This is a genomic window from Vulcaniibacterium tengchongense, from assembly GCF_003814555.1.
Taxonomy (GTDB): domain Bacteria; phylum Pseudomonadota; class Gammaproteobacteria; order Xanthomonadales; family Xanthomonadaceae; genus Vulcaniibacterium; species Vulcaniibacterium tengchongense.
This window is the reverse complement of the sequence record NZ_RKQN01000001.1, coordinates 220,681-678,105: the sequence shown is the minus strand read 5'-3', so window position 1 is coordinate 678,105 and position 457,425 is coordinate 220,681. Positions and strand designations below refer to the sequence as shown.

Genomic DNA, 457,425 nt, shown 5'->3' with positions numbered 1-457,425 from the left:
CCCGAACCAGACGAATGCGCCCAGCGCCAGCATCGCCGCCAGCTTGAACAGCGACTCGAACGCCATCGCCAGCACCAGGCCGCGGTTGTGCTCGGCGGCGCTGGCGCGGCGGGTGCCGAACAGGATCGTGAACGTGGCCATCGCCAATGCGACGTACAGCGCGCTGTCGCGCCAGGCCGGCGAGGACGCCGCCTCGGCCGAGCGCGCGGTCAGCATCGCGAAGCTCATCGCCACCGCCTTGAGCTGCAGGGCGATGTACGGGATCAGGCCGAGCGCCACCACCAGCGTCACCGTGGCCGCCAGCCATGCGTCCTTGCCCAGGCGCGTGGCGATGAGGTCGGCCAGCGAGGTCGCGTTGGTCTCGCGCGACAGCCGCACCAGCCGGGTCATGAAGCCGACCGCCAGCGCGTACAGCAGGATCGCGCCGAGGAAGGTGGGCGGCAGCGGCCAGCCGTAGCGCGCGGCCTGGGTGACGGTGCCGTAGAAGGTCCAGGAAGTGCAGTGCACCGCCAGCGACAGCGCGTAGATGTGCCGCCAGTGCCGCGACAGCACGCCCGGGCGGCGTTCGGCGTAGAGCGCGGTGGCGAACATCAGCGCGAGCCAGGCCAGGCTCGCCAGCGCGACCGCGGTCAGGCTAAGCATGGTGGGCGCCGGGGTGCATCGGCGCGAGCATAGCGCGTCTCGCCCGCACCCCAACCCCTCTCCCGCAAGCGGGAGAGGGGCGATTCCCGCCTCCCCCTTCTACGCAAGTGAGGCGGGGAGTACCTCCCTCTCCGGCGTGCGCAGAAGGGGGGGATTGCGCCCTCTCCCGCGCGTGGGAGAGGGTCGGGTGAGGGCCGGAAGCGACCCCGCCGCACTCAGAAGTCGTAGCGCACCGACAGCGTGTACTGCCGCGGCGGGCCATAGAAGCCGGTCAGCACGCCGAGCGAGGAGACCAGGTTGTAACCGGTGGTCCGGTACTCCTCGTCGGCCAGGTTGGTGCCCTGCAACGAGACCGACCACGGCCCGCCGCTGCGCCAGGTGACGCCGGCGTTGACCAGGCCGTAGCCGTCCTGGGTGATCGGCTGCGCGCCGCTGCGCACGATCTCGGTGGTTGCCACCACCTCGCTCTGGTAGCTGTAGCCGACCCGCGCCGAGAGGTCGCCGCCGCCGGCCAGGTCCATGCGGTACTCGACGTTGAGCGCGCCGGAGAAGTCGGGCGCGTTGGTGAATTCCTGCTCGTCGGCGATGTTGACGCCCGCGTACATGAACTCGTCGTACTTGGCGTCGAGCCAGGCCAGGTTGCCGGAAATGAGCCAGCGCCGGCTCGGCATCCACTGGTACTCGACCTCGACGCCGTCCACCGTGCCCTCGCCGGCGTTGGTGAAGTCGCCGAAGAACGCGTCGTCGGCGCCGTCGCCGTTGCTGTCGTAGGCGGTGAACACCGACAGCTGGATGTCCTTGTACTTGTTGTGGAACGCGGCCAGGTTGAGGAACAGCGTCTGGTCCAGGAAGGCCATCTTGCCGCCGATCTCGTAGCTGTCCACGACCTCGTCGTCGAACGGCTCGGCCGAGCGCGGCACCGCGGTGGCCTGGGCGCGGATGTTGTAGCCGCCGGACTTGAAGCCGCGCGAGGCCAGGCCGTAGACCATGATGTCCGGGGTGATCTGGTAGTCCAGCGAGACCTTGGGTGAGGTGTTCTCGAAGCCGATGCGCTTGTCGAACCGGGCGGCGATCGGGGTTGGGTTGTTGGCGGCGCAGGCCCGCGCGAGGGTGGCGAAGGTCGCGTCGGTGTAGCAGCGGTTGAGCACCACCGCGCGCTTCTTCTCGTCGGTGTAGCGCGCGCCGAGGTCGAGCTTGAGGCGGCCGGTCAGGTCGAAGGTCCAGTCGCCGTACAGCGCGACGCTGTCGGTGTAGACCGTGCCCTGGGTATCGCCGAAGGACAGATCGAAGAAGTTGTTCAGCACCTGGCCGCCGGCCTCGCCGTCGAAGGCGTACACGCCGATCACGCCGCGCGCGCGGCCGCCGCCGTCGTAGTTGGCCTGCAGCTCGTGGCTGACCTGCTCGTCGCGGTAGAACGCCTTCACGTCGGCGATCTTGTTCGGCAGCGTGTCGAAGTCGATGTTGGTCTCGGTGTCGGATTCGCGCTTGGCAACGACGTACTTGAACGCCCAGTCCTCGCTGGCAACCCAGTTGACCGTGGCCGAGGCGCCCTTCATCTCGGTGTCGTTGACGTTGGGCATGCCGCTGCGGATGTCGTAGCGCGAATCCAGCGGCGCGAAGCCGGGCGCGAAACGGTTCGGCGCCAGCATCCGGGCGCCGCGCACCCCGGACTGGTCGTCCATCCAGTCGTAGGCGAACTGGATGTCGAGGTCGTCGCTGACGTAGGCGCCGAGCTGGCCGCGCACGGCCAGGATCTCCTTGTCGCTGACGTCCTGGCCGGAATACAGGTTGTCGCCGAAGCCGTCGCGATTGAGGCTGGCCACGGACAGGCGCCCGCGCAGCGCATCGCTGCCGCCGAGCGGCCCGCCGACGGCGGCCTTCACGTCGAGCTGGTCGTAGTTGCCCACCGTGACCGAAGCGAAGCCGTCGAAGCTGTTCGGCAGCCCGCGCGAGATGTACTTGATCGCGCCGCCGATGGTGTTCTTGCCGTACAGCGTGCCCTGCGGGCCACGCAGCACCTCCACGCGCTCGACGTCGAACACGTCCAGCAGCGCGCCCTGCGGCCTCGCGATGTAGACGTCGTCGAGGTAGATGCCCACGCCCGGGTCCACGCCCCACAGCGGGTCCGACTGGCCGATGCCGCGGATGTACGCGGTGATGGTGCTGCTGGAGCCGCGCGCGGCGTAGATCGTCAGGTTCGGCACCTGTGCGTCGAGGTCGCTCAGGTCCTCGACGTTGAGCCGGTCCAGCGCTTCCGGGGTGAACGCGGTCACCGCCACCGGCACTTCCTGCAGCGTCTCCTCGCGCTTGCGGGCGGTGACGGTGACGCCGCCGAGCGTGGTCGCCTCGCGGTGCGCGGGCGCTTCCTGCGCCGAGGGCGCGTCCTGCGCCCAGGCCGCCGGCGCGACCAGCGCGCAGGCGATGGCGATGCTCAGAGTCTTGCGGATCATGGACGGCGCTCCTCCCCAATCGAATCGCGTGGTGCCCGCGGCCGGGCCGCGGGCGTTGCCGGTCGACGGGCCCCTCCCCGCCATGCCGCAAGACTAGGCGCCGGCTCGCCGCGGCCGCTGCTGTACCTTCGGACAATGCACGCGGCGGCGGCGCGGCGCGGAGACTTCCGGAAAGCCGCGGCGGCTCGGCCGAACACGGGCGCCGACGCGACCGCAATGCGTCAGGCCCGCGAAGGCGGGAATCCCGTGGCGTCGCGACCGGCGGCCTGGCCGCCAAGTCGCCGGGGTCCCGCCTCCGCGGGGTCGACGGCTCTCGCTTTTCTCAACCGGGGACGGGCAATGGCGTTTCTGATCGTGCTGGCCGCGCTGTGCTTTCTGATGTTCGTGGCCTACCGCGGCTACAGCGTGATCCTGTTCGCGCCGGTCGCGGCGCTGGGCGCGGTGCTGCTGACCGACCCGTCGCTGGTGGCGCCCATGTTCACCGGGCTGTTCATGGACAGGATGGTCGGCTTCCTCAAGCTGTACTTCCCCGTGTTCCTGCTCGGGGCGGTGTTCGGCAAGCTGATCGAGCTGTCCGGCTTTTCCAAGTCGATAGTGAAAGCGACGATCCGCCTGTTCGGCGCCGGCCGGGCGATGCTGTCGATCGTGGTCGTCTGCGCGTTGCTGACCTACGGCGGCGTGTCGCTGTTCGTGGTGGTGTTCGCGGTCTATCCGTTCGCGGCCGAGCTGTTCCGGCAGAGCGGCATCCCCAAGCGGCTGATCCCGGGCACGATCGCGCTGGGCGCCTTCACCTTCACCATGGACGCGCTGCCCGGCACGCCGCAGATCCAGAACATCATCCCGGCTTCGTTCTTCGGCACCGACGCCTGGGCGGCGCCGTGGCTGGGCACGCTCGGCGGCGTGTTCATCCTGATCCTCGGCCTGCTTTACCTCGACTGGCGCCGCCGCGCCGCCGCGCGCGCCGGCGAGGGCTACGGCACCGCGCTGGTCAACGAGCCGGCGCCGTTCGCCGACGACCGGTTGCCGCACCCGGCGATCGCGCTCCTGCCGCTGCTGCTGGTGGGCGTGGCGAACAAGCTGCTCACGCTTTGGATCCCGCGCTACTACGGCGAAAGCCACGCCTTCGACCCGGCGGTGATCGGCGGCGCCGCGCCGGTGGTGCAGGAGGTGGCGAAGGTCGCGGCGATCTGGGCGGTGCTCGGCGCGCTGCTGGTCGGCATCGCCGCGGTGCTCGCCTTCGCCTGGAGGCCGGTGCTGGCACGCTTCGCCGAGGGCAGCAGGAACGCGATCGGCGGCGCCCTGCTGGCGGCGATGAACACCGCCTCCGAGTACGGTTTCGGTGCGGTGATCGCCGCCCTGCCCGGCTTCCTCGTCGTCGCCGACGCGCTGGGCGCGATCCCCGATCCGCTGGTCAACGAAGCGGTGACGGTGACCGCGCTGGCCGGCATCACCGGATCGGCCAGCGGCGGCATGAGCATCGCCCTGGCGGCGATGGCCGAGACCTTCATCGCCAACGCCCAGGCCGCCGGCATCCCGATGGAGGTGCTGCATCGCGTCGCGGCGATGGCCTCGGGCGGCATGGACACCCTGCCGCACAACGGCGCGGTGATCACCCTGCTCGCGGTCACCGGCCTGACCCATCGCCAGGCCTACAAGGACATCTTCGCGATCACCCTGATCAAGACGTTGGCGGTGTTCTTCGTGATCGGCCTGTTCTACGCCACCGGACTGGCCTGAGCGCAGCGGGCCGCGTCGCCGGAGCCTGCGCACGAGCGGCCGCCGACGCGCCTCGGGCGCTTGTCCGCCCTCCGGCGCGCGGGCCCCGCCCGTTGACCAGAAGGCACGCTCCGGAAGGCGCGTTCGGCTACGGCCGGTCCTCTTCCTCCAGCACGCGCTTCTGCATCGCGTCGAGGTAGCGGTCCGCTTCCTCGACCGAGGTGAAGATGGAGTTCAGCGGCACCGCCTTGACGATGTCGAACACCTTCTTGATCTGCGGCTGCAGGTTGGTCACCAGCACCCTGCCGCCGCGGCCCTCGATCGCCTTGCGCGCCTTGAACACCGAGCGGATGCCGGCGGAGCTGATGTACTCCAGGTCGGCCAGGTCCAGCACCAGCGCGCGCAGGTCGGACGCCAGGACCGGTTCCAGGCGGCGGTCGAGTTCGCCGTAGGTATGCGTGTCGAGGCGGCCGGACAAGGCCACGCGGCGACTGTCGCCCTTCGGCTCGTCGATATGGATGTGCAGGCCCATGGGGTCTCCTTCAGGCGGTCGGTCGGGCGCTGCCGCGCACAGTCACGCGCAGCACGTTGTAGGGGTCTTCGCGGCGGTAGCTGAGGCTTTCGGCCAGTTCCCGCACCAGGTGCAGGCCGAGGCCGCCGACGCCGCGCTCCTCGATGTCGGCGTCGAGCCTCGGCGCCTCGACCGCGGTGGGGTCGAACGGCCGGCCGGAGTCGCGGAACTCGATCACGAGGCGGTCCGCCCGCGCGGTGATCTCGACGATGATCTCGGTCTGCGCGCCGCAGCCGCCGTGCTCGATCGCGTTGGCGACGATCTCCTCGGCGATCAGCCGCACGTCCTCGCGCACCTCGCGGGCCACGGCATTGGTTTCCAACACCGCGTCGATCGCGGCGGTGAGGTCGCGCAGGCGCGCGAGCTCGTTCGGCACGGTGATTCGGATCTGCATGGTCTCCTCAGGCGGGTTGCGGCACCGGCAGGCGGTCCATGCTGATCGCCAGCACCGTGATGTCGTCCGATTGCGGCGCCTGCCGCGCGAACGCGGCCACGGCCGCGAGCACGCGTCGGCACAGCGCGGCGGCGTCGCCCTCGCCTGCCGCGGCCTCGCACAGGCGGTCCTCGCCGAAGGCCTCGTCCCCGGCGTCGAAGGCCTCGGTGATGCCGTCGGTGTAAGCCAGCAACGCCTCGCCGGGTTCCAGGCGGCCCTGCCACTGCGGGTAGGCCGCCGCCACCTCGAAGCCGAGCGGCGGTCCGGATTCCAGCGGCAGCGGCCGCACGCGCGCGTCGGCGCCGCGCAGCAGCGGCGCGTCGTGGCCGGCGCTGGCGACGGTCATCGCGCCGCTGGCCACGTCGATCGTGCCGCACAGCACGGTGGCGAACATGCAGGCCTCGTTGTTCCGCGCCAGCCGCTCGGCCGCTTCCCGCAGCGCATCCGCCGGGGTGACGCCGCCGCGGTGGATCGCGGTCTCGAGGATGCTGAGGCTGCGCGCCATGAACAGCGCCGCCGGGATGCCCTTGTCGGAGACGTCGCCGATCGCGAACCACAGGGTCTGGTCGCGTTGGAAGAAGTTGAAGAAGTCGCCGCCCACCGCCTTCGCCGGCTCCAACGCGGCGAACGCCTTCAGGTTGCGCGAGCCGTGCTGCAGCGACGAAGGCGCCACCGGCAGCATCGCGCGCTGGATCTCGCGGGCGATCGACAGTTCGCTGTCCAGCTTCTGCCGCGCCGCCGCCATGGTCTCGATCTCGGCCATCTGCGCCTTGATCGACGCGCCGGCGCGGTCGAGCGCGTGCGCCAGCACGTCGACCTCGTCGCCGCGGGCGGATTCGGGCAGCGGCGAATCGAACTCGCCGGCGGCGAAACGCTGCGCGACACCGGTCAGCGTCCGCAGCGGGTCGGTGATCCGCCGGCTCAGGCGGATCACCACGAGCGCCAGCACCAGCATCGCCAGCAGCCCGCCGCCGAGCAGCATGCGGAAATGCCGGCCGAGCGCCTCCAGCACCACCGCGTCCGACACCCGCAACTGGATGCTCCAGCCGCCCTCGGCCGGCACCAGCACCAGGTGCCCGCCGTCGCCGGCGTCGCCGCGGTATTCGCGCCGCGCGCGATGGGCCTGCGCCACCTCGCGCAATTCGCGCCGGCCGAACGCGGCGGCGTAGCCGGCGATGTCGTAGCGCAGCGCCACGCCGGGCTGCGGATGCACCGCGATCATGCCGCCCGGTGCGTACAGCGCGGCTTCCACGCCTGCGGGCTCGTTCGTCGGCGCGAGCAGGCCCGCCAGGTACTCCATCGGCACGTCCAGGCTGACCATGCCGATGTTCCTGCCGCGGTAGGGATCGTGCAGCGGGAGGTTCAGCGTGGTCATCCAGCGCCCGCCGGCGGTCTCGTTGAAGTACGGCTCGGACCACCAGGGCGTGCGGCCGGCGACGGTGCGCCGGTACCAGGGCTTGTCGAACACGTCGTAGCCGGTGGCCACGAGGTCCACGTCCTGCACGCCGGCCGAAGGCACGCCGGCGTGGTAGGCCAACGGCGCGCCGTCCGGCAGCACGCCGGGCTCGAGCACCAGCAACCCGCCGATCACCGCGGCGTCGTTGTCGACCATCGTCTGCAGCATGCGCACCGCGGCCGCGCGGTCGATCGAAGGCTCCAGCGCCAGCCCGGCGATGCCCTGGCCGGTGACGCGCAGCGCGCGCGCCGCCGCATTGAACCGGTCCGCGCTGCGGATCGCGTCGAAGCGCATGCGCTCCACGGCATCGCCGATCAGCTGCTGGCGGCCGGACAGGTACGCCGCGATCAGCACCAGCGCCAACAGGCTCGCCGCCAGCGCGCCGAACCAGAGCGCGATCCGCGTGCGCAGGCTGCGGTGCCACGGTACGGCGGCCTGCGCATGGTCGTGCGCGCCTGCGTCCACATCCGCCCCCGCCTGCCCCCACTGCATCGCGCGCTTCCGTCACGGCATCGCCCGCAGCATCGAATTCGCGCCGGGGCGTGTCAAGGAAACGTGCGCCGCTTTTCCGGCCGCAGGCTCCGTTCGTCGCGAAGCGGCGGGACGGATCGACGATCCGTGATGCGCTTCACCCCGGGCCACGAATACGACGAACGCCCGCTTCCCCGCGGCGCGCCCCGACACCCATTGCCGTCCAAATTCGCCGGAACTGTCCGTCGCGCGCGGATGGGTCCGCATCGAAACGCTATGTCTTGCCGGGCTCAGCCATCGCATGGCGGCCCCGCGCATGGGCGCCGGTCCCGCCGCGGCGTCGCGACGGGGCTCAGCCGTGCCCGCCCTCGCCGGCGACGATGGCGTGCACCTTCGCCGCCAGCTCGGCGTAGGTGAAGGGCTTGCCGATCATCTCGATGCCGGCGATCAGGCGGCCGTCGCGGACGATCGCGTCGCCGCCGTAGCCGGTGGTGAAAAGCACCTTCAGCCCCGGCAGCCGCCTGCGCGCCTCCTCCGCCAGCTCGACGCCGTTCATGCCTGGCAGGCCGACGTCGGTGAACAGCAGGTCGATGCTGCCGCCGTACAGCTCCAGCTGGCGCATCGCCATCGGGCCGTCGCGGGCTTCGATCACGCGGTAGCCGAGCTCGCGCAGGGTTTCGGCGCTGAAATCGCGCACGCCGTCGTTGTCCTCGACCACCAGTACCGTCGCCTTGCGCGGCTCGGGGGCGGCCGCCGGCGAGGGTTCCTGCTCGGCGTCGCCGCAGAAGCACGGCAGGTAGATCTCGATCGTCGTGCCGGCGCCGGGCTCGCTGCACAGGCTGACGTGCCCCCCGGACTGCTTGACGAAGCCGTAGACCTGCGACAGGCCGAGCCCGGTGCCGTGGCCGGTGGGCTTGGTGGTGAAGAACGGCTCGAACGCGCGTTCGGACACGTGCTTCGGCATGCCGACGCCGGTGTCGCTCACCGCCACCACGACGTAGCGGCCGGGCCGCGCGTCGGCCTCGCCGGCGCCGGGCGCGTCGAGCACCGCGTTGGCGGTGGCGATGGTCAGGCGGCCGCCGTCCGGCATGGCGTCGCGCGCGTTGATGGCGAGATTGAGCAGCGCGCTTTCGAGCTGGTTCGGATCGATCTCGACCGGCCACAGGCCGTCTCCGAGCAACGTCCGCACCTGGATGCCCTCGCCGAGGGTGCGGCGCAGCAGTTCGGACATGCCGGAGACGAGCCGGTTCAGGTCGGTCGGCCTCGGTTCGAGGGGCTGGCGGCGCGAGAACGCGAGCAGGCGTTGGGTCAGGGTCGCCGCGCGCAACGCGCCCTGCATCGCATTCTCGGCCGAGCGCCGCAGGCGCTCCGGCGCGCCCGCGCCCAGGTGTCGCTGGATCGACTCGATGTTGCCGATCACCACGGTGAGCAGGTTGTTGAAGTCGTGGGCGATGCCGCCGGTCAGGTGACCGATCGCCTCCATCTTCTGCGCATGGCGCAGCTGCTCCTCGGCGCTGGCGCGCTCGGCCACGGCCTGGCGCACGCGCGCCTCGAGCGTCTCGTTCAGTTCGCGCAGCGCGGCGTCCGCCTGCGCCTGCTCGATCGCGTTGGAGGCGAAACGGGCCAACTGCACGAGGATGGCCCGGTCCTCGGCGTCGAACGCGCCGCCGCCGGTCTTCTCCGCGAGGCGGACGAAGCCGAGGGTGCGGCCGTCGGACGCCAGCAGCGGGGCGGCGAGCCAGTCGCTCTCGGCGATGGCACCGAGGCCCGGCGCCTCGTCCGCGCCCGGCATGCCGCTGGCGCCCGCCGGCATCGCCGCCGCGCCGGCCAGCGCATCGGATGCGCCGGTCCCTCCCGATGCGGCGTCCCGGGGCGGATGCGCCGGCCCGTCCACCGCGCCGGCGAGGGCGTACGCACCGGCATCGGCGCGCACCGCATCGTGTTCGCCGCGCGCATCCGGTGCGAAGCCTTCGGCCTGCAGGAGCGGATCGGACGGCGCCAGGCTGACCGCGCTGCGCCGCGCGCCGACGATGGTGCGCGCCGCCTGCGCCACCGCGTCGAGCTTCGCCTGCAGCGTGGGCGCGGCGGCGATCGTGAGCGAGGCCGAAGCCAGCGCCTGCAGCTGTTCGGCGCGGCGCCTCACCGCGGCCTCGCGTTCGCGCCGGGTCCGCGCCAGGGCGAGATGGCCATCGATGCGCGCGCTCAGCTCGCGCGCCGAGAACGGCTTGGTCAGGTAGTCGTCGGCGCCTTCCTCCATGCCTTCGACCCGCGCCTCCTCCCCGGCACGCGCGGACAGCACCACCACGGGCACGTCCTTCAGCGCGGGGTCGCCGCGCAGCGCGCGCAGCAGGCCGAAGCCGTCCAGTCCCGGCATCATCGCGTCGGTCAGCACCAGGTCGGGGCGGCGCCGCCGTGCCGCCGCCAGCGCCGCCTCGCCGTCGGCCACCGCCTCGACCTCGTAGCGCGCGCCGAGCAGGCGGCGGACGTAGTCGCGCATGTCGGCGTTGTCGTCGGCCAGCAGCACCCGGGCGCGCTCCGCGCCCGCATGCGCGAGGATGTCGGCCAGCGAATCGGCGACGCTCTGCGCGGCCGCGCTGCCGGCCGCGTCGGGCAGCCAGCGCCGGGCTTCCTCGACGTAGGCGTGGGCGCGGATCGCAGTGGGCGCGAGCGCGCGCGCCGGTCGCAGGCGCTCGCGCGGCAGGTGCGCCGTGCCGAACGGAATCGACACCGCGAACGCGCTGCCCTGCCCTTCCTGGCTCGTCGCGTCGATCTCGCCGCCGTGCAGCCGCACCAGCTCCTGCACCAGCGCCAGGCCGATCCCGCTGCCCTCGAAGCTGCGGCCCCGCGCCCCCTCGATGCGATGGAAGCGCTCGAACAGCCGCGGCAACTCGTGCGCGGGGATGCCGGTGCCGGTGTCGCGCACCGTCAGCACGGCGGCGTCGGCGCGCGTTTCCAGCCCGATGGCGATCTCGCCCTCGAACGTGAACTTGAACGCGTTGGAGACGAGGTTGAGGACGATCTTCTCCCACATCTCGCGGTCGACGTGCACCGGCGCCGGCAACGGTGGGCAATCGACCACGAGGCGCAGCCCGGCGCGCTCGCACAGCGAGCGGAAGTTGCTGGCCAGGTCGGCGGTGAAGGCGGCCAGGTCGGTGGGCTCGTAGCTGGCCTGCGCGCGGCCCGCCTCGATCCGCGAGAAGTCGAGCAGCGAGTTGACCAGCTTGAGCAGGCGCAGGCCGTTGCGGTGCGCGGCCTCGAGCAGCGCGCGGTCGCCCGGGTCGCACGAAGCCTGCGGCCTGCCCAGCATCTCCTCCAGCGGCCCCAGCATCAGCGTGAGCGGGGTGCGGAACTCGTGGCTGACGTTGGCGAAGAAGCCGGTCTTGGCGCGATCGAGCTCGGCCAGCGCCTCGGCACGGCGGCGCTCCTCCTCCAGCGCGAGCGCGCTCGTCGCCGCCCGCGCGATCTGCGCCGCGACCAGGTCGAGGAAGTCGCGATAGCCGGGCCGCGAAGCGAGGAACGGATCGGCGCCGACGACGAGCAGCGCGGCGACGTCGTCGCCGGAGACGATCGGCAACGCGACGAGGCGGTCCGGCGCCGGCGCAGCGCCCAGCCACGGTGCGGTGCGGCCTTCCGCCGGCGCGCGGCGCGCGCAGGCGGCGACCAGCGGGGCCAGCGCCTCGTCGCCGCTGCCCAGGTCGACTTCGGCGCGACCCGTCGCGGGTTCGACGCCATGGCCGGCGACCAGGCGCGCGCGCCGCTCCCCGTCGATGCGATACATCAGTGCGAACGGCAGGTCGGCGCGGTTTGCCGCCGCCAGCGCATCGACCGCGGCGCGGCACACCGCCTCCACCGAATCCGCTCCGGCGGTACGCAGGCCGAGCTCGCGCAGGGTGCGCAGGCGGCGCTCGCCGATCACCCGCTCGGTGGTTTCGGACACGATCGCCAGCACCCCGGCCGGCCGGCCGCTCTCGTCCGGTACCGGGCTGTAGTCGAGATTCATCCAGACGTCCTCGGCGACGCCGTGGCGATACAGCACCAGGTGCTGGTCGCGATAGGCGAGCCGCTTCCCCGCCAGGCCCGCCTTCATCACGTGGTCGTTGAAGTCGGCGATTTCCGCCCAGCCCTCGCGTACCTTGGAGCCGAGCAGCTGCGGATGGCGCGCGCCGGCGAAGACCGAGTAGGCGTCGTTGTAGATCATCACGCCGTCCTCGCCCCACAGCAGCACGATCGGCACCGGCGAGCGCAGGAGGATGGCGACGGCGGTGCGCAGACTCTGCGGCCAGCCCGCCATCGGCCCCAGCGGCGTCTTCGACCAGTCCATGGCGCGCATCAGCGATGCGACCTCGCCGCCACCCGACAGGAACGCGAGCGCGTCGCTTTCGCCGTGCGATGCCAGAGGCGGGGTGACGTCGTTCAAGGCGGGCTCCGGAGCGGGCGGGCAAGCGGCGCATCTTATCCAGCCGTCCGCAAGGCTTTGTCTAAACGCCCCACGTCCGCCGGCGGCGCCGTGGAGCGCGTCCGCGCTGGCGCCGGCCGGGCGGCTGAATTAGCATTTTGACTAACGCCCGGCTGCGCTCCTCCGTTGCCAGACACGCTTCGCAAGATCATCCACGTCGACATGGACGCGTTCTACGCGTCGGTGGAGCAGCGCGACGATCCGTCGCTGCGCGGGCGGCCGGTCGTGGTCGCCTGGCGCGGCGCGCGCTCGGTGGTGTGCGCGGCCAGCTACGAGGCGCGCAGGTTCGGGGTGCGCTCGGCGATGCCGGCGGTGCGCGCGGAGCGGCTGTGCCCGCAGGCGGTATTCGTGCCGCCGGATTTCGTCCGCTACAAGGCGGTGTCGCGGCAGGTGCGCGAGATCTTCGCCCGCCATACCGACCTGATCGAACCGCTGTCGCTGGACGAGGCCTACCTCGACGTCACCGCGCCCAAGTCCGACCTGCCGACCGCGACCGCGGTGGCGGAGGCGATCCGCGCCGCGATCCGCGGGGAACTGCGGCTCACCGCCTCGGCCGGCGTGGCGCCGAACAAGTTCCTGGCGAAGATCGCCTCGGACTGGCGCAAGCCGGACGGACTGTTCGTGATCCGCCCGCACCGGGTGCAGGAATTCCTCGCGCCGTTGCCGGTGGGGCGCCTGCCCGGCGTGGGCAAGGTGATGGAAGCCAGGCTGGCCGAACTGGGCGTGAGCACGGTGGCCGATCTGCGCTCGCTCGGCGAAGAGGAACTGGAGCTGCGCTTCGGCCGCTGGGGCCGGCGCCTGCACGAGCTGTCGCTGGGCATCGACGACCACCCGGTGGTGAGCGAACGGCCGACGCTGCAGATCTCCAGCGAGGACACGTTCGAGACCGATCTGCCGCTGGGCGAGCTGGAGCCGCACATCCGCCGGCTCGGCGAGAAGACCTGGAACGGCTACCTGCGCGAACGCGAACGCAGCCGGCGCGTGGCGCGCACCGTGGTGCTCAAGCTCAAGACCGCGGACTTCCGCATCCTGACCCGCAGCCTGACGCCGGCCGAGCCGCCGGATTCGCTGGAACGGCTGGCGCGCATCGCCTGCGACCTGCGCGAGCGCGTGCCGCTCGATGCGCACACGCGCTATCGCCTGGTCGGCGTCGGCCTGTCGGGTTTCGTCGGCGAGGACGAGTTGCCGCCGCAGAGCGACCTGTTCGGTTGAGCCCGCGGCCGGGAAGCGGTCGGATGCTTGTTCGCCCGGAGCCGGCCCGGGCAGCCGAGGGATCGGCCGAGGCGCTCACATGGACAAACCGCGGCTTTGGAGGCGCAAGCCGGCATGCCGAAATCGCCGGGCCTGCTCTTCGATCCACCTGTCCGGCGGAAGCAACGAAACGAAAAAAGCGGGCCGAAGCCCGCTTTTTTTCGTGCGCACAGAACGCGGCGGCTCAGTCGGCCGTGACGCCCTCGCCTTCCTCGACCGCCTTCATCGACAGGCGGATGCGGCCCTGCTTGTCGACTTCCAGCACCTTGACCTTGACGGTGTCGCCTTCCTTGAGCTTGTCGGAGACCTTCTCCACCCGCTCGCTGGAGATCTGCGAGACGTGCACCAGGCCGTCCTTGCCCGGCAGGATGGTCACGAACGCGCCGAAGTCCATGATCTTGACCACCTTGCCCTCGTAGATCCGGCCCGGCTCGACGTCCGAGGTGATCTGCTCGATGCGGCTCTTGGCGGCCTGCGCGGCGGCGGCGTTGACCGAGGCGATGACGATGGTGCCGTCGTCCTGGATGTCGATCTGCGTGCCGGTCTCCTTGGTGATCGCCTGGATGGTCGAACCGCCCTTGCCGATCACTTCGCGGATCTTGTCCGGATGGATCTTCATGGTCAGCAGGCGCGGCGCCCACTCGGACAGCTCGCCGCGCGGCGCGGTGATCGCCTTGGCCATCTCGCCGAGGATGTGCAGGCGACCGGCCTTGGCCTGGGCCAGCGCGGTCTTCATGATTTCCTCGGTGATGCCCTGGATCTTGATGTCCATCTGCAGCGCGGTCACGCCTTCGGCGGTGCCGGCGACCTTGAAGTCCATGTCGCCCAGGTGATCCTCGTCGCCGAGGATGTCGCTGAGCACGACGAAGCGGTCGTCTTCCTTCACCAGGCCCATCGCGATGCCCGCGACCGGCGCCTTGATCGGCACGCCCGCGTCCATCAGCGCCAGCGAGGAACCGCACACCGAGGCCATCGACGAGGAGCCGTTCGACTCGGTGATTTCCGAGACCACGCGGATGGTGTACGGGAACTCCTCCAGGCTCGGCATCACCGCGAGCACGCCGCGCTTGGCCAGGCGGCCATGGCCGATCTCGCGCCGCTTCGGCCCCATCATGCGGCCGGCCTCGCCCACCGAGTACGGCGGGAAGTTGTAGTGGAACAGGAAGTTCTCTTTGTACTCGCCGGAAATCGCGTCGATGATCTGGCCGTCGCGCGCGGTGCCGAGCGTGGCCACCACCAGCGCCTGGGTCTCGCCGCGGGTGAACAGCGCCGAGCCGTGGGTGCGCGGCAGCACCGACACCTTCGCCGCGATCGGACGCACGGTGTCGAGCGCGCGGCCGTCGATGCGGACCTTGGTGTCGAGCACGGCGTCGCGCAGGGTGCGGTATTCGAGCTCGCCGAACTCCTTGGTGAGGTCGGCCAGGTTCCAGCCCTCGGCCTCGGCGCGCGGGGTCAGCGCCTCCACCGCCTCCTTGCGGATCGCGGCGATCGCCTCGCGGCGCTGCTGCTTGTCGCGGATCTGGTAGGCCTGGGCCAGGCGGCCGCCGACGAACTCCTTCAACGCGGCGATCAGGGCCTCGTTCTTGGCCGGCGGGGTCCAATCCCAGGGCTGGGCGCCGGCCTCGGCGACCAGTTCGTTGATCGCGTCGATGACCTTCTGCAGTTCGCGATGGCCGAACATCACCGCGCCGAGCATCACCTCTTCCGACAGCACCTTGGCCTCGGACTCGACCATCAGCACCGCGTTGCGGGTGCCGGCGACGACCAGCTCGAGGTCCGACTCCAGCAGCTGGCTGGTGGTCGGGTTGAGGATGTACTGGCCGTTCTTGTAGCCGACCTTGGCGGCGCCGATCGGGCCCTGGAACGGGCAGCCGGTCAGGGCCAGCGCGGCGGACGCGCCGATCATCGCCGGGATGTCGCCGTCGATTTCCGGGTTCAGCGACAGCACCGTGGCGATGATCTGGACCTCGTTCTTGAAGTCCTCGGGGAACAGCGGGCGGATCGGGCGGTCGATCAGGCGCGCGGTCAGCGTCTCCTTCTCGGTCGCGCGGCCTTCGCGCTTGAAGAAGCCGCCGGGGATGCGGCCGCCGGCGTAGAACTTCTCCTGGTAGTCGACGGTCAGCGGGAAGAAGTCCTGGCCTTCGCGGGCGGTCTTGGCGGCCACGGCGGTGACCAGCAGTACGGTGTCGTCCATATTGACGATGACCGCGCCGCCGGCCTGGCGGGCGATCTCGCCGGTCTCCAGCGTCACCTTATGGCTGCCGTACTGGAAGGTCTTGGTGATTTTTGCCACGTTCGTTCTATTCCTGTCGTTTCGATTCGTTCCGGCCGCGGCCCCTGCCGCCGCCGGTGCGGCCGCTCGCGCGGCCTTGTTCGGGTGGAGCGCAAAAACGAACCGCGGCGCATCGCTGCGCCGCGGCGGTCGTCGGGCTTATCGACGCAGGCCCAGTTTTTCGATCAGGGCCTTGTAGCGTTCGTTGTCCTTGCGCTTGAGGTAGTCGAGCAGGCTGCGACGGCGGTTGACCATCTGCAGCAGGCCGCGCCGGCTGTGGTGGTCCTGCTTGTGGACCTTGAAGTGGCCGGTCAGCTGCTCGATGCGCGCGGTCAGCAGGGCGACCTGGACCTCCGGCGAGCCGGTGTCGTTGGCGCCGCGCTTGTGTTCTTCGATGATCTTCTGGGTGTCGATGGACATGGATGCCTCGTAGATGCGTGGCCCGCAGGAACGTCCGGCTGCGGCCTCTGCCGCCGCGACGCACCGCCTGGCTCGCCGTTTGCTTGAAGGGAAGTACCTCTCCGAAGACGGAGAGCGCCGGAATTGTACCAGCCGGGGCCGGCGATTGCGACCGGCGCGCGCCTCGGCGCGGCCGGGCCGGTCACGGAACGGGCGCTCGGCCGCCTCATCCGCGGCGCGTCCCCCCGTCCTCATCCCGCGTTCACCGCCCAGCGGAACAGCCGCTGCGGCGCGAGGCGATCGCCCTGGCGCTGCGCGATGCCGAGGCAGCGGCCGGTCGCGCCGAACACCGCGACCGGCCCGTCCGCGCCCGCTACGCACGCCACGCTCTGGCCGAAACCGAGCCGGCGCTCGCCCTCCGCATCCAGATCGACGCGCGGGAAGGCCTCCAGCCCGGCCTCGACCGGCAGCAGGCACGCGTCCAGGGCGTCCTCGCCGCGCTCGGCCAGCCCGCGCAGCGCATCCAGCGTGTACATGCGCGGCCGGAGGAACGGCTCGACCCAGAGCCGGCGCAGCGCGGCGACGTGGGCGCCGCAGCCCAGCGCCTCGCCGAGGTCGCGCACCAGGCTGCGCACGTAGGTACCGGAACCGCATTCCACGTGCAGGCGCAGGCGCGGGCCGTCGCGCCCGAGCAGCTCGAACCGGTGGACCTCGACCTCGCGCTCCGGCGCCTCGATCGGCTCGCCGCGGCGGGCCTTGGCATAGAGCGGCTCGCCGCCCTGCTTGAGCGCGGAATAGATCGGCGCGCGCTGGCGGATCGGGCCGCGCAGCGGCGCCAGCGCGGCCTCGATCGCGGCTTCGTCGAGCGCCGGCAGCGGCCGCTCGCGCAGCACCGCGCCGTCGGCGTCGTCGCTGTCGGTGACCACCCCGAGCACGGCCTCGGCCTCGTAGGCCTTGCGCGCGCCCAGCAGCAACCCCGCGATCTTGGTCGCCTCGCCGAAGCACAGCGGCAGCAGCCCGGTCGCGAGCGGATCCAGGCTGCCGGTGTGCCCGCCCTTCTCGGCGCGGAACAGGTGCCGGACCTGCTGCAGCGCCTGGTTGGAGCTCAGGCCCGGCGGCTTGTCCAGCAACAGGATGCCGTCGAGCGCGCGGAAGCGGGCTTTGGGCTTGTTCATGCGCGGACGGGACCCGCGTGCGGAAACGCCGGACGCGCCCGGTCCCGGCTGCGGCAACGTTGTGGGCGTGCGGCCATTCCCCTCTCCTTGTCGATCCCCCTGAATGCGGGCGCCACCCTGCCCGCTTGCGCGCGGACGGCCCCGGGCCGCGAGCGCCGTCCGAACTTGCGCCTCCGGCGGCCGCTGCGCAAGCCCGCGCCCGCCGCGCATGCGGCGGCGCGTAGCGGCCCGCACGGGCTCAGTCGATGTCGCGCAGCAGCCGGTCGATGCGCTCGCCGCGGTCGACCGAGTCGTCGTAGTGGAAATGCAGCTCGGGCACGTGGCGCATCCGGATCGCGCGGCCGAGCTGGAAACGCAGGTCGCGCGAGAGTTCGCGCAGCGCCTTGATCGCCTCCTCGGCGCGTTCCGGCTGCAGCGCGGTCACGAACACCTTGGCGTGGGCGAGGTCGCGGGTGACCTCGACGTCCGAGACGCTGACCGACGGCAGGCCGTGCTCGCGCACCGCCTCGTGCACCAGCGCGCCCAGTTCGCGGCGGAGCTGGGCGGATACGCGGTCGGTGCGGTGGAACGTCTTGGGCATGGAGCGAGCGACTCGTTGGGAAAACGACAAACCGATGGAAACCGAGGGCCGGAGAGGAACGGACGCGGGGCGCCACGGCCGTGCCCCGCTCCCCTCCGCTGGCGCCTCGCCCTTACAGCGTCCGCTGGACCTCGACGCGCTCGAAGCACTCGATCTGGTCGCCCGGCTTGACGTCGTTGTAGGCCTTCACGCCGATGCCGCACTCGGTGCCGTTGCGCACCTCGTCGACGTTCTCCTTGAAGCGGCGCAGCGATTCCAGCTCGCCCTCGAAGATCACCGCGTTGTCGCGCAGCACGCGGATCGGCTTGTGGCGCTTGACCACGCCCTCGACCACCATGCAGCCGGCGACCGCGCCGAACTTCGAGCTGCGGAACACCTCTCGGACCTCGGCGATGCCGATGATCTCCTCGCGGATCTCCACGCCGAGGATGCCCGAGGCCACCTGCTTCACCTGGTCGATCACGTCGTAGATGATCGAGAAATAGCGCAGGTCCACGCCGTTGGTCTCGATGATCCGGCGCGCGGCGGCGTCGGCGCGGACGTTGAAGCCGATGATCGTGGCCTTGGCGGTGACCGCGGCGTTGGCGTCCGATTCGGTGATGCCGCCCACGCCGGAGTGGATCACGTTGATGCGGATCTGGTCGTTGGACAGCGCGGTCAGCGCCTGGCGCAGCGCCTCCACCGAGCCCTGCACGTCGGCCTTGATCACCAGGTTCAGCGTGGCCTGGCCTTCGCCCTTGCCCATCTGCGCCATGATGTCTTCCATGCGGTTGCCCGCCTGGGCGACCAGGCGCGACTCGCGGCGCTTGGCGTCGCGCTGCTGGGCGACGTCCTTGGCCAGGCGCTCGTCCTCGACCACGACGAAGTCGTCGCCGGCGTCGGGCACGCCCGACAGGCCGAGCACCTGCACCGGGATCGACGGGCCGGCCTTGTCGACCTGCTTGCCGTTCTCGTCGAACAGCGCGCGCACGCGGCCGTACTGCACGCCGCACACCAGGTAGTCGCCCTTCTTCAGTTCGCCCTGCTGGACCAGCACGGTCGCGACCGGGCCGCGGCCCTTGTCCAGGGCCGACTCGATGACCGTGCCGGTGGCGCGGCCGGTCGGCACGGCCCGGAGCTCGAGCACCTCGGCCTGCAGCAGGATCGCGTCGAGCAGGTCGTCGACGCCCTGGCCGGTCTTGGCCGACAGCTCCACCATCTGGGTCTCGCCGCCGAACTCCTCGGCCACGACCTGCTCGCCGAGCAGCTCGTTCTTGACCCGCAGCGGGTCGGCGTCGGACTTGTCGATCTTGTTGATCGCCACGATCAACGGCACGCCCGCGGCGCGCGCGTGCGAGATCGCCTCCTTGGTCTGCGGCATCACGCCGTCGTCGGCGGCGACCACCAGCACGACGATGTCGGTGAGCTTGGCGCCGCGCGCGCGCATCGACGTGAACGCGGCGTGGCCCGGGGTGTCGAGGAAGCTGATCACGCCCTTGGCCGTTTCCACGTGGTAGGCGCCGATGTGCTGGGTGATGCCGCCGGCCTCGCCGGTGGCGACCTTGGTGCGGCGGATGTAGTCCAGCAGCGAGGTCTTGCCGTGGTCGACGTGGCCCATGATGGTGACCACCGGCGGCCGAGGCGCCTTCTCGCCCTGCACTTCCTCGATGTGGGCGAGCAGCGCGTCCTCGGCGGTCGCCTCTTCGGCGCGCACCGCCTTGTGGCCGAGCTCCTCGGTCACCAGCACCGCGGTGTCGTGGTCGATGGTCTGGTTGATGGTCGCCATCACGCCCATCTTGAACAGCGCCTTGACCACGTCGCCGCCCTTGAGCGCGAGCTTCTGCGCCAGGTCGGCGACGGTGATGCTGTCGCCGATCGCGACCTCGCGCACGATCGGCGCGGTCGGGCGGGAGAAGCCGTGCTGGCCGCCGCCGGAGCGCACCGGCTCGGCCTGGCGGCGCGGCTTGGCCTTGCCGCGCGCGCTGCTGGAGCGGCGCGCGCGATCGCTGGCGCTCAGGTGCAACTGGCCGGCGAAGCGGTTGGCCGCGTCGTCGTCCTCGACCTCGGCGACCATCGCGTGCGAGCCGCGCGGCTTGTTGTGCCGCCCGGCGCGGTCGTCGGCGCGCGCCGGCTCGCGCGCGGCCGGCTTGGCGTGGGCGGCCTTGCGCGGCGCGGCGGCTTCGTCTTCGCCGCCGCCGGCGGTGGTCGCGACGGCCGCCTGCGCCGCCTCTTCCTCGGCCTTGCGGCGCGCGGCCTCCTCGGCCTCGCGGCGGGCGCGTTCGGCCTCCTCGGCGCGGCGACGGTCCTCCTCGGCCAGGCGGCGCTGCTCCTCGAGGTTGCGCTGCTTGGATTCCTCCAGCTTGCGCAGGATCTCGGCGCGTTCGTCGTCGAGGCCGGCCGGCGGCGCGGACTCGGTCGGCTTGACCAGGGTCACCTTCTTGCGCACCACCACGTCGACGGTGGTCTTGTTCTTGCCGCCGCCGACGGTGATTTCCTGCTTGCGGCTGCGGTTCAGCGTGATCTTCTTCGGCGCGGCGACGGCTTCGCCGGCGTCGGACTTGCCGTGGGCGCGCTTGAGGAAGCCGAGCAGCTTGACTTTCTCGATACTGGTCACGACCTGGTCGGGGCCGCTGAAGTTCATGCCGGCTTCGGCCAGCTGCTCCAGCAACTTCTCGACCGGCGTGTTCACCAGTTCGGCCAGCTTGCGGATGGTGGTTTGCTGCGACATTCGGTTTCCGGTTTCCGTTTTTTCCGCCGCGGGAAATCCCGAAGCGGTGATTGTAGGGCGGGTCTCGACCCGCCGCACTTCGCGCGCGGCGGGGCGCATCGACCCGCCGCGTTCCAGACCGGGCGGATCGGATCCGCCCTACGCGCGCCTGGTCACTCGAACCAGTGCTTGCGCGCCTCCATGATCAGCGCCGCGGCGCGCGCCTCGTCGATGCCTTCGATCTCGGCCAGCTCGTCGGTCGCCATGTCGGCCAGGTCGTCGCGGGTGACGATGCCGCGCGCGGCGAGCGCGTAGGCGGTGGCCTCGTCCATGCCGTCCAGCTCGAGCAGGTCGGCCGCGGGCTGGTGCTCCTCGAGCTGCTCCTCGGCGGCCAGCGCCTCGTTCAGCAGCGCGTCGCGGGCGCGCGAGCGCAGCTCCTCGACGATGTCCTCGTCGAAGCCCTCCACCGCGAGCAGCTCGCCCACCGGCACGTAGGCGATTTCCTCGACCGTGCTGAAGCCCTCCGAGACCAGGATGCCGGCGATCTCCTCGTCGACCTCCAGCTTGTCCATGAACAGCTGGCGCGCGGCGGCCTGCTCGGCCTCGCTCTTGGCCTGCACCTGGTCGGCGGTCATCACGTTGAGCTGCCAGCCGGTCAGGCGGCTGGCCAGGCGCACGTTTTGGCCGCCCTTGCCGATCGCCTGGGCGAGGCGGTCCTCGGCCACGGCCAGGTCCATCGAATGCTTCTCTTCGTCGACGATGATCGACTGCACCTCGGCCGGCGCCATCGCGTTGATCACGAGCTGGGCCGGGTTGTCCGACCACAGCACGATGTCGACGCGCTCGCCGTTCAGCTCGTTGGACACCGCCTGCACGCGCGAGCCGCGCATGCCGATGCAGGCGCCGATCGGGTCGGTGCGGTTGTCGTGCGCGACCACGGCGATCTTGGCGCGGTCGCCCGGGTCGCGCGCGCAGGCCTTGATCGACACCAGGCCCTGGCCGACTTCCGGCACTTCGAGCTTGAACAGCTCCATCATGAACTCGGGCGCGGCGCGGCTGATGAACAGCTGCGGGCCGCGCGGCTCGCTGCGCACGTCGTACAGGTAGCCGCGCACGCGGTCGCCGGTGCGCAGCACGTCGCGCGGGATGCCCTTGTCCTTCGGGATGATCGCCTCGGCGTTGCCGCCAAGGTCGACGTAGACGTTGCCGCGCTCCACGCGCTTGACCACGCCGGTGACGAGCTCGCCGACGCGGTCCTTCCACGCGTCCACCACCTGCTGGCGCTCGGCCTCGCGCACGCGCTGCACGATCACCTGCTTGGCGGCCTGCGCGGCGATGCGGCCGAACTCGGGGTTCTCGATCTGCTCCTCGATGTAATCGCCGACTTCGACGCCCTCGACCTCGTCGACCGCGTCCATCAGCCGGATCTGCCGGTCCGGCGACTCCATCACCGCGTCGTCGGGGATCACCTCCATGCGCCGGAAGGTCTCGTAGCTGCCGTCCTTGCGGTCGATCGCGACGCGCACCAGCACGTCCTGATCGTGGTAGCGCTTCTTGGCGGCGGACGCCAGCGCGGCCTCGATGGCCTCGAAGATGACTTCGCGCGGCACGCCCTTCTCGTTGGCGACCGCATCGACGACCAGCAACAGTTCCTTGCTCATTCGGTTAGACCCTGGAAACTTGGAGATATTCGGCTTCGGCTGCGGGAGCTCGCCCTCCCGCCTCCCCTTGCCGGCCCCTCCGGGCCGGCCGCTCCTCTCGGCTCGACTCAAGAGGGGCTGCGGAAACGACTTCGGCTCCCGCCGCGAACGCCGCGGGCGCCCCGGACGGCATCATGCGCCATCGCCGGCCTCCCGCTTGGACTTGCGGCCGCCGCCCGGCTTCTTCGCCGCGCGGCCGGGCGCCAGGCCCAGCGCGGCCCAGTCGGGGACCAGGCGCGCCTTGTCGATGTTGTCGAACGGCACGGCCAGCTCCGCGCCGCCCTCGGGCGCGAGCACCACCTCGTCGCCCGCCACGCGCACGATCCGCGCCTGGAAGCGGCGGCGGCCGTCCTGCGGCAGCTTCAGCGCGATCTTGGCGCTCTCGCCCTCGAAGCGGGCGAACTGCGCCGGCGTGAACAGGGGCCGGTCCAACCCGGGCGAGGACACTTCCAGGGTGTATTGGCCGCTGATCGGATCCTCGACGTCGAGCTGCGCCGACACCTCGCGGCTGACCGCCTCGCAGTCCTCGACGGTGACCGCGCGCGGCGCCTCGCCGTCCTGCGCCGGCACGTCGATGTACAGGCGCAGCAGCGCGCTGCCGGAGCCCGGCAGGTACTCCGCACCCAGCAGCTCCAGGCCCATCGCGGCCACGGTCGGGGCGAGCAGGTTGGCGATTTCGACCGCTTTGTCCGTCACGCGCATCTCCCACGGTGCGCCGCATACCCGAATCCGTGCGAAGGCTTCGTCGAACGCGGACGCGAAAAACGACAAGGGGCCCGGCGGGCCCCTTGTCCATACAGCTGGATGTCGGCGCAACCGCGCGAGCAGAGCGCGGTTGCCAGCCCAAGCCTTTGGCTTTTCCGGGGCCCTTTCGGGCTTCCGGGCGGACGAGACTTCGTCCGTGCCGAAGCTGGTAGCGGGGGTAGGATTTGAACCTACGACCTTCGGGTTATGAGCCCGACGAGCTGCCAGACTGCTCCACCCCGCATCAGGCCGACCATGATAACGGCCGACGAAAATCTGCGCAAGCCCGGTTCAGGAAATTTTTCCTGCGCCGGGCCGGCGACGCCGGACGGTTCAGCCGGCGAACGCGCGCTGGCACCACGCCATCAGCGGGTTCCAGGCCAGGCCCAGCGCCAGCAGCGCCAGCGCGTTGACGCCGAACACGATGCGCAGCGGGCGGTCGTCGCCGGACGCCGCGGGCAGTTCGCCTTCGGGCTCGTCGAAGTACATCGCCTTGATCACGCGCAGGTAGTAGAACGCGCCGATCACCGCGAACACCACGCCCACCAGGGTCAGCCACAGCAGGTCGCCCTGCAACGCGGCGCGCAGCACCACCAGCTTGGCCCAGAAGCCCAGGAACGGCGGCACGCCGGCGAGCGAGGCCATCACGCACAGGATCAGGCCGGCCATCCACGGGTTGCGCGCGTTCAGGCCCTTGTAGTCGTCGATCCGGTCGGCCTCGAAGCCGCGGCGCGACAGCACCACGATCGCGCCGAACGCCGCGGCGGACATCAGCGCGTAGCTGATCGCGTAGAACAGCGCCGCGGCGAAGCCCTCGCGCCCGCCCCCGGCCAGGCCGATGAACAGGAAGCCGACGTGCGAGATGGTCGAGTACGCGAGCAGGCGCTTGAGGTTGGTCTGCACCATCGCGCCGAGGTTGCCGAACGCCAGCGACAGCACCGCGAGGCCGGCCAGCAGCAGGCGCCAGTGGTCCTCGAACGGGCCGGCGCCGACCTCGAGCAGGCGATAGGCCATGCCGAACGTCGCCAGCTTCGGCGCCGAGCCGATGAACAGCGTGATCGGGGTCGGCGCGCCGTGGTAGACGTCCGGCAGCCACATGTGGAACGGCGCGGCGCCGAACTTGAACGCGATGCCGGCGACCGCGAACACCACGCCGGTGATCAGCATCAGCGACGAGGAACTGGCTTCCGCGGCGGCGGCGATCTCGCCCAGCTGCAGCGTGCCGGTGGCGCCGTAGATCAGCGACATGCCGTACAGCAGCAGGCCCGACGCCAGCGCGCCGAGGACGAAGTACTTGATCGCCGCTTCCGAACCGACCGGGCTGTCGCGGTCGGTGGCGACCAGCGCGTACGAGCACAGCGCCAGCATCTCCAGGCCGAGGTAGACCATCACCAGGCTGCCGGCCGACACCAGCAGCATCATGCCGGCGGTGGCGAACAGCATCAGCACCGTGACCTCGCCCTTGTACAGCCCGCGCGCGCGCAGGAACGGCCAGGCGTAGATCATCGACAGGATGCCGACCACGCCGATCGCCGCCTTGGTCACGTCGGCGGCGACGTCGCGCACGAACATGTCGCCGAGCACGCTGCCGTGGCCGCCCACGCCGGCGACGATCATCAGGGTGGCCGCCGCCAGCACGGCGATGCCGAACAGGTTGCTGATCGCGCGGCGGCGCTCGTCGAGGAACAGGTCGAGCATCAGCAGCGCGAACGCGCCGAGGATCACCGTCAGCTCGGGCAGCAACGGCATCAGGTCGGCGGCGGTGCGAACGGGCATGATCATGCGCTACAACCTCAAAGCTTCGACGAGGCGATCTGCGTCGCCAGGTGGGCGATCGACGGTTCCATCAGGTCGGTCAGCGGCTTGGGCCAGACGCCCAGCAGCAGCACGCCGGCGGCGAACACGCCCAGCACGAAGGCCTCGCGCGGGTTGATGTCCTCCAGCTCGGCGACGTGGGCGTTGCCGACCTCGCCCCAGATCGTGCGCTTGACCAGCCACAGCGTGTAGGCCGCGCCGATGATCAGCGTGGTGGCCGCGGCGAAGGCGATCAGCGGGTGCTTCTGGAAGCTGGCGAGGATCACCATGAACTCGCCGACGAAACCGGAGGTGCCCGGCAAGCCCGAGTTGGCCATCGCGAACAGCACCACGAAGGCGGCGAACCACGGCATCACGTTGGCGACGCCGCCGTAGTCCTTGATCATGCGGGTGTGCATGCGGTCGTAGAGCACGCCGACGCAGGAGAACATCGCGCCCGACACGAAGCCGTGGCTGATCATCTGCACCATCGCGCCCTGCAGGCCCAGGCGCGCGGCGTCGGTGTTGCCGTAGTCGCGCACCAGGCCGAAGGCGATGAAGGTGCCCAGGGTGACGAAGCCCATGTGCGACACGGACGAGTACGCGATCAGCTTCTTCATGTCGTCCTGGGCCAGCGCGACCAGGCCGACGTAGATCACCGCGATCAGGCTCAGCGCGATCACCAGCCAGGCCCATTCGGCGCCGGCGTCCGGCACGATCGGCAGGACGAAGCGCAGGAAGCCGTAGCCGCCGATCTTCAGCATGATCGCCGCCAGGATCACCGAGCCGGCGGTCGGCGCCTCCACGTGCGCGTCCGGCAGCCAGGTGTGCACCGGGAACATCGGCACCTTGACCGCGAACGCCACCAGGAAGCCGAAGAACAGCCACATCTGCTCGGTCGCCGTCAGCGGCAGCGCGTACATGTCCGCGAGCTGCCAGCTGCCGCCCTTCAGGTACAGGTAGATCAGCCCGATCAGCATGAACAGCGAGCCGAGGAAGGTGTACAGGAAGAACTTGATCGACGCGTACACCCGGCGCGGGCCGCCCCAGACGCCGATGATGATGAACATCGGGATCAGCATGCCCTCGAAGAACACGTAGAACAGCACCGCGTCGAGCGCCGCGAACACGCCGACCATCAGGCCCTCGAGGATCAGGAACGCCGCGTAGTACTGGCTGACGCGTTTGTCGATCGAGGTCCAGGCGCCGATCATCGCCAGCACCGTGGTCAGCGTGGTCAGCACGATCAGCGCCACCGAGATGCCGTCCGCGCCGAGGTGGTAGCGGATGTCGTACGCCGGGATCCAGGCCTTGTCTTCGACGAACTGCATCGCCGCGGTGGCGTAGTCGAAGCCGGTCAGCAACGGGACGCTGACGGCGAGGGTCAGGATCGCCACCGCGGTGGCGAACCAGCGCGCCGCGCCGGCGCGCTGGTTGCCGAACGCCAGGGTAACCAGGCCGCCGACGATCGGCAGCCAGATCAGGACGCTCAGCAGCGGGAAGGTGCTCTGCATGTTCTGCAAGGGCTCGGGGCTCACGTCGCGGGTCCTTGTCGTATTAGCGCCAGTAGCGGATCAGCACGGCCAGCAGGGCGATCAGGCCGAGGATCATCGCGAAGGCATAGTGATAGAGGTAGCCGGACTGGACCCGGCGGCTGAGGCGGGCGACGAAATCGACCACGCGCGCGCTGCCGTTGACGGCGACGCCATCGATGACGTGGCTGTCGACCGCGCGCGACGCCTTGCCCAGCAGCAGGCCGCCGCCGGCGAAGCCGTCGATCCAGAGGTTGTCGAAGCCGTACTTGTTCTCCAGCACGCGCACCGGCCACGCGAACGCACGGCGGGCCTTGGCCGGCAGCTCCGGCTTCCACGAGTACATCACCGTGGCCAGGGCGAAGCCGGCGAAGGCGAGCCAGAACGTCGGCGCCTGGAACCCGTGCAGCGCGAACTGGACCGGGCCGTGCCAGACCTCGGCGCCGAGGTTGGCGACGGTGTCGCGCGCCGCGGCGAGGTCGATCGCGCCGAGGAAGAACGGCAGCTGCTTGTGATGGCCCATCGCGTCGGTGCCGAACAGCATCGGCCCGGCGGTGAAGAAGCCGACCAGGATCGACGGGATCGCCAGCAGGATCAGCGGCACGGTCACCACCCACGGCGACTCGTGCGGCTCGACCGGGCCATGATGATGGTCGTCGTGGCTGCCGTGCGCGGCGTGGCCGCGCTCGTCGGCCTCGTGCTGGGCGTGGGCGTGCGATTCGTGCGCCTGCGCGTGGCCTTCGTGGGCGTGCGCGTCGCGGAAGCGCTCCTTGCCGTGGAAGGTCAGGTACAGCAGGCGGAAGCTGTAGAACGCGGTCACGAAGGCGCCCAGCAGCACCGCCCAGTAGGCGTACTGGCCGATCCAGCCGGCGCGCTCGGCGGCGTGGTGGGCGGCTTCGATGATCGTGTCCTTGGAATAGAAGCCGCTGAAGAACGGCGTGCCGACCAGGGCCAGGGTGCCGATCAGGCTGGTCCAGTAGGTGACGGGCATGTACTTGCGCAGGCCGCCCATCTTGCGCATGTCCTGCTCGTGGTGCATGCCGATGATCACGCTGCCCGCGGCCAGGAACAGCAGCGCCTTGAAGAAGGCGTGGGTCATCAGGTGGTAGACCGCGGCCGAGTACGCCGACACGCCCAGCGCCACGGTCATGTAGCCCAGCTGCGACAGGGTCGAATAGGCGACCACGCGCTTGATGTCGTTCTGGACGACGCCGATCAGGCCGGTGAAGAAGGCCGTGGTCGCGCCGACGAACAGGACGAAGTTCAGCGCGGTCTGGCTGAGCTCGAACAGCGGCGACATGCGCGCGACCATGAAGATGCCGGCGGTCACCATCGTCGCCGCGTGGATCAGCGCCGAGATCGGGGTCGGGCCTTCCATCGAGTCGGGCAGCCAGACGTGCAACGGCACCTGCGCGGACTTGCCCATCGCGCCGATGAACAGGCAGATGCAGATGACGGTCGCGACCTGCCACTCGTAGCCGTCGATGATCGACACCCCGACGCCGGCGATGGTCGGCGCGTTGGCGAACACGGTGGCGTAGTCGAGCGAGTCGAACATCAGCAGGATGCCGGCGATGCCGAGCAGGAAGCCGAAGTCGCCGACGCGGTTGACCAGGAACGCCTTGAGGTTCGCGAACACCGCGGTGGGCCGCTTGAACCAGAAGCCGATCAGCAGGTACGACACCAGGCCCACCGCCTCCCAGCCGAAGAACAGCTGCAGGAAGTTGTTGCTCATGACCAGCATGAGCATCGAGAAGGTGAACAGCGAGATGTAGCTGAAGAAGCGCTGGTAGCCCGGGTCGTCGGCCATGTAGCCGATGGTGTAGACGTGCACCAGCAGCGAGACGAAAGTGACCACCACCATCATCATCGCGGTCAGCTTGTCGACCATGAAGCCGACGTGGGCCTCGATCCCGCCGACCTGGAACCAGGTGTAGACGTTCTCGTTGAACGGCGCCGCGCCCTGCCCGACCAGCTGCCACAGCACGTGGCACGACAGCGCGCAGCTGACGGCGACGCCGAGGATGGTGACCCAGTGCGCGCCGGCGCGGCCGACCTGGCGGCGCAGCAGGCCGGCGACGATCGCGCCCGCCAGGGGCGCGAGGACGATCAGCAGTAGAACGTTCTTGGAGATCACGGCTTGGTTTCCATTGCTTCCGTCGTGCGGCGCTTGCTTCCGGGTCTTGCGGGGTTGCGGCTGCCTTCCTGGCGGCTTGTTGCGGTCGGTTCCTGTGCGTCGCGGCGGCCATTCCTGGCTGCCTGGCGGGCTTCGGATCGCCCGGCCCGGGCCTCCTGCCCGGGCGTTCGGCCGGCCGCGCGGCGGTGCCGCGCGAGCAGGCCGGCCTCAGCCCTTCATCGTGTCGATCTCGGCGACGTTGATCGTGCGCCGGTTGCGGAACAGCGTCACCAGGATGGCCAGGCCGATCGCCGCCTCGGCCGCGGCCACGGTCAGGATGAAGAACACGAACACCTGGCCGGCCGGATCGGCCAGCTGGCGCGAGAACGCGACGAAGTTGATGTTCACCGCCAGCAGCATCAGCTCCAGCGACATCAGCAGCACGATCACGTTCTTCCGGTTGAGGAAGATGCCGGCGATGCTGATGCAGAACAGCACCGCGCCCAGCGCCAGGTAGTGGCCGAGCGCCAGGCCCGATCCGAAGAATTCGCTCACGGCTTGCCCTCCTCCGTCGGAGCGTCGGCCGGCGCCGGCACGACCGGCTTGACCGCCTCCATCTTGACCATGCGCAGGCGGTCCTGCGGGCGCACGCGCGCCTGCTCGCCCGGGTTCTGGTGCTTGGCGCCCGGGCGGCGGCGCAGGGTCAGCATCACCGCCGCGATCACCGCCACGGTCAGGATCACCGCGGCGACCTCGAACGGCAGCAGGAAGCGGGTGAACAGCGCGCGCGCCAGCCAGGCGGTGTTGCCGCCGGCGGCGATGTCGTCGATGAACGGCGTCGCCGCGGCGGCCTTGACCCCGATCAGGGTCAGGATCTCGGCCAGCATCGCCACCGCGACCAGCAGGCCGAGCGGCAGGTAGCGCACGTAGCCTTCGCGCAGCGGCGCCACGTCGATGTCGAGCATCATCACCACGAACAGCAGCAGCACCATCACCGCGCCGACGTAGACCAGGACCAGGGCCACGCCGAGGAACTCGGCGCCGGCGATGATCCAGGTGCAGGCCACCGAGAAGAAGGTCAGCACCAGCAGCAGCACGGCGTGGACCGGATTGCGCACGCTGATCACGCCCACGGCGGAGGCCGCGGCGACGACAGCGAACAGGAGGAAGGCAACCAAGGCGAGATCCATGTCGTCGTTCTCAGCGGTAGAGCGCGTCGGCGGCGCGGCGCTCGGCGATCTCGGCCTCGAGACGGTCGCCGATCGCCAGCAGCTGCGGCTTGGTGACGATGTTCTGACCGCGCTTGTCGAAGTGGTACTCGTGGAAATGGGTCTCCACGATCGAGTCCACCGGGCACGACTCCTCGCAGAAGCCGCAGAAGATGCACTTGAACAGGTCGATGTCGTAGCGCGTGGTGCGGCGGGTGCCGTCCTCGCGCTTGTCCGAGTCGATGGTGATCGCCAGCGCCGGGCACACCGCCTCGCACAGCTTGCAGGCGATGCAGCGCTCCTCGCCGTTCGGATAGCGGCGCAGCGCGTGCAGGCCGCGGAAGCGCGGCGACTGCGGCGTCTTCTCCATCGGGTACATCAGCGTGTACTTCGGCCGGAACAGGTACTTCAGGGTCAGCCCCAGTCCCTGCAGCAGCTCGATCAGGAGCAGGCTCTTGAAGTAGGAAACGATGCGATTCATGCCTTTACCTGCCTCACTTGCCCGGCTCGAAGACGCCGAAGTACGCCATCAGCGCGACCACGCAGATCCAGGCGATGGTGAGCGGAATGAACACCTTCCAGCCCAGCCGCATGATCTGGTCGTAGCGGTAGCGCGGGAACGAGGCGCGGAACCAGATGAAGCAGCTGGCGAAGAAGATCACCTTGGCGAACAGCCACCACCAGCCGTCGACCGACAGCAGCGGGATGCCGAGGCCATGGAACGGGCTCAGCCAGCCGCCGAGGAAGAAGATCGAGGTCAGGAAGCTGATCAGGATCATGTTCGCGTATTCGGCGAGGAAGAACAGCGCGAACGCCGAACCCGAATACTCGACCATGTGGCCGGCCACGATCTCCGACTCGCCCTCGACCACGTCGAACGGCGCGCGGTTGGTCTCGGCGACGCCGGAGATGAAGTAGACGACGAACAGCGGCAGCATCGGCAGCCAGAACCACTCCAGCGCGCCGGCATTGCCGGCCTGCGCCATCACGATCTGGCTGAGGTTGAGGCTGCCGGCGCCGACCATGACGCCGACCATCGCGAAGCCCATCGCGATCTCGTACGAGACCACCTGCGCGGCCGCGCGCATCGCGCCGAGGAAGGCGTACTTCGAGTTCGAGGCCCAGCCGGCCAGGACGATGCCGTACACGCCCATCGAGGTCATCGCCAGCAGGTACAGCAGGCCGGCATTGGCGTTGGACAGCACCACCTGGGCGTCGAACGGCACCACCGCCCAGGCGGCGAACGCCGGCGCCAGCGCGATCAGCGGCGCCAGCTTGTACAGGAACGGCTGCGCGCGCGAAGGCTGGATGACCTCCTTGAACAGCAGCTTGAACACGTCGGCGAAGGCCTGCAGCACGCCGCGGCCGACGTACATGGGCCCGTGGCGCACGTGCATCCAGCCGATCAGCTTGCGCTCCCACACCACGTAGAACGCCACGGCGACGATCACCGGCACGGCGATGGCGAGGATCTTGAGCACGATCCAGGCCACCGCGCCGGCGTTGCCGAAGGACAGCATCCAGTCGCGGAACGGATCGATCACGGTCGTCGTCAACATCTGGCTCAGGCCCTCCCCGCCTGCACGCGGCCGGCCGCGGCGAGCGGCGCCGTCGCGCCGTGGCCGGTCTCGATCCACACCGTGCCCGGCGCGACCTTGTCGCTGAGCGCGACCGGCAGGGTCGCGGTGCCGGCACCGGCGGCGAACTTGCCGGTGGCGCCCTCGCCCAGGCCGAGCGCGGCGGCGTCGTCCGGATGCAGCACCGCCTGCGGCGCGCGGTTGAGCGGATGCGCCTGCAGCGCGGCGGCGCGGCGCACCACCGCGTCGCTGCGATAGATCGCCTGGCTGGCCGCCACTTCCAGGCCCTCGCCCGGCAGCGCCGGCGCGGTCCCCGGACGCGCCGCGACCTCGCGCATGCGCATGCCCGCGCGCAGGCCTTCCAGATCGACGAACTCGAAGCCCGGCAGGCCGAGTTCGCCGGCGAGCGCGCGCAGCACGCGCCAGCCCGGCCGCGCCTGGCCCGGCAGCTTGCCGCCGGCGACCGCGCCCTGCTGGCGGCCGTCGAGATTGGTCAGGGTGGCGTCGACCTCCGGCAGCAGGCCGATCGGCAGGATCACGTCGGCGACGGCGCGGGTCGAGCGGCAGGCGAAGTGGCTGAACGCCACCACCTGCGCCGCGCCCAGCGCCTTCAGCGCGGCCGCTGTGTCGGCGAAGTCCAGGCCCGGCTCGATGCCGTAGATCACATAGGCCGGGCGCGGTTCGGCGAGCATGGCCCGGGCGTCGCGGCCGGACGGCAGCACGCCGTAATCGCCCAGGCCGAGCGCGTTGGCGCCCTGCGGGATGCGGTTCAACGCCGCGCCGGTGGCGGCGGCGAGGTCCGCGGCGGCCCGGCGGATCGCCGCGGCGTGCGGCCCGTTCTCGGCCACCGCGCCGACGATCACGACGGCGCGGTTCGCGCCCTTGACCGCCTCGGCCAGCGCCGCGTCGCCCAGCGCGGCCGCGAGTTGCGACGGCGCAACGATGTGCTTGCCGGCCAGGGCGAAGGTGAAGTCGAAGTCGACCGGGTTGACCGCGTAGATCCGCGCGCCGCGCTTGCTCGCCTTGTGCACGCGCTGGTGCAGCAGCGGCACTTCGTGGCGCAGGTTGGAACCGACGATGACGATCGCGTCGCAGTGCTCGATCTCGGCGACCGGCAGCGCGAACGGCGCGGCCGCGGCGCCGTCGCTCAGGTCGAGCTGGCCGATGCGGTGGTCGAGGTTGCCGGTGCCCAGCGCCTCGGCCAGGCGGGCCAGCAGCGCGCCCTCCTCGTTCGAGGTCGCCGGATGGGCGAGGATGCCGAGCTTGTCGGCGCCGTTGTCGCGCAGGATCTGCGCCGCGCGCGCCAGCGCCTCGCCCCAAGTGACTTCCCGCCACTGGCCGCCGTCCTTGACCATCGGCACGGTCGCGCGGTCCTCGGCGTACAGGCCCTGGTGCGAATAGCGGTCGCGGTCCGACAGCCAGCATTCGTTGACCGCTTCGTTGTCGCGCGGCACGGTGCGCAGCACGTCGCCGCGGCGCACGTGCAGGAACAGGTTGCTGCCCAGCGCGTCGTGGTAGCCGAGCGACTCGCGCGCGATCAGCTCCCAGGCGCGGGCCTTGAACTGGAACACCTTGTTGGTCAGCGCGCCGACCGGGCAGACGTCGATCACGTTGCCGGACAGCTCGGTGGTCAGCGGCTTGCCGTCGTAGGTGCCGATCTGCAGGTTCTCGCCGCGGTACATGCCGCCCAGCTCGTAGGTGCCGGCGATCTCCGCGGTGAAGCGCACGCAGCGCGTGCACTGGATGCAGCGGGTCATCTCGGTGGCGACCAGCGGGCCGATGTCCTCGTCCGGCACCACGCGCTTGCGCTCGGAGAAGCGGCTGACGGAGCGGCCATAGCCGAGCGACAGGTCCTGCAGCTCGCACTCGCCGCCCTGGTCGCAGATCGGGCAGTCGAGCGGATGGTTGATCAGCAGGAACTCCATCACGTTGCGCTGCGCCTTCAGCGCCTTATCGCTGCGCGTGCGCACGCGCATGCCGTCCATCACCGGGGTGGCGCAGGCCGGCGACGGCTTCGGCATCTTCTCCACCTCGACCAGGCACATGCGGCAGTTGGCCGCGATCGGCAGCTTGTCGTGGTAGCAGAAGCGCGGGATCGGGATGCCGGCCCGGTCGGCGGCCTGGATGATCATCGAGCCCTTGGGCGCGGCCAGCTCGACGTCGTCGATGAAGACGGTGACGTGATCCGGCGGCAGGTTCGGATTGACGGGCTGTGCGCTCATGCCGCCTCCCGCACGGTGCCGGCGCGCTGGTCGTCGACCAGGAAACGCTTGTTCACGATCGCGTACTCGAACTCGTTCCAGAAGTGGCGCAGGAAGCCCTGCACCGGCCAGGCCGCGGCCTCGCCGAAGGCGCAGATGGTGTGGCCTTCGATCTGGCCGGCGGCGGCGCGGAGCATGTGCAGGTCGTCGAGCGTGGCCTGCTTCTCGACGATGCGGGTGATCATGCGGTACATCCAGCCGGTGCCCTCGCGGCACGGCGTGCACTGGCCGCAGCTTTCCTTGAAGTAGAAGCGGGCGATGCGCTGGCAGGCGCGGACCATGCAGGTGGTGTCGTCCATGACGATGACCGCGCCCGAGCCGAGGCCGGAACCGGCCTTCTGGATCGAGTCGTAGTCCATCGTCAGGCCCATCATCGTCTCGCCCGGCAGCACCGGCATCGACGAGCCGCCCGGGATCACCGCCTTGATCTTGCGGCCGTCGCGCATGCCGCCGGCCATCTCCAGCAGGTCCTTGAACGGCGTGCCCAGGCGGATCTCGTAGTTGCCGGGGCGGCGCACGTGGCCGGACACCGAGAAGATCTTCGGCCCGCCGTTGTTCGGCTTGCCGAGGTTGAGGAACCACTCCGGCCCGTTGCGCACGATCGCCGGAACCGAAGCGTAGGTCTCGGTGTTGTTGATCGTGGTCGGCTTGCCGAACAGGCCGAAGTTGGCCGGGAACGGCGGCTTGAAGCGCGGCTGGCCCTTCTTGCCTTCCAGCGATTCCATCAGCGCGGTCTCTTCGCCGCAGATGTAGGCGCCGGCGCCGAGGGCGGCGTGGATGTCCACGTCCACGCCGCTGCCGAGGATGTTCTTGCCCAGCCAGCCGTGCTCATAGGCTTCCTTCAGCGCGTGCTCGAAATGCTCGAACGGCTCGTGGTGGAACTCGCCGCGCAGGTAGTTGTAGGCGACGGTCGAGCCGGTCGCGTAGCAGGCGATCGCCATGCCCTCGATCACCGCGTGCGGGTTGAAGCGCAGGATGTCGCGGTCCTTGGCGGTGCCCGGCTCGGACTCGTCCGAGTTGCACAGGATGTACTTCTGCGTGCCCGAGCCCTTGGGCATGAAGCTCCACTTCAGGCCGGTCGGGAAGCCCGCGCCGCCGCGGCCGCGCAGGCCCGACTGCTTGACCATCTCGATGACCTGCTCGGGCGGGATCCTCTCGGTCAGGATCTTGCGCCAGGCGCTGTAGCCGCCGGTCTTGAGGTAGTTCTCGTAGGCCCAGGGGGTCTCGAAGTGCAGCGTCGTGTAGACGACGTTGTGCTCCTGCGGGACCGGACCGACCGGACCGTAGCCCTTGGAGTAATCGTGGTGCAGATGCGCCATGCCCGCTGCCTCACTCCAGCCCGTCGAGCAGCTCGTCGACCTTGGCCGTGTCGAGCTTCTCGTAGTAATGCCCGTTGATCACCACCACCGGCGCGCCGCAGCACGCGGCCAGGCACTCTTCCTCGCGCTTGAGGTAGACGCGGCCGTCGGCGGTGGACTCGCCGAGCCTGCAGCCCAGCTTCTTCTCGGCATGCGCGACCAGCTCCTCGGCGCCGTTGAGCCAGCAGCTGATGTTGGTGCAGAAGGCGACGTTGTTGCGGCCGACCTTCTCGGTCTCGAACATCGAATAGAAGCTGGCGACCTCGTACGCCCACACCGGCGGGATGCCGAGGTACTTGGCCACCGCGGCGATCAGCTCGTCGCTGAGCCAGCCGCCGTTCTGCTCCTGCGCCGCGTGCAGGCCCTGCAGCACCGCCGAGCGCTTGCGGTCCGGCGGGAACTTGGCGACCCAGTGGTCGATGTGCGCGCGCGTCGCGTCGGACAGCGCGACCATCGGGTCGACGTTCTGGCAGGCTTCGAAGTTACCGGTCGCCTTCATTCGATCAAATCCTCAAACGGCCGCCCGGATCAGCGGTCGATCTCGCCGAACACGATGTCGTAGGTGCCGATCATCGCCACCACGTCGGCGAGCATGTGGCCCTTGACGATCTCGTCCATCGACGAAAGATGGGCGAAGCCCGGCGCGCGCAGCTTCACGCGGAACGGCTTGTTGGCGCCGTCGGACACCAGGTAGCAGCCGAACTCGCCCTTCGGCGCCTCGACCGCGGCGTAGGTCTCGCCCGCGGGCACGCAGTAGCCCTCGGTGAACAGCTTGAAGTGGTGGATCAGGGCTTCCATGTCGTCCTTCATTTCCTCGCGCTTGGGCGGCGCGACCTTGAAGTTGTCGACCATGACCGGGCCCGGATTGGCCTTCAGCCACTTCACGCACTGCTTGATGATGCGGTTGGACTGGCGCATCTCGGCCATGCGGACCAGATAGCGGTCGTAGCAGTCGCCGTTGACGCCGACCGGGATGTCGAAGTCGACCGCGTCGTACTTGGCGTACGGCTGCTTCTTGCGCAGGTCCCAGGCGATGCCGGAACCGCGGATCATCGGCCCGCTCATGCCCCAGGCCAGCGCCTGCTCCGGCGTCACCACGCCGATGCCGACGGTGCGCTGCTTCCAGATGCGGTTCTCGGTCAGCAGCGTCTCGTATTCGTCGACGCGCTTGGGGAAATCGTCGGTGAACGCGTCCAGGTAGTCGAGCAGCGAGCCCTCGCGCCATTCGTTGAAGCGCTTGAGCTTGGCGCCCTTGCGCCACGGCGATTCCTTGTACTTGGGCATGCGGTCCGGCAGGTCGCGGTACACGCCGCCGGGGCGGTAGTAGGCCGCGTGCATGCGCGCGCCCGAGACCGCCTCGTAGCAGTCCATCAGCTCCTCGCGCTCGCGGAACGCGTACAGGAACACCGCCATCGCGCCCAGGTCGAGCGCGTTCGAGCCGACCCACATCAGGTGGTTCAGGATGCGGGTGATCTCGTCGAACATCGTCCGGATCCACTGCGCGCGCTCCGGCGCCTGGATCCCCAGCAGGGTCTCGATCGCGCGCACGTAGGCGTGCTCGTTGCACATCATCGAGACGTAGTCGAGCCGGTCCATGTAGCCGATCGACTGGTTGAACGGCTTGGACTCGGCCAGCTTCTCGGTGCCGCGGTGCAGCAGGCCGACGTGCGGGTCGGCGCGCTGCACGACCTCGCCGTCCATCTCCAGGATCAGGCGCAGCACGCCGTGCGCGGCGGGGTGCTGCGGACCGAAGTTCAGGGTGTAGTTGCGGATCTCGGCGCCGCTGCCGAGACCGGACGTGCTCTGGAATGGCGTGGACACGGCGCTCACTTCTTCACCTCGGCGGACTCGCCCTGCGCGGTCGCGTAGCGGGCGTCGTCGCGGATCACGCGCGGCACCAGCACGCGCGGCTCGATCGTCACCGGCTCGTACACCACCCGCTTCTTGTCCGGGTCGTAGCGCACCTCGACGTTGCCGATCAGCGGGAAGTCCTTGCGGAACGGATGGCCGACGAAGCCGTAGTCGGTCAGGATGCGGCGCAGGTCCGGATGGCCCTCGAACACGATGCCGTACAGGTCGAACGCCTCGCGCTCGAACCAGTTCGCGCCCGGCCACACCGGCGTCAGCGAGTCCACCACCGGCAACTCGTCGTCCGGCGCGAAGGCGCGCAGGCGCAGGCGGCGGTTGTGCTGCACCGACAGCAGGTGCGCGACGGCGGCGAAACGGCGCTCGGGCGCCGCCGGCGCGCCGTTGGGGCGCTCGCCCCACTTGAAGCGGCCGGGGCCCTTGCCCTCGACGCCGCGCGAATAGCCTTCGGAGGACACGTCGGTGTCCCACTCGTCGCTGCCGTAGCCGAGATAGTCGACGCCGCTGAGATCCATCAGCTGGTCGAAGCCGAACTCGTCGCGCAGCGCCTGCGCGACCGCGCGCCACTGCGCCGGCGCGACCTCGATGGTGATCTCGCCGCGCGGCTCGACGACGTCGACCGCCGCCTCGGGGAAGCGCGCGCTCAGGCGCCCGGCGAAAGCCTGTGCAGTCTCCGCGGTCATGTCAGCGCACGCCCTGCTTGTGGTCGCCGAAGTTGGTGCCGCGGCGGATCTTCTTTTGCAGCTGCAGGATGCCGTAGACCAGCGCTTCGGCGGTCGGGGGGCAGCCCGGCACGTAGATGTCGACCGGCACGATGCGGTCGCAGCCGCGCACCACGGAATACGAGTAGTGGTAGTAGCCGCCGCCGTTGGCGCAGCTGCCCATCGAGATCACCCACTTCGGGTCGGGCATCTGGTCGTAGACCTTGCGCAGCGCCGGGGCCATCTTGTTGACCAGGGTGCCGGCGACGATCATCACGTCGGACTGACGCGGGCTGGGGCGGAACACCACGCCGTAGCGGTCCAGGTCCAGGCGCGCGGCGCCGGCGTGCATCATCTCGACCGCGCAGCAGGCCAGGCCGAAGGTCATCGGCCACATCGAGCCGGTGCGCGCCCAGTTCCACAGCGCGTCGAGGCTGGTGGTGACGTAGCCCTGCTGCAGCAGCGGGTTGTCGCCTTCGGGGCGCAGGATGTCGTCCAGCCGCCCTTCCGGCAGCGGGTTGTGCATCAGTCCGGAAACGCTCTGGATCACTCCCATTCGAGTGCTCCCTTCTTCCAAACGTAGACGAAGCCGAGCAGCAGCATGCCGGCGAAGATGCCCATCTCGATCAGGCCGATCGTGCCCAGTTCGCGGAACACGGTGGCCCAGGGCACGATGAAGATGATTTCCAGGTCGAAGATGATGAACTGGATGGCGATGAGGTAGTAGCGCACGTCGAACTGCATGCGCGCGTCGTCGAACGCCTCGAAGCCGCACTCGTACGGCGACAGCTTCTCGACGGTCGGGCGCTGGGGGCCGAGCACTTTGCCCACCACCAACAGGGCGACGCCGATGCCGCCGGCGACGATCAGGAACAGCAGGGTCGGCAGATATTCGGCCAGCACTCGGTTGTTCTCTCGGCTTGAGACCGGATGTCGAGCAAGGAGGAGTGGGAAAACGAGTTAAAGCGGGAAATCCCGGCCTTCGCTCAAGTTGTGCCGCACTGCTCCGGACTCGCTTCCGTTCTGTGGCTGCAAGCGGGCGGGAACGGGGAGAGCTGCCGCCCTCATCCACACCCTGCCCTCTCGTTCGCTTTAAGTGGTGCCCAAGGGGGGACTCGAACCCCCACGACTTGCGTCGCTACCACCTCAAGGTAGTGCGTCTACCAATTCCGCCACCTGGGCAATCAAACCGTCCTTCTGACGCGCCGGACCGTACAGCCGGCGGTCGCGGCCATCGCTGGCCGCACCCGGCGATCCGTGCCGGGCCGATGAAGCCAATGGTACCGCTTTCGGCTCAGTTACCCGAAGCCGGTTGCTGCGGCGCCGCCTGCTGCGGCTGCGCGGCCGGCGCCTGTTGCGGCGCGGCCGGCACCGTGGCGTTCGCCGCCGGCGCCTGCGCCGGCACCGGGGGCACCGCCGCGCCGCCGGCATTCCCAGCCGGCGCCGCCGGCACCTGCGACATCACGCCGCCCTGCGAGGCGTCGGCCGGGCCGCGCGCCTCGCGCGTGGCGTGCCAGGCCATGAACAGGCTGATCGCGAAGAACGCGATCGCCAGCCACTTGGTCGCCTTGGACAGGAAGTTGGCCGAACCGCGCGCGCCGAACACCGTCGCCGAGGCGCCGCCGCCGAAGCCAGAGCCGGCCTGCGCGCCCGCGCCGCGCTGCATCAGGATCAGCGCAACCATCGCGATCGCGATCAGCACATAGATGACGTTGAGGAACAACAGCATCGTCGGGTTCCGCCTGGAGCTCGTTGGGGCGACGTCGGCCGCGCGCGGCTTCGGTCAGGGCGCCGCCGCTTGCGCGATGGCGTGGAAGTCGGCCGCGACCAGCGAGGCGCCGCCGACCAGGCCGCCGTCGACGTCCGGCTGCGCGAACAGCGCGGCGGCGTTGTCGGCCTTGACGCTGCCGCCGTACAGGATCGGCAGCGAGTCAGCGATTCTAGCATTGCGCGCGGCGATTTCGCTACGGATGAACGCGTGCACCTGCTGCGCCTGCTCCGGCGTCGCGGTGCGGCCGGTGCCGATCGCCCACACCGGCTCGTAGGCGACCACCGCGCCCTCGAACGCGGCTTCGCCGCCGAGTTCGAACACCGGGGCCAGCTGCTCCTCGATGCGCCACTCGGTTTGCCCGTTCTCGCGCTCGTTCAGGCTTTCGCCGACGCACAGGATCGGCGTCAGGCCCGCCGCCTTGCAGGCGAGGAACTTGCGCGCGACCAGCTCGCTGCTCTCGCCGTGGTACTGGCGGCGCTCGGAATGGCCGACCAGGCCGTAGGCCGCGCCGACGTCGCGCAGCATCGACGCCGACACCTCGCCGGTGTAGGCGCCCTTCGCGTTCGCGCTGACGTCCTGGGCGCCGAAGCGCAGGCCGCGGCCGCCGAAGCGCTCGACCAGCTCGGCCAGGTACGGCAGCGGCGGCAGGATCAGCAGCTCGACCGCCTCCGGCGCCGGCTGCGCGAGCAGCGCCTCCAGCAGCTCGACGGCGAACTTGCGGTCGCCATGCAGCTTCCAGTTCCCGGCGGCGATCCTGCGGCGCATGGTCTCTCCAAGGTGCGAAACGCGGCGCAGTTTAACGCAGCGCGGTCAGAATACGGCCATGCCCGCGCCGCCTCCCGCATCGCTGCCGCTGCTGCAAGGCCTGCCGCCCGTCGCGGCAAAGCGGGCGCGGGTGCTGGTCCTGGGCAGCCTGCCGGGCGCGGCCTCGCTGCAGGCGGCGCAGTACTACGCGCACCCGCGCAACCTGTTCTGGCGGTTCATGGGCGAGCTGGTCGGCGCGGGGCCGGAGTGGCCCTATCCGGAGCGGCTGCGGCGGCTCGGCGCGGCCGGCATCGCGCTCTGGGACGTGTTCGCCTGCGCCCGGCGGGCGGGCAGCCTGGACGCGGCGATCCGCTCCGAAGACGCGCGCGGCAACGACCTGCGCGGTTTTCTCGCCGCCCACCCGGGCGTGGGCACGCTGCTGTTCAACGGCGCCAAGGCCGCGGACGCGTTCGCGCGCCTGCACGCACCGAGCCTGGCCGAGCGCCCGCTGCGCTGCCGGCGCCTGCCTTCGACCAGCCCGGCGAACGCCGCCATGCCGCCCGCGGCCAAGCTGGCGGCCTGGCGCCAGGCGCTGCAGGAGGCGGGAATCGATTGCTGAGGCGGCGGGCGGATCGGTGGCGCCGCGTATCGGACGACCGCGATCCGTGCAGGGCCGCGATGCCGGTTCGGCGCGACCGCCGTGCGCGCGCAACGGACATCGCCGTCCGGGCCTTGGCGTCGCGACGAACGGGAGCGCGCCTCGCCCCCGGCGCACCGGCAGGCACGGGATCGGGCCGGGCCGAACGGCCGGCACCGCGAGCCGCCCCTGCGGGCGGCAAGAGCGGGCCCGCCTACTTGAGCTTGATCTCGCGCAGCCGCTCTTCCAGGTAGCCCTGCGCGGTGATCGGCTCCGGATAGCGCTTCGGGTTGTCCGGGGTGACGCAGGAGGGCAGCACGTCGATCAGGAAATCCGGATTGGGATGCAGGAAGAACGGCACCGAGTAGCGCGGCTCGCGCGCCTTCGGCCCCTTCGGGTTGACCACGCGGTGGGTGGTCGAGGGGTACACGTGGTTGGTCAGGCGCTGCAGCATGTCGCCGATGTTGACCACGATGGTGTCGGCATCGGCGGTGAACGGGACCCACTCGCCCTTGCGCGACAGCACCTCCAGGCCCTCGGCGCTGGCGCCGACCAGCAGGGTGATCAGGTTGATGTCCTCGTGCGCGCCGGCGCGCACGTTGGGGATGTCGTCGGCGGTGATCGGCGGGTAGTGGATCGGGCGCAGGATCGAATTGCCGGAGTCGGTCTTGTCGGCGAACCAGTCCTCCGGCAGGCCGATGTGCAGCGCCAGCGCGGTGAGCACCCGCGAGCCGAGCTGATCCAGCGCCTGGTACAGCGCGTAGCCGGCCTCGCGGAAGCCGGGGACCTCCTCCGGCCACAGGTTCGGCGGCATCGCCTCGGCGTACCTGGAGTCGCGCGGGATCTCGCGGCCGACGTGCCAGAACTCCTTCAGGTCGTAGTGCTGCGCGCCCTTGGCGGTTTCGATGCCGAACGGCGTGTAGCCGCGCGCGCCGCCGCCGCCCGGCACGTGGTACTTGCGCTTGACCCCGTCCGGCAGGGCGAAGAAGCGCTGGAACGCGTCGTAGGCGTCGGCGACCAGCCGCTCCGGGATGCCGTGGCCGCGGATGCCGGCGAACCCCCATTCGCGGTAGGCCGCCCCCAGTTCGGCGACGAAGGCGCGGCGCTCTTCGTCCGGGCGGCTGCGGTCGAAGCGGCTGATGTCGAGGGTCGGGATCTGGCTCACGAATCGGTCCGGGCGGGTCGTCGGGCGAGCCGGACATGATACGCCGGCGCCGCGCCGCCGTGCCGTCGCGGGCTTTGTTGCGGGATAATGACGGCCGCAGCCCGGCCCCGGGCCCACGATACGAAGCACGCAGTCATGGATGCCGCCCTCCTCGGTCCGGGGCACCGGCGCCGGCCCCTGGCCTGGCTGACCGGCTTCACCCTGGCCAATGTCGTCCTCGCGATCCTGGTCGCCGCCCGCAACATCCCGTTCGCGGAGCTCGGCGCCCCCGCCCCGCTGCTGTTCCTGGGGCTGGCGATGAGCGGGCACTTCCTGTTCTTCGGCGGATTGCTCGGGCTGCCGGCCTGGATCGTCGGCCGCGTGCTGCGCAGCGCGCGCTGGCTGACCGTGGTCGCGGTGCTGCTGCAGACCCTGTGGCTGGCGCTGCTGCTGGCCGACAGCAAGGTCTTCGCGCTGTACCGCTTCCACCTCAACGGCATGGTCGCGAACATGCTGTTCGGCGGCGCGCTGCAGGAACAGGTCACCTTCTCGCCGCGGATGTGGGCGACGCTGGCCGCCGCGGGCGCGGCGCTGCTGGCGGTGCAGATCGCCCTGGCCTGGGGCTGCTGGCGGCTGCTGTGGCGCTGGCCGGGGCTGGTCGCGGTGCGGCGCGCCGGCTGGGTCGCGCTGGCGATCATGGTCGCCGGCCAGGCGATGGCCGCCTACTACGACGCCCGCGGCGAGCGCGCGATGCTGCGCCAGCTGGTCTACATCCCCTGGGCCAAGCCGATCACGCTCAAGCGCGCGCTGCACCGCTTCGGCGTGACCGGCGCGGGCGCCGCCGAACGCCCGCCGGAGGTCGGCGGCGGCGCGCTGCGCTACCCCCTGAGGCCGCTGCAGTGCGCCGCCCGTCCCCGGTACAACCTGCTGATCGTCGTCGTCGAATCGCTGCGCCACGACATGCTGGCGCCGCGGACGATGCCGCTGACCTGGGCCTATGCCCGGGACGCCTGGCGCTTCGACCGCCACTACAGCGCCGGCAACGCCACCCGCTTCGGCCTGTTCGGGCTGATGTACGGCCTGCCCGGCGGGTACTGGCACGCGATGCTGGCCGAACAACGCGGCCCGGTGCTGATCGACCGGCTGCGCCAGGCGGGCTACGACATGCGCCTCTACGGCAGCGCGCCGCTGTACAGCCCGGAGTTCGACCGCACCGTGTTCTCGGCGGTGCGCGACCGCATCGTCAACGCCCCCAAGGGCCCGAACGGCGCGCTGCGCGACCGCTACGTGATCGACCGCCTGCGCCAGGACCTGCATCGCCAGCCGCGCGAGCGCCGTTTCTTCGGCTTCGTGTTCCTGGATTCGCCGCATGCGCCCTACCACCTGCCGCCGGGCTACGCGGCGCCGTTCCAGCCGATGGCGCAAGAAGTGAACTTCCTCAGGCTCGGCCCGGAACACGACCCCACGCCCGAGTTCAACCGCTACCGCGCCGCGGTGCGCTACAGCGACGAGCTGATCGGCATGCTGCTGCGCACGCTGGAGGAGACGGCGCTGGCGGACGACACCATCGTCGCGATCACCGGCGACCACGGCGAGGAGTTCAACGACCTGGGCCTGAACTACTGGGGCCACAACGGCAATTTCTCCGACTGGCAGCTGCGCACCCCGCTGGTGCTGCGCTGGCCGGGCCGGCCGCCGCAGGCGGTGGCGCGGATCACCTCGCACGAGGACCTGGTGCCGACCCTGATGCGGCACGCCTTCGGCTGCACCAACGACAGCGGCGATTACAGCACCGGGCACGATCTGTTCGCCCCCGGGCCGCAAAGACGGCCGCTGCTGGTGGAGAGCTGGTCGCAGCGCGGCATCCGCGACGGCGGACGCACCTACCTGTTCGACAGCTTCGGCTCGGCCAGCGTGGTCGGCCCGGATTACCGGCCGATCGACGACGCCCGGCCGGATCCGGCGGTGATCGCCAGCGCGTGGGAAATGCTGACGCGCTACCAGGGCGGAGCGGCGGGCCGCGCCCAGGGAGGCTCCGAGGAGCAACGCGACCCTGCGAAAGCCGCGAGCCGGTGACTTCGTTGGAAACCTCAGGCGCTGTGGCGCCGAAGGCGCAAAGCCCCGCGTTCGCAGCCATGACGGCGGGGCCGGGTCGTCCGGAGCCGTCCCCGGCGCCGGGCGGGGCAAACGGGCGCTTGCGCCGCGTCGTCGCTCGTTAGCGGGCGGAAGGCGGCGCAGGGAGGGGTTTCGCCTGCGGCGCGCCCGCACCCAGCGGGGCGCGCGCGGGGTGGCCCGTCATGCCCCCGCCGCGGCGCGCACCGCATCGGCGAGCGCGTCGAGGGTGGACTGCATCAGCGCCGCATCGTCGGCCTCGACCGTGACCCGCACCACCGGCTCGGTGCCGGACGGGCGCAGGAAGGCGCGGCCGCGGCCGGCCACCGCCTGCTGCGCGCGCGCCAGCGCGGCCTGCACCGATTCGGCCTCGGTCGGCAACGCGGCGCCGGCCTGGTAGTGCACGTTGACGGTCTTCTGCGGCACCTTGCGGAAGCCATCGAGCGCCTGGCGCAGCGACCGCCCGCGCCGCTGCAGCACCTCCAGCACCTGCAGCGCGCTGACGATGCCGTCGCCGGTGCTGGTGCGGTCCAGGCACAGCAGGTGGCCGGAGGCCTCGCCGCCGAGCACGCCGCCGTGGGCGGTCAGCTGCTGGTGCACGTAGCGGTCGCCGACCTTGGCGCGGACGAATCCGACCCCGCGTTGCTGCAGCGCGCGCTCGAGCGCGTAGTTGGTCATCAGCGTGCCGACCACCGGGCCGCGCAGGCGGCCGCTTTCCTGCCAGTCGGTCGCGAGCACGTACAGCAGGTCGTCGCCGTCGCGCACCTCGCCCTCCGCGTCCACGAACAGCACGCGGTCGCCGTCGCCGTCGAAGGCGATGCCGAGGTCGGCCCCGGTGGCCCGGACCCGCTCGGCCAGCGCTTCGGGGTGGGTGGAGCCGACGCCGTCGTTGATGTTGACGCCGTTGGGCTCGATGCCGATCGCGTCGACGCGCGCGCCGAGCTCGCCCAGCACCAGCGGGCCGAGCTGGTAGGTGGCGCCGTTGGCGCAATCCATGACGATGCGCAGGCCGCCGAGGTCGAAGCCCTTCGGCACCGAGCTCTTGCAAGCCTCGATGTAGCGGCCGAGCGCGTCGCGGGTGCGCAACGCCTTGCCCAGGCGCTCGGACGGCACGGTGCGGAACGGCCGCTCCAGCGCCGCCTCGATCGCCAACTCGGTGGCGTCGTCGAGCTTCTCGCCGTCGGCGGAGAAGAACTTGATGCCGTTGTCGTGGTGCGGGTTGTGCGAGGCGGAGATCACGATGCCGCCGTCGGCGCGCAGCGACCGGGTCAGGTGCGCGACCGCGGGCGTCGGCATCGGCCCCATCAGCTGCACGTCCACGCCGGCGGCGACCAGGCCGGCCTCGAGCGCGGCCTCGAACATGTAGTTGGAGATGCGGGTGTCCTTGCCGATCACCACCACCGGGTTGCGCCAGCTCGGGCGCGGCAGCGCGTGGCCGTAGGCGTTGCCGAGGCGGAGGACGAAGTCGGCCGAGATCGCGCCCTCGCCGACGCGGCCGCGGATGCCGTCGGTGCCGAAGTATTTACGGGTCATCGAATGGAGTCGTGTCGTGGAAGTGGGGACGGGAAGGACCGGAACGCGGAGCGTGGGGAGCGTTCGCGATCGGCCGCAATCCCGCCTTGGCGCATTCCGCTGCGCCCCCCTGCCCGCGTCACGCCGCTTCGTCCTGCGGCGCCGGCTGGCGCATCAGCAAGGCCAGCAGCGTGGCCAGGCGGTCGCGCAGCTCGCGGCGGTCGCAGATCTGGTCGAGCGCGCCGTGCTCGAGCAGGAACTCCGAGCGCTGGAAGCCTTCCGGCAGCGTCTCGCGCACGGTCTGCTCGATCACGCGCGGGCCGGCGAAACCGATCAGGGCCTCGGGCTCGGCCAGGTTGAGATCGCCGAGCATCGCGAACGAGGCCGACACGCCGCCGGTGGTCGGATGGGTCATCACCGAGACGAAGGGCAGGCCCCTGGCGCGCATGCGCCCGAGCACCGCCGAGGTCTTGGCCATCTGCATCAGCGAGAACAGGCTCTCCTGCATGCGCGCGCCGCCGGTCGCGGAGAAGCACACGAACGGGCAGCCCAGTTCGATCGCGGTCTCGGCGGCGCGGGCGAAGCGCTCGCCGACCACCGAGCCCATCGAGCCGCCCATGAAGGCGAATTCGAACGCCGCGGCGACCAGCGGCCGGCCCTTGAGCGTGCCCTGCATCGCGATCAGCGCGTCGCGTTCGCCGGTGGCCTTCTGCGCCGCCTTGATCCGGTCGGCGTAGCGCTTCTGGTCCTTGAACTTGAGCACGTCGGTCGGGCCGAGTTCGGCGGCGATCTCGCGGCCGCTGCCGGGATCGAGCAGCGCGGCCAGGCGGGCGCGGGCGCGGATCGGCATGTGGAAGTCGCACTTCGGGCAGACCTCGAGGTTCTCCTCGAGCTCCTTGCGGTAGAGCACGGCGCCGCAGCGGTCGCACTTCTCCCACAGCCCTTCCGGCACGCTGCGGCGCTTGGCGGCGCCGGTCTCGGTGCGGATCCCGGAGGGCATCAGTTTCTTGAGCCAGGACATGCGTTGGGCGATCCCCGTTCAGGCTGGAAGGCGGCCGCGGAACCGGCCGAGCGGGCCAGTTTAGCGCAGGGGCGCGCGTGCGCCGGAGCGGCGGCGCCGCGAAGGGTGTGCCGGCGCGGCGCCCGCGATTCCCGCGGGGGGCGCCGTTTGCGATCCGCAGGGGCGAGCCGCACGCAGGGCTCGCGCGCGGCTGCGGCGCAGGGCGGCGGACCGCAGGGCGTCAGGAACGGGAGTCCAGCGCGGCGCGCAGCGGAGCGAGGAAGTCGCGCGCGCAGGCGACCGGGTCGGCGGCTCCGGCCAGCGCCGCCACCAGGGCGCTGCCGACCACCACGCCGTCGGCCTGGCGCGCCATCGCCGCCGCCGAGGCCGCGTCCTTGATGCCGAAGCCCGCCACCACCGGCGCGCGGCTGCGCGCGCGCAACGCCTGCAGGCGTTCGCCCGCGGCGCCGGCGTCGAGGCGGTCGGCGCCGGTCACGCCGGCGAAGCTGACGTAGTAGAGATAGCCCTGCGCCTGGTCGCACAGCGCCTGCAGGCGCGCCTCCGGCGTGGTCGGCGAGGCCAGCAGGATCAGCGCGAGATCCTGTGCGGCGAAGGCCTGGCGGAACTCGCCGCCCTCTTCGGGCGGCAGGTCCACCAGCAGCGCGCCGTCGACGCCGGCCGCGGCTGCGTCGGCGGCGAAACGCGCGGCGCCGCGGATCTCGACCGGGTTGAGATAGCCCATCAGCACCACCGGCGTGTCCGCGTCGCGCTCGCGGAAGCGGCGCACCGCGTCGAGCACGAAGCGCAGGCCCGCGCCGCGCGCCAGCGCGCGCTCGGAGCTGCGCTGGATGGTCGGCCCGTCGGCCATCGGGTCGGAAAACGGCACGCCCAGCTCGATCGCGTCGGCGCCGGCCTCCACCAGGGCGTGCATCACCGGCACCGTCGCCTCGAGCGCGGGGTCGCCGGCGGTGACGAAGGGGATCAGCGCCTTGCGGCCCTGCCGACGGAGCGCGGCGAAGCGGGTATCGATTCGGCTCATGGCACGAGAGGCACGAAATGGGGGAAGAGAAGCGGAGCGGCGGATCGGATGGATGCGGGAGTCCGGGAAAGGGGGGAGCCGCCTTCCTCCCGCTGCCCGCTTCCCTCCCTCGGCTCCCGCATCACAGCGACAGGCCTTCGCGCGCGGCCACCGTATGCACGTCCTTGTCGCCGCGGCCGGAGAGGTTGCACAGCACGATCGCGTCCTTCGGCAGCCCGCGCGCGAGCTCGATCGCCTGCGCCACCGCATGGCTGGACTCGAGCGCCGGCAGGATGCCTTCGGTGCGGGTCAGGCGGTGGAACGCCGCCAGCGCCTGCTCGTCGGTGACGCCGACGTATTCGGCGCGGCCGGCGTCCTTGAGGAAAGCGTGCTCGGGGCCGACGCCGGGATAGTCGAGGCCGGCCGAGACCGAATGCGTCTCCACGATCTGGCCGTCGTCGTCGCACAGCACGTAGGTGCGGTTGCCGTGCAGCACGCCGGGGCGGCCGGCCGCGAGCGACGCGGCGTGGCGGCCGCTGGCGACGCCCTCGCCCGCCGCCTCGGCGCCGACCAGGCGCACGCCGGGGTCGTTGAGGAAGGCATGGAAGATGCCGATCGCGTTGCTGCCGCCGCCGACGCAGGCGGTCACCGCGTCCGGCAGGCGGCCGTACTCGGCCAGCATCTGCGCGCGCGCCTCGCGCCCGACCACGGCGTTGAAGTCGCGCACCATGCGCGGGTACGGGTCGGGCCCGGCGACGGTGCCGATGATGTAGAAGGTGTCGGCGACGTGGGTCACCCAGTCGCGCATCGCCTCGTTGAGCGCGTCCTTCAGCGTGGCCGAGCCGCTGGTGACCGGCACCACGGTCGCGCCGAGCAGCTTCATCCGGTAGACGTTGATCTTCTGCCGCTCGATGTCGGTGGCGCCCATGTACACCACGCACTCGAGCCCGAGCCGCGCCGCCACCGTGGCGCTGGCCACGCCGTGCTGGCCGGCGCCGGTCTCGGCGATGATCCGCTTCTTGCCCATGCGGCTGGCCAGCAGCGCCTGGCCGATGGTGTTGTTGATCTTGTGCGCGCCGGTGTGGTTCAGGTCCTCGCGCTTGAGCAGGATGCGCGCGCCGCCGACCTCGCGGCTGAGGCGCGAGGCTTCGTAGATCGGGCTGGGGCGGCCGACGTAGTGGGCGAGGTCGCGCTCGAACGCGGCGACGAACGCGGGGTCGACCCGCGCCGCGTCGTAGGCCGCGGCCAGTTCCTGCAGCGGGCCGATCAGGGTCTCGGCGACGAAACGGCCGCCATAGCGGCCGAAATGGCCGGACGGGTCGGGATAGGCGTGGAAGTCTTCGATGCGGGCGTTCATCGCGGCGAACCGGGGCCGGCACACGCCGGCGATACCGTCAGGTTATCGCAGGCCAGCCCTCACAAAAACGCATAAAATCGTCCTGGTTCGTCAGGAAAACTCACATGAGCCGCGACCTGCCCCCGCTCAACGCCCTGCGCGCCTTCGAGGCGGTGGCGCGGCTGGACGGCGTGAGCCGCGCCGCGGCCGAGCTGCACGTCACCCACGGCGCAGTGAGCCGGCAGTTGCGGGCGCTGGAGGAGGCGCTGGGCACGGCGCTGTTCGTCCGCCAGGGCCGCGGCCTGGCGCTGACGCCGGCGGGGCGGCGCCTGCATGCGGCGGCCGAGACGGCGTTCGAGCCGCTGCGCGCGACCTGGGCCGAGCTGCGCCGGCGGCCGGCGCAGGCGCCGCTGGTGCTGGGCTGCCCGGGCAGCGTGCTGGCGCGATGGATGATCCCGCGGCTGGACCGGCTCGGCCGCGAACTGCCGGACCTGCGCCTGCACCTGGCCGCCAGCGAAACCGCGCCGGACCCGGCGCTGACCGGGCTCGACGCGGCCCTGCTGATCGCCGCCCCGCCCTGGCCGCGCGAGTGGCGGGTACACGAGCTGGCACCGGAGCGGATCGGCCCGGTGCTGGGCCCGCGCTTCCCGGCATTCGACCGCCTGCGCACCGCCGCGCCGCGGGCGCTGCTCGACTTCGAACTGCTGCACACCGCCTCGCGGCCGCAGGCCTGGCCCGACTGGGCGGCGGCCGTCGGCCTGCCCACGGGACGGCTGCGCCTGGGCACCGGCTTCGCCCATCTCTATTACCTGCTCGAAGCCGCCGTGGCGGGACTCGGCGTGGCGATCGCGCCGCAGCCGCTGGTGGCGCAGGACCTCGCCGCCGGGCGCCTGCACGCCCCTTGGGGCTTCGTGGAAACCGCCGGCCGCTGGATCCTGTGCGAGCCGCGGCGCCGCGGCGACCCGCGCGTGGCGCGGCTGGCCGCATGGCTGCGCGAGGCGCTGGCCGGGGACGCGCCGTGACGCCGTCGCCGTGACGCCACGATCCGCAGGGCCGCGACGGGCAAGGTCCCGTCGCGCTTGCGGCGCGGCTCAACCGATGTGGCAGTCGGCCCGGCGCACTTCCTCGACGAAGCGGCGCATCTTGTAGCCGTCCTTGATGCCGGGCGCGCTCTCGATGCCGCTGGACACGTCCACGCCCCAGGGCTGTACGGTGAGCACCGCGTCGAACACGTTGTCCGGGGTGATGCCGCCGGCGAGCACGAACGGCTTGTGCAGGCCGGACGGGATCTGCGCCCAGTCGAAGGTGCGCCCGCTGCCGCCGGAACCGCCGCGCACGTGGCTGTCGAACAGGAAGCCGGCCGCGCCCGGATAGCGCAGCTGCAGCGCGGTCGCGGTGTAGGCGCGCGGATCGTCGCCCATCGGCACCGCCTTCAGGTACGGCACGCCGAAGCCGCGGCAGAACGCGTCGTCCTCGCTGCCGTGGAACTGCAGCAGGCTGGGACGCACCCGCCGCACCACCTCGCGGACCTCCTCGGCCGGGTTGTCCATGAACAACGCCACCGCGTCGACCAGCGGCGCCAGCGCGTTGCGCATCGCCCGCGCTTCCTCCGGGTCGAGCCGGCGCGGGCTGCCGGGCGCGAACACGAACCCGATCGCGTCCGCGCCCAGCTCGCAGGCCAGCCGGATGTCGCCCGGGCGGGTCATGCCGCAGAACTTGATCCGGGTGCGGAACAGGAGTCGGCTCACAACGTGACCTCCGCGGGCAGGTGCCATTCGGCGGGATAGCGCGGCCCCAAAAACGTCAGGCCCGCGGCCGGCGCGGTCGGCCCGGCCACGGTGCGGTCGCGCCCGGCCAGCAGTTCGCCGATCCACGCCTCCGGCCGTTCGCCACGGCCGACCAGCAACAGACTACCGACGATGTTGCGCACCATGTGGTGAAGAAAGGCGTTGGCCTGGACCTCGATCTCGACGACCTCGCCGGCGCGCCGGACCGAAATCTCCTGCAGTTCGCGGCGCGCGTGCGGCGCCTGGCAGTGCACGGTGCGGAACGCGGAGAAGTCGTTCTCGCCCAGCAGCGCCTGCGCCGCGCGGTGCATCGCCCCGGCGTCCAGCGGCCGCCGTTCCCAGGCCAGGTACTGCCGGCCCAGCGCCGGCCGCACCGGCCGGTTGAGGATGCGATAGCGGTAGCGCCGGGCGCGGGCCGAGAAACGGGCGTGGAATCCGGGCGGCACCGGCCGGCACCAGCGCAGGCAGACCTGCGGCGGCAGCTGCGCGGTCGCGCCCAGCACCCAGCCGCGCGGGTCGCGCGCGACCGGGCTGTCGAAGTGGATCACCTGGCACTCGGCGTGCACGCCGGCGTCGGTGCGGCCGGCGCAGACGGTCTCGATCGGCGCGCCGGCCACGAACGACAGCGCCGCCTCGATCGCGCCCTGCAGCGTGGCTTCGCCCGGCGGGTCGGGCTCGCCGTGCTTGCTCAGGCGTTGCCAGCCGGAGAACGCGCCGCCGTCGTATTCGACGCCGGCGGCGTAGCGGTACGCGCGTGGCGCGTCGTCGACGGCCGTCGCAGGCACGCTCAGCCCAGGTCCTGCAGCATCCGCGCGGCCTGCTGGCGCGCGGCCTGGTCGCCTTCGGCGGCGACCTCGTGCAGCAGCTGGCGGGCGCTGTCGCGGTCGCCGAGGTCGAGATAGGCGCGGGCCAGCTCCAGGCGCTCCTGGCCGGGCACCGGCGCCAGCGACGGTTCGCTGCGGGCCGCCTCGCCCGCGGCGGCGAACAGCACCACCGGCTGCGCCGGCGCTTCCGCCGGCGGCGCGGCGTCGTGCCGGGCCGGTGCGCGCGGCGCAGGCTCCGGCGTCGCGGCGGGTTCGGCCGAGTCCGGCGCGAAGGCGTCCGCGAGCGAGGGCTCGGCGGCCGCGATCGGCGCGCGGAACACCGGGCGCGCCGGGCGCCGGCGCGACAGCCACCAGCCGCCGAGCAGCGCCAGCGCGAGGACGGCGCCGCCGCCCAGCCAGGGCAGCGGCGAGGCGCCGGCCTGCGCGTTCTCGCGCTGCGCCAGGCGCTGCTGCGCCGCGGCCAGCTCGCTGTCCTTCAGCGCGATCAGTTCCTGCTGCTTGCGCTGCAATTGCTCGAGCTCGCCGATGCGGCTCTTCAGTTCCTGGATCTCGGCGTCGCGCGCGGCCAGGGTTTCGCGGGTCTGTTGCAGTTCCTGTCGGAGCATGTCGCCCTCGCCGCCGGCCTGGATGCCGGACTGGGTGCCCGCCTTCGCCGCCTGCGCGGCGCCGGGCGGGACGATTTCCAAACGCGCGTCGGCGCTGCGCGACGCGGCGGCGACGTCGGCCACGCTCGGCCCGGGCGCGACCGCGTCGGTCGCCGGCTGCGGCACCGCGCGCCGCGCTTCGCGCCACTGCCGGATCTGGCTGCCGACCAGCTGCCGCGCCTGCTGCGCGTCGACCGAGGCCAGTTCGGCCTGCGCCGGCACGCGCAGCACCGCGCCGGCCTTGAGCCGGTTGATGTTGCCGCCGATGAAAGCGTCGGGGTTCGCGCGCAGCAACGCGATCATCGCCTGGTCGAGCGTGTGGCCGCCCTCGCCCGGCAGGCGCGCGGCGATCGTCGACAGCGTATCGCCGCGGCGCACGGTGTAGTCCTCGCCGGGACCGGAGGGTTCGGCGACGCGGCGCGGCGGCGGCGCCACCGCGGCCTGCGCGGGCGCGGCAGGACGCGCGGCGATGGCCTGCGCATCGGGCCTTTCCGCTCCGGCGCCCGGCGCCGGTTCGGGCGGCGGTGCGGCCTCCGGCGTCGCGAGCGGCGGGCGCTCGATCACGTTCGGGGCCGACGCCACAGCCTCGTCCACCGGCGGCTGCAGCGGCGCGGAGACGGTGCGCGGCGCATCCACCAGCGCCGAGTATTCGCGCACCAGGCGCCCCTGGCCCCAGTCCACCGAGACCAGGAAGGTCAGCAGCGGCTGGTCCACGGGCCGCTGGCTGCTGACGCGGATCACCGGCTTGCCGCTCGCGTCCAGCGCCGGCGCGAATTGCAGGTCGGCGACCACGCCGGCCGGCGGCTGCAGGCCGACGCGCGCGAACACCGCCGGCGAGGCCAGTTCGGCCTGCAGGTTCTCCAGTTCGCTCGGATCGTTGGACACGATCGGGATCTCGGCGAGGAACGGCTCGCCGAGCTTGGACTTGACCTCGATCTGGCCGAGGCCGAGCGCGGCCGCGGTGCCGCTGGCCAAGGCCAGCGCCAGCGTCAGTGCAGTGCGCGCGTAGTGCTTCACGACCGGTTCAATCCCTCCACTCCGGCGGCGACTCTAGCCGTCGCCGGGGCCGCGGCGCAATGCGCGGCCGTCGCGGAACCGCGTTTTTCCCCGGGGCCGGGCGCGGATCGGCGCGGGCAAGAGCGCGGCGGCCGCAAGCGCCGCCGCGCCCTCCGTCTTTGCGCGCAAGGGCGCGCGGCCGGCTCAGCCGGCCGTGCGCTCGGCCCAGACCAGCTCCGCCAGCTGCACCGCGTTGAGCGCCGCGCCCTTGCGGATGTTGTCGGAGACGATCCACAGATTGACCGCGCGCGGGTGCGAGTAGTCCTCGCGGATGCGGCCGACGTAGACCGGATCGTTGCCCGAGGCGTGGGTGACCGGCGTCGGATAACCGCCCGCCCTGGGCTCGTCGACGACCTCCACGCCCGGCGCGCTCGCCAGCAGCTCGCGCACCTGCGCGGCGGTGATCTTCTCCCGCGTCTCCACGTTCACCGCCTCGGAATGGCCGTAGAACACCGGCACCCGCACCGCGGTCGGGTTCACCTGGATCGAGTCGTCGCCGAGGATCTTGCGCGTCTCCCACACCAGCTTCATCTCTTCCTTGGTGTAGCCGTTGTCCTGGAACTCGTCGATGTGCGGGATCAGGTTGAACGCGATCTGCACCGGGAAGCGCTTCGGGTCCGGGTCCTGGAAGTTGAGGATGCCGGCGGTCTGCCGGCCCAGCTCCTCCAGCGCCGAACGGCCGGCGCCGGAGACGGACTGGTAGGTCGCGACGTTGATCCGCTCGATGCCGACCTTGCGGTGGATCGGCGCCAGCGCCACCAGCATCTGCATGGTCGAGCAGTTCGGGTTGGCGATGATCCCGCGCGGGCGGTTCCTCGCCTGCTCCGGATTGACCTCCGACACCACCAGCGGCACGTCGTCGTCGTAGCGGAACGCCGAGGAGTTGTCGATCACCACCGCGCCGGCGGCCGCGAACTTCGGCGCGTACTCCTTGGACACGCCGCCGCCGGCCGAGAACAGCGCGATGTCGACGCCGGCCGGGTCGAACGCGGCCAGGTCCTGCACCACCCGTTTTTTCGCGCCGAACTCGATCTTCCCGCCGGCCGAGCGCTCGCTGGCCAGCACGTGCAACGTGCCGATGGGGAATTTGCGCTCGGCGAGGATCTTCAGCATGGTCTCGCCGACCGCGCCGGTGGCACCGACGATGGCAACATTGCAGGAGCTCTTGGCGTTCATTGGTTCCTTCTGCTCTGGTGGGAGGAGCCGCCGGACCGATGTCCGGCGGGTGTTGCGATGAGGAGCTCAGCCGGCGGCCGCGCCGTTGCGCCGGCACAGGTCGTCCACCGCCTCGGGCGAGAGCCACAGCACGGTGTCCAGGTACTGCTCGATCAGCGCGACGATGGCCTCGCGCGGGCCGCGGCGCCAGGCGTCGGAGGCGTAGAACGCATCCTGGCGTCGCTGCAGCTCGTCGAGGTCGGCGTAGGCGCGGGCCAGGAAGTACGTGTCGGCCTGGTGCGGCGACGGCCCGAACGCGACCACCTCATGGCCCCATTGTCGCAGCAACGGCACCGCCCGTTCCACGAAAGCGCGGTGGAATGCGGCCGTCGCGCCGGGCTTGAGCTGGTAGGAACGGATCTGGACGAGGCGGACCATGGCGGTGGGGGCAAGGGGCGGCGCAGCGGCGCTCAGCCGACCGCCAGCGCCTCCGGGTTCAGCGGCGTCGGCGGCTTCCCGGCGTCCGGGCCGTAGCCGAGCGCCGCGAGCAGATTGTCCACCGCCAACGCCACCATCGCGCGCCGGGTGGCCCGGCTGGCGCTGGCGATGTGCGGGGTGAGCACCAGGTTCGGCAGCGCCAGCAGGCGCGGATTGACCGCCGGCTCGCCCTCGAACACGTCCAGCGCCGCCGCGGCCAGGCGCCCGGCCGCGAGCGCATCGGCCAGCGCGTCCTCGTCGACCAGCCCGCCGCGGGCGATGTTGGTCAGGGTCGCGCCCGGCTTCATCTTCGCCAGCGCCGCGGCGTCCACCAGGTGGCGCGCCTGCGGCGAGTACGGCAGCACCAGGATCAGGTGGTCGCTGCGCGCCAGCAGGTCGTCGAAGCCGACGTACTCGGCGCGGCAGTCGCGCTCCACCGCGTCGGCCAGGCGCCGGCGGTTGTGGTACAGCACGCGCATGCGGAAGCCCGCGGCCCGGCGCGCGACCGCCTGGCCGATCCGGCCCATGCCGAGGATGCCGAGCGTCGCGCCGTGCACGTCGCCGCCGAGCAGCGTGTCGAAGCTCCACTGCCGCCAGTGCCCGGCGCGCAGCCAGCGTTCGGCTTCGCCGATCCGGCGCGCCGCGGCCAGCATCAGCGCGAAGCCGAAGTCCGCGGTGGTCTCGGTGAGCACGTCCGGGGTGTTGCTGACCAGGATGCCGGCGCGCGTCATCGCCGCCAGGTCGATGTTGTCGTAGCCGACCCCGACGTTGGCGATCGCGCGCAGGCGCGGCGCGCCGGCCACTTCCGCCGCGCCGATCGCGTCGTTCAGCGTCACCAGCGCGCCGTCGGCGCGGGCCAGCGCCGCGGCGATGGCCTGCGGGCTGTGCCGGGTGACGGCCGCGGTGCGGATCACGTCGAAATGGGCGTCGAGCCGCGCGACGATGTCGTCGAACAGCGGCTGCGAGACCCAGACGCGCCGTCGCGCCTCAGCCATGGATCTGCCCCGGGATGCGCGGCGCCACCGTGCCGACGTCGCCGCACTGGGCGCGGTGGCGCAGGGCCTGGTCGATCAGCACCAGCGCGACCATCGCCTCGCAGATGGGCGTGGCGCGGATGCCCACGCAGGGGTCGTGGCGGCCGGTGGTGACCACGTCCACCACGTTGCCGTGCACGTCCAGCCCCTCGACCGGCAGGCGCAGGCTCGAGGTGGGCTTGAACGCCACCGAGCAGCGCAGCGGCTGCCCGGTGCTGATGCCGCCGAGCACGCCGCCGGCGTGGTTGCTGGCGAAGCCCTGCGGGGTCATGCGGTCGCGGTGCTCGCTGCCCTTCTGCGCGACGCTGGCGAAGCCGTCGCCGATCTCCACGCCCTTGACCGCGTTGATGCTCATCAGGGCGGCGGCGAGCTCGCCGTCGAGCTTGCCGTAGACCGGCTCGCCCCAGCCCGGCGGCACGCCGGTGGCGACCACGTCCACGCGCGCGCCGACCGAATCGCCGGACTTGCGCAGCGCGTCCATGTACCGCTCCAGCTCGGCCACCTGCTGCGCATCGGGCCAGAAGAACGGGTTGTCCTCCACCACCGACAGGTCGATGCCGCGCGGCACGATCCCGCCCAGCTGCGACAGGTAGCCTTGCACGCGCACGCCGAACTTCTCGGCCAGCCATTTCTTGGCGATCACCGCCGCGGCCACCCGCATCGTGGTCTCGCGCGCGGACGAGCGGCCGCCGCCGCGCGGGTCGCGGATGCCGTACTTCTGCCAGTAGGCGTAGTCGGCGTGGCCGGGGCGGAACTGCTCGGCGATCCTCGCGTAGTCCTTGCTGCGCGGGTCGGTGTTGCGGATCAGCAGCCCGATCGGCGTGCCGGTGGTGCGGCCTTCGTACACGCCGCTGAGGATCTCCACCTCGTCGGCCTCGCGGCGCTGCGAGGTGTGGCGGGTGCGGCCGGTGGCGCGGCGCTCCAGGTCGCGGCGGAAGTCCTCCGGCGCGATCCCGATGCCGGGCGGGCAGCCGTCGATCACGCAACCGATCGCCGGCCCGTGGCTCTCGCCGAAGGTGGTCACCGCAAACAGCTTGCCGAAGGTATTGCTGGACACGTTCGCGTCGCGCCTGGGGCGCGCACTCGTGGAAGGGAGCGGCAACTCTAGCAAGCCGGATCGGTTGCTGCTGGAACCGCTCGGCCCGCCGCCGAAGGCACCGTTGGCGCCCCGGCGTTGCCGGTGCCCGCCTTCCCCGGGCAGGGCAACGTCCGCGCCCGCCTTCGCGGGAACGACGCAGCGGGAGCCATGTGGAACGACGGGTTCCGCGCCGGGAACGAAGCGCAGGACCGCGACGGCCCGGCGCGGCGGGGCGGCGCGGCTTCAGCCCCGCGCGTCGGCCAGTTGCTTGATCCGTGCGTGATGCTCGACCAGGTCGGCGCGCTCGGCCACGAACACGCCCATCTGCCCCACCTTGAACTCGACCCAGGCCAGCGGCAGCTCCGGCAGCAGCGCGGTCAGCGCGCGCTCGGCCTCGCCGACCTCGCAGATCAGCAGGCCGTGCTCGCCCAGGTGCCCGGGCGCGTCGCGCAGGATCCTCAGCGCCAGGTCGAGGCCGTCCGCGCCGGCGCGCAGGCCGCGCTCGGGCTCGTGGGCGTATTCCCTCGGCAGCGCGTCGGTCTCGGCGTCGGTGACGTACGGCGGATTGGTCACGATCAGGTCGAACACCTCGCCGCGCAGGCCGGCGAACAGGTCCGACTTGCGCAGCTCGACGTTGTCCGCGTGCAGGCGCGCCTTGTTCTCCTCCGCCAGCGACAGCGCCGCCTCGTCGATGTCCGCGCCGACCACCTGCCAATGCGGATGGTAGTGGCCCATCGCGATGGCGATGCAGCCCGAGCCGGTGCACAGGTCGAGCGCGCGCTCGACCGCACGCCCGCCCAGCCAGGGCTCGAAGCCGGCGACGATCAGCTCGGCGATCGGCGAGCGCGGCACCAGCGCGCGGCGGTCGCTCTTGAAGCTGAGCCCGGCGAACCAGGCCTCGCCGGTCAGGTAGGCGGCGGGGACGCGCTCGCGGATGCGGCGCTCGAACAGGGCCAGCACCCGCGCCCGCTCCTCGGCGGTGACGCGCGCGTTGCCGTACACCGGGCTCAGGTCGTGCGGCAGGTGCAGCGCGTGCAGCACCAGCTGGGTCGCTTCGTCGAGCGCGTTGTCGTAGCTGTGGCCGAACGTCAGCCCGGCCTCGTTGAAGCGGCTGCCGCCGTAGCGGATCAGGTCGACGATCGAGACCTGCTCGAAGGAGACGGAGTCGGTCATGGCGGCGCGGGGCGGGAAGGGCCGGCGATTATAGCGGCCGCCCGTTATCATGGCCTCCGCGCCGCGCGGGCGCGTTCCGGGAAGCGCCATGTCCAACCGCACCGTCCTCACGCTGTTCGCCGTCGCCGTCGCCGCCGCCTTGGGGCTGTGGGCCGCGCAGCGCCATTTCGGCGCGCCGGCCGCCTCCTCGCTGCCGCAGACCCGCGCGGTGCGGCTGTTCCCGTCGCCGCGCGAACTGCCGCCGTTCTCGCTGCGCCAGTCCGACGGCACCGCGCTGGTGCCGGGCGAGCTGAAGGGCCACTGGACCGTGGTGTTCCTCGGCTTCACCCACTGCCCCGACGTCTGCCCGACCACGCTGGCCGAGCTGGCGCGGGCGCAGAAACAATGGGCCGCGCTCCCCGAAGCCAGCCGGCCGCGGGTGCTGTTCGTCTCCGTGGACCCCGAACGCGACACGCCCGACCGCATCGGCGAGTACGCGCACGCCTTCCACAAGGACACCCTGGCGGCGACCGCGGACATTCCGGCGCTGGAGAACTTCGCCAAGTCGCTGAGCCTGGTGTTCGCCAAGGTGCCGGCGCCGGAAGGCGCTCCCGCGGACCAGTACAGCGTCGACCACAGCGCGACCCTGGCCGTGCTCGACTCCGAGGGGCGCATGGCCGGCATCGTGCAGCCGCCGCTGGACCCGGAGGCGATCGGCGCCGACCTGGCGGCGCTGACCCGCGCCCGGCCTTGAGCCTCCCCGCATGCCGCGAGGCGTCCGCGCGTTCCGCATGGGCGGCGCCGCCCCTCGCCGCATCCGGGACGGCGCGCTGAACCTCGATCCGGCCGCCGGCGCCCCGAGCGGAATGCGCCCCCAACTCCCCACGACGACGACGCGATGAGCCCCACCACCCTGCTGACCCATGTCCTGCCGCACCGGCTGCTGTCCTCGGCGGCGCGTTCGCTCGCCTATTCGCGTTCTCCGCGGGTGAAGCAGTGGCTGATCGACGCGGTGGTGCGCCGCTTCGGCGTCGACCTGAGCGAGGCGGCCGAACCGGATCCGCGCGCCTACCCGACGTTCAACGCGTTCTTCACCCGCGCGCTCAGGCCGGGGGCGCGCACGCCCGACCCGGACCCGCGCGCGCTGCTGATGCCGGCCGACGGCCGCATCAGCCAATGCGGACCGATCGCGGACGGCCGCATCTTCCAGGCCAAGGGCCAGGGCTTCACCGCCGCCGAACTGCTCGCCGACGAGGCCGCGGCCGCGCCGTTCCGCGCCGGCTCGTTCGCCACCGTGTACCTGTCGCCGCGCGACTACCACCGCGTGCACATGCCCTGGACCGGAACGCTGCGCGAAACCGTGCACGTGCCCGGCCGGCTGTTCAGCGTCGGCCCCGACGCGGTGCGCAGCGTGCCGCGCCTGTTCGCGCGCAACGAACGCCTGGTCTGCCACTTCGATACCGACTTCGGCCCGATGGCGGTGGTGATGGTCGGCGCGCTGCTGGTCTCGGGCGTGGAGACGGTCTGGAGCGGCGTGGAGATCCCGCGCTACGCCGACGCGGTGGTGCGCAAGGACTATCGCGGCGCCGGCATCGTCCTGGCGCGCTTCGCCGAGATGGCGCGCTTCAATTACGGCTCGACGGTGATCGTGCTGCTGCCGCCGGGCGTGGTCGCCCTGGACCCGGCGCTCGCCGCCGAAAGCCCGGTGCGCCTGGGCGAACGGCTGGGGCTGCTCGCTTCGCCATAAGCGGGCCCCTCGAAGAGCGGGACGGAACGAGGCCGGGCGCGAACGGCCGCGGCGAAGCGCGATCGGCCTAGCCCTCGCAGCCTTCCAGCTTGAGCTTCTGCCCGGCCCTGATCGCGAAGCGCGGGGCCTTGAGGCCGTTGGCGCGGGCCAGGCCGCCGGTGTCGCACTGGAACTTCTGCGCGATCGCCGGCAGGGTCTCGCCGCGCTGCACGGTGTAGGACGCCGGGCGCGCCGGCCTGGGCACCGCCGCGGCGGCCGCCTCCCCCGCGGTGTCCGCGTCCGCCGGCGGCGCGGCGGCGATGCCCGCATCCGGGGCCACCGGCGTGACCGGGCCGGTGCGCACGATCGCCCGGGTCGGGTCGCTGGTCACCAGGGTGTGCGCCAGGTCGGCGCGCGGCCCCTTCTCGCACCAGCGCCCGTACAGGCCCACCATCTTGGCGGTGGCGTTGAGCACGGTGCCGGCCGGCAGCCAGGCGTCGGCCTGGTAGCGCGGGTTGAGGTTGCGCAGCGCGCGCATGTAGCCGTCGCGGGTGTCGCCGTTGCCCATGCAGATGGTCAGTTCGTAGATCGAGCTCGGCCGGCTCAGGCGCAGCGGCGCCGGGCGCGCGTCGACCTTGGGGAAGCGCAGGCCGTATTCCTTCGGGTGCAGGAACAGCCAGGCGGCGGCGATCACCATCGGCACGTAGTCGCGCGTCTCGGCCGGGAACTGCGTGTAGACGCTCTCGTCCCAGAAGTCGCGCCCGCCGCTGCCGTTGTACACCCGCAGCGCGCGCCCCTCGCCGCCGTTGTACGCGGCGAGCGACAGCTCGATGCTGCGGTTGAGCTGGCCGAGACGTTCGTTGAGGTACTCGGCGGCCGCCTCGGCGGCGCGCCGCGGGTCGTAACGGGTGTCGAAGCCGGTGCCGTCGTCGCCCAGGCCGAAGCGCTTGCCCGTGGCGTACATGAACTGCAGCGGCCCGGCCGCGCCGGCGCGCGAGGTCGAATGCACGCGGCCGTTGGATTCCTTGGCCAGGATGCCGAACAGCAGCGCCTCCGGCAGGCCCGCGCGCTGGAACTGCGGCCACATCAGCTGGCGCATGTACTGGTAGTTCTCGTACGAGTCCATCAGCGCCGGGCGCATGTCGGTGAGCCAGCGGCGGATGCCGGCCTGCACCGCCGGGTTGTACTTCACCATCTCCACGAAGCGGCGGCCGTCGGCGTCCAGCAGCGCCGCCGCGCGCGCCGCCTCCGGCACGTCGGCGGCCAGGGCGGCCGCGTCCGCGGCGGCCTCGTCCTCCGGCAGTTCCTCGCCGCTGGCGGCGTCGGCGTTCTGCTTGAGCAGGCGCTTGTACGCGGCCAGCAGCGTGGTCGGCGAACAGCCCTTCTGCTTGGCGCAGGCGGCCATCGTGTCTTCCATGTCCTGCAGCGCGGCGTCGACTTCGGCGCGGCCGGCCGGATCGGCGTTGCCGATCATCACCACGCCGCGGCGATAGCGGCTCTCCGCCGCCTGCATGCGCTGGTTCAGCGCCTCCACCGCGGCCTGGTCCTTCTTGGACAGCGCGTCGGCGTCGCGGGAAAAGACAACCAGGCCGAGCGCGAGCAGCGCGACGGGGACACGTGGGGAAGCGGGCATGGACGGCGGCGGGCGCGGCGGCGAACAGGAGCGGCAGAGTAGCCCCGCGCCGCGCGCCGCGGCAACTGCGATCGCGCCGGCCGCTGTTCACGATTCGGGCATAGAATCCCGTCCCTGGCCCCTCTTTCAAGGAAGCGCGCTCATGGACCCGATCCTCCTCGGCAAGGCCGTCACGTCCCCGACCGGCGGGGGCCCGGTGTTCCTGCAGCCGCGCTTCGGCAACCGCCACGGGCTGGTCGCCGGCGCCACCGGCACCGGCAAGACCGTGACCCTGATGACTCTGGCCGAAGGCTTCTCGCGCCTTGGCGTGCCGGTGTTCCTGGCCGACGTGAAGGGCGACGTCTCGGGGCTGGCGGTGGCCGGCGCGGGCAGCGACAAGCTGGCCGCGCGCGTCGCCGAGATCGGCATCCCCGACCACCGCTTCGAGCCCAACCCGGTGGTGTTCTGGGACCTGTTCGGCAAGCTCGGCCACCCGGTGCGCACCACCGTCAGCGAGATGGGCCCGACCCTGCTGGCGCGCATCCTCGAACTCAACGACACCCAGGGCGGCGTGCTCGACATCGTGTTCAAGCTGGCCGACGACCGTGGCCTGCTGCTGCTCGACCTGGAGGACCTGCGCGCCCTGCTCGGCCTGGTGGCCGAGGAGCGCAAGGACATCTCGACCCGCTACGGCCTGGTCAGCGCGCAGTCGATCGGCGCGATCCAGCGCGCGCTGCTGCGGCTGGAACAGGAAGGCGGCGAGATGTTCTTCGGCGAGCCGGCGCTGGAGCTGGCCGACCTGATGCGCACCGCGCCCGACGGCCGCGGCCTGATCAACGTGCTCGCCTCCGAACAGCTGGTGCTGAAGCCGCGGCTGTACAGCAGCTTCCTGCTCTGGCTGCTGTCGGAGCTGTTCGAGACCCTGCCGGAGGTGGGCGACCTGGACAAGCCCAAGCTGGTGTTCGTGTTCGACGAGGCGCACCTGCTGTTCGACGACGCGCCGCCGGCGCTGCAGCAGCGGGTCGAGCAGGTGGTCCGGCTGATCCGCTCCAAGGGCGTGGGCGTGTACTTCTGCTCGCAGTTCCCCGACGACGTGCCGGACGAGATCCTCGGCCAGCTCGGCAACCGCGTGCAGCACGCGCTGCGCGCCTTCACCCCGCGCGACCAGAAAGCGGTGAAGACCGCGGCGCAGACCTTCGTGCCGAACCCGGCGCTGGACGTGGCCGCGACGATCTCCCAGCTCGGCACCGGCGAGGCGCTGGTCTCGACCCTGCAGGACAAGGGCGTGCCGATGCCGGTGGAGAAGACGCTCATCGCGCCGCCGCGCTGCCGCATGGGCGCGATCACCGAGGCCGAGCGCGCCCAGGTCCGCGCCGGCAGCCCGGTCGGGCACAAGTACGACGAGCGCATCGATCGCGAATCCGCCACCGAGCTGCTCGCCAAGCGCGCCGAAACCGCCGCCGCGCAGGCCAAGGCGCCGCCCGCGCGCACCCGCGAGCAGGACGAGGCCGAGGACGGCGGCTTCGGCCAGGCGGTCAAGGACGCGGTGTTCGGCACCGGGCGCCGCCAGGGCATGGTCGAGGCCATGGCCAAGCAGACCGCGCGCACGGTCGGCAGCCGCATCGGCCAGCAGATCGTGCGCGGGCTGCTCGGCGGGCTGTTCGGCGGCCGCCGCTGAAAACCCCGGGGCGAGCGTCGGGGAACGAGCCCGTATCGTGCGGGCGAGTCCGGCGGCCGCCGCGGCGACAAGCTTCCCCATCTCGTTCCTCTTCGCTCGTTCCTCGCCCATGGGCCGCTGGCGTCCCCCTCCCGAGAAAAGCACCGCGCTGATCACCCGTGAAGGCCACGACCGGCTCAAGGCCGAGCTCGACGAACTGTGGCGGGTGAAGCGGCCGGAGGTGGTCAAGGCGCTGGCCGCGGCCGCGGCCGAGGGCGACCGCTCGGAGAACGCCGAGTACACCTACCGCAAGAAGCAGCTGGCCGAGATCGACCGCCGCGTGCGCTACCTGAGCAAGCGCCTGCCGGCGCTGCGCGTGGTCGAGGGCGCGCCGAGCGATCCGGAGGCGGTGTTCTTCGGCGCCACCGTCGAGGTCGAGAACCTGGCCAGCGGCGACTGCCAGCGCTACCGCATCGTCGGCCCGGACGAGACCGACGCCAGGGCCGGCTGGATCAGCATCGATTCGCCGCTGGCGCGGGCGATGCTGAAGAAGCGCCTGGACGAGGAGTTCGAGGTCGTACTGCCGGCGGGGCCGGCGCGGTTCGCGATCGTCGACATCCGTTACGGCCGCTAGGGCATGCCTCCCCCTCATCCCCGGCCCCTCTCCCGCTTGCGGGAGAAGGGTTCATGGGTGGCGGTGAGACGCATCGCGGCGACTCCATTCCCTCTCCCGCAAGCGGGAGAGGGCCGGGTGAGGGCAAGGAGAGCCGCGACGCTCAGTCGTCGAACGCGACCTCGCCGTACAGGTCGTGCTCGTCGCTGCCCATGATCTCGACGTCGACGAATTCGCCGGGCCTGAGGCCGGCCTCGAAGCCGTTCTGGATCTGCACCAGGCCGTCGATCTCCGGCGCGTCGAAGCGCGAGCGCGCGAGCGCCAGCTCGCCGTCGATCGCGTCCACCAGGCAGCGCTGCACCGTCCCGACCTTGGCCTCGAGCTTCGCGGCGGAGATCTCCGCCTGCCGCTCCATGAAGCGCGCCAAGCGTTCCTGCTTGACCGCCTCCGGCACCGGATCGGGCAGCGCGTTGGCGCTGGCGCCCTCCACCGGCGAGTAGGCGAACGCGCCGACGCGGTCCAGCTGCGCCTCGTCGAGGAAGTCCAGCAATTCCTCGAACTCGGCGTCGGTCTCGCCGGGGAAACCGACGATGAAGGTGGAGCGGATCGCGATCTCGGGGCAGATCTCGCGCCAGCGGCGGATGCGCTCGAGCACCTTGTCCACCGCGCCCGGCCGCTTCATCAGCCGCAGGATGCGCGGGCTGGCGTGCTGGAACGGAATGTCCAGGTACGGCAGCAGCCTGCCCTCGGCCATCAGCGGCACCACGTCGTCCACGTGCGGGTACGGATAGACGTAGTGCAGCCGCGTCCACACGCCCAGCTCGCCCAGCCCCTCGCACAGCGCCTTCATCCGCGTGGCGTAGGCGCGGCCGCGCCATTCGCGCTCGGCGTACTTCAGGTCGACGCCGTAGGCGGAGGTGTCCTGCGAGATCACCAGCAGTTCCTTGACCCCGCCCATGACCAGCTTTTCCGCCTCGCGCAGCACCTGGTCGACCGGCCGCGAGACCAGGTCGCCGCGCATCGACGGGATGATGCAGAAGCTGCAGCGATGGTTGCAGCCTTCGGAGATCTTCAGGTAGGCGTAGTGCTTGGGGGTCAGCTTGACCCCGACCGCGTCCGTGTCCGCCTCGTTGGACCGACGGGGCACCAGATCCAGGAACGGATCGTGCCGGGGCGGCAGCGCCGCGTGCACCGCCCGCATCACGCTGGCGTAGTCCTGCGGGCCGCTGATGGCCAGCACGCCCGGATGCGCCTCGCGGATCTGCTCCGGCCTCTTGCCGAGGCAGCCGGTGACGATGACCTTGCCGTTCTCGGCCATCGCCTCGCCGATCGCGTCCAGCGATTCGGCGACGGCCGAATCGATGAAGCCGCAGGTGTTGACCACCACCACGTCGGCCGCGTCGTAGCTGGGCACGATCTCGTAGCCCTCGACCTTGAGCTGGGTCAGGATGCGCTCGGAGTCGACCAGCGCCTTGGGGCAGCCGAGGCTGACGAAACCGACTTTGGGATGGGCTAGGGGCATGGCGAAGGCTGCGGTGCGTCCCGGCTGGGGACCTGTTGTCGTTCGCCGGGGAGCGGAAAGCTCGCTGCGACCGAACGGCGGAAAGCCGCGGATTATACGCCGGGGGCTAGAATCGACCTGGCCCGCTTCCCCCGAAACTGAACGCCGCCATGCCCCACTGGCTCGACCTCGATACCGCCCACGGCCCGGTCCGCGCCTGGCGCGCTGACCCGGCCGGCCCGTCGCGCGGCGCGGTGCTCGTGCTGCAGGAAATCTTCGGCCTGAACCCGCACATCCGCGCCGTCGCCGAGCGCTTCGCCGACGCCGGCTTCGTCGCCCTCGCCCCGGCGCTGTACGACCCGATCGCGCGCGGGGTCGAGTTGGGCTACGACGCGGCCGGCACCGAACGCGGCCGCGCCTTGCGCGAACAGCTCGGCTTCGACCGCGCGATCGACATCGTCAAGGCCGCCGCCGACCTGCTCCAGCACGGCGAAGGCCTGCGCGTCGGCGCGGTCGGGTTCTGCTGGGGCGGCAGTGTGGCCTTCCTCGCCAATACCCGCCTCGGCCTGCCGGCGGTGTCGTATTACGGCGCGCGCACGATGCCGTTCCTGGACGAACCGCTGCGCGCGCCGATGCTGTTCCACTTCGGCGCCGAGGACCCGAGCATCCCGCCGGAGGACATCGAGGCGCACCGGCGGCGCCAGCCGAACGCGCGCATCCACGTCTATCCCGGCGCCGGCCACGCGTTCAACCGCGACGTCGACAACCACGCCCATCACCCGGCCAGCGCCGGGCTGGCCTGGCGCCGCACCGTCGATTTCCTCGCCGAGAGCCTGCGATGAACCGGGACGCGCGCTGGCAGCTGCACCCGCAGCTGGCCGAGGACACCCATCCCGTCGCCCAGTTCGCGCTCAGCGAGTTGCGCCTGATGGACGACGCGCACCATCCGTGGCTGATCCTGGTGCCGCGGGTCGGGAACGCGGTCGAACTGATCGACCTGGACGAGGCGCAGCAGGCCGAACTGACCCGCGAGATCGCCCGCGCCTCGCGCGCGCTGCGCGCCGCGTTCCGGCCGGACAAGCTCAACGTCGCCGCGCTCGGCAACCTGGTGCCGCAGCTGCACGTGCACGTGATCGCCCGCTTCCGCGACGACATCGCCTGGCCCAAGCCGGTCTGGGGCATGGCCGCGGCGCAGCCGTACACGCCGGAGGCGCTGGTCGAGCGGATCGAACGCCTGCGCGCCGCATTGGCCTCGTGAGCGGCGCGCCCGGCGACTGCGGGATCGAAGCGCTGGCCGACGACGCTTGGCTGCTGCGCTTCGGCGCGCGCCTCGACCCGCACCTCAACGCCCGCGTGCACGCCGTCGCCGCGCGCCTGCGCCAGGCCGCGCCGGAATGGCTGCGCGACCTGGTGCCGGCGTTCGCCAGCCTCGGCGTGTTCTTCGACCCGGCGGCGGACCCGGCACGCGTACGCGCCGAATTGCTCGCCCTGGCGGATGCGCACGCCCCGGCGACGCGCGCGCCGGAGGCGGCGCGGATCGTCGAGATCCCGGTCGCGTACGGCGGCGACTGCGGGCCGGACCTCGAAGCCGCCGCCGCCGAGCTTGGCCTGGCGCCGGCGCAGCTGGCCGAGCGCCACGCCGCCGGCGACTACGTCGTCGCGATGATCGGCTTCGCGCCGGGCTTTCCCTACCTGCTCGGGCTCGACCCCGCGCTCGCGCTGCCGCGCTTGGCGACGCCGCGCACGCGCGTGGCCGCCGGCAGCGTGGCGATCGGCGGCGCCCAGAGCGGCATCTACCCGCGCGAGAGCCCGGGCGGCTGGCGCATCCTCGGCCGCACGCCGCTCGCGCTGTTCGATCCGGCGCGCGAGCCGCCGGCGCTGCTGCAACCCGGCGACCGGGTGCGGTTCGTCGCGGTCGGTGCGGCGGAAGCGGGCTTCGACGGAGCCGCGCGATGAGCCGCGCCCTGCAGGTGCTGGCGCCCGGTCTGCAAACCACCGTGCAGGACGGCGGGCGCACGGGCTGGCGGCATCTCGGCGTGGCGTGCGCCGGCGCGCTCGATCCGGATGCCGCGCGCCTGGCCAATCGCCTGGCCGGCAACGACGTCGATGCGGCGGTGCTGGAAATCGCGCTGCGCGGGCCGACGCTGCGCTTCGACGCGCCGGCGCGGATCGCGCTGGTCGGCGCACGGGTCGAGGCGCGCTTCGACGGTGTCGCGGTTCCCTGCGGCCGCCCGGTGGAACTGCCTGCCGGCACCCTGCACCTGGGCGCGGTGCGCGGCGGCGCGCGCGCCTGGCTGGCGGTGTCCGGCGGCATCGCGCTGCCGGCCGTGCTCGGCAGCCGCAGCACCGACCTGCGCGGCGGCTTCGGCGGCGCGCACGGGCGCGCGCTGCGCGCCGGCGACGTGCTGCCGCTGGGCGACGCCGATGCGTTCGATTGCGCGGCGCCGCGCGCGCCGGCGTGGTGGGTCGATCCGCGCCACGGCGACGATGCCGACGCGCCGATCCTGTACCGCCCCTCGCCGCATCCGTGCGCGCACGCGCTGGCGGCGCGCGCCTGGCGGGTCGATCCCGGCAGCAACCGCCAGGGCCTGCGCCTGCGCGGCGAGCCGTTGCGCGCGGACGCGGCGGACGGCGTGTCCGAACCGGTGGCGCCCGGCACCCTGCAGTTGCCGCCGGACGGCCAGCCGATCGTGCTGCTCGCCGATGCGCAGACCGTCGGCGGCTACCCGCGCCTGGGCCACGTGATCGCCGCGCATCTGCCGCGCCTGGCGCAAGTCCTGCCCGGCCGCACCTTGCGCTTCGCGCCCTGCGACGCGGCGACCGCACAGCGCCTGGCTTGCGCCGCGCGGGCACGGCTCGCCAGAATCGCGCTCATGCTCGACGCGCATCCGGCCGCGTCTCCTCTTTTCCGTTCTCTGGCGAGATCCCCATGAAATCCAACATCGTCGGCGCGCTGGTGCTGGTCGTCCTCGGCACGCTGTTCCTGCTCAACAACCTGGGCTTCACCGACATGAGCCTGGGCCGGCTGCTGATGACCTGGTGGCCGGCGCTGCTGATCGCGGTCGGCCTGGGCATGCTGTTCAAGCGGGGCTGAGGCCGCGGGCGGCCGCCGTGGACAAGCGCATCGACTTCAACTGCGATCTCGGCGAAGGCTGCGGCGACGATGCGGCGATCGTGCCGTCGATCAGCTCGGCGAGCATCGCCTGCGGCGGCCATGCCGGCGACGAGGCGACGATGCGCGCGACCCTGCGCCTGTGCCGCGCGCACGGCGTCGCCGCCGGCGCCCATCCCTCGTTCGAGGACCGCGCGCACTTCGGCCGCCGCGCGCTGGCGTTGCCGCCGGCGGAAATCGCCGCGGCGGTGCGGCGCCAGCTCGCCCGGCTCGCGGCCGTCGCGAACGAGGAAGGCGTGCGCCTGGCCCACGTCAAGCCGCACGGCGCGCTGTACAACCTGGCCGCCGACGACCGCGCCGTCGCCGACGCGATCGCCGCGGCGGTCGCCGGGTTCGACCCGGCGCTCGCGCTGTACGCGCTTTCCGGCTCGGCCCTGGCCGAGGCCGGCGAGGCGCGCGGGCTGCGCGTGGCGCACGAGGTGTTCGCCGAGCGCGGCTACGACCGGCGCGGCCGCCTGCTCCCGCGGGGCGCGCCGGGCGCGGTGCTGGAATCGCTGGACGCGGCGATCGCGCAGGCCCGGCGCCTGGCCGCGCGCGGCGAGGTCGTCGCCGGCGACGGCGGCCTGGTCGCGCTGCGGGCCGACACGTTGTGCCTGCACGGCGACCGCCCCGACGCCGCCGCGTTCGCCCGCGCCCTGCGCGCGGCGCTGGACGCCGAAGGCGTGGCGGTCAGGCCGTTCGGAGCGGCGCCATGAACTACTGGCCGTTGCTCGGGGTCGCTGCGGTCGTCGTCGGCTTCGTGCTGCGGCTCAATCCGGCGCTGGTGGTGGTGGTCGCCGGCTTCGTCACCGGGCTGGCGGCGCGGCTGTCGCCGCTCGAGGTGCTCGACATCCTCGGCCGCGCCTTCACCGAGAAGCGCTACCTGTTGCTGTTCCTGCTGACTTTGCCGGTGATCGGCCTGCTCGAACGCCACGGCCTGAAGGAACACGCGCAGCGCTGGGTCGCGCGGCTGCGCGGGGCGACCCTGGGCCGCCTGCTCGTCGCCTACCTGGCGATGCGCCAGCTGGCCGCGTCGCTCGGGCTGACCAGCCTCGGCGGGCACCCGCAGACCGTGCGCCCGCTGCTCGCGCCGATGGCCGAGGCCGCGGCCGAACTGCGCCACGGCGCGCTCGACGACGCCGCGCGCCAGCGCATCCGCGCGATGGCCGCCGGCACCGACAACGTCGGCCTGTTCTTCGGCGAGGACGTGTTCATCGCGTTCGGGGCGGTGCTGCTGATCCAGGGCTTCTTCGTCGAGCACGGCATTCGCCTGGAGCCGCTGCAGATCGCGCTGTGGGGCATCCCCACCGCGATCTGCGCGTTCCTGATCCACGCGGTCCGGGTATTCCGGTTCGAACGCCGGCTGGCGCGGGCGCGAGCCGCCGGGCGCGAAGGGTGAGCCGCGCGTGATCGGGCTGGCCTTCGTCTACTGGCTGCTCGGCGCCTACCTGGCGGCGCTGGCCTGGCGCGGCCTGCGCGACCGCGGCAACCCGCGGCGCCACACCACCGCGCTGTTTTGGGGACTGCTCGCGGCGCTGCTGTTCGCGGCCGAGCAGCTGCCGGCGCGCCTGGTCGGCGCGGCGGTGGTGCTGCTCGCGGCGCTGGCCGGTTTCGGCGGGCTGCGCATGGGCCGCTACGACGAAAGCGGCGCCGAGGAGAAGCGCAGCGAAGCGCGGCGCCTGGGCAACCGGCTGTTCCGGCCGGCCTTGCTGATCCCGGCGGTGACGCTGCTGGGGGCGCTCGGGCTCCAGCACCTGCGCATCGGCGGCACGCCGCTGCTGGATCCGGCCAACGTCACCCTGGTGTCGCTGGCGCTCGCCTGTCTGGTCGCGCTCGCCGCCGCGTGCCGGCTGACCCGGCAGACGCCGTGGAGCGCGGTCGAGCAGTCGCGGCGCCTGGTCGACGCGATCGGCTGGGCCGCGCTGCTGCCGCTGCTGCTGGCCACGCTCGGCAGCGTGTTCGAGGCGGGCGGCGTCGGCCAGGCGGTGGCCGGCGTGGTGCGGGCGCTGATCCCGGTCGAGAACCCGTTCGCGGTGGTGCTCGCCTACGCACTGGGCATGGCGCTGTTCACCGTCATCATGGGCAACGCCTTCGCCGCCTTCCCGGTGATGACCGCCGGCATCGCCCTGCCCCTGCTGGTGCGCCAGCACGGCGCCGAGCCGGCGGCGCTGGCGGCGATCGGCATGCTCTCGGGCTACTGCGGCACGCTGATGACGCCGATGGCGGCCAACTTCAACCTGGTGCCGGCGGCGCTGCTGGAGCTCGAGGACCCGTACGGGGTGATCCGCGCGCAATGGCTCACCGGCGCGCTCCTGCTGCTGTGCAACGTGCTGCTGATGTACTGGTTCGCGTTCCGATGAGCGCCTTCGCCGAACCCGTCGTGCTGCTGACCGGCTTCGCCCCGTTCGGCGGCGAAAGCGTGAACCCGAGCTGGGATGCGGTGCGCGCGCTCGACGGCGAGCGCATCGCCGGGCACCGGGCCGTGGCGCGCTGCCTGCCGGTGGAGTTCGGCGCTTCGTTGCGGGCGCTGTGGGCCGCGCTGGACGAACTGCGGCCGGCGCTGGTCCTGTGCGTGGGCCAGGCCGGCGGGCGCGCGCAGCTCTCGCTGGAGCGCGTCGCGATCAACGTGGACGACGCGCGCATCCCCGACAATGCCGGCGCGCAGCCGGTGGACACGCCGGTGATCGCGGGCGGCCCCACCGCCTATTTCACCGGCCTGCCGATCAAGGCGATGCTGGCGGGGCTGCGCGCGGCCGGCGTTCCCGCGGAGATCTCGCAGACCGCCGGCACCTACGTCTGCAACCACGTGTTCTACGGCCTGATGCACGCCCTGCGCGAGCGCCCCGGCGTGCGCGGCGGCTTCGTCCACATCCCCTACGCGCCGGCGCAGGCCGCGCGCCATCCGGGCGCGCCGAGCCTGCCGATCGAAACCGTCGTGCAGGGCCTGCGGCTGGCGCTGGACGTGGCCCTGACCACCGGCGCGGACCACCGGTTCGCCGCGGGCGCGGAGCACTGACTCGCCACCGGCTTGAACGAACGCGGGCCGGACCCCAAGGCCCGGCCCGCGTTCGCGCCTGCCGCGGGCCCCGCGTCAGTCCGCTTCGACGACCTGCGTATCCGCCACCACGTCGTGCAGGCAGCGGCGGTCGGAGCGGAAGATGAAGAGCACGTTGACCAGGCTGATCAGCCCGCCGACGAGCGGCACCAGGCCGATGCCGTTGGCGAACAGGTAACGGCGCCCGAGCAGCACGCCCAGGTCGGGCTGGCGGCCCTCCATGTCGACGATCCTGATGCCGACGATCTTCTTGCCCCAGGTCTGCCCGCTGTTCTTCAGCGGCACGTACTGGATGGCGAAGAACACCGCCAGGCCCACCACGCCCCAAAGCAACTGCACGCCGATCCCCGGCCCGCCGTCCGACATCGTCGCGAAGTAGCCGCCGGCGAACATGATCGGCAGCATGACGACGATGGCGATCACCGCATCCAGCAATGCGGCCCCGAGACGCTTGCCGCGCCCGGCGAGCCGCAGGTCGCCGCTGTAGTCCTGCACCTGCGTCTGCGGGCTCTGGTACGGGTTTTGCTGTTCCATTCGCTTCTCCCCAAGGTTGTGTGGCTCGGATTCGAGGGCCGTTGGCGAATTCCCCCTCGCCTTCCTTCCGCGCCGCCGGCCCCCGGCTGCGGCGCGCGAAGCTCAGGTGCGCGGCAGCGTCACCCCGGTCTGGCCCTGGTACTTGCCGCCGCGGTCCTTGTACGAGGTTTCGCACACCTCGTCCGACTGGAAGAACAGCATCTGCGCCACGCCCTCGCCGGCGTAGATCTTCGCCGGCAGCGGCGTGGTGTTGCTGAACTCCAGGGTCACGTGGCCTTCCCACTCCGGTTCCAGCGGCGTGACGTTGACGATGATGCCGCAACGCGCGTAGGTGCTCTTGCCCAGGCACACCACCAGCACGTCGCGCGGGATGCGGAAGTACTCGACCGTGCGCGCCAGCGCGAAACTGTTCGGCGGGATGATGCACACGTCCGACTCGATGTCGACGAAGCTGCCGCTGTCGAAGTTCTTCGGGTCGACGATGGTCGAGTTGATGTTGGTGAACACCTTGAACTCGCGCGAGCAGCGCACGTCGTAGCCGTAGCTCGAGGTGCCGTAGCTGACGATGCGGTGGCCGTCGGCGGCGGTCTTGACCTGGCCGGGCTCGAACGGCTCGATCATGCCGTGCCGTTCGGCCATGCGGCGGATCCATCGGTCGGACTTGATGCTCATGCGGCGGCGTCGGGGCAATGGGAAGCGGCGATTCTAAGCGGATTCGGCGCCGGACGGCCGGGCCGCCGTGTCCCACGTGGCAGGCGGACCGGCCAGCCCAGGCGCGGCCGGGCCGGCCCGCGTCGCTCCACGTCCGTCGCCTGCCTGCCTCCGCCATCGCGCCGTGGCCGCCGCGCCGGTCCCGCGGATCGCGCGTCCGGCGCGCGACCGCTTCGGCGGCGTCAGCGCAGCGTGACCGCCAGCGGCCTGGCCACCTGCGGCCGCCGCGCGAGCTCGACCGCCAGCCGCCGCGCCGTATTCCGGTAGGCGCGCGCCGCGGCGCTGTCCGGCGCGGCGGCGACCACCGGCACGCCGGCGTCGCCCTGCTCGCGGATCGCGATCTCCAGCGGCAGGCTGCCGAGCAACGGCACCCCGTACTGCGCGGCCATGCGCTGGCCGCCGCCTTCGCCGAACACGTGCTCGGCATGGCCGCAGTTGGAGCACACGTGCACCGCCATGTTCTCGACCAGGCCGAGCACCGGCACCTGCACCTTCTCGAACATCTTCAGCGCCTTGCGCGCGTCCAGCGTGGCCACGTCCTGCGGCGTGGTCACGATCACCGCGCCGGCGACAGGGATCTTCTGCGCCAGCGTCAGCTGGATGTCGCCGGTGCCGGGCGGCAGGTCGACGACCAGGTAGTCCAGATCTCCCCAGCGCGTCTCGTTCAGCAGTTGGGTGAGCGCCGAGGTCGCCATCGGCCCGCGCCAGATCATCGGCGTGTCCTGCTCGACCAGCAGGCCGATCGACATCGCCTCCACGCCGTGCGCGCGCATCGGCTCGATGGTCTTGCCGTCGGGGCTGTCCGGGCGCCCGCCCAGACCGAGCATGGTCGGCACGCTCGGCCCGTAGATGTCGGCGTCGAGCACGCCCACGCGCGCGCCGTCCGCCGCCAGCGCCAGGGCGAGGTTCACCGCGGTCGTCGACTTGCCCACGCCGCCCTTGCCCGAGCCGACCGCGATCAGATTGCGCGCCGCCGGCAGCGGCGTCAGGTTCGGCTGCACCGCATGCGCGGCGATACGCGAATGCAGCTCCAGCCGCGCCAGGGAGGCGCCCTCGGCCGCGGCGGCCCGCTCGGCTTGCGCCTGCAGCCAGGGCCGCAGCCAGTCGCCCGGGAAGCCCAGGACCACCTCGATCGCGGCGCGGCCGTCGCTGACGGCCGCCCTGATCCGGGCACCGGCTTCGGTCAGGGAAACGCCGAGCTCCGGAGCCTCGAGCGCCGCCACCCGTGCCTGCAATGCCTCACTCACGCGAGCCGCCTTTGCCAGATTTGGCGATTGTTGTCACGCCTTTTCACCTCTGTTAATTCCGTGTTACGTTCGGGCCGTCAAGGGGGATTGACACCAGACACATCATGGCCCAGGGACCGGGCCTCTTGCTTTTTCTTCTGTCCGCAACGAAGCCAACTTGGGGGATTCTAGATGGCAGCAACGCACATGCGCCGCCTGCGGCGCAATCGTTTGAGCGCAGCACTCCTCACCGCGTTTCTGATGCCGATCACGGCAGCCGCACAGGATTCGAGCAGCACGCAATCCGGACAAGCGGAACCGGCAGCAGAAACACAGCAGTCCCAGGCGAAAGATCTGGATACGGTCACCGTCACCGGCTCGCGCATCGGCAGGGACGTGTTCAATTCGGTTTCGCCCGTGCAAGTCATCACGCGCGAGGAAACGACCCTTGCCGGCTTCGATTCGACCACCGGCGTACTGCAAAGCACCAGCGTGACCGCCGGTTCCTCGCAGATCAACAATGCCTACGGCGGCTATGTCACCGATGGTGGACCCGGCGCCAACACCTTGTCGCTGCGCGGCCTGGGGGCAACTCGGACGCTCATTCTGCTCAACGGCCGCCGCGTATCTCCGGCGGGGTCGCGCGGATCGGTCGGTTCCGCCGACTTGAACGTGCTGCCCAACTCCATGATCGATCGCATCGAGGTCCTGAAGGACGGCGCATCGTCGATCTACGGATCGGACGCGGTCGCAGGCGTCGTGAACATCATCACCCGCAAGCGTGCCGACGGCGTCACCATGGAGGCGCAACACAACGCGACCGAGGGCGGTGGCGGCGACTCCAGCCGTTACTCGATCATGTTCGGTTCGACCGGGGACAACTCCCACATTTCCGGGTCGTACGAATACTACCGCCGCAACGAACTCACCATCGGCGATCGCGACTGGGCCGGAGGGTGCCCGACCACGATGTGGCGCGACATCGAGGCTGGTGACTATTGGGGCAGCGGCGACTACATCGATCCGATGACCGGCCGGCCGAAGTGCTGGCACCTCGACGCGGGCGGCGTCACGATCAACACGATCGGCACCAATACTCGCACCGGCGTCGCCGGTCCGGGCGCCACCGGCACGCGCTTCAACCGTTGGCGGCCCAATTCCGCGGTCACCACGGGCCTGGTCGGCTTCGAAGGTGTCAGCTACGACAGCCGCGACACGTTCGACCCCGACATGCTGAACGAATCGCTGATTTCGCCGGTGACTGTCCATACCGGCTATCTGCAGGGCGGATTCGACATCGGCGCCCTGGGCGATGCCGAGGTCTTCTACGAGGTGCTCGGCAACAAGCGCAAGTCGTCCCAGACCGGCTACCGTCAGCTGAGCCTCGACTACGCCGTGGGCAGCCCGCTGATTCCCGCCAACCTGTCCACCTCGGTATTCTCCCCCGCACCGAGCGAGCTGACCAACGGCCGGAACGTCGGTGTTCGCGCCTTCATCGGCTTCGGCAACGACCACAGCAAGCAGGACGTCGAATTCTGGCGCGCACTGGCAGGCATTCGCGGCAAGCTGGGCTCCTCCTGGAACTACGAGTTCGGCCTGATGAAGTCCCGCTCGGATGCGGACTACACCTTCGAATCGTTCCTGACGGATCGGCTCGCGCAAAGCCTGGACGTGGTGTCGGATGGCGCCGGCGGTTTCGTCTGCCGCAACGCCGCGAACGGCTGCGTCGCCGCTCCGGCGCTGACCACCGCCACCATCGCCGGCGATATGCCGTCCGCTTGGAAGGACTGGGTCTTCGTGCCGGTCACCGGCAATACGCTGTACGAGGAGACCACGGCCAACTTCAATGTGAACGGCCCGCTGTTCGACATGCCGATCGGCGGCACGGTCCAAGGTGCGTTCGGCGTGGAGTGGCGCGAGGCGAAGATCGACGACACGCCCAACATCCACTCGATCAACAGCAATCTCTACAACCTGACTTCGTCCACGCCCACCCGCGGCAAGGACTCGGTCATGGAAGTGTACGGGGAGGTCGAATTCCCGCTGCTGTCCGGAGTGCGGGGCGCGGAAGAGCTCACGTTCAACGTATCCGGGCGCTACACGGATTACGACTCCTATGGCAGCGACACCACATACAAGATCGGCGCCCTGTGGACGCCGGTGAGTTGGATGTCGTTGCGAGCGTCGTACGGCACCTCGTACCGCGCACCCGCGCTGTTCGAACAGTTCCTGGGCGCGACCACCGGCTTCCTCGCCAGTTCCAACGATCCATGCAACGAGTACGGGGAGCGCGAGCCGAACACGCCGACCTACGTCAACTGCGCCGCCGAGGGCCTGCCCCCGGACTTCTCGGCGACCACATCGGTTGAAGTCGTGACGCTGGGCGGCGCCGAAACCGGACTGTCGGCCGAGACCTCGAAGAACTTCACCGTCGGACTGGTGTTCCAACCGGAGTTCTCCAACAATTTCGGCGACCTGTCTTTTGCCGTCGACTACTACGACATCGAGGTCGAGAACGGAGTCGACCGCGCGGGTGCGGCGAACATCCTGTCGCTGTGCTATGGGGGGAATGACTTCGCTGAAGACGCCGGCTTCTGCCGACTCGTTTCGCGCGACCCCGGATCGAACCAGCTGACGGTGTTGAACGGCTACGTCAACATCTCGACCGACATCGTCCGCGGCCTGGATTTCACCACCCGCTACGTACGCGACATCGGACCGGGCGAATTCCGTGCCACATTGCTCCTGACCCGCTTCCTGGAGCAGTCCAGCAAGGTCTTCCAGGACGATCCGTTGATCGACTACAACGGCATGCTGCAGCGCCCGGAGTACACCGGCACCCTCGATCTGTCGTACACCGTCAAGAACTGGCGCCTGCGCTACGGCCTGGAGTGGATCGACGGGATGTCGAGCTACGACTACTACGCGCGTGAGAATCCCGGCCTGGACTTCAATCCGAGCACGTCGATGTACAAGATCTACACGCCGAACTATTTCCTCTCGAGCGTGTCGGCGCAGTACAACGGCGACAAGTGGTCGGTCACGGCCGGCGTCCGCAACATGTTCGACAAGGAGCCGCCGACGATCTCGCAAGGCATTTACAACACGGTCGGCAATGCCTTGTTGTACAGCGGCTACGACTACTTCGGCCGGACGTTCTTCGTCAACGTAACGAAGTCGTTCTGACGCCTTTCAGCAGGCCACCGCCTTCGGGCGGTGGCCTCTTTCTTGGCATACAGCGAAACCGCTGGCCAGACACGCGCATACGAAAAGACGGAACGGACGCATGAATCGCATCATCACGGCTTTGGTGCTCGCCGCAGCACCTATCCTGTCCTTTGCCGCCACCACACCAGCCCGCCCGACCATAGAACAGCTCGCCGCGTTTCCCGAGTACTCGAGTTTCACGCTCTCACCCGACGGCAAGCACGTCGCCGCATTGCTGGCTCGCGGCGAGGACCGTGTCATTGCGGTATGGCGATCCGATGCACTAGATCAAGCCCCGACCATCATCGGCACGCAAAAGATGAAGTTCTCCGCCGTCTCGTTCATCAAGAACGATCTCCTGGCGGTGAACCTGTGGCAACCCTATGACCTGCGACTGGATCGCGTCACCAAGACGTTCATCTCGAAACTGGTCATTACCGACTTGAAAGGCGAGAAGTGGAACGACCCGCTTCCCTTGCCTCGCGCCGCCAGTCGCGACGAACAGCTGGCGCAGGCAAGGACCAGTCCCACGGTGCTGGATTCTCTGCCCAACGATCCCGACCACATCCTGGTCGTGAACAACGTCGGCAGCGAATCAGGCGACGTTTACAAGGTCAACGTCCGCACCTTCAAGTCGGAGCGCATCCAGCGCTCCGAAGAGAACGTCTCCGGGTATGTGACCGATGCGGCGGGCAACCTTCGGGCCCGGCTCAAGCTCGACGTGGACGGCCAGGGCGCGTTCGTCGCCGCCGAGTTCCGCAATCCGGCCACGGGCAACTGGGAGGAGCACTTCCGGTCCCACGTCAAAAACCGCGATGTCACTTCCTTGATAGGCTTCGCGGAAGACCCCAATACGGCATTCATCCTGAGCAATGAGGGCCGCGACAAGGCCGTCATCCTCGAATACGACATTCCGAGCCGCACCCGGAAGGAAGTTCTGTTCGAGCATAAGTTCTTCGATGCTGCCGATGTCATCGTCAATCGTTTTCGGGACGCGCCGGACCGTGCTCTCGGAAAGCTCATCGGTGTCGTCTACCAAGGGCCTCGTGGAGACGATGTCCAATGGACGGACCCTGCAATGCGGGCGCTCGATGCTGGCCTCAGGCAAGCGTTGCGCATTCCCCAGCAAGATGTCGAACTCGTCGATCCTGCGACGGGACAACGCGTCGAAGTACGCTACCCCGCCGAAAGGGACTACACGATAATCGGTCGCACGCCGGACCTCTCCACCGTCCTGATCCGCGTCGACGGCCCGTCCACCCCTCCCGAGTACCATCTTTTCCATAACGGAAGCCTGAGCCTGCTGGCACGCGCTTATCCCAAGCTCGATGCACGCGCGCTCGGAACGACCGCGCTCGTGCACTACAAGGCCCGCGACGGACTCGACATTCCCGCCTTCCTGACACGCCCGAACCCGGAACTTTGCGGCCCGGGGCCGTGGCCGGCCGTCGTGCACCCGCACGGCGGGCCTTGGGCCCGCGACTCGATGTCCTTCGACGAATCGATGTGGACGCCCATGCTCGCCTCGCGTTGCATGGCGGTGCTGCGCCCGCAGTTCCGTGGATCGCAAGGCTGGGGCCGCAAGCTCTGGCTCGCCGGCGACCAGGAATGGGGGCAGAAGATGCAGGACGACAAGGATGACGGCGCCCGATGGTTGATCGATCAGGGCATCGCGCAGAGAGGGCGAATTGCCATGTTCGGCTTCTCGTATGGCGGCTATGCGGCGTTCGCCGCCTCCGTCCGGCCGCATGATCTCTACAAGTGTTCGATTGCAGGTGCTGGCGTCTCCGACATTGACCGGATCTGGGCAAGGTTCTACATGAATCCCTTCTTCCGGCAAGCGCAGGCCCATACTGTCAAGGGGCTAAGTCCACTCTCCCTTGCCGCGGAAACGAAGATTCCGTTGATGGTCTTCCACGGCGATCGGGATCAGACTGTGCCGCTGGAGCAGTCGGAGTGGTTCGTCGACAAGGCCAAGAGCGCCGGGCGCCCGGTGGAATTCCACGTGATCGCCGACTATGGCCACGGCCCTGCGTGGACGCGAGAGATATTCGCCACGCAGTTGCGGCTGATCGACGACTACCTGCGCGAAGGCTGCGGCGGCAAGGGCCTGTAATGCCTGACTGGTTCATGGGCAAGCACCGGGGATCTGCTGCGATGCGCCACGCGGCCCGTCTCGAATGCGGTATAACACGCAGGCCCCGCTGGCATTCATCCACCCGGGAGAGGAAACGCATGCGCACGAAACTACTCGCCCTGCTGTTGCTGGCCCTGCCGCTCGCCGCCTTCGCCCAGGGCGCCAGTCCGGTCGGCAGCTGGACCACGATCGACGACAAGACCCAGAAGCCGAAGTCCGTGGTCGAGATCTACCAGGCCAAGGACGGCACGCTGGCCGGGCGGGTCGCCGAGATCCTGCAGTCGGACCGCGGCCCGAACCCGGTCTGCGACAAGTGCACCGGCGAGCGCAAGGGCAAGCCGGTCAAGGGCATGGTGATCCTGTGGGGCGTCCGGCAGAAGGGCGACAGCTGGGAGGGCGGGCAGATCCTCGACCCGGCCAGCGGCAAGGTCTATTCGGTCAAGGTGCGGCCGATCGAGGACGGCAAGAAGCTCGAGGTGCGCGGCTTCCTCGGTTTCTCCCTGCTCGGCCGGACCCAGACCTGGGTCCGCCGCGACTGACGTCCGGCCGCAGGCCGCGCGGATACGACGCCCCGGTTCCGGGGCGTTCGTGTTTCTGGCCCGCCTCCGGGCGGAGCGCCTCGGCCGGCATGCGATAATTCCGATCCTTTTTCTCCCCTGCCGCCCATGTCCCGCGAGCTCGTCGTCACCTGCGCCCTGCCCTACGCCAACGGCCCCCTGCACCTCGGCCATCTGGTCGGCTACACCCAGGCCGACATCTGGTGCCGCGCGCAGCGCATGGCCGGGCACCGCACCTGGTACGTCTGCGCCGACGACACCCACGGCACGCCGATCATGCTCGCCGCGGAGAAGGCCGGCACCACGCCCGAGGCCTTCATCGCCGGCATCCAGGCCGGCCACGAGCGCGACTTCGCCGACTTCGGCATCGCCTTCGACCACTACGACTCGACCCACTCGGCGCGCAATCGCGCCCTGACCGAGGAGTTCTACCGTCGGCTGGAGCGCAACGGCCACATCGCCCGGCGTTCGGTCGCGCAGCTGTACGACCCGGTCAAGGGCATGTTCCTGCCCGACCGCTACGTCAAGGGCATCTGCCCCAACTGCGGCAGCGCCGACCAGTATGGCGACAACTGCGAGGTCTGCGGCGCCACCTACGCGCCGACCGAGTTGAAGGAGCCGCGCTCGGCGATCAGCGGCGCGCCGCCGGAACTGCGCGAGTCGGAGCACTTCTTCTTCGAGCTGGGCCGGTTCGAGGCCTTCCTGCGCGAGTGGCTGGCCGGCGACGTCGCCGTGCCGGGGGTCAAGGCCAAGCTGCAGGAATGGCTGGACGCGGAGGGCGGCCTGCGCGCCTGGGACATCTCGCGCGACGCGCCCTATTTCGGCTTCGAGATTCCCGGCCATCCGGGCAAGTACCTGTACGTCTGGCTGGACGCGCCGATCGGCTACCTGTCGAGCTTCCAGGCCCTGTGCGAGCGCGAGGGCCTGGATTTCGCCTCCTACCTGGAGCCCGACAGCCCGGCCGAGCTGCACCACTTCATCGGCAAGGACATCGTCAACTTCCACGGCCTGTTCTGGCCGGCGGTGCTGCACGGCGCCGGCTTCCGCGTGCCGACCCGGCTGCACGTCAACGGCTACCTGACCGTCGACGGCGCCAAGATGTCGAAGTCGCGCGGCACCTTCGTGATGGCGCGCACCTACCTGGACGCCGGCCTCGATCCGGAGGCGCTGCGCTACTACTTCGCGACCAAGACCGGCGGCGGCGTCGACGACCTCGACCTCAACCTGGCCGATTTCGTCGCCCGCGTGAATGCCGACATCGTCGGCAAGTTCGTCAACCTGGCCAGCCGCTGCGCCGGCTTCATCGACAAGCGCTTCGGCGGCGAACTAGCCGCGCAGCTGCCCGAGCCGGCGATGTACGCGCGCTTCGTCGAGCAACTGGCGCCGATCGCGCAGGCCTATGCGCGCAACGAAGCGGCGACTGCGGTGCGCCTGGCAATGACGCTGGCTGACGAGGCCAACAAGTACATCGACGAGCACAAGCCGTGGGTGCTGGCCAAACAGGACGGCGCGGACGCGCAACTGCAGGCGGTGTGTACGCAGGGGCTGAACCTGTTCCGCGTGCTCGCCGCCGCGCTCAAGCCGGTGCTGCCGCGCACCAGCGCTCAGGCGGAGGCGTTCCTGGCCGCGCCGGTGACGCGCTGGGATGACCTGGCGGCGCCGCTGCTCGGCCACCGCATCCAGCCCTACGCGCCCCTGTTCACCCGCATCGACCCCAAGCTGATCGAGAAGATGATCGACGCCTCCAAGGAATCGCTGAAGCCCACCGACGCCGCGCCCACCGCTTCCGCCCAGGCGGAAACCGCAAAGCCCTCGCAGCCCGCTGCCGAAGCCCCCGCCTACGTCGGCATCGACGATTTCGCCAAGCTCGACCTGCGCGTGGGCAAGGTGCTGGCCTGCGGGTTCGTCGAGGGTTCCGACAAGCTGCTGCGCTTCGAACTCGACGCCGGCGAGCTGGGCAAGCGGCAGATCTTCTCCGGCATCCGCGCGTCCTACGCCGAGCCGGAAAAGCTGGTCGGCCGCAACGTCGTGTTCATCGCCAACCTGGCGCCGCGCAAGATGCGCTTCGGCGTCAGCGAGGGCATGATCCTCTCGGCCGGCTTCGACGGCGGCAGCCTGTTCCTGCTCGACGCCGACGCCGGCGCGCAGCCGGGCATGCCGGTGCGCTGATGCTTTCTTCCCCCTTTGCAAAAGGGGACCGAGGGGATTTGCTCTCCGGCACGTTCACGCAAGTCCCCCGTCGTCCGGTGCGCGGACGCCTGCCCCCTTTTCCAAGGGGCGCAAGCGAAACCTTCATGCAGATCGCCTTCTTCGACTTCGACCACACCGTCACCACCTGCGACACCTACTCGCGCTTCCTGCGCCGGGTAGCGACGCCGGAGCAGTTGGCGGCGGCGAAGTGGAAGGTCGCCCCGTGGCTGTTGGGCTACCGGACCGGGGTCGTCTCCGCGCGCGACATCCGCGCGCGCGTCACCCGGCTGACCTTCGCCGGCCGCGACGTCGCCGAGATCGCCGCTCATGGCGAGCCCTATGCGCGCGACCTGCTGCCGGCGATGCTGCGCCCGGAAATGATGAAGCGGATCGAATGGCACCAGCCGCAGGGCCATGACGTCGCGCTGATTTCCGGCTCGCTGGACCTGTACCTGCGGCCCTGGTGCGAACGGCATGGCCTGTCGTTGATCTGCAACCGCCTCGAAAGCAGCGGCGACCGCCTGACCGGCCGCTATCTGGAACGCGACATCGGCCCGCACAAGGCGCAGGAAATCCGCGCGCGCTACGATCTGTCGCGCTACGAACGCATCCATGCCTACGGCGACAGCCGCGAGGACAAGCCGATGCTGGCGCGGGCGCACGAGCGCTGGTACGCCGGCAAGCGCATCCGATGAACGACCCCGCAGACCTCGTCGAACGCCTCGATCGCCTGCTGCCGCAGACCCAGTGCGGCCAGTGCGGCTTCGCCGGCTGCCGGCCGTACGCCGAGGCGATGGCGCGCGGCGAGGCCGACGTCGACCGCTGCCCGCCCGGCGGCGATGCCGGCGCGCGCGCGCTGGCCAAGGCGCTGGGCGTGGCGCCCCGCCCCTACGACCGCGGCCGCGGCGAGCACAAGCCGCCGCAGGTCGCGCTGATCGTCGAGGCCGACTGCATCGGCTGCACCAAGTGCATCCAGGCCTGCCCGGTGGACGCGATCGTCGGCGGCGCCAAGCACATGCACACGGTGATCGAGCCGTTGTGCACCGGCTGCGAGCTGTGCGTGCCGGCATGCCCGGTCGACTGCATCGTGCTGGTGGCGCCGTAGCGCTCCGGCGCCGTCGAACCGGGGGAACGGAACGCACGGCGGCGCCGCGTTCGCTCGTTTCGGCAGGGGCGAAGGCTTCCGCCGTTCACTTAGCGAGCGGAACCCCAAAAGCGCCCGTGGAGCGAAGGTGCGGCGCACCACCAAGCGCCGCTACGCACGGCACCGGGCGGTCAAAGGCAAGGCGAAAGCGCTAGCGCGCGAACTGCGCGTCGTTCGCCGCCGGCGCGCAGGCGGAACAAATCCGCTCGACGGCGTAGCCCTTGCCGCGCAGCTTCTCGACCAGGCCGTCCTCGCCGAGCAGGTGCAGCGCGCCCACCACCACCAGCGCCTGCTCGCCCGCGACCCCGTCGAGCATGCGCTGCAACTGCGGCAACCATGCGTCGTTGCGCTCGACGTTGACCAGGCGGTAGGTCTGCGGCGTCTTGCCGCGCATCTCCTCGCGGCTGAGCGCGTCGAGCCTGGCGACGTCCCCCTCGCGCCAGGCTCCGTGCAGCTCGGCCAGCTTGCCGGGCATTTCCAGCGGCTTGTCGAGGAACTCGCGCAGGCCGGCGATCTGCTCCTCCATCGGCGAGGCGTCGAGCACGCGCAACTGGTCGTCGATCGTCTCCAGGCCCGCGGTCGGCTTCTTCGCCGCCAGCGCCTGCTGCATCAGGAACTGGTCCAGTCCCTGCTCGGCGCGGAAGCCCATCTGCTGCGACACGCCGATCAGCAGCGAGAGGTTCACGAACCAGGGCTCGTAGCCGTCGAACTGCGCGAGGGTGGCGCCGCGCTGGGCCAGGATGCGGGCGAACTTCTCGCGCAGGTCCGCCGGCAGCACTTGGCTCAGGCTGCGGCCGTCGGCATAGCCGGCGGCGGCGAGGAATTTCTGTCCGGTCGCCGGGTCCAGCATCTGTTCCGGCGGCACCTCGAACACGACCTTGGACGCCTCGGTGAAGGCCGCATCGATGTCGGGCGAGAGCGGATAGTCCTCCGGCTTGAGCAGGTGGAACGAGCCGAGCAGGTAGATCGCGTTGTCGGCGTCGGACACCTTCCACAGCAGCGGCTTCGGCGGCGACGCCGCCGGCGCGCCCGGCGGCGCGGCCGCGCCCTGCTCCACCGCCAGCGCCACCGACCCCAGGCCGGCCAGGGCCAGCAGCAGCGCGCATAGCGTCTTCAATCGCAGCATCGGGTCGGGTCCTGGTTTCGGGTCGGAGCGGTCAAGGGGCGGAATGCGCGTAGGTCTTCTCGCCGGCGGCCACCGCCAGGTCGAGCCGGTTCTCCGGCGGCGGCAGCGGGCAGGTGGCGAACGGCGTGAACGCGCACGGCGGATTGTAGGCCTGGTTGAAGTCGAGCACGACGCGGCCGGTGGGGCCCGGCAGCGGCGCGTCGAGGAAGCGCCCCGCCGGGTAGCTGCCATGGCCGCTGGTGCGGTCGGCGAACACCAGGAACAGCCGGTCATCGCCTTCGTCCAGCGCTTCGAGCCGATAGGTCCTGCCGTCGCGCTGGAACTCGAGCGCGCCCGGGTTCGGCACCTCGTCGACGGTGCCGACGATGTTGGCGATCGGCAGGGTCTTGCCGGGCGGGTGCGGCACGAAACGCGCCTCGACGCGCCAGTCGCGCGAGGCCGGCCAGTATTCCAGGCCGCGGAAGCCGGTGCGGGTGGGCGCATCGGCATGCTTGACCCGCAGCGCGTAGCGGTCGCCGCGCTTGATCACCATCGCCTGGCCCTTGCCGTCGTCGAAGCCGAGCACGCTCGGCCCGGTCGGTGCGTCGTCGGCGCGCAGGATCGCCTCGCCGCGCAGCGGTTCGCCGTCGAGGGTGATCGCGACGCCGCGTTCGGGCACGAAGCGCAGGCGTCCGCTCTTCAGGTCGATCATGCCGAAATGCTCCGGCCCCGCCGCCAGGCGGATGCCGTTGCGGCGGCCGCTGCCGATGTAGTGCGCGCCGGGGTCGATCCAGTGCAGGCCGACCAGGCTGGTCCAGCCGTCGGCCCGGGTCAGGTCGGCCAGGCGCTGCTCGCGCCACAGGCGCAATTCGCGCTGGAACTCGGCGTCGGCCGGCGCCGCCGGCGCACCCGCGGCGCCGTTCGCCCCGCGCTCCCCGCCGCACGCGCCCAGAACCAGCGCCAAGGCCAACGCCAGCCACGCAGTCCTCATGGTCATCAACGCCCCCGCAGGAACCAGCGGTCGATCTCCGCCAGGCTGAATCGCGCCCAGGTCGGGCGCCCATGATTGCACTGCCCGGAACGTTCGGTCGCCTCCATCTCGCGCAGCAAGGCGTTCATCTCGGGCAAAGTGAGACGGCGGTTCGCACGCACCGCGCCGTGGCAGGCCATGGTCGCCAGCAGCTCGTCCCGGGCCGCGGCGACCCGGCGCGATTCGCCGTGCTCGCGCAGGTCGGCGAGCACGTCGCGCAGCAGCGCCTCGACGTCGCCATGGGCGAGCAACGCCGGCACGCTGCGCAGGGTCAGCGACTGCGGGCCGCTGCGGGTGACCTCGAAGCCGAGCGCGGCCAGCGTGTCCGCCTCGCGCTCGGCGGCCTCGGCCTCGCGCTCGGACACCGCCAATGTCGCCGGCACCAGCAGCGGCTGGCTGCGCAAACCCTCGCCGTCGTGCGCGGCCTTGAGCTTCTCGTACTGGATGCGCTCATGCGCGGCGTGCATGTCGACCACGATCAGGCCGTCGGCGCTCTCGGCCAGGATGTAGATGCCGTGCAGCTGGGCGATCGCGTAGCCCAGCGGCGGCAGGCTCGGGTCCTCGTTCGCCGGCAACGCCGGCGTGGGCTGCGGCGCGGCCGCGACCGCCGCCGGACCGTACAGCGCGGCATAGCCGGCGCGCGCCTCGGCGACCTGCAGCCCGAGCGGCGCCTGCGGCGCGCCCCAGCGGTACGCCGGCGCGGCTGCGGAGGCAGCGCCGGCGACGGCCTGCATCGGCGCCTGCGCCGGCGCGGCGACGCCGACCGCGGCGCCGGCGCGGGTCTCGGCCAGCGCCTGCTCCAGGGTTCGGTAGACGAAATCGTGGATCAGCCGCGCGTCGCGGAAGCGCACCTCGTGCTTGGCCGGGTGCACGTTGACGTCGACGCGGCGCGGGTCGAGCTCGAGGAACAGCACGTAGGCCGGTTGGCGGCCGTGGAACAGCACGTCGGCATAGGCCTGCTTGACCGCATGCGCGATGCTGCGGTCGCGCACCGCCCGGCCGTTGACGTACAGGTACTGCTGGTCGGCGCTGGCGCGGTTGTAGCTGGGTTGCGCGATCCAGCCGTGCAGGCGCAGCCCCTGCGCGGCACCGGCGGCGGGCGCCGGGCCGTGGTGGTCGACGCGCAGCGCGTTGCGCGCGAACTCCTCGCCCAGGGCCTCGTGCAGGCGCACTTCCGAGAGCAGATCGCCCTCGCCCTTCCAGCGCCGCGACGGCTTGCCGTTGTGCGACACGCGCAGCTCGACGTCGGGCCGGGCCAAGGCCAGCTGGCGCAGCCATTCCTCGATGTGGCCGAGCTCGGTGCGCTCGGCTTTCAGGAACTTGCGCCGCGCCGGCACGTTGAAGAACAGGTCGCGCACCTCGACCGTGGTGCCCGGCGGATGCGCCTTCGGCACCACCGTACCGACGCGGCCGCCGTCCACCTCGAGCATCGCCGCGTGCCCGCCGCCGGCGCGGCGCGAGATCAGCGCGAAGCGGCTGACCGAGGCGATCGACGGCAACGCCTCGCCGCGGAAACCGAGCGTGGCCACGCCTTCGAGGTCGTCGAGCGAGGCGATCTTGCTGGTCGCGTGGCGCGATACCGCCAGCGGCAGTTCGTCCGGCTCGATGCCGCCGCCGTCGTCGCGCACCCGGATCAGGCGCACGCCGCCCTCCTCCAGGTCGATGTCGATGCGCCGCGCGCCGGCGTCGAGCGCGTTCTCGACCAGTTCCTTCACCACCGACGCCGGGCGTTCGATGACTTCGCCGGCGGCGATCTGGTTGACGAGGGTGTCGGGAAGCTGGCGGATGGTCACGGCCTGGGCGGCGCGGAGTGCGGAGTCGGGGGATGCGGGGATGATAGCCGAGTCGCCGCGCCCCGACTCCCGGCTGCGGAGAAGGACGGCGGCAGCGATCGCCACGCCGCCATGGACGCGAGCCGGTGCGGCGGTGCTACGCACGCGCCGGAACGGCCGCGGGATGTTGCGCCGCTTCCAGCGGGAGAAGCCGTGCGACCTGCGGTGGGAGCCTGGATTCGATCGGCGGCCGCGCTCGATGCGCCCATCGCGAGCGCCGATGAACCGCCTTGCCGGCGGCATGCCCGTGTCCTGGCAGGGCTGGATCGTTCCGCTGCGCGGGACGGCCGGGCGCAAGTCGCGGCCGCCGCGAGCGAAGGGCCGAAGCGCCGCTCCGCTCGCGGGAGTCGCCAGGCGAGACGAGAGCTGCGGCGTCGGAGAGGGTTACGGGCTGCCGCCGCCCGCGCCGGCGGCGGCGGCGTACTGCGCTTCGGAGCGGGCCGCGTACAGCGTGCCGGGCGGCGGCTGCCGGGTGAAGTAGGTGTCGATGCCGTCCAGCACCGCCGCGGCCAGCGCGCGCTGGTGCGCCGGGTCGGTCAGGCGCTTCTCTTCGTCCGGATTGGAGATGAAGGCGGTCTCGACCAGCATCGCCGGCATGTCCGAGGTGCGCAGCACGGCGAAGTTGGCGCGCTCGATGTTCGGCTTGTGGTTGCGCCCGACGCGCTTGAGCCCGTCGAGCACGTGTTCGGCCGCGTCCTCGGAAGCCTTCATGTGCCCGCTCTGGGTCAGGTCGAGCAGCACCGAGGCCAGGGTGCTGTTGGTTTCCTGCAGGCGCACGCCGCCGATCAGGTCGGAGGCGTTCTCCTTGTCCGCCAGCCAGCGCGCGCGCTGCGACGAGGCCCCCTTCAGCGAGAGCACGTACACCGACGAGCCGCGCGCGTTGCGGTTCTCGGCCGCGTCGGCGTGGATCGAGATGAACATGTCGGCCTTGGCCTGGCGGGCCAGTTGCGCGCGCCGGTTCAACGGGATGAACACGTCGGTGTCGCGGGTCAGGTACGCCTTGAGGCCGGGCGTGGCGTTGACCTGGCGCGCCAGCTCGCGCGCGATCGCCAGGGTCACGTCCTTCTCGCGCTTGCCGGAAGGGCCGATCGCGCCCGGGTCCTGGCCGCCGTGGCCGGCGTCGATCGCGATGACCAGCGGCCGCATGCCGCGCCCGCGCATCACGTCCTTCAGCGTCTTGACCGGCGCGGCGGCGGTCGGCGGCGGCGTGTCGGCGGCCGCCGTGGCCGGCGCCGGCATGGGGCTGCCGGTCGCGACGCGGGTCGGCACGCCGGTGGCGATGCGGGTGGGAATGCCGGTCGCGACCGTGGTCGCCACCGGCGCCTGTGCGCTCGCCGCCGCGGCATTCGGGGCCGTCGAACTCGCCGCGGGCACGGCGGCGGACGGCGCTGCCGGGACCGCGGCGGCGTTTGCCGGTGGCGGCGCGGCCGCCGCCGCGGCCTGGGCCGCCTCGCGCTCGTTGCGGGCGACGATCTCGGAAATCAGCCGCGTGGTCGCGGCGGAAGCGGCGGCCGGGTCGACCGGCGGCGGCGCGGGGGCCGGCGCGGTGGCGACCGCCGGAGCGGGCGCTTCGATGGCGGGACTCTGCGCCGCCGGCACCGGCGGCTTCGCCGCGTTCGCGGCCGCGGCGGAGGCGCCCTCGCCGTCGCCCGGCCATTCCAGCACCAGCTTGGGCCCGTTCGCGCCGGGTTCGATGCGCGGTTTGAGCACGGCGACGGGCTGGGCCAGGTCGAACACGATGCGCGCGGTGCCCGGCTCGGGCTGGCCGGTACGCACCGACTTGACCACGCCGGCACCTGCCGGCGCGCGGAATCCCTTGGCGACCGTCGAGGCCGGCAGATCCACCACCAGCCTGTCCGGCCCTTTCAGGCTGAGCACCCGGTACTCCGCGTCGGCGCCCAGGAGCAGCTCGGCACGGGTGCCGGTGGCCCCGCTGCTCAGCTGCAAGTGCTTGATTTCAGCCGCATGCGCCAGGTTCCAAAGCAACGCCGCGAGCAGCGCGATGCCGAGCAGACATTTCTGAACGGTGGCGGCATTGACGCGCATGCGCGGTAGTCAAGCACCGCGCCAAGGAATTTGCAAGCGCTTTTTCCTTACGAATCCGAGGCCTGGAGCGACTTCCTGCGGATCGGTTCAGGAATCGGCCGCAACTTCCCGGGTCTCCCCCAGCCGCTCGAGCCAGGCCCGGCCCGTGGCCGTAGCCGGCTGCAGCACGGCGCTGCGACCGGCGCCGTCGATCGCCAACTCGATCCGCAGGTCCGGCGCGGGCAGCAGGCCGGCGCCGCGCTCGGGCCACTCGACCAGCCACAGCCGCGCTTCGTCGCCGTCCAGGCCGAGGAATTCCAGCTCGCCGGGATCGGCGATCCGGTACAGGTCCAGGTGCCAGGCCTCGCCGCCGTCGCCGAGCGGATAGCGCTCGACCAACGTGTAGGTCGGGCTGCGGATCGCGCCGCGCACGCCCAGCGCCCGCAGCAACGCGCGCGCCAGGGTCGACTTGCCTGCGCCGAGATCGCCGCGCAGGTGCACCACGGCGCGGGGCGGCCGGGTGCGTGCGAGCGCGGCGCCGAGCGCGTCGGTCGCGTCGGCATCGCGCAGATGCAAGGTGCGGGGGTTCATCGCGGCATCTCCGGATTGGCGAAACGGCGCAGCCACGGCATCAGGTCGCTCGGCAGCAGGCCACGCTCGCCGCCCGCGTGCGCGGCGCCGTCGCCGGCGACCGCGTGCAGCAGCGCCCCGCACGCGGCGGCATCGAACGCGGCCAGGCCCTGCGCGCGCAGCGCCGCGATCGCGCCGCTGAGCACGTCGCCCATGCCGCCGGTGGCCATGCCCGGGTTGCCCGCGGCGATCACCCGCGCCATTTCGTGCGGCGCCGCCACCACGGTGCCGGCGCCCTTCAGCACGACCACGCAGGCGTAGCGCTCGCACAGCGCGCGCGCGGCGCCGAAGCGATCGCGCTGCACCTGCGCCGTGTCGCTGCCGAGCAGGCGCGCGGCCTCGCCCGGGTGCGGGGTGAGCACCGTGTCGGCCGGCAGCGCCAGCGGCCGCGCGGCGAGCAGGTTCAACGCATCCGCGTCGAGCAGCAGCGGCCGGCCGCTGGCCAGGGCGCGCGCGAACAGCGCCTCGCCCCAGCGCGCGCGCCCCAGGCCGGGGCCCAGCGCGACCATGCCGGCGCGCGCGAGTCTGTCGGCCAGCGCGTCGGCGTCCTCGACGGCGTCGACCATCGCCTCGGGCAGGCGCGCCAGCAGCGCGGCGACGTGGCGCTCGCGCGTGGCGACCTCGACCAGGCCGGCGCCGCAGCGCAGCGCGGCCTCCGCGCACAGCGCGATCGCGCCGCCGCTGCCGTGGTCGCCGCCGATGCACAGCACGCGGCCGTGCGCGCCCTTGTGGCTGTCGCGCCGGCGCGGGCCCAGCCAACGCGGCAGGTCCAGCGCGCTCAGCCGCTCGGCGCAGGGCGCGACGCCGGCGAAGGCCTCGCCCGGCAGCGTCAGCGGCGCCAGCGCGCACACGCCGGCGTGGTCCAGCGCCGCGCCGGTGCGCAGGCCCGCCTTGGGCGCGATGAACTCGAGCGTGCGGGTGGCGGCCACCGCGCCCGGATAGGCACAGCCGCGCTGGGCGTCGACCCCGCTGGGCGCGTCCAGCGCCAGGACCGGCGCCCCTTGGGCATTGATCGCGGCGAGCAACGCCTGCGCCGCCGCATCCGGCGTCCGGTCCAGGCCGATGCCGAACACCGCATCGACGACGACGTCGGCCGCCTCCAGGGCGCCGGCGAACTCGCGGATGTCCCCGCCGGCGGCGACGAACTCGCGCGCGGCGCGCCGGGCCAGCTCGCCGCGCGGCGCGAGCCCCGGCGCGTGCACCACGGCCACCTGCCGGCCGGATTCCTGCGCATGCCGCGCCAGCACGCAGCCGTCGCCGCCGTTGTTGCCGGGCCCGCAGGCCACCACGATGCGCTGCGCCTGCGGCCAGTGCCGCAGCAGTTCCTGCCAGGCCGCCCGGCCGGCGCGGCGCATCAGTTCGAACGCGTCGCCGTAGGCGGCCTCCGCCCAGGCCTCGATCCGGCGCAGCGCGGCGGCATCGTAGAGCGCGGAAGCGAACGGCTCGGTCGGGGCGGACATGGGCGGATTCTATACTTGAGGCCTCGTGAACCCCGCCGCCGCTTCCGCCCCGACTCCCGACCACGCCGCCCTGGCGCGGCGCATCCGCGCGCTCGCCGCCGAGTTCGGCTTCCAGCGCTGCGGCATCGCCGGCGTCGAACTGGGCGAGGACGAGGCGCACCTGCGCGACTGGCTGGCGCAGGGGCTGTACGGCTCGATGGAATGGATGGCGCGCCACGGCGACCTGCGCGCGCGTCCGCAGGCGCTGCATCCGGGCACGATCCGGGTGATCTCGGTCGGCCTCGACTACGGCCGCGACGCCGACGAGGCCTGGGCCACGCTGGAAGACGGCGAGCGCGCCTACGTCGCCCGCTACGCGCTCGGCCGCGACTACCACAAGCTGATGCGCCAGCGCCTGCAGCGGCTGGCGGACCGCATCGCCGAGGAGGTCGGCCCGTTCGGCCACCGCGTGTTCGTCGATTCGGCGCCGGTGCTGGAGCGCGCGCTGGCGCGCAACGCCGGGCTGGGCTGGATCGGCAAGAACACCTGCCTGATCGACCGGGACGGCGGCTCGTTCTTCTTCCTCGGCGAGATCTACGTCGACCTGCCGCTGCCGGTGGACGCGCCGGCGACCGCGCACTGCGGCACCTGCCGCCGCTGCATCGATGTCTGCCCGACCCGGGCCATCGTCGCGCCGTACCGGCTCGACGCGCGCCGCTGCATCGCCTACCTCACCATCGAGCACGCAGGGCCGATCCCGGAAGAGCTGCGCGCGCCGATCGGCAACCGCATCTTCGGCTGCGACGATTGCCAGCTGGTCTGCCCCTGGAACAAATTCGCCCAACGCACCGACGAGCCGGATTTCCGCGCCCGCAACGACCTCGACAGGGCGTCGCTGGCGCAGCTGTTCGCCTGGAGCGAGGAGGAGTTCCTGCAGCGCACCGAGGGTTCGGCGATCCGCCGCAGCGGCTACGAGCGCTGGTTGCGCAACATCGCCGTCGCCCTGGGCAACGCGCCGAGCACGCCGGAGGTGGTCGCCGCGCTGCGTTCGCGCGCCGCACATCCTTCGCCGCTGGTACGCGAGCACGTCGAGTGGGCGCTGCGGCGGCACGGGGCCGGGTGATCTATCGCGGCTTTGCCTAGCTCGAGGCGCGTCCGCACCAGCTTACCGTTCGCCATTCCCGAACACTCGGACTGCCCGGCCGCGCCACCGCGGCCGGCTATCCGCGCCTTCGCCCCTGCAGGCAAACCGGCGGCTCGGCTCCGCCTCCACGCACGCTGTCCGGAATCCCGCTTCGCGCTTCTCCCGACCGGCGGCGCCCCATCCGAGCGGCCGGACGGGCGGCGGCATCGCGGCAAGCCGGCCACGGATGGCCGGCGCCCGAGTCGGGAGCAGGATGCCCGACCGAGGGAAGAGCGATGCCGCCGTCAGGCCGAGCGCGGGCCGAGAACGGGCCCCGCCGCTGCGCAGGCAGTGGCATGCCCCGGCAATCGCAGCCGCCGACGCGACAGGCGCTCACTCACCCCGGGGGCAGCACACCCGAACGGCGGCACGGCCGCTCGACCGCGTACCGCACCCGGCCGCTTTCCGCGCCGAACCTCGCAAGACCGTCGCGGCGGAACGGGACTACCCGCGCAAACGCAGCAGCAGCTCGCGCGTGACCGGATCGTCCGCCTCGGCCTGCCCCGCCAGCGCCGGCAGCAGGCGGTTGGCGACCTGCTTGCCGAGCTCGACCCCGAACTGGTCGAAGGCGTTGATGCCCCAGACCACCGACTGCAGGTAGACGCTGTGCTCGTACAGCGCCAGCAGCGCACCGAACGAGCGCGGGGTCAGGGCGTCGAGCAGGATCGTGGTGCTCGGGCGGTTGCCGGCGTAGGCGCGGTGCGGGTCGTCGCTGGCCTGGCCGTGGGCGAAGGCCTCGGTCTGCGCCAGCAGGTTGGCATGCAGCGCGCGGTGGTTGTCGACGTAGGGCGAATCGTTGCGAACCACGCCGATGAAGTCGGACGGCACGATCGAAGTGCCCTGGTGCAGCGCCTGGAAGAAGCTGTGCTGGGTATCGGTGCCGGCGCCGCCCCACCACACCGGCACGGTCTCGACGTCGACCGGCGTGCCGTCGGTGCGCACCGACTTGCCCAGGCTTTCCATCACCAGCTGCTGCAGGTAGTTCGACAGCAGCTTCAGGCGCTCGTCGTAGGCGTGCACGGCCTGGGTGGCGTAGCCGAGGCCGTTGCGGTTCCAGACCGCGGTCAACGCATGCCAGGCGGCGAGGTTCTGCGGCAGCGGCGTGCGCAGCACGTGCGCGTCCATCTCCGCCGCGCCGGCCAGCATCGCCTCGAACGCGTCCATGCCGAGCGCCAGCGCGACCGGGAAGCCGACCGCCGACCACAGCGAGTAGCGGCCGCCGACCCAGTCCCACATCGGCAGGATGCGCTCGGGCGGGATCGCGAAGCTCTCCGCCGCGCGCTGCACGTTGGCCGAAACCGCGTACAGGCGCTCGGTGCCGCCCAGCCAGTCGCGCAGGATCGCGCCGTTGAGCAGCGTCTCCTGGGTGCCGAAGGTCTTCGAGATCAGCACCGCGGCGGTGCGGCGCGGATCCAGCCCGGCGAGCACCCGCTGCGCGGCGTGGCCGTCGACGTTCGACAGGAAATGCACGCGCAGCCGGCCCGGCTGCGGCGCGCGCAGCGCGTCCACTGCCAGGCGCGGGCCGAGGTCGGAACCGCCGATGCCCACGCTCACGACGTCGGTGATGTCGCTCGCCGTCAGCGCGCCCGCCAGCGCGCGCATCCGCGTGCGCGCCTGCAGCGCCTGCGCGTGCGCTTCGCGCGCGACCGGCGCGGCCGACAGGTCGCTGCGCAGCGCGGTGTGCAGCACCGAGCGCCCCTCGGTCAGGTTGATCTTCTCGCCGTCGAACAGCGCGCGCAGGCGCTCGTGGGCGCCGGCCCGTTCGGCCAGCGCGAACAGCGCCGCCAGCGCCTCGCGGTCGTAGCGCTGGCGGGCGAAGTTGGCGTAGATCGGCCCGACCTGCAGGGCGAAATCCCGCGCCCGCGCCGGATCGGCGGCGAGCAGCGCCTGCAGGGAGGTGTCGGCGAGGCGCCCGGCCTGGGCGCGGATCGTGCTCAGACGGGCGTCGGGGCTCATCGGTCGGTTCAGGCGGCCTGGGCCGGCATCGAACGGTTGGTATGGGTCAGCGCGTTGTGGCGGTCCACGTAGACCAGGGTCGGCTTGTGCTTGGCCGCCTCGGCCTCGTCGCACACGCCGTAGGCGCAGATGATCACCAGGTCGCCCGGCTGCGCGCAGTGCGCGGCGGCGCCGTTGACCGAGATCACGCCGCTGCCTTCCTCGCCGCGGATCGCATAGGTGACGAAGCGGGCGCCGTTGTTGACGTTGTAGATGTGGATCTGCTCGTACTCGCGGATGCCGGAGATGTCGAGCAGGCGCCCGTCGATCGCGCACGAGCCCTCGTAGTGCAGCTCGGCATGGGTCACGGTGGCGCGATGGATCTTGGCCTTGAGGACGTTCAGTTGCATGGGGAGGCTCCGGCCGCGCGGCGGGCTGCGAGTCGTGCAAGTCTAGCAGCGCATGGCGCGGCGCAACATGGGCGGGTATGGCGTGGATTGGGGCGCCTGGCGCGGTATCAATGCCGTGGAACCGCTCCCATCGGCCGTCCTGCGGTGGCGGTGACGGCGGCCCCTGGCGTCGGTTCAGCCCACCGCGAACTCGAGGTTGTCGATCAGCCGGGTGCGGCCGAGCCGCGCGGCGACGAGCGCCACGCGCGCGCCCGGCTCGCCGTCGGCGGGCTCGGTGAGATCGTCGCGGCGCACCACCGCGTAGTCGGGCTCGAACCCCGCCGCGGCCAGGCGCCGCAGCGCCTCGTCCTCGACCTGCGCGCGCGGCGCGCCCGCCAGCACCGCCTCGCGCATCGCCTGCAGGCAGCGGTGGATCTCGGCCGCGCGCGGGCGCTCCTCGGCCGAGAGGTACTGGTTGCGCGAGCTCATCGCCAGGCCGTCGGCCTCGCGCACGATCTGCGCCCCGAGCAGCTCGACCGGGAACGCCAGGTCGCGCACCAGGTAGCGCACCACCGCCAGCTGCTGGTAGTCCTTGCGCCCGAACACCGCCACGTCCGGCCGCACCTGGTTGAGCAGGCGCGCGACCACGGTGGCGACGCCGTCGAAATGGCCGGGCCGGTGCGCGCCCTCGAGCACCTCGGTCACCCCCGGAACGCGCACGCGCACCGTGGACTCGACGCCGTACGGATACATCGTCTCCACCGACGGCAGCCACAGCAGGTCGCAGCCGGCCGCGTCCAGGCCGCGCGCGTCGGCCTCGGGCGTGCGCGGATACCGGGCGAAGTCCTCGTTCGGGCCGAACTGGGTCGGATTGACGAACACGCTGGCGACCACGCGATCGGCGCGCTCGCGCGCCAGCCGCACCAGCGAGTAGTGCCCGTCGTGCAGATTGCCCATGGTCGGCACGAAGCCGACGCGCAGGCCGGCGCGCCTCCAGCCGTCGATGCGCGCGCGCAGCGCGGAGAGGTCGGTGATCGTTTCGAGCATGGGATGGTGTGTGTTGGCGACTCGCTCACTCGTACGAGTGCGCGGCATCGGGGAAGCGCCCTTCGCGCACCGCCTCGGCGTAGGCGCGGGCGGCGCCGGCGACGGAGCCGCCCTCGGCGAGGAAATCCTTGACGAAGCGCGGCCGGCGGTGGCCGGTGTTCAGGCCGAGCATGTCGTGCAGCACCAGCACCTGGCCGTCGCAGTGCGGGCCGGCGCCGATGCCGATGGTGGGGATCGGCAGGTCGGCGGTGATCGCCGCGGCGAGCGCGCCCGGCACGCACTCCAGCACCAGCAGCGACGCCCCGGCCTCGGCGACCGCGCGCGCGTCCGCGCGCAGCTTGGCGGCGGCGGCCTCCTCGCGTCCCTGCACCTTGTAGCCGCCCAGCCGCAGCACCGACTGCGGGGTCAACCCCAGGTGCGCGCACACCGGGATCTCGCGTTCGGCGAGGAAGCGGATCGTCTCCAGCTTGGGCCCCGCGCCTTCCAGCTTGACCATCGCCGCGCCGGCCTGCAGCAGCGCGGTCGAGGCGTCGAGCGCGCGCTCCGGCGTGGCGTCGGCCTGGAACGGCAGGTCGGCCAGCAGCAGCGCGCGGCGCAGCCCGCGCGCGACGCAGGCGGTGTGGTAGGCCATGTCGGCGACGGTGACCGGCAGCGTGCTGTCGCGGCCCTGCACCACCATGCCGAGCGAGTCCCCGACCAGGATCAGGTCGATGCCGGCGGCGTCGAAGGCGCGGGCGAAGCCGGCGTCGTAGCAGGTCAGCATCGCCAGCTTGCGGCCGGCGCGCTTGGCCTCGAGCAGGGCCGGCACGGTCCAGGGCTTGTCGTCGGGAGTTCCGCTGTACATGGGACCTCGGATGCGCCTCGGACGCGGTACGGCGGCGTCAGGCGTCGGCGGGGGGAGCGGCATACGTTACCGCCTGCACGTCGGCGGTTTCCATCCTCGCCAGCGCGCCGCGGCCGGGGCCGACCCCGGGAATGACGACGTCGGGCGCGATCTCCAGCAACGGCACCAGCGCGAACGCGCGCTCGTGCAGATGCGGATGCGGCACGCGCAACCCGGGCTCGTCGATGCGTGCCTGGCCGTACAGCAGCAGGTCGAGGTCGAGCGTGCGCGGGCCCCAGCGGTCGCCCCCGTCGGCACGGCGCACGCGCCCGGCCCCGCGTTCGATCGCCAGCAACGCCTGCAGCAGCACCGGCGGCGCCAGTTCCGTTTCCAGCATCGCCGCGGCGTTGAGGAAGTCCGGCTGCGCGGTCAGGCCCCAGGCCGGCGTGCGGTACAGGCCGGAGGCGCGCACCAGGCGGGTGCGCTCGAGCGCGGCGAGCGCCGCGAACGCGCCGCGCAGGATCGTGGCGCTGTCGCCGAGGTTGCTGCCCAGGCCGACGTAGGCGATCGCGCTCATTCGCCCTGGGCGGCGGCCGGCTTGCGCCGGCGGCGCCGGCGCTTGCGCGGCGCCTCGCCCTCCTCGCCGCCGTCGTCGCTGCGCTGTTGTTGCGCGTCCAGCTGCGCCGCCAGCGTCTCGCCCGGCTTCTCCTGCGCCTCGCGCCAGAACGCCACGTCGGCGGCATGCTCCTCCGACGCGACCAGGCGCAGGGCGAGGAAGTCGAAGGCGGCGCGGAAGCGCGGATGCGCGAGCAGGCGGAACACGCGCTTGCGCTGGCGCTGGGCGAAGCGCGGCTGCAGCAGCCAGATTTCCTGCATCGGCAGCGAGAAGCGGCGCGGCAGGGCGATGGTCTCGAGCTGGTGCACGGTGACCCGGTCGGCGGCGCGGCGCTGCGCCTCGGCGGCGTGCACGCCCTGGTTCTGCAGCGCGATCAGGCTGCGGCAGTAGGCCGGCCACAGCAGCAGCGCGAACAGGAACGAGGGCGACACCGGCTCGTCCGCGGCCACGCGCGCGTCGGTGTTGCGCAGCCCCTGCAGCAGCATGCGCCGCAGCGCGCCGCTGCGGTTGGCGGCGAGCGCCGCGGCGGACTCCGGCAACAGCACCGGCAGCAGGCCATGCCGCTCGAGGCCGAGGAAGCTCTGCTCGGCATGGCCGGACAGGAACAGCTTCAGGCACTCCTCGAACAGCCGCGCCGGCGCCGCCTCGGCCAGCAGCTTGGCCAGGTGCGGGATCGGCGCCGCGGTCGAAGGCTCGATGGTGAAGCCGAGCTTCGCCGCCAGCCGTACCGCGCGCAGCATCCGCACCGGGTCTTCGCGGTAGCGCGTCTCCGGGTCGCCGATCAGGCGCAGCACCCGGTTCTGCACGTCCTCGAAGCCGCCGACGTAGTCGCGCACCGAGAAGTCCTCGATCGCGTAGTACAGCGCGTTGGCGGTGAAGTCGCGGCGCACCGCGTCCTCCTCGATCGTGCCGTAGACGTTGTCGCGCAGCAGCAGGCCGCCGTCGTGGATCTCGCGCTCGCCGCTGCCGTCGTCGCGGTTGGCGCGGAACGTGGCGACCTCGATGATCTCGCGGCCGTACACCACGTGGGCCAGGCGGAAGCGGCGGCCGATCAGGCGGCAGTTGCGGAACAGCGCCTTGACCTGCTCCGGCGTGGCGTCGGTGGCGACGTCGAAATCCTTCGGGTGGCCGCCGATCAGCAGGTCGCGCACCGCGCCGCCGACCAGATAGGCGCCGAAGCCGTTCTCGCGCAGGCGGTAGAGCACCCGCAGCGCATTGGGGCTGATGTCGCGGCGCGAGACGGTGTGCTGGTCGCGCGGGATGATCCGCAGCGAGGCGGACAGGGGGGAACTGGGGGTCTGGGCTTGCATCGAGCGGGCGTGGCCGCGTTCCTGAAGGGAAGGAGCCCATTGCCGAGGCCATGGGAGGCCACATATACTAGCAAGCCGCGTCGCGTTGAGAGCCGGCGCGGGGTTCAAACGCTTCACCGCTCCCTTCGTCTAGAGGCCTAGGACGTGGCCCTCTCAAGGCTAAAACACGGGTTCGAATCCCGTAGGGAGCGCCATACTCGCGAGTCGCTCGCACGGTCCGCACCGCGGCCCGACCCAACCGAAGGCCCGCGCAGCGATGCGCGGGCCTTCTGCATTGGCGGCCGCGCGCCGCATTGGGGCGCGCGGCCGCGAGTGGCTACACTTGCCGCGCGGCGCCGCCGCGTCTTCACCACGGATCATCGCCCATGCCCTTCGTCGTCACCGAGAACTGCATCAAGTGCAAGTACACCGACTGCGTCGAGGTGTGCCCGGTCGACTGTTTCCACGAAGGCCCGAACTTCCTGGTGATCGACCCGGACGAGTGCATCGACTGCACGCTGTGCGAGCCGGAGTGCCCGATCAACGCGATCTATCCCGAGGACGACGTGCCGGCCGGGCAGGAAGCGTTCGTCGCGCTCAATGCCGAGCTGGCGAAAGCATGGCCGGTGATCACCGCGCGCAAGGATCCCCTGCCCGACGCCAAGGAATGGGAAGGCAAGCCGGGCAAGCTCGACCTGCTCGAGCGCTGACGGCGCCTGCCGGCGGCTGGGGCGCCGGCGGTTCCGCTCGCGCCTGGGCATCCGCCCCGGCCGGGCATGACCGGACGCGGCGTTCTTCCCGTCCGAACGGCAAGGCCCGAACGGCCGCGCTTCGCGGGATGGCCCCGCTCGCGGCGTGCAGGATTGCATCACCGTCAGCGCCGCGGGCAGCCGGCCGCAGCGTGCGGGACATGCAGATGATCGGCCGGCGATCGGCCGACGTGGGCCGCGCACGAGCCCGCGATGCGCCACGTCCCGAAGCGAAGGCTGCGGCCGCCGCCGTCTACGCCCCGCCCCGAAACGGAAAACGGGCGCCGAAGCGCCCGTTCCGTCGCGTCCGGGCGCGGAATCCCCGCGCACGGGCCTCGTCTCAGCGTCCGCCCAGCGCGGTGCGCAACGCGTCGATCAGTTGCTTCGGCGCGTCGCCCGCGGCCGGCTGGCCGCGCGGATCCACCGCGGACACCTGCGCGCCGCCGTCGGTCGCGCTCACGCGCACCAGGAAGTTGCTGCCCCGGTAGTTGACGTCGTAGACGCCGAGCGCCTCGGCGCGGCTGGAGACGGTGGCGCCCTCCACGGCCGCCAGCGCTTCGCCGACCTTGGCGAACACCTCCTCGCGGCTGCCGGCGACGGCGAAACCGGCGGCGCCGGCAGCCGCGCCGCCTTGGGCGCCCGCACGCGGCGCCGGCACGTCGACCGCGCCGGAAGTCGTCGGCCGGTCGAGGTCCGGCGGCACTTCCAGCGGACGCATCTCCGGGCTTTCCGCGTAGAGCTTGTTGCCCTTGCGGAACCAGCTGCAACCGCTGCCGGCGACGACGCCGGCCAGCAGCAGAACGGTCACGGCGGCGCGGAACGGCGAAACGGAATGACGCATGGGGTTCTCCTGCGGGTCAGGCCGCGACCGCGTCGCGGCAGGCGTGTTCGAGCTCGCTCGCCAATGCGGCGATCGAGGCGGCGGTGTCGGCATGGGCCGCCGACAACGGCAGCAGCGGCAGGCGCAAGCCATGGCCGATCCCCTGGCGGGTCAGCAGCGCCTTCACCGGGATCGGGTTCGGCTCGATGCCGAGGAAATCGTAGGCCACGCGCATGCGCGCATCCCAGGCCTCGGCCTCCGCGCGCGCGCCGGCCCTCGCCAGGTCGGCGAGGCGGCGGAACGCGCGCGGCAGCACGTTCGAGGCCACCGAGATCACGCCGTCGGCGCCGGCCAGCATCGCCCGGCACGCGGTCGGGTCGTCGCCGCTGAGCACCGCGAAGTCGCCGTCGCGCAGCGCCACCAGGGCCGCGATCCGCTCCGGTTCGTTGCGCGCCTCCTTGATGCCGACGATGCGCGGGTGGCGGCACAGCTCGGCCACGGTGTCCGGCAGCAGGTCGCAGCCGGTGCGGCCCGGCACGTTGTAGAGCACGAGCGGCAGCGCGCCGTCGTCGGCGATGGCGCGATAGTGCGCGATCAGGCCGGCCTGGGTCGGGCGCACGTACGGCGGCGTCACCACCAGCGCGGCGTCGGCGCCGAGCGCGGCGGCGCGGCGGGTCAGCTCCACCGTCTTGGCGGTGTTCGACAGGCCGGTGCCGACCAGCACCGGCACGCGCCCGGCGACGTACTCCACCGCGCTGCGCAGCAGGGTGTCGAACTCGGGTTCGAGCAGGGCCGCGGCTTCGCCGGTGGAGCCGGCCACGACCAGGGCTTCGGTGCCGCCCTCGAGCTGCAGCGCCAGCAGGCGCCGCCAGGCGTCCAGATCGAGTTCGCCGGCCGCGTCGAACGGCGTCGCCAGCGCGGTGATGCTGCCAGTAAGTCGCAAGGTGGTAGCCAACGGGAAGGAGGTGGGTTGCGCCCACGCGGGGCGCACGGGATTCGCGGTGGGGACGACCGTACCCTTGCGCATAAGTTACTTGCGGGCGCAAACCGCGGGCAAGTATGCTGCCGATCGGTCGCGGCCCGTTCGCGGGCCGCCGTTCAGTAAATCCGAGCACGAGCTCCCGAGCAGGCGCCGCCTTGACTGATCCCGCTTCCCGGCCGTCGCCGAACGAAAACTACCTCCTGATCAACGCCTATACGACGCATCCGGAGTCGCCGCTGCTGGCGGTGACGCGGCGGATCGCCGATTCCGGCTGCAACCTGGTGGACGCGCGCCTGTCCACGGTGGGCCGCGACGTCTCGGTGACCGCGCTCGCGGTCGGCTCCTGGGACGCGGTGGCCAAGCTGGAGGCGATGCTGACCCGTCTCGAGCGCGAGGAGGGCCTGAAGCTGGTCTGGTACCGCACCGGGCCCAAGCCCCTGCAATCGAACCTGCTGCCGTACGTGGTCGAGGTGGTCGCCTCGGACAAGCCCGGCATCCTGTTCCAGCTCGCCGACTTCTTCGACCGCCAGGGCATCACCATCGAATCGCTGCACTGCTCGCGCTACCGCGCGATGCAGACCGGCGCGGACATGTTCTCGGCGCAGATCACCATCGGCGTGCCGGCGACGATGCACATCGCCGCGCTGCGCGACGATTTCCTCGAGTTCTGCGATCACCTCAACCTCGACGCGATCATGGACCCGATGAAGTTCTGAACGGCGGGACCGGAGACTCGGGATTCGTGGAAAACGGCGCGCGCCCCCTCGTGAGCCGGCACCCGGCGACGAATACCGAAGGGCACTCCTCTCCAACCCGGATCCCCGATCGCTAATCCCGAACATGCTCGACGTAGGCGACAAGATCCCCGACCTGCCCCTGGCCCTGTCCAGCGGCGCCACCGCCCGGTTGTCGGACTACCGCGGCCGATGGCTGGTGCTGTACTTCTATCCGAAGGACAACACGCCCGGGTGCACCACCGAAGGCCTGGACTTCAATGCGCTGCTGCCGAAGTTCAGGAAGCTCGGCGCGGCCGTGCTCGGCGTCTCGCGCGATTCGCTGAAGAGCCACCAGAACTTCTGCGCCAAGCAGGGCTTCGCGTTCGACCTGGTCAGCGACGGCGACGGCGCGGTGTGCGATGCCTTCGGCGTGATCAAGCCGAAGAAGCTCTACGGCCGCGAGTACGTCGGCATCGAGCGCAGCACCTTCCTGATCGATCCGAACGGTGTCGTTTTCCAGGCCTGGCGCCCGGTCAAGGTGCCGGGCCACGCCCAGGCCGTGCTCGACGCGCTCAAGGCCGCGCAGACGCAGTGACCCACCCCGCCCGCCCTCGCCGCCGCCGTCCCGCCCCGCGGGCCACGGCGGCGCTGCCGTGCCCGTTCCCCACCCCGCGCGCGGCTGCGCCGCACGCCTTTCCATCCCCGCATCGGAGCAGTCGATGACCAGAAGCAAGCGGATCTACGTGCTCGACACCAACGTCCTGATGCACGACCCGACCGCGCTGTTCAAGTTCGAGGAACACGACGTCTACCTGCCGATGCAGGTGATCGAGGAGCTCGACAATGCCAAGAAGGGCACCTCCGAGGCCAGCCGCAACGCGCGCCAGGTCAGCCGCTTCCTCAACGAGCTGATCGAGGCCGAGGGCAGCGACAAGATCCACTCCGGGATCGCCCTCAACCGCCCGCAGGGCCTGCAGCTGCGCGGCGCGCAGAGCATCGGCAAGCTGCGCTTCCAGACCCGCGACTTCGACTCCGGCAAGCGCTTCGGTGCGGTGATCCCCGACAACCAGATCCTCGGCGCGGTGCTGGCGCTGAAGGAAGCCGAGCCGGCCGTGCCGGTGGTGCTGGTGTCCAAGGACATCAACCTGCGGATCAAGGCCTCGATCGCCGGCATCGTGTCGGAGGACTACGAGAACGACCGCGCGCTGGACGACTTCAGCCTGCTCTACACCGGCGCCACCGCGCTGCCGGAGGACTTCTGGCAGCGCTACGGCAAGGACCTCAAGTCCTGGACCGAGAAGGGCCGCACCTATTACGAGATCGCCCGCCGCGAGGACGACGACTGGCACCCGAACCAGTTCCTGTACCTGCCGGGCGACGAGGAGTCCGAGCTCAAGGTGGCGCGCATCGGCGAAAGCAAGGTGACGCTGCAGATCGTCGACGACTACCGCCACCATCAGCACGCGGTCTGGGGCATCAGCGCGCGCAACCGCGAGCAGAACTTCGCGCTGAACGCGCTGATGGACCCGGAGATCGACTTCGTCACCCTGCTCGGCACCGCCGGCACCGGCAAGACCCTGCTCGCCCTGGCCGCCGGCCTGGCCCAGACCATGGACCAGCAGCGCTACCGCGAGATCATCATGACCCGCGCCACGGTCAGCGTCGGCGAGGACATCGGCTTCCTGCCCGGCACCGAAGAAGAAAAGATGACGCCGTGGATGGGCGCGCTCACCGACAACCTCGAGGTGCTCACGCACAACCAGGAAGGCGGCAGCTGGGGCCGCGCGGCGACCAACGACCTGCTCGCCAGCCGGATCAAGATCCGCTCGCTGAACTTCATGCGCGGGCGCACCTTCCTCAACCGCTGGCTGATCCTCGACGAGGCGCAGAACCTCACGCCCAAGCAGATGAAGACGCTGATCACCCGCGCCGGCCCCGGCACCAAGATCGTCTGCCTGGGCAACGTCGAGCAGATCGACACGCCGTACCTCACCGAGACGACCTCGGGCCTGACCTACGCGGTGGACCGCTTCAAGAGCTGGGAGCACAGCGCGCACGTCACCCTGCGCCGCGGCGAGCGCTCGCGCCTGGCCGACTTCGCGTCCGAGGTGCTGTAGGCGCCGCGCGATTCCGCGCCGCCCGGACGGCGCGGGCACTCGCCCCGCGTGCGACGCAGCGGGCCGCGCGTTGCGTGCGCGTGCGACGGGTTCGCGCCTGCCGGGCAAGCGCATAGGCCCGGCTCGCGCGCGCGGCCTCCCGCAGGCACACTGTGGCGATGACCGAACCCATCGCCGATCTTTGCGCCCTGACCATCGCCGGCTCCGACTCGGGCGGCGGCGCCGGCATCCAGGCCGACCTCAAGACCTTCGCCGCGCACCGCGTGCACGGCCTCTCCGCGATCGCGGCGTTGACCGCGCAGCACACCCGCGGCGTGAGCGCCGTGCACGTGCCGGACGTCGGCTTCCTGCGCGCGCAGATCGACGCCTGCTTCGAGGATTTCGCGATCGGCGCGGTCAAGCTGGGCATGCTCGCCGATGCGCGGGTGATCGCCGCCGTCGCCGAGGCGCTGGAACGTCATCGCCCGGCGCACGTCGTGCTCGACCCGGTGATGGTGGCGACGTCGGGCGCCCGCCTGCTCGCCGCGGACGCGCTCGACGCGCTGCGCGGGCGCCTGCTCCCGCTCGCCACGCTGATCACGCCCAACCTGCCGGAGGCGGCGCTGCTGCTCGGCGAGCCGATCGGGGACGCCGAAGCGATGCGCGCCGCGCTGGCCGGCCTGCATCGGCTCGGCGCGCGCGGCGTGCTGCTCAAGGGCGGCCACCTGCCCGGCGGCGGCGAGGTCACCGACCTGTTCTCCGCCGGCGGCGAGGTCCTGGCCTTCGCCCATCCGCGCCTGCACGTCGAAGGCCACGGCACCGGCTGCACCCTCGCCTCCGCCGTGGCCGCGAACCTGTGCCGCGGCCTGGGCCTGGCCGACAGTTGCCGCGCGGCGGCCGACTACGTGCATGCGGCCCTGCGCGGCGGCTACCGGCCGGGGCGCGGCGACGTCGCGGTGCTGGACCATTTCGGAGCGGCGCCGCATGGCTGAGATCGCCGCGCGCGAGCTCGAAGCGCAAGCCGCCGATGGCCATCGCTGGCGATTGCTCGCGCGGATTCCCCCCGGACCGCGCGCGAGCCTGCTGTGGCTGCCGGCGATGGGCGTGGCCGCGCGCCACTACCTGCCGTTCGCCGAGGCGCTGGCCGCGCGCGGCGTGGCCGTGTTCGTGCACGAATGGCGCGGCCACGGGTCCAGCGGGCTGCGCGCGGACCGGCGCCACGACTGGGGCTACCGCGAACTGCTCGAGCTCGATCTGCCGGCGAGCGAGGCGCTGGTCGCACGGGCGGTGCCGGGCGTGCCGCGCATCGCCGGCGGCCACAGCCTCGGCGGCCAGCTGGCCTGCTGCCGGCGGGCGCTGGCGCCGGATGCGGCGCAGGCGCTGTGGCTGGTCGGAAGCGGCGCGCCGTACTGGCGTGCGTTCCCGCCGCGCACGCGCTGGTGGCTGCCGCTGGCCTATCGCCTGCTGCGCTGGCTGGCCGAACGCAACGGCGCCCTGCCCGGGCGCCGCATCGGTTTCGGCGGGCGCGAAGCGCGCGGCTTGATCCGGGACTGGAGCCGCAGCGGGCTGACCGGCCGCTACGCCGCCGCCGGGCTGCGGCGCGACCTGGAAGCGGCGCTGGCCGAGGTGGCGACGCCGGTACACGCGGTCGTCCTCGCCCAGGATTGGCTGGCGCCGGAATCCTCGTTGCGTTTCCTGCTGGCCAAGTTGCCGCGCGCGCCGCAGCGCGTCGATGCGCTCGACGCCGCCGCACTCGGCGCGCACGCCGACCACTATGCATGGATGCGGCGGCCGCAGGCGGTGGCCGAGCGGCTGCTGCACCCGCTCGACTGAAATGCAAGCCCGCCGGCGCGGGCCGCATGGCTCCCGCCCGGCACCGGATCGGCCGGCTGCCACGGTGCCAAGCGCGAGCGCAGGCGGGGCGCCGCTTCGATGCGCGCACGACATGGCAATCCGGGCATGACGCCCCGGCGTTGGCTCCACATTGTTCGTCTCCGTCGCATGCGGGCACGACGCCCGGTTGCCGGAGAAGCGGCGGGCCTGGAGCGCAATGGAACCTCGTGCGGAGGCGCGGGCCCCTTCCCCGTCTCTGGACCTGCGCAACCGGAGCGACGGCTTCGAGCGACCGATGCACGCATGCGGCCGCACGTCCGGCGCGCCGGGCGAGCCCGCGTGCGAGATGGCGCGGCCGTGGACGGCCGCGTCGCGGATCGCGGTCCCGCGAAGCGCCTGCGTGAGGCCGCTTCGCTTGCGCCGCGCGACGTGCTTGCCGTCCGCGGCGGCCGATGCACGACGACGTCGCGATGCGGCGCGGGCGACGCGCCGATCCACCGGGGCACCGACACGCGGCGCCATGCGACGGCTCGCCGGCGTGCGAAGCGAGGTACGGGAAAAAACAAAAGGCCGGCGAATCTGCATTCGCCGGCCTTCTGCGGTGTAGTGGCGCGCCCGGAGAGATTCGAACTCCCGACCACCAAGTTCGTAGCCTGGTGCTCTATCCAGCTGAGCTACGGGCGCGTAGTTGGAAAATTATGACGAGTGCTTTCGGATTCGTCAAACATTTTCCGGGGTTTCCCGCCTGCCGCGACGCCTGCTTGCGCATGCGCCCGCCGGCCGCGGCCGCCCGGAGGCGATCCGCCCGCCCGCTCCGAAAGAGGACGACCTTTGCCTTCGGCTGCCGCGCCAAGGCGAGGTTCGCGAGGATCGGAATGGACGCGACACGGCGAAACTGGCGGAGACTGAGGGATTCGAACCCTCGATGGAGCTTTTGGCCCCATACTCCCTTAGCAGGGGAGCCCCTTCGGCCTCTCGGGCAAGTCTCCGCGGAACTGCTGGCGACGCGGGCGCACAGGATAATGGCTCGCGTCGCCGACGGCAAACGATTTCCTCTTCGTCAGCCGGCCGCGTTGTTCTTGTTGGAGCCTTCGCCGGGGCCTTCGCCGCGCTGGATGCGTTGATAGATCTCTTCGCGGTGCACAGCGACATCTTTCGGTGCGGTGATTCCGATACGCACCTGGTTGCCCTTGACGCCGAGCACGGTGACGGTCACCGAGTCGCCGATCATCAGGGTTTCACCGACGCGACGCGTCAGGATTAGCATCTAACATCTCCTATGGCCGGCCACGGAACCGGCATGGGGACGCTCCCGGGAGCGCCTGAGGTTTTCGAACACAAAAACGTGGGCCATCTTAGCGAGCGGCCAGCGCAGGCCGCAACCGCAAGCCGCCCGCCGTCTTCCCTTCAGATAAGCATCCGTTCAACCCAACCGGGGACCCCGGCCAGGGCCTGGCTCAGGGCCGGGCCGTCGTCGCCGCCGCCTTGTGCCATGTCGGCGCGACCGCCTCCCTTGCCATTGATCTGGCCGGCAACGTGGGCGAGAAGTTCCCCCGCCTTCACCTTGCCCGCTGCGCTTCCGTTCACGCCGGCCACCAGCGCCGCCTTGCCCTGTTGGGCGCCGGCCAGCACGATGACGGCATCGCCGAGTTGCTGCTTGAGACGGTCCACCGCCTCGCGCAACGCCTTGGCGTCGAACCCTTCCAGGCGGGTCGCCACCACCTTGACCGCGCCGACCCGCACCGCCGAGGCGGCGAGATCCGCGGTCGCGCCGGAGGCGGCCTTGGCCTTGAAGGCGTCCAGTTCGCGCTCGAGCCGCTTCTGCTTCTCGAGCAGCGCCCGGAGCTTGTCGGCCACGTCCGCGGCGTTACCGCCGAGCAGACGCGCCGCTTCGCCGAGGCGGCGTTCCTCCTCGGCGATATGGTCCAGCGCGGCTTGGCCGGTCAGCGCCTCGATCCGGCGCACGCCGGCCGAGACGCCGCCTTCGGACACGATCTTAAACAGGCCGATGTCACCGGTGCGCGAAACGTGGGTGCCGCCGCACAATTCGGTCGAGGCCGAGCCCATCCGCAGCACCCGCACCCGCTCGCCGTACTTCTCGCCGAACAGGGCCAGGGCGCCGAAGTCCAGCGCCTCCTGCATGCCCATGTGGTGGACTTCGGCCTCGTGGTTGGCGCGGATGTCCGCGTTCACGCGACGCTCGATCTCGGCCAGTTCCGGCGCCGACAGCGGCGCGAAATGGGCGAAGTCGAAGCGCAGCCGGTCCGGCGCCACCAGCGAGCCCTTCTGGGTCACGTGGTCGCCGAGCACCGCGCGCAGCGCCGCGTGCAGCAGGTGCGTGGCCGAGTGGTTGAGCACGGTGGCGGCGCGGCGGACCTGGTCGACCGTCGCGCGCACGCGATCGCCGCGCGCCAGCGTGCCGGCGGCGAGCGTGCCGACATGGCCATGGAACTGGCCGGCGAACTTCTGCGTATCGCGCACCGCGAAGCGCGCGGCGCCCGCCTCCAGATCGCCGGTGTCGCCGACCTGGCCGCCGCTTTCGGCGTAGAACGGCGTGGCGTCGAGGATCACCACCGCCTCCTCGCCGGCCCCGATGCGCTCGACGGGACGGCCGTCCTTCAGCAACGCCAGCACCTGCAGATCGTCGGCGGCGAGCCGCTCGTAGCCGAGGAAGCGCGTCGCCGGCAGTTGCGCGGCGAGCTCCGCCGGCATCGTCGCGGCATTGCCGAACTTGCCGGCGGCGCGCGCGGTCTCGCGCTGCTGCTCCATCGCCGCCTCGAAGCCGGCCATGTCCACCGTCAGGCCGCGTTCGCGGGCGATGTCGGCGGTCAGGTCGACCGGGAAGCCGTAGGTGTCGTACAGCCGGAACGCGTCGGCGCCGGGGATGACGCCGCCGCTTGAGCGCGCCGCGACCTCGTCGAAGATGCGCATGCCGGCGTCGAGTGTTTCGGCGAAGCGTTCCTCCTCGGCCAGCAGCGCGCGCTCCACGAACTCGCGCTTGGCCGGCAGCTCGGGATAGGCCTCGCCCATCGCCTCGATCAGCGGCGCGACCATGCGATGGAAGAACGGCCCCTTCTGCCCCAGCATCCAGCCGTGGCGCAGCGCGCGGCGGATGATCCGGCGCAGCACGTAGCCGCGGCCCTCGTTGCCCGGCAACACGCCGTCGACGACCAGGAACGCGCAGGCGCGGATGTGGTCGGCGATCACCCGCAGCGACTTGTTGCCCAGGTCGGCGGTGCCGGTGAATTCGGCTGCTTTGGCGATCAGGTGCCGGAACAGGTCGATCTCGTAGTTGCCGTGCACGCCCTGCAGCACCGCGGCCAGGCGCTCCAGGCCCATGCCGGTGTCGACGCACGGGGCCGGCAGCGGCACCAGGGTGCCGTCGGGCTGGCGGTCGAACTGCATGAACACCAGGTTCCAGATCTCGATGAAGCGGTCGCCGTCCTCGTCCGGCGAGCCGGGCGGGCCGCCCGGGATGTGCGCGCCGTGGTCGTAGAAGATCTCGGTGCAGGGCCCGCAGGGGCCGGTATCGGCCATCTGCCAGAAGTTGTCCGAGGCGTACGGCGCGCCCTTGTTGTCGCCGATGCGGATGATGCGCTCGGCGGGCACGCCGATCTTGTTCAGCCAGATGCCGTAGGCCTCGTCGTCCGTGTGGTAGACGGTGATGGTGAGGCGGTCCGGGTCGAGCTTCCAGACGCCAGTCAGCAACTCCCAGGCCCAGGCGATCGCGTCTTCCTTGAAGTAGTCGCCGAACGACCAGTTGCCGAGCATCTCGAAGAAGGTGTGGTGGCGCGCGGTGTAGCCGACCGAATCCAGGTCGTTGTGCTTGCCGCCGGCGCGCAGGCAGCGCTGCACGTCGGCCGCGCGCACGTAGCCCGGCTTCTCGCTGCCGAGAAACACGTTCTTGAACTGGACCATGCCCGAGTTGGTGAACAGCAACGTCGGGTCGTTGGCCGGCACCAGCGGCGCGGACGGCACGATGGTGTGGCCTTTGCCACGGAAGAATTCGAGGAAATCGCGACGGATTTCGGTGGTGGTCTTCATGCTCGGGCGCGGAATGAGGGCACCGGGGCCGGACTGATGCGGCCGGTCCCGCCCCGCATGCATGGGGGCTTCGACTGGAGCAGGCAACCCAGGACCCGAAAGCCGCCTAGCGTAGCAGGGACGCCACGGCTCGTGCAGACCGCCGGAGGACCTGCCGATCCGGCCGGCCGCACGAAGCCCGGGCGATCCCCTGGTTGGCTGCGGTGGCCCGGCTGTCGCGCCCGCGCCCTGGATGAACGGCTTCAGCCGAGCTCGTCGTCGAAGTCGCAGCGCGTCGCGGCGCGGACGCTGGCGGCATCGAAGCCGCGCCGCAGCAGGAAGTCGGCCGCTTTGCGCTGCAGCGCCGGATCGTCGGCCAGCGCCGGGCCGAAGCGGCGCCGGACCAGATCGCGGGCGTTCTCGCTCCAATCGCCCTCGAAGCTCGCCAGGGCCCGGCTCAGGGCCTCGCCGTCGATGCCGTGGGTGCGCAACTCGGCCCGGATCCGCACCGGGCCGTAGCCGGCCCCGGCGCGGCTGCGCACCAGGCTTTCGGCGAAGCGCGCGTCGTCCTGCCAGCCCTGCCCGGCCAAGGTCTCCACCGCGGCGGAGGCGGCGGCCGGGTCCAGGCCGCGCGCCTGCAATTTGCGGGTCAGCTCGCGCCGCGAGTGCTCGCGCCGGACCAGCAGCCCCAGCGCCCGCTGTACCGGGGTCTGCTCGCGCGGCTTGCGCCGGCGCGGCGGCTCGCCGGCGCCGGCGCCGGCTTCATGCGGCTCCTCCTCGCGCATCGCCCGTCAAGACGCCGTCAAGCGTCCACGTCCTCGATTTCGTCGACCTCGCGCGAGGCCTCGGCCGGGACGTACTTTTCGCGCAGCGCGGCCTCGAGCTTGGCCGCCAGCTGCGGGTTCTCCTTCAGGTACTGGCGGGCGTTCTCCTTGCCCTGGCCGATGCGCTCGCCGTCGTAGGCGTACCAGGCGCCGGACTTCTCGACCAGCTTGGCCTCCACGCCCATGTCGATCAATTCGCCCTCGCGCGAAATGCCCTCGCCGTAGAGGATCTCGGTGACGACCTGCTTGAACGGCGGCGCCAGCTTGTTCTTGACCACCTTGATCCGGGTCTGGTTGCCGATGATCTCGTCGCCCTTCTTGATCGAGCCGATGCGGCGGATGTCCAGGCGCACCGAGGCGTAGAACTTCAGCGCGTTGCCGCCGGTGGTGGTCTCCGGGCTCTGGCCCGGCATCATCACGCCGATCTTCATGCGCAGCTGGTTGATGAAGATCACCAGGCAGTTGGAACGCTTGATGTTGCCGGTCAGCTTGCGCAGCGCCTGGCTCATCAGGCGCGCCTGCAGGCCCGGCAGCTGGTCGCCCATCTCGCCTTCGATTTCCGCCTTGGGCGTCAGCGCGGCGACCGAGTCGACCACGACCAGGTCGATCGCGCCCGAGCGCACCAGCATGTCGGCGATCTCCAGCGCCTGCTCGCCGGTGTCCGGCTGGCTGAGCAACAGGTCGTCGACGTTGACGCCGAGCTTGGCGGCGTAGATCGGGTCGAGCGCATGCTCGGCGTCGATGAAGGCGCAGGTGCCGCCCTGCTTCTGGCACTGGGCGATGGCCTGCAGGGTCAGGGTGGTCTTGCCCGAGGACTCGGGGCCATAGATCTCGACCACGCGGCCCTTGGGCAGGCCGCCGATGCCGAGGGCGATGTCGAGCATCAGCGAGCCGGTCGGCACCGCCTCGGCGGCCTCGATCGTGCGATCGCCCATGCGCATCACCGAGCCTTTGCCGAACTGCTTCTCGATCTGGCCCAGGGCGGCCGAAAGGGCGCGCTTCTTGTTCTCGTCCATCGTTGGAATCCTCGGGGTCGTGTGCGGGTTGGAAGGCAATCTAGCGGGCATGGTTCGCACGGGTTGAGACGCCGGCGCGCCGCAGGCGGGACATTAATCCGATGCCGCCGGCGCTCGCCGCAGGCGACCCGCCGATGCGGGCGTCGGAAAACGCCGCGTCGCGGCGCCGGCGAACGCCGCGATGAGCAGCAGGGCTCACCGGTTCGGCCTCACCAGGCCACAGTACAGGCCTTCGATCGCGAAATCCTGACCGGGCTCGACCTCGATCGGCGCGTAGTCGGGATTGCGCGGCAACAGGCGGATCCGGTCCTTGCCGATCTTCAGCAGCTTGACGGTGATCTCGTCGTCGATGCGCGCGACCACGATCTGGCCCGAGCGCGCGTCGCGGGTGCGGTGCACGCCGATCAGGTCGCCGTCGAAGATGCCTTCGTCGCGCATCGAATCGCCCTTGACCTTGAGCAGGTAGTCGGGCGTCGGCGAGAACAGCACGCGGTCGAGCAGGACGTAGTCCTCGCTGCCGATGTCGGCGCCGATCGGCCGGCCGGCCGCGACCTGGCCCAGCACCGGCAGGCGCAGCCCGGCCTCGTCGGACGCAGGCGCCGGGGAGGCTCCGGCGCCATCGCCCGGCAACGCCCCAGGGGCCACGCACAGGCGGATGCCGCGGGCACGGCCCGGCATGCGCTGGATCGCCCCGGCCTGCTCCAGCGCCTCGAGGTGGTACTGGGCCGCGCGGACGCTGGAAAAGCCCATCGCCCGCGCGATCTCGGTCTGCGACGGCGGCACGCCCTCGGCCTCGATCCGCTCGGCGATCAGGGCGAGGATGGCGCGTTGGGTATCGGAGATGTCCATTAGTAGCAATGCTACTAACAAAGCGGCGGTTGTCAACCGCCGGCGAGAAAAAGGAAGAGGCACCCGGGACGAGGCGCCCAGGCTTTGCCGGAGCGACCCCGACGCCCGTTCCCGCCCCGTTCCTCAGGCCATGAGGTCCAACAGCCCGTGCAGGGCCGCGGCGACGGTCTGCCGCCGGACCTGCTCGCGGTCGCCGTCGAAGTGGAAGGTGACGGCGGTGGGATAGCCGCCGCGGCGCTTCCAGGCCAGCCAGACGGTGCCGACCGGTTTCTCCTCGGTGCCGCCGCCGGGGCCGGCGATGCCGGTCACGGCGACGGCGAGAGTCGCCCCGGAGTGGACCAGTGCGCCGGAGACCATCTCGATCACCGTCTCGCGGCTGACCGCGCCGTGCTGCTCCAGCGTCTGCGGGCGCACGGCCAGCAGCGCCTGCTTGGCCTCGTAGCCGTAGGCGACCATGCCGCACTCGAACCAGGCCGAGGAGCCGGGAATGTCGGTGATGGTCTTGGCGATCCAGCCGCCGGTGCAGCTCTCGGCGGTGACCAGGGTATGGCGGTGGGCGCGCGCGGCTTCGCCGACCTGTTCGGCCAGGCGGCGCAGCGCGGCATCGGAGACGTCGGTTCGCATCCGCGCACTATAGCGGGCCGGCCGGCGCGTGCCACGGTCGTCGGCCGCGGCGCGGCGGCGCGGCCAATGCGTCCGGCGCGGCCATGCGGCATCCGTCGCCGCATCCGTGCAACTCAGATCGACAGATCGCGGCAGTCGGCGCGGCGTTCGCCGCCCGCGAACGCCGCCGCGTGCAGGGTCCGGACCAGTTGCGCGGAGTGGAACGGCTTTTCCACCACCGGATAGCCGCGCAGGTCCTCGCGGATGCCGTGCTCGCCGTAGCCGGTGATGAACACCAGCGGCACGCCGCGCGCCTGCAGCGCGTCGGCCACGGGGAAGACCTCCCGCCCGGCGATGTTGACGTCGAGCAGCGCCAGGTCGAACCCGCCGCGCTCGATCGCCTGCAGCGCCTCGGGCACCGACGCCACGTTCGCGGCCACCTCCCAGCCGAGATCGCTCAGCATGTCCTCGAGCATCATCGCCAGCAGGCTCTCGTCTTCGACGATCAGCACGCGCGGGGAGCCGGACGGTTTCATGAAGGCCTCATGCGTAGGGTACGTCGATGAGGCAGTTCACTCCGCCGGCATCGAAAGCGAGATGGACGCGACCGCCCAGGTCGCGGACGATGCTGCGCTCGATGAAGCGCGTGCCGAAGCCGCGCTTCGCCGGCTCGGCGACGGGCGGGCCGCCGCTCTCGCGCCATTCGAGCCGAAGGCGGTGCCCGCCGCCCTCCCCTTCGAGCCGCCAGGTCAGCGCGACGCGCCCGCTCTCGCGCGAGAGGGCGCCGTACTTGGCCGCGTTGGTCGTCAGTTCGTGCAGGGCCATGACCAGGGTCAGCGCCAGCCGCGGCGACAGCGCGATGTCGTGGCCGTCGCGCAGCACGCGCGGCTCGCCGGCCTGCGCGTACGGCGCCAGTTCGGCGTCGAGCAGTTCGCTCAGGCCCAGGCGGGTCCAGCTGCGGCGGGTCAGCAGGTCGTGCGCGTGGCTCAACGCCAGCAGCCGCCCCTGGAACTTGTCGATGAAGTCCTGCGGATCGGGCGAGGCGCGGAAGGTCTGCAGCGCGATCGACTGCACCGCGGCCAGGGTGTTCTTGACCCGGTGGTTGAGCTCGTTGATCAGCGCCAGCTGCTGCTCCTCGGCCTGCTTGCGCTGGGTGATGTCGACCAGCATGTTGACCGCGCCGACCACCTGCCCGTTCTCGTCGCGCAGTGGCGTCGGGAACGGGATGAACGGCACGCGCGTGCCGTCCGGGCGCTCGGCGATCGCCTCGGCGCCGCGGATCTCGCGTTGCTCCCGCAGCGCCACCGCCATCGGGCAGCGGTCGTGCGGCAGCGGCGTGCCGTCGGTCTCGTACAGCTTCCACGACACGCACCACTCGTCGCTGCCCAGCTGCGGCCGGCGGCCGGAGAAGGCCACCGCCGCCTCGTTGTAGAAGGTGATCCGGCCCTCGGCGTCGGTCATGTACACGGCCGCGGGCATGGCGTTGAGGATATCGCGCAGCTGGCGCTCGCTCTCGCGCAAGGCCTCGTAGGCGGCGTGCTGCTCGGTGACGTCGATCGTGAAGCAGCGCGTATGGGCGAGCTCGCCTTCGCGGAAATGCGCGTTCGACGTGATCTGCACGTGCTTGATCGAGCCGTCCCTGGCGCGCAGGCGCGCGGTGCGCTTGTCGATCCTCTCGCCGGACCTGAGGCGGCGGAGGATGTCCTCGATCACCGGCCCGTCGACGTGGAAATCGGTGATCCGGCGGCCGATGTACTCCTCGGGAGCGTAGCCGAGCATGTCGAGCTCGGCCTGGTTCGCGCGCACGATGGTGCCGTCCGCGGCGACCACGTGCAGCCCCACCGCGCCGTTCTCGAAGAAGTCCTCGAGGTCGCGCCGGTGGCGCAGCACCTGCTCCTCGGCGCGCTTGCGCTCGGTGATGTCGCGGAAGCAGTTGATCGCGCCGGTGATCCGCCCCGCCTCGTCGCGGAGGGCTTCGATGTCGACCAGTACGATGCGGCGGCTCCCGTCGGGACGCTCGACCGCCACCTCCTGGCCGTAGGCCGGCTCGCCGGTGAGCAGCGCATGCGCCATCGGCGTGCGGTCGTGCGGCAGGTGGGTGCCGTCGGGCAGGTACAACCGCAACGCGCCGCAGAAGCGCTCGCAGCGGTCGCCGGTCTTCGGCGTGCGCCCCCACAGGCGCACGGCGTGGCGGTTGAACCGGAGGATCATGCCCTCGGCGTCGCAGACGTAGACCGCGGCCGGGATCGCATCGAGCACCGCCTGCTCGGCATGGGCGAGCGCCTCGAGCCCGTTCAAGGTTTCGATCGAGCCGCTGTCACGGTCTTCCGGGCTGACGATCGCGGACATAAGGCCTTGTGAATGGCAACGACGCCTCGACTATAAGGCAGGTGCCTGTACGGGCCTTCACGCAAGCGTGTAGGCCCGCAGCGAGCCGCACGCGGCGCGCCGCAGGCAGGCGGCGCCGAAGCTGTGCCACCCGAGCCTGCGCCGGTGCGCCGGCAGCGATGCGTCGACGGCGGTGAGCGGCCGCGCCGTGCCACGCGGTTCGCCGCGACCGCGTCCGCGACGTCCGCTTCCGCTCGCATGGCTGCGGCGTCGGGCCGGCGCCGAAGCGGCCGGGCATTCGGCGGGTCGGGCATGGTCGGCAGGAACGGCCATCCGAATCACAAACCGGGCGCCAGGGCAATGGCGCGCAACGCCGCCCGCGGCTGCTAGCCTTTGCACCTTCGCACGCCGGCCGCGCCGGCCCGCCCCTCTTCCATTCGCGATCCATGAGCCCAGCCGACCGGCCGCAAGAGCACACGCCGCTGATGAAGCAGTATTTCGCCGCCAAGGCGGAGCATCCGGACGTGCTGCTGTTCTTCCGCATGGGCGATTTCTACGAGCTGTTCTACGACGACGCGCGCAAGGCCGCGCGGCTGCTGGACATCACCCTGACCCAGCGCGGCCAGTCCGCCGGGCAGCCGATCCCGATGGCCGGCGTGCCGCACCATTCCGCCGAGAGCTACCTGGCGCGGCTGGTCGCGCTGGGCGAATCGGTGGCGATCTGCGAGCAGATCGGCGACCCGGCGCTGGCCAAGGGCATCGTCGAACGCAAGGTGGTGCGCATCGTCACCCCGGGCACGGTCACCGACGAGGCCCTGCTCAACGAACGCCGCGACACCCTGCTGCTGGCGATCGCGCGCGGCAGGTCGGGTTTCGGCCTGGCCTGGGCCGACCTCGCCGGCGGCCGCTTCCTGGTCAACGAGGTCGGCAACGAGGACGCGCTCGAGGCCGAGCTGGCGCGGCTGGAGCCGGCCGAGGTGCTGATCGCCGACGAGGACGGCTGGCCCGGCTGCGTGCTCGAACGCAGCGGCCTGCGCCGGCGCGCGCCGTGGCTGTTCGATCCCGACAGCGGGCGCCGCCAGCTGCTGCGCTTCTTCGCGCTGCACGACCTGTCCGGCTTCGGCCTGGAGGATCGGCCGCTGGCGGCGGCCGCGGCGGCCGCGCTGCTCGGCTACGTCGAGGAGACGCAGAAGCAGCGGCTGCCGCACCTGACCTCGATCGCGGTCGAATCCGGCGACGGCGCGATCGCGATGAACGCCGCCACGCGCCGCCATCTCGAGCTCGACACCCGCGTCGACGGCGACCACCGCCACACCCTGCTCGGGGTGCTCGACAGCACGGTGACGCCGATGGGCGGGCGCCTGCTGCGGCGCTGGCTGCACCGCCCGCTGCGCGACCGCGCGACCTTGCGCCTGCGCCACCAGGCGGTGGCGACGCTGATCGAATCGCGCGCGTTCGAGGCCTTGCGCGAGGGGTTCCGCGCGCTCGGCGACCTCGAACGCATCCTCGCCCGCGTCGCCCTGCGCAGCGCGCGCCCGCGCGACCTGTCCACGTTGCGCGACGGCCTCGGCCTGCTGCCGGACGTGCGCGCCGTGCTCGCTCCGCTGGACTCGCCGCGGCTGCGCGAGCTGGCCGCCGAGCTCGGCGAGCACGACGCGCACGCGCACCTGCTGAAGTCGGCGATCGTCGCCCAGCCGCCGGTGCTGGCGCGCGACGGCGGCGTGTTCGCGGAAGGCTACGACGCCGAACTCGACGAGCTGCGCCGGCTGTCCACGAACGCCGACCAGTTCCTGATCGACCTGGAGGCGCGCGAGAAGGCCGCCACCGGCATCCCGACCCTGAAGGTCGGCTACAACCGCGTGCACGGCTACTACATCGAGATCAGCAAGGCGCAGGCCGACAAGGCCCCGGCCCACTACACGCGCCGGCAGACCCTGACCGGCGCCGAGCGCTACATCACCGAGGAGCTCAAGCGGTTCGAGGACAAGGTGCTGTCGGCGCGCGAACGCGCGCTGGCGCGCGAACGGCTGCTGTACGAACAGCTGCTGGACGCGCTGAACGAGCGGCTGGAGCCGCTCAAGCGCTGCGCCGCGGCGCTGTCCGAGCTCGACGTGCTGGCCTGCTTCGCCGAGCGCGCGCAGACCCTGGACTGGACCGCGCCGGAACTGGCCGAAGCGCCGGGGCTGCGGATCGAGCGCGGCCGCCATCCGGTGGTCGAGGCGGTGCGCGAGGAGCCGTTCGAGCCGAACGACCTGGTCCTCGACGAGGACCGGCGCATGCTGGTGATCACCGGCCCGAACATGGGCGGCAAGAGCACCTTCATGCGCCAGAACGCGCTGATCGTGCTGCTCGCCCACATCGGCAGCTTCGTGCCGGCCGCGCGCGCGGCGATCGGTCCGATCGACCGCATCCTGACCCGCATCGGCGCCGGCGACGACCTCGCCCGCGGGCAGTCGACCTTCATGGTCGAGATGAGCGAGACCAGCTACATCCTGCACCACGCCACCGCGCAGTCGCTGGTGCTGATGGACGAGATCGGCCGCGGCACCTCGACCTACGACGGCTTGGCGCTGGCCGAGGCCTGCGCACGCCACCTGGCCCAGCACAACCGCGCCTTCACCCTGTTCGCCACGCATTATTTCGAACTGACCGCGTTGGCCGAGCCGGGCAGCGGCATCGCCAACGTGCACCTGGACGCGGTCGAGCACGGCGACCGGCTGGTGTTCATGCACGCGGTCAAGGACGGTCCGGCGGACCGCAGCTTCGGCCTGCAGGTGGCCGCGCTGGCGGGCCTGCCCAAGGCGGTGATCCAGACCGCGCGCAGCCGCCTGGCCGAACTGGAGCAGCAGGGCCGCGACGCGCCCAAGCCCTCGTTCGCGCAGCCGGCGCTGGACAGGCCGCAGCAATTCGGGCTGTTCGCGCCCTCCTCGGCCGCGCTGGACGCGCTGGCGGCGATCGACCCGGACGAACTGACCCCGAAGCAGGCGCTGGAAGCCCTGTATCGGCTCCGGGCGCTGCTTTGAGGCTTGTTCGGACCGGCGCTGGACCACGGCGCCGGTGGCGGGAAGACGGCGCGCCATCGGCAGCCTCAATCGCTGGACACAGATCCATTGGGTTCATATATAGATAAAAGCTATCGGAACCCTCGGAACAATCGATTTCATTTGGCTCGGCGGGGCCACTAAGGTGCGTGGACCCTTTGTGAAAGGACCTCGCCATGAGCCAGCCGAAGCCCCCCGCCCTTCTCACCACCAGCGCCGGCAATCCGATCGCCGACAACCAGAACTCGCTCAGCGCCGGCCCGCGCGGGCCGCTGCTGCTGCAGGATTACCAGTTGATCGAGAAGCTCGCCCACCAGAACCGCGAGCGCGTTCCCGAGCGCGTGGTCCACGCCAAGGGCTGGGGCGCCTACGGCAGCCTCACCGTCACCGGCGACATCTCCCGCTACACCAAGGCCAAGGCGCTGCAGCCGGGCGCCAAGACCGACCTGCTGCTGCGCTTTTCCACCGTCGCCGGCGAACTCGGCGCCGCCGACGCCGAGCGCGACGTGCGCGGCTTCGCGGTCAAGTTCTACACCCCGGAAGGCAACTGGGACCTGGTCGGCAACAACACGCCGGTGTTCTTCATCCGCGACCCGCTGAAATTCCCCGACTTCATCCACACCCAGAAGCGGCACCCGCGCAGCAACCTGCGCTCGCCGACCGCGATGTGGGACTTCTGGTCGCTGTCGCCGGAATCGCTTCACCAGGTGACGATCCTGTTCTCCGACCGCGGCCTGCCGACCGACGTGCGCCACATCAACGGCTACGGCTCGCACACCTACAGCCTGATCAACGACGCCGGCGAGCGGGTCTGGGTGAAGTTCCACTTCAAGACCCTGCAGGGCCACCGCCACTGGACCAACGACGAAGCGGCGCGGGTGATCGGCCGCAGTCGCGAGTCGACCCAGGAAGACCTGTACGCGGCGATCGAGAAGGGCGACTACCCGCGCTGGAAGATGCAGGTGCAGGTGATGACCGAAGCGCAGGCCGACGAATGGTCGGCGCGCACCGGCTGGAACCCGTTCGACCTGACCAAGGTCTGGCCGCACGCCGACTTCCCGCCGATCGACGTCGGCGTGCTCGAGTTGAACCGCAATCCGGACAACTACTTCGCCGAAATCGAGCAGGCGGCGTTCTCGCCGTCGAACATCGTCCCCGGCATCGGCTTCTCGCCGGACAAGATGCTGCAGGCGCGCGTTTTCAGCTACGCCGACGCGCACCGCTACCGCCTGGGCACCCACTACGAGGCGCTGCCGGTGAACGCGCCGCGTTGCCCGGTGCACCACTACCACAAGGACGGCGCGATGCGCTTCTTCCGCAACGACAGCGGCAACCCGGACGCGTACTACGAGCCCAACTCGTTCGGCGGGCCGCGCGAGGACAAGCGCTTCGCCGAACCGCCGCTGCCGCTGCACGGCGACGCCGACCGCTACAGCCATCGCGACGGCAATGACGACTTCACCCAGCCGGGCAACCTGTTCCGCCTGTTCGACGAGGCGCAGAAGCAGCGCCTGTTCGCCAACATCGCCGCCGCGATGCAGGGGGTGCCGGAGGCGATCCAGCGCCGCCAGATCGCGCTGTTCGCCAAGTGCGACCCGGCGTACGGCGCCGGCGTGGCGCGCGCGCTCGGGCTGGAACCGGCGGACGATCGCCTCAAGGGCAGCAGCGCGACCGACCGGCCCGTGGAGGTCGGCGCCTGACGGCGGCGTGGCCCGGCGCGCTCGCCGGGCCTTTTCTTCCGCGCAGGCACGGACACGCGCCTTGCGCGCCACGCCGTCCGCCCGCGCCGGCCTGCGGCGGCGAGCGCAACGTGGAGCGGGCCCGCGGCCGAACGGTCATGCCGCGGCGCCCGAACGGGGTTAGGATCGGGTTCCCCGACATGAATGGACCGCCATGAACGCCTCGCTGACCGAAGAGTTGTTCGCCCAGTTGCAAGGACAGCCGCTTGCCGAAATCGGCGGTCGCCTCGGCCTGCCGCCGGAGCAGGCCGCCGGCGCCGTCTCCGCCGCACTGCCGCTGCTGCTCGGCGCGCTGGGCCGCAATGCCGGCCAGCCGCAGGGTGCGGAGGCGCTGTTCGGGGCGCTGCAGCGCGACCATGCCGGCGCCGACCTGGGCTCGGTGCTCGGCACCGTGCTCGGCGGCGGCGGCCAGGGCGGCCAGATCCTCGGCCATATCTTCGGCGCGCGCGAGCAGACCGCCGCGCAGGGCCTGGGCGCGGCCACCGGCCTCGGCGGCGACCGGGCCGGCGACCTGATGAAGATGCTGGCGCCGATCGTGCTGGCCTTCCTCGCCAAGCGCATGTTCGGCGGCAACGGCGCGCCGGCGCAGGCCTCGCCCAACCTGCTCGGTCAGGTGCTGGGCCAGGAACGCAGCCGCATCGCCCAGCAGGGCGGCGTCGGCGGCGGCCTGCTCGGCGCGGTGCTCGACCGCGACGGCGACGGCGATACCGACGTGTCCGACCTGCTCGGCCTGGCCGGTTCGCTGCTCGGCGGACGGCGCTGACCGCACGAAGCCGCCGCGCTTTCCGGACCGGAACGCGGCGGCCGCCGGCACCTCGCGCGCGTTCCCGCAATGCGACGCGAGCGCGAAGGGCGCCTCGGCCGGCCCGCGGCTTTCGGCCGCTGGCGGGTCCGCGAGCGGTGCCGCTCGGCTCGCCCGTTGCGAACGCCGCCGCGCCCGGACGGTAGGACCCGCGAACGAAACGGGCGGCGCAGCGCGCATCCGCGGACGGGGCGTTCGCGGACAGGCGCTGGCGCGATGCGCCCGCGGCCGAGTGGGCGCGCAACCGCCGCACGCCGACCGCCGATCATGGGCGCACCGGAGCGCGCGCCTCAGAGCGCGTCGATGTCGCCCAGCGCGCGGATCAGCCGGCGCGCGCGCTTGTCCGGCTTGCTGGCGGGGGCCTGGTAGCCGTTGCGCTCGGCCGCGCGCAGGGCGCGGGCCTGCTCGCGCGCCTGGCGCGACGCCTCGCTTTCGGCGTACAACGTCTGCGCGACCTTGGCCGGCCCGCGTACGTCGTCGAGCCCGCGCACCTCGATCTCGAACACGTCCTCGCCGCGCACCACGCGCAAAGCGTCGCCCACGCGCACCGCGCGCGAGGGCTTGGCGCGCTGGCCGGCGACCTCGACCTTGCCGGTTTCGATCGCCTGCTTGGCCAGCGCCCGGGTCTTGAAGAAGCGCGCCGCCCACAGCCAGGCATCGAGGCGCACCGAATCGCGCGGGGAGGAATCGGGGAGGCTTGCGGACACGGTCATCGGCCGCCGGGCGGCGGTGCGGGTTCGGGACGTCGCTGAGGTTCGAGGCGGACGCGCAGTTCGTGCGCGCGGTCGGTGGCCTCCTGGCAGGCCTTGGACACGTAGGCGTCGCGCTGCAGCTGCCGCGCTGCCGCGCCTTCGGGCCGCGGCAGCGAAGCCGCCTCGCGCTCCTGCTCGGCGCACCACGGGTAAGGATAGGCCACGTGATCCGCATCGGCGACTGGCCACAGGCCGGCGCACGCCGCCAGCGCCAGGGGCAGCAGCATCGCGGCGGCTTTCGGTACGGGCTTCATCGGCGGCTCCGGGCTCCGGGACATCCGGCCATTCTGCCTCGCCTGCCGCGCGGCCGCAGAAGCGCGAACGGCCGCCGAGGCGGCCGTCCGCGCGGATCGCGCCGAAGCGCTCCGGCCTTACTCCGACTTGGAGTAGGCGGACAGGTCTTCCTTGATGCGCGCCTTCTTGCCTTCCAGGCCGCGCAGGTAGTACAGCTTGCCGGCGCGGACCTTGCCGCGGCGCTTCACTTCGACCGAGGCGATGGTCGCGCTGTGGGTCTGGAACACGCGCTCGACGCCGTAGCCGTGCGAGATCTTGCGCACGGTGAACGAGGAGTTCAGGCCGGCGTTCTTGATCGCGATGACCACGCCCTCGTACGCCTGCACGCGCTCGCGGTTACCTTCCTTGACCTTGACGTTGACGACGACGGTGTCGCCCTGGCTGAAGTCCGGCAGCTTGCGCTGGATCTGCTCGGCTTCGAAGTTCTGCACCAGCGTGTGGATGGAGGGCTTGTTCATGGTCTGGCCTGTTGGAGTCGTTGTAGCGCGAGTGCACGTGGACCCGCGTCGTGGCATGGGCGGAGCTGAATAAGTCGCGCATTATAGCGGGCTTTTCACGGCCATGGCTAGCCGCCCTGCGCTTCCGCGCACGGCCCCCGCCGTCGGAATCTCGCGGCCGGCCGAGACCGCGGGTCCTCGCCGGCTAGTCCTCGCCCGCCCGCGCCGCGCGGTATTCGTCGAGCAGGCGCCGATCGGCCTCCGACAGGGCGGCCTCGTCGAGCAGCTCCGGTCGCCGCTGCCAGGTCCGGCCCAGGGCCTGCATCCGCCGCCAGCGGGCGATGCGGGCGTGGTCGCCGGACAGCAGCACTTCCGGCACCCGGCCCAGCTCGTGCTCGACCGGGCGGGTGTAGTGCGGGCAGTCGAGCAGCCCGTCCTCGAAACTGTCCTGGGCCGCGGACTCGGCGTCGTTCAGCGCCCCCTCCTGCAACCGCGCGACCGCGTCGATCACCACCGCCGCGGCCAGTTCGCCGCCGGACAGCACGTAGTCGCCGATCGACAGCTCCTCGTCGACCTCGGCGCGCAGCAGGCGCTCGTCGACGCCTTCGTAGCGGCCGCAGAGCAGGATCAGCCGTTCGCGCCCGGCCAGTTCGCGCACCTTGGCCTGGGTCAGCGGCGCCCCCTGGGGGCTCAGGTAGATCGTGCGCGCCGGCGCCGGGTCGGCCGCACGCGCGGCGCGCAGCGCGCCGCGCAGCGGATCGATCAGCATCACCATGCCCGGCCCGCCGCCGAACGGGCGGTCGTCCACGCGGCGGTAGTTGCCCTCGGCATGGTCGCGCGGGTTCCAGCCGTGCAGCGCGAGCAGCCCGCGCTCGCGCGCCCGGCCGACCACGCCGAACGCGGCGCATTGGCCGACGAACTCGGGAAACAGGCTGATGACGTCGATGCGCATGGGGCAGGCTCGGGCGGCGGGTTCGGAGGGCAGCTTAAGGATGTCGTCGCGCCGCGCGAAAGCGATCGCCGCGCCGGACTTGCGCGCCGACGCGGCGCCCTCCTGGCGCGGGACGCAGGCGCGGCGGCGGCGCGATGCGGCCGCGGTACGCCGCGACGCGCGAAGGCGCGATTCTTGCGCCCGGCGCGGCGAAAACCGCGGGGCTCGTCAGAAGTCGGGGTCCCAGTCGACCGTGATCACGCCGGCGTCGAAGTCGACCGCGACGACGTATTGCGGCTGCACGAACGGGATCATCCGCTCGCGCTCGCCGTCGTGCGCGACCAGCACGTCGTTCGCGCCCGTGGCGAACAAGTGCGAAACCGTGCCCAGGTCGGCGCCCTCGCGGTTGCGCACGCGCAGCCCTTCCAGGTCGACCCAGTAGTACTCGCCCGGCTTCGGCGGCGGCAGCGCCGAGCGCGGCACGTGGATCTCGGTGCCGCGCAGCGCCTCGGCGGCGTCGCGGTCCGCCACCCCGGGGAAGTGCGCGACCAGGTGCTTGCCGCCGTCGCGGCCGCGCACTCCGCGCAGCTCGCGCTCGCCGCCGCGCGCGTCGCGCAGGCACCACGGCTGGTAGCGGAAGATCGCGGTGCGCGGCTCGGTCCAGGACTCGAGCTTGACCTCGCCGCGAACGCCGAAAGCGCCGGTCACCCTGCCCAACAGGATGCGGCGCTCGGATTCGGTCATGAGGCGAAACCGGCCGCGCGGAGCACGCGCGGCCTGGGGATCAGGCCGCGGCCGCGGCGGACCTGGCCGCTTCCTTGTACAGCGCGGCGACCTTGTCGGTCAGCTGCGCACCGTTGGCGATCCAATGCTGGACGCGCTCGACGTTCAGTTCCACACGCTTCTCGGCGCCCTGGGCGACCGGGTTGTAGTAGCCGACGCGCTCGATGTTGCGGCCGTCGCGTGCGCTGCGGCTGTCGGTGACGACGATGTGGTAGAACGGACGCTTCTTGGCGCCACCACGCGCCAGACGGATCTTGACCATTGCGGTTCCTGTGTTGCCCAGCGGTCGGAATGACCGGGTAAGCCGGTTATTGTAGGCCATTGATCGGGCGAAGGAAACCTGCACCGTCCGCGATGGGCGTCCTGGCCGCGCGCAGCCCGGGCTTCGTCATCCGGTCGCGCCTGCCTTCTCCACCCCAGCCCCGCCCGAGCGGGAACGGCGCCGGTGGCGGCGCCGCTGCCGTGTCGCCCCGCGTCCCGCCGGCCGGCGGGACGCGCCTTCGCAGTCAGGGGGTGACCGTCAACCGCACCGGCACGCCGAGCAGCGGCTGGTTCGGGTCGTTGCTGGCGAGGCAGACGCGGCCGCGATACCGGCCCGGCGCCAGGCCGGCGGCGCTGACCGCCACCGTCAACGTCTGCGCCGCGGCGCCCTGGGCGGTGCCGGACGCCGGGGTCACCGCGGTCAGCCAGGGCGCGCCGCAGGCCACCAAGCCGCTCACCTCGAACGCGAGGCCGGGGCTGCCGATCGGCGACCAGGCGGCGGAACTCGCCGGCAGCACCGCCAGCGGCGGCAGCCCCGCGGCCTGGTTCGACTGGTACCACGCCCAGCGGTTCGCGAACGTGGCGTCGATGTGCACCGTCATCCAGTACTTGCCCGGCTGCAAGCGCACCTGCTGCCCGGCGAGCACCGGATCGAACATCAGCCAGTTGTTCGGCGAGCCCATGCCCGGTCCGTTGGGCGCGCTGGTATAGCTCCACACCGCGCGCTCACGCGAGGTCTGCGGATTGCCGGCCGGCACGCCGCCGGCGTCGGGGAACACCGCCCAGGTCACGCTTTGCGCGATCGACGCCACCGGGTTCCCCGACGGGGTGAAGCCGTTCGCGGAAAGGAAGTTCAGCGTGACCGGTTCTTCGACGTCGAAGTCGTCGGCGGCGTAGCTGCCGGTGTTCTGGTCGGTGTAGAAGGTGGCGCGGGTGCCGACGGTGACGCCGTCGTTGGTCGAGGCGTGCAGCATGGCGCCGACCGGCCGGGAGTCGTCGCGGCGGAACTGCAGGACGCCACCGCCGCCGTTGCCGACGCTCAGCTGCGCCTGGCCGCTCTGGCCGGCGGCCAGGGTCAGCTCGATCCCGGCGTCCGGCGCGACCACGATCGCCGGCTCCGGCACCGCCACCGCGACCGGCAGGTGCAGTTCAGGCGAACGGAACCCGCCGAGCGGCTTCAGTTCCACCCGGCCGAAATGCCAGCGGCCGTCGGCGGGCAGCCGCCGGGTGTCGACCTCGATCTTCAGCTTCACGCGCTGCCCGGCGCCAACCGCGAACACCGCCGGCGACACCGTGCCGCGCACGCCCTCCAGCCGCGCGAGCCAGAACGCGACCGGCCGGCGGGTGCCGCGGAAGGTGCGCTCGAAACGGCAGCGCTCGATGCAGCGCGCATTGCCCAGGCTGGGCAGGTTGAGCGCATGCACCTGCCCGCCCGCGGCGGGATCGGCGGCCAGGAAGTTCTCGGTGGTCTCGTCCATCACCAGGCCGGCGCGCGCCGCCAGGTCGACGCGGATCCGGCCGGCGCCGCGCGCGAACGGGTCCGCCGGAGTGGCGCCGTCCTCCTTCAGCACGCGCTCCTTCGCGGTCATCATCAGCGCCGACTTGATCTCCGCGGCGCTCCAGGACGGATGCAGCTGGCGCAGCAATGCGGCGGCGCCGGCGACGTGCGGCGACGCCATCGAGGTGCCGTTCAGCAGCTCGACCAGGTCCTCGTGGCCGGCGATGGTGTCGCCCGCCGAGGCCGCCAGCACGGCGACGCCGGGCGCGGCCACGTCGGGCTTGACCAGGTCGTAGGCGGTCGGCCCGCGCGAGCTGAAGTCGCCCATCTGGTCGGGCGTGTTCGGCCGGACGGTGGCCGGGAACGGGATCGCCGCGGTCGCCTCGGCATGGGCCTGGGCGAAGTCGCGCAGCGCATCGCCGTCGCCCTGGGCGACCAGGAACACCGGCACGGTGGTGCCCGGGACCGAGGGCGTGGTCACGCCGGGCTGGTTGTTCGCGATGACCACCGCGATCGCGCCGGCCGCCGCCGCGTTGTTCGCCTTGACCGAGAAGTTGCAGGTGCCGCGGCGGACCAGCGCGATCGCGCCCTGGAACGCGCCGGGCGGGTACGCGGCGCAGCCGTCGCTGGCGGTGTCGATGCCGGCGCTGGCCCTGAGCGGCGTGGTCCCGGGAATGTCCGCGGCGTGCTCGATGCCGCCGCTGCCGGGCGCGAGGGCGATGTCCTGCAGGTTCGCCGGAGGCGTGCCCGGGCCGGTGACGGCGAGCAGGAAATCGAAGCCGCCGCGCCCGTGCTGCAGCGCGCCGGCGGTCGCGACCCACGGCTCGACGTGGCCGAGCGTGCCGGAGGCCGGGCCGGAATTGCCGGCCGAGGCGGCGACGAAAATGCCGGCGTCGGTCGCGGCCAGGAAGGCCTGCGACACCGCCTCGCTCCACGGGCTGGTGCCGCCGCCGATCGAGAAGTTGATCACGTCGACGCCGTCGGCCATCGCCTGGTTGACCGCCGCCACCGAGGACACGTTCGGGCACAGGCCGCGGTCGGTCGCGATCTCGGTGTAGCAGACGTCGTAGGCGATCAGGTTGGCGTGCGGGGCGACGCCGGAGATGCGCCGCTGCACGCCGCGCAGGGTCGCGGTGCGGACGTTGCCGGCGGCGGTGGAGGCGGTGTGGCTGCCGTGGCCGTTGCTGTCACCGAAGCCGGGCTCCTCGCGCAGGCCGGCCACGCCGCACAGGTTGGCCGGCGCGCCGCAGACGAAGTCGTAGCCGCCGATCAGCTTGTCGTTGCAGCGCCCCGCGTCGACGCCGCCGGGCGCGCAGGTGCCCAGATGGTTGCCGCTGCCGAGCGGATTCCGGTGCCGGTAGCCGTCGCCGCCGACCGCCGCGAAGGAGGGACTGCCGAAGTTGATGCCCGAATCGATGACGCCGACCACCACGCCCTCGCCGAGCGCGCCGCGCCGGTGCTGGCGGCGCCGGCCGTCGTCGATCAGGCCCGGCGGCAGGCCGGTTCCCTCCTCCCATACCTCGTCCGCGCCGATGAAACGCGGACCGACGTCGGTGTCGAGCTCGTACTCGCGGTAGCCCTCGATCAAGGCGACTTCGGGCAGCCGCGCCAGCTCCTCCGCCTCGATCGGGGTGAGGTCGGCGATCACGCCGTTGAACGCGTGCTGCATGCGCAGGCGCACGTTCAGCGGGCGCCCGATCGCGCTGCCGATGCGCGCCTCGTGGTCGCGCTGGCGCGCCGCCAGGTCGGCGACGTAGGCGCGCGCGGACGCGCTGGCCACGTCGACCCGCCCGCCTTCGCCGGCGCCGCCGGTGCGCGCGGGCGCGGCCAGGCCGGGGCGTTCGCCGCGGTAACGGGCCAGCGCCGGCTCGGCGAAGCCGATGATGTAGGGCCGGGCGGCGTTCGGGTCGCGGTCGGACGACGCCGCGGCCGCCGGCGGCGGGCCGTCATCGGCGGGCGAGGATTGCGCGGTGGCGCCGGAGAGCGCGATCAGCAGCGCCGCGGCGAGCGCGACGCCGGTCTTTCTGCCTGCGTACATCAGAATCCCTCCTGTTGCGCGAGCGAACGAGCGGTTCCGGCGGGAGCCGGACGGAAAAGCGGCTACCGCGCTCTCCCCCTGTTCGCCTGCGCCGGCGTTCCGCCGCCCCAGGCATCGCGCCGAGCGTGCGCGATGAACCGACGATAAAGAGCCCGCCAGGGCCCTGCAAGCGCGACGGCCGATGTTTCCGCCGAACGGTCGGCTGCCCCGCGGCCGCGCGGGCGGGCGCGCCGGGTGTCAGGAGGCGCGCCGGCCTTCCCCGGCCGGCCCGCGCTCCAGTTCGCGCGGCAGCGGCAGCAGGCGGCGATACCAGTCGTGCACCCGGCCATGGACCAGGGCGAAGTCGCGCACCGCCTGCGGGCGGCGCAGCAGCGCGCCCCAGACGCGCAGCTGCACGAAGTCGGCGGACGGCCGGCCGCGCCACGACGCCGGCCCGCTCAGGCTCAGATCGACCTGGTAGAAGCCGCTGTCGGGCACCGTCGCCAGGACCACGCGCCGGCACCCGGCTTCGCCGCCGTCCCAGCCGCTGTGCGCCTGCAGCACGGTCGGCCCGCGCACGAACTGGCTCAGCTCGAGTTGGCCGTCGCTGAGGCCGGTGCCGCCGGGAACCGCGAATTCCGCGCCGAAACGGGACGCCTGCCAGGCGTACTCCACCGCCACCACGTCGCCGCGGCTGAGCTGCAGGTAATGGCGGTACAGATGGCGCCGGTCGCGTTCCCAGTCGAGGTGCGGATCGGCGATCGACGTCTCGTCCCAGGCCTGCACCTGCGGATCGAACAGCACGACGGCGCCGGCCGGCACCGCGTGCACCTCGGCGACCGGCATCTTGGCCCGGTCCAGCGCATGGGCCTCGTGCTCGATCTCGACCCGCCATTCGCCGTCGACCCGCCGCCAGTTCGCCCGGCTCTCGCACTGCGGTTCGCAGCCGAGCGCAAGCCGGTCCGGGGAATCGGCCTCCAGCCAGATCGAGACCGTTCCCTGCGCGGAGCCGTCCGGCGCGCCCTGTGCGATGCCGATCTCGTAGAGCCCGTCCTCGGGAATGGCCAGGCGGTGCGGCCGCTCCGCTTCGACCCGGAACCGCTGCAGCGGCAGTTCGCCGCCACGCCAGCGGCCGTGGATGTCGCAATACCAGTCGCGGTCGGAGGTCCCGGCCGGAACGTACCGCAGCAGCAGGCGGTCGCCCTTGCGCAGGAAGAATTCGCGCGTGGAACAGATGTCGGCGCGCGGCCAGCGTTCGTTGAAGTGGATGCCGGTCTCGTCCAGCAGCCGGTACCAGGCGTGGCCGTCCGGTTCCGGGTGCGGCAACGGCGCCTGCGCCGGCGCGATCCCGGTGACCGGCGGCAGCAGCCTCGCTTGAGGCTCCGCGAGCGGCTCGGCGGCCCCGCCCCGGGCGGTCCAGGGCGGCGACGGCGCCGCTGCGGCGCGCACCGGCTTCCGTGTCGGGAGCAGCGCGCCCGCCAGCGCCATCAGCAGCACCAGGCCGATCCAGATCGCGAACGCGAGCGGCAGCACCCAGGCGCCGGAGGCCAGCCGGCTCGCGACCAGCACGGCGACGCCGCCGAGGATCCAGAACACGTCCGCGTGCGCCGGCGCGGCTCAGCGGAACGGCAGCGGCCCGCGGCCGCCCATCATTCCGCGCATGCCGCGCATCAGCCCCTTCATGCCGCCGGCGGACAGCTTGCTCATCATCTTTTCCATCTGCTGATACTGCTTCATCAGCTTGTTCACGTCCGCCGGGGTCAGGCCGGCGCCCTTGGCGATGCGGGCGCGGCGGCTGCCGTTGAGCAGCGCCGGGTTGCGCCGCTCCTTCCTGGTCATCGAGTTGATGATGGCGATCATCTGCGGCACTTCCTTGCCGGTGATCTGGTTCTTCAGGTGCTCGGGCACCTGGCCGATGCCGGGCAGCTTGTCCATCAGCCCGTGCAGGCCGCCCATGTTCTGCATCTGCTCGAGCTGGTCCTTCATGTCGTTGAGGTCGAACTTCTTGCCTTTGGCGACCTTCTCGGCCAGCTTCTGCGCCTTGTCCTTGTCGACCTGCTGCTCGACCTGCTCGACCAGCGACAGCACGTCGCCCATGTCGAGGATGCGGCTGGCGATGCGGTCCGGGTGGAACACGTCCAGGCCGTCGGGCTTCTCGCCGGTGCCGATGAACTTGATCGGCCGGCCGGTGATGTAGCGCACGGACAGCGCCGCGCCGCCGCGGGCGTCGCCGTCGGTCTTGGTCAGCACCACGCCGGTCAGCGGCAGCGCCTCGCTGAAGTGCTTGGCGGTGGTGGCCGCGTCCTGGCCGGTCATCGAGTCGACCACGAACAGCGTCTCGACCGGATCGACCGCGGCGTGCAGCGCCTTGATCTCGGCCATCATCGCCGCGTCGATCGAGGTGCGGCCGGCGGTGTCGACCAGCAGCACGTCGACGTAGGACCTGCGGGCGTCGTCGATCGCCGCCTTGACGATGGCTTCGGGCTTCTGCGAGGCGTCGGAGGGGAAGAACAGCACGTCGACCTGCTGCGCCAGGGTCTTCAGCTGTTCGATCGCGGCGGGGCGGTAGACGTCCGCCGACACCACCATCACCTTCTTCTTGCGCTTCTCCTTCAGGTGCTTGGCGAGCTTGCCGACGGTGGTGGTCTTGCCGGCGCCCTGCAGGCCGGCCATCAGGATCACCGCCGGCGCCGGCACGTTGAGGTTCAGGTCGGCCGCCTGCGCGCCCATCACCGCGGTCAGCTCGTCGCGCACGACCTTGATCAGCGCCTGGCCCGGGGTCAGCGACTTCAGCACTTCCTGGCCGACCGCGCGCACCTTGATCCGCTCGATCAGCGCCTGCACCACCGGCAGGGCGACGTCGGCCTCGAGCAGGGCGATGCGCACCTCGCGCAGCGACTCGCGGATGTTCTCCTCGGTCAGCCGGCCGCGGCCGCGCAGGCGCTCGATGGTGCCGGACAGGCGCTGGGTCAGGGATTCGAACATTGCGATCTGCGGCCGAAACGAAAAGAGGCGCGAATTATAGCGGCCCGGCCCCGGCGGCCGCCCGAACGGGCGCGCACCGGCGCTGGCCGCTTGCGGCCCCCGGGCACTCGCCCGCCGCCTCGCCAGCACCCGCGCAGCCGGGGACGGACGCCTTCGACGGCACGGAGGCGCGAAAGGTCCCGATTCACGCACTCGTGCCCCGGCGACGCGCCCACGCACGAAACCGGGGGGCGAGTCCACCTCCACGCGAGCGCAGTCCCCGCCACGACGATCCCGCGCCCATGCAGGCGACCGGGAAGCGCCACGCCCCCGGATCGATGCAGCGGCGCCCGCATCCGCGACCGGGTGGCTTATGCTTCGCCGATGACAATCGTTCTCATCTCGATCGTGGCCTATCTGCTGGCCGCCGGCCTGCTGGCCTCGGCGCTGGCGCGCGACGGCGAACGCGGCGCCTCGCGCGTCTGGACGCCGGCGGCGGTCGCGGCGGTGGCGCTGCACGCGCTCGCGCATCTGCTCGCCTGGCGCCAGGCCGGCGGCGCCGACCTGCACTTCTTCGCCGCGTTGTCGCTGGTGGGCCTGGGCATGGCCGTGCTGACCGCGCTGGTCGGCAGCATCGGGCGCATGGCCGCGCTCGGCGTGATCGTGTTTCCGCTCGCCGCGGCGACCCTGCTCGGCTACCAGCTCCAGGGCCACGTCGCCGCCGCCACGCTGGACTGGCGCCTGCAACTGCACGCCTGGCTCGCCCTGCTCGCCTACGCCACGCTCGCCGTCGCCGCGCTGCTCGCGGTGCTGCTGTGGCTGCAGGAGCGCGCCCTGCGCCGGCGCGAGTTCCACCGCTGGCTGCGCGCGCTGCCGCCGTTGATCGAGCTGGAGACCCTGCTGTTCCGCACCATCGCGGTCGGCTTCGCCCTGCTGACCGCGACCCTGCTGACCGGCGTGCTGTTCGTGGAGAACCTGCTGGCCCAGCACCTGGTGCACAAGACCGTGCTCAGCGTGCTGTCGTGGCTCGCGTTCGGCGCGCTGCTGCTGGGGCGCTGGCGTTACGGCTGGCGCGGCGCGGTGGCGGTGCGCTGGACCCTGGCGGCGATGGCGCTGCTGGTGCTGGCCTTCTTCGGCAGCAAGTTCGTGCTGGAGCTGGTGCTCGGCCGGGCGGGCTGACGGGGGCGAGCTCCTTTTGGGTTCCAAGGAATACCCTGTTCAGTTGCTAGAACAATATTTGCATTGACAAATATTGCGCCGGCTAGAAAATAGCCGGCCATGAACGCCTCGTCGCTCCCTTGCAGCGGTTCGACCCTGGGCCTGCTGTTCCGGCAGATCCGGGACGGCATGTGGACGCGGATGGAAGAGGAGCTCGCCGCCGCCGGGCACGACCTGACCATGAGCCAGTACGTCGTGCTCAAGGTGCTCGCCGGCGGCCAGGCCGGGGTGACCGACCTGGCCCGCCACGCCGAGCTCAATCCCGGCGCGATGACCCGGCTGCTCGACAAGCTCGAGGCCCGCGGCATCGTCGCCCGCTCCGCCGACCCCGCCGACCGCCGCGCGCTGCACATCCGCCTGACCGAAGCCGGCCGGAAGATGTGGCAGGACGTGAGCCAGTGCGGCCAGCGCGTGCGCGAACGCGCGCTCGCCGGCCTGAGCGACGCCGAACGCGAACACCTGCTGCGCCTGCTCGAGCAGGTGCGCGACAACCTCTCCCCGACCGGGTCCTGACTCATGCGCCCCATTCCGTCGCCACGCCCGCGCCGCGGGCCGATGCCGCTTTTGTCCGCTCTCGCCGCGGCCCTGCTGCTGGCCGGCTGCGCCAGCACCCACGGCCTGGCGCCGCAGGGCCGGCCGCTCGACCCCGACCGGCTCGCCAGCGAGCGCAGCGTCGGCGCGGCTGCCGCGTCCGACGCCGCCTTCCCGCGGCAGGACTGGTGGACCGCGCTCGGCGATCCGCAACTCGACGCGCTGATCCGCGAGGCCCTGGCCGGCACGCCGGGCCTGGACGCGGCCGACGCACGCCTGCGCCAGGCGGTCGCCCAGGCCGGCCTCGCCGACGCCGCGCGCAAGCCCAGCGTCACCGGCGGCGCGCAGTACTCCGGCTTGCGCCTGCCCGAAACCGTGGCTCCCGAACCGCTCGGCGGCCGCTACAGCGGCGTCGCCATGCTCAGCCTCAGCCTCAAGTACCACTTCGACCTGTGGGGCGGCGACCGCGCCCGCTGGCAGGCGGCGTTGGGCCAGGCCCGCGCCGCGGAGGTCGACGCCCAGGCCGCGCGCCTGACCCTGTCGGCCGGCGTCGCCCGCACCTACGTGGCCCTGGCCCAGGCCTACGAGGCCCGCGACGTGGCCACGGCCGAACGCGACCGCGCCGCGCGCCTGCTCGAGCTCGGCCGCCAGCGGGTGCGCGCCGGGCTCGACAACGAACTGCAGATCCGCCAGGCCGAAAGCGCGCTCGCCGGCGCGGAGCAGCAGGTGCAGGCCGCCGACCACGAGATCGAGGTCGCACGCACCGCGCTGGCCGCCCTGCTCGGCCGCGGCCCGGACCGCGGCCTCGACATCGCCCGCCCGGCCCTGCTGAAGGCGCCCACGCCGCAGGTGCCGGCGGTGCTGCCGAGCGAGCTGCTCGGCCATCGACCCGACGTGGTCGCCGCGCGCTGGCGCGTGCAGGCCGCGCAGCACGGCATCGCCGCGAGCAAGGCCGCGTTCTATCCGAGCGTCAACCTGAGCGCGATCGCCGGCCTGGTCGCCGGCGCCGGCAGCCTGGGCGACCTGTTCGGCCGCGACGCGGCGCTGCTGCAGGGCGGCCCCGCGCTGAGCCTGCCGATCTTCGACGGCGGCCGCCTGCGCAGCCAGCTGGCCGGCAGCGACGCCGACTACGACCTCGCCGTGGCCGCGTACAACCAGGCCCTGGTCGATGCGTTGCGCGAAGTCGTCGACGCGCTCGCCGCCGCGCGCTCGCTCGACGCCCAGATCGCCTCGGCGACGCAGGCGCGCGACGCCGCGCAGCGCGCCTGGGACATCGCCGCCACGCGCTACCGCGCCGGACTGGGCACCCAGCTCGACGTGCTCGCCGCGCAGCGTCCGCTGCTCGAGGCCGACCGCCAGCTGACCGCGCTGCGCGCGCAGCGCCTGGCCGCATCGATCGACCTGGACCGCGCGCTCGGCGGCGGCCTGGTCCTGTCCGCTCCCGATACCGACTCCGCATCCGATCTCGCCAAGGCCCCCACGCCATGACCACCGAACCCAATCCGAACGCAACCCGTGCCGCGCCGCAGGGCGGCGGCAAGCGCAAGCAGGCGCTGGCGATCCTCGCCGCCGCCATCGTCCTCGCCGGTCTCGGCTGGGGCGGCTGGTACCTGCTGGTCGGCCGCTGGCACGAGGACACCGACGACGCCTACGTGCAGGGCAACGTGGTCAGCATCGTGCCGCAGACCGTCGGCACCGTGGTCGGCATCGACGCCGACGACGGCATGAAGGTCGAGGCCGGCCAGGTGCTGGTGCGCCTGGATCCGAACGACGCCCAGGTCGCCTACGACCAGGCGGTGGCCAACCTGGCCAACACCGTGCGCCAGGTGCGCGGCCTGTTCAAGGCGGTCGACGCCGGCAACGCCGACCTCGCCGCGCAGCGCGTCGCGGTCGAACGCGCCCGCGCCGACCTCAAGCGCCGCGAAGGCCTGGTCGCCAGCGGCGCGGTCTCGGCCGAGGAACTGGCGCACGCGCGCAACGAACTGGCCGCGCTCGAGGCCGGGCTGCGCGCCGCGAACGACAACCTCGCGCGCAACCGCGCCCTGATCGACGCCACCACCGTCGCCGACCAGCCGCAGGTCGCCGCCGCCGCCGCGCAGCTGCGCCAGGCCTACCTGAACCTGCAGCGCACCGCGATCGTCGCGCCGGTGTCCGGCTACGTCGCCAAGCGCCAGGTGCAGCTCGGCCAGCGCGTGCAGCCGGGCGCCACGCTGATGACGATCGTGCCGCTGGAGCAGGTCTGGGTCGAGGCCAACTTCAAGGAGACGCAGCTGGCGAAGATGCGCATCGGCCAGCCGGTCGAGGTGCGCGCCGACCTGTACGGCGGCGCGGTCGAATACACCGGCAAGGTGGCCAGCCTGGGCATGGGCACCGGCAGCGCGTTCTCGCTGCTGCCGCCGCAGAACGCCAGCGGCAACTGGATCAAGATCGTGCAGCGCGTGCCGGTGCGGATCGAGCTCGATCCCAAGCAGCTGGCCGAGCATCCGCTGCGCCTGGGCCTGAGCATGCGCGTGGACGTCGACGTGCGCCAGGACGGCCCGGTGCTCGCCGCGCCGCGCAAGCAGGCCGAGCCGCTGTTCGCGACCTCCGCCTACGACAAGCAGCTGGCCGACGCCAATGCGCTGATCGACAAGGTGATCCGCGAGAACCTGCCGGGGGCGCGGCACGGCTGAGCCGGCCGGCCGCCGTCCGGCGCGCGGCGCCTGACGGCGGACGCTTCCCGCCTGCGATGCCCTTGCGCGCAGGCGGGTCCGGCGGCTTTCCGACGAACCCGACGCCGCCCGCCCCCGCCCCGGCGCGGCGGCGAACCCGATACCCCGGCGCGCAGCGACGCGCTCCGCTCCGCCCGCGAACCCGACAACGACCATGGCCTCGTCCCCCAACAGCCCCCCCGCAGCGCAGGCCGGCTTCCGCCCGCCCAACCTGGCCCTGACTACGGTCGGGCTGGCGCTGGCGTCGTTCATGCAGGTGCTCGACACCACGATCGCCAACGTCTCGCTGCCGACCATCTCCGGCAATCTCGGCGCCAGCGCCAACCAGGCGACCTGGGTGATCACCTCGTTCGCGGTGAGCAACGCGATCGCGCTGCCGTTGACCGGCTTCCTCACCCGCCGCTTCGGCGAGCTCAAGCTGTTCACCTGGGCGACGATGGCGTTCGTGATCGCCTCGCTGCTGTGCGGCCTGGCCAACAGCATGGGCCTGCTGGTCGCGGCGCGCGCGCTGCAGGGGTTCGTCGCCGGGCCGATGTACCCGGTCACCCAGGCGCTGCTGATCTCGATCTACCCGCCGCACAAGCGCGGGCAGGCGCTGGCGCTGCTGGCGATGGTGACGGTGGTGGCGCCGATCGCCGGGCCGATCCTCGGCGGCTGGATCACCGACAACTACAGCTGGGAGTGGATCTTCTTCATCAACGTGCCGATCGGCATCTTCGCCAGCCTGGTGGTGGGCCGGCAGCTGCGCGGGCGGCCGGAACGGCTGGAGCGGCCGAAGATGGACTACATCGGCCTGGCCACCCTGGTGCTCGGCGTCGGCGCGCTGCAGATCGTGCTCGACCTGGGCAACGACGAGGACTGGTTCAATTCGACCAAGATCGTCTGGCTGACCATCGTCGCGGCGATCGCGCTGGCGGTGTTCGTGATCTGGGAGCTGACCGAGAAGGACCCGATCGTCAACCTGCGGCTGTTCCGCCACCGCAACTTCACCAGCGGCACGCTGGCGATGGTGATGGCCTATTCGGCGTTCTTCAGCGTCGGCCTGCTGGTGCCGCTGTGGCTGCAGCGCAACCTCGGCTACACGCCGATCTGGGCCGGCTTCGCCAGCGCGCCGATCGGCATCCTGCCGGTGCTGCTGACGCCTCTGGTCGGCAAGTACGCCTCGCGCTTCGACCTGCGCGTGCTGGCCAGCTTCGCCTTCCTGGTGATGGCCGGCACCAGCTTCTACCGTTCCGGCTTCAACCTCGACGTGGACTTCGGCCGCGTCGCCGAGGTGCAACTGTGGCAGGGGCTGGGCGTGGCGCTGTTCTTCATGCCGGTGCTGACCATCCTGCTGTCGGACCTGGAGCCGCACGAGATCGCCGCCGGCTCCGGCCTGGCCACGTTCGTGCGCACGCTGGGCGGCAGCTTCGCCGCGTCGCTCACCACCTGGGCCTGGAACCAGCGCAGCACGGTCCACCACGCGCAGCTGATCGAGCACATCGGCGCCTACGACCCGGCGATGCAGCAGACCGTGGCGACGCTGGGCCAGGGCGATCCGCAGCGCGGGGCGATGGTGCTGGAGCGGATGATCTCGCAGCAGGCGGCGCAGATCGGCTTCAACGAGATCTTCCACCTGCTCGGCATCATCTTCCTGCTGGTGATCGCGTTCGTCTGGATCGCCAAGCCGCCGTTCGCGGCCAAGGCGGCGGGCGGAGCGGCGGCGGGCGGGCACTGAGAGCCGAGGGGCCGGCGTCGGCCGGTGCCCTCGCCGCCTGGCATTGCGCAGTGCCGCCCGGGCTGTGGCGCGGGCGCCGGGTGGCGAGCGGCGCCGCGTGCGGTGGCGAAGGGCGCGCGTCGGCCGCCCCGCGAAGTCGCTCCGCGTCGTTCGCTTGCGTCGCGGGCCGGCCGACGCGCGCCTGGACAGGTACTCGGCCGCGGCCCAGCGAAAGCGCAGCGCTTCGGGGCGCGGCCGTCGCCGTTCCGGCACGGCGGAAGCCGCCGTTCGCGAACGCGCCGCTCCACGTCCGGCATGCGCGCAGCGGGGCCGTCCCCAGGTCCGCCGGGGCGGTTACAGCAGGAGAGCAAGCCGGCCGACGCTGAAGGCCGGCGGCCGGCGGCCGGTCAGCCGGCGACGATGTTGACGATCTTGCCCGGCACCACGATCACCTTGCGCACGGTCAGGCCGGCCAGGAACTGGGCCACGTTCGGCTCGGCCATGGCCAGGCGCTCGGCGTCCTCCTTGGTGGCATCGACCGGCAGCTCGATGGTGCCGCGCAGCTTGCCGTTGACCTGCACCGCCACCGTGACCGAATCGCGCACCAGCGCGGCCGGGTCGGGCTGCGGGAACGGCACGTCCTCCAGCAGCGTCTCCGGATGGCCCAGCGCCTGCCACAAGGCGTGGCACACGTGCGGGGTCACCGGGTTGAGCATCAGCACCATCGCCGACAGCGCCTCGTGGCGCACCGCGCGGCCCTGCTCGCTGGCATCGTCGAACTTCGACACGTGGTTCAGCAGCTCCATCAGCGCGGCGATCGCGGTGTTGAAGCTGTGCCGGCGGCCGTAGTCGTCGCCGACCTTCTGGATGGTCTCGTGCAGCTGCCGGCGCAGGGTCTTCTGCGCCGCGTCCAGCGCCGCCGGCTCCAACGGCGCGGGCGCCGGCTGCGCCGCGTGCGAGGCGACCTCGCGCCAGAACCGGCGCAGGAACCGCGCCATGCCCTCGACGCCGGCCTCGTTCCACTCCAGCGACTGTTCCGGCGGCGCGGCGAACATCGAGAACAGGCGCACCGTGTCGGCGCCGTACTTGGCGACCATCGCCTGCGGGTCGACGCCGTTGTTCTTCGACTTCGACATCTTCTCGGTGCCGCCGATCACCACCGGCCGGCCGTCGGCCTTCAAGGTCGCGCCGACGATGCGGCCCTTGTCGTCGCGGACGACATCGACCTCGGCCGGGTTGATCCAGTCCTTCGAACCGTCCGGGTTTTCCCGGTAGAAGGTCTCGGCGATCACCATGCCCTGGGTCAGCAGGTTGCGCACCGGCTCGTCGCTGCCGACCAGGCCCTGGTCGCGCATCAGCTTGTGGTAGAAGCGGAAGTACAGCAGGTGCAGGATCGCGTGCTCGATGCCGCCGATGTACTGGTCGATCGGCATCCAGTAGTCGGCGCGCGCATCGACCATCGTCCCCGCACCGGGGCTGGTGTAGCGGTGCATGTACCAGCTCGACTCCATGAAGGTGTCGAAGGTGTCGGTCTCGCGCTCGGCCGCGCCGCCGCACTGCGGGCAGGTGGTCTTGCGCCATTCCGGGTTGCTCTTGATCGGCGAGGCCACGCCGCTGAACTCGACGTCCTCGGGCAGCAGCACCGGCAGCTGGTCCTCCGGCACCGGCACGTCGCCGCACTTCGGGCACAGGATCACCGGGATCGGGCAGCCCCAGTAGCGTTGCCGGCTCACGCCCCAGTCGCGCAGGCGGTAGTTGACCCGGCGCTGGCCGCGGCCCTCGGCCTCGAAGCGCGCGGCCAGCGCGTCGAACGCCTGCTGGAAGTCCAGGCCGTCGAACTCGCCGGAATTCACCAGCCAGCCGCGCTCGGTGTAGGCCCCGGCCTCCTCGATGCGCTGGCGGAACTCCTCGACCACCTGCACCGCGGCGGTGGTGTCGTAGACGTCGACGGCGCCGGCCTCGCCCAGCGCGCTGCGCATCGGGTCGTCGTGGCGGGCCAGGTGCTGGCCGATCTCGGCCAGCGCGTCGCGCACCGGCGCCGGCACAATCACCATCTTGACCGGCAGGTTGTACTTCTTCGCGAATTCCCAGTCGCGCTGGTCGTGGCCCGGCACCGCCATCACCGCGCCGGTGCCGTAGCCCATCAGCACGAAGTTGGCGACGTACACCGGCACCGGCTCGCCGGTGATCGGGTGGATCGCGCGCAGGCCGGTGTCGCGGCCGCGCTTCTCCTGGGTCTCCAGCTCGGCTTCCGACACCCCGCCCTTCTTCAGGTCGGCGATGAACGCGGCCAGTTCCTCGTCGCCGCGGGCCGCGTGCTGCGCCAGCGGATGCTCGGCGGCGATCGACACGAAGGTCACGCCCATCAGCGTGTCGGGGCGGGTGGTGAAGACGGTCAGCCCGCTGTTGCCGGGCAAGGCGACCGGGCGGCCGTCGCCGTCGACCACGTCGAAGCGGATCTCCAGGCCCTCGCTGCGGCCGATCCAGTTGCGCTGCATGGTCTTGACCGCCTCCGGCCAGCCCGGCAGCCGGTCCAGGCCGTCCAGCAGCTCCTGCGCGTAGGCGGTGATCTTCAGGAACCACTGCGGGATCTCGCGCTTCTCCACCAGCGCGCCGGTGCGCCAGCCGCGGCCGTCGATCACCTGCTCGTTGGCCAGCACGGTCTGGTCGACCGGGTCCCAGTTGACCACCGCGTTCTTGCGGTAGGCCAGACCCCGCTTCATCAGCCGCACGAACATGCGCTGCTCGTGCACGTAGTAGTCCGGGGTGCAGGTGGCGAACTCGCGCGACCAGTCGATCGCGTAGCCCAGCTGCTTCAGCTGCGCCTTCATGTGCGCGATGTTGGCGTAGGTCCACTTGGCCGGCGCGGTCCTGTTCTTGATCGCGGCGTTCTCGGCCGGCAGGCCGAACGCGTCCCAGCCCATCGGCTGCAGCACGTTGTGCCCGGTCATGCGCTTGTAGCGGCTGATCACGTCGCCGATGGTGTAGTTGCGCACGTGGCCCATGTGCAGCGCCCCCGACGGGTACGGCAGCATCGACAGGCAGTAGTACTTGGGCTTGGCCGAGTCCTCGCCGACCTCGTAGGCGCGGGTCGTCTCCCAGAAGCGCTGGGCGGCGGCTTCGACGGACTGCGGATCGTACGCCTGGGATTCGGCGGCGGCGGCGGCTTCGATGGACACGGACGATGGCGGAGCGTGCGGAAAAGGCCGACAAGCCTACCGCAGCGCAGCATCGGCCGCCATGCGCGCGGCCCCGGCGCAATGCCGCCCGGCGCGGGCACAATAGGGCACGTCCCCAGGCCCGGCCCGGCCCCATGCCCCACCTCGCCAACCTCAGCCGCTTCCGCCTGCCGGCGTTCGTGCTGGCGGTGGCGCTGTTGGGCGCGGTGGGCCTGGCGATGGTGCTGAGCATCCGCGAGTTCACCCGCAAGACCGATCGCGTCGAGCACAGCTACCAGGTGATGGCCGCGGCGGAGGCGGTGCGCTCGGCGGTGCGCTCGGTCGAGTCCGACGCGCGCGGCTTCCGCCTGAGCAACCGCAGCGCCGACGTGGCGCAGTTCATGGCCACCACGCCGCAGGTGCACGCGCATGCGGCGGAACTGGTCGCGCTGACCCGCGACAACCCGGCCCAGAACGAGCGTTCGCGCCGCCTGCAGGGCCTGGCGGCGCAACGCCTGCGCTCGCTGCAGCGGCTGGTCGAAGCGCCCGTGCAGGCCGACGCCAACGCGCGCCTGACCGTGTTCGGCGGCGGCTACGAGCTGATGCAGCGGATCAACGCGCTGACCGACGAGATCCTGATCGAGGAGCGCGAACTGCTGCGCCAGCGCAACGCCGCCGCCGCCGAGCAGGCCAACCTGCTGACCGCGATCGTGGTCGCCGGCATCGTCCTGCCGCTGGTGCTGCTCGGCGCGTTGATGTGGGGGCTGGCGCGCGAGAACCGCCGCAGCGCCGCGCTGGAGCGCGAGGCGCGCAAGACCCTGCGCGAGCTGGCCGAGTCGCTGGAGCAGCGCGGCCGCCTGTCCGAGCAGCGGCGCCTGCTCGGCGTCTACGCCGGCCTGCTGCAGAGCAGCCAGACCCTGGACGAGGCGATGGCGGTCACGGTGCGCACCCTGACCGAGCTGCTGCCCGGCGCCGGCGGCCGCTGCTACGTGCTGCGGGCCTCGCAGAACCAGGCCGAAACCGCGGCGCGGTTCGGCGCCGAGGTGGTGCCCAGCGACGACCCGTTGCACCCGGACAGCTGCTGGGCGCTGCGCCGTGGCCAGCCGCACCACAGCGGCCCCGGCGCCGGCCACGTCCGCTGCCGGCACCTGGCGCCGGCCGGCGAGGCGGACGACGCCTGGAGCCTGTGCGTGCCGCTGATGGCCCAGGGCACCTCGCTCGGCCTGCTCTATCTCAGCGGCCCGGCGCAGTGCGGGATCGAGGCGGCGGTGGCGGAATCGGTCGGCGAACAGCTCAGCCTGGCCATGCTCAACCTGCAGCTGCGCGAGACGCTGCGCGTGCAGTCGCTGCGCGACGCCCTCACCGGGCTGTTCAACCGCCGCTATCTCGAGGAGAACCTGCAGCGCGAACTGCTGCGGTGCGAGCGGCGCGGGCTGCCGCTGTCGGTGATCATGCTCGACGTCGACCACTTCAAGCGCTTCAACGACCAGCACGGCCACACCGCCGGCGACGCGCTGCTGGCGCGGATCGGCCAGACCCTGCAGGCGCTGGTCCGCGGCGAGGACATCGCCTGCCGCTACGGCGGCGAGGAGTTCGCGATCGTGTTGCCGGAAACCGGCCGCGCCGAGGCGCTGCAGCGCGCCGAGGAGATCCGCCGGGCGATCGCCGCGACCACCGTGCTGCACCTGCGCCGGACCCTCGGGCCGACCACCGCCTCGCTCGGCGTGGCCGTGTTCCCGGGCGATGGCGACGCCCCCGCGGCGCTGATCGAATGCGCCGACGCCGCACTGTACCGCGCCAAGGCGGCCGGCCGCGACCGGGTGGTCGAGGCGGCCGCGCTGCAACGCGAAGCGCAGGCGCCGCCCGCCGTCCGCACCTGAAGCGCCGGCGCCGCCGGTGCCGGGGGCCACGCATGGCACTGTTCGCGGCCGCGGGCACGCCTAGAATCGGCCGATCCTTCCGTACGGACCGCCCGCATGACCCGACTCGCCCTCGCCCTGGCCGCGGCCCTCGCCGCCTCGCCCGTGTTCGCCGCCGACGCACCGGTGGCCCTGCGTTGCGGCAAGCTGTTCGACGCCCGCAGCGGCAAGGTGCTCGGCCCGCACACCGTGCTGGTGCGCGACGGCAAGATCGAAGGCGTCGTCGCCGGCACCGCGGCCGAGGCGGCGGCCGGGCGGGAGACGGTCGACCTCGGCGGGCACACCTGCACGCCCGGCTGGACCGACCTGCACGTGCACCTGGGCAGCCAGTCCGGCCCGCAGAGCTATTCGGAAGGATTCCGCCTCGACGAGGTCGACTTCGCGTTCCGCTCCGTCGGCTACGCGAAGAAGACGCTGCTGGCCGGCTTCACCAGCGTGCGCGACCTCGGCGGCGAGATCGCCCCGCACCTGCGCGACGCGATCAACCAGGGCCTGGTCGACGGCCCGCGCATCTGGGCCGCGGGCAAGTCGATCGCCACCACCGGCGGCCATGCCGACCCGACCAACGGCTGGAACGACATGCTCTCGCACCTGATCGGCCCGCCCGGCCCGACCGAGGGCGTGATCAACTCGGTCGACGACGCCCGCCAGGCGGTGCGCCAGCGCTACAAGGACGGCAGCGACGTGATCAAGATCACCGCGACCGGCGGCGTGCTGTCGTACGCCAAGTCCGGCGATGCGCCGCAGTTCACCGTCGACGAGGTCAAGGCGGTGGTCGAGACCGCGAAGGACTACGGCTACAAGGTCGCGGCCCACGCCCACGGCGAGGAAGGCATGAGGCGCGCGGTGCTCGGCGGCGTGACCAGCATCGAACACGGCACCTACATGAGCGACGAGGTGATGCGGCTGATGAAGCAGCACGGCACCTGGTACGTGCCGACCATCTACGCCGGCCGCTTCGTCGCCGACAAGGCCAAGATCGACGGTTACTTCCCGGAAGTGGTGCGGCCCAAGGCGCAGCGCATCGGCGCGCTGATCCAGGACACCGCCGCACGCGCGTACCAGCACGGGGTGAAGATCGCCTTCGGCACCGACATGGGCGTGGGCCCGCACGGCGACAACGCGCGCGAGTTCGTCTACATGGTCGAGGCGGGCATCCCCGCGGCGGCGGCGCTGCAGGCGGCGACGATCCGCGCCGCCGAGGTGCTCGGCGTGGACGACCAGGGCGTGATCGAAGCCGGCAAGCGCGCCGACGTCGTCGCGGTGCCGGGCGACCCGGTGGCCGACATCGCCCGTGTGCTCGAGGTCGCATTCGTGATGAAGGACGGGCGGATCTACAAGCGGCCCTGAGGCGATCGCGCGGCGCGGCGCGGCATGCCCGCCCGCCCCGCCTTCCCCGCGGGAGCAAGGCGGGGCGTCAACGGCGCCGCGACACCGCGATCAGGCAGCCCCACCACAGCAGCGCCACCAGGCGCTGCGCCGCCGGCCCCGGCAGCCAGGCCGACGGCACCGCGTTGAGCGCCACCGCCGCCGCCCCCGCGGCCGACAGGCTGAGCGCGACGGCGCGCCATCCCGCGCAGCGGCGCAGGCCCCACGCCAGCAGCCACGCCGCCGGCACGAACGCCAGCCACCAGAGCATCCATGCCGCCGCGTGGCGTTGCCCCGCCGCGCCGTCGAGGTCGTACGGGTCCAGCGGCAGCAGCCCCTGCGCGGCCCAGGCCAGCGCCGAGATCGCCAGCAGCCAGGTACCGAGCCGGGCCGGATAGCCCGCGTCCCCCGGCAGCCGCTCGCGCAGGCGCAACGCCACGACCGCGGCGACCGCGCCCGGCAGCGCGAACGCCAGCAGGTCGAACGCCAGCGCGCGCGGAACCCCGCGCGCGCCGAGCAAGGCCAGCGGGTGCCGCAGGTGCGAGTATTCGGCGAAGGCGGCGCCGAACCCGAGCGCGGCGGCCAGGCACAGCGCCGCGGCGGCGGGTGCGGCGTAGCGGTCGAAGCGGTCCGGGTGGACGATCGGGCGTTGCATCGCGCCATGCTAGCGTGCGCGACGGCGGCGGCGCTTGCCCTCGCCTCCCCCGCCCCCATCTAGCCCGCATCCCCGCCGAAACGAGTCCGCCGATGACCGCCGCCAATCCCCACGTCTTCGATGCCACCGCCGACAACTTCGAGACCGAAGTGCTGCAGAAGTCGCTGCAGACCCCGGTGCTGATCGACTTCTGGGCGACCTGGTGCGGGCCGTGCAAGACCCTGGGGCCGATCCTCGAGAAGCTGGCGGCCGATTACAACGGCGCCTTCGTCCTGGCCAAGGTCGACGTGGACAAGGAACCGCAGCTGTCCGGCGCGTTCCAGATCCGGTCGGTGCCCACCGTGTTCCTGGTCAAGGGCGGGCAGATCGTCGACGGCTTCCCGGGCGCGCTGCCGGAGGGCCAGCTGCGCGAGTTCCTGCGCCACCACGGCATCGAGCCGGCCGAGGCCGAGGCGCCCGTCGAGGAGGTGGCCGCGCCGCCGGCCGATCCGCACGCCGAGGTGATGCGCCTGCGCCGCGCGGTGGAGACGGAGCCGGACAACGACGAGCTCAAGCTCGACCTCGCCGTGGCCCTGCTGCGCACCGGCGGCGCGCACGAGGCCGAGCAGATCCTCGACGCGTTGCCGGCCAATCTCGCCACCGACGATCGCGCCCTGCGCGCCCGCGCCCGCCTCGGCTTCGCGGCGCTGCTCAAGGACGCGCCGCCGGTGGAGGTGCTGGAGGCGGCGATCGCCCGCGACCCCGACGACCTGCGCGCGCGCCACCTGCTCGGCGCCCACCGCATCGTCGGCGGCCACTCCGAGGCCGGCCTGGAGCAGTTCCTCGAGATGCTGCGGCGCGACCGCAACTACGCCGAGGGCTTGCCGCGCAAGGCGCTGATCGACGCGTTCCGGGTGGTCGAGGACGAGGACCTGGTCGGGCGCTACCGGCGCAAGATGTCGTCGCTGCTGTTCTGACGGCGAGGTCCGGATCAAGGAGAAACGAGGAACAGCGGGGCCGCCGCGGCCGGCAGGGCCCCGGCCTCCCCGTCCTCCCCGGTTCGTCCCTGCGCCCGCCGCTTCAACGATACGCATGCGTATGGCAAGCTGAGCCCCTCCTCCCGCTCCCGCCCCCGCATGAAAGCCCGCGTCCTGCGCCATGGCCTGAACCTCTGGCCGCCGTTCCTGTGCAGCGGCATCCGCGTCGCCGCGCTCGCCGACGACTACCGCTACGCGCGCGTGGAGCTGCGGATGCGGCCGTGGAACCGCAATTACGTCGGCACCCACTTCGGCGGCAGCCTGTTCGCGATGACCGATCCGTTCTGGATGCTGCTGGTGATGCAGGCGCTCGGCCGCGAGTACTTCGTCTGGGACAAGGCCGGCGAGATCGAGTTCGTCAAGCCCGGCCGCGGCACCGTGCAGGCGGAGTTCGCGCTCGAGGAAGCCACCCTCGGCGAGCTGCGCGCCGCCGCGGCCGGCGGCGGCAAGGTGCTGCGGTGGTTCGACACCGCGGTCGTCGACCGCGCCGGCGACGTGGTCGCGCGCGTGCGCAAGCAGCTGTACGTGCGTCGCAAGCCGGCGTACCGCGGCGGCGCCGAGGCCGCGGCGCGCTGATTCCGGCGCGCTCCGCCACTATCTGCCGCTGCGCGTCACCCGCAGTCAGCGATGTCGCGCAGATGTGATGGCGGTGTAGTGAGCAAGCGTCCGCGGGAACGCTATGCTGCGCTCCGCAACAGGGGGACGCGATGCACGGGCCTGGCTCCAACGCCGACAACGCCGCACTGCCGGAGATCGCCGGATATCGCCTGCGCAAGGTGATCAACCACGGCGGCATGTCGACGGTGTACCTCGGCGAGCAGTTGGCGCTGTCGCGCGAGGTCGCGATCAAGGTGATGCTGCCGGTGGCGCTGGCGGACGAGGTCAGCCGGCGCCGGTTCGAGAACGAGGCGCGCACGATCGCGCGGCTGGAGCATCCGAACATCGTCGGCATCCACGAGGTCGGCCGCACCCGCGACGGCCTGCCCTACTACGCGATGCCGTACCTGCCGCGGGGCCACCTCGGCCAGCGCGACCTGAGCCGCGACGAGCCGCGCGCGATCGAGATCGCGCTGACCCTGCTGTCGGCGCTGGACTACGCCCACGCGCACGGCGTGGTGCACCGCGACGTCAAGGCCGAGAACGTCCTGTTCGACGACTCCGAGCGGCCGCTGCTGGCCGACTTCGGCATCGCCCTGCGCCGCGGCTTCGGCCCGCGCGTGACCGCCGCCGGCCTCGCGGTCGGCAGCACCGCCTACATGGCGCCGGAGCAGGCGCGCGGCGAGGACGTGGACGGCCGCGCCGACCTCTACAGCCTCGGCGTGCTGTTCTGGGAGATGCTCGCCGGCCAGCTGCCGTACCAGGCCGGCGACGCGCTGTCGATGGCGGTGATGCACGCGCAGGATCCGATCCCGCGGCTGCCGCCGCACCTGCGCCACTGGCAGCGCTTCATGCACCGCGCGCTGGCCAAGTCGCCGGAGCAGCGCTTCCAGAGCGCGAAGGAGATGGCCGCGGCGATCGAGCGCGTGCGCGACCGCCGCCCCTGGAGCGGCGCGCTCGAGGCGGCGCGGCGGTGGCTGCCGGACCGGCGCTGGGCCAAGCCGCTGTGGGCGGGCCTGGGCGCGGCGGCGATCGCGCTGGTCGCGGTGGCGTTCGGCGTCGGCCGCGACGCCGCCGGCGACGGCTTCTTCCGCGCCCCGCCCGCGCCGGCGAACACGGCCGCGCCCGCCGCCGGCGCCGGCGCCGACCCGACCGACGCGATGCTGCAGCCGCTGCCCGAGGCGCCGGTGCAGAACGCGCTGGTCGAGGCCAAGCGCCTGATCGCCGAAGGCCGCCTCACCGGCCCGGGCGGGGACAACGCCTACGACCGCGTCCTGCTGGCCTGGCACGACGACAGCGCCAATCCCGAGCTCGGCGCCGTGGTCGACGCCCTGACCGGCGCGCTCGCCGAACAGGTCGGCCGTCACCTGCGCGAAGGCCGCGACCAGCGCGCGCGCGAGCTGCTCGTGCACACGACCGCGCTCGGCCAGCAGACCGGCACCGCCGATTCGCCGGCGCAGCGGCGGCTGCGCGAGCTCGCCGCCGAGGCGCTGCAGCGGCGCGTCGACGCGGCGCGCGAGCGCCGCGACCCGGCGGAGGCGGAGAAGGCGGCCGCGCTGGCCCGGGAGTTCGGCCTGCCCCAGGCCACGGCGGCGCGCCTGGCTGCGCAGGCGCGGGCGATTCCCGCCGGCGCAAGCGCGCGCGCGCTCGGCGGCGCCGACCTCGCCGGCACGCACAGCAATGCGCGCGCCAGCGTCGCGCTCAGCGCGCGCCCGGTCAGCCGCCGCGAGTACGCCCGCTTCGCCGCGGCCCACGGCCGCAAGCCGGCGCTGTGCCGCGAACGGGCGTCGCTGCTGCGCGTGCTCGATCCGCGCGACTGGCAATCGCCGGGCTTCCCGCAGGGCGAGGACGAGCCGGTGGTGTGCGTGTCGGCGGAGGACGCGCAGGCCTACGCGCAGTGGTACAGCGCGCAGACCGGCCGCGACTACCGGCTGCCGAGCCTGGAGGAGGCGCGGCAGCTGCCGGCCGAGACCGGCGCGCGTGCATTGTCGATGTGGCTGCGCGACTGCGGCCGCGACTGCCGGCAGCGCCAGGTGGTCGGCGCTTCCTGGCGCAGCCGCCAGGCGGCCCGCGCGCTCGCCGCCGGCCGCGGCTACGACGACGTCGGCTTCCGGCTGATCCGCGAACGCTGAACCACCGGCGGGCGCCGCGCTTGGGAAGCGCCCGCTCGGCCGCTCGTTGCCTTCGCTCCGCGAGGCGAAGGCCGCGGCGGCCGATCGCCTACAATCGCCGGATGCCCGACGCCCCGCCCCCCGTCTCCGCCCGCCTGCAGCGGCTGTTCCTCACCGGCCTGCTGACCCTGTTGCCGATCTGGCTGACCTGGGTGGTGGTCAAGTTCGTGTTCGTGCTGCTGTCCGACATCGGCCAGCCGTTCGTCGCGCCGCTGCTGCAGAGCCTGGCGGCGGCCTCGCCGGAGTCGCTGTCCTGGCTGGCGCAGCCGTGGGTGCGCACGTTGCTCGCGCTGCTGGCGACCCTGGGAGTGATCCTGCTGTCCGGGGTGATGGCGCGGCGGGTGATCGGCCAGCGCATGCTGCGCTGGTTCGAGGCACTGGTGCAGCGCATCCCGCTGGCCAGCACCATCTACGGCAGCGCGCGGCAGCTGCTCGACATCCTGCAGACCAAGCCGGACGGCACCCAGCGGGTGGTGCTGATCGACTTCCCGCACACCGAGATGAAGTCGATCGGCTTCGTCACCCGGGTGATCCGCGAGCACGGCAGCGGCCGCGAGCTCGCCGCGGTGTACGTGCCGACGACGCCGAACCCGACCTCGGGCTATCTGGAGATCGTGCCGGTGGAAAAGATCACGCCGACCGACTGGACGGTGGACCAGGCGATGAGCTTCATCATCTCCGGCGGCGCGGTTTCGCCGGAGACGATTCCGTTCTCGCCGCCGGCGGAACGGTGAGGAGGCACGGAGGAGGAGCGACGAGGACCGAGTGCCGCCGCATCCGCCCACCGCCCGCGTCCCGTTTCTCGCTTTCCGTGCCTCCCGACTCGCGCCCCTCCACTCCCGCCCGCCCCGCCCCGTGAACGCATCCGTCCCGGCCCCCGCACCTTCGCCAACCGCCGTCCCGAGGGCCCCCGTCGCGCGTCCGCTCGACGACCGCGCGGTCCGGCTGTTCATCGTTCTCGGCGCGTTCTTCTGCGTCAACGCGGTGCTGGCCGAGTTCATCGGGGTCAAGATCTTCGCGCTCGAGGACACCCTCGGCATCGCCCCGCTGCAGTGGAACCTGTTCGGCCAGAGCGGCTCGCTCAGCTTCACCGCCGGCACCCTGCTGTGGCCGGTGGTGTTCCTGATGACCGACGTGATCAACGAGTTCTTCGGCCGCCGCGGGGTGCGCACGATCTCGTGGCTGGCCGCCGGGCTGATCGTGTACGGCTTCGCGTTCGCGTTCGCGGCGATCGCGCTGGCGCCGGCGGGCTGGTGGGTGGGGGCCGCGCGGCCGCAGGGCGTGGACGACTACCAGGCCGCCTTCGCCGCGGTGTTCGGCCAGGGCCTGTGGACCATCGCCGGCTCGCTGGTGGCGTTCGTGATCGGGCAGCTGATCGACGTGGCGGTGTTCCACCGCATCCGCAACGCCACCGGCGAGAAGTGGGTGTGGCTGCGCGCGACCGGCTCGACCGCGGTGTCGCAGCTGGTCGACAGCTTCGTGGTGCTGTACATCGCCTTCGTGCTCGGCCCGCAGAAGTGGCCGACCTCGCTGTTCCTGGCGGTGAGCACCGTCAACTACGCCTACAAGATGCTGGCGGCGATCGCGCTGATTCCGCTGATCTACCTGGTCCGCGCCGGGATCACCCGCTATCTCGGCGCCGAGCGCGCCCGCGCGCTGCGCGAGGCGGCGGCGAGCTGAGCGGATCGGCTCCGCGCGCCGACGGCGCCGCCGCGGGCCGCCGCGCTCATCCGCCGCCGCGCAGCCCCAACGCCGCCTGCAGCCGCGGCCGGTAGCCGGTGCTGCTGGCCACGCGCAGGCCGCCGGCCAGGCGCAGCAGGTAGCGGCCTTCCTCCAGCGTCTCGACGTCGCGCACCGCCTCGATGCGGACGATCCGCGAGCGGTGGATGCGCACGAAGCGCTGCGGATCCAGGCGCCGCTCCAGCGCGGCCATGGTCTCGCGCAGCAGGTGGCGGCGCTCGCCCACGCACAGCTCCACGTAGTTGGCGCGGGCCAGGATGCAGTCGATCGCGTCCACCTCCACCAACTGCAGCCGCGGCCCGACCGGGACCGCCAGCCGCTGCGCGTAGCCGTCGGCCGCCGCCTGCGCGCGCCCGGCCGCGCGCAGGCCGCGCACCCGCGCCAGCGCCGCCTGCAGGCGCTCGGCCGAATACGGCTTGAGCAGGTAGTCGACGGCGCCGACCTCGAACGCGCGCAGCGCGTGGTCGGCATAGGCGGTGACGAACACCACCTGCGGGCGCCGCTCCGGCAGCAGCGCGCCGAGCACCCCGAAGCCGCCCAGCGCCGGCATGCGTACGTCGAGGAACACCACGTCCGGTTGCAGGCGGCGGATCGCGGCGAGCGCCGCGTCGCCGTCGGCGCATTCCTCGAGCACTTCCACGCCGGGCTCGCGCCCGAGCAGCCGGCGCAGGCGCGCGCGCGACAACGCCTCGTCGTCGACCACCAGCGCGCGCAGCGCGCGGTTCACGCCGCGGCCCCGACCGTACGGCACGGCACGCTCAGCCACACCCGCGTGCCGCCGCCGCGGCGAGGCGCGATCACCAGCTGGTGATCGTCGCCGTACAGGCATTGCAGCCGCGCGCGCGTGTTGCTCAGGCCCACGCCCGTGCCCCGGGGCGCCGGCGCGTGGGCGCCGTCGTCGAGCACCTCCAATACCAGCCGGCCGCCTGCGCGCGCGGCGCGTACGCAGATCGCGCCGGCGTCGCCGCGGGCCGCGACCGCATGGCGGATCGCGTTCTCGACCAGCGGCTGCAGCAGCAGCGGCGGCACGCCGGCGTCGAGCAGGTCCGAGTCGATCGTCCACTGCACCTGCAGGCGCTCCCCCAGGCGCGCGCGCTCGATCCCGATGTAGTGGTCGAGCGCGGCCAGTTCCTCGCGCAGCGCGACGAGCTGGCGCCGCGAGGTATCCAGGCTGTGCCGCAGCATCGCGCCGAGGTCGACCAGCATCCGGTCGGCGGCCTCGGGGTCGCGGTGCACGGTCTCGGCGATCGAGTTGAGCGCGTTGAACAGGAAATGCGGGTTGAGCTGCGCCGAAAGCGCCTGCAGCCTGGCCTCGGTCAGGCGCGCGCCCAGTTCGATCGCCTCGCGCTCGCGCCGCCGCGCACGCCCGGCGTACACCCAGGCGTGGGCGACGCCGACGATCAGCCAGCCCATCAGCAGGTTGTTGAGCACGCTGGCGGCCAGGACGTCGGGGAACGGCGGCAGCGCCGGATACCAGCCCACGGCGTCGTTGAGCAGCCGTACCGCCAGCGCGCGCAGCACGATCACCGCGGCCACCGCGAGCCCGTGCGCCGCCAGCGCGCGCAGGACCCGCCCCGGCTCCACCGGCCAGCGCCGCACGCACCAGAACAGCGCCAGCGTCAGCGGCGCCCACAGCCAGGCGCTGGCGAGCTGCATGCGCAGCGCGCGTTCCAGCGCCACCGGCTGGCCGGTGGCCTCGCCCATGGTCACCACCTGGCCGGTCCAGACCAGACCGTTCAAGGTCCACCAGAGCAGCACCAGGACGCACAGCAGCAGCGGTCGCGCGGACATGCCGCGGACGCTAGTGCGGCGCGGGCGCGCTTGCAATCGCTTCTCCGGGATCCGTCCCGCAACCGCCGGCATTCGTCCCCGCGGGCCGCCATGGCCGGCACTCGGCGATGCAGAGTGCGGCCACCCACACGGAGACGCGCCATGCCGATCCTGCCCTCCCCCACGTCGCTGGTCCTCGCGCTGGCCGCCGCGGCGCTCGCCGGGCCGGCGTCCGCCGACGGGCAATGCCCGCCGGTGCACAAGTACGCCGAAGGCACCCTGTCCACCGAGCGTTGGGAATGGCGCCTCAGCTTCACGCCCAGCCGCCAGCGCGCGTACTGGTCGACCACCGCCGGCTGGTGGCCCGGCACCCGCGAGCGCGCCACCATCCTCACCTCGCGCCGCTCGCCCTGGGGCTGGGGCGAGCCGGAGGTCGCGCCGTTCTCCGGCCTCCACAGCGACATGGACCCGTACGTCTCCCCGGACGGCCGCGTCGTCGTGTTCTCCTCGGAGCGGCCGCGCCCCGACGGCAGCGCCGGCAAGATGGACCTGTGGCAGGTGCGGCGCACCGCGCGCGGCTGGAGCCAGCCGGCGTACCTGGGCGACGCGGTCAACAGCGCCGGCGACGAACTGTATGCGAGTACCGATCGCCACGGCACCCTGTATTTCGGCAGCGACCGCGAAGGCGAGTGGAACATCTACCGCAGCCGGCGCCTGCGCGACGGCCGCTACGGCCCGGCCGAGAAGCTCGGCCCCGGCGTCAACAGCGCGCAGCGCTGGGAGTTCAACCCGGAGATCTCGCCGGACGGTCGCACCCTGGTGTTCACCCGGCTGGATTTCCCCAACGACGCCCTGCCCGACCTGGGCCACGGCTGGGGCGACCTGTACGTCAGCCGGCTGCGCCGCGACGGGTTCGGCGCGGCGCGCAACCTCGGCCCGTGCGTCAACACGGCCTGGGACGAGTTCCACCCGACCGTGCTGTGGGAGCGCGACCTGCTGTTCTACGCCCGCGACGTCGGCCGCCCCAGCGACTTCTACGTGACCCGGCTGCCCCTGCCCGAAGCCGACGAATAGCGCACGCGGTGCATGACCTCCGGCCCATGCCGGGGCGACGGTGGCGGGCGAGCCTTGCGGACTCGACGCCACCGTCCCGGATGCCCATGCGCCAGCCCTTCCGCGTTTCCGCCCTCCGCCTCCCGCTCTGCGCCGCGCTCGCGCTCGCCGCGGCCGGCGCGGCCCTGCCCGGGCTCGCCGCCGACGCCCCGACGGCCGCCGCGGCGCAACCGGCCAAGGCCGCCCGCCTCAACGCGCTCTACGAGCAGTACTGGGAGGAACTGCTGGAGCTGAACCCGCTGCAGGCCACCTTCCAGGGCGACCCGCGCTACAACGACCGGCTGCCGAACACGCTCTCGGCCGAGCACCGCCGGCGCGTGCGCGAATTCGACCGGCGCTGGCTGGAGGCGGCCGAGGCGATCGGCGCCGACGGCCTGCAGGGCCAGGACCTGCTCAGCTACCAGATCTTCGTGCGCGAACTGCGCCAGGACCTGGAAGGCGAGCGTTTCCCCGGCTGGATGCAGCCGATCAACCAGTTCTACAACCTCGCCGCCTCGTTCGTGCAGCTGGGCTCCGGCACCGGCGCGCAGCCGTTCAAGACCGTGCGCGACTACGACGACTGGCTCGCGCGCGCCGCGCAGGTGCCGGTGCTGTTCGACCAGGCGATCGCCAACTCGCGCGAGGGCATAAAGGCCGGCGTGGTGCAGCCGCGCGCGCTGATGCTCAAGGTGATCCCGCAGCTCGACGCGGTCATCAAGGACAAGCCCGAGGACACGCTGTTCTGGGGGCCGGTCAAGAACTTCCCGAAGGACTTCACCGACGCCGACCGGCAGCGCCTGGCCGAGGCCTACCGCAAGCTGATCGCCGAACGGCTGATGCCGGCGTACCGCAAGCTGCGCGCCTTCGTCGCCGACGAATACCTGCCGCACGCGCGCGCCAGCTCCGGCCTGGACGCCCTGCCCGACGGCGCCGCCTGGTACGCCTACAACGTGCGCAGCCGCACCACCACCGACCTGAGCCCGGCGCAGATCCACGACGTCGGCCTGCGCGAGGTCGAGCGCATCCACGGCGAGATGCGCAAGGTCATGGAGCAGGTGGGCTTCCAGGGCTCGCTGCAGGAGTTCTTCAAGTTCATGCAGACCGACCCGCGCTTCAACTTCGAAAACGAGGAGGCGCTGCTGGCGCACTACCGCGGGCTGGAAGCCAAGATCAACCGGAAGATTCCCGAGCAGTTCTCGCTGGTGCCCAAGACCGCGTTCGAGATCCGCGCGGTGGAGCCGTTCCGCGCCCAGTCGGCGGCCGGCGGCTCGTACATGCGCCCGAGCGAGGACGGTTCGCGCCCGGGCATCTTCTACGTCAACACCTACGACCTGCCCAGCCGCAAGACCTGGGACGCCGAGGACCTGTACCTGCACGAGGCGATCCCCGGCCATCACTTCCAGCTGGCGCTGCAGATCGAGCTCAAGGACCTGCCGAAGTTCCGCCGCTTCGGCGGCGCCACCGCCTTCACCGAGGGCTGGGGCCTGTACGCCGAGTCGCTCGGCAAGGACCTGGGCGTGTACACCGATCCGTACAACTACTTCGGCTACCTGCAGAACGAGCTGTGGCGCGCGATCCGCCTGGTGGTGGACACCGGCCTGCACAGCAAGGGCTGGACCCGCGAGCAGGTCATCCGCTACATGCTCGACAACTCCGCCGAGAGCCAGACCCAGGCCACCGCCGAGGCCGAACGCTACATGGCCATCCCCGGGCAGGCGCTGGCGTACAAGATCGGCGAACTGAAGATCAAGGAACTGCGCGCGCGTGCCGAGAAGGCGCTCGGCCCGAAGTTCGACGTGCGCGCGTTCCACGCCGAGGTGCTGAAGGACGGCGCGGTGCCGCTGGACGTGCTGGAAGGCAAGATCGACCGTTGGATCGCCGCGCAGCAGGGCTGAGCCCTGCGCGCCGCGCTTTTGCGTATACGCTCACCGAACCCAGCGGCCGCCGCGGCGGCCCTCACCAGGAGGTTTTCCCGTGAAGCTTTGCACCACCCTGCGCCCCATCGTGCTCAGCCTCGCCGTCGCCGCCGCGGTCGCCGCGGTGTCCGGCTGCCAACGCGAAGCCGCGCCCGACAACGCCGCCAAGCCGGCCGCGGCCGCGCCGGCGCAGGACGCCGCCGCCAAGGCCGCCCAGTTGAACAAGATCTACGCCGACTACTGGGAGGCGTACCTGAAGCTCAACCCGGTGCTGGCCACGTTCACCGGCGACGCCCGCTACAACGCCGAGCTGCCCGACTTCGGCTCGCAGCAGTACCGCGACGAGCTGAGGAAGTTCCACCAGGACTGGCTGGCCAAGGTCGAAGCCGTCGGCGCCGACGGCCTCACCGGCCAGGACCTGCTGAACTACAACATCTTCACCAAGGACGCGCGCGACGCGATCGCCTCGTTCGAGTTCCCGGGCTGGATGCTGCCGGTCAACCAGATGGACAGCACCGCCAGCCTGGCCGTGCAGTTCGGCTCCGGCAACGGCGCGCAGCCGTTCAAGACCGTGCAGGACTACGACAACTGGCTCAAGCGCGCCGCCCGCATCCCGGTGCTGTTCGACACCGAGATCGGCAACATGAAGCAGGGCATCGCCGCCGGCGTGGTGCAGCCGCGCGTGCTGATGGAGAAGGTGGTGCCGCAACTGGACGCGCTGATCAAGGACAAGCCCGAGGACACGCTGTTCTGGGGGCCGGTCCAGAACTTCCCGAAGGACTTCTCCGACGCCGACAAGCAGCGCCTGGCCGAGGCCTACCGCAAGCTGATCGCCGAGCAGCTGATGCCGGCGTACCGCAAGCTGCGCGCCTTCATCGCCGACGAGTACCTGCCCAAGACCCGCGACACCGTCGGCCTCGACAAGCTGCCCAACGGCGCCGCGTGGTACGCGTTCAACGCCAAGCAGAGCACCACCACCGACCTGACCCCGGCGCAGATCCACGACATCGGCCTGCGCGAGGTCGAGCGCATCCACGGCGAGATGCGCAAGGTGATGGAACAGGTGGGCTTCAAGGGCACGCTGCAGGAGTTCTTCGACTACGTGCAGACCGACAGGAAGTTCGAGTTCAAGAGCGAAGACGAACTGCTGAAGTACTACCGCGCGCTGGAAGACAAGGTCAACCGCAAGATCCCCGAGCAGTTCTCGCTGGTCCCGAAGTCGCCGTTCGAGATCCGCCCGGTCGAGCCGTTCCGCGCCAAGTCCGCCGCCGGCGGCCAGTACTACCCGCCGAGCGAGGACGGCACCCGGCCGGGCATCTTCTACGTCAACACCTACGACCTGCCCAGCCGCAAGATCTGGGACGCCGAGGACCTGTACCTGCACGAGGCGATCCCCGGCCACCACTTCCAGATCGCGTTGCAGATCGAGCTGAAGGACATGCCGGCGTTCCGCCGCTGGAGCATCCAGAGCGCGTTCGCCGAAGGCTGGGGCCTGTACGCCGAGTCGCTGGGCAAGTCGCTGGGCGTGTACACCGACCCGTACAGCTACTTCGGCTACCTGCAGAACGAGCTGTGGCGCGCGATCCGCCTGGTCACCGACACCGGCCTGCACAGCAAGGGCTGGAGCCGCGAGCAGGTGATCGAGTACATGAAGCAGAACTCGGCGGTCAGCGACACCACCGCCGTGGCCGAGGCGGAACGCTACATCGCCTGGCCGGGCCAGGCGCTGGCGTACAAGATCGGCGAGCTGAAGATCAAGGAACTGCGCGCCCGGGCGGAGCAGGCGCTGGGGCCGAAGTTCGACGTGCGCGAGTTCCACGCCGAGGTGCTGAAGGACGGCGCGGTGCCGCTGGACGTGCTGGAGGGCAAGATCGACCGCTGGATCGCGGCCAAGCGGCCGGGCTGAGCCGGCCGCCCGCAAGGCGGGCCGGAGCCGCGCGCCGGCTTCGGCCCGCCGCCACTGCCGCCTCGCGCGGCCCGCCTTCGCCCCCGCCGCCGGCGGGGCCGGGCATCGGACAAAAACCGCACATCGGCGGCGACCCGGCGCAGCCGGCATAATAGAGTGACCGCCGTCGCACTCGGCGCCTCCCGCTGCCCGACACGGAAGACGAATGTCCAACGCCGCCGCGCTCCGGCCCCCCCGCGCTTCGCCACCGCTTCGCTTCCGCCGCCTCTCCCCGTTCCTGCCGTTCGCGCTGCTGGCCGCGCTGCTGCTCGCGCCCGCCGCCGCGGCGCAGGACTGGATGTACCGCGTGCGCCCGGGCGACAACCTGTGGGACCTCGGCCTGCGCCATCTCAAGCCGGGGATCGACTGGCGCCGGCTGCAGGCGCACAACGCCGTGCAGGACCCGTACCGGCTGCCGCCGGGCATGCTGCTGCGCTTCCCCGTCGCTTGGCTGCGCGTGGAACCGGTACGCGCGCGCGTGATCGCGTTGCGCGGCCAGGTCCGGGCCCAGGCCGCGGCCGGCGCACGGCCGGCGGACGCGGTCGAGGACCTGCGCCTGGGCGTGGGCGGCTGGCTCGAGACCGGGGCCGACGCCAGCGCCACCATCGAGTTCGCCGACGGCTCGCGCCTGACCGTGGACGGCGGCAGCCGGGTCGAATTCGACCGGCTCAGCGTCTACGCCGCCACCGGCATGGTCGACACGCGCATGCGCCTGCAGCGCGGGCGCGCGGCGAACAGGGTGACGCCGGCCCAGGGGCCGGCCTCGCGCTACATCATCGCCACCCCGTCGGCGACCACCAGCGTGCGCGGCACCCGCTTCCGCGTCGGCGCCGGCGCCGGCGACGCGCCCGACACCGCCGAGGTGCTGGAAGGCCAGGTGCAGGTGGCCGACGACCGCCGCGGCGTGCTGCTGCGGCCCGGCTTCGGCACCGTGGTCGGCCGGGATGGCGCGCCGGCGGCGCTGGCGCTGCTGCCGGCGCCGGCGCTCGATGAAGCCGGCTCGCGCCTGCAGACGCTGCCGCTGACGCTGCGCTGGGCGCCGCTCGACGGCGCCCGCGCGTACCGCGTCGAGGTGGTGCGCGCGGACGCGCCCGAGGTGCAGCTGTACTCGGCCGTGACCGAGGCCACCGAGCTGCGCATCGACGCCCTGCCCGGCGGCCGCCACCGCGTGCTGCTGCGCGGCATCGCCGGCAACGGCCTCGAGGGGCGCGACGCCGAGCGGACCATCGCGGTCAGCGACAAGCCGCTGCCGCCGCTGACCGTGCGTCCGCGCGCCGGCGAACGCGTGCACCAGCCGCGGCCGCGTTTCGAGTGGACCCGCAGCGAGGACGCCTCGGGCACCCTGATCCAGATCGCGCGCGATCCGGACTTCGACCAGCCGCTGCTGGAGAGCCAGGCGCGCCGCGAGCGCTTCCGGCCGGAGCAGGCGTTGGCGCCGGGCCGCTACTACTGGCGCCTGGCCTCGCGCGACGGCGAGGGCCGCACCGGCCCGTTCGGCGAGGCATTGGCGTTCGAGGTCAGCGACGCGCCGCCCGACCCGGGCCTGGAGAGCGAACAGGCGCGCGCCGGCCGCGTGGTCCTGCGCTGGCAGGCGGGCGAGCCCGGGCAGCGCCATCGCGTGCAGGTCGCCAGGCGCCCGGACTTCGCCGCGCCGCTGTTCGACCAGGTCGTCGACCGGCCGCAAGTGGAACTCGAGCGTCCGCTCGGCGGCCGCTGGTACATCCGGGTGCAGACCGTCGACGACGACGGCTACGCCGCGCCGTACGGCCCGGTGCAGGAGCTGCGCTTCCCCTGCCGGCTGTGTTACGGCGCCGGCGCGGCCGCGCTGCTGTTGCTGGCCTTGTGATCGACAGGGCCTCGCCCCGGCTGCGTCGCGCGCTCACCGCCGTCCTGATGGCCGGCCTGGCGGCGCTGTTCGGCCTCTACGGCGTCGGCGCCCGCCTCGACGACCGGCTCTACGACCTGCACCTGGCGACCTGGCCGCAACCGCCCGACGAGGACGTGGTGGTGGTCGCGATCGACGACCGCAGCCTGGCCGAACTGGGCCAATGGCCCTGGCCACGCGACCTGCACGCGCGCCTGCTCGACCGCCTGGGCGAGGCCGGGGTGCGCGGCGTCGCCCTCGACCTGATCCTGGCCGAGCCGGACCGCAACGGCCCCGAGCGCGACCTCGCCCTCGCCGCGGCCCTGCGCCGCGGCGGCCGCATCGCGCTGCCGGTGTTCCCGGCGCCGCTGCACCCGAACGGGCCGCCGGTCGAGGTGCTGCCGACGCCGACCCTCGCCGCCGCGGCGCCGGCGCTCGGCCACACCGATGTCGAGCTCGACGCCGAGGGCGCGGTGCGCGGCCTGTACCTGCACGCGGGCGTCGGCGACGCGCATTGGCCGGCGCTGGCGCTGGCGCTGCTGCGGCTCGATCCGGCGGCGCGGCCGCAGGAACTGCCCGGGCTGCGCCGGCCCGCGGAGCAGGCCGGCTCGCCCTACCAGTGGGTCCGCGACCGCTACGTGCGGATCCGCTACGCCGGCCCGCCGGGCAGCTTCCCGCAGGTGTCCGCCGCCGCGGTGCTCGCCGGCGAAGTGCCGGACCGGCTGCTGCGCGGGCGCTGGACCGTGGTCGGCGTCACCGCCACCGGGCTGGCGCCGACCTTCCTGACCCCGATGTCCGCCGAGCGCATGACCGGCGCCGAGTACCAGGCCAACGTCGTGGAGATGCTGCTGCACGGCCGCGCGATCGTGCCGCTGGCGCCGCTGTGGCAGGCGGCGCTGGGCGCCGCGATCGTGCTGGTCGCCACCTGGTACCTGCTGGCCCCCGGCCTCGCCCGGCCGCTGCTGGCCGGCGCGCTCGGCGCGCTGGTCGCGCTGGCCGGCAGCGCCCTGCTGTTGCGGCTGGCGTCGCTGTGGTTCGCGCCGGCGGCGACGGTCGTCGCGATCGGCCTGGTCGTGCTGGCGTGGACGGTGAGCCATCTGCGCCTGTGGCGGCGCCAGGCCCACCTGGACACGCTCACCCACCTGCCGAACCGGCGCCGGTTCGATCTCGCGCTGGAACGCGAGCTGGCCAGCGCGCGGCGCAACCGCACGCCGTTGTCGCTGCTGCTGATCGACGTCGACCACTTCAAGACCTACAACGACAGCCAGGGCCACCGCGCCGGCGACCGCCTGCTGGTCATGGTCGCGCGTTCGATCCGCGCCCACGCCCGGCGCCCGCGCGACCTGGCCGCGCGCTTCGGCGGCGACGAGTTCGCGCTGATCCTGCCCGACACGCCGTTGGCCGGGGCGCTGCGGGTGGCCGAAGCGGTCCTGGCCGAGGTGCGCGAACTCGACCTGCGCTACGGCCCGGGCGACGCGGTCCGCGCCAGCGTCAGCATCGGCCTGCAGTCCTGCGTTCCCGACGCGGCCACCCTGCCGCGCACGCTGTTCGACCGCGCCGACCAGGCGCTGTACCGGGCCAAGGAAGCCGGCCGCGACACCTACGCCGCTTACCCGGCGCTGTGAGCGGACGCCGCCGCCGAAGGACGGCGCGCGGCGCCGTCCCGGGACCGGAGGCGGCGCGCCTCAGCCGCGCGCGCCGCTGCGGGCGCCGCGCCCGTCGCGGGCGCCGCCGCGGTGCTGCTTGGGGCCGGCGTGCGCATGGCGCGCTTCCGGCTTGCCGTGCGGGCGCTGCGACGGCCGGCGCGGGCCGCGGTTGGCCTGGCGCGGGTTCGGCAGCGGCGCATTGAACTGGATCGGCCGCGACGGCGCGTAGCCCTCGACCTCGACCAGTTCCAGCTCGGCCTTCAGCAGCCGCTGGATCTGCCGCAGCAGCCCGCCCTCGTCCGGCGCGACCAGCGACAGCGCCTCGCCGCTGGCGCCGTTGCGGCCGGTGCGGCCGATGCGGTGCACGTAGTCCTCGGCCACCATCGGCAGGTCGTAGTTGATCACCAGCGGCAGGTTCGGGATGTCCAGCCCGCGCGCCGCGACGTCGGTGGCCACCAGCACGCGCGCCTGCCCGCCCTTGAACGCGTTGAGCGCCTTCTGCCGCTGCGCCTGGCTCTTGTTGCCGTGGATCGCGACCGCCCTCAGGCCGGCGTCCTCGAGCTGTTCGGCGAGCCGGTTGCAGCCGTGCTTGGTGCGGCCGAACACGATCGCCTGGTCGGTGTGGCGGCCGGCGAGGATCTCCACCAGCAGCTCGCGCTTGCGCGCCGAGTCCACCGGATGCACGCGGTGGGCGATGGTCCGCGCGATCGCGTTCTGCGCCGCCACCTGCACCTGCTTCGGCTCGCGCATGAACTCCAGCGCCAGTTGCTTGAGCTGCGCCTCGAACGTCGCCGAGAACAGCAGCGTCTGCCGCTCGCGCGGCAACCGGCCGAGGATGCGCTTGACCGCCGGCAGGAAGCCCATGTCGAGCATGCGGTCGGCCTCGTCGAGCACCAGCAGCGAGATCTCGTCGAGCTTGGCGCTGCCGCGCTCGAGATGGTCGATCAGGCGGCCCGGCGTGGCCACCAGCACGTCGACGCCGCGGCGGAACATCTCCACCTGCGGGCCCATGCCGGCGCCGCCGAAGATGGTGCCGACGGTGAGGCGCAGATGCTTGCCGTAGCCGCGCAGGCTGTCGGCGACCTGCACCGCCAGCTCGCGCGTGGGCACCAGCACCAGCGCGCGCGGCCGGCGGTAGCCCTTCGCCGCCGCCCCCTGGGCCAGGCGGTGCAGCAGCGGCAGGCCGAACGCGGCGGTCTTGCCGGTGCCGGTCTGCGCGCCGCCGAGCAGGTCGTGGCCCGCCAGCGCGAGCGGAATGGCTTCGGCCTGGATCGGCGTCGGCGCGGAATAGCCCTGTTCTTCCAGCGCGCGCAGCAGTGCGGACGCCAGACCCAGCGATTGGAACGTCATGTCGGAAACTCCGTGTCTCCGCGGCGACGGCGCCGTGGCGCCGCGCGACCGCGCGATGACTCCAGCGTTCCCTCAACCGCGCTGCGAGTGATCGAATGTGACGGCCGCGGACGCTCCGGGCCGTGTCTGCGCGACGAAAGACGTGCGGGATAAGGCCGTCTGCCCGCCGTTCGGCGGGGCCGCGGGGAGCGGCGGGACGGCGGGCAACCTTGGGAAAACGTCCCCCTTGCGGGGAGGCAGCCGTGCGCTGAACAGGCGGCACTGTACGCGAAAGCGCCGGCCGGGGCCAGCGCCGCGCGGCGGCGGCGTTCATCCTCGCGGCTCAGACCTCCAGCACCGTGCCCGGCCGCGCCAGGACGGCGCGCACGCCGAAGCGTTCGCCGATCTCGCCGGCCAGCGCCTCGCGCGCGCGGTCCTCGCCGTGCACCAGCGCCAGCGGCGGGTGGCCGGCGATCGCGCCGTACCAGTCGAGCAGCCCGCGCTGGTCGGTGTGCGCCGACAGCCCGCCGACGGTATGCCGCTGCGCGGCGGCGCGCACGTCGCGGCCGTGGATCCGCACCCAGCGCGCGCCGTCGACCAGGCGCCGCCCCAGCGTGCCTTCGGCCTGGTAGCCGACGAACACCACGTGGGTCTCGCGGCGTTCGAGGCGGTGGCGCAGGTGGTGCAGGATGCGGCCGGCATTGGCCATGCCGGAGCCGGCAATGACTATCGCTCCGCGCTCGATCCGGTTGATCGCCATCGAGTCCCCGCGCGACTCGGTGAAATGCAGGTTCGGCAGCCGGAACGGATGCGGCCGGTCGCGCCACACGCGCTGCGCGTCGGCGTCGAACAGGTCGGCGTGGCGGTCGTAAATCGCGGTCACCTGGGTCGCCATCGGGCTGTCGAGGAAGATCCGCCAGCGCGCCAGGCCCCACTCGTCCCAGTGGCGCGCGAACCAGTACAGCAGTTCCTGGCTGCGGCCGACCGCGAACGCCGGGATCAGCACCGTGCCGCCCTCCTCCCACGCCCGGGCGAGGATGCCGCCGAGCTCGCGGATGGTCTCGCCGCGGTCGCGGTGCAGGCGGTCGCCGTAGGTCGACTCCATCAGCACCAGGTCGGCGCGGTCGATCCGGGCCGGGTCGCGCAGGATCGGCGTGCCCGCGGGGCCGAGATCGCCGGAGAACGCCAGCTTGCGCCCCTCCGCCCACAGTTCCACGCTGGAGGAGCCGAGGATGTGCCCGGCATCGCGGAAGGCGATCTCCACGCCCGGCACGGCCTCGGTGCGCGCGTCGTACGGCAGCGGCCGCACCTGCGCCATCGCCGCGTGCACGTCCTCGGCGGTGTAGAGCGGCTGCGCCGGCGGTTCGCCGCCGCGGCGATGGCGGTTGGCGCGCTCGGCTTCGCCCTGCGCGATCGAGGCCGCGTCCAGCAGCATCACCGGCATCAGTTCGGCGGTGGCGCGCTGGGCGTAGATCGGGCCGCGGAAGCCGCGCCGCACCAGCAGCGGCACGCGGCCGACGTGGTCGATGTGCGCGTGGCTGATCACCAGCGCGTCGAGCCCACCCGGTTCGAACGGGAAGGGGTCGAGGTTGCGCCGCTCGGCCTCCGGGCTGCCCTGGATCATCCCGCAGTCCAGCAGCAGGCGCCGGCCCGCCGCCTCGACCTCGTGCAGCGAGCCGGTGACCTCGCCGGCCGCGCCGTGGAAACGCACGCGCATCCCGCCTCTCCGCTGTGGCGAGCGGCGAACGTAGCACGCGCCGTGCCGGCCCGCCCGCCGCGGCGGCGCCGACGTGACCTTCGACACCCGCCGGCCGGGCCGATCGGGTCTAATGTCGGCCGATGCCCCGCTTCCGGGGCGTTCGTCCATGACCTATGCCTTCCCGGCCGGAGTCCGCTGTGAGCCTGAAGAAACCCCAAGTCCTGCTGCTGTCCCTCGCCGTCGCCGCATCGCTGGCCGCGTGCAAGAAGCAAGAGCCTGCCCCCGCCGCCGACGCCGGCGCCGCGCCGCAGGCCAAGGCCGAAGTGCCGGCCTACCCGCTCGACGAAAGCAAGCTGCCGGGCGTGAACCGCTTCGACGTCGGCGACCTCGACACCCGCAAGGACCCGTGCACCGATTTCGGCGGCTTCGTCAACGGCAAGTGGCTGGCGGCGAACGAGATCCCGGGCGACCGCACCTCCTGGGGCGCGTTCGAGATGCTCGACGAGCGTTCCACCGCGGTCCAGCGCCAGCTCGCCGAGCAGGCCGCGGCCGACGCCGGCGCCAGCGGCGTGGCCAAGATCGTCGGCGACTTCTGGGCCACCGGCATGGACGCGGCCAAGATCAACCAGCAGGGCATAGCGCCGCTGCAGGGCCACCTCGACGCGATCGCCGCGCTCGACGCGCCGGAGAAGATCGCCGAGTACCTGCGCGCCAGCGCGGCCAAGGGCGAGAACTTCCTGTTCGGCTTCGGCGCCGAGGCCGACTTCAAGAACTCGTCGATGAACATCGCCTACGCCTCGCAGGGCGGCCTCGGCCTGCCGGACAAGGGCTACTACTTCGACGCCGACAAGAAGGACAAGCTCGCCGCCTACGAGCGGCACGTGGCCAAGGTGCTGGAGCTGTCCGGCGTGCCGGCCGCCGACGCGGCCAAGCAGGCCAAGGACGTGGTCGCGTTCGAGACCCGCCTGGCCAAGGTGTCCAAGTCGAGCGAGGAACTCTCGCGCGACGTCTCGCTGTACTACAACCCGGTCAGCCCGGCCGAAGCCGACAAGCTCACCCCGAACTTCCCCTGGACCAAGTTCTTCGAGTCCCAGGGCGTGGCCACGCCGCAGATGTTCTCGCTGGCGATCCCGGCCTTCCACCAGGAAGTCAGCAGGATGCTGGCCGAGGTGCCGGCCCCGACCTGGCAGGCCTACCTGCGCTTCCACACCGTCGACCAGGCCTCGCCGTACCTGGCCGACGCCTTCGTGCAGGAGCACTTCGACTTCTACAGCAAGACCCTGCGCGGGCAGAAGGAGCTGAAGGAGCGCGGCAAGCGCGTGCTCGACACGATCGAGAACGAGGCCGGCGAGGCGATGGGCCAGCTGTACGTCAAGGTCGCGTTCTCGCCCGAAGCGAAGGCGCGGATGCAGACCCTGGTCAAGAACCTGTCCGAGGCGCTGAAGACGCGCATCGAGAACCTGGCCTGGATGAGCGACGAGACCAAGAAGAAGGCCATGGAGAAGTGGGCCAGCTTCACCCCGAAGATCGGCTACCCGGACAAGTGGCGCGACTGGAGCGGCCTGCGGACCTCGCGCGACAGCTACATCGGCAACGTGCTCGCTGCCAACGAGTTCAACTACAAGTGGCAGCTGTCGAAGATCGGCAAGCCGGTGGACAAGACCGAGTGGGGCATGCCGCCGCAGATGGTCAACGCCTACTACAACCCGCTGCAGAACGAGATCGTGTTCCCGGCGGCGATCCTGCAGCCGCCGTTCTTCGATCCGAACGCCGACGATCCGCTGAACTACGGCGGCATCGGCGCGGTGATCGGCCACGAGATGACCCACGGCTACGACGACCAGGGCAGCCGCTTCGGCGCCACCGGCAACTTCGAGAACTGGTGGACCGCGGCCGACGCCAAGGGGTTCGCCGAGCGCACCGGCAAGCTGGTGGCGCAGTTCGACGGCTACGAGGCGATGCCGGGCAAGCGCGTCAACGGCAAGCTGACCCTGGGCGAGAACATCGCCGACCTGGGCGGCCTGGCCACCGCCTACGACGCGATGAAGAAGGCCACCGGGGGCCAGCCCGATCCGATGATCGACGGCCTGACCCGCGACCAGCGCTTCTTCATGAACTGGGCGACGGTGTGGCGCCGCAACTTCACCCCGCAGGAGCTCGCCGTGCGCCTCACCACCGACCCGCACGCGCCGGCCAACTTCCGCGCGATCGGCGCGCCCTCGAACCTGCCGGCGTTCGCCGCGGCGTTCTCGTGCAAGCCGGGCCAGCCGATGGTGCGCGAGGGCGACAAGCAGGTCGTGATCTGGTGACGCCGCCGCCTCTCCCGCACGCGGGGAGGCACGGCGGAGGAGGAGGGGCCGGCATCGGCCTGCCCGACCGACGAAGGCCCGGCGCACGCCGGGCCTTCGCTTTTGCGCGGCCGACGCCCTGAACGAAGCGGCCGCGCGCGCCGCGCCGCGCGCGCTCGCCGCGCGACCCCGCTGCTAAACTCGCGCCCTCGTGAACTCGCCTCGCCACGGAACTCCGCGATGACCCTACGCCCGCTCGCCTGCGCCCTCGCCTTCGGCCTGATCGCCGGCCTCGCCGCCATGCCGTCCGCCGACGCCGCCAAGAAGAAGCGCGCCGCGCCCAAGGCCGCGGCCGCGCCGAGCGCCTGCAGCGACTTCTACGCCAGCGCCAACGCCGCCTGGCTGAAGGCCAACCCGCTGCCGGCCGGCACCGCGTCGGTCTCGGCGCTGGAGCAGCTCGGCGCGCAGGTGCGACGGCAGCAGTTCGAACTGCTCGACACGGCGATGAACGCGCCGCAGAACAACGTGCAGAAGCTGCTCGGCGACTTCTGGGCCAGCGGCCTGGACGAAGCCGCGGTCGAGCGCGACGGCGCGCAGCCGATCGCGCCGCTGCTGGGCCGCATCGACGCGATCAGGAAGGCCAAGGACGTCCCGCCGGCGATCGCCGCGCTGCACCAGGTCGGCATCCCGGTCGCGTTCAACTTCAGCGCCGACATCGACCTGGACGACCTCGACCGCCACATCGGCTACTTCGCCCAGGGCGGCCTCGGCCTGCCGGACCCGGCCTACTACACCCGCGACGACGCCGACACCCGCGCGCTGATGGCGCGCTATACCGAATACGTGCAGAAGATCCTCGCCCTCACCGGCACGCCGCAGGCGCGGCTGGCGGACGACGCCAAGCGGGTGATCGACCTGGAGACGCGGATCGCGCGCGCCTCCAAGGGCCTGCTCGACCTGCGCGATCCGCGCGCCAACTACGCCCCGGTCGCGACCGCTTCGCTGGCCAAGCGCTACAAGCGCCTGCAGCTCGCCGAGTTCCTGAAGGCGCAGGGCGTCAGCGATGACACCGTGTCGATGGCCAACCCGCAGCTGTTCGCCACCCTCGACGGCCTGGTCGGCAGCCTCAAGCCGGCGCAGTGGCAGGCCTACCTGCGCTGGCGCGTCGGCGACGCGATGGCGCCGTACCTGGCCAAGCCGTTCCGCGACGCGCACTTCGACTTCCGCGGCCGCGTGCTGCAGGGCCTGGGCGCGCCGCCGGAGCGGCGCCAGGCGGTGCTCGACGCGATCACCCTCGCCGCCGGGCCGATGCTCGGCCGCGAGTACGCCGCGCGCTACCTGCCCGCGGCCACCGACCGGCGCGCCGAAGAAATCGCGGTGCAGGTGCGCGACGCGCTCGGCGCCGCGCTCGAGCGCGACGCGCGCCTGTCGCCCGCGGCCAAGGCCGAGGCCCAGGCCAAGCTCGCCAAGCTCGCGATCGAGGTCGGCACCCCGCGGCGCGACCTCGACTACAGCGTGCAGCCGATGGGCCGCGGCAGCTTCGGCAGCAACATGCTGATCGCCTCGACCTGGCGCCACCGCGAGGAGATGAAGCGGATCGGCCGCGGCAACGCCGACCGGCGCTGGGACGTGCTGCCGCAGGAGCCGGCGCTGGCCTACGACATCGCCCAGAACCGCCTGATCGTCACCGCGGCGATGCTGCAGCCGCCGGTGCTGGACACGGGCAAGAGCGCGGCCTGGCAGTACGGCACGTTCGGCGCCCTGGTCGGCCACGAACTCAGCCACGGCTTCGACAACCGCGGCCGCATGGTCGACGCCAAGCAGCAGCTGCGCGACTGGTGGACGCCGGCCGAGGTCGCGGCCTGGAACGGCGTCGCCGACCGCATCGCCGCCGCGTACGCGGGCTTCGACTACCCGGGGCTGAAGGGCGCCAAGGTCAACGGCCCGCAGGTGCGCGACGAGGCGGTGGCCGATCTCGCCGGCGTCGAACTGGCCTGGGCCGCCTACCGCAAGCTCCAGCCGGCCCCGGCGAGGAACGCCGACCAGGACTTCTACAAGGGCTGGGCCTCGCTGTGGCCGCAGCAGCTCAGCGAGGAGGCCGCCCGCCAGCGCGCCGCCACCAGCGTGCACGCACCGGGCCAGTGGCGCACCAACGGCCCGCTGCTCAACATGGCCGGCTTCGGCGAGGCCTTCGGCTGCAAGGCCGGCAACGCGATGCAGGCGAAGGAGCCGGTGGTGCTGTTCCCCTGAGCGGGGCGCCGCGGAAACGAGCGCGGCGCGGATACCCGCGCCGTGCCCGCCTGACTCAGCGCACCGCCCGCATCCGCGGCGGCCCGCGTCGGCCGAACGGCGGCTGCCCGCGCCAGTAGCGGATCAGCAGCCAGCCGAACAGCATGCCGCCCAGGTGCGCGAAGTGGGCCACGCCGGGCATCGTGTTGGTGATGCCCATCAGCAGCTCCAGCGCGCCGTACACCAGCACCAGCGTGCGCGCCTTCATCGGGATCGGCGGGATCAGCAGCATCACGCGCTGGTTCGGGAACAGCATGCCGTAGGCCAGCAACAGGCCGAAGATGCCGCCGGACGCGCCGACGGTCGGGTAGGCCTCGCCGCCCTGGGCCAGGGTCCACGCGCCGACCGCGATCTGGCACAGCCCGGCGCCGGCCACGCAGACCAGGTAGTAGGTCAGGTAGCGGCGCTGGCCCCACACGTGCTCCAGCGGCGCGCCGAACATCAGCAAGGCCAGCATGTTGAAGATCAGATGCGCGGCGCTGCCGTGCATGAAGCCGTAGCTGAGCAGCTGCCAGGGCATGAAGCCGAACCGGGCGTAGTCGTCGCCCGGCGGCCACAGCATGAACTGCGCCAGCGCGTAGTCGCCCAGGATCAGCTGCAGCGCGAACACCAGGCCGTTGGCGATCAGCAGGGCCTTGGTGACGGGGGGAAGGTTGGAGAACATCGCGGCTCCTCGTGCTGCGCACATGGTAGCCGCTCGCGGCCGCGGCCACTTCACTCCGCTTGCGCGATGGCGATCGGCCGTTGCGCCCGACGCGCCCGCCCCGGGGACGCGAACGGAACGTGCCGGCGGTCAGGAGCGCTTGTCGCGCGCGGCGCGCCGGCGCGCGGCTTCGGGCTTGGCGCTCGGCGCGCGCTCCGGCGCCGGCGCGCCCCAGATCTGTTCGTCCAGCGTCGCCGCCGGCCGCCGGCCGAGCACGCGCCCGTTCTCGACCCGCACGCCCTCCGCGCGCAGGCGCTGGCTCTGTTCGCGATAGCCGCGCGAACCCTCCGGGAACGCGATGCGCCCGTCCGAGCGCAGCACGCGATGCCAGGGCAGGCGCGGGTCGTCGTTGCCGCTGAGCAGGCGCGCGACCAGGCGCGCGCGGCCGGGCAGGCCGGCGCGGCGCGCGACTTCGCCGTAGCCGGCGACTTCGCCGCGCGGGATCGCGCGGATCGCGGCGAGGATGCGGCGGGTCACGTCGTCCTGAACCATGGCCGCGGTAGCATAGCGGCCGAGCCACTCGGAGTCCCGCCGTGCGCAACTTCGCCGCCATCCATCGCCACCTGAAGGCTTCCGGCTACCGCATGACCGAGCACGACGAGGACGTGGTCTGCATCGAGCTGTCGCTGGACAACGGCACCCGCCACCAGGCGATCTTCCTGTCCGAACTGGACGACGACGACGGCCGCCCGTACCTGCGCGTCAGCACCGCGATCGCGCCGATCACTGGCCTGGACGCGAAGCGCGCGCTGGCGTTCAACTGGCAGAGCCGCGTCGGCTACCTCGCCATCGGCGACCTCGACGGCGTGCCGCACCTGCAATTGTGCGAGAACCGCCCCTACGACGGCCTGGACGCGGCCGAAGTCGACCGCCTGGTGCTGGAGATCGGCGGCGTCGGCGATCGGATGGAACGGATGCTGTCCGCCGGCGGCGACCTGTTCTGAGCGACCCATCCAGAGGAACGGGGCACGGGAGACATCCCCGGCTCGCGCGTGGCGCGCTCCCGCGCCTCGCGGCCGCGCTCCGGCGGCGCCAGCCCTTCCCGGGAACGAGGGCTTTTCTCCCGTTCCCCGTGCTCTTCGCCCGTTCCCGATTCAGGCCCAGCCCAGCGCCGCCATCGCCCGGAAGCACAGATAGGCGATGCCGCCCGCGGCCGGGATGGTCAGGATCCAGGCCCAGATCATCCGCTCCACCACCGTCCACTTGATCGCGTTGAAGCGCTTGGCGGTGCCCACGCCCATGATCGCGGCCGAGATGTTGTGGGTGGTCGAGACCGGAATGCCGAGCGAGGACGCCAGCGTGATCACCGACGCGGCGCTGGTTTCGGCGGCGAAGCCGTGGATCGGGTGCAGCTTCACCAGCTTGTGGCCGAGCGTCTTGATGATGCGCCAGCCGCCGGCCGCCGTGCCTGCGGCCATCACCACCGCGCAGGTCAGCTTGATCCAGGTGTCGATGTCGTTGTTCTCCAGCGCGGCCTGCGACGGATGCAGGAACGCCAGCCACGGCGGCAGGTCGTCGAGCGTGCCCGCCGCCTGCGCGCTGACCAGGGTCAAGGCGATGATGCCCATGGTCTTCTGCGCGTCGTTGAGGCCGTGGGCGAAGCCCATGCCGGCGGCGCTGAGCAGCTGCGCCTTGCCGAACACGCCGTTGACCCAGCGCGGCCGCGCGATCCGCGCCAGCACGCCGCCGCTGCGCGCCATCAGCGAGATGACCCCGAACAGCACGCCCATCACCACGAAGCCGGCGGCGAAACCGAGCACGGGCGAGGACACCATCGGCACGATCACCTTCCACAGCACGCCCGCGCTCTTGTACCAGGGGTCGGCCGGCTGCGACCAGATCACCGCATCGAAGTCGTTCATCGCCTCGGCCAGCGCGGCGCCGCACAGGCCGCCGATCAGCGCGTGCGAGGACGAGGACGGCAGGCCCAGCCACCAGGTGATCAGGTTCCAGACGATGCCGCCCAGCAGCGCGCACAGGATCAGCTGCGAGGTGACCTCGACCACGCCGGTGTCGAGCAGGCCCGAAGCGATCGTCTTGGCCACCGCGGTGCCCCACAGCGCACCGACCAGGTTCATGATCGCCGCCAGCGCCACCGCCTGCATCGGCGACAGCACCTTGGTCGCGACCACGGTCGCGATCGAGTTGGCGGTGTCGTGGAAGCCGTTGATGTACTCGAAGACCAGCGCCGCGAGCACCACCACCAGGACGAGCGTCAGCATCGGCGCCCCCCTTCCCCCGCGCAGGCGCGCTCGCCGCGCGGCGGCGGACCGGGGGGCGCGGCGGGAACGCCCGTGGACGTCGGCGCGAGCGGCGCCCGCCGGGCCGGAGCGGATGCGTGCACGGTCATGCGGAGCGCGCCCATCAGGAGTTCTTCAGCACGATTTCGTAGGCGACCACGCCGGCCTCGCGGCAGCGGTCGATGGCCTTCTCGAGGATCTCGAAGAACTCCTTGAGCAGGAACATCTGCAGGTTGTCCAGGCGCCCGGAGTAGATGTCGCGGTACAACTCGAGCATCAGCCGGTCGGCCTCGTTCTCGATCGCCCGCAGCTGGTCGTTCAGCGCCTTCATCGGCTCCAGCTTGAGGTGGCGCAGCTGGCGCACCATCTGCACCACCACGCCGGCGGCCTGCTCGAGCATGGCCGCGCGCGGGGCGAAGTCGATGTGCTCCAGGTGGCGGGTCGCGAGCGAGTAGCGGTCGGCGAATTTCTCGACCTGCTTGGGGATCTTGTACAGGGCCGAGGCCAACGCCTCGATGTCCTCGCGCTCGATCGGGGTGATGAAGCTGTTGACCAGCTCGTGGCTGATCTTGTCCGAGGCCTCGCGCTCGCGCTGGCGGGCGAGCTTGAACGCGTCCAGCGCCGGCTGGCGGTCGGCGTCCTTGAGCATGGTGTGCAGGGCCTTGGTGCTGTCGTGGGCGGCCACGGCGGCCTCCTCCAGCAGCGTGTAGAACTGCTTGCCTTGGCCGAAGATCGTTTGCAGGGAGAACATGCGTGAGGGGCCTCGTGGGGCCGGGGAACCCGGCGCTTGGGTCTGCCGGGCGAATTATGACGGTTCGAGGACAATCGCGCGCGCCTTCACGGGGTTGAATTTCGTCCTCCTGCTACCATCCACTGCGGCTCCGCCCCCCATTCCTTCACCCATGGACGACGACCGACGACCCCTGCCCGCGACCGCGCCGCCCCGGCGGCGACCGCCCTATCCGGGCGGACGGAGGTAGGACCCATGCTCGAGCTCATCGTCGTCCTGGTGCTGATCGCCTTCAACGCCTTCTTCGCCCTGTCGGAGATGTCGGTGGTCACCGCCCGCCGGCAGCGCCTGAAGCAACTCGCCCCGACCAGCCGCGGCGCGCGCAAGGCGCTGGAGCTGGCCGAGCACCCGGAGAATTTCCTGTCCACGGTGCAGGTCGGCATCACCCTGATCGGCGTGCTCACCGGCGTGTTCGGCGGCGACGCCATCGGCGGTTCGCTCGGCCGCTGGCTGGCCGCGACCGTGCCGGCGCTGGCCGAGTACGCCGACACCATCGGCTTGATCCTGGCGGTCGGCCTGATCACCTACCTGAGCATCGTCTTCGGCGAGTTGCTGCCCAAGCGCCTGGCGCTGCTGGCGCCGGAGCGTCTGGCCGGCTTCGTCGCCCTGCCGATGCACGGGCTGTCGCGCGCGGCCAAGCCGGCGGTGCTGCTGCTCAGCGCCAGCATCCGCGGGCTGCTGCGGCTGCTGCGCGTGCACCAGCCGAGCGGCTCGGCGGTCACCGAAGAGGAGATCCGCCTGCTGGTCAGCGAAAGCCACGAGCAGGGCGTGATCGACGCCGACGAGCGCAAGATGATGCATCGCGTGCTCGGGCTCGGCGACCGCACCGCCGAAAGCCTGATGACGCCGCGCACCCGCATCGCCTGGCTCGACGCCGACGCCGACTTCGCCGAGAACCTGGCGACGATGCGGCAGACGCCGTTCTCGCGCTACCCGGTCTATCGCGGCAACGACGCCGAGGTGCTGGGCATCCTCGAGGTCAAGTCGCTGCTCGACCGCCTCGACGAGAGCGCGCCGGACCTGTTCAAGCAGTTGCGCGAGCCGCTGTTCGTGTCCGAATCCACCCATGCGATGAAGCTGCTGGAGATCTTCCGCGAGGAGCAGCAGTCGCTGGCGCTGGTGGTCGACGAGTACGGCGACATCGTCGGGCTGGTCACCGTGGCCGACCTGATGGACGCGGTGGTCGGGCGGATCCAGTCGGCCGAGGCCGACGCCGACCGCGCGCCGGTGGTCGAACGCGAGGACGGCTCGTTCCTGCTCGACGGCGCGCTGCCGGTCGAGGACCTGCGCGAGCTGACCGGCGGCGGCCGCCTGCCCGGCGAGGACGAGCACGATTTCCACACCGCCGCGGGCATGGTCATCGCCCGCTTCGGCCGCATCCCCTACGTCGGCGAGGCGTTCGAATGGGACGGTTGGCGGATCGAGGTGGTCGACCTGGACGGGCCGCGCATCGACAAGCTATTGCTGCAGCGGCGCGAGGAGCCGGACGAGGACGCCGACGGAACGGAGCGCGAATGACGCCAGGCGCCGCCCCCGACGCGCGCGACCGCGAGACCGGCACCCGCGCCCTGCTCGACGACATCGCCCGCGGCGATCCGGACGAGGCGCTGCGCCTGGGCGACCTGTTCCACGGCCTCGGCGAGCGCTCGTTCGGCATGCTGCTGTTCGTCTCGACGATTCCGGCGTTCATCCCGATTCCGGGCCTGGGCGGGGCGATCGGCGGGCCGCTGGCGATCCTGATCGGCGTGCAACTGCTGATCGGCCTGCAGCAGCCCTGGCTGCCGGGTTTCGTCGCCCGCCGCGGCCCGCACCGGCGCTCGATGGCGCGCTTCCGCGACCTGCTGGCGCCCTGGCTGGCGCGGCTGGAGAAAGTGGTGCGGCCGCGCGCGACGGCGCTGCTCGACAACCGGCTCGCCGATGCGTTCACCGGCGCGCTGCTGGTGCTGCTGGGCCTGCTGCTGTCGCTGCCGATCCCGCTGACCAACTATCTGTTCGGCGGCCTGCTGCTGCTGTTCGCGCTGGCCCTGCTGGAGCGCGACGGCTGGCTGCTGGGCGCCGCCTGGGTCGCCGGCACCGTCGCGGTCGCGGTGTTCGGCGTGCTGTCCGGCAACCTGGCGGCGATGGCGGCGCGGTGGATCGACCTGCTGTTCTGAGCCCGCGTCTTCTCGCGCCTTGAATCCGGCCGGCGGGCGGCGGAAGTCAGCCCAGCAAGCGCGCGAACTCCTGCGCCGGCAGCGGATGCCCGAGCCAGTAGCCCTGCGCCAGGTTGCAGCCGCGCTCGCGCAGCAGCGCGTACTGGCCTTCCTTCTCCACGCCCTCGGCGACCACGGTCATGCCCAGCGAATGCGCCATCGCGATGATCGCGGTGGTCAACGCCAGGTCGTCCGGGTCGCGCAGGATGTCGGCGACGAAGCTGCGGTCGATCTTGACCCCGTCCACCGGCACCCGCCGCAGATGGCTGAGCCCCGAGAAGCCGGTGCCGAAGTCGTCCAGCCACACCTTCACTCCCGACGCGCGCAGTTGCGACAGCAGGCGGCCGGCGCTGGCCTCGTCGCCCATGACCGCGGTCTCGGTGAGTTCCAGATGCAGCCGCTCGGGGCGCAGGCCGCTGCGCTGCAGGCAGTCCGCCACCACCGCCGGCAGGTCGCCGCTGCGCAGTTGCCGCGGCGAGAGGTTGACCGCGACGAACGGCGCCGGCGCGCCCGCGCGCGCCTGCCAGAGCGCCGCGTCGGCGCAGGCGGCGCCCAGCACCTGCGGCCCCAGGGTTTCGATCAGCCCGCTCTGCTCGGCGACGTCGATGAACACCGACGGCGCGATCGCGCCGCGCTGCGGATGCCGCCATCGCAACAGCGCCTCGGCGCCGACCAGCGCGCGGTCGGCGACGCGGAACACCGGCTGGTAGACCAGGCTCAGCTCGCCGCGCTCCCAGGCGCCGCGCAACTCGTGCTCCAGATGCACGCGCCGCTCCACGGCGCGGTCCATGGCCCGGCTGTAGAAGCGGAAGCAGTTCTTGCCGGCGACCTTGGCCTGGTACATCGCGATGTCGCCGTTCTTGATCAGGGCGGTGGCGTCGCCGGCATCGTCCGGGAACAGGGTGAGGCCGACCGAGGCGCTGAGGAACACCTCGCGCTCGCGCAGCAGGATCGGCCGCGCCACCGTCCCGACCAGCGCCTGCGCCAGCGAGCTGGCATGGGCGCGCATGTCCGCGCCGGCGCCGGCCGGGACCAGGATCACGAACTCGTCGCCGCCGAAGCGCGCCAGCAGCGCGCGCTCGCCGCAGCGCCGCTCGACTTCGGCGTGGATGCGCTGCGCGCACTCCAGCAGCGCCTCGTCGCCGGCGTCGTGGCCGTAGGTGTCGTTGATGCGCTTGAAATCGTCGATGTCCGCGAACAGCAGCGCCACCGGCCGGCCGGCATCCCGCGCCGTCGCCAGCTCGGCGTCGAGGCGTTCGCGGAACGCGAGCCGGTTGGCGAGGCCGGTGAGCGCGTCGGTATAGGCCATGCGGCGGATGTCGCGGTCGTGCCGGGCCAGGCTGCGGCTCATCCGGCCGAAGGCGCGCACCAGGTCGCCGAGCTCGTCGTTGCGCGCGCTGGCCGGCAGCGCGGGGAGCTCGAAACGGCCGCCCTCGATCGCGCGGGCCGACTCGGCCAGGCGCCGGATCGGCTGCACCACGAAGCGCTGCAACATCCACAGCATCGCCGCGCCCAGCGCCAGCAATGCGGCGCCGAGCAACGCCATGACCAGCAAGTGGCGGCGGGCGAGATCGTCCAGCCGCCGGTGCAGGCCGGCGAGGGCGTGGTCGCGCGCCGCGTGCATCGCGCCCAGGTCGTAGCCGACGCGCACGCTGCCGATGCGCTCGCGCCCGATCGCGACCGGCATCGCCACGTCCAGCAGCGATCCCTCCTGCTGCACCAGCAGCCCGCGCGCGGCCAGCGCGCGCGCCGCCAGCGAGCCCTGCCCGTCCCCGCCGCGGCCGGGATCCGGGCGCCCGTCGTGGATCAGGTTGCCGGCGGCATCGTAGACCAGCAGATGGCGCACCCCGGGCTCGTGCAGGGTCGCGCGGGCGATCGTGCCGATCGCGGCCAGGTCGACGTGGTACAGCGGCTCGGCCAGCGATTCGGCCAGCTGCCTCGCCTCGCCCTCGCCCTGGCGTCGCAGCGCCTGCGCCAGCGAAGCGTCGAGGGTGTCGCGGCCGATCCGCTCGACCTCGCGCTGCATCTGCGCCTGCCGGTGCAGCAGCACCGCGAACAGGGCGAGCATCGCCAGCGTCGCCGCCGCCATCATCGCCAGGAAACGGGCCTGCAACCCGAACCGCCACCTCATTCGGCCGCCCCCGCCCGCGCCCGGGCGGGATCGCCGGCGCGTCGCCGCGGCACGGTCCTGGCGGACGTCCCGGCCCTGCCGGCGGGGCGGCCCCGGCGCGGGCGGGCGGCCTGCCGCCGCGCGGCCGCGGGCCGGCGCGGCGAATGGAACCGGACGCAACCGGCCCCGATACCGCCGCGGCAACAGCCCGGCGTCGGCCCGGGGCCGGCGTGTGGGGACGGGAAGGGAACCATCGCCCGGGCCGCGAACGCGAGCCGCAACGGCAGGACGAAACGACGCAGGCGCTGGGTCAAGCAGCAGGTCCGTGGAAGGGCCTCGCGCAGCCTAATCGAAACCCGCGCGCGCCGGAATCGGCACGGATCGCCGGTGCGGCGCAATCCTGCGCCGAGGCGCCCTAGCCTTGCCCGGGCGCCGGTTTCGCCGAGGGGGCGGCCGGCGCCTGGCCCGCCAGCATCGCCATGCGCTGGGCGTCGGCGAGGATCCCGCGCAGGATCCGCACCTCGCGCGAGTCCAGCTGCGCGCGCAGGAACAGCCGGCGCAGCTTGCGCATCGCCGTCTCCGGCGTGCGGCCCTTGTGGAAATCGATCGCGTCCAGGGTGTCGGCGAGCTGGGCGAAGAAGCCTTCCAGTTCCGCGTGCGTCGCCGGCGGGTCCCCCCGCGCCTCCTCGTCCCCCGCGCGCGGCGCCTGCGCCAGCAGCGCCAGGCGCAGCTCGTAGCACACCACCTGCACCGCCGCGGCGAGGTTGAGCGAGCTGTACTCGGGATTGGCCGGAATGTGCACCGCCGCGTGGCACAGCTGCAGCTCGTCGTTGGTGAGGCCGGTGCGCTCCCGGCCGAACACCAGCGCGACCTCGGCACCCCCGCCGGCCGCGGCGACCGCGCGCGCCGCCGCCTCGCGCGGCATCAGCTCCTCCAGCGCCACCCGCCGGCTGCGCGCGGTGCAGCCCAGGACCAGGCGGCAATCGGCCACCGCCTCGGCCAGGCTGGCGCACCGCGTCGCCGCGGCGAGCACGTCGTCGGCGCCGGCGGCCAGGGCGTAGGCGTCGGCGTCCGGGGCCTTCTCCGGCGCGACGAGCACCAGCCGGGCCAGGCCCATGGTCTTCAGCGCCCGCGCCGCCGAGCCCATGTTGCCGGGGTGCTGGGTGCCGACCAGGACGATGCGCAGGCGCGCGGCGGAATTCGCGTGGAAAGACGGATCGGGCTCGGTGCTCATGGCGGGCAATGGTAAACTCCGCGGCCCGGCTTTCGCGCCGGCATCGCTCTTTCAGCCCGCCAGCCGTTCCCGACCTCGTCCGCAGGAGGCCTTCGCCATGCAGAAACCCGCCGTCAACCTCATGGTCAAGGCCGCCCGCGCCGCCGGCAACGTGCTGCTGCGGCACATGAACAAGCTCGACGCGCTCAACATCGTCGAGAAGGCGCGGATGGACTACGCCAGCGAGGTCGACGGCCTGGCCGAGGCGGAGATCGTCAAGGAGCTGCGCCGGGCCACGCCCGACTACGCCATTCTCGGCGAGGAAAGCGGCCTCAGCGGCAAGGGCCGCTTCACCTGGGTGATCGACCCGCTCGATGGCACCAGCAACTACCTGCACGGGATTCCGCACTTCTGCGTCTCGATCGCCCTGGTCGAGAACGGCGAGCCGCTGCACGGGGTGATCTTCGATCCGCTGCGCAACGACCTGTTCACCGCCAGCCGCGGCAGCGGCGCCACGCTCAACGAGCGCCGCATCCGCGTCGCCGAGCGCAAGGACCTGGACGGGGCGATGGTCTTCACCGGCTTCCCGCCGCGCGAGCGCGGCCGCATCGACGCGCACCTGAAATGCGTGCAATCGCTGCTGCACGAGGCCGAGGACATCCGCCGCACCGGCTCGGCCGCGCTCGACCTCGCCTACGTCGCCTGCGGCCGCGCCGACGCCTACTTCGAGGCCGGGGTGAAGGCCTGGGACATCGCCGCCGGCATGCTGCTGGTGCGCGAGGCCGGCGGCAAGGTGTGCGACTTCCGCAACCGCCCGGTCGGCCCGGTCGACGCGACCGGCGCCCAGACCCGCCAGGTCGTCGCCGGCAACATCAAGCTGTGCGACGTGCTGCAGCGCCGGATCGTCGATACCGGGTACGCCGCGGCGTTCGACTGAGAACGTCGTTCCCAAGCCGCGGATTCACCCGGCGAGGCGCGGTTGCAGCCTTCCTCGTGTCGGCCGGGTCGCGGCGCGCCCACGACCCGCGCCTGGTCGCCTCGCCTTTCCCGCTTGTCCGCGCAGATACGCGGCCGGAGGCGCCGCACGAAAAAGGCCGCGGATGCGGCCTTTTTCGCGGCTGCGCGGGCGGGCGCCTACGGCCGCCGCGCCAGCGCCGCCTCGTCGCGGGCCTTGGGCATCAGGTCCTGCTTGGTGACCTTGAGGAAGCCCAGGGTCAGCAGCGGGCAGGCGATGAAGATCGACGACAGGGTGCCGATGACGATGCCGATCATCTGCGACTCGGCCATGCCCTGCAGCGAACCGCCGCCGTACAGGTACAGCGCCAGCACGGTCAGGAAGGCCACCACCGAGGTGATCACCGTGCGCGACAGGGTCTGGTTGATCGACTTGTTCAGGACCTCCTCCGGGCTCGCGCGCATCGTGCGGAAGTTGTCGCGCACGCGGTCGAACACCACGATGGTGTCGTTGATCGAGTAGCCCATCACCGACAGCACGCCGGCCAGCACGGTCAGGTCGAACTCGTGCCCGCTCAGCGCGAACCAGCCGGCCACCACCACCACGTCGTGCAGGGTGGTCAGCACCGCGGCGATCGCGAACTTCTTCTCGAAGCGGAACGAGATGTAGATCAGGAAGCCGACGACCACGAAGATCAGCGCCCACAGGCCGTTCAGCGCCAGGTCCTTGCCGACCTGCGGGCCGACGTACTCGCTGCGCAGCACCCGGCCCGGGTTGCCTTCGAACGCCAGCGCGCGCTGCACCTCGGCGCCGGTGTCCGAGCCGGCGCCGGGCTTGGGCTGCAGGCGGATCAGCAGGTCGTTGCCGGAGCCGAACGTCTGCACCTGGGCGTTGTCGTAGCCGGCGGCGGCGAGGCGCTCGCGCACCTCGTCGACGTCGACCGGTCGCTCGAAGCGCAGCTCGGCCACGGTGCCGCCGGTGAAATCCAGGGCGAAGTTGAAGCCCTTGCCGACCATCGCGCCGACCGCGACCAGCAGCATCGCCACGGCGACCGCCAGCGACACCCAGCGCAGGCGCAGGAAATCGAAGTTGCTGTCGTACGGGAAGACGTTCAACGGTTTCATGGTGGGCCTCCCGTCAGATCCAGATCGACTTGAGCTTGCGCCGGCCGCCGTAGATCAGCGTGGCGATGGCGCGCGATACGCCGACTGCGGTGTACATCGAGGTCACGATGCCGACGATCAGCGACACCGCGAAGCCCTTGACCGGGCCGGTGCCGAACGCGAACAGGGCGATGCCGGCGAGGATCGCGGTCAGGTTGGCGTCGGCGATGGTGCCGGAGGCCTTGTCGTAGCCGGCGGCGATCGCCGCTTGCGGCGGTACCCCGGCGCGCAGTTCCTCGCGGATGCGTTCGTTGATCAGCACGTTGGCGTCCACCGACATGCCCACCGTCAGGGCGATGCCCGCCAGGCCCGGCAGGGTCAGGGTGGCGCCGAACAGCGACATCACCGCCACCAGCATCAGCAGGTTCAGCATCAGCGCCAGGCAGGTGATCACGCCGAACATGCGGTAGTAGATCAGGAAGAACAGCAGCGCGAACGCGAACGAGTACATCACCGCGGTCAGGCCGCGCTCGACGTTCTCGCGGCCCAGGCTCGGCCCGACGATCCGCTCCTCGATGAAGTCCATCGGCGCGGCGAGCGAGCCCGAGCGCAGCAGCAGCGCCAGGTCGGCGGCCTCCTTGGAGCTGTTCAGGCCGGTGGTCTGGAACTCCTTGCCGAACACGCCGTTGATCGTGGCGACCGAGATCACTTCCTCGCTGACCCGGGTGCTGCGGACCTCCTTGCCGTCCACCGTGCGCACTTCCGGGATGCGCTCGATGTACACCACCGCCATCGGCTTGCCGACGTTCTGGCTGGTGAAGTCGAACATGCGCTGGCCGCCGACGCCGTTCAGGCGCACGGACACCGAAGGCGTGCCGGTCTGCGGATCCTTGCCCGAGGTCGCGCCCACCAGCTGGTCGCCCGAGGCGATCACGCGCTTGCTGAGCAGGATCGGGATCGGCTTGCCGTCCGGCCCCAGCTCCTTGCGGTAGTACACCCGCGCTTCCGGCGGGACGTTGCCGGTGGCCACGGCGTCGTAGGCGTTGCCGTCGACCACGCCGCGGTACTCCAGCGTCGCGGTGGCGCCGAGGATGCGCTTGGCCTGGGCGGTGTCCTGCACGCCCGGCAGCTGCACCACCACGCGGTCGCTGCCCTGGCGCTGGATGATCGGCTCGGCCACGCCCAGCGCATTGATGCGGTTGCGCAGGGTGCCGACGTTCTGCTCGATCGCGTCGACCGCGACGCGCTGCAGCTCGGCCTCGGGGATGCGCAGGACGATGGTGGCGCCCTGCGCTTCCTGCTGCAGCGTCGGCTGGCCGGCGGCGATCAGCTGGCGCGCCTTGGCGGCGTCGCCCGCCGAAGCCAGGGCGACGACCACCGAGTCGTCGGCGCGGCGCTCGACCGATTCGTAGCGCACGCGGCCGTCGCGCAGCGCCACGCGCACGTCCTCGGCCATCGTGTCCAGGCGCTTGTCGAGCGCCGCCTTCTGGTCCACCTGCATCAGGAAATGCACGCCGCCCTGCAGGTCCAGGCCGAGCAGCATCGGCTTGGCGCCGATCTTCTCCAGCCAGTCCGGCACGGTCGAGGCGAGGTTCAGCGCCACCACGTAGTCGCTGCCGAGCGCGTCGCGCAGCGCGTCGGCGGCCCTGACCTGCTGGTCGGGGTCGCGCAGGCGCACCAGCAGGTTGCCGTCGTCGAACTCGACGGCCTTGGGCGCCACCTTGGCCTGGCCGAGCAGGTCGCCGACCCGCTTACGCAGCGCCTCGTCCACACCGGCACCGCGGTTGGCGGTGACCTGCACCGACGGGTCCTGCGGGAAGACGTTCGGCAGCGCGTACAGCGCGCTGAGCAGCAGGACGAGCAGGATGACGAAGTATTTCCAGCGCGCGTAAGTCAGCATCGAAGACCCCTGCGGCGGCATTCCTGCCGCCGTTTGCATCGTGTGGCGTGGCGGCCGCTCAGGCCGACTTCAAGGTGCCCTTGGGCAGCACGTTGGCGATCGCTCCCTTCTGCACGCGGATGCGCACGTTGTCGGCGATCTCCACGAGGATGAAGTTCTCGCCGATCTCGGCGACCACGCCGGCGATGCCGCCGTTGGTCAGCACCTCGTCGCCCTTGGACAGCTTCTCCAGCATCGCCCGGTGTTCCTTCTGCCGCTTCATCTGCGGGCGGATCATCAGGAAGTACATGACCGCGATCAGCAGGATCGGGAACAGCAGGGACATGCCGAAGCCGCCCGGCTGGGCCTGGCCGGCGGCCTGGGCGTAGGCCGGGGAAATCACGAGGTCGAGCAGATTCATGACGGATGTCCTGTCGAAAATAGCGGGGGATTATGCCACGGCCGGCCGCCGGCCCGCGGCGTCGACCACCGATCGCCGGGCCGCGCAGGCGAGCCCTGCCCGGGCGCGCCTTCCCCGCCTCCGCGCCGCGTGCGCGGGCGCCCCGCGGGTCGGCCGCGGCCGGGAAAGCCCCCTCGCGAAGGCCGGCGGAGCCCGGCAGCGCGAGCGGCGCGAGCCGGGGGTCAGCCCCGCCGCGCGGCGTGGAAGGACTCGCGGAAGGCGGCGAAAGTTCCCTGCGCGATCGCCTCGCGCATCTGCGCCATCAGCCGCTGGTAGTAGCGCAGGTTGTGCAGGGTGCCGAGCATCGGCGCCAGCATCTCGTTGCAGCGGTCCAGGTGGCGCAGGTAGGCGCGGCTGAAGCCGCCGGCGCAGGCGACGCAGTCGCAGCCCTCCTCGATCGGGCGCAGGTCGCGCTCGTACTTGGCGTTGCGCACCCGCACCGTGCCGGCGGCGGTGAAGTAGTGGCCGTTGCGCGCGTTGCGGGTCGGCATCACGCAATCGAACATGTCGATGCCGCGCGCCACGCCTTCCACCAGGTCCTCGGGCCGGCCGACGCCCATCAGGTAGCGCGGCCGGTCCTCCGGCAGTTGCGGGCAGGTGTGCTCGAGCATCGCGTTGCGCTCGGCCTCCGGCTCGCCGACCGCCAGCCCGCCGATCGCGTAGCCGTCGAAGCCGATCGCCTTCAGTCCCTGCGCCGAGCGCGTGCGCAGCTCGTGGTGGACGCCGCCCTGGACGATGCCGAACAGCGCCGCGTCGTTGCCCTCGTGCGCGCGCTTGCTGCGCTCGGCCCAGCGCAGGCTCAGTTCCATCGACTTGCGCGCGACCTCCTCGGAGGCGGGGTACGGCGTGCACTCGTCGAAGATCATCACCACGTCCGAGTCGAGCACCTTCTGGATGCGCATGCTCTCCTCCGGGCCGAGGAACACCTTGCTGCCGTCGGTCGGCGCGGCGAAGGTCACGCCCTGCTCGGTGATCTTGCGCCGGTGCGCCAGCGAGAACACCTGGAAGCCGCCGGAGTCGGTGAGGATCGGCCCGTCCCAGCGGGCGAAGCCGTGCAGGCCGCCGTGGTCGCCGATCACGTCCAGGCCCGGGCGCAGGAACAGGTGGAAGGTGTTGCCGAGGATCATCTGCGCGCCCAGCTCGCGGACCTGCGCGGGCAGCACGCCCTTGACCGAGCCGTACGTGCCGACCGGCATGAACGCCGGCGTCTCCACCGTGCCGCGCGGGAAGGTCAGGCGGCCGCGCCGCGCGGCGCCGTCGGTGCGCAGCAGCTCGAACGACATCCGGCTCATGCGCGCCCCTCCTCCCGCGGGAACAGCAGCATCGCGTCGCCGTAGGAGAAGAAGCGGTAGCGCTGCGCGATCGCGTGCGCGTAGGCCTCGAACACGCGCGGCTTGCCGGCGAAGGCGGAGACCAGCATCAGCAGCGTGCTTTCGGGCAGGTGGAAGTTGGTGATCAGCGCGTCGACCGAGCGGATCCGGTAGCCGGGCAGGATGAACAGCCGCGTCTCGCCGGCGTAGGGCCGCAGCGCGCCGTCCTTCGCCGCGCTTTCCAGCGCGCGCACCACCGTGGTGCCGACCGCGATCACCCGCCCGCCCGCCGCGCGGGTGCGGCGGATCTGCTCGACCAGGCCGGCGCCGACGTTGAGCCACTCGCTGTGCATCACGTGCTGCGACAGGTCGTCGGCCCGCACCGGCTGGAACGTGCCGGCGCCGACGTGCAGGGTGACGTGGCCGAACTGCACGCCGCGCGCGTTCAACGCCTGCAGCAGCGGCTCGTCGAAGTGCAGCCCCGCGGTCGGCGCGGCGACCGCGCCGGCCTCGCGCGCGAACACGGTCTGGTAGCGCTCGGCGTCGCCCGCGCCCGGCGTGCGCTGGATGTACGGCGGCAGCGGCAACTCGCCGGCGCGCTGCAGCCATTGCTCCAGCGGTTCGGCGACGTGGAAGCGCAACCGGTAGAACTCGCCGTCGCGGCCCAGCACCTCGGCCTCGCCGCCGGCGTCCAGCGCGACGCGCGCGCCGGGCCTGGGCGACTTGCTCACGCCCAGCTGGGCGCGCGCCTCGCCGTCGCCGAGCAGGCGCTCGATCAGGATCTCGACCCGGCCGCCGGTGCTCTTGTGCCCGTACAGCCGCGCCGGGATCACCCGGGTGTCGTTGAACACCAGCAGGTCGCCCGGCTGCAGCAGTTCGGGCAGTTCGCGGAACACCCGGTCCTGGAACGGCGCCGGCGCCGGCGGCACCACCAGCAGGCGGCTGGCCGAGCGTTCGGGCAACGGCTCCTGCGCGATCAGTTCCGGCGGCAGGTCGTAGTGGAAGTCGGATTTCTTCAAGGGGGAAACGGGGACGGGCGCAGGACCGGACATTGTAGAACGTTCGCCGCCCGCCCCCGCGGGCGCACGCCTAGCGCTCGAACTTGGCCGACAGGATGATCGCCGAGGTGGTGCGCTCGACGCCGTCGATCGCGCCGATGCGGTCGGTCAGCTCGTCCATCGCCTCCACCGAGGGCGTGACCCCGAGTGCGACCAGGTCGAAGGGGCCGCTGACCGAATGCAGCGCGCGCACCTCCGGCATCGCGTGCAGCGCGGCGACCACCGCGGGCATCTGCTTGGGCAGCACGGTCACCATGATGTGGGCGCGGATATGGCCGCGCTCGGCCTCGTCGTGCACGCGCACGGTGTAGCCGGCGATCACCCCTTCGCGCTCCAGCCGCTCGATCCGGCTGTGCACGGTGGTGCGCGACAGCCGCAAGCGCCGGGCGATCTCCGCGGTGGACGCGCGGGCGTTCTCGCGCAGCACCGAGAGCAGCTGCTGGTCGGCCTCCGTGATCTTCATCCTGCGCACCCGGTTCGTCGGAAAGACGAAATTATCCGGTATTTCGTACAAATCGCCACTGTCGATCGACGTTCCAATCCCGATAATAGGACGATCGCGTTTTCAATCCGGAGGACCCATGGCCGTCATCGACCGACTCGCCCCCCTGCGCGCCCATCGGGGCCGTCGCCGCACCCAGGGCCTGGACGACGCCACCATCGCCCGTTTCGCCGCCACCCACGCCGAACTGATCGAGGCGATCGAGGCCGCCGAACAGGAATACCGGCGGCTGAAGGACGACTTCGCCGACCTGCTCGACCTCGACGAGGACGCCCAGGTCCAGGCGGTGCAGGCCGGCTACGTCAACTTCTACCCGGACGACGCGGTCAACCCCTACGTCGCCCTGGCCGCGCGCGGCCCCTGGGTGGTGACGCTGAAAGGCGCGGTGGTGCACGACTCCGGCGGCTACGGCATGCTCGGCTTCGGCCACGCCCCCAAGCCGGTGCTGGCGGCGCTGGCCCGGCCGCAGGCGATGGCCAACATCATGACCCCGTCGCTGTCGCAGCTGCGCTTCGCGCGCGCGCTGCGCGCGGCGGTCGGCCTGTCCCGCGGCGGCTGCCCGTACGAGAAGTTCCTGTGCCTGAACTCGGGCTCGGAGGCGGTCTCGCTGGCCTCGCGCATCGTCGACGCCAACGCCAAGCTGATGACCGACCCGGGCGCCCGCCATGCCGGCCGCACGATCAAGCGCCTGGTGGTCAAGGGCAGCTTCCACGGCCGCACCGAGCGCCCGGCGCTGTACTCGGACTCCACCCGCAAGACCTACCTGCAGCACCTGGCCAGCTTCCGCGGCGAGGACAGCGTGCTGGCCGTGGCGCCGTACGACATCGACGCGCTGAAGCAGGCCTTCGCCGACGCCGACGCCCGCGGCTGGTTCATCGAGGCGATGTTCCTCGAGCCGGTGATGGGCGAAGGCGATCCGGGCCGCGGCGTGCCGGTCGAGTTCTACGCCGCCGCGCGCGAGCTGACCCGCGCCCATGGCGCGCTGCTGCTGGTCGATTCGATCCAGGCCGGCCTGCGCGCGCACGGCGTGCTGTCGATCGTCGACTACCCGGGCTTCGAGCGCGTCGACGCGCCCGACATGGAGACCTACTCGAAGGCGCTCAACGCCGGCCAGTACCCGCTGTCGGTGCTGGCGGTGAGCGCCGGCGCGGCCGCGCTGTACAAGAAGGGCCTGTACGGCAACACCATGACCAGCAACCCGCGCGCGCTCGACGTCGCCTGCGCGGTGCTGGAGATGGTCACGCCGGCGGTGCGCGAGAACATCCGCGCGCGCGGCCAGGAGGCGCTGGAGAAGCTGGAGCAGCTCAAGGCCGAGCTCGGCGGCGCGATCGTCAAGGTCCAGGGCACCGGCCTGCTGTTCTCCTGCGAACTGTCGCCGCAGTACAAGTGCTACGGCGCGGGTTCGACCGAGGAGTGGCTGCGCGAGCACGGCATCGGCGTGATCCACGGCGGCGCCAACTCGCTGCGCTTCACCCCGACCTTCGGCATCACCGGCGAGGAACTCGACCTGCTGGTGTCGATGGTCGGGCGCGCGCTGCGCGAAGGCCCGCGCGCGCAGCAGGCCGCGGCGGCCTGACCCCGGGCGGCGGCGGGCCTCCGCGAGCCCGCGCCGGTCCCCGCCGTCCGTCGTCGCGCTTGCCGGCCGCCTCGCGCGCGGCGAAGCGCGGCGTGGGGCGCGCGGATCGGCGCCCGCGCCGCGCGCCGCATCGCTCCAGCCGGCCAACCCGACCGGATCGCGTCCGCGCGGCAGGCCCTTGCGGACGCGGAAGAACGCCTCGGTGCGGTCGCGCGCAGCATCGCGCGCGCCTTCCCCGGGATGACCACGGCGCCTCGCACGCCGGCGGCGGCCACCCACGGCGGCCGCGACCGCGGGGCTCGGGGAAGCCTGGCGCGAGCCGGCTTTCTCGCCCCCGCTTCCACGGGCGGCCGGGTTTGCCCCAGACTTCGGCAGGTCGCACCGTGGAACCGCGCATGAAGATCGTCGAAGTCCGCCACCCGCTGGTCCAGCACAAGCTGGGCCTGATGCGCCGCGCCGACAACAGCACCAAGAGCTTCCGCGAGCTCGCCTCCGAGGTCGCCACCCTGCTCACTTACGAGGCCACCGCCGACCTGGAGACCGAGGAGGTCGTGGTCGAAGGCTGGGCCGGCCCGGTGGCCACGCGCCGGATCAAGGGCGCGAAGGTGACGCTGGTGCCGATCCTGCGCGCCGGCCTGGGCATGCTGCCGGGCGTGCTGGACCTGATCCCCGCGGCCAAGGTCGGCGTGGTCGGGCTGCAGCGCGACGAGAAGACCCTGCAGCCGGTGGGCTACTACGAGAAGCTGACCGGGCGCATGGACGAGCGCACCGCGATCGTGCTCGACCCGATGCTCGCCACCGGCGGCACCCTGGTCGCGACCGTGGACATGCTCAAGGCCGCCGGCTGCCGGCGCATCAAGGGCCTGTTCCTGGTCGCCGCGCCGGAGGGGCTGCGCGCGCTCGGGGCGCGGCATCCGGACGTCGAGGTCTACACCGCCGCGGTCGACGAACGGCTCAACGAGGTCGGCTACATCCTGCCCGGGCTGGGCGACGCCGGCGACAAGATCTTCGGCACCCGCCACGAGGCCTGACCCGAGGCGCTCGCTTCCGGCGAAAGCAGGCGCCCGTGCCCGTTTTCGTCCGGGGAAAGGCCCGGTGACTCCACTCCGCTCGCCATTCCCGCGCAAGCGGAAACGGGCGTCCCGGCTTGTGGGAAGGCACAGCATTCCGCTTTCACGGGGATGGCGGCGATCGTTCACCTTCCCCAGGCCGCGACACGCACCGCGAAGCGCTGGCGGGCAACGGCCGAGGGAGCGCGATGCTCTGCGCGCCCCGGCCGGCGGCGAAGGCTGTTGGATTCAGCGTCTGCGGCGCCGCCAGCGCCTGAGCAGCACCGCCAGCAGGGCCAGCATGGCCACGCCGCCGCCGAGCAGCCACGGCAGCAGCCGCGCCTCCTCGCGCACCGGCAGTTCGACGGCCTCGCCCGCGCGCGCCGCCTGCTGCGCCGCGCGCTCGGGCGGCACCGCCAGGCGCCAACGCCCCTCGCGCAGCTCCACCTTGCCGTCCAGCGCCGGCAGGCGCAGCTCGCGCCAGCGGATGCGCAGATCGCCGATGCGCGGCTCGAGCGGATTCTCGGCGCTGGTCAGCCCGTCGCCCTCGGGCTGGAACGATGCGGCGAGGTTCGCCGGCAGGCGCGAGAAGTTCGGCCGGAACGTACGCCACTGCCCCAGCACCTGCAGCACCTCGCGGTCGATCGGCCTGCCGTCGAGGGTCGCGTCCTCGGCCCACCAGCGGCGGTTCTCCAGCGGCAGCCGCGGCGGGTTCGCGTGGCCGGGCGCGAAGCCCGACGAATCGATCGGCGCGGCGTTCCAGACCCGCGCGTAGCCGCCGTCCGCCGCGCGCCATTGGAACATCTCGACCTGGCGCTCGAGGCCGAACTGGCGGCTGCGCACGCCGAAGTCCGGGTCGCGCGGCGCCGCGCCCGGCTGCGGCGGCGGCAACGGCGCCGCCGCGTCCGCCGCCTCCCGCGCCGCGGCGGCGGCGAGCGTCGGCAGCAACAAGAGGCCCGTCAGCCAGGCCGCGCGGCGGCTCATGCGGCCAGCGCCCTCGCGTGCAGCGCCGGCACTTCGTGCGCGGTGGCGTAGCGGCCCCTCTCGTCGCGCACCACCTGCGCCAGCGCGCAGTGCGGGTCGTGGGTGAAGAACAGATGCACGTTGCGTTCCAGCTTGTCGGCCAGGAACGCCTGCTTCTCGTCGATCAGCAGCTCGGCGTTGCGGTCGTAGCCCATGGTGATCGGCACGTGCACCCACGGCCGGCCGGGGACCAGGTCGGAGCAGAACACCACGCCGCCGTGCGCGCGGCCGTCCACGCTCTCGGGGCCGACGATCTCCGCCAGCATCAGCCCCGGCGTGTGGCCGTCGCTGTAGTGGAAACGCACGCTGCGGCCCAGCGCCTGCGAATGCTCGCCCTCGACCAGTTCGAGCCGGCCGCTGGCCTCGAGCAGGCCGGGCAGTTCGGGGATGAAGCTGGCGCGGTCGCGCGGGTGCGGCGCGCGGGCGCGCTCCCAGTGCCGCCGCCCGACCAGGTAGGTGGCGTTCGGGAACAGCAGCCGCGGCGGCTGCCCCTCCTGCCACGGCGCGAGCAGGCCGCCGGCGTGGTCGAAGTGCAGGTGCGAGAGCACCACCGCGTCGATGTCCTCCGGGGCGAAGCCGGCCGCGGCCAGCGAGTCGAGCAGGACGTGGCGGTCTTCGTTCACGCCGTAGCGCTCGCGCAGCTTGGGCTCGAAGAACGCGCCGATGCCGGTCTCGAACAGCACGGTCTTGCCCGCCAGCGGGGTGGCCAGCAGCGCGCGGCAGGCCAGGTCGATGCGGTTGCGCTCGTCCGGCGCCATCCACTTCGCCCACATCGCCCGCGGCGCGTTGCCGAACATGGCCCCGCCGTCGAGCTTCTGACTGTTGCCGAGCAGCGACCAGAGTTTCATGCCTGCTTACCGCGTGTCGTGATGATCCCGATTCTACTGCCGCGCGGGGCGGAAGCCGATGCCGGCGAGCCCGGAGCAGCGCGCCGTGCCCGGGGCTGCGCCGCGATCCGGCACCGCCGCAGGCGGCCCGAACGAGGCCGTGCCCGGGGCTCGCCGACTGCCTGGGCACGGCCGACGCGGACGCGTTACCGCGTTTCGCCCGCGTCGTCCGGCGCGGCCGCGTAACGCTTGAGCTCGCCGAGCATCTCCCACGACTTCAGCCCGCGCGGCCCCAGATGATGCGCCAGCACCACGCGCAGGCTGCGGCGCAGCCCGGGCAGGTCCTCGGCGGCGGGCGCGCGGTCCTCGGCCAGGGCGAGCAGCGCGCGGCCGGTCGCGGCGCCGCGGCGGTCGTCATGGCCGCGGTCGCTGAGCAGGCGGCGTGGGCCGTGCTCGGGATCGAGGCGATAGCGCGCCGCCGGGTCGATCGGCTCGCCGTCGCCGTCGTGGGCCCAGTCGAAGCCGACGCCGAGCGCGTCGAGCAGGTCGCGCTCGTAGCGGCGCAGGGTCCAGCCCAGCGGCTCGCCCGCCCCCAGGCGCGCGCGGGCCCGCGCGTAGGCGGCGTACAGCTCGGGCGAGGGGTCGTGGCGCGGCGCCAGGCGCAAGGTGAGCTCGTTGAGGTAGAAGCCGGCCAGCATCGCCTCGCCGGCCAGGCGTGGCGCGGCGTCGGTGGCCTCGGCCTGGATCAGGCGCGCCAGCTCGCCGGTCTGCACCGCATCGAAGCGGATCGCCTGCAGCGGCTGCAACGCGGCGCGCAGCGCGTGCCGCTTCGGCCCCTGCACGCCGCGCGCGACCAGCCCGAGCCGGCCGTGCTCCGCGGTCAGCACCTCGACCAGCAGGCTGGTCTCGCGCCAGGGCCGCGCGTGCAGGACGAAGGCGGGTTCGGCGCTGTAGCGCATGGGCCAGGCCTGGTCAGGAGGAACGAGTCAACAGGAGCGCGCGGAGGCGGCGGCACGGGCGGTTCCACTCGTTCCTCCCCGCTCGCACCCGCCTGCTCAATCGTGGTAGCCGAACGCGCGCAGCGCCGCCTCGTCGTCGCTCCAGCCTTCGCGCACGCGCACCCAGGTCTGCAGGAACACCTTGCTGCCGAACAGCTTCTCCATCTGCTGGCGGGCGCGGGCGCCGATCTCGCGCAGGCGCTCGCCGCCCTTGCCGATCACGATGGCCTTCTGGCCGTCGCGCTCGACCCAGATCACCGCGCCGATGCGCAGCAGCGCGCCGTCCGTCTCGAAGCGCTCGATCTCGACCGTGGTCGCGTACGGCAGTTCCTCGCCGAGCTGGCGCATCAGCTGTTCGCGCACCATCTCGCCGGCGAGGAAGCGCTGGCTCTTGTCGGTGATCTCGTCCTCGCCGTAGAGCGGCTGCTGCCCGGGCAGCAGCGCCAGCACATCCTTGACCAGCGCCTCCAGGCCCTTGCGCTTGAGCGCGGAGACCGGATGCACCGCGGCGAACTCGCGGCCTTCGCTGACCTGGGCCAGGTACGGCAGCAATGCCGCCTTGTCCTTGACCCGGTCGACCTGGTTGACCACCAGCACCACCGGCAGGCCGGCGCCGCGCAGCACGTCGTAGGCGAAGGCGTCGGCCTCGTCCCAGTGGCCGGCGCGCACCACCAGCATCGCCGCGTCCACGCCCTCCAGGGCGCCGCGCGCGGCGCGGTTCATCCAGCGGTGCATCGCGGTGGCGGTGGACTTGCCCTGGTCGCGGTGCAGGCCCGGCGTATCGACCAGCACCAGCTGCCCCTCCGGGAAGGTGGCGATGCCGAGCAGGCGATGGCGGGTGGTCTGCGGGCGCGCCGAGGTGATGCTGATCTTGGCGCCGACCAGGGCGTTGACCAGGGTCGACTTGCCGACGTTGGGTCGGCCGATCACGGCGACGTGGCCGGCGCGGTAGGCGGATGCGTTCATCGCGTGGATTGTAGTGCCGGGAGCGGAGGCGCGGGATCGCGGATCGCCGCCTTCGCTCTGCGGACCCGTCTTCGCGTCCCAATCTCGCTGGGAAGCAGCCGGAGGCATGGGCAGCCCGGAAACTCCACTGGCGGCCGCGCAGCGGAAGCGCTGCGACAGGAAGGCAGTCCGCAGAGGCGGCGAAATTCAGCGAGTCCGCCGCTCCGGTAGCGATACGAGGGCCGGCTCCGCTCGACCCGGGTCAGTCCCGCGCCTGCAGCCGCTCCAGCGCCGCCTCGGCGGCGATCTGCTCGGCGGCGCGACGCGAACCGGCGACGCCCTCGGTCGCCAGCGGCGGCTGGGACAGCGTGCAGCTGACGTGGAAACGCTTGGCGTGCTCCTCGCCGCTCTCGGCCAGCAGGGCGTAGGTCGGCAGCGGCTTCTGCCGCGCCTGCAGCCATTCCTGCAACCTCGTCTTGGCGTCCTTGCCGACCTTGTGCGGCGGCGGCAACGCGGCGATCGCCTCCTCGAACCAGGGCAGCACCACCGCCCGGCAGGTCTCGAAGCCGGCGTCGAGGTAGACCGCCGCGACCACCGCCTCCAGCGCGTCGGCCAGGATCGAATCGCGGCGATGCCCGCCGGACTTCATCTCGCCCGGCCCCAGGGTCAGGTGGTCGCCCAATTCCAGCCGGCGCGCGATCGGCGCCAGCGCCGACTCGCGCACCAGCTCGGCGCGGGCGCGGGTCAGCGCGCCCTCGTCGGCGCTGGGCCAGTGCCGGTACAGCGCCTCGGCGACGATCAGGTTGACCAGTGCGTCGCCGAGGAATTCCAGGCGCTCGTTGTGCGGCGCGCCGGCGCTGCGGTGGGTCAGCGCCCGCTGCAGCAGCTCGCGATCCGCGAAACGGTGGCCGATGCGCTCACTCAAAGCCGTCGCGGCGCAGGTCCTGCGTCGCCTGGAAATGGCCGACCACGTCGATGTTGGCGATCAGCGGCCGGCGCACTTCGTAGTCCACCGTCATCACGTAGCCGGCGTCCTTGCGCGCGATCTTCACGTTCTCGGACTTCACGTTCTCCGCGTAGCTGATGTACAGGCGGCGGAAGAATAGGTCCTTGATCTTGGCCGGATCCTGCTGGGTGATCCCGGCCTCCTTCGACAGCTCCTTCAGCGCCTGCTTGACCGCGAAGTACTCCGAATACATCGGGATCAGCTTCATCCCCATGTAGATGAACACGCCGACCACGGCCAGCACCAGGATGAACCCGATCAGGGTCATGCCGCTCTGCGTACGCTTCATGTCGCCAACTCCCCTTGGTGTGATCGCGCCCGCCGCTCCCCGCGACGGCCGCGCCGATTACGGAATCCGGTTGCCGATGCGCGAGAAGTCTACGTCCCCGCCGTCGAAGTTCATCCAGATCAGGAACGCCTTGCCGCGCAGGTTCTGTTCCGGCAGGAAGCCCCAGTATCGGCTGTCCTCGCTGTTGTCGCGGTTGTCGCCCATCACGAAATAATGCCCCGGCGGCACCACCCAGTCGCCCTCGCCCTGGTCCAGGAACGGCAGGTCGGTGCGCTCCAGGACGTCGTGCTCGCGGCCGAGCAGGTTTTCGCGCAGTTCCTCGGCGCCGGTCATCTCCGCGCCGTTGCCGCGCCCCTGGTACACCCCGATCGACCGGTAGGCCAGCGGGCGGCCGTTCACCGTCACCTGATTGTCGTGGTAGCCGATGCGGTCGCCGGGCAGGCCGATCACGCGCTTGATCCAGTCCTGGTCGGGGTGGTGCGGCGGCCGGAACACGACCACGTCGCCGCGCTGCGGCTCGCCGAGGGCGACGAACTTCTTGTTGGTGATCGGCAGGCGCAGGCCGTAGGCGAATTTGTTGACCAGGATGAAGTCGCCGGTCAACAGCGTCGGCATCATCGAATTGGACGGGATCCGGAACGGTTCGGCGACGAAGCTGCGCAGGATCAGCACCACCGCCAGCACCGGGAAGAACGCCTTGGAGTAGTCGACGACCACCGGCTCCCTGCCCTCTTCCAGCAGCCCCTGGCGGGCGGCGCGGCGCTTGGCGAGGACCAGCTTGTCGAGCAGCCAGACCAGGCCGGTGAACAGGGTCAGGACGACCAGGGCGATTTCAAACCAACGCATGCACGCTCCTTTGGAGCCGGGGTTCGGGATTCGGGAGGCGCGGTTCGCACGGACCGCGGGCCGGCGGGTCGCTCCCCGGCGAACCGGCCGGGCCGAGCATAGCCGGGGAACCGCCGCGCGTCATTGCGCGATCGGTCGGCCAGGCCGACCGGGAAGACGCGCGCGGAACCGGCCGCGGCCGCGCTCCGGCGCCCTGCCCGCCCCGGCGCCCGGCCTCACTTGTTGTCCACCTGCAGCACCGCGAGGAAGGCCTCCTGCGGGATCTCGACGCGGCCGACCTGCTTCATCCGCTTCTTGCCTTCCTTCTGCTTCTCCAGCAGCTTCTTCTTGCGGGTGACGTCGCCGCCGTAGCACTTGGCCAGCACGTTCTTGCGCAGCGCCTTGACCGTGGTGCGGGCGATGATCTGCGAGCCGATCGCGGCCTGGATCGCCACGTCGAACATCTGCCGCGGGATCAGGTCCTTCATCTTCTCGCACAGCTCGCGGCCGCGGCGGTCGGCGTGGCTGCGGTGGCAGATGATCGACAGCGCGTCGACCTTGTCGCCGTTGATCAGCGTATCCACGCGCACGAACGGGCCCGGCTCGAAGCGCAGGAAGTGGTAGTCCAGCGAGGCGTAGCCGCGGCTGACCGACTTGAGCTTGTCGAAGAAATCCAGCACCACCTCGGCCATCGGCAGCTCGTAGCTGATCTGCACCTGCCCGCCCATGTAGGTGATGCCGATCTGCACGCCGCGCTTCTCCTCGCACAGCGTGATCACGTTGCCGACGTAGTCGGGCGGGGTGAGGATGTTGGCGCGGATGATCGGTTCGCGGATCTCCTCGATCTGGTTCACCGGCGGCAGCTTGGCCGGGTTGTCCATCGGCACGAGGGTGCCGTCGGTCTTGAGCACCTCGTAGATGACCGTGGGCGCGGTGGTGATCAGGTTGAGGTCGTATTCGCGCTCCAGCCGTTCCTGCACGATCTCCATGTGCAGCATGCCGAGGAAGCCGCAGCGGAAGCCGAAGCCCATCGCCTCGGAGCTCTCCGGCTCGAAGCGCAGCGCGGCGTCGTTGAGGCGCAGCTTCTCCAGCGCCTCGCGCAGGTCCGGGTAGTCCTCCGCGTCGACCGGGAACAGGCCGGCGAACACGCGCGGCTGCATTTCCTGGAAGCCGGGCAGCGGCTTGGGCGCGGGATCGTTGGCCAGGGTCAGGGTGTCGCCGACCGGCGCGCCGTGCACGTCCTTGATCGACGCGGTGACCCAGCCGACCTCGCCCGCGCCGAGCCGGTCCAGGACCTTGCGCTTGGGCGTGAACACGCCGACCTGGTCGACCTGGTGGGTGCGGCCGGTCGACATCACCAGCAGCTTGTCGCCCGGCTTGATCTCGCCCTGCATCACCCGCACCAGCGAGACCACGCCCAGGTAGTTGTCGAACCAGGAGTCGATGATCAGCGCCTGCAGCTTGTCGGTGTCGCGCGGCTTGGGCGGTGGGATGCGGTGGACGATGGCCTCGAGCACCTCGACCACGTTGAGGCCGGTCTTGGCGCTGATCGCCACCGCGTCGGACGCGTCGATGCCGATCACCGCCTCGATCTCGCCCTTGGCGCGCTCGATGTCGGCCGTGGGCAGGTCGATCTTGTTGAGCACCGGCACGACTTCCAGGCCCTGCTCCACCGCGGTGTAGCAGTTGGCCACCGACTGCGCCTCCACGCCCTGGGCGGCGTCGACCACCAGCAGCGCGCCCTCGCAGGCGGCCAGCGAGCGGCTGACCTCGTAGCTGAAGTCGACGTGGCCGGGCGTGTCGATGAAGTTGAGGTGGTAGACCCGGCCGTCGCGCGCCTTGTACGGCAGCGAGACCGACTGCGCCTTGATGGTGATGCCGCGCTCGCGCTCGATCGGATTGGAGTCGAGCACCTGCGCCTCCATCTCGCGCGCCTCCAGGCCGCCGCAGATCTGGATGATGCGGTCGGCGAGCGTCGACTTGCCGTGGTCGACGTGGGCGATGATCGAGAAGTTGCGGATCTGCTGCATGGGAGCGGCGCGCGGCCTGCGGAAACCGGAGAGAACGTGGAATTATCGCACAGGCCTGCGCCGGGACCGTGGCCGCCGGCCCGGTGCCGGGCCGGCCGCGACGGCGGAGGCGCGAACGAAGGGGACGAGGCGCGCGTCCGCGTCCGGCGTTCCGCACGGCGACGCGAGCGGCGCGCGCCGCGGCCGGTGCCGCGGCGCGGGCGGCCGGCTCAGTCCCGCTCGGGAACGGTGACCGCCTTGTACTGGGTCAGGTTGCCGCGGCGGATCAGCAGCATCACCGTGTCGCCGGGCTTGGCCGCCGCCAGCTCGCGGCCGAGCGCGGCGGCGGACCCCACCGACTTGCGCCCGACCGACAGCACCACGTCGCCTGGCCGCAGGCCGGCCTCGGCCGCGGCGTCGCCGCGCACGCCGGCGACCAGCACGCCCTCGTCCCTGCGCAGGTTCAGGCGCTGGCGCTGCTCGGCGCTCAGGTCCTGCAGCGCCAGGCCGAACGGGTTGGCCGGCGCCGCGGCGCCGCCGCGCGCCGGCTGGTCCGCGCCGTCCGCAGCCGTGGCGACGGCCCCGCCTTCGAGCTCGTCCAACACCACCGGGACCTCGATCGTGCGGCCGTTGCGGAACACCGAGAGGCGCACCTGGGTGCCCGGCGCCTTGCCGCCGATCAGCGGCGGCAGGTCGGCGTTGGTGTCGACCGGGCGGCCGTCGACCGCGCGGATCACGTCGCCCGGCTCCAGCCCGGCCTTGTCCGCCGCGCTGCCCGGCGCGACCTGGTTGACCAGCGCGCCGCGGGTGTCGGGCAGGCCGAAGCCGCGCGCCTTCTGCCCGTCGATCTGCTCCACCGTCACGCCGAGCATGCCGCGGCTGACCCGGCCCTTGGCGCGCAGCTGCTCGGCCGCGTTCATCGCCACGTCGATCGGGATGGCGAAGCTCACGCCCATGTAGCCGCCGGAGTTGCTGAAGATCTGCGAGTTGATGCCGACCACCTCGCCGCCGGTGTTGAGCAGCGGGCCGCCGGAGTTGCCGCGGTTGATCGCCACGTCGGTCTGGATGAAGGGCACGTACTGCTGGTTCGCGTACGGATTGCTGCGCCCGACCGCGCTGACGATGCCGGCGGTGACCGAGTGGTCGAGGCCGAACGGCGAGCCGATCGCGATCACCCACTGGCCCGGCTTGGTCGAGTCCGCGCGCGCCGCGCGCAGGAACGGCAGGCCCTTGGCGTCGATCTTGAGCAGGGCGACGTCGGACTGCTCGTCGGTGCCGATCACCTTGGCCTCGAACTCGCGCCGGTCGGACAGCAGCACCTTGACCTTGTCCGCGCCTTCGACCACGTGGTGGTTGGTCAGCACGTAGCCGTCGTCGGAAATCAGGAAGCCGCTGCCGAGCGAGACGCCGCCGCCGCCCGGCCCCGGCGGCATCGGCCCCGGGAACGGCAGGTCGTCGCCGAAGAAGCGGCGGAAGATCTCGGGGATGTCCGCGTCCGGCATGCCGCCGCGGGCGCGGCGCGGCGCCACCTCGGCGCGGATGTTGACCACCGCCGGGCCGACCCGCTGCACCAGCGCGGTGAAGTCGGGCAAGCCGCTGACCAGCGGCGGCGCCGGGGTCGCGGCAGGCGGCGGCGCGATCGGCGTCGACGGCGGCTGCGCGGAGCACGCGGTCGGCAACAGCGCGACGATCGCGCCGGCCAGGGCTAGGGAACGAAACGGACGGTTCATCGGGGCGGCCTCGGGGACGATTGCCTCGGAAACGGGTTCAAGGGGGCCGTGCGGCCGGCGCGCCGGCCGCTGCGGATCCGGTGGGAGCGCGACCGCGGCGTCAGGGCCGCGGCGCCGTGGGCTCGGACGGGAGGCGTGCGCCGGGCGGCGGCGCCGGCACCGGCTCGAACGGATAGAACGAAGGCTGCGCGCCGTCGCCGTAGCGGGCGTTGAATTCGCCGCCCGAGGAGTACTGCGGCAGCACCGCGCGCGGCCACGGCCGCGGCGTCGCCTCGTGCGCGGGCGGCAGGAACGGATCGCCCGCCCGCGCGCCGGATGGCATGGGCTCCGCGCCCGCGACCAGCACCGGCGGCGCGGCGGCGCGTTCGGCCGCGCTCCGCCGCGCGGCGCGCGCACCGGCCTCGTCGCCGGCGCGCGCCTTGCCGTTGCGACGCTCCAGCGCGCGGCGCGGCGCTTCGGCCGCGGCGACCGCGCCCAACGCGAGCTCGGCCGCAGGTACCCGCGGGGCCGGGGCGGACGTGGCCGCCGGAGCCGGCGTAGGCTCCGCGGGCGCCGGCCTCGCGCTCGCCACCGGCGTCGACGCGGGCGCCGCCGGCCCGGCGTCCTGCGACAGCGGCCGGCTCACGAACAGCGCCGCGACGGCGACCGATGCGGCGAGCGCGCCGCCGATCCAGGCGCGTCGGCCGAGCGCGCCGCCGGTGCCGGTCGCGGCCCGCGCCTGCTCGGAGCGCCCGTCCTCGGCGATGGCGGCGGCGACGCGCTCGGCGAAGCCGCCCGGCGCGAGCGCGGCGGCCTGGCCGCGCAGCACGTCGCCGTACAGCTGCCAGCGGCCGCAGGCGCGGCGCCACTGCTCGTCGTGGCCCAGGCGCCTGAGCGCGAAGCGCGCGGCGTCGCCCTGCAGTTCGCCGTCGAACAACGCACTGAGGGTTTCGCGGTCGTCGTCGTGGGATCGGATGTCGGCGGTCATCGCTTGGCGGTGTCGTTCGGATCGTGGTCCAGCAGGGGGCGCAGCTCGGCGTCGATCGCTTCGCGCGCCCGGAAGATGCGCGAGCGGACGGTGCCGATCGGGCACCCCATCTTTTGCGCGATCTCCTCGTAGCTCAGGCCGTCCACCTCGCGCAGGGTGATCGCGGCCCGCAGTTCCTCCGGCAGCGATTCGACCACGCGCATCACGGTGAGTTCGATCTCCTGCCGCAGCAGTTCATGTTCCGGCGTGTCGGTGTCGCGCAGGCGCGCGCCGACGTCGAAGTGCTCGGCCTCGCCGGCGTCGATGTCGTCCGCCGGCGGGCGGCGGTTCTGCGCGACCAGATGGTTCTTGGCGGTGTTCACGGCGATCCGGTGCAACCACGTATAGAACTGGGCGTCGCCGCGGAAGTTCGGCAGCGCCCGGTAGGCGCGGATGAAGGTTTCCTGCGCGACGTCCTGGCATTCGCTCCAGTCCGGAATGTAGCGCCCGATCAGCCCGGCGATCCGATGCTGGTACTTGCGCACCAAGGCATCGAAGGCCGCGCTGTCGCCGCGCTGGACACGCCTGACCAGCTCCTGGTCCAACTCCACGTCTTTGGGCAATGTTTCGGCCATACAGGGCCGGGCTCCTGATCAGCTCGGCCGTGGCCGAACGCTGTGACCGCCCTGCCGGGCGAAAGTTCAATCACGATCATTAATGGGGTCGGACGCGACCGCCGCAAGCGCCGAAGTCCCGCCCGCCGCGAGCGCCGGAAATCAAGCGCGCATTTGACTGCGGCGAAACATCCTCGGGATGATAACGGCCTCCCATACCTGAACGGATGGTGCCGAATGATCGCTGGCCTCGACGGTCTCCGTTTCCAGCACTGGCAGACCGAACTGCGCGCCGACGGCGTCCTGGTGCTGTCGTTCGACCGCGCCGGCGCGCCGGTCAACACCTTCGCCCAGGACGTGCTGATCGAACTGGACGCCTTGCTCGAACGGCTGGCGCTGGATCCGCCCCGGGGCGTGGTGCTGCGCTCGGCCAAGCCGAACGGCTTCATCGCCGGCGCCGACATCAAGGAGTTCCAGAGCTTCGACGCCATGGGCACGGTCGGCGACGCGATCCGCCGCGGCCAGCAGACCTTCCAGCGCCTGGCGGAACTGCCCTGCCCGACCGTGGCCGCGATCCACGGCTTCTGCATGGGCGGCGGCACCGAGATCGCCCTGGCCTGCCGCCACCGCGTCGCCAGCAACGATCCTTCGACCCGGATCGGCCTGCCGGAAGTGAAGCTCGGCATCTATCCGGGCTGGGGCGGCAGCGTGCGCCTGCCGCGCCTGATCGGCGCCCCGGCCGCGTTCGACCTGATGCTCACCGGGCGCTCGCTGTCGGCGTCGGCCGCGCGCGCGGCCGGCCTGGTCGACAAGGTCACCGATGCCTCGACCCTGGTCGACGTCGCCGCCGCCTACGCCCTGCGCGGCGCGGCGCGGCCGTTCAAGCAGCGCTTCCTCGGCTGGGCCACCAACACCTGGCCGGCGCGCAAGCTGCTCGCGCCGATGCTGGCCAAGCAGGTCGCGCGCAAGGCGCGCAAGGAGCACTACCCGGCGCCGTACGCGCTGATCGACACCTGGGCCAACAGCGGCGGCGGCATCCAGGCGCTGCTCGCGGCCGAGCGCAAGTCGGTGGTCAGGCTGGCCTCCACCCCGACCGCGCGCAACCTGATCCGGGTGTTCTTCCTGCAGGAGCGGCTGAAGGGCCTGGGCGGCAAGGAGCACGGCGTGCGCCGCGTGCACGTGGTCGGCGCCGGCGTCATGGGCGGCGACATCGCGGCCTGGTCGGCGTACAAGGGCTTCGAGGTGACCCTGCAGGACCGCGAGCAACGCTTCATCGACGCCGCGCTGGAGCGCGCGAAGGCGCTGTTCGAGAAGAAGGTGAAGGATGAGGCCAGGCGCGCCGAGACGGCGGCGCGGCTGAAGGGCGACCTCGCCGGCGACGGCGTCGCCGAGGCCGACCTGGTGATCGAGGCGATCATCGAGAAAGCGGAGGCCAAGCGCGAGCTGTACGCGGCGGTCGAGCCGCGGATGAAGGCGGACGCGCTGCTGACCACCAACACCTCGTCGATCCCGCTGAGCGAGCTGCGCGAGCACATCGCCCGGCCGGACCGGTTCGCCGGCCTGCACTACTTCAATCCGGTCGCGCTGATGCCGCTGGTCGAGATCATCCGCCACGACCAGGTCGCGGCGCAGACCGAGCAGCGCCTGGCGGCGTTCTGCAAGGCCATCGACAAGCTGCCGGTGCCGGTCGCCGGCACCCCGGGCTTCCTGGTCAACCGGGTGCTGTTCCCCTACCTGCTGGAGGCGGCGACCGCGTTCGCCGAAGGCATCCCGGGGGCGGCGATCGACAAGGCGGCGCTGAAGTTCGGCATGCCGATGGGGCCGATCGAGCTGATCGACACGGTCGGCCTGGACGTGGCGGCGGGCGTCGGCGCGGAGCTGGCGCCCTTCCTCGGCCTGCCGATTCCCCAGTCGCTGTCCGCCCCGCCGGAGCCCGGCCAGCGCGGCAAGAAGGACGGCCAGGGCCTGTACAAATGGGAGAACGGCAAGCCGGTCAAGCCGCAGTTGCCCAAGGATTACCGGATGCCGTCGGACCTGGAAGATCGCCTGATCCTGCCGCTGCTCAACGAAGCGGTGGCGTGCCTGCACGACGGCGTGGTCGCCGACGCCGACCTGCTCGACGCCGGCGTGATCTTCGGCACCGGCTTCGCGCCGTTCCGCGGCGGCCCGATCCAGTACGTGCGCGAGACCGGCGCCGACGCGCTGCTGGCGCGCCTGCAACAGCTGCACGCCCGTTACGGCGACCGTTTCGCGCCGCGCCCCGGCTGGGACAACCCGGCGCTGCGCGGCTGATTCGCGTCCCGGCCTTTGCGGCCGCAGCCGGCTGCGCCGGGACACCGTCGCCGCGGCTGCGCTTGTGCGCGCAAATGCGGTCGCGCCGCATCGATGCGCCGGCGCCCCTCTCCGGAGGATGCGCGGCAGCGGCTTCGGCGCTCGAGCGAAGACGCCAGCGCCAAGCTTGCGGTGTTCCGAGGCGGATACGTGCCGCGCACAGGCGCCTCGATGCCCGCGCTCGACGCCGCGCATGGGCGCGCGCGGGTTCGATCGATCGCACGCGGTGACGAACCGCAGCGACGGGGGCCGCGGCGCTCCCGGGCGCCCAATCCGGCCCGCGGGGCTGCGTTCCCGCGCCGCGACACGCGCGAGCGTGGACGCGCGACGCGCCCGCGTCGGAAACCGCGGGATGGCTTCGCGGGCAAATGCGCGTTCGCCGTAACGATGCGAGCCATCCCGCGATCAGGTCGTCGGGCAAGGTCAGGAGCGCCGGCACGAACAGGGCGGACGCCTTCCGCATGCGCGGTTCGCGGCGGCTCCGCGAGGTGGAGTTCGAGGTCGCGCAGCCCGGATCGCAACGCCGACCGCCCCGCGCCGAGGCGGACGTTCCGACGAGCGGCCGCGAGCTGGCCGCGCCGCCCGGCCAGCTCGCGCCGGCGTACGTTCGCGCATCCGCTGCCGCAGCCGCACCTGTAGCGCGGCCTGGGGCGGCAGCTCGGCCACGGACCGGTCGGCGCCTGATGCGGCCAGTTCCATTGCCTTGGCGTCGCCCCTGGCCTGCCGTCCCGCCGCGTCCCTGCGCAGCCCGCCGCGATCTGCGGAACGGCGCCACCGCGCTACATCGTATGCGTTGACCGTTCCGCGGTGAGCGAGCCGGCCAGCAGGGCCTCGATCTTGCCCTTGATCGCCTCGCCCTCGGGCGTGTCGGCGAACTGCACGCCGATCCCGGCGGGGCGATTGCCCTGCGCACCGACCGGGGTCACCCAGACCACCTTGCCGGCGACCGGCAGGCGTTCCTGCGATTCGGGCAAGGTAAGCAGCACGAACACCTCGTCGCCGAGGAAATAGCGCTTGGGCGTCGGCACGAAGATGCCGCCCTGCTTCAGGAACGGCATGTAGGCGGCGTACAGCTGCGCCTTGTCCTTGATCGCCAGCGACAGGATGCCCTGCCGCGCGCCCCCCGCGCCGGTCGTGCCGCTCATCGTTTCCGCCCCTCGTCGCCCGCGCGCCCGTCCAGGGCGCGCCAAGCCAGCAACAGTTCGGCGACCGCCAGATCGGCGCGCACCGTGGTGCGCAGCAGATCGCGCGTGCGGTTCGCCCGTTCGAACCAGGCCGCCAGACTGCGCGTTCGCGCCGGGTCGGTCAAGCCGGCGGCTTGCTGCAGGGCGAGGTCGGCGGCGTGGCGCAGGCGCAGTTCGGCGCGGTCGTCGCCGGCCCAGCGCTGCGCGGCCTCGACCGGCGCCAGCTCGCCGCGGCCGAGCCGGGCGAGATCGCCCGCGACCTCGCGGCGCAGCGCCAGGCCGTCGCCCTGCAGCCATTCGTGGGCGAGGCCGGGATGGCCGCGCGCGGCGTCCAGCGCCTCGTTCGCGACGGACGGCGCATGGCCCTGCGCCTGCAGCCAGGCCAGCGCCTCGGCGCGCGGCGGCAGGCGCAGTTCGTAGCGCTGGCAGCGGCTGCGGATCGTCGCCGGCAACCGCGCCGGATGCGCGCTGACCAGCCACAGGTAGCGGCCCGGCACCGGCTCTTCGAGGGTCTTCAGCAACGCGTTGCAGGCGGCGTGGTTGATCGCGTCGGCCGGGTCGATGATCGCGACCTGCGCGCCGCCGTACTGCGGCGTCAGCGCGAGCTGTTCGGAAAGCTGGCGGATCTGCTCGATCACGATCTCGGTGCGCAGCCGCGTGCCTTCCTTGTTCGGCACGAACGAGACCGTGCGGAAGTCCGGATGGGTGCCGGCGGCGAACAGCTGGCAACTGCGGCAATGCCCGCACGGCTCGCCGTCGGCGCCGCGCTGCGGGCACAGCACGCGCCGTGCCAGGCGCTGGGCCAGCGCGCGCTTGCCCAGCTGCGCGGGGCCGCAGAACAGCAGGCCGTGGGCGAGCCGGCCGGCGTCGAGCGCGGCCGCGGCCTGCGCGTAGACGCGCTGCTGCCAGGGGGCGAAGGCGTGGTCGGCGGGGCTCATGCGCGCTCGATGCGGACGAAGGACGGAGCGGTGCGGGTGCCGCCCGCGAGGCACGGCGAAACCGAAACCGGCGGGCGGCGCAGGAAGGGCCGGAGCGCCGCCGTGTCCGCCCGCGCCCGCTGCCCGCGCGCCGGGACCCGCGCCACGGACACGGTCATGCGGCCGCCTCGATCTGCCGGCGCAGGTGCGCCAGCGCTTCGGCCGCGACGGCGTCCGCCGGCTGCGTCGCGTCGATGGTGCGGAAGCGCCGCGGCTCGCCGCGCGCGCGCTCGAGATAGCCGGCGCGCACGCGTTCGAAGAACTCCTCGCGCTCGGCCTCGATCCGGTCCGCCGCCGCGCCGCGGCCGCGCGCGCGCTGCAGCCCGAGCGCGACCGGCACGTCGAGCAGCAGGGTCAGGGCCGGCACGATCCCGACCGCGCGCCGCTCCAGCTCGGCGATGAACGCCGGGTCGCCGCCGCGCGCCGCGCCCTGGTAGGCGTAGCTGGCGTCGGTGAAGCGGTCGCTGATCACCCAGGCGCCGCGCCGCAACGCCGGCAGGATCGTCTCGCGCACGTGCTGGGCGCGGGCGGCGAACATCAGCAGCAGTTCGGCCTCCGCCGACGGCGGTTCGTGCCGCGGGTCCAGCAGGAGCTCGCGGATCCGTTCGGCCAGCGGCGTGCCGCCGGGCTCGCGCGTGCACACCGCCTCGAAGCCGCGCGCCGCCAGTTCCTCGCGCAGCGCGGCGAGCACGGTCGACTTGCCGGCGCCTTCGCCGCCCTCGAGGGTGACGAAGCGCGGCCACGCGCGCAGGCTCATCGCGCCTCCTGCGCCGCCGGCGCCGCGCCCTGCCCGGCACGGCCGAGCCGGTAGCGCTGCAGGTAGGCGCGCACGTTGGCCTGGTGTTCGGCCAAGGTCTCGGCGAACAGGTGCCGGCCGCTGCCGTCGCCGACCGCGACGAAGTACAGCTCCTCGCCCGGCGCCGGCCGCGCCGCCGCGCGCAGCGCGTCCGCGCCGGGCATCGCGATCGGCGTCGGCGGCAGGCCGGCGCGGACGTAGGTGTTGTACGGGGTATCCGCGAGCAGGTCGCGCTTGCGGATGTTGCCGTCGTAGGCGCTGCCGAGGCCGTAGATCACGGTCGGGTCGGTCTGCAGGCGCATGCCGAGCCTGAGCCGGCGCGCGAACACCCCGGCGATGCGCGGCCGCTCCTCGGCGATGCCGGTCTCCTTCTCGACGATCGAGGCCAGGATCAGCAGTTCCTCGGGCGATTTCAGCGGCGCGTCGGGCGCGCGCCCGCGCCAGGCGGCGTCGAGCGCCCGGTCCATCGCCGCCTGCGCGCGCCGCAGCAGGTCGAGGTCGCTGTCGCCGCGGGTGTAGAGATAGGTCTCGGGCAGGAAGCGCCCTTCCGGGTGCGTGCCGGGCCGGCCGAGCGCCTTCATCAGCGCGGCGTCGTCGAGGCCGGCGGTCTCCTGCCGCAGCGGCGTGGCGCGGGCCAGGGCCGCGCGCAGCTCGCGGATGTTCCAGCCCTCGACGATGGTGAAGCGGTGGCGGATCACCTTGCCGTCGCGCATGGCCAGCAGCAGTTCGCGCGGCGAGATGCCCGGCGCGAGCGCGTACTCGCCGACCTGCAGGCGCCCGTCCACCTTCAGTTGCCGCGCCAGCGCGCGCCATTCGAGCATCTCGCCGGTCTCGACGCCGGCCGCGCGCAGGCGGCGCACCACCGCCGGCAGGCTGTCGCCGCGCTCGACCGCCAGCGTCTGCCCGGCGCGCACGCCGTGCAGCGGGCCGTCCGCGAAACGGGCGTAGCGCTGCCACAGCCAGCCGCCGGCGAGCGCCGCCGCCAGCAGCACGAGCGCGAGAAAGCCGCCGAAACGGCGCAGGCGTTTGCGACTCACGAGACCTCCGTGGCGAATCCGGGATGCGCGGCGGCCAGGCGCCGCTGCAGCTCGGCCACCTGCGGGTGCGGCGACCAGGCGCGCGGCCCGAGCCGCGCGACGGGCAGGATACCGCGCACCGCATTGCACAGGAAAACCGCCTCGGCGGTCTCGACCTCGTCGGCGCCCAGGCGCGCCTCCCGCGCCTGCACGGCCTCGAGGACCCAGGCGCGGCAGACGCCGGCCACGCCGCAGCGGTCCAGCCGCGGCGTCCGCCAGGCGCCGTCGCGCAGCGCGAACAGGTTGGCCGCGGTCGCGCAGACCGCGTCGCCCTCGACGCTGCGCATCAGGCCTTCATGGATCCCCGGGTCGTCCCATTCGCCGCGCGCCAGCACCTGTTCGAGGCGGTTGCAGTGCTTCAGGCCGGCCAGCGCCGGCTGCGTCGCCAGGCGGGTCTCGCACCAGCGCAGCGCCAGGCCCTCGCGCGGCGGAGGCGGCGGCAGCGGATGCCGGGAGAGGATCCAGGTCGGCGTCGCCGGCGCCGGCGGCGCGTAGCCGCGGCCGCCGCCGCCGCGGGTGACGACCAGCTTGAGCACGCCGTCGCCGCCGGCGAGCAGGCGCGCCGCTTCCTCCCGCACCTGCGCCTGCGCCGGCAGCGGCAGGCGCAATGCGTCCGCGCCGCGCGCCAGCCGCGCCCAGTGCGCGGGCCACCACGGCAGCGCGCCGCGATGCGCGCGCATGGTCTCGAACAGGCCATCGCCGTAGGCCAGCCCGCGGTCGTCGGTGCCGGGGGCGTCGACGCGGCGGTCGCCGCGGAAGATCAGCGTGGTCGGGGACGGGGTCATGGGATTCCTTTTGCCACGAGTTGACGCGGATGTGCGCGGGCCGGAAGCGGCCCCGTGACCGCGGCGTCGGGCGGCATCCACTTCGACCGCCCGCCCCCGCCCGCGGGCGGCGCGACATCGCCTCGCGCGGGGTTCGGCGGCATGGACGCCGCCGAAGGGCCTGCATGGATGTACTTGCAGCGCGTCGCGCAACGCCCCGCCCCGCCGCGTCCGGGCGCCGCATGGCACGAAGCTCGTGCTCGCGCCGGAAGCGGAAATGCGCGCGCTCTCCGATCCGCGTATCCGCATCGATCCACGGCGGGAAGTCACTCCACCCCCAGCGCCCGCAACATCCCTCGCGCCTTGGCCCGGGTCTCCTCGAGCTCGCGCCGCGGATCGGAGTCGATCACGATGCCGGCGCCGGTGCGGAAGCGCAGCGCATCGCCTTCGAGCTCGGCGCTGCGGATCAGGATGTTGAGGTCGAGGTCGCCGTCGCGGCCCAGCCAGCCCATCGCCCCGGTGTAGGCGCCGCGGCCGACGCCCTCCAGCTCGGCGATGATCTGCATGCACCGCACCTTCGGGCAGCCGGTGATGGTGCCGCCGGGAAACACCGCGCGGATCACCTGCCCCGGCGTCGCGTCCGCGCGCAGGAGGCCGCGCACGTTGCTGACGATGTGGTGCACGTGCGCATAGCTCTCCACGGTCATCAGCTCGTCGACCTCGACGCTGCCCGGCGCGCAGACGCGGCCGAGGTCGTTGCGCTCCAGGTCGATCAGCATCACGTGCTCGGCGCGTTCCTTCGGATGGCCGACCAGCTCGCGGACGCGCGCCGCCTCGTCGTCGCCGGGCAGGCGCGCGCGGGTGCCGGCGATCGGCCGCGTCTCCACCCGTTCGCCGCGCACCGACACCAGCCGCTCCGGCGACGCACTGACCACCGCCCAGCCCTCGCCCGCGAACACGCCGGCGAACGGCGCCGGATTGTTCTCGCGCAGGCGCTGGAACAGCGCGGCCGGATCCGCGGGCGCCTCGAAGCGCGCGCGCCAGCCGCGCGAGAGATTGACCTGGAACACGTCGCCGGCGGCGAGATAGTCGAGCACCCGGGCCACGCCGTCGACGAAGCGCCGCGGCTCGTCCTCCTCGATCGCCTCCGGCGGCGTCCACGCCGGCAGCGGCGGCAGGCGCGCGGCCACCGACGCGTCGGCGAGCAGCCCCTCGAGCAGCGCCGCATGTTCCGGTTCGGCGATCGCCACGCAATCGCCGCGGGCGCGGTCGCGCAACAGCGCGGCCGGGCAGCGCAACGCGAGCGCCGCCGGCAAGGCGCCCGGCGCGCGCGGCAGGCGCAGCACCGGCTCGACCTGCGCCGCCGCCTCGTAGCCCAGCAGCAGCGCCCAGCCGCCGCGGAACGGCCAGCGCGGCTCGTCGCGCGCGATCCGCGCCGCTCGCCAGGCTTCGTCCAGCGCGGCGAAGAAATCGCCGCCGACGACGCGTCCGTCGCGGTCGCATACCGCGCCGTCCGCGCCGAGGCGCAGCGCTTCGCCCGATGCGGCGAGCAGCAGGTCCCAGCGGCCCTGGGCGGTGCCGTGCGCGCTGGACTCGAGCAGCAGCGGATAGCGCCGTGGCGCCAGCCGGTGCAGCGCGAGCGGATCGAGCGGAGCCGGCAGGGCGCGGGTCAGGAGCATGCGGCCGTGGTCCAGTCGTGGGAGTGGCGGCCGCGTCGCGCCGGCCGCGGCAAAGGGGGAGCCTCATGTCGACCGTGCCGCGGCGGCCTCGCGCCTGGCGAAAACGGCGATCCCCGCCGCGGCGGGGATCGCGGGTACCGCGGCAGCCGGCCTCAGATCCGCCTGAACACCAGCGTGCCGTTGGTGCCGCCGAAACCGAAGCCATTCGACACCGCCACGTCCACCTGCGCCTCGCGGGCGACGTTCGGCACGTAGTCGAGGTCGCAGCCCTCGCCCGGTTCGTCCAGGTTGATGGTCGGCGGGATGATGCCGTGGTGCAGCGTCAGCACCGAGAAGATCGCCTCGGCGCCGCCGGCCGCGCCGAGCAGGTGCCCGGTCATCGACTTGGTCGAGCTGACCATGGTCTTGTAGGCGTGGTCGCCGAGCGCGCGCTTGATCGCCAGCGTCTCGGCCACGTCGCCCAGCGGCGTGGAGGTGCCGTGCGCGTTGAGGTAGCCGACCTGGTCCGGGTTGATGCCGGCATCCTTGAACGCCGCGGCCATGCAGCGCGCCGGGCCCTCGCCGTTCTCGCTCGGCGCGGTCATGTGGAACGCGTCGGACGAGGCGCCGAAGCCGGCCAGCTCGCAGTAGATGCGCGCGCCGCGCGCCTTGGCGTGCTCGTACTCTTCCAGCACCAGGATGCCGGCGCCGTCGCCGAGGACGAAGCCGTCGCGGTCCTTGTCCCACGGGCGCGAGGCCTTGGCCGGCTCGTCGTTGCGCGTGGACATCGCCTTCATCGAGCAGAAGCCGCCGACCGAGGTCGGCGAGGAACCGCGCTCGGCGCCGCCTGCGATCATCACGTCGGCGTCGCCGTACTGGATCATGCGCATCGCCATGCCGATCGAGTGGTTCGACGTGGCGCAGGCGGACACCGCGGAGAAGTTGGGGCCCTTGATGCCGGTCAGCAGCGAGACCTGGCCGGGCAGCATGTTGATGATGGTGCTGGGCACGTAGAACGGCGAGATCTTGCGCGGGCCGCCCTCGTGGTACTTCACGGTCTGCTCCTCGATGCCGAGGATGCCGCCGATGCCCGAGCCGATTAGCGCGCCGATGCGCTCGGCGTTGGACTCCTCCACGGTCAGGCCGGCGTCCTCCATCGCCATCAGCGAAGCGGCGACGCCGTAGTGGATGAACGGATCCATCTTCTTCGCGTCCTTCGGGTTCACCCAGCGGGTGACGTCGAAGTCGCGCACCTCGCCGGCGATGCGGGTGGTGAAGCCGGAGGCGTCGAAAAGGGTGATCGGCCCGATGCCGGAGCGGCCGTTGACGATGCCGTCCCAGGTGCTGGCCAGATCGTTGCCGAGCGGCGAGACGATCCCGAGGCCGGTGACGACGACGCGACGTTTGGACATAAGGCACTCCCTCTGCGGACACAGCGCCGGCGCATCGGCCGGTCGATACGACGCGGGGCCGCAGAGCGGCCCCGGTCGGTTTTACCGGAGACCGGGGCCCGAGCGGGCGCCGGCCCCGTTCCGAAGGCGGCGGCCGCGGCGGCCGCGCCTTCGTTGCGGAGGACGGGAAGACCCGGCCGCGGGCGGCCGCGGTTCCGTCCAGGAACGAACTTACTGCTTGACGTTCGCTTTGACGTAGTCGATGGCCTGCTGCACGGTGGTGATCTTCTCGGCCTCTTCGTCCGGGATCTCGCACTCGAACTCTTCTTCGAGCGCCATCACCAGCTCGACGGTGTCGAGCGAGTCCGCGCCGAGGTCGTCGACGAACGAAGCGTTGTTGGTGACTTGTGCTGCGTCAACGCCAAGCTGTTCGATCACAATCTTCTTGACGCGATTTTCGATGTCGCTCATGGGGTTCTCACTCCTCCCGGGACGGGATGTTCGACGGAATAGTCTAATGGAATCGCGGGCGATCGCGAGCGTGCGCGAAAGCCCTTTTCGTTCAACCGCTTAGCGGCCGAATTTCGCCGGCGTCAGGGCATGTACATGCCGCCGTTGACGTGCAGGGTCTCGCCAGTGATGTAGGCGCCGCCCGGGCCGGCCAGGAACGCGACCGCACGGGCCACGTCGGCCGGCTCGCCGAAGCGGCCGAGCGCGATCTGGCCGAGCATCGCGTTCTTCGCGTCCTCGGGCAGCGAGCGGGTCATGTCGGTGTCGATGAAACCGGGCGCGACCACGTTGACGGTGACGCCGCGCGAACCGATTTCCTTCGCCAGCGACTTGCTGAAGGCGATGATGCCGGCCTTGGCCGCGGCATAGTTGGCCTGGCCGGCGTTGCCGGTCACGCCGATCACCGAGGCGATGTTGACGATGCGGCCCTTGCGCGCCTTCATCATCGGGCGCATCACCGCCTTGCTGGTGCGGTAGACGCTGGTCAGGTTGGTGTCGAGGATCGCCTGCCAGTCCTCGTCCTTCATCCGCATCAGCAGGTTGTCGCGGGTGATGCCGGCGTTGTTGACCAGGATCGAGATCGGGCCGATCTCCTTGCCGATCGAGTCGATCAGCGCCTCGACCGCGGCGCCGTCGGCGACGTCGAGCACGCGGCCGTGGCCGCCGTGCGCGCGCAGGCGCTCGCCGATGGCCTGGGCGCCGGACTCGGAAGTGGCGGTGCCGATCACGGTCGCGCCCTGCGCGGCCAGTTCGTCGGCGATCGCCGCGCCGATGCCGCGGCTGGCGCCGGTGACCAGCGCGATTTCGCCTTGCAATGTCGGGGTCATGTCTGTCTCCAGGGGGCGTTCGTGCGCCGCATGCGGTGCGGTCGGCGCGGATTATCGCGTGATCGCGCGCGTACGGCGCCCGCAGGTCCGCGTGGCCGCCGCGCCTCAGGCGGCAGGCGGGCTCACCGCCATTCGGCCAGCGCGGCGTCGAACTCGGCCGGCGTGCCCAGGGCGCGCGCGTCGAGGTTCTTGTCGATGCGCTTGACCAGACCGGCGAGCACCTTGCCGGGGCCGCATTCGGCCACCCGCTCGATTCCGCGCGCCGCCAGCGCGCGCACGCAGCCGGTCCACTGCACCGGCAGGTACAGCTGGCGCACCAGCGCGTCGCGGATCGCCTCGCCGGCATGCACGCCGGCGTCGACGTTCTGCACCACCGGGATCCCCGGCGCCTGCCATTGCGCGCCGGCCAAGGCCTCGGCCAGGCGCTCGGCCGCGTCGCGCATCAGCGGCGTGTGCGACGGCACGCTGACCGCAAGCTTCACCGCCTTGCGCACGCCGCGCTCGGCGAGCAGGGTCAGCGCCTTGTCGACCGCGGCGGCGTGGCCGCCGATCACGATCTGGCCCGGCGAATTGTAGTTGGCCGGCACCACCGCTTCGCCGCCGGACACCTCCCCGCACACCGATTCGACCAGCGCGTCCTCGGCGCCGAGCACCGCCGCCATCGCCCCGCTGCCGGCCGGCGCGGCCTGCTGCATCAGCTGCCCGCGCAGCCGCACCAGGCGCGCGCCCTCGCCCAGCGACAGGGCGCCGGATGCGACCAGCGCGGTGTACTCGCCGAGGCTGTGCCCGGCCAGCGCCGCCGGCACCGCGCCGCCGCGCTCGCGCCACAGCCGCCACACCGCGATCCCCGCGGCGAGCAGCGCCGGCTGGGTGAACTCGGTGCTGTTGAGCTTCTCTTCCGGGCCTTCCTGGCTCAGCGTCCACAGATCGACGCCGGCGCCCTCGCTGGCTTCGGCGAAGGTCTCGCGCACCGAGGGATGCGCCGCGGCCAGGTCGGCGAGCATGCCGAGCGACTGCGAGCCCTGGCCCGGGAAAACGAACGCCAGCCGCGCCTGGATGGAGGAAGGACCGGTCACGCGAGACCCTCTGCGAAAAGAGGTGCGCATGATACGGGCGTTTGCTGCGCCGCGTCTGTACCGCCACGTATGTGCCGCGTGAAGCGTGCGGCGTGCGGCGCGCCGGATCGAACGTCTTGCGACTTCAGCCGCACGGGCGAGCGCCGCGCTGCGAGGCGCCTGATCCGGGCGCGACGCAATCCTCCTCTCGCGAAACGGCGATCGCGGCGCCGGAGCAACGTGCGCGCCGACCGGATACGAAAACGCCCCCGCCGGCAAGGGCGGAGGCGTCGCGTCGAAATGCGGGCGGCGCTCAGTAGCGCAGCAGCGCCGATCCCCAGGTGAAGCCGCCGCCGAAGGCCTCCAGCAGCAGCAGCTGGCCGCGCTGGACCTTGCCCGAGCGCACCGCTTCGTCCAGCGCCAGCGGCACCGAGCCCGAGGAGGTGTTGCCGTGCTTGTCGACCGTGACGATCACCCGGTCCATCGGCATGTCCAGGCGCTTGGCCGTGGCCTCGATGATCCGCAGGTTGGCCTGGTGCGGGATCAGCCAGTCGATGTCGTGGCGATCGAGGCCGTTGGCTTCGAGGGTCTCCTCGACCACCGAGTCCAGCGCCTTGACCGCGTGCTTGAACACCTCGTTGCCGGTCATCAGCACGCGCACGCCGGCGTTCGGCTCGTCCGGCTTGAAGCCGGCGGACACGCCGACCGGGTTCCACAGCAGTTCCTTCTTGGCGCCGTCGGCGTGCAGATGGGTGCTGAGGATGCCGGTCTCGCGGTCGGCCTTGAGCACCACCGCGCCGGCGCCGTCGCCGAACAGCACGCAGGTGGAGCGGTCGCCCCAGTCAAGCATCTTGGTCAGCGTCTCCGAACCGACCACCAGCACGGTCTTGGCCGCGCCGGCGCGGATGAACTTGTCCGCGACGCTGAGCGCGTAGAGGAAGCCGGAGCAGGCCGCGTTGACGTCGAACGCGCCGCAGCCCTCGGCGCCGAGCCGCGCCTGCAGCAGGCAGGCGGTCGAGGGGAAGATCAGGTCGGGCGTGGTCGTGCCGACCACGATCAGGTCGAGCTCGCCGGCGGCGACGCCGGCGGCTTCGAGCGCGCGGGTGGCGGCATGGAACGCCAGGTCGCTGGTGGTCTCGTCCTCGACCACGTGGCGCTCGCGGATGCCGGTACGCGTGGCGATCCACTCGTCGCTGGTATCGACGAACTTGGCGAGGTCGTCGTTGGTCAGCACCTTGGGCGGCAGATAGCTGCCGGTGCCCGCGATGCGGGCGTAAATCGTCTCGGTCATCACCACTCCGCTGCGCAGCCGTAGCCGGGGCCCGCCAGCCGGGCTGGCGGAGGAATCCGCCGCGGCCTGCCAAGCGGACTCCGCGCGCCCGTGGGCCGCGGAGCGGATCGACGACGGCTTCGCGCGCGACGCCTGCGGCGGCCGCGCGGCGCGGCGGGGACGAAGATTACTCTTCGTCGACGATCTTGGACTTGGTGTCGATCACCTTCTTGCCGCGGTAGTAGCCGTCGGCGGTGACGTGATGGCGCAGGTGGGTCTCGCCCGTGGTCGGGTCGGTGGCCAGCTGCTTGGCGCTCAGCGCATCGTGCGAACGGCGCATGCCGCGCTTGGACGGGGTGACGCGGGACTTCTGGACAGCCATGGTCTTGCTCCAAGAAAACGATAAGAACCCAAACGCCGGGCGACCGCTGGATCAGTCGCCCGATTTTTTCTTCAACTGCGCCAGCGCCGCGAACGGATGGGCGCGCCCGGCTTCGGCCTGGTCGGCCTTCCATTCGCGCTCGACCGCCTGCGAGCCCGGCGCCACCGGCACCACCGGCACGGCGAGGATCAGCTCGTCCTCGACCAGGTCGGCGGCGCGCAGCTGGCCGTCCTCCGGCACCAGCAGCGGCTCGTAGCCCGGCGGCAGCGAGGCCTCTTCCGCCTCGTCGCGGATCAGGCCGAGCCGCTGCACGATCTTCACCGGCAGCAGGAAGCGCTCCAGGCTGCGCTGGCATTCCAGCGGCAGCTCGGTCTCGATGCGCAGCTCGACGTAAGGCACCTGCAACGCATCGCGGTCGAAATCGAGCGCGAAGCGCACCTCGCCTTCGGTATCGACCAGGCTCTCCCGCAGCCGGGTCAGCGCCGACAACGGCAAGCGGCCTTCCACGCCGCGCCGCGCCGCCACCATGCGCCAAGCATCCAGCAACTCGGGCAGGTTCGCCGACATAAGACACGAAATGGTAGGGCCGCCCCCCGGGCCTGTCAAACCCGGGCGGGCTAAGCCCACGGCGCGACGGGGAAATTTGCCGCGCGCACGGCGGCGGTTCAGACTGCGGCTCCTGCCCGTACGGACCGCCCCCGTGACCGCCGCCCTGCTCTCGCTGCCCGCCGTGCTTGCGCTCGCGGCCCTGGCCTACGCGATCCTGCGCCGGCCGGCCCGGCGCCAGCGCGCGCTGCGCGAGGTGCTCGACGCCGCCGACGCGCTCGAGGCACGCCTGCGCGCCGCCCGCGCCGAGATCGAGGCGGTGACCGGCCCCGGTGCCGGCGATCCGGTGGCCGAGGCGATGCGCGAGATGCTGCGCCAGCGCCTGTGGCTGCGCGACCACGGCGGCGAGGCCAGCCTGGCCCAGCTCGCGCGGGTGCGGCGCTCGATCGACCAGGCGCGCGGGCGGATCGAACAGCAGCTCGCGCGCGTCGCCGCGGCGCGCGCGTCGATGAGCGGCACCTGATCCGTCCCGGGGAGCCCGCATGAGCCCGCTGATCCTGGCCTCGACCTCGCCCTACCGCCGCGAACTGCTGGCCCGGCTGCGCCTGCCGTTCACCACCGTGCGCCCGGACGCGGACGAGACCCCGCGGCCGGGCGAGACGCCGCTCGAGCTGGCGCGGCGCCTGGCGCGGACCAAGGCCGCGGCGGTGGCGGCCGACTACCCGGAGGCGTGGGTGATCGGCTCCGACCAGGTCGCCGAGTTCGACGGCCGGCCGATCGGCAAGCCCGGCGACCGCGCGCGGGCGATCGCGCAGCTGCGCGCCATGGCCGGCCGCAGCGCGCGCTTCCACACCGGGCTGTGCCTGCTGCGCCACGACGGCCCGGCGCTGCAGGCGCTGGACACCACCGAGGTGCGCTTCCGCGCGCTGGGCGCGGAGGAGATCGAGCGCTACGTCGACGCCGAGCAGCCGTTCGACTGCGCCGGCGGCTTCAAGGCCGAAGGCCTGGGCATCGCCCTGTTCGAGGCCATCGAGAGCCGCGATCCGACCGCGCTGATCGGCCTGCCGCTGATCGCCACCGCCCGCTTGCTGCGCGAGGCGGGCTACACCCTGCCCTAGCCCGAAAGCCGCCGGCCGCGCCGCCGGGCATCGCGCTGCGACCACGCATCGCGCGTCCGCGCCGAACGTGGCGCGCCAAGCGCCGCGCCGGCGCGACCGAGGAGGAAATGCGCGGGGCCGCGCGCAAGGCGCGTGCGGACGAGTCCATCGCGCACCTGGCCGACGGCGCGGCGCGGGTCGCGGCTGTCGTAGCGATCCCCCGGGGCCTTGGCGCTCGGCAGTCCCCGGCGCGAGCGCGCTCATTCGCGTCCGAGCTCGAGCGGTTGCTCGCTCCAGGCCTCGACGCTGCCGTCGCGCCCGTGCAGGCGCAGGCCCAGCCAGTGCCGCCCCGGCGCCACGTCGGTGCGGCCGGCGAGGTCGACCTCGGCGTCGAAGCCGACCTTGGGATGCTGCGGATCGTTGGTTTCCGTCCAGACCCGCTGCAGGCCGGGGAAGTCGCGGCCGTAGCGCGCCGTGGCGACGACGTCGCCGTCGAGCGTGATCTCGACCGCGGCCAGGCCGGCGCCGTCCTTGAACGCCCAGCCGCGCACGGCGAAGCGGCGGCCGACGCGCGCAGCCGAAACCGGCTCGTCGATCCAGGCGATGGCCGGGGCCGCGCACGGCCCCTCGCGGCGCGGGCCTTCGAGCGCGAACAGCAGGAACCGCTGCCGGCCATGATCGACGTTGAGCACGCGCCGCGGCGGCGGCAGCGGGCCGACCATCGCGCACAGCGCGTGGTAGCGCCGCAGCAGGTGCTTGAACGGCACCTCGGTGGCGCTGACCACCAGCAGCACCGGCGCCTCGCCCCAGTCCGCGCGGCCGGCGCTGTGCAGGCCCCACAGGCGCAGCTGCGGCGCGCGGCCGTGCTTGTGGTTGAGCGGATGGTCGAGCACCGGGATGCGCGGGTCGCCGAGGGCGAAGCCGAGCTCGGCGCCGAGCTTGAAGTTGTCGGCGACGATGCGCGTGCCGGGCGGCATCGCCGCAAGCTCCGCGCGCACCGCTTCGGCCAGCCGGTCCCAGCCGGCGAAGTTCGCCGGGTACCACTTCTCGGTCGAGGCGCGCTCGCGCAGGTGCGGCGACGACACCGCGACGTAATAGCCCAGCGACGCCGCCAGGCCGGCGCCGGCCAGCCCCCAGGTCGCGCGCCGCCAGGCGCGCGGCCAGGCCGCCAACGCGTTGGGCAGCAGCGGCAGCAGCGCCAGGTAGCCTGGCAACGGCCAGTGGAAGCTGACCCGCTCGGTGTCGGCGAAGAACCCGAGCACGAAGAAGCCGAGCACGACCAGCGCGCCGAACAGGGCGAAGAAGCGCGACACCAGCAGCGGGCTGCGCAGGCCGCGCCAGGCGGCCCAGGCCAGCGCGGCGAACAGCAGCGGCGTGACCAGCGCGCCCTGGATCGCCAGGAACAGCGCGCCGTCGAAATGGAACGCCCACGGGTGCCGGTCGATCAGCTGGAAGCGCAGCCCGGCGTCGGCGTTGTCGAAGTTCCACGCCACCAGCGGCGCCCAGGCCGAGGCACCGATCGCGACCGCCACCAGCACGCGCACGTCGCGCAGCAGGCGCCGCCCTTCCGGCAGCAGCAGCAGGACGATGCCGCCGACGCCGATCACCGCGATGAAGCGGTAGTGGCACAGCGCGCCCAGCGCGAGGCCGAACGCCAGCTCCAGCGCCGCGGCGGCGTCGACGCCCCGCAGCAGGCGCGCGCCGGCATCCAGGCACAGCAGCGTGGCCAGCGCCATCGCCGCGTCCGGCAGCGCGAGCAGGCCGAGCGTGCCCGCCAGCGGCAGCAGCAGCGCCAAGCCGCCGGCCTGCCAGCCGGCGGTGGCGCCGTATTCGCGCGCGGCGATCGCCACCACCAGCCACGGCACCGCCGCGGCGATCAGCAGGAACGGCAGGCGCAGCGCCAGGGCGTGCTCGCCGCCGAGCGCGACGCCGAGCCGGGTCAGCCAGGCGGTCAGCCCCGGCAGGTCGGAATAGGCCGCGGCCAGGTGACGGCCTTCCTGCCAGTAGAACGCCTCGTCGACGAACAGCGGCAGGCGCGCGGCCACGGCCAGCTTGAGCAGCAGGATTGCGACCCACAGCACCCAATAGGCGCGGCGCGCGCGCGTTTCGTCCCTCATCGCCTCGTGTCCTCGCTAAACTCCGGGCCTCGCGCGCCCTTGCCTGCGCGAGGCGCGATTCGGCGCAAGGCGCGGATGCCGGGACGGGTCCGGACGGCACGGCCCCGACGCGCGGCGCGGGGCCCGATCAGGAGAACACGCACGATGGCGGCACCCCTTCCGATGGCCCCCATGCTAACCGATGCCCAGCGCCAGGCCCTCGAGCGCGCGCAACAGCAGGTCAACGGGTTGGTATTGGGCAAACCGCACGAGGTGCGGCTGGCGTTCGTCGCGCTGCTCGCCGGCGGCCACCTGCTGATCGAGGACCTGCCGGGGCTGGGCAAGACCACGCTCGCGCACGCGCTGGCGGCGACGCTCGGGCTGGAGTTCCAGCGCGTGCAGTTCACTTCCGACCTGCTGCCGGCGGACGTGGTCGGCGTGTCGGTGTTCGACCCGGCCACGCGCGAGTTCCGCTTCCACCCGGGCCCGGTGTTCGCCCAAGTGCTGCTGGCCGACGAGATCAACCGCGCGCCGCCGCGCACCCAGAGCGCGCTGCTGGAGGCGATGGCCGAGCACCAGGTCACCGTCGACGGCGCCAGCCACGCGTTGCCGGAACCGTTCTTCGTGATCGCCACGCAGAACCCGGTCGACCTGTCCGGCACCTATCCGCTGCCGGACTCGCAGTTGGACCGCTTCCTGCTCCGCCTCTCGCTGGGCTACCCGAGCGAGAGCGCCGAGCGCGACCTGCTCGCCGGCGCGGACCGCCGCGACCTGATCGCGCGCGCGCTGCCGCTGCTGGGCAGCGACGACGTGCTGGCGCTGCAACGCGCGGTGCGCGAGGTGCATGCCAGCGAGGCGCTGGTCGGCTACGTGCAGGCGCTGCTGGCGCGCAGCCGGCGCCACCCGGGCGTGCGCGTCGGCCTGTCGCCGCGCGCCGGCCTGGCCCTGCTGCGCGCGGCGCGCGCGTACGCGCTGCTGCTCGGGCGCCGGCACGTGCTGCCGGAGGACGTGCAGGCGCTGTTCCCGGCGGTGGCGGCGCACCGGCTGGTCGCCGAGGCCGACGCCGGCCAGGACGCGGCGCTGGCCAAGGCGATCCTGCACGCGGTGCCGGTCGACTGAAAGGGAGCCCGGTGCCGCAACGCCTGCGCGAATTCGCGTCGACCTGGGCCCGGCCCCGCGAGCCGGAGCCGCTGCCGGCCGCGTTCCACCGCCGCCGCATCTACGTGCTGCCGACCCGCTTCGGCCTGTTCTACGCCGCGCTGCTGCTGGCGATGCTCGGCGGCGCGCTCAACTACAACAACAACCCGGCGCTGCTGCTCGGCCTGCTGCTCGGCGGCGCCGGCCTGGCCAGCCTGGTCGCGGCGCAGTTGCAGTTGTCGGGGCTGGCGGTGAGCGCGATCGATGCGGAGCCGGTTGCCGCGGGGCGGCCGCTGCGGGTGCGCGTGCATGCGCAGGCCGCGCCGGGGCGCGCGCGCCGCGGCCTGCGCGTGGACGACGACGGCGCCCTCGGCTGCGACGGGGACGCCGCGGTCGCGCCGGCGGTGCTGAACCTGGAGCACGGCCGCGGCGACTGCGAGCTGGCGCTGCCGACGCAGCGACGCGGTTGGTACGACCTGCCGCGGTTGCGCGTGTCGACCACGCGGCCGCTCGGCCTGGCACGCGCCTGGGCGTACGTCTGGCCGCAGCAGCCGTTGCTGGTGTACCCGGCGCCGGAGGCGCACGGGCCGCCGCTGCCGGGCGGCCGCGGCGACCGCGTGCAGGCGCGCCTGCATCCCAGCGGCGACGACGTCCACCACCTGCGCAACTACCGCGCCGGCGACGCGCGACGCGCGATCGCCTGGAAGCCTTCGGCGCGCCGCGACCATCTGCTGGTGCGCGAATACGAACAGCCGCAGGGCGCCGAGGTCGTGCTCGACTGGCGCGAACTGCGCGGCCTCGACCACGAGGCGCGCATCGCCCGCCTGGCGCGCTGGGTCGACGAGGCCGAGCGCGACGGCCGCCGCTACCGCCTGCACCTGCCGAACCAGCCCGCGCTCGGCCCGGGCCAGGGCGCCCAGCACCGCCACGCCTGCCTGCGCGCGCTGGCGCTGATGCCGTATGCCTAGCGCGCGCCCGCTGCCGCTGGACCCGGCCGCAAGGCGGGCCACCCTGCTGACCGCGGCGGCCGCGCTGCTGCCGCTGCTGCTGCAGTTGCCCGGCGCGTTGCAGGGCGGCCTCGGCGCCACCGCCGTCGCCGTCGCGCTGCTGACCTGGCGGCGGCCGCTGCCCGGCGCGCTGCGCCTGCTGCTGGCGCTGGCGCTGGTCGGCCTGGTGCTCGCGTCCAGCCGCTTCTCGCTCGGCCGCGACACCGGCTGCGCGTTGCTGGCGGCGATGATCGCGCTCAAGCCGGCGGAAACCTTCACCCTGCGCGATGCGCGCAGCCTGGTCGGCTTCGCCCTGTTCGCGCCGTTCGCGACCTTCCTGCTCGACCAAGGGCCGCTGTCGCTGCTGCTCGGCCTGCTCGCGGCGCTGCTCGCGCTGGCGACGCTGCAGCGTCTGGCCGACCTGGAAGCGGGCGCCCCCGACCCCGCGCCGCCGCTGTGGCGGCGGCTGGCGGCGACCGGCCGCCTGCTGGCGGTCGGCCTGCCGCTGGCGCTGGCGACGTTCTGGCTGGTGCCGCGCCTGGGCGCGCCGCTGTGGGGCATCCCGGAGCGTGCGCTGGCGCGGCCCGGCCTCTCGGACCGGATGAGCCCCGGGCAATGGCTGGACCTGATCGGCGACGAGCGCCCGGCGCTGCGGGCCCGCTTCTTCGGCCCCGTCCCGGCGCGCCAGCAGCTGTACTGGCGCGGGCCGGTGCTGTGGGACTTCGACGGCCGCACCTGGTGGCAGCTGCGCTGGCCGCCGGGGATCGCGCCGGCGCCGTTCGATGCCGGGCCGCCGCACTGGGACTACGAGATCGAGCTGGAGCCGACCGACCGCCGCCAACTGGTCGCGCTCGACCTGCCCCTGGCCGCGCCGGACGGGGCCACGCTGGCGCCGGACCATGGCCTGCAGGCGCTGCGGCCGCAGACCTCGGTGAGCCGCTGGCGGCTGCGCTCGGCCGCGCCGCGGCACCACCAGCCGCACCTGCCGCGCGCGCTGCGCGCGCTCGCGCTGCGACTGCCCGAGGGCTACAACCCGCGTACCGTGGCGCTGGGCCGGCAATGGCGCGCCGAGGCCGGCGGCGACGACGCCGCGGTGGTGCGCCGTGCGCTCGCCTGGATCCGCCGCGACTTCGCCTACACCCTGGAGACGCCGCTGCCCGGCCGGCATGCGGTCGACGAGTTCCTGTTCGATACCCGGGCCGGCTTCTGCGAGCACTTCAGCTCGGCCTTCGCGGTGCTGATGCGGGCCGCCGGCGTGCCCGCGCGCGTGGTCACCGGCTATGCCGGGGGCTACCGCAATCCGATCGGCGACTACTGGCTGGTGCGCCGTTCCGACGCGCATGCCTGGACCGAAGTCTGGCTGCGCGGGCGCGGCTGGGTGCGGGTCGACCCGACCGCGGCGGTCGCCCCGGAACGCATCTACGACACCATCGGGGACCGCCTGCCCGGCGCCGACGGCCTGCTCGGGGGCCTCGGCGGCGGCGCGCGCTCGCTGGTCGACGTCGGCGACTGGCTGCGGCGCGGCTGGAACGACTTCGTCCTCGGCTTCGACGCGCGTCGCCAGGAACGCCTGCTCAGCGGGCTGGGCGTGCAGCGCCTGGACGGCGCGCACCTGGTGCTGCTGTTCGCGGCCTGCGCCGCGCTCGCCCTGGCGTGGATGCTATGGCTGAGCGCGCGCGGGGAGCGCGAACGCGACCCGGTGCTGCGCGCCTGGCATGCGCTCGGCCGCCGCTACCGGCGGCTCGGCCTGGAGCGCGAACCGCACGAGCCGGCGGGAGCCTGGGCCGCCCGGGTGGCCGCGGCGCGGCCCGACCTGGGCCCCGCCCTGCGCGAACTCAGCCACCGTTTCAGCGAATGGCGCTACGCTGTCGGCGAACCGGGGGGACGCACCGCCCGCGCGCTGGCCCAGGCCCTGCGCCGGCATCGCCCGACCCCCGCCCCGTCCGCGTCGCAGGGCCCCGGTCGTGCGACGCCTCCAGGAGAACGCAGATGAACGCCCGTCTCGCCGTACTCGCCGCCAGCGCGGTCCTGCTCGCCGCCTGCGCCACCCAGCCCAAGCCGCTGCAGGGCGAGTTCGCCTCGATCACCCCGCGCGACGCCGCCGCCAACGACAGCACCGGCGCCGCCGTGCGCTGGGGCGGCCGCATCGTCCAGGTCGAACCGCAGAGCAACCGCACCTGCTTCGAGATGATCTCGACCAACCTCGGCACGACCGGCCGCCCGTCCTGGGGCAGCGACGACACCGGCGGCCGCTTCCTCGCCTGCCGCACCGGCTTCTACGACCCGGCGGTGTTCGAGAAGAACCGCGAAGTCACCTTCGTCGGCCGCGTGTCCGGCTACGAGACCCGCAAGATCGGCGGCTACGACTACCGCTTCCCGGTGGTCGACGCCGACGTGGTCTACCTGTGGCCGCAGCGCGAGACCGTCGACGTGATCTACAACAACTACCCGCCGCATCCGTGGCCGTGGTGGGGCTGGGGCTGGTGGTGACCGGCCCGCGTTCCGCGCATGAAAAAGCCCGCCGCGCGGCGGGCTTTTTCGTGGGCGCGATCCGCCCTGCCGTCACGCCTCGCGGCCGGCGCCGAATCGTCCCAGCGGCGCGCCGGCGAGCAGGTGCAGGTGCAGCTGGTACACGGTCTGGCCGCCGTGGCCGTTGCAGTTGATCACCACGCGGTAGCCGTCCTCGGCGAAGCCTTCGCGCTTGGCGTACTCGGCCGCGGCGTGGGCCAGGCGGCCGACGATCTCGGCCTGGTCGGCGCGCAGGTCGTTGAGCGTGGCGATCGAGGTCTTCGGCACGAACAGCACGTGCACCGGCGCCTGCGGCGCGATGTCGCGGAACGCGATCAGGTGCTCGTCCTCGTAGACCACGTCGGCAGGGATCTCGCGGCGGATGATCTTGTGGAAGATGGTGTCGGTCATGGCCGGCTCGGGGTTCGGGTGCGGACTCGGATACTGCCGCCTTCGCGGGTTCGGCGGAAGCCCTGCGGCGAGCGCCCGGCGATGGCGCTGGCAACCAGGCCGTGCGCGGATCGCGCGTTTGCGGACCTCGGGTCGCCGGCCGCGGATCCCGGCCTCACTCCATCTCGCTGCGCGAGCCGAACGCGTGCGACAGGGTGCCGCGGTCGACGTATTCCAGCTCGCCGCCCAGCGGCACGCCGTGCGCGAGCCGGCTCGGCCGCACCTTGTGCTGGCGCGCCAGCTGCGCCAGGTAGTGCGCGGTGGCCTCGCCTTCGACGGTGGGGTTGGTGGCGACGATCAGCTCCTGCACCTCGCCCTCGGCCAGGCGCGCGGCCAGCGTGTCCAGGCCGAGCTCGCGCGGGCCGACGCCATCCAAGGGCGACAGCCGGCCCTGCAGCACGAAGTACAGGCCGCGGTAGCCGGTGGCCTGTTCGATCGCGAGGCGGTCGGCCGGCGACTCGACCACGCACAGCTGGTGCGCGTCGCGGCCGGCGCTGGCGCAGGTCGCGCAGACCTCGGTCTCGCTGAAGTCGCGGCAGCGCACGCAATGGCCCACGCGCTCCACCGCAGACGCCAGCGCCGCCGCCAGGCGCGCGCCGCCGGCGCGGTCGCGCTCGAGCACGTGGTAGGCCATGCGTTGCGCGGATTTCTGGCCGACGCCGGGCAGCACGCGCAACGCGTCGATCAATTGTTCGAGCAGGGACGACATCGGCATCGGGCGCCGCCGTCCCGCGCGGGCGGAAGCCCGGCGGCGCTGCGGCCGCGGGGTTCCCGCCGTCGCGGAGCGACGGGCGATCGGTTCAGAACGGCATCTTCATGCCCGGCGGCAGCGGCATGCCGGCGGTCGCGGCGGCCATCTTCGCCTGCGACTCGGCGTTGACCTTGTTGACGGCGTCGTTGAACGCGGCGGCGATCAGGTCCTCGGCCATCTCCGGGTCGCTCAGCACGCTCGGATCGACGCGCACCTTGCGGCACTCCATGCGCCCGGTCAGGGTCACGCTGACCATGCCGGCGCCGGCGCTGCCGGTCACCTCGAGCCTGGCGAGCTCCTCCTGCACGCGCTGCATGTTCTCCTGCATCCGCTGCGCCTGCTGCATCAGCTGGGCGATGTTTCCACGCATGTCGTTTCTCGCTTGGTAGGGAATCAGTCGTCGAACGGGCGGATCGAATCGGGGACGATCCGCGCCCCGTGCTGGGCGATCAGGCGCTGCACGTCCGGATCGCCCATGAACGCGGCCTCGGCCGCCGCCTGGCGCGCGTCGCGCGCGCGCGCGTTGCGTTCGCGCAGCGACTCGCCCGCAACCGCCGCCGGTCCGGCCGCGATCTCGAAGCGGATCTGCGGCGGCGCGCCGAGCGCCCGGCCGAGCGCCTCGCCGAGCAGCCTGGTCGACATCGGCGTGTTCAGCAGCTCGTCCGCGGGCGACAGCGCCAGGCGCAGCACGCCGGCCTCGTAGCCGACGAAGAGCGCGTGCTCCGCCAACTCGCGCGCCGGGCCCTTCAGGCCGCTGGCCAGGACCAACGCATGCCAGGCCTCGGCATCGGCGATGCCGGCGTCGGTCGCCGCCGGCGCCGCGGCGGCGCGGGAAGGCTCGGCCGCAAGCTCGATCGCCGGCGCGGATTCGCGCGCGCGCTCGGGCGCAGCCGGCGGTGGATCGTGGCGCGGCGCGGACGCAGGCGGCGCCGCGGACCTGGGCGGCGGCGCGGCCGCGTGCTCGCCCGGCGCCTCCTCGACGGACGGGCTTGGCGGCGCCGGGCGCTCGCGCGCCGGCGCCGCGGCGGCCGGTCGCGGGGACGGGGCGGCCGCCTCGCGCGATGCCGCGGAGCCGACGCGCGCGCCCTCGGCTTCGCCCGGCCGGAACGCGAGCATGCGCAGCAGGGTCATCTCGAAGCCGGCGCGCGGGCTCGGCGCCAGCGGCAGCTCGCGCCGGCCGGCCAGCGCCATCTGGTACCACAGCTGCACCACTTCGGGCCGCAACCGCGCCGCGAGCGCGTCCACGTCGACGCCGTCGCTCTCGATCTGCGCCTCGGGCACCAGTTGCCGCACCTGGATCCGGTGCAACGCCTCGCCGCAGGCCTCGAGCACGCTGTCCCAGTCCGGCGAGAACTCGGCCAGCGCCTCGATCTCGGCCAGCAGGCGCGCGCCCTCGCCCTGCGCCAATGCGTCCAGCAGCGCGCCGACGCGGGTGCGGTCCACCGTGCCGAGCATCGCCGCCACCGCCGCGTCCTCGAGCCGGCCGCCGGTGTAGGCGATCGCCTGGTCGAGCAGCGACAGGCCGTCGCGCAGGCTCCCGTCCGCGGCCTTGGCCAGCTGGCGGATCGCGCCGGGCTCGGCGGCGATGCCCTCGGCCTCGAGGATGCGCGTCATCTGCCCCTGGATCTGCTGCTCGTCCAGGCGCTTGAGGTTGAACTGCAGGCAGCGCGACAGCACCGTCACCGGCAGCTTCTGCGGGTCGGTGGTCGCGAGCAGGAACTTCACGTGCCCGGGCGGCTCCTCCAGCGTCTTCAGCAGCGCGTTGAAGGCCGACTTGGACAGCATGTGCACCTCGTCGATCAGGTACACCTTCACCCGGCCGCGGCTGGGCATGTACTGCGCGTTGTCGATCACCTCGCGCACGTCGTCGACGCCGGTGTTGCTGGCGGCGTCGATCTCGAGCAGGTCGATGAAGCGCCCCGCGTCGATGTCGCGGCAGGCGTTGCACTCGCCGCAGGGCTCGGCGGACGTGCCGCGCTCGCAGTTCAGCGACTTGGCGAAGATGCGCGCGATCGTGGTCTTGCCGACGCCGCGGGTGCCGGTGAACAGGAACGCATGGTGAACGCGCCCCGAATCGAGCGCATTGGTCAGCGCGCGCACCACGTGCTCCTGCCCGACCAGTTCGGCGAAGCGCTTGGGGCGCCATTTGCGGGCGAGGACGAGATAGGACATGCGGCCTTCGGGATGGCCGGGCGCGGGCGCCGGCACGTGCGAGGAGGAAGGCCATAGTGTGCCACGCCCGCCCGCGCCGGCCGCGCGCGCTTGTTCCGCTACCGCCGCGCAGTTAGAATCCAATGTCCCGAAACGGCCGGACGCCGCACTCGGGAGCGCGGTACCAGGTGCGGAGAGATGTCCGAGTGGTTGAAGGAGCACGCCTGGAAAGTGTGTAAGCGGCTAAACCCCGCTTCGCGGGTTCGAATCCCGCTCTCTCCGCCAGATTTCCGGAAAACCCGCATCGCCAGGTGCGGGTTTTCCTTCTCGATAGCACCCGTCTCTATGGTGGCCCCGTCGGCCCCTCGCGACGCTAGGTCGAAAACCCCGCCAGGGCCGGAAGGCAGCAACGGTATCGATCGATGCGGGCGCCGAGGCCAGCCGGCGGGGTCATCGCCCTTCCGGCCCGCGGAACGCCGCATCGGCGGGCGTCGGTTCTTCGTGCCCTTCCCGCCCCCGCCCCCGGCGCGGGCGCCCGCGGCGCGCTTCATGCCCCGCCCCTGTGAAGTCGGCAACCGCCTTCGTTCCCGCTGTCGGGAGGGCGATGCGCGGATCGGGCAGCGGCCGGGCCAGCGATCCGATCGCCGCCCATCGCGCGGCGGCGGGCTCCGTCCGGCTCAACGCGCCACGATGCCCAAGGCATCGGGCTCGCGCCCGCTCGCCCAGCGCTCGGCCACCGTCCAGCGCGTCGTGTCGATCACCGCGATCTCGTCGCCGCCGCTGATCGCGACGTACACCCGCGGCCTGGCCGGATCGGCGGTCACGCCGATCGGCAACGCGGCGCGGCCGAGCAGCGTCTCCCGGTACTCGACGCCCGGCTTCGCCAGCGCGATCGCGTGCAGCGAACGCCTGGCGGCGGCGTCGATCACGCCGAGGGTCGCCGCGCGCGCATTGGTGACCAGCGCGTGGCGGCCGTCGGGCGTGAACGTTACCCGGATCGGGAAGCCGGGGCTCGGGATCGTAGCGCGGATCTCCAGCGTGTCCGGGTCGTGCACGGTGACGGTGCCGGCCTCGCGATTGCTGACCCACACCTCGCCGCTGCGCGGGTGCACCGCCACGCCCTCGGCGCCGGCGCCGGCGGCGCGCTCGCCGCTCTTGCGCCGGGCCTCGAGATCGACCCGGCTCAGCGTGCCCGCATCGATCTTGGTGACGTAGGCGGTCCGGCCGTCGGCGGACAACGCGACCATGTGGCCGCGGCCCGGCCCCAGCGCGATCGCGTCCTCCACCTTGCCCGCGGCGATGTCCACCAGCACCAGGCGGCCCGAGGCCTCCGTGGTCGCCACCGCGCGGCGGTCGCCGGGGAGGAAGCGCAGCCCGTGCGGGCGGCCGTGCTCGCCCAGGTCGATGACGCGCAGGAGCTTGCCGGCGCGCAGGTCGAGCACGCTCAGCGTGCGGCCCGGCGTCGCGCCGCCGTAGTTGCTGACCAGCGCCAGGGCACCGTCGGACGAGACCGCGATCTCGTGCGGCGCCGGGCCCACCGCGAACTCGCCGCGCTTGCGCCCGTCCTCGGTCGACAGCCGCCACACGCTGTCGCCGGACTTGTTGCCCACCAGCAACTCGGCGGCGCCGGCCGCCGGCGCCAGCAGCGCCAGCGACAGCAGGCAGACGGATCTCAGGTTCATCGCGGCTCTCCTGCGTTCGTTTCGGGATGCAGCCAGCCGGCGTCGCCGTCGGCGTAGCGCTCGTGCTTCCAGATCGGTACGCGCGCCTTGATCTCGTCGATGACGTAGCGGCAAGCCGCGAATGCGGCGTCGCGGTGCGCGGCGGCGACGCCGACCCACACCGCGAGCTCGCCGATCGCCAGGTCGCCGACGCGATGCACGCAGCGCGCGTCGAGGACGTCGAACTTCTCCAGCGCCTCGGCCAGCACGCGCTCGCCCTCGGTCTCGGCCAGCGCGGCGTAGGCCTCGTAGCGCAGGGTGCGCACCGCGCGCCCTTGGTTGTGGTCGCGCACCCAGCCTTCGAAGCTGGCGTAACCGCCGACGCGGTCGTCGAGCAGCTGCGCGCGCAGCGCGGCGGTGTCGAACGGGGTCTCCGAGAGGGCGAAGCGCTTCATCCGGCGATTGTCGCACCGCGGCGGCGGCGCCGTGTACGCAGGCTGCGGCGACAGGGGAACGGGCGGCGCGCTCGCAGGCCGGGTGGACGGCGGTTCGCGGCAACCGCCGGCGCCGCGCCGTGCGGCCCAGGCGAAGGCCGCGTGCTTGCATGAGGCGGGCGGATCGAATGCGCGACCGATGCCGAAGGGCATGGCCTCGCATCCCGAAGGTCGCTGTCGCCCTCCCGGGCGCAGCCGGGCCGGCTCCGGACCGCCCGGCCCGGCCATCCGTGGCCGGGCGCTCGCCGCCGCGCGCGATGCCGATGGGGCATCGCCTCGCATCTCGAAGGTCGCTGCCGCCGTCCCGGGCGCCACCGCGCCGGCTCCGGAACGCCCGGCCCGGCCAGCCATGGCCGGGCGTTCGCATGCGCGACCGATGCCGATAGGGCATCGGCCGCGCACGCTCACCCCCCGCTCACCGGGGGGATGAAGGCGATTTCGGTGCCTTCCCGGACCGGGTCGTTCCAGCGGGCGAAGGCGCCGTCGACGGCCACGCGCAGGCGTTCCGGCGGCAGGGTGAAGCCGTGGCGCGCGCGCAGCGCTTCGTACAAGGCCCGCAGATCGCCAGCGGGTTCGACGGTTTCCTCGGCCATCCCGGCCGCGTCGCGCAGGCTGGCGAAGTACAGCACCTTGGCCCGGGCCGTCATCCGACCTCCCCGCCGACGTCGCGGCGGCCGCCGCGCTTGGCCAGCAGCTTCGCCGGGCCGAGCACGATGCGGTGCGACAAGGCCTTGCACATGTCGTACACGGTCAGGGCCGCGACGGTCGCGCCGGTCAGCGCCTCCATCTCCACGCCGGTGCGGTGCACGGTCTTCACCGTGCATTCGATCCGCAGCACGTTCTCGCCGGCCCACTCGACCGCGATCCGGCAGCCGTCGATCGGCAGCGGATGGCAGAACGGGATCAGCTCGTGGGTGCGCTTGACCGCCATCGTGCCGGCGACGATCGCGGTCTCGGCGATGCCGCCCTTGGCGCTTTTTAACCCGGAAGCGCGCAATTGCCGCGCGACCTCGGCGGGGAAGCGCACCCGGCATTCGGCCGACGCCGCGCGCGCGCTCGCCGGCTTGGCCGAGACGTCGACCATCGCCGGGCGGCCGTGCGGATCGAGATGGGTCAATGCGGGTGTGCGGCTGCGCTTCACGAAGGCCCTCCGGCCGCCAAGCTTAGCCTCGCGCGGCCGGGAATGCCGTCCCGTGGCGGTCTTGCATTTGGCCGGTGGACACGCGGATCGGCGCGGATCGGCGATTTTCCATTGCCGGTTGGCCGCGCACCCGCGACGCGCCGCATCCGTCATGCCGCTTCTGCTCGGATCCTTTCGTCCGCGCGAATCCGCCGCCGGAAAGACCTCGCCCCGGCCGGAGCGCCGCGCACGCGCCCGGCCGGCTCAGCCGCCGACCAGGAACATCTCGACGCGCCGGCGCGGCGCCGCCGGCGTGCCGCGCAGTTCGCTGTAGCGGTCGCCGCGCGCCTGCCAGAGCCGGGCGACGCGCTCGCGCAACGCGGCCTCGCCTTCGGCCAGCGCGGCGCGAAGATCGTGGCCTTCGCCGGCGAACAGGCAGGTGTAGAGGCGGCCGTCCGCCGACACCCGCGCACGATGGCAATCGCCGCAGAACGGCGCGCTGACCGAACTGACGAAGCCGATCTCGCCCTGGCCGTCTTCGAACGCGTAGCGCGACGCGACCTCGCCGCGGTAGTGGGGACCGAGCGGGCGCAGCGGCCAGCGCGCGGCGATGCGGTCGCGCAGTTCGGCCGAGGGCACCACCCGCCCGCGGCGCCAGCCGTTGCAGGTGCCCACGTCCATGTATTCGATGAAGCGCAACACGTGCGGCGTGCCGCGGAAACGCTCGACCAGCGGCAGCACCTGGTCGTCGTTGGCCCCGCGCTCGACCACGCAGTTCAGCTTGAGCGCGCCGAAGCCGGCCGCTTCCGCGGCGGCGATGCCGGCCAGCACGTCGGCGATCTCGCCGCGCCCGCCGCTCATCGCGCGGAAGCGCTGCGGATCGAGCGCGTCCAGGCTGACCGTGATCCGGTGCAGCCCGGCGTCGCGCAGCGCGCGCGCCTGCGGCGCCAGCAGCGCGCCGTTGGTGGTCAGGGCGATGTCCTCCAGCGCTTCGATCCGCGCCAGGCGCGCGACCAGCTGCGGCAGGTTCCGCCGCAGCAGCGGCTCGCCGCCGGTCAGGCGCAGCTTGCGCACGCCCAGCGCGGCGAAGCCGCGCACCAGCGTTTCGATCTCGTCGAACGACAGCCGGCTCGCGCGGTCGAAGCCGTAGCCGTCGGGCACGCGCTCGGCCGGCATGCAGTACGGGCAGCGGAAGTTGCAGGCCTCGATCACCGACAGGCGCAGGTCGCGGATCGGCCGGCCGAAGCGGTCGCGCGGGGCGAGCGCGGGGACGGCGGACAGCGCGGTCATGCCGGTTCGGACCGCTCCGCCGTCGGTTCGTTCAACGCGACGAGCTCGCCCGGGCGGGCCACGCGATGGCCGCGCGCGGCCAACGCCTCCCCGTCCGCGGCGCTGGCGTAGTGATAGAGCAGGCAGCGCGCCAACAGCGCGCGCGGGTATTCGCGCTCCAGATCGTCGATGCCGCTGTGCGAAGGGTTGCCGTGCAGCGCGCAGTCGTGCGCGATCAGCTCGCCGGCGTCGGCGTGGCGCGCCAGCATCTCCGGGATCGGCCGGGTGTCGCCGGTCCAGACCACGCTGCCGCGCAGGCGCAGGCCGTACGCGGTCTCGGGCCAATGGTGGCGCACCGGGAACGTCTCCAGGCGCAGGCCGTCGTGCCAGAACGCCTCGCCGACCGGGACCAGCTGGAACGCGTCCCAGAAGTTCGCCCCGCCCTCGGCCAGCACGTTGGGATAGTCGGCCACGCGCTGGTGCAGCAGCGGCACCAGCTTGGCCGGGACGTACAGGCGGGTGCGGCCGCGCCGCGCGGCGTCGAAGTAGTTCGCCACGAACAACCGTTCGAAGCCGGCCACGTGGTCGAGATGGGTGTGGGTGACGAACAGCGCCGGCGGCGGCGCGCCGTAGTGCGCCAGGAACGCGGTCAGGCCCTCGCCGCCGCAGTCGATGGTCAGCCAGGGCCGGCCGTCGCGCTCGATGGTCGCCATCGCCGAACCGAGCTCGACCGCGGACGCGTTGCCGACGCCGTGCAGGCGCAGATGCCAGGCCATCTCAGTAGCCTCGTTCCCAGGCCCGGTCGTAGGCCGCGCGCAGGCGGGCGAAATCGCGCGCGACCTGCTCCGCGCTGCGCGCGCCGCGCAGCTTCAGCAGCGAGCGCCGCAGCCGGGCCAGGTTGCGTTCGCGCCAGCCGGTCGCGGGAATGCGCTCGCGGCCGCGGTCCAGGTCGATCACCCAGCCGCGGCCGGCGCTGTCGAACAGCAGGTTGTGCGCGTTGAGGTCGGCATGGTCGAGCCCGGCGCGATGCGCGCGCGCGATCAGCCGGCCGGCTTCCTCCCACGGCGCGCCGTCGCCGGCCACCGCGACGCGGTCGGCGAAGGAACGCACGTCGTCGAGGCGTTCGAGCAGGATCGCGGCGCGGTAGAACGGGCCTTCGCGCCGGTAGCAGGCGGCGATCGGCCGCGGCACCGGCACGCCCTTCTCCGCCATCGCCCGGGTCAGGCGGAACTCGGCGAAGCTGCGCGTGCGCGCGGCGCCGTGCCACCAGTAGCGGTCGCGGCTGAAGCGCGCGGCCAGGCCGCCACGCAGGTAGCGCCGCAGCAGCGCCGGCCCGAACGGCGCGTCGACGAACCAGGCGCCGCCGCGGCCGCCGCTGTCCACCGGCCGCGCGCGCGCATCCCAGAAGCCCGGCGAGAACCACGCCGGGCTCGCTTGCCGCACGCGGGTGCGGTCGAACAGAATCGCACCGAAGCCGCTGTCGTCGCGGAACGGCGTCAACTCCTCGGCAGCATCGAAGCCCGTCATCCCTCCGAGTCTAGCAACCACGTGCCTGCCGCGCCCGCCTCGATCTGCCTGCTGCGCCTGTCCGCCCTCGGCGACGTCACCCACGTGGTGCCGCTGGTGCGCACCCTGCGCCGCGCCTGGCCGCAGGCGCGGCTGGTCTGGCTGATCGGCAAGGCCGAGCACCGCCTGCTCGCCGGCCTGGAGGGCGTCGAGTTCGTCGAGTACGACAAGGCCGGCGGCCTCGCCGGCATGCGCGCGGCGCGGCAGGCGCTGCGCGAGCGGCTCGGCCCGGCGCCGCGCTTCGACGCCCTGCTGCAGATGCAGGTGGCGGCGCGCGCCAACCTGCTGTCGGCGTTCGTGCCGGCGCGGCGGCGGATCGGCTACGACCGCGCGCGCTCGAAGGACCTGCACGGCCTGTTCGTCAACGAGCGCATCCCCGACCGTCCCGGCATCCACGTGCTCGAGGCGATCGGCAGCTTCTGCGAGCCGCTCGGCCTCGCCCAGGCCGAGGTGCGCTGGGATCTGCCGGTGCCCGCCGAGGCGCGCGAATGGGCGCGCGCGCAGTGGCCCGAGGACGGCACGCCGACCCTGCTGATCTCGCCCTGCTCCAGCCACGCGCTGCGCAACTGGCGCGCGGAGCGCTACGCCGCCGTCGCCGACCACGCGCTGTCGCGCGGCTGGCGGGTGGTGCTGTGCGGCGGCCGCAGCGAGCTGGAGCGGCGCACCGCCGACGCGATCCTCGCGGCGATGCGTACGCCGGCGCCGTCCTCCGGCGTGCTCGACCTGGTCGGCAAGGACACGCTCAAGCAACTGCCGGCGCTGCTCGAGCGCGGCCAGCTGCTGATGACGCCGGATTCCGGCCCGATGCACATCGCCAACGCGATGGGCACCAAGGTGCTGGGCCTGCACGCGGCCAGCAACCCGGCCCGCAGCGGGCCCTACAGCGACCGCCGCTACTGCGTCGACCGCTACGACGACGCCGCGCGCAAGTTCCGCGGCAAGCCCGCGGCCGAGCTGAAGTGGGGCACGAAGATCGAGCACGAGGGCGTGATGGACCTGGTCACGGTCGAGGACGCGGTGGCCGCGTTCGAGCGCTATCGCAGCGACTATCCCTCCCAGGATCACAGGAGGCCGTGATGGCCGCATGGTTCACCGTGGTGGCGCCGCTGCTGCCGGAGCTGATCCGCGCCGCGCGCCCGATGTTCACCCGCAGCCGGGAACCGTCCAAGGTGCCGGAGCAGATCCGCGAGCTGCAGGACGCGGTCGACCGCAACGACCAGGCGATCCGCGCCCTGGCCGCGGAGATGGAGCAGACCCTGGCGGCGCTCAAGCAGGGCGCGCAGCAGCTCGAGGCCACGCTGGCGGAGCTGCGCCGCAGCCAGGCCGAACAGGACCGGCGCCTGCACCGGCTGCAGACGTTCGCCGTGGTCGCCGTCACCGCCGCGCTGCTGGCGTTCGCGGTGGCGGCCTACGCGCTGGCGCGCTGAGGCGAAGGCGGCGGCCGCACCCGAAGCCGCTCCCGGCCGCCGCGAAGCGCGGAACGACGGGCCTACTCGATCGTTCCGGACGGCAGCGCGCGGCGCCCACCGCGGCGCGGCCCCCTGCACGCGACCGCGCTGCGCCGGCAGCCGGCTCACCCGCACGGGGACGGGCGTGCAAGCACCCGCGCGAGCGCGGTGGCGGCGAGGCGCGGGAAGGGCCTGCGCGCGGGCGATGCCTCCGGGCCGGCAATCCGGGCAGGACGCGCGCGGCGGTTACGGCGCCGCGCCGGTCTTGTAGTCCTGGTACGACTTCTCCTCGACGTAGGTCGAGCCCAGCGCCAGGTTGATCTCCTTCTTGATCCGCGCGCGCTCGTCGTTCTCGAAGTAGACGCTGCGCGCCAGGCGCACGAACTCCTCGTCGAAGGCCTGCGCCTTCTCCTTGAGGCGGATCGCGTCCTCGATGTCCCACAGCCGCTCGTTGACCGCCTTCAGCTCGGCGCGCAGGCGGGTGACGTCGCCGCCGGCGGCCGGATGCGCCATCCAGGTCCGCTCCAGCGCGGACAGTTCGTTGCGCACGTTGGCCAGCTTGGCCTCGTCGGTCATGCGCTCGGACTTGATCTGCAGGATCGCGATCTTGTCGAGCAACTCGCCGAAGGACACCGGGACCAGGATTTCGGACATGGAGGATGCGGCCGTTCAGTCGGGGGCGACAGTGTAGCCGCCGGCGCCGCGGCCCGGCTGGCGCCTTGCCGCGCCGGCGCCGGGTCCGTATCATTACCGGCTCGCTGCACCCGGAGAGGTGGCAGAGTGGTTGAATGTACCTGACTCGAAATCAGGCAGGCGTTTATAGCGCCTCGGGGGTTCGAATCCCCCCCTCTCCGCCAGATACGCGAAACGCCCCCTCGCGGGGCGTTTCGTCTTTCGTGAATCCGCGGCTTGCCTCGCGGCCGCCCGGCCCCGATGATTCCGTTATTCGGCTCGACGGCATCACGAGCGCAGCGGCCTGACCGACGCATGATCGAATTCGGACATCTTTCGCACGTCGGCCTGCGCCGGGAACTCAACGAAGACACCTACTACGGCGACAGCGAACTGGGCCTGTGGCTGGTGGCCGACGGCATGGGCGGCCACGAGTACGGCGAGGTCGCCAGCGCGCTGGCGCGCGACAGCATCGTGCGCGAGGTCCGCGACGGCACGCCGCTGGCGCAGGCGATCCGGATCGCCGACGAGGAGATCATCCGCACCTCGCGCCGCCGCAACGACGCGCTGCCGATGGGCACCACCGTGGTCGCCGCGCGCATCGCCGGCAACCGCTTCGAGGTGGCCTGGGTGGGCGACAGCCGGGTCTACCTGTGGCGCGACGGCCAGCTGGCGCAGCTGTCGCAGGACCACAGCTACGTGCAGGAGCTGATCGCCAACGGCGCGATCACCCACGAGCAGGCGCGCAGCCACCCGCATCGCAATGTCGTCACCCAGGCGCTGGGCGTGACCGACCCGCGCAACCTGAACGTCGAGACCATGACCGGGGAGCTGCGCCCCGGCATGCAGCTGCTGCTGTGCAGCGACGGCCTCACCGAGGAAGTCGACGACCGCAGCATCGCCAAGGTGCTGGCGCAGAGCGACTGCAGCGCGCAGGAGTGCGTCGACACCCTGGTCGCGGCGGCGCTGGACGGCGGCGGATCGGACAACGTGACCGTGATCCTGGTGCGCAATCACTGAGCGCGCGGAACTTGCTTGGCCCTTGCCCTCGCCCCTCTCCCGCAAGCGGGAGAGGCGCTTGTGGGCATCAGCGCGTCGCGGGAGCCCCCTCGCGGCAAGCGGGAGAGGGCTTGTTCGCGTCCAGCGTCGCGGGGGCTCCTCTCCCGCTTGCGGAAGAGGGGTCGGGGGTGAGGCCCGCAAGCGCGCGGCGTCAGGCCAGGGCCAGCGCCGCGCCCGGCTCCGCTTCGGCTTCGGGCGCCAGGTACCGGTCCCAGACGCAGGCGCCGCCGGCCTTCTTGCGCAGCTTCTCCAGGCGGGCGTGGTGCGCGGCCAGTTCCTCGGCCTCGGCCCGCACGCGCGGGCGCGGGGCGCGGACGTCGACTCGGTAGGCCACGGCCTCGACCTCCTCCGCGCCCGTGTCGATCGCGAAGCCGATCTCCTCCTGGCCGGAGGTCAGGGCGATGTAGACGTCGGCCAACAGCTGCGCGTCGAGCAGCGCGCCGTGCAGCTGGCGGTGCGAGTTGTCCACGCCCAGGCGCTTGCACAGCGCGTCCAGCGAGTTGCGCTGGCCGGGGAAGCGCTGCCTCGCCAGCAGCAGGGTGTCCTCGATCCGGCAGCGGTCGGCGATGCAGCCGTACTGCGGGCCGAGCCGGCGCAGCTCGTGATCGAGGAAGCCGATGTCGAACGCGGCGTTGTGGATGATCAGCTCGGCGCCGTCGATGAAGGCGAGGAACTCGTCGACGACTTCCTCGAAGCGCGGCTTGTCGGCCAGGAACTCCAGGGTCAGGCCGGTGACCTCCTGCGCGCCCTGCTCGAACTCGCAGTCCGGCTTGAGATAGACGTGGAAGGTGCGCCCGGTGGGGCGGCGCTCCAGGTACTCCACGCAGCCGATTTCGACCACGCGGTTGCCGCGTTCCCAGCTCAGGCCGGTGGTTTCGGTGTCGAGGACGATCTGCCGCATCGGCGCATTCTCGCACGCTCAGCGCACGGGGGCGGCGGCGGCGCGGAACTGCTGCGCCTGGGCGCGGGCGAGCGCGTCGACGCGCTCGTTGTCGGGGTCGCCGTTGTGGCCCTTGACCCAATGCCATTCGACCCGGTGGCGCAGGTTGGCGGCATGCAGGCGCTCCCACAGGTCGCGGTTCTTCACCGCCTCGCCGCCGGCGGTCTTCCAGCCGCGCCGGACCCAGTTGCCGATCCACTCGGTGATGCCCTGGCGCACGTACTGCGAGTCGGTGTACAGCGCGACCTCGCACGGCTCGCTGAGCGTCTCCAGCGCCGCGATCGCCGCCATCAGCTCCATGCGGTTGTTGGTGGTGGCCGACTCGCCGCCGACCAGCTCGCGCTCGCGGCCGCGGTAGCGCAGCAGCGCGGCCCAGCCGCCGGGGCCCGGGTTGCCGAGGCAGGCGCCGTCGGTATGGGCCTCGACCCGCTTCAGATTGTCTGTCGTCATCGCCGCATTATCGCCTCACGCGCGCGCCGCGCGCCGCGTCCGCCCGCCGGCGCGCCCTGCCAGCGCAGCAGCGCCGGCACCGGCGTCGGCGGGATCGGCGCGTGCACGCGCTTGCTCACGGTGAGGGCGATGCCGGCGCGCAGGCGGTCGGCGGCGCCGATCCCGACCTCGCCATGGGCGACGCGCCAATGCGGGCCCAGCCACTGCACGCCGACCGTGTCGACCGCGAAGCCGGCCCGGCGCAGCGCCGCCTGCCAGCGCCCCGGGTCGCGCGCGCGCAGGCCGCTGCGCGCCCAGCGCGCGCGGTAGGGGCTCCACGGGTTCAGCGCCGCCAGCCACAGCACCCCGCCGGGCGCGAGCACGCGGGCGCATTCGTCCAGCAGCGGGCCGATCGCCGCGGTGTCGTCCAGCGCGTGCTGCAGCAGCACCGCGCACATCGATTCGCTGGCCAGCGGCAGCGGCAGGCCACAGCGCACGGTGCCGTCGAACAAGCCGCCCGGGGTGCGGCACAGGCGCACGCCGCGACGGACCGTGGCCTCGGGGGCCACCGCCCCGGGCACCCCCAGCCACAGCCAGGGCAACGCCGGGCAGCCGGCCAGCACCCGTGCCATCGCCCGCTCCTCGACCGCGAGCACCCCCTGGCCCGCCTCGCTGGCGTACCAGGCCAGGGCCCCGGGCGGCGCGGGCGCGGGTTGACGGGGCGGGGAGCGGGCGGGCATGGTTCGCGGCCTCCGGGGGCGGACCCCCTGTCCAGCCACGATTGTGCGTCAGCCCGGCATCATCCGGGCAACCGCGGAGGTCGCATGCGCCTGCAGGCTCTGCCCGTCCTGAGCGACAACTACATCTGGATCCTGTCCGACGAGGCCGGCGCGCGCGCGCTGATCGTCGACCCGGGCGAGGCCGGGCCGGTGCTGGCGGCGGCCGCGGCGGGGCTGCGCCCGGCCGCGATCCTGCTCACCCACCACCATCACGATCACATCGGCGGGGTGCCGGCGCTGCGGGAACGCTGGCCGGACCTGCCGGTGATCGCCCCCGGCGACGAGCGCATCGCCACCGCGACCCGGCGGGTGGGCGACGGCGAGCGCTTGGAACTGGCCGGCTGGCGCCTCGAAGTCCTGGCGGTGCCCGGGCATACCCGCAGCCACGTCGCCTATTACGGCGAGGGCGTGCTGTTCTGCGGCGACACCCTGTTCAGCCTGGGCTGCGGGCGCCTGTTCGAGGGCAGCCCGGCGCAGATGCACGCCTCGCTTGCCCGCCTGACCGCCCTGCCCGGCGACACCCGGGTCTGTTGCGGACACGAGTACACCGTCGCCAACGCCGCCTTCGCCGGCGTGGTAGAACCCGACAACCCGGCGCTGCGGCGCCGTCTCGAGGAGGCCCGAGCCATGCGCGCCGACGGACGACCGACCCTGCCCAGTACCCTCGCCGAGGAGTGCGCCGCCAACCCGTTCCTGCGCGTCGGCCAGGCCGGCGTGCGCGCGCGCCTGGCCGAGCGGCTCGGCCGCACGCCGGCCGACGACGCCGAGGCCTTCGCCGAACTGCGGCGCTGGAAGGACGGGTTCGCCGCGTGAGGGCGGCGCCACGGCGCCGGCGCCTGATCGCCGGGTTCGCGCTGGCCTGCGCGCCGCTGGCGGGGCCGGCACAGGCCCTTGGCGCGTCGCCTGCCGGCGGGGTCGCGCCGGTCGAGATCGCCGCCCCGCCGACCGCGGCCCCGGTGGCAGGCGCGCCCCCGGCCGAAGCCGATGCCGCGCCGCCCCCGGCCTCGCCCGCCGCCCGCAACGGCCGCGAGATCTACCAACGCTTCCGCGAGGGCCTGGCCGATCCGGAATGCGCGGCCGCCGACACCGGCCCGCGCTGGCGGCGGCACTTCGCCCAAGCCCCCGAGCGCCTGGCCGCGCGCGACGACGACGTGCTGCCGCTGTTCGGCTACGTGGTCGACGCCTTGCGCGAAGCGCACCTCCCCACCGAGTTCGCGCTGATCCCGTTCGTCGAGAGCGGCTACCGTCCCGGCGCCCGCAGCGCCAGCGGCCCGGCGGGGCTGTGGCAGATGATCGCGATGACCGCGCGCGACCACGGCGTGCCGGTGCGCGACGGCTACGACGGCCGTCTTTCGCCGGTGGACTCGACCGAGGCCGCGGTGCGCTACCTCAAGACCCTGTACGGCATGTTCGCCGGCGACTGGCGCCTGGCGGCGATGGCCTACAACGCCGGCGAGTACCGGATCCTGGCGGCGCTGCAGCGCGGCGGTCAGCAGGCGCGCGACGCCGCGCCGGAGAGGCTGCCGGGGCTGTCGCCGATCACCCAGGCCTACGTGCGCAAGCTGCACGCGCTGTCGTGCCTGATGGCGCAGGCCGACGACCGCGAGGAGTGGATGCGCGCCCTCGACCGGCCGGTGCCGCGGCTGCAGGCGGTGACGGTGCCGGCGGACGTGGAGCGGATCGAGCAATGGGCCGAGCGCACCGGCGGCGACCCCGCCCAGCTGCGCCGGCTCAACCCGGCGTTCGCGCAGGGCCGCCTCCGCCGCGGCGATGGCCGCCCGGCGCGGCTGCTCGCGGTGGCGGCGCCGGCGGCGGACGCCGCCCTGGTCGCGCCGGCCGCGGAGGAAGCCGCCCAGGCCGCCGCGCCGCCGCCCGCGGCGAACCCGATCGCCTCGTCCCCGCCGCCGGAAACGCCGCGCCGCCACACCGTCGCCCGCGGCGACAGCGCCTGGAGCATCGCCCGCCGCTACGGCATCCGCCTGGCCGACCTGCTCGAACGCAACGGCCTGCGCCCGGACAGCGTGCTGCGCCCCGGGCGGGTGCTCGACATCGATCCGCTCGGCGCCGCGGTCGGCGGCGAGTAGCCCGCACCCGGCGCGCGAGGCAAACTAGCCCCTTTTCCGGCCGCGCCGCGGCCGCCCTGCCCGGCCCGCGCCGGGAATGCCAGCTCCAGACAGAAGGAACAACCATGGGTTTTCTGCAAGGCAAGCGCGCCCTGATCACCGGCATCGCCAGCGAGCGCTCGATCGCCAGCGGCATCGCCGAGGCGATGCACCGCGAAGGCGCGCAGCTCGCGTTCACCTACCAGAACGACAAGCTCAGGACGCGCGTCGAGGCCGCGGCGCAGGAATACGGCAGCGACATCGTGCTGCCGCTGGACGTGGCCGACGACGCCCAGATCGACGCCTGCTTCGAGCAGCTCGGGCAGCGCTGGGGCGACGGCTTCGACATCCTGGTGCACGCCATCGCGTTCGCCCCGCGCGAGGCCATCGCCGGCCAGTTCCTCGACGGCCTGAGCCGGGAAAGCTTCCGCATCGCCCACGACGTCTCGGCCTACTCGCTTTCGGCGCTGGCCAAGGCCGCGCGCCCGCTGATGCAGGGCCGCAAGGGCGCGATCCTGACGCTGAGCTATCTCGGCGCCGAGCGCGCGCTGGCCAACTACAACGTGATGGGCGTGGCCAAGGCCAGCCTCGAGGCCTCGGTGCGCTACCTCGCGCTGAACCTCGGCCCGGAAGGCATCCGCGTCAACGCGATCTCGGCCGGCCCGATCCGCACCCTCGCCGCGTCCGGCATCGCCGGCTTCCGCAAGATCCTCGGCCACGTCGAGCAGTACGCGCCGCTGCGCCGCAGCGTGACCATCGAGGACGTCGGCAACGCCGCCGCGTTCCTGTGCTCCGACCTGGCCGCCGGCATCACCGGCGAGGTCACCTACGTGGACGCCGGCTACAACATCCTCGGCATGACCGGCATCGACGCCGGCGAGTAAGCCCGCGCGCCGCGCGCAAACGAAAAGGCCCGGCATCGCCGGGCCTTTTCCCATCCGCGGGCATGCGCCGACGCGGCGGCACGGGCCGCCGGGTCAGAGGTTGCGCTCGTTGACGTGGACCGTGACCCGCTTGCGCAGCGCATCGACCAGCGCCTGGACGTCGTCGCCGCCGCGGATCTGGGCCAGCTGCTGCTGCAGCATCTCGCGCTGCCCGGGCGGCATCGTCGCCGCGTCGCCCGGGGTCACCTTGGTCACCGCGAACAGCACCGCGCGGCCGTCCTCCAGCACGGCCTTGCCGTAGGACGGCTTGCCCTCGGCCGGCGCCGGCACCGCGAACATCGCCTCGGACACGGCCGGGTCCGGCAGCGGCATGCCGCGCGGCACGCCCGGCACGGTCTGCGGCGGCGGCAGTTGCTTCGAAGCCGCGACCGCCTCCAGGGTCTCGCCGGCCCGGAGCCGCGCCAGCAGCGCGTCGGCCTCCTTCCGCGCCGCCTGGGCGGCGCGGTCGGCGCGGATCGCCGCGACCACCCGCTCGCGCACCTGGGCCAGCGGCAGCGCGCGCTCGGGCGCGTGGTCGGTGACGCGGATCAGCACGGTATGGCCCGGGGCGATCTCGATCGGGTCGCTGACGGTGCGGTCCTGGATCAGCGTTTCCGAGAACGCGGCGCGCTGCACCGCCGGATTGGCGGCGATGCCGGTCGCCGCGCCGCGCGAGAACGGCCCCAGCTTCTGCAACGGCAGGCCCACCTCGCGCGCGGCCGGCGCCAGCGCGGTCGGGTTCTTCAGGGTCAGATCGACCAGGCGGCTGGCGAGCTCGCTGGCGGCGCGCTCGCGATCGGCCTCGACCTGCTCGCGCGCCAGCGCCTCGCGCGCCTGCTCGAAGCTCTCCTGCGCGCCGGCCTTGACCTCGCGCAACTGGATCACGTGCCAGCCGAACTCGCTCTTGACCGGCTTGCTGACCTCGCCCGGCCGCATCGCGAACAGCGCGTCCTCGAACGCGCCGACCATCATCCCCTTGCTGACCCAGCCCAGGTCGCCGCCGGCGTCCTTGGAGCCGGTGTCGTCGCTGTTGGCGCGCGCCAGCGCGGCGAAGTCGGCGCCCGGCGCGCGCGCCTGCTCGGCGAGCTTCGCCGCCTTCTGCTCCGCGGCCTTCTGCGCCGCGGCGTCGGCGCCTTCGTCCACCCGCACCAGGATGTGCGAGGCCAGCCGCTGCTCGGGCTCGACGAAACGGCTGCGCTCCTGCTCGTAGCGGCGGCGCAGGGTGGCCTCGTCCGGCGCCGGCGGCGCCGGCAGCGCGGCGCCGACGATCTCCACGTACTCGATCGACACCGTCTCCGGCGCGCGGTACTCGCCCAGGTGGGCCTGGTACCAGCGCTTGATCTCGTCCTCGCCCGGCGCGGCCGCGTCGGGCACCGGCGGCGGCAGGGTCAGCAGGCCGACGTCGCGGGTCTCGCCCATCAGGCGGATCAGCCGGTCCAGCTCGCCGGGCGCGACGAAGCCGCTTTCGCCCACGCCGATCGCCACCAGCGACTGCTGCAGGCCCTCGCGCACGGTCTGCTCGAACTGGCGCTCGGTCTGCGGCGGCACCTGCGAGGCCAGCGCCAGACGGTAGCGGTTGAGGTCGAACTTGCCCTCGACCTGGAACGCCGGGATCTCCTGGAGGGTCTTGCGCAGCAGCTCGTCGCTCACCGCGATGCCCTCGCGCTCGGCGGCGATCTTCTGCACCCGCGCGGCGATCAGCTGGTCGAGGACCGCGCGCTTGTTCTCGACGCTCTCGAACGCGCGCGGGTCGAAGCCCTCGCCCTGCTGCGCGCGCATGCGCTGGCGCTCCTGCTCGAAGCGGTTGCGGAACTCGTCGACGCTGATCTTCTCGTGGTCCCAGAACACCGAGACCGGCCACCAGGATGGGGCCGAGGGCCACCAGGCCGGCGGCGCGTCGATCACCGCGACCGAGGTGTCGCTGCGCTGGGTCAGGTAGTCCTGCACGCCCACCAGGGCGAACGGGATGATCAGCAACCCCAGGATCACCGTGGCGATCCAGCCGGAGGTCTTGTCGCGGAGTTTTTGCAGCATGAGCCGGGTGCGTCGAAGCGGTCAGCCGCGCAGTGTAAGGGCCGCGCTCGCCCCCCGTCGAGCGAGCGGGGCCCTCAGCGCCATTCGAGCCGGAACCAGGCGGTGCGGGTCGCGCCCGGCGCCAGCGGCGCCGGTTCCAGGTTGAACGCGTCCGGCGGCCCGGTCTGCGGCTCGACGCAGGTGCTGTGCGCAGGCTCGTCGAAGACCACCCAGCGCGTGCAGTCGGAGGTCAGGCGGAGGCGGCGGGCGCCGCGGTGCAGGACCACCGGGCGCTGGTTGACGAAGCAGTCGTCCCAGGGCCCGGGCTTCGGCTCCCCGGGCGGGCCCACGGCGATGCCGAGCGCGTCGCGCGGGTACATCCGGTCCGGCGCGAATTCGAGCCGGTCGGGCTTGAGGAACCAGGGATGCCAGCCGATCGCCGCCGGCATCGCGCGTGCGCCCGCGGTCACCGACAGCCGCAGTTCCAGGCGCTCGCCGGCGAGTTCGATGCGCTGCCGGCACACGCCGCCGAACGGCCAGCGCGCATCCTCCGGCAGTCGCAGCGAAAGCTCGGCGTGGCGCGGCGAATGCGCCTCGACCCGCCACGGCAGCACGAACGCGGCGCCATGGATCGCGTGCTCGCCGAGGTTGGCCGGCAGGCGGTACTCGCGCCCTTCGAAGGCGAAGCGGCCGCCGCGCAGGCGCCCGGCCCACGGCGCCATCGGGAAGCAACCCCAGGCGATCGCCGCCGCGTGCGCCGGACCGTGGCCGACCAGTTGCGCCTCGCCGCGGTGGCGGATCTGCGCGATGCGGCCGCCCGCGCCGGGCGCGACCTCGACCTCCAGCGCGCCGTCGGCGAGGGTCAACAACGCCCCGGGCGGCAGCGGGTCGCTGGCGAGCACGGCCGCCGCCCGCTCAGCCGCCATAGGGATGGATCGTGAGGATCCGGCCGTCGCCGTCGTAGCGCAGCTCGGTCACCTTCACCGAACGCAGGTGGGTGACGCCGCCGGAAAGGAGGGCGTCGTGGTAGTACAGCCACCACTTGCCGCCGAACTCGACGATGGAATGGTGCGTGGTCCAGCCCACCACCGGCTCCAGGATGCGCCCCTGGTACACGAACGGGCCGTAGGGACTGTCGCCGGTGGCGTAGCACAGGTAGTGCGTGTTGCCGGTCGAGTACGACAGGTAGTACTTGCCGCGGTATTGGTGCATCCACGGCCCTTCGAAGTAGCGGCGCGCGTGGTCGCCGGCGCGCAGCGGCACGCCGTGTTCGTCGAGGATCGCCACCTCGCGCGGCGCCTCGGCGAACCGCTTCATGTCCGCGGCCAGCCGCGCCACCCGCGGGCCCAGCGCCGGCGCGTCGCCGGCCGGCTCGGCGTGGGCCGCATCGTAGGCGTTGTCGCGGTACTTCTGCAGCTGCCCGCCCCAGAGGCCGCCGAAGTACATGTAGTGCTCGCCGTCGTCGTCGCGGAACACCGCCGGGTCGATCGAATAGCTGCCGGCGATCGGTTCCGGCTCGGGCGCGAACGGGCCTTCGGGCCGCTCGCCCACGGCCACGCCGATCTGGAACAGGCCGTCGGCGCGCTTGGCCGGGAAGTAGAGGTAGTACCGGCCGTCCCGGGTCGCCGCATCGGGCGCCCACATCTGCCGCTCGGCCCAGGGCACGTCGCGGACGTGCAGGGCCACGCCGCAGTCCACCGCCTCGCCCTCCGGCGAGTCCATGCGCAGCACGTGGTAGTCCTCCATGCCGAAGTGCGAGCCCTCGTCGTCGAACGGAATGCCGGCGTCGATGTCGTGCGAGGGATAGACGTACAGCCTGCCCTCGAACACGTGCGCGGACGGATCGGCGGTGTAGATGTGGGTGACCAGGGGCTGGGAGATGGCCCGGGCGGCCAGCGCCTTCAGCTCGTCGTCGGTGTAGTCGGTCATGCGGATTGCGTCCTGCGGGAGTGGGTCAACCCGGCTGGCCGGCGCGGCGCGCCGCCAGTTCGCGCTCGATGCGCGTTTCCATCGCCTTGTCGATCTCGTAGAAGAACAGCAGCGCCACGCAGGCCAGGAACGGCAACGAGGCGTACACGCTCACCGCCATGCGGATGCCGTCGACGGTCGCGGGCGACTGCGCGGCCTGGTCGGCGTCGTAGCCGTAATGGGCCAGGATGCCGGCGACCAGCGCGCCGCCCACGCTCAGGCCCACCTTCAGGCCGCACAGGATGGCGGAGAAGATGATCGCGGTGGCACGGCGGCGATTCCGCCATTCCGAATAGTCGGCGACGTCGGCGACCATCGCCCACAGCAGCGGGATGGTCACGCCGTACAGGAAGCCGTGCAGCACCTGCGCGAGCATCGCCCAGCCCGCCGCCTGCGGCGGGAAGAACCAGAACGCCAGCATGCACAGCGTGGACAGGAACAGGAAGGCGCCGAACACGTTGCGCTTGCCGAAGCGGTCCGCCAGCGGCTTGGAGAAGCCGATGCCGGCGATCATCAGAATGATGCCGCCGGCGTTGAACAGGCTCAGCGCCGAGGTGGGCGCGTCCTTAGGCCACTGGAATCCGGTCAGGCCCATGCCGGTCAGCGCCGCGTTCAGCCCGCCGATGAAGCGGTTGAAGCCGATGTCCTCCAGCAGCGCCGCCAGCGCGGCCTCGTCCATGTAGTACTTGAAGTAGTACACGTACATGCCACCCTTCAGCGCCAGGGTGACGAACACCAGCACCGTCGCCAGCAGCATCAGCGACCAGGGGCGGTTGCGCACCAGGTCGGCCAGGTCCTGGCGGATGCTGGACTTCTGCTCCGGCGCCGGCACCACCCGCTCGCGGGTGGTGAGGAAGGTGACCAGGAAGAACACCGTGCCGGCGATCGCGAACAGCAGCATCGCGTTGTGGAACCCCTGCACGCGATCGCCCTCGCCCAGGATCAGCACCAGGGGCAGCAGCAGCACCTGGATGATGAACTGCGCGACCATCACCGCGACGAAGCGGTAGGCCGACAGGCTGTTGCGCTGGGCCATGTTGCCGGTGATCACCCCGCTCAACGCCGAGTACGGCAGGTTGTTGGCGGCGTAGACCAGCACCAGCAATGTGTAGGTGGCCAGCGCGTACGCGACCTTGCCGCCCTGCCCCAGGTCCGGCGTGCTGAAGGCCAGCAGCGAGAGCACGCCGAACGGCACCGCGGTCCACAGGATCCACGGCCGGAACTTGCCCCAGCGGGTGTGGGTGCGGTCGGCCAGCACCGCGACCAGCGGCGTGAACACGAACGCGCCCAGCAGGCCGACCACGAAGATGATCTTGGCCGCGGTCGCGGCCGGAATGCGGTAGACGTCCGTGTAGAAGAACGCCAGGAACGTGACCAAGGTCTGGAAGATCAGGTTCGCCGCCAAGTCGCCCAGGCTGTAGCCGAGCTTTTCGGTGACGGAGAGGGAGTCCTGGGTTCGGTTCATGGGCCGCCGGTTCTGCGTTGGGAGCGTCTTGTATACGGCGCGGCCCGCCCGGCGTCGATGCGCCGGGCGGGCCGCGGGCGGCGGGTCAGAACGAACCGCGGATGCCGAGCATCACGGTGCGGCCCGGGTCGTACAGGTCGTTGACGGCGTTGGGCCACCAGAAGTTCGAACGCCGCTCCTCGCCGGTCAGGTTGATGACGTTGAGCGTGATCTGCGGCCGGGTGGGCAGCGACGACAGCGTGTAGCTGGCCGACAGGTCGAACTGGCCGCGATCCTCGCCGACGATCTGCGCGTAGGTGATACCCTGCTGGTTCGGGCCGGTGCCGTAGGCGCCCTCCGCCCAGTTGTAGGACAGCCGCACCGAGGCCACGTCGTTCTCCCAGTACGCGGTGGCGTTCCACATCGTCGGCGCGATGCCGTAGACGTTGCCGGACAGCGCCCGGGCGTCGCGGCCGGTGGCTTCGATGTCGATCTTGGTGTAGTTGGCCATGAAGCCCAGGCCGTCGAACACGACATCCAGCGGCTGCACCCAGATCAGCTCCCAGCCGCGGATCTCGAGTTCGGCGTCGGCGTTGACCTGCTGCTGCACGTTCACCGTCGCCGCGCCCGGGCCGCCGCGGCTGTTGATCGCCCGCTGCTGATCGGCGACCAGGCTGTCGAACGGCACGCCCAGCGAGGCGAACGGCACGGTGGTGACCTGCTGGTAGGTGTAGCCCTCGACCTGCTTGTTGAAGTAGGTCAGTCCGACGAAACCTTCGTCGCCGGTGTACCACTCGCCGCCCAGGTCGAAGTTGGTCGACGTGTACGGCACCAGGTCCGGATTGCCGCGGTTGTAGTTCTGCGCGGAGATGTCGGTGAAGTAGTCGCCCGGCAGCAGGTTGCTCGGATTCGGGCGCGTCATGGTGCGCGAGCCGGACATGCGCAGCACCACGTCGTCGGCGACGTCCCACGCCGCGCTGAACGACGGCAGGTAGTCGTCGTAGTCGCTCTCGCGGGTTTCCCAGACCTTCTGGCCCGGCAGGCCGACGCGGCCGCTGATGGCCTGGTCGGTCTTGAAGTAGCGGATGCCGGCATTGAACCGCAGCGGGCGATCCAGGACGTCCATGGCGCCGTTGAATTCGATGTAGCCGGCGAGGCTCTTCTCCTCGAAGCCGCCGGTCGAACCGCCGGTGTTCGGGCCGTCGGCTTCCGCCGCGGCATCGCGGTACTGGGCGTAGTTGGTATCGGCCATGAAACGGTCGAAGTCGACGGTCACGAAGCCGGCGGGGCCGGGCAGGATGTACTGCGCCAGGGCCGCCTCCGGCACCTGCGACAGCGCATACGGCTGCCAATTGGTGCCGGTATCGCCGAAGCCCTGGATGCGGCGGAAGTTGCGGTCCCAGGCCACGCCGACCTTGACGTTGTTCGCGTCGTCGCCGAACTGCAGGTCGGCGCGGGCGCCGCCGGTCTCGGTCACGCGCTTCTCGTTCTGCACCCACAGGCGGCCGCCGGTCCAGGTCCAGCCGGCGTTCGGATCGTTGAGGTCGATGTCCGTGGTCCAGGCCGGCAGGTCGCCGTCGTTGCGGTACTGCAGCGTGGTGAACGGCGAGTTGAACCCGATCGTCGGCGACTCGCGGAACATCCAGCTGCGGCTGACGTTGGCCTGCACGTCGAGCTTGACCTGGCCTTCGTCGCCGAACCAGAAGGTCGCGCCCGGATTGACCGACCAGTACTTCACGTCCTCGACGTAGGGACGCGCCTCGAGGAAGAACTGCGCGTTGGCGAAGGTGGCGCTGGTGACCACGTTGTTCGCGTCGACCTGCATGTCGATCGGGATCATGCCGCCGTTGCGGCCGATCAGGTTCACGTCGATGCGGTCGTTGGTGCGGTGCGCTTCGGAGTACAGCACGTCCATGTAGAAGTGCATGGCGTCGTTCGGCCGCCATTCCAGCGAGGCCAGGAAGGCGTCGCGGTCGCGGTCGCCGGACATGTGCAGCGGGCGGCCCAGGCGCGGGATCAGCGCCTCTCCGATCTGCTCGATGCTCAGGCCCGGATTGTTGGCCAGCAGCCAGTCGCGGTCGATGGCCTGGCCCGGGGTCAGGCCGGCGGCGACGGTGGAGGCGTTGTTCGGCACCGTGTCCGGAATGCGCCAGCCGTTGCCGCCGTACATGTTGCAAGGCGTGCCGAGCGCCGGGAAACCGCCCGCCGCGCCGCCGTTGCCGCACTGCGCGTTGGTCAGGTTGGGGTTGGTCCAGCCGATGGTCTCGTAGCCCTCCACGCCGATCCGCCCCTTCACCGAAGCGACGCCGGCGAGCACGCCGAAGGTGCCCGCGTCGTTGGTCCAGCTGCCGATGAACGAGCCGCGCGGGCTGGTCTTCTCGCTGACGTCGTTGTATTCGCCCTGCAGCTGGTAGGTGAAATGGGTGCCCGGGTTGTCGAACGGGCGGGCGTTGCGCATGTCGATCACGCCCGACACGCCGCCTTCGAGCAGGCTGGCCTTGGGCGACTTGTTCACGGTGAGTTGGGTGAAGAACTCGGTCGGGAACAGGTTGAGGTCGACTTCGCGGTTCTGGTTGGTCGCGTCCAGGCCGATCGAGGCGGTGGCGACCGAGGCGCCGTTGATCGTGGTCTTGGTGAAGCTGTTGGGCAGGCCGCGGATGGCGACGTTGAGGCCTTCGCCGTTGACGTCGCGGCTGAGCTGGATGCCCGGGATGCGATTCAGCGATTCGGCGATGTTGAGGTCCGGGAACTTGCCGATGTCCTCGGCGAAGATCGCGTCGGTGAAGCCGGTGGCGTCGCGCTTGGCCTGGGTCGAGTACTCCAGGCTGCGGCGGAAGCCGGTCACGACCACGGCGTCGAGGTTGGTCGCCTCGTCGGCGGCGGCCTGCGCCTGCGCTTGGGTTTGCGCCGGCGTCGGCGCCGGCTGCGGCTCTTGCCGCGTCGCCTGCGCCTGGGCGAGCACGGACCCGCTCGCCATGCCGAGCAGAGCCAGACCCAAGGCACGCGACAACGCGGTTCTTGCACTGCGGAACTGAACCATACCCCCTCCCGTTCTCTCGATGTGCTTTCGATGCGTTCTGGTGCGGCACACGGCCCGCGTTCTCCGACGCGATGGCCGCGCGCCCACCGGCTAGGTACTGCGTTCGCGACACTCCACTGCCGCAGCGGCTCCGTCCGCGAAGGTAGCGCTACCATTCATAGGCGTAACGCGGCGCCGCACGAGGCCCGCGTCCGCCGGACGCCGGCGGGGCCGCGCGAGTATGCCGCGCATCTGAATTCAAGGCTGTTGCGGCGCAACATCGATTCGCCCATGCGCGGTGGCTTTCCCGGTTTCGCCTGTGCTAATGATAGCGGTAACACAAGCGCGGTCATTCCGCAGCGCAACAACCCGGAGCGAGCCCACGCATGAACGACGCCGCGCCCCTTTCCGCTGCTGCCGCGCTGGCCACAAGGATCGGCAAGTACCGCTGGCGCGTGTGCGCGATGCTGCTGGCGGCGACGACGATCAACTACGTCGACCGCCAGGTGCTCGGCGTGCTCGCGCCATTCCTGCAGGACGAGATCGGCTGGAACGAGATCGAGTACGGCTACATCGTCACCGCGTTCCAGGCGGCGTACGCGATCGGCCTGCTCTGCGCCGGCGCGGTGATCGACCGGCTCGGCACGCGCATCGGCTACGCGATCGCGATCGGCGTGTGGAGCCTCGCGGCGATGGGCCATGCGTTGGCCGCGAGCGTGCTCGGTTTCGCCTTCGCCCGCTTCATGCTCGGGCTCGGCGAGGCGGGCAACTTCCCGGCCGCGATCAAGACCGTCGCCGAGTGGTTCCCGCGCCGCGAGCGCGCGCTCGCGGTGGGCATCTTCAACGCCGGCTCCAACATCGGCGCGGTGCTGGCGCCGCTGCTGGTGCCGATCGTCGCCGCCGCCTGGGGCTGGCAGGCGGCGTTCCTGTGCACCGGCGTGCTCAGCGTGGCCTGGCTGGTCACCTGGCTGCTCACCTACCGCACGCCGGAGGAGCAACCGAAGCTGTCGCCCGCGGAGCTCGCCCACATCCGCAGCGATCCGCCCGAGCCGACCGCCAGACTGCCGTGGCGCCGGTTGCTGCGCCACCGCCAGGCCTGGGCCTTCGTCGCGGCCAAGTTCATCACCGATCCGGTGTGGTGGCTGTTCCTGTTCTGGCTCGGCAAGTTCCTGGCCTCGGAATACGAGCTGTCGCTGGCCAAGATCGGCCCGCCGATGATCGTGGTCTACCTGATGGCCGATGTCGGCAGCGTCGCCGGCGGCTGGCTGGCCGGGCGCCTCCTGAAGCGGGGCTGGAACGTCAACCGCGCGCGCAAGGGGGCGATGCTCGCCTGCGCGTTGTGCGTGGCCCCCGTGGCGCTGGTCACGCAGATCGACAACCTGTGGCTGGCAGTGGCGCTGATCGGCCTGGCGATGGCCGGCCACCAGGGCTGGTCGGCCAACGTGTTCACCCTGCCGTCGGACATGTTCCCGCGCCATGCGGTGGCCTCGGTGGTCGGCATCGGCGGCTTCGCCGGCGCGGTCGGCGGCATGGCGATGTCGCTGTTCACCGGCGCCCAGCTCGAATCCACCGGCAGCTACGCGCGCGTGTTCCTGATCGCCGGCATCGCCTACCTGCTCGCGCTGCTCGTCGTGCACCTGCTGGTGCCGCGGCTGCAGCCGGCGCGGCTCGAAGAAAAACCGCACGACGTCTGATCGCGAACCGTCCGGAGGGGAATGGATGAAAGTCATGCATACGGTCCTGGCCGCGGCGCTCGCCGCGCTGCCGCTGCAGTCGCAGGCGCAGGGCGCGCCGTTGGCCGCCGGGCAGAAGAAGTTCCTCGGCGGCATCCACGGCCCGTCGCAGGTCGAGGGCTTCGCCAGCTACTGGAACAAGGTCACGCCCGAGAACGCCGGCAAGTGGGGCGAGGTCGAGAAGGTCCGCGACGTGATGGACTGGAGCGGCCTCGACGCCGCCTATCGCTTCGCCAAACAGCACGGCTTCCCGTTCCAGATGCACGTGATGGTCTGGGGCAACCAGCAGCCGGAGTGGATCGAGGCGCTGCCGCCGGCGGAGCAGCGCGAGGAGATCGAGGAATGGTTCGCGGCGGTGGCCGCGCGCTATCCCGAGCTCGACTTCGTCGAGGTCGTCAACGAGCCGCTGCACGATCCGCCGACCAAGGACGACGAAGGCGGCGGCCACTACGTCGAAGCGCTCGGCGGCGCCGGCGCCACCGGCTGGGACTGGATCCTCGAGTCGTTCCGCATGGCCCGGCGCCATTTCCCGAAGTCCAAGCTGCTGATCAACGACTACAGCATCACCAACACGCCGGCCGACGCGAAGCGCTACCGCGGGATCATCGACCTGCTGCGCAAGGAGAACCTGGTCGACGGCATCGGCGTGCAGGGCCACGCCTTCGCCACGACGCCGGACGTGCCGATGTCGGTGCACCAGGCCAGCCTCGACCTGCTGGCCGAGACCGGGCTGCCGATCTACGTGACCGAACTGGACATCGACGGCCTCACCGACGCGCAGCAGCTGCGCGACTACCAGCGCGTGTTCCCGGTGTTCTGGGAACACCCGGCCGTCGCCGGCATCACCTTGTGGGGGTTCCGCCCCGGCCTGTGGCGCGACAAGGAACGCGCCTATCTGATCCGCAAGGACGGCAGCGAACGCCCGGCGATGGCCTGGCTGCGCGGCTACGTGCGCGGCGTGAACGGCCCGGCGCCGCGATAGCAAGCGCCCCCCCACCGGAGACGGAGGGACGCGCGCCGCTTGCCGCGGCGAGGCCGGGGCGCGGGGCGCGAGCCGTTCGCAGCGGCCGGTTGTCCCCAGCCCGCAAGGACCGGACACGCTCCCTCCGCGGTCGAACCCCCCATCCGGAACCACGACATGCGCATCGCACCCCTGCTCGCCCTGCTCCTCCTGACGACCGCGGCGCCGCTGCATGCGGGGACCGGCTGCGCCGCGCCGGCCGCGGTCTGCGAACGCGCGGTCGCCCGCGCGCTGCCGCTGATCGACGCACGCGGCCCCGTCTCGATCCTCGTGGCGGAGGGCGACCATCCCGGCGTGCTGCGCGCCGCGCGCGAGCTGCGCGACGACCTGTCGAAAGTGGCCGGCCGCGACGCCGCGCTGGTCCACGAACCCGGCGCCGCGGGCCGCACCGCGATCATCGCCGGCACCCTCGGCCACAGCGCGCTGGTGGACCGCATCGTGCGCGAGCGCGGCCTCGAAACCGGCGACGTGGCCGGCCGCTGGGAGGCGCACCTGCTGCAGGTGATCGAGCGCCCGCTGCCCGGCATCGACCGCGCCCTGCTGATCGCCGGCGGCGACAAGCGCGGCACGGTCTTCGGCCTGTACGAGCTGTCGCGGCGCATCGGCGTCTCGCCCTGGCATTGGTGGGCCGACGTCCCGGTGGCCAGGCGCGACGCGCTCCACGTCGCCCCCGGCCGCTTCGTCGATGCGCCGAGGGTGCGCTACCGCGGCATCTTCCTCAACGACGAGGACCCCGCGCTCGGCGGCTGGATGAAGGCGAAGTTCGGCGGCCCGAACCACCGCTTCTACGAGCACGTGTTCGAGCTGATCCTGCGCCTGAAGGGCAACTACCTCTGGCCGGCGATGTGGGGCCGCGCCTTCCACGACGACGATCCGCTGAACCCGAAGCTCGCCGACGAGTACGGCGTCGTCATCGGCACCACGCACCATGAACCGATGATGCGCGCCCACGTGGAATGGGAGCGCTACGGCAAGGGGCCGTGGGACTACGCGAAGAACGCCGCCGCGCTGCAGCGGTTCTGGCGCGAAGGCATCGAGCGCATGAACGGCTACGAGAGCGTGGTCACCCTCGGGATGCGCGGCGACGGCGACGAGCCGATGGCGGAGGACACCGCGATCGGCCTGCTCGAGCGCATCGTCGCCGACCAGCGCCGCATCGTCGCGGACGTGACCGGCCGGCCGGCCGAACGCACGCCGCAGGTGTGGGCCCTGTACAAGGAGGTGCAGGACTACTTCGACGCCGGCATGCGCGTGCCCGACGACGTCACGCTGCTGTTCGCCGACGACAATTGGGGCAACATCCGCCGGCTGCCGAGGCTCGGCGACCGGCCGCGAACCGGCGGCTACGGCGTCTATTACCACTTCGACTACGTCGGCGGTCCGCGCAACTACAAGTGGCTGAACACCACCCAGATCGAGCGCGTCTGGGAGCAGATGGGCCTGGCCTGGGCCTACGGCGCGGACCGGCTGTGGATCGTCAACGTCGGCGACCTCAAGCCGATGGAGTTCCCGATCGCGTTCTTCCTCGACCAGGCCTGGAATCCGGAGGCGATGACGCTGGAGCGGTTGCGGGACTACCCCGCGCGGTGGGCGGCCGAGCAGTTCGGCCCTGCCCAGGCCGCCGAGATCGGCGAACTGCTGACCCGCTACACCCAATACAACGCGCGCCGCAAGCCGGAGCTGCTGTCGGCCGACACCTGGAGCCTGGCGAACTTCGACGAGGCCGAACGCGTGGTCGCCGGGTGGGAGGCGCTGGCCGGGCGCGCGCTGGAGGTGAAGGCGCGGCTGCCGCGGGCGTGGCACGACGCCTATTTCCAGCTGGTCGAGTACCCGATCCTCGCCAGCGGCAATCTCAACAGGCTCTACGTCGCCCTCGCCCGCAACCGCGCGTACGCGGCGCAGCGGCGGGCCTCGACCAATTCCTGGGCGGACGAGGTGCAGCGGCTGTTCGCCCGCGACGCCGAACTGCAGCGCCTCTACGAGCAGGGCATCGCCGGCGGCAAGTGGCCGCACATGATGTCGCAGCCGCGGATCGGCTACACCCACTGGCAACAGCCGGAGCGCAACGTCCTGCCGCCGCTGGCGCGGGTGGACGTGCCCGACCGGGGCGTGCTCGGCGTGGCCGTCGAAGGCGACGAGCGCGGCTGGCCGGTGCTGCTGGAACGGGCGCGGTTGCCTACGATGGATCCGGTCGCCGCGACTTCGCGCCGGATCGTGCTGTTCAACCGCGGCCGCGCGCCGGTGTCGTACACCGCCCACGCCTCGCAGCCGTGGCTGAAGCTGTCGTCCACGGCCGGCGAGGTGCGCGACGAGCAAACCCTGCGCGTGGACGTCGACTGGCGCCGGTTGCCGCCCGGCCGGCACCGCGCCAGCGTGTTCCTGCTCGGCGGCGACCGCACCGAGGTGCGCGTGGACGTGCCGGTGCACGTGCCGGCGGACCTGGAGCGCGCCAGCGGCTTCGTCGAAAGCGAGGGCCACATCGCCATCGAGGCCGGGCACTACGCCCGCGCGCTCGCGCCGCCGGGCCTGGCCTGGCGCACGATCCCCCATCTCGGCCGCACGCTGTCGGCGGTGGTCGCGCTGCCCGCGACCGCGCCGCCGCAGGAACCGGGCGGCGACGGCGCGCGCCTGGAATACCCGCTGTGGCTGCACGCGCCGGGCGAAGTCGAGGTGCGGGTGACGCTCTCGCCCAGCCTCGACTTCCGCGGCGGCGAGGGCCTGCGCTACGCCGTCTCGATCGACGACGAGGCGCCGCAGATGGTCGCCATGAAGCTGGATCCGACCCCCGGCCACGCGGACTTCCGCGCCTGGGAACGGGCGGTCAGCGACAGCGTCCACGTCGCCGTGTCGCGCCACCGCGTGCGCGCCGGCGCACGGACGCTCAAGCTGTGGCGCGTGGATCCCGGCGTGGCGTTCCAGCGCATCGAGGTCGTGCGCGAGCCGCTGCGGCCCTCCTACCTCGGTCCGCCGGAGAGCCTGCGGCGATGACCCGCTCCTCCCTGCGCGTTTGCGAGGATCGCGGAAGACCGCACGGAGGCGGTTCGACGGCCTGGGCCCGCGCTGCGCGGCCCGCAAGCCCCGCTCGTGCGGGAATGACGCACTCGTTTCCTGAACCTTCCCGGCGGTAGCCCCGGCATGACCACGTCCCCCAAACCCCTGACGCTGCACGAAGATCGCCTGTTCCCGTCCGACCCGAGCCAGCGCGCGATCGCCCGGCGCCTGTACGCGCAGGTGGCGGCGCTGCCGATCGTCAGCCCGCACGGCCACACCGACCCGGCCTGGTTCGCCACCGACGCGCCGTTCGCCAACGCGACCGAGCTGCTGCTGGTGCCCGACCACTACGTGTTCCGGATGCTCTACAGCCAGGGCGTGCCGCTGGACGCGCTGGGCATCCCGCGCCGCGACGGCTCGCGGGCGCCGGTCGACCCGCGCGAGGCCTGGCGCGTGTTCGCCCGCCACTTCCACCTGTTCCGCGGCACGCCGTCGATGCTGTGGCTGAACCACGTCTTCCACGACGTGTTCGGCCTGCGCGTGCGCCTGGACGAGCGCAGCGCCGACCTCTATTACGACGCCATCACCGAAGCGCTGCAGACGCCGGCGTTCCGGCCGCGCGCGCTGTTCGAACGCTTCGGCATCGAGGTGATCGCCACCACCGAGGGCCCGCTCGACCCGCTCGCGCACCACCAGGCGATCCGCGACAGCGGCTGGAACGGCCGCGTCGTCACCGCCTACCGCCCGGACGAGGTGGTCGACCCCGAACACGAAGCCTTCCGCGACGCGCTGCAGCGCTTCGGCGAAATCACCGGCGAGGACGTGCACGGCTGGGACGGCTACCTGCGCGCGCACCGCAACCGCCGCGCCTTCTTCAAGCAGATGGGCGCGACCTCGACCGACCACGGCCACGAGACCGCGCTGACCGCGGACCTGTCGGACGCCGAGGCGCGGAGGCTGTTCGAGAAGATCCTGCGCGGCGACTTCAGCGCGCGCGAGGCCGCGCTGTTCCGCGGCCAGGTGCTGACCGAGATGGCGGCGATGAGCCTGGACGACGGCCTGGTGATGCAGCTGCACCCGGGCTGCCACCGCAACCACAACCCCTGGCTGTTCCGGCGCTACGGCCGCAACGTCGGCGCCGACCTGCCGCTGGTCACCGAGTACGTGCACGCGCTCAAGCCGCTGCTGGACCGCTTCGGCAACGAACCCGGTTTCCGCTTCATCCTGTTCACGCTGGACGAGAGCACCTATTCGCGCGAACTGGGGCCGATGGCCGGCCACTACCCTTGCCTGTTCCTCGGCCCGGCCTGGTGGTTCCACGACGCGCCCGAAGGCATGTGGCGCTTCCGCGAGCAGACCCTGAGCACGGCGGGCTTCTACAACACCGTCGGCTTCAACGACGACACCCGCGCCTTCCTGTCGATCCCCGCGCGCCACGACGTCGCCCGCCGCATCGACTGCGCGGTGCTGGCCAAGCTGGTCGCCGAGCACCGGCTGGACGAGGACGAGGCGGCCGAGGTCGCCGTGGACCTCGCCTACCGCCTGCCCAAGAACGCCTACAAGCTGTAGGGCCGGTTCCAGCCGCCGCCGGGCCGGCGCAGGATCGCCGTCCGGCCCGCGCGGCCCGATCCGGTCCCGAACGCCATCCGACACTCCACCACGCCGACGCCATGACCCGCCTCCTGCCGAAAGCCTTTGCGCTCGCCGCCGCGCTGCTCGCCGCCGCCGCGCCGCCCGTGCCCGTGCGGGCACAGGCGGCCGCGGCGCTGAAGGCCGCCTACGCCGACGACTTCCTGCTCGGCGTCGCGGTCAACGACGACATCGTCTCCGGGCGCGACGCCGCCTCGCAGGCGCTGGTGGCCAGGCACTTCAACGCGGTCACCGCCGAGAACGCGATGAAGGCGGAAGTCGTGAACCCGCGGCCCGGCGTGTGGGACTTCGCCCAGGCCGACGCCTTCGTCGAATTCGGCCGCAGGCACGGCATGTTCGTCGTCGGCCACACCCTGGTCTGGCACAACCAGACGCCGGCGTTCTTCTTCACCGGTGCGAACGGCGAGCCGAACACGCCGCAGGCGCAGATCGAGGCGATGCGCCGCTACATCGAGAAGGTGGCCGGGCGTTACCGCGGCCGCGTGCAGGCCTGGGACGTGGTCAACGAGATCCTCGGCGAGGACGGCCGCTACCGCACCGACACCGCCTGGGTGAAGGCGGTCGGCGACGGCGACCGGGTGGTGCGCAAGGCCTTCGAGTTCGCCGCGCGCTACGCGCCCGACGCCGAGCTGTACTACAACGACTTCAACGCCGAGCGCCCGGCCAAGCGCGACGGCATCGTGCGGATGGCGAAGATGCTGCAGGCCAACGGCGTGCGCATCGACGGCATCGGCATCCAGGCGCACTGGGGCCTGAACTACCCGAGCCTGGAGGACATCGAGGCGGCGATCGACGCCTACGCCGCCCTGGGCCTGAAGGTGATGATCACCGAGCTGGACATCGACGTGCTGCCGCTGACCCGCGAGGGCCAGGTGATCGGCACCGGCCTGTTGCATCCGCAGTTCCAGCTGCCCGAGTTCGAGCGCTACCTCGACCCGTACCCGCACGGCCTGCCGGCCGAGGTGCAGCGGCGCCTGACCGAGCGCTACGCCGAGCTGTTCCGCCTGTTCCACCGCAAGCGCGACAAGATCGCACGCGTCACCCTGTGGGGCGTGCACGACGGCATGTCGTGGAAGAACGACTACCCGATCCCGAACCGCACCAACCATCCGCTGCTGTTCGACCGCGCGCGCCGGCCGAAGCCGGCGCTGGACGCGGTGCTGCAGGTGCCGCATGAAGACGCCCGACGCCGCTGACGCTTCCCGCCCCGCGCCGAGCGCGGCGGTGGGTCCCCCCTTGCCGGAGGCCGGTGCCCGGCGCTTCGCTTCGCCCGGCGTCCGCGGGCCCGGTATCCGGAGCGGCCGCCTGCCCGGCCTTGCGCTCGCGTGGGGCCTGCTCTGCGCCTGCGCGCCGGTCGCGGACATGCCGACGCGTCCCGCGGTCGGCCGCACCGCCGCGTTCGATGCCACGCTCGAGGCGGCGTTCCGGCGCATCGTGCCGGCCGACGCGCGCGTCGAGCCGGTCGCGGAGGGCTTCACCTGGGCCGAGGGGCCGGCGTGGATCGCCGGCAGCGACGGCGGCCACCTGCTGTTCACCGACGTGCCGGAGAACAGGCTGTACCGCTGGTCGCCGCGCGAAGGCCTGTCGGTGTTCCTCGAGCCGTCCGGCTACGCCGGCCCGCCGCTGGACGCGCTGCGCGAACCGGGCGCCAACGGCCTCCACCCCGAACCGGGCGGCACCGTGCTGCTGGCCGATTCGGGCTCGCGCCTGGTCGCGCGGCTCGACCTGGCGACCAAGAAGAAGACGCCGCTGGCGACGCATTACCAAGGGCGCCGCTTCAACAGCCCGAACGACCTGGTCCGCCGTCGCGACGGCACCGTCTTCTTCACCGATCCGCCGTACGGACTGACTGGCATCGACGATTCGCCGGCCAAGGAGCTGCGCTTCAACGGCGTCTACCGCCTCGATCCGGACGGCCGCGTGCGGCTGCTCGACGATCGCCTGCGTTATCCGAACGGCATCGCGCTGTCACCGGACGAACGCACGCTGTACGTGGCCAACTCCGATCCTGCGCATCCGCTCTGGATCGCCTACGCGCTGGACGAACGCGGCGAGGTGGCCGGCCGGCGCGTGTTCGCGGACGCCTCGGACCTCGTCGCGCAGGGCGCGCCCGGCCTGCCCGACGGCATGGCGGTGGCGAGCGACGGCACCCTGTTCGCCACCGGTCCCGGCGGCGTCCTGGTGTTCGCGCCGGACGGCCGGCGCCTGGGCCGTATCGAGACCGGCACCGCGGTGTCGAACTGCGCGTTCGGCGACGACGGCCGCTCGTTGTACATGACCTCCGACCATTTCGTCGCCCGCGTGCGCGTGACGGTCGCGGGGCCGGGTTTCCGCGCGCCGGCGCCCTGAGCGCGCCACGATGATCGCGGCGAGCCCGCCTTGGCGCGAGCGGCCGCGGCGCATGCGCGCCCCCCGCGTCGAAGCAGGCCGGCGCGTCGGTGCGCCGGGGCGCCGCGAGCCGCCGTGGGCGCTGCATGTCGGGAGGCCGGCGGCGGGCCGCTCACCGCGCGCGGCGGCCGACGCCCACGTTTGGCTCCGGGGCGAGGACGGGGCCGGCACGCACCGGCGTGCGCAGAGGAACGGCGATCCGCCCGTGTACCGGGTGACGCGCGCTCCCGGGCGCCGTAAGTCGCGCGTAAGTCGGCGCCGCCGACACTGCGCCGCGTCCCCTCCGAGGCCACCCCCCGATGCTCCGCCACGCCCTCGTCGTCTGCCTGCTGTTCCCCACGCTTGCCTCCGCCCAGTCCAGCACCGGCGATTTGCCGGCCAATGCGGACCCCAACGACGACCGCTGGAGCCTCGGCATCGGGGCCCGGGTCAAGGACAGCGCCTACGCCGGCGAGGGCACCCGCACCCTCCCCCTGCCGCTGGTCAATTACGAAGGCGAGCGTTTTTTCTGGCGTGGCGTGACCGGCGGGTTCCATCTGTTCGAGGGCGAGGCGTTCCGGCTGGAGGCGGTCGTGTCCGGCCGCTTCGACGGTTTCGACATCGACGACCTCGGCCGCCGGGAACTACTGGCCAACGGCCTGGATCCCGATTGGCTCCAGGACCGCGACGACGGGCTGGACGTCGGCCTGTCCGCACGCTGGCGCGGCCGCGCCGGCGAGCTCAAGTTCGAGGCGCTGGCGGACGTGGCCGACGCCAGCGGCGGCTACGAGCTGTCGCTCGACTACGGCTACGCGCTGCATTGGGGCCGGACCACCGTCGTCCCCGGCGCCGGGGTGCGCTGGATGTCGAAGGACATGGCCGACTACTACTACGGCACCCTCGACGAGGAAGCGGCCCTCGGCGCGCCCGCCTATCGTCCGGGATCGACGCTGATCCCCCGGGCGAGCCTCGGCTTCTCCCACCCGCTCGGCCGGAAATGGCGCATGATCGGCGCGGTGAAGTACGAGTTCCTGCCCGGCGAGATCGGCGACAGCCCGCTGATCGAAGCCGGCACCGACGGCGAGGCCGCCCTGAGCATCGGCCTCGCCCGCGGTTTCTGACTTCCGATCGTCTCCCCGTGCCGCAGACCGCCCGCCTCTCCCAACGCATCGCCCTGATCGAAGACCACCAGCGTCTGGCATCGCTCGTGCAACGCGGGTTGGCGGCAGCCGGCGTGGCGGTGGACGTGTTTCCCAGCCAGGCCACCGCCTGGCATGGCCTGAGCCACGGCGACTATGCGCTGGCGGTGGTGGATCGCGGCCTGTCCGACGGTGACGGCCTGGAACTGGTGCAACGCCTGCGCGCCGCCGGCCATCGGTTGCCGTGCCTGATGCTGACCGCGCGCGACGCGCTGCACGACCGCGTCGCCGGGTTGGAGGCCGGGGCCGACGACTACCTGCCCAAGCCCTTCGCCATGGAAGAGCTGGTCGCCCGCGTGCGGGCACTGATGCGGCGGCCGTTGGAGGTGCGCGCACTGCACCCGGCCCACGGCGATCTGGTGGTCGTCCCCGAGGGCGCCTCGGTGGCCTGCGGCGGCCGGAGCGCGGCCTTGGCGCCGGCCGAACTGCAGATCCTCATCTGCCTGGTGCGCGCGGCCGGCGAGGTCGTCCGCCGCACGACCCTGGAGGCCGCCGCCTGGGGCGTCAGCGACGCCGTCACCCCCAACGCGCTGGACGTCGCCCTGCACCGCCTGCGGCGCAAGCTGGACGCGGTCGGCTCCGCGCTGTCCGTGGTCAACGTCCGTCACCAGGGATTCGCGCTGCGCCATGCCGATCCTGCCCCATAGCCTGGCCGGCCGGCTGATTCTGGCCACGGTGGTGGCGATGCTGCTGGCCACCGGCGCCGCGGCCGCGGTGATGATCGCGCTGGTGTACCCGCACTCGACCGCCGCGCTGCTGCGTGCCGAGTTGGACGCAGACATCCGGAACGTGCGCGACGGCATGCGCGTGGATCGCGCCGGGCGCATGCGCATCGAGCTGCATCCGGAGCAAGCCAACTTCTACGACGGTCTCCCCGGCGACGCGGCCTATCGCGTCCTCGACGCCGAGGGGAACGTGCTGGCCCAGAGCCGCCCCGGCCCCGCCCTGGACGCGCTGGCCGGCACGGCGGCGGGCCCGCGCATCCGCGCCGTGCAGGAAGGCGCCGATGGGATCGTCCTGCAGGTCGCGCGCGCGACGGTCGCGCATGCGGGCCGCGACTACGAGATCCAGGTCGCGCAAAGCCGCCGCCTCGTCACCATGCTCGACTCGTACGCCAGCAAGCTGTACCTGAGAGCCGGCGCGGTCACCGGGGCGCTGGCGCTGCTCGTCTTCGGCGTGGCGGTGTACGTCACCATACGGCGCACGGTGCGGCCGATCCGTCGCGCGTCCGAGGTCGCCGTCGGGATAGGCCCGCGCAACCTCGCCATGCGCCTGCACCGCGGCGACGTGCCCGGCGAGATCGCGCCGCTGATCGACGCCTTCAACGCCGCCCTGGCGCGGCTGGAGAACGGCTACCGCGTGCAGCAGGAGTTCCTGGCCGCCGCCGCCCACGAACTGAAGACCCCGCTGGCGCTGCTGCAGGCCGAGATCGAACTCGGCGGCGCCGCCGACCCTCGGCTCCTGCTGCGCGACACCGCGGTGATGGCGCGCCAGGTCAACCAGCTGCTGCACCTGGCCGAGGTCAGCGAAGGGCACAACTATGTCTTCGCCCCGCTGCAACTGAGGCCCGTGCTTGCGGATGCGGCGGACTACCTCGGTCGCCTCGCGGAACGGCATGGCGTGGCCATCGAACTGGACGCCCGCGCCGACGAGGGCACTACCGTCGAGGCCGACCCGTCCGCCGTGTTCGTGTTGGCCAAGAACCTGCTGGAGAACGCCATCCACCACGCCCCGCCTGGCAGCGCGGTGCGGGTGGAGGTGCGGCCGGACGGCTTCGCCGTGCAGGACCTCGGCCCCGGGGTTGCGCCCGCGGATCGGCCAAAACTGTTCGAACGCTTCTGGCGCGGCGGGTCCCGGGACGGCGAAGGCGCCGGCCTGGGCCTGGCGATCTGCCTGGAGATCTGCCTGGCGCATGGATGGACGATCGCGCTGGACCCGGGCTGCGAGCCGGGGGCGAGGTTCGTCGTTGCGACCGGCTGAGCCGAGTGCCCGCCTGCGCGAGAGGGCGCGTGTCGGCCGCCGTCGCCGCGCCGTCCGACCATCGTGCGGACGCGCGCCTTCCGACTCGCCGTGCACAAGCCCGCGCCCGGCCCCCTCCGGCTTCCGCCCTGCGCCCGGCGCTCGACCGCGTAGCGACCGCCCGCGTCGAATTCGCGCCGGCCGTTCATCGCCCTGATGAAGACGGGCGACCCGCATCCGCCACCAGGAGCAGGACGATGACGATCACCATCACCGCGTTCGAACGGTCGCCCGACGGCGGCATGCGGCTGGCGCGCGACACGCGGGTGCGCTGGGCGCTGGAAGAGGTGGGCCAGCCGTACGCGGTCCGCCTCGTTCCGTTCCGCGCGATGAAGGAACCCGCGCATCTGCGCTGCATCCCTTCGGCCAGATTCCGACCTTCGAGCAGGGCGATCTCGTCCTGTTCGAAACCGGGGCGATCGTCCTGCATCTCGCCCAACGCCATCCGGGCCTGCTGCCGGACGACGCCCACGCGCGGGCGCGCGCGATCGCCCGGATGTTCGCGGCGCTCGATACCGTGGAACCGCCGATCCTCGATCTCATCGTCGCCAAGTTCGAGGAAGGCGACAAACCCTGGGCCCGGGAACGCCTGCCGCTGGTCGCGGACCGGATTCGCCGCCGGCTCGGCCAACTCTCGGCCCGCCTGGGCGACGCGGACTGGCTGGAGGGCGCGTTCGGCGCGGGCAACCTGATGAGGGTGTCGGTGCTCCTGCGGCTGAGGCCCTCCGGCATCCTGGACGAGTTTCCCGGCCTGAGCGCCTACGTCGCCCGCGGCGAAGCGCGACCCGCGTACCGGCGCGCGTTCGCCGCCCAGCGGGCGGTCAATGCGCCCGAGGCCCGCGACGATTGACGGCCCCGGCCAGCGGCGCGCGCATCCACCCGGCGGCGCCGGCTTGTTTCGAGTACGAGCGTATTCGTTTACGATACCAATACGAGCGTACTGGAACCGGACATGGGCCGCCGCAAGACCATCGACCGCGACAAGGTGCTGGAAGCCGCCGAGGCCGTGATCGCCGAAACGGGCGCCGCCGGGCTGACCTTCGAGTCCGTGGCGGCGGCGGCCGGCGTCACCAAGGGCGGCATCCAGTCGTGCTTCGCCAGCAAGGAAGCGCTGATCGAGGCGCTGCTGCGGCGCTGGGGCGCGCTGTACGACGCGGACGTCGCACGCCTTTCCGGCCCCGGTTCGACCGCGCGCGACCGGGTGCGCGCCCACGTGCGGAGCACCGCCGAGGCCGACGACGCGGCGAACGCCCGGGCCGCCGCGCTGCTCGCGGCCCTTCTGCAGTCCCCGGACAACCTGGCGTGGGCGCGCGACTGGTACGCCGAGCGCTTCGGCGACCTGAAGGCGCTGGACGGACCGGAAGCCGTCCGGGCGCGGCTGGCCTTCCTGGCGACCGAAGGACTGTTCTTCCTGCGGCACTTCGGGCTCGTCTCGATGACGCGGCGCGAATGGGAGCGGCACTTCGACGACATCGCCGGGCTGCTCCCGGAGCGCGAAAGGAAAGCCAGGGCCGGCGGCGGCCCGCGTGCCGGCAAGAGCCGCGCATAGCGCCGCGTGCGCGCTTGCCTCGATTCCCCGCACTGGAGACGAAAATGAGTTGGATCTATCTCGTACTGGCCGGTCTTTTCGAGATCGGCTGGCCGATCGGCCTCAAGATGGCCCAGGCCCCGGCGACGCGCTGGCCGGGCGTGGCGGTGGCGGTCTTCTTCATGGGCCTGAGCGGACTGCTGCTCTGGATGGCGCAGCGGACGATCCCGATCGGCACCGCGTACGCGGTGTGGACCGGGATCGGCGCCGCCGGCACCTTCCTGGTCGGCGTTCTCTACTACGGCGACCCGGCATCGTTCGCGCGCTATCTCGGCGTCGCGCTGATCGTCGCCGGCGTGGCCACGCTGAAGCTGGCGCACTAGCGCCTCCTCCACCTGCCGGCGGGCCCGACGCCCCCGCCGGCTGCCCGGCGCGAGGAATGCCGGCCTGCCCGCCGCATCGCCGCCGCGCGCGCCGGCGCGGCTCACCCCGGTGCGACGTCGGCCTGGGATAATGCGCCGGTGTCCCGTGCCTGCTCCCGCGCCCTGGCCTGCCTCGCCCTCGTGGCGATGCTGCTGCTGGTCGCGATGCCGACCGTGGGCCGGCAATTCGGCAGCGGCTTCGCCCTGCCGTCGGAGAGGCTAGGCGCCGCGCACGCGCCGGCCGCCGGCTCCATGCCGGGCATGGCCCGGGCCGAGCACGGCTTGCACCTGGCGGGAATGGCCGGCGCCGGGCATGCGCACCACAGGCCGCACATGGCCGTGCCGACGCCGGACGAGCCCGGCGAAGCGCCCGCGCCGCACGACGGCCATGCGCGCCACGACTGCGCCTATTGCCCGCTGCTGTCGAGCCTGACGAGCGCGTCCGTGCCGCAGCTGCTGCTGGGGCCGGCGCCGCTCGCGCCGTGGTCGGTCCGCGTCGCCGCCGCGCCGCCGCTCGCGCCGCCCGTTCCGGCACTGGGCTCGCAAGGCCCGCCTCGCTGACTCCGAAAGCCGGTCCCACGTTCCGCGCGCGGCGTCACCGCCGCGCGCGTTCACTGCTTTCCGGAGTGTTCCCATGTCGATCCTTTCGATCGCGATGCCGCGCGCGTCGCGCTGGGCCGTGGCCGTCGCCACGGCCTGTTCGCCCCTTGCCGTCCACGCCGCGGCGCCGCCCGACGCGACGACGCTGGACACGATCCAGGTCCGCTCGGCCAGGCCGGCGGCGGCCGAAGCCGAACGCTCGCTCACGCCCGGCGGCGTCAGCATCGTCGACGGCGACGCCTTCCACGAACGCGCCGTCGTGCAGATGGCGGACGCCCTGCGCTACGTGCCCGGCGTCTGGGCCGTCAGCGGAACCGGCGGCGATGCGATCTTCATCTCCAGCCGCGGCTCCAACCTCGACGCCACCCAGTACGACAGCAACGGCATCAAGCTGTTCCAGGACGGTCTTCCGGTCACCACGGCCGACGGCAGCAACCACAATCGCTTCCCGGATCCGCTCGCAGCGCGCGAGGTCGTGGTGGCGCGCGGCGCCAACGCGCTGACCTACGGCGCCAGCAATCTCGGCGGCGCGATCGATTTCCTCTCGCCGACCGCGCGCAACAGCCCGCCGATGCAGGTCTTCGTCCACGGCGGCAGCCATGGCCGGCTCGGCGGCCGGCTGACCGCCGGCGGCGCCGCCGGCGACTTCGACGGGCTGGTGACGCTGGAAGCGCTGGGCCGCGACGGCTACCGCGCGCACAGCCGACAGGACCGCGTCGGCCTGTACGCGAACGCAGGCTGGCGCGTCTCGGATCGTTTCGACCTGCGGCTGTTCGCCACCCACATCGACAACGACGAGCAGCTGGCCGGGCCGTTGACCCGCGCGCAGTTCGACGCCGACCCGATGCAGGCCCAGCCCGCCGCGATCACCGGCAACTTCCAGTTGAACGTGCGCACCGACCGCCTGGCCGCCAAGGGCACGTGGGTCCTCGACGGCGACAGCCGTCTCGAGTTCGGCCTGTCCTACGAGGACCAGGACCTCTACCACCCGATCGTCGACCGGGTCATGGTCGACTTCGACGGCGCCGGCCCCAATCCGCCGGTGGAAGTCTTCAGCCTGCTCAAGAACACCGGGCAGCGCACGCTCGGCGGCATGCTCCGCTACAACGTCCGCACCGGCGACCACGACGTGCTGGCCGGCGTCAACCTCGCCGACACGCGCGAGCGCGGCGGCAACTTCCGCAATCTCGCCGGCCGCCGCAACGGCCGGACCGAGGCCGTCGACAACCGGTCCGACAGCGTCGAAGTGTTCCTGGTGGACCGCTGGAGGTTCGCGCCCGATTGGACCCTGGTGTACGGCGCGCAAGGCGTCCTGGCCGGCCGCGACGTGCGCACGACCCGCCTGGCCGACGGCGCCCTGCGCCATCCGCGCGACGACTACGCCGCGTTCAATCCGCGCCTCGGCGCGATCTACGCGCTGCGCCCCGGCAGCGAAGCGTTCGCCAGCATCAGCCGGCTTTACGAGGCCCCGACCACGTTCGAACTGGAGGACGACGTGCGCGCCGACGGCCGCACGCTGGACGCGATGCGCGGCACCGTGGTCGAGGCGGGCCTGCGCGGCAGTACCGCCGCGCTCGCCGGCCGACCCGGCTGGCGCTGGGACGTCTCGGTGTACCACGCGCGCATCCGCGACGAGATCCTGTCCGTCGACGATCCCGCCGCGCCCGGCACGAGCCTGTCGACCAACGTCGGCCGCACGGTCCATGCCGGCCTCGAAGCGCTCGTGGGCGCGAGCTTCCCGCTCGGCGACGGGTACCGTCTCGAACCGCTGCTCGGCGCGACGTACAACGCGTTCGCGTTCGAGGACGATCCCTTCTACGGCGATAACGATCTGCCCGGGGCGCCGAAGTACGCGGTGCGCGGCGAACTGATGCTCCGCAGCGCCGGCGGCTTCTTCGCCGGGCCGACGTTCGACCTGGTGGGCGCGCGGTACGCCGATTTCGCCAACGCCTACCGCGTCGGCCCGCACCGGCTGCTTGGCCTGCGCGCCGGCCTCGAGCGCGGGCGCTGGTCGGTGTTCGGCGAGGTGAGGAACCTGTTCGACGAGGCCTACGTCGGCGTGTTGAACGTGCGTGACCGGGCGGCCGCCGGCGACGCCCTCCTGCAGGCCGGCGAGCCGCGCTCGGTGTACGCCGGAGTGCGCTTGCGGTTCTGAGGAGCCGCCATGCCGACATCATCCAGAGGAATCGCCAGGAGAACCGACATGAAGCACGCACTTGGCGCCGCCCTGTGGGCCGCCATCGCGATCGCCACGCTCGCCGGCTGCCATCGCGAACCGCACCAGGCCGTCGGCGCGATCGAGGTCGCACGGCCGTGGGTGCGCGCGATGGCGCCCCATGCCCCTGCCGCGGGCGGGTTCATGGCCCTGCGCAACACCGGGGACGCCGCGGACCGCCTGCTCTCGGTTTCGAGCGCGGAGGCGGAACGGGTCGAGATCCACGAAGTCGTCATGGACCGCGGCGTGATGCGCATGCGCCCGCTCGCCGGCGGGCTGGCGCTGCCCGCCGGCGCGACGGTGGAGCTCAAGCCGGGCGGGTACCACCTGATGCTGATCGGTCCCCGGCGGCGGTTCGCCGCCGGCGAGGAGGTCGCGATGAGGCTCGTCTTCGCCCGTGCGGGCACGACGGAAGTCCGTTTCGCCGTGCGCCCGCTCGACGCGACCTCGGCGGACGGCGCGGCGCGTCACTGACCACGGCCTGGACGGCGCGCCGGGCCGGCGCTACTGCGCCGCGGCGGAAGCGGCGAGCGCCCGCTCCACCGCCGCGGCGCCGCCGTCGCCGAGCGCGGCATAGGCGATGCGCAGCGCCTGCGCGAACCGCGCGTCCGACGACAGCGGCGCGAACACGGCGTCCAGGGCCAGGAACGCCGGCACGTCGCCCGCGGCTTCGCCGGTGGCGGCGCGGCCGATGGCCGACAGCGCGGGGGCGAGCGGATCGGCCAGGGCGATGCCGGCCTGCGCCTGGCGGCGCACGAAGTGCAGCCACGCCGCCACCGGCAGGCACAGCGGCTCGACCGGGCGGCCGGCGGCGAGCGCGTCGGCGATGGTGCCGAGCAGGCGTACGGGGATCTTCTGCGAGCCGTCCTGGGCGATCTGCAGCAGGCGGTGGCGGATCGCCGGGTTGCGGAAGCGCAGCAGGATCGCGCCCGCGTAGGCCTGGGCGTCGAAGCCGCGCGGCGCCGCGAGATGGGGGGCGATGTGCCCGCGCATCAGTCGCTCGACGAAGCCGGCCAGCGGCGGATGCGCCATCGCCTCGGCCACCGTCTCCAGGCCCAGCAGCGCACCGAGGTAGGCCAGCGTCGAATGCGGCGCGTTGAGCAGGCGCAGCTTGGCGCGGTCGTAGCCGGCGATGTCGTCGCTGATCGTCGCGCCGGCGCGCTCGAACGCGGGACGTCCGTTGCGGAAGTCATCCTCGATCACCCACTGCGCGTACGGCTCGCGCTGCACCGGCCAGGCGTCGCGGCAGCCCAGTTGCGCGGCCACGCACTCGCGCAGGGCGTCGTCGGTCGCCGGCGTGATGCTGTCGACCATCGAGCGCGGGAACGCGACTTCGCGCTCGATCCAGTCGGCGAGCGCCGCGTCGATGCGGCGGGCGTATTGCAGCACGGCCCGGCGCAGCTTGCCGCCGTTGTCGGCCAGGTTGTCGCAGCTGAGCACGGTGTAGGGCTCGAGGCCCTGCCGATGGCGCGCGCGCAGGCCGGCGACGATATGGCCGATGGCGCCGCTCGGCGCTTCGGGCTGCGCCAGGTCGCGGACGACCTCCGGATGGGCGAAGTCCAGGCCGTCGCCGGCCAGGCAATAGCCCTTCTCGGTGATCGTCAGCGTGACCAGCCGCACCGCCGGATCGGCCAGGCGCGCCAGTACCGCTTCGCGCTGCTCGCGCGCGAACAGCACCTCGCGGATCGCGCCAATCACGCGCAGTTCCGTTTCCTCGCCGAGCAGCGCCAGCGCGTACAGGCCGTCCTGGGGCCGCAGCGCGTCGCGCACGCCGGGGCTGTGCAGCGACACGGCGCAGATCGCCCAGTCCGGGTCGTCGGCAAGCAGCTCGTCCACGTACACCGCCTGGTGCGCGCGATGGAACGCCCCGGCGCCGAGGTGGACGATGCCGATGCGGGTGCGGCTGCGGTCGTAGGCCGGCCGGGCGACGCGGGCGGGCAGCGAGGCCAGGGCGAGGTCGTTCAGGCGCGGAAGCGCGGCCGGGGCGGGATCTGTCATCGTCTTTCTTCGGTTCGCGAGTGGGGCTTGCACCGGGCGTTGGCGGGGCGCCGTTCCGAGACCTGGGCGGGGATCCCCTTGGCGTCCTCGTGCTCGAGACGCCGACGTTCCCGCCTTCGCGGAAACGGCGGAGGGCGGCGCGGTCAGTGCTCCTCCGCGACGGCGAAACGCCGGCTCAGGCGGATGTCCGCGCTCGAGGCGCCGACCCGCACCTCGTAGCGGCCCGGGTCGACCGTGTAGCCGCCGGCCGCGTCGTCGTAGACGCGCAGGTCGGTTTCCGGCTTCATCTCGAAGCTCAGCTCGCGCGCCTCGCCCGGCCGCAGGTGCACGCGCTGGAAGCCACGCAGCTCCTTCAGCGCACGCTCGCGCCGGGGCTCGAGCGGCGCCAGGTAGAGCTGCACCACTTCGTCGCCGGCGCGCGCGCCCTCGTTCCTCACGGTGACCGAGACGCGCAGCGTGTCCTGCGCGCCGAGCCGTTCGCGGTCGAGCTTCAGCCCGGAGTAGCCGAAGCGCGTGTACGACAGCCCATGGCCGAACGGATACAGCGGCTCGCCGCCGAAGTAGCGATAGGTGCGTCCGCGCATCGCATAGTCGTCGAACGCCGGCAGCTTCTCGTCCGCCTGGTAGAAGGTGACCGGCAGGCGGCCGGCCGGACTCACGTCGCCGAACAGCACGTCGGCGACCGCGTTGCCGCCGCGCTGGCCCGGATACCAGGCCACCAGGATCGCGGGCAGGTTCTGCTTCGCCCAATCGACCGCCAGCGCCGAGCCGGTGGTCAGCACCAGCACCACCGGCTTGCCGGTCGCGTGCAGGGCTTCGAGCAGCTTGCGCTGGGTGGCCGGCAGGCGGATATCGGTGCGGTCGCCGCCGGCGAAGCCCGGGTAGTTCACCGTCATCTCCTCGCCTTCGACGTCGCCGGTCAGGCCGCCGACGAACACGACCACTTCGGCCTGGCGCGCCGCTTCCAGCGCGGCTTCGAACGGCGGCTTGGCGCCGGGCAGTTCCCAGGCCAGGCGCACGGCGGCGTCGCGGTCGGCTTCGTACATCTCCAGGCGGATGTCGTAGGCGCGGCCGCCTTCCAGCTGCAGACTGACGCTGTCCGCGCGCAGGCGCTCGCTGGGCTGCCAGCGGTCCAGCAACAGTTTTCCGTCAAGGTACAGGCGGAAGCCGTCGTTGGCCGCGGCCTCGATGCGGTAGGTGCCGCTCACCGGCGGCAGCAGCTGGCCGCTCCAGCGGATGCTGAAGCCGTCGTTGGGGATGGCCTCGCGCGGGCCGACCTCCCCGCGCGCCATCAGGTTGTCGGTCGGTGAACCACGGTCCCAGCGGAAGCCGATCTGCGCATCCACGCGCACCAGCGCCGGTGGGCCGGACAGGTCGCGGTTGCGGAAGTATTCGCCGCGCAGGCCGCGCTCGCTGGAACCGGGCGCCGGGCGCAGGTATTGCGGTTCGATCAGCGGCGCCGCGGCCGGATCCTCGCGGCCTTCGACCAGGTCCGCGCCGCGTGCGTACAGCACTTCGGCCTGCGGCAGCGCCTCGCGGATGCCGCGCAGCACGGTGACCGGATCGGCCGGCGTGCCGTAGTAGTTGCCCAGCAGGGCCATGGTGTCGTCGGCGGTGGGGCCGATCACCGCGATGCGCTTGATGTCCTTCGACAACGGCAGCAGGCCGTCGTTCTTCAACAGCACGATCGACTCCTGCGCGGCCTTGCGCGCCAGCGCGTCGTGCTGCGGCGCCTGGTTCACCGAATACGGGATCTGCGCCCAGCGCAGCTGGCCGGGCGGGTCGAACATGCCCAGGCGCATGCGCGCGGCGAACAGGCGCGTGACCGCGTCGTCGATCTCGGCTTCGGAGATCAGGCCCAGCTTCACCGCGTTGGGCAAGATGGAGTACTCCTCGCCGCATTCCAGTTCGGTGCCGTTCTTCACCGCCAGCGCGGCGGCCTCCTCGCGGGTGGCGACGATCTTGTGGTGCTTCCAGACATCGACGATGGCCCAGCAGTCGGAGACCACGTAGCCCTGGAACCCCCAGTCGCGGCGCAGCACGTCGCGCAGCAGGAACCGGCTGGCGCTGGCCGATTCGCCGTAGACGCGGTTGTAGGCGCCCATCACCGCGGCGACCTGGCCTTCCTTCACCAGCGCTTCGAACGCGGGCAGGTAGGTCTCGTACAGGTCGCGCCGGCTCGGGTGCACGTCGAAATGGTGGCGGTCGGCCTCGGGGCCGCTGTGCACCGCGAAGTGCTTGGCGGTGGCGTCGAGCTTGCGGTACCGCTCGCCGCGCGGGTTCGCCGGCGCGTCCGCGCCCGGGCCGTCGCCCTGCAACCCGCGCACGAAGGCCACGCCCATGCGCGCGGTGAGGAACGGGTCCTCGCCGTAGGTCTCCTGGCCGCGGCCCCAGCGCGGGTCGCGGAAGATGTTGATGTTCGGCGACCAGAAGGTCAGGCCCTGGTAACGGCCATGCTGGCCGTTGCGCAGGAACTCGTGGTGCTTGGCGCGTGCCTCGTCGCTGATCACGCGCGAGATCTCGTCCATCAGCGGCACGTCGAAAGTCGCGGCCAGGCCGATGGCCTGCGGGAACACCGTCGCGCCGCCGGCGCGCGCCACGCCGTGCAGCGCCTCGTTCCACCAGTCGTAGGCGGGGACGCCGAGGCGCTCGATCGCTGGCGCCGCGTTCCGCATCTGCGCGGCCTTCTCCTCCAGCGTCATCCGCTCCACCAACGCGGCCGCGCGCTCCTCGAAGCTGCGCGAGCGGTCCAGCCACGGCTGCGTGGCCTGCGCGGCCAGCGCCTGCCAGGCGGGCGCCGAAGCCAGCAACGCGGCCAGGCACCAGCGCGCCAGCGCGCGCGTTCGCGCGCGGCAGCTGGGCGGAGTCGGATCGACATGGGCGCGCCTAGCTTGCATGGTGCCCTCCTCCCTTGCGGATCAGCGCTTGCGTTCGTCGCGGGCGTAAGGCCCGATCACCGCGCCGACGAAGCCGCCGGCGACCTCGGTGCTGAGGATGCGGGCGTCGTCGCCGCGCAGCAGCCATCGCCAGCCGTCGCCGGCGTCGTAGGCGAAGGAATAGTCGCCGCCGTCGCCGGCGATCTTCAGCGCCAACGCCCCGCGGGCCGGGAGCGAGCGCGTGGCGACCACCCGGGCCGGCGCATCGCCCGCGCGCTTCTCGAGGAACAGTTCGACCCCGTCGCCGCGGCGGCGCGCGCCGAGGAAATACCAGTAGCGCTCGTTCTGGAACGCCGCCAGGCCCGCGGCGACGCCGTCGCCGGGCAGCTCCATCGCGGTGCTGGCCTCGAAGGCCAGATGCTGCTGGCGCCGCGCCAGGAACGAGGGATTGCGCAGCGTGTCCAGGCCTTCGGCGAGCGGATGGATCGCCAGCTTGCCGGGCGCGGACGCGAGGTCGGCCCAGCGCGTCTTCGGCACGCGCACGTGCAGCCAGGCCGGGTCGAGCGCCGCGCCGTCGAACTCGTCGCGCCAGGTGAAGTTGCCGCTCAGCGGCGCCTGCGTCGCCTCGCCGCGCATGAACGACGGCGCCGGCGCGACCTGCGGGATCGCCCGCCCGTGGGCCAGGACCACCGGCCAGCCGTCCTTCCACTGCACCGGCAGCAGGTAGGTCTCGCGCCCGGTGTTGTAGTGCTTGCCGTCGTACAGGCGGCTGGCCAGGAACACCGCCCACCCGCTGCCGTCCGGTCCCTCGACCAGGTCGGCATGGCCGGCATTGGCGATCGGCGCAGGCCGGTCGGCGGGCAGGTCGCGCTGGGTCAGGATCGGATTGCCGGCGTACGGCCGGTAGGGCCCCCAGATGTCGCGGCTGCGCGCGACCACCTGGGAATGGTTCACCGAGGTGCCGCCCTCGGCGCAGACCAGGTAGTACCAGCCGTCGCGCTTGTACAGGTGCGGGCCTTCGATCCAGATCGGCTTGGACGCGGGGTCCATGCCGCCGTCCAGCAGCACCCGGCGCGGCCCCACCGGCTTGCGCTGCGCCAGGTCCAGCTGCTGCATCCAGATGGCGCGGTGGCCCTCGTAGCGCGGCTGGCCCTCGGGCGCGTCGTTGTTGACGATGTAGACCTTGCCGTCGTCGTCGAAGAACAGCGAAGGGTCGATGCCGCCGATGCTCGGCAGCCACACCGGGTCCGACCACGGGCCGGCGGGATCCTTCGCGGTGACGTAGAAGTTGCCGCCGCTGTCCACCGCGGTCGTGGTCACGTAGAAGGTGCCGTCGTGGTATTCGATCGTCGGCGCGAAGATGCCGCGCGAGACGCGCAAGCCGTCGAAGTCCACCATGCCCGGCCGGTCGATCACGTGGCCGATCGGTTTCCAGTGCACCAGGTCGGCGCTCTCGAACACCGGGATGCCCGGGTAGTGGGTGAAGCTGGAGTTGACCAGGTAGTAGCGGCCGTTCGCGCGGACGATGCTCGGGTCCGGGTGGTAGCCGGCCAGGATGGGATTGCGGTAGTGCCCTGGCGGCAGCGGCGCCTCGAACGCCGCATCGCGGCCGGTGTACTCGAACCAGTCGAAGCGCACCGGCGCGGGCGCCTGCTGCGGCGTCTCCGCCCGCTGCGGCGCCTGCGCCAGCGCGGGCGCCGCCAGCGCGGCCAACGCCAGCGCCCGCACCGCCGTCCCGATCCGCGCCCGCATGGCGGTCACCAGTCCCACATCGCGCCGTCTTCCAGGCGCGCGATCGGCAATTGCCTGGGCGAGTACGGGTACTTCGCCGCCAGCTTCTCGTCGATGTCCACGCCGTGGCCGGGAGTGTCGCCCACGTGCAGGCGGCCGGCGCGGAAGGCGTAGTCGTGCGGGAAGACCGCGTCGGTCTCGTCGGTATGGAACATCCACTCCTGGATGCCGAAGTTCGGCACCCAGGTGTCGAAGTGCAGCGCCGCGCCCATGGTCACCGGCGAAACGTCCGTCGCGCCGTGGAAGCCGGTGCGCACCGAATGCAGCGCGGCGAAATCGGCGATGCGGCGCACGTGGGTGATGCCGCCGCCGTGCACGATCGTGGTCCGGATGTAGTCGATCAGCTGGTTCTCGATCAGGTGCTTGCAGTCCCAGATCGAGTTGAACACCTCGCCCACCGCCAGCGGGGTGACCGAGTGCTTGCGGATCAGCTCGAACGACTTCTGGTTCTCGGCCGGCGTGGCGTCCTCCAGCCAGAACAGGCGGTAGGGCTCCAGGTCGCGGGCCAGGCGCGCGGCCTCGACGGGCGTCAGGCGATGGTGCACGTCGTGCAGCAGCTCGACCCGGTCGCCGTGGTCGCGGCGCAGCTGCTCGAACAGCTTCGGCACCACCTCGAGATAGCGCGGTGTGTTCCACACGGTCTCGACGGGCAACTCGCTCTCGGCCGGCTCGTAGGCCTTGCCGGCCGAGATGCCGTAGGCCTTCTTCACGCCGGGCACGCCGCACTGCGCGCGCACGGCGATGAAGCCCTGCTCGATGAAGCGGCCCACGGCGTCGGACGCCTCGGCGATGTCGCGGCCGTTGGCGTGGCCGTAGACCAGCGCGCCCTCCCGCGAGCGGCCGCCGAGCAGTTGGTAGATCGGCAGCCCGGCCATCTTGCCGAGGATGTCCCACAGCGCCACGTCCACCGCCGCGATCGCGGTCATGGTCACCGGGCCGCGCCGCCAGTACGCGCCGCGGTACAGGAACTGGAACGTGTCTTCGATGCGCCCGGCGTCGCGGCCGATCAGGTTCGGCACGACGTGGTCCTGCAGGTAGGAGGCCACCGCCAGCTCGCGGCCGTTGAGCGTGGCGTCGCCCAGCCCGTACACGCCGGAGCGCGTGACGATCTTCAGGGTGACGAAGTTGCGCCCCGGGCAGGTGACGATCACTTTCGCGTCGACGATCTCGCGCTCGCGCGCGGAACCTCGGGCGGGGGTTTCGGTGGCGGGTTGCGTGCTCATGGACTGGAGGCTCGGCGAAGGCTTACTGGACGGGAATCTCGAACGGCCCGGCGGGCAGGCCCGCGCCGTCGAACAGGGTGACGACCGGGCTGTCCGCCCAGCCGTAGCGCACGCGCGTGGGGTCGGCCACCGGCGCGCGCAGCAGCACGGTGTCGCCGCGGATCTCGGCCTGGGCGTAGCGGCAGGACCCGGCCCGCGCGCCGCACAGCGCGAAGCCGACCGGACCGTCGGCGCCGTAGGCGACCAGGCCGCCGTCGACGTCGCCGAAGCGCACCGCCACCGCCTCGCCCTCGCGCCGAGCCGAGAGCGGCACCGGGCCCGAGGCCGGGAGCCGTTCGCCGTAAGCGACGCGCCGCGCCGCGCGGGCCAGGCGCCGGCCGACTTCCTGCTTGTTGCTCGGGTGGATGTCGTAGCGCTCGCCGATGTCGATCGCCACCGCCAGGCCGGTGCGCGGATCCTCGCCCGCGACCTGGCGCTGCACCTCGCGCAGCTGCGCCCACTCGCTCTCGCCCGGCCGGGTCGGCGCCGCGCCGTAGTTCGCCAGCTGCACGATCAGCAGCGGCAGGCCGTCGCCGAAGCGCGAGCGCCAGTCGTCGCGGAACGCGCGCAGCAGATCGCGATAGCGCCCGGCCTCGAAGGTGTTGGACTCGCCCTGGTACCAGGCCACGCCGCGCAGGCCGTAGCGGCTGAGCGGCGCGATCATGCCGTTGTACAGCGTCGACAGCCCCGCCGCGGTCTGCCACGGCGCGCGCGGCGGCGACGCGGTCTGCTTCGGCACGATGCGGTACTGCCAGCGTTCGATCGGCACGCGGGAACCGTCGGCGAAGCGCAGCGCCGGCACGGGGCCGCTGAGCCCGCCGTCGCGGTAGGTGTCGAGCACGTTGACGGCGACGACGTTCTCGCCCGGCTTCAACACGCCGTCGGGCAGCGGGTATTCGCGCGGCGCGCCGCCGTAGGCGCTGCCGACGCCGCGGCCGTTGACCCAGGTCATGTCGATCTCGTCGGCGCCGCCCAGCGCCAGCACCGCCTTCTGCCCGGCCTGTTGCGCGCTCAGCGCCACCGTGGCGCGGTACCAGAGCATGCCGTTGAAGTCGGCCAGCTCCGGCACGCCCCAGCGCTCCCAGGCGCCGAGCGCGCGCGGCGCGGCGCGCCAGCCCGGGCCGGGCCTGTAGCCCGGATCCCACGGCTCGTCGCCCGCCGGAGCTTGCGCGCGCCACCAGTCCGCCCAGACCTCGCCCCAACGGCCGACCGCGTCGACCGGATCCCCGGCGTAGCGCGCGAGCACATCGAGCTCGGCGTCGTACAGGCCGGTCGCGCGCAGCGCCTCGCCGCTGGTCCAGGCCTGGATGCGGGAGCCGCCCCAGGCCGCGGCGATCAGCCCCATCGGCACGTCCACCGTCTTCTGCAGCTCGCGGGCGAAGTAATAGCAGGCCGCGGAGAAGTCGCGCACCGAGTCCGGGGTGGTCGTCCGCCATCGCACCGGCGCGGCGAAATCCTCGCGCGGCGTCGCGCTGCCTTCCTGCGGCACGGCGAACAGGCGGATGCGCTCGTTCGCGGCGCCGGCGATCTCGGCGCGCGCATCGAGCGTGCGCCACACCTGCAGCTCCATGTTCGACTGCCCCGAGCACAGCCATACGTCGCCGACCAGCACGTCGGCGACGGTCTGCGTCGCGTCGCCCGCGCTCGCGGTCAGCGTGTGCGGCCCGCCGGCGGGCAGCGCCGGCAGCGTCGCCTCCCAACGGCCGTCGGCGGCGGCACGGGCGCGGGCGCGCCGGCCCGCGAGCGCGACCCGCACCTCCTCGCCCGGCGCGGCGCGGCCCCAGACGCGGATCGGCCGGTCGCGCTGCAGCACCGCATGGTCCTGGAACATCGCGTGCAGCAGCGGCGCGGCCGGTTCGGCGGCCCCGGCCGGCGCCGCAACGCCGAGCCACAGCGCCAGCAGCGCCCAGGCGGCGCGGCGCCACGGATGCGGATGCGAAAACGCGCTCGAACTGCGGCTCATCAGCCATTCCCCGGGGCGTACGGAAACTCCAGCGACTGGTAGTACCGCAGCGGCTTCGGCGGCGGCGCGTAGCCCGGCGGCAGCGCGCGGCCGTTGAGGCTCTGCCAGTACGCGAGGCTGGCGTCGCGCCACCACTGCGCCTCCTTCTCCTGGATCGCCAGGAACGCGGCGACCTGGCGATGGCGCTCGGCATCGACGTAGGGCGCGAGCCCGTCCCAGGCCGCGCGCATCTTCTTCACCTCGTCCACGCCGCGGGTGTAGCGGTGCACCAGTTCGTGCCACAACGTGCGCCCGGAGCGCATGCGGTGGTCCCAGGGCACGTGGTGGAACCAGAGCAGGAACGGCTCCGGCACGCGCGCGATGTCGCCGAACTCCGCGGCCACCGCCGGCGCGTACTGCGCCACCGCGTTGCTGCCGCTGGCGCTGCGGTCGAAGCCGATCCCCTCGCGGGTGGCGCGGTGGTAGTACACCGAGGTCCAGTCCGCGCGCGGGCCGCCGTCGACCCAGGGCCCGGGCCCGTAGTGATGGCCCCGCCCCATCAGGTGATGCAGGCCGAGCGGGGTCATGTAGTCGACCACCGCCTCGCGCGAGGCCACCATCATGCCGACCGCCGGCGCGACGAAGCGCGGATCGTTGGAGAAGGTCATCCGCACCCAGTCCTCGGCGATCGCCTTCGACGAGGCGTCGGGGTTCCAGGCCAGCCGCCCGTAGGCGTACCAGTTGGCCTGGTCGAAGTGCGAGCCGCTCCAGTTGCGGTCGGCGCCGATGTTGGCCACGCCGGCCATGCCGGTGAGCGGGTCCTGCAGCGTGTCGGCGTGCAGCGAGCCGTCGATCACCCGGGCCACCGTCGAGCCCTCGCCCTTCGCCTTCGTGTCCGCGCGCAGCGTCTCCTCGAACAGCGGGCCGAGGTAGACCAGGTGCGTGGCGAAGCCGAGGTACTCCTTGGTGATCTGGAACTCCATCATCAGCGGCGTCTTCGGCATCGCGCCGAACAGCGGGTGGAACGGTTCGCGCGGCTGGAAGTCGATCGCGCCGTTCTTGACCTGCACCATCACGTTCGGGCGGAAGCGGCCGTCGAGCGGCACGAACTCGGCATAGGCCTGCTTGGCGCGGTCGTCCGGCGTCTCGTGCGAATAGACGAAGGCCCGCCACATCACCACGCCGCCGTGCGGCGCCACCGCGTCGGCGAGCATGTTGGCGCCGTCGGCGTGGCTGCGGCCATAGTCCTGCGGCCCCGGCTGCCCTTCCGAATTGGCCTTGACCAGGAAGCCGCCGAAGTCGGGCACGTGGCGGTAGATCTCGTCGGCCTTGGCCTTCCACCAGGCGCGCACGCGCGGGTCGAGCGGGTCGGCGGTGCCCAGGCCGCCGATCTCCCGCGGCGCCGAGAAGCGCGCGGACAGGTACACGCGGATGCCGTACGGGCGGAACACGTCGGCCAACGCCTTCACCTTTTCCAGGTACATCGGCGTGAGGATCAGCGCGTTGGAATTGACGTTGTTGAGCACCGTGCCGTTGATGCCGATGGAGGCGTTGGCGCGGGCGTAGTCGACGTAGCGCGGGTCGCGCCAGTCCGGCAGCTTGTGCCAGTCCCAGATCGATTCGCCGGCGTAGCCGCGCTCGACGTGGCGGTCCAGGTTGTCCCAGTGGTTGAGCACGCGCAGCTTCAGGCGCGGGACCTCGCGCAGGTCGAGGCGGTCGAGCGGCTGGCGGGTCTGCAGCAGGCGCAGGAAATGGAACGCCCCGTACAGCGCGCCGGCGTCGTCGTTCGCGGCGACGACGGTCGCCTTGCGGCCATCGACGACGACGCTGCGGATCAGGTAGCCCTCGCGGCCCAGGCCTTCGGTGTCCAGGCGCAGCCCCGCGATCGTCGGCGACGAGGCCGGCGTGCCGACGACCAGCGCGCCGTCGCGCGTGACCCGTTCCGCCAGCGGCGGCGCCGCGCCGAGCAGCCCCCTCAGGCCGCGCTGCAGTTCCTCGCGGGTCGCGGCCTGCGTCGGCGTCGCCGCGCCGGCCAGCAGCTGCGTGGCGAACGCGCGGTACCCGTCCGCGCGCGCGGCCTCGATCGGCCGGTAGCGCAGCCACAGCTCGTAGCCGTCCTCGGCCTGCGCCGCTCCGCACCCGAGCGCTGCCGCCAGCAAGCAGATGCCGGCGACCGCGCGGCGCCAATCGAAGCCCTTGCGGGCGCGCGCCGCGCCCGGTCCGCCGATCCCCTTCATCCACCCCTCCGCCGGCCGGCAGCGGGTTCGCCGGCCGGGACTGTTACCGTTAACATGAAGCGAGCGGTTTTTATCCGGCCGGAGAAAGCGCGCATCATGCTCCGATCGCGCTCCGCGCCCGCGGCCGCTGACTGATCCAGGAACGGACCATGACCCCAACCAGGAAATCCACCGGCCGCAAGGGCCAGGCCGTCACCATCCACGAAGTGGCCACGCTGGCCAACGTGTCGCCGATGACCGTGTCGCGCGTGGTCAACGGCAACGGCAACGTCCGCGAGTCCACCCGCGAGCGCGTGATGCGCGCGGTGCGCGAACTGGGCTACACGCCGAACCTCGCGGCGCGCGCGCTGGCCGCGGCGCAGGGCACACGCATCGCCCTGATCTACACCAACCCGAGCTCGGCCTACCTGAGCGAATTGCTGGTCGGCGCGCTGCGCGGCACCGCCCGCACCGGCGCGCAGCTGGTCATCGATTCCTGGGAGAACCTCGACGCCAAGGCCGAACGCGGCGCCGCGCGCGCGCTGGCCAAGAGCGTGGCCGGCGTGGTGCTGCCGCCGCCGCTGTGCGAATCCAAGGCGGTGATCTCGGAACTGGTCGGCGACGGCATCCCGGTCGTGGCGCTCGCATCGGGCCGCTTCGACGAGTCCATCTCGCACGTGCGCATCGACGACTTCAAGGCCAGCCGCGAGATCACCGAGCACCTGATCGGCCTGGGCCACCAGCGCATCGGCTACATCAAGGGCCACCCGAACCAGACCGCGAGCGCGCGCCGCTTCGAAGGGTTCCAGGCGGCGCTGCGCGAAGCCGGCATCGCCCCGGACAACGTCCTCGCGCAGCAGGGCTACTTCACCTACCGCTCCGGGCTCGAGGCCGCGGAGAAGCTGCTCGCCCGCCGCCAGGCGCCGACCGCGATCGTCGCCGCCAACGACGACATGGCCGCAGCCGTGGTCTCGGTGGCGCACCGCCGCGGGCTCGACGTGCCCGGTGACCTGTCGGTGGTCGGCTTCGACGACACCTCCGCGGCGACGACCGTCTGGCCCGAGCTCACCACGATCCGCCAGCCGATCGCCTCGATGGCCGATGCCGCGATCGACATCCTGCTGCGCAACATCCGGCGCAAGGATCGCGAGACTCGGGTGGTGGTCGATCATGTCGTGGCGCATCAGTTGATCAGGCGCGATTCGGTCGCGCCGCCGGCCGCCGCCAGATGAGGCCGCCGGGAGCGCGGCGCTCCGCGCCCCGGCCTCGCCGCATCAACGCAGCAGGTACTGGTTGAGCAGGTTCTCGTAGCGCTCCTGCTTGCCGCTGATCTGCTTCGGCTCGCCGTTTCGCAGCGCCAGCGCATGCAGGTCGGCCAGCGACAGCTTGCCGTCGGCGAAATCCTTGCCCGCGCCGCTGTCGAAGCTGGCGTAGCGCTGCTTGCGCCACTGTTCCCACGGCGAATCGTTGAGCAGGGCGTGCGCCACTTCCAGGCCGCGGGCGAACGCGTCCATGCCGCCGATGTGGGCGAGGAACAGGTCCTCCATGTCGGTGGACTCGCGGCGCGGCTTGGCGTCGAAGTTCAGGCCGCCGACCAGGCCGCCCTGGCGCAGCACCACCATCATCGCGCCGACGGTGTCGTAGAGGTCGGTCGGGAACTGGTCGGTGTCCCAGCCGTTCTGCGGGTTGCCGCGGTTGGCGTCGATGCTGCCCAGCAGGCCGTGGTCGGAGGCGACCTGCAGGTCGTGCTCGAAGGTATGGCCCGACAGCGTGGCGTGGTTGGCCTCGATGTTGAGCTTGAAGTCCTTCTCGAGGCCGTGCGCCTTGAGGAAGCCGGCGACGGTGGCGCTGTCGAAGTCGTACTGGTGCTTCATCGGCTCCATCGGCTTGGGCTCGATCAGGTAATAGCCCTTGAAGCCGATGCTGCGGCCGTAGTCGCGCGCCATCGTCAGGAAGCGCGCGAAATGCGCCAGCTCGCGCTTCATGTCGGTGTTGTGCAGGCTGGCGTAGCCTTCGCGGCCGCCCCAGAACACGTAGTGCTCGCCGCCCAGCTCCACCGTCGCTTCCAGCGCCGCCTTCACCTGCACCGCCGCGCGCGCCACCACCGCGAAGTCGGGGTTGGTCGCCGCGCCGTTCATGTAGCGCGGGTGCGAGAACAGGTTCGCCGTGCCCCACAGCAGCTTCACCCCGGTGGCCTGCTGGCGCTCCTTGGCCAGCGCCACCATGCGCTTGAGGTTCTTCTCGTACTCGCCGATGTCGTCGGCGTCCGGCGCCAGGTCGACGTCGTGGAAGCAGTAGTACGGCACGCCCAGCTTGGTGAAGAACTCGAACGCGGCGTCGACCTTGGCCTCGCAGGTCTTCATCGGCGAACCCGCCTCCCAGGGGAAACGCCGGGTGCCCGGGCCGAACGGGTCGTGGCCGGCGTTGGTGAACGTATGCCAGTAACACACCGCGAAGCGCAGGTGCTCGGCCATCGTCTTGTCGCCGATCCTCCGGTTCGCGTCGTAGACCTTGAACGCGAGCGGGTTGTCCGAGTCGCGCCCCTCGAACGGGATCCGGCCGATGCCGGGGAAGTATTCCTTCGCGCCGATGAAGTAGTTCTGGCTCATTGCGGTCTCTTTTTCGATGGCTCAGTGGGGGCGCCGGTCAGGCCGCGTAGAGCGGACGGACGGCATCGAGGTGGCGCAGGAAACGCCGATAGTGGATGCGGTAGGCGGCGGCGCGCTCCGGATCCGGCGCCGCCGCGCGGTCGGCGCGCATGCGCACGTGCGCCTGCGCCAGCTCGGCGAGGCTCGCGCCGCCGCGCGCGCGCTGCGATGCCCACAGCGCCTGCAGCGCGGCGCCGAAGGCGGCACCCTCGCTCTGCTCCGGCACTTCGACCGGAAGCTCGAACACGTCGGCGACCATCTGCCGCCACGCCGGGCTGTTGCTGCCGCCGCCGGTCAGGCAGATCCGTTCGAAGCGCAGGCCGGCCGCGACGAACGCGTCGTAGCCGTGGCGCAGGCTGTAGGTGGCGCCTTCCATCGCCGCGCGGTAGACGTTGGCCGGCGCCGTGTTCAACGGGTCGAGCCCGAACAGCGCGCCGCGGCCCCCGGGCAGGTTCGGCGTGCGCTCGCCGTTGAAGAACGGCAGCAGCAGCACGCCACCGGCGCCCGGCGCGGTCTGCGCGAGCAGCGCCTCGGCGTCCTGCGCCTTGAGGCCGAACAGCCGCGCCGCGAGCTCGGTCGCCACCGTGCAGTTCATCGTGCAGATCAGCGGCAGCCAGCCGTCGGAAGAGGCGCAGAACGCGGCCCAGCCGGCCTGCGGGTCGACCACCGGCCGGTCGGCGAACGCGAACAGCGTGCCCGACGTGCCCAGGCTCATCGTCAGCCGCCCCGGCACGACGTTGCCGGTGCCGATCGCCGCCATCATGTTGTCGCCGCCGCCGACCGACACCCGCACCGTGCGCGGCAAGCCGAGTTCGTCGGCGATCGCGGGCGCCAGCGGGAACGTCGCGCCCGCGTCCGCCAGCGGCGGCAGGCAGCGGCCCAGGTCGCGCTCGGGATCGATCGCGCGCAGCACCTGCGGCGACCAGGCACGGCGGCGCACGTCGAACCAACCGGTACCGGAGGCGTCGCCGCACTCCATCCAGCGTTCGCCGGTCAGCCAGAAGTTCACGTAGTCGTGCGGCAGCAGCACGGTGGCGAGGCCGCGGTACGCCTCGGGCCTATGCTTGCGCAGCCAGGCCAGCTTCGACGCGGTGTAACCGGCGAGGATCGGATTGCCCGCCGCTTCGACGCAGGCGGATTCGCCGCCCAGCGCCTGCATGATCTCGTCGCATTCGCGCTGGGTGCTGGTGTCGCACCACAGCTTCACCGGCGCCAGCACCCGCCCGGCCGCGTCCAGCGGCACGAAGCCGTGCTGTTGCCCGGACACGCCGATCGCGGTCACACGCGCGCGCAGCGCCGGATCGAGCCGGGCGAAACAGGCGCGGATCGCCTCGATCCACCACTGCGCTTCCTGTTCGCGCGTGCCGTCGTCGCGCGCGACCAGCTCCAGCGGCTGACCGTGCAGCGCGGCCACCTGCGCCGCATCCGCGTCGTAGGCCAGCAGCTTGACGCTCTGCGTGCCGACGTCCAGGCCGACGACCAGGCTCATGCGCGCGCTCCCGGAAACGCAATGGTAGCGCTAACAGTCGAGCCGCAAAAAAAAGGCTCGCTGGTGAGGGCGGCACTCGGGTTCATCGTGGCGGTTCGCGATCGGGCGGGTCCGGGAGACGGGACAACTCTACCAGCGATCGCGGGAAGGACATGCTGCACTGCGAAAAACCACGCCGGCATGGCCCCGCATTCGGCACGATGACGTTTCCGCCCGGTGCGATTCGCCGCCACGCCGATTCTCGCGCTTTCCGCGGGCGCCGCCGGGTTCCGGGATCCCGGCGTCGCGTCCCGGTTTCCGGGCCGCGGCTGGATCTTCACGCCACCAGGCGGCCCGGGAGCGACGCAAGCGATCGCGGGCATTCCGCCGCCGCCTCGCGCGACGCCGCCGGGACGCGCGCGCCGCGCCGGCCACAAAAAAGCCCGCCTTGCGGCGGGCTCTCGAACAGTGGCGGAGCGGACGGGACTCGAACCCGCGACCTCCGGCGTGACAGGCCAGCATTCTAACCGACTGAACTACCGCTCCGTTTTCGTACTTGCACAACCGCTGCTTGCGCCTTCGGCGCCTCGCATCCGGCGCGCGCTGCGGCGCGACGGCGCGACCGTCGAAAACAAAGGCGCCGTTTCCGGCGCCCTTGGCGTTACTGGCGGAGTGGACGGGACTCGAACCCGCGACCTCCGGCGTGACAGGCCAGCATTCTAACCGACTGAACTACCACTCCGCACTTCGAAACCCACTTGCGCTTCCGCGAAACCTCGTCCGGTCTCTTCGGAACGTCCGCACGCCGCAGCGTACGGGCTCTGGTAGAGGGACCTGAATCTGGTGGGTGCTGAGGGTTTCGAACCCCCGACCCTCTCCTTGTAAGGGAGACGCTCTACCGCTGAGCTAAGCACCCGCTTTGCGGTGCCGACGCCGGGGCGTCGGCGGCGGGCGTTAGTTTACGGCATCCTTCAGCGCCTTGCCAGCCTTGAACGACGGGTTCTTCGAGGCCTTGATCTTGATGGTCTCGCCGGTCTTGGGGTTGCGGCCCTGGCGGGCGGCGCGCTTGCGCACCTCGAAGGTGCCGAAGCCGACCAGCGTCACCGAGTCGCCCTTCTTCAGCGCCTTGGTGATCACGCTGATCACGGCGTCGACCGCGTTGGCGGCGTCGGTCTTGGACAGCTCGGCGGCCTCGGCGACGGCACCAACAAACTCAGCCTTATTCATTCGATTTGACTCCCTGTGCGGATTGTTGCCGCATGTTTGATAACCGGTGGAGAACCAGCGCGCGGCAGCCCCCTTCCGATCGACTATCCGCGCGGAGCCCTGATTTTCAGGGGTTCCGCGCGGTCGCCGTCGTTATACCAGCGGTATTTGGGGGCTGCAAGCGCGAAAGCCTGCAACGACGGGCCTTGCAGCGCCTTCGCGCTCGCCCGCGACCGACCGCGCCGTCAGTGCTTGACTCCGGCCTGCGCGACGGCCTGCGCGCCTTCGCGCACCGTCACCTCGCCTTCGTTCTGCTGCGAGGACGCGGCGGGCGTCAGCGGTCGCTCCAGGGCGATGTCGAGCACCTCGTCGATCCACTTCGCGGTCACGATCTTCAGGCCCTGGGTCACGCTCTTGGGCAGGTCGGCCAGGTCCTTGCGGTTCTCTTCCGGAATGACCACGGTGCGGATGCCGCCGCGCAGCGCCGCCAGCAGCTTCTCCTTGAGCCCGCCGATCGGCAGCACGCGGCCGCGCAGGGTGATCTCGCCGGTCATCGCCACGTCCGCCTTGACCGGGTTCCTGGTCAGGATGGACACCAGCGCGGTCGCCATCGCGATGCCCGCGCTCGGGCCGTCCTTGGGCGTGGCGCCTTCCGGCACGTGCACGTGCACGTCGTGCTTCTGCAGGAAGTCCAGGTCGATGCCGAGCTGCTCGGTGCGCGCGCGCACCACGGACAGCGCCGCCGACGCCGATTCCTTCATCACGTCGCCGAGCTGGCCGGTCAGCAGCAGCTGGCCCTTGCCGGGCACCAGCGTGGCCTCGACCTGCAGCAGGTCGCCGCCGACCTCGGTCCAGGCCAGGCCGGTGACCAGGCCGACCTCGTTCTGCTCCTCGGCCCGGCCGAAGTCGTAGCGGCGCACGCCCAGGTACTTGTCGAGGTTCTTCGAGGTGACGTTGACCGCGCCCTTGCGGTTGCGCGGGCCGGCCATGGCCAGCTCCTTGACCACCTTGCGGCAGATCTTGGCGATCTCGCGCTCGAGGCTGCGCACGCCCGACTCGCGGGTGTAGAAGCGCACGATGTCGCGCACCGCGCCTTCGGCCACCTTCAGTTCCTCCGGCTTCAGGCCGTTGGCCTTGATCTGCTTCGGCAGCAGGTAGCGCATCGCGATGTTGAGCTTCTCCTCCTCGGTGTAGCCGGGGATGCGGATCACTTCCATGCGGTCCAGCAGCGGGCCGGGGATGTTCAGCGAATTGGAGGTGGCGACGAACATCACCTCGGACAGGTCGAGGTCGACCTCGAGGTAGTGGTCGTTGAACGCGCTGTTCTGCTCGGGATCGAGCACCTCAAGCAGCGCCGAGGACGGGTCGCCGCGGAAGTCCATCGACATCTTGTCGATCTCGTCGAGCACGAACAGCGGGTTCTTGGAACCGGCCTTGTTGAGGTTCTGCACGATCCGGCCCGGCATCGAGCCGACGTAGGTGCGGCGATGGCCGCGGATCTCGGCCTCGTCGCGCACGCCGCCGAGCGACATGCGCACGAACTTGCGGTTGGTGGCCTTGGCGATCGACTGCCCGAGCGAGGTCTTGCCCACGCCCGGCGGGCCGACCAAGCACAGGATCGGGCCGCGCATCTTGTTCACCCGCGACTGCACCGCGAGGTATTCGAGGATCCGCTCCTTGACCTTCTCCAGGCCGAAGTGGTCGGCGTCGAGCACGTCCTGCGCGGCCTTGAGGTCCTTGCGCACCTTGGTGCGCTTCTTCCACGGCACCCCGAGCAGCCAGTCGAGATAGTTGCGCACCACGGCGGCCTCGGCCGACATCGGCGACATCTGCTTGAGCTTGTTGAGCTCGGCCTTGGCCTTGGCCTCCACCGCCTTGGGCATGCCCGCCTCGGCGATCTTGCGGGTCAGCTCCTCGATGTCGTTGGGCGAGTCGTCGATCTCACCGAGCTCCTTCTGGATCGCCTTCATCTGCTCGTTGAGGTAGTACTCGCGCTGGCTCTTCTCCATCTGCGACTTGACCCGGCCGCGGATGCGCTTCTCCAGCTGCTGCACGTCGATCTCGCCGTCGACCAGGCCGACCAGCAGCTCCAGGCGGGCGCCGACGCCGTTGAGCTCCAGCAGCTTCTGCTTGTCGACCAGGCGCACCCCCAGGTGCGCGGCGATGGTGTCGGCGAGGCGCCCCGGGTCGTCGATGCCGGCGAGCGTCTGCATCAGCTCCGGCGGCAGCTTGCGGTTGGTCTTGACGTACTGTTCGAACAGGCCCATCAGCGAGCGCGCGATCGCCTCGATCTCGCGCTCCTCGCGGTCGAGCTCGGGCTCGAGCACCTCCGCGCGCCCGGCCAGGGCGCCGTCGCGCTCGGCCACGTCGCGCACGCGCACGCGCGCGACGCCCTCGACCAGCACCTTGATCGTGCCGTCCGGCAACTTGAGCAACTGCAGCACCTGGGCGAGCGTGCCGACGTTGTAGAGATCGGCCGCGCGCGGGTCGTCGGTCTCGGCCGACTTCTGCGCGACCAGCAGGATCCGCTTGTCCGCCTCCATGGCCAGGTCCAGGGCGCGGATCGACTTCTCGCGGCCGACGAACAGCGGGATGACCATGTGCGGGAAGACGACGACGTCGCGCAGCGGCAGAACCGGCAGGGCCAGCGTCTCGCGTTCGGTGGATTGGGTCATGGGGAACTCCGGTGAAGCGGGGTGCGGACCGCGCGCGGGTCCGAAGGCGTCGGCCCGGCGCGGGGCCCTGGCGACGGTTATGGGGACCTGCGCGACAAGATGCAAGCGGCCCGCGCGAGGCGGGCCGCTAAACGTTCATTAAGCGCTTGCGCTTCAGCCACTTAGGCCGAAGCGTGACGGACTGCCGGGTCGGCTCAGTCGGCCGAGGCGACCTTCGGGGCGGGCGGGGTCTGGTAGATCAGGTACGGCTCGCTCTTGTGCTCGATCACCGACTCGTCCACCACCACCTTGCTCACGTTCTCCAGCGAAGGCAGCTCGTACATGGTGTCCAGCAGCACCGCCTCGACGATGGTGCGCAGGCCGCGGGCGCCGGTCTTGCGCTTGAGCGCCTTGCGCGCGATCGCGGTCAGCGCGTCGGGGCGGAACTCCAGTTCCACGCCCTCCATCTCGAACAGTTTCTTGAACTGCTTGGTGATCGCGTTCTTCGGCTCGGTCAGGATCTTCACCAGCGCCGCCTCGTCCAGCTCCTCGAGCGTGGCGACCACCGGCAGGCGGCCGACGAACTCGGGGATCAGGCCGAACTTGATCAGGTCCTCAGGCTCCACCTCGGCCAGGATCTTGCCGACGTCGGTCTTGCGCTGCGCGCTCTTGACCTTGGCGCCGAAGCCGATGCCGCCGGCTTCGGTCGAACGCTGCTGGATGATCTTGTCCAGGCCGGCGAACGCGCCGCCGACGATGAACAGGATGTTGCGGGTGTCGACCTGCAGGAACTCCTGCTGCGGATGCTTGCGCCCGCCCTGCGGCGGCACCGAGGCCACCGTGCCCTCGATCAGCTTCAGCAGCGCCTGCTGCACGCCTTCGCCGGACACGTCGCGGGTGATCGACGGGTTGTCGCTCTTGCGCGAGATCTTGTCGATCTCGTCGATGTAGACGATGCCCTGCTGCGCCTTCTCGACGTCGTAGTCGCACTTCTGCAGCAGCTTCTGGATGATGTTCTCCACGTCCTCGCCGACGTAGCCGGCTTCGGTCAGCGTGGTGGCGTCGGCGATCGTGAACGGCACGTTGAGCAGGCGCGCCAGCGTCTCCGCCAGCAGCGTCTTGCCCGAGCCGGTCGGGCCGACCAGCAGGATGTTCGACTTGGCCAGCTCGACGTCGTCGTTCTTCTGCCGGCTCTCGATCCGCTTGTAGTGGTTGTACACCGCCACGGCGAGCGTGCGCTTGGCGCGCTGCTGGCCGATCACGTACTGGTCCAGGACCTCGAGGATCTCCTTGGGCTTGGGCAGGTGGCTGCGCGAAGCCTGCGCCTTCTCCTCCAGCTCCTCGCGGATGATGTCGTTGCACAGCTCGACGCATTCGTCGCAGATGAATACGCTCGGGCCCGCGATCAGCTTGCGGACTTCGTGCTGGCTTTTCCCGCAGAACGAGCAGTAGAGAATCTTGTTGCTGTCGCCGGTGCTGCGGCCCTGTCGGTCGTCGCTCATGCTTGTGCCCAAATGGTGCTCATGTCTTGAACCCGCCCGAGCCGGACGCGTTCAGCGGTGCGGCCCGAGAATAACACAGCGCTCCGGCCTGCCCCGCAGGCCGGAGGGTGCCCGGAATCGCCGCCGGATCAATGATTTGACCAGGAAGTCTTTTCGGAACGCGTTCAGGTCGGCTGGATCGTCTCTTCCGGACGGCGCTCGAGCACCTGGTCGACCAGGCCGTACTCGCGCGCCGCCTCGGCGCCCTTGAAGTTGTCTCGCTCGGTGTCGCGGGCGATCGTCTCCAGCGCCTGCCCGGTGTGGCGGGCGAGGATCTCGTTGAGGCGCTGACGCAGGGTCAGGATCTCGCGGGCGTGGATGTCGATGTCGGTGGCCTGGCCCTGGAAGCCGCCGAGCGGCTGGTGGATCATCACCCGCGAGTTCGGCAGCGCCAGGCGCTTGCCCTGGGCGCCCGCGGCCAGCAGCAGCGCGCCCATCGAGGCCGCCTGGCCGACGCAGATGGTGCTCACGTCCGGCTTGATGTACTGCATGGTGTCGTAGATCGCCAGGCCGGCGGTGACGATGCCGCCCGGCGAGTTGATGTACAGATTGATGTCCTTCTCGGGGTTCTCGGCCTCGAGGAACAGCATCTGCGCGACGATCACGTTGGCGACGTGGTCGTCGATAGGGCCGACCAGGAAGATCACCCGCTCCTTCAGCAGGCGCGAGTAGATGTCGTAGGCGCGCTCGCCCCGGCTGGTCTGCTCGACCACCATCGGCACGAGGTTCAGGGCTTTGGTGAGATTGTCCATGCGGGCGGCACCTGGTCTGTGGGGCTGGGGCGTTCGCAAGTTGGGGGCATCCGGGGCGGAGCGCAAGTGGCCGGAGCGGCGGGCGTTGCGCGGGCGCCCGGCATTCGCGCCGGCCGCCCGCTGCCGCTTGCCCGTTCCTGCAAGCGCCCGCGCCGTTCCGCCCTCGACCTTACACCCGGATCGCTTCGTTGAACGACAGCGGCTGTTCGGTGTGCTGGGCGCGCTCGGCGATCCAGTCGATCACCTGCTCCTCCATCACCCGCGCCTGCAGGCCGGCCATCAGCTGCGGATCGTTGCGGTACAGCTCGATCACCTGCTCCGGCTCCTCGTAGGTCGAGGCGATCAGGTTCAGGGTCTCGGTGAGGCGGCGCGGCTCCAGCTTGAGCTCGTTGCGGCGGGCGATCTCGCCCACCAGCAGGCCGACCAGCACGCGCTTGCGCGCGGCGTCCATGAACGGCAGGTGCGCGTCGGCGGGGATCTCGCCGATCTGGCGCCCCTGGCGGCGGGCCTGCTCGATGGTCTGGCGGGCCATGTCGCGGGCCTCGTTCTCGACCAGCTTCGGCGGCATCTCGACGTGCGCGTAGGCGGCGATCAGCTGCTCGCCGACCTCGCGGCGCAGGCGGGTCATCAGCGCGCCCTTGAGCTCGCGCTGCAGGTTGGTGCGGATGTCGGCGCGGAACTGCTCGAGCTCGCCGCTCTTCACGCCGAAGCTCTTGATGAACGCCGCGTCGACCTCGGGCAGCACCGGTTCGGACACCTTGGTCGCCTTCAGGTGCACCAGCACCTTCTTGCCGGCGAACTGCGGCACGCGCCAGTCGGCGGGGAACTCGACCTCGATGGCCTTCTCCTCGCCGGCGGCCATGCCGGTCAGCGCCGCCTCGATCGCCGGGAACATCGCGCCCGACCCGATCACGGTGGCGCCACGCTCGACGCCCTCGGCCGGCAGGCGCTCGCCCTCGACCTCCGACCAGGTCTCGAGCTCGACCGCGTCGCCGACCGCGGCGGCGCGCTCGACCGGGTTCCAGGTGCGCCGCTGCAGGCGCAGGTTCTCGATCATCGCATCGATGTCGGCCTCGGTGACCTCGGCGGTGTGGCGCACCACCTGCAGCTTGGAGACGTCGATCTCGCCGAAATCCGGCACGACCTCGAAGGTCGCCACGTACGACAGCCCGCCCTCGCCCGCCGGCTCGATGCGCGGGCTGCCGGCGATCTGCAGCGCGTTCTCGCGCACCGCGTTGCCGAAGCTCTCGCGCAGCAGGCCGTCGAGCACCTCCGCGCGCACCTGCGCGCCGAACCGCTGCTCGATCACCTTGGCCGGCACCTTGCCCGGGCGGAACCCCTTGATCTTGGCGCCCCGCGCGATCTCGCGCAGGCGGCCGCCGACCTGGGCCTCCAGGCGCTCCGCCGGAAGGCTGAAGGTCATGCGCCGTTCGAGGGCGCCGAGCGATTCGACCGAAACTTGCATATCCACTCCTGCCGCCGCGGCGGCCGCCGCGGCACGATGTTGTGTTGACTGGTCCGCCCGCACCGCGGGCGCGCCGGAGCGTCGCCGGCCTGCGGAACTGGGTAGTTTCGCCGATTACGGACGCCGCCGCCAGCGCGCGCAGCGGCGGGGGCCGGAAGCGCGCCGCAGGCCGGGAGCGGCCATGCGCCGTATCGGCGCGCCGGCATCGGGGCGGGGACGGTGGTGCGAAAGGCGGGACTCGAACCCGCACGCCTTGCGGCACTGGAACCTAAATCCAGGGCGTCTACCAATTCCGCCACTTTCGCGCGGCCGCGGCTCCGCGGCATCCGATGCGCGATTCTAGGCCGGTGCCCGGACAAGAAAAAAGCACCTGGCGGGCCAGGTGCTTCTTCGGTTTGGTGGGCCGTCTAGGATTCGAACCTAGGACCTATTGATTAAGAGTCAACTGCTCTACCAACTGAGCTAACGGCCCGTACGTCAGGAGCGAAACTATAGCAATCCATGCGCCGGTTTCGCAACAGGTTTGGGGTGGCTGAGGGGACTCGAACCCCCGACAACTGGAATCACAATCCAGTACTCTAACCAACTGAGCTACAGCCACCGTAAAGCTTCTTCGTCGCGTTGGCGCGCCCGGCAGGACTCGAACCTGCAACCACCGGCTTAGAAGGCCGGTGCTCTATCCGGTTGAGCTACGGGCGCCGACTCGGACATCTTAACCGACGCACCGTTGGCACTGCCCCAGCCGGGCGGAACTCTGGTCGGGGCAGAGGGATTCGAACCCACGACATCCAGCTCCCAAAGCTGGCGCTCTACCAGGCTGAGCTATACCCCGAGACCGGGACTTCCGCGCGCCAAAGCCACGAAAGGCCGGATAGTTTGGTCGGCGGCAGCCTCGCTGTCAACGCGCAACGACGCGCCGACCGCGCCGCGTGCCCGGCCTGCGCGCACGCGGCGCCTGGCTCGCCGGACGCGACTCGCGCCGGCGACTTGCGGCGCGCGATCCGCGCCCGGCGCACGGCCGCTCGGGCTCCTTTGCCATTTCCTGCAAGGCGCTTGCGGTATCCTCACGGCGCAATCCCAGGGGGAACCACCAAGGAGCGAACATGCGCAGCGGCAACCCGGTACTGAAGGAATCCACTTTCCTCGATCTCGCCAGCGGCACGGTGGTGCGCCGCGACGGCGGGGCGATGACGCTCGCCGGCGCGGTCAACAAGACCGGCCTGCTGCTGTTGCTGTGCGTGCTGACCGCCGCCTTCGCCTGGAACCAGGTCAGCTTCACGGAGGCGGGCGCGGTCGGTGCCGGGCCGTACCTGTGGGGCGGCATGATCGGCGGCCTGGTGCTGGCGCTGGTCACCGCGTTCAAGCCCGCCTGGTCGGCGGTCACCGCGCCGTTGTACGCGCTGCTGGAGGGCTTCTTCCTGGGCGCGGTCTCGGCGATGTTCGAGCACCGCTATCCCGGCATCGTGATGCAGGCGGTGATGCTGACCTTCGGCACGCTGTTCGCGCTGCTGCTGGCCTACCGCTCCGGGCTGGTCCGCGCGACCGAGAACTTCAAGCTCGGCGTCGCCGCCGCCACCGGCGGCATCGCCCTGGTCTACCTGGTCACGATCGTGCTCGGGCTGTTCGACGTCCGCGTGCCGTTCATCCACGAATCGGGGCTGATCGGCATCGGCTTCAGCCTGTTCGTCGTCGTGATCGCCGCGCTGAACCTGGTGCTCGACTTCGACTTCATCGAAAGCGGCGCCGAGCAGGGCGCGCCCAAGTACATGGAGTGGTACGCCGCGTTCGGGCTGATGGTCACCCTGGTGTGGCTGTACGTCGAGTTCCTGCGCCTGCTCGCGAAGCTGCAGTCGCGCGACTGACGCCGGCCGCCCCGGCGCGCATCGGAAAGGGCGCCGCGGGCGCCCTTTTCCGTTCCGGGGTTCCTCAATCGGCGCGCCCGGCCCGCGCGCCGCGCGCCGGCAACAGAACGAACGCGATCGCGGCCAGGCCGAGCGCCCAGCAGTAGTAGACCTTGCCGGCGATCGCCAGCGGCGACAGCCCGGCGAGGGACGCCGCGAGCAGCACCTGCGCGCCGTACGGCAGGAGCCCCTGCACCACGCACGAGAAGATGTCGAGCAGGCTGGCGCTGCGCCGCGGGGCGATGCCGTGGCGCTGCGCGATGTCGCGCGCCAGGTCGCCGCTGACCAGGATAGCGACGGTGTTGTTCGCGGTCAGCGCATCGCTGCCCGCGGAAAGCGCGGCGATGCTGAACTCGCCGGCGCGGCGGCCGGCGTGCTCGCCGGCGAAGCGCGCGATCGCCTTCGCCAGCCAGTCCAGCCCGCCGGTGGCCCGGATCAGCCCCGCCAGGCCGCCGATCAGCAGCGACAGCAGGGTGATCTCGACCATGCTGTCGAAGCCGTTGTAGATGTCGGCGGCGAAGCTGGCCGGATCGTAGGCCTCGCCCAGCAGCAGGCCGGAGACGCCGGCCAGCGCCAGGCCGATGCCGAGCACCAGGACCACGTCCAGGCCGACCAGCGCCAGCACCAGGACCACCACGTACGGCAGCGCCAGCCAGGCGCTGGCGCCCTCTTCCGGCGGCGCCACCGGCGCGCTTTCGCCCAGCCACGCCAGCGCCGCCACCGTCGCCAGCGCCGCCGGCAAGGCGATCTTGAAATTCTCGCGGAACTTGTCGCGCATCCGGCACCCCTGGCTGCGGGTCGCGGCGATGGTGGTGTCGGAGATCACCGACAGGTTGTCGCCGAACATCGCCCCGCCGACCACCGCGCCCAGCACCAGCGCCTGGTCCAGGCCGGCGGCATCGGCGACGCCGAGGGCAATCGGCACCACCGCCGCGATCGTCCCCATCGAGGTGCCGATCGCCAGCGAGATGAAGCTGGCCACCAGGAACAGCCCCGGCAGGATCAGCCCCGGCGGCAGGCTGCCCAGGCCCAGCGCGACCACCGCGTCGACGGCCCCGATCGCCTTGGACACCGTGGCGAACGCGCCGGCGAGCAGGAACACCAGGCACATCAGCATCACGTTCGGATGGCCCATGCCGGCCAGCAGGGTCGGCAATGGCGGCACGCCGGCGCGGCGCGCCAGCCACGCGCCCAGCGCCAGCGCCGGCAGGATCGCCACCGGCGCGCGCAGCTGGTAGAAGCCCATCGCCTCGCCGTGCGCGGTGAAATACAGCCCGGCGCCGAAGAACAGCGCCAGGAACAGCAGCAACGGGGTCAGCGCCAGCGCGCTGGGAGCCACGTTCCCGGCCGCGGCGGCCGCCGAGTCATTCATCTTTCTATCCGAATGAAAGGAAGAATCGACGGATTCTGCAGTGCAGCAAGGGCTTTGTCGAGCGGGCCGGCGGAACGCTGTCGCGTGCGCCGCGGCAGAGCCGGCGGCCCCGCGGCGGCGCACGAGGCCCGCTCCGATCGGCCATGCCGCGCCCGCGGTCGCCGCGTGGCGGCACGGTCCGCGATCCGGCCGCCGGAAACGCCGACGGGGCGCCGAAGCGCCCCGTCGCGTGAAGCCGAACCGCCGCGGCGGCTCAGAGCCGGCCGGCGATCGCCTTGGCGAACGACTGGGTGGTGCCGCTGCCGCCGAGGTCCGGCGTCAGCGAATCCTTGGCTTCCAGCGTGGCGACGATGGCCGTGCGCAGGCGCGTGGCCTGCTCCGGCAGCGCCAGGTGGTCGAGCATCTGCGCGGCGCCGAGCAGCAGCGCGCACGGGTTGGCGATGCCCTTGCCGGCGATGTCCGGCGCGGAGCCGTGCACGGCTTCGAAGATCGCCGCGTCGGTGCCGATGTTGGCGCCCGGCGCCAGGCCGAGGCCGCCGACGAGGCCGGCGCACAGGTCGGAGATGATGTCGCCGAACAGGTTGGTGGTGACGATGATGTCGAACTGCTCCGGCTTCATCACCAGCTGCATGCAGGTATTGTCGACGATCATCTCGTTGCACTCGATGTCCGGGTACTCCGCCGCCACCGCGCGCGCGGTCTTCAGGAACAGGCCCGAGGTCGACTTGAGGATGTTGGCCTTGTGCACCACTGTGACCTTCTTGCGGCCGGTCCTGCGGGCCAGCTCGAAGGCGTAGCGGACGATGCGCTCGGAGCCGCGGCGGGTGACCTTCTGCGTGAGCACGGCGGTTTCGCCGTCCTCGCTCAGCTGCTGGCCTTCGCCGATGTAGGCGCCCTCGGTGTTCTCGCGCACGGTGATCAGGTCCACGCCCGACGGGAAGCGCGACTTGGTGTTCGGGAACGACTTGGCCGGGCGCACGTTGGCGTACAGGTCGAAGCGCTTGCGCAGCTCGACGTTGATCGAGGAAAAGCCCTCGCCCACCGGCGTGGTCAGCGGCGACTTCAGCGCGATGCGGTTCTTGCGGATCGAATCCAGGGTGGCCGCGGGCAGCAGCTCGCCGTGCTTCTCCAGCGCGACCAGCCCCGCATCGGCGAACTCGTACTGCAGGCCGAGGTTCATCGTGTCGAGCACGCCCAGGGTGGCGTCCATGATTTCCGGGCCGATGCCATCGCCACGGATGACCGTAATCGTCTGCGTCATAGGGGTTTTCTTCCGGCTGGGGGCGCCTGTCGGGGGGATACGGCGCCGAAGGGTCGAGCCGCGGAATTATGCCCGAGACGGCGAGTGTTTTCAGATGCAACGATCGTCGGGTGGCCGACGATGCGGGCGCCGCGCGCCCGCGGCCGGGCCCGCGTCGCATGGCGCGCCGGGACCGCGGCAAGGGCCGCGTCCAGCGCGACATGGCCGGATGCGGGGGGCGGCGCGCATCCGCTCCCTGTGCGTTCCCTGTGCGCGTTGCGCCGGGCCTGCGCCGACGGAAGCGGCCAGCCCCGCCGCCGCTTGCCGCAAGGGGCAACCACCGGCGCAGCGCGACCTGGGACATTGAACGCGCCGCGTCGGCTCAGCCGTGCCCGTGCTCGGCCGGGCTCGCGGCTTCGCCCTGCTCCAGCCGGTCGAGGAAGTCGACCGCGCGGCGCAGGTGCGGGATGACGATCGAACCGCCCACGACCAGGCCCACGGAGAACGCCTCGAAGAACTCGGCGCGGTTCACCCCGGCCTTGCGGCACTGGTCGACGTGGTAGCTGATGCAGTCGTCGCAGCGCAGCACCAGCGAGGCGACCAGGCCGAGCAGCTCCTTGGTCTTCACGTCCAGCGCGCCGGCCTGGTAGGTCTGGGTGTCCAGGGCGAAGAAGCGGCGCACGACCTGGTTCGGCTCGGCCAGGATGCGCTCGTTCATGCGCCGGCGGAATTCGGCGAACTCGGCGACGCGGTCGCCGCCCGGCTGCTCGGCGCCGCTCATGCCGCGGCTCCTTCCAGCAGCGGCTCCAGGCGGCCGGCGCGGTGCAGCGCCATCATGTCGTCGTAGCCGCCGACGTGGACGTCGCCGACGAAGATCTGCGGCACGCTGGTGCGGCGCGCGCGCTGGACCATGCGTTCGCGCTCGGCCGGGTCGAGGTCGACGCGGATCTCGGTCCAGGTCCGGCCCTTGCTGCGGAGGAAATTCTTGGCGGCCACGCAGTACGGGCAGATCGCGGTGGTATAGATCACGATCTCCGGCGCGGCGGAGGGGGGGCTGCTCAAGCGGTGCTCCTGAACTCTCGGCGGGGGCTGTGGTCGAATATGGGCTCGCGCCGGCGGCTTTTCCAGCCCGCGCGCGGAACGCTGCGAAACGTTGCGCGCGAAGCCGGGGCGGGTTAAACCCGGATTCATCCCATCGCCGGCGCCCGGCCCCATCCTGCCGGCGCTACCGAGCCGCATCGAGGCCCCGCTTGCGCCGCATCCTGCTTTCCGCCGCCCTGACCCTCGCCCTCGCCGGCCTCTGCGCACCGGCGCAGGAGCTGCCGGACATCGGCTCCTCGGCCGGCGAGCTGCTCACGCCCAAGCAGCAAGAGGAGTACGGCGCGATGATGCTGGCGCAGCTGCGCCATTACGACTACCTGCTCGAGGACCCGCTGCTCGACGGCTGGCTCGACGCGATGGGCTCGCGCCTGGCCGCGAACAGCGACCGGCCCAAGCAGCCGTTCACCTTCTTCCTGCTGAAGGAGCGGCAGATCAACGCCTTCGCCACCCTCGGCGGCTACATCGGCGTCAACTCCGGGCTGGTCCTGGCCGCGGACCGCGAGGACGAAGTCGCCGGCGTGCTCTCGCACGAGATCGCCCACGTGACCCAGCAGCACGTGCTGCGCGGGGTCGAGCGCGCGCAGCGGGACCAGTTGCCGATCCTGCTGGCGATGCTCGGCGCGATCGCCGCGGCGCAGGCCTCCGGCGGCAACTCCTCCGACGACGCCGCGCAGGCGGCCATGGTCGGCGCGATGGGCCTGATGCAGCAGCGGCAGATCGACTACACCCGTTCCAACGAGTCCGAGGCCGACCGCCTCGGCATCCAGACCCTGTCGCGCGCGGGCTACGACCCGGTCGCGATGGCGGACTTCTTCGCGGTGCTGCAGGCGCGCTCGCGCAGCAATGCGGCCAATTACTGGGGCGAATCGCCGGACTGGCTGATGACCCACCCGGTCACCACCCTGCGCATCACCGAGGCCAAGCAGCGCGCCGAGCAGATCCGCCGCGCGGCGCAGGGCGCGGCCGAGGTCTGCGTGCGCGACCCGCAGGGGCCGGTGGAATGCCGCCGCGAGCAGCCGCCGCAGCCGCCCAGCTTCGCCGACGAGGGGGCGATCAATCCGCTGCTTCCCAAGGGCATCAGCGTCGCCGCGGCCGCCGCCGCGCCGAAGGGCGGCACCGGCCGCTTCGACTTCGCGCGCGAGCGACTGCGTGTGCTCAGCGCGGACACGCCGCAGGAGGCGGTGCGCGAGTACGAGCGCCTGGCCCGTGCGGGCGCGCTCGACGAGGCGCAGCGCTACGGCCTGGCACTAGCCAGGCTGCGCGCCAACCAGGCCGCGGCCGCGGCGCAAAGCCTGGCCGAGTTGCTGCAGCGCCGCCCCGGCGACCTGTGGCTGGGGCTGGCCGTGGCCGAGGCCGAGGCGCGCACCGGCAAGGCCGACGCCGCCGACGCGCGCTTCGAGGCCTTGCTGCGGCAGAACCCCGGCAATCGCGCGGTGGCGCTGACCTACGCCAGCGTGCTCAACGAGCGGGCCACGCCCGAGGCCGGCCGCCGCGCGCAGGCGATCCTGCGACCGCTGCTGGGCCGCTCGGGCCAGGACGCGACCTTCCAGAAGCTGTTCGCGCGCGCCTGCGAGATCGCCGGCGACCCGATCCGCGCCGGCGAGGCCTACGCCGAGGCCGCCTACCTGAACGGCCGTCCCGAGCAGGCCCTGGTCCAGCTCAACACGCTCAAGCGGCGCCCGGACCTGGACTACTACGCCCGCGCCCGGATCGAGGCGCGGATCGCCGCGATCACGCCCACCGTCCTGGAACTGAAGCGCCAGGGCATCCGCGACGAGGATCTGGGGCGGCGCTGAACCGCACCTGCGGCGGCCCGCAGCCGGGCCCCCGGCGCCGCCACGGCACGGATGACGCTGTCATCGGTCGGTCACAAAACGGTAGTGTACTGGTGCGGCTTCCCCCAGCCTCCGCCCCGGTGCCCGCGTGCAGAAGCGCATCCTGATAGTCGAAGACGAACCCGCGATCCGCGAGATGGTGTCCTTCGCCCTGCGCAAGGGCGAGTACGAGCCGGTCCACGCCGCCGACGCGCGCGAGGCCCAGGCCGCCATCGCCGACCGCGTCCCCGACCTGATCCTGCTGGACTGGATGCTGCCCGGCACCAGCGGCCTTGAACTGGCCCGGCGCTGGCGCAAGGAGCAGCTGACCCGCGAGATCCCGATCATCATGCTGACCGCGCGCGGCGAGGAGAACGACCGCGTCGGCGGCCTGGAGGCCGGGGTCGACGACTACGTGGTCAAGCCGTTCTCCGCGCGCGAGCTGCTGGCGCGTATCCGCGCCGTGCTGCGCCGCTCGCGCGAGGACGACGAGGACGGCAGCGTCGCGGTGGGGCCGTTGCGCATCGACGGCGCCGCGCACCGCGTGTTCGCCAGCGGCGATGGCGGCGAGCAGCCGGTGCAGATCGGCCCGACCGAATACCGCCTGCTGCACTTCTTCATGACCCACCCGGAGCGCGTGTACTCGCGCACCCAGCTGCTCGACCACGTGTGGGGCGGCAGCGTCTACGTCGAGGAGCGCACCGTCGACGTGCACATCCGCCGCCTGCGCAAGACCCTCGAGCCGCACCACCTCGACGGCATGGTGCAGACCGTGCGCGGTGCCGGCTACCGCTTCTCCGCCGCGGTGGAAGCCTGAGGGGCGGGTGGAGAGCGTCGAACGGGGAGCCGGCTTTGACTCGCTCCCCGTTCCTCTCCACTCTTTACTGATCATGCCCCCGCGCGCGCGCTCCGCCTGGTTCCGCACCCTCGGCCAGCTGGTCCTGATCCTGTTGGCGTCGGCCGCGCTCGGGCTGGCGATCGGCCGGCCGTGGCCGGCGATCACCCTCGCCGCGCTCGGCGTGGTGGCCTGGCACTACTGGCGCCTGCGCCGGGTGCTGCTGCGCCTGACCGCGCGCCAGCGCCTCGCCCCGCCGCGCAGCGAGGGCGTCTGGAACGAGCTCGATCGCCTGCTCTACCGCAGCCAGTCGGAAATGCGCGCGCGCAAGAAGCGGCTGATCGAGATGCTGCGCGCCTACCGCGCCGCCGCGGCGGCCCTGCCCGACGCGATCGTGGTGGTCGAGCGCAACAGCCAGCGCATCCAGTGGTTCAACGAAGCGGCGGCCACCCTGTTCGGCCTGCGCTACCCGCGCGACCTCGGCGCGCCGCTGGCGCAGCGCCTGCAGCCGCTGACCCTGTCGCACTGGCTGGCCGCGGGGCGCAACGCCGAGGCGCTGGAGGTGGCCTCGCCGTGGACCCCGGGCGCGACGCTGAGCCTGCGCCTGATCCCCTATTCCGAGAACCTGTGGCTGCTGATCGCGCGCGACGTCAGCCGCCTGCTACACCTGGAACAGATGCGCCGCGACTTCGTCGCCAACGTCTCGCACGAGCTGCGCACGCCGCTGACCGTGGTGCACGGCTATCTCGACATGCTCGATCCGGAAGAACACCCGGACTGGGCGCCGATGCTGGCCGAGATGCAGCGCCAGTCGCAGCGGATGACCCAGCTGGTCGAGGACCTGCTGACCCTGTCGCGGCTGGAATCGCAGGACAGCCTGCCCGAGGAGACCGTGGCGATGGCGCCGATGCTGGCGACGCTGCGGCGCGAGGCGCAGGCGCTGAGCCAGGGCCGGCACGAGATCGCGGTCGAGGACAGCGCCGGCGTCGACCTGTGGGGCTCGAACAAGGAACTGCACAGCGCGTTCTCCAACCTGGTCAGCAACGCGGTGCGCTACACGCCGGCCGGCGGCTCGATCCGGATCCGCTTCCATCGCGAGCCCGGCGGCGGCGCGGCGCTGGAGGTCGCCGACAGCGGCTACGGCATTCCCGCCGCGCACCTGCCGCGCATCACCGAGCGCTTCTACCGCGTGTCCAACAGCCGCTCGCGCGAGAGCGGCGGCACCGGCCTGGGCCTGTCGATCGTCAAGCACGTGCTGAACCTGCACCAGGCGCGGCTCGGCATCGCCAGCGAGGTCGGCCGCGGCAGCACCTTCTCCTGCCATTTCGGCGCCGAACGCGTGCGCCCGCGCGACGAGTTCGCGCTGTCACCTGCCGAAGCCCTGCCATGAACGCCGCCGCCGAGCCGTCCTTCCTCGACTCCTCCGATCCGCTGCGCGATCCCGCGCTGTATTTCAACCGCGAGCTGTCGCAGCTGGACTTCAACTTCCGCGTCCTGGCCCAGGCGCAGGACCCGCAGGTGCCGCTGCTGGAACGCCTGCGCTACCTGTGCATCTCCTGCACCAACCTCGACGAGTTCTTCGAGATCCGCGCCGGCACCCTGCGCCACGCCCAGGACCTGGGCTTCGCGCCCGGCCCGGACGGGCTTTCGCCGGCGACGGTGCTCGCGCGCATCCACGAGCGCGCCGCCGAGCTGGTCCAGGCCCAGTACGAATGCTGGAACCGGGTGCTGCGCCCGGCGCTGTGGGAAGCCGGCGTGCGCGTGCTCGGCCGCGACGCCTGGGACGAGAAGCAGACCCGCTGGCTGCGCGACTACTTCCGCGACGAGATCATGCCGGTGCTGTCGCCGCTCGGCCTGGACCCGGCGCATCCGTTCCCGAAGATCCTCAACAAGTCGCTGAACATCGTCGTCGTGCTCAAGGGCAAGGACGCGTTCGGCCGCGAGGGGCACCTGGCGGTCGTGCGCGCGCCGCGCTCGCTGCCGCGCATCATCCAGATCCCGGAGGAAGTGTCCGGCGGCGCGCACGACTTCGTGTTCCTGTCGGCGGTGCTGTCGGCGTTCGTCGACGACCTGTTCCCCGGCATGCAGGTCAAGGGCGCGTACCAGTTCCGCGTGACCCGCAACTCCGAGCTGATCGTCGACGAGGACGAGGTCGAGAACCTGGCCCTGGCGCTGCGCGACGAGCTGGTCGGGCGCGGCTACCTGCGCGCGGTGCGGCTGGAGATCGCCGAGCAATGCCCCGACGAGATCGTGCGCACGCTGCTGGAGAACTTCGACCTGGGCGAGAACGCGGTGTACCGGATCAACGGCCCGGTCAACCTCAACCGGGTGATCCAGGTCTACGACCTGGTGCAGCGGCCGGAGCTGAAGTTCCCGCCGTTCCAGCCGCGCCTGCTGCCCGGCGTCGAGGGCATGTTCGAGCGCGTCGCCGCCGGCGACGTGCTGCTGCACCATCCGTTCGAGGCGTTCACGCCGGTGCTGGAGCTGCTCAAGCAGGCCGCCGAGGACCCGAACGTGCTGGCGATCAAGCAGACGCTGTACCGCACCGGCAAGGACTCGCCGATCGTCGACCACCTGGTGCAGGCGGCGCGCAACGGCAAGGACGTGACCGTGGTGGTGGAACTGCGCGCGCGTTTCGACGAGGAGGCCAACCTCGGCCTCGCCGACCGCCTGCAGGACGCCGGCGTGCAGGTGGTGTACGGCGTGGTCGGCTACAAGACCCACGCCAAGATGCTGCTGATCGTCCGCCGCGAGGGCCGGCAGCTGCGCCGCTACGTGCACCTGGGCACCGGCAACTACCACAGCGGCACGGCCCGGGTGTACACCGACTTCGGCCTGATCACCGCCGACCCGGACATCGGCAACGACGTGCACCAGATCTTCCAGCAACTGTCGGGCCTGGCGCCGGCGATCAAGCTCAAGCGCCTGCTGCAGTCGCCGTTCACCCTGCACGCTGGCGTGCTCAAGCGCATCGACCGCGAGACCAAGCACGCCAGGGCGGGCAAGCCGGCGCGGATCATCGCCAAGATGAACGCGCTGAACGAACCGCAGGTGGTGCGGGCGCTGTACCAGGCGTCCCAGGCCGGGGTGAGGATCGATCTGATCGTGCGCGGCGCCTGCACCCTGCGCCCGGGCATTCCCGGCGTGTCCGAGAACATCCGCGTGCGCTCCATCGTCGGCCGCTTCCTCGAGCACCATCGCGTGTACTGGTTCGCCAACGACGGCGCGCCCGACCTGTTCTGCTCCAGCGCCGACTGGCTGGAGCGCAACCTGCTGCGGCGGATCGAGACCGGCTTCCCGGTCCTCGACCCGGAGCTGGCCCGCCGCGTCTACGACGAGGCGCTGGCCAATTACCTGGCCGACAACTGCACCGCGTGGGCGCTGCGTGCCGACGGCAGCTACGAGCGCCTGGCCCCGCAGGCGGACGAGCCGCCGCATTCGGCGCAGGCCACGCTGCTGTCGCAGATCTGCGGCTGACCGGCACCTGCGACGGCGTACCTGTGATCGGAGCGATGGACGCGACGGCGCCTGAACGGGGATGATTGCGCCCCATGACTGACGCCTTCCCCACCGGCAGGCTGCCGCTCGTCGACGGCGACCTGCTGGCCGCCGTCGACATCGGTTCCAACAGCTTCCACATGGTGGTCGCGCGCTACGTGCTCGGCCAACTGCGCATCGTCGACCGGTTGCGCGAGACCGTGCGCATGGCCGAAGGCCTGGACCGCAAGGGCGGCCTGGCGCCGGAGGCGCGCCAACGCGCGCTCGACTGCCTGGCGCGCTTCGGCCAGCGCATCCGCGACGTGCCGCCGCAGCGCGTGCGCGCGATCGCGACCAACACCGTGCGCCGCCTGGCGGACCCGCAGGCGTTCCTGGTCCCGGCGGAGGCCGCGCTCGGCCACGCCATCGAGGTGGTGTCCGGCCGCGAGGAGGCGCGCCTGATCTACCTGGGCGTGGCCCATGCGCAGCCGTCCAAGCCGGGCGAGCGGCGCCTGGTCATCGACATCGGCGGCGGCTCGACCGAATGCATCATCGGCACCGGCTTCGAGGCGCTGGAGCGCGAGAGCCTGCAGGTCGGCTGCATCGCCACCACCCGGCGCTTCTTCGACAACGGCAAGCTGTCGAAGAAGAAATGGCGCGCGGCGCTGACCGAGGTCACCGCCGAGTTCCAGCAGTTCGCCGCCACCTACCGCAGCCTGGGCTGGCACGAGGCGCTGGGCTCGTCCGGCACCAACAAGGCGATCGGCGAGATCTGCGCGGCGATGAAGCTGACCAAGGGCGCGGTCACCGCCGAGGCGCTGCCGGTGGTGCGCGACCGATTGCTGCAGGCCGACCGCATCGACGCGATCGACCTGCCCGGGCTGTCGGCCGAGCGCCGCCCGGTGATCGCCGGCGGCGTGCTGATCCTGGAGGCGGCGTTCGACGCGCTCGGCCTGACCCGCATGATGGTCAGCAAGGCGGCGATGCGCGAGGGCATCCTCTACGACATGATCGGCCGCGGCGGCGCCGACGACCCGCGCGACGTCTCGGTGGCCGCGCTGATGCAGCGCTACGGCATCGACGAGAACCAGGCGCAGCGCGTCGAGGCGACCGCGCTGCGCCTGTTCGACCAGGTCGCGCGCAGCTGGCAGCTCGACGACGACGACCGGCTGATGCTGCGCCGCGCCGCGCGCCTGCACGAGCTCGGCCTGGCGATCGCGCACAGCCAGTACCACGTGCACGGCGCCTACGTCGTCGAGCACTCCGACATCGCAGGCTTCTCCCAGCAGCAGCAGCGCTTCCTCGCCGCGCTGGTGCGCACGCACCGCCGCGGCATCCCGAAATCCGCGTTCGACGCCCTGCCCGACCGGCTGCTCACCCCGGCGCGCCGGCTCGCGGCGCTGCTGCGTCTGGCGGTGCTGCTGCACCGCGCGCACGAAGCCGACCCGATCCCGCAGCTGGAGGCACGCGCCGACGACGCACAGCTCACCTTGACGCTGTCGCGGCGCTGGCTGGAGACGCGCCCGCTGCTGCGCGCCGATCTCGAGGGCGAGCCGGAGGACATGGCCGGGCTGGGGATCGCGCTCGGGTTCGAATTGGCCTGACGCTGCCATCGCGCCGCGGCCCAGGGGCGCGCCCCGGGCCCCGATCGCCCTGTCCGCGCCAGCCTCTCCCGCACCGCGCGGAGGGCCAGGGGCGCTACTGGCCCTTGGCCGCGCGGCGCAGTTCGGTGGCGCGGGCGAGAATCGGCGGCGGGTCGCGCTCCTCGGGGATCAGGAACACGCCGATCCGCTGCAGCCACTGCCCCGGCGGGCGCGCGGAGGTGATCGCCACGATCGGGATGGCCAGCACCAGGCCGGCGATCACCGGCGCCATCCACGCCGCCAGCGAGGGCGAGATCAGGTACGCCGCGGCGCCCGCCGCCGCGCCGAGCACGCCCATGCCGCCGTAGCGCCGCACCAGCGCCGACAGCGGCAGGGTACCGTCGTCGCGGCGCTGCGCGTCCCAGCCCGAGTCCTTGCCGGCCAGCACCTCGGCCAGGCCGCGCGACTGCACGTACATGGTGATCGGCGCCATCAGCGCCGCCAGCAGCGTCTCCAGCACCATGCTCGCCAGCGCGCGCAGCGCGCCGCCGCAGCCGCGCCGCGCCGCGCGGTCGAAGAACAGCGTGAGATAGCCGAGCACCTTCGGCGCCAGCAGCACCACCATGGTCATCAGGAACACCCACAGGAAACGCTCCGGGTCCTGGTCGCGCCAGTAGCGGGTCGGCGAGAACTCGGGCACCGACAGGCTTTGCCAGGCCAAGCCGGCCTTCTGCAGCGGGATGGCGAGGCCGACCAGCATCAGCATCGCCCACATCGGCGAGGTGAAGTAATGGCCGATGCCCATCGCCAGGTGCCAGCGGCTGACCCAGTGCAGGCCCCTGGACGGCAGCACCGCGCCGTGCTGCAGGTTGCCCTGGCACCAGCGGCGGTCGCGCACCAGCATGTCGGTCAGCGACGGCGGCCCTTCCTCGTAGCTGCCGGCGAGGTTCGGCGCCATGTGCAGCGCCCAGCCGCCGCGGCGCAGCAGCGCCGCCTCGACGAAGTCGTGGCTGAGCACGGTGCCGCCGAACGGCTTGAAGCCGCGCAGTTCCGGCAGGCCGGCGCACTGCGCGAACGCGCGGGTGCGGATGATCGCGTTGTGGCCCCAGTAGTTGCTCTCCGCGCCGTGCCACCAGGCGATGCCGTGCGCGATCACCGGCCCGTACACGCGGCTGGCGAACTGCTGCATGCGCGCGAACAGGGTGGTGCCGTTGACGATCAGCGGCAGGGTCTGGATCAGGGCGACGTCCCCGTTCCGCTCCATCGCTCCGGCCAGGCGGACGATGGTCTCGCCGGTCATCAGGCTGTCGGCGTCGAGGATCAGCATGTGCGGGTAGGCGGCGCCGAAACGGCGCACCCACTCGGCGATGTTGCCGGCCTTGCGCTCGCGGTTGTCCCGGCGCAGGCGGTAGAACAGGCGCTCGCGGTCGCCGGTGCGCTCGCGCAGGCGGGCGAAGGCGTCGATCTCCTGGGCGCGGACCTCCGGCCGGGTGGTGTCGCTGAGCACGAAGAAGTCGAAGCGGTCCAGCTGCCCGGTCGCGCGCAGCGATTCGTAGATCGCCTGCAACCCGGCCATCAGCCGCTCCGGATCCTCGTTGTAGGTCGGCATCAGCAGCGCGGTGCGGCTGCGCACGACCGGCAGCGGCGCGTCGTTGTCCAGGCCGAGCCGCCCCGGCCGGCGGGTCGCGATGACGAAGAAGCCGGCCACCGCGCTGACGAAGGCCTGCGCGATCCATGCGAACAGCGCCACGAACAGCAGCAGCAGGATCGTCTCGAGCACGTCGGTGCCGGCGCCGCGCAGCACCCACCAGATCTGGTACGTGGCGACCAGGGTCAGCAGGCCGGCGCCGCCGATCACGACGGCCCGGCGCCAGGCCATGCCGCGAGGCGTGGTCGGCAGGCGCGGCCGCTGCAGGCGGCCGGCGGAGAGCGACTGGATCGGCATCTCCAGCGGCGCCTCCGGCGGCAGCAACGGGGCCGCGCGGGCCAGTTCGAGGGCGAGGGAATCGGTCATGACGCTCATGCGGTCCACCGGTACAGCCAGGTTTCGCTCAGCGGCCCGGCCGCGTCGCGCAGGAGCGCGCGCAGTTCGATCGTGCGCGCGCCGTCGGGATCGAGTTCGAAGGTCAGGCGCCAGCCGCCGTCGCGCAGCGGGTAGGCATCGGGGTGCAGCGCGCGGCCGCGGTCGGCGGCGACTTCGGCGAGGACCGCGGCGCCGTCCTCGCGCGGCAGGCGGCCGCCGGCGTAGTCGATCACCACCCGCCGCGTGCCCCGGTACCCGGCGCCGATGCGGGTGTCGCGCACCCGCGCCAGTTCCGGCCGCCAGGCGTGCGTGCCGCACCAGTGCAGGCGGTAGTCGAAGCGGTGCTCGCGCCCGGCCGCAAGCGGGGCCCGCGGCCGCCAGAACGCGACGATGTTGTCGTGGAATTCGTCCGCGGTCGGGAGCTCGAACAGATGCACCGCGCCCTCGCCCCAGTCGCCCTGCGGCTCGACCCACAGGCTCGGGCGGCGCTCGTACTGGGCCTCGCTGTCGGCGTAGTCGGCGAAGGCGCGCTTGCGCTGCATCAGGCCGAACGCGCGCGGCGCGCGGCCGGCGAAGGCGCTTTCCTGCAGCGTCCTAGGATTGTGCAGCGGGCGCCAGACCTGCTCGCCCGCGCCGGTGTGCAGGGCCAGGCCGTCGGAATCGTGCACCGCGGCGCGGAAGTCGTCGACGCCGTCGCGGTCGTGGGCGTCGAACTGGAACATGCTGGTCAACGGCGCGATGCCGACCGCGTGCAGTTCCACGCGCGGGAACAGGCGCGCGTTCACGTCGAACGTGGTCTCCACGCCCGGGCGGATCGCGAGGCGGAACGCGCCGGCCGCGCTCGGCCCATCGAGCAGCGCGTGCACCACCGCCTGGGCCGCGCCCGGCGCCGGCCGCTCCAGCCAGAACGCGCGGAACACCGGGAACTCTTCGCCGGCCGGGTCGCCGGTGCGCAACGCCAGCCCGCGCGCGGACAGTCCGTAGGCCAGGCCGCGGACGACGGCGCGGAAGTAGCTCGCGCCGAGGAACGCGCAGAGCTCGTCGTAGCGATCGGCGCGATTGAGCGGCGCGTGCAGGCGGAAGCCGGCGTAGCCGAGGTCCTCGTCGCCCGGCCGCGGCAGGCCGTCGAACTCGAACTGCGCCGGCGCGTAGCGCAGCGGCACGGCCGTTCCGTCGGCGGCTTCGTACAGTTCCACCCGCTCGCGGAAGAAATAGCCGCGGTGGAAGAACTGCGCCTGGAACGGCAGGCCGCGCCCGCGCCACAGCGCCCGCGCCGGATCGAAGCGGATGTCGCGGTACTCGTCGTAGCTCAGCTGCTGCAGCCAGGCCGGCAACCGCGCGGAGGGCGGCCGGTAGGGCCGCGCCGCCAGCGCGCGCGCGCGATCGGCCACGTGCTCCGCGCCGGCGAACGGCCGCGCCGCGGCGGACGCGCGCGACCGCGCCGCGCCGAACAGCGCCAGCAGCGGCCAGGACGAGCCGGCCAACAGCACTTCGCGACGTCGCACGCGCACCTCGGATATGACAGCAAAGTCGCGATTGTATGAACGCGAGTGTTAACGCCGGCGCGCTATCGCCCGCTTTTTCGCACGCGCGATCCCGCGTAATCGTTTTCAGCGCGCGTCATGCGTTCGTCATCGCGCTGCCACCGACGCTTCATCGCCCGCCGCGAGGATCGTGCAAACCCGGGGAACGCCGCGGCATGCGCTACGCCATCGTCACCGAGACCTATCCGCCGGAGATCAACGGCGTGGCCCTGACCGTGCAGGGCCTGGAAGCGGGCCTGCGCGCGCGCGGCCACGAGGTGCAACTGGTGCGGCCGCGCCAGGGCGAGCGCGATGCGGGCGACGCCGACTGCGTGCTGGTGCGCGGCGCGCCGTTGCCGCGCTACCCCGGCCTGCGCGTGGGCCTGCCGGCGACGCGGCGGTTGCGCGCGCTGTGGCGCGCGCGCCGGCCCGACGCGATCTACGTCGCCACCGAAGGCCCGCTCGGCTGGTCCGCGCTGCGCGCGGCGCGGCAGCTGGGGATTCCCGCCGCCACCGGCTTCCACACCCGCTTCGACCGGTACATGCGCGACTACGGCGTGGGCTTCCTCGCCGCCACGGCGCTGGCCTGGATGCGCCGCTTCCACAACGCCGCCGACGCCACCCTGGTGCCGACCCGCGAGCTGGCCGAGTTCCTGCGCGCGCAGCGCTTCGACAATGTGGTGCGGCTGCCGCGGGCGGTCGACACCGCGCTGTTCGACCCGCGCCGGCGCGACGCCGCGCTGCGCAGGCAGTGGGGCGCGGAGGACGAGGCGCTGGTCGCGATCTACGTCGGCCGGATCGCGCCGGAAAAGAACCTGGAACTGGCGGTGCGCGCGTTCCGCGCGCTGCAGGCGGCGCGGCCGGAGGCGCGCTTCGTCTGGGTTGGCGACGGCCCGGCGCGCGAGCGCCTGCAGCGCGACAACCCCGACTTCGTGTTCTGCGGCGTGCAGCGCGGCGAGGCGCTGGCGCGCCACTTCGCCAGCGGCGACCTGTTCGTGTTCCCCAGCCTGAGCGAGACCTTCGGCAACGTCACGCTCGAGGCGATGGCCTGCGGCGTGCCCACCGTCGCCTTCGACTACGGCGCCGCGCGCGAGTACCTGCGCGACGCGCACGGCGCGCCGGTCGCGCCGGGCGACGAGGCCGCGTTCGTCGCCGCCTGCGCGCGCATCGCCGGCGACGCCGCCGCGCGCGCGGCGATGCGTGTGGCCGCGCGGGACGCGGTCGCGGCGTTGCGGCCGGAGCAGGTCGCGCCGATTTCGACGCGCTGCTGCACGGCCTGGCGCGCGCCGCACGGGACGAGAAGGACGCCGCGGCGGCGACGCCGCAAAAGGAGCTGCCATGAACCGCCCGACGCTGTACAAGCGCTTGTCCGCCAACGACGCCGGCTGGTGCCTGCGCGCCAACCGCTGGGGCGCGCGGGTCAGCCCGCGCTGGTACTTCGCCGCGGTCAGCCGGCTCGGCGACGGCGTGTTCTGGTACGCGCTGATGGCGGCGTTGATCGTGGCTGACGGGCGCGACGGCCTGGCCGCGTCGGCGCACCTGGCGGCGACCGGCGCGATCGCGCTGGCGCTGTACAAGCGGCTCAAGCGTTGGACCCGGCGGCCGCGGCCGTTCGCGTCGGACGCGCGCATCCATGCCTGGGTCGCGCCGCTGGACGAGTTCAGCTTCCCGTCGGGGCACACGCTGCACGCGGTCGCCTTCAGCCTGGTGGCGATAGCGCACTACCCGGGCCTGGCCTGGCTGCTGGTGCCGTTCACCGCCAGCGTCGCCGCCTCGCGGGTGGTGCTGGGGTTGCATTACCCCAGCGACGTGCTGGCGGCGACCGCGATCGGCAGCGGCCTGGCCGGGCTGTCGCTGTGGCTGGTGCCGGGTGTGTCGCTGTTCGGCTGAGCCGCGCTCACGCGTTGCCGAACCCCACCACCTTGGCCCGCGCCACGCTGGGGAAGTACTGGCTGACCCAGTCGCGGTCGTTGGCGACCTGCGCCTGGGCGCGGGTGGCTTCGAGCGCGGCGAAGTCCAGCCGCGCCACCGCCCAGCGCCGTTCGCCCTGCGTCTGCGCGATCACGCCATCGGCGGGCAGGCCCACATCCATCGGCGCGAACAGCGCCGCCTCGCCGGTGTTCACGTCCAGCGCCGGGCTCCACGGCGCTTCCCCGGCGGTGACCGACTGGGCGACGAAGCAGCGGTTCTCCAGCGCGCGCGCCAGGCAGCCCACGCGCACGCGGGTCGCGCCGGCCGCGGTGTCGGTGCAGCTGGGCACGATCAGCAGCCGCGCGCCGGCCTCGCACTGGGCGCGCACCGGCAGCGGGAATTCGCAGTCGTAGCAGACCGCCAACGCGCAGCGCACGCGGCCGCCGTCGGCGCCGGCCACCTCGAACACCTTCAGCGCGTCGCCGGGCTCGATCACCCCGGCGCCCTTCTCGAAGCCGGTCAGGCGCAGCTTGTCCTGCCAGACGTGGCTGCCGTCCGGCGCGAACGCGTAGCTGCGGTTGCGGTAGCGGCCGCCGCCGACGTCGAGCAGGAAGCTCCCGGCCACCACGTGCAGCGCGCGCTCGCGCGCCAGGCGCGAGAACAGCGCCAGCCAGTCGCGGTGGTAGCGCTGCGTCGCCGCCAGCGAGGCGCGCAGGTCGGCGCGCACCGCCGGCTCGAAGGTCGCGCCCAGTTCCAGCGACAGATATTCCGGCAGCACCGCCAGCTCGGCGCCGAGCGCCCGGGCCTCGTCGAGCCAGTGCGCCTGCTTCGCCGCGAAGGCGTCGAAATCGGACGGCGCGCCCACCGCGTACTTGGCGACGGCGACGGTCAGCGCGCTTGCGGCTTGCGTGCGTTCCATCAGGCGCGCTCCAGCGGCCGCAGCCAGAAGGTGAGGCTGTGCTCGACCTCGCCGCGGCCGACCTCGCGCCAGGGCAGGCGCGCGCGCAGGTCCGGGCGCGGGCGATAGCCGCGCTTGTTCCAGAACGCCTCGTTGCCGCGGTGCGATCCCGGCCGGCGCGGGTCGTCCGGGTCGCGGTCGACCGCGCAGAACGCGGTCCAGGCGTAGCCCCCCAGGCGCCGCGCATGCGCCTCGCGTTCGTCGAAGAAACGGTGGCCGAGGCCGCGCCCCCGGTACCGCGGCAGCAGCACCGACTCGCCGCAATAGAACACCTGCTTCGGATCGATCGCGCCGTCCGCGAAGGGAGCGAGGAAGGCCTCGTCCTCGTCCGCCAGCGGCAGCCCGGTGGAAGCGCCGACCACGCGCCCGCCGTCGAAGGCCAGCACCGCGATGCTGCGCGGCGATCGGAGGTAGGTGCGCAGGTACTGCGCTTCGTAGTCGGCGTCGCCGTCGTACAGGTAGGGCCAGTCGCGGAACACGGCGATGCGCAGCCGCGCCAGGTCGTCGAGAAACGGGGCGATCGCCGCGCCGACGAAGCAGCGCACGTCGGCCGCGGGCGCGGCGGCGGGAGGAGCGGAATTCATGCGCACATCCTAGCGGAGCGGAACCGGCGGCGCGGCGTTCGGGCCGCGCCGCCCGCGGGTCAAGCCCGCGCCGGCGGGCGCGCGCCGGCGAGCTGGTACCAGTCGACCCGCCGGGTGACGGCCATCAGCACCGCCAGCACCAGGAACAGCAGGCCCGCGCCGAGCGCCAGCGCGTTGTCCTCGGAGACCAGCAGCCCGTACAACGCCGCGTACAGCACCGCGAGCATCGCCGCGAACCCCAGCCCGCGCCAGACGCTGCGCAGCGCCGCGCTCAGGTAGAAGCCGATCAACCCGATGCAGGCGACGCTCGCGGCCAGGTACGCCCACGGGAACGCGACGTGCTCGCTCAGCGCGACCAGCAGCAGGAAGAAGATCGCCAGCGCCAGGCCGACCAGGCCGTACTGGATCGGGTGCACCGGCAACTGCTTGATCAGCTCGAACAGGAACAAGCTAACGAAGGTCAGCAGCACGAACAGCAGGCCGTACTTGGTCGCGCGGTCGGCCTGGGTGTAGACGTCGACCGGGTCGATCAGCTCGACGCCGACCGCGTCCATCGCCCGCAGCGTCGCCGCCGCGTCGGCGGCCAGGCCGCGGCCCTCGCGCTCGAGCCAGCCGCGCTGGGCGTTGCTGGCCAGCGAGGCGATCCGCCAGTCGGCGCGGAAGCCGTCGTCGCCCAGGTCCTGCCGCGGCGAGGCGCCGATGAAGCCGGGATGCGGCCATGTCGATTCCAGCGCGATGCGGTTGTCCTTGCCCAGCGGCACCACCGCCAGCGACTCGGTGCCGCCGAGCGGCAGGTCCAGTTCGGTCTGCAGGCGCAGCACCTGCCCGCGCGCCGGCGCGGGCAGGCGTACGTGCAGCCCGGGCGCGTCGCGGCCGCCCACGCCCTCCTCGACCGGCACGGCGCGGCCGTCGATGCGCAGCTGCGGCGCCGCGCGCAGGCCGCGCACGTCGGCCAGCGCGTAGCTCAGCCACGGCCGGCCGATGCGGCGGTCCGGCGCGGCGTCGGCCTCGTCCGGGATCGGCGCCTCGAAGCTCGCCCGCACCTTGCCCTGCCATTCGAACACGCGCACCTGGTGCAGCCCGCGCTTGCGCGTGTCCGGCCGCAGCCGGCCGGCGACGTCGAGGCGGGTCGGGAAGAAGGTCCAGTAGCGGGTGCGTTCGCGCCGCACCTTGCGCGCGACGCCCGAGGCGTCGGTCTCCTCCGCTTCGGCGGTCTCGGTGTAGGGCACCACCAGCACCGGCCCGGCCAGCCCCTGCGGGCCGGCATAGCGCGCGGCGACCTCCTGCACCGCCTCGGCGCGGTAGCGCTGGCGGTCGTGGATCACGCCGCGGACCAGCAGCAGCGGAATCAGGATCGCCAGGGTCATGGCGAAGACCAGGCCCATCTTCAGGATCAGGCGCATGCGACGGCTCCGTACCGGGACGCGGCGCAGGATCGGCCGGAGCCGCGGAGCGGCGATGGCGGCCGGGTGAAGCGAGGGTGAAGCCGGAACGGGTCCTAGGCCCCACGGTATCGCTTCCCGCTCGCCTTCCCTCGTTCCTATCTCTCCCCGGCAGGCAGGCTCAGCCGCGCCGTCGCGCCGCCGCCTTCGCGGTTCTCCAGCGCCGCCGCGCCGCCGTGCAGCGCCGCGACCTCGGCGACGAAGCACAGGCCCAGGCCGCTGCTGCGGCTGCCCCGGCCGGGCCGGGGCAGCGAGAAGAAGCGCTCGAACGCGCGCGGCAGCGCGTAGTCGGGCACGCCGGTACCGCGGTCGCGCACCTCGAAGACCGCCAGGCCGTCGGCGCAGCGCAGCGCCAGCTCGATCGCGCCGCCGTGCGGCGAGAAATCGGCGGCGTTGTCCAGCAGGTTGATCAGCGCCTGGCGCAGCAGGAAGGCGTCGCCCGCCACCGCCGGCGCGTGCGCGGGCAGGTCCAGGCGCAGCGCCAGCGCGTCGCGCGCCAGCCGCGGCGCGCACTGCTCGGCGGCCTCGCGCGCGAGCGCCGCCGGGTCGAGCGGCTCCGGATCGTCCAGGCGCTGGCGGTGCTCGACCGCGGCCAGCGCCAGCAGTTTGTCGATCATCTGCGCCAGCCGCTCGCTCTGCGCGCGCACGCTGGCGGCGAAGCGGGCGCGGTCGGCGTCCGGCAGCGGCCCCTCGAGCAGTTCGGCGCTGCCGCGGATCGCCGCCAGCGGGCTCTTCATCTCGTGGGTCAGCGCATGCACGTAGCGCTCGACGTACTGCTTGCCCTCCAGCCGCGTGCGCATGGTCTCCAGCGCGCGCCCGAGCTCGCCGAACTCGCCGGCCGCCCTCGGCAGGCTCGCGCGGCCGCCGGCGGTCACCGCCTGCGCGTAGCGGCGCAGCGCGCCCAGCTGCCGCGACAGCCACCATGCGGCGACCAGCCCCACCAGCAGCGACGCCCCCAGCAGCACCGCGCCCCAGCGCAGCACGACCCGCTGGCTGCGCTCGATGAACGGCGCGATCGCCCGGTTCGGCTTGGCCACCGTGAGCGAACCGACGATCCGTCCCCGCGCGTCGCGGATCGGCGCGGCCACGTGCATCACGGTCGAGTCCGGGTCGTAGGGATCGCTCGCCGTCGAGCGCGCGCCGTAGCGGCCGCGCAGGGTCAGGTACACGTCGTTCCAGCGCGAGTAGTCGCGGCCGAGGTCGCGGCCCGCGCTGTCGAACACGACCACGCCGCGCGCATCGGTGACGTAGATGCGGTACTGCGAGGCGCGCTTGGGGAAGCCCCAGATCCGCGCGCCGTAGTCGCGCCGGGCCATGTCGCGCACGCTGCGCGCGAACGCGCCGTCGCCGATGCGGCCGGCGAGGAAGTCGTCGCGCGCCAGCTCCGCCAGCACGTTGGCGGTGTCCACCAGCGTGTCCTCCATCGCCTGGCGCACGCCCGGCTTGACCTGGGCGACGAACACCTGCGCCAGCAGCAGCCCCGCCAGGGCGACGATCAGGAAATAGCCGAGGAAGACGCGCAGGCCGATCTTCACGCGGCGCGCCTCAGTCGGCCTGCAGCGAGTAGCCGAGCCCGCGATGGGTGCGGATCGGGTCGGCGTCGGGGGCGACCGCGCGCAGCTTGGCGCGCAGGGTCTTGACGTGGGTGTCGACGGTGCGGTCGCCGCTGTCGAGCGCGTCGCCCCAGACCCGATCCATCAGCTGCGCGCGCGTCAGCACCGCGCCCGGGCGTTGCAGCAGCGCGGCCAGCAGGCCGTACTCGTAGCGGGTCAGGTCCAGCGCGTGCCCGCGGTAGCGGATGCGGTGGCCCTCGGCGTCGTGGACGAAACCGGCGGCGGCCGCGCCGGAGCCGGCCTGCGCGCGCCGCAGCACCACCCGCACCCGCGCCACCAGCTCGCGCAGCGAGAACGGCTTGGTCACGTAGTCGTCGGCGCCGATCTCCAGGCCGAGGAGGCGCTCGGCCTCGGCGTCGTGCGCGGTCAGGAAGATCACCGGCAGGTCGCGGCCGCGGCGCAGCTCGCGGCACAGGGCGAAGCCGCCGAGGTCCGGCAGGCCGACGTCGAGCACCGCCAGGTCGAACGCGCGCTCGCGCGCGCGGCGCAGCGCCTCGCCGCCGGTCAGGCAGTGCTCGGCCTCGAAGCCTTCGGCGCGCAGGGCATGCAGCACGACCTCGGCGATCGCGGGCTCGTCTTCGACCAGGAGGATGCGCATGGACGGCCGGCTCGGTCCGGAACTCGATATTCGGCGAGAATCTACCGCCTCCGCCGGCCCGAGCGTAGGGCGCCGCTTCCCGCCTCCGTGCGGCGAGCGGCTCCCGCGCGGGGCGGCGGGCCTTCCTTCTCCAGTCCGGGCCGCCGATGAACTACCGTCACGCCTTCCACGCCGGCAACCACGCCGACGTGCTCAAGCACGTCGCCCTGCTGGCGCTGTGCGACGCGCTGACGGCCAAGCCGGCGCCGCTGTTCGCGCTCGACACCCATGCCGGCCGCGGCCTGTACGCGCTCGACGCCGACGCGGCGCGGCGCACCGGCGAAGCCGAGGGCGGCATCGGCCGCCTGCTCGCCGAGGCGCCGCGGCAGCCGCTGCTGCGGCGCTACCTGGACGCGGTGCGGGCCTGCCGCCTCGCGCATGGCCGCGCCGCCTACCCGGGCTCGCCGTGGCTGCTCGCGCACGCGCTGCGCGAGCAGGACCGCATCGCCGCCTGCGAGCTGCACCCGGAGGAAGCCGACGTGCTGCGCCGGCACTTCGCCGCCGACCCGAGGATGGCGGTGCACGAACGCGACGGTTACGCCGCGCTGAAGGCGCTGCTGCCGCCGCGGACCGGCGCGACCCGCTACGCGCGCGGCCTGGTGCTGATCGACCCGCCGTACGAAGCGCAGCTGGACGAGTTCGACGCCGTGCTCGGCGCCTTGCGCGACGCCCTGGCGCGCTGGCCGCAGGCGGTCTACGCGGTGTGGTACCCGATCAAGCTGCGCCGCGCGCTGCGCCCGTTCCATCGCCGCGCCGCGGCGCTGCCGGCGAAGTCGGCGCTGGTGGCCGAACTGCTGGTGCGCGCCGACGATTCGCCGTTGCGCATGAACGGCAGCGGCCTGCTGCTGCTCAACCCGCCCTGGCAGTTCGACGCCGCGCTGCGGGCGGCGCTGCCGGCGCTGGCACGCGTGCTGGGCGAAGGCCCCGGCGCCGGCGGCGAGGTGCGCTGGCTGGTCGCGCCGGAATAGATCGCCGGCCAAGGCGGCGGTCCTGGAAGCCTGCGCCGCGGGCCCGCGCAGCGACGCGGACGAGGCGCTGCGGCCGCGTCGTTTCCGCGTCCGGAGAGCCGGACCCGGCGCCCTCGCCCGGGGCGGGGGCGAAGCGGCCATTCCCGCGCAAGCGGGGCCTGGCGATTTGGCGCCTCCGGGCCCGGCGGGAACGGCGACGGCCAGGCCTGCCCGCTTCGTCCGCGCCTTCCGCGCCGCCGGCGCCGCGCGCTTCGCTCCTCGCGCCACCGCCCGGCCGCCCGCGCCCGGCGGCGTCAGGCCGGCTTGCGGTCCGGCTCGAAGAAGCTCCAGCGCACTTCCGGGAAGCCCTGCTTGAGCGCGCGCTCGACCGAGTTGATCTGCTCGTACAGCAGCGGCACGCTCTGGCTCTCGCGCATCTGCGCGTGCACCGACACCAGCACCTCGTTGCCCAGCTGCAGGGTGATGAGGTTGATCACCCGCTCCACTTCCGGGCGCGCCTCGAGGAAGTCGCGGATCTGCCGCTGCCGCGCCGGGTCCACGCTCTGCCCGATCAGCATCGCCTTGACCTCGATGGCGACGAACACCGCCACCACGATCAGCAGCGCGCCGATCGCGATGGTGCCGATCGCGTCCCACAGCGGATTGCCCGTGGCCACCGCCAGCAGCACCGCGACCAGCGCGAACACCAGGCCCAGCAGCGCCGCGAGGTCTTCGCCGAAGATCACCACCAGCTCGGCCTGGCGGCTCTCGCGGAACCATTGCCAGAGGCTGCGCCCGCCGCGGGCCTTGTTGACCTCCTGCAGGCAGGCGCGCATCGAGACCGCCTCGGCGACGATGCCGAACACCAGCACGCCGGCCGCCCAGTACCACTGCTTCAGCGGCTCGGGATGCTGCAGCTTGTGGATGCCCTCGTACAGCGAGAACATGCCGCCGACGGTGAACAGCATCACCGCGACCAGGAACGACCAGAAGTAGATCGCCTTGCCGTAGCCGAGCGGGTAGTCCGGCGACGGCGGCTGCTTGGCCTGGCGGATGCCCAGCAGCAGCAGCAGCTGGTTGCCGCAGTCGGCCAGCGAGTGCACGGTCTCCGCCAGCATCGCGCTGGAGCCGGTGAAGAACGCGGCCACGCCTTTCGCCACCGCGATCGCGAAGTTGGCGCCCAACGCGAACAGGATCGCGCGAATCGAATCGCCGCCGCCGGCCATGCTGTCTTCCTTGTGCGAGATGAGGAGGGATCGGCGCGCGAGTCTAGCACCGACCCCGGTCGCACATGCGTCAGTCGGCGAGCGCGCGCCGGGTCTTGTTCGGCAGGCGCGCGCGGACCAGCCGTAGCTGCGCCTCAGCAACGCGCGCGGTTCCTCTTCCGGCAACCCGCCGCGGTTCGGCCAGCAGCACCAGTGCGCGCGCGCCAGGTACGGGGCGGGGGCGAAGCCGGGGCGCCCGGTCAACTCGAGGAAACGCCCGTCTTCCACCTTGAAGCCGAGCTGGCCGGCGCGCGGCCCGCGCACGCACAGCAGAACATCTTGCCGGCGACCGTGAAGACCAGGTCGTCCTCCCATTGATCCCCGCCTCGACGCCGGGCCAGGTACCGACCCAGGCGCGCGATTTCGCCTCGTCCACGCCTCACCCCGGAGCCGCGGCGGCCGGCGGCGCCGGCCTTCACACGCGGCCACGCAGCAAGTGTGCCAATATCGGGCCATGGCCGCGCGCGAACGACTCCCGCCCTGGCACGAACGCATGCGTCTGCCCAATGGCCGGGAGGTCCTGATCCGCCCCATCCGGCCGGAGGACGCCGAGCCCATCCGCGCCAGCTTCGGCCTGCTGCAACCGGACGAGGTCCGCCAGCGCTTCCTCTACTCGATGAAGGAAATGACCCCGGAGATGGCCGAGCGCCTGACCCGGATCAACCCGAAGAACGAGTTCGCCCTGGTCGCGGCCGAGCCGCTGCCGCCGGGCGAGGCCCTGGTGGGCGCGGTGGCGCGGATCTCGGTCGACAGCACCGGCCGCGACGCCGAGTTCGCGATCCTGGTCAGCCGCTACGTCGCCGGCATGGGCCTGGGCCGCTACCTGATGACCCGGCTGGTGAAGTGGGCGCGCGGCAAGGGCCTGGAGAAGGTCTACGGCGACGTGCTCGAGCACAACCACGCGATGCTCTCCCTGGCGCAGTCGCTGGGCTTCGAGCGCGAGCAGCAACAGGACGCCCCCGGACTGATCCGGGTGGTGCTGGACCTGCGTCGGCGCCAGGTCGGCCCGGCCTCCGCCGCCTAGCCGTCGTCCTGCCCCGCTGCCCCATGCGCCGCCCCGGAAGGCCCGGCGATGGGCGAGCCGCACGCCTTGGCGCGTTCCGGACGGCCGGCCGTGAACGAGCCCCCGTGTCTCGATCCCGGCTCCCGGCCAGGCCGTGGATCGCGGCCGTATGCGGGTAGGCGATCGCCCGCCCGTGCGCGGCCGCACGGCCCGACCCGGGCCGCTACCCGGCCCGGCCCCCGGGGGCACGTCCCGCAGTGTGCGGCGCGCGAGCGGGGCCGCCGCCCCTCTCCCGTAGAATGCGCGCTCCTTCGCGCTGGCGGCCCCGGGCCGCCGGCGCTGCCTGCGTTTTGCGTCCCGTGCCGAAGATGCCCGACTCCCCCGTTCCGACCCCGCCCCTACCCCGCCCCGGCCAGTTGCGCGCCTGGTGGCGCGCGCCGGCCTCGCCCTCGGCGCTGGCCTTGCACGTCGCCCGGGCCGCGGCCGCGCACCACGCGCCGGTGCTGGCGGTCGCCCGCGACAACCACGCCGCGCACCAGCTCGAGTCCGACCTGCGCACCCTGCTCGGCGCCGGCTCCGCGCTGGAGGTGCTGCCGTTCCCGGACTGGGAAACGCTGCCCTACGACGTCTTCAGCCCGCACCCGGACATCGTCAGCCAGCGCCTGGCCGCGCTGCATCGGCTGCCGACGCTCGAGCGCGGCATCGTCGTGGTGCCGGTGCAGACCCTGCTGCAACGGCTGGCGCCGCTCAAGCACGTGGTCGGCGGCAGCTTCGACGTGCGGGTCGGCCAGCGCCTGGACCTCGACGCCGAGAAGCGGCGCCTGGAATCGGCCGGCTACCGGCACGTGCCGCAGGTGCTCGACCCGGGCGACTTCGCCGTGCGCGGCGGCCTGCTCGACGTGTACCCGATGGGCGCCGAGCAGCCGTTCCGGGTGGAACTGCTCGACGACGAGATCGAGACCATCCGCGCCTTCGACCCGGAGACGCAGCGCTCGCTGGACAGGATCGAGGCGGTCAAGCTGCTGCCCGGCCGCGAGGTGCCGCTGGACGAGGCCGCGCTGAAGCGCGCGCTCGACGCGCTGCGCGAGCGCTTCGACCTCGACACCCGGCGCAGCGCGCTGTACCAGGACCTCAAGGCCGGCCTGGCGCCGCCGGGCATCGAGTACTACCTGCCGCTGTTCTTCGACGCCACCTCGACGCTGTTCGACTACCTCGACGCGAACGCGCTGCCGCTGCTCGGCGAAGGCGCGCTGGAGGCCGCCGAGCAGTTCTGGGCGCACGCCGGCGAACGCTACGAGCAGCGCCGCCACGACCTGGAACGGCCGCTGCTGCCGCCGGACGCGCTGTACCTGAGCCCGCAGGCCTTGCGCGAGAAGCTCAACCTCGGCGGCCGCATCGAGGTCTGCGGCGAGGGCCACCCGCAGCGCGAGCGCGCCGCCGCGCTCGGCGACCAGCCGGCGCCCGCGCTGCCGTTGGCGGCCAAGGACCAGGCCCCGGCCGAGGCGCTGAAGTCGTTCCTGGCCAGCTACCCGGGGCGGGTGCTGGTCGCCGCCGACTCGCCGGGCCGGCGCGAGGCGCTGCTCGAGCTGCTGCAGGCCGCGGGCCTGCAGCCGGACGTGCTGCCGGACTGGAAGGCGTTCGCGGGAGCTGCCCTCGCGGCAACCCCTCCCCCGCAAGCGGGAGAGGGGCTCAGGCCGGGGCTTGCGAAGTTCGCGATCGCGGTCGCGCCGCTGGAGGACGGTTTCGCCCTCACCGAGCCGGCGATCGCCGTACTCACCGAACGCCAGTTGTTCCCCGAGCGCGCCGGCCAGCCGCGCCGCCGGCGCCGCGCCGGGCGCGAGCCGGAAGCGATCATCCGCGACCTCGGCGAGCTCAGCGAGGGCGCGCCGATCGTGCACGAGGACCACGGCGTCGGCCGCTACCGCGGGCTGGTCACGCTCGACGCCGGCGGCATGCCGGCCGAATACCTGGAGATCGAGTACGCCAAGGGCGACCGCCTGTACGTGCCGGTCGCGCAGTTGCACCTGATCAACCGCTACTCCGGCGCCAGCGACGAGACCGCGCCGCTGCACTCGCTGGGCGGCGAACAGTGGACGCGCGCCAAGCGCAAGGCCGCGGAGAAGGTGCGCGACGTCGCCGCCGAGCTGCTGGAGATCCAGGCCAAGCGCCAGGCCCGCGCCGGGCTGGCCATCGACATCGACCGCAGCGTCTACGAGCCGTTCGCGGCCGCGTTCCCGTTCGAGGAGACGCCGGACCAGCACGCCGCGATCGAGGCGGTGCTGCGCGACCTGGCCTCCAGCCAGCCGATGGACCGCGTGGTCTGCGGCGACGTCGGCTTCGGCAAGACCGAGGTCGCGGTGCGCGCCGCCTTCGTCACCGCGATGGCCGGCAAGCAGGTGGCCGTGCTGGTGCCGACCACGCTGCTGGCCGAGCAGCACTACCGCAACTTCCGCGACCGCTTCGCCGACTGGCCGATCCGGGTCGAGGTGCTGTCGCGCTTCAAGACCAAGAAGGAGATCGAGGCCGAGCTGGCCAAGCTGGCCGAGGGCAAGATCGACGTGATCGTCGGCACCCACCGCCTGCTGCAGCCGGACGTGCGCTTCAAGGACCTGGGCGCGGTGATCGTCGACGAGGAGCAGCGCTTCGGCGTGCGCCAGAAGGAGGCGCTGAAGGCGCTGCGCGCGAACGTGCACCTGCTGACCCTGACCGCGACGCCGATCCCGCGCACGCTGAACATGGCGATGGCCGGGCTGCGCGACCTGTCGATCATCGCCACCCCGCCGGCGCACCGCCTGGCGGTGCAGACCTTCGTGGTGCCGTGGGACGACATGCAGCTGCGCGAGGCGTTCCAGCGCGAGCTCAGCCGCGGCGGCCAGGTCTATTTCCTGCACAACGACGTCGAGAGCATCGGCCGCATGCAGCGCCAGCTCGAGGAGCTGGTGCCGGAAGCGCGCATCGGCGTCGCCCACGGCCAGATGCCCGAGCGCGAACTGGAGCGGGTGATGGTCGACTTCCACAAGCAGCGCTTCAACGTGCTGCTGTCGACCACGATCATCGAGTCGGGCATCGACATCCCCAACGCCAACACCATCATCATCCACCGCGCCGACCGCTTCGGCCTGGCCCAGCTGCACCAGCTGCGCGGCCGCGTCGGCCGCTCCCACCACCGCGCCTACGCCTACCTGGTGGTGCCGGACCGCAAGGCGATCACCGAGGACGCGCGCAAGCGGCTGGACGCGATCGCGGCGATGGACGAGCTCGGCGCCGGCTTCACCCTCGCCACCCACGACCTGGAGATCCGCGGCGCCGGCGAGCTGCTGGGCGAGGAGCAGAGCGGGCAGATGGCCGAGGTCGGCTTCAGCCTCTACACCGAGCTGCTCGAGCGCGCGGTGCGCAGCATCAAGCAGGGCAAGCTGCCCGACGTCGACGCGCACGAGGCGCGCGGCGCCGAGGTCGAACTTCGGGTGCCGGCGCTGATCCCCGAGGACTACCTGCCCGACGTGCACACCCGCCTGACCCTGTACAAGCGGATCAGCGGCGCGCGCAGCGTGGAGGAACTGCGCGAGCTGCAGGTGGAGATGATCGACCGCTTCGGCCTGCTGCCGGAGCCGGCCAAGCACCTGTTCGCGGTCGCCGAGCTCAAGCTGCAGGCCACCGCGCTGGGCATCCGCAAGCTCGACCTCGGCGATGCGGGCGGCCGCGTGCATTTCGTCGACAAGCCCCACGTCGACCCGCTGGCGATCATCCAGCTGATCCAGAGCCAGCCCAAGCGCTACCAGATGGACGGCCCGGACAAGCTGCGGCTGAAGCTGGAGCTGCCGGACGCGGCGGCGCGGCTCAACGCCGCGCGCGGGCTGCTGACGATGCTGGGGAGGCCGCAGTGAACGCGCAGCCGGGTCCGCGCGCCCGCGCGTGGCTGGCGGCGCTGGCGCTGGCGGCGACCGGCTGCGCGACCGCGGCGCGCCCGGAGGCCGTCGATGCGGCCGCGGCCGCACCGGCCACCACCTTCGTGCTGGTCCGCCACGCGGAGAAGGCCCGCGACGGCAGCGACGATCCGCCGCTGACCGAGGCCGGCCATGCCCGCGCCGCGCGCCTCGCGCGTTGGCTCGAACGCGCACCGTTGCGCGCCGTCTACGCCACCGATTACCGCCGCACCCGGCAGACCGCCGCGCCGGCCGCGCAGCGCCACCGGCTGCCGGTGCTCGGCTACGACGCCAAGCGCCCGCCCGGCGAGTTCGCCGCCGAGCTGCGCCGCGCACACGCCGGCGGCACCGTGCTGGTGGTCGGCCACAGCAACACCGTGCCGGCGCTGGCCGCCGCGCTGTGCCGCTGCGAGGTCGCGCCGATGAGCGAGGCCGAGTACGGCCGCCGCCTGCGTGTGCGCGTCGCCGCGGACGGCGCCGCCGTGCTCGAGGAAACCCGCGACGAATGAGCGCGCCGTGGCGGCGGGGCGGAGGTGCGCCCTCTTGGCCACGGAGCCACGCGGACGGACGCGGGCAGGCGTGGCCAAGCGCCGGGCCGCGCAGCCGGCAAGGCGGTCCGCGCCGCAACCTTTTCCCTCGCCTGGTCCGCGCCGGTCCGCGGCAAGGAGGCCCTTGCTTTCGGCCGCGCGCTTCGCTCAGAGCTGCGACTCGACCGGCAGCCAGGCGACAACCGTCGCCGTCGCGCGGCGCAACCAACCGGCCTCGGGCTCGCGCGTCCACACCCGCGGCGGATCGGCGGCGGCGTCGATCCAGCGCAGCTCGTCCCCGCGCAGTTCGACCCGGTAGCTGCTGCGCGGCGCGATCTTGGCCGCGAACAGCCGCTCCAGCTCGGCGGCCAAGGCCGCGTCGCGGAACACGATGCCCATCTCGGTGTTGAGGTTGATCGAACGGGGATCGAGGTTGAACGAGCCGACGTAGCCCCACTCGTCGTCCACGGTGAACGCCTTGGTGTGCAGGCTGGCGCCGCTGCCCGAGCCGAAGCCGCTGCCTCCGCCGCGGCCGTCGCGGGGCTTCATCTCGTACAGCGCGACCCCGGCACGCAGCAGCGGCTCGCGGTACGGCGCATAGCCGCCGTGCACCGCCGCCACGTCGGTGGCGGCGAGCGAGTTGGTCAGGATCCCGACCGCGACGCCGCGCTCGCGCAACCCGGCCAGCCAGCGCACGCCGGCATCGCCGGGCACGAAATACGGCGAGATCAGGCGCAGTTCGCGCCGGGCGCCGGCCATGGCCGGCACCAGCGCGTCGACCAGCCAGCGCCCGCGCGGGGCGCCCTCGGCCTTCTCCGGCGGGTCCGAGTACACGTGCGCCTCGCCGGTCCAATGCAGGGTGCTGCCCTGCAGCAGCATCCGCACGCTGGGCGAGCGGCGCAGGCGCCGCAGGTACTCGCGCGCCCGTGGCGAGGCGTAGTCGGCCTCGGCCCTGCGCCGCAGGCGCTGCAACGCGGCTTCATCGCCTTCCGCCAGCGCCTGCAACGGCAGCGCCGAGCGGCTGTTCCAGAACGCATCGAAGATCGCGACGCTTTCGTCGACGGCCGGACCCAGCGCGATCAGGTCGGCGTCGAGGAAGTTGGTGTCGCTGGCGGCGCCGAAGTACTCGTCGCCGATGTTGCGGCCGCCGACGATCGCCAGCCGGCCGTCGGCGATCCACGCCTTGTTGTGCATGCGGCGGTTGAGGCTGTACATCCGCAGCAGCAGCTCCGCGCCGCGCTGCAGGCTGCGCTCGCTGGCGCGCGAGGGATTGAACAGCCGCACCTCGATGCGCGGGTGCCGGTCCAGCGCCGCCAGCATCGAGCCCTGGCGGTGCGCGTTGAGGTCGTCCAGCAGCAGGCGCACGCGCACCCCGCGGTCGGCCGCGCGCAGCAACTCGTGGGCGAGCAGGCTGCCGGTGAAGTCCGGGTGCCAGATGTAGTACTGCAGGTCGAGGCTGCGTCCTGCGCCGCGCGCGCTCAACGCGCGCACGACGAAGGCATCGCGGTAGTCCGCCAGCAACGCCAGCCCGCTCCGGCCGGGATGCGCCGCGGCCAGCGGCGCGATCGCCCGGTCCAGCGGCGTTTCGACCCGCTCCGCCGGCAGCGCGAACGCCGGCGCGCCGCGCGCGCCCTCGGCGAACCGCCCGTAGCTGTACACCGACAGCAGCGCCGCCAGCGGCAACGCCAGCAGTACGACCAGCACGATGCGCAGTCTCTTCCTCATTGCGGCTCCGTCGGCCGGCGGTCTCCGCCGTCGCCCGATTGTGCGCACGACGCCGTGAGGACGCCTCGACGCGACCGGCTTCGCGCACCCGCAACGGCCGCATGGAATACTGCCGGCATGAATGCCGGACCGCCGCTGCCGCCCGCCCTGCCCGACTGGAACGGCGACGTCGCCGCCGCGCGCGCCCTGCAGGTGGAGCTGGCGCGGCGGGTGGTGCTCGCCGACGCGTTCCCGCGGCCGCCGCGCACGCTGGCGGGCTTCGACGTCGGCTTCGAGGACGGCGGCGCGACCACCCGTGCCGCCGCGGTGCTGCTCGACGCCGACAGCCTGCAGCCGCTGGAGGCGCACGTCGCCCGCGTGCCGACGCGGATGCCGTACATTCCCGGCCTGCTCAGCTTCCGCGAACTGCCGGCGCTGCTGGACGCCTTGGCCCGGCTGTCGCGCGCGCCGGACCTGGTCTTCGTCGACGGCCACGGCATCGCCCACCCGCGCCGGCTCGGCATCGCCGCGCACTTCGGCGTCGCCACCGGCCTGCCCAGCATCGGCGTGGCCAAGCGCGTGCTGGTCGGCGAACACGCCGAGCCCGGCCCGGTGCGCGGCGACGCGGCGCCGCTGCTGCACCGCGGCGAGGCGATCGGCGTGGCCTTGCGCAGCAAGCCGCGCTGCCGGCCGCTGATCGTCTCGCCCGGACACCGCGTGTCGCTGCCGGGCGCGGTCGAGCAGGTGCTGCGCTGCCTCACCCGCTACCGCCTGCCCGAGCCGACCCGGCTGGCCGACCGGCTGGCCTCGCGGCGCGATCGCGGCGCGTGACCGCGCCCTGCGCGCGCCGTAGTCTCGCCGTTCCCCCCGCGTTCGCACCCGCATGACGCCCTTCGCCGCCCCCGCGCTCGCCCTTGCCGCCGCGCTCGCCGGCTGCGCCGCCGCGCACCGCGCGCCGGAACCGCCGCCTGCCGCCCCGCCCCGCACCTTCACCCTCGCGCCCGGGGAGCGCATCCGGCTCGATGCGACGGCCGCGCTGCGCTATCTCGGCGTCCGCGCGGATTCGCGCTGCCCGCCGCAGGTGCAGTGCGTGCACGCCGGTTCGGCCCAGGTCGCGTTGCGCCTGGAGCGGGCCGGCGGCGACGCCGACGCGACGCTGGAAACGCCGCGCGCGCCGGTCGCGTCGGCCGCCGGCTGGAGGATCGCGCTGCTGCGGCTGGAATTCGGACCGAAGCCCGCGGCGACGCTGCGGGTCGAACGGGACGCAAGCGGGCGCTGAGCCCGCATCCGGCTCCGCGATGCGGGCCTGCCTGCCCGCGACCCACGCGGCCGACGCGGCCGGGCCGCGCGGCCCGGCCGCGGATCGGCGCCGCGGCGCCGGTATCGACGGCCGACTCCGACCACGCCCGGCGCAGCGGCGCGACCGCCGTTCCGGGCGAGCGGCGCCGCGGTTGCGGGACCGCAACAGGCCGTTGCGAGCGGGCCGCGGCCGTGCGCGGCGGCCTGTGCGATGCTGGCGCCGTCCACCCGGAGCCGCCGCCATGACCGTCATCGTTCCGCCGCGCGTGCACGACCTGGGCGGGTTCCAGGTGCGGCGCGCGGTGCCGGCCCTGCAGGCGCGCTCGGTCGGCCCGTTCGTGTTCGTCGACCACATGGGGCCGGCGGTGTTCGAACCCGGCCGCGGCATCGACGTGCGCCCGCACCCGCACATCGGCCTGGCCACCGTCACCTTCCTGTGGTCGGGCACGATCACCCACCGCGACAGCCTCGGCAGCCTGCAGGACATCAGCCCCGGCGACGTCAACTGGATGACGGCCGGCCGCGGCATCGCCCATTCCGAGCGCACCCCGGCGGCGCTGCGGGCAGGCGAGCACCCGCTGCACGGCATGCAGACCTGGGTCGCCCTGCCGCGCGCCGACGAGGAGACCGCGCCGGCGTTCCACCACCACCCCGCCGCGACCCTGCCGCAGCAACGCCGCGCCGGCGCCTGGCTGCGGGTGATCGCCGGCCGCGGCTACGGCGAGGAGTCGCCGGTGCGGGTGTTCGCCGACACGCTGTACGTGGCGATCGACCTCGAGCCCGGGGCCGAACTGGCGATCGACGCCCCCCACGCCGAGCGCGCGTTGTACCTGCTGGAAGGCGAGGCGCAGCTCGACGGCGCCGACCTGCCGACGCGCCACCTGATCGTGCTCGATCCGGGCGCGCGGCCCCGTTTGCGCGCGCGCACGCCGCTGAAGGCGATGCTGCTCGGCGGCGAACCGCTCGACGGCCCGCGCCACCTGTGGTGGAACTTCGTGTCCAGCTCCAGGGAGCGGATCGAGCAGGCCAAGCGCGACTGGCAGGAAGGCCGCTTCGGCGCGGTGCCCGGCGACCACGAGTCCATCCCCCTGCCCGAACGCTGAGCCCGGCGCCCGGCCATTAAGCTTCGCGATTTGTCAAGAGCCCGAAAGTGCTCTAAGGTCGGCCGTGCATCACGCTTCGGCACCGACCGCAGGGGGATAGTCGTGAAAGCGACCGTAATGCGTATGTCGTGCCTGGGCCTGCTCGCCGGCGCGCTGGGGATCGGCGCGGCGGCGGCCCAGGATCCGGGGAAATGCCCGCAACTGCCGCCCGACAGCGGCCTGACCTGGGAACACCGGGGCACGGCCGACTCGGACTTCTGCCGCGCCCTGCGCGCGGACGGATCGGAGGCGTTCGGGTTGTACATCGCGGCGAAGACGCCGTTCGAGCCCAAGCGCGGCGATCGCGCCGAGCCGGGCGTGATCGACGGCCAGGAGATCTACTGGTACCGCGCCGAGCTGGCCGGCAAGCCGGACGTGCAGGCGCGCGAGACCTTGGTGCGCCTGGACGACGGCCGCACGGTGCACATCTGGTTGCAGGCGCCGGACCCGAACGCGCTCGCACCGCTGTTGCAGCAGGCGCAATCGATGCGCCTGCCGTCCACGCGCCTGAGCAGCAAGTAGGCCCGCCTTTGCTCGCTCGCCCCGGCGCGGCGCCGGCCGCGCGCGGCGTGCGCTTGCGCCCGCGCCGCATCGCGCGCCTAATGGCCGCGGCCCGCCTCCAACGCCGGGCCGGAAAACCGCAACGGCGCGCCCGGGCGCGGACCCATGACGCCCGGTCGCCCATCACTCAAGGAAACGGGAGAAAGGGCATGATCAAGCGTCTTGGCGCCGAGTTCATCGGCACGTTCTGGCTGGTGTTGGGCGGCTGCGGCAGCGCGGTGCTGGCCGCGAACTTCGGCGGCGACGGCAATCCGCTCGGCATCGGCCTGCTCGGGGTATCGCTGGCGTTCGGCCTCACCGTGCTCACCGGCGCCTACGCGCTCGGGCACGTTTCGGGCGGCCACTTCAACCCGGCGGTCAGCTTCGGCCTGTGGGCCGGCGGGCGCTTCCCCGCGCGCGAGCTGCTGCCCTACATCGTCGCCCAGGTGCTCGGCGGGCTGTTCGCCGGCTTCATCCTGTGGCAGGTCGCCAGCGGACGCGGCGACTTCGCGGTCGATCCGAACGCGGCCGGCGCCTTCGCCAGCAACGGTTACGGCGCGATGTCGCCGGGCGGCTACTCGCTGGCGGCGGCGTTCCTGTGCGAGGTGGTGATGACGGCGATGTTCCTGGTGGTGATCCTCGGCGCCACCCACCGCCGCGCGCCGGCCGGGTTCGCGCCGCTGGCGATCGGCCTGGCGCTCACCCTGATCCACCTGATCAGCATCCCGGTCACCAACACCTCGGTGAACCCGGCGCGTTCGACCGGCGTGGCGCTGTTCGCCGGCGATGCGGCGGTCGCGCAGCTGTGGCTGTTCTGGCTGGCGCCGCTCCTCGGCGGCGCGCTCGGCGGACTGTTGTACCGCTGGCTGGGCGAGGAAAGCCCTGCGGTCGCGGCGCAGCCGCACACCACGGCGTAACCGTGTCGCTCGCCGCTCCCTTCCGCCATGCGGAGGGAGCGGCGATGCGGGCGAGCCGTTCGCTCGCCCTTCGCTGCCGGCTCGAAGCCGGGATCCGTTACTTGCCGTGGACCTGCGCGCCGCGGGCGGCGCGGAACCGAATTTCGCCCCGCATCCGGCGGCGCGCGCACCCACCGCGGGACCGCCCCGTACTTGCCGGGGACGCGCAGCGGCGTTCGTCCGCGCGGATCCGTCGCCGCAAGGCCGTTCCGGCTTGCCCGGATCCGCGTGCGGCGCCGCGGCCGTGCGCCGCGCTCAGAAACGGCCTTCCTGGTAGTCGACGAAGGCCTGCATCAGCTCCTGCTTGGTGTTCATCACGAACGGGCCGTAGCGCGCCACCGGTTCGCGCAGCGGCCGGCCCGCGACCAGGATCGCGCGCGCGCCGCGGTCGCCGGCGGCGATGCGGACCCGCGGCCCGCCGCCGAGCACCGCCAGCTCCTGCGCGCGCACCGCCCACGCGGCGTCGCCGGCGCCGATCGCGGCATCGCCCTCGAACACGTAGGCGAAGGCGTTGTGGCCCTCGGGCAGGACGTAGGCCCACTCCTTGCCTGGCTCGAGCGCGATGTCGAGGTACACCGGCGCGGTCGCCGGCTGCTCGATCGGCCCCGCGGTTCCGTCCACGCGCCCGGCGATCACCTTGACCGCCACGCCGGGCGCCGGCTGCAGCCGCGGGATGCGCTCGGGCGCGAACTCCTGGTAGCGCGGCGCGGTCATCTTCTCGCGCGCGGGCAGGTTCACCCAGAGCTGGAAGCCGCGCATGCGGCCTTCCTGCTGTTCCGGCATCTCCGAATGCACCAGGCCGCGCCCGGCGGTCATCCATTGCACGCTGCCGGGCACCAGCACGCCCTCGTTGCCGTGGTTGTCGCGGTGGCGCATGCGCCCGTCGAGCATGTAGGTGACGGTCTCGAAGCCGCGGTGCGGATGGTCGGGGAAGCCGGCCAGGTAGTCCTCGGCGCGGTCGGTGCCGAACTCGTCGAGCATCAGGAAGGGATCGAGCATGTCCAGCTGCGGCGTGCCGATCACCCGGGTCAGCTTGACCCCGGCGCCGTCGGACGCCGGCACGCCGCGGAGGGTGCGGTCGACGCGGGCGTGCTCTTCGCGGAAGGTGGGTTCGTTCATGGGAGTCTCCGGGCTGTGGCGCTCGCGGGGATGTCGGTCCGCGGCCCTGGCGCCGCCAGGCGCACCGCTGGAACGATCCGTCATGGCCGGTCGCGGCAGCGTGCCGACCGGACGCGGCCGCGCTCAGCGCCGGCGCAGGCGCCAGCAGCGGTGGATGCGCGGGTCGCGGGCGAAATCCGGCGGGATGGTCTGCGGGGTGATCTCCTCGCACTGCGCGAACGCCGCCACGGCGGCCTCGTCGAGGCGGAAGCGGCGGTAATTGTTGGAGAAGTACAGCGTGCCGCCCGGCGCCAGCCGCGCCACCGCCGCGCGCAGCAGGCGCACGTGCGCGGCCTGCACGTCGAAGTCGTCGGCGCGCTTGGAGTTGGAGAAGGTCGGCGGGTCGCAGAAGATCAGGTCGTACTCCTGGTCGTCCGCCTCCAGCCAGGCCAGCGCGTCGGCCTGGACCAGGCGGTGGCGGGTGCCGCCGATGCCGTTCTCGCGCAGGTTGTCGGCGCACCATTCCAGGTAGGTCGCGGACAGGTCGACGCTGGTGGTGCGGCGCGCGCCCCCGACCGCGGCGTGCACGGTGGCCGCGCCGGTGTAGCAGAACAGGTTGAGGAAGCGCGTGTCGTGCGCTTCCGCGGCGATGCGCAGGCGCATCGGCCGATGGTCGAGGAACAGGCCGGTGTCGAGGTAGTCGAACAGGTTCACGCGCAGGCGCGCGTCGCCCTCGCGCACCGCGATCAGCTCGCCGCGCGAGTCCAGCTGGCCGTACTTGCTGCCGCCCTTGGCGCGCACCCGGGTCTTCAGCGCGACGCGCTCGCGCGGCACCGCGAACACCTCGCGCGCGGCCGCCAGCAGCTCGTTGCGGCGCTTGCGCTGGGTCGCCTCGGGAATGTCCGCCGGCGCGGCGTATTCCTGCACGTGCAGCCAGGTCTGCGGCCCGGGCTCGTCGGTGGCGTACACGTCGATCGCGGCGGCGTACTCGGGCAGGTCGGCGTCGTAGGCGCGGAAGCAGGTCACCCCCTCGCGCTCGCGCCAGGCCTTGAGCTTGCGCAGGTTCTTGCGCAGGCGGTTGGCCGCCATCTGCGCGCCTTCGCTCAGCGCCGGCGCCGCTTCGGCGCGCTCGCGCGGCGCCGGCGCGACCGGGTCGGCCACGATCAGGGTGCACTCGATCGCCCCGTTGAACAGTGGGTAGGCCTTCTGCGCGCGCAGGCCGGTGGCGCGCGCCAGCGCCTCGTCGCCGCACAGCACGCTGGCGCGCCAGCCGGGGACGGCGCGGCGGAGCGCGTCGCCGAGGGCGCGGTACAGCGCCGGATCGGCGGCCAGGCGCGCGTCGTACGGCGGGTTGCAGACCACCAGGCCGCGCGCCGGCGCGCCGCCGCCCAGGGTCCCGGCGCCGTGGGCAGCGGCGGGCGCGGCCTCGCCGGCCGCAGGGCCCGGCTCCGGGTGTTCGCCTTCGCGGGGAATCCGGAACGACGGCCCGAGCGCGCGGACATCGCCGACCTGCCAGTCGATCGCGTCCGCCACGCCCGCGCGCGCCGCGTTCTCGCGCGCGGCGCGCACCGCGTGCGGATCGAGGTCGCGCCCGAACAACACCGGCCGCAGCGCCGCCCGCCCCGCGCGTTCGCGTTCGCGGGCCTGCGCGACCAGCGCGTCCCAACCGGCGCGGTCGAAGCCGCGCCACCGCGTCGGCGGGCGGGCGCCGTGACGCAGCAGCCCGGGGGCGACGTCGGCGGCCATCAGCGCGGCTTCGATCGGCAGCGTGCCGCTGCCGCACATCGGATCGAGCAGCGCGCCGCCCTCGGCGTACACCTGCGGCCAGCGCCCGCGCAGCAGCACCGCGGCGGCCAGGTTCTCCTTCAGCGGCGCCTCGCCCTGCATCGCACGCCAGCCACGCCGGTGCAGCGGCCCGCCGCCGAGGTCGACCGACAGCACCGCCCGGCCCTTGCGCACCACCAGGTTCAGGCGCAGGTCCGGCGCTTCGACGTCGACATCGGGCCGCGCGCCGGTGCGCGCGCGCATCGTGTCGACCACCGCGTCCTTGACCCGCTGCGCGGCGTAGCGCGCGTGGGTCAGCGCGTCGCCGGAGACGTGCGCGTCGACCGCGAGCGTGGCACCGTCGGGCAGGTGCGCCGGCCAGTCGAGCGCGGCGACGCCGGCGTACAGCGCATGCTCGTCCGGGCAGTCGAACTCGGCCAGCGGCCACAGCACGCGGCTGGCCAGGCGCGACCACAGCACCGCGCGCTGCGCGTCGCGCAGCGTACCCTCGGCGTTGGCGCCGGCCAGCGCCGCGGTCGCGCGCGCGCAGCCGAGCGCCGCCAGCTCGTCGGCGAGCAGGTATTCCAGGCCTTTGCCGCAGCTGGCGAAGAATCTCATCGGGTCACTTCGATCCGGTACCGGGCATCATGCGCCGCCCCGCGCCGGCGGACCGCGAAGCCGGTTGCGCGGTCGCGGCACGACGCGGCCGCGGGGGTCCGGACGCATGGGACGGCCGCGTTCACAGCGCCGCCAGCAGCGCCGCGAACGCGTCGGCGCTGGCGCCGACGTGGCTCGCCAGCCGGTGCGTGTCGTCCACCAGCAGCAGCCGCGCGCGCCGCGTCCGCGCCCATTCGACCACGTCCGCCGCCGCGATCAGTTCGTCGTCCCAGCCGTGCACCACCGACGTCGGCACCGGCGCCGCCTGCAGCGGCGGCGCGTCGCCCATCCGCACCGGCGGTGCCATCAGGAACAGGCCGCGCACGGGCACCTGCAGCGAGACCCGGCCGGAGATCCACGCGCCGAGGCTGGAGCCGGCCAGCACCAGCGGCCCGCGCGCGGCGGCGGCGCGGGCGCGTTCCAGCAGGCGCTGCACGCGCGCGTGCACGTCGCCCAGTTCGCTGACCTCGCGGCGGGCGTCCAGGTCGGTGTAGTCGGGGCGTTCGTGGCTCCAGCCCAGGCGCTCGGCCACGTCGGCCAGCGCCGCGACCTTGGCCGCGTCGGGACCGCTCTCGAAGCCGTGGGAAAGGATGCAATGTCCGCGGAAACTCATGCGCCGCCGTCGATGGGGAGGGGAACCACGGCGTCGCCCACGCGCAGCGCGCCGCCTTCGAGAATGCGCGCGCACAGGCCGCCGTGGCCGCGCATCGCGTTGTAGCCGCCGGGGCCGAGCGCGGCCTCCATGCGCGAGCACGGGTCGCAGTCGCCGGTGCCCTCCAGCAGCGCCTCGCCGATGCGGAAGCGGCGGCCCTTGAGCGCGGCCAGCGGCAGGCCGGACACCACCACGTTCCGGCGCAACAACCCCGGCGCGACCGCGTCGCGCCCGGCCAGCGCGGCGATCGCCGGCAGATGCTCGGCCTGGACCAGGGTGACGCCGCGCTTGCCGCTGCCGCCGGCGTAGCGATCGCCGGCCAGGCCGGCGCCGGCCTGCGCGAGCGCGCGCTCGGCCTCGACCATCGCCGCGCCGCGCGCCGGCCGCAGGCCGATCCACTCGACGCGGCCCGGCCGCGGCAGCGTGGCCATCAGCTTGCCGAGTTCGGAATCGGCGGGAGGCAGTTTCATCGCGGTTCCGGGACGATGGGGAGGGAGCGCGGCTCGGCCGCGGCCGCGCGGAAGCGAGTCGCCCGCGCCGCCGCCGCGCTGCGTCGACGCCGGCCCGGCGCGCGAATGGTAGCATCCGCCCCCATGTCGCCCGCGCCTTCGGCTTTGCGCATCGTCCACGACCCGCTGCCGTACGAAGCGCGGCTGGACGCGCGCGCGCTCGACCGCATCGACCTCGCGGTGATCCACTGCACCGAACTGCCGGACCTGGCCACCGCGCGGCGCTACGGCGAGGAAGTGCGCTACGGCAGCGGCACCGGCAACAGCGGCCACTACTACGTCGACCGCGACGGGGCCGTGCACCAGTACGTGGCGCTCGAGCGCGTCGCCCACCACGTGCGCGGGCACAACGCGCGTTCGGTCGGCATCGAGCTGGTCAACCGCGGCCGCTACCCGCACTGGCTGGCCGCCGCGCACCAGGCGATGGACGAGCCCTACCCGGACGCGCAGATCGACGCCCTGGTCGCGCTGCTGCGGCACCTGCGCGCGACGCTGCCGGCGCTGCGCCTGGTCGCCGGGCACGAGGACCTCGACACCGAGCGCGTGCCGGCCAGCGACGATCCGTCGGTGCGGGTGCCGCGCAAGCGCGACCCGGGGCCGCTGTTCCCGTGGGAGCGGGTGCTGCGCGCGGTGGAGCTGGAACGGCTGCGCTGACCGCCGCGGCGCTTGCGCGCGCCGTCCGTCCGGCTGCGAGCGCGGGACCCCTTCGGCGGAAGAATGCCCCGCGGAAACCGGCATGGGCGCCCGAGCCGCCCGTCTATACTTCGCCGCATCGACTCCCCACTTCCGAGCCCCGCATGCCCTCCCCCGTCGCCGAGCTGATCGACCTGCTCTCGCTCGAACGCCTCGAGGACAACCTGTTCCGCGGCCAGAGCCGCGACATCGGCACCAAGTACGTGTTCGGCGGCCAGGTGCTGGGCCAGGCGCTGTCGGCGGCCCAGGCGACGATGCAGGCGCCGCGCGCGGCGCATTCGCTGCACGCCTACTTCCTGCGCGCCGGCGACATCGCCGCGCCGATCGTCTACCTGATCGACCGCACGCGCGACGGCGGCAGCTTCTCGGTGCGCCGGGTCACCGCGATCCAGCACGGCCAGGTGATCTTCTTCATGGCCGCCTCGTTCCACGGTGACGAGCCCGGCGCCGAGCACCAGCTGTCGATGCCGGAAGTGCCCAAGCCCGAGGACATCGACCCGCAGCCGGCCGTGCCCGAGCACGTGATGAAGACGCTGCCGATCAAGATCCAGCGCTGGCTGTCGCGCACCGGGCCGTTCGAGTTCCGCCACATCTACCCGCGCGACGAGCTCAACCCGCCCAAGCGCCCGCCCTACCAGCAGTTCTGGTTCCGCCTGACCGAGCCCGTCGGCGACGCCCCGGAGCTGCACCGCGCCCTGCTCGCCTACGCCTCGGACTTCCACCTGCTCGGCACCGCCACCTTCCCGCACGGCATCAGCTACTACCAGCCGAACGTGCAGATGGCCTCGCTCGACCATGCGCTGTGGTTCCACCGGCCGTTCCGCGCCGACGAGTGGCTGCTGTACGCGAGCGACAGCCCGACCGCGCAGGGCAGCCGCGGCCTGGCGCGCGGCATGATCTTCGACCGCGACGGGCACCTGGTCGCCAGCACCGCGCAGGAAGGCCTGATCCGCGTGGTGCAGGACGCCGCCGCGGCCGCGCACGTGCCGGCCAAGGACTGAGCGATGCGCCAGGTCTTCAGCAGCCAGCGCCTGGAGAACGTCGAGAAGGTCGCCGAGCTGTTGCGCGAGGCCGGCATCGAGGTGCGCATCACCAACGGCCGTTCCTACAAGGGCGGGCGCCGCGGCACCTTCAGCTACCGCGAGGCCGGCGGCCCGCAACCGGCGGTGTGGGTGGTGCGCTCGGACGACCAGGTGCGCGCGCGCGAGATCCTGCGCGACGCCGGGCTGCTGGAGACCACCCGCGGCGACAGCTTCGTGCCCAGCTTCCGCGAGCGTCCCGCGGACGCGGCCGCCGACGCCGCGCAGCGGCGCATGCTGCGGGTCAAGCTGATCCTGCTGGCGGGCATCGTCGTGGTCGGCGGCCTGGCGATCGTGCGCGCGCTGCGCCAGGACCCGGCCGCGGAGGCATTGAAGGCCCACCCGCTCGACGGCTCGGCGGCGGCGGTGCCGCAGGCCCTGGCCGCGGCGGTGCTGCGCCAGGAACTGCCGCAGGCGCGGCTGGACACGCTGTGCCTGGCGATCGACGGCCGCGACCCGGGCCGCGCCTTCGTCGAGGCGATGCGGATACCGCGCAAGCGCGTGGTCGCCGCGTCCGAATGCGTGCGCGACCCGGACGAGGACCGCGGCAGCCGCCTTCGCGCCGGCGGCGAGCCGGCGCTGATCGTCGACGTGCACGCGTTCCGCCCGCGCAAGGGCGAAGGCGAGTCGATCGCCGGCACCGTCGAGTACAGCGCCTACCACCACCGCATGTCGGGCCGCTACAAGGTGCTCGAAGTGGTCGAGGCCGAGGACGGCTGGCGGGTGGTGCGGACGGTCAAGCACGTGGCGATGTGAGCCGCCGGCGGCGCCGTTCGCCTCCCCTCGCGCCTGCCCGGTGAGCGGCGGGTCGGCGGCCTTGACGGCCCGGCGCTCTTTCCTGCCGCCCTCGTCCCGGTCACATTCGGCGGCGGGCGACGTCTTCGAGGGCGGGCCCCCGGAAGAGCACCGATGAACGCCGAAGCCGTCGAAGGACTGATCCGCCTCGAACTGCCCGCCGCCGCGCGCGGCGACCGCCAGGCCTACGCGCGCATCGTCGCCGCCTGCCAGAACGCGGTGACCGGCCTGGCGCTGGCGATCGTCCGCGACGTGCCGGCCAGCGAAGACATCGCCCAGGAGGCGTTCCTGTCCGCCTGGCAGAACCTGCGCCGGTTGCAGAACCCGGCCAGTTTCCTGCCTTGGCTGCGCCAGATCACCCGCAACCTCGCCCGCGACCACCTGCGCCGGCAACGCCGCCTGCCGGCGAGCGCGGCCGAGGCCGACGAGGCGATCGCCGCCGCGGCCGACCCGCAGCCGACCGCGCTGGAGCGGCTGATCGAGGACGAGCGCCGCGCCGCGGCCGAGGAGCTGATTTCCGCCCTGCCGGACGACAGCCGCGAAGTGCTGCTGCTGTACTACCGCGAGGGCCAGAGCTCGCAGCAGGTCGCCGCGCTGCTCGGCCTGAACGACGCGGCGGTCCGCAAGCGCCTGTCGCGCGCCCGCGCCGCGGTGCGCGCCGGGCTGCTGGCGCGCTTCGGCGCGTTCGCGCGCGAAACCGCGCCGTCGGCGGCGTTCACGATGATGGTCGCGACCGCGCTCGGCGCGGCCAGCCCGGCCGCGTCGGCCGCCGTGGTGATCGGCAGCCTGGGCGCGGGCGCCACCGGCGTCGGCCTGGGCAAGCTGGCCGGCGGCGGCATCGGCGCGACCAGCGCCGCCGCGGGCGTCACCGGCGGCGCCGCGGGCGGGGTCGCCGGCTACCTGCTCGACGCCGCGCCGCACCTGGACTGGGCGCTCGCCGGCGCGGCCGGCGGCATGCTCGGCACCTGGCTCGGCTGCCGCTACCTGCTCGGGTTCGCCGGCACCCGCGAGGAACGCGCCGAGATCCTCGCGTTCTCGCGCAGGCTGCTGGGGGTGGTGTCGCTGTTCGTCGGCGGCGTGTTCGTCCTGGCGCTGACCACGCGTGGCTGGCTGCCGCTGGCGTTGTTCTCGCTGCTGGCCGTAGGCACGCTGCACCGCATGTACCTGCACACGCTGCCGCGGGTCATGGCGCCCTGCTTCGAACGCCTGACTCGCGTCACCGGCCGCCCGCACCCCACGCTCGCGTACCGGCTGACCTGCGGCGCGCCGGCGACCTGGTTCAGCACCCTGTTCTCGCTGGCGGCGGTCGCCTACGCGCTGGTGCAGTCCGGGCGGCTGTAACCCCGGCCGCGCGAGCGCGAAAAGAAACCGCGCCCGCGGGCGGCGCGGTTGGAAGAACGCAGAGCGGCGGCTCAACGCGCCGGCGGCGCCAGATCCCGGCGGGTCAGATAGCCGTCGCGGTCCTCGTCGAGGAAGGCGAAGGCCTTGGCCAGCCGCGGCATCTTCTCGCCGACCTCGACCTTGCTCAGCCTGCCGTCGCGGTTGAGGTCGGCGGCGGCAAAACGCTGCTCGGCGCGCCGGGCGAACTCGGCTTGGCGCTGGCCGCGCATGCGCTGGTGGTAGGCCTGCAACTCGCTGCGCACCAGGTAGCCGTCGCCGTTGCGGTCGATCTGCGCGAACTGCCCGCCGATGCGCCTCAGCCCCGCGGCCTCGCTGCGGCCGATGCGGCCGTCGCCGTCGCGGTCGGCTTCGGCGATGCGCACCAGGCGGTCGCCGGGCCCGTGATGGCCGCGGCCGCGCCCGGACGCGCGCGAGGGCCGCTCGGACGCGTCGAGCTTGCCGTCGCGGTTCTTGTCCAGGCCGTCGAACTTCGCCGCCAGGCGCGGATGCGCGGCGGCCTCGTTGCGATCGATCGCGCCGTCGCCGTTGGCGTCGAGGTGGCGCATCGGCCACGGCTGCCCGGCATCGGGCCGGGCGAGGGCCGCCCCCGCGAGCGTGGCGCCCAGCGCGGCGGCGAGGGTGAGGACGTGCAGTTTCATCGGGTCTCTCCTGATAGCGGCGCGAAGGGCGCCTGCGCGGAAGGAAACGCCCGCCCATCGCCGCCGTTGACCGCCGGCCGTGCGCGTTCATCCCCCGGACAGCGCACGGGATCCTCCCGACGGAACCGGGGTAGGAAAATTCCTACCCTCGGGCGCGGCGCCCGCCGATTTCCGCCGGCAGCAAATGCGCCGATCCTGCCCCCACCTCGGCAGCCGGCCGCCACGGCAGGGAACGCGGGCGCGAACGGACGCGGCACGGCAGGGAAGAAGAACGAACGGCAAGGGACACGGAGACATCGCCGACACGGCGGCCGGCCTGCCGGGGGACAACGGAATCAGCGCGCAGGGGCGCGCGAGATGGCCATCACCGAAGAACGCTGCGCGCGGCCGGCCCCCGTGCGCCCGCGCCGCGCCGGCGCGCGCATCGCGACCTCGCGGCGCCAGCGCCTGCACGCGGCGTTGCCGCGCTACCTCGCGGCCTGGACCAGCGCCGCCGCGCTGGCGCTGCTCGCCCACGCGTTCGCACCGGCCACCGCCTGAGGCCTCGCGGCGCGCGTGCACCGCGACGCGCGCCCCGCCATTCGGCAGCCGCCCACGGGCGCATGCCGGCGCTGCGGTCGCCACCGATGCCGCCCGCCTGGCTTCATCGCGCCGTGCGCCGGGCGCGCCAGGCCGCGGCAACGCCGCCCTATCCGCCGTGTATCGCGGCGCCCGGACGTTTCGTCCTTCCCCGACCGACGCGCGCTGTCCCTCGGCGCATCGGCCGCACACGCCTTCGGTTCGGACCCCCGACGCGCCCCACCCGCCGAAGCCGCCGGCGGCCTGCGCGCGGACCCGGCCTGTCGCCGTGCCCGGGTCCGCGGCCGGCTTCCGCCGACCCGGCGCGGGCGCCGCAGCGCTGCCCATGCGCCGTAGTATGCTCGCGCTCCGGTGTCCCCGAGGAGCGACGGAATGAAAGCGATGCGGCTTCTGCGTTGGACGGCATGGGCGCTGTGCGCCGTGCTGCTGGCGGCCTGCGCCAGCGGTCCGGTGCGGCGCGTGTCCGAACCCTCCGCGCGCATCCAGCAGCTCACCGTGCAGGCCGACGGCCGCTGGTCCACCGAACTGCGCATCGAGAACTTCAGCAGCGTCCCGATGCGCTTCGACCGCATCGACCTGGCGTTGCGCATCGGCGACGCCGACGCCGGCCGCCTGGCCGCGCAGCCGGCGCTGTCGGTCGCGCCGGAATCGGCCGATGTGGTCACGGTGGTGTTCGCGCCGCAGCTCGCGGCCAAGCTCGCGGTCGCCGACGCGCTCGCCGCCGGCCGCAGCGTGAACTACACGCTCGCCGGCAGCGTCGACGCCACGCCCGAAGAAGCCAAGCCGCGCAGCTTCGAGATCGAGCGCAACAGCGCCCTGAGCCCCGCGCCCGGGCTGCCCGGCGTGATGCGCTGACCGAACCTTCCCTGCCGTGCGCCGCGGCCGGCGCGCCGCGCCGCGGAACCAAACAAGCGTTTGCTCGAACCACGAATTCCGGAGCCGATCCGATGAGCGCCTACCAAGCCCCTCTGGCCGACATGCGTTTCGCCCTGTTCGACGTGCTCGACGCCGGGCGCACCTTCGAGCGCCTCGGCTTCGCCGACGCGACCCGCGACGTGCTCGACGCGGTGCTCGAGGAGGGCGCGCGCTTCGCCGAGACGGTGCTCGCCCCGCTCAATGCGGTCGGCGACCGCGAAGGGTGCGCCCTCGACCGCGACACGGGCGCGGTGACCACGCCGGCCGGGTTCAAACAGGCGTACGCGCAGTACGTCGAAGGCGGCTGGCCGGCGCTGACCGCACCGGTGGAGTTCGGCGGCCAGGGCCTGCCGCATGCGCTCGGCGTGCCGCTGAAGGAAATGATCGACGCCGCCAACCTGTCCTGGGGCAACTTCCCGCTGCTCTCGCACGGCGCCACCGAAGCGCTGCTGCACCACGGCGAGCCGTGGCAGCGGGAAGCCTTCCTCAAGCCGCTGGTCGAAGGCCGCTGGACCGGCACCATGTGCCTGACCGAGCCGCACTGCGGCAGCGACCTCGGCCTGCTCAAGACCCGCGCCGAGCCGCAGGCCGACGGCAGCTACGCGATCACCGGCACCAAGATCTTCATCACCGCCGGCGAGCACGACTTCACCGACAACATCGTCCACCTGGTGCTGGCGCGGCTGCCCGACGCGCCGGCCGGCAGCCGCGGCATCTCGCTGTTCGTGGTGCCGAAGGTGAAGGTCGGCCGCGACGGCGCCCCGGGCGAGCGCAACGCGGTGCGCTGCGGCAGCCTCGAGCACAAGATGGGCATCCACGGCTCGGCCACGTGCGTGATGAACTTCGACGGCGCGCAGGGCTGGCGGGTCGGCCAGCCGCACAAAGGCCTGGCGGCGATGTTCACCATGATGAACACCGCCCGGCTTGCGGTCGGGCTGCAAGGCCTGGGGCTGTCCGACCGCGCGCTGCAGAACGCGCTGCGCTACGCGCGCGAACGGCTGCAGATGCGCGCGCCGTCCGGGCCGCGATATCCGGACAAGCCGGCCGACCCGATCGTCGTGCACCCGGACGTGCGCCGCATGCTGCTGACCTGCAAGGCGCTGGTCGAGGGCGGGCGCGTGCTCGGCTACGACGCCGGCCTGCAGGTCGACATCGCCGCGCATGCGCCGGACGCCGCCGAGCGCGAACAGGCCGAGGCGCTGCTCGGCCTGCTCACGCCGATCGTCAAGGCCTGCCTGACCGAATGGGGCGTGGAGTGCACCTACCACGCGCTGCAGTGCTTCGGCGGCCACGGCTACATCGCCGAGCACGGCATGGAGCAGCTCGCCCGCGACGCGCGCATCACCACCCTGTACGAAGGCACCACCGGCATCCAGGCGCTGGACCTGCTCGGGCGCAAGATCGTGCAGCTGCAGGGCGCCGGGCTGCGGGTGCTGCTGGCGCGGATCGAAGCGTTCTGCGACGCGCACGCCGGCAACGCCGCGCTCGCCGAGTTCGTCGGCCCGCTGCGCGCCAAGGCGGCCGAATGGCAGCACCTGACGCAGCGCATCGTCGCCCGCGCCGCCGGCAACGCCGAGGAGATCGGCGCGGCGGCCTACGACTACCTGCTGTATTCGGGCTACGTCGCGCTGGCGTATTGCTGGGCGCGCAGCGTGGCCGCGGCCGAAGCGCGCGGCTCGCAGGCGCTGAAGGACGACAAGCGCGCCACCGCGCGCTTCTACTTCGCGCGCGTGCTGCCGCGCACCCTCGCGCATGCGGCGGCGATCGAGAGCGGGCTTGCGGCCTTGCCCGAACTCGACGGCTGAAACGTCGCGGCGTCGCCGCGCCGGAGCCGGTGCGATGGCTTCCGCGCGACCGCCCTCCCGTCCCGTGGGCGCGACGCGAACGCGGGACGGGACGAGTGCAACGGGCCCATCGAGCCCGTCGCAACGCGGCGGCTGCGCCCTGCCCTCCCGCGGCCGCTGCGGCTGTCGCAGCGTGGCCTTGCCGGCCGCCGAGATGCCGCAGCGCTCCCGTCTCCCGCGCCGGCCCCCGAGCGGCGAGCGGTGCGGACGTGCTTGCAGATCGCGCAGGGCGGAGCCCGCCCGGGTGCGGATACACAAACTGTCACCGATAGCGTATAAGCTGGTGGCCCGATGGAGACCGACAGAGCGACGCTGCGCCTGGTCCGCGCCGGAACCGAACCGGATCCGGGCTTCGTCCCCATCGCGGCTCCCCGCCGCCTCCCCAGCCGCCTCGATGCGGTGCGGCTGCTCTCGCTCGACGCGCACGGCCGCGCCCTGGACTGGATCAGCTGGCAGGACGCGGCCTGCCTGTACGCGCGCGGCGCGGTCGCCTGGACCCTCGGCGATCCCTGCCTGACGGTGCACGGCGGCACCAGCCGCCTGACCGGCGAGCAGAGCGTGATCGAGCTGCACCCGATCGTCGCCGCGCGCGGTCACGCCCGCGCCCATGCCGAGCCCACTCCGGCGCTGACCAACGCCGCGCTGTTCGCCCGCGACGGTTACCTGTGCCTCTACTGCGGCGGCGCCTTCAGCCGCGCGCAGCTCACCCGCGACCACGTGCTGCCGGTGTCGAAGGGCGGCCGCGACGTCTGGGAGAACGTGGTCGCCGCCTGCTTCCACTGCAACTCGCGCAAGGGCAACCGCACTCCGCAGCAGGCCGGCATGCCGCTGCTGGCGGTGCCGTACCGGCCGAGCTGGATCGAGCACCTGATCCTGTCCAACCGCAACATCCTCGCCGACCAGATGGCGTTCCTGAAGAGCCAGCTGCCGAAGAAGTCCAAGCTGGCCAGCTGAGCTCCGCGCCAGCGGCTGACCGCATCGCGACCGCGCGCGGGGCCGCGCCCGCGCCGGCGGCGCCGCCCCGGAAAGACTGCCGCGAATCGCCCGGAACCGACGCGGCAGGCGCGTTGACGGCGGTGGTGGCGTCCGTAACACTCGCCCACCACGCCACACGACACCCGGACCGTACGATGCCCTTGACCCTCGGCCTCACCGGCATGGATCCGGCCACCGAAACCGCGCTGCGCGCGGCCTTCGACAGCGCCAACGCCCGCCTCGGCGGGATCTGGCGGCTGGCGCCGGACAGCGAGGCCGACTACGTCGTCGTCGACATGGACAGCATGTACGGGCCGATGAGCTGGCTGCGCCTGCACGCCGCCGGCAAGCAGGTGATCGCGTTGACCGCGGCCCAGCGCAGCCAGGCCGACCACCGCCTGGCCCAGCCGTTCGACGCCGCCAGCCTGGCGGCGCTGCTGGGCGGGATCGCGGCCCAGGCCGGGGTCGCGCCCGCGGCACCGGCGCCCGCGCCCACGCCGATGCCGGCAGCCGCCCGACAAGAACCCGCGCCACGCGAGCCGGCGCCGGTGCTGGACAGCGCCGTGGACATCCCGCTGGAAGCGGCGCCGGGCCCCGCCCCGGCCGAGCCCGAAGGCCCGGCCACGGCCGGGCCGCCGCGGACCGCGGACGTTCCGGTGCGCGAAGGCCGCCGCCTGCTCGACTGGCTGGCGCCGGGCCGCCTGCAGGGCCGGCTGCGCCTCGGCGGCGGCGGCGAGACCCTGCTGATCGACGCCGACCTGCGCGAGTACTACGGCCCGGCGGCACTGAAGCCGCTCGCCGGCCGGTTCGAGGCCGAGTTCGAGCGCGCCGACTTCGAGCCGCTCGACGCCGCCGCCTGGAGCGCCGCCACCGCCGCCCTCGGCACCGCCATGCCGCTGACCCGGCTGGTCTGGTTCGGCCACCTGCTCGCCGGCCGCGGCCAGCTGGCGCCGGAACACGACCCGCAGGCGCGCTACCGCATGGTCAAGTGGCCGCAGACCGAGCGCGAATTCCCCAAGCATTTCCGCATCGCCACGGCGATGATGAAGGGGCCGGCCACCCTGCCGGAGATCGCCGAGGCCGCTGGCGTCGCGCTGGCCGAGGTCGCGGACTTCGTCAACGCCCATCTGGCCAGCGGCCACGCCGAGGCCGAGCGCGAGCCGGAGCCGGCGGAGCCGCCGAAGCCCGGCCTGTTCGGCCGCCTGCGCGGCCGCTGACGGCACCTGCCGCGGCCTTGGCGGCCCGCCCGCCGAGGCCGCGCCACGCCTGACACCGTTTGCGCGCCGCGCGCAACCGCATCGCCGCGGCGCGCACGCGATTTGACGCATCGCCGCACCGCCCCCGTGGCGCGCTCCGCAGCGGCCGGCGCCGCGGCCGCGCCTTGCCCCTCCCGGACGGCGGCGGGACAATGTCCGACTTGCCCCCGATGCCGTCGCGATGATCGACCCCCAACGCTATCCGCGCCTGTCGCGCATCCAGTTCCCCGCCGATCTGCGCCGGTTCCCGCAGGAGGAGCTGCGCCCGATCGCCGACGAGCTGCGCGCCTACCTGATCGAACAGGTGGCCAAGGTCGGCGGCCATTTCGGCGCCGGCCTGGGCGTGATCGAACTGACCGTGGCCCTGCACTGGCTGTTCGATACCCCGGTCGATCGCCTGGTCTGGGACGTGGGCCACCAGACCTACCCGCACAAGATCCTCACCGGCCGCCGCGACGCCATCCACACCGTCAAGCAGAAGGGCGGCGTGGCGCCGTTCCCGAAGCGCGAGGAATCCGAGTACGACACCTTCGGGGTCGGCCATTCCTCCACCTCGATCTCGGCCGCGCTCGGCATGGCGATCGCGCTGCAGCGCGCCGGCGACGAGCGCAAGGTGGTCGCGGTGATCGGCGACGGCGCGATGACCGCGGGCATGGCCTTCGAGGCGCTGGCGCACGCCGGCGGCATGGGCGAGGAACCGGGCGGCCTCGAGCCGAACCTGCTGGTGATCCTCAACGACAACCAGATGTCGATCTCGGAGAACGTCGGCGGCGTCACCCGCATGCTCGGCCGGCTCACCGGCAGCCGCACGCTCAACGCGCTGCGCGAGGGCGGCAAGAAGCTGCTCGGCGACAAGCACCGCGGCCCGGCCAAGTTCGTGCGCCGCTGGGAGGAGCACTGGAAGGGCATGTTCGTGCCGTCCACCTTCTTCGAGGAACTCGGCTTCCACTACACCGGCCCGATCGACGGCCACGACATCGACGCGCTGGTCGGCACGCTGAAGACGCTCAAGGGCCTGAAGGGGCCGCAGCTGCTGCACATCATCACCACCAAGGGCAAGGGCTACGAGCTCGCCGAGGGCGACCAGATCGGCTACCACGCGGTCGGGCCGTTCGACCCGGCCCAGGGCGTGGTCGGCAAGCCCGGCGCGAAGAAGCTGACCTACACCGACGTGTTCGGCGACTGGCTGTGCGACATGGCCGCGGCCGACCCGAAGCTGATGGGCATCACCCCGGCGATGCGCGAGGGCTCCGGCCTGGTGCGCTTCAGCAGGGAATACCCGGAGCGCTACTTCGACGTCGCCATCGCCGAGCAGCACGCGGTGACCCTCGCCGCCGGCATGGCCTGCGAGGGCGCCAAGCCGGTGTGCGCGATCTACTCGACGTTCCTGCAGCGCGGCTACGACCAGCTGGTGCACGACGTGGCGATCCAGAACCTGGACGTGCTGTTCGCCATCGACCGCGGCGGCGTGGTCGGCCCCGACGGCGCGACCCACGCCGGCAACCTCGACCTGAGCTACCTGCGCTGCGTCCCGAACATGGTGGTGATGGCGCCGGCCGACGAGGACGAGTGCCGCAGGATGCTCAGCACCGGCCACCGCTATCCCGGCCCCGCGGCGGTGCGCTACCCGCGCGGCGGCGGGCCCGGCGTGCCGGTGCAGCCGACGCTCGAGACGCTGCCGATCGGCAAGGCGCAGCTGCGCCGCGAAGGCGCGTGCCTCGCCCTGCTCGCGTTCGGCGCGATCGTGCCGGCGGCGGAGCGGGTCGGCGAGGAACTCGGCCTGACCGTGGTCAACATGCGCTTCGTCAAGCCGCTGGACCGCGCGCTGATCCTGGAACTGGCCCGCCGCCACGAGGGCTTCGTCACCCTCGAGGACAACGTCGTCGCCGGCGGCGCCGGCTCGGGTGTGGCCGAACTGCTGGCCGCCGAGGGCGTGACCTTGCCGATCCTGCACCTGGGGCTGCCGGACGCGTTCCAGCAGCACGCCAGCCGCGAGGAACTGCTGGCCGAGGCCGGGCTCGACGTGGCCGGCATCCGCGCGGCGGTGTTGCGCCGCTGGCCCGCACTGGCCGACGACGCGCTCACGCGATCCGGGCAGCCGACGCCACTGAGCGCGGCACGCTAGGCTCCAGGACCGGACGCCGGCACAGGACGACAAGGGAACAGGAATGGGCGAGGGATTTGCCGCACTCGGCGCGGTACCGGTCATGGCGATAGGCGTCGCCTTCTTCGCCGCGCTCTACTTCGGCTTCGGCGGCGCGGTCTGGCTGCTGACCCGGCGTGTGCTGCCGGCGCTCGGCATCGGCCATCCGCTCGACCCGCGCCCGCTGCCGCCGGGCCAGCTGCGCCGCGAACTGCTCGCCTCCTGCGGCTCGGTCCTGGTGTTCGGCCTCGGCCTGGTGGTGCCGTGGGCGCTGCTGCGGCTGGGCTGGGCGCGATTCGCCGCGGAGCCGTCGCCGCCGCGGGTGCTGGCCGAGATCGTCGCGCTGTTCCTGTGGAACGAGCTGCACTTCTATCTCCACCACCGCCTGCTGCACACGCGCCCGCTGCGCCGCTTCCACGCCCTGCACCACCGCTCGCGCACGCCGACGCCGTTCTCCACCTACGCCTTCCATCCGGTCGAGGCGCTGATGCTCGGCAGCGTGCCGCTGCTGCCGATGCTGCTGCACGACTTCAGCTTCGCCGCCCTGGCCAGCCTGCCGGTGCTGAGCATCGCGCTCAACGCGCTCGGCCACAGCAACTACACCCTGGCCGCGCCGCCGCGGCGCGGCTGGCCCGCGGCCGCCGATCGCCACCAGCTGCACCATGCGCGCTATCACGGCAATTACGGCTTCCTGCTGCCCGGGCTCGACCGCCGCCTCGGCACCGCGGCAGCCGAGGCGGCGGACGACGCCGGCGGAACGCGCGCCCCATGAGCGAACCGACCGCCGCCGCGGCCGATCCCGCCCTGGGGCCGCTGCGCCATCGCCGCGACCTGCAGAGCCTGGCCTACCTGCTGCTGCAGCCGGCACTGATGCTGTGGCAGTGGCGCCACGGCATCGCGCTGCCGGCCTACCTGGCGATGCTGTTCCTCGCCGTCGGCGTCAGCGTGATCCACCACAACCACGCCCATCTGCCGCTGTGGCGCAAGCGCGCGCTCAACCGCGCCACCGACCTGTGGATCACCGCGCTGCAGGGCCATCCGACCTGCGTGTTCCACCCGGCGCACAACCGCAACCACCACCGTCACCGCCACGGCCCCGGCGACCTCGCCCGCACCTGGCGCTTCGGCGACCACAACCACCTGCTCGGCTGGGCGCTGCATCCGCTGCAGGCCGCGGCGGTGCTGTACCCGGCGATCCTGCGCTGGCTGGCCGCGCTGCGCCGCCGCGCGCCGGGCGCGTTCCGCTGGTGCCTGCTGCAGTACGCGCTGTGGCTGGTTTCGTGGCTGGCGGCGCTGGCGATCGACCCGTTCAAGGCGCTGGCGCTGGTGATCCTGCCGCAGCTGTTCGGCCTGCACTGGCTGCTCGGCGCCAACTACCTGCAGCACGCGCACGCCGACGACGGCGCGCGCTACGGCTACGCGCGCAACTTCGGCGGCTGGGTCAACCCGCTGCTGTTCAACATCGGCCTGCACACCGCCCACCACGAACACGGCCGCGCGCACTGGTCGCGGCTGCCGGAACTGCACCGGCGCTACCGCGCCGCGATCGACCCGCGCCTGCTCGAGCCTGGCCTCGCCGGCTACGTGCTGCGCACGCTGGTGCTCGGCCCGATCCTGCCGCGCCATCGCTCGCGCTCGCTGCGCGCACGCGGCGCCGCCCCCGCCTTCAAGGAGAACTGATGCCTACCCGTTTCGAGCGCACCTGGATCCACGGCAGCGGCCGTTTCCTGCCCGGCGACCCGGTCGACTGCGAGGCCATGGACGCCTACGTCGCGCCGTTGAACCGCCTCTCCGGCCGGATCAAGCGCAAGATCCTGGCCGAGAACGGCATCCTGACCCGCCACTACGCGATCGACCGCGACGGCCGCACCGTGCACAGCTGCGCCGGCATGGCCGCGGCGGCGATCCGCGACTGCCTGGCCGCGACCGGCACCGCGCTCGACGCGGTCGGCCTGCTCGCCTGCGGCACCTCCGGCGGCGACGCGCTGATGCCCGGCTTCGCCAGCATGGTCCAGGGCGAACTGGCGGCGCCGCCGATGCAGGTGCTGTCCAGCCACGGCATCTGCGCCTCCGGCGTCGCCGCCTGGGAGGCCGCGGCCGCCGCGGTCGAACTGGGCGCGCACGCGCGCGCCGTGGTCGCCGCCGCGGAGATGCCGTCGCGGCTGTTCAAGCGCTCGCGCTACGCCGCGCGCGGCTACGACGCCGATTTCGACGCGCATTTCCTGCGCTGGATGCTGTCCGACGGCGCCGGCGCGCTGATGCTGACCGGCGACGCGCCGGCGACGCCGCTGCGGCTGCGCCTGCGCTTCGTCCACCAGCGCTCGTTCGCCGGCGACTATCCGGTCTGCATGCAGCTGGGCCTGAGCCCCGACCGCAGCCGCTCGCACCTCGACTACGACGCCTGGCACGCCGCCGAGGCCGACGGCGCGCTGTTCCTGCGCCAGGACATCCGCCTGCTGCCGCACCTGTTCGACGTCGGCGTGCACGAGTACGCGCGCCTCGCCCATGCCGGCTGGATCGACCCGGCGCGGATCGACCATTTCCTTTGCCACTACTCGTCCGAGCGCTTCGCGCCGACGATCGACGAGCTGATGCGCAAGGCCGGCCTGGCGATCCCGCGCGAGCGCTGGTACAGCAACCTGGTCAGCCGCGGCAACACCGGCGCCGCGTCGATCTTCATCATGCTCGACGAGTTCCTGCGCACGCGCGAGCTGCGCGCGGGCGAACGCATCCTCTGCTTCATCCCCGAGTCGGGGCGCTTCACCGTCGCCTTCGCGCTGATCGAGGTCGAGGCCGGCGACGCCCCCGCCGCCGGCGCGCGCGCGCCGGCGGTCGCCGCATCGCCGCAGGAGGACGACGACGCGGTCGCGCCGCCGCACGATCCCGCCGACGCGCCGGCCGCGCTGCGCCACCTGCTCGGCGAGCTGGCCACGATCTGGCACGACTACCGCTCGCGGGTCTGGCGCACGCCGCTGATCCGCAAGCTGCGCGGCGGCGACTTCGCCGTCGCCGACTACCTGCGCTGGATGGAGCACTGGATCCCGCAGGTACGCGAGGGCAGCAAGTGGATGCGCGAGGGCGCCGCCTCGGTGCGGGCGCCGTATCGGGACCTGGCCGGGCTGATCGAGACCCACGCCGGCGACGAGCAGGACGACTACGCGATCCTGTTCGACGACTACCGCAAGGCCGGCGGCACGGTCGCCGACATCGACGCGCTGCGCCGCAACCCGGGCGGCGAGGCGCTGAACGCCTACCTTCACGCGCTGGCGGCGACGCCGAACCCGATCGGCCTGCTCGGCGCGATCTACGTGATCGAAGGCACCGGCCAGCGCATCATCCCGGCGCTGCTGCCGCTGATGAAGGCGCGCCTCGACCTGCCCGCCGACGCGTTCCGCTTCCTCGACTACCACGGCGCCAACGACGAACACCACCTGCTGCGCTGGCTGCGCGCGGTCGAGATCGTGCTCGCCCACGACGCCGACGGCCGCGGCGCGCAGGCCATCGTCGACACCGCGCGCCAGGTCGCCCAGCTCTATCTGATGCAGTTCCAGCACGTGCTGCCCGAACGGAGCCCCGGATGAAGCCCGAACCCGACTTCCTCGACCAGCCCTACGATCCGCGCGACCCCAGCCCCTGGCTGGCGCTGTACCTGGACCGCAGCACGCCGCTGGACGAAGCGGTGAAGCGCGCCTGGCTGGCCGATTCCAGCTCGCGCTCGCGCCAGTACGTGCTGCCGTTCGTGCGCCCGCTGGCGCGCACCCTGATCGTGCTGATCCAGGTGCTGAAGACCTTCACCCCGCGCAAGGTCGCGTTCTCCCGCGCGCTGCACCGGCTGCTGGCCTGGGGTATGGAGAACTTCATCCGCCCGGAGGCGAACTGGCTGATCCTGCGCCACTTCCACCTCGGCTCGCAGGTGCTGCAGTTCATCGCCGCCAACGCCCCGGTCGAGGTGCCGACCCATCCGCTGCGGCCGCGGCGCATCGCCGACGTGCGCGAGGAGATGTTCCTCGTCCACGACCTCAACCTGTACAACTTCGTGATCCGCCTCAACCAGGCGCTGCGCGAATCCGGGCGGCAGCTGCAGCGGGTCGAGCGACCGGACCTGTCGATGATCGAGCAGCCGCCGCTGCGGCTGGAGGACATGCCGCGGCGGCGCCGCAACTTCCTCGACCTGCAGAGCTCGATCGAACTGTTCACGCCGATCTACCAGCTGCTGCTCACCGACAGCGATTTCTGGCGCGCGACCAACTCGCTGCAGCTGGACGAGACCATCGGCCTGTACGCGGCGACCCTGCTCGATGCGCATTCGCACCTGGTGCTGGTCAACAACCGCCACCCGCTGGTGCCGATGTCGACCCTGCGCGCGGGCTTCCGCCTGACCCTGCACGGGCTGTCGACCGAGATGCTGCACGCGGTGCTGATCCAACTGCGCCAGCGCCAGGACGCCGCGCAGGCCGCGGTGCCCGCGACCTCGGCCGCGGCCTGCGCCGGCTCGGCCTCGTAGCCGCGCGCCCGCAGCTCGGCCGGCAGCCGTCCCACCGCGCATTCGGCAGCACGGCGACGCTCGCGCATGCCGTCGGGGAGCGCATCCACGAGCGCGCCGGCACGGGCAAACGCGCGTATCGGCATGAGCCTGCCGGGCCGGCCGTGGTCGGCTTTTCGCCCGGATGAAGCGCCCGTTCGAGCGGCGGCGGCGCCCACTGCCGAAGGACCGTAGGCGTTGGCCTCTGCCCGCGAGCGGCGCGCGGGCGTCGATCCGGATCCTGCCGGCCCGGATCCGCGTTTTCGCGACCGCGTGCCCCGCCGGGCGCCGCTTCCTCGTCCCGGCTCCTCCGACGAGGCGGTGGACCGCCTGCCGGCAGGGCCCCGGAAGAGAGCGCCGTTCAGGGTTCCTCGACCGCATACCCCTTGGCCCGCAGCGCGGCGAGATAGCCGTCCGGCCGCAACACCTCGCCCATCGGCAGCACCGCGAAGCTGACGGCGTTGTGCGCCAGCGCCCGCTCCGCCGCCTGCAGCCACTGCGCGCGCAGCTGCGCTTTCAGGTCGCCGGGCGCGCGCTTCTTCACCACCTGCGTTTCCAGGGTCGCGAGCAGGCAGGTCTCGCGCGGATCGTAGTCCGGCAGGCCGCGCAGGGTCCCGACGTCGCCGACCGCCCACGCGTTGGCGCGTTGCCGCATCAGGTCGAGATCGCCTTCCAGCCGCCGCAGCGTGCGGTCGAAGCACTCCAGGTCGTCGAGCCGGGTGCCGCGGAACTCGTCCAGCGCCGCCTTCGGGTCGGCGATGACCAGCTTGAGCTGCGGCCGCGACTGCGTCACGTCGTACCGCTTGGCCGCGCGTTCCAGCACCGGCGTGACCACGCCGTGGCGCAGGCCGGCATCCTCGATCGCCTCCTGGTACAGCTCCATCGCCGCGAACAGCGGCCGCCACTCCTCGACGCCGTCGCCGCGGCCGAGATACTTGCGCTTGAGCGGCTGCCAGCGCGCGTACAGGTCCGGCGGCAACACCTCGCGCAGGGTCGCGCCGTCCGGGTTCCTGCGCGCCTTCAGCACCTTGGGGAGCAGCCGCAGGCCGCCGAAGAAGCCGACTTCGGCGTTGAACGCCAGCGCCGGCGGCCAGATCAGTTCGTCGGCCTGGGCGAGCACGGCCTCGACGTCGCGCGCTTCCCATTCGATGCCCTTAGGCAGCGGCGAGACCGTGCCGAGCACCCACAGCACGCGTTCGCCGTCGGACACCTTCCACAGTCCGGGCCCGGGCTGCACGCCGCTCACCACCACCGCGTCGAGGTCGCGCACCGGCGGCTCGGGCGCGGCGTCCGCGGCGCCGGGTCCCGGCATGGGCGCGTCGGTGGCCGAGGCGGCGGCGGCCGGGACCAGCAGAAGACACAGCGAAAGAACGACGACGCACTTGCGCATGGCAAGACTCCCTGTCGGACGAAGCCGTCATTGCGCCGCATCGGCAAGCGTCCGGGGAGTGCCTCACGGCACCGCCGCGACGTGCGTTCAGCCGGCAGCGGGGAAGGCCTCCTGCCGATCCCTCCCCACCGGCCCCTCCGGCCGCAGACGACCCGGCACGCACAGAGGGATGCGCCCAGCCGACGCGCGCAAGGCGCAGGATGGCGCTCCGGCGCGCGCCTACAATCGCGCGCTTTCACGCCAGGAGCGCGCATGGACAACGACATGGACAAAGCGGCAGAGCCGATGGGCCCGGCCGAAATCCCGCGCGGGCCGGTGCCGGTCCCGGCCGCGGTGCGGCGCCTGGCCGGCGACGAAACGCCGACGGCGGTCTGGGTCAACGAGCGCGGCGGCATCACCTTCCGTCTCGGCGCGCGCTACGCGAAGTGGAACCCGCACGGCACCGGCCTCGATCTCGACCGCGAGCGCGCGCGCCTGCAATGGGCGCGGCGCTGGCACGCGGTCCCGCAGGTGCTGGACTGGGGCGCCGACGAAGCCGGGCAATGGCTGGTGACGGCGGCGCTGCCGGGCGAACCGGCGGTCGCGCCGCGCTGGCTGGCGCGACCGCTCGACGCCGCGCGCGCGATCGGCCTCGGCCTGCGCCGGCTGCACGACGCGCTTCCGGTCGAGGCCTGCCCGTTCGACTGGTCGATCGAGGCGCGCTGCCGCGGCCGCCCGTTGCCGGTCGACGTGCCGGCGCCCCCGCCCGACCGGCTCGTGGTCTGCCACGGCGACGCCTGCGCGCCCAACACGATCGTGGGCGGGGACGGCGAGCCGGTGGGCCATGTCGATCTGGGCTCGCTCGGCGTCGCCGACCGCTGGGCCGACCTCGCCGTCGCCAGCATGAGCCTGGACTGGAACTATCCGCCGGATGGCGAGGACGACCGCCGCTGGCAGGATGCGCTCTTCGCCGCCTACGGGGTCGAACGCGACGAGGAGCGCATCAGCTTCTATCGCGCGCTGTGGGACGCGACGGACTGATCCGCGCAGCGCCGAACGATAAACGAAAAACGAAAAACGGCCGATCGGAAACGATCGGCCGTTCGCGAGATTGGTCGGGGTAGCCGGATTCGAACCGACGACCACCAGTCCCCCAGACTGGTGCGCTACCAGGCTGCGCTATACCCCGAGTGTATGGTGCGCATCCGCCGCTACGGCGGACGGCCAGTATAGCCCACTCGCGCCGGCCGTGGCGCGGTGACCGCGCTCAGCGCCGCAGCAGCTGCAGCACTTCCTCCAGTTCCATCCGCACCTGGCGGACGATCTGCGAGCTCAGCGCCGACTCCTCCTTCTGCGCCTCGCCCTCCAGACGCTGGCGCGCGCCGCCGATGGTGTAGCCCTGTTCGTACAGCAGGCCGCGGATCTGCCGCACCATCAGCACCTCGTGCCGCTGGTAGTAGCGGCGGTTGCCGCGGCGCTTGACCGGGTTGAGCATCGGGAACTCGGTTTCCCAGTAGCGCAGCACGTGCGGCTTGACGTCGCACAGCTCGCTGACCTCGCCGATGGTGAAGTAGCGCTTCGCCGGGATCGGCGGCAATTCGCGGTTGCTGCCGGGATCAAGCATGTTCGCTCCTGCCGGTGTAGGCCTCGACGCGTTCCTTCAGCTTCTGCCCCGGACGGAAGGTGACCACGGTACGCGCGGAGATCGGGATCTCCTCGCCGGTCTTCGGGTTGCGGCCGGGGCGCTGGTTCTTGCGGCGCAGGTCGAAGTTGCCGAAGCCGGACAGCTTGACCTGGCGGCCCTGCTCGAGCGCCTCGCGCAGCGCGTCGAAGAACGCGTCGACGAACTCCTTGGCCTCGCGCTTGTTCAGTCCGACCTCGTCGAACAGCCGCTCGGCCATCTCGGCCTTGGTCAGTGCCATCTTGCGTACCCCTTACAACCTCAGCTGCGGATCGCAGCGCCGTGGTCGCGCTGCAGGGCGGCGGTGACCGCCGCGACCGTCCCGTCGACATCCCGGTCGGTCAGGGTGCGGGATTCGTCCTGCAGAATCAAGCCCATAGCCAGACTCTTGAATCCGCTTTCGACGCCCTTGCCCTGGTAGCGGTCGAACAGCACCAAGTCGCGCAGGACCGGCCCGGCGGCGGCGCGCACGCTGGCGGCGACCGCCGCCCACGGCACCGGCTCGGCCACCACCACCGCCAGGTCGCGGCGCACCGAAGGGAACTTCGACAAACCGGCCGCCTTCGGCAGCGGACGCGCCAGCAACGGGGCGAGATCGAGCTCGAAACCCACCACCTCGACGTCGAGGTCCAGCGCCTGCTGCAGGCGCGGGTGCAGCTGCGCGAGCCAGCCCAGGCGCACGCCGTCGCGGAACACCTCCGCGCAGCGCCCCGGGTGCGCCCAGCCGACCTGCGCCGGCCGGTATTCCAGGCGCGCGCCGGCCACGGCGGCCAAGCTGTCCAGGTCGCCCTTGAGATCGTGGAAGCCGACTGGACGCGCCGGCACGCCCCACTGCTCCGCCCGGGCCGGACCGCAGGCGACCGCGGCGATGCGCGCGGCCTCGGCCGGGGCGGCGCCCTCGCCCGCGGCGGCGAACACGTTGCCGAGCTCGAACAGCCGCACCCGTGCCTGCTGGCGCGCGGCGTTGCGGCCGAGCGCGGCCACCAGGCCGGGCAGCAGCGCGGTGCGCATCGTGCTCAGCTCGGCGCTGAGCGGGTTGGCCAGCGGCACCGCCCCCGCGTCGAGACCCCAGCGGCCCAGCAGCGCGGCATCGACGAAGGCGTAGTTGACCGCCTCCAGGTAGTCGCGGCTGGCCAGGTGCCGGCGCACGCTGGCCTCGTCCACGCGCGCCTCGCTCGGCGCGACCAGCGGCGCGGCGCCTTCCGGCAGCGTCGCCGGCACCGCGTCGTAGTCGTGGATGCGGGCGATCTCCTCGATCAGGTCCTCCTCGATCGCCAGGTCGAAGCGGCGGGTCGGCGGCGTCGCGCGCCAGCCGTCGGCGGCCGGCTCCACGGCCAGCCCGAGCGCGCGCAGGATGCGCTCGACCTCGGCGTCGGCGACCTGCATGCCGAGCACCCGCGCCAGGCGCGCGCGGCGCAGCAGGATCGGCCGCGGCGTCGGCAGGTGCTCGGACAGCGCGGCCTCGGCCACCGGACCGGGGGTGCCGCCGGCGGCGTCGAGGATCAGCCGGGTCGCGTACTCGATCGCGATGCGCGGCAACTCCGGATCGACGCCGCGCTCGAAGCGGTGCGCGGCATCGGTGTGCAGGCCGAGCCTGCGGCCGCGGCCGATGATCGCGCTCGGGGCGAAGTGCGCGGCCTCGAGGAACACGTTCCGGGTGGCTTCGGTGACGCGGGTGTCGTGGCCGCCCATCAGCCCGGCGAGGGCGACGACGCGGTCGGCGTCGGTGATCACCAGGAATTCGGGATCGAGCGCGGCGTCGCGGCCGTCGAGCAGCCGCACGCCCTCGCCGGCGCGCGCGCGGCGCACGCCGACCGGGCCGCGCAGGGTGTCGCGGTCGAACGCATGCATCGGCTGGCCGAGCTCGAGCATCACGTACTGGGTCACGTCGACCAGCAGCGAGATCGGGCGGATGCCGCTGCGGCGCAGGCGCTCGGCCATCCACACCGGCGTCGGCGCGGCGGCGTCCACGCCTTCGATCACCCGGCCGCAGTAGCGCGGCGCGTCGGCGCCGGCGTGCAGCTCGACCGGCAGCGTCGCCTCGCTGCGCGCGGCGACCGGCGCGGCCTCGAACGGCGCCACGGCGCAGCCGGTGGCCGCGGCCACGTCGTAGGCGATGCCGCGCACGCCGAAGCAGTCGGCGCGGTTCGGCGTCAGCTTGAGTTCGAAGGTCGCGTCGGGCAGGCCGAGGTATTCGCGCAACGGCGCGCCCACCGGCGCGTCGGCCGGCAGCTCGAGCAGGCCCGAGGCGTCCGGGTCGACGCCCAGCTCCTTGGCCGAGCACAGCATGCCGAACGACTCCACGCCGCGCAGCCTGGCCGCCTTGATCGCGACCCCGCCGGGCAGCACCGCGCCGACCTGCGCCAGCGGCGCCTTCAGCCCGGCGCGCGCGTTCGGCGCGCCGCAGACGATCTGCACGATGCCGGCGCCGGTGTCGACCTCGCACACCTGCAGGCGGTCCGCTTCCGGGTGCTTGCGCGCGCTCACGATCCGCGCGACGACCACGCCGTCGAGCGCGTCTCCGAGCGGCGTCACCTCCTCCACCTCCAGGCCGATCGCGGTCAGCGTGGCGGCGAGCTCCTCGCGGCTCGCGGCGGTCGGTACGTGCTGGCGCAGCCAGTTTTCGCTGAATTTCATGCTGAAAACCCGGGATTGGAGTGGATGGGGGATCCGGAAGGGCGGCGTCCGCGGATCCGCTCCGGCGGATCCCGCATTCGCGGTCCGGATCCCTGCCCTCAGGCGAACTGCCGGAGGAAGCGCACGTCGTTGTCGAAGAAGCTGCGCAGGTCGTCGACGCCGTAGCGCAGCATCGCGAAGCGTTCCACGCCCAGGCCGAAGGCGTAGCCGGTGTAGCGCTCCGGGTCGATGCCGACGTTGCGCAGCACGTTCGGGTGGACCATGCCGCAGCCGAGCACTTCCAGCCAGCGCGTGCCGCCGTCCGGCTGCTGCCAGGCGATGTCGACCTCGGCCGAGGGCTCGGTGAAGGGGAAGTAGCTCGGGCGGAAGCGCATCTGGAAGTCGCGCTCGAAGAACGCACGCACGAACTCGGCCAGCGTGCCCTTGAGGTCGGCGAAGCTCGCGCGCTCGTCCACCAGCAGGCCCTCGCACTGGTGGAACATCGGCGTGTGGGTCTGGTCCGAATCCGAGCGGTACACCTTGCCCAGCGCGATCATCCGCAGCGGCGGCTGGTGCCCGAGCATGTAGCGCACCTGCACCCCGGAGGTGTGGGTGCGCAGCAGGCGGCCGTCGCCGAAGTAGAACGTGTCGTGCATCGCCCGCGCCGGGTGATGCGGCGGGAAGTTGAGCGCCTCGAAGTTGTGCCAGTCGTCCTCGATCTCCGGGCCGTCGCTCAGCTCGAAGCCGAGCCGGCCGAAGATGTCGGCGATGCGCTCCATCGTGCGGCTGACCGGATGCAGGCCGCCGCGGCCGGCGTCGATGCCGGGCAGGGTCACGTCGAGGGTTTCCGCGGCCAAGCGCGCCTCGAGGGCGGCGGCCTCGAGCGCGCCCTTGCGCTCGGCCAGCGCGGCGCTCAAGGCATCGCGCGCGCGGTTGATCGCCTCGCCGGCGCCCTTGCGCTGCTCCGGCGGCAACGCGCCGAGCTGCTTGAGCTGGGCGGTGACGCTGCCGTGCTTGCCGAGCAGGGCCACCCGCAAGGCCTCGACCGCTTCCGCGCTCCGCGCCGCGGCGATGTCCGCGAGCGCCTGCCGCGTCAATGCTTCGATGTCGCTCATTCCCACCTCGATGTCGCCCCGCGAGCGGCAGGGGCCTGCCCGGGTCGCCGCGGCTTACCCGCCGCGCCGCGCTCCCGCCACGCCGCGGGAGACGAACCCCAAAACGCAACATGGGGAAGGACTCGCGCCCTTCCCCATGCATGTGACGTCCCTGCGGGACGCCCGCGCCGGCATGCGCGTGCTTCCCGCGGAAGGAACCGCACTCAGAGCGCGCTCTTCGCCTTCTCTGCCAGAGCCGCAAAACCCTTCGCGTCGTGCACGGCGATGTCCGCCAGCACCTTGCGGTCGAGGGTGATGCCGGCCTTGAGCAGGCCGTTCATGAATCGGCTGTAGCTCAGGCCGTTCATGCGGGCCGCCGCGTTGATGCGGGTGATCCACAGCGAACGGAACTGGCGCTTCTTCTGCTTGCGGCCGATGTAGGCGTACTGCAGGGCCTTGGTCACCGCCTGCTTGGCGACGCGGAAGACCTTGCGGCGGGCGTGGTAGTAGCCCTTGGCCTGCTTCAGGATTTTCTTGTGACGGCGACGGGCGGTAACGCCGCGCTTGACTCGTGCCATGGTTCAGCCCTCCTCAGAGATACGGCAGCATGCGGTCCAGGCGGCCGGCGTCCTCGGCACGAACGTGGTTCGTCTGCCGCAGGTTGCGCTTCCGCTTGGTCGCCTTCTTGGTGAGGATGTGGCTCTTGTTGGCGTGGCCGCACTTGTACTTGCCGGAAGCGGTCTTCCGGAAGCGCTTGGCCGCCGCCCGATTGGTCTTGATCTTGGGCATTGCGATGTCCTTTCGGAGGTGGGTCACTGGCCCGGGCGGTGGCTGCGCCACGCTTTCCGTCCTGCCCTTGCCGGCTTGTCGGCCGCGCGATCCGGCGGATCGGCGACGGGTCCTGCGCGCCGCGCGCGGCGCTCCCGGCGAACCGGGCCGCACATTATGCGGGGCCGCGCCCGGGGTTGCAAATGTTTTCTTTGCGAATCAGCAGGATGGCGGCCGCCCCGCCGGATCGGACCCGGAGCAGCACCCGGGCGCCGCCCGCGCTGGCCCAGGCCTTCCTCTGCCGTCGCTCACCGGCGCCGCCCGCCCCGGTGCGGCCGATCGACCGAACGCGCGGCGCGCGAGCGGCCCGGAAAAAGCGAAAGGCGCCGGGCGGCGCCTTTCCTCAGCCGGCCCGGCTCCACGGAGAAGCGGGCGGCGGCGGCCGCGAGCGGCCGGCCGGGGCCTACTTCTTCTTCGGCGCGATCATCATCACCATCTGCCGCCCTTCGAGGCGCGGCCGGGACTCGATCACCACGTCCTCGCCGAGGTCGGCCTCGATCCGCTCGGCCATCGCCCGGCCCAGCTCCTGGTGGCTCATCTCGCGGCCGCGGAAGCGGATGTTGACCTTGACCTTGTCGCCTTCCTCCAGGAAGCGGCGCATGTTGCGCAGCTTGATCTGGTAGTCGCCCTCGTCGGTCACCGGCCGGAACTTCAGCTCCTTGATCTCGACCTGCTTGGTCTTCTTCTTGGCCGCGGCAGCCTTCTTCTGCTGCTCGAACTTGAACTTGCCGTAATCCATGATCCGGCACACCGGCGGATCGGCGTTCGGCTGGATCTCGACCAGGTCGAGGCCCTCGTCCTCGGCCATGCGCAGGGCTTCGTCCCGCGACAGCACCCCGACCATCTCGCCATCGCTGCCGATGACGCGGACGCGGGGGACGCGGATTTCCTGGTTCTTGCGGTTCGGCTTCTCGGGGGTACTGATGTTGCGATCTCCGGTGTGGAAGGCGCCGGCCGCCGGGGCGGCCGGGGTATGCGCGGCTGCGGGGCTTAATGTACGCCCTCGGTGCGCAAACGCGAGGCGAAATCGGCCACGGTCATCGAACCCAGGTCCTCTCCCCCCCGCGTACGCACGGCGACGGTGCCGTTCTCCTTCTCGCGGTCTCCGACCACCAGCAGGTACGGCACGCGCTGCAGCGTGTGCTCGCGAATCTTATAGCCGATCTTTTCGTTGCGCAAATCGGATTGGACCCGGAAGCCTTGATTTGCAAGGGTTTTCCGGACCTCCTCCACATAATCGGCCTGGGCGTCGGTGATGTTCATCGCCACCGCCTGGACCGGGGCCAGCCACGCCGGCAGCTGGCCGGCATAGTGCTCGATCAGGATGCCGATGAAGCGCTCCATCGAGCCGACGATCGCGCGGTGCAGCATGACCGGGTGGCGGCGCTGGCTGTGCTCGTCGACGTACTCGGCGCCGAGGCGGCCGGGCATCATGAAGTCGACCTGCATCGTGCCCAGCTGCCAGGTCCGGCCGATCGCGTCCTTGAGGTGGTACTCGATCTTGGGGCCGTAGAAGGCGCCCTCGCCGGGCAGCTCCTCCCACTCCACCCCGGCCTGGCGCAGCGCCGAACGCAGCGCCTCCTCGGCCTTGTCCCAGGTGGCGTCGTCGCCCAGGCGCTTGTCCGGGCGCAGGGCGATCTTGATCTGGATGTCGGAGAAGCCGAAGTCGGCGTAGACCTTCAGCGCCTGGCGGTGGAAGGCGGCGACCTCGGCCTCGATCTGCGCCTCGGTGCAGAAGATGTGGCCGTCGTCCTGGGTGAAGCCGCGCACCCGCAGGATGCCGTGCAGCGCGCCGGAGGGCTCGTTGCGGTGGCAGGCGCCGAACTCGCCGTAGCGGATCGGCAGGTCGCGGTAGCTGTGCAGGCCCTGGTTGAACACCTGCACGTGGCCGGGGCAGTTCATCGGCTTGACCGCGTAGGTGCGCTTCTCCGACTCGGTGAAGAACATGTTGTCCTTGTAGTTGTCCCAGTGGCCGGACTTCTGCCACAGCGACACGTCCAGGATCTGCGGGCAGCGCACCTCCTGGTAGCCGGAGTCGCGGTACACGCGGCGCATGTACTGCTCGACCACCTGCCAGATCGACCAGCCCTTCGGATGCCAGAACACCAGGCCGGGCGCTTCCTCCTGCAGGTGGAACAGGTCCTGCTGCTTGGCGATCTTGCGGTGGTCGCGCTTCTCGGCCTCTTCCAGCTGGTGCAGGTAGGCCTTGAGGTCCTTGTCGTTCAGCCAGGCCGTGCCGTAGATGCGGCTGAGCATCTGGTTGTTGGCGTCGCCGCGCCAATAGGCGCCGGCGACCTTCATCAGCTTGAACGCGCGCAGCTTGTCGGTGCTGGGCACGTGCGGGCCGCGGCACAGGTCGGTGAACTCGCCCTGGCTGTACAGCGACAGTTCCTCGCCGGCCGGGATCGACTCGATGATCTCGGCCTTGTAGTGCTCGCCCAGGCCCTTGAAGAAGGCGATCGCCTCGTCGCGCGACTTGACGCTGCGGCTGACCGGCAACGCCTCCTTGACGATCTTCTGCATCTCCGCCTCGATCGCCGGCAGGTCCTCCGGCGTGAACGGACGCTCGTAGGCGAAGTCGTAGTAGAAGCCGTTGTCGATCACCGGGCCGATGGTGACCTGCGCGCCAGGGTACAGGCGCTGCACCGCCTGCGCCAGCAGGTGGGCGGTGGAGTGGCGCAGCACCTCGAGCGCGTCGGGGTGCTTGTCGGTGACGATCTCGAGCGCGGCGTCGCGCTCGATGCGGTGGCTGGTGTCGACCAGCCTGCCGTCGACCTTGCCGGCCAGGGCGGCCTTGGCCAGGCCGGGGCCGATCGAGGCGGCGACCTCGGCGACGGAGACGGGCTGTTCGAATTCGCGGCGGCTGCCGTCGGGAAGGGTAATGGCGATCATGGTCGGTAGCTTGGGGCGCGGAGCGCGGCGGCGGGGCGGCCCGGAACGGGGCGGAACACCGCACCGGCCGTCCGCGCCGGGAATGCGGATACAAAAACGGCGCCGTCGAGGCGCCTGCGGTCGAAGGCCTCGGACGGGATCAGCGTTGGGCGCGGGTAGTGTCCATGTCGCACGCTCGGCCGGCGCGTTGGCGCGGGCCACCTTCGTTGGGGCCGCGGTCCGGAAGCGCCGCGGCGACCCGCATGATAGTGGAGGCGGGCGGCGGCGCGTCAACCGGCCGGGCCGCGTTCCCCGGAAAACGGCCGCCGGCCCTCGGCCCGCTGCCTGCCTCGTGCCCCCGCGCCCGTTCCCGCCCTGCGCGCCACGCCGCCGGCCGCCGCAGCCGTCGGCTCAGGTGCCGGTGGCGGCCCGCAGTTCCGCCTCGATCGCGCCGGCCATGCCTTCCGCCGGCTCCCCGGGCGCGCAGAGGTAGGTCTCGTGGGCGATGCGGGCGCGGATTTCGAAGCCGGCGCTGCGCAGCATCGCCTCCAGGCAGGCGTGGGTCGGCGCCCACCAGTTGGTCGGGTCGCCGGCCAGGCGCCGTTCGATGAACGCCATCGTCGGCCAGGCCGGGTCGCGCAGGCGCTCGCGCGCGTCGATCGGCAGGTCCGGCGGCGTCTCGGCGCTCTCCTCGCCCGGCGCGGTCAGCGCCTGCAGCACCATCAGCCGCCGGGTCTTGCGGCGGACGATGTCCAGCGCCAGCAGCGGATGGCGCAGGTGGTAGAGCACGCCCATGAACCAGACCAGGTCGTAGCGCTGCGGCTCGCGGACCAGGTCGTAGATCTGCATGCGCCGGAAGGCGATGCGCTCGCCCAGCCCCAGCCGCTCCGCGGCCCAGCGCGCCTGGCGCAGGTAGTGCGGGTCGACGTCCACCGCGGTCACCGCCGCGCCGCGCCGGGCCAGCTCGAAGCTGTAGAAGCCGGCGTTGCAGCCGATGTCCAGCGCGGTCCAGCCGCTCAGGTCGTCGGGCAAGTGCGGCGCGATCTGCGCCCACTTGAAGCTCGGGAAATCGCCGAGCGGGTGGTCCGGCGCGGTCTGCACGCCGCCCGGCAGGTGCAGGTTGTGGAACCAGGGCGCCAGCGCGCGGATCTGCTCGCGCAGGCCGGCGTCCTCACGCATCGATGCGACCGCCATGGCGCAGCCCTACTCGCGGTCGCGCTCGACCAGCTTGAAGAAGCGGCTGGTCTGGCCTTCGCGGGTCTCTTCCTGGTACAGGAAGGCGAGCTTCTCCTCCTCGAACTTCTCGAAGAATTCGTCCCAGCCGATCGGCTCGAGCGATTCGTCGTCGCGGAACAGGATCCGCAGCACGCCGGCCTCGCCGGCCTCGCCGGTGTCGCGCACGGTCGCCGGGCGGCCGTTGCGCTCCTCGGCCCAGCGGCGGATCTCGTCGTGGTCGGTGGTGATCTTGGCTTCGTGTCTGGCTGCCATGGCAGGTCTCCTTGGGCGTGAGGTCTCGGCGCTCAGGCGCCGGACGCCACCGGCGCCGCACCGGCCTCGCCGCGGTCGCGGCCCGCGCGCGCGGGGACGCGCGTTCGGCGCCGCTGCGCGGCGGCTTCGGCGAAGTACCGCTCCAGCGCCTGCGCGCGGTGGGCGGCGGTGTGTTCGTTGAGCACCCGGTGCCGCGCGGCCTCGCCGATCCGGCGCCGGCGCGCCTCCGGCATGTCGCGGATCCAGCGCACCACGTCGCTGCCGGAGCGGGCGATCAGGATCTCCTGCCCCGGCACGAAGAACGCCTCCAGGCCGGGCCAGGCGTCCGAGATGATCGGCGTGGCGCAAGCCGCGGCCTCGAACAGGCGCACGCTCGGCGACCAGCCGGCGGCGACCATGTCGGCGCGGGTCAGGTTGAGGGTGAAGCGCTGCTCGTTGTAGAAGCGGCGATGCTTGTCGGGCGCGAGGTGCTCGATGCGGTGCACGTTGGGCGGCCAACGCACCCCGGCCGGGTACTGCGGGCCGGCGACGACGAAATACCCCGCGCTCCACGCGCGCGCCGGCTCGAACAGCAGGCGCTCCAGGCCCGGCTGGCGGTCGTCGCTGTAGGTGCCCATGTAGCCGAGGTCGAAGCGGACGTTCTCCGGCGAGGGGCCGTAGCGGCGCGGGTCGGCCGAGCAGTACAGCGGCCGGGCCAGCGGCGCCCGGTACTCGCGCTCCAGCTTCTGCAGCGTAGGCCCGCCGGTGAACGACAGGTACAGCGCGTAGCCGGGGATCAGCCGCGGATGCAGGTATTCGCAGTCCTCGCGCGCCAGCCGCGCCAGCGTCACCGGGGTGTCGATGTCGTAGAACGCGACCACGCCGCGCGCGACCGACTGGGCCCACTCGCCGACGGCGATGCCGTCCGGCACGTACGAGCCGACGATCACCAGGTCGGCCTGCGCGACCGCGTCGGCATGGCGGTCGTCGAGCTCGTCGAGGCTCGCGTACACCTCCAGGCGGCCGGGCAGGCTGTCGGGCGCGTCCTGGTTCTGCGCGTACCACGGCATGTCGCGTTCCAGGAACAGCACGCGATGGCCGCGCTCGCCCAGCGCCTCGATCAGGGCGCGGTAGGTCGTGGCATGGCCGTTGCCCCAGGACGAGCGCAGGGACAGCCCGAGGACGACGATGTCGAGAGGCGCGCTCATCAGGCCACCGCCTTTTCGCGCGCCAGCAGCAGGTCCTCGACCTGGGCCGCGCGATGGTCGTAGGTGTGCTCGGCCAGCAGGCGCCGGCGCGCGCGCTCGCCGATCCTGCGCGCCAGCGCGGCGTCGATCAGGCCCAGGTACTCGGCGACCTGCGCGCCGTCGTCGGCGACCAGCACTTCCTTGCCCGGTTCGAGGAAGGCCTCGATCCCGGCCCAGGCGTCGACGATCAGGCAGGCGCCGGCGCCGGCCGCCTCGAACACCCGCGTCGGCGGCGACCAGCCGAACCGCGCCATGCTGTCGCGGTTGACGTTGAGCACCATGCGCACGCTGCAGTTGAACGCGTTGTGGTCGCGGGTGGAGACGTGGCCGAGCCGGGCCACGTTCGCCGGCAGCGGGTCCTCCCAGCCGGCGCCGCCGAGCAGGAAGCGCTGCGTCGGCGCGCGGCGCGCGGCGTCGAAGAAATAGCGGCCCACCCGCGCCTCGCGATCCGGCAGGCGGTTGCCGAGGAAGCCCAGGTCCGCGGCGAAGCGCGGGTCCGCGGCCACCGGATAGTGGGTATCCGGGTCGAGCGCGTTGTACACCGGCACGCAGTCGCGCGCGCCCAGGCCGCGATAGGCGTCGACCACGCGCGGGCCGCCGCCGTAGGTCAGGACCAGGTCGTAACCGGGGATCAGCTTGCGGAACGGGTCGGCGCGGTCGGCGGCGACCCGCTCCAGCGTCGCCGGCGCGTCCACGTCCCAGAACACCACCGTGGTGCGCGGCGAGCGCAGCTGCAGCACCTCGCGCTCCAGCAGCGCATCGAACACGCCCACGCCGCTGGCCTTGACCACGACGTCGGCGCCGCGCGCCTGCTCCAGCGCGCGCAGCGCGCCGCTCTCGTCCTCGCCGGGATAGACCACGACCTCGGCCCAATCCGGCGGATCCAGGTCGCGATGGCTCTGCCGGTCGAACGCGTCCGGCTCGTAGAACGTGATGCGGTGGCCGCGCCGGTGCAGCGCGCGGATCAAGCCGCGGTAGTAGGTCGCCGCGCCGTTCCAGTACGCGGACAGCAGGCTCGACCCGAAGAACGCGATGCGCAGGGACTCAGGCATGGCTCAGGCTCCTCACGGGGGTTGCGGGGCGCGCGCCGAGCTCGGCCAGGATGGCCAGCAGCTGGTCGACGCGGTGCGCGCAGGTGTGGCGGGCGCGGATCGTGCGCAGGCCGTGCGCGGCCTGCTCGGCGGCGCGGGCGCGGTCGTGCAGCAGGTCGCGCAGGTGGCGCTGCATCGCCGCGCCATCTTCGGCGACCAGGTAGTCGCGGCCGGGCGCGAACAGCCCCTCCTCGTCCGGCCACGGCGCGCAGACCAGCGGGATACCGCAGGCCAGCGCCTCGAACACGCGGATGGTCGGGATGCCGGGCAGCGCCTGCACGTACGGCCGCCGCGGCACGTGCACGGTAACGCGGAACTGGGCGAAGGTCTCCGGCACGCGCCAGTTCGGCAGCCAGTCGCGGTATTCGATGCCGGCCCCGGCCAGGCGCGCACGCGCCGCCTCCGGATAGCGCACGCCGTGCACGCGCGCGGACAGGCCGAGCCGCCGCACCGGGTCGAGCAGGAACTCGCTCAGCTCCCGGGTGCGCTCGTCGTCGCCCCAGTTGCCGATCCACACCAGGTCGCCGCGCCGCGGCGCCGGCGGCAGCGGGCGGAACACGCGCGTATCGGCCGCCTCGTGCCAGGTCCAGGCGCGCGCGCACCAGCCCTGTTCGAGGTAGCGGCGGCGGATCGCTTCGCCGAACGCGAGCACGCCGTGGTAGCGGCTCAGGTCGTAGCGCGCCATTTCCTGCGGCGCGGTGGCCGAGCGGTGGTGGGTGTCGTGGAACAGCAGGCGGCAGCCGCGCGGCGCATGCCGGCCGACGCGCGCGACCAGGTCCGGCTCGCTCCATTCGTGCACCAGCGCCACGTCAGCGCCGTCGAGCGCCTCGTCCAGGTCCAGCGTCGCCGGGTCGTAGAAACGGCTGCGCAGCTTCGGGAAACGCCGGCCGAACTCCTCCACCGGCGCCTCGCCGTAGGCCTGGCGCAGTTGGCCCAGGCTCCACCCCTGCGCGGGCTCGTACACCTCGACTTCGTGGCCGCGCGCGAGCAGCTCGGCGGCCACGCCGCGCAGGAAATGGGCGTTGCCGTGGTTCCAGTCCGAAACCAGCGAGTGATAGAACAGCACGAACTTCATGGCGCGGCTCCCAGGGACAGCGCGGCGGAGACCGGCGGCCGCGGCCGCGCGCCGGCGACCAGCTCGGCGTAGCAGCGGCGGTAAGCACCGGCCATCGCCTCGGGCGTGTAGCGCGCGGCGCATTGCCGCGCGCGCGCGGCGTGCCGGGCCAGCAGCGGCGGGTCGTCGATCAGCCGCTGCAGCGCGCGGCGCAGCGCGCCGGTGTCGTCCGGGGCGACGTACGACGCTGCCTCGCCCCAGACTTCGCGCAGGCTGGGGATGTCGCCCAGCACCAACGCGCATCCGGCTTGCGCCGCCTCCAGCGCCGACAGGCCGAACGGTTCGTAGCGGGCGGGCAGCGCGTAGATGGACGCCGACGCCATCCACGCGTGCAGGTCCGTCGACGGCAGCCGGCCGAGCAGGCGCACGCCGCGCAGCTCGGCGCGCCCGCCGTCGGGATGGCGGTCCTCACCGGCCACGCACACCGGCCACGCCAGCTGCGGCGCGACCGCGGCCAGCGCGGCGAGGTTCTTGCCCCGGTCCCACAGCCGACCGGCGGCGAGGATCAGCGGCGCGCGCGCGGCGACGGGCGACGCGGCGATGCGGCGGCCGTTGGCGACGACCCGCGCCCGCGGCAATGCGCCGTAGTGGCGCTCCAGGGCCGCCAACATGGCGCGGGTCGGCGCCGCCACCAGGCCGGCGCCGCGCAGGCCGCGCGCGACGCGTTCGCGGTAGCGCGCCCAGTCCGCCGGCGCGTCCCCGCGATGCACCGCGCGCCACCACGACAGCACGCAGGAGTGCCCGACGACGAGCACCGGCGCCGGCCACGGCAGGTCGCCATGCGCGTAGTCGTTGAGGTGGACCACGTCGGGACGCAGGCGCTCGGCGAGGTCGAGCAGCCAATCGCCCGCCGCCTCGACGTCGTCCCACGGGTTCTCCATCCACATCAGCCGGTAGCGGCCGGGGTACAGCTGCAGGCCGGGGATCGCGTCGGCGTCGCGGCGCTGGGCGCGGCTGGGCTCGCCGCCCATCGTCGCCAGCGCGACCTCGTCGCCTCGCGCGCCCAGCGCGCGCGCCAGCTCCAGCGCGTAGTCCCACACGCCGCCGACCGTGTCGGCGGTCATCAGCACCCGGTAGCGCTCAGCGCCCATAGATCGCGTCCACCAGGCGGGCGGTCCCGACCAGTGCGTCGGCGGCGGGATCGAACCGCGCGCCTTCGCCCAGCCGCCGGGCCCACGCCACCAGCGCGCGGCCGCCCCAGGCGTCCGGCGGCCCGGCCAGGCGCTCGCGCCGGGTGCCGTCGAAGCGATCGACGGTGAAGTCGTAGAACGAGCCGCCGACGTTGCGCAGCGCGGCGCCGCCGCGGGTGCCGTAGAACGCCGCCTCGATGACCGCGTCGCATCCGGCCGGCAGGCGCCACGAACAGGCCATGCGCACGCTGGCGCCGCCCCGCAGGCGCCACTGCGCGCAGGCATAGTCTTCGACCCGGTCGATCGGCCGCGGCAGCGGAGCGCCCTGCGCGTACAGCTGCGCGCTCGGCGCCTCGGCGGCCTCCTCCCCCGTGGCCCAGGCCGCGAGGTCGATCAGATGGATGCCCAGGTCCATCACGCAACCGCCGCCGGACTGGGCCAGGTCGTAGAACCACGGCTTGTCGGGCCCGTAGGCGTTGTGGAACGTGAGGTCCACCGCGTACAGCTCGCCGAGCGCGCCGCCGCGCACCAGTTCGCGCAACCCGGCCACGCCGGCGACGTGGCGGTAGCTGAAATCGACCTCGAGCAGGCGGTCGGCGCGCCGCGCCGCCGCCACCACCTGGGCCGCCTCGGCGGCGGTGCGCGCCAGCGGCTTCTGGCAGAACACCGCCAGGCCGCGCTCGAGGGCGGCGATCGCCTGCCCGGCGTGGGCGCCGCTCGGCGTGGCGATGACCAGCCCGTCGAGGTCGTCGCGCGCGAGCAGCGCGTCGAGGCCCGCCGCGAGCTCCGCCTGCGGCACGCAGGCGCGCGCCGCCAGTGCGTTGTCGCGGTGCGCATCGGCGATCGCGACCACCTCGGCCAGGCCGCTCTCGGCCAGCACGCGCATGCGCTGGCCGCCGATCCAGCCGACCCCCAGGAAACCCAACCGCGGACGCGCGGCCCTCGGTCGCGGCGGCGCCGCTTTCAATTGCGCGCTCATGGCCGCACCGTCGCCTTCAGGAAGCCGTCGGGTCGCTGCTGCATCGCCGCGAACGCATCCGCCAGGCGCTCCAGCGGGTAGTCGTGGGTCAGCAGCGGGAACGGGTCGAGCCGCCCCCCGGCCACCGCGGCGATCGCCTCGCGCAGGCCATCCAGCGCCACCTGCGGGTCGCGTTCGTGGGCGTTGATCACGTCGAGGCCGCGCCAGTTCCACTGCTGCATGTCGACCTGGCGCGGGCCGTCCTGGTGGTAGCCGGCGATGACCAGCCGCCCGCCCTCGGCGCTGATCGCGCTGGCGATGTCCAGCGTGGCCTGCTCGCCGGCCGCCTCGATCACCCGCGCGTAGCCGGTGCCGCCGCTGATCTCGCGCGCCTGGCCAACGGCGGCGTGCATGTCCCCGGTGGCGATCGCCTCGCTGGCGCCGCACCGCCGCGCCACTTCCAGCGCGAACGGGCGCCGCGACAGCGCCACCGCTTCGGCGCCGGCATCGCGGATCAGCTGGATCAGCAGCGCGCCGATGAAGCCGACGCCGACGATCGCCACCTTCTGCCCCGCGCGGATGTCGCTGCGGCGGAAGATGTTCATCGCGCAGGCCAGCGGTTCGCCGGGCAGCGGCCGCTCGCCGAGCGACGGCGGCAGCAGCACCAGCGCGTCGCCGTCGGCGACGTCGTATTCGGCGTAGGCATGGCCCGACAGCAGCGCGACCCGGTCGCCGACGCGCCATTGCCCGACGCCGTCGCCGACTTCGGCGATCTCGCCCCAGCCCTCGTGGCCCGGCGCCCCGGGCGCGAGCGGATACCGGAACCACGGCTTGCCCGCCCACACCGGCAGGTTGGACGCGCACACGCCGCTGCCGTGCAGGCGCACGCCGACTTGCCCCGCGGCCGGCCGGGGGCGCGGCCGGCGTTGCACCTCGATGCGGCCATCGCCGCAGAACACTGCCGCGCGCATCGCACTCATGCGACGTGGCTCCGCGTTGCTTCCGCGACCTGCCGCGGCGCCGGCGCCGCCTCCCGCGAGCGGTGCGCGCGCAGCCACCGGTAGAGGCGGGCGATGCCGTCCGCCGCGGCGACCTGCGGCGCCCAACCGGCGGCTTCGGCGAAGGCACGGGTGTCGGACACGTAGTAGCGCTGGTCGCCGGTGCGCCAGCCGGCGCGCTCGACGTCCGGCATGCGCCCGGTCAACGCGGCGATGCGCTGCAGCAGTTCGACCAGGCTGACCGTGTTGCCCGGGCCGCCGCCGATGTTGAACGCGCGGCCGGCCAAGTCCGGCATGCGCCGCTGGCAGCGCAGCATCGCCTCGACCAGGTCGTCGACGTAGAGGATGTCGCGCACCTGCAGGCCATCGCCGTACAGCGTGATCGGCCGCTGCTCGAGCGCGCGGATCAGGAAATGCGCGACCCAGCCCTGGTCCTCGGTGCCGAACTGGTGCGGGCCGTAGATGCAGCTCATGCGGAATACCGCCGCGCGCACGCCGTAGCTGCGCGCGTAGTCGAGCACGTACTGGTCCGCGCCGCCCTTGGAGCAGCCGTAGGGGCTGTGGAAGTCCAGCGGCCGCGACTCGCCGACACCGCGCTCGCGCAGCGCGGGATCGCGCGGCTGGTAGCGGGTCGCCGTGGCCTCCAGCGCGATGTCGGCCAGCGCGCCGTACACCTTGTTGGTCGAGGTGAACAGCAGCGACGGCGCGCGCCGCGAGCGCCGCACCGCTTCGATCAGGTTGAAGGTGCCGCGCAGGTTGACTTCGAAGTCGTGCTCCGGATCGTCCAGGCTCGAGGTCACCGCGACCTGAGCGGCGAGATGGAACACCTGCGTCGCCTCGGCCGCCGCCTCGCGCAGCGCCTGGGCGTCGCGCACGTCGGCGATCGCGACCTGCAGCCGCTCGCCGTGCTGGGCGCGCAGCCAGCGCAGGTTTTCCTCGACGCCGGGCCGCGACAGGTTGTCGTAGACCAGCACGCGCCGCCCCTCGCTCAGCAGCCGGGCGGCCAGGTTGGTGCCGACGAAGCCGGCACCGCCGGTGATCAGCGCCGTGCCCTCCCCGGCCGGCGCCAGGGGCGCGACGCGCCTGCGTGCGCCGGCGCTCATCGCTGCAGCCCTCGCCGTGCCAGCTCCTGGGCCGCGGCCTCGACGCGATCGTAGGCGTTCTGGCCGACGATCCAGTCCACCAGCTCCTCGAGCCCGTCGCTCAGCGTGACCTGCGGACGGTAGCCGAGCACCTGCTGGGCGAGCGAAATGTCGGCGTAGCAGTGGCGGATGTCGCCGGCGCGGTACTTGCCGGTGATCTCCGGCGGCAGGTCCTCGATCCCGAGCGCCTGCGCCATCTGCTCGGCGACCTCGAGCACGCTGATCGAACGGCCGCTGCCGACGTTGAAGGCCTGGCCGGCCGCCTGCGGCGTCTCCAGCGCCAACCGGCAGGCGCGCGCCACGTCGTGCACGCTGACGAAGTCGCGGCGCTGGCGCCCGTCCTCGAACACCAGCGGCGGGCGCCGGTTGAGGTAGCGGGCAGCGAAGATCGCCAGCACGCCGGTGTACGGGTTGGACAGCGCCTGGCGCGGCCCGTAGATGTTGAAGAAGCGCAGCGCGGTGGTCGGGATACCGTAGGCCTGGCCGACCATGAGGCACATCAGCTCCTGGTCGAGCTTGGACAACGCGTACACCGACGACGGCACGACCGGCTTGGCCTCCGGGGTCGGCATCGGCCGCAGGCGGCGGCCGTGCGAGTACAGCTCCCAGTCGCCGCGGCCGAGCTGCTCCGGCGAGCGCGGCGGCGGGCTGACCGGGTTCCCGTCCGGGTCGCAATACAGGCCTTCGCCGTAGACGCTCATGCTCGAGGCGACCACCAGCCGCTCCACCGGAGCGGCGGTCAACGCCTCCAGCAGCACCGCGGTACCGCGGTTGTTGACGTCGGTGTAGCGCTCGATCTCGTACATGCTTTGGCCGACGCCGACCGCGGCGGCGAAGTGGAACACCGCGTCGACGCCCTGCAGCGCGCGCTTCACCGCCGCCGCGTCGCGCACGTCGCCGCGCATCAGCTCGACGTCCTCGCTCAGGTAGGCCGGCCGGGCGATGTCCGGGCCGTGCACCTGCTCGGACAGGTTGTCCAGCGCGCGCACCCGGTAGCCGTGCGCGAGCAGTTCGTCGGCCAGGTGCGAGCCGACGAAACCGGCGCCGCCGGTGATCAGCACGCGCCGGCCGGCGCCGCGCCCCAGGCCATGGCCATTGCCGTGGCCATTGCCGTTTCCGTTATGCCGCTCCACGACCGACCTCCAGTTCGCGCACCGGCGCGCCGCTCATCAGGGTGCCGCTCATCAGGCGGCGTTCGAACCATGCCACCGTCCGGCGCAAGCCCTCGTCGAGGGAAACCCGGGGCTCCCAGTCGAGCGCGCGCCGCGCCAGCGCGATGTCCGGGCAGCGCCGCGTCGGATCGTCCGTCGGCATCGGCCGATGCACCAGGCGCGAACGCGAGCCGGTAATGTCGATGATCCGGCGCGCGAGCTCCAGCACCGTCACTTCGGTCGGATTGCCCAGGTTGACCGGGCCGGTGAACTCGGCCGGCGCGTCCATCAGGCGCACGATGCCCTCGATCAGGTCGTCGACGTAGCAGAACGAGCGGGTCTGGCTGCCGTCGCCGTGGATCGTCATCGGTTCGTTCCTCAGCGCCTGCACGATCAGGTTCGACACCACGCGGCCGTCGTCGAGCTGCATCATCGGCCCGTAGGTGTTGAAGATGCGCGCGACCTTGATGTCGGTGCTGTGAAGGCGGTGGTAGTCGAAGAACAGGGTCTCGGCGCAGCGCTTGCCCTCGTCGTAGCAGGCGCGCGGACCGACCGTGCTGACCGCGCCGCGGTAGCCTTCCTTCTGCGGATGCTGCTCCGGCTCGCCGTAGACCTCGCTGGTCGAGGCCTGGAAGATGCGCGCGCCGCAGGCCTGCGCCAGCTTGAGCATGTTGAGCGCGCCGTCCACGCAGGTGCGCAGGGTCTTGACCGGATCGATCTGGTACTGCGCCGGCGATGCGCAGCAGGCCAGGTTGAAGATGCGCTCGGCCTGCAACCCGGCACGCGCGTCGAGCGGATCGACGATGTCGTGGCGAACGAAGCGGAAGTGGGGATGGCCGAGCAGCGGCGTCAGGTTGTCGATGCTGCCGGTCGCGAGATTGTCCAGCGCGACGACGTGGCAGCCGTCCTCGACCAGCCGCGCGCACAGGTGAGCGCCGAGGAATCCGGCGCCGCCGGAAACCAGCACGCGCCGAGCGATTTTTCTTTTCTTGTTGCCGTTGAGTGTCCCGTCCATATCGCGCCTTTCCTGTGGAGGGAGCGGCCGCGACGAACGGCCGCAAGGAGGTTTGTACCCTTGCGGCAGCAAGTTCGATGCCAATGAATCTGGCCCGCGCGCAACGCCGTGCGCGCCGCGGGTTTTCGCCGCGGAAAGCAGCAATTGCAGGCGTCTTCCGCCGCCTCATGCTTTGCAACGTTTGCAGCGCCCGGAAAGACTTGCGGCTCGCGGCCGGGACGGGATGCGCGATGTCGATGCGCCGTGACGATGCATCGCGACGACGCGCCGATGCCTGCGGCCCCACGGCGCGTCCACGCTGCGGGCACGTCGAGAGATCCGGGACCGAACAGCCTGCGCGGCCGCTTTCGCCAGGGGCGACAGCCGGTAAACCGCCAGCAGCGGCGGCGCCGAGAGCGGCCACCGCGCCGGTTGCGACGTCGTCGCTTGCTGCCTTCGCGGCATTCGAAGGCGCGCGCTCTTCGCTCACGGACCGCGCGGCGGGCGAGCACCGAAGGACGGGCTCTGGCCGGCCGAGCGGCACCGGCGGCCCGACACGCCCCAAGACGACGAGATGGCTACCGCCACTGCGTACCGTTGAGCTCGAGCGCAGGGACGCCGAACGACGCACATCGCGGCGCGGCCGATGGCCATGGAAACGAAAAACGGCGCGTCCGGAGGCGCGCCGTTCTCGACCACTAGGTGGTGGGCGGTACAGGGTTCGAACCTGTGACCCCTACCATGTCAAGGTAGTGCTCTACCGCTGAGCTAACCGCCCGTAATCCGGAGCCGGCCCGTCGCGGCCGTCCTGTCGCCCTTCCCAGGGCCGACGGGGTGCCGCGGGCGCTCCAGCAAGGGGCGCGCAGTGTAGCCCGGGCGGGGCGATCCGGGCAATAGGCCGCCCTTGGGCACGGCCGGACGGGGAGGCATGCCGCCTCCCGCGCCGGCCCTCGGCGCCTCGGCGCGCCCGCCCTAGACCAGGCCGGCGAAGCTGCGTTCCTTGAGCCGCTGCAGCTCGTCGCGCACCGCCGCCGCCTGCTCGAACTCCAGGTCGCGCGCATGCTGGTACATGCGCTGTTCCAGTTCCTTGATCCTGGCCGCCAGCTGGGCCGGGCCGAGCGCGGCGTACTCGGCAGCCGGCTCGGCCGCCTTGCGCGCCTTGCCGCGGCCGCGCGCGACCTCGCCCGGCTCCGCGCGCGCGCCTTCCATGATGTCGACGACCGCCTTGGCCACCGAGCGCGGGGTGATGCCGTGCTCGCGGTTGTATTCGACCTGCCTCTGCCGGCGCCGGTCGGTCTCGTCGATCGCCGCGCGCATCGACTTGGTGATGGTGTCGGCGTACAGGATGGCCTTGCCGCGCACGTTGCGCGCGGCGCGGCCGATGGTCTGGATCAGCGAGCCCGCCGAACGCAGGAAGCCTTCCTTGTCCGCGTCGAGGATCGCCACCAGCGACACCTCCGGCATGTCCAGGCCTTCGCGCAGCAGGTTGATGCCCACCAGCACGTCGAACTTGCCCAGGCGCAGGTCGCGGATGATCTCCACGCGCTCGACCGTGTCCACGTCCGAGTGCAGGTAGCGCACCTTGACGCCGTGCTCGCCCAGGTACTCGGTCAGGTTCTCGGCCATGCGCTTGGTCAGGGTGGTGATCAGGACCCGATCGCCCATCGCCACGCGCTCGCGGATCTCGCCTAGCACGTCGTCGACCTGGGTCGCCACCGGGCGCACCTCGACCTCCGGATCGACCAGGCCGGTCGGCCGCACCACCAGCTCGACGACCTGGTCGCCGGACTTGCGCAGTTCGTACGGGCCCGGCGTGGCCGACACGTAGATGGCGCGCGGCGAGCGGGCCTCCCATTCCTCGAAGCGCAGCGGCCGGTTGTCCAGCGCCGACGGCAGGCGGAAGCCGAACTCCACCAGCGTCTCCTTGCGCGAACGGTCGCCCTTGTACATGGCGCCGATCTGCGGGATGGTCACGTGCGACTCGTCGACCACCAGCAGCGCGTCCGGCGGCAGGTAGTCGAACAGGCACGGCGGCGGCTCGCCGGGCATGTGCCCGGTCAGGTGGCGGCTGTAGTTCTCGATGCCGTTGCAGTAGCCGACTTCGGCCAGCATCTCCAGGTCGAACTGGGTGCGCTGCGCCAGGCGCTGCGCCTCGACCAGCTTGTTCTGCGCGTACAACTGCTCCAGCCGTTCGCGCAGCTCGGCCTTGATCGTCTCGATCGCGTCCAGCACCGTGCGACGGGTGGTGACGTAGTGCGAGCCCGGGTAGATGGTGTAGCGCGGCACCCGGCGCAGCGTCTCGCCGGTGAGCGGGTCGAACAGGGTCAGGTTCTCGATCTCGCCGTCGAACAGCTCCACCCGCAGCGCCTCGGCATCGCTCTCGGCGGGATGCACGTCGATCACTTCGCCGCGCACGCGGTAGGTGGCGCGGCGCAGCTCGGTGTCGTTGCGGGTGTACTGCATCTCGGTCAGGCGGCGGATCAGCTCGCGCTGGTCGATCCGCTCGCCGCGGACCAGGTGCAGCACCATTTTGAAGTATTCGCCCGGATCGCCCAGGCCGTAGATCGCCGAGACCGTGCATACGATCAGCGCGTCGCGCCGCTCCAGCAGCGCCTTGGTCGCCGACAGTCGCATCTGCTCGATGTGCTCGTTCACCGAGCTGTCCTTCTCGATGTAGGTGTCGCTCGAGGGGACGTAGGCTTCCGGCTGGTAGTAGTCGTAGTAGCTGACGAAGTACTCGACCGCGTTGTGCGGGAAGAAGGCCTTGAACTCGCCGTACAGCTGCGCGGCCAGGGTCTTGTTGTGCGCCATGACCAGGGTCGGCTTCTGCACCGCCTGGACCACGTTGGCGATGGTGTAGGTCTTGCCCGAGCCGGTCACGCCGAGCAGGGTCTGCGCCGCCAGGCCGCTCTCGAAACCTTCGACCAGCTTTTCGATCGCGCCCGGCTGGTCGCCGGCCGGCGAGTACGGCGCTACCAGCTGGAAGCCGGCGGGATGGTGGCTGTCGTTCATCGGCGCGGCCTGGAAGGGAAACCTGCAGTGTAGCGGGCCTGTCTGGATGGGGGCGAAGGCGGAGTTTTCCTACCCCCGGATCGGCGGCGCGCCGATCCCGCGCTCGCCCCGACCGCCCGATCCTGAAGGCCGGCCGAACGAGACCGCCTGGCGACGACCTCCCGCGAACGGAATCGCCCGCATGAACGAGCGCAATGCCGGCGTCACCCTGATCGAACTGCTGACCGCCCTGGCGGTCCTGGCCGTGCTTCTGTCGCTGGCCGTGCCGAGTTTCGCCCATCTGCGCCGGCAAGCGCGGATCGGCGCCGCCTACCATGCCCTCACCGCCTCGCTCGCAGGCGCGCGCCTGGCGGCGGTCAGCCATGGCATGCCGGTAACGGTCTGCCCCAGCCGCGACGGCGAACGCTGCCGCAAGGACCTGATCTGGGAGGACGGCTGGATCGCCTTCCTCGACCCGGCCCGCGCCGCGCAGCCGGCCGCGCCGGACCGCATCCTGCAGCGGGGCAGCCTCGACGATCGCGGCCTGGCCTTGCGCAGCACCGCGGGCCGCCACTGGATCCGCTACCAACCCACGGGCTTCAGCCACGGCAGCAATCTCAGCCTGTGGATCTGCAGCCGCGAGGACGGTACCGAGATCGGCCGCGTCGCCGTCAACGGCGCAGGGCGGACCCGCTCCGAGCGCCATGCCGCGACGCAACCCTGCCGCTATGTCCCGTGATCCCGCGCTACGGGCGCCATGGGGTCGCCGGCCGCGCCGCCGGCGTCCTGCCCTGCGAGCGCACGCCGTGCGCTCCCACTCGAGGCCGGGCCCGCCCGGACCGCCGGCCTGCGTGAACGCTTCCGCGCCGCCGCGGCGGGGACGCATCCTCCGCGCCCGCGCCCGGGTGTCGCAGGGGCACCAGCTTCGCCGCTCACGCGGCCAGGACGCGCCGTCGCGTCGCCGCGCCGAGGCTTGACCCCGGCGACCGAGGCCTTACAATTCCCTTCCCCGCCCGAATAGCTCAGCCGGTTAGAGCACTTGACTGTTAATCAGGGGGTCGTTGGTTCGAGTCCAACTTCGGGCGCCAAGAAAATCAAGGACTTAGGCCGCGCATCGTCGCGGCCTTTGTCTTTTGTGGGTTGCTGAAAACACGAAAGCAACACAGAAGCGTCACCCGCGCTGCTTGGATCCCTTCCGCGTCTTCGGCGACGTCGCACGTCCACGCTGCTCCAGGTACTCGCCCAGCAGTTCCTGCGGGGCGACGCCCATGGCCTCGGCAAACTCCACCAGCTCAACGGCGTCGATGCGCCGCTCCCCTCGCTCGCACTTGGACACGAAGGTCTGCGTGTTGCCCAAGCGCTCGGCCAGCTTGATCTGCGTCACGCCCACCCGCTTACGGGCCGCCTTCAGGACGGCCAGTAGGAGTTGGTAATCGCGGTTGTGGGTCGATTGGGCCATCGCGCGGTGACATGAAGTTCACCGCACGCTAGAGTCCGTGTTGGATTAGTCCAAAATAGACTATTCCAAGCCGACAACATCAAGGGGACATACATGAGACTTCTGGCCTTCCTGTTCTTCGCCATGCTCACCGGGTGCTCAACCACGGCGGGCAGCGGTGCCAGCGTCACCCGCAGCGGATTCGACGGCGCAAGGGTCGTGACCATCAACGGTCACGGCAATGCTTGCAAGTCGATGCGCTGCACTGGCCTAGGTGCGCAGTGGACCTCCAAGAATCCGACCGAGTCGGTCCTGGTCGTCTATCTCTTCAACGATATCAAGGGCATTTCTGGCGCATCGCTCAATATCGACGGGCAGACCTACGACCTCTCGACCATGCAGCCCTTCACCAACTTCAATGAGTTCGGCGCAGCGACACAGGAGTCTCGCAAGGGGTTCCTCGTGCCGCTCGACCTCATCCGCAAGATCGCCGCCTCGCAGCGGACGTGGTTGAGGGTGCAGACCACCGGGGGATACGTCGAGGACGCCGTCATCGACGGGCAGACCGACAGCAAGGCGTACCACGCGCTCAAGCGCTTCCTAGCCTCAGTGGATCAGGGCTAATCCACAGGTGGGGTGCGATGGTGCACAAGGTACTAAAAAGAAGGGGCACCCAAGGTGCCCCTTTCTCGTGCACGACAGTAGATAGGCGTCAGCCGTCGGACGGCGCTGGCTCGACCACCCGAACGGTGGAAAGCGCCTCGGCCGACTGCTCCTCGTCCATGTCGGCCGGGTGGTGCTTCTGACGGGGCGGCACCTCGACGCCCTTCTTGCGCATGTCGTTGGCATACCAGCGTACCGACTTGGCCGTCGCCGCCGCGCCCTCGATCTGCGCGTTGACCATGTCGGCCACCAGCGCGTGCGGGAAGCCCGCTGGGTCCATCAGGATCGCGCGGGCGAGCGCGCCGACACCGAGGCCGCGCGGCTTCTTCTCGGTCGCATCCGGCGCTTCGGTGGCCTCGGCCTTCGGCTCTGCGCGCTGCATGGTCGCCTTGGGCCTCCTGGGCTGACCGAGCGAGGCCAGGTCGATGTTCTTGTCGGCCGCGACCTGCTCGATCCGTGCGACGAGCTTCGCGCGCGTCGCGAAGGTCTTGGGGCCCGCCGGCTTGTCGGCGACGCGGTTGTACAGGGCCAAGAGTTCCTTGGTGGGCATCTCTTCCAGCTTCATGGTGTTCTCCTACGTGTTGGTGGGCACATAGGCATTAGGTCGCGGTTCCCTCGATCCGGGAGCCCCCTCGCAGGACCATTTTTCTCAGAAAGTGAGACGTCAAACAGGTAATCTTCTGCATTGGCACAAAGGGCATTGGCGGGTCCTCGTGACCCTCTGCAATCAAGGGGATACTTAGTGACAGCACCGCGTCTTTTCATCTCATATAGCTGGTCTTCCCAAGAGCATGAACTTTGGGTTGTTGACCTCGCCACGAGGCTCATGGAATCCGGAATCGACGTAATTCTGGACAAATGGGAGCTAAAGGAAGGACACGATTCAATTGCCTTCATGGAGAAGATGGTCACCGATCCGACCATTGCGAAGGTCGCTGTTATCTCCGACAGGAAGTACGCAGAGAAGGCCGATGGGCGTGTCAGCGGCGTCGGTACAGAAACGCAGATCATCTCAAGGGAGGTCTACGAGAAGCAGGATCAGAATAAGTTTGTGGCAGTTCTTCCCGAGCGTGACGAGGAAGGGAAGCCCTACCTGCCGACCTATTACAAGGGCCGTATTTACATCGACCTTAGCTCGCCCGAGAACTACGCATCCGAGTTCGAGCGACTTGTCCGATGGGTCTTTGACAAACCCCTGCACGTCAAGCCGGAAGTAGGGAAGCCGCCCACCTTTCTGGACGAGGAGCCGGCGAAGTCTCTTGGAACCTCCGTATCTTTTCGGCGCGCGTTGGATGCCCTGAAGAACGGAAGGCCCTTCGTTGAAGGCGCTGTGGATGAGTACCTGACGACCTTTGCCGAGAACATGGAGCGATTCAGGATCACCCTCGATAACTCGAAGGAGGCGGATGAGCAGGTCGCCGACAGCATCGATGAGTTCACTCCATACAAGAACGAGTTCGTCCAGGTGATGCTCGCGATTGCGCAGTACGCCGCGAACGACGACATGCAGAAGAAGCTGCATCGGTTCTTCGAGCAGCTACTGCCGTACCTTGATCGTCCCGAGAACATGAGCTCTCAACATTCGTGGGACTTCGACAACTTCAAGTTCATCGTCCATGAGCTCTACCTGTACGCGATCGCGATACTTATCCGCTATGAGAGATTTGCGTTTTCCGACAGGCTGTTGGCGACACCCTATTACGTGAGTTCGAACGCGAATCGCGGAAGGGATGCGACCGCCACTTTTTCCGAGTTCCGTGAATACATGGAGTCATTCCAAGGGCGGGACAAAAAACTGGGCCGGCTATCAAGTCGCGCCGACCTGCTGAAGCAAAGAGCAGACTCCTCGGGGTTCGACTTCAAGTGGCTACTGCAGGCGGACTTCGTGCTCTACCTCAGGGCCACCCTCAATGATGACTACTATGTTCGCTGGTGGCCTGAGACGCTTGTTTACGCTACTCGTTCCTACGGCCCGATGGAAATCTTCGCCAGGTCTCGCTCGGCCTCCTATTATCGTGAGGTAAGCAAGATCCTCGGCGGCGTTTCCGCTGAAGACCTGAAAGCACATGTGAAAGAACTTCAGACTGATCAGCAGGAGCTTCCTAAATGGCAGTTCGAGCGGATTGCTCCGGGTGTGCTTACAGGCATCGACAAGCTCGCCAGCACGCCCTGACTCTCCTGCATTGAATCAGTAGGCGCTTACGCCTAAGAGGATGAATTGGAAAGGCCCGCTTATTGCGGGCCCTTCTACAAACACGGCACGGCAACGTCGGCACTATTCGTCACGATTCCCGAGGTCGAACTCCACCTGTTCGTAGCCGTCCCTGTGGTCATGAACTTTGATAATGGTGCGCTGAATCTTGAGCTTGGAGCCAGCCCGCGTCTGCGTGAACCGGACGTCGCAGATGAGCACATCCCCCTTGCGGAAGGCTTCGCCATTGTCGATGCGGGCAATGAACGTCTCGTCTTCCATCGCATACTGAAGCGATGCCTCGCCGTCCCACATCGTCCACTTGTGGCCGCTACCATCTTTGAAACTCGGCTCCTGGATCGTGAGTCCCATCTGGATGGTCTGCTCCACGACGGGCGTTTCATCCACGATCGCATGGAAGAATGGCGCCTCTTCTTGGGTAGCAACTGCAATCTGCTGCCCCTCCGACTGAATCTCAATCTTGTCAACGCCCGGCTTGGATAGAGCTTGCCCGACGAACTGCGCGGCGGCCTTTCCCGCCTTCTCATCCATCGTTAGATTCAATGATTCAGTCTGCACGATGATGACGTTCCCGTTGACGTTGGTCACGGTGACGTTGTTGCTTTGGTCGGTGTGCTCAACCTTCTGCGGAGGCTGGCCCTTCAAGAACTTGAAGAGATTTACCGACTCCTTCACTGCTGTCAGTACGCTTCGCACATCGGGAGTGGTCGTGAGTACGGTAGCGCCCAGACCGACAACGTGGAATATCAGGTCGGTCTCGAACGAACCATGCTGAAAGGCTTTGACTTCGGCCTTTACCTCTACGTCGCCATACAATTGCCTGGTGGCAGCGACAACGTAGTCAGAGAACGCCACCATGTTTGCAGCGGCAGCGTACACGTCCATTGAACCATCATCTACGGACGGCCCTTTGTACTTCAGTAGGATGCCCACGCCGGGCTCCTCGTATTGCTCGACGATCTGCATCCTGCACCCCCTTCGTGTCAGTCGTTGCGACTGAAACCCCTTTGGGATTTTTGCACGGCTGCGGCCATTCAGCCACCGATCGCCCGTCGGCGCGCGGCGGTCCACAAGCGCATGAGAAAAAAAAGGGATGCCGTGACGACATCCCCTCCGAAACACGGCCGGGCCACCCGTTGCCCTCTGCGCACCTAACCAACCCGGCCGGGTTTGCTCGGGTCAGGCAGGGAGGAAGGCCAGGTGCGCCATCCCCGGCCCCAGGGCGTCCGCCCTGCGCTTGGTCTCGCGGTCCACGTACAGGTCCAGCGCGCGACAGTAGGGCTGCCCGGCCAGGGCCGCGGCCTCGTCGAACTCCTCGGAGCCGACGGCCACGCCGTTGCGGGCGGCGGCGGCCTCGAGCTCGGGGAACGGGTCGCACCCGTGCTGGATCGCCGCGACCAGGGCGGCGAGTGCCAGCATCGCCGGGTGGCACGGTGGGTAGTGGGCGCGTCGGTCAGTCATCGCCGTCGCCCCCGATCAGGTCGTGGTCGATCTCCCGCTCGCGCATGGCGAGCTGCACCGAGCCGAGCGGGTTCGACCTGCCGGCGTGCCAGGCGCGGATCGCGACCAGGATGCCCTGGAGGCGCGCGTCGCCCAGCTTGATGTACTCCTGCACCTTGAGGAAGTCGTCCTGCTTCATCGCCGTCGCCAGCTCCACCGGGCCGACGGGGCGGTCCTTGGTGGGCAGGCGGTCGATCAGGGACAGCACGGCGGAGGCCAGGGCGACGTTGCGCGTGCCGACGGCGACCTGGGCCATGTGGCCGAGCTCGGCGGGGCCGGCGTGCTGGAGCTGCTGGAGGTACTCGGTGCGCCTGGGGTCACCCAAGGCGGCGCGGGCCAGGACCTTGGCCGGGGAGTCGTAGAACTGGCGCTGGGCGACCAGCTGCGCGTGCGGCGCGCCGGCCTCCTTCATGATCTTGTCCAGCTCGGCCTTGGAGTTGTCCTTGATCTCGCGGACGCTGGCGAGCGCCTCGTGCTCGGCGAAGCGCGCCACGTCGGCCATGCCGATGCCGGGGGCGCTCTTCCAGCGCGCGGCGATCTGCTGCTTGCGGGTCGCGATGTCCTTGTTCAGCCGCTCGATCGCGGCGAGGGTGCGCTTGTGCAGCAGGTCCAAGGTCGAGGCGAGCTCGCCGATCTGCTGGGTGCTGAGGAGGGGGGTGCCGCTGAGTTCGATCTTCATTGCTCGTGTGCTCCGGTGGGTTGTGGTCCTCCGGTCGCCTGTCACGAGCGCATCCCCAGCCGTGGGGTGGTCTGCGCGCCAATGCGCTGACCGGATGCGTTCAATGTGTCGCGGAGCGTTGGGCGCGAACGCCATCGTTTCCCGGACGTGTTTCCCTCGAAGCTGCCGCCGTCACTGCGGCTTGTGATTCATGGGTTTGGCGTCGCGCCGCCCACTGATGGAATGTCAGAGGGCTGAAGTCGTCGCAGGATTTGCGACGGTGTCGCGCTTCACTGCACCTGCAACATTCCGTTGCCGACCCTACACAGGACCCTGCAATGAGCACCACTCAAATCGGCGTCAAATGCTCTTGTGGAAGTGACAAGTTCGAGATGCCCAAGAACCCGAAGGCATCGGACACCATCAAGTGCTCCAGGTGCGGAGCGAGCGGCACTTATGGCAACGTGATGCGGCAGGCGACCTCGCAGGCCAAGATCGCCGTTGAGAAGCAGCTCAAGGACATGCTCCGCAAGGCGGGGTTCAAGTAAGGAGTCCAGGCTAGGCGTCCTTGGCTGGCGCGCTGCCCAGGCCGCCGCACTCCTCGCACATGCGCACGCGCACCACGTCGTCGGAGAAGGTGAAGCGGGCGCAGCACATGCGGCGGAGCCAGCCGATACGGCGCACCACCTTGGGTGGCCCCTCGTTGAGGTCCAGCACCTCGGCGCGCCGTCTGCCGCCGTCGCAGGGCCAGCGGGCTGGCTCGACCAGTGCCCTGGCGATGCGCCTGTCCTCGGGCCTCAGCTCGCGCCTGCCCGGCGTGGCGCCGAGCCATCGGTAGTTCGGGTTCCTGGGGTCGTGGCATCGCGCCGTCACGGCGCTGTACCCGATCCCCACGGCTGCCGCGGCCGACCTCGCGGAGGGGTACCGCACCCCGCCCACCTCGACGGCGACCGGCTGCCCGTTAGTGCCCCCGGTTGACGCTGCCATGCTCGCGCCGCGCCTCGTACTCCAGCGACATGCGCTCCCACTCGCCCTGGTCAAGGCGAGGCACCGGCCCGAGGCAGGTCATCTCGCTGCGGCGGGCCAGGGCGTCGCGCCCGCCAATCGCCTGGACCGCATCGGGCGAGGTGTCGTTAATCGCGTCCAGCATGGCGTCGATCTGGGCCGCGCACTGCACCACCTCGGCCACGCTTAGGTTCTCACTCATCGTCTTGCTCCTTGTTAGCGTTGTACTTACCCAGCAGGGCGACAAGCTGCGCACGCTCAGTGGCAGGCATCCGCAGCAGCCCATCTGCTGACAGGCCCGTGTCTTCAACTTTGACGCGCAGGCGTTCGGCCATCTCGTCGCCGTAGTGGAACTTGAGCATCACTTCCAGCAGACGATCACTGTGCTTCTTCACTGTGAGCGCGCGCTGTTCGCCTGTGTGTGGGTCGCGTTCTGTTGAGACCTGGCCTTGGTAGATGACTGGCTCATCCACGCCGACAACAGCGCGCCGATATGCTTCTTCCAGAAGGGCGTCCATCGCGATCTGGATGGACTGTTCCCAGCGACGCCTGAAATCCAGGTCGTTCTGCTTGTACTCGAACGCGAGGCGCCTGGAGATGCCGCACACCTGAGCCGCCTGTTTCGGCGAAGCTGTGTCCTCCAGAATCTGGAGAAAGACCTCCTGCACCTCGGGGGTGAACTTCTTCGTGGCCATGGCCAACTTCCGAAAGGTGGTGTTGAGCTTGATCGTGCCGTGTCATGCGCGCGAGGCACGCCAGCACTTATGCAAGCCGATCAATCGCTTGGGATGCATGGGCCACCCGAACCCCGATTAGATGGTCAGAGTCCACGCGCGCGAGGGAGAGGTCTGGCGCGCAGTTGGACGACAATTCGACGCATTCCCTGAATTGGTGTCACGCCTGCCACATTCGGCCAGGCACTCGCCTTTCCGATGCCTGGTGCACTCCCTTGCTGCCGCATCTGATGGCCCGAAAGCCTTGTGCTGCCAGGCTTGTTGCTTCGTTGCTGCTGCTGCGCTCGATTTGCTTTAACTGCCAGAGCTATCTGGACCTTGATCCTGAATCTGGCCAGGGCTTTTGTGTTTTCAGGTCTTAATTAAACAAGAGCAACAAGAGCAACAGAGCAACGAGTCTTGCAGCACAAGGCTTTCGGGCGCTGCCCATGGCTACTGGGGGTCAGCAGCCAGGGCAGCACCCAGCCTCACGTCATGGCCTCACGTAGCCGCGTCCCTGCTTTCCTTCATGTCCAACGCGCACGTTGTTCTTGTGCTCCCAGCCCAAGTGCTTCTCCATGACGATCTTCAGGCGCTGCGTGTGCTCAGGACGCTGATCACCTGGGCGAATCTGTAGCGCTTCGCTCAGGAGCATGCTGGTGTGCACGCGATCCATCGGCTGGACTTCCTTGTAGTTTTCATCGTCAGTCCAGACGACCTTGCGATCAACATAGGCGCGCAAGATGTCAGCCCACGGGTCTTCGGCAACGCGTCCCTCCTGCTCGACGGCTGCCATTTCCCACAGTTCCTGCGGCAGGAATAGCGATTCGCCCTCTGCCTCCCTGGTAGCAGCTTCTGCCCAGAGCTGGTCGCGATCAGCTACCAAGGCATCCAGGTCGATAACGCCGACCTTCACGGGCCAGAAGCGCCTGTTGCCTGTCTGGTCCTTCAGGTACGTTGCTTGGTTGGTGGTGCCGATGAAGATGCACTGACGCCGCAGTTCTTCATGCATGCGACCATACGGGCGACGGACATGGTCGATACTGCTCGACACGAACGCCTTGAGTGCCTCGACGCCTGACTTGGACAGGACGGACATCTCCCCCAGTTCGATGATCCAGCGTCCCTGCAATGACAGGGGTGCATCCTTTGACTCTGTGTTGCCGATGGGTGAGTCCGAGAACCACTCGACGTGCGGCGACAACAGCTTGACGAAAGAGCTCTTGCCACTGCCCTGGCTTCCTTCCAGAACGATGACATTGTCGAACTTGCAACCAGGCTGTCGAACGCGCCTCACGCCAGCAATCATGGTCTTGGCACCGATGGCGCGAACATAGGCATTGTCCATCGCGCCTGCATACGTCACCAGCAGCTTGTCGATGCGGGGCACGCCATCCCAGGTCAAGCCATCCAGGTAGTCGCGGACTGGATGCACGGTGTTCTCGCGAGCAATGGTGAGCGCTGCCTCCAGGACGTCGTCCTTGGTCCAGTTTGCGTCAGTAGCCTCGACGAAATACTGTCGGATGCGACGCACCACGTCATCGTCCAGTCTGCGGCCCACGTCCACTGTCCATGGCAACTCCGGTGCCGTGAGATGCGTTGACCCGCCAAACTCGTCATATGCCAAGCCAAGCTGGTCGCGGATATGGCGCATCAGCTTCAGGCAGTTCGGGAAGTTGCTGACGATCTTGCCGGCGTCAGTGCGCCTCATCGCAGGCAACTGCTCGCCCTCGAACGGCACAATGTCGAAGTCCTCTTCTGGGGCTGAATGGGGCACGGTCCCACCTGCGGCCTGCACCACCTTGTGCAGATACTTCACGGTGATCGGCTTTCCTGCGCGCCCTGCCGAATGCAGTGAATCCCAGCGGCGCCCGATGATGTGGCGATGGTCCGCGTACTCGGGGTCGTCGGTACTCCAGTCGATGAACTGCTCGCGCCCCTCACCAGCAGTGGCGTGATGACATGCCATCATCAGGCTGAGCCATTCGTCGTGTTCGCGGAAGTTGCCTGGGTCGAGATATTCAAGGGTAGAGGCAAGCATCTCTGGGGTGAGTTCGCCCCACAGTTCTGCATCCGCCCCCTGCTGCAGTTCGGGCCTGCGGATCAGCTCCAAGAGCGAATCTGGCGCCTGCGGCGTTTCATCTAGGCCGACCAGGAAGAACTCGGACTCATAGCGCTTACCATTGGGGTGCACGGAACCTGCCGCGACCACCTGCTGGCCTGCAGTTTTGAACTCGACACCTGGATACTTTGCCAACGTGCCAAGGATGGGCATGTCTGCAGGCTTGCGCAGGTGATAGTGGTGGCCACCCCCGCCAGTGATGACGTGCGGGCACGCATCCAAGTCCAGGCCAATGTCGCTGGCCAGTTCGGCCAGGCTATCGCGACCTGCAGGGTAGTTGCGCGGGTCGGCATCGATGACGAGGTCAATTGGGCGCAGGCGGACGCCCACGTTCAGCCCTTCGCGTTCCGCGTGCGCCAATACTTCGGCGGGGTCGGTCTGGGTGCGCGTCCAGCCCGTTGAAATCGGCCGCTTGTCGCCGCGATGCAGGAGGATGAGGCAATGCCCTGCCTCGACGTAGGCCCGCATGGGCGCGAACAGTGGCTTCAGTGCGAGTGAATCGGCGGCATCATTGTTCCCGTGAGCCCTGGACAGCTCCGCCTCTTGGTCAGTCATACCCTTGCGCCCGCCTTGCCCGCGGGCGTTTTCTTCCATGTCCATGGTCAGCCCTCCATATCAGCGCCACGGCGCTTCATGTGGGCCCGCAGGTCGCCCATTCGGTATCGGATCGTGCGCGAGCCGACCACCAAGTGCGGCGGATGGCTTTCGGGACGCTGGCTGCGAGTCCAGGCCAGAGTGCGCGGTGTCAGGCGCAGGAAGGCAGCAGCCTCGATGCTGGTGACGACTGCGTCATCCGGCAGGGCATGCAGTTCAGATAGTTCTTGGGGATTGAGCCTCTTCGGCTCGTGTGAATTGGCCACGGTGGTCTCCTCGTCAGCCGTTCTCGCAGCGACGACATGTCACTGGAGACTCCGCAGCCCTTCGCCGCAGATAGGCCCCTTGTCCACCCGTTGTCATTCGGAGGGGGGCTCGGCTGTTCTTGCCACCGATAGCACTTCTGATCGCCATAGCAATTGCCGACGATCCCCCGGGTCAATCGCTGACCGGGATTGGCTCGATATTACTTGCTAACCAAAGCCAAGGAAACCATTGTCTTGCCAGAGTGACCAGGTGGCTCCGTGCCGCGTCCGAATGGCCTCGGGCTGTCAGCGCCAAGGCCGAAGCTCCCGGAAGCGACACGGTCCACCTGGTGAGACCGCGTGGCTATTCCTTGAGCCGTGGCGGCCACGATCCGGGTTCGTGAATCAGGCCCAGCGCGTCGAGGATGTAGAAGGAAGCCTTCTCCTGGTGTTCGCGCAGGTGGTCGAGCGAAGGGTGCAGGTATCCCATGGTTACGCCCCCGCTGGAGGCGCTGTGGTTCAGCAGGAACTTCAGCTCCAGCAATGGGACACCTGCCTGCAAAGCCAGAGAGGCATAGGCGTGACGCAGCGCATGCCCCGTCAAGCCATCCAACTCGGGCTGCTGCACCTCGGCGACGTGCCCACTCTTGCTGTCCGAAGGAAACAGCCACGGGCTCCGGCGGTTCATCTCGGGATTGGCGGCAACCCTGTGGGCAACTAAGTCAGACAGCGCAGATGACAATGGCAGGTCGAAGGCACGGGCGGAACCACCCTTGGGCGAGGGAACGTGCAGGGCGTTACCTTCCTCGCTGACGTGCTCCATCTTGGACTCGCAGGCAGCTGTGCGCCGCATCCCCGACAGCATCATGAACAGGTTGAGGTCTCGTCTGACGGGTGACAGGCCCAGCACTGCCTTGCCCCACGCCTTCAGGCGATCTGCCTCGACGTCCACCTTCCTGCGCTTCTGGCCATGGAAGTCCACATTCATCGCCGGGTTGGCGGGCAGGTCGGGATGCTCACGCAGACCGCGGTTGTACACGGCGCGGAAGATGCGAAACACCGCGTCGGCGGTAGTAGCGCCGTTCTTTTTGGTGATGCGCGCATGGCGCTCACGCACGCCAGCACGATCCGCACCGAGTTCGGCCAGTGGCGTGTCTAGCCAGTCGGACAGGTACTGACCACAGTTGTAACGATATCCCTCGACCGTCTTCGCCGACAGCTTCTTTGCCGCGATATGCAGGTCCAGCGCCTGCTGTAGTGTCATGCCCCGCGCCCGTGCCTTCCTGCGCTCTTCGGTCGGATTGACGCCCGCGCGCATGGCGACCAGCGTCTTGGCAGCAAGCGCCCTCGCATCCTTCGCTGCTAGCGCGGGGTGCTCCCCGATCTTGGTGCGCACCTGCCGCCCGCGCACCAAGCTTTGCGTGTAGTAGGAGCGCTTGGTGTTGGACACGATCAGGTAGAAACCCCGCAGTTCGGGATCGGCATACAGGACCGTGCGGCCACGCTCCACCGTCGGCGCCCGCTCGACGAGCGCCTGAGTGATCTTTGCTTTCATGGGTTGGATTCCTCGACGTTTGCGACACCGTCTGAACACGGTTTTTGCGCACAACAGCGCAAAGCTGCGCAAGCTCAAACCCTCAGACTCACCGCCATAATGTCGTGCGAAATCAACGGCGTAAGCCTGTTTTTGCCCAAGGAATCAAGTCACGGCAAAGCCTATTCGTGCCGTCTGTTAATCAGGGGGTCGTTGGTTCGAGTCCAACTTCGGGCGCCAGATCATGAGCAAAGGGCAGCGAGAGATCGCTGCCCTTTGTTCTTTCGCCCCAGCCTGTCCCGCGTCACCAGCACTGGGCCACGCCTGCGCTGCCGGTGGCGCCCTTGACCCCGGTCTGGGTCACGCTCAGCGTTCCACACTTGGGATCCTGCTGTCCGCCTTCGGGGGCGGCCTCCAGGCGATAACTCTTCGCGTCCGCTGCAGCCACCCTGATGTTGTAGAAGTTCGACAGATCGGTACGGCATTGCATGTTCGGCAACGCCGGCGAATTGTTCGAAGCATCCACGTACTTCAGATTGGTCGTGTAGTAGCGCTCCATGAACTGCGCCGCTTCCTGCAGGCAGCTCTGCGCCGCTGCCCGGCGTGACTTTACGACGTGCTCCCGATAGCTCGGATAAGCGATCGTGGCCAGATCGCAATCACGGCCACCACGATCATGAGCTCTATCAACGTGAAGCCCTGCGCGTGGGCATTCCTTCGGCTCGCCCGGCGTCGGATTGAACGGTTCATTCTTAGTCCCTCACGATCTCGCGCCAGGAAATGCGGCCCTGGAAGTTGCTGAGGTTGACTCCCGGATCCTCGACTCCGCCGCTCGAGGTGCCCGAAGCGATGTAGCCCGTCGTCGACCCCGGGTCCGACACCAGAGTTCCCTGGGACACCATGTTGTCGGTGCGCAGCGAACCCGTCGGCGTTCGCACGGTTTGGCCGTTCGACGTGTGGGAAATGTAGTCGTCGAAAACGCCGTTGCCATCGGCATCGAAGTAGACAATCTCGGTCGCGGCACCGGTGTAGGCATTGACGGCATTGATATAGCCGCTTCCACCCACGCCGCATGGATCACTTGAAGGCACGATGCTGTTGACGTTCAACGTACTGCCTATCAGATAGGAGTCGGATACCACCCGTTCACCGACCGCAGCGGCGGGATCGTAGGGCGGGTTCACAAAATCCAGATACCATCCCTTCTTTTGCGCCATATCGCCAGGCACCGCCTTCTCGAATGCCCGGTCCCCGTTCGCGGCAACGACCGCGATCTTGCGCTGCTTCAGGTCAGCGCGGGAGCCGATCCGCGCGTTGTCGTCGATGAGCCCATACCAGGTCTGCACGCTGCGGTCGCCCGGGTCCCCGGCGGTGATGTACCGGCCGGTGCCGAAGAACACCCACCTCTTGTAGGTGGAGGGATCGATGCCGATCGCGATGCCACCGGTGATGGGCTGCGCTCCGCCGGAGGCGTTCCGGGCGGTAAACAGGGGATATACCGTTTGCCCCTGCTTGAACGCGACGTCCCAGGAGTTCGCGTTGCTGGCGCTCAGATCGAACTTCCACACGTTGCCCAGCAGGTCCCCTGCATATACGAAATCGACGTCGCCATCGCGGTCCACGTCCCACCCCTTGGGGCCGGCCAAGCCGTTATCCTGCGTAGCGGAGCCCGCCTTGGTGTCGATCTTCTTGATCAGCGCGCCGGTTTCCAGATTGATGACGAACAGAAACGCGCGCTGCGTCGCGCTGTTGTATCCATTGCCGACAATGACGGCCGGCACCTGGCCTGCACCCGTTTCGACCTTCGTGATGACCGGCCGGCTCAGTACGTTGCCGAGATCCGCGTCCGTAAACTCCCAGAGCACCTTGCTGGACGAGAAGGCCGACGGGTCGGTCACGTCCAGGGCATAGAGCGCCTTGCCCCCACGGCCAAGTGCGCCCACGAGGATGTTCCGGTTGGGGGTCTGCTCGCGCGTGGACACCGCGATCTCGCCGTCGACGAAGTACTGGTGGCTGTACTCGGGATCGCTGAGCGTCTTGAAGTTGCCCCAATTGATGTTGCCGGGCACGTAGGCAAAAAGCTCCCTGCCGTCGCGCGTCGAGAAAGCATGCAACATCCCGTCGTTGGCGCCTACGTAAAGGGTCTCGGTATCGGCCACGTAAGCCGGCGACGAGTTGACGATGTCGCCCAGCAGATGACGACGGTCGCGGAAGGTGCCGCTGACGCTGTTCTGCCGCTCCCCGCTACGTTCGCCCTTGAGGTAGTTGAATATCGCCTCGCTCCCCAAGGCAGCCTTCTGCGAGGCGGTCAAATTATTCCATGCAAAGGCCACGCCGGAGGAGCCGTTCCAGGTATAGACCTTCCGCTGGCTCACCTCCGTCGGAATGCCCGAGGATGCGCGCCACGATTCCACCGACGTATCCACGCCCCGCTCCGCGGTCACAGGGTAGGCGACCACTTCGCCGGTCCAGACCCCGGAGACGTACTTGGCCTGGTACAGCTTCGTGCCGGCCAGGATGGAAGCACTGTTGGTGGCAACGCTGGAGGCCGAGGCCGTGCGCTCGTTGATGCGGGCCAAGACGCTCTTCATGCCGCTGGCGAAGGCGTCCGGCTCCTTGGCGCTGAAGAAACCGCCACGCGAGTTGACCGCGGCATGCAACAAGTCGTCCACGTTGTATGCGGAATCGCCACCTGCGGGGGCGGTACCGGGCTGCGGCCAACCACTCCGCTGCCCTTCCCCGTAGACGCCGGTGTAGGTGACCTGCGCGCCGGTTCTGATCGCGGCGAACGCATCGTCCGGGTCCACGTTGGTCGTCAGGCCCAGGCCTACGCCGAACGTCACCAGGTGCTGCCAGAACGCCGGGTTGCTGTCGCTGACGCTTACGTTGTTGGGCAGATCGGGGCGCAGATCATTGACCCAATAATAGAAGGCGTTGTCGGCCAACGTCCCGGAATAGCCGTCCGAGAAAGGAGCTCTCGGGGTGTACCGGTAGGTTTCGTTGGTATTGGAACGGACGTGCTCGGGCCCCGTCGTGTTGTCGACGTTTCCGGACACGCCCGCGTTCCCGTTCCAATATCCATCCGTCATCAGGATGTGGTAGTTGGCGCGGCAGCTGACCTGCGGCTGCGCCGAGGCGCTGCCCGGGGTGTCCGACCAGGGCCCGAGAGAATCGGACCGCCTGAAGTAGTTGCCGACGACCTGGGCCGTTTCGCGCAGAGGCGTGCCGCCGCTGATGCTCACCGAATAAAGCAGGTCGAAGAAGTTGCGCTTCTGGGCATCATCGAAGGCGCGCACACCGCTGCGGATCTTGCTCGTGTTGACGCCATCGATGTTTCGTCCGCCGGAGTTGATGGTCGCGAAGCCCACGCGCACGTTGTCCCGCTGATCAACAAAGGCGCGACCGATGCCGGCCCGGGCGGTCAAGACGCGCGACCGGTAGTACTGGTACCAATTCGCGAAATTCTGGATTTCTTCCTGGTAACTGCAAGTGCTGCCGGCACAGTCCGTCCGGCCACCCGCCTTGGGGTAGCTGCGGTTGGGGCGGATCTCCACCCTGGTGTAGCACCCCGGATTCTCGCGGTTCGTGCACTGGTCCATCAGATAATAGCGAGCGGGCCAGTAAGTCGCCGATGTCGCACTTCCATTGCCGCTTCCCGGCGTACGGCCGTTGTTCGAGTAGCTGTACCAGATGGCCGACTCGGTCAGGCTCGCCGTCAGGTTGCGGCAGCCCTTGCCCGGGTCCACGGGGTTATTGAGCGCGCAAGAGGGGTTGGCATTCGGAAACAAGGTCCCGTCCCAACGGGCCCATGGCAGATAACGCGTGGCGGGGTTGTAGTAGGACGCGTTATGGTCGGGCGACCGCGAGAACCGGTTGAACCAGTCGTTGTCGACCACGGTCACGACGCGGTTGGGCAGGTTGTCTGCGCCGTAGATATCGTCGCTCGTGCGCGGGAAGACGAAGTTCGGGGAGCGATTGCTGTCGGTGCTTTCTCCCCGGGGCGCCTTGTTCTGCTCGGGGGTGATCTCGAACTGCATCGAGCCCGAGTCGTCGAGGGTGAACATGATGTTAGGCGGCACCAGCACGCCCGATTGCAACGGGATCTGAGGGAACTCCACCGCCGCGTTCACCGGCAACGCGAGCAGCGTGGCGGCAAAGGCTGCCGCGATCAAAGCCAGGCCCTGACGTCCGGAACGAGGATGAAGGGTCATGCTACGGAACGGCAACATGGGGGCTCTCGCTCAAGGGGTCATGTAGTTGCTTTGCAACAGCACCGAAGCGGGACCGTCGCCGCTTCTCGCCGTTATGCGATAACGGGGGCGAAGGCAAGTCGGCTCTATCGGCACCGCCTGGTCGCAGCCGGGCCATGCCGGATGCTTGCCCATGTACTCGATGAAGAATTCCGGGCGGCCCTGGATGCCTTGAAGCGACGCAGTCGCGGGGCGCCACGCGTTGAAGCCGGGATCGAGCCACCTTTCAGGTTTGTTGTCCGCGGCGACGGGCGTGCTGCAGAAGCCGTTGGTGCACGCATCGTCGAACGCGGGCGGTGCGCCGGCGAGCAAAGACTCGGCTTCCCGCAACGCGGCCTCGGCCGCCTGGAACGCCAAGCTGCGCGCGTACAGATTGGCGCTCATGCGCTCCTCCAGTTGCGTGGTGCGGAGTACGACCAATCCAAGCACGGTCATGATCAACAACAGAATCAGGGCGACGACCAGCGCGGCGCCCCGCTGGTCCCGATCCAAGGTGGGCATATGGCTCATGGAGCGCGATTCCTCAGAGCGACCACATGGGTCAACCTGCGCGTGAGCGGTTGTCCATCCGACCCCACCCGCTCCCCGCTTACGACGTCAAGCGCGACCTCCACCGCGGTCACGTCCTTCCATGCAACCAGAGGGCTGCTCGCCGGCAGGTACTGATCCCCGGCGAGATAGCGCAGCTGCAGATTGCTGATGCCGTCGGCAACCTCTTGGCCGCCGTTGCGATCGGCCCGATACAGCGATCGCCCGTTGCGGTCGTTATTGCCGACATACCAACGTGCGGCACTCAGTTTCACGACCAACGAGTTCGGCTTGTAGGTGTAGGGAGTACCGTTGGTGCTGCTGCACAACGGAGGGTAGCCGAGCCCCTTGGTGCAGTTCCCGGGCGAAACCGTGTTCCCCGGGTTATGCACGACGTTGCTGTTGGAACTGCTGGAGTTCGTGATCTGGGTGATTGCCGCCTGCACGTAGTCGCACACCATCACCACGTCGCCGTCTTCGAGATGGTGCTGGTTCGTGTTGAGGTGGAACTCCGCGGAGCTCGGATTGTGGGCCACTACCGTCACGCCCGGCGTCGCCGAACCGGACTTGATCTCGATCGCGTCGGTGCCTGCTACGCGCTGGGCATCGCCGCTGCCGAACGGCGCGTTGGGGAACGGTTGGTTGTCGTCGTAGCCGAGAATGCCATCGCCCCAATTGGCCCACCAATTCGCCGGCGCGGTACTGTTGTTCACCACGTTGGCCACGGGGATATTCTTGGCGCAAGGCGTGCCGGCCGCCTCGCGGATGTCGCGCGACATCATTTCGAAGGCCACGCGGGCGTTCTCCTGCATTCGGCTGAGGTTCTCAGTGGTGCGCGAAGTCTGCCGGTTGGTGATGAACAAGCTGACGGCGCCGCCCACCACGATGAGACCTATCAAGAGGGCGATCATCAGCTCGACGAGGCTGAAGCCGGCCGCGCGACGGGACATGGAAACGCTCATAGCCGGGTGCTCGTCTTGATCGAGTAGGTCTGTAGCTGCTGACGATCGCCGCTGCCGCGCGAATCGTCCCATCGGACGCCGACCGTGCAACCGTTGTTCCCGCAAGAGATGCTCACGCAAGCCGAGCTGCCCATCGAATTGCGTATGTTCTGGATCCACGCTTGCCGCTCGACGTCGGCGCGCGCGCCGCCTGCCGGTGGAGCGCAAGTCCACTCCGCGAGGTTGTAGTTTCCGGCCAGCGCCGCATCGCGATTGGCACGCATCACATCCAGGATCGCGTAGCTCTGTATTACCGCCTCGCTGCGTTCATAGGCGCTCTGATTGTTCCGCAACGCGCCGGCCTGTAGTGCCGCAACGCCCAGCAGGCCAACCGCGAGCACGAGCACGGCAATCAGAACCTCCAGCAAGCTAGCGCCGGCCAGCCGCCCGGGACCAGAGAAGACTTTCCGCATGATGTATTCCCTCCGGCTCATGGCGCCGGACAAGCGCCGTTGCCGTTACCCGTCTGCACGGCCACCCGGCTGCCGGACCTGATGGTCACCAGCCGCCGGTTGTCGGCCGGCCGGGTGGTGGCGACGCATACCGCGATCGTGGCCGCGGCCAGCAGATTGCCTTCACGAGCAAAGCCATCCGGGCGGAAGACGATCGAGCCATCCGTAGCCGCGACGGTTACCGGAGCCCTGACGTCCCCGACCCGCAGCAGCTCTTCTCCCGCATCGACACTGCCGTTGCCATTCGCGTCGGCAAAGACCAGCCAACCCGCCCAGTTCCCGCCGGCGCCGGCACAGGCGTTGCCGTTCTCGCTACGGCACATGACGACGCGTTGTCCGCGCCTCACCGCTTCGCTACGCGCCAACTGGATCGCGCTGACCAGTTCGTTGGCCTGCGCCGCAAGCCTGCTGGAGTTCCGAACCATCTCGAAGCTCGGCGCAGCAATCATCATCAGGATTGCGAGCACCGCGAGCGCGATCATCAATTCGACCAGCGTGAATCCAGCGGGCCCGCTGCGGACCGGCGAACGCCGGCGCCCGCTTCGCCGCAGGTCTTCTGGTGTGGACATTGCCTATCCCCCAAGATACGCAGGCACCTTAAGCCAAAGGGGTTCGGGCATCCAGCCCGGCGCCGATGAACGGACTCGGCCGGGGAACCAGCGGCGACCCCTCGACCAAGCCGAAGTTTCAACCTCCGCAGACACCCTCCGGGCCGATGAGTGAATCCGATCACAATGCGAGTCCGCTCGACGCGCTATGGCAGGCCCCCGTAATCGTCTGGGTCCTGCTGACGGGCGAGGCCCTCGCGGCCATGCTCGCGTTGGCGCCGGGCGTCGAGCGGGGGCACTGGGTGTTATTCGGCCTGGCGTCCCTCGCCATCCAGTGGGTTGCGCTCTTCGCCTTGGGCGGGCTGTACCTGCTTCGACGTCCGCTGTCCAGAATCCGCCCCCAGCGGATTGCCTATATCGCGCTGGTGCTGCTGCTGCTCGGCGCTTGGATCGTCGGCACCGCGGCATGGCTCTTCCTGGGCAGCACCCCCCTGGTCGGCGACGACGATTGGCTCACCTTCGTTCTCCGCCTGAGTGCGCTGGTGTCGGCCATCGGCCTGTTGGGCATCGCCGCCTTCCAGAACTACTGGCGCGCGCGCCAGCTCGCCCTGCGCGCCAAGCAGTCCGAGCTGGAGGCATTGCAGGCCCGCATCCGCCCCCACTTCCTCTTCAACACGCTCAACACCGGTGCGGCGCTGGTGCGCCGGCGGCCGGAGGAGGTGGAGCGGTTGCTGCTCGACCTGGCGGATCTGTTCCGCGCGGCGCTGGCCGGCCCGCACGACATTTCGCTCGAGGACGAGCTGGCGCTGGCGCGCCGTTATCTGGAGATCGAGGCGTTGCGCTTCGGCGATCGGCTGCAGGTCGCCTGGAAGCTGCCGCGCGAGATCCCGCGGGTGTCGGTGCCGGCCCTGTCGATCCAGCCGCTGGTGGAAAACGCGATCCGGCACGGCATCGAACGCCGCCCCGAGGGCGGGGAGATCGAGATCGCGGTCACCGCGACGCCGGGCACGGTCATCGTGCGCATCGCCAACCCGCTGCCGTCGAGCGGCAGCGAGGCCAGCCTGGGGCATCAGGTGGGCCTGAATGCCTCGCAGGTGCGGATCGAGGCGCTGACCGGCGGCCGCGGCAGCGTGCTGACCCAGCGCGAGGGCCGGCGCTTCATCGCGACGGTGCGGCTGCCGGTGCGCGGCGAGGCCGTCGTCGGGGATCCATGAAGGAAGGGGCGGACGGCGCGCTCCGCCCCATCGCCGCCGGCGCCTGCGCCGCATCGCTGCAACTGCCGCGCCAGCGCGCTTTTCTGGCGGCGCGGCACCGGGCGCCGCACCCCCGGCCCCGGTCAGGCGACCACGCGGTAGCAGGGCCGGTATTCGCCCGCGATCTTCATCCGCCGCTGCTCGACGAACGCGCGCAACAGCCCGTCGAGCGAACGCATCATCTCCGGGTCGCCGTGGATCTCGAACGGGCCGTGCGCCTCGATCCGGCGCATGCCCTCTTCCTTGACGTTGCCGGCGACGATGCCGGAAAACGCGCGCCGCAGGTCGGCGGCGAGCTCGTGCGGCTTGCGCCCGGGGCGCAGGTCCAGCGTCGCCATGGCCTCGTGGGTCGGCGCGAACGGACGCTGGAAGTCCAGCGGAATGTGCAACGACCAGTTGAAGAAGAACGAGTCCTTGTGCTGGATGCGGTACTCGCGCACCCGCCGGATGCCCGAGGCCATGAGCTTGGCGACCTTCTCCGGATCGGCGATCACGATCTCGTAGCGCGAGGTCGCCGCCTCGCCCAGCGTCAGGCGCAGGAACTTGTCGATCTGCTCGAAGTACGGCGCGGCCGCGGTCGGGCCGGTGAAGATCAGCGGGAACGGCACCTGCGCGTTCTCCTCGCGCAGCAGGATGCCCAGCAGATAGAGGATCTCCTCCGCGGTACCGACGCCGCCCGGGAACACGATGATGCCGTGGCCGAGGCGGACGAACGCCTCCAGCCGCTTCTCGATGTCCGGCATGATCACCAGGTGGTTGACGATCGGGTTCGGCGATTCCGCGGCGATGATGCCGGGCTCGGTGATGCCGATGTAGCGGGTGCGATGGCGGCGCTGCTTGGCGTGGGCGATGGTGGCGCCCTTCATCGGGCCCTTCATCGCCCCCGGGCCGCAGCCGGTGCAGATGTCGAGGCCGCGCAGGCCGAGCTCGTAGCCCACCTGCTTGGTGTAGACGTACTCGTCCCGCGAGATCGAGTGGCCGCCCCAGCAGACCACCAGGTTCGGGTCGGCCGGATGCAGCAGGCGCGCGTTGCGCAGCAGGCCGAACACGGCGTCGGTGATGCCGTCGCTGCTGGACAGGTCGCGGCCGCAATCGGCGCCGAGTTCGATCGTCGTGTACGCCAGGTCGCGCACCACCGCGAACAGCAGCTCGGCGACGCCGCGGATGATCTCGCCGTCGACGAACGCCATCGCCGGCGCGTTGGCCAGGTCGATGCGCATGCCCCGGTCCTGCTGCGATACCTGGATGTCGAAATGCGGGTAGAGCTCCTGCGCGGCGCGCGGGTCGTCCGAGGTGCTGCCGCTGGTCAGCACCGCCAGCGCGCAGCGGCGCAACAGGTCGTGCATCCCGGTGGAGACGTCGCGCAGCCGCGCGACCTCGTCGCGCGAGAGCACGTCGAGCCCGCCGCGCGGGTAGATGTGGGCGTCGACCGTCGGCAGCGCCGGAATGTGGGGGGCGGTCATGTAGCGTTCTCTTCCTGTCTTGTTCCCGTATGCGTCGGGCGACTCTAGCGCGGTGCCGCCCCAAAAAAAACGGCCGGGTCGCCCCGGCCGTTCTCGGACTGCTCGTTCCGCAGGATCAGAACTTGTAGCGGAAGCCGACCTGCAGCGACCACTGCGAGACGCCCTGGTTGAAGCCGTCGGCGTCGCCGTTGGCGACCGCGGGGCGTTCGACCCTCGTCGGATCGAAGTTGTAGATGTACTTGCCGGTGGCCGGGTCGATGCCGACCGCGTTCAGCACGGTCATGTCGGCGAAGAAGCCGTAGTCGTAGATGTGGCCCCAATCCTTGTTCAGCAGGTTGCCGACGTTGATGATGTCGAGCCAGATCTCCGACTTGTGGCCCTGGAAGAAGCCCGGCAGTTCCTGGCTGATGCGGATGTCGAAGGTGTTCACCCAGCCCGCGCGGCCGGCATTGGCCGGGGCCGCTTGGCCGGCGTAACGGGCCAGGTCCGGGTTCTTGGCCAGCCAGTCGAAGAACGCCTGTTCCATCTGCGCGCCGCCGCTGAACAGCACGTCGCCCGGGCCGGCCGGCACGTAGAACAGGTCGTTGACGCGGCTGTCGCCGTTGACGTCGTTCGAGTAGAGATAGCTGAACGGACGTCCGCTGCGGCCTTCGTAGAACAGGCCGACGCTGGTGGCGTAGTCGCCGAAGAACTTGTGCTTCCAGTTCAAGGTGCCGCTGATGCGGTCCTTGATCTCGTAGCGCGCGGTGTTCGCGACCTCCTCGTTGGCCTGGAACACGTAGTTGTAGTTCCAGCCCGAGGTCGCGGTCGAGCTGGTCAGGCCGCTGACTTCCGTCGCATGGGTGTAGGTGTAGCCCAGCGACCAGGACCAGTCGCTCTCGGCGCTCCACGGCTTGCTCAGGCTGACCGTGAGTTGCTGCGTCTCGCCCTTGTTGGTCGTGTCCAGCAGCAGCACGTCGCCGAAGCGCGCATCGCGGTTGGCGCGCGCCGTCCTGAAGCTATTGGAGTTCTGCCAATACAGCAGGCGACCGTCCTGACCGGCGCTCGGGCCGACCTGCGCCGCGGTGTTCGGCGCGCCGATGTCGAGGCGCCGGTAGTACAGGCCATTCTTGACGTTGGTCAGCAACAGCTCGGCCGAACCGACCAGGCCGTACCACGGCAGTTCGTGGTCGAACGCCAGGTTCGCCTTCCACACCGACGGCACTTCGAAGTCCGGCGCGACGAAGTTGACGTTCTGGCGCGAGCCGGAGGCGCTGGAACCGTCGGCCCACTGCTCCAGCTGGGTGTAGTTCAGGCCGGTCGTGTTGTAGGCGTTGCTCAGCCACACCTGCGGCGACTCGCCCTGGAACAGGCCGAAGCCGCCGCGCAGCTGGGTGGGGCGCTCGCTGTCGAAGGTGTAGTTGAAGCCGAAGCGCGGCTGCCACAGCCACTTGTCGCCGCCGACATCGCTGTTGTCGTAGCCGTAGACCTGCTGGGCCAAGGCGTTGTGGGCGGGGTCCCTGTCGGTCTTGAAGCGGTCGCCGCGCACGCCGAAGGTCAGGGTCAGGTTGTTGTTGACGAACCACTGATCCTGCAGGAACACGCCCATCGACTTGTAGGTGTAGTCGGAGGCCATGTTGTTGACGTCACCTCCGACCGGCGTACGGAACTGACGATAGGCCCAGTTGCCGTCGATGTAATCCTGGATGCTGTTGAAGGTGTAGTAACCGTCGACGTAGGGCGCGTAGAGGTTGAAGATCTCGTTGGTCGCGTAGTCGACGCCGAACTTCAGCTCGTGGTCGCCGAGGTTGAGGATGCCGGCGCCGTAGTAGTTCCAGGTCTTGGTGAACAGGTCGTTGTACTGGGAGTTCACCTCGGTGCCGAAGTACAGATACGGGCTCTGGCCCACGCCGTTCGCGTTCGGCGCGCCGTAGGCGATCTGCACCGCCGGCGTGCCCTCGGTCGTGGTGTTGCGGATCGCCGAGTAATCGCGGTACGCGACCTTGAACTCGGTGGAGAACACGTCGGTCCAGTCGCTGAACAGCTGGGCGACGTAGCTCTCGACGGTCTTGTCGTGCTGGAACCAGTACGAGCTCAGCGACGCGGAACCGGTGCTGCCGCTGCCGAAGCCGTTCAGGCGAAGCTTGCTCTGCTCCAGCTTGCTGTAGCGGAAGTCGGCGCGATGGTTGTCGCTGATGTTCCAGTCGATCTTGAGCGCGTACTCCTCGAGATCGGTGTCGCCATTGCTCTCCAGGCCGCCGGCGTCGAAGCCGGCGATCACGCCGTTGCCGGCGGCCGCCGCGGCCTGCGCCCGCGCGACGTCGCCCATCGGAATGCGGCCGAGCCCCAGCGGGCTGCTGGCCACGTCCGCGCCCGGCGCGGCCTGCTTGAACTTCTCGTAGTTGGCGAAGAAGAACAGCTTGTCCTTGACCAGCGGGCCGCCGAAGGTCGCGCCGTAGGTCTCCTCCTTGGTGAAGCCGTTGAACGGCGCACCTTCCGGATCGTCGCCGAACCAGTCGCCGTCGCGGTAGTAGCCGTAGACCGAGCCGTGGAACTCGTTGGTGCCCGACTTGGTGACGGCGTCGACCACGGCGCCGGTGGCGCCGCTGATGGTCACGTCGTAGTTGGCCAGATCGATGTTGATGGCCTCGATGGCTTCCATCGACACCGGCTGGCGGCGCGTCGGCATGTTGTTGCCTTCCAGGCCGAAGGTGTCGCTGGCGGACACGCCGTCGATGCGGATGGCGTTGTAGCGCGGGTTCTGGCCGCCGGCGGTGATGCTGCCCTCGGCGCGGTTGACGAACGCCACGCGCGGATCCAGGCGCATGTAGTCCTGGATGTTGCCGCTGTTGGTCGGCAGCGCTTCGATGGTCTGGCGGCTGATGTTGGTGCCGGTGCCCATCTTGGTCGCGCTGAACACCTCCGAGCCGCCCATCGCGACCGCGGTGACCGATTCGAGGGTGGTCACGTCACCGGTCAGGGCGGCGTTGACGGTGTTGGTCGAGTTGAGATCGAGGTAGACGCCGTCTTCGGTCTTGGTGCCGGCGCCCGGCTTGGTGATGGTGATCTGGTACGGGCCGCCCACGCGCAGGCCGCGCGCGACATAGCGGCCGCTCGCATCGGTCGTGGCGCGGCTGACCGTGCCGGACTCGACGTGGGTGATGGTCACTTCGGCGCCGGCGACGGGCTGGCCATCCGCGCCGGTCACCATGCCGCCGACGCCGGCGGAGGTGGTCTGCGCGAAAACGGGAGCGGTGGCGAGGGCGGCGAGCAGGCCAAGCGTGAGCTTGGACATGCGGACGCGGTTCGGATGGGTCATTACGATGGCCTCGGGTGACATGAAAACGTGGCGGTCGCGACCGGGCGCGCCGCGGTGCGCCGGTGCGGATAGTCGAATACCGTGATGTGAGCCCCGACCCGGCAGGGCGGCCCCGACGGGTTAACAGCAGTTTAACAGGCTAGAGGGGCTGTATGACAGGGCCGTGACCGCGGTCAAAAACGCGGGCGCTGCCCGCGCGAGCCGCCAAGAAGGGTCAAGGCGGCGCGATCTGCAGGTAGGTGCCCAGCCCGTCGAGGAACATCTGCACCGAGATGGCCACCAGCAGCATGCCCATCAGCCGCTCGATCGCGGTCAGGGCGCGGCGCCCGAGCAGCTTGTACAGCAGGGTGGCGGAGAACAGGATCGCCGCGGTGGCGCCCCAGGCGATCAGCAGGGCCAGGCTCCAGTCGCCCAGCCGGTCCGGGTCGTTGCTGCCCATCAGCATCACCGCGGCCATCCCGGACGGCCCGGCAACCAGCGGGATCGCCATCGGCACGATGAACGGCTCGCCGTCGGGGATCTCGCCCATCAGCCCTTCCGGCGGCGGGAAGATCATGCGGATGCCGATCAGGAACAGGACGATGCCGCCGGCGATGGAGACCGACTCCTGGCGCAGATGCATCAGTTCCAGCGCGTACTTGCCGCCCCACAGGAACAGCATCAGCACGGCCAGGGCGATCAGCAGCTCGCGCGCCAGCACGATCCGCTGCCGCTGCGGCGGCAGGCCGCGCAGCAGGCTCAGGAACACCGGCACGTTGCCGAGCGGGTCGAGGATCAGGAACAGCAGCAGGGCGGCGGAGGCGATGGTCATGCGGGACTCGTGGCCGGTGTTCGCCAGCGGACGGAGAGGAACGCCTCCGCCCGCACGCGGGACGGTCGAAGGCGGTACGGCGCGCCGGGCGGCGAGAGGGCCCGCCACCCGCGCGCGGCCAAGGGTAATTCAGGGCGCCCAGATCCGCCCGCGGTGGGCGGCGCCGGCGGGCGACAGCAGGGTCACGCAGGCTTCGGCGTAGTCGGCCGGGTCGCGCGCGGCGCGGTCGGCGTCCTCGACGTACGCGCGCGCCCGCAACGCGGTGCGCATCGGACCGGGCTGCAGCCCGGCGACGCGCACCGGGCCGTTGCGGAGTTCCTCGTGGAGGATGCCGACCAGCCCGGCGAGGCCGTGCTTGGCCACGCCGTAACCGCCCCAGTAGGCCTGCCCGACCCGCGCCGGATCGTCGAGGACGAACACCAGCGCCGCGTCCCCGGCCCGGCCCAGCAACGGCAGGCAGGCCTGCGACAGCCACCAGGGGGCGGTCAGGTTGACGTGGATCGCGCGCGCGAACGCCGCCGGGTCGGTGCGCGCCAGCGGCGTCAGCCCGGGGAAATCGGCGGCGCAGTGCAGCACGCCGTCGAGGCGGCCGAGCTCGCGCTCGATCCGCTCGGCCATCTCCGCGTAGTCCTCGGGCGAGGCGCCCTCCAGGTCCAGCGGATACAGCAGCGGCTCCGGTCCGGCCTGGGCGACGGCGTCGTAGACGCGGTTCAACTTCGGCACCTTGCGGCCGAGCAGGACCACGGTCGCGCCGGCGCGCGCGCTGGCCTGCGCGGCGGCGGCGCCGAGGCCGCCGTGCGCGCCGGCGACCAGCACCACCCGGCCGGCGAGCGCGCCCGGTTGTCCGGCCTCCGCCGCGCTCACTGGCGCTGGGTCTCGCTGATCATCCGCGCCAGTTCGCCGGACTCGAACAGCTCCAGCGTAATGTCGCAACCGCCGATCAACTCGCCGTTGATGAAGAGCTGCGGGAACGTGGGCCAGTTCGAATAGCGCGGCAGGTTGGCGCGGATCTCCGGATCCTCGAGCACGTTGATCGTGTGCAGCTCGGTCGCGCCGGCCGCCTTCAGCGCCTGCACCGCGCGGCTGGAAAAGCCGCACATCGGGAACTGCGGCGTCCCTTTCATGAAAAGGACGATCGGGTGGCTTTCGACTTCGGCCTGGATCCGTTCCATGACGGACATGGGCGACTCTCCTGCGATGGTGCGTTGCGCGCCCGTTGACGACGAGGCCACGGCACGACAACGGAACGTGGGGCTACAATGCGTCATTGTAATCCTTCCAGCGCCGCGGGCGCGTCCGGTCCCGGAGCGCCGCGGCTTTCACTTCGCCAGCCCCAGGAGCCCGCAATGGCCATCGAACTGCCTCCCCTGCCCTACGACCGCACCGCGCTGGAACCGCACATCTCCGCCGAGACCCTCGACTACCACCACGGCAAGCACCACAAGACCTACGTCGACAACCTCAACGGCATGATCAAGGGCACCGAGTTCGAATCGATGCCGCTGGAGGAGATCATCCGCAAGTCGCAGGGCGGCATGTTCAACAACGCCGCGCAGGTCTGGAACCACACGTTCTACTGGAACTGCCTGTCGCCCAAGGGCGGCGGCGAGCCCGCCGGCAAGCTGGCCGACGGCATCGCCAAGGCGTTCGGCAGCTTCGACGAGTTCAAGAAGCAGTTCACCGACGTCGCGCTGAAGACCTTCGGCTCCGGCTGGGCCTGGCTGGTGCAGCGCCCGGACGGCGCGCTCGCCCTGGTCAGCACCTCCAACGCCAACACCCCGCTGACCGGCGAGGACAAGGCGCTGCTGACCTGCGACGTGTGGGAGCACGCCTACTACATCGACTACCGCAACGCCCGCGCCAAGTACGTCGAGGCGTTCTGGAACCTGGTCAACTGGGACTTCGTCGCTTCGCAGATGAAGTGACGGCCCGTCCGTCCCGCGCGGGGCGGACGCAGCCCGAGGACGGCCGGGGCCATCCCGGCCGTTTTCTTTTGCCGCAGGCTCAGCGTACGCGGCCGGCCAGGCGGCGCCCGAGCGGCACGATCGCGCCCGCGGCGATCCGCCGCCGCTCCTCTTCCAGCTCGTCGGCGACGAACGCCGCGGCTTCCGGCGTGGCCGGCAGCGCCGGAATCAGGTAGCGGTAGAAGTACGGTGCGGCCGTCACCGCCAGGCCGGCGGTGTGCCGCGCCATCGCCCCGGCCATGGCCGCGAGCGGGTGGACGCGATGGCGCCGGCGATCCTCGAGCCAGGCGGCGAACGGATCGCCGCGCCGCAGCTTCGCGACCACGCCGCCCTGCCGCGGGCGGAGCAGCGCCTGCGCGCGCGGCGAACGCAGGCGGGCGGCGAACCAGCCGAGCGTCGCCGCGTCGAGCGCTTCCGGGGCGAAGTCCTCGACCAGGATCGGCGCGCCCGCAGGCAGGCGGCGGCGGGCCGCGAGCAGCGCTTCGTCGAGCGACGGCAGGTGGTGCAGCGAACGGGTGAACGCGACCGCATCGGCGGCGTCGACGTCGCACTCCGGCCAGCGCGCCGTGCGCGCGTCCGCGCCGAGCGCGCGTGCGGCGGCGACCGCGGCCGGGTCGGCGTCCAGCGCGATGGGCGCGAAGCCGCGCCGCTGCAGCTCGGCGGCGACGTGGCCTTCGCCGCAGCCGACTTCCAGCACGCGCGCGCCCGGCGGCAGCGACGAGGCGAGGAAATCGGCGGTCTCGCGGGTGGCGACGTCGATCGGCGCCGCAGCCGGGGCGGCTTCGCGCGTCATTCGCGCAGCCGCGACACCGCCGGGGCGACTTGCGCCTCGCGGCCGAGCGCCCGGCCGACGCGCTCCAGCGCGGCGGCGAGCGCCCCGGCCGAATCGGCGCGCAGCGTCGCATGGCCGACCTTGCGCCCGGCGCGCGGCGGCTTGCCGTAGTCGTGCCAGTGGCCGCCCGGTTCGGCCAGCACCGGCGCCGCGTCCGGCATCGCGCCGATCCAGTTGAGCATGCAGGCGCGGCCGAGCATGCGGGTGTCGCCCAGCGGCAGGCCGAGCACCGCGCGCAGATGGTTCTGGAACTGGCTGGTCTCGCTGCCTTCGATGGTCCAGTGGCCGGAGTTGTGCACGCGCGGCGCCAACTCGTTGGCGAGCAGCTCGCCGTCGCGGCAGAACAGCTCGAGCGCGAACACGCCGACGTAGTCCAGCGCCTCGGCCAGGCGCCGCGCGTGCGCGTACGCGCGCTCGACCAGCGCGGCGTCGGCGCGGGCCGGCGCCAGGCTGACGGACAGCACGCCGTCGACGTGCCAGTTCTCGGTCAGCGGCCACGGGCGGAATTCGCCGTCGCGGCCTCGCGCGGCGACCACGCTCAGCTCGCGCTCGAACGCGACGAAGCCCTCCAGGATCAGCCCGACCGTGGCGGCCTGCGCACCGAGCGCCTCCCAGGCCGCGTCCGCGTCGGCCGGCGTCCTGATCCGGAACTGGCCCTTGCCGTCGTAGCCGAGCCGACGGGTCTTGAGGATGCAGGGCGCGCCGATCGCGGCCAGCGCGGCGGCGAGCTCCTCGCGGGTCTCGACGGCGGCGAACGGCGGCACCGGGATGCCGAGCTCGCGGAACAGCGTCTTCTCGGCCAGGCGGTCCTGCGCGGTGGCCAGCGCGCGCGGGTTCGGGAACACCGGCACGCGCTCGGCCAGCCATTGCGCCGACTCGGCCGGCACGTTCTCGAAATCGAAGGTGGCCACGTCGACGCGCGAGGCGAACTCCGCCAGCGCCGCCTCGTCGCGGTAGTCGCCGACCACCATCGGCGCGAACTGGCCGGCGCAGGCGTCGGCGACGTTGTCCATCACCAGGAAGCGCAGCCCGAGCGGCGCGCCGGAAAGCGCGAGCATGCGGGCCAGCTGCCCGCCGCCGAGAATGCCCACCGTGGTCATTGGCGCGGATCGCCGTTGGCCAGCACCTCGTCGGTCTGGCGGGTGCGGAATTCGTCCAGCGCGCGGGCGATCGCCGGATGTTCCGGCGCCAGCAACGCCGCGGCGAACAAGGCGGCGTTCGCGGCGCCGGCGTTGCCGATGGCGAAGGTCGCGACCGGCACGCCGGCCGGCATCTGCACGATCGACAGCAGCGAATCCAGGCCGTTCAGCGCCTTGCTCTGCACCGGCACGCCCAGCACCGGCACCGCGGTCTTGGCGGCCAGCATGCCCGGCAGGTGGGCGGCGCCGCCGGCGCCGGCGATGATCGCGCGCAGGCCGCGCCCGCGCGCCTGCTCGGCGTAGGCGAACAGCAGGTCGGGCGTGCGGTGCGCCGATACCACCCGCACCTCGTGCGGCACGCCCAGCGCCTCGAGCCGGGCGGCGGCGTGCTGCATCGTCTCCCAGTCGGAGCGCGAGCCCATCACGATGCCCACCAGCGGAGCGGCGTCGGGCGAGAGCATTGCGGTTGCGGACATTGGTCGACCCCGGTCAAAGACGTATTCTAACGTCCTCTCCCGCCGCGCCGGCACCGCACCGTATGGACCGCAAGCTGCTCGACCTGCTCGTCTGCCCCGTCACCCGCCAGCCGCTGCAGCTGCTGGACGACCGCGGGCTGCAGGCCCTGAACCGGGCGATCGCGGCCGGCGCGGTGCGTCGCGGCGACGGCAGCCCGCAGGGCGATCCGGTGCGCGAGGCGCTGGTCACCCGCGACCGCAAGACGGTCTACCGCGTCGACGACGGCATCCCGGTGCTGCTGGCCGAGGAGGCCATCGCCACGGCGCAGCTCGACGGCTTCCCCGGCGCATGAGCGGCGCGGCCGACGCGCTCCCGTTCGCGCCGCCGCATGCCGCGGTCGAGGCCGACGTGGCCCGCGCCCTGGCCGAGGACCTCGGCAGCGGCGACGTCACCGCGATGCTGCTGCCCGACGTCGCCGACGACGCCTACCTGCTGTGCAAGGAAGACGCGGTGATCTGCGGCCGGCCGTGGTTCGACGCCTGCCACCGCGCGCTCGACCCGCAGGTCCGCATCGACTGGCACGTGCGCGAAGGCGAGCGCGCCGCCAGGGGCACGGTGCTGGCCACCCTGCGCGGCCGCGCCCGCGCCCTGGTCGGCGCCGAGCGCGCCTCGCTCAACTTCCTGCAGACGCTGTCGGGCACCGCCACCGTCACCGCCGCCTACGTCGAAGCCGTGCGCGGCACCGGCGCGAAGATCCTCGACACGCGCAAGACCCTGCCCGGCCTGCGCTTGGCGCAGAAGTACGCGGTGCGGGTGGGCGGCGGCGTCAACCACCGCATCGGCCTGTTCGACGCGGTGATGCTGAAGGAAAACCACGTCCGCGCCGCCGGATCGCTGCGCACCGCGATCCGCGCCGCGCGCGCGATGCACCCGGCCTTGCCGCTGATCGTCGAAGTCGAAACCCTGGCGCAGCTCGAGGAAGCGCTGGACGAGGGCTGCGAACGCGTCCTCATCGACGACTTCGACGCGGCGACCCGCCGCGAGGCGGTGCGCGTCGCCCACGCCCCGCCGTATTCGGGCCGCATTCCGCTCGAGGTGTCCGGCGGCGTCGACCTGGCCGGCGTGCGCGCGATCGCCGAGGACGGCGTCGACTGCATCTCGATCGGCGGCCTGACCAAGCACGTGCGCGCGATCGACCTGTCGCTCAAGCTCGGGCCGCCGCCCGGCGACGCGCCGCGCTGAACCCGCGACCGGTTTTCTCGCCGCGGTTTTTGCGCCGACGCACGCGGATGCGCATCCGCCCTTGTCCCGCCCGATGACGGGGAACAACCGGAGCGAAGCCGCGCGTCCAGCCGAGCGGCCATGCCGATGCACCGCACGCCGCGAGGGGCCGGCCGCATAGCCGGGGCGCAGCCGCACGAATCCCTGGCCGAGCGGCGCGGGCTCAGAGCGCCAGCATCGTCGCGATCAGCAGCGCCAGCGCCGCGATGCCGGCGATCCACGGCCAGGGCGCCGGCTGCGCGCGCCTCGGGGCCGCGCCGACCGCGCGCTCGGCCCTGACTTCGGTCGGCGCGGCGGCGGAAACCAGGCGGAAGCTCAGTTCGCCGAAGCGCAGCTCGTCGCCGATCCGGGCCTCCCGCCGCCCCACCCGCTGGCCGTTGACGAAACTGCCGTTGCGCGAGCCCAGGTCCTCGACCTGCAGCCCGTGCTCGCCGGGGACCAGGCGGGCATGCAGCCGCGACAGGCCCGGCGCGTCGAAGCGCAGCGCGCATTCGGCGCCGCGGCCGAGCGTGACGATGCCGAACACCGGCTCGCTGCGCCCGGCGACCTGCGGCGACACGCCGCGCAGCACATAGCGGGGCAGCACCGGCCGCACCGCGGTCACGCCCGGGTCGTCGTTGGCCGGCGCGAGCGCGCCGCTGGCGAAGCCTCGGTGCAACGCGGGCGTGGATTCGAGCGAGGCCAATTGCGCCTGCACCCCGTCGAGCTCGACGCGGTCGCCGGGCCGCAGCGCGATCAGCCCGGCGACGCGCTGCCCGTTGACGCCCACGGCGGCGTCGAAGGGCACCTCCAGCACCACGCCCTGGTCGGTCACGTGCAGGCGGCAGTGCTGCGGCCGCACGCCGGGCCGGTCGATCACGATGGTGGATTGCGGATCCGAACCGATCCGGTTGACGCCCTGGCTGAGCAGGACCTGCGGGTGCTCGCCCCCCGGAAACACCAATTTCACGCGGACCCGCTCCCCCTGAAAGCGCATGCCCGATGGACGCGGCGGCGTTGCCGCCGCGCTTGCGCGCCCGGCGGCGCGGCGCCACATTAATGGCATGCCGACTTTACTGATTCTGATGATCGTGGCTGCGATGGCGTTCGCATTCTGGAGCGCGGGCCGCGCTGCCGCCGAGCGCGCCGAAGCCGTCGGGCGCGACGCCTGCCGCGCCGCCGGCGTGCAGTGGCTCGACCAGAGCGTGCACGCGGTGGGGATCCGCCTGTGCCGGCACGACAGCGGTTGGCTCGGCTTCGAGCGCACGTTCCGCTTCGACTATTCGATGGACGGCCAGGACCGCCACGTCGGCCGGCTGGTGCTGCGCGGCGACCGGCTGGTCGCGTTCAGCGGGCCGGTGGCGCGCGAGCCCACGCCGCTGCACTGAAGCTTCCGCGCCCATCGCGGCTCCCGGCGCCGCCCGGCACTTGCGCCCTCTCCGACTCGCCGGACCGCCGGAGCCTGGCACTGCGGCTTTCAAAGCGGGCGCCGTCGGATGATGCATGCGCCGCGACCGCCCGCGGGCTCGTGCCGGCATTCCTCGAAGCCGCGCAGCCGGCGCGACCGGGCGACGGCGCGCGCGGAAGCAAGCTCGCTACGCGGACGACGCAACGCGAACGCGCAGCGGCGGACGATGGCGGTACCCGGGGGCCTCTCGACGTGGCCTCAGGCGGGGCGCGCCCTGCGGATCACTTGACCACGCGCAGGTGCCCGCCGCGCCGCGGCGAAGGCGCGCTCGGGCCGTCGCCGTCGCCGTCCGGCGAGGGCTCGCTCGGCACCGCGCTCAGGGTCGGCGGCGTGGCGTCGTCGCGCTCGTTCTGCTCCGACGCCTCCGCCCCCTCCTCGCCCGCTTCCTCAGGGAAGAACATGCCCTGCCCCGTCTCGCGCGCGTAGATCGCCAGTACCGCCGGCACCGGCACCGAAACCGGATGGCTGACGCCGCCGAAGCGCGCGCTGAAGCGGATCGCGTCGTTGTCCATCTCCAGCCGCGACACGGCGCGCTCGGCGACGTTGAGCACGACCTTGCCGTCCTTGACCGCGTGCGTCGGCACCTGCACCCCGGCGCGGGTCGCGTCCACCAGCAGATGCGGGGTCATGCCATTGTCGACGATCCACTCGTACAGCGCCCGCAGCAGATACGGGCGGTGGCTGGTCATCTGCGGGCTGTCTTCGCTCATGTGTGCAGTGTATCAATCCGCCTGCGGACGCAACGCGAATGCGGGCACGCGGGCGCAGCGGGACGGCTCTTTCATCGGATGCGCGCGGGCGGACAGGACAGCGTGGGCGAACAGGCGAGGCGCCTGGGCGGGACGCGATCGGGGCCGCCACCGCGGGGTGCGCCGGCTGCGGGATCGCAGGGCCGCCGGGTGTGCAGGCCCACGATCGCTTCGTCGCCCGGATGCGCCACCGCCGCGGGCGTCCGCGCGCCAGCGGAACGTGGAGTCCGTGGGAGTGCGGACGAAGGGCCCGTCTTCATTCTCTCCCGCAAACGGGAGAGGGGCGGCCGTGCGCGTCGCCTCGGGCCGTCGCGCCGGGACCGCGCCGGCCTGCGCGTTACTGGGGCAGTTCGCGCAGCTTGCGCTCCTGCTCGGTCAGGCTGCGGGCGAAGCCCGGGTTGCGGAAGATGCGGTTGCCGTAGTCCTCGATCGCCTTGCCGTCCTTGGGCAGGCCGACGCCGAGCGCATCCAGGCGCCAAATGATCGGCGCCATCGCGCAGTCGGCCAGGCTCATCTCCGGATTGAGGAAGAACTTGCTGGCCTTGAACAGCGGCACCGATGCCGTCAGCAGTTCCTTCAGCCGCTTGCGCCCGGCTTCGGCCTGGGCCTTGTTGCCGAGCTGGATCGCCTGCACTTGCGGCACCCAGTCGTGCTCCAGGCGCAGCATCGCCAGGCGCAGGCGCGCGCGCGACAGCGGATCGACCGGCATCAGCGGCGGGTGCGGATAGCGCTCATCGAGGTATTCGCTGACCACGCTGGCCGCGTACAGCACCAGGTCGCGCTCCACCAGGGTCGGCACCGAGTGGTACGGGTTGAGATCGACCAAGTCCTCGGGCGGGTTCTGCGGATCCACCGGAACCAGGTCGTAGGTCACGCCCTTGGCCGCGAGCACCAGACGCACGCGGTGGCACAGGACACAGTCGGTAGAAGAAAACAGCGTCAGAGCATTACGCATACGTGGACTCGCCGCCATCATCGAGCTCTCCCGCGCCCGGAATCCGCCGGTCGCAAGACGCCGTCCACCCCGTGTGGGCGGTCGTCACGGCCCCCAAGCCGCGCCTGGTCACCGGCGCCCGCGGGACCCGCGCCTCGTGCGCGGCCCCCGCGTGCCGGCGTCAGTGCTTGTCCACGTCGCGCCAGTACTCGAGCTTGAGCAGATAGGCGAGGAACGTGAACGCCGCGAGGAACAGAATCACCCACACGCCCAGGCTCTGACGCTTGAGCGCGGCGGGTTCGCCGGCGTACTCGAGGAATGCGGTGATGTCGCGCACGGCCTGGTTGAAGGCCTCGCCGTCGAGCGCGCCGGGCTGGGTGACCTTCAGGCCCACCACCGGGCGCTCGCCGGTGGCCTTGTCGACCTCGCCGAATTCCGCGTGCTGCAGGCCCTGCAGTTCCCACAGCGGGTTCGGCATCGACGCGTTCGGGAACAGCTTGTTGTTCCAGCCCAGCGGACGCGACTCGTCGAGATAGAACGACTTCAGGTAGGTGTAGATCCAGTCGCTGCCGCGCACGCGCGCGATCAGGCTGAGGTCGGGCGGCATCTTGCCGAACCACTGGGTGGCATGGTCGGCGGGCAGGCTGACCTGGATCTGTTCGCCGAACTTGGCGCCGGTGAAGTTGAGGTTGTTCATCACCTCTTCCTCGGTCAGGCCCAGGTCCTCGGCCATGCGCGAATAGCGCAGGTACTTCAGCGAATGGCAGCCGGAGCAGTAGTTCATGTACAGCTTGGCGCCGCGCTGCAGCGAGGCGCGGTCGCCGAGGTCGGTGCCGGCCTGCAGCAGCTGGCCGCCCTCGGCGGCGAGCGCGCCGAAGGAGATCAGCAACCCGGCTGCGAAAGTGGCGAGCTTCTTCACGACGTGGTTTTCCCCAAGCTCAATCATGCATCGTCACTCGTTCCGGCACCGGCTTGGTCTTGTCGAGCTTGCTCCAGACCGGCATGGTGATGAAGAACGCGAAGTACAGGAAGGTCAGCACGCGGCCGATGTAGGTCTCGACGATGTCGGTGCCCGGGCCGGCGCCGATCTTGCCGAGCCAGACGAAGCTGACCGCCAGGATCGCCAGCATCACCTTCGAGATCCAGCCGCGGTAGCGGACCGACTTGACCTTGCACTTGTCCAGCCAGGGGACGAAGAACAGGATCAGGATCGCCGAGAACATCACGATCACGCCGCCGAGCTTGTTCGGCACCACGCGCAGCATCGCGTAGTACGGGGTGTAGTACCACACCGGCTTGATGTGCTCCGGCGTCACCAGGCGGTTGGCCTCGGTGAAGTTGTCGTGCTCGAGGAACCAGCCGCCGAACGCCGGGGCGAAGAAGATCACGAACGCGAACAGGATCAGGAAGAAGCCGACGCCGACCAGGTCCTTGACCGTGTAGTACGGGTGGAACGGGATGCCGTCGGCCGGCTTGGCCGGGTTCCAGCGGTTGCCCTTCGGGCCCTTCTTGATCTCGACGCCGTCCGGGTTGTTGGAGCCGACCTCGTGCAGCGCGCCCAGGTGCAGCACGACCAGCAGCAGCAGCACCAGCGGCAGCGCGATCACGTGCAGGGCGAAGAAGCGGTTGAGGGTGGCGTCGCCGGGCAGGTAGTCGCCCATGATCCACTCGGTCAGGCCGTTGCCGATCACCGGGATCGCGCCGAACAGCGAGATGATCACCTTGGCGCCCCAGAACGACATCTGGCCCCACGGCAGCACGTAGCCCATGAAGGCCTCGGCCATCAGCACCAGGTAGATCAGCATGCCGAGGATCCACACCAGCTCGCGCGGCTTCTGGTACGAGCCGTACATCAGGCCGCGGAACATGTGCAGGTAGACGACGATGAAGAACATCGACGCGCCGGTGGAATGCATGTAGCGGATCAGCCAGCCCCACTCCACGTCGCGCATGATGTATTCGACCGACGAGAACGCCTCCGCCGCGGACGGCTTGAAGTGCATCGTCAGGAAGATGCCGGTCAGGATCTGGTTGACCAGCACCAGCAGGGCGAGCGAGCCGAAGTAGTACCAGACGTTGAAGTTCTTCGGCGCGTAGTACTCGCTCATGTGCTTGCGGTACACCGGCATCAGGCCGGGCGCGCGCTCGTTGACCCAATCCATTACGCCGGTGGCGGCGCGGGTGAAGATGTTCGCCATGGTTTACGCAGCCCCTTGCGGATCGACGCCGATCACGATGGTGTTGTCGTCGGCGTAGTGGTGCGGCGGCACGAGCAGGTTGGACGGCGCCGGCACGCCCTGGAACACGCGCCCGGCCATGTCGAAGCGCGACTTGTGGCAGGGGCAGAAATAGCCGCCCTTCCAGTTCGGGTCGAACGGTTCCGGGCGGATCTCGGCCTTCATCTCCGGCGAGCAGCCCAGGTGGGTGCACAGGCCGACCAGGACCGAGATCTCCGGCTTGAGCGAGCGGAACTCGCCTTTGATGTAGGCCGGCTGCTGGTCCTTGTTCTCGGACTTGGGATCGCGCAGCTCGCCGTCGAGGGTGGGCAGCGCGTCGAGGACGGCCTTGGAACGCTTGACGATCCAGATCGGCTGGCCGCGCCATTCCAGGATCAGGCGCTGGTTCTCGCCGAGCGCGCTGATGTCCGCGGTCACCGGGGCGCCGGCCAGCTTGGCTCGGGTGCTCGGGTTCCAGGACTTGATGAACGGCACCGCCACGAACCCGGCCCCGACCGCGCCGACCACCGCAGTGGTCGCAGTCAGGAACCGGCGGCGGCCCAGGTTGACAGGATCGTTGACCCCTTGGTTGGCCATCCGGCACTCCGCAAAGCTGATCGGAAGTTACGCCGCGACGCCAGCGCCACTGGCGACGGCTCGCGGCTCAAAAGACACGGAAGTGTAGCGGAAGCGTGAATGGCAGGACAATCGGCCGCGCGCCGCGCCGGACCGCGGCTCAACGCAGCACGGCCACGGCGCTGCGGTAGCGCTCGGCCAGGACCGCGACCCGCTGCACGTAGCGCTGGGTTTCCGCATACGGCGGCACCCCGCCGTACTTGTCGACGGCGCCCTCGCCTGCGTTGTAGCCGGCCGCGGCCAGGGTCAGGTCGTTGTTGTAGCGCTTCAGCAGCCAGGCCAGGTACTGCACCCCGCCCTGGATGTTCTGGGCCGCGTCGAACGGGTTGCCCACCCCGAACCGGCGCGCGGTGGCCGGCATCAGCTGCATCAGCCCCTGCGCGCCGGCGCGCGACAGCGCGTTGGGGTTGTAGGCGGACTCGGCGTGGATGATGGCGCGGACGATGGCCTCGTCGACCCCGAACCGGCGCGCGGCGGCGGCGATCTCGTCGCGGTAGGCGTCGGTGTTCAGGCGCACGCGGCCGAAGTCCACGCCCGGCCGGGCGGCGCAGGCGTAGCAGGTCTCGATGAAGCTGTAGCGGATGGTCCGCACCGCGGTGGCGTTGGCCAGGCCGCGCGGGGGCTGGCTGGTGTAGTGGCGGACGCCGTCCTTGATATAGGAGTAGATCTGGCCCTGCACCCGCCGGGTCGGCAACGCCCCGGCACGGGCCGGCGCGGGCGGCGGCGCGGACGTCGGCACCGCCCCGGTGGCCAGCGCGGGGGCGGGCGCGACCGAGGCGGCCACGGTGGCGGTCGCGGTGGCCGGGCTCACCGCGCCCATCGCCCTGGCTTCGGGCGCGGCCGGTTCTGGCTTCGGCGCGGAGGCGCGGCGGCCGCCGCGGTCCTGGCTGATCACCGTGCACGCGGCCCCGGCCACGCGCTTGCTGACGTAGCTGCGCACGCCGTCGGCGCCTTCGCAACGGTACAGCGTGCCGGCCGCGGCCGGCGCCGCGGCCAACAGGCAGACGATCCCCAACGCCGATGCGGCCCCCCTCATGCGCGGCAGTCTCCACCGTCCCGGCGCCGTTGCCAAGTGCTTGAACCGGCTACGGATCGAAAAACGTGACCGCCGCCCGGGGCCGGCCGCGGGCGCGCTAGACTATGGCCTTTTCCGGCCCGGATTAACCGCCGCCCGCCCCGGATCGCCCATGACCGACACCGCCTCCCCGGCCGCGCCCGCGCGCGCCGACACCGCCGCCGCCCCGGCGCGGACCCCGAAGCTCTTCATCGAGACCCACGGCTGCCAGATGAACGAGTACGACTCGGCCAAGATGGCCGACGTGCTCGCCGCCGCCGAGGGCATGGAACTGACCGACGACCCGGCCGAAGCCGACGTGGTCCTGGTCAACACCTGCTCGATCCGCGAGAAGGCCCAGGACAAGGTGTTCAGCCTGCTCGGCCGCTGGAAGCAGCTCAAGCAGGGCGAGCGGCCGGTGCTGATCGGCGTGGGCGGCTGCGTCGCTTCCCAGGAAGGCGAGGCGATCGTCAAGCGCGCGCCCTACGTCGACCTGGTGTTCGGGCCGCAGACGCTGCACCGCCTGCCGGAACTGATCCGCGCCAAGCGCGAGACCGGCCTGCCACAGGTCGACATCAGCTTCCCCGAGATCGAGAAGTTCGACCGCCTGCCCGAGCCGCGCGCCGAGGGGCCGAGCGCGTTCGTCTCGATCATGGAGGGCTGCAGCAAGTACTGCAGCTTCTGCGTGGTGCCCTACACCCGCGGCGAGGAGATCAGCCGGCCGTTCGAGGACGTGCTGGTCGAGGTCGCCGACCTGGCCGCGCAGGGCGTGCGCGAGGTCACCCTGCTCGGCCAGAACGTCAACGCCTACCGCGGCCCGATCCTGGGCGACGACGGCCGGCCCACCGGCGAGATCGCCGACCTGGCGCTGCTGATCCGGGCGATCGCCGAGATCGACGGCATCGGCCGCATCCGCTTCACCACCTCGCACCCGCTGGAGTTCTCCGACTCGCTGGTCGAGGCCTACCGCGACGTGCCCAAGCTGGCCAACTACCTGCACCTGCCGGTGCAGTCCGGCAGCGACCGCATCCTCGCCGCGATGAAGCGCGGCTACACCGCGCTGGAGTTCAAGCAGAAGGTGCGCAAGCTGCGCGCGGTGCGCCCGGACATCTCGCTGTCCTCGGACTTCATCGTCGGCTTCCCCGGCGAGACCGAGGCGGACTTCGAGAAGACCATGAAGCTGATCGAGGACGTGGGCTTCGACCAGTCGTTCTCCTTCATCTATTCGCGCCGCCCGGGCACGCCGGCCGCGGACCTGCCCGACGACGTCTCCAGCGAGGAGAAGCACGCGCGCCTGGCGCGCCTGCAGGCGGCGATCAACGCCAACGCGCGGCGGATCGGCGAGGCGATGGTCGGCAGCGTGCAGAAGGTGCTGGTCGAGGGGCCGTCGAAGAGGAACCCGGACGAACTGACCGGCAAGACCGAGAACATGCGCTCGGTGAACTTCCCCGGCCATCCGCGCCTGGTGGGCCAGTTCGTCGACGTGGTGATCACCGAGGCGCTGGCGAACTCGCTGCGCGGGCGCGTGCTCACCGCGGACGCGGCCTGACGGCGGGCGCCGGGCTCCGGTGCCGGCGGCGCGAAGGCGCCGCCGCGGCGGTCACCGTGCTGGGTACACCGGCTTGCCGTCGAGGTAGGTCGCCTGCACGGTGAGCGTGCGCAGCCGTTCCGGCGCCACCGCCAAGGGATCCTCCTTCAGCAGCACGAAGTCCGCGCGCTTGCCCGGCGCGAGGCTGCCCACCTCGTTCTCCGAGAACCCCGCATACGCGGCATCGAGCGTGAATCCGCGCAGGGCCTCGAACGCGGTGAGCTTCTCCTGCGGCATCCAGCCGCCGGCGGGCCGGCCCCCGGCGTCGGCGCGGGCGACCGCGGCGTACAGGCCCAGGCGCGGGTCCACCGATTCGACCGGGAAGTCCGACCCCAGCGCCAGCCGCGCGCCGCTGTCGCGCAGTTGGCGCCAGGCGTAGGCGCCGACGATCCGTTCCGGCCCCAGCCGCTGTTCGGCCCAGGGCATGTCGCTGGTGGCGTGGGTCGGCTGCATCGAGGCGATCACGCGCAGCTGCGCGAGCCGGCCCAGGTCCCGCGGCGACAGCACCTGGGCGTGCTCGATGCGCCAGCGGTGGTCGCCGCCGGCGTCGGCGCCGAGCGCCTGCGCGTAGGCGTCGAGCACCTCGTGGTTGCCGCGGTCGCCGATCGCATGGGTCGCCACCTGCACGCCGCAGCCCTTGGCCTTGGCGGCGATGCGGCGCAACTCCGCGGGCGGGCTCAGCATCAGCCCGCGGTTGCCGGGATCGTCGCTGTAGTCGGCCAGCAGCGCGGCGCCGCGGCTGCCGAGCGCGCCGTCGGCGTACACCTTGACGGTGCGCATCTGCAGGCGGCCGCCGGGATGGCGGTAGAGGCCGTGCTCGCACAGGAACGCGAGCGCATCGCCGTCGCCCGCGGCCATCGCGGTGACGCGCAGCGGCAGCGCGTGGCGGTCGGCGAGGCGGCGGTAGCGCTGCAGCTCGGCGAGGTTGATGCCGGCGTCGTGGACACCGGTGAGGCCGTGCGCGACCGCCTCCTGCATGCCGAGCACCAGCGCGCGTTCGGCGGTGGCCTCGTCGAGCGGCGGGCGCGCCTGGTCGATCAGCGCCATCGCGGCATCGATGAAGATGCCGGTGGGCTCGCCGTTCGCGTTGCGCTCGATGCGGCCGCCGTCGGGCTGCCAGTCGCCGGCGAGGTCGCGCCGGACCGCGCGCATCGCCGCGCTGTTGGCCCAGCCGGCGTGGCCGTCGATGCGCTCCAGCCAGACCGGGCGCCCGGGGAACGCCGCGTCGAGATCGGCCGCGGTCGGGAAGCGCTTGTCCGGCCAGTCGTTCTGGTCCCAACCGCGGCCGATCAGCCAGGCGTCGCCGGGCAGCGCCGCGGCGAACTCGCGCAGGCGTTGCAGCACCTCGTCCTTGCCGCGGGCGCCCACCAGGTCGGCGCTCAGGTGGGCCAGCCCGAGCCCGGACACGTGCCCATGCGCGTCGATCAGGCCCGGGATCACCGTGGACGCACCGGCGTCGAGCCGGCGCGCGCGCGGATAGCGGCGCCGCAGTTCGTCGGGCTCGCCGAGCGCGAGGATGCGGCCGTCTTCGTCGTAGGCCATGGCCCGGGCCTGCGGCCGCGCCGGATCCATGGTGTGGATGCGCGCGGCGCTGAGCACCGTCACTTCCGCCGACGCCGCCCCGGCCAGCAGGCCCAGCAGCGCGCCCGCCAGCGCCCGTCCGAATCCGCGCATCCGCCCCTCCGCTCGTGTCCGAATCCGGCGACTTTTGCGCAGCCGGGGCGCGGACGCAAGCGCGGCGGCGTCAATCCAGCCGCTTGCGGAAACGCAGGATCGCCAGGCTCATCATCGCCGCGGTGAACGCCAGCAGCGCGAGCACGTCCGGCCACAGCTCCAGCAGTCCGGCGCCGCGCAGCATGATGCCGCGCACCAGGCGCAGGAAATGCGTGAGCGGCAGCGCCTCGGCCAGCCATTGCACGGGCTTCGGCATGCCGGCGAACGGGAACATGAAGCCCGACAGCAGGATCGACGGCAGGAACACGAAGAACGTCATCTGCATCGCCTGGAACTGCGACTGCGCCTTGGTCGAGATCAGCAGGCCCAGGGTCAGGTTCGCCAGGATCAGCAGGATCGCCGCCAGGTAGACGTCGAGCACGCCGCCGCGGATCGGCACCTGGAACAGCCACATGCCCAGCAGCAGGATCACCGTGGTCTGGACCAGGCCGATGCCGGCGTACGGCAGCACCTTGCCGATCATCAGCTCGGCGCGGCTGACCGGGGTGGCGATCAGCAGCTCCATGTTGCCGCGCTCGCGTTCGCGCACGATCGCCACGGCGGTGAACATCACCATGGTCATGGTCAGGATCACGCCGATCAGCCCCGGCACGATGTTCACCGGCGAACGCCGTTCCGGGTTGTAGAACGCGACCACGGCGATCCGGCCGCCGCCGATCTGCCGCGGCCGCGCGCTGCCCGGCAGGACCGGATCCAGCGGCACCTGCGCCAGCTGCATGGCCGCGCTCTGCACCACCGTGTCGCTGCCGTCGACCAGCACCTGCACCGCCTCGCGACCCTCGTGGCGGCGTCGCTCGAAATCGCGTGGGATCGCCACGCCGACGCCGATCTTGCCGGCGCGCAGCAGGTCCATCAGCTCCTGCGGGCTGCGCGCCTGGGCGACCGGCTCGATCACCCCGGTGGCGAGCATGTCCATCACCAGCGCGCGCGAGCCGGCGCTGCCGGCCTCGTCGGCGATCGCCGCCGGCAGGCCGCGCAGGTTGAGGTTGATGGCATAGCCGAACAGCACCAGCTGCATGATCGGGATGCCGAGGATCATCGCCAGGCTGATCCGGTCGCGGCGCAGCTGGCGCAGTTCCTTGACCACGATCGCGAGCAGGCGCCGGCCGCTCATGCGGCGCGCTCCCGGGCCGGCGCGCGCCCCTGCGTGGCGGACACGAACACGTCCTCGAGGTTCGGCGGCGCGGCCTCGACCTCGCCGTCCAGGCCGGCCTCGCGCAGCGCGCGGCGCAGGCGCCCGGCGACGTCGCCGTCGGCCGTGGCGAGCACGCGCAGGCTGTTGCCGATCTGGGCGACGCTGAGCACGCCCGGCACCCCGGACAGCGCGTGCTGCGCGCGACGCGGCTGCGCGGCGCGGACCTCGGCGGTGCGGCCGCGCAGCGCGCCGGTCAACTCGGCCGGGGTGCCGTCGGCGACCAGCGCGCCGCGGTCGAGGATGGCGATGCGGTGGCAACGCTCGGCCTCGTCCATGTAATGGGTCGACACCAGGATCGTGGTGCCGGCGTCGGCCAGGTCGAACAGCGTCTCCCAGAAGTCGCGGCGCGACTCCGGGTCGACCGCGCTGGTGGGCTCGTCGAGGAACAGCAGTTCCGGCCGGTGGATCACCGCGCCGGCCAGGGCCAGGCGCTGCTTCTGGCCGCCGCTCATCGTGCCGGCGAGCTGCTTCTGCCGGTCCCCGAAGCGGTATTGCGCGAGCAGCTCGTCGATCCGCGCCGCCGCCTGCGCCTTGGGAATGTCCTGCACCGCGGCCAGGAACTCCAGGTTCTCGCGCACCGACAGGTCCTCGAACAGCGAGAACTTCTGGGTCATGTAGCCGATCCGGCGGCGCAGCGCCTCGGCCTGCTCGGGCACGCGCAGGCCGAGCACTTCGATCTCGCCCTCGCTCGGCGTGAGCAGCCCGCACAGCATGCGGATCGTGGTCGACTTGCCGGAGCCGTTCGGGCCGAGGAAGCCGTAGACGTGGGCGCGCGGCACGGTCAGGTCGACGCGGTCGACCGCGACCAGCGCGCCGAAGCGCTTGCTCAGGCCGCGGGCGCGGATCGCGACGTCCGCGCTCACCGCGGGAACTCCACCCGCACCGGCAGGCCCGCCGGCAGGTCGCGCGCGGCCTCGTCGGTCAGCTCGATCTCGGCCAGGTAGCTCAGCCGCGCCGCGTCGTCGCCGGTCAGCGCGTAGTACGGGGTGAAGCTGGGCTCGCTGCGGATCGTGCGCACGCGCCCGCGCAGCGCGCCCTCGCGGCCGTCGACGTGGATCCGCGCGGCCTGGCCGACGCGCACGTTCGCGCGGATCGGCTCGGGCACGTAGACCCGCGCGTACGGCGCCTCGCCGACCAGCAGGATCGCCAGCGGCGCGCCGACCGGGGCCTGGTCGCCGAGGCGGTACGGCAGGCTGTCGACCACCCCGGCGCGCGGCGCGGTCACGTCCAGCTTCTCCAGGGTGGCGGTCTGCGCCGCGGCCTGCGCGCGCGCCGCGGCCAGCGCCGCTTCGCCCTGCGCGATCTGCTCGGGACGGGTGCCGCGCTCCAGTTCCAGCAACGCCGCGCGCGCGGCGCGCACCTGCCCCTGCGCGTTCTCGGCGGCGGCGCGGGCGCGGTCGACGTCGGATGCGGCGACCAGGCGCTGCCGCCCGAGCGGCTGCAGGCGCGCGTAGTAGCCCTGCGCGTCGGCGGCCTGCGCCTGCAGCGCGGCGAGGTTCGCCCGCGCCTGGGCGAGCTGCTCGGTGCGCGGGCCGGCGCGCAACTCGGCGAGGGCTTCGCCCGCCTGCTGCGCCCGCGCGCGCAACGCCTGCAGTTCGGCCTCGGTGCGGATCGGCTCCAGCTGCAGCAGGCGCGCGCCGGCCGCGACGCGCTGGCCTTCGCGCACGTCGACGCGGACGATCTTCTCCGCCGCCGGCGCCGGCAGGGCGATGCGGTCCCACTCCAGGGTGCCGAGCGCCTGCGGCGGCGCGTCGCTGCAGCCGGCCAGCAGCAGCGCGGCCAGCCAGGCCAGCGGGCGACGCGGGATGGGGCAGGCGGCAGGTGCGGTGCGGCGTGGCATCGGCGGAGTCTCCTGTCAGCCGCAGCCGAGGCCGCGGTCGAGCAGCGCCAGCGTGTGCCGGCGCAGCGCATCGAAGTCGAGATCGTCGGCCTGGAACAGGCGCCGCCAGATCGGCGCGCCGGCGGCCGGGAACAGGGTCAGCCCGACCAGCGACACCATCAGCAGGCGCGGGTCGAGATCCTCGTTGAGCTCGCCGCGCGCCTGCGCCTCGGCGAAGCGCCGCGCCATCAGCTGCGGCAGTTGCGGGCCGATCCGCTCGAACAGCAGGTCGCGCAACGCCCCGCCCTCGCACAGCACCTCGCGCACCCACAACGGCGGCAGCCACGGATGCTCGGCGACGATGCGGCCCACGCCCTGCACGAATGCGGCGACCAGCCCGGCGATGTCGGTCTCGCGCAGCAGGAGTTCGCGCAGCCGCTCGAACACCGGCAGGATCCGCTCGGCGATCGCCGCGTCGCGCAACTGCGTCTTGTCGCCGAAGTAATAGTGCGCCAGCGCCGGATTGACCCCGGCTTCGGCGGCGATCGCGCGCAGCGCGGTGGCGGCGATGCCCTGGCGCACGTAGCAGGCGATGGCCGCGTCTAGCAGGCGCTCGCGCAACTGCGGATGGCCGGCGGCAGCGGGACGGCCCGGGGCGCGCCGCGCGGCCTGCTGGCGTGCCCGGGGCTTGGCCTTGGAGGAAGGCGTGCTCATGCCGCGATATTTAATTCAACGATTAATTAGAAACAAGTATCGGCCGACGAACGGCAGCGCCGGCGGCGAGGCGCCGCGGAGGACGGGCAGTACGTGGCGCGGGTGCCGGGTGCCGGGTGCCGGGTGCGGTGCGGGTGTCGGCCGGCTCGCGCGCCCCTGCCTCAGGCGCATCGCTCCGCACGGCCACCCGCATCCGGCCTCTCGCCCCGGCCGGCGAACGGCGCCCGCGCGGATGCCGCCGATCGCCAGATGCTCCGCAAGGGCGTGCGAACGGCGTCCGCCATCGCGCACGGGAACGGCGGCCCGCGCGTCCCGGATCGACCGCGCCCGCATGCCGATGCGGGCTCGCGCGAAGTGCGCGGATCCGTCGCACGGGCCCACGCTCCTCGGGCCACCCCGGCACTGGCCGCGGCCGGCGCGCATTGCGGGTTCGCGGATCGCGCCGGCCGCGGTAAGGTGGCGGTTTCGGCCTGCCTTGCCCGCGTATGGAGCCGCATCCCGCCTCGCCCCCTGCCACACCCTCCGGGCTTTTGCGCCGCGCCGCGCTCGGGCTGTGGTTCTGCGGCCTCGCCGTGCTCGGCCTGCTGCGGGTGCTGGCCCGCGCGCTGCGCGATGCCGATTTCCTGGCCGATGCGCCGACCCGGCTGTGGTTGTACGGCTCGCTGGGCCTGCTCGCGCTCGGCTTGCCGTTGACCTTCCGCGCGCTGCGCCGCGGCCGCACCCGGCGCTGACGCCGCTTTTGCGAAAATCCCCGCCGCGGCGCAAGCTTCCGCTTCTGCGGCGCGGACAAGCCGCACCTACGACTCCCCCATGCCTGCCCTGACCACCTCCGAATTCGCCCTGGAACCGGCCGAGAGCGAGCGCCTGGCCAACCTCAGCGGTCCCTTCGACGCCCACCTGCGCCTGATCGAACTGCGCCTGGGCGTGGAAATCGCCAATCGCGGCAACGTGTTCCGCGTCGCCGGCCCGGAGGCCGCGGTGACCAAGGCCGAGACGCTGCTGCGCGAACTGTGGCGCGATGCCGGCGAGGAAACGCTGAGCGAACCCGACATCCACCTGCGCCTGACCGAAGCCGACGCGGACCGCACCGTCGCGGACGACATCGAGCCGCAGGAGGTCGCGATCCGGGTCAAGCGCGGCACCATCCGCGGCCGCGGCGGCAACCAGGCCAAGTACCTGCACGCCATCGCCACCCACGACATCAACTTCGGCATCGGCCCGGCCGGCACCGGCAAGACCTTCCTCGCCGTCGCCAGCGCGGTGGAGGCGCTGAACGAATCGCGGGTGCAGCGGCTGGTGCTCGTCCGGCCGGCGGTGGAGGCCGGCGAGAAGCTCGGCTTCCTGCCCGGCGACCTGACCCAGAAGGTCGATCCCTACCTGCGTCCGCTGTACGACGCCCTGTACGAGATGCTCGGCGTGGAGAAGGTGGTCAAGCTGCTGGAGAAGAACGTCATCGAGGTCGCGCCGCTGGCGTACATGCGCGGACGCACGCTTAACGACGCCTTCGTCATCCTCGACGAGGCGCAGAACACCACGATCGAGCAGATGAAGATGTTCCTGACCCGGATCGGGTTCGGCAGCACCGCCGTGGTGACCGGCGACCTGACCCAGATCGACCTGCCGCGGCACCAGAAGTCCGGGCTGCGCGACGCGCTCGACGTGCTGCGCGGGGTCAACGGCATCAGCTTCACCTTCTTCGAGGCGCGCGACGTGGTGCGCCACCCGCTGGTCGCGCGCATCGTCGACGCCTACGACGCGCGCGATGCGACCGACGCCGCGTCCGGGCGCACGGGCTGAGCGCGCGCATGACCCGGGGGCCCGTCCGTCTCGACGTCGCGATCAGCTATGCGGTGCCACGCGCCGGCATTCCCTCGCCGCTCAGCTTCCGCAAGTGGGTCGCCGCCGCGCTCGCCGGGCGCATCCGCGAGGCCGACCTGGCGATCCGCATCGTCGGCGCCAAGGAAGGGCGTGCGCTGAACCACCACTACCGCGGCAAGGACTACGCGACCAACGTGCTGAGCTTCCCGGCCGAGCTGCCGGAAGGCCTGCCGGAGGGCGTGCGCATGCCGCTGCTCGGCGATCTGGTGATCTGCGCGCCGGTGGTCGCGCGCGAGGCCAAGGAGCAGAAGAAGCCCCTGGCCGCGCACTACGCCCATCTCACCGTGCACGGCGTGCTGCACCTGCTGGGCTGGGACCACGAGGACGAGCGCGAAGCCGAGTGCATGGAGCAGCTCGAGCGCGAGATCCTCGCCGGGCTGGGCATCGGGGATCCGTACCGGCTCTAGAGCAGCGCCTGGCGCCGCTGACCGCGCCACGGCGACTGTCCGCGCCGCCGCCTCCGCGCGCAGCGGGCCTTCGCCTGCGGAATTTCGTCCGGGGCCGGCGGCCACCGATCGGGCACGGAAAGCGATACCAGGCCGACGCTTCGGCGCAAGCCGGATCGCGCGCGGCGAGGCGCGGTCCGACTTGCCGGGCGCGCGCATCCGCGAGCCGTGGCGCTCGCCCCGGCGGCGCAGCCGACCGGCACGTTCCCCCCTTCCGATGGAACCGGAGGGGGCCGGCGCGCCGGGGCACGCGCCGTCGTCGGAACGCCGGCCCCGCTGCGAAGCGCTACAGACAATCGATCAGGCCGTCGTAGATCGAGCGGTCCGTGCCCGGCAGCGGCGCGTACAGCGGCGATTCGGCGGCCAGCACCGCGAGCAGCGCCTCGGCGGTGGTGCGCGGCGCCAGCGGCACCGGGCAGCGCCATACCTGCGGCCGCACCGCGATCGCGCCGGTGCGCGGATCGACGGCCTCGTCGCTGGCCGCGAAGGTCCACACGCAACCACCCAGGCGGCCGCTGGCCTGGTGCACCGAGCAGACGAAACGCAGCGGCTGGATGTTGCTGTAGTCGCCCTCGCAGAAGGTGTCGCCGCAGATCGCGTCGAAATCCCGCTGCAGCCGCACGCGGCCGCCGTACCAGGCGTCGATCTGGGCGTCGCCGCTGACGTAGGCCGACATATCGACGTAAGGCCCGGCCTGCGCGACCCGGGCGGGCGCGGCGGCGGCCGGGACGGCGGCGGCCAGGCTCAACGCGGCCGCGGCGAGGGCGAAAGCGAATGGACGCATCGGATTCCTCCTTGAAGTGACATCGTGGCTCGCCGCCCGGGGGCGGCGGCACGAGTCTGGCCGCGGGCCGGTCCGGCGGCCAGGCGCGCTCCGCCGCGCCGCGGGCTCGGATTTTGCCGCATCGGGCCTCGGGCCTATTCCGACCCGGCCGATCGCACGCGCCCCCGCATCGCCCCGGCGCCCCATCCGGCGCGCGCGGCCGGCCCGCGAGCAGCCCGCGCCCTTCCGCGCTAGACTTGGCCCGGACGCCCCATCCCCACCGGGCGCCTTTTTTGAACACGAATGTCCGAGGACGACAGTAGTAGCAACCACGCGCCGGAACCCGAGAAACGGCGCTCCTGGCTCGAACGCCTCAGCTCGGCCCTGTCCGGCGAGCCGACGAGCCGCGAAGACCTGGTCGAACTGCTGCGCGACGCCCACGCCGACGGCCTGATCGCCGCCGACACGCTGCGGATGATGGAAGGCGCGATCGCCGTCTCCGACCTGACCGTCGGCGACGTGATGGTGCCGCGCGCGCAGATGGTCTCGCTGCCGGCCGATGCGCCGCTGCTGGACCTGATGAAGCGCGTGGTCGAGTCCGGCCATTCCCGCTTCCCGGTGCACGGCGAGGACAAGGACGAGATCCTCGGCATCCTGCTGGCGAAGGACCTGCTGCGCGGCGTGGTCGCCGACAACGGCCCGGCCACCATCCATGCGCTGCTGCGTCCGGCGGTGCTGATCCCCGAATCCAAGCGCCTGAACGTGCTGCTGCGCGAGTTCCGCCAGTCGCGCAACCACATGGCGATCGTGATCGACGAACACGGCGGCGTCGCCGGCCTGGTCACGATCGAGGACGTGCTCGAGCAGATCGTCGGCGACATCGACGACGAGCACGACGACGCCGAGGACCCGAACGCGTTGATCGCGGCGCAGGCCGACGGCCAGTTCGTGGTCGACGCGCTGACCCCGATCGCAGACTTCAACGAGCGTTTCGGCGCCGACTTCGACGACGACGAGTACGACACCATCGGCGGGCTGGTCACGGCCGCGATCGGCCACCTGCCCGAGCAGGGCGAGGAGCTGACCCTGGGCCGCTTCGTGTTCCGCGTCTCCGGCGCCGATGCCCGCCGCGTGCATGCCTTCCACGTGGGTGTGCTCGGTGGCGCCTGAGGCGGCGTCGCGCCGCGCCGCGGCGCGGAACGCTGCGCCGGGACGGGGCCGGCGGCCCGCGCGGCTTGCCGCTTGGCCCCGCCTGCTGTGGCTGGCGCTGGCCCTGCTCGCCGCACCCGCGTTCGCCGCCGCGCCGCGGATCGGCGTGGCGACGATGCAGCCGGGCGAGATCTTCTGGGAGCGCTTCGGCCACAACGCGCTGGTCGTGCTCGATCCGGGCAGCGGCCAGGCCGTTTCGTACAACTTCGGTTTCTTCGATCCGGGCGAGCCGGACTTCGTCGCCCGCTTCGTCCGCGGCGACATGCGCTACCGCCTCGCCGCGCTGCCGCTGGAGCAGGATCTGGTGCAGTACCGCGACGAAGGCCGCGGCGTGGCGATCCAGTGGCTGGACCTCGACGAGGCGCAGGCGCGCGGCCTGGCCGCGGCGCTGGCGGAGAACGCCAAGCCGGACAACGCCTTCTACGGCTACCAGTACTTCGACGACAACTGCTCCACGCGCGTGCGCGACGCGCTCGACCGCGCGCTCGGCGGCGGCCTGCGCCGGCAGCTGGAAGGCCGCTCGCACGGCAGCACCTACCGCAGCGAGGCGGTGCGGCTGGCCTCGCCGGCGCCGTGGATGTGGCTGGGCTTCGATCTCGGCCTCGGGCCCGCCGCGGACCGGCCGCTGCCGTTGTGGAGCGAGGCCTTCGTGCCGATGCGCCTGGCCGCGGCACTGCGCGAGAGCCGCAACGGCGAAGGCCGCCCGCTGGTGGCGGCCGAGCAGGACGTGCTGCCGCACCGGCTGCCGCCGGAGCCGCGCGACTGGCCGGTGCGCTGGAGCGCATGGCTGCTCGCCGGGCTCGCGCTCGGGCTCGGCGCGGCCTGGCTCGGCGCGCGCCGGCCGCGGGTCGTGGCGGGCCTGGCGCTGCCGTTCTGGAGCCTGGCCGGGGTCGCCGGCGCGCTGATGCTGTTCATCTGGTTCGGCACCGAGCACCGCTACGGCTGGGCGAACCGCAACCTGCTGCTGCTGAGCCCGCTGTGCTGGCTGGCGCTGCCGGGCGGCTGGACGATGCTGCGCGGGCGGGCGCCGGGTCCCTGGTTCGGTCGCATGCTCGGGCTGGTCGCGGCGGTCGCCGCGCTGTCGCTGTTCTTCTACTGGCTGCCGATCTACCCGCAGCGCAACGCGCACTGGATCGCGCTGCTGCTGCCGCTGCACGTCGGCCTGTGGCTGGGGTTGCGCAGGCGCTGAGCCTCTCCGTCCAGCGTGCAGACCCGGGTCCGGCCGCGGACGCGCGCGGACACCGAGCAGGCGCGCAGGCCGACGAGCAGGCTCGGCCGCGCGGCACGGCCACGCCGCCGATCCGCCACCGGCGCGTTCGGCCGGAAGTGCCCGAGCCGCGCGCACGCCGGCAGGCTTGCCGCCCCCGCTGCGCCGGGGCACGATGCCGGCCATGAAGGATCCCACCCTGCCCCAATGCGTGGTCAACTGCGCCGCGTACGGCCGCGACGGCACGCGCCGCGACATCGGCATCGACGCGATCAGCGACGTGCTCGCGGTCGACGACGGCAGCTTCGTCTGGGTCGGCCTGTACGAGCCGGACGAGGGCATCCTGGCCAAGCTGCAGGAGGAGTTCGGCCTGCACGACCTGGCGGTCGAGGACGCGCGCAACGCGCACCAGCGGCCCAAGCTCGAGGCGTACGGCAATTCGCTGTTCGTCGTCGTGCACACCGCGCAGAGCGTGGACAGCCACATCCGTTTCGGCGAGACCCACGTCTTCGTCGGGCCGCGCTACCTGGTCACGGTGCGCCACGGTGCGTCGACCAGCTACGCGCCGGCGCGCGCCCGCTTCGAGCGCGAGGCGCCCGAGCTCGAGCATCCCGGCCCCGGCGCCGCGCTGTACATGGTGCTGGACCTGATCGTCGACAACTTCCTGCCGATCGTGCAGGAGTTCAGCCAGGACCTGAACGAGCTGGAGCAGGACGTGTTCGCCGAGGAATTCCGCCGCGACACGGTCAGGCAGCTGTACGACCTCAAGCGCGAACTGACCCGCCTGCGCATGGCGGTGACGCCGCTGCAGGACATCCTCGGCCAGCTGGCGCGGCCGCGCGGCGGCCTGATCGACGAGGAAAGCCGGCTGTATTTCCGCGACGTGCTCGACCACGTGGTGCGGATCAACGAGACCACCGACACCCTGCGCGAGATGCTGACCGCGGCGATGAGCGTGAACCTGTCGCTGGTGACCATCCACCAGGGCGAGGTGGTCAAGCGCCTGGCCGGCTGGGCCGCGCTGCTGGCCGCCCCGACCCTGATCGCCAGCTGGTACGGCATGAACTTCGAGCACATGCCCGAGCTGCACGGGCGCTACGCCTATCCGGTGATGATCGGCGCGACCGCGCTGGTGTGCGCGGTGCTGTACGGGTTTCTGCGCCGCGCGAAGTGGCTGTGACCGGCGATCCGGGGCGCTTGCCGCGGCGGTTTCACGGGGCTTAGACCAAAGTAGCAGCCGGCATGGCGCGCCGCGCATTGACCGCCTGCCCCGCAGGCGCGACCCTTCGACGGTCTCTTCCGGAGAGTCGTCATGAAAGCTTTTTCCTGGCTCGGCTGGGCCGCGCTCGCGGTGCTGGCCGCCTTCTGCCTCGGCACCGTCGCCCTGCACCGCGGCGAGACCATCAGCGCGATGTGGCTGGTGGTCGCGGCGGTATCCGTGTTCACCATCGCCTACCGGTTCTACGGCCTGTACATCGCGCGCAACGCGCTGATGGTGGACGCCACCCGGGCCACCCCGGCGTGGCGGCGCAACGACGGCCTGGACTACGTGCCGACCGCCAAGAGCATCGTGTTCGGCCACCACTTCGCCGCGATCGCCGGCGCCGGCCCGCTGGTCGGCCCGGTGCTGGCCGCGCAGATGGGCTATCTGCCCGGCACGCTGTGGATCCTGTTCGGCGTGGTCCTGGCCGGCGCGGTGCAGGACATGCTGGTGCTGTTCTTCTCCACCCGCCGCGACGGCCGCTCGCTCGGCGAGATGATCCGCGCCGAGATGGGCCCGTCCGCCGGCGTGATCTCGATGATCGGCATCCTGATGATCATGGTGATCCTGCTGGCGGTGCTGGCGCTGGTGGTGGTCAAGGCGCTGGCGGAAAGCCCCTGGGGCACGTTCACGGTGGCGATGACCATCCCGATCGCGATCCTGATGGGCCTGTACCTGCGCTACTTCCGCCCGGGACGGATCCTCGAGGTCTCGGTGATCGGGTTCGTCCTGCTGCTGCTGGCGATCTGGCTGGGCGGCAAGGTCGCGGCCGACCCGGCCTGGGGCCCGGCCTTCCACCTCAAGGGCACCACGCTCGCCTGGCTGATGATCGGCTACGGCTTCGTCGCCTCGGTACTGCCGGTGTGGTTCCTGCTGGCGCCGCGCGACTACCTGTCCACCTTCCTCAAGATCGGCACCGTGCTGATCCTCGCGGTGGCCATCGTCATCGCGATGCCCGACCTGCAGATGCCGGCCATCACCCGGTTCGTCGACGGCACCGGCCCGGTGTTCTCGGGCAAGCTGTTCCCGTTCCTGTTCATCACCATCGCCTGCGGCGCGGTGTCCGGGTTCCACGCGCTGATCAGCTCGGGCACCACGCCGAAGATGGTGTCGAACGAACGCGACATTCCGATGGTCGGCTACGGCGGCATGCTGATGGAGGCCTTCGTCGCGGTGATGGCGCTGATCGCCGCCTGCGTGCTGCAGCCGGGCGTGTACTTCGCGATGAACGCGCCGGCCGCGCTGATCGGCACCACGCCCGAGTCGGCGGCGGCCGCGATCTCGAACTGGGGCTTCGTGCTCACGCCCGACGTGCTGACCGCGACCGCGAAGGAGATCGGCGAAAGCACCATCCTGTCGCGCACCGGCGGCGCGCCGACGCTGGCCGTGGGCATGGCCCAGATCCTGCACGGGCTGGTCCCGGGCGAAGGCATGATGGCCTTCTGGTACCACTACGCGATCCTGTTCGAGGCGCTGTTCATCCTGACCACGGTCGATGCCGGCACGCGCGTGGCCCGCTTCATGATCCAGGAGCTGGTCGGCCTGGCCTACCCGCCGTTCCAGCGCACCGAGAGCTGGGCCGCGAACGTGGCCTGCACCGCGATCGCGGTGGCGTTGTGGGGCTACTTCCTCTACCAGGGCGTGGTCGACCCGCTGGGCGGCATCAACACGCTGTGGCCGCTGTTCGGCATCGCCAACCAGATGCTGGCGGGCATCGCGCTGGTGTTCTGCAGCGTGGTGATGGTGAAGATGAAGCGCGAGAAGTACCTGTGGATCCCGCTGATCCCGACCGCGTGGCTGCTGATCTGCACGCTCACGGCGGGCTGGCAGAAGCTGTTCCACCCGGATCCGAAGATCGGCTTCATCGCCAACGCGCGCAAGTTCGCCGACGCCGCCGCCCGCGGCGAGGTGCTGGCGCCGGCCAAGTCGATGGAGGACATGTCGCGGGTGATCTTCAACAACTACCTCGATGCCGCCCTGTGCGCGCTGTTCGTGCTGGTGGTGCTGGCGACGGTGTTCTTCGGCCTGCGCGCCGCGCTCGCCGCCCGCCGCAGCCACGCGCCGACGGCGAAGGAGACCGACTATGTCGCGCTCGATGCGGTCGCCCGCTGACCTCGGCCGCCTGGCGCTGGACCTGCTCGCGCGCTGGTGGCGCGCGAGCTGCCAGACCGCGCGCCTGGCGATCGGGATCCCGGACTACGACGTCTATGTCGAGCACGTGCGCCGCACGCATCCGGGGCTTGCGCCGATGAGCCGCGAAGAGTTCTTCCGCGAGCGCATGGACGCGCGCTACGGCAAGGGGCGCAGCCGCTGTTGCTGAGCCGCGGCCGCATCGGGCCAACGAGACGGGCGCCATCCGCGGATGGCGCCTTTTTTGTCGGCTTGCACGCATGCGCGGCGGCGGCATCCGCGTTCCCGCCACGCGCCCCGGGGGTCCGGCGATCGCCGCCCGTTCGCTCGCCGGTACGGTCGATCGCGGAATGCTTCATCCGCCGTGCCGCGACGCGATCGCGGGCCTGATCCGCGGCCCGCAGGCGCCGTGGCCGTTCGCTTGTGCGGCGCACACGGCGCCGGGGACGCGCCACCTCGATCATCGCCCGCGGAAGCCGCGGGCGGGATACGCGAGCTGGCCTGCTCAGCGCGCCAGCGCGCGCAGGATCAGCCCCATCAGGTACGCCAGGCCGGTGCCGGTCGCGTAGCCGAGCGTGCCCAGCAGCGCGCCGACCGGCGCCAGCGAGGGATGGAACGCCGACGCCACCACCGGCGCCGAGGCCGGCCCGCCGATGTTGCTCTGCGAGCCGATCGCGAAATAGAAGAACGGCACGCGCAGCAGCTTGCCGACCAGCCACAGCAGCAGGACGTGGATCGCCAGCCAGACCAGGCCCAGCAGGTACAGCCAGGGCCGGTCGAACAGCGCGACGATGTCCATCTGCATGCCGATGCTGGCGATCAGGAAGTACAGCAGCAGCGTGCCGACGTTGGACGCGCCCGCACCCTCCAGCGTGCGCGCCCGGGTGAAGCTCAGGCCCAGGCCGACGAAGGTGCAGATCAGCACCACCCACACGAAAGGCTCGTGCAGGCTGACCGTGCGCGCCCAGCCCACGTGGGCGCCGAACCAGGCCGACAGCGGCGCGGCCAGCGCATGCGCCAGGCCGACCGTACCGAAGGCGAGCCCGACGATGACCATCAGGTCGCCCAGGCTGGCGACGCGGCTGTGCTGGGCCTTGAACGCGGCCAGCTTCCGCTGGAGTTCGTCGATGGCGCGCGTGTCGGCGCCGCTGCGCGCGTCGATCGCCGCAGCGCGTCCGGCGAGGAAGATCAGCACCGCCATCCACACGTAGCCCACGCCGACGTCGACCACGGCGAACTGGCCGAACGTGGTCGCGTCGACCTGGAAGATCTCCTTCATCGCCAGCATGTTGGCGCCGCCGCCGGTCCAGCTGCCCGCCAGCGCGGTCATGCCGGCCCAGGTGTCGCCGGCAACGGTCTCCGGATGCACCGCCTGGAACAGCAGGAAGGCGAGGATGCCGCCCGCCACCACGCTGAGCGAGGCGGTGGCGTACATCGCCACCAGCTTCGGCCCCAGCCGCAGCACCGCCTTCAGGTCGATCGAGAGCGTCAGCAGCACCAGCGCCGCCGGCAGCAGCACGCGGCTGGCGACCGGGTTGTAGAGCCGGCTGTTCTCGCCGTCGATGAGCCCGAAGGTGTTGAACAGCCCCGGGATCAGGTAGCACAGCAGCAGCGCCGGCACGACCGCGTAGAACTTGCGGAACGCCGCCAGCGACGAGGTCCAGAACACCACGCCGAGCGTGGCGGCGATCAGGCCGAGCACCACGATGTCGTTGGTGATCAGCGCGGTGGAAGCGGCGGGATCAGCGGCGGCGGCCATCGGCGACTCGGTCGGAAAGCGGAGGAAAACGGCCGCGCCCTTCGCCGGGCGCGGCCGGCCGGGCTCACGGGCCGATGTGCTTCTTCAGCCAGGCGTTGACCGTGTCGTGCCACTGCACGCTGTTCTGCGGCTTGAGCACCCAGTGGTTCTCGTCCGGGAAGTACAGGAACTGCGACTCGATGCCGCGGCGCTGCAGCGCGGTGAACACGCCGATGCCCTGCTCGACGGGAATGCGGAAGTCCTGCTGGCCGTGGATCACCAGCATCGGCACGCGCCATCGGTCGACATGGTTGACCGGGTTGAACTTCTCGTAGTTCGCCGGCTTGTCGAACGGCGTGCCGCCGTTCTCCCACTCGGTGAACCACAGCTCCTCGGTGGCGTAGCCCATCATCCGCTGGTCGAACACGCCGTCGTGGCTGACCAGGCACTTCCACGGCGCGTTCCAGTTGCCGGCGATCCAGTTGACCATGAACCCGCCGTAGCTGGCGCCGAGCGCGCAGGCCTTGTCGCCGTCGAGGAAGCGGTAGCGCTTCTGCGCCGCCGCCCAGCCCTTCTGCAGGTCCTCCAGCGGGCGGTCGCCCCAGTGCTGGCTGATCGCGTCGGTGAAGGCCTGGCCGTAGCCGGTGGAGCCGTGGAAGTCGATCATCACCACCGCGTAGCCCTGGCCCGCGTAGGTCTGCGGGTTCCAGCGGTAGCTCCAGCCGTTGCCGAAGCTGCCCTGCGGGCCGCCGTGGATCAGGAACGCGACCGGGTACTTCCGGCCCTCGGCGTAGTTCCACGGCTTGACCACGTAGCCGTACACGGTGTCGCCGTTCCAGCCCTTGAAGCTGAACTGCTCGAAGTCGCCGAACGCGACGTCCTTCAGCACCTCGCCCGTCGCCGGCGTGATCGCGCGCAGCGGGGCGCTGGCGTCCGCGCTGGTGGCGTAGAGCACGTCGCCGGTCTTCAGCGTGTTGCGGGTCAGCACCAGGGTCGGGCCGGCCAGGTCGAACGCGGACACGCTGCCCTCGCCCACCGCCTTCCTCACCGCGCCGCTGGCGACGTCGACCGCGAACAGCGGGTGCTCGCCGAGGTCGGTGGCGGTGGTGTAGAGCGTCCTGCCGTCGGCGCTGAGCACGATGGTTTCGGCCGAGCGGTCCCAGTTCGGCGCGATTTCGCGGCGCTGGCCGCTGGCCAGGTCGAGCGCGATCAGGGCGAAGCGGTCGGCCTCGAAGCCGGGCCGCTTCATCGCGCGGTAGTACAGGGTCTTGCCATCCGCGGCGAAGGTCGCGCCGGTGTCCCAGGCCGGGTTGTCGGCGGTGAGGTTCTTCGCCGCGCCGCGGCCGTCCGCGGCCGCCTGGTACAGGTCGAAGTTGGTCGAGGTCGGTTCCTTGGCGTCGGCCAGGCGCGCGCTGAACACCAGGCTGCGGCCGTCCGGCGCCCAGGTGTATTCGCTGGCGTCGCCGAACGGCTTGGACGGCACGTCGCCGATCACGTCGGCGCCGACCAGGGTGGCCGCGGCGACGGGCTTGGCTTCGCCGTTGCGGCCGCTGCCGGGCAGCGTGGCGACGAACAGGCGATTCAGGCGGCCGTCGTTCCAGGCATCCCAGTGGCGGATGAACACGCGCTCGAACAGCACGCCACTGCTCTTGCGCTGGCCGCGCTCCTCGAGCCTGCGCTTGCTGCAGGCCAGGTCGCCGGCGCAGTCGGGGAAGACCTCGGCGTGGAACGCGATGCGCGTGCCGTCCGGGGACAGCTTGTAGCTGCCGACGTCCACCGGGAAGTCGGTCAACTGCGTCGGCGTGCCGCCGGCGGTGGGCATCGCGTACAGCTGCGAGCTGCCGGACTTGGCGCTGAGGAAGTACACGGTGCCGCCGTCGGGCGAGAAGCTCGGCGAATTGACGCTCCAGCCTTCCGGGGTCAGCCGTACCGGCGGCGCCGCGTCGCGCGCGAACAGGTCCTCGATCCAGAGCGACGTGGTGGCCTTGTTGGCGGCGAGGTCGACCGTGCGCTTGGCGAACACGACCTTGCGCCCGTCCGGCGACAGCGTCGGCGAGGAGACGCGGTCGAGCGTGGCGAGATCGCGCGCTTCGAAGCCGCGCGCGGCCAGCGCCGAGGTCGGCAGCAACGACGCCAGGACGAGGGGCAGCAGGGCACGATGGAAGATCATGGCGAGTGGGATTTCCGTTGTACGTAGATAAGATGGACCCCGGCGAGCGCGGGCGTCCCGGTCAGACCTGCGGGTGGGCCTTGGCGCCGGTGCGGTAGATCAGCCAGCCGACGACGGCGAGCACGACCAGGCCGACGAACTGGCCGAAGTGGAACTGTTCCGGCAGCGCGAGAACGTCGGCGCGTTCGCTCACCACGATAGGGATTGCGATCAGGATGCCCATCAGCGCCTCGCCGGTGATCAAGCCCGCGGAGAACAGCACGCCGGGGCGATGCACGCGGTCGCGCACGCTCTCGTCGGCACCGACGACGCCATGGCGGCGCTCGACGAAATACGCCAGCAGGCCGCCGAGGAAGATCGGCACCATCAGCTCCAGCGGCAGATAGATGCCGATCGCGGCCGCCAGCACCGGCACGCGGAAGTGCGAGCCGCGCGCCTTCAGCCAGCTGTCGATGGCGATCACGACGGCGCCGATCACCGCACCGGCGATAATCATGTCCCACGGCAGGTGGCCGCCGAACATGCCCTGCGCCACCGAGGCCATCAGCGTGGCCTGCGGCGCCTGCAGCGAACCGGGGCGCGTGGGGTCGCCGATGCCGTAGGCCTGCGCGAGCAGGTTGAGCACAGGGGCCATGATCAGCGCGCACGAGAAAGCGCCGATGCCGAGCATCAGCTGCTGCTTCCACGGCGTCGCGCCGACCAGGTAGCCCGCCTTCAGGTCTTGCAGGTTGTCGCCGCCGACCGCCGCCGCGCAGCACACCACCGCACCGATCATGATCGCGGCGACGGCGCCGATCTTGGAATCGCTGCCGAGCAGCAGCATCAGCACCACCGAGGCGAACAGGATGGTCGCGATGGTGATGCCGGACACCGGGTTGTTCGACGAGCCGACGAGGCCGGCCAGGTACGCCGACACCGACACGAACAGGAAGCCGGCGACGATCATGATGATCGTCATCGGGATGCTCACGCCCCAATTGCCGACGATGGCCTGGTACAGCGCCAGCAGCGGCAGGACGAACAGCACCAGCGCGATCAGCATCCACTTCATCGGCAGGTCGCGCTCGGTTTCCGCCAGATTGGCGCCGGCGCCTTTGCGTGCCGCCGCTATCCCGCTCTTCACGCCCGACAGCAGCGACTTGCGCAACGAGAACAGCGTCCAGATGCCGCCGATCAGCATCGCACCGACGCCGAGGTAGCGGATCTTCGCGCCGCGGATGATGCCGGCGGCCTCCATCGCGGTCTTGCCGGCGACGTCCGCCGCCAGCGCGGGATCGGTGTGCAGGAAGAAGGCGTGGTACAGCGGGATCGCGATGTTGTACGCGAGGATGCTGCCGGAAAGCACCACGATGCCGATGTTCAGGCCGACGATGTAGCCCACGCCGAGCAGCGCCGGCGACAGGCCGGTCCCCATGTAGCCCAGGTACTTGCCGAAGAAGCCGGCGCCGGCGGCATTGTCGGGAATCATCCGCAGCCCGCTTTCCGCCGCCAGCTTGACCAGCGCGCCGATGCCCGCGGACAGGCCGAGGATCTTCAGGCCCGGGCCGGGGTTCTCGCCGGCCTTGAGCACTTCCGCCGCGGCCTTGCCCTCGGGGAACGGCAGCGGCTCCTCGACGATCATCGAGCGCCGCAGCGGCACCGAGAACAGCACGCCGAGCAGGCCGCCGAGGCCGGCGATGCCGAGCACCCACCAGTACTTGAAGTCGGGCCAGAAGCCCATGATCACCAGCGCCGGGATGGTGAAGATCACGCCGGCGGCGATCGACGAACCGGCCGAGGCGCCGGTCTGGACGATGTTGTTCTCGAGGATGGTGCCGCCGCCGAGCAGCCGCAGCACCCCCATCGACACGACCGCCGCCGGGATCGCGGTGGCGATGGTGAGCCCGGCGAACAGCCCCAGGTAGGCGTTGGCGGCGGACAGGATCACCGCCAGCACGATGGCCAGCAGCACGGCTCGGACGGTCAATTGCGGCGTAGCGGGCGAGGCCATCGGCGGCTCCACGGTTTCCAGCGACCGGCGATCATCGCATCCGCCGGGCCGCGATGTAAAAGCGCGATCTGGCGGCTCGCCGTACGCATCCGTCGCGTTGCGGTGCGTCATCGCGCGCCGGCCGGGCCGGCCGGAACGCCGGCAACGAACCGCCGGCGCTCGTCGCGCGGGCTACTTCGCGTTCCCGCCGCCGCCGGTCGTGGCCACCTTGCCGCCCAGGTGGCGCGACAGGAACGCCAGCAGCCGGGCGTAGAACGCCTCGCGGTGGGCCTCGACATAGAAGCCGTGCCCCTCGGTGTCGAAGTAGAGCGTCTCCACCGGCACGCCGGCCTTGCGCAGCGCCTGCTCCATCAGCCTGGAATGTTCGATGGGCGCGAAGGGGTCCTGGCCGCCGGCGGCCAGGAACACGGGCGCCTCGATCCGCTCGGCGATACGGTTCGGCGAATTCGCGGCAAGGACCTCGGGCTTGTCGCCGACCCATTCCCGCGACCAGTTGCTCAGGCGGCGGCCCGTGCGCGCGTCCTCGGCGACCATCTTCGGCAGATCGTAGACGCCGACGTAGCCGGCCGCGCACTTGTAGAGCCCAGGTTCCTTGGCCAGCCCCATCAGCGAGGCGTAGGCGCCGTAACTGGCCCCGTACAGGCAGATCCGGTTGCGGTCGGCGATGCCCTGCCCGATCGCCCAGCGGGTGGCGTCGGTCAGGTCGTCCTGCATCTTGCCGCCCCACTCGCGCGCGCCGGCGATGCGGAACGCGCGACCGTAACCGCCGGAGCCGCGGAAGTTCAGCTGCAACACGGCGTAACCTGCCTCGGCCAGCATCTGGGCGTCGCCATCGAAGCCCCACACGTCCTGGGCGCCGAACGGACCGCCGTGCGGCATCACCACCATCGGCAGCCCCTTGCCGCCGCCGCCCGGCGGCAAGGTCAGGTAACCATGGAGCGGCAGGCCGTCGCGCGCGGTCAAGCGGATCGGCCGTACCTCCGCCTGCCGCGCCGGGTCGAACCACTCGCGTCGCGAGAGCAGATAGTCCGCTTTCTTGGCCGCCGTATCGAACAGGTAGAAATCGCCGGGATTGCGATCGGAGGACACCTTCACCAACGCGAGGCGCCCGTCGGCGGTCTGCGAGGTGATCTCGACCGCCTGCCCGGGGAACGCCGCCTCGAGGCTGCGATAGAGACGCGCCTCGGGCGCCTTCTCGTCGAAGAACGCGATCCGCGGCTTGCCGTCCATGAAGAACACGCCCACAGGCACCCGCGTCCCCGGGCGGTAGATCACGTTCGTCGGGTTGTAGTAGGCGTAGTCGATGTTCGCCGGATCGACGTCGTCGTCGCGCAACACCTGGGTTCGCTGACGGGTGGCGAGGTCGAGGGCGACGACCGCGTCCGGCCCGTCGGGCTGCTCCGAGCGCAGGTAGACGACGCTGTCGTCCGCGGAGAAGCCGATCGGGTACTCGAAGCGGCCGCTGGCGTCGTCGGAAACGAGCAGTTCCCAGTCCGCATCGTCGTCCTTGCGGTAGTAGAGCTTGCGGACGTTGTCGCTGTCCGCTCCGGCGGCGAAGCGGACCCGGCCGCGGTTGTCGGTGTAGAAGCTCGCGCGGCGCACCGGCGCGCTCGCGACGCGCTGGCGCCGGCCGGTGAACAGATCGATGCTCTCGACGCTGGTGTAGGGCTCGGCCGAGTACGACTGCACCGAGACCAGCGCGGTACGACCGTCGCCGGGCACGCTGTCGACCAGGAACGCCGCGATGCGGTGACTGTCCTTCTTCGGGGCGATATGGGTGCCCGTGCCGCCACTTCCCTCGACGCGGAACCCGGCCAGCATCTCGGCCCGGCTGCCGTCGGCGTTCACCGCGAACAGCTCGCCGGTCCGTTGCGGCGTTTCCAGCGAGCCGAACTTCTCCGCCAGGCCAATGACCAGGCGCTGCGGGCCCACCCAGTGGAAATCGCTCACGTGGGTGTTCCTGTGCAGACTGAACGTACCCGTGAGCTTGCGCGTGGCGCGGTCGAGGACGGCCAGGACGGTGCGGTCCTCCAACGGCACGGTCGCCGCGAGGTATTCGCCGCCCGGCGAGATCTTGATGTCGGTGAATTGATCCTTGCGCGCGTAGGCCTTGACGTCGACGGCCATGGCCGGCAAGGCCGGCAGCAGCGCGAACAGCGCCGCGAGCACTGCGATCCCTCTCATTCGGCTCTCCCTGGAGTCCCCTGATGCCGCCCCCCCGGACCGGTCGGCGCAGCCTAGCGCAATAGCCGCCCGAAGGCAGCAAGGGCGTGCGGCTGCCTGCTCGCGCTCACTCCGCCGCCGCGAAGGTGGTCCGCAACGCGGCCCGCCAGTCCGGCAGGTCGAGTCCGTATTCCTGGCGCAGGCGATGCGTATCGAGCACCGAGTACGCCGGGCGTACGGCGCGGGTGGGGTAATCCGCCGTGGCGATCGGCACCAGTTTCGGCCTGCGCTCGAGACGCCCCGCCCGGACCGCCTCGTCGAAGATCGCGTCGGCGAAGCCGTGCCAGGTGGTTTCGCCGGCGGCGGCGAGATGGCGCGTCGCCGGCTCGCCGATCCCGCGCCTCAGGATCGCCGCGGTCACGTCGGCGATCAGCCACGCCGGCGTCGGGCAGCCGCGCTGGTCGGCGACCACGCGCAACTCCCCGCGCTCGGCGCCCAGCCGCAGCATGGTGCGCAGGAAATTGTGGCCGTACAGGCCGTACACCCAGGCGGTGCGCAGGATCAGGTGCCGTGCGCCGCTGGCGCGGACCGCCTCCTCGCCGGCGCGCTTGCTCGCACCGTAGACGCCGAGTGGCGCGGTCGGGTCGTCTTCGCGGTACGGCCGGGCGCCGCGGCCGTCGAACACGTAGTCGGTCGAGTAATGCAACAGCGGAATCCCGCGTGCGGCGCAGGCCTGCGCGATCCGACCCGGCGCCTCGGCATTGATCCGGAACGCGGCCTCGGGTTCGTCCTCGGCACGGTCGACCGCGGTGTACGCGGCGGCGTTGACCACCGCGTCCGGAGCGACCCGGGCCAGCAACGGGGCGACCGCGTCCGGGTCGCCCAGGTCTAGGGCTTCGCAGGCGGCGCCGTCCGGCAGGTGGCCGCCGCGGGTGGTCGCGACCACCTCGCCGAGCGGAGCCAGGCTGCGCAGCAACGCGTGGCCCACCTGGCCGTTGCCGCCGACGACCAGCAGCCTCATGGCGCGTACACCGGCAGCCGCTCCTCGGGGATCTCGTCCAGGAACGGCGCGTGCGCGTCCTTGTCCGACAGCGTCAGCTCGCTGAGCGGCCAATCGATCGCGAGGCGGGCATCGTTCCAGCGGATGCCGGCGTCCGCCTGCGCGTCGTAGGTCGCGGTGCACAGGTAGGTGAACACCGCGCGTTCGCTGAGCGCCACGAAGCCGTGGGCGAAGCCTTCCGGAATCCAGAAGTGGCGCTTGTTCTCGGCGCTGAGCAGTACCGCGGTCCAGCGGCCGAAATGCGGCGATCCGCGGCGGATGTCGACCGCCACGTCCCACACTTCGCCCTCGACCACCGACACGTACTTGCCCTGCGGCTTCGGCCACTGGTAGTGCAGGCCGCGCAGCACCCCGCGCCGCGACGACGACACGTTGCCCTGCACGAACCGGGGCGGCTGCAGGCCGTGCGCCGCCAGCTTGTCGTGGTTGAAGGACTCGAAGAAGAAGCCGCGGTCGTCGCCGAACACGCGCGGCTCGATCACCACGCAGCCGGGCAGATCGGTCTCGATCACTTTCACGGCACGTGTCCCCGTTCGGCCAGGCTCAGCAGGTACTGGCCGTAACCGCTCTTGGCCAGCGGTCCGGCCAACGCGGCGAGCTGCGCATCGTCGATCCAGCCGTTGTTCCAGGCGATCTCCTCGGGGCAGCACACGCGCAGCCCCTGCCGCGCCTCGATCGTCTCGATGTAGTTGGACGCTTCCAGCAGCGATTGATGGGTGCCGGTGTCGAGCCAGGCGTAGCCGCGGCCGAGCCGCTCCAGGTGCAGCGTGCCCTCCTCCAGGTAGCGGCGGTTGAGATCGGTGATCTCCAGCTCGCCGCGCGCGGACGGCTTCAATTCGGCGGCGAAGTCGCTGGCCCGGCCGTCGTAGAAGTACAGGCCGGTGACCGCGTAGTTCGAGCGTGGCTGCGCCGGCTTTTCCTCCAGTCCGATCACCTTGCCTTGGTGATCGAACTCGGCCACGCCGTAGCGCTCCGGGTCCTTGACCCAGTAGCCGAACACGGTGGCGCCGTGTTCGCGCTCGGCGGCGCGCCTGAGCATCGCAGTCAGCCCCGGGCCGTGGAAGATGTTGTCGCCGAGCACCAGGCAGCTGGGCTGGCCGGAGACGAAATCGCGGCCGATCAGGTACGCCTGCGCCAGCCCGTCCGGGCTGGGCTGGGCCGCGTACTCGATGCGCATGCCCCACTGCGAACCGTCGCCGAGCAAGGCCTTGAACAGCGCCTGCTCGTGCGGGGTGTTGATCACCAGCACCTCGCGGATGCCCGCCAGCATCAGCACGCTGAGCGGGTAGTAGATCATCGGCTTGTCGTAGACCGGCAGCAGCTGCTTGCTGACGCCCTGCGTGATCGGATACAGCCGGGTGCCGGAGCCGCCGGCAAGAACGATGCCCTTGCGATCCATGCGGCGACCTCAGGCAGCCTGGCCGATGCGTTCCAGGCGATAGCTGCCGTCGAGGACGCGCCGCACCCAATCCTGGTGATCCAGGTACCAGTCGACGGTGCGCGCGATGCCCTCCTCGAAGGTCACCGACGGTGCCCAGCCGAGCTCGCGCTTGAGCTTGGAGGCGTCGATGGCGTAGCGTCGGTCGTGGCCCGGCCGGTCGGCGACGAACGCGATCAGCGACTCGCGCGCGCGGCCGTCGGCCCGCGGGCGCCGCGCGTCGAGCAGCCGGCAGATCGTGCGGACCACCTCGATGTTCTCCCGCTCGGCGTCGCCGCCGACGTTGTAGGTCTCGCCGACCCGGCCGCCCTCGAGCACGCGCCGGATCGCCTCGCAATGGTCGCCGACGTACAGCCAGTCGCGGACGTTCCGGCCGTCGCCGTAGACCGGCAACGGCTCGCCGGCCAGCGCCTTGGCGATGACCAGCGGGATCAACTTCTCCGGGAACTGGTACGGCCCGTAGTTGTTGGAGCAGTTGGTGGTCAGGGTCGGCAGGCCGTAGGTGTGGTGGAAGGCGCGGACCAGGTGGTCGGAGGCGGCCTTCGACGCCGAGTACGGCGAGTTGGGCGCGTACGGCGTGGTCTCGGTGAACTTGCCGCTCTCGCCCAGGCTGCCGTAGACCTCGTCGGTGGACACGTGCAGGAAGCGGAACGCCGCGCGGCCCGCATCGTCGCGCGACTTCCAGTAGTCGCGCACCTTCTCCAGCAGATTCAGCGTGCCGACCACGTTGGTGCACACGAATGCGGCCGGGCCGTCGATCGAGCGATCGACATGGCTCTCGGCGGCGAAGTTGATCACCGCGTCGGGACGATGCTCCCGCAGCAGGCTCTCCACCAGCGCCGCATCGCCGATGTCGCCCTGCACGAACACGTGCCCGGGCGCATCGTGGACCTCGCGCAGGGTGTCGAGATTGCCGGCGTAGGTGAGCGCGTCCAGATTGATCACGCGGACCCCGCGCCGGACCGCGTCGAGGACGAAATTCCCGCCGATGAAGCCGGCGCCGCCGGTGACTAGCCAGGTGGGCACTGAATTCAACTCCTTGCCATGAAAGCGTTTGCCGACTCGCGGCATCGGTTATCGCTTCGGATCAGAACGGGATGTCGTCGTCGGCGAAGTCGTCGAACGCGGCCGACTTGGCCGGCGGCGCCTCGCGACGCGGCGGCGCCGCATCCTGGCGCGCCGGCGCGCGCGCCGGGCGCTCGCTGCGATATTCGCCGCCGCGGCCGGCGCCCTCGCCGCCCGGGCCGCCGAGCATCTGCATCTCGTCGGCCACGATCTCGGTGATGTAGCGCTCCTGCCCGTCCTGGCCGGTGAACTTGTCGTAGCGGATCGAGCCCTCGATGTAGACCTGGCGCCCCTTGCGCAGGTATTCGCCGGCGATCTCGCCGAGCTTGCCGAACAGCTTGACCCGGTGCCACTCGGTGCGCTCCTGGGTGTTGCCGTCGCGGTCCTTGCGCACGCTGGTGGTGGCCAGGCGGATCGTGGTCACGGCCATGCCGCCCTGGGTGTATTTGGTTTCGGGATCGTCGCCGAGGTTGCCGACCAGGATCACCTTGTTGATGCCGCGTGCCATGGGGTGCGTGTCCTTCAGTTCGTCGCCGTGGGCCTGGCGACCGACGGTGCAGTATAGCCGGGGCGGTCCGCCATCGGCCGGGCGCGCGCGTGCGCGTAGGGCTTTTCTGAACGCCGGCGCACCCGCCCCGTATAATTCGGGCCCCCACCGCCCCGGCCCGTCCAATGCATTCGAGCGCCTCCGCCCTGCCCGTTCCCGACCTGGCCGCGATCCAGGCCCTGACCCGGGACGACATGGCGGCGGTCGACGCGCTGATCCGGCGCCGGCTGGCCTCCGACGTGGTGCTGATCAACCAGATCGCCGAGTACATCGTCGGCGCCGGCGGCAAGCGTCTGCGGCCGATGCTGCTGCTGCTCGCCGCCGGCGCGCTCGCGCCGCGCGGGAAGGGCATCGGCGCCGACGCGCACCAGCTCGCGGCGGTGATCGAATTCATCCATACCGCGACCCTGCTCCACGACGACGTGGTCGACGAATCCGACCTGCGCCGCGGCCGCCGCACCGCCAATGCGGTCTGGGGCAACGCCGCCAGCGTGCTGGTCGGCGATTTCCTGTACTCGCGCAGCTTCCAGCTGATGGTGGAACTGGAGCGGATGGAGGTGATGCAGATCCTCGCCGACACCACCAACCTGATCGCCGAGGGCGAGGTGCTGCAGCTGCTGCACGTGCGCAACCCGGACACGGACGAGGCCGCCTACCTGCGCGTGATCGAGCGCAAGACCGCGGTGCTGTTCGCCGCCGCGACCCGCCTGGGCGCATTGCTCGCCGGCGCCGACGCCGCGACCTGCGATGCGCTGCACGACTACGGCCTCAATCTCGGCTACGCGTTCCAGATCGCCGACGACGTGCTCGACTACGCGTCGGACGCGCAGACGCTCGGCAAGAACCTGGGCGACGACCTCGCCGAGGGCAAGGCCACGCTGCCGCTGATCCATGCGATCGCGCGCAGCGACGAGGCCACGCGCACGCGCCTGCGCGGCGCGATCGAGCAGGGCGATACCGGCGCGATGGCGGACGTGCTCGCGGCGATCCACGCCACCGGCGGCCTCGACTACAGCCGCCGCCGCGCCGGCGAGTACGCGCAGGCCGCCGAGCGCGCGCTGGCCGGGCTCGACGGCAACGATTACGTCGCCGCCCTGCGCGGCCTGGCGAGGTACGCGGTCAGCCGCGACCACTGACGGCGGCCGCCCGCCGCGCCCGCGAGGATCGGCAGCCCCTCGCGCGCCGCCGCGAAGCGGGAGGCCGCCGCGGCGGCGCTCAACGCGCGGCGAAGCGCTCGGCGAAGAACGCGCGCATCATCGCCATCGCACGCCGCGCCGCGCGCTCGTCGTAGCGACAGTTGCTCTCCGGCGGGTTGCCCGCGTTTTCCTCCTCGGCGAAGCAGTGGCGCGCGCCGCCGAAGTTCACGAACTGCCAGTCGGCGCCGGCGGCGTCCATTTCCCGCTCGAATGCGTGGATGTCCTCGGCCGGCACCGAGGTGTCGGCGGCGCCGTTCAGCACCAGCAACGGGGCCCGGATCCGCTCGCCGGCGGTCGGCAGGTAGGCCTTGAGGCCGCCGTGGAAGCTGACGGCGCCGGCCAGTTCGGCGCCGCTGCGCGCCAGCTCCAGCACCGACGAGCCGCCGAAGCAGAAGCCGAGCGCGCCGATCCGCGCCGGGTCGAGCGGCGCCTCGCCGGCCTGCGCCTTCAGCGCGGCCAGGGCCTCGGCGACGCGGGCGCGCAGGGTGGTGCCGCCGTCGGCGTAGACCTTCCCGACCTGGGCGCGCGCCTCGTCGTCGTTCCCGGGGCGCACGCCTTTGCCGTACACGTCGGCGACCAGGACCACGTAGTCACGCCCGGCGATCCGCCCGGCCTTGGCCACCGCGGCGTCGGTCACGCCCTTCCAGTTCGGCACCATCAGCAGGCCGGGGCGCTTGGCCGGGCCGGCATCGTCGTAGACCAGCATGCCTTGGAAGCGTTGTTCGCCCACGCTCCACTCCACCGGCCGGGCCTGCATCGCGGCGAACGCCGGCAGGGTGCACAGGGACAACGCGAGGACGGCGGCGAGACGGCGCATGGCGGTTCTCCGGGACGGGGTTCGGTTGCGGAGCCTAGCGCGTCGTTCCGGCAAGCGCATGTCGCCAAGCTTCCCCGGGCATTCGCTCGCGCCGGGCGGCCGCAACCGGGGATGCCGCGCCGGAGATGATCGGAGCGAGGCGGCCGCGACGCCGCCCTGGCGCGACGTCGCAAAACGCGCCCATGCGGGCGCTTCGCGGCATCCATGTCGCCGCCGCCCAGCCCCATGGCCCCTGGCCTGTGGCGCCTGGCAGAGGATCGCCCCCCATGACGCATCGGCGCGGCGCCGGATCGAGCGAGGCCGGCGTCGGTCAGGCGACGCCCAGGCCCGGAATCGAGCTGATCGCCTCGGGATCGAAGCCCGCCAGTTCGGCGAAATGGCGGCCGCGGGCGACGTAGTCGCGGTAGGCGCCGAAGCTCGGCGCGCCGGGCGAAAGCAGCACCACGCCGTGGTCGCCGAGCGCGCGCCGCGCCCGCGCCACCGCATCGGCCAGGTCCGCGGCGGCCTCGAGGCGGAAGCCGGCCTGCGCCGCCACCGGCGCCAGCAACGCGTGGATGCGCGGGCCGTTCTGGCCGAGCGTGATCACCGCTTCCGGCGCGCGCGTGCGCATCGCCGCGGCGAACTCGTCCCACGGCAGGCCGCGGTCGTGGCCGCCGAGCAGCAGCGCGACGCGGCGGCCGCGGAAGCAGTCCAGCGCGGCCAGGCTGGCGTGCGGCGTGGTGCTGATGGAATCGTTGACGTAGACCAGGCCGGCGCGCGCGCCCAGCGTCTGCAGGCGGTGCGGCAGCGGCCGGAACGAGGCCGCATGCGGCGCCAGCGCCGCCGCGTCCACGCCGATGGCCTCGAGCGCGGTCAGCACCGCGCACAGGTTGCCGCGGTTGTGCCGCCCGGGCAGCGGCAGGGCGCCGGTGTCCATCACGAAGGCGTCGCCGCGATGCAGCGCGTCGCCGCGCAGGTGCCAGCCGTCCTCGCGTCCGAACCAGCGCACCTCGCTGTCCGGCAGCGCGAGCGCGGCCAGGACCGGGTCGGCGGCGTTGAGCACGGCGAGGCGCGGCCGCGCCTCGGTCAGCAGGCGCAGCTTGTCGGCGACGTAGCGCTCGTGCGAGCCGTGCCAGTCCAGGTGCTCGGGAAAGAGGTTGAGCGCGACCGCGACCTGCGGCCGCGCGCCGCTGCCGGCGACGTCGCCGGTCTGGTAGCTGGACAGCTCGATCGCCCAGCACTCCGGCGCCGGCTGCGGATCGAGCAGCTCCAGCAGCGGCAGGCCGATGTTGCCGGCCAGCGCGGCGCGATGCCCGCCCGCGCGCAGCAGGTGGGCCAGCAGCGCGGTGGTGGTGCTCTTGCCCTTGGTGCCGGTCACGCACAGCGAGCCGGCCACGATCCCGTCCCGCCCCGCGTGCTCGGCGAACCACAGCGCGGTGCCGCCGACGAAGCGCGTGCCGCACGCGGCGGCGGCCTGCGCCTCGGGCTTGTACGGGCTGATGCCGGGCGACTTCACCACGATCTCGAACGCGGCCAGGCGCTCCGCATCCGCCGCGCTTTCGACGCGCAGCAGCGCATCGCCGAGCGCAGCCGCGTCGACCGCCTCCTCGGCGCTGCAGAACAGCGTCAGCGGCAGCGCCGGCAGGCGCGCGCGGATCGCGCGGTGGGCGGCGCGACCCTCGCGCCCCCAGCCCCACAACGCGACGCGGCGGCCGTCAAGCTGCGAAATGCGCACGCAGGCGCTCCCACAGCGCGGGCGGGATGCGGTGCTCCCCGTCGAGCGCGAGCAGCGGCTCCAGGCGCAGTTCGTCCGCATCCAGCTGCGGCCGGATCTCGCGGGCGAAGCGTTCGACCAGCGCGTCCTCGCGCCATTCCGGCCGCTCCGCCAGCGCCGCCATCGCCGCGCGCGACTCGCGGCCCTCGCCCACGCACTCGAACGGCTTGTGGTTGCGATACTCGAGCAGCGCGTCGAAGCCGCCGGTCTGCGCCGGGTCGTCAAGCAGGTTGCGGCCGAAGATGCCCACCAGACGCGGCTTGGGCATGAACGGCGCCAGCGCCAGGAACACGAAATGGCACTTCGGGCACACGCCGCACCAGCGGTTGGCCGGGCGCTCGCCGAGGATGTGGAAATTGCGGTTGCAGCTGGAGAAATGCGCGTCGTAGCGGTCGGTTCTGGCGAATTGCCGCGCCACCGCCAGTTCGCTGAGCGGGCGCAGCAGCGAGTAGTAGCGCAGGTCCGCGGCGACATGGCGCTGCACGTACTCGCCGAACGCCCGCTCGCAGGCCCAGCCCTTGGACCACTGGTGGTTCACCTCGCCCGCGCCTTCGATCAGGCTGCCGTAGCTGGCCGAGCGCTCGTTCGAGAACACGACCTGGTCGACCCCGTGCAGCAGCGCCGCCAGCACCAGGATCGCCGAGTTCAGCACCGTCACCGGGATATGGCCGTTCCACGCGCCCTCGCGGTTGTAGTCGAACAGCTGCGGCGCGAGCTGCCGGCCGATGTTCAACGTCGGCAGCCCGGTGCGCTCGGCGCAGGCGCGGATCAGCTGCGAGCCACCGATCCAGGCGACGGTCTGTTCCGCCCCCAGCGCGCGCAACGCTTCGATGCTGACCAGCGAGTCCTTGCCGCCGCCGATCGCGACCAGCGCCTGCGCGCGCAGGCCCAGCGCCGGGGCGGCCGCGGGTGCGGCCGCGCCGTGCGGGAAGCGGATGCGCCCGTGCAGGTCCAGGCCGTTGCGGTAGGCGAACTCGCCCAGGCCGTTGACGTAGAGGGTTTCGAGCAGCGCCGCGGTGTTGGCGTCGATCGCGTAGGACTCGATCCGGATCTCCTCCGGCACCGCCGCCTTGTAGTAGCTGACGCCGGCGATCAGGTGCAGCAGCCGCAGCGCGCGCTCGACCGCGGTCCGTCGCGCGCCGTCGCGCGCGGCGTCGCCCCGGAAGAACGGCGCGCCCGGCACCGTCACCGTCTCGACCAGCTCGGGGCCGTCGTCGAAGGCATAGACCAGCTCGGCCACGCCGCGCTCGGCGTCGAAGCCGCAACGCACGAAGCGGAAGCTGCGGATCCGGTCGCGTTCGAATTTCCAGTCGCTCATTTCGTCGGTCGCATGGGGCGGGTCTCGGCCCGCCAGGGGTGGGGGCGCTGCGCGGCAACGCGGGCGAGGGCCCGCTTCATGGCGCTCATTCGATCACGTCTTCGGCCGGCAGCGCGCGCAGGTTGTAGGTGTTGGCCATCGCCATGCCGTAGGCGCCGGCGTCGGCGACCAGAATCGTGTCGCCTTCGGCGGTCGCGCGCGGCAGCGGGCGATCGCGGCCGAGCACGTCGCTGCTCTCGCAGATCGGCCCGACCACGTCGAAGGCCGCGGCGTCCGCGTCGTCCAGCCGGCTCAGGTTGAAGATGCCGTGGTAGGCCTCGTACATCGCCGGCCGCATCAGCGCGTTCATGCCGCCGTCGCAGCCGACCCGGCGCACCCCGTCCTTCTCCACCGTCTGCGTCGCGGTCAGCAGCAGCACGCCGCTTTCGGCGACGAGATAACGGCCGGGTTCGATCACCAGGCCGTAGCGCGGGTACGCCGCCTTGATCTCGGCCAGGCCCTGCCGCCACAGCGCCAGGTCGAACTGCGGCGCCTCCGGCGCGTACGGGATCGGCAGGCCGCCGCCGATGTCGATGCTCTCGACCGTGCCGATGCCGTCCGCGAGCCCGGCCAGCTGCGCGTACACGCCGCGCCAATGCCGCGGATCCTCGATCCCGCTACCGAGGTGCGCATGCAGGCCGACGATGCGCACGCCGAGCCGGCGCGCCTGCTCGACGAAGGCGTCGAAGCGGGTCATCGGCAGGCCGAACTTGGCCGCGCTGCCGCCGGTCTTGACCTTCTCGTGGTGGCCTTCGCCGTGGCCGAGATCGACCCGCAGCCAGATCGCGCGGCCGCGGAACGCCTCCGGCCAGCGCTGCAGCGCCTCGACATTGTCGACGGTGACCACCACCCCGCGCGCGAACGCGGCCTCGTACTCGCGCCGCGGCGCGAAGCTCGGCGTGAACAGCACCCGCTGCGGGTCGAAGTCCGGCAGCGCGGCGAACACGCGCTCGACCTCGGCCAGCGACACGCATTCCAGGCCGAAGCCCTCGCCCGCCAGCGTGCGCAGGATCGCCGGGTGCGCGTTGGCCTTGATCGCGTAGAAGCAGCGGTCCGCCGGCGAGTCGAGCAGGTCGCGGGCGCGCTCGCGCACGGTGGCCAGGTCGTAGACGTAGCGCGGCGTGCCCGACCGCGCCTGCGCCAGCAGCGCCTCGCGCTTGCCGCGCCACCACGCCGGCGCGCGCCGCGGCGCGCCGTGCGCGATCTCGCGCCAGCTCGGCCCGAACACGCCGGCGTCGCGCACCGGCATCGCGCGCGAACGGATCAGCTCGGCGTGCAGGTGCGGCAACAGGCCGTCGGCCTCGTTCTCGTCGATGACGAAGGTGAGGTTGAGGTCGTTAGACGACTGCGAGATCAGGTGCACGCGCTCGCGCCCGAACGTCGCCCACACGTTCGACAGCCGGTGCAGCAGCGAGCGCATGCCGCGCCCGACCAGGGTGATCGCGGCGCACGGGGCGATCACCTTGACCCGGCAGATCTCGGCCAAGTCCGCCGACAGCGTCTCCAGCACGTTGGTGGTGACCAGGTTCTCGCTCGGGTCCAGCGACACGGTGACGTTGGTCTCCGAGGAGCCGATCAGGTCGATCGACAGGCCGTGGCGCTTGAAGCGTTCGAACACGTCGGCGAGGAAGCCGACCTGCTGCCACATGCCGATGCTCTCCATCGACACCAGCACGATGCCGTTGCGGCGGCTGATCGCCTTGACCCCGGGCACGGCCGCGGCGGCGGCGTCGATGCGCGTGCCCGGCAGGTCGGGGCGCTCGGTGTCGAGGATCGCCATCGGCACGCCGGCGTCGCGGCACGGCGCGATCGAGCGCGGATGCAGCACCTTGGCGCCGGTGGTGGCGATTTCCTGCGCCTCGGCGTAGTGCAGCCGGGTCAGCAGGCGCGCGTCCGGCACCTCGCGCGGGTTGGCGCTGAACATGCCCGGCACGTCGGTCCAGATCTCCACCCGCTGCGCCTTCAGCAGCGCGCCGAAGTACGCCGCCGACGTGTCGGAACCGCCGCGGCCTAGGATCGCGGTGCCGCCGTCGAAATGGCGGGCGATGAAGCCCTGGGTGATCAGCAGCGGCGCCGGTTGCGCGGCGAAGCGCGCGGCGAACCCCTTGCCGTCGAGGTGGCAGTTCACCGACAGCCGCTGCGCCCAGGCGCTGGCGTTCGGCAGCGACGCCGCGTCGAGCCAGTCGCGCGCGTCGCACCAGCCGAAATCCAGGCCCTGCGCGCGCAGGTAGGCGCAGCCGAGCGCGGACGAGAGCAGCTCGCCCTGCGCCAGCACTTCGGCCTGCCAGTCGAGCGGCCGCCGCGCCGCGCGCGGATCCTCGCCCAGCGCGCGCAACGCGGCCAGGCGCGGGCCGAGCACCGCATCCGGGTCGAGATCGAGCTCGGCGCAGAACGCGCGGTGGCGCTCGACCAGCGCGGCGATCCGCGCGTGGATGCCTTCGCCATCGGCGATCGCCTGCAGTTCGTTGGTCACGCCCGAGAGCGCCGACACCACCACCAGCACCCGGGCGCCGTCCTCGGCCATGCGTTTGGAAGCCAGGCGTCCGATCGTGTCCCAGCGGGTCCGGCGGGACACCGACGTGCCGCCGAACTTGAGTACGACCCAGCGATTTGCTTCCGCCACCGCAGCTTCCTCTGATGAACGAGCGAGTGATTGTGGAGTTGAAGGGAGAGAACGAGCGGTCCGTCGGGTATAACGATCGCTTCTGGAACCATGCGCGCCGGCGCCGCCGGCGAAGGCCTAGAATGGCGCGCCCCGCGCGGCCGCAAAGGTCCGCAATTCTAGTCGAAATATCGCCCCGGACCCCGCCCGCATGACCCAGCGCCGCTACCTGCAACTGGACGTATTCGCCGACCGGCCCGGCGCCGGCAATCCGCTGGCCGTGGTGCTCGACGCTGAGGGGTTGGGCGACGCGCAGATGCAGGCGATCGCGCGCTGGACCCGGCTGCCGGAGACCACCTTCGTGTTCCCGCCGGCCGCGCCCGGCGCCCACTACCGCGTGCGCATGTTCAGCCCTCGCCGCGAGGTGCCGTTCGCCGGCCATCCCAGCGTCGGCACCGCGCAGGCGGTGCTCGATGCCGGCCTGGCCGCGCCGCGCGACGGCCTGCTCTGGCAGGAAGGCCTGGCCGGCGTGCTGCCGCTGGCGGTGCACGGCGACGGCGCGCAGCGCACGATCGCGGTGCGCACGCCGCGCGCGCGCGTGGTCGAAGTCGCCGCCGGCGGCGACCCGCGGCTGGCGTCCGCGCTGCGCGGCCTCGCGCTGGGCGCGCTGCCGCCGGCGCTGATGGACGGCGGCCGCCGCTGGTGGCTGGCCGAGCTCGCCGACGAGGCCGCGCTGCGCGCGGCGACGCCGGACTGGGAGGCGATCGCGGCGCTGGCCGAGGCCAGCGAGAGCATGGGCCTGTGCGCGTTCGCGCGCGCGCGGGCCGGGGCCGGCTACGACCTGGTCGTGCGCGCCTTCGTCGGCGCGCCGGCGCGCTTCGAGGACGCCGCCTCGGGCGCGGCCAACGCCACCCTCGCCGCCTGGCTGCACCACAACCGCGCCCTGCCCGGCCGCGACGGCCGCTATGTCGTCAGCCAGGGCCGCGAGGTCGGCTTCGACGCGCGCCTGCAGTTGCAGGTGGATGCCGACGGCGAGGTCTGGTCGGGCGGCCGCGTCTGCCACGTGGTGCGCGGCACGATCGACTGGGCGTAATGGCGCGCCGCGGCCGTGCGGCGGGCGCCCGTCGGCACGCTATGCCGCGGATGAACGCGGAGCGAAATGGCAGCCCGGCCACAGCCGATCCGCGAAGGCGGAACCGGTGGCCTCGAGCCAGCGAAAGCCAAGGCGCCGGACTTCTGCGCGGGATGGCGGGCGACGCCGGGGCGCCCGCCCTTCCCCGAACGCATCGCCGCCCGCGCACCGGGCCCAGGTCTCATCCGCGTTCGTCCGCGATCCGCGGCCGCCACGCTTCTATTCGTCCGGGCGCACGTCCACCCGCACCCGGATGCGGTCGCCGGGGTGGCGGTCCATGCGGGTGAGGTAGGTGCGGCCGGCGTATTCGTAAGTGACGTCGTAGGCATCGACGCCGCGCTCGCCGGCGGGGTAACCGCCGGCCGGCTCCGGATCGCAGACCCGCACCGAGCCGACCCGGTCGCGCTGGCTCTGTTCGTAGATCTGCCGGCCGGCCATGCCGCCGACCATCGAGCCGATCGCCGAGGTGGCGTAGCGCGCGCTGCCGCCGCCGACCTGGCTGCCGACCACCGCACCGACGATGCCGCCCACCACGGTGGCGACGGTGCGCCCGGTCTCGCTGCCGCCGCTGCGCGGCGCGCCGTAGGGGTCGTAACGGCCGTCGTCGCGCCGGTAGCCGTCGCCGCCGACATAGGTCGGCCGCTCGTAGCAGCGCACCGCGCCGCTGTCGGCGTAACGCTCGAACACCGGGTCGACCCGCACCACCCGCGCGTAGTCGCTCTGGTAGCCGCCGGAGTACGAAGGGACCGGGTCGTAGCGCGACTGCGCCGACGCGGCACCGGCGGCGGCCAGAGCAAGGACGAGGGTGCAGGCGAGCGGGCGGTTCATGGCGGGCTCCGGCCGAAGGGCGGTGGAGCGGATCGTCGGGGCCGATCCAGCAACCGGCGCTGAACTCCGGCGCCGGAAACGCTTACCGGTTCGAGGCGACCCCGGCCTGACGGCAGGCGGCCAGCCACTGCGCGACGCGCAACGCCAGCGCGGCGGCGCCGGTGCCGAGCAACGGGCCGACGTGGCTCGGCGAATCGGCCTGCCACAGCGTGCCGCCCCAGGCCGCGGCGAGCTCGGCGGTCAGCGGCGGCGGCACGTCCCCGTCCTCGCGCGAGGCGATGCACAGCAGCGGACAGCGCGGCGGCGGCGCCGCGACGCCGATCGCGGCCGCGCGCAGCACGGCGCCGGACTCGTCGCGCCAGCGCCGCGCCGCGCACAATGCGGTGGCCGGATCGGCATCGGCGAGCGCATGCCGGGTCGAGGCCAGCCGCGCATCGCGCCCCCAGGGCACCACGTCGGGCCAGTCGCGCGGCGGCAGCCGTCGCGCCCACGGCGCCGGCGGCAACGGGTTGACCAGCACCAGCGCGTCGGCGCCGTCCGCGCACGCGGCCGCCAGCAGGCCGCCGAGGCTGGCGCCCGCCAGCGCACGCGGCCGGGGCAGGGTTTCCAAGGCCGCGCGCACTTGCCCGCGGTAATCGTCGAATGTCGTCGCCGCCAGGCCGTGCGGCGCCGGCACCAGGTCCGGCGCCGCGGTCTCGATGCCGCGCGCGGCGAACGCGGCGCGCCACAGCGCCCATTCCCAGCCGCCGCCGCCGGCGCCGTGCACCAGCAGCGCATGGCGCACGCGCGCCGCGCCCGCGCTCACCCGGCCAGGGTGGCTTCGAGTTCGATCGGCACCGCCTTCAGCGCCTTGGAAATCGGGCAATTGGCCTTGGCGTCCTCGGCGATGGGCTGGAACCGCGACGCCTCCAGCCCCGGCACGTCGGCCTCGACCCGCAACCGGATCCGCGAGATCGCCGGCCCGCCCTCCATCGACAGTTCGACCTCGGCGCGCGCATCGATCCGGCGCGGCGGGTGCCCGGCCTCGCCCAGCTTGGCCGACAGCGCCATCGCGAAGCAGCCCGCATGGGCCGCGGCGATCAACTCCTCGGGATTGGTGCCCTTCTCGTCGCCGAAGCGGCTGTTGAAGCCGTAGCGGGTGCCGTCGAGCAGGCCGCTCTGCGGGGTGCTCAGCTCGCCCTTGCCGCTTTTCAGATCGCCTTCCCAGCGCGCGGTGGCGCGACGCGTGATGCCCATGTGCGGACTCCGTTGGTGTGAGGGACGCACAGGGTAACGCCGCGGCGTTAGCGCGGCATGCGCGGGCGAGCCGGCGCGGCGAGGCCGGCCGCGGCCGCACTTGACCCCACCCGGCGCGCGGCGCGAGCCTTGCCGTCCGGCCTCCGGGCCGGCTTTCGCCATGACCGCCCGCCGAGCGCCGCGCTCCGGCGCGAAGCGCGGACAGCCATGACGCACGCGGTCCCCGTGGGCCCGGCCGCCTCGGTCGCGCTCCCCGATCGCGCGGTTCTCTCCGTCGAGCCCGGCCGCCCGGCCGGACTTCCCGCAAAGAGGCAGGCAGGGAGGAAGGGTCATGTCCTACAGCACACAGCAGATCCGCAACGTGGCCTTGGCAGGCCACCCCGGCGCCGGCAAAACCACCCTGTTCGAAGCCCTGCTGCACGCCGGCGGCGCGATCCAGACGGCAGGCAGCATCGAGCGCGGCAGCACCGTGTCCGACTTCGACCCGATCGAGAAACAGCGCGGCCACTCGATCGACATCGCCATCGCCGGCGTCGACCACGCCGGCATCCACGTGAACCTGATCGACACGCCCGGCTATCCCGACTTCCGCGGCCCGGCGCTGGCGGCGCTGGCGGCGGTGGAGACGGTGGCGATCGTGGTCGACGCCGACGGCGGGGTCGAATACGGCACCCGCCGGATGATGGAATACGCCAAGGCGCGCGGCCTGTGCCGGGCCCTGGTGGTGAACAAGATCGACCACGACGGCGCCGCCAACGCGCAGCTGCTCGAGGCCCTGCGCGAGACCTTCGGCCCGGAATGCCTGCCGTTGAACCTGCCCGCCGACGGCGGCAAGCGCGTGGTCGACTGCCTCCGCGGCGGCGGCGGCGACAGCGACTTCGGGCCCGTCGCCGACTGGCATCGCCGGATCATCGACCAGATCGTCGAGATCAACGAGACGGTGATGGAGCACTACCTGGACCTCGGCGAGGACGGCCTCGCCGGCGAGGAGCTGCACGACGCCTTCGAGCAATGCCTGCGCGAGGGCCACCTGGTCCCGGTGCTGTTCTGTTCGGCGCGCAGCGGCGTGGGCGTGCGCGAGCTGCTGGACGTGGCCGAGCAGTGGTTCCCGAACCCGGCCGAGGCCAACCCGCCGCCGTTCCGCAAGGGCCGCGGCGCCGACGCGCGGCCGATCGAAGCGGTGCCGGACCCGAAGGCGCACGTGATCGCCGACGTGTTCAAGATCGTCAACGACCCCTTCGTCGGCAAGCTCGGCGTGTTCCGCGTCTACCAGGGCACGATTCGCAAGGACACCGCGCTGTTCGTCGACGACGGCAGGAAGCCGTTCAAGGTCGGGCACCTGTTCAAGCTCAAGGGCAAGGACCACGTCGAGATCGACTGCGCGCTGCCCGGCGACATCGCCGCGGTGGCCAAGGTCGAGGAACTGCATTTCGACGCGGTGCTGCACGACAGCCACGACGAGGACCACATCCACCTGGCGCCGCTGGATTTCCCCAAGCCGATGTTCGGCCTGGCGGTGGAGGCGGCGAGCAAGGGCCAGGAGCAGAAGCTCGCCGCCGCGCTGCACAAGCTGGCCGAGGAGGACCCGTGCTTCGCGGTCGAGCACCAGACCGAGACCAACGAGACCGTGGTGCGCGGCCTGTCCGACCTGCACCTGCGCATCAACCTCGAGCGCCTGCGCGACCGCTACGGCGTGGAGGTGAGGTCGCGGCCGCCGCGCATCGCCTACCGCGAAACCGTCAGCGCCAAGGCCGAGGGCCATCACCGGCACAAGAAGCAGACCGGCGGCGCCGGCCAGTTCGGCGAGGTGTTCCTGCGCATCGAACCGTTGCCGCGCGGCGGCGGGTTCGAGTTCGTCGACGAGGTCAAGGGCGGCACCATCCCCGGCCAGTTCATGCCGGCGGTGGAGAAGGGCGTGCGCCAGGTGCTCGGCAGCGGCGCGGTCGCGGGTTACCCGATGCAGGACGTGCGGGTGATCGTCTACGACGGCAAGCACCACCCGGTCGACAGCAAGGAAGTCGCCTTCGTCACCGCCGGCAGGAAGGCCTTCCTCGATGCGATCGCCAAGGCCAGGCCGCAGGTACTGGAGCCGATCGTCGACCTCGAGGTCAGCGCGCCGGAGCAGCACATGGGCGACATCAGCGGCGGCCTGGCGGCCAAGCGCGCGCGCATCAACGGCACCGACAGCGTCCGCGGCGGCGAGATCGTGATCAAGGCGCAGGTGCCGCTTTCGGAGCTGGAAGGCTACGCCGCCGAGCTCAAGTCGATCACCGCCGGGCGCGGCCGCTACTCGCTCGACTTCAGCCATTACGAGCCGGTGCCGCCGCAGGTGCAGCAGAAGCTGGTCGAGGCGTACAAGCCCAGGCCCGAGGAGGATTGACGCCCCGTACGCGGATGGAGCGGTGCCGCGCACAGAACGATCCGCGGGCGCGGGTGTCGCGGCGCTTGCGCACGACGGAAGATCCCGCATCCGCCGATCCGGGCCGCGCCATCGCTGCAATGCCTCGCTCCGCCGGAGCGAGGGGTGGATGCGGACTTCACCGGTTCCGGGCCAAGCTGTCGGCGGTTCGGCGGCGAAGGACACGCGTATGCGGTACCGAGCGGTGGGCGGCGGCGTTCTGGCACTCCTTGCGGCGATCGCGGCCGCCACCGTGGCACCGGCCTGGGCGCAGGCACCCGGCGCCAGCCGGGCGGTGCCCACGTTCCCGCGCCCGCCCGGCTTCCCGGACCCGGCCTGGCGGGTGGAGTACCTGGGCGGGGAAAGCGCGCCGCCGATGCGGGTGCGCACCGGCCCCGGGCAACTGGAGCCGCTGTATCGCCGCCAGGCCGACGGCAGCTACGCGCCGGCGCGCGCCGCCGGCTACCGCATCGCGAACGCCGCCTGTCCGTCGCTGCCCGCGGGCCCGGACCCGGTCACCCGGATGATCGACCTGGCCGCGGCGGAATGGGCGCATTTCGGCCTCCCCGTGCTCGACCTTTCGCTCGACCACGCCAGCCTGGTCCCGCGCCGGACCGCGCCGCCGGACCCGTACGAGATCGTGCCGCCGCGCCGCAACGCCTCGCTGGGCCATCGCGTGCTGCGCCACGCGCCGCGGCTCGGGCTGATGGAGGACGACGCCGCCGTGCGCGCAACCATCGCCGGCTATTGGGCCGCGACCGGCAGCGAGGAGGCGTTGCGGGTGCAGAGCCTCGTCGAGTACGGCTGGCGCGAGACCGGCTGGGCGATGCCGTGGTCGGCGGCGTTCGTGTCCTGGCTGGCCTGCGAGGCCGGGCTGACGCCGGCGCAGTTCCGCCGCAGCGGCGCGCACTACGACTACGTCCGCGCCGCGGTGCGCGCCCGCGACGGCGAGGACGGCGAGCATGCCTACCTCGCCTACGCCCTGGCCGAGGCCGTGCCCGCGCCCGGCGACCTGCTGTGCACCGCGCGCGCCGACGGCCGGCTGGCCTCGCTCGACGACGTCCGCCGCGGCGATGCCGGATCGACCGCGCTGCATTGCGACCTGGTGGTGAAGACCGCGCCGGCGCAGCGCCGGCTGTACGCGATCGGCGGCAACGTCAACCACGCGGTGACCTTGTCGATGATCGCCACCGACGGCGCCGGCCGGCCGCTCACCGATGCCGACGCGACCGGCGCGCACCGTTGGTTCGCCGTGCTCAAGCCGCGCCGCGGCCGCCCGCGTCACGACCTGGACGGCACCCCGACCGTCGCCACGCTGTACCGCGACTACGCCCGCTACGCGACCGGCCTGCGCGCGCCCGCGCCGTTGCCGTTGCCGCCGGCCGGCCGCGAGCCCGGGTCGGCCCCGGCCGGCGAACCGGAACCGGCGGCGCCGGCGCGCGCCGGCGATGCCGCCCGCTCGCCGCGCCGCCGGTCGGATCGCCGCCCGCGCGCCGCCGCGACGCGCTAGCATCGGCCGTTCGCTGCCCCGGCCGCGCCCCGCCGCGCGGCGGGGCCATGCCGGCGGCTTCGCACCGCGTTTTCCGCGGCGCGGGTATCGTCCGGGCCGACCCGTGGGGCCCTGGACGTACCCGCGCCGCCCTTCGCGCAGCTCCGGCGCGGCGCTCCGCCGCCGCCTCGGGCACACTGTCGCTTTCCCGCGAATGCCGCCATGCCGCTGTTCGAGCCCGCCACCCTGCTCGCCTATCTCGCCGCCGCGACCGTGCTGGTGCTGATGCCCGGCCCCGGGACGGCATGGATCGTGGCCCAGGCACTGGCGGGCGGCCCCGGGCGCGGCGCGCGCGCCGGGCTCGGGCTGGAGACCGCGACCCTGCTGCACGCGGTGGCCGCGGGCCTGGGCCTGTCGGCGGTGCTGGCGACCTCGGCGCTGGCGTTCGAGACCGTCAAGTACGCCGGCGCCGCCTACCTGGTCTGGCTCGGCGTCAAGGCCTGGCGCAGCGGCCATGCGCCCGCCGCGGAAGCGGACCCGGCCGCGGCCGGCGCGCGCGGCGTGTACCTGCGCTCGGTCCTGACCGGCCTGCTCAATCCGAAGGTGGCGCTGTTCTTCCTCGCCTTCCTGCCGCAGTTCGTGCATCCCGAGCGCGGGCTGGTCTGGCTGCAGTTCCTGGTGCTCGGCGCGCTGCTGGCGCTGGTCGGGCTGTGCAACGACTTGGCGCTGAGCTTCGCGGTGGGGCGATTCGGCCGCCGACTGCGCGGCGGCGCGGGGCCCTGGACCCGGCGCCTGACCGGCGCGCTGTTCGTCGGCCTCGGCCTGCGCCTGGCCCTGCAACAGCGGAACTGAATCCGCCCGCGCCGGTCTGTCTCCCGTCCCTCCGTTCGCCGACGCCCCCGTGTCCTTGCACCGCCTTTCGCTCCTGCCGCTTCTCGCCGCCGCGTTCCTGGCCGCCTGCCGCGACGACGCCGACCCCGCGCGTTCGGCCGCGGCCGGGTCCGGCGAGCCGTCCCTGCCCGCTCCCGCGGGTGCGCCCGGCCAGGGCGTGACCGGCATGCCCGATCGCCCCGGCCCCGGCCCGGTGGGACCGCCGCAGCCGGATCCGGCGCTGGCGCTGGATGCCCTGGGCGACCGGAGCGGCCCCGCCGATGCGGCCCAGCCGCCGGCCGCCGGCCCGCCCGCGCCGGCGGCGGCCGAACCGACGCCCGAGGACGCCGTCCAGGTGGTGCGCGACTACTACGCCGCGATCGACCGTGGCGACTACGCCCGCGCCTATGCGCTGTGGTCGGACGGCGGCCGCGCCAGCGACCGGACGCTGGAGCAGTTCGCCCAGGGCTTTGCCGACACCGTTTCGGTGGAGGTGGAGGTGATGGCGCCGGGGCCGGTCGACGCCGGCGCCGGCCAGCGCCACATCGAAGTGCCGGTGGCGCTGACCGCCACCCATCGCGACGGCGGCCGGCACCGCTTCGTCGGCGCGTACACCCTGCGCCGCGCGGTGGTGGACGGCGCCACGCCGGAGCAGCGCGCCTGGCGCATCGGCTCGGCCGACCTGCGCGAAGTGCGGCCGTGAGCCGGTGACCGCGCGCGCCCTGCCCGGCCCGCCCGCCGCCGACGCGGGGCCGGCCGAGGCCTCCGCCGCACCGCGGCTGGTGCTCGACACCAACGTCTGCCTGGACCTGTTCGTGTTCGCCGACCCGCGGCTCGCGCACCTGCATGCGGCGCTCGCGGCCGGCGCGGCGGTCGCGGTCACCGACGCCGAGTGCCGCGCCGAATGGCGACGGGTGCTCGGCTACCCGAAACTGCGGCTGGACCCGGCCGCGCGCGCGGCGGCGCAGGCGCGGTTCGACGCGCGGATGCGCTGCCTCGACACCGATGCCGCGCCCGCCGCGCCGCTGCCGCGCTGCGCCGACCCGGACGACCAGAAGTTCCTGCGCCTGGCCCAGGCCGCGGGCGCGCGCTGGCTGCTCAGCCGCGACGCCGCGCTGCTGCGCCTGGCGCGGCGGGTGCGGCGCCAGGGCCTGTTCGAGATCCTCGAGCCGCAGGCGTGGCGGCCGTGAGCCTCACCGCTCGAAGCGGTAGCTCAGCTTGACCAGCAGCTGCTCGTCGTCGCGCAGGTCGAAGCTGTCGCGCAGGCGGCGGCCGGCGTCCTCGCCGAACGTGTCCTGTTCGTAGCCGCCGCGCCCGTACACCACGTACAGGTACGACAGCGGCGCCAGCTCGTAGCGATAGCGGACCTGGAAGCCGAGGTTGCGCACGCCGAAGTCGCCCACCGGCTCGTCCGAGGGCACCGCGCGGCCGCCGGCGTCGACGCGGTAGGCACGCCGCACCTGCGCGTCCAGGCCGATCGCCTGCAGCTTGATCCGCAATTCCTGGCGGTCGTCCATGATCCAGTCCAGCCCGGCGTCCAGGTCCAGCTCGCGGCCGCGGAAGCTGCCGATCAGGTTCTCGCGCTGCCAGACCAGCCAGTCCGGGTTGAGGTCGGCGTAGAAGCCGGCGTAGACGCTGAAGGCGTCGCTGAGGAAGTAGGTCGCGCGGTAGCGCAGGCTGTAGCCGATCTTGTCGTTGCCGGCCAGGCCGCCGCTGAGCAGTTCGGCCTCGGCGTAGTGCGCCCAGTCGCCCTTGCGCGGCCGCTCGAACTCGGCGTAGGCGGCGAAGTTGGCGGGCTTGCGCAGCGAACCGTGGCCGCGGGTGAGCAGGTCGTCGACGCCGGCGCTGTTGAGGTTGATCTGGGCGTACTCGTAGCTGCCGTCGCGCAGCCGGCTCTCGCGGCTGATGCGCAGCTGGTCGTTGAGCTTCTCGCCGCGGTCGTTGCGGTTGGTGCTGATCCGCCCGCGCCAGTCCTTGGAGGCGTAGCGCGAGCCCGCCGGCAAGTCGGTGAAGCGGCGCTGCACCTGCCAGTGCAGGTAGTTGGTGCTGTTGCGCGAGAGGTAACCGGCGTCGTTGAGCTGCAGGTGGTTGCCGAAGTGCATCGCGATCCACTGCTGGCGCCAGCCGCGGTCCATCTCGTAGTCGGCCCAGACCGTCGCGCCGCTGTCGTCGACCGTCCCGCCCGCCTGCTCGATGCGGCTGCCGACCAGGCGCGTGCGCACGTTCCAGCGCGGCGTCGGCCGCCAGTTGTGGTCGACGCCGAACACGCTGGCTTCGCGGTCCAGATGGGGCCGCTCGACCCGGGTCATCATCAGCCCGAGGTTCTGCTCGCTGAAGTCGCGCACCAGCCGCAGCGCGTAGAACGAGCGCCCCACCTCGTCCGCCTCCTCGGCCGCGAACAGGCCGTACTTGGTGGCGCCGAAGTTGCCGTTGAGCTTGAGCGCCGCGGTGATGTCGCCGGCGCCGCGGCCGTCGTCCGCCGGGCCGCCGACGCGGCGGGTGTACAGCAACTGGCTGTAGTCCGACGGCGTGGTGAACTCGAAGATGCCCTGGTTCTCGGTGAAGAACGGCCGCTTGTCGCTGATGAAGGTCTCGGTGGCGCTGAAGTTGACCACCAGGTCGTCGCTCTCGACCTGGCCGAAGTCCGGGTTGACCGTGGCGGACAGCTGGAACTGGCCGTTCGGCTTCCAGAACACGTCGACGCCGCCGTCGAACTCGCCGTCGCCGCGCACGTGGTCGTACAGGCCCGAGGCGTACGGCGTGAACGCCAGCAGCGACTGGCTGTACTGCGGCATCTCCACCGGCGCGAACTCGGACAGGAAGCGCGGCCGCTCGAAGCTGGCCACCGGCCAGGCCATGCGCTCGCCGCTGGAGCCGATCACCCGGTCCAGGTACAGCCGCACCGTGCGCGTGCCGTCGCGCCCCTCGCGCATCGGCGCGATGTGCCACGGGATCAGCATCTCCGCCGACCAGCCGTCGGCGTCCTCGGCCACGGCATGGCGCCAGCTGCCGTCCCAGTCGTCGTTGAACTGGTTCTCGTTGCTGATCACCGC

The 457,425-nt window shown here is 71.9% G+C and carries 389 protein-coding genes, 18 tRNA genes, 1 other RNA gene and 6 pseudogenes (2 of these 414 cut by a window edge); 150 read left to right on the top strand and 264 right to left on the bottom strand.

The annotated features are described in order from the left end of the window. A protein-coding gene (locus tag EDC50_RS03130) for a PAS-domain containing protein (RefSeq protein ID WP_123768995.1) crosses the window boundary here: on the bottom strand, positions 1–642 show its beginning. The gene continues 2,697 nt to the left of window position 1, outside the view; the window shows 642 of its 3,339 coding nt (coding positions 1–642); its start codon is at positions 640–642; its stop codon lies beyond the left edge, outside the window. A 215-nt stretch (positions 643–857) separates the two neighbouring features. Further along, complete coding sequence (locus tag EDC50_RS03125) at positions 858–3,092, bottom strand: TonB-dependent receptor (protein ID WP_123768994.1); 2,235 nt, start codon at positions 3,090–3,092, stop codon at positions 858–860. 339 nt (positions 3,093–3,431) lie between these two features. Between EDC50_RS03125 and EDC50_RS03120 the strand changes: the two genes are divergently transcribed. Further along, positions 3,432–4,829 carry a GntP family permease gene (locus EDC50_RS03120; protein ID WP_123768993.1) on the top strand — a complete coding sequence of 466 codons (1,398 nt, stop codon included), beginning with the start codon at positions 3,432–3,434 and terminating at the stop codon, positions 4,827–4,829. Positions 4,830–4,956: 127 nt separating this feature from the next. Here EDC50_RS03120 and EDC50_RS03115 read toward each other — a convergent pair whose 3' ends face one another. From EDC50_RS03115 to EDC50_RS03100, 4 genes are all read right to left on the bottom strand, one after another. Continuing rightward, positions 4,957–5,340 (bottom strand): STAS domain-containing protein, encoded by a 384-nt coding sequence (locus EDC50_RS03115; protein WP_123768992.1) that lies wholly within the window; start codon positions 5,338–5,340, stop codon positions 4,957–4,959. A gap of 10 nt (positions 5,341–5,350) precedes the next feature. Then, positions 5,351–5,773, bottom strand: coding sequence for an ATP-binding protein (locus EDC50_RS03110; RefSeq protein WP_123768991.1), 423 nt, complete (start codon positions 5,771–5,773; stop codon positions 5,351–5,353). A 7-nt stretch (positions 5,774–5,780) separates the two neighbouring features. Further along, a complete protein-coding gene (locus tag EDC50_RS03105; protein ID WP_123768990.1) occupies positions 5,781–7,760 on the bottom strand; it encodes a SpoIIE family protein phosphatase in 1,980 nt (659 codons plus the stop codon). Positions 7,761–8,091: 331 nt separating this feature from the next. Beyond that, positions 8,092–12,156 (bottom strand): ATP-binding protein, encoded by a 4,065-nt coding sequence (locus EDC50_RS03100; protein WP_123768989.1) that lies wholly within the window; start codon positions 12,154–12,156, stop codon positions 8,092–8,094. Positions 12,157–12,321: 165 nt separating this feature from the next. Here EDC50_RS03100 and dinB point away from each other — a divergent pair, with 165 nt between their 5' ends. Then, on the top strand, positions 12,322–13,407 hold the full coding sequence (gene dinB, locus EDC50_RS03095) for a DNA polymerase IV (protein ID WP_123768988.1): 1,086 nt from the start codon (positions 12,322–12,324) through the stop codon (positions 13,405–13,407). A 223-nt stretch (positions 13,408–13,630) separates the two neighbouring features. Here the strand turns inward: dinB and pnp are convergent, their stop codons facing one another. The 25 genes from pnp to tpiA all read right to left on the bottom strand — a co-directional run bounded on the left by pnp (position 13,631) and on the right by tpiA (position 39,951). Beyond that, positions 13,631–15,739: a polyribonucleotide nucleotidyltransferase gene (gene pnp, locus EDC50_RS03090; protein ID WP_123768987.1), complete on the bottom strand. Its 2,109-nt coding sequence runs from the start codon at positions 15,737–15,739 to the stop codon at positions 13,631–13,633. Between the two features lie 138 nt (positions 15,740–15,877). Then, on the bottom strand, positions 15,878–16,138 hold the full coding sequence (gene rpsO / locus EDC50_RS03085) for a 30S ribosomal protein S15 (protein WP_123768986.1): 261 nt from the start codon (positions 16,136–16,138) through the stop codon (positions 15,878–15,880). A 230-nt stretch (positions 16,139–16,368) separates the two neighbouring features. After that, positions 16,369–17,292 carry a tRNA pseudouridine(55) synthase TruB gene (truB, locus tag EDC50_RS03080; RefSeq protein ID WP_123768985.1) on the bottom strand — a complete coding sequence of 308 codons (924 nt, stop codon included), beginning with the start codon at positions 17,290–17,292 and terminating at the stop codon, positions 16,369–16,371. A gap of 238 nt (positions 17,293–17,530) precedes the next feature. Then, positions 17,531–17,872 (bottom strand): 30S ribosome-binding factor RbfA, encoded by a 342-nt coding sequence (gene rbfA, locus EDC50_RS03075; RefSeq protein WP_123768984.1) that lies wholly within the window; start codon positions 17,870–17,872, stop codon positions 17,531–17,533. Between the two features lie 112 nt (positions 17,873–17,984). Further along, positions 17,985–20,579 (bottom strand): translation initiation factor IF-2, encoded by a 2,595-nt coding sequence (gene infB, locus EDC50_RS03070; RefSeq protein WP_123768983.1) that lies wholly within the window; start codon positions 20,577–20,579, stop codon positions 17,985–17,987. Positions 20,580–20,731: 152 nt separating this feature from the next. After that, the gene (gene nusA, locus EDC50_RS03065) at positions 20,732–22,219 is read right to left on the bottom strand and encodes a transcription termination factor NusA (protein ID WP_123768982.1); all 1,488 of its coding nucleotides are present in this window, start codon (positions 22,217–22,219) and stop codon (positions 20,732–20,734) included. A 171-nt stretch (positions 22,220–22,390) separates the two neighbouring features. After that, complete coding sequence (locus EDC50_RS03060) at positions 22,391–22,954, bottom strand: ribosome maturation factor RimP (RefSeq protein ID WP_158635674.1); 564 nt, start codon at positions 22,952–22,954, stop codon at positions 22,391–22,393. 215 nt (positions 22,955–23,169) lie between these two features. Continuing rightward, positions 23,170–23,246: transfer RNA gene (locus tag EDC50_RS03055), tRNA-Met, on the bottom strand. Positions 23,247–23,335: 89 nt separating this feature from the next. Then, positions 23,336–24,784 (bottom strand): NADH-quinone oxidoreductase subunit NuoN, encoded by a 1,449-nt coding sequence (gene nuoN, locus EDC50_RS03050; RefSeq protein ID WP_123768980.1) that lies wholly within the window; start codon positions 24,782–24,784, stop codon positions 23,336–23,338. Between the two features lie 11 nt (positions 24,785–24,795). Then, positions 24,796–26,310 (bottom strand): NADH-quinone oxidoreductase subunit M, encoded by a 1,515-nt coding sequence (locus EDC50_RS03045; protein WP_123769613.1) that lies wholly within the window; start codon positions 26,308–26,310, stop codon positions 24,796–24,798. Positions 26,311–26,353: 43 nt separating this feature from the next. Next, on the bottom strand, positions 26,354–28,465 hold the full coding sequence (gene nuoL, locus EDC50_RS03040) for an NADH-quinone oxidoreductase subunit L (RefSeq protein WP_123768979.1): 2,112 nt from the start codon (positions 28,463–28,465) through the stop codon (positions 26,354–26,356). A 207-nt stretch (positions 28,466–28,672) separates the two neighbouring features. Continuing rightward, positions 28,673–28,975 (bottom strand): NADH-quinone oxidoreductase subunit NuoK, encoded by a 303-nt coding sequence (gene nuoK, locus EDC50_RS03035; protein WP_123769612.1) that lies wholly within the window; start codon positions 28,973–28,975, stop codon positions 28,673–28,675. A 20-nt stretch (positions 28,976–28,995) separates the two neighbouring features. Further along, the gene (locus EDC50_RS03030; RefSeq protein WP_123768978.1) at positions 28,996–29,634 is read right to left on the bottom strand and encodes an NADH-quinone oxidoreductase subunit J; all 639 of its coding nucleotides are present in this window, start codon (positions 29,632–29,634) and stop codon (positions 28,996–28,998) included. A gap of 10 nt (positions 29,635–29,644) precedes the next feature. Then, positions 29,645–30,133, bottom strand: a complete 489-nt coding sequence (gene nuoI, locus EDC50_RS03025) for an NADH-quinone oxidoreductase subunit NuoI (protein ID WP_123768977.1) — start codon at positions 30,131–30,133, stop codon at positions 29,645–29,647. 13 nt (positions 30,134–30,146) lie between these two features. Then, a complete protein-coding gene (gene nuoH / locus EDC50_RS03020) occupies positions 30,147–31,211 on the bottom strand; it encodes an NADH-quinone oxidoreductase subunit NuoH (RefSeq protein ID WP_123768976.1) in 1,065 nt (354 codons plus the stop codon). 5 nt (positions 31,212–31,216) lie between these two features. Further along, positions 31,217–33,451: an NADH-quinone oxidoreductase subunit NuoG gene (nuoG, locus tag EDC50_RS03015; RefSeq protein WP_123768975.1), complete on the bottom strand. Its 2,235-nt coding sequence runs from the start codon at positions 33,449–33,451 to the stop codon at positions 31,217–31,219. Next, positions 33,448–34,809 carry an NADH-quinone oxidoreductase subunit NuoF gene (gene nuoF / locus EDC50_RS03010; RefSeq protein WP_123768974.1) on the bottom strand — a complete coding sequence of 454 codons (1,362 nt, stop codon included), beginning with the start codon at positions 34,807–34,809 and terminating at the stop codon, positions 33,448–33,450. Before nuoF ends, nuoG begins: the two co-directional genes overlap by 4 nt. A gap of 10 nt (positions 34,810–34,819) precedes the next feature. Then, complete coding sequence (nuoE, locus tag EDC50_RS03005) at positions 34,820–35,347, bottom strand: NADH-quinone oxidoreductase subunit NuoE (RefSeq protein ID WP_123768973.1); 528 nt, start codon at positions 35,345–35,347, stop codon at positions 34,820–34,822. 29 nt (positions 35,348–35,376) lie between these two features. After that, on the bottom strand, positions 35,377–36,669 hold the full coding sequence (locus EDC50_RS03000) for an NADH-quinone oxidoreductase subunit D (protein ID WP_123768972.1): 1,293 nt from the start codon (positions 36,667–36,669) through the stop codon (positions 35,377–35,379). 5 nt (positions 36,670–36,674) lie between these two features. Continuing rightward, positions 36,675–37,397, bottom strand: coding sequence for an NADH-quinone oxidoreductase subunit C (locus tag EDC50_RS02995; RefSeq protein ID WP_123768971.1), 723 nt, complete (start codon positions 37,395–37,397; stop codon positions 36,675–36,677). 1 nt (position 37,398) lies between these two features. Then, positions 37,399–37,971: a NuoB/complex I 20 kDa subunit family protein gene (locus tag EDC50_RS02990; RefSeq protein WP_123768970.1), complete on the bottom strand. Its 573-nt coding sequence runs from the start codon at positions 37,969–37,971 to the stop codon at positions 37,399–37,401. Beyond that, entirely contained in the window at positions 37,962–38,318 is a 357-nt protein-coding gene (locus tag EDC50_RS02985; RefSeq protein WP_123768969.1) for an NADH-quinone oxidoreductase subunit A, read from the bottom strand. The genes EDC50_RS02990 and EDC50_RS02985 overlap by 10 nt, the downstream gene beginning before the upstream one ends. 194 nt (positions 38,319–38,512) lie before the next feature. After that, positions 38,513–38,597, bottom strand: a tRNA-Leu gene (locus tag EDC50_RS02980). 112 nt (positions 38,598–38,709) lie between these two features. Then, the gene (gene secG, locus EDC50_RS02975; RefSeq protein WP_123768968.1) at positions 38,710–39,144 is read right to left on the bottom strand and encodes a preprotein translocase subunit SecG; all 435 of its coding nucleotides are present in this window, start codon (positions 39,142–39,144) and stop codon (positions 38,710–38,712) included. Positions 39,145–39,198: 54 nt separating this feature from the next. Continuing rightward, a complete protein-coding gene (tpiA, locus tag EDC50_RS02970) occupies positions 39,199–39,951 on the bottom strand; it encodes a triose-phosphate isomerase (RefSeq protein WP_123768967.1) in 753 nt (250 codons plus the stop codon). A 58-nt stretch (positions 39,952–40,009) separates the two neighbouring features. Here tpiA and EDC50_RS02965 point away from each other — a divergent pair, with 58 nt between their 5' ends. After that, positions 40,010–40,549, top strand: a complete 540-nt coding sequence (locus EDC50_RS02965) for a DNA-deoxyinosine glycosylase (protein WP_123768966.1) — start codon at positions 40,010–40,012, stop codon at positions 40,547–40,549. 232 nt (positions 40,550–40,781) lie between these two features. Here the strand turns inward: EDC50_RS02965 and EDC50_RS02960 are convergent, their stop codons facing one another. Further along, positions 40,782–41,732: an isopenicillin N synthase family dioxygenase gene (locus tag EDC50_RS02960; protein WP_123768965.1), complete on the bottom strand. Its 951-nt coding sequence runs from the start codon at positions 41,730–41,732 to the stop codon at positions 40,782–40,784. A 135-nt stretch (positions 41,733–41,867) separates the two neighbouring features. On the opposite strand from EDC50_RS02960, the gene EDC50_RS02955 reads away from it, so the two are divergent. Next, the gene (locus tag EDC50_RS02955; RefSeq protein ID WP_123768964.1) at positions 41,868–43,787 is read left to right on the top strand and encodes a DUF3413 domain-containing protein; all 1,920 of its coding nucleotides are present in this window, start codon (positions 41,868–41,870) and stop codon (positions 43,785–43,787) included. 219 nt (positions 43,788–44,006) lie between these two features. Here the strand turns inward: EDC50_RS02955 and glmM are convergent, their stop codons facing one another. The 4 genes from glmM to trpB all read right to left on the bottom strand — a co-directional run bounded on the left by glmM (position 44,007) and on the right by trpB (position 48,710). Beyond that, positions 44,007–45,356 carry a phosphoglucosamine mutase gene (glmM, locus tag EDC50_RS02950; RefSeq protein WP_123768963.1) on the bottom strand — a complete coding sequence of 450 codons (1,350 nt, stop codon included), beginning with the start codon at positions 45,354–45,356 and terminating at the stop codon, positions 44,007–44,009. A 118-nt stretch (positions 45,357–45,474) separates the two neighbouring features. Beyond that, positions 45,475–46,356, bottom strand: a complete 882-nt coding sequence (accD, locus tag EDC50_RS02945; protein WP_123768962.1) for an acetyl-CoA carboxylase, carboxyltransferase subunit beta — start codon at positions 46,354–46,356, stop codon at positions 45,475–45,477. 220 nt (positions 46,357–46,576) lie between these two features. Continuing rightward, positions 46,577–47,374, bottom strand: a complete 798-nt coding sequence (trpA, locus tag EDC50_RS02940) for a tryptophan synthase subunit alpha (RefSeq protein WP_123768961.1) — start codon at positions 47,372–47,374, stop codon at positions 46,577–46,579. 121 nt (positions 47,375–47,495) lie between these two features. Next, positions 47,496–48,710, bottom strand: a complete 1,215-nt coding sequence (gene trpB, locus EDC50_RS02935) for a tryptophan synthase subunit beta (protein ID WP_123768960.1) — start codon at positions 48,708–48,710, stop codon at positions 47,496–47,498. Between the two features lie 104 nt (positions 48,711–48,814). Here trpB and EDC50_RS02930 point away from each other — a divergent pair, with 104 nt between their 5' ends. Beyond that, positions 48,815–49,711: a LysR family transcriptional regulator gene (locus tag EDC50_RS02930; protein ID WP_123768959.1), complete on the top strand. Its 897-nt coding sequence runs from the start codon at positions 48,815–48,817 to the stop codon at positions 49,709–49,711. A gap of 69 nt (positions 49,712–49,780) precedes the next feature. Here EDC50_RS02930 and EDC50_RS02925 read toward each other — a convergent pair whose 3' ends face one another. The 8 genes from EDC50_RS02925 to prmB all read right to left on the bottom strand — a co-directional run bounded on the left by EDC50_RS02925 (position 49,781) and on the right by prmB (position 57,917). Then, on the bottom strand, positions 49,781–50,437 hold the full coding sequence (locus EDC50_RS02925) for a phosphoribosylanthranilate isomerase (protein WP_123768958.1): 657 nt from the start codon (positions 50,435–50,437) through the stop codon (positions 49,781–49,783). Further along, positions 50,434–51,261 (bottom strand): tRNA pseudouridine(38-40) synthase TruA, encoded by an 828-nt coding sequence (truA, locus tag EDC50_RS02920; protein WP_123768957.1) that lies wholly within the window; start codon positions 51,259–51,261, stop codon positions 50,434–50,436. Before truA ends, EDC50_RS02925 begins: the two co-directional genes overlap by 4 nt. A gap of 2 nt (positions 51,262–51,263) precedes the next feature. Further along, entirely contained in the window at positions 51,264–52,961 is a 1,698-nt protein-coding gene (locus EDC50_RS02915) for a type IV pilus assembly protein FimV (protein WP_244922519.1), read from the bottom strand. Between the two features lie 183 nt (positions 52,962–53,144). Continuing rightward, positions 53,145–54,176, bottom strand: a complete 1,032-nt coding sequence (locus tag EDC50_RS02910) for an aspartate-semialdehyde dehydrogenase (RefSeq protein ID WP_123768955.1) — start codon at positions 54,174–54,176, stop codon at positions 53,145–53,147. Between the two features lie 66 nt (positions 54,177–54,242). After that, positions 54,243–54,593, bottom strand: coding sequence for an NIPSNAP family protein (locus tag EDC50_RS02905; RefSeq protein ID WP_123768954.1), 351 nt, complete (start codon positions 54,591–54,593; stop codon positions 54,243–54,245). Positions 54,594–54,625: 32 nt separating this feature from the next. Further along, positions 54,626–55,627 carry a 2-hydroxyacid dehydrogenase gene (locus tag EDC50_RS02900; protein ID WP_123768953.1) on the bottom strand — a complete coding sequence of 334 codons (1,002 nt, stop codon included), beginning with the start codon at positions 55,625–55,627 and terminating at the stop codon, positions 54,626–54,628. After that, positions 55,620–56,723, bottom strand: a complete 1,104-nt coding sequence (gene aroC / locus EDC50_RS02895) for a chorismate synthase (protein ID WP_123768952.1) — start codon at positions 56,721–56,723, stop codon at positions 55,620–55,622. Before aroC ends, EDC50_RS02900 begins: the two co-directional genes overlap by 8 nt. A 264-nt stretch (positions 56,724–56,987) precedes the next feature. After that, positions 56,988–57,917 carry a 50S ribosomal protein L3 N(5)-glutamine methyltransferase gene (prmB, locus tag EDC50_RS02890; RefSeq protein ID WP_123768951.1) on the bottom strand — a complete coding sequence of 310 codons (930 nt, stop codon included), beginning with the start codon at positions 57,915–57,917 and terminating at the stop codon, positions 56,988–56,990. Positions 57,918–58,005: 88 nt separating this feature from the next. On the opposite strand from prmB, the gene EDC50_RS02885 reads away from it, so the two are divergent. Further along, on the top strand, positions 58,006–58,650 hold the full coding sequence (locus EDC50_RS02885; protein ID WP_123768950.1) for an SCO family protein: 645 nt from the start codon (positions 58,006–58,008) through the stop codon (positions 58,648–58,650). A 144-nt stretch (positions 58,651–58,794) separates the two neighbouring features. Then, complete coding sequence (gene asd / locus EDC50_RS02880; RefSeq protein ID WP_123768949.1) at positions 58,795–59,643, top strand: archaetidylserine decarboxylase; 849 nt, start codon at positions 58,795–58,797, stop codon at positions 59,641–59,643. A gap of 67 nt (positions 59,644–59,710) precedes the next feature. On the opposite strand, the gene EDC50_RS02875 is transcribed toward asd, so the two are convergent. After that, positions 59,711–61,255 (bottom strand): transglycosylase SLT domain-containing protein, encoded by a 1,545-nt coding sequence (locus EDC50_RS02875; RefSeq protein WP_123768948.1) that lies wholly within the window; start codon positions 61,253–61,255, stop codon positions 59,711–59,713. Positions 61,256–61,397: 142 nt separating this feature from the next. Here EDC50_RS02875 and EDC50_RS02870 point away from each other — a divergent pair, with 142 nt between their 5' ends. After that, entirely contained in the window at positions 61,398–62,912 is a 1,515-nt protein-coding gene (locus EDC50_RS02870) for a helicase HerA-like domain-containing protein (RefSeq protein WP_123768947.1), read from the top strand. Between the two features lie 109 nt (positions 62,913–63,021). Further along, a complete protein-coding gene (greB, locus tag EDC50_RS02865; RefSeq protein WP_123768946.1) occupies positions 63,022–63,525 on the top strand; it encodes a transcription elongation factor GreB in 504 nt (167 codons plus the stop codon). A 142-nt stretch (positions 63,526–63,667) separates the two neighbouring features. Here the strand turns inward: greB and rimO are convergent, their stop codons facing one another. Further along, positions 63,668–65,026: a 30S ribosomal protein S12 methylthiotransferase RimO gene (gene rimO, locus EDC50_RS02860; RefSeq protein ID WP_123768945.1), complete on the bottom strand. Its 1,359-nt coding sequence runs from the start codon at positions 65,024–65,026 to the stop codon at positions 63,668–63,670. 149 nt (positions 65,027–65,175) lie between these two features. Between rimO and EDC50_RS02855 the strand changes: the two genes are divergently transcribed. Genes EDC50_RS02855 through pcp form a run of 9 tightly spaced genes read left to right on the top strand, consistent with a single transcriptional unit; the run spans position 65,176 to position 71,172 of the window. Next, on the top strand, positions 65,176–65,847 hold the full coding sequence (locus EDC50_RS02855) for a dienelactone hydrolase family protein (RefSeq protein ID WP_123768944.1): 672 nt from the start codon (positions 65,176–65,178) through the stop codon (positions 65,845–65,847). Next, a complete protein-coding gene (locus EDC50_RS02850; RefSeq protein WP_123768943.1) occupies positions 65,844–66,263 on the top strand; it encodes an HIT domain-containing protein in 420 nt (139 codons plus the stop codon). The genes EDC50_RS02855 and EDC50_RS02850 overlap by 4 nt, the downstream gene beginning before the upstream one ends. Continuing rightward, positions 66,260–66,961, top strand: a complete 702-nt coding sequence (gene pxpB / locus EDC50_RS02845) for a 5-oxoprolinase subunit PxpB (RefSeq protein ID WP_123768942.1) — start codon at positions 66,260–66,262, stop codon at positions 66,959–66,961. The genes EDC50_RS02850 and pxpB overlap by 4 nt, the downstream gene beginning before the upstream one ends. Then, entirely contained in the window at positions 66,958–67,938 is a 981-nt protein-coding gene (locus EDC50_RS02840; RefSeq protein WP_123768941.1) for a 5-oxoprolinase subunit C family protein, read from the top strand. The genes pxpB and EDC50_RS02840 overlap by 4 nt, the downstream gene beginning before the upstream one ends. Further along, entirely contained in the window at positions 67,935–68,099 is a 165-nt protein-coding gene (locus tag EDC50_RS16285; protein WP_170167584.1) for a LiaI-LiaF-like domain-containing protein, read from the top strand. The genes EDC50_RS02840 and EDC50_RS16285 overlap by 4 nt, the downstream gene beginning before the upstream one ends. A 17-nt stretch (positions 68,100–68,116) precedes the next feature. After that, on the top strand, positions 68,117–68,872 hold the full coding sequence (locus EDC50_RS02835; protein WP_123768940.1) for a 5-oxoprolinase subunit PxpA: 756 nt from the start codon (positions 68,117–68,119) through the stop codon (positions 68,870–68,872). Continuing rightward, on the top strand, positions 68,869–69,555 hold the full coding sequence (locus EDC50_RS02830) for a DUF969 domain-containing protein (RefSeq protein WP_123768939.1): 687 nt from the start codon (positions 68,869–68,871) through the stop codon (positions 69,553–69,555). The genes EDC50_RS02835 and EDC50_RS02830 overlap by 4 nt, the downstream gene beginning before the upstream one ends. Positions 69,556–69,562: 7 nt before the next feature. Further along, positions 69,563–70,516, top strand: a complete 954-nt coding sequence (locus EDC50_RS02825) for a DUF979 domain-containing protein (protein ID WP_123768938.1) — start codon at positions 69,563–69,565, stop codon at positions 70,514–70,516. After that, positions 70,513–71,172, top strand: a complete 660-nt coding sequence (gene pcp, locus EDC50_RS02820; RefSeq protein WP_123768937.1) for a pyroglutamyl-peptidase I — start codon at positions 70,513–70,515, stop codon at positions 71,170–71,172. The genes EDC50_RS02825 and pcp overlap by 4 nt, the downstream gene beginning before the upstream one ends. A 75-nt stretch (positions 71,173–71,247) precedes the next feature. On the opposite strand, the gene EDC50_RS02815 is transcribed toward pcp, so the two are convergent. From EDC50_RS02815 to apbC, 3 genes are all read right to left on the bottom strand, one after another. Continuing rightward, positions 71,248–71,745, bottom strand: a complete 498-nt coding sequence (locus tag EDC50_RS02815) for an RDD family protein (RefSeq protein WP_123768936.1) — start codon at positions 71,743–71,745, stop codon at positions 71,248–71,250. A 102-nt stretch (positions 71,746–71,847) separates the two neighbouring features. Further along, positions 71,848–72,417: a dCTP deaminase gene (dcd, locus tag EDC50_RS02810; RefSeq protein ID WP_123768935.1), complete on the bottom strand. Its 570-nt coding sequence runs from the start codon at positions 72,415–72,417 to the stop codon at positions 71,848–71,850. Between the two features lie 221 nt (positions 72,418–72,638). Then, positions 72,639–73,703, bottom strand: a complete 1,065-nt coding sequence (gene apbC, locus EDC50_RS02805) for an iron-sulfur cluster carrier protein ApbC (RefSeq protein ID WP_277872340.1) — start codon at positions 73,701–73,703, stop codon at positions 72,639–72,641. Between the two features lie 171 nt (positions 73,704–73,874). Between apbC and EDC50_RS02800 the strand changes: the two genes are divergently transcribed. The 6 genes from EDC50_RS02800 (at position 73,875) to rnfB (ending at position 82,878) form a co-directional block, all read left to right on the top strand. Continuing rightward, positions 73,875–76,868, top strand: a complete 2,994-nt coding sequence (locus tag EDC50_RS02800; RefSeq protein ID WP_199742058.1) for a TonB-dependent receptor plug domain-containing protein — start codon at positions 73,875–73,877, stop codon at positions 76,866–76,868. 100 nt (positions 76,869–76,968) lie between these two features. Next, positions 76,969–79,005, top strand: coding sequence for an alpha/beta hydrolase family protein (locus EDC50_RS02795; RefSeq protein WP_123768934.1), 2,037 nt, complete (start codon positions 76,969–76,971; stop codon positions 79,003–79,005). A 119-nt stretch (positions 79,006–79,124) separates the two neighbouring features. Next, complete coding sequence (locus EDC50_RS02790; RefSeq protein ID WP_123768933.1) at positions 79,125–79,565, top strand: DUF2147 domain-containing protein; 441 nt, start codon at positions 79,125–79,127, stop codon at positions 79,563–79,565. Between the two features lie 126 nt (positions 79,566–79,691). Next, on the top strand, positions 79,692–81,752 hold the full coding sequence (gene metG / locus EDC50_RS02785) for a methionine--tRNA ligase (protein WP_123768932.1): 2,061 nt from the start codon (positions 79,692–79,694) through the stop codon (positions 81,750–81,752). Between the two features lie 125 nt (positions 81,753–81,877). Continuing rightward, the gene (locus EDC50_RS02780; RefSeq protein WP_123768931.1) at positions 81,878–82,468 is read left to right on the top strand and encodes an HAD family hydrolase; all 591 of its coding nucleotides are present in this window, start codon (positions 81,878–81,880) and stop codon (positions 82,466–82,468) included. Then, positions 82,465–82,878: an Rnf electron transport complex subunit RnfB gene (gene rnfB / locus EDC50_RS02775; RefSeq protein ID WP_123768930.1), complete on the top strand. Its 414-nt coding sequence runs from the start codon at positions 82,465–82,467 to the stop codon at positions 82,876–82,878. Before EDC50_RS02780 ends, rnfB begins: the two co-directional genes overlap by 4 nt. 190 nt (positions 82,879–83,068) lie before the next feature. Here rnfB and EDC50_RS02770 read toward each other — a convergent pair whose 3' ends face one another. The 6 genes from EDC50_RS02770 to EDC50_RS02745 all read right to left on the bottom strand — a co-directional run bounded on the left by EDC50_RS02770 (position 83,069) and on the right by EDC50_RS02745 (position 90,999). After that, complete coding sequence (locus EDC50_RS02770; RefSeq protein WP_123768929.1) at positions 83,069–84,043, bottom strand: TraB/GumN family protein; 975 nt, start codon at positions 84,041–84,043, stop codon at positions 83,069–83,071. Between the two features lie 31 nt (positions 84,044–84,074). After that, positions 84,075–85,013 carry a DUF1684 domain-containing protein gene (locus EDC50_RS02765; protein ID WP_123769609.1) on the bottom strand — a complete coding sequence of 313 codons (939 nt, stop codon included), beginning with the start codon at positions 85,011–85,013 and terminating at the stop codon, positions 84,075–84,077. Positions 85,014–85,018: 5 nt separating this feature from the next. Then, positions 85,019–86,845, bottom strand: coding sequence for a DNA mismatch repair endonuclease MutL (mutL, locus tag EDC50_RS02760; protein ID WP_123768928.1), 1,827 nt, complete (start codon positions 86,843–86,845; stop codon positions 85,019–85,021). A gap of 423 nt (positions 86,846–87,268) precedes the next feature. Further along, positions 87,269–88,930, bottom strand: coding sequence for an N-acetylmuramoyl-L-alanine amidase (locus EDC50_RS02755; protein WP_123768927.1), 1,662 nt, complete (start codon positions 88,928–88,930; stop codon positions 87,269–87,271). Positions 88,931–89,017: 87 nt separating this feature from the next. Then, positions 89,018–89,500 carry a tRNA (adenosine(37)-N6)-threonylcarbamoyltransferase complex ATPase subunit type 1 TsaE gene (gene tsaE / locus EDC50_RS02750; protein ID WP_123768926.1) on the bottom strand — a complete coding sequence of 161 codons (483 nt, stop codon included), beginning with the start codon at positions 89,498–89,500 and terminating at the stop codon, positions 89,018–89,020. Further along, a complete protein-coding gene (locus EDC50_RS02745; RefSeq protein WP_123768925.1) occupies positions 89,497–90,999 on the bottom strand; it encodes an NAD(P)H-hydrate dehydratase in 1,503 nt (500 codons plus the stop codon). The genes tsaE and EDC50_RS02745 overlap by 4 nt, the downstream gene beginning before the upstream one ends. A 25-nt stretch (positions 91,000–91,024) precedes the next feature. On the opposite strand from EDC50_RS02745, the gene queG reads away from it, so the two are divergent. Then, positions 91,025–92,101, top strand: a complete 1,077-nt coding sequence (gene queG / locus EDC50_RS02740) for a tRNA epoxyqueuosine(34) reductase QueG (protein ID WP_123768924.1) — start codon at positions 91,025–91,027, stop codon at positions 92,099–92,101. A 504-nt stretch (positions 92,102–92,605) separates the two neighbouring features. On the opposite strand, the gene pgi is transcribed toward queG, so the two are convergent. The 6 genes and pseudogenes from pgi to pcnB all read right to left on the bottom strand — a co-directional run. Beyond that, the gene (gene pgi, locus EDC50_RS02735; RefSeq protein ID WP_123768923.1) at positions 92,606–94,117 is read right to left on the bottom strand and encodes a glucose-6-phosphate isomerase; all 1,512 of its coding nucleotides are present in this window, start codon (positions 94,115–94,117) and stop codon (positions 92,606–92,608) included. Between the two features lie 8 nt (positions 94,118–94,125). Next, complete coding sequence (gene panD, locus EDC50_RS02730; RefSeq protein WP_123768922.1) at positions 94,126–94,506, bottom strand: aspartate 1-decarboxylase; 381 nt, start codon at positions 94,504–94,506, stop codon at positions 94,126–94,128. 174 nt (positions 94,507–94,680) lie between these two features. Beyond that, the gene (gene panC, locus EDC50_RS02725) at positions 94,681–95,532 is read right to left on the bottom strand and encodes a pantoate--beta-alanine ligase (protein ID WP_123768921.1); all 852 of its coding nucleotides are present in this window, start codon (positions 95,530–95,532) and stop codon (positions 94,681–94,683) included. Between the two features lie 25 nt (positions 95,533–95,557). Continuing rightward, positions 95,558–96,376, bottom strand: coding sequence for a 3-methyl-2-oxobutanoate hydroxymethyltransferase (gene panB, locus EDC50_RS02720; protein WP_123768920.1), 819 nt, complete (start codon positions 96,374–96,376; stop codon positions 95,558–95,560). A gap of 37 nt (positions 96,377–96,413) precedes the next feature. Further along, a complete protein-coding gene (folK, locus tag EDC50_RS02715) occupies positions 96,414–96,932 on the bottom strand; it encodes a 2-amino-4-hydroxy-6-hydroxymethyldihydropteridine diphosphokinase (RefSeq protein ID WP_123768919.1) in 519 nt (172 codons plus the stop codon). After that, positions 96,929–98,242 (bottom strand): annotated as a pseudogene (gene pcnB / locus EDC50_RS02710) (polynucleotide adenylyltransferase PcnB); the annotation flags it as partial. The pseudogene pcnB and the gene folK, both read right to left, overlap by 4 nt. Before the next feature lie 157 nt (positions 98,243–98,399). Here pcnB and EDC50_RS02705 point away from each other — a divergent pair. Both EDC50_RS02705 and fdxA read left to right on the top strand, forming a co-directional pair. Next, positions 98,400–98,475 (top strand) — tRNA-Glu (locus tag EDC50_RS02705). Between the two features lie 171 nt (positions 98,476–98,646). After that, the gene (fdxA, locus tag EDC50_RS02700; protein ID WP_123768917.1) at positions 98,647–98,970 is read left to right on the top strand and encodes a ferredoxin FdxA; all 324 of its coding nucleotides are present in this window, start codon (positions 98,647–98,649) and stop codon (positions 98,968–98,970) included. A 379-nt stretch (positions 98,971–99,349) separates the two neighbouring features. Here the strand turns inward: fdxA and EDC50_RS02695 are convergent, their stop codons facing one another. Beyond that, entirely contained in the window at positions 99,350–99,850 is a 501-nt protein-coding gene (locus tag EDC50_RS02695; RefSeq protein WP_123768916.1) for a hypothetical protein, read from the bottom strand. Positions 99,851–99,866: 16 nt separating this feature from the next. Then, positions 99,867–100,772, bottom strand: coding sequence for a 4-hydroxy-tetrahydrodipicolinate synthase (gene dapA, locus EDC50_RS02690; protein ID WP_123769608.1), 906 nt, complete (start codon positions 100,770–100,772; stop codon positions 99,867–99,869). A gap of 194 nt (positions 100,773–100,966) precedes the next feature. Here dapA and EDC50_RS02685 point away from each other — a divergent pair, with 194 nt between their 5' ends. The 5 genes from EDC50_RS02685 to EDC50_RS02665 all read left to right on the top strand — a co-directional run bounded on the left by EDC50_RS02685 (position 100,967) and on the right by EDC50_RS02665 (position 105,456). Continuing rightward, complete coding sequence (locus EDC50_RS02685; RefSeq protein WP_123768915.1) at positions 100,967–101,527, top strand: glycine cleavage system transcriptional repressor; 561 nt, start codon at positions 100,967–100,969, stop codon at positions 101,525–101,527. Positions 101,528–101,651: 124 nt separating this feature from the next. Beyond that, positions 101,652–102,122 (top strand): peroxiredoxin, encoded by a 471-nt coding sequence (locus tag EDC50_RS02680; RefSeq protein WP_123768914.1) that lies wholly within the window; start codon positions 101,652–101,654, stop codon positions 102,120–102,122. 124 nt (positions 102,123–102,246) lie between these two features. Beyond that, the gene (locus EDC50_RS02675) at positions 102,247–103,644 is read left to right on the top strand and encodes a PhoH family protein (protein ID WP_123768913.1); all 1,398 of its coding nucleotides are present in this window, start codon (positions 102,247–102,249) and stop codon (positions 103,642–103,644) included. Positions 103,645–103,802: 158 nt separating this feature from the next. Then, positions 103,803–104,615 (top strand): bifunctional hydroxymethylpyrimidine kinase/phosphomethylpyrimidine kinase, encoded by an 813-nt coding sequence (thiD, locus tag EDC50_RS02670; RefSeq protein WP_123768912.1) that lies wholly within the window; start codon positions 103,803–103,805, stop codon positions 104,613–104,615. After that, the gene (locus EDC50_RS02665) at positions 104,608–105,456 is read left to right on the top strand and encodes an alpha/beta hydrolase family protein (RefSeq protein ID WP_123768911.1); all 849 of its coding nucleotides are present in this window, start codon (positions 104,608–104,610) and stop codon (positions 105,454–105,456) included. Before thiD ends, EDC50_RS02665 begins: the two co-directional genes overlap by 8 nt. 607 nt (positions 105,457–106,063) lie before the next feature. On the opposite strand, the gene EDC50_RS02660 is transcribed toward EDC50_RS02665, so the two are convergent. The 10 genes from EDC50_RS02660 to EDC50_RS02615 all read right to left on the bottom strand — a co-directional run bounded on the left by EDC50_RS02660 (position 106,064) and on the right by EDC50_RS02615 (position 115,120). After that, positions 106,064–106,140: transfer RNA gene (locus EDC50_RS02660), tRNA-Arg, on the bottom strand. Positions 106,141–106,352: 212 nt separating this feature from the next. After that, positions 106,353–106,445: transfer RNA gene (locus EDC50_RS02655), tRNA-Ser, on the bottom strand. A gap of 71 nt (positions 106,446–106,516) precedes the next feature. Next, the gene (gene csrA, locus EDC50_RS02650; protein ID WP_123768910.1) at positions 106,517–106,723 is read right to left on the bottom strand and encodes a carbon storage regulator CsrA; all 207 of its coding nucleotides are present in this window, start codon (positions 106,721–106,723) and stop codon (positions 106,517–106,519) included. Positions 106,724–106,863: 140 nt separating this feature from the next. Then, on the bottom strand, positions 106,864–109,500 hold the full coding sequence (gene alaS, locus EDC50_RS02645) for an alanine--tRNA ligase (protein ID WP_123768909.1): 2,637 nt from the start codon (positions 109,498–109,500) through the stop codon (positions 106,864–106,866). A 242-nt stretch (positions 109,501–109,742) separates the two neighbouring features. Beyond that, positions 109,743–110,264, bottom strand: a complete 522-nt coding sequence (gene recX, locus EDC50_RS02640) for a recombination regulator RecX (RefSeq protein WP_123768908.1) — start codon at positions 110,262–110,264, stop codon at positions 109,743–109,745. A gap of 17 nt (positions 110,265–110,281) precedes the next feature. Beyond that, a complete protein-coding gene (recA, locus tag EDC50_RS02635; RefSeq protein WP_123768907.1) occupies positions 110,282–111,319 on the bottom strand; it encodes a recombinase RecA in 1,038 nt (345 codons plus the stop codon). Positions 111,320–111,514: 195 nt separating this feature from the next. Then, entirely contained in the window at positions 111,515–112,168 is a 654-nt protein-coding gene (gene lexA / locus EDC50_RS02630) for a transcriptional repressor LexA (protein ID WP_123768906.1), read from the bottom strand. A gap of 123 nt (positions 112,169–112,291) precedes the next feature. Then, positions 112,292–112,792 (bottom strand): CinA family protein, encoded by a 501-nt coding sequence (locus EDC50_RS02625; RefSeq protein ID WP_123768905.1) that lies wholly within the window; start codon positions 112,790–112,792, stop codon positions 112,292–112,294. Positions 112,793–112,905: 113 nt separating this feature from the next. Continuing rightward, complete coding sequence (locus EDC50_RS02620; protein ID WP_123768904.1) at positions 112,906–113,307, bottom strand: response regulator; 402 nt, start codon at positions 113,305–113,307, stop codon at positions 112,906–112,908. A gap of 7 nt (positions 113,308–113,314) precedes the next feature. Then, positions 113,315–115,120, bottom strand: coding sequence for a sensor histidine kinase (locus tag EDC50_RS02615; RefSeq protein WP_123768903.1), 1,806 nt, complete (start codon positions 115,118–115,120; stop codon positions 113,315–113,317). Between the two features lie 425 nt (positions 115,121–115,545). Between EDC50_RS02615 and mutS the strand changes: the two genes are divergently transcribed. The 3 genes from mutS (at position 115,546) to EDC50_RS02600 (ending at position 120,642) form a co-directional block, all read left to right on the top strand. Then, a complete protein-coding gene (mutS, locus tag EDC50_RS02610) occupies positions 115,546–118,122 on the top strand; it encodes a DNA mismatch repair protein MutS (RefSeq protein WP_199742055.1) in 2,577 nt (858 codons plus the stop codon). A 194-nt stretch (positions 118,123–118,316) separates the two neighbouring features. Then, positions 118,317–119,840 carry a catalase gene (locus tag EDC50_RS02605; protein ID WP_123768902.1) on the top strand — a complete coding sequence of 508 codons (1,524 nt, stop codon included), beginning with the start codon at positions 118,317–118,319 and terminating at the stop codon, positions 119,838–119,840. A gap of 193 nt (positions 119,841–120,033) precedes the next feature. Further along, positions 120,034–120,642 (top strand): DUF937 domain-containing protein, encoded by a 609-nt coding sequence (locus EDC50_RS02600; protein ID WP_123768901.1) that lies wholly within the window; start codon positions 120,034–120,036, stop codon positions 120,640–120,642. A gap of 329 nt (positions 120,643–120,971) precedes the next feature. Here EDC50_RS02600 and EDC50_RS02595 read toward each other — a convergent pair whose 3' ends face one another. The 9 genes from EDC50_RS02595 to ffh form a co-directional block, all read right to left on the bottom strand. After that, the gene (locus EDC50_RS02595) at positions 120,972–121,394 is read right to left on the bottom strand and encodes an RNA-binding S4 domain-containing protein (protein WP_123768900.1); all 423 of its coding nucleotides are present in this window, start codon (positions 121,392–121,394) and stop codon (positions 120,972–120,974) included. Beyond that, entirely contained in the window at positions 121,391–121,687 is a 297-nt protein-coding gene (locus EDC50_RS02590; RefSeq protein WP_123768899.1) for a hypothetical protein, read from the bottom strand. Before EDC50_RS02590 ends, EDC50_RS02595 begins: the two co-directional genes overlap by 4 nt. Before the next feature lie 117 nt (positions 121,688–121,804). Next, complete coding sequence (gene rplS, locus EDC50_RS02585; protein ID WP_123768898.1) at positions 121,805–122,185, bottom strand: 50S ribosomal protein L19; 381 nt, start codon at positions 122,183–122,185, stop codon at positions 121,805–121,807. Positions 122,186–122,369: 184 nt separating this feature from the next. Next, on the bottom strand, positions 122,370–123,116 hold the full coding sequence (gene trmD, locus EDC50_RS02580; RefSeq protein WP_123768897.1) for a tRNA (guanosine(37)-N1)-methyltransferase TrmD: 747 nt from the start codon (positions 123,114–123,116) through the stop codon (positions 122,370–122,372). A 207-nt stretch (positions 123,117–123,323) separates the two neighbouring features. Continuing rightward, entirely contained in the window at positions 123,324–123,839 is a 516-nt protein-coding gene (rimM, locus tag EDC50_RS02575; RefSeq protein WP_123768896.1) for a ribosome maturation factor RimM, read from the bottom strand. A gap of 40 nt (positions 123,840–123,879) precedes the next feature. Then, complete coding sequence (rpsP, locus tag EDC50_RS02570; RefSeq protein WP_123768895.1) at positions 123,880–124,140, bottom strand: 30S ribosomal protein S16; 261 nt, start codon at positions 124,138–124,140, stop codon at positions 123,880–123,882. A 244-nt stretch (positions 124,141–124,384) separates the two neighbouring features. Continuing rightward, positions 124,385–127,675: a S8 family serine peptidase gene (locus tag EDC50_RS02565; protein ID WP_123768894.1), complete on the bottom strand. Its 3,291-nt coding sequence runs from the start codon at positions 127,673–127,675 to the stop codon at positions 124,385–124,387. A 237-nt stretch (positions 127,676–127,912) separates the two neighbouring features. Beyond that, positions 127,913–129,250, bottom strand: a complete 1,338-nt coding sequence (locus EDC50_RS02560; protein ID WP_123768893.1) for a hypothetical protein — start codon at positions 129,248–129,250, stop codon at positions 127,913–127,915. A 21-nt stretch (positions 129,251–129,271) separates the two neighbouring features. Further along, positions 129,272–130,639, bottom strand: a complete 1,368-nt coding sequence (ffh, locus tag EDC50_RS02555; RefSeq protein ID WP_123768892.1) for a signal recognition particle protein — start codon at positions 130,637–130,639, stop codon at positions 129,272–129,274. A 363-nt stretch (positions 130,640–131,002) separates the two neighbouring features. On the opposite strand from ffh, the gene EDC50_RS02550 reads away from it, so the two are divergent. From EDC50_RS02550 to EDC50_RS02530, 5 genes are all read left to right on the top strand, one after another. Beyond that, on the top strand, positions 131,003–131,797 hold the full coding sequence (locus EDC50_RS02550) for a cytochrome C assembly family protein (protein WP_123768891.1): 795 nt from the start codon (positions 131,003–131,005) through the stop codon (positions 131,795–131,797). 99 nt (positions 131,798–131,896) lie between these two features. After that, a complete protein-coding gene (locus EDC50_RS02545) occupies positions 131,897–132,349 on the top strand; it encodes a MarR family winged helix-turn-helix transcriptional regulator (protein ID WP_123768890.1) in 453 nt (150 codons plus the stop codon). A 3-nt stretch (positions 132,350–132,352) separates the two neighbouring features. Continuing rightward, positions 132,353–133,855, top strand: coding sequence for an efflux transporter outer membrane subunit (locus EDC50_RS02540; protein ID WP_425477859.1), 1,503 nt, complete (start codon positions 132,353–132,355; stop codon positions 133,853–133,855). Beyond that, positions 133,852–135,039: an HlyD/EmrA/EmrK family protein gene (locus EDC50_RS02535; protein ID WP_123768888.1), complete on the top strand. Its 1,188-nt coding sequence runs from the start codon at positions 133,852–133,854 to the stop codon at positions 135,037–135,039. The genes EDC50_RS02540 and EDC50_RS02535 overlap by 4 nt, the downstream gene beginning before the upstream one ends. A 193-nt stretch (positions 135,040–135,232) precedes the next feature. Then, complete coding sequence (locus tag EDC50_RS02530) at positions 135,233–136,795, top strand: DHA2 family efflux MFS transporter permease subunit (protein ID WP_123768887.1); 1,563 nt, start codon at positions 135,233–135,235, stop codon at positions 136,793–136,795. 386 nt (positions 136,796–137,181) lie between these two features. Here EDC50_RS02530 and leuS read toward each other — a convergent pair whose 3' ends face one another. Further along, positions 137,182–139,953, bottom strand: coding sequence for a leucine--tRNA ligase (gene leuS, locus EDC50_RS02525; RefSeq protein WP_242002959.1), 2,772 nt, complete (start codon positions 139,951–139,953; stop codon positions 137,182–137,184). 134 nt (positions 139,954–140,087) lie between these two features. On the opposite strand from leuS, the gene EDC50_RS02520 reads away from it, so the two are divergent. Together EDC50_RS02520 and EDC50_RS02515 are read left to right on the top strand one after the other, a co-directional pair. Next, positions 140,088–141,812, top strand: a complete 1,725-nt coding sequence (locus EDC50_RS02520) for a diguanylate cyclase (protein WP_158635663.1) — start codon at positions 140,088–140,090, stop codon at positions 141,810–141,812. 96 nt (positions 141,813–141,908) lie between these two features. After that, positions 141,909–143,201: a metal-dependent hydrolase family protein gene (locus EDC50_RS02515; RefSeq protein ID WP_123768885.1), complete on the top strand. Its 1,293-nt coding sequence runs from the start codon at positions 141,909–141,911 to the stop codon at positions 143,199–143,201. Positions 143,202–143,268: 67 nt separating this feature from the next. Here EDC50_RS02515 and EDC50_RS02510 read toward each other — a convergent pair whose 3' ends face one another. Further along, positions 143,269–143,874 carry a DUF998 domain-containing protein gene (locus EDC50_RS02510; RefSeq protein WP_123768884.1) on the bottom strand — a complete coding sequence of 202 codons (606 nt, stop codon included), beginning with the start codon at positions 143,872–143,874 and terminating at the stop codon, positions 143,269–143,271. A 92-nt stretch (positions 143,875–143,966) separates the two neighbouring features. Between EDC50_RS02510 and trxA the strand changes: the two genes are divergently transcribed. The 5 genes from trxA (at position 143,967) to EDC50_RS02485 (ending at position 149,338) form a co-directional block, all read left to right on the top strand. Then, on the top strand, positions 143,967–144,830 hold the full coding sequence (gene trxA, locus EDC50_RS02505; RefSeq protein ID WP_123768883.1) for a thioredoxin: 864 nt from the start codon (positions 143,967–143,969) through the stop codon (positions 144,828–144,830). 159 nt (positions 144,831–144,989) lie between these two features. Next, positions 144,990–145,466 (top strand): DUF4442 domain-containing protein, encoded by a 477-nt coding sequence (locus EDC50_RS02500; protein WP_123768882.1) that lies wholly within the window; start codon positions 144,990–144,992, stop codon positions 145,464–145,466. A 131-nt stretch (positions 145,467–145,597) separates the two neighbouring features. After that, a complete protein-coding gene (locus tag EDC50_RS02495; RefSeq protein ID WP_123768881.1) occupies positions 145,598–147,619 on the top strand; it encodes a bifunctional serine/threonine-protein kinase/formylglycine-generating enzyme family protein in 2,022 nt (673 codons plus the stop codon). Between the two features lie 101 nt (positions 147,620–147,720). Continuing rightward, positions 147,721–148,392, top strand: coding sequence for a DUF502 domain-containing protein (locus tag EDC50_RS02490; RefSeq protein WP_123768880.1), 672 nt, complete (start codon positions 147,721–147,723; stop codon positions 148,390–148,392). A 211-nt stretch (positions 148,393–148,603) separates the two neighbouring features. Beyond that, a complete protein-coding gene (locus EDC50_RS02485) occupies positions 148,604–149,338 on the top strand; it encodes a queuosine precursor transporter (RefSeq protein WP_242002962.1) in 735 nt (244 codons plus the stop codon). Between the two features lie 46 nt (positions 149,339–149,384). Here EDC50_RS02485 and EDC50_RS02480 read toward each other — a convergent pair whose 3' ends face one another. Further along, positions 149,385–150,125 carry a LytR/AlgR family response regulator transcription factor gene (locus tag EDC50_RS02480; protein ID WP_158635662.1) on the bottom strand — a complete coding sequence of 247 codons (741 nt, stop codon included), beginning with the start codon at positions 150,123–150,125 and terminating at the stop codon, positions 149,385–149,387. Beyond that, entirely contained in the window at positions 150,122–151,189 is a 1,068-nt protein-coding gene (locus EDC50_RS02475; protein WP_123768877.1) for a sensor histidine kinase, read from the bottom strand. The genes EDC50_RS02480 and EDC50_RS02475 overlap by 4 nt, the downstream gene beginning before the upstream one ends. Positions 151,190–151,330: 141 nt before the next feature. On the opposite strand from EDC50_RS02475, the gene EDC50_RS02470 reads away from it, so the two are divergent. From EDC50_RS02470 to EDC50_RS02450, 5 genes are all read left to right on the top strand, one after another. Beyond that, positions 151,331–152,242: a TolB-like translocation protein gene (locus EDC50_RS02470; RefSeq protein WP_158635661.1), complete on the top strand. Its 912-nt coding sequence runs from the start codon at positions 151,331–151,333 to the stop codon at positions 152,240–152,242. Positions 152,243–152,328: 86 nt separating this feature from the next. Continuing rightward, positions 152,329–154,155: a DUF885 domain-containing protein gene (locus EDC50_RS02465; RefSeq protein ID WP_338419785.1), complete on the top strand. Its 1,827-nt coding sequence runs from the start codon at positions 152,329–152,331 to the stop codon at positions 154,153–154,155. 145 nt (positions 154,156–154,300) lie between these two features. Continuing rightward, positions 154,301–156,082: a DUF885 domain-containing protein gene (locus tag EDC50_RS02460; protein ID WP_425477892.1), complete on the top strand. Its 1,782-nt coding sequence runs from the start codon at positions 154,301–154,303 to the stop codon at positions 156,080–156,082. Between the two features lie 205 nt (positions 156,083–156,287). Next, entirely contained in the window at positions 156,288–157,967 is a 1,680-nt protein-coding gene (locus EDC50_RS02455) for a FecR family protein (protein WP_123768873.1), read from the top strand. Continuing rightward, positions 157,964–159,610: a CHASE2 domain-containing protein gene (locus EDC50_RS02450; protein WP_123768872.1), complete on the top strand. Its 1,647-nt coding sequence runs from the start codon at positions 157,964–157,966 to the stop codon at positions 159,608–159,610. Before EDC50_RS02455 ends, EDC50_RS02450 begins: the two co-directional genes overlap by 4 nt. Before the next feature lie 60 nt (positions 159,611–159,670). On the opposite strand, the gene EDC50_RS02445 is transcribed toward EDC50_RS02450, so the two are convergent. Together EDC50_RS02445 and EDC50_RS02440 are read right to left on the bottom strand one after the other, a co-directional pair. After that, positions 159,671–160,981, bottom strand: coding sequence for a DEAD/DEAH box helicase (locus EDC50_RS02445; protein WP_123768871.1), 1,311 nt, complete (start codon positions 160,979–160,981; stop codon positions 159,671–159,673). A 322-nt stretch (positions 160,982–161,303) separates the two neighbouring features. Next, on the bottom strand, positions 161,304–162,677 hold the full coding sequence (locus EDC50_RS02440; protein ID WP_123768870.1) for an MBL fold metallo-hydrolase: 1,374 nt from the start codon (positions 162,675–162,677) through the stop codon (positions 161,304–161,306). Between the two features lie 155 nt (positions 162,678–162,832). Between EDC50_RS02440 and EDC50_RS02435 the strand changes: the two genes are divergently transcribed. Next, entirely contained in the window at positions 162,833–164,968 is a 2,136-nt protein-coding gene (locus EDC50_RS02435; protein ID WP_123768869.1) for a M13 family metallopeptidase, read from the top strand. Between the two features lie 219 nt (positions 164,969–165,187). After that, positions 165,188–167,197, top strand: coding sequence for a M13 family metallopeptidase (locus tag EDC50_RS02430; RefSeq protein ID WP_123768868.1), 2,010 nt, complete (start codon positions 165,188–165,190; stop codon positions 167,195–167,197). 55 nt (positions 167,198–167,252) lie between these two features. On the opposite strand, the gene EDC50_RS02425 is transcribed toward EDC50_RS02430, so the two are convergent. Then, the gene (locus tag EDC50_RS02425) at positions 167,253–167,900 is read right to left on the bottom strand and encodes a rhomboid family intramembrane serine protease (RefSeq protein WP_123768867.1); all 648 of its coding nucleotides are present in this window, start codon (positions 167,898–167,900) and stop codon (positions 167,253–167,255) included. A gap of 207 nt (positions 167,901–168,107) precedes the next feature. Next, positions 168,108–168,431: pseudogene (locus EDC50_RS02420) on the bottom strand (MGMT family protein); the annotation flags it as partial. A gap of 41 nt (positions 168,432–168,472) precedes the next feature. On the opposite strand from EDC50_RS02420, the gene EDC50_RS02415 reads away from it, so the two are divergent. Continuing rightward, a complete protein-coding gene (locus tag EDC50_RS02415) occupies positions 168,473–168,883 on the top strand; it encodes a hypothetical protein (RefSeq protein WP_123768865.1) in 411 nt (136 codons plus the stop codon). Positions 168,884–169,033: 150 nt separating this feature from the next. On the opposite strand, the gene EDC50_RS02410 is transcribed toward EDC50_RS02415, so the two are convergent. Together EDC50_RS02410 and EDC50_RS02405 are read right to left on the bottom strand one after the other, a co-directional pair. Further along, entirely contained in the window at positions 169,034–170,161 is a 1,128-nt protein-coding gene (locus tag EDC50_RS02410) for an inorganic phosphate transporter (RefSeq protein ID WP_123768864.1), read from the bottom strand. Between the two features lie 142 nt (positions 170,162–170,303). Continuing rightward, positions 170,304–170,930, bottom strand: coding sequence for a DUF47 domain-containing protein (locus tag EDC50_RS02405; protein WP_123768863.1), 627 nt, complete (start codon positions 170,928–170,930; stop codon positions 170,304–170,306). A 234-nt stretch (positions 170,931–171,164) separates the two neighbouring features. On the opposite strand from EDC50_RS02405, the gene EDC50_RS02400 reads away from it, so the two are divergent. After that, the gene (locus tag EDC50_RS02400) at positions 171,165–172,487 is read left to right on the top strand and encodes a hemolysin family protein (RefSeq protein WP_123768862.1); all 1,323 of its coding nucleotides are present in this window, start codon (positions 171,165–171,167) and stop codon (positions 172,485–172,487) included. Beyond that, positions 172,484–173,122, top strand: a complete 639-nt coding sequence (locus EDC50_RS02395; RefSeq protein WP_123768861.1) for an exopolysaccharide biosynthesis protein — start codon at positions 172,484–172,486, stop codon at positions 173,120–173,122. Before EDC50_RS02400 ends, EDC50_RS02395 begins: the two co-directional genes overlap by 4 nt. Positions 173,123–173,168: 46 nt before the next feature. On the opposite strand, the pseudogene EDC50_RS16850 reads toward EDC50_RS02395, so the two are convergent. The 3 genes and pseudogenes from EDC50_RS16850 to EDC50_RS02385 all read right to left on the bottom strand — a co-directional run. Further along, positions 173,169–173,909, bottom strand: a pseudogene (locus EDC50_RS16850) (putative bifunctional diguanylate cyclase/phosphodiesterase); the annotation flags it as partial. Between the two features lie 72 nt (positions 173,910–173,981). Next, positions 173,982–174,656 (bottom strand): annotated as a pseudogene (locus EDC50_RS16845) (diguanylate cyclase domain-containing protein); the annotation flags it as partial. Between the two features lie 1,030 nt (positions 174,657–175,686). Further along, positions 175,687–176,505 (bottom strand): RNA methyltransferase, encoded by an 819-nt coding sequence (locus EDC50_RS02385; protein WP_123768859.1) that lies wholly within the window; start codon positions 176,503–176,505, stop codon positions 175,687–175,689. 97 nt (positions 176,506–176,602) lie between these two features. Here EDC50_RS02385 and EDC50_RS02380 point away from each other — a divergent pair, with 97 nt between their 5' ends. Further along, on the top strand, positions 176,603–177,421 hold the full coding sequence (locus EDC50_RS02380) for an inositol monophosphatase family protein (protein WP_123768858.1): 819 nt from the start codon (positions 176,603–176,605) through the stop codon (positions 177,419–177,421). Between the two features lie 197 nt (positions 177,422–177,618). Here the strand turns inward: EDC50_RS02380 and secF are convergent, their stop codons facing one another. From secF to EDC50_RS02350, 6 genes are all read right to left on the bottom strand, one after another. After that, entirely contained in the window at positions 177,619–178,563 is a 945-nt protein-coding gene (secF, locus tag EDC50_RS02375; protein ID WP_123768857.1) for a protein translocase subunit SecF, read from the bottom strand. Between the two features lie 13 nt (positions 178,564–178,576). Beyond that, the gene (gene secD / locus EDC50_RS02370; protein WP_123768856.1) at positions 178,577–180,442 is read right to left on the bottom strand and encodes a protein translocase subunit SecD; all 1,866 of its coding nucleotides are present in this window, start codon (positions 180,440–180,442) and stop codon (positions 178,577–178,579) included. A gap of 58 nt (positions 180,443–180,500) precedes the next feature. Then, on the bottom strand, positions 180,501–180,842 hold the full coding sequence (yajC, locus tag EDC50_RS02365; protein ID WP_123768855.1) for a preprotein translocase subunit YajC: 342 nt from the start codon (positions 180,840–180,842) through the stop codon (positions 180,501–180,503). 221 nt (positions 180,843–181,063) lie between these two features. Next, the gene (gene tgt, locus EDC50_RS02360) at positions 181,064–182,173 is read right to left on the bottom strand and encodes a tRNA guanosine(34) transglycosylase Tgt (RefSeq protein WP_123768854.1); all 1,110 of its coding nucleotides are present in this window, start codon (positions 182,171–182,173) and stop codon (positions 181,064–181,066) included. Beyond that, positions 182,170–183,243: a tRNA preQ1(34) S-adenosylmethionine ribosyltransferase-isomerase QueA gene (gene queA / locus EDC50_RS02355; RefSeq protein WP_123768853.1), complete on the bottom strand. Its 1,074-nt coding sequence runs from the start codon at positions 183,241–183,243 to the stop codon at positions 182,170–182,172. Before queA ends, tgt begins: the two co-directional genes overlap by 4 nt. A gap of 37 nt (positions 183,244–183,280) precedes the next feature. Continuing rightward, positions 183,281–183,712: an Lrp/AsnC family transcriptional regulator gene (locus tag EDC50_RS02350; RefSeq protein ID WP_123768852.1), complete on the bottom strand. Its 432-nt coding sequence runs from the start codon at positions 183,710–183,712 to the stop codon at positions 183,281–183,283. 118 nt (positions 183,713–183,830) lie between these two features. Here EDC50_RS02350 and EDC50_RS02345 point away from each other — a divergent pair, with 118 nt between their 5' ends. Then, a complete protein-coding gene (locus tag EDC50_RS02345) occupies positions 183,831–185,327 on the top strand; it encodes an aminotransferase class III-fold pyridoxal phosphate-dependent enzyme (protein ID WP_123768851.1) in 1,497 nt (498 codons plus the stop codon). Between the two features lie 395 nt (positions 185,328–185,722). Next, positions 185,723–186,358, top strand: a complete 636-nt coding sequence (gene upp / locus EDC50_RS02340) for a uracil phosphoribosyltransferase (protein ID WP_123768850.1) — start codon at positions 185,723–185,725, stop codon at positions 186,356–186,358. A gap of 267 nt (positions 186,359–186,625) precedes the next feature. Here the strand turns inward: upp and EDC50_RS02335 are convergent, their stop codons facing one another. The 11 genes from EDC50_RS02335 to rpoE form a co-directional block, all read right to left on the bottom strand. Then, positions 186,626–187,360: a TMEM43 family protein gene (locus EDC50_RS02335; RefSeq protein ID WP_123768849.1), complete on the bottom strand. Its 735-nt coding sequence runs from the start codon at positions 187,358–187,360 to the stop codon at positions 186,626–186,628. Continuing rightward, a complete protein-coding gene (locus tag EDC50_RS02330; protein ID WP_123768848.1) occupies positions 187,357–188,247 on the bottom strand; it encodes an MBL fold metallo-hydrolase in 891 nt (296 codons plus the stop codon). Before EDC50_RS02330 ends, EDC50_RS02335 begins: the two co-directional genes overlap by 4 nt. Positions 188,248–188,432: 185 nt before the next feature. Beyond that, positions 188,433–189,185, bottom strand: a complete 753-nt coding sequence (recO, locus tag EDC50_RS02325; RefSeq protein ID WP_123768847.1) for a DNA repair protein RecO — start codon at positions 189,183–189,185, stop codon at positions 188,433–188,435. 96 nt (positions 189,186–189,281) lie between these two features. Continuing rightward, positions 189,282–190,190: a GTPase Era gene (gene era / locus EDC50_RS02320; RefSeq protein ID WP_123768846.1), complete on the bottom strand. Its 909-nt coding sequence runs from the start codon at positions 190,188–190,190 to the stop codon at positions 189,282–189,284. 241 nt (positions 190,191–190,431) lie between these two features. Further along, a complete protein-coding gene (rnc, locus tag EDC50_RS02315; RefSeq protein WP_123768845.1) occupies positions 190,432–191,094 on the bottom strand; it encodes a ribonuclease III in 663 nt (220 codons plus the stop codon). Further along, complete coding sequence (locus EDC50_RS02310) at positions 191,087–191,464, bottom strand: DUF4845 domain-containing protein (protein WP_123768844.1); 378 nt, start codon at positions 191,462–191,464, stop codon at positions 191,087–191,089. Before EDC50_RS02310 ends, rnc begins: the two co-directional genes overlap by 8 nt. Before the next feature lie 57 nt (positions 191,465–191,521). After that, positions 191,522–192,310, bottom strand: a complete 789-nt coding sequence (lepB, locus tag EDC50_RS02305; RefSeq protein WP_123768843.1) for a signal peptidase I — start codon at positions 192,308–192,310, stop codon at positions 191,522–191,524. Between the two features lie 215 nt (positions 192,311–192,525). Further along, positions 192,526–194,319 carry a translation elongation factor 4 gene (gene lepA / locus EDC50_RS02300; protein ID WP_123768842.1) on the bottom strand — a complete coding sequence of 598 codons (1,794 nt, stop codon included), beginning with the start codon at positions 194,317–194,319 and terminating at the stop codon, positions 192,526–192,528. A 209-nt stretch (positions 194,320–194,528) separates the two neighbouring features. Then, the gene (locus tag EDC50_RS02295; protein WP_123768841.1) at positions 194,529–196,028 is read right to left on the bottom strand and encodes a DegQ family serine endoprotease; all 1,500 of its coding nucleotides are present in this window, start codon (positions 196,026–196,028) and stop codon (positions 194,529–194,531) included. Positions 196,029–196,128: 100 nt separating this feature from the next. Next, positions 196,129–196,995: a sigma-E factor negative regulatory protein gene (locus EDC50_RS02290; protein WP_123768840.1), complete on the bottom strand. Its 867-nt coding sequence runs from the start codon at positions 196,993–196,995 to the stop codon at positions 196,129–196,131. Further along, on the bottom strand, positions 196,992–197,609 hold the full coding sequence (gene rpoE / locus EDC50_RS02285) for an RNA polymerase sigma factor RpoE (RefSeq protein ID WP_123768839.1): 618 nt from the start codon (positions 197,607–197,609) through the stop codon (positions 196,992–196,994). Before rpoE ends, EDC50_RS02290 begins: the two co-directional genes overlap by 4 nt. Positions 197,610–197,825: 216 nt before the next feature. Here rpoE and EDC50_RS02280 point away from each other — a divergent pair, with 216 nt between their 5' ends. Then, entirely contained in the window at positions 197,826–199,880 is a 2,055-nt protein-coding gene (locus EDC50_RS02280; RefSeq protein ID WP_123768838.1) for a 3-hydroxyacyl-CoA dehydrogenase NAD-binding domain-containing protein, read from the top strand. An 818-nt stretch (positions 199,881–200,698) separates the two neighbouring features. Here the strand turns inward: EDC50_RS02280 and EDC50_RS02275 are convergent. The 13 genes from EDC50_RS02275 to EDC50_RS02215 all read right to left on the bottom strand — a co-directional run bounded on the left by EDC50_RS02275 (position 200,699) and on the right by EDC50_RS02215 (position 212,376). After that, positions 200,699–201,064, bottom strand: coding sequence for a PilZ domain-containing protein (locus tag EDC50_RS02275; protein WP_123768837.1), 366 nt, complete (start codon positions 201,062–201,064; stop codon positions 200,699–200,701). Beyond that, entirely contained in the window at positions 201,061–202,041 is a 981-nt protein-coding gene (locus EDC50_RS02270; protein WP_123768836.1) for a DNA polymerase III subunit delta', read from the bottom strand. The genes EDC50_RS02275 and EDC50_RS02270 overlap by 4 nt, the downstream gene beginning before the upstream one ends. A gap of 154 nt (positions 202,042–202,195) precedes the next feature. After that, entirely contained in the window at positions 202,196–202,837 is a 642-nt protein-coding gene (gene tmk, locus EDC50_RS02265; protein WP_123768835.1) for a dTMP kinase, read from the bottom strand. After that, complete coding sequence (gene mltG / locus EDC50_RS02260; RefSeq protein ID WP_123768834.1) at positions 202,834–203,913, bottom strand: endolytic transglycosylase MltG; 1,080 nt, start codon at positions 203,911–203,913, stop codon at positions 202,834–202,836. The genes tmk and mltG overlap by 4 nt, the downstream gene beginning before the upstream one ends. Further along, positions 203,910–204,737 carry an aminodeoxychorismate lyase gene (pabC, locus tag EDC50_RS02255; protein ID WP_123768833.1) on the bottom strand — a complete coding sequence of 276 codons (828 nt, stop codon included), beginning with the start codon at positions 204,735–204,737 and terminating at the stop codon, positions 203,910–203,912. Before pabC ends, mltG begins: the two co-directional genes overlap by 4 nt. Positions 204,738–205,042: 305 nt before the next feature. Beyond that, positions 205,043–206,395 carry an aminodeoxychorismate synthase component I gene (locus tag EDC50_RS02250; protein WP_123768832.1) on the bottom strand — a complete coding sequence of 451 codons (1,353 nt, stop codon included), beginning with the start codon at positions 206,393–206,395 and terminating at the stop codon, positions 205,043–205,045. A 152-nt stretch (positions 206,396–206,547) separates the two neighbouring features. Further along, on the bottom strand, positions 206,548–207,786 hold the full coding sequence (gene fabF, locus EDC50_RS02245; protein WP_123768831.1) for a beta-ketoacyl-ACP synthase II: 1,239 nt from the start codon (positions 207,784–207,786) through the stop codon (positions 206,548–206,550). A 210-nt stretch (positions 207,787–207,996) separates the two neighbouring features. Then, positions 207,997–208,236: an acyl carrier protein gene (gene acpP, locus EDC50_RS02240; RefSeq protein ID WP_123768830.1), complete on the bottom strand. Its 240-nt coding sequence runs from the start codon at positions 208,234–208,236 to the stop codon at positions 207,997–207,999. A 122-nt stretch (positions 208,237–208,358) separates the two neighbouring features. Then, a complete protein-coding gene (gene fabG / locus EDC50_RS02235; RefSeq protein ID WP_123768829.1) occupies positions 208,359–209,102 on the bottom strand; it encodes a 3-oxoacyl-ACP reductase FabG in 744 nt (247 codons plus the stop codon). A 122-nt stretch (positions 209,103–209,224) separates the two neighbouring features. Then, positions 209,225–210,160: an ACP S-malonyltransferase gene (gene fabD, locus EDC50_RS02230; RefSeq protein WP_277872362.1), complete on the bottom strand. Its 936-nt coding sequence runs from the start codon at positions 210,158–210,160 to the stop codon at positions 209,225–209,227. Positions 210,161–210,470: 310 nt separating this feature from the next. Then, positions 210,471–211,448: a beta-ketoacyl-ACP synthase III gene (locus EDC50_RS02225; protein WP_123768827.1), complete on the bottom strand. Its 978-nt coding sequence runs from the start codon at positions 211,446–211,448 to the stop codon at positions 210,471–210,473. A 166-nt stretch (positions 211,449–211,614) separates the two neighbouring features. Further along, a complete protein-coding gene (gene rpmF / locus EDC50_RS02220) occupies positions 211,615–211,809 on the bottom strand; it encodes a 50S ribosomal protein L32 (protein ID WP_123768826.1) in 195 nt (64 codons plus the stop codon). A gap of 51 nt (positions 211,810–211,860) precedes the next feature. Next, entirely contained in the window at positions 211,861–212,376 is a 516-nt protein-coding gene (locus EDC50_RS02215) for a YceD family protein (RefSeq protein WP_123768825.1), read from the bottom strand. A 133-nt stretch (positions 212,377–212,509) separates the two neighbouring features. Here EDC50_RS02215 and EDC50_RS02210 point away from each other — a divergent pair, with 133 nt between their 5' ends. Together EDC50_RS02210 and EDC50_RS02205 are read left to right on the top strand one after the other, a co-directional pair. After that, positions 212,510–212,878 (top strand): hypothetical protein, encoded by a 369-nt coding sequence (locus EDC50_RS02210; RefSeq protein WP_123768824.1) that lies wholly within the window; start codon positions 212,510–212,512, stop codon positions 212,876–212,878. A 19-nt stretch (positions 212,879–212,897) separates the two neighbouring features. Then, positions 212,898–213,473 carry a Maf family protein gene (locus tag EDC50_RS02205; protein ID WP_123768823.1) on the top strand — a complete coding sequence of 192 codons (576 nt, stop codon included), beginning with the start codon at positions 212,898–212,900 and terminating at the stop codon, positions 213,471–213,473. Positions 213,474–213,712: 239 nt separating this feature from the next. Here the strand turns inward: EDC50_RS02205 and EDC50_RS02200 are convergent, their stop codons facing one another. Then, complete coding sequence (locus tag EDC50_RS02200; protein ID WP_123768822.1) at positions 213,713–215,569, bottom strand: ArnT family glycosyltransferase; 1,857 nt, start codon at positions 215,567–215,569, stop codon at positions 213,713–213,715. A 144-nt stretch (positions 215,570–215,713) separates the two neighbouring features. Between EDC50_RS02200 and EDC50_RS02195 the strand changes: the two genes are divergently transcribed. Genes EDC50_RS02195 through EDC50_RS02180 form a run of 4 tightly spaced genes read left to right on the top strand, consistent with a single transcriptional unit; the run spans position 215,714 to position 220,161 of the window. Next, positions 215,714–216,667, top strand: coding sequence for an AAA family ATPase (locus EDC50_RS02195; protein WP_425477857.1), 954 nt, complete (start codon positions 215,714–215,716; stop codon positions 216,665–216,667). Between the two features lie 11 nt (positions 216,668–216,678). After that, complete coding sequence (locus EDC50_RS02190) at positions 216,679–217,653, top strand: DUF58 domain-containing protein (RefSeq protein WP_123768820.1); 975 nt, start codon at positions 216,679–216,681, stop codon at positions 217,651–217,653. After that, positions 217,646–219,664: a transglutaminase TgpA family protein gene (locus EDC50_RS02185; RefSeq protein WP_123768819.1), complete on the top strand. Its 2,019-nt coding sequence runs from the start codon at positions 217,646–217,648 to the stop codon at positions 219,662–219,664. The genes EDC50_RS02190 and EDC50_RS02185 overlap by 8 nt, the downstream gene beginning before the upstream one ends. After that, the gene (locus tag EDC50_RS02180; RefSeq protein WP_123768818.1) at positions 219,661–220,161 is read left to right on the top strand and encodes a Slp family lipoprotein; all 501 of its coding nucleotides are present in this window, start codon (positions 219,661–219,663) and stop codon (positions 220,159–220,161) included. The genes EDC50_RS02185 and EDC50_RS02180 overlap by 4 nt, the downstream gene beginning before the upstream one ends. 72 nt (positions 220,162–220,233) lie before the next feature. On the opposite strand, the gene EDC50_RS02175 is transcribed toward EDC50_RS02180, so the two are convergent. The 4 genes from EDC50_RS02175 to dnaX all read right to left on the bottom strand — a co-directional run bounded on the left by EDC50_RS02175 (position 220,234) and on the right by dnaX (position 223,552). Then, entirely contained in the window at positions 220,234–220,590 is a 357-nt protein-coding gene (locus EDC50_RS02175; RefSeq protein WP_123768817.1) for a histidine triad nucleotide-binding protein, read from the bottom strand. A gap of 154 nt (positions 220,591–220,744) precedes the next feature. Further along, positions 220,745–221,338: a recombination mediator RecR gene (gene recR / locus EDC50_RS02170; RefSeq protein WP_123769605.1), complete on the bottom strand. Its 594-nt coding sequence runs from the start codon at positions 221,336–221,338 to the stop codon at positions 220,745–220,747. A gap of 91 nt (positions 221,339–221,429) precedes the next feature. Further along, on the bottom strand, positions 221,430–221,750 hold the full coding sequence (locus tag EDC50_RS02165; protein ID WP_123768816.1) for a YbaB/EbfC family nucleoid-associated protein: 321 nt from the start codon (positions 221,748–221,750) through the stop codon (positions 221,430–221,432). A 23-nt stretch (positions 221,751–221,773) separates the two neighbouring features. Next, positions 221,774–223,552 (bottom strand): DNA polymerase III subunit gamma/tau, encoded by a 1,779-nt coding sequence (gene dnaX / locus EDC50_RS02160; protein WP_123768815.1) that lies wholly within the window; start codon positions 223,550–223,552, stop codon positions 221,774–221,776. A 171-nt stretch (positions 223,553–223,723) separates the two neighbouring features. Between dnaX and EDC50_RS02155 the strand changes: the two genes are divergently transcribed. Then, a tRNA-Ser gene (locus EDC50_RS02155) sits at positions 223,724–223,816 on the top strand. 69 nt (positions 223,817–223,885) lie between these two features. After that, positions 223,886–223,982: signal recognition particle sRNA small type (gene ffs / locus EDC50_RS02150), an RNA gene on the top strand. Positions 223,983–224,208: 226 nt separating this feature from the next. Here the strand turns inward: ffs and EDC50_RS02145 are convergent. The 7 genes from EDC50_RS02145 to EDC50_RS02115 form a co-directional block, all read right to left on the bottom strand. Next, the gene (locus EDC50_RS02145) at positions 224,209–225,213 is read right to left on the bottom strand and encodes a YncE family protein (RefSeq protein WP_123768814.1); all 1,005 of its coding nucleotides are present in this window, start codon (positions 225,211–225,213) and stop codon (positions 224,209–224,211) included. Beyond that, on the bottom strand, positions 225,210–225,647 hold the full coding sequence (locus EDC50_RS02140; protein WP_123768813.1) for a molybdenum cofactor biosynthesis protein MoaE: 438 nt from the start codon (positions 225,645–225,647) through the stop codon (positions 225,210–225,212). The genes EDC50_RS02145 and EDC50_RS02140 overlap by 4 nt, the downstream gene beginning before the upstream one ends. A 443-nt stretch (positions 225,648–226,090) precedes the next feature. Continuing rightward, the gene (locus EDC50_RS02135) at positions 226,091–226,333 is read right to left on the bottom strand and encodes a MoaD/ThiS family protein (RefSeq protein ID WP_123768812.1); all 243 of its coding nucleotides are present in this window, start codon (positions 226,331–226,333) and stop codon (positions 226,091–226,093) included. After that, entirely contained in the window at positions 226,330–226,827 is a 498-nt protein-coding gene (gene moaC / locus EDC50_RS02130) for a cyclic pyranopterin monophosphate synthase MoaC (RefSeq protein ID WP_277872335.1), read from the bottom strand. The genes EDC50_RS02135 and moaC overlap by 4 nt, the downstream gene beginning before the upstream one ends. 243 nt (positions 226,828–227,070) lie before the next feature. After that, complete coding sequence (moaA, locus tag EDC50_RS02125) at positions 227,071–228,096, bottom strand: GTP 3',8-cyclase MoaA (RefSeq protein ID WP_170167579.1); 1,026 nt, start codon at positions 228,094–228,096, stop codon at positions 227,071–227,073. Next, entirely contained in the window at positions 228,093–228,851 is a 759-nt protein-coding gene (locus EDC50_RS02120; protein WP_123768810.1) for an MBL fold metallo-hydrolase, read from the bottom strand. Before EDC50_RS02120 ends, moaA begins: the two co-directional genes overlap by 4 nt. 1 nt (position 228,852) lies before the next feature. Further along, the gene (locus EDC50_RS02115) at positions 228,853–229,602 is read right to left on the bottom strand and encodes a 3-deoxy-D-manno-octulosonic acid kinase (RefSeq protein WP_123768809.1); all 750 of its coding nucleotides are present in this window, start codon (positions 229,600–229,602) and stop codon (positions 228,853–228,855) included. 21 nt (positions 229,603–229,623) lie between these two features. Here EDC50_RS02115 and EDC50_RS02110 point away from each other — a divergent pair, with 21 nt between their 5' ends. Beyond that, a complete protein-coding gene (locus EDC50_RS02110) occupies positions 229,624–230,718 on the top strand; it encodes a glycosyltransferase family 9 protein (protein ID WP_123768808.1) in 1,095 nt (364 codons plus the stop codon). Next, positions 230,718–231,068, top strand: coding sequence for a BAR domain-containing protein (locus EDC50_RS02105; RefSeq protein WP_123768807.1), 351 nt, complete (start codon positions 230,718–230,720; stop codon positions 231,066–231,068). Before EDC50_RS02110 ends, EDC50_RS02105 begins: the two co-directional genes overlap by 1 nt. A gap of 267 nt (positions 231,069–231,335) precedes the next feature. Here the strand turns inward: EDC50_RS02105 and EDC50_RS02100 are convergent, their stop codons facing one another. Continuing rightward, a complete protein-coding gene (locus EDC50_RS02100; protein ID WP_123768806.1) occupies positions 231,336–231,743 on the bottom strand; it encodes a DUF6165 family protein in 408 nt (135 codons plus the stop codon). A 112-nt stretch (positions 231,744–231,855) separates the two neighbouring features. Here EDC50_RS02100 and EDC50_RS02095 point away from each other — a divergent pair. Continuing rightward, positions 231,856–231,946, top strand: a tRNA-Ser gene (locus tag EDC50_RS02095). 130 nt (positions 231,947–232,076) lie between these two features. Next, a complete protein-coding gene (locus EDC50_RS02090) occupies positions 232,077–232,781 on the top strand; it encodes a PP2C family protein-serine/threonine phosphatase (protein WP_123768805.1) in 705 nt (234 codons plus the stop codon). Positions 232,782–232,971: 190 nt separating this feature from the next. On the opposite strand, the gene dnaQ is transcribed toward EDC50_RS02090, so the two are convergent. From dnaQ to EDC50_RS02075, 3 genes are read right to left on the bottom strand one after another with little or no spacing between them, the layout of a single operon-like run. Further along, positions 232,972–233,721, bottom strand: coding sequence for a DNA polymerase III subunit epsilon (dnaQ, locus tag EDC50_RS02085; RefSeq protein ID WP_123768804.1), 750 nt, complete (start codon positions 233,719–233,721; stop codon positions 232,972–232,974). Positions 233,722–233,739: 18 nt separating this feature from the next. Then, positions 233,740–234,195, bottom strand: a complete 456-nt coding sequence (gene rnhA / locus EDC50_RS02080) for a ribonuclease HI (RefSeq protein WP_123769603.1) — start codon at positions 234,193–234,195, stop codon at positions 233,740–233,742. Between the two features lie 11 nt (positions 234,196–234,206). After that, complete coding sequence (locus tag EDC50_RS02075) at positions 234,207–234,929, bottom strand: methyltransferase domain-containing protein (RefSeq protein WP_123768803.1); 723 nt, start codon at positions 234,927–234,929, stop codon at positions 234,207–234,209. 84 nt (positions 234,930–235,013) lie between these two features. Between EDC50_RS02075 and gloB the strand changes: the two genes are divergently transcribed. From gloB to EDC50_RS02060, 3 genes are all read left to right on the top strand, one after another. Beyond that, on the top strand, positions 235,014–235,781 hold the full coding sequence (gene gloB / locus EDC50_RS02070) for a hydroxyacylglutathione hydrolase (RefSeq protein WP_123768802.1): 768 nt from the start codon (positions 235,014–235,016) through the stop codon (positions 235,779–235,781). Continuing rightward, positions 235,778–237,052 carry a lytic transglycosylase domain-containing protein gene (locus EDC50_RS02065; protein WP_242002926.1) on the top strand — a complete coding sequence of 425 codons (1,275 nt, stop codon included), beginning with the start codon at positions 235,778–235,780 and terminating at the stop codon, positions 237,050–237,052. Before gloB ends, EDC50_RS02065 begins: the two co-directional genes overlap by 4 nt. A 104-nt stretch (positions 237,053–237,156) precedes the next feature. After that, positions 237,157–237,954, top strand: coding sequence for an enoyl-ACP reductase FabI (locus EDC50_RS02060; RefSeq protein ID WP_123768801.1), 798 nt, complete (start codon positions 237,157–237,159; stop codon positions 237,952–237,954). Between the two features lie 93 nt (positions 237,955–238,047). On the opposite strand, the gene EDC50_RS02055 is transcribed toward EDC50_RS02060, so the two are convergent. The 5 genes from EDC50_RS02055 to EDC50_RS02035 form a co-directional block, all read right to left on the bottom strand. Continuing rightward, positions 238,048–240,027: a SurA N-terminal domain-containing protein gene (locus EDC50_RS02055; RefSeq protein ID WP_123768800.1), complete on the bottom strand. Its 1,980-nt coding sequence runs from the start codon at positions 240,025–240,027 to the stop codon at positions 238,048–238,050. A 74-nt stretch (positions 240,028–240,101) separates the two neighbouring features. Further along, entirely contained in the window at positions 240,102–240,932 is an 831-nt protein-coding gene (locus tag EDC50_RS02050; protein ID WP_123768799.1) for an aldose 1-epimerase, read from the bottom strand. After that, positions 240,922–241,935, bottom strand: coding sequence for a glycoside hydrolase family 43 protein (locus EDC50_RS02045; RefSeq protein WP_123768798.1), 1,014 nt, complete (start codon positions 241,933–241,935; stop codon positions 240,922–240,924). The genes EDC50_RS02050 and EDC50_RS02045 overlap by 11 nt, the downstream gene beginning before the upstream one ends. Before the next feature lie 25 nt (positions 241,936–241,960). Further along, the gene (locus EDC50_RS02040) at positions 241,961–243,439 is read right to left on the bottom strand and encodes an MFS transporter (protein WP_123768797.1); all 1,479 of its coding nucleotides are present in this window, start codon (positions 243,437–243,439) and stop codon (positions 241,961–241,963) included. An 85-nt stretch (positions 243,440–243,524) separates the two neighbouring features. Then, the gene (locus EDC50_RS02035) at positions 243,525–246,458 is read right to left on the bottom strand and encodes a TonB-dependent receptor (RefSeq protein WP_123768796.1); all 2,934 of its coding nucleotides are present in this window, start codon (positions 246,456–246,458) and stop codon (positions 243,525–243,527) included. A 365-nt stretch (positions 246,459–246,823) separates the two neighbouring features. Here EDC50_RS02035 and EDC50_RS02030 point away from each other — a divergent pair, with 365 nt between their 5' ends. The 15 genes and pseudogenes from EDC50_RS02030 (at position 246,824) to EDC50_RS01960 (ending at position 264,656) form a co-directional block, all read left to right on the top strand. Further along, positions 246,824–248,131, top strand: a complete 1,308-nt coding sequence (locus tag EDC50_RS02030; RefSeq protein ID WP_123768795.1) for an MFS transporter — start codon at positions 246,824–246,826, stop codon at positions 248,129–248,131. 34 nt (positions 248,132–248,165) lie between these two features. Next, entirely contained in the window at positions 248,166–249,152 is a 987-nt protein-coding gene (locus EDC50_RS02025; RefSeq protein WP_425477890.1) for an endo-1,4-beta-xylanase, read from the top strand. 156 nt (positions 249,153–249,308) lie between these two features. Then, positions 249,309–252,179 carry a glycosyl hydrolase 115 family protein gene (locus EDC50_RS02020; protein ID WP_123768793.1) on the top strand — a complete coding sequence of 957 codons (2,871 nt, stop codon included), beginning with the start codon at positions 249,309–249,311 and terminating at the stop codon, positions 252,177–252,179. A gap of 147 nt (positions 252,180–252,326) precedes the next feature. Beyond that, entirely contained in the window at positions 252,327–253,751 is a 1,425-nt protein-coding gene (gene uxaC / locus EDC50_RS02015; protein WP_123768792.1) for a glucuronate isomerase, read from the top strand. 101 nt (positions 253,752–253,852) lie between these two features. Continuing rightward, complete coding sequence (locus tag EDC50_RS02010) at positions 253,853–255,028, top strand: endo-1,4-beta-xylanase (RefSeq protein ID WP_123768791.1); 1,176 nt, start codon at positions 253,853–253,855, stop codon at positions 255,026–255,028. A 94-nt stretch (positions 255,029–255,122) separates the two neighbouring features. Then, entirely contained in the window at positions 255,123–256,181 is a 1,059-nt protein-coding gene (locus EDC50_RS02005; RefSeq protein ID WP_425477889.1) for an SMP-30/gluconolactonase/LRE family protein, read from the top strand. 338 nt (positions 256,182–256,519) lie between these two features. Further along, the gene (locus EDC50_RS16595) at positions 256,520–257,320 is read left to right on the top strand and encodes a MipA/OmpV family protein (RefSeq protein WP_123768789.1); all 801 of its coding nucleotides are present in this window, start codon (positions 256,520–256,522) and stop codon (positions 257,318–257,320) included. Between the two features lie 17 nt (positions 257,321–257,337). Next, positions 257,338–258,045 (top strand): response regulator transcription factor, encoded by a 708-nt coding sequence (locus tag EDC50_RS01995; protein ID WP_170167572.1) that lies wholly within the window; start codon positions 257,338–257,340, stop codon positions 258,043–258,045. After that, positions 258,026–259,378: a sensor histidine kinase gene (locus EDC50_RS01990; protein WP_123768787.1), complete on the top strand. Its 1,353-nt coding sequence runs from the start codon at positions 258,026–258,028 to the stop codon at positions 259,376–259,378. Before EDC50_RS01995 ends, EDC50_RS01990 begins: the two co-directional genes overlap by 20 nt. A 236-nt stretch (positions 259,379–259,614) precedes the next feature. After that, positions 259,615–260,267 (top strand): annotated as a pseudogene (locus tag EDC50_RS01985) (glutathione S-transferase family protein). A 135-nt stretch (positions 260,268–260,402) separates the two neighbouring features. After that, entirely contained in the window at positions 260,403–260,966 is a 564-nt protein-coding gene (locus EDC50_RS01980; RefSeq protein ID WP_199742041.1) for a TetR/AcrR family transcriptional regulator, read from the top strand. Positions 260,967–261,010: 44 nt separating this feature from the next. Next, on the top strand, positions 261,011–261,328 hold the full coding sequence (locus tag EDC50_RS01975; RefSeq protein WP_123768785.1) for a DMT family transporter: 318 nt from the start codon (positions 261,011–261,013) through the stop codon (positions 261,326–261,328). 186 nt (positions 261,329–261,514) lie between these two features. Beyond that, the gene (locus EDC50_RS01970) at positions 261,515–261,928 is read left to right on the top strand and encodes a hypothetical protein (RefSeq protein WP_123768784.1); all 414 of its coding nucleotides are present in this window, start codon (positions 261,515–261,517) and stop codon (positions 261,926–261,928) included. Between the two features lie 73 nt (positions 261,929–262,001). Continuing rightward, on the top strand, positions 262,002–264,122 hold the full coding sequence (locus EDC50_RS01965; RefSeq protein WP_123768783.1) for a TonB-dependent receptor family protein: 2,121 nt from the start codon (positions 262,002–262,004) through the stop codon (positions 264,120–264,122). A 48-nt stretch (positions 264,123–264,170) separates the two neighbouring features. Beyond that, on the top strand, positions 264,171–264,656 hold the full coding sequence (locus EDC50_RS01960) for a copper chaperone PCu(A)C (RefSeq protein ID WP_158635646.1): 486 nt from the start codon (positions 264,171–264,173) through the stop codon (positions 264,654–264,656). A gap of 30 nt (positions 264,657–264,686) precedes the next feature. Here the strand turns inward: EDC50_RS01960 and EDC50_RS01955 are convergent, their stop codons facing one another. The 6 genes from EDC50_RS01955 to EDC50_RS01930 form a co-directional block, all read right to left on the bottom strand. Further along, the gene (locus tag EDC50_RS01955) at positions 264,687–266,180 is read right to left on the bottom strand and encodes a mannitol dehydrogenase family protein (RefSeq protein WP_123768781.1); all 1,494 of its coding nucleotides are present in this window, start codon (positions 266,178–266,180) and stop codon (positions 264,687–264,689) included. A 143-nt stretch (positions 266,181–266,323) separates the two neighbouring features. After that, positions 266,324–269,077, bottom strand: a complete 2,754-nt coding sequence (locus EDC50_RS01950; RefSeq protein WP_123768780.1) for a glycoside hydrolase family 3 protein — start codon at positions 269,075–269,077, stop codon at positions 266,324–266,326. Between the two features lie 21 nt (positions 269,078–269,098). Further along, positions 269,099–270,808 (bottom strand): glycoside hydrolase family 43 protein, encoded by a 1,710-nt coding sequence (locus EDC50_RS01945; protein WP_123769601.1) that lies wholly within the window; start codon positions 270,806–270,808, stop codon positions 269,099–269,101. 5 nt (positions 270,809–270,813) lie between these two features. Beyond that, the gene (gene manD, locus EDC50_RS01940) at positions 270,814–272,070 is read right to left on the bottom strand and encodes a D-mannonate dehydratase ManD (RefSeq protein WP_123768779.1); all 1,257 of its coding nucleotides are present in this window, start codon (positions 272,068–272,070) and stop codon (positions 270,814–270,816) included. Positions 272,071–272,092: 22 nt separating this feature from the next. Then, positions 272,093–274,012 carry a sialate O-acetylesterase gene (locus EDC50_RS01935; RefSeq protein WP_484606925.1) on the bottom strand — a complete coding sequence of 640 codons (1,920 nt, stop codon included), beginning with the start codon at positions 274,010–274,012 and terminating at the stop codon, positions 272,093–272,095. Between the two features lie 59 nt (positions 274,013–274,071). Then, on the bottom strand, positions 274,072–276,288 hold the full coding sequence (locus tag EDC50_RS01930) for an alpha-glucuronidase family glycosyl hydrolase (RefSeq protein WP_123768777.1): 2,217 nt from the start codon (positions 276,286–276,288) through the stop codon (positions 274,072–274,074). Between the two features lie 149 nt (positions 276,289–276,437). On the opposite strand from EDC50_RS01930, the gene EDC50_RS01925 reads away from it, so the two are divergent. Further along, positions 276,438–277,499: a LacI family DNA-binding transcriptional regulator gene (locus tag EDC50_RS01925; RefSeq protein WP_123768776.1), complete on the top strand. Its 1,062-nt coding sequence runs from the start codon at positions 276,438–276,440 to the stop codon at positions 277,497–277,499. Between the two features lie 42 nt (positions 277,500–277,541). On the opposite strand, the gene xylA is transcribed toward EDC50_RS01925, so the two are convergent. The 15 genes from xylA to EDC50_RS01850 form a co-directional block, all read right to left on the bottom strand. Next, complete coding sequence (gene xylA / locus EDC50_RS01920; RefSeq protein ID WP_123768775.1) at positions 277,542–278,876, bottom strand: xylose isomerase; 1,335 nt, start codon at positions 278,874–278,876, stop codon at positions 277,542–277,544. Positions 278,877–278,913: 37 nt separating this feature from the next. Beyond that, a complete protein-coding gene (gene xylB / locus EDC50_RS01915; protein ID WP_123768774.1) occupies positions 278,914–280,404 on the bottom strand; it encodes a xylulokinase in 1,491 nt (496 codons plus the stop codon). A gap of 448 nt (positions 280,405–280,852) precedes the next feature. After that, positions 280,853–280,929, bottom strand: a tRNA-Asp gene (locus tag EDC50_RS01910). A gap of 119 nt (positions 280,930–281,048) precedes the next feature. Next, a tRNA-Asp gene (locus EDC50_RS01905) sits at positions 281,049–281,125 on the bottom strand. 99 nt (positions 281,126–281,224) lie between these two features. Further along, positions 281,225–281,299, bottom strand: a tRNA-Val gene (locus EDC50_RS01900). 38 nt (positions 281,300–281,337) lie between these two features. Continuing rightward, complete coding sequence (locus EDC50_RS01895; protein WP_123768773.1) at positions 281,338–281,610, bottom strand: HU family DNA-binding protein; 273 nt, start codon at positions 281,608–281,610, stop codon at positions 281,338–281,340. Between the two features lie 224 nt (positions 281,611–281,834). Further along, positions 281,835–284,264, bottom strand: a complete 2,430-nt coding sequence (gene lon, locus EDC50_RS01890) for an endopeptidase La (protein ID WP_123768772.1) — start codon at positions 284,262–284,264, stop codon at positions 281,835–281,837. Between the two features lie 194 nt (positions 284,265–284,458). After that, a complete protein-coding gene (clpX, locus tag EDC50_RS01885; protein WP_123768771.1) occupies positions 284,459–285,745 on the bottom strand; it encodes an ATP-dependent Clp protease ATP-binding subunit ClpX in 1,287 nt (428 codons plus the stop codon). Positions 285,746–285,909: 164 nt separating this feature from the next. After that, a complete protein-coding gene (clpP, locus tag EDC50_RS01880) occupies positions 285,910–286,536 on the bottom strand; it encodes an ATP-dependent Clp endopeptidase proteolytic subunit ClpP (RefSeq protein WP_123768770.1) in 627 nt (208 codons plus the stop codon). Positions 286,537–286,705: 169 nt separating this feature from the next. Further along, positions 286,706–288,001 carry a trigger factor gene (gene tig / locus EDC50_RS01875; RefSeq protein ID WP_123768769.1) on the bottom strand — a complete coding sequence of 432 codons (1,296 nt, stop codon included), beginning with the start codon at positions 287,999–288,001 and terminating at the stop codon, positions 286,706–286,708. Positions 288,002–288,221: 220 nt separating this feature from the next. Continuing rightward, positions 288,222–288,306, bottom strand: a tRNA-Leu gene (locus EDC50_RS01870). Positions 288,307–288,397: 91 nt separating this feature from the next. Further along, positions 288,398–288,473, bottom strand: a tRNA-Lys gene (locus EDC50_RS01865). Positions 288,474–288,525: 52 nt separating this feature from the next. Continuing rightward, positions 288,526–288,602 (bottom strand) — tRNA-His (locus EDC50_RS01860). Between the two features lie 21 nt (positions 288,603–288,623). Beyond that, positions 288,624–288,700 (bottom strand) — tRNA-Arg (locus tag EDC50_RS01855). A 56-nt stretch (positions 288,701–288,756) separates the two neighbouring features. Next, positions 288,757–288,833, bottom strand: a tRNA-Pro gene (locus EDC50_RS01850). Positions 288,834–289,104: 271 nt separating this feature from the next. Here EDC50_RS01850 and EDC50_RS01845 point away from each other — a divergent pair. After that, positions 289,105–289,863: a Bax inhibitor-1/YccA family protein gene (locus tag EDC50_RS01845; RefSeq protein WP_123768768.1), complete on the top strand. Its 759-nt coding sequence runs from the start codon at positions 289,105–289,107 to the stop codon at positions 289,861–289,863. Between the two features lie 64 nt (positions 289,864–289,927). Here the strand turns inward: EDC50_RS01845 and EDC50_RS01840 are convergent, their stop codons facing one another. The 4 genes from EDC50_RS01840 to grxC form a co-directional block, all read right to left on the bottom strand. Next, positions 289,928–291,274: a Na+/H+ antiporter NhaC family protein gene (locus EDC50_RS01840; RefSeq protein WP_123768767.1), complete on the bottom strand. Its 1,347-nt coding sequence runs from the start codon at positions 291,272–291,274 to the stop codon at positions 289,928–289,930. Positions 291,275–291,527: 253 nt separating this feature from the next. Beyond that, positions 291,528–292,535 (bottom strand): isocitrate dehydrogenase, encoded by a 1,008-nt coding sequence (locus EDC50_RS01835; RefSeq protein WP_123768766.1) that lies wholly within the window; start codon positions 292,533–292,535, stop codon positions 291,528–291,530. A 361-nt stretch (positions 292,536–292,896) separates the two neighbouring features. Then, a complete protein-coding gene (locus EDC50_RS01830) occupies positions 292,897–293,295 on the bottom strand; it encodes a carboxymuconolactone decarboxylase family protein (protein ID WP_123768765.1) in 399 nt (132 codons plus the stop codon). Continuing rightward, positions 293,292–293,576: a glutaredoxin 3 gene (grxC, locus tag EDC50_RS01825; RefSeq protein WP_242002927.1), complete on the bottom strand. Its 285-nt coding sequence runs from the start codon at positions 293,574–293,576 to the stop codon at positions 293,292–293,294. Before grxC ends, EDC50_RS01830 begins: the two co-directional genes overlap by 4 nt. A gap of 188 nt (positions 293,577–293,764) precedes the next feature. On the opposite strand from grxC, the gene EDC50_RS01820 reads away from it, so the two are divergent. The 5 genes from EDC50_RS01820 to ppx all read left to right on the top strand — a co-directional run bounded on the left by EDC50_RS01820 (position 293,765) and on the right by ppx (position 301,345). Next, positions 293,765–295,411 (top strand): M48 family metalloprotease, encoded by a 1,647-nt coding sequence (locus tag EDC50_RS01820; protein WP_123768764.1) that lies wholly within the window; start codon positions 293,765–293,767, stop codon positions 295,409–295,411. Between the two features lie 127 nt (positions 295,412–295,538). Next, the gene (gene phoB, locus EDC50_RS01815) at positions 295,539–296,246 is read left to right on the top strand and encodes a phosphate regulon transcriptional regulator PhoB (protein ID WP_123768763.1); all 708 of its coding nucleotides are present in this window, start codon (positions 295,539–295,541) and stop codon (positions 296,244–296,246) included. 73 nt (positions 296,247–296,319) lie between these two features. After that, positions 296,320–297,654, top strand: coding sequence for a phosphate regulon sensor histidine kinase PhoR (phoR, locus tag EDC50_RS01810; protein ID WP_123768762.1), 1,335 nt, complete (start codon positions 296,320–296,322; stop codon positions 297,652–297,654). Next, positions 297,651–299,741 (top strand): polyphosphate kinase 1, encoded by a 2,091-nt coding sequence (ppk1, locus tag EDC50_RS01805; protein WP_123768761.1) that lies wholly within the window; start codon positions 297,651–297,653, stop codon positions 299,739–299,741. Before phoR ends, ppk1 begins: the two co-directional genes overlap by 4 nt. Positions 299,742–299,815: 74 nt before the next feature. After that, positions 299,816–301,345, top strand: coding sequence for an exopolyphosphatase (gene ppx, locus EDC50_RS01800; RefSeq protein ID WP_123768760.1), 1,530 nt, complete (start codon positions 299,816–299,818; stop codon positions 301,343–301,345). Between the two features lie 94 nt (positions 301,346–301,439). Here ppx and mdoH read toward each other — a convergent pair whose 3' ends face one another. Continuing rightward, positions 301,440–303,347 (bottom strand): glucans biosynthesis glucosyltransferase MdoH, encoded by a 1,908-nt coding sequence (mdoH, locus tag EDC50_RS01795; RefSeq protein WP_123768759.1) that lies wholly within the window; start codon positions 303,345–303,347, stop codon positions 301,440–301,442. Next, a complete protein-coding gene (locus EDC50_RS01790) occupies positions 303,344–304,852 on the bottom strand; it encodes an OpgD/OpgG family glucan biosynthesis protein (RefSeq protein WP_123768758.1) in 1,509 nt (502 codons plus the stop codon). Before EDC50_RS01790 ends, mdoH begins: the two co-directional genes overlap by 4 nt. Before the next feature lie 194 nt (positions 304,853–305,046). Here EDC50_RS01790 and EDC50_RS01785 point away from each other — a divergent pair. Both EDC50_RS01785 and EDC50_RS01780 read left to right on the top strand, forming a co-directional pair. Further along, a pseudogene (locus tag EDC50_RS01785) lies at positions 305,047–306,212 on the top strand (glycosyltransferase family 4 protein). Next, positions 306,209–306,760: a phosphatase PAP2 family protein gene (locus EDC50_RS01780; RefSeq protein ID WP_123768757.1), complete on the top strand. Its 552-nt coding sequence runs from the start codon at positions 306,209–306,211 to the stop codon at positions 306,758–306,760. Before EDC50_RS01785 ends, EDC50_RS01780 begins: the two are co-directional and overlap by 4 nt. Before the next feature lie 7 nt (positions 306,761–306,767). Here the strand turns inward: EDC50_RS01780 and EDC50_RS01775 are convergent, their stop codons facing one another. From EDC50_RS01775 to creB, 5 genes are all read right to left on the bottom strand, one after another. Beyond that, positions 306,768–307,673, bottom strand: coding sequence for a carbon-nitrogen hydrolase family protein (locus EDC50_RS01775; RefSeq protein ID WP_123769599.1), 906 nt, complete (start codon positions 307,671–307,673; stop codon positions 306,768–306,770). A gap of 26 nt (positions 307,674–307,699) precedes the next feature. After that, the gene (locus EDC50_RS01770) at positions 307,700–308,323 is read right to left on the bottom strand and encodes a GNAT family N-acetyltransferase (RefSeq protein ID WP_123768756.1); all 624 of its coding nucleotides are present in this window, start codon (positions 308,321–308,323) and stop codon (positions 307,700–307,702) included. 59 nt (positions 308,324–308,382) lie between these two features. Then, the gene (creD, locus tag EDC50_RS01765) at positions 308,383–309,726 is read right to left on the bottom strand and encodes a cell envelope integrity protein CreD (RefSeq protein ID WP_123768755.1); all 1,344 of its coding nucleotides are present in this window, start codon (positions 309,724–309,726) and stop codon (positions 308,383–308,385) included. Positions 309,727–309,863: 137 nt separating this feature from the next. After that, positions 309,864–311,300, bottom strand: a complete 1,437-nt coding sequence (gene creC, locus EDC50_RS01760; protein ID WP_123768754.1) for a two-component system sensor histidine kinase CreC — start codon at positions 311,298–311,300, stop codon at positions 309,864–309,866. A gap of 10 nt (positions 311,301–311,310) precedes the next feature. Continuing rightward, positions 311,311–311,976, bottom strand: a complete 666-nt coding sequence (gene creB / locus EDC50_RS01755; protein WP_123768753.1) for a two-component system response regulator CreB — start codon at positions 311,974–311,976, stop codon at positions 311,311–311,313. A 146-nt stretch (positions 311,977–312,122) separates the two neighbouring features. Here creB and EDC50_RS01750 point away from each other — a divergent pair, with 146 nt between their 5' ends. Beyond that, a complete protein-coding gene (locus tag EDC50_RS01750; protein WP_123768752.1) occupies positions 312,123–312,983 on the top strand; it encodes a 23S rRNA (adenine(2030)-N(6))-methyltransferase RlmJ in 861 nt (286 codons plus the stop codon). 293 nt (positions 312,984–313,276) lie between these two features. Here EDC50_RS01750 and EDC50_RS01745 read toward each other — a convergent pair whose 3' ends face one another. After that, positions 313,277–314,188 carry a cation diffusion facilitator family transporter gene (locus EDC50_RS01745; protein WP_123768751.1) on the bottom strand — a complete coding sequence of 304 codons (912 nt, stop codon included), beginning with the start codon at positions 314,186–314,188 and terminating at the stop codon, positions 313,277–313,279. Positions 314,189–314,681: 493 nt separating this feature from the next. Here EDC50_RS01745 and EDC50_RS01740 point away from each other — a divergent pair, with 493 nt between their 5' ends. From EDC50_RS01740 to EDC50_RS01730, 3 genes are all read left to right on the top strand, one after another. Next, a complete protein-coding gene (locus tag EDC50_RS01740; protein WP_123768750.1) occupies positions 314,682–315,251 on the top strand; it encodes a GNAT family N-acetyltransferase in 570 nt (189 codons plus the stop codon). Between the two features lie 347 nt (positions 315,252–315,598). Next, the gene (gene mfd, locus EDC50_RS01735; RefSeq protein WP_123768749.1) at positions 315,599–319,114 is read left to right on the top strand and encodes a transcription-repair coupling factor; all 3,516 of its coding nucleotides are present in this window, start codon (positions 315,599–315,601) and stop codon (positions 319,112–319,114) included. Beyond that, on the top strand, positions 319,111–319,662 hold the full coding sequence (locus EDC50_RS01730; protein ID WP_123768748.1) for a SixA phosphatase family protein: 552 nt from the start codon (positions 319,111–319,113) through the stop codon (positions 319,660–319,662). Before mfd ends, EDC50_RS01730 begins: the two co-directional genes overlap by 4 nt. Positions 319,663–319,848: 186 nt before the next feature. Here EDC50_RS01730 and EDC50_RS01725 read toward each other — a convergent pair whose 3' ends face one another. Next, positions 319,849–321,405, bottom strand: coding sequence for a phospholipase D family protein (locus EDC50_RS01725; RefSeq protein WP_123768747.1), 1,557 nt, complete (start codon positions 321,403–321,405; stop codon positions 319,849–319,851). Between the two features lie 117 nt (positions 321,406–321,522). Here EDC50_RS01725 and nfi point away from each other — a divergent pair, with 117 nt between their 5' ends. The 5 genes from nfi (at position 321,523) to aqpZ (ending at position 325,282) form a co-directional block, all read left to right on the top strand. Then, the gene (gene nfi, locus EDC50_RS01720) at positions 321,523–322,215 is read left to right on the top strand and encodes a deoxyribonuclease V (RefSeq protein ID WP_123768746.1); all 693 of its coding nucleotides are present in this window, start codon (positions 321,523–321,525) and stop codon (positions 322,213–322,215) included. Between the two features lie 52 nt (positions 322,216–322,267). After that, positions 322,268–322,663 (top strand): hypothetical protein, encoded by a 396-nt coding sequence (locus tag EDC50_RS01715; protein ID WP_123768745.1) that lies wholly within the window; start codon positions 322,268–322,270, stop codon positions 322,661–322,663. A gap of 262 nt (positions 322,664–322,925) precedes the next feature. Then, positions 322,926–323,786, top strand: a complete 861-nt coding sequence (locus EDC50_RS01710) for a pirin family protein (protein ID WP_123768744.1) — start codon at positions 322,926–322,928, stop codon at positions 323,784–323,786. 102 nt (positions 323,787–323,888) lie between these two features. Then, positions 323,889–324,347: a hypothetical protein gene (locus EDC50_RS01705; protein WP_123768743.1), complete on the top strand. Its 459-nt coding sequence runs from the start codon at positions 323,889–323,891 to the stop codon at positions 324,345–324,347. Between the two features lie 188 nt (positions 324,348–324,535). Then, positions 324,536–325,282: an aquaporin Z gene (gene aqpZ / locus EDC50_RS01700; protein WP_123768742.1), complete on the top strand. Its 747-nt coding sequence runs from the start codon at positions 324,536–324,538 to the stop codon at positions 325,280–325,282. A 294-nt stretch (positions 325,283–325,576) separates the two neighbouring features. On the opposite strand, the gene EDC50_RS01695 is transcribed toward aqpZ, so the two are convergent. The 4 genes from EDC50_RS01695 to EDC50_RS01680 all read right to left on the bottom strand — a co-directional run bounded on the left by EDC50_RS01695 (position 325,577) and on the right by EDC50_RS01680 (position 329,962). Next, positions 325,577–326,440, bottom strand: coding sequence for a pirin family protein (locus EDC50_RS01695; protein ID WP_123768741.1), 864 nt, complete (start codon positions 326,438–326,440; stop codon positions 325,577–325,579). A 123-nt stretch (positions 326,441–326,563) separates the two neighbouring features. After that, the gene (gene rlmKL, locus EDC50_RS01690) at positions 326,564–328,801 is read right to left on the bottom strand and encodes a bifunctional 23S rRNA (guanine(2069)-N(7))-methyltransferase RlmK/23S rRNA (guanine(2445)-N(2))-methyltransferase RlmL (protein ID WP_123768740.1); all 2,238 of its coding nucleotides are present in this window, start codon (positions 328,799–328,801) and stop codon (positions 326,564–326,566) included. 121 nt (positions 328,802–328,922) lie between these two features. Continuing rightward, positions 328,923–329,453, bottom strand: coding sequence for an alpha/beta hydrolase (locus EDC50_RS01685; RefSeq protein ID WP_123768739.1), 531 nt, complete (start codon positions 329,451–329,453; stop codon positions 328,923–328,925). Next, positions 329,450–329,962, bottom strand: a complete 513-nt coding sequence (locus tag EDC50_RS01680; RefSeq protein ID WP_123768738.1) for an MOSC domain-containing protein — start codon at positions 329,960–329,962, stop codon at positions 329,450–329,452. Before EDC50_RS01680 ends, EDC50_RS01685 begins: the two co-directional genes overlap by 4 nt. A 123-nt stretch (positions 329,963–330,085) precedes the next feature. On the opposite strand from EDC50_RS01680, the gene EDC50_RS01675 reads away from it, so the two are divergent. The 4 genes from EDC50_RS01675 (at position 330,086) to EDC50_RS16775 (ending at position 333,909) form a co-directional block, all read left to right on the top strand. Then, positions 330,086–330,655, top strand: coding sequence for an N-acetylmuramoyl-L-alanine amidase (locus EDC50_RS01675; protein WP_123768737.1), 570 nt, complete (start codon positions 330,086–330,088; stop codon positions 330,653–330,655). Between the two features lie 143 nt (positions 330,656–330,798). Further along, positions 330,799–331,695, top strand: coding sequence for an acyl-CoA thioesterase (locus EDC50_RS01670; protein WP_123768736.1), 897 nt, complete (start codon positions 330,799–330,801; stop codon positions 331,693–331,695). Between the two features lie 3 nt (positions 331,696–331,698). Next, positions 331,699–332,529 carry a DUF2007 domain-containing protein gene (locus EDC50_RS01665; protein ID WP_123768735.1) on the top strand — a complete coding sequence of 277 codons (831 nt, stop codon included), beginning with the start codon at positions 331,699–331,701 and terminating at the stop codon, positions 332,527–332,529. A gap of 153 nt (positions 332,530–332,682) precedes the next feature. Next, on the top strand, positions 332,683–333,909 hold the full coding sequence (locus tag EDC50_RS16775) for an RNA polymerase sigma factor (protein WP_123768734.1): 1,227 nt from the start codon (positions 332,683–332,685) through the stop codon (positions 333,907–333,909). Positions 333,910–333,980: 71 nt separating this feature from the next. On the opposite strand, the gene EDC50_RS01655 is transcribed toward EDC50_RS16775, so the two are convergent. Continuing rightward, the gene (locus EDC50_RS01655) at positions 333,981–334,607 is read right to left on the bottom strand and encodes an EF-hand domain-containing protein (protein ID WP_123768733.1); all 627 of its coding nucleotides are present in this window, start codon (positions 334,605–334,607) and stop codon (positions 333,981–333,983) included. A 357-nt stretch (positions 334,608–334,964) separates the two neighbouring features. Between EDC50_RS01655 and EDC50_RS01650 the strand changes: the two genes are divergently transcribed. From EDC50_RS01650 to EDC50_RS01605, 10 genes are all read left to right on the top strand, one after another. Then, positions 334,965–335,147, top strand: a complete 183-nt coding sequence (locus EDC50_RS01650; RefSeq protein ID WP_123768732.1) for a hypothetical protein — start codon at positions 334,965–334,967, stop codon at positions 335,145–335,147. Positions 335,148–335,567: 420 nt separating this feature from the next. Beyond that, positions 335,568–336,041, top strand: coding sequence for an LEA/WHy family protein (locus tag EDC50_RS01645; protein ID WP_123768731.1), 474 nt, complete (start codon positions 335,568–335,570; stop codon positions 336,039–336,041). 92 nt (positions 336,042–336,133) lie between these two features. Then, positions 336,134–337,906 carry an acyl-CoA dehydrogenase C-terminal domain-containing protein gene (locus EDC50_RS01640; RefSeq protein ID WP_123768730.1) on the top strand — a complete coding sequence of 591 codons (1,773 nt, stop codon included), beginning with the start codon at positions 336,134–336,136 and terminating at the stop codon, positions 337,904–337,906. A 330-nt stretch (positions 337,907–338,236) separates the two neighbouring features. After that, complete coding sequence (locus EDC50_RS01635) at positions 338,237–338,899, top strand: HNH endonuclease (RefSeq protein ID WP_123768729.1); 663 nt, start codon at positions 338,237–338,239, stop codon at positions 338,897–338,899. Positions 338,900–339,075: 176 nt separating this feature from the next. Beyond that, positions 339,076–340,137: a hypothetical protein gene (locus EDC50_RS01630; RefSeq protein ID WP_123768728.1), complete on the top strand. Its 1,062-nt coding sequence runs from the start codon at positions 339,076–339,078 to the stop codon at positions 340,135–340,137. A 220-nt stretch (positions 340,138–340,357) separates the two neighbouring features. Continuing rightward, entirely contained in the window at positions 340,358–342,301 is a 1,944-nt protein-coding gene (gene dxs / locus EDC50_RS01625) for a 1-deoxy-D-xylulose-5-phosphate synthase (RefSeq protein ID WP_123768727.1), read from the top strand. An 82-nt stretch (positions 342,302–342,383) separates the two neighbouring features. Then, positions 342,384–343,091 (top strand): sterol desaturase family protein, encoded by a 708-nt coding sequence (locus EDC50_RS01620; protein WP_199742042.1) that lies wholly within the window; start codon positions 342,384–342,386, stop codon positions 343,089–343,091. Beyond that, complete coding sequence (locus EDC50_RS01615; protein ID WP_123768725.1) at positions 343,088–343,999, top strand: fatty acid desaturase; 912 nt, start codon at positions 343,088–343,090, stop codon at positions 343,997–343,999. Before EDC50_RS01620 ends, EDC50_RS01615 begins: the two co-directional genes overlap by 4 nt. Then, positions 343,999–345,900 (top strand): 3-oxoacyl-[acyl-carrier-protein] synthase III C-terminal domain-containing protein, encoded by a 1,902-nt coding sequence (locus EDC50_RS01610; protein WP_123768724.1) that lies wholly within the window; start codon positions 343,999–344,001, stop codon positions 345,898–345,900. Before EDC50_RS01615 ends, EDC50_RS01610 begins: the two co-directional genes overlap by 1 nt. After that, a complete protein-coding gene (locus EDC50_RS01605; protein WP_123768723.1) occupies positions 345,897–346,823 on the top strand; it encodes a DUF6999 family protein in 927 nt (308 codons plus the stop codon). Before EDC50_RS01610 ends, EDC50_RS01605 begins: the two co-directional genes overlap by 4 nt. A 379-nt stretch (positions 346,824–347,202) precedes the next feature. Here the strand turns inward: EDC50_RS01605 and EDC50_RS01600 are convergent, their stop codons facing one another. Beyond that, positions 347,203–348,153 (bottom strand): TraB/GumN family protein, encoded by a 951-nt coding sequence (locus EDC50_RS01600; protein WP_211326897.1) that lies wholly within the window; start codon positions 348,151–348,153, stop codon positions 347,203–347,205. A 342-nt stretch (positions 348,154–348,495) separates the two neighbouring features. Here EDC50_RS01600 and EDC50_RS01595 point away from each other — a divergent pair, with 342 nt between their 5' ends. After that, positions 348,496–349,251 carry an aminoglycoside 3'-phosphotransferase gene (locus EDC50_RS01595; RefSeq protein ID WP_199742043.1) on the top strand — a complete coding sequence of 252 codons (756 nt, stop codon included), beginning with the start codon at positions 348,496–348,498 and terminating at the stop codon, positions 349,249–349,251. Positions 349,252–349,322: 71 nt separating this feature from the next. Here EDC50_RS01595 and EDC50_RS01590 read toward each other — a convergent pair. From EDC50_RS01590 to uvrB, 22 genes are all read right to left on the bottom strand, one after another. Next, a tRNA-Pro gene (locus EDC50_RS01590) sits at positions 349,323–349,399 on the bottom strand. 78 nt (positions 349,400–349,477) lie between these two features. Then, a complete protein-coding gene (locus EDC50_RS01585; RefSeq protein WP_123768721.1) occupies positions 349,478–349,834 on the bottom strand; it encodes a MerR family transcriptional regulator in 357 nt (118 codons plus the stop codon). Next, positions 349,827–350,132 (bottom strand): integration host factor subunit alpha, encoded by a 306-nt coding sequence (locus EDC50_RS01580; RefSeq protein WP_123768720.1) that lies wholly within the window; start codon positions 350,130–350,132, stop codon positions 349,827–349,829. The genes EDC50_RS01585 and EDC50_RS01580 overlap by 8 nt, the downstream gene beginning before the upstream one ends. Positions 350,133–350,152: 20 nt before the next feature. Continuing rightward, on the bottom strand, positions 350,153–352,528 hold the full coding sequence (pheT, locus tag EDC50_RS01575) for a phenylalanine--tRNA ligase subunit beta (RefSeq protein WP_123768719.1): 2,376 nt from the start codon (positions 352,526–352,528) through the stop codon (positions 350,153–350,155). 98 nt (positions 352,529–352,626) lie between these two features. Further along, a complete protein-coding gene (pheS, locus tag EDC50_RS01570) occupies positions 352,627–353,622 on the bottom strand; it encodes a phenylalanine--tRNA ligase subunit alpha (protein ID WP_123768718.1) in 996 nt (331 codons plus the stop codon). Positions 353,623–353,825: 203 nt separating this feature from the next. After that, a complete protein-coding gene (rplT, locus tag EDC50_RS01565) occupies positions 353,826–354,179 on the bottom strand; it encodes a 50S ribosomal protein L20 (RefSeq protein WP_123768717.1) in 354 nt (117 codons plus the stop codon). Positions 354,180–354,192: 13 nt separating this feature from the next. Beyond that, a complete protein-coding gene (gene rpmI / locus EDC50_RS01560; protein WP_027083463.1) occupies positions 354,193–354,390 on the bottom strand; it encodes a 50S ribosomal protein L35 in 198 nt (65 codons plus the stop codon). A gap of 442 nt (positions 354,391–354,832) precedes the next feature. After that, complete coding sequence (gene infC / locus EDC50_RS01555; RefSeq protein ID WP_123768716.1) at positions 354,833–355,354, bottom strand: translation initiation factor IF-3; 522 nt, start codon at positions 355,352–355,354, stop codon at positions 354,833–354,835. A 65-nt stretch (positions 355,355–355,419) separates the two neighbouring features. Further along, positions 355,420–357,321, bottom strand: a complete 1,902-nt coding sequence (gene thrS, locus EDC50_RS01550; protein WP_123768715.1) for a threonine--tRNA ligase — start codon at positions 357,319–357,321, stop codon at positions 355,420–355,422. Positions 357,322–357,711: 390 nt separating this feature from the next. After that, positions 357,712–358,479: a TIGR04290 family methyltransferase gene (locus EDC50_RS01545; RefSeq protein ID WP_123768714.1), complete on the bottom strand. Its 768-nt coding sequence runs from the start codon at positions 358,477–358,479 to the stop codon at positions 357,712–357,714. Between the two features lie 24 nt (positions 358,480–358,503). Then, positions 358,504–358,788, bottom strand: a complete 285-nt coding sequence (locus EDC50_RS01540) for a hypothetical protein (RefSeq protein ID WP_123768713.1) — start codon at positions 358,786–358,788, stop codon at positions 358,504–358,506. 32 nt (positions 358,789–358,820) lie between these two features. Further along, positions 358,821–359,975, bottom strand: coding sequence for a CgeB family protein (locus EDC50_RS01535; protein ID WP_199742044.1), 1,155 nt, complete (start codon positions 359,973–359,975; stop codon positions 358,821–358,823). Then, complete coding sequence (locus EDC50_RS01530) at positions 359,975–361,066, bottom strand: CgeB family protein (RefSeq protein ID WP_123768712.1); 1,092 nt, start codon at positions 361,064–361,066, stop codon at positions 359,975–359,977. Before EDC50_RS01530 ends, EDC50_RS01535 begins: the two co-directional genes overlap by 1 nt. Then, positions 361,059–362,180: a CgeB family protein gene (locus tag EDC50_RS01525; RefSeq protein WP_123768711.1), complete on the bottom strand. Its 1,122-nt coding sequence runs from the start codon at positions 362,178–362,180 to the stop codon at positions 361,059–361,061. The genes EDC50_RS01530 and EDC50_RS01525 overlap by 8 nt, the downstream gene beginning before the upstream one ends. Next, positions 362,177–363,310, bottom strand: coding sequence for a glycosyltransferase family 4 protein (locus EDC50_RS01520; protein ID WP_123768710.1), 1,134 nt, complete (start codon positions 363,308–363,310; stop codon positions 362,177–362,179). Before EDC50_RS01520 ends, EDC50_RS01525 begins: the two co-directional genes overlap by 4 nt. Next, positions 363,300–364,328 (bottom strand): Gfo/Idh/MocA family protein, encoded by a 1,029-nt coding sequence (locus EDC50_RS01515; RefSeq protein WP_123768709.1) that lies wholly within the window; start codon positions 364,326–364,328, stop codon positions 363,300–363,302. The genes EDC50_RS01520 and EDC50_RS01515 overlap by 11 nt, the downstream gene beginning before the upstream one ends. After that, positions 364,325–365,287 (bottom strand): MDR/zinc-dependent alcohol dehydrogenase-like family protein, encoded by a 963-nt coding sequence (locus EDC50_RS01510; protein ID WP_123768708.1) that lies wholly within the window; start codon positions 365,285–365,287, stop codon positions 364,325–364,327. Before EDC50_RS01510 ends, EDC50_RS01515 begins: the two co-directional genes overlap by 4 nt. Further along, entirely contained in the window at positions 365,284–366,408 is a 1,125-nt protein-coding gene (locus tag EDC50_RS01505) for an SDR family NAD(P)-dependent oxidoreductase (RefSeq protein WP_123768707.1), read from the bottom strand. Before EDC50_RS01505 ends, EDC50_RS01510 begins: the two co-directional genes overlap by 4 nt. Next, a complete protein-coding gene (locus tag EDC50_RS01500) occupies positions 366,405–367,580 on the bottom strand; it encodes an NAD-dependent epimerase/dehydratase family protein (protein ID WP_242002929.1) in 1,176 nt (391 codons plus the stop codon). Before EDC50_RS01500 ends, EDC50_RS01505 begins: the two co-directional genes overlap by 4 nt. Then, positions 367,567–368,613: a UDP-glucuronic acid decarboxylase family protein gene (locus EDC50_RS01495; protein ID WP_123768706.1), complete on the bottom strand. Its 1,047-nt coding sequence runs from the start codon at positions 368,611–368,613 to the stop codon at positions 367,567–367,569. The genes EDC50_RS01500 and EDC50_RS01495 overlap by 14 nt, the downstream gene beginning before the upstream one ends. A gap of 682 nt (positions 368,614–369,295) precedes the next feature. Beyond that, a tRNA-Val gene (locus EDC50_RS01490) sits at positions 369,296–369,370 on the bottom strand. Positions 369,371–369,564: 194 nt separating this feature from the next. Next, the gene (gene uvrB, locus EDC50_RS01485; protein WP_123768705.1) at positions 369,565–371,604 is read right to left on the bottom strand and encodes an excinuclease ABC subunit UvrB; all 2,040 of its coding nucleotides are present in this window, start codon (positions 371,602–371,604) and stop codon (positions 369,565–369,567) included. A gap of 181 nt (positions 371,605–371,785) precedes the next feature. Here uvrB and EDC50_RS01480 point away from each other — a divergent pair, with 181 nt between their 5' ends. Then, a complete protein-coding gene (locus EDC50_RS01480; RefSeq protein WP_158635649.1) occupies positions 371,786–372,322 on the top strand; it encodes a GspH/FimT family pseudopilin in 537 nt (178 codons plus the stop codon). Between the two features lie 272 nt (positions 372,323–372,594). After that, positions 372,595–372,671: transfer RNA gene (locus EDC50_RS01475), tRNA-Asn, on the top strand. Between the two features lie 83 nt (positions 372,672–372,754). On the opposite strand, the gene EDC50_RS01470 is transcribed toward EDC50_RS01475, so the two are convergent. Then, a complete protein-coding gene (locus EDC50_RS01470) occupies positions 372,755–373,042 on the bottom strand; it encodes a helix-turn-helix domain-containing protein (RefSeq protein WP_123768703.1) in 288 nt (95 codons plus the stop codon). A gap of 93 nt (positions 373,043–373,135) precedes the next feature. Here EDC50_RS01470 and EDC50_RS01465 point away from each other — a divergent pair, with 93 nt between their 5' ends. Beyond that, entirely contained in the window at positions 373,136–373,645 is a 510-nt protein-coding gene (locus EDC50_RS01465) for a hypothetical protein (protein WP_123768702.1), read from the top strand. 88 nt (positions 373,646–373,733) lie between these two features. Here the strand turns inward: EDC50_RS01465 and EDC50_RS01460 are convergent, their stop codons facing one another. Continuing rightward, a complete protein-coding gene (locus EDC50_RS01460) occupies positions 373,734–374,249 on the bottom strand; it encodes a hypothetical protein (RefSeq protein ID WP_123768701.1) in 516 nt (171 codons plus the stop codon). Between the two features lie 177 nt (positions 374,250–374,426). Between EDC50_RS01460 and EDC50_RS01455 the strand changes: the two genes are divergently transcribed. After that, positions 374,427–375,857 carry a toll/interleukin-1 receptor domain-containing protein gene (locus EDC50_RS01455; protein ID WP_123768700.1) on the top strand — a complete coding sequence of 477 codons (1,431 nt, stop codon included), beginning with the start codon at positions 374,427–374,429 and terminating at the stop codon, positions 375,855–375,857. A 102-nt stretch (positions 375,858–375,959) separates the two neighbouring features. Here EDC50_RS01455 and EDC50_RS01450 read toward each other — a convergent pair whose 3' ends face one another. The 3 genes from EDC50_RS01450 to EDC50_RS01440 form a co-directional block, all read right to left on the bottom strand. Then, positions 375,960–376,862 (bottom strand): LAPAL motif-containing putative phage structural protein, encoded by a 903-nt coding sequence (locus EDC50_RS01450; RefSeq protein ID WP_123768699.1) that lies wholly within the window; start codon positions 376,860–376,862, stop codon positions 375,960–375,962. A gap of 213 nt (positions 376,863–377,075) precedes the next feature. Further along, complete coding sequence (locus EDC50_RS01445) at positions 377,076–377,357, bottom strand: hypothetical protein (protein ID WP_242002930.1); 282 nt, start codon at positions 377,355–377,357, stop codon at positions 377,076–377,078. Beyond that, on the bottom strand, positions 377,350–378,075 hold the full coding sequence (locus EDC50_RS01440; protein ID WP_123768698.1) for a hypothetical protein: 726 nt from the start codon (positions 378,073–378,075) through the stop codon (positions 377,350–377,352). Before EDC50_RS01440 ends, EDC50_RS01445 begins: the two co-directional genes overlap by 8 nt. A gap of 317 nt (positions 378,076–378,392) precedes the next feature. Here EDC50_RS01440 and EDC50_RS01435 point away from each other — a divergent pair, with 317 nt between their 5' ends. Next, positions 378,393–378,602 (top strand): ECs_2282 family putative zinc-binding protein, encoded by a 210-nt coding sequence (locus EDC50_RS01435; RefSeq protein WP_123768697.1) that lies wholly within the window; start codon positions 378,393–378,395, stop codon positions 378,600–378,602. 10 nt (positions 378,603–378,612) lie between these two features. On the opposite strand, the gene EDC50_RS01430 is transcribed toward EDC50_RS01435, so the two are convergent. The 13 genes from EDC50_RS01430 to EDC50_RS01375 form a co-directional block, all read right to left on the bottom strand. Then, positions 378,613–378,927, bottom strand: a complete 315-nt coding sequence (locus tag EDC50_RS01430; protein WP_242002931.1) for a hypothetical protein — start codon at positions 378,925–378,927, stop codon at positions 378,613–378,615. A gap of 88 nt (positions 378,928–379,015) precedes the next feature. Then, on the bottom strand, positions 379,016–379,261 hold the full coding sequence (locus tag EDC50_RS01425) for a hypothetical protein (protein WP_123768695.1): 246 nt from the start codon (positions 379,259–379,261) through the stop codon (positions 379,016–379,018). Then, positions 379,254–379,754, bottom strand: a complete 501-nt coding sequence (locus EDC50_RS01420; protein ID WP_123768694.1) for a hypothetical protein — start codon at positions 379,752–379,754, stop codon at positions 379,254–379,256. The genes EDC50_RS01425 and EDC50_RS01420 overlap by 8 nt, the downstream gene beginning before the upstream one ends. A gap of 511 nt (positions 379,755–380,265) precedes the next feature. Further along, positions 380,266–382,494, bottom strand: a complete 2,229-nt coding sequence (locus tag EDC50_RS01415) for a VapE domain-containing protein (RefSeq protein ID WP_123768693.1) — start codon at positions 382,492–382,494, stop codon at positions 380,266–380,268. A 2-nt stretch (positions 382,495–382,496) separates the two neighbouring features. Beyond that, positions 382,497–382,754 carry a DNA-binding protein gene (locus tag EDC50_RS01410; RefSeq protein ID WP_123768692.1) on the bottom strand — a complete coding sequence of 86 codons (258 nt, stop codon included), beginning with the start codon at positions 382,752–382,754 and terminating at the stop codon, positions 382,497–382,499. A gap of 343 nt (positions 382,755–383,097) precedes the next feature. Further along, positions 383,098–384,288 carry a tyrosine-type recombinase/integrase gene (locus EDC50_RS01405; protein WP_123768691.1) on the bottom strand — a complete coding sequence of 397 codons (1,191 nt, stop codon included), beginning with the start codon at positions 384,286–384,288 and terminating at the stop codon, positions 383,098–383,100. A gap of 283 nt (positions 384,289–384,571) precedes the next feature. Further along, positions 384,572–384,847 carry a type IV pilin protein gene (locus EDC50_RS16835; protein WP_342352323.1) on the bottom strand — a complete coding sequence of 92 codons (276 nt, stop codon included), beginning with the start codon at positions 384,845–384,847 and terminating at the stop codon, positions 384,572–384,574. Positions 384,848–384,876: 29 nt separating this feature from the next. Continuing rightward, positions 384,877–385,017, bottom strand: a complete 141-nt coding sequence (locus EDC50_RS16830) for a prepilin-type N-terminal cleavage/methylation domain-containing protein (protein WP_342352322.1) — start codon at positions 385,015–385,017, stop codon at positions 384,877–384,879. 2 nt (positions 385,018–385,019) lie between these two features. Next, a complete protein-coding gene (locus EDC50_RS01395) occupies positions 385,020–388,478 on the bottom strand; it encodes a pilus assembly protein (protein ID WP_123768690.1) in 3,459 nt (1,152 codons plus the stop codon). Between the two features lie 30 nt (positions 388,479–388,508). Continuing rightward, the gene (locus EDC50_RS01390; protein ID WP_123769594.1) at positions 388,509–389,018 is read right to left on the bottom strand and encodes a pilus assembly PilX family protein; all 510 of its coding nucleotides are present in this window, start codon (positions 389,016–389,018) and stop codon (positions 388,509–388,511) included. 5 nt (positions 389,019–389,023) lie between these two features. Further along, entirely contained in the window at positions 389,024–390,007 is a 984-nt protein-coding gene (locus tag EDC50_RS01385; RefSeq protein ID WP_158635647.1) for a prepilin-type N-terminal cleavage/methylation domain-containing protein, read from the bottom strand. After that, positions 390,004–390,459: a type IV pilus modification protein PilV gene (gene pilV, locus EDC50_RS01380; protein WP_123768688.1), complete on the bottom strand. Its 456-nt coding sequence runs from the start codon at positions 390,457–390,459 to the stop codon at positions 390,004–390,006. The genes EDC50_RS01385 and pilV overlap by 4 nt, the downstream gene beginning before the upstream one ends. A gap of 17 nt (positions 390,460–390,476) precedes the next feature. Beyond that, on the bottom strand, positions 390,477–391,067 hold the full coding sequence (locus EDC50_RS01375) for a GspH/FimT family pseudopilin (RefSeq protein ID WP_123768687.1): 591 nt from the start codon (positions 391,065–391,067) through the stop codon (positions 390,477–390,479). Between the two features lie 146 nt (positions 391,068–391,213). On the opposite strand from EDC50_RS01375, the gene EDC50_RS01370 reads away from it, so the two are divergent. Further along, the gene (locus EDC50_RS01370; RefSeq protein WP_123768686.1) at positions 391,214–392,260 is read left to right on the top strand and encodes a sensor histidine kinase; all 1,047 of its coding nucleotides are present in this window, start codon (positions 391,214–391,216) and stop codon (positions 392,258–392,260) included. Between the two features lie 122 nt (positions 392,261–392,382). Here EDC50_RS01370 and ppnN read toward each other — a convergent pair whose 3' ends face one another. The 5 genes from ppnN to grxD form a co-directional block, all read right to left on the bottom strand. Further along, on the bottom strand, positions 392,383–393,762 hold the full coding sequence (gene ppnN, locus EDC50_RS01365; RefSeq protein ID WP_123768685.1) for a nucleotide 5'-monophosphate nucleosidase PpnN: 1,380 nt from the start codon (positions 393,760–393,762) through the stop codon (positions 392,383–392,385). Positions 393,763–393,877: 115 nt separating this feature from the next. Continuing rightward, entirely contained in the window at positions 393,878–397,036 is a 3,159-nt protein-coding gene (locus tag EDC50_RS01360; RefSeq protein ID WP_123768684.1) for a TonB-dependent receptor, read from the bottom strand. Positions 397,037–397,274: 238 nt separating this feature from the next. Continuing rightward, positions 397,275–397,871: a YhgN family NAAT transporter gene (locus EDC50_RS01355; RefSeq protein ID WP_123768683.1), complete on the bottom strand. Its 597-nt coding sequence runs from the start codon at positions 397,869–397,871 to the stop codon at positions 397,275–397,277. A 129-nt stretch (positions 397,872–398,000) separates the two neighbouring features. Continuing rightward, complete coding sequence (locus EDC50_RS01350; protein WP_123768682.1) at positions 398,001–398,735, bottom strand: SDR family NAD(P)-dependent oxidoreductase; 735 nt, start codon at positions 398,733–398,735, stop codon at positions 398,001–398,003. Then, positions 398,732–399,052, bottom strand: a complete 321-nt coding sequence (gene grxD, locus EDC50_RS01345) for a Grx4 family monothiol glutaredoxin (protein ID WP_123768681.1) — start codon at positions 399,050–399,052, stop codon at positions 398,732–398,734. Before grxD ends, EDC50_RS01350 begins: the two co-directional genes overlap by 4 nt. Before the next feature lie 165 nt (positions 399,053–399,217). Between grxD and EDC50_RS01340 the strand changes: the two genes are divergently transcribed. Next, the gene (locus tag EDC50_RS01340; RefSeq protein ID WP_123768680.1) at positions 399,218–399,796 is read left to right on the top strand and encodes a superoxide dismutase; all 579 of its coding nucleotides are present in this window, start codon (positions 399,218–399,220) and stop codon (positions 399,794–399,796) included. A gap of 79 nt (positions 399,797–399,875) precedes the next feature. Here the strand turns inward: EDC50_RS01340 and EDC50_RS01335 are convergent, their stop codons facing one another. The 3 genes from EDC50_RS01335 to purE are packed head-to-tail and all read right to left on the bottom strand — an operon-like array spanning position 399,876 to position 402,267. Continuing rightward, positions 399,876–400,628, bottom strand: a complete 753-nt coding sequence (locus EDC50_RS01335; protein ID WP_123768679.1) for a class I SAM-dependent methyltransferase — start codon at positions 400,626–400,628, stop codon at positions 399,876–399,878. Further along, the gene (locus EDC50_RS01330) at positions 400,625–401,767 is read right to left on the bottom strand and encodes a 5-(carboxyamino)imidazole ribonucleotide synthase (RefSeq protein ID WP_123768678.1); all 1,143 of its coding nucleotides are present in this window, start codon (positions 401,765–401,767) and stop codon (positions 400,625–400,627) included. The genes EDC50_RS01335 and EDC50_RS01330 overlap by 4 nt, the downstream gene beginning before the upstream one ends. Next, a complete protein-coding gene (gene purE / locus EDC50_RS01325) occupies positions 401,764–402,267 on the bottom strand; it encodes a 5-(carboxyamino)imidazole ribonucleotide mutase (RefSeq protein WP_123769593.1) in 504 nt (167 codons plus the stop codon). Before purE ends, EDC50_RS01330 begins: the two co-directional genes overlap by 4 nt. Positions 402,268–402,344: 77 nt before the next feature. On the opposite strand from purE, the gene EDC50_RS01320 reads away from it, so the two are divergent. Beyond that, complete coding sequence (locus tag EDC50_RS01320; RefSeq protein ID WP_123768677.1) at positions 402,345–402,614, top strand: Trm112 family protein; 270 nt, start codon at positions 402,345–402,347, stop codon at positions 402,612–402,614. Continuing rightward, positions 402,611–403,504 carry a carboxylating nicotinate-nucleotide diphosphorylase gene (gene nadC / locus EDC50_RS01315; RefSeq protein WP_123768676.1) on the top strand — a complete coding sequence of 298 codons (894 nt, stop codon included), beginning with the start codon at positions 402,611–402,613 and terminating at the stop codon, positions 403,502–403,504. The genes EDC50_RS01320 and nadC overlap by 4 nt, the downstream gene beginning before the upstream one ends. A 202-nt stretch (positions 403,505–403,706) precedes the next feature. Here the strand turns inward: nadC and EDC50_RS01310 are convergent, their stop codons facing one another. Beyond that, positions 403,707–404,492: an FHA domain-containing protein gene (locus EDC50_RS01310; protein WP_158635648.1), complete on the bottom strand. Its 786-nt coding sequence runs from the start codon at positions 404,490–404,492 to the stop codon at positions 403,707–403,709. Between the two features lie 94 nt (positions 404,493–404,586). Here EDC50_RS01310 and EDC50_RS01305 point away from each other — a divergent pair, with 94 nt between their 5' ends. Beyond that, positions 404,587–404,910, top strand: coding sequence for a DUF3301 domain-containing protein (locus tag EDC50_RS01305; RefSeq protein WP_123768674.1), 324 nt, complete (start codon positions 404,587–404,589; stop codon positions 404,908–404,910). Between the two features lie 301 nt (positions 404,911–405,211). Here EDC50_RS01305 and EDC50_RS01300 read toward each other — a convergent pair whose 3' ends face one another. The 6 genes from EDC50_RS01300 to EDC50_RS01275 form a co-directional block, all read right to left on the bottom strand. Continuing rightward, positions 405,212–405,700, bottom strand: a complete 489-nt coding sequence (locus EDC50_RS01300; RefSeq protein WP_123768673.1) for a ClpXP protease specificity-enhancing factor — start codon at positions 405,698–405,700, stop codon at positions 405,212–405,214. A gap of 376 nt (positions 405,701–406,076) precedes the next feature. After that, a complete protein-coding gene (locus EDC50_RS01295) occupies positions 406,077–406,712 on the bottom strand; it encodes a glutathione S-transferase N-terminal domain-containing protein (RefSeq protein ID WP_123769592.1) in 636 nt (211 codons plus the stop codon). A gap of 142 nt (positions 406,713–406,854) precedes the next feature. After that, positions 406,855–407,619, bottom strand: coding sequence for a cytochrome c1 (locus tag EDC50_RS01290; protein ID WP_123768672.1), 765 nt, complete (start codon positions 407,617–407,619; stop codon positions 406,855–406,857). Continuing rightward, positions 407,612–408,871 (bottom strand): cytochrome b, encoded by a 1,260-nt coding sequence (locus tag EDC50_RS01285; protein WP_123768671.1) that lies wholly within the window; start codon positions 408,869–408,871, stop codon positions 407,612–407,614. Before EDC50_RS01285 ends, EDC50_RS01290 begins: the two co-directional genes overlap by 8 nt. Positions 408,872–408,874: 3 nt before the next feature. Further along, positions 408,875–409,486, bottom strand: coding sequence for a ubiquinol-cytochrome c reductase iron-sulfur subunit (gene petA, locus EDC50_RS01280; protein WP_123768670.1), 612 nt, complete (start codon positions 409,484–409,486; stop codon positions 408,875–408,877). 139 nt (positions 409,487–409,625) lie between these two features. After that, positions 409,626–410,561 carry a lytic transglycosylase domain-containing protein gene (locus EDC50_RS01275; RefSeq protein WP_123768669.1) on the bottom strand — a complete coding sequence of 312 codons (936 nt, stop codon included), beginning with the start codon at positions 410,559–410,561 and terminating at the stop codon, positions 409,626–409,628. Positions 410,562–410,712: 151 nt separating this feature from the next. Here EDC50_RS01275 and miaB point away from each other — a divergent pair, with 151 nt between their 5' ends. Then, the gene (gene miaB / locus EDC50_RS01270; protein WP_123768668.1) at positions 410,713–412,128 is read left to right on the top strand and encodes a tRNA (N6-isopentenyl adenosine(37)-C2)-methylthiotransferase MiaB; all 1,416 of its coding nucleotides are present in this window, start codon (positions 410,713–410,715) and stop codon (positions 412,126–412,128) included. 51 nt (positions 412,129–412,179) lie between these two features. Here miaB and EDC50_RS01265 read toward each other — a convergent pair whose 3' ends face one another. The 5 genes from EDC50_RS01265 to EDC50_RS01245 all read right to left on the bottom strand — a co-directional run bounded on the left by EDC50_RS01265 (position 412,180) and on the right by EDC50_RS01245 (position 417,629). Further along, positions 412,180–413,841 (bottom strand): amidohydrolase, encoded by a 1,662-nt coding sequence (locus EDC50_RS01265; protein ID WP_123768667.1) that lies wholly within the window; start codon positions 413,839–413,841, stop codon positions 412,180–412,182. 70 nt (positions 413,842–413,911) lie between these two features. Continuing rightward, entirely contained in the window at positions 413,912–415,015 is a 1,104-nt protein-coding gene (locus EDC50_RS01260; protein WP_123768666.1) for an ABC transporter permease, read from the bottom strand. Continuing rightward, positions 415,012–415,941, bottom strand: coding sequence for an ABC transporter ATP-binding protein (locus EDC50_RS01255; RefSeq protein ID WP_123769591.1), 930 nt, complete (start codon positions 415,939–415,941; stop codon positions 415,012–415,014). The genes EDC50_RS01260 and EDC50_RS01255 overlap by 4 nt, the downstream gene beginning before the upstream one ends. A 14-nt stretch (positions 415,942–415,955) precedes the next feature. Beyond that, on the bottom strand, positions 415,956–416,936 hold the full coding sequence (locus EDC50_RS01250; RefSeq protein WP_123768665.1) for an HlyD family secretion protein: 981 nt from the start codon (positions 416,934–416,936) through the stop codon (positions 415,956–415,958). A 15-nt stretch (positions 416,937–416,951) separates the two neighbouring features. Continuing rightward, positions 416,952–417,629: a TetR/AcrR family transcriptional regulator gene (locus EDC50_RS01245; RefSeq protein ID WP_123768664.1), complete on the bottom strand. Its 678-nt coding sequence runs from the start codon at positions 417,627–417,629 to the stop codon at positions 416,952–416,954. A 530-nt stretch (positions 417,630–418,159) separates the two neighbouring features. Between EDC50_RS01245 and EDC50_RS01240 the strand changes: the two genes are divergently transcribed. From EDC50_RS01240 to ybeY, 3 genes are all read left to right on the top strand, one after another. Continuing rightward, a complete protein-coding gene (locus tag EDC50_RS01240; RefSeq protein ID WP_123768663.1) occupies positions 418,160–418,360 on the top strand; it encodes a hypothetical protein in 201 nt (66 codons plus the stop codon). Positions 418,361–418,439: 79 nt separating this feature from the next. Beyond that, complete coding sequence (locus tag EDC50_RS01235; protein ID WP_123768662.1) at positions 418,440–419,426, top strand: PhoH family protein; 987 nt, start codon at positions 418,440–418,442, stop codon at positions 419,424–419,426. 8 nt (positions 419,427–419,434) lie between these two features. Next, complete coding sequence (gene ybeY / locus EDC50_RS01230) at positions 419,435–419,914, top strand: rRNA maturation RNase YbeY (protein ID WP_123768661.1); 480 nt, start codon at positions 419,435–419,437, stop codon at positions 419,912–419,914. Between the two features lie 325 nt (positions 419,915–420,239). On the opposite strand, the gene EDC50_RS01225 is transcribed toward ybeY, so the two are convergent. Continuing rightward, positions 420,240–420,737 (bottom strand): hypothetical protein, encoded by a 498-nt coding sequence (locus tag EDC50_RS01225; protein ID WP_242002932.1) that lies wholly within the window; start codon positions 420,735–420,737, stop codon positions 420,240–420,242. A 282-nt stretch (positions 420,738–421,019) separates the two neighbouring features. On the opposite strand from EDC50_RS01225, the gene EDC50_RS01220 reads away from it, so the two are divergent. The 5 genes from EDC50_RS01220 to EDC50_RS01200 all read left to right on the top strand — a co-directional run bounded on the left by EDC50_RS01220 (position 421,020) and on the right by EDC50_RS01200 (position 426,713). Further along, positions 421,020–421,886 (top strand): CorC family transporter, encoded by an 867-nt coding sequence (locus tag EDC50_RS01220; RefSeq protein ID WP_123768660.1) that lies wholly within the window; start codon positions 421,020–421,022, stop codon positions 421,884–421,886. Then, complete coding sequence (locus tag EDC50_RS01215; protein ID WP_123768659.1) at positions 421,852–423,114, top strand: lipoprotein N-acyltransferase Lnb domain-containing protein; 1,263 nt, start codon at positions 421,852–421,854, stop codon at positions 423,112–423,114. Before EDC50_RS01220 ends, EDC50_RS01215 begins: the two co-directional genes overlap by 35 nt. 193 nt (positions 423,115–423,307) lie before the next feature. After that, entirely contained in the window at positions 423,308–424,312 is a 1,005-nt protein-coding gene (gene corA, locus EDC50_RS01210; RefSeq protein ID WP_199742045.1) for a magnesium/cobalt transporter CorA, read from the top strand. A gap of 132 nt (positions 424,313–424,444) precedes the next feature. Next, the gene (locus tag EDC50_RS01205) at positions 424,445–426,505 is read left to right on the top strand and encodes a carbon starvation CstA family protein (RefSeq protein ID WP_123768657.1); all 2,061 of its coding nucleotides are present in this window, start codon (positions 424,445–424,447) and stop codon (positions 426,503–426,505) included. Further along, positions 426,489–426,713 carry a YbdD/YjiX family protein gene (locus tag EDC50_RS01200; RefSeq protein WP_123768656.1) on the top strand — a complete coding sequence of 75 codons (225 nt, stop codon included), beginning with the start codon at positions 426,489–426,491 and terminating at the stop codon, positions 426,711–426,713. The genes EDC50_RS01205 and EDC50_RS01200 overlap by 17 nt, the downstream gene beginning before the upstream one ends. A gap of 315 nt (positions 426,714–427,028) precedes the next feature. On the opposite strand, the gene EDC50_RS01195 is transcribed toward EDC50_RS01200, so the two are convergent. The 9 genes from EDC50_RS01195 to ssb all read right to left on the bottom strand — a co-directional run bounded on the left by EDC50_RS01195 (position 427,029) and on the right by ssb (position 438,655). Then, a complete protein-coding gene (locus tag EDC50_RS01195; RefSeq protein WP_123768655.1) occupies positions 427,029–428,282 on the bottom strand; it encodes a DUF819 family protein in 1,254 nt (417 codons plus the stop codon). A gap of 64 nt (positions 428,283–428,346) precedes the next feature. Beyond that, on the bottom strand, positions 428,347–430,431 hold the full coding sequence (locus EDC50_RS01190; RefSeq protein ID WP_123768654.1) for a S9 family peptidase: 2,085 nt from the start codon (positions 430,429–430,431) through the stop codon (positions 428,347–428,349). A 61-nt stretch (positions 430,432–430,492) separates the two neighbouring features. After that, on the bottom strand, positions 430,493–432,421 hold the full coding sequence (locus tag EDC50_RS01185; protein WP_123768653.1) for an OPT family oligopeptide transporter: 1,929 nt from the start codon (positions 432,419–432,421) through the stop codon (positions 430,493–430,495). Between the two features lie 171 nt (positions 432,422–432,592). Beyond that, positions 432,593–434,605: an alpha/beta hydrolase family protein gene (locus EDC50_RS01180; RefSeq protein WP_123768652.1), complete on the bottom strand. Its 2,013-nt coding sequence runs from the start codon at positions 434,603–434,605 to the stop codon at positions 432,593–432,595. 106 nt (positions 434,606–434,711) lie between these two features. Beyond that, on the bottom strand, positions 434,712–435,605 hold the full coding sequence (gene rfbD, locus EDC50_RS01175; protein WP_123768651.1) for a dTDP-4-dehydrorhamnose reductase: 894 nt from the start codon (positions 435,603–435,605) through the stop codon (positions 434,712–434,714). Continuing rightward, positions 435,602–436,162: a dTDP-4-dehydrorhamnose 3,5-epimerase gene (gene rfbC, locus EDC50_RS01170; protein WP_123768650.1), complete on the bottom strand. Its 561-nt coding sequence runs from the start codon at positions 436,160–436,162 to the stop codon at positions 435,602–435,604. Before rfbC ends, rfbD begins: the two co-directional genes overlap by 4 nt. Beyond that, a complete protein-coding gene (rfbA, locus tag EDC50_RS01165; protein ID WP_123768649.1) occupies positions 436,159–437,043 on the bottom strand; it encodes a glucose-1-phosphate thymidylyltransferase RfbA in 885 nt (294 codons plus the stop codon). Before rfbA ends, rfbC begins: the two co-directional genes overlap by 4 nt. Positions 437,044–437,052: 9 nt before the next feature. Then, on the bottom strand, positions 437,053–438,108 hold the full coding sequence (gene rfbB, locus EDC50_RS01160) for a dTDP-glucose 4,6-dehydratase (RefSeq protein ID WP_123768648.1): 1,056 nt from the start codon (positions 438,106–438,108) through the stop codon (positions 437,053–437,055). 61 nt (positions 438,109–438,169) lie between these two features. Next, positions 438,170–438,655 carry a single-stranded DNA-binding protein gene (gene ssb / locus EDC50_RS01155; protein ID WP_123768647.1) on the bottom strand — a complete coding sequence of 162 codons (486 nt, stop codon included), beginning with the start codon at positions 438,653–438,655 and terminating at the stop codon, positions 438,170–438,172. 164 nt (positions 438,656–438,819) lie between these two features. Between ssb and EDC50_RS01150 the strand changes: the two genes are divergently transcribed. Beyond that, entirely contained in the window at positions 438,820–439,830 is a 1,011-nt protein-coding gene (locus EDC50_RS01150) for a polyprenyl synthetase family protein (protein WP_123768646.1), read from the top strand. A gap of 79 nt (positions 439,831–439,909) precedes the next feature. Here EDC50_RS01150 and EDC50_RS01145 read toward each other — a convergent pair whose 3' ends face one another. The 4 genes from EDC50_RS01145 to EDC50_RS01130 all read right to left on the bottom strand — a co-directional run bounded on the left by EDC50_RS01145 (position 439,910) and on the right by EDC50_RS01130 (position 446,440). Beyond that, positions 439,910–440,707, bottom strand: a complete 798-nt coding sequence (locus EDC50_RS01145; RefSeq protein WP_123768645.1) for a dienelactone hydrolase family protein — start codon at positions 440,705–440,707, stop codon at positions 439,910–439,912. Between the two features lie 310 nt (positions 440,708–441,017). Beyond that, positions 441,018–442,421 carry a UDP-N-acetylmuramoyl-L-alanine--D-glutamate ligase gene (gene murD, locus EDC50_RS01140; protein ID WP_123768644.1) on the bottom strand — a complete coding sequence of 468 codons (1,404 nt, stop codon included), beginning with the start codon at positions 442,419–442,421 and terminating at the stop codon, positions 441,018–441,020. Beyond that, on the bottom strand, positions 442,402–443,778 hold the full coding sequence (gene murL / locus EDC50_RS01135) for a UDP-N-acetyl-alpha-D-muramoyl-L-alanyl-L-glutamate epimerase (RefSeq protein ID WP_123768643.1): 1,377 nt from the start codon (positions 443,776–443,778) through the stop codon (positions 442,402–442,404). Before murL ends, murD begins: the two co-directional genes overlap by 20 nt. Before the next feature lie 85 nt (positions 443,779–443,863). After that, complete coding sequence (locus EDC50_RS01130; protein WP_123768642.1) at positions 443,864–446,440, bottom strand: bifunctional aspartate kinase/diaminopimelate decarboxylase; 2,577 nt, start codon at positions 446,438–446,440, stop codon at positions 443,864–443,866. Between the two features lie 190 nt (positions 446,441–446,630). Between EDC50_RS01130 and EDC50_RS01125 the strand changes: the two genes are divergently transcribed. Beyond that, entirely contained in the window at positions 446,631–447,512 is an 882-nt protein-coding gene (locus tag EDC50_RS01125; protein WP_123768641.1) for a PhzF family phenazine biosynthesis protein, read from the top strand. Positions 447,513–447,770: 258 nt separating this feature from the next. On the opposite strand, the gene EDC50_RS01120 is transcribed toward EDC50_RS01125, so the two are convergent. The 3 genes from EDC50_RS01120 to EDC50_RS01110 form a co-directional block, all read right to left on the bottom strand. After that, positions 447,771–448,379 carry a glycine zipper 2TM domain-containing protein gene (locus EDC50_RS01120; protein WP_123768640.1) on the bottom strand — a complete coding sequence of 203 codons (609 nt, stop codon included), beginning with the start codon at positions 448,377–448,379 and terminating at the stop codon, positions 447,771–447,773. A gap of 82 nt (positions 448,380–448,461) precedes the next feature. Beyond that, entirely contained in the window at positions 448,462–449,184 is a 723-nt protein-coding gene (locus EDC50_RS01115) for an alpha/beta fold hydrolase (RefSeq protein ID WP_123768639.1), read from the bottom strand. Beyond that, on the bottom strand, positions 449,181–449,615 hold the full coding sequence (locus tag EDC50_RS01110; protein ID WP_123768638.1) for an OsmC family protein: 435 nt from the start codon (positions 449,613–449,615) through the stop codon (positions 449,181–449,183). The genes EDC50_RS01115 and EDC50_RS01110 overlap by 4 nt, the downstream gene beginning before the upstream one ends. A gap of 331 nt (positions 449,616–449,946) precedes the next feature. On the opposite strand from EDC50_RS01110, the gene fusA reads away from it, so the two are divergent. From fusA to EDC50_RS01085, 5 genes are all read left to right on the top strand, one after another. Further along, entirely contained in the window at positions 449,947–451,995 is a 2,049-nt protein-coding gene (fusA, locus tag EDC50_RS01105) for an elongation factor G (protein WP_123768637.1), read from the top strand. 208 nt (positions 451,996–452,203) lie between these two features. After that, complete coding sequence (locus tag EDC50_RS01100; RefSeq protein ID WP_170167577.1) at positions 452,204–453,523, top strand: DUF2272 domain-containing protein; 1,320 nt, start codon at positions 452,204–452,206, stop codon at positions 453,521–453,523. A 201-nt stretch (positions 453,524–453,724) separates the two neighbouring features. Then, entirely contained in the window at positions 453,725–454,354 is a 630-nt protein-coding gene (locus EDC50_RS01095) for a LysE family translocator (protein WP_123768635.1), read from the top strand. A gap of 205 nt (positions 454,355–454,559) precedes the next feature. Then, positions 454,560–455,075, top strand: coding sequence for a hypothetical protein (locus tag EDC50_RS01090; RefSeq protein ID WP_123768634.1), 516 nt, complete (start codon positions 454,560–454,562; stop codon positions 455,073–455,075). A gap of 4 nt (positions 455,076–455,079) precedes the next feature. Continuing rightward, on the top strand, positions 455,080–455,562 hold the full coding sequence (locus tag EDC50_RS01085) for a PIN domain-containing protein (RefSeq protein WP_338419810.1): 483 nt from the start codon (positions 455,080–455,082) through the stop codon (positions 455,560–455,562). Between the two features lie 3 nt (positions 455,563–455,565). Here EDC50_RS01085 and EDC50_RS01080 read toward each other — a convergent pair whose 3' ends face one another. Beyond that, positions 455,566–457,425: the 3' portion of a DUF5916 domain-containing protein gene (locus tag EDC50_RS01080; protein ID WP_123768633.1), read on the bottom strand. Its footprint extends 366 nt past the window's final position; only the last 1,860 of its 2,226 coding nucleotides appear in the window; its start codon lies off the right edge, out of view; its stop codon occupies positions 455,566–455,568.

Coding starts and splice junctions, on each gene's coding strand:
- EDC50_RS03125 (WP_123768994.1), bottom strand. CDS start 3,092: ATGATCCGCAAGACTCTGAGCATCGCCATCGCCTGCGCGCTGGTCGCG.
- EDC50_RS03120 (WP_123768993.1), top strand. CDS start 3,432: ATGGCGTTTCTGATCGTGCTGGCCGCGCTGTGCTTTCTGATGTTCGTG.
- EDC50_RS03115 (WP_123768992.1), bottom strand. CDS start 5,340: ATGGGCCTGCACATCCATATCGACGAGCCGAAGGGCGACAGTCGCCGC.
- EDC50_RS03110 (WP_123768991.1), bottom strand. CDS start 5,773: ATGCAGATCCGAATCACCGTGCCGAACGAGCTCGCGCGCCTGCGCGAC.
- EDC50_RS03105 (WP_123768990.1), bottom strand. CDS start 7,760: ATGCAGTGGGGGCAGGCGGGGGCGGATGTGGACGCAGGCGCGCACGAC.
- rpsO (WP_123768986.1), bottom strand. CDS start 16,138: ATGTCCATCGACACCCAGAAGATCATCGAAGAACACAAGCGCGGCGCC.
- truB (WP_123768985.1), bottom strand. CDS start 17,292: ATGAACAAGCCCAAAGCCCGCTTCCGCGCGCTCGACGGCATCCTGTTG.
- rbfA (WP_123768984.1), bottom strand. CDS start 17,872: ATGCCCAAGACGTTCCACCGCACCGACCGCGTATCCGCCCAGCTCCGC.
- infB (WP_123768983.1), bottom strand. CDS start 20,579: ATGTCGCAGCAAACCACCATCCGCAAGCTGGCCGAACTGGTGAACACG.
- nusA (WP_123768982.1), bottom strand. CDS start 22,219: ATGAGCAAGGAACTGTTGCTGGTCGTCGATGCGGTCGCCAACGAGAAG.
- nuoN (WP_123768980.1), bottom strand. CDS start 24,784: ATGATCATGCCCGTTCGCACCGCCGCCGACCTGATGCCGTTGCTGCCC.
- EDC50_RS03045 (WP_123769613.1), bottom strand. CDS start 26,310: ATGCAGAGCACCTTCCCGCTGCTGAGCGTCCTGATCTGGCTGCCGATC.
- EDC50_RS03030 (WP_123768978.1), bottom strand. CDS start 29,634: ATGGATCTCGCCTTGGTTGCCTTCCTCCTGTTCGCTGTCGTCGCCGCG.
- nuoI (WP_123768977.1), bottom strand. CDS start 30,133: ATGAATCGCATCGTTTCCTACTTCAAGAGCCTGCTCCTGATCGAGCTG.
- nuoH (WP_123768976.1), bottom strand. CDS start 31,211: ATGTTGACGACGACCGTGATCGATCCGTTCCGCGACTGGATGCTGTCC.
- nuoG (WP_123768975.1), bottom strand. CDS start 33,451: ATGAGCGCACAGCCCGTCAATCCGAACCTGCCGCCGGATCACGTCACC.
- nuoF (WP_123768974.1), bottom strand. CDS start 34,809: ATGGCGCATCTGCACCACGATTACTCCAAGGGCTACGGTCCGGTCGGT.
- nuoE (WP_123768973.1), bottom strand. CDS start 35,347: ATGAAGGCGACCGGTAACTTCGAAGCCTGCCAGAACGTCGACCCGATG.
- EDC50_RS02995 (WP_123768971.1), bottom strand. CDS start 37,397: ATGACCGCGGAGACTGCACAGGCTTTCGCCGGGCGCCTGAGCGCGCGC.
- EDC50_RS02990 (WP_123768970.1), bottom strand. CDS start 37,971: ATGGGAGTGATCCAGAGCGTTTCCGGACTGATGCACAACCCGCTGCCG.
- secG (WP_123768968.1), bottom strand. CDS start 39,144: ATGCTGTTGTTCCTCAACGTCATCTATGTGCTGATCGCGATCGCGATG.
- tpiA (WP_123768967.1), bottom strand. CDS start 39,951: ATGCGCCGCAGGATCGCCGCCGGGAACTGGAAGCTGCATGGCGACCGC.
- EDC50_RS02965 (WP_123768966.1), top strand. CDS start 40,010: ATGCCCGCGCCGCCTCCCGCATCGCTGCCGCTGCTGCAAGGCCTGCCG.
- EDC50_RS02955 (WP_123768964.1), top strand. CDS start 41,868: ATGGATGCCGCCCTCCTCGGTCCGGGGCACCGGCGCCGGCCCCTGGCC.
- glmM (WP_123768963.1), bottom strand. CDS start 45,356: ATGACCCGTAAATACTTCGGCACCGACGGCATCCGCGGCCGCGTCGGC.
- accD (WP_123768962.1), bottom strand. CDS start 46,356: ATGTCCTGGCTCAAGAAACTGATGCCCTCCGGGATCCGCACCGAGACC.
- trpA (WP_123768961.1), bottom strand. CDS start 47,374: ATGAGCCGAATCGATACCCGCTTCGCCGCGCTCCGTCGGCAGGGCCGC.
- trpB (WP_123768960.1), bottom strand. CDS start 48,710: ATGAACGCCCGCATCGAAGACTTCCACGCCTATCCCGACCCGTCCGGC.
- EDC50_RS02930 (WP_123768959.1), top strand. CDS start 48,815: ATGAGCCGCGACCTGCCCCCGCTCAACGCCCTGCGCGCCTTCGAGGCG.
- EDC50_RS02910 (WP_123768955.1), bottom strand. CDS start 54,176: ATGAACGCCAAGAGCTCCTGCAATGTTGCCATCGTCGGTGCCACCGGC.
- EDC50_RS02905 (WP_123768954.1), bottom strand. CDS start 54,593: ATGGTCCGCCTCGTCCAGATCCGTTCCTACCAGCTCAAGCCCGGCGCG.
- EDC50_RS02900 (WP_123768953.1), bottom strand. CDS start 55,627: ATGGCTGAGGCGCGACGGCGCGTCTGGGTCTCGCAGCCGCTGTTCGAC.
- prmB (WP_123768951.1), bottom strand. CDS start 57,917: ATGACCGACTCCGTCTCCTTCGAGCAGGTCTCGATCGTCGACCTGATC.
- EDC50_RS02885 (WP_123768950.1), top strand. CDS start 58,006: ATGTCCAACCGCACCGTCCTCACGCTGTTCGCCGTCGCCGTCGCCGCC.
- asd (WP_123768949.1), top strand. CDS start 58,795: ATGAGCCCCACCACCCTGCTGACCCATGTCCTGCCGCACCGGCTGCTG.
- EDC50_RS02875 (WP_123768948.1), bottom strand. CDS start 61,255: ATGCCCGCTTCCCCACGTGTCCCCGTCGCGCTGCTCGCGCTCGGCCTG.
- EDC50_RS02870 (WP_123768947.1), top strand. CDS start 61,398: ATGGACCCGATCCTCCTCGGCAAGGCCGTCACGTCCCCGACCGGCGGG.
- greB (WP_123768946.1), top strand. CDS start 63,022: ATGGGCCGCTGGCGTCCCCCTCCCGAGAAAAGCACCGCGCTGATCACC.
- rimO (WP_123768945.1), bottom strand. CDS start 65,026: ATGCCCCTAGCCCATCCCAAAGTCGGTTTCGTCAGCCTCGGCTGCCCC.
- EDC50_RS02855 (WP_123768944.1), top strand. CDS start 65,176: ATGCCCCACTGGCTCGACCTCGATACCGCCCACGGCCCGGTCCGCGCC.
- EDC50_RS02850 (WP_123768943.1), top strand. CDS start 65,844: ATGAACCGGGACGCGCGCTGGCAGCTGCACCCGCAGCTGGCCGAGGAC.
- EDC50_RS02840 (WP_123768941.1), top strand. CDS start 66,958: ATGAGCCGCGCCCTGCAGGTGCTGGCGCCCGGTCTGCAAACCACCGTG.
- EDC50_RS16285 (WP_170167584.1), top strand. CDS start 67,935: ATGAAATCCAACATCGTCGGCGCGCTGGTGCTGGTCGTCCTCGGCACG.
- EDC50_RS02830 (WP_123768939.1), top strand. CDS start 68,869: ATGAACTACTGGCCGTTGCTCGGGGTCGCTGCGGTCGTCGTCGGCTTC.
- pcp (WP_123768937.1), top strand. CDS start 70,513: ATGAGCGCCTTCGCCGAACCCGTCGTGCTGCTGACCGGCTTCGCCCCG.
- EDC50_RS02815 (WP_123768936.1), bottom strand. CDS start 71,745: ATGGAACAGCAAAACCCGTACCAGAGCCCGCAGACGCAGGTGCAGGAC.
- dcd (WP_123768935.1), bottom strand. CDS start 72,417: ATGAGCATCAAGTCCGACCGATGGATCCGCCGCATGGCCGAACGGCAC.
- EDC50_RS02800 (WP_199742058.1), top strand. CDS start 73,875: ATGGCAGCAACGCACATGCGCCGCCTGCGGCGCAATCGTTTGAGCGCA.
- EDC50_RS02795 (WP_123768934.1), top strand. CDS start 76,969: ATGAATCGCATCATCACGGCTTTGGTGCTCGCCGCAGCACCTATCCTG.
- EDC50_RS02790 (WP_123768933.1), top strand. CDS start 79,125: ATGCGCACGAAACTACTCGCCCTGCTGTTGCTGGCCCTGCCGCTCGCC.
- metG (WP_123768932.1), top strand. CDS start 79,692: ATGTCCCGCGAGCTCGTCGTCACCTGCGCCCTGCCCTACGCCAACGGC.
- EDC50_RS02780 (WP_123768931.1), top strand. CDS start 81,878: ATGCAGATCGCCTTCTTCGACTTCGACCACACCGTCACCACCTGCGAC.
- rnfB (WP_123768930.1), top strand. CDS start 82,465: ATGAACGACCCCGCAGACCTCGTCGAACGCCTCGATCGCCTGCTGCCG.
- EDC50_RS02770 (WP_123768929.1), bottom strand. CDS start 84,043: ATGCTGCGATTGAAGACGCTATGCGCGCTGCTGCTGGCCCTGGCCGGC.
- EDC50_RS02765 (WP_123769609.1), bottom strand. CDS start 85,013: ATGAGGACTGCGTGGCTGGCGTTGGCCTTGGCGCTGGTTCTGGGCGCG.
- EDC50_RS02755 (WP_123768927.1), bottom strand. CDS start 88,930: ATGCGCGTCAATGCCGCCACCGTTCAGAAATGTCTGCTCGGCATCGCG.
- tsaE (WP_123768926.1), bottom strand. CDS start 89,500: ATGAACCCCCGCACCTTGCATCTGCGCGATGCCGACGCGACCGACGCG.
- EDC50_RS02745 (WP_123768925.1), bottom strand. CDS start 90,999: ATGTCCGCCCCGACCGAGCCGTTCGCTTCCGCGCTCTACGATGCCGCC.
- pgi (WP_123768923.1), bottom strand. CDS start 94,117: ATGAGCCCCGACGCCCGTCTGAGCACGATCCGCGCCCAGGCCGGGCGC.
- panD (WP_123768922.1), bottom strand. CDS start 94,506: ATGCAACTGAACGTCCTCAAGGCCAAGATCCATCGCGCCACCGTGACC.
- panC (WP_123768921.1), bottom strand. CDS start 95,532: ATGCTCGAAACGATCACCGACCTCTCCGCGCTGCGCGCGCGCATCGAC.
- panB (WP_123768920.1), bottom strand. CDS start 96,376: ATGTACAGCGGAACTCCCGACGACAAGCCCTGGACCGTGCCGGCCCTG.
- folK (WP_123768919.1), bottom strand. CDS start 96,932: ATGAGCGCGATCGCCTACGTCGGCCTGGGCAGCAACCTCGGCGACAGC.
- fdxA (WP_123768917.1), top strand. CDS start 98,647: ATGCCCTTCGTCGTCACCGAGAACTGCATCAAGTGCAAGTACACCGAC.
- EDC50_RS02695 (WP_123768916.1), bottom strand. CDS start 99,850: ATGCGTCATTCCGTTTCGCCGTTCCGCGCCGCCGTGACCGTTCTGCTG.
- EDC50_RS02680 (WP_123768914.1), top strand. CDS start 101,652: ATGCTCGACGTAGGCGACAAGATCCCCGACCTGCCCCTGGCCCTGTCC.
- EDC50_RS02675 (WP_123768913.1), top strand. CDS start 102,247: ATGACCAGAAGCAAGCGGATCTACGTGCTCGACACCAACGTCCTGATG.
- thiD (WP_123768912.1), top strand. CDS start 103,803: ATGACCGAACCCATCGCCGATCTTTGCGCCCTGACCATCGCCGGCTCC.
- EDC50_RS02665 (WP_123768911.1), top strand. CDS start 104,608: ATGGCTGAGATCGCCGCGCGCGAGCTCGAAGCGCAAGCCGCCGATGGC.
- csrA (WP_123768910.1), bottom strand. CDS start 106,723: ATGCTAATCCTGACGCGTCGCGTCGGTGAAACCCTGATGATCGGCGAC.
- alaS (WP_123768909.1), bottom strand. CDS start 109,500: ATGAAGACCACCACCGAAATCCGTCGCGATTTCCTCGAATTCTTCCGT.
- recX (WP_123768908.1), bottom strand. CDS start 110,264: ATGCGCGAGGAGGAGCCGCATGAAGCCGGCGCCGGCGCCGGCGAGCCG.
- recA (WP_123768907.1), bottom strand. CDS start 111,319: ATGGACGAGAACAAGAAGCGCGCCCTTTCGGCCGCCCTGGGCCAGATC.
- lexA (WP_123768906.1), bottom strand. CDS start 112,168: ATGGACATCTCCGATACCCAACGCGCCATCCTCGCCCTGATCGCCGAG.
- EDC50_RS02625 (WP_123768905.1), bottom strand. CDS start 112,792: ATGCGAACCGACGTCTCCGATGCCGCGCTGCGCCGCCTGGCCGAACAG.
- EDC50_RS02620 (WP_123768904.1), bottom strand. CDS start 113,307: ATGAAACCGTCCGGCTCCCCGCGCGTGCTGATCGTCGAAGACGAGAGC.
- EDC50_RS02615 (WP_123768903.1), bottom strand. CDS start 115,120: ATGTCCGCGATCGTCAGCCCGGAAGACCGTGACAGCGGCTCGATCGAA.
- mutS (WP_199742055.1), top strand. CDS start 115,546: ATGAGCCCAGCCGACCGGCCGCAAGAGCACACGCCGCTGATGAAGCAG.
- EDC50_RS02605 (WP_123768902.1), top strand. CDS start 118,317: ATGAGCCAGCCGAAGCCCCCCGCCCTTCTCACCACCAGCGCCGGCAAT.
- EDC50_RS02600 (WP_123768901.1), top strand. CDS start 120,034: ATGAACGCCTCGCTGACCGAAGAGTTGTTCGCCCAGTTGCAAGGACAG.
- EDC50_RS02595 (WP_123768900.1), bottom strand. CDS start 121,394: ATGACCGTGTCCGCAAGCCTCCCCGATTCCTCCCCGCGCGATTCGGTG.
- EDC50_RS02590 (WP_123768899.1), bottom strand. CDS start 121,687: ATGAAGCCCGTACCGAAAGCCGCCGCGATGCTGCTGCCCCTGGCGCTG.
- rplS (WP_123768898.1), bottom strand. CDS start 122,185: ATGAACAAGCCCTCCATCCACACGCTGGTGCAGAACTTCGAAGCCGAG.
- trmD (WP_123768897.1), bottom strand. CDS start 123,116: ATGCGCATCGACGTCATCAGCCTGTTTCCCGAGTTCGTCGGCCAATGC.
- rimM (WP_123768896.1), bottom strand. CDS start 123,839: ATGACCGAATCCGAGCGCCGCATCCTGTTGGGCAGGGTGACCGGCGCT.
- rpsP (WP_123768895.1), bottom strand. CDS start 124,140: ATGGTCAAGATCCGTCTGGCGCGTGGTGGCGCCAAGAAGCGTCCGTTC.
- EDC50_RS02565 (WP_123768894.1), bottom strand. CDS start 127,675: ATGTACGCAGGCAGAAAGACCGGCGTCGCGCTCGCCGCGGCGCTGCTG.
- ffh (WP_123768892.1), bottom strand. CDS start 130,639: ATGTTCGAATCCCTGACCCAGCGCCTGTCCGGCACCATCGAGCGCCTG.
- EDC50_RS02550 (WP_123768891.1), top strand. CDS start 131,003: ATGACAATCGTTCTCATCTCGATCGTGGCCTATCTGCTGGCCGCCGGC.
- EDC50_RS02545 (WP_123768890.1), top strand. CDS start 131,897: ATGAACGCCTCGTCGCTCCCTTGCAGCGGTTCGACCCTGGGCCTGCTG.
- EDC50_RS02540 (WP_425477859.1), top strand. CDS start 132,353: ATGCGCCCCATTCCGTCGCCACGCCCGCGCCGCGGGCCGATGCCGCTT.
- EDC50_RS02535 (WP_123768888.1), top strand. CDS start 133,852: ATGACCACCGAACCCAATCCGAACGCAACCCGTGCCGCGCCGCAGGGC.
- EDC50_RS02530 (WP_123768887.1), top strand. CDS start 135,233: ATGGCCTCGTCCCCCAACAGCCCCCCCGCAGCGCAGGCCGGCTTCCGC.
- EDC50_RS02520 (WP_158635663.1), top strand. CDS start 140,088: ATGCCCCACCTCGCCAACCTCAGCCGCTTCCGCCTGCCGGCGTTCGTG.
- EDC50_RS02515 (WP_123768885.1), top strand. CDS start 141,909: ATGACCCGACTCGCCCTCGCCCTGGCCGCGGCCCTCGCCGCCTCGCCC.
- EDC50_RS02510 (WP_123768884.1), bottom strand. CDS start 143,874: ATGCAACGCCCGATCGTCCACCCGGACCGCTTCGACCGCTACGCCGCA.
- trxA (WP_123768883.1), top strand. CDS start 143,967: ATGACCGCCGCCAATCCCCACGTCTTCGATGCCACCGCCGACAACTTC.
- EDC50_RS02500 (WP_123768882.1), top strand. CDS start 144,990: ATGAAAGCCCGCGTCCTGCGCCATGGCCTGAACCTCTGGCCGCCGTTC.
- EDC50_RS02495 (WP_123768881.1), top strand. CDS start 145,598: ATGCACGGGCCTGGCTCCAACGCCGACAACGCCGCACTGCCGGAGATC.
- EDC50_RS02490 (WP_123768880.1), top strand. CDS start 147,721: ATGCCCGACGCCCCGCCCCCCGTCTCCGCCCGCCTGCAGCGGCTGTTC.
- EDC50_RS02475 (WP_123768877.1), bottom strand. CDS start 151,189: ATGTCCGCGCGACCGCTGCTGCTGTGCGTCCTGGTGCTGCTCTGGTGG.
- EDC50_RS02470 (WP_158635661.1), top strand. CDS start 151,331: ATGCCGATCCTGCCCTCCCCCACGTCGCTGGTCCTCGCGCTGGCCGCC.
- EDC50_RS02465 (WP_338419785.1), top strand. CDS start 152,329: ATGCGCCAGCCCTTCCGCGTTTCCGCCCTCCGCCTCCCGCTCTGCGCC.
- EDC50_RS02455 (WP_123768873.1), top strand. CDS start 156,288: ATGTCCAACGCCGCCGCGCTCCGGCCCCCCCGCGCTTCGCCACCGCTT.
- EDC50_RS02445 (WP_123768871.1), bottom strand. CDS start 160,981: ATGACGTTCCAATCGCTGGGTCTGGCGTCCGCACTGCTGCGCGCGCTG.
- EDC50_RS02440 (WP_123768870.1), bottom strand. CDS start 162,677: ATGCGCGTGCGTTTCCACGGCGCGGCCGGCGAGGTCACCGGCTCGCTG.
- EDC50_RS02435 (WP_123768869.1), top strand. CDS start 162,833: ATGCCTTCCCGGCCGGAGTCCGCTGTGAGCCTGAAGAAACCCCAAGTC.
- EDC50_RS02430 (WP_123768868.1), top strand. CDS start 165,188: ATGACCCTACGCCCGCTCGCCTGCGCCCTCGCCTTCGGCCTGATCGCC.
- EDC50_RS02425 (WP_123768867.1), bottom strand. CDS start 167,900: ATGTTCTCCAACCTTCCCCCCGTCACCAAGGCCCTGCTGATCGCCAAC.
- EDC50_RS02410 (WP_123768864.1), bottom strand. CDS start 170,161: ATGCTGACGCTCGTCCTGGTGGTGGTGCTCGCGGCGCTGGTCTTCGAG.
- EDC50_RS02405 (WP_123768863.1), bottom strand. CDS start 170,930: ATGTTCTCCCTGCAAACGATCTTCGGCCAAGGCAAGCAGTTCTACACG.
- EDC50_RS02400 (WP_123768862.1), top strand. CDS start 171,165: ATGCTCGAGCTCATCGTCGTCCTGGTGCTGATCGCCTTCAACGCCTTC.
- EDC50_RS02395 (WP_123768861.1), top strand. CDS start 172,484: ATGACGCCAGGCGCCGCCCCCGACGCGCGCGACCGCGAGACCGGCACC.
- EDC50_RS02385 (WP_123768859.1), bottom strand. CDS start 176,505: ATGAGCACCGAGCCCGATCCGTCTTTCCACGCGAATTCCGCCGCGCGC.
- EDC50_RS02380 (WP_123768858.1), top strand. CDS start 176,603: ATGCAGAAACCCGCCGTCAACCTCATGGTCAAGGCCGCCCGCGCCGCC.
- secF (WP_123768857.1), bottom strand. CDS start 178,563: ATGAAACCGTTGAACGTCTTCCCGTACGACAGCAACTTCGATTTCCTG.
- secD (WP_123768856.1), bottom strand. CDS start 180,442: ATGCTGACTTACGCGCGCTGGAAATACTTCGTCATCCTGCTCGTCCTG.
- yajC (WP_123768855.1), bottom strand. CDS start 180,842: ATGAATCTGCTCGACCTCGTGATTTCCCCGGCCTACGCCCAGGCCGCC.
- tgt (WP_123768854.1), bottom strand. CDS start 182,173: ATGAGCCGGATGTCGTTCGAGCTGCTGCGCACCGACGGCGCCGCGCGG.
- queA (WP_123768853.1), bottom strand. CDS start 183,243: ATGTCCGGTCCTGCGCCCGTCCCCGTTTCCCCCTTGAAGAAATCCGAC.
- EDC50_RS02350 (WP_123768852.1), bottom strand. CDS start 183,712: ATGAAGATCACGGAGGCCGACCAGCAGCTGCTCTCGGTGCTGCGCGAG.
- EDC50_RS02345 (WP_123768851.1), top strand. CDS start 183,831: ATGGCCGTCATCGACCGACTCGCCCCCCTGCGCGCCCATCGGGGCCGT.
- upp (WP_123768850.1), top strand. CDS start 185,723: ATGAAGATCGTCGAAGTCCGCCACCCGCTGGTCCAGCACAAGCTGGGC.
- EDC50_RS02335 (WP_123768849.1), bottom strand. CDS start 187,360: ATGAGCCGCCGCGCGGCCTGGCTGACGGGCCTCTTGTTGCTGCCGACG.
- EDC50_RS02330 (WP_123768848.1), bottom strand. CDS start 188,247: ATGAAACTCTGGTCGCTGCTCGGCAACAGTCAGAAGCTCGACGGCGGG.
- recO (WP_123768847.1), bottom strand. CDS start 189,185: ATGCGCTACAGCGCCGAACCCGCCTTCGTCCTGCACGCGCGGCCCTGG.
- era (WP_123768846.1), bottom strand. CDS start 190,190: ATGAACGCATCCGCCTACCGCGCCGGCCACGTCGCCGTGATCGGCCGA.
- EDC50_RS02310 (WP_123768844.1), bottom strand. CDS start 191,464: ATGAAGCGTACGCAGAGCGGCATGACCCTGATCGGGTTCATCCTGGTG.
- lepB (WP_123768843.1), bottom strand. CDS start 192,310: ATGCGTTGGTTTGAAATCGCCCTGGTCGTCCTGACCCTGTTCACCGGC.
- lepA (WP_123768842.1), bottom strand. CDS start 194,319: ATGCAGCAGATCCGCAACTTCTCGATCATCGCCCACGTCGACCACGGC.
- EDC50_RS02295 (WP_123768841.1), bottom strand. CDS start 196,028: ATGAACCGTCCGTTTCGTTCCCTAGCCCTGGCCGGCGCGATCGTCGCG.
- EDC50_RS02290 (WP_123768840.1), bottom strand. CDS start 196,995: ATGACCGCCGACATCCGATCCCACGACGACGACCGCGAAACCCTCAGT.
- rpoE (WP_123768839.1), bottom strand. CDS start 197,609: ATGGCCGAAACATTGCCCAAAGACGTGGAGTTGGACCAGGAGCTGGTC.
- EDC50_RS02280 (WP_123768838.1), top strand. CDS start 197,826: ATGATCGCTGGCCTCGACGGTCTCCGTTTCCAGCACTGGCAGACCGAA.
- EDC50_RS02275 (WP_123768837.1), bottom strand. CDS start 201,064: ATGAGCGGCACGACCGGCGCGGGGGGCGCGCGGCAGGGCATCCTGTCG.
- EDC50_RS02270 (WP_123768836.1), bottom strand. CDS start 202,041: ATGAGCCCCGCCGACCACGCCTTCGCCCCCTGGCAGCAGCGCGTCTAC.
- tmk (WP_123768835.1), bottom strand. CDS start 202,837: ATGAGCCTGCGCGCGTGGCCGCGCTTCGTCACCCTCGAGGGCGGCGAA.
- pabC (WP_123768833.1), bottom strand. CDS start 204,737: ATGACCCCGTCCCCGACCACGCTGATCTTCCGCGGCGACCGCCGCGTC.
- EDC50_RS02250 (WP_123768832.1), bottom strand. CDS start 206,395: ATGCTCCTGACCCGCGCCCTGCCGGCTCCGCTCGATCCGCTCGCGCTG.
- fabF (WP_123768831.1), bottom strand. CDS start 207,786: ATGTCCAAACGTCGCGTCGTCGTCACCGGCCTCGGGATCGTCTCGCCG.
- acpP (WP_123768830.1), bottom strand. CDS start 208,236: ATGAGCGACATCGAAAATCGCGTCAAGAAGATTGTGATCGAACAGCTT.
- fabG (WP_123768829.1), bottom strand. CDS start 209,102: ATGACCCCGACATTGCAAGGCGAAATCGCGCTGGTCACCGGCGCCAGC.
- EDC50_RS02225 (WP_123768827.1), bottom strand. CDS start 211,448: ATGACCGAGACGATTTACGCCCGCATCGCGGGCACCGGCAGCTATCTG.
- rpmF (WP_123768826.1), bottom strand. CDS start 211,809: ATGGCTGTCCAGAAGTCCCGCGTCACCCCGTCCAAGCGCGGCATGCGC.
- EDC50_RS02215 (WP_123768825.1), bottom strand. CDS start 212,376: ATGTCGGCGAACCTGCCCGAGTTGCTGGATGCTTGGCGCATGGTGGCG.
- EDC50_RS02205 (WP_123768823.1), top strand. CDS start 212,898: ATGAGCCCGCTGATCCTGGCCTCGACCTCGCCCTACCGCCGCGAACTG.
- EDC50_RS02200 (WP_123768822.1), bottom strand. CDS start 215,569: ATGAGGGACGAAACGCGCGCGCGCCGCGCCTATTGGGTGCTGTGGGTC.
- EDC50_RS02195 (WP_425477857.1), top strand. CDS start 215,714: ATGGCGGCACCCCTTCCGATGGCCCCCATGCTAACCGATGCCCAGCGC.
- EDC50_RS02185 (WP_123768819.1), top strand. CDS start 217,646: ATGCCTAGCGCGCGCCCGCTGCCGCTGGACCCGGCCGCAAGGCGGGCC.
- EDC50_RS02180 (WP_123768818.1), top strand. CDS start 219,661: ATGAACGCCCGTCTCGCCGTACTCGCCGCCAGCGCGGTCCTGCTCGCC.
- EDC50_RS02175 (WP_123768817.1), bottom strand. CDS start 220,590: ATGACCGACACCATCTTCCACAAGATCATCCGCCGCGAGATCCCTGCC.
- recR (WP_123769605.1), bottom strand. CDS start 221,338: ATGTCGTCCCTGCTCGAACAATTGATCGACGCGTTGCGCGTGCTGCCC.
- EDC50_RS02165 (WP_123768816.1), bottom strand. CDS start 221,750: ATGCGTGGAAACATCGCCCAGCTGATGCAGCAGGCGCAGCGGATGCAG.
- dnaX (WP_123768815.1), bottom strand. CDS start 223,552: ATGTCCTATCTCGTCCTCGCCCGCAAATGGCGCCCCAAGCGCTTCGCC.
- EDC50_RS02145 (WP_123768814.1), bottom strand. CDS start 225,213: ATGAACCTGAGATCCGTCTGCCTGCTGTCGCTGGCGCTGCTGGCGCCG.
- EDC50_RS02140 (WP_123768813.1), bottom strand. CDS start 225,647: ATGAAGCGCTTCGCCCTCTCGGAGACCCCGTTCGACACCGCCGCGCTG.
- EDC50_RS02135 (WP_123768812.1), bottom strand. CDS start 226,333: ATGACGGCCCGGGCCAAGGTGCTGTACTTCGCCAGCCTGCGCGACGCG.
- moaA (WP_170167579.1), bottom strand. CDS start 228,096: ATGACCGCGCTGTCCGCCGTCCCCGCGCTCGCCCCGCGCGACCGCTTC.
- EDC50_RS02120 (WP_123768810.1), bottom strand. CDS start 228,851: ATGGCCTGGCATCTGCGCCTGCACGGCGTCGGCAACGCGTCCGCGGTC.
- EDC50_RS02115 (WP_123768809.1), bottom strand. CDS start 229,602: ATGACGGGCTTCGATGCTGCCGAGGAGTTGACGCCGTTCCGCGACGAC.
- EDC50_RS02105 (WP_123768807.1), top strand. CDS start 230,718: ATGGCCGCATGGTTCACCGTGGTGGCGCCGCTGCTGCCGGAGCTGATC.
- EDC50_RS02100 (WP_123768806.1), bottom strand. CDS start 231,743: ATGTCCGAAATCCTGGTCCCGGTGTCCTTCGGCGAGTTGCTCGACAAG.
- EDC50_RS02090 (WP_123768805.1), top strand. CDS start 232,077: ATGATCGAATTCGGACATCTTTCGCACGTCGGCCTGCGCCGGGAACTC.
- dnaQ (WP_123768804.1), bottom strand. CDS start 233,721: ATGCGGCAGATCGTCCTCGACACCGAAACCACCGGCCTGAGCTGGGAA.
- EDC50_RS02075 (WP_123768803.1), bottom strand. CDS start 234,929: ATGCCCGCCCGCTCCCCGCCCCGTCAACCCGCGCCCGCGCCGCCCGGG.
- gloB (WP_123768802.1), top strand. CDS start 235,014: ATGCGCCTGCAGGCTCTGCCCGTCCTGAGCGACAACTACATCTGGATC.
- EDC50_RS02060 (WP_123768801.1), top strand. CDS start 237,157: ATGGGTTTTCTGCAAGGCAAGCGCGCCCTGATCACCGGCATCGCCAGC.
- EDC50_RS02055 (WP_123768800.1), bottom strand. CDS start 240,027: ATGCTGCAAAAACTCCGCGACAAGACCTCCGGCTGGATCGCCACGGTG.
- EDC50_RS02050 (WP_123768799.1), bottom strand. CDS start 240,932: ATGGCGGCTGAGCGGGCGGCGGCCGTGCTCGCCAGCGACCCGCTGCCG.
- EDC50_RS02045 (WP_123768798.1), bottom strand. CDS start 241,935: ATGACCGACTACACCGACGACGAGCTGAAGGCGCTGGCCGCCCGGGCC.
- EDC50_RS02040 (WP_123768797.1), bottom strand. CDS start 243,439: ATGAACCGAACCCAGGACTCCCTCTCCGTCACCGAAAAGCTCGGCTAC.
- EDC50_RS02035 (WP_123768796.1), bottom strand. CDS start 246,458: ATGGTTCAGTTCCGCAGTGCAAGAACCGCGTTGTCGCGTGCCTTGGGT.
- EDC50_RS02030 (WP_123768795.1), top strand. CDS start 246,824: ATGAACGACGCCGCGCCCCTTTCCGCTGCTGCCGCGCTGGCCACAAGG.
- EDC50_RS02025 (WP_425477890.1), top strand. CDS start 248,166: ATGCATACGGTCCTGGCCGCGGCGCTCGCCGCGCTGCCGCTGCAGTCG.
- EDC50_RS02020 (WP_123768793.1), top strand. CDS start 249,309: ATGCGCATCGCACCCCTGCTCGCCCTGCTCCTCCTGACGACCGCGGCG.
- uxaC (WP_123768792.1), top strand. CDS start 252,327: ATGACCACGTCCCCCAAACCCCTGACGCTGCACGAAGATCGCCTGTTC.
- EDC50_RS02010 (WP_123768791.1), top strand. CDS start 253,853: ATGACCCGCCTCCTGCCGAAAGCCTTTGCGCTCGCCGCCGCGCTGCTC.
- EDC50_RS16595 (WP_123768789.1), top strand. CDS start 256,520: ATGCTCCGCCACGCCCTCGTCGTCTGCCTGCTGTTCCCCACGCTTGCC.
- EDC50_RS01990 (WP_123768787.1), top strand. CDS start 258,026: ATGCCGATCCTGCCCCATAGCCTGGCCGGCCGGCTGATTCTGGCCACG.
- EDC50_RS01975 (WP_123768785.1), top strand. CDS start 261,011: ATGAGTTGGATCTATCTCGTACTGGCCGGTCTTTTCGAGATCGGCTGG.
- EDC50_RS01970 (WP_123768784.1), top strand. CDS start 261,515: ATGCTGCTGCTGGTCGCGATGCCGACCGTGGGCCGGCAATTCGGCAGC.
- EDC50_RS01965 (WP_123768783.1), top strand. CDS start 262,002: ATGTCGATCCTTTCGATCGCGATGCCGCGCGCGTCGCGCTGGGCCGTG.
- EDC50_RS01960 (WP_158635646.1), top strand. CDS start 264,171: ATGAAGCACGCACTTGGCGCCGCCCTGTGGGCCGCCATCGCGATCGCC.
- EDC50_RS01955 (WP_123768781.1), bottom strand. CDS start 266,180: ATGACAGATCCCGCCCCGGCCGCGCTTCCGCGCCTGAACGACCTCGCC.
- EDC50_RS01950 (WP_123768780.1), bottom strand. CDS start 269,077: ATGCAAGCTAGGCGCGCCCATGTCGATCCGACTCCGCCCAGCTGCCGC.
- EDC50_RS01945 (WP_123769601.1), bottom strand. CDS start 270,808: ATGCGGGCGCGGATCGGGACGGCGGTGCGGGCGCTGGCGTTGGCCGCG.
- manD (WP_123768779.1), bottom strand. CDS start 272,070: ATGAGCACGCAACCCGCCACCGAAACCCCCGCCCGAGGTTCCGCGCGC.
- EDC50_RS01930 (WP_123768777.1), bottom strand. CDS start 276,288: ATGAAGGGGATCGGCGGACCGGGCGCGGCGCGCGCCCGCAAGGGCTTC.
- EDC50_RS01925 (WP_123768776.1), top strand. CDS start 276,438: ATGACCCCAACCAGGAAATCCACCGGCCGCAAGGGCCAGGCCGTCACC.
- xylA (WP_123768775.1), bottom strand. CDS start 278,876: ATGAGCCAGAACTACTTCATCGGCGCGAAGGAATACTTCCCCGGCATC.
- xylB (WP_123768774.1), bottom strand. CDS start 280,404: ATGAGCCTGGTCGTCGGCCTGGACGTCGGCACGCAGAGCGTCAAGCTG.
- EDC50_RS01895 (WP_123768773.1), bottom strand. CDS start 281,610: ATGAATAAGGCTGAGTTTGTTGGTGCCGTCGCCGAGGCCGCCGAGCTG.
- lon (WP_123768772.1), bottom strand. CDS start 284,264: ATGACCCAATCCACCGAACGCGAGACGCTGGCCCTGCCGGTTCTGCCG.
- clpX (WP_123768771.1), bottom strand. CDS start 285,745: ATGAGCGACGACCGACAGGGCCGCAGCACCGGCGACAGCAACAAGATT.
- clpP (WP_123768770.1), bottom strand. CDS start 286,536: ATGGACAATCTCACCAAAGCCCTGAACCTCGTGCCGATGGTGGTCGAG.
- tig (WP_123768769.1), bottom strand. CDS start 288,001: ATGCAAGTTTCGGTCGAATCGCTCGGCGCCCTCGAACGGCGCATGACC.
- EDC50_RS01845 (WP_123768768.1), top strand. CDS start 289,105: ATGCGCAGCGGCAACCCGGTACTGAAGGAATCCACTTTCCTCGATCTC.
- EDC50_RS01840 (WP_123768767.1), bottom strand. CDS start 291,274: ATGAATGACTCGGCGGCCGCCGCGGCCGGGAACGTGGCTCCCAGCGCG.
- EDC50_RS01835 (WP_123768766.1), bottom strand. CDS start 292,535: ATGACGCAGACGATTACGGTCATCCGTGGCGATGGCATCGGCCCGGAA.
- EDC50_RS01830 (WP_123768765.1), bottom strand. CDS start 293,295: ATGAGCGGCGCCGAGCAGCCGGGCGGCGACCGCGTCGCCGAGTTCGCC.
- phoR (WP_123768762.1), top strand. CDS start 296,320: ATGCCCCCGCGCGCGCGCTCCGCCTGGTTCCGCACCCTCGGCCAGCTG.
- ppk1 (WP_123768761.1), top strand. CDS start 297,651: ATGAACGCCGCCGCCGAGCCGTCCTTCCTCGACTCCTCCGATCCGCTG.
- ppx (WP_123768760.1), top strand. CDS start 299,816: ATGACTGACGCCTTCCCCACCGGCAGGCTGCCGCTCGTCGACGGCGAC.
- mdoH (WP_123768759.1), bottom strand. CDS start 303,347: ATGAGCGTCATGACCGATTCCCTCGCCCTCGAACTGGCCCGCGCGGCC.
- EDC50_RS01780 (WP_123768757.1), top strand. CDS start 306,209: ATGAACCGCCCGACGCTGTACAAGCGCTTGTCCGCCAACGACGCCGGC.
- EDC50_RS01770 (WP_123768756.1), bottom strand. CDS start 308,323: ATGAATTCCGCTCCTCCCGCCGCCGCGCCCGCGGCCGACGTGCGCTGC.
- creD (WP_123768755.1), bottom strand. CDS start 309,726: ATGCGCCTGATCCTGAAGATGGGCCTGGTCTTCGCCATGACCCTGGCG.
- creB (WP_123768753.1), bottom strand. CDS start 311,976: ATGCGCATCCTCCTGGTCGAAGACGAGCCCGCGATCGCCGAGGTCGTG.
- EDC50_RS01750 (WP_123768752.1), top strand. CDS start 312,123: ATGAACTACCGTCACGCCTTCCACGCCGGCAACCACGCCGACGTGCTC.
- EDC50_RS01745 (WP_123768751.1), bottom strand. CDS start 314,188: ATGGCCGGCGGCGGCGATTCGATTCGCGCGATCCTGTTCGCGTTGGGC.
- EDC50_RS01740 (WP_123768750.1), top strand. CDS start 314,682: ATGGCCGCGCGCGAACGACTCCCGCCCTGGCACGAACGCATGCGTCTG.
- mfd (WP_123768749.1), top strand. CDS start 315,599: ATGCCCGACTCCCCCGTTCCGACCCCGCCCCTACCCCGCCCCGGCCAG.
- EDC50_RS01725 (WP_123768747.1), bottom strand. CDS start 321,405: ATGAGGAAGAGACTGCGCATCGTGCTGGTCGTACTGCTGGCGTTGCCG.
- nfi (WP_123768746.1), top strand. CDS start 321,523: ATGAATGCCGGACCGCCGCTGCCGCCCGCCCTGCCCGACTGGAACGGC.
- EDC50_RS01715 (WP_123768745.1), top strand. CDS start 322,268: ATGACGCCCTTCGCCGCCCCCGCGCTCGCCCTTGCCGCCGCGCTCGCC.
- EDC50_RS01710 (WP_123768744.1), top strand. CDS start 322,926: ATGACCGTCATCGTTCCGCCGCGCGTGCACGACCTGGGCGGGTTCCAG.
- aqpZ (WP_123768742.1), top strand. CDS start 324,536: ATGATCAAGCGTCTTGGCGCCGAGTTCATCGGCACGTTCTGGCTGGTG.
- EDC50_RS01695 (WP_123768741.1), bottom strand. CDS start 326,440: ATGAACGAACCCACCTTCCGCGAAGAGCACGCCCGCGTCGACCGCACC.
- rlmKL (WP_123768740.1), bottom strand. CDS start 328,801: ATGAGATTCTTCGCCAGCTGCGGCAAAGGCCTGGAATACCTGCTCGCC.
- EDC50_RS01685 (WP_123768739.1), bottom strand. CDS start 329,453: ATGAGTTTCCGCGGACATTGCATCCTTTCCCACGGCTTCGAGAGCGGT.
- EDC50_RS01680 (WP_123768738.1), bottom strand. CDS start 329,962: ATGAAACTGCCTCCCGCCGATTCCGAACTCGGCAAGCTGATGGCCACG.
- EDC50_RS01675 (WP_123768737.1), top strand. CDS start 330,086: ATGTCGCCCGCGCCTTCGGCTTTGCGCATCGTCCACGACCCGCTGCCG.
- EDC50_RS01670 (WP_123768736.1), top strand. CDS start 330,799: ATGCCCTCCCCCGTCGCCGAGCTGATCGACCTGCTCTCGCTCGAACGC.
- EDC50_RS01665 (WP_123768735.1), top strand. CDS start 331,699: ATGCGCCAGGTCTTCAGCAGCCAGCGCCTGGAGAACGTCGAGAAGGTC.
- EDC50_RS16775 (WP_123768734.1), top strand. CDS start 332,683: ATGAACGCCGAAGCCGTCGAAGGACTGATCCGCCTCGAACTGCCCGCC.
- EDC50_RS01655 (WP_123768733.1), bottom strand. CDS start 334,607: ATGAAACTGCACGTCCTCACCCTCGCCGCCGCGCTGGGCGCCACGCTC.
- EDC50_RS01650 (WP_123768732.1), top strand. CDS start 334,965: ATGGCCATCACCGAAGAACGCTGCGCGCGGCCGGCCCCCGTGCGCCCG.
- EDC50_RS01645 (WP_123768731.1), top strand. CDS start 335,568: ATGCGGCTTCTGCGTTGGACGGCATGGGCGCTGTGCGCCGTGCTGCTG.
- EDC50_RS01640 (WP_123768730.1), top strand. CDS start 336,134: ATGAGCGCCTACCAAGCCCCTCTGGCCGACATGCGTTTCGCCCTGTTC.
- EDC50_RS01635 (WP_123768729.1), top strand. CDS start 338,237: ATGGAGACCGACAGAGCGACGCTGCGCCTGGTCCGCGCCGGAACCGAA.
- EDC50_RS01630 (WP_123768728.1), top strand. CDS start 339,076: ATGCCCTTGACCCTCGGCCTCACCGGCATGGATCCGGCCACCGAAACC.
- dxs (WP_123768727.1), top strand. CDS start 340,358: ATGATCGACCCCCAACGCTATCCGCGCCTGTCGCGCATCCAGTTCCCC.
- EDC50_RS01620 (WP_199742042.1), top strand. CDS start 342,384: ATGGCGATAGGCGTCGCCTTCTTCGCCGCGCTCTACTTCGGCTTCGGC.
- EDC50_RS01615 (WP_123768725.1), top strand. CDS start 343,088: ATGAGCGAACCGACCGCCGCCGCGGCCGATCCCGCCCTGGGGCCGCTG.
- EDC50_RS01610 (WP_123768724.1), top strand. CDS start 343,999: ATGCCTACCCGTTTCGAGCGCACCTGGATCCACGGCAGCGGCCGTTTC.
- EDC50_RS01605 (WP_123768723.1), top strand. CDS start 345,897: ATGAAGCCCGAACCCGACTTCCTCGACCAGCCCTACGATCCGCGCGAC.
- EDC50_RS01600 (WP_211326897.1), bottom strand. CDS start 348,153: ATGCCGGGACCCGGCGCCGCGGACGCCGCGCCCGAGCCGCCGGTGCGC.
- EDC50_RS01595 (WP_199742043.1), top strand. CDS start 348,496: ATGGACAAAGCGGCAGAGCCGATGGGCCCGGCCGAAATCCCGCGCGGG.
- EDC50_RS01585 (WP_123768721.1), bottom strand. CDS start 349,834: ATGCTTGATCCCGGCAGCAACCGCGAATTGCCGCCGATCCCGGCGAAG.
- EDC50_RS01580 (WP_123768720.1), bottom strand. CDS start 350,132: ATGGCACTGACCAAGGCCGAGATGGCCGAGCGGCTGTTCGACGAGGTC.
- pheT (WP_123768719.1), bottom strand. CDS start 352,528: ATGAAATTCAGCGAAAACTGGCTGCGCCAGCACGTACCGACCGCCGCG.
- pheS (WP_123768718.1), bottom strand. CDS start 353,622: ATGAGCGACATCGAAGCATTGACGCGGCAGGCGCTCGCGGACATCGCC.
- rplT (WP_123768717.1), bottom strand. CDS start 354,179: ATGGCACGAGTCAAGCGCGGCGTTACCGCCCGTCGCCGTCACAAGAAA.
- rpmI (WP_027083463.1), bottom strand. CDS start 354,390: ATGCCCAAGATCAAGACCAATCGGGCGGCGGCCAAGCGCTTCCGGAAG.
- thrS (WP_123768715.1), bottom strand. CDS start 357,321: ATGATCGCCATTACCCTTCCCGACGGCAGCCGCCGCGAATTCGAACAG.
- EDC50_RS01545 (WP_123768714.1), bottom strand. CDS start 358,479: ATGCGTGAGGACGCCGGCCTGCGCGAGCAGATCCGCGCGCTGGCGCCC.
- EDC50_RS01540 (WP_123768713.1), bottom strand. CDS start 358,788: ATGGCAGCCAGACACGAAGCCAAGATCACCACCGACCACGACGAGATC.
- EDC50_RS01535 (WP_199742044.1), bottom strand. CDS start 359,975: ATGAGCGCGCCTCTCGACATCGTCGTCCTCGGGCTGTCCCTGCGCTCG.
- EDC50_RS01530 (WP_123768712.1), bottom strand. CDS start 361,066: ATGCCTGAGTCCCTGCGCATCGCGTTCTTCGGGTCGAGCCTGCTGTCC.
- EDC50_RS01525 (WP_123768711.1), bottom strand. CDS start 362,180: ATGAAGTTCGTGCTGTTCTATCACTCGCTGGTTTCGGACTGGAACCAC.
- EDC50_RS01520 (WP_123768710.1), bottom strand. CDS start 363,310: ATGGGCGCTGAGCGCTACCGGGTGCTGATGACCGCCGACACGGTCGGC.
- EDC50_RS01515 (WP_123768709.1), bottom strand. CDS start 364,328: ATGAGCGCGCAATTGAAAGCGGCGCCGCCGCGACCGAGGGCCGCGCGT.
- EDC50_RS01510 (WP_123768708.1), bottom strand. CDS start 365,287: ATGAGTGCGATGCGCGCGGCAGTGTTCTGCGGCGATGGCCGCATCGAG.
- EDC50_RS01505 (WP_123768707.1), bottom strand. CDS start 366,408: ATGAGCGCCGGCGCACGCAGGCGCGTCGCGCCCCTGGCGCCGGCCGGG.
- EDC50_RS01495 (WP_123768706.1), bottom strand. CDS start 368,613: ATGGACGGGACACTCAACGGCAACAAGAAAAGAAAAATCGCTCGGCGC.
- uvrB (WP_123768705.1), bottom strand. CDS start 371,604: ATGAACGACAGCCACCATCCCGCCGGCTTCCAGCTGGTAGCGCCGTAC.
- EDC50_RS01480 (WP_158635649.1), top strand. CDS start 371,786: ATGAACGAGCGCAATGCCGGCGTCACCCTGATCGAACTGCTGACCGCC.
- EDC50_RS01470 (WP_123768703.1), bottom strand. CDS start 373,042: ATGGCCCAATCGACCCACAACCGCGATTACCAACTCCTACTGGCCGTC.
- EDC50_RS01465 (WP_123768702.1), top strand. CDS start 373,136: ATGAGACTTCTGGCCTTCCTGTTCTTCGCCATGCTCACCGGGTGCTCA.
- EDC50_RS01460 (WP_123768701.1), bottom strand. CDS start 374,249: ATGAAGCTGGAAGAGATGCCCACCAAGGAACTCTTGGCCCTGTACAAC.
- EDC50_RS01450 (WP_123768699.1), bottom strand. CDS start 376,862: ATGCAGATCGTCGAGCAATACGAGGAGCCCGGCGTGGGCATCCTACTG.
- EDC50_RS01445 (WP_242002930.1), bottom strand. CDS start 377,357: ATGACTGACCGACGCGCCCACTACCCACCGTGCCACCCGGCGATGCTG.
- EDC50_RS01440 (WP_123768698.1), bottom strand. CDS start 378,075: ATGAAGATCGAACTCAGCGGCACCCCCCTCCTCAGCACCCAGCAGATC.
- EDC50_RS01435 (WP_123768697.1), top strand. CDS start 378,393: ATGAGCACCACTCAAATCGGCGTCAAATGCTCTTGTGGAAGTGACAAG.
- EDC50_RS01425 (WP_123768695.1), bottom strand. CDS start 379,261: ATGAGTGAGAACCTAAGCGTGGCCGAGGTGGTGCAGTGCGCGGCCCAG.
- EDC50_RS01420 (WP_123768694.1), bottom strand. CDS start 379,754: ATGGCCACGAAGAAGTTCACCCCCGAGGTGCAGGAGGTCTTTCTCCAG.
- EDC50_RS01415 (WP_123768693.1), bottom strand. CDS start 382,494: ATGGACATGGAAGAAAACGCCCGCGGGCAAGGCGGGCGCAAGGGTATG.
- EDC50_RS01405 (WP_123768691.1), bottom strand. CDS start 384,288: ATGAAAGCAAAGATCACTCAGGCGCTCGTCGAGCGGGCGCCGACGGTG.
- EDC50_RS16830 (WP_342352322.1), bottom strand. CDS start 385,017: ATGAACCGTTCAATCCGACGCCGGGCGAGCCGAAGGAATGCCCACGCG.
- EDC50_RS01395 (WP_123768690.1), bottom strand. CDS start 388,478: ATGACCCTTCATCCTCGTTCCGGACGTCAGGGCCTGGCTTTGATCGCG.
- EDC50_RS01390 (WP_123769594.1), bottom strand. CDS start 389,018: ATGCCCACCTTGGATCGGGACCAGCGGGGCGCCGCGCTGGTCGTCGCC.
- EDC50_RS01385 (WP_158635647.1), bottom strand. CDS start 390,007: ATGAGCGTTTCCATGTCCCGTCGCGCGGCCGGCTTCAGCCTCGTCGAG.
- pilV (WP_123768688.1), bottom strand. CDS start 390,459: ATGCGGAAAGTCTTCTCTGGTCCCGGGCGGCTGGCCGGCGCTAGCTTG.
- EDC50_RS01375 (WP_123768687.1), bottom strand. CDS start 391,067: ATGTCCACACCAGAAGACCTGCGGCGAAGCGGGCGCCGGCGTTCGCCG.
- EDC50_RS01370 (WP_123768686.1), top strand. CDS start 391,214: ATGAGTGAATCCGATCACAATGCGAGTCCGCTCGACGCGCTATGGCAG.
- ppnN (WP_123768685.1), bottom strand. CDS start 393,762: ATGACCGCCCCCCACATTCCGGCGCTGCCGACGGTCGACGCCCACATC.
- EDC50_RS01360 (WP_123768684.1), bottom strand. CDS start 397,036: ATGTCCAAGCTCACGCTTGGCCTGCTCGCCGCCCTCGCCACCGCTCCC.
- EDC50_RS01355 (WP_123768683.1), bottom strand. CDS start 397,871: ATGACCATCGCCTCCGCCGCCCTGCTGCTGTTCCTGATCCTCGACCCG.
- grxD (WP_123768681.1), bottom strand. CDS start 399,052: ATGTCCGTCATGGAACGGATCCAGGCCGAAGTCGAAAGCCACCCGATC.
- EDC50_RS01340 (WP_123768680.1), top strand. CDS start 399,218: ATGGCCATCGAACTGCCTCCCCTGCCCTACGACCGCACCGCGCTGGAA.
- EDC50_RS01335 (WP_123768679.1), bottom strand. CDS start 400,628: ATGACGCGCGAAGCCGCCCCGGCTGCGGCGCCGATCGACGTCGCCACC.
- EDC50_RS01330 (WP_123768678.1), bottom strand. CDS start 401,767: ATGACCACGGTGGGCATTCTCGGCGGCGGGCAGCTGGCCCGCATGCTC.
- purE (WP_123769593.1), bottom strand. CDS start 402,267: ATGCTCTCGCCCGACGCCGCTCCGCTGGTGGGCATCGTGATGGGCTCG.
- EDC50_RS01320 (WP_123768677.1), top strand. CDS start 402,345: ATGGACCGCAAGCTGCTCGACCTGCTCGTCTGCCCCGTCACCCGCCAG.
- nadC (WP_123768676.1), top strand. CDS start 402,611: ATGAGCGGCGCGGCCGACGCGCTCCCGTTCGCGCCGCCGCATGCCGCG.
- EDC50_RS01305 (WP_123768674.1), top strand. CDS start 404,587: ATGCCGACTTTACTGATTCTGATGATCGTGGCTGCGATGGCGTTCGCA.
- EDC50_RS01300 (WP_123768673.1), bottom strand. CDS start 405,700: ATGAGCGAAGACAGCCCGCAGATGACCAGCCACCGCCCGTATCTGCTG.
- EDC50_RS01295 (WP_123769592.1), bottom strand. CDS start 406,712: ATGGCGGCGAGTCCACGTATGCGTAATGCTCTGACGCTGTTTTCTTCT.
- EDC50_RS01290 (WP_123768672.1), bottom strand. CDS start 407,619: ATGATTGAGCTTGGGGAAAACCACGTCGTGAAGAAGCTCGCCACTTTC.
- EDC50_RS01285 (WP_123768671.1), bottom strand. CDS start 408,871: ATGGCGAACATCTTCACCCGCGCCGCCACCGGCGTAATGGATTGGGTC.
- petA (WP_123768670.1), bottom strand. CDS start 409,486: ATGGCCAACCAAGGGGTCAACGATCCTGTCAACCTGGGCCGCCGCCGG.
- EDC50_RS01275 (WP_123768669.1), bottom strand. CDS start 410,561: ATGAGGGGGGCCGCATCGGCGTTGGGGATCGTCTGCCTGTTGGCCGCG.
- miaB (WP_123768668.1), top strand. CDS start 410,713: ATGACCGACACCGCCTCCCCGGCCGCGCCCGCGCGCGCCGACACCGCC.
- EDC50_RS01265 (WP_123768667.1), bottom strand. CDS start 413,841: ATGCGCGGATTCGGACGGGCGCTGGCGGGCGCGCTGCTGGGCCTGCTG.
- EDC50_RS01260 (WP_123768666.1), bottom strand. CDS start 415,015: ATGAGCGGCCGGCGCCTGCTCGCGATCGTGGTCAAGGAACTGCGCCAG.
- EDC50_RS01250 (WP_123768665.1), bottom strand. CDS start 416,936: ATGCCACGCCGCACCGCACCTGCCGCCTGCCCCATCCCGCGTCGCCCG.
- EDC50_RS01245 (WP_123768664.1), bottom strand. CDS start 417,629: ATGAGCACGCCTTCCTCCAAGGCCAAGCCCCGGGCACGCCAGCAGGCC.
- EDC50_RS01235 (WP_123768662.1), top strand. CDS start 418,440: ATGCCTGCCCTGACCACCTCCGAATTCGCCCTGGAACCGGCCGAGAGC.
- ybeY (WP_123768661.1), top strand. CDS start 419,435: ATGACCCGGGGGCCCGTCCGTCTCGACGTCGCGATCAGCTATGCGGTG.
- EDC50_RS01225 (WP_242002932.1), bottom strand. CDS start 420,737: ATGCGTCCATTCGCTTTCGCCCTCGCCGCGGCCGCGTTGAGCCTGGCC.
- EDC50_RS01220 (WP_123768660.1), top strand. CDS start 421,020: ATGTCCGAGGACGACAGTAGTAGCAACCACGCGCCGGAACCCGAGAAA.
- EDC50_RS01215 (WP_123768659.1), top strand. CDS start 421,852: ATGCCTTCCACGTGGGTGTGCTCGGTGGCGCCTGAGGCGGCGTCGCGC.
- corA (WP_199742045.1), top strand. CDS start 423,308: ATGCCGGCCATGAAGGATCCCACCCTGCCCCAATGCGTGGTCAACTGC.
- EDC50_RS01205 (WP_123768657.1), top strand. CDS start 424,445: ATGAAAGCTTTTTCCTGGCTCGGCTGGGCCGCGCTCGCGGTGCTGGCC.
- EDC50_RS01200 (WP_123768656.1), top strand. CDS start 426,489: ATGCGGTCGCCCGCTGACCTCGGCCGCCTGGCGCTGGACCTGCTCGCG.
- EDC50_RS01195 (WP_123768655.1), bottom strand. CDS start 428,282: ATGGCCGCCGCCGCTGATCCCGCCGCTTCCACCGCGCTGATCACCAAC.
- EDC50_RS01190 (WP_123768654.1), bottom strand. CDS start 430,431: ATGATCTTCCATCGTGCCCTGCTGCCCCTCGTCCTGGCGTCGTTGCTG.
- EDC50_RS01185 (WP_123768653.1), bottom strand. CDS start 432,421: ATGGCCTCGCCCGCTACGCCGCAATTGACCGTCCGAGCCGTGCTGCTG.
- EDC50_RS01180 (WP_123768652.1), bottom strand. CDS start 434,605: ATGAGAGGGATCGCAGTGCTCGCGGCGCTGTTCGCGCTGCTGCCGGCC.
- rfbD (WP_123768651.1), bottom strand. CDS start 435,605: ATGAGGCTGCTGGTCGTCGGCGGCAACGGCCAGGTGGGCCACGCGTTG.
- rfbA (WP_123768649.1), bottom strand. CDS start 437,043: ATGGATCGCAAGGGCATCGTTCTTGCCGGCGGCTCCGGCACCCGGCTG.
- ssb (WP_123768647.1), bottom strand. CDS start 438,655: ATGGCACGCGGCATCAACAAGGTGATCCTGGTCGGCAACCTCGGCGAC.
- EDC50_RS01150 (WP_123768646.1), top strand. CDS start 438,820: ATGCATTCGAGCGCCTCCGCCCTGCCCGTTCCCGACCTGGCCGCGATC.
- EDC50_RS01145 (WP_123768645.1), bottom strand. CDS start 440,707: ATGCGCCGTCTCGCCGCCGTCCTCGCGTTGTCCCTGTGCACCCTGCCG.
- murL (WP_123768643.1), bottom strand. CDS start 443,778: ATGAGCGACTGGAAATTCGAACGCGACCGGATCCGCAGCTTCCGCTTC.
- EDC50_RS01125 (WP_123768641.1), top strand. CDS start 446,631: ATGACCCAGCGCCGCTACCTGCAACTGGACGTATTCGCCGACCGGCCC.
- EDC50_RS01120 (WP_123768640.1), bottom strand. CDS start 448,379: ATGAACCGCCCGCTCGCCTGCACCCTCGTCCTTGCTCTGGCCGCCGCC.
- EDC50_RS01110 (WP_123768638.1), bottom strand. CDS start 449,615: ATGGGCATCACGCGTCGCGCCACCGCGCGCTGGGAAGGCGATCTGAAA.
- fusA (WP_123768637.1), top strand. CDS start 449,947: ATGTCCTACAGCACACAGCAGATCCGCAACGTGGCCTTGGCAGGCCAC.
- EDC50_RS01100 (WP_170167577.1), top strand. CDS start 452,204: ATGCGGTACCGAGCGGTGGGCGGCGGCGTTCTGGCACTCCTTGCGGCG.
- EDC50_RS01095 (WP_123768635.1), top strand. CDS start 453,725: ATGCCGCTGTTCGAGCCCGCCACCCTGCTCGCCTATCTCGCCGCCGCG.
- EDC50_RS01090 (WP_123768634.1), top strand. CDS start 454,560: ATGCCCGATCGCCCCGGCCCCGGCCCGGTGGGACCGCCGCAGCCGGAT.